This window comes from Actinocorallia sp. API 0066 (genome assembly GCF_020991275.1).
Lineage (GTDB): Bacteria > Actinomycetota > Actinomycetes > Streptosporangiales > Streptosporangiaceae > Actinocorallia.
Window position 1 is genome coordinate 55372 of the sequence record NZ_JAJLQY010000005.1, and the last position, 461373, is coordinate 516744.

A 461373-nucleotide genomic window follows, 5' to 3' on the forward strand; every position below is an offset into this window, starting at 1 on the left:
GCGAGCTTGTCACCGTCGGTGATCTTGCGCTTCTGGGCGACGTAGACGCGGACCAGCTCGTTCACGCCGGGCGGCAGCTCGTCGCCCTCGTCGCGGGAGAACACCCGGACGCCTATCACCTTGCCGGACTCGCCGTGCGGCACCTTGAGGGAGGTGTCGCGGACCTCGCGCGCCTTCTCACCGAAGATCGCGCGCAGCAGCCGCTCCTCGGGGGTCAGCTCGGTCTCGCCCTTGGGCGTGACCTTGCCGACGAGGATGTCGCCGGTGACGACGTCGGCGCCGATCCGGATGATGCCGCGCTCGTCGAGGTCGGCCAGGACCTCCTCGGAGACGTTCGGGATGTCCCGGGTGATCTCCTCGGGGCCCAGCTTGGTGTCGCGGGCGTCGACCTCGTGCTCCTCGATGTGGATCGAGGACAGCACGTCGTCCTGCACGAGGCGCTGCGACAGGATGATCGCGTCCTCGTAGTTGTGGCCCTCCCACGGCATGAACGCCACGAGGAGGTTCTTGCCGAGGGCCATCTCGCCCTGGTCGGTGCAGGGGCCGTCGGCGAGGACCTGCCCGGCCTCCACGCGCTGGCCTTCGTCGACGATGGGCTTCTGGTTGAAGCAGGTGCCCTGGTTGGACCGCTTGAACTTGGCGACCCGGTACGTCTGGCGGGTGCCGTCGTCGTTCATCACGGTGATGTAGTCGGCGGAGACCTCCTCGACCACACCCGCCTTGTCGGAGGTGATGACGTCGCCCGCGTCGGTGGCGGCGCGGTACTCCATGCCGGTGCCGACCAGCGGCGCCTCGCTGCGCAGCAGCGGGACGGACTGGCGCTGCATGTTCGAGCCCATGAGCGCGCGGTTGGCGTCGTCGTGCTCCAGGAACGGGATCATCGCGGTGGCGACCGAGGTCATCTGCCGCGCGGACACGTCCATGTAGTCGACCTCGCTGGCGCGCGCCAGTTCGGTCTCACCGCCCTTGGTGCGGACCAGGACCCGGGCCTCGGCGAAGGTGCCGTCGGTGTTGAGCAGCGAGTTGGCCTGCGCCTTGACGAACCTGTCCTCCTCGTCGGCGGTCAGGTAGTCGATCTGGTCGGTGACCTTGCCGTCGATGACCTTGCGGTACGGCGTCTCGATGAAGCCGAACGGGTTCACCCTGCCGAACGCGGCGAGCGAGCCGATGAGGCCGATGTTCGGGCCTTCCGGCGTCTCGATCGGACACATGCGGCCGTAGTGCGACGGGTGGACGTCACGGACCTCCATGCCGGCGCGCTCGCGGGACAGACCGCCCGGACCCAGCGCGGACAGGCGCCGCTTGTGGGTCAGGCCCGCGAGCGGGTTGGTCTGGTCCATGAACTGCGAGAGCTGCGAGGTGCCGAAGAACTCCTTGATCGACGCCACGACCGGGCGGATGTTGATCAGGGTCTGCGGGGTGATCGCCTCGACGTCCTGGGTGGTCATCCGCTCACGGACGACGCGCTCCATCCGGGCCAGGCCGAGCCGGACCTGGTTCTGGATGAGCTCGCCGACCGAGCGCAGGCGCCGGTTGCCGAAGTGGTCGATGTCGTCGACCTCGACGGGCAGGGTGCGGCCGTCGGTCGCGGTGAACTCCTCCTCGCCGGCGTGCAGGCGGACCAGGTATTCGATCGTCGCGACGATGTCGTCCTCGGTCAGCGTGCCCTGGTGCATCTCCAGGCCCAGGCCGAGCTTCTTGTTCACCTTGTAGCGGCCGACCTTGGCGAGGTCGTAGCGCTTGGGGTTGAAGTACAGGTTGTTGAGCAGCGTCTGCGCCGACTCCTTGGTCGGCGGCTCACCCGGCCGCAGCTTGCGGTAGATGTCGAGCAGCGCCTCGTCCTGGCCGGACGTGTGGTCCTTCTCCAGGGTGATGTTCATCGACTCGTACTGGCCGAAGCGCTCGCGGATGCGCTCGTCGTCCCAGCCGAGCGCCTTGAGCAGGACGGTGACGCCCTGCTTGCGCTTGCGGTCGATGCGCACGCCGACGTTGTCGCGCTTGTCGATCTCGAATTCCAGCCAGGCGCCCCGGGACGGGATGACCTTGCAGCCGTAGATGTCCTTGTCGGACGTCTTGTCGAGCTGGCGGTCGAAATAGACACCGGGGGAGCGGACGAGCTGCGAGACGACGACGCGCTCGGTGCCGTTGATGATGAAGGTGCCCTTGGGCGTCATGAGCGGGAAGTCACCCATGAACACCGTCTGGCTCTTGATCTCGCCGGTGGTGTTGTTGATGAACTCCGCCGTGACGAACATGGGGGCGGAGTAGGTCATGTCCTTGTCCTTGCACTCGTCGACCGAGTACTTGGGCGGCTCGAACCGGTGGTCCCGGAACGAGAGGGACATGGTCCCGGAGAAGTCCTCGATGGGACTGATCTCCTCGAAGATCTCTTCGAGACCCGACTGGGTCGGTACATCCTTGCGACCGGCATCCTGGGCCGCCTTCACCCGGTTCTTCCAACGCTCATTGCCGAGCAGAGTGTCGAACGACTCTGTCTGGAGAGCGAGAAGATCCGGGACTTCCAGCGGCTCATTGATGCGCGCGAAGGAGACGCGGTTCGGACCGGTCAGGGTCTTCGAGGCGTTGCGCGAGGCTGCCAAGAGTGGTCCTTCCGAGGGCTCGCGGCGGTACGGGCGTGCACGCCAATGCATCCCCGAAAAACCCGTGTCGCCGGTCGGAGTCCACCGCTCGTAGCGGGTCGCTCGGTCTCACTGTGGATCCCCGAGAAGCCCTGTACGGACGGCGAGCCCCGACCAAGATCACGGCATGGTTGCACGGAGGATAGCTAAAGGGCAGCGCAAAGGGGCAGTGTAGCCGACTGCCACACTGCTTGCAAGCCTACAGACGCTATGCACATCACAGTTGCCTCGCAGCATCGCCCTTACGGGCGGCCAAGTCAAGGCCGCACAGGGACTTTTCGGGCTCTGAGCAGCAGTGACAAGCCTCATAGTTTAGAGACGTGAGTCACATGGAATAACCACAAATCCGCAGGTTCCGAAACGGCGAAGGACCCCTCCCGTTGAGGGGTCCTCCAGGGGCCGGTAAAAAGATCTTGACCGGGCTGTTCCGGGCGTTCGGGCTCGGCCGTCAGCCGAGCACCTCCAGCTTGGACACCAGCCACAGGCCGTCCTTCTCCACCATGGTCAGCCGGAGCCGGTGCTGCTCGATGTGCGGGTCGGCGTCCTTGCTGGTCGTCTGCTGGTTGAGGAAGACCAGGACCGTCACCGAGCCGTCGTCCCGGACCGCCTCGACGCCCGCCTTGCTCGTCAGGCCGACCGTGACGGCCTGCTGCTCGGGCGCGGTCTGCAGCAGCTTCTCCGCGCTCGCCTCGTACGCCTTGTGGAAGTCGCCGGTCGTCTCGTCCAGGACCACCGCGACGTCCTGCTTGATCGTCCGGTAGTCCCACGAGGAGATGTGCTGGGCCGTGGACGCGGCGGTGCGCACCGCCTTGTCGATCTGGTCCTGGCTCAGCGTGCCCCGGGTGTTCGACCACAGCAGCCCGGTGGACACGCCCAGCGCGACCACGAGGGCGCCCAGGACGACCAGAACCCACCCCGGCACCCCGCCATCGGACCCCGCCTTCACGGGCCTCTTGGCGGACCTGACGGCCTTCTTCGCCTTCGGGCTCTCGATGACCTCGGCCTCGGACTCCGCGGCGTCGGCCTTGTCGGCGTCGGCGGCTGCCTTCTTGGTCGAGACGGCCTTGGCCTCGGGCTCGTCGTCCTCGTCGTCGGGCTCGGCGGGCTTCGCCTTGGCCTTGCCGGTATCCGTGGCGTCCGTGGTGTCCGAGTCGTCGGCGGCGCCGATGAGGGAGAGCTGGCCGTCGATCTCCGGTTCCGCGTCGGCGGGCGTGGCCGCCGCGGTGTCGGTCGCTTCGCTCACTGGGCAACTCCGAACTTCGAGACGAGCCACTTGCCGTCGACGTTGGTCACGTCGAACACGAACCGCATGTAGCGGGGCGTGCCCTGCGGCACCTGCGGGTTGGTGACGACCGCGGACACCGCGACGATCACCTCCGCCGAGTCGCCGTCGCCGCCGGTCAGCCCGGCGCTGAGCACCTGCGCCTGCGACGTCGCCTGCGTCTTGGTGATCTCCGCGACGAACGTGTCGGCGTTGGACGCGTACTGGTCCTTGGCGGCCCCGGTGGTGCTGGAAAGCACCCGCTTCATGTCGTCGTTGACCGTCCGGTAGTCCAAGGTCATCATGTTCAGCGCCGTCTGGCGGCCCGCGGCGAGCGCCTCGTCCCGCCACGTGGCCTCCCGCGACGCGGACGCCGCCTTCATCCCGAGCACGATGGTGCCGGCGAGCAGCGCGGCGGCGAGCACCGCGAGCACCCCCGCCAGCGCCATCCGCGTCCGGACCCCGCTCAGGACAGCGGCCCGAGAAGAAGCCACTTCCATGACTCGTCCCCCAATAGGTTCTGGGCTCCGCCGGAGGAACCGATCGTGTAGGTCACGCCGTCCGGCCCGACGTACTTGCCGGAGGTCGGATCGTAGCCGGTGACGAAGACCGATTTGGACGAATGCGCCTGGTAGACGATGTCCTCGTCGATGTCGTCCGTGTTCAGCCGGGTGCTCGCCGCGGGCGGCTCGCCCGCGCCGTCCAGCGCGCCGGGGGGCAGCGCGAGGTCCGGAAGCGGCTTCGGCGCGTTCTTGTGGCCGCGGACCGCCTGCTTCCTGTCCTTGGACGTGCAGCCGACGTCCGTGCGGGCGGGCAGGTTCTTGGTCTGCTGCGGCCAGCGCGGCTTGGTGCCCTCGTAGCCGTCGGTGCAGGGCTCGGGCTCGTCGATGTTCAGCGCGAGGCCGAGGTGCTGGTAGCCGTCGCCCGGCAGGACGGTCTGGGAACCCGCGATGGTGAACGGGAACGAGATCAGCAGCGACCGGACGCCGTCCTGCCGCGCGGTCATGACCTGGCCGAGCGAGGTGAAGTTGGCGAGCAGGACGGGCAGGTCGCCCGACAGCCCGTCGATGAGCGCGTCGGCCTCGTCCACGGCGGGTTCGATCGCGTCGATGTCCGCCCGGATGGCCGGGTCGTCGTTCTTGATCGACTCGGTGAGCAGCGCCAGGTTGCGGGCGAAGGTCCGCAGCGAGCCGCCGTTGTCGCGCTGGGCGTCCAGCACGGTGCCGCCGCTGTCGAGCAGCTTCGAGGTGGTGTCGAAGTTCTCGTCCGCCGAGTCGATGATCTTCCCGCTGTTGTCGAGGATCGACTGGAGGTCGTCGCCGACGCCGTTGAACGCCAGGTACGCCTCGTCCACGATCGTCCGCAGGTGCTCGACGTTCACCGAGGTGACCGCCTTGTCGAGGTTGCGCAGCAGGTCGGCGGTGCGGACCGGGGTCCGGGTGTCGGCCGGCGGGAACGTGTGGGTGCCGCCCTCGTCGAGGAAGGGGCCCTTGTCGCTGCGCGGCTGGAGGTCGACGTACTGCTCGCCGACCGCCGAGCGGTTGGCGACGACGGCGATCGAGTCGCGCGGGATCTTCAGGCCCTTGTCGAGCACCAGTTCCATCTTGACGCCGTCGCCGGTCAGGTCGATCGGTCCGACCCGGCCGACGGGGACGCCCAGGTAGGTCACCTCGGAGTTGCTGAACGCGCCTCCGGCGTCCGGAAGCGTCACGTACGCCTTGTAGGTCTGGTTGAACACGCCGCCGCCGACGCCCACGTACCTGACCAGGGTGTAGGACACCCCGAGGATCGTGACGATCAGGAAGACCAGGAGCTGGATCTTGACGCCCGGTTTGAGGATCACGAGAGTCCTCCCATCAGCAGGGACTGGAGGGCCGCGTCGCCGGTGCCGAGGCCGATGGACGGGAGGATCGAGCCGGGGCCCGCCTCGTCGCCGACGCCGAGCACGCCGGGCGGCGTCTGGGTGACGCTGATGCCGGGCGGCGCGAGCAGGTCGCGGAGCGCCTGGCCCTGCTTCGCCAGCGACTCGCCGAGCGCGGGGTCGAGGTCGGTGCCGGTGAGGAGGTTGTGCGCGAGTTCCTCGAAGTCCAGCGAGACCGTCATGTTCATGTTGGCGAAGTCGCCCCTGACGGTGTTGGAGAAGGCGTCGGTGAACGGGAACGTCACCACCGACACGGCGTGCTCAGGCACCAGGTCGCCGGCCTTGTTCAGGTTCTTCAGGACCGGCTGGAGGTTCTTCAGGTTGGTCAGGAGGTCCTTCTTGGAGCTCCTGATCACGTGCGTGCTGACGTCGCCGAACTTCTCCAGGCTGACCAGCATCTTGGTCAGGTCCTTCTGGTTCTGCCGGAGCACCGAGATCGCGGGCTCGGTCGCCTCGATCGTGTCGGCGATCGTCTCCTTCTCGGCCTCCAGCTTCACCAGCAGCCTGTCGATCTTGTCGAGCGCGTCGGTGATCGTGTGCCGCTGCTTGTCGAGCGTGCCGACGAACGTGTCGATCCGCTTCAGCACGGACTTGATCGACTGCTCGCGGCCCGACATCGCCGCGTTGAGCTCCTTGGTGATGGTGGAGATCTGCTGGATGCCGCCGCCGTTCAGCAGCAGCGACAGCGCGGAGAGCACCTCCTCCACCTCGGTGCTGCTGGAGCTGGCCGCCATCAGGATCTGGTCGCCGTCGGACAGCTCGCCGACGGCGCCCTGTTCGGGCGCGCTCAGCTCGACGTACTTCTCGCCCAGCAGCGTCGTCTGGCTGATCCTGGCGACCGCGTTGTCGGGCAGCTTGACCGAACCGTTGATCTTGACGGTGACGCGGGCGCGCCAGCCGTCCAGTTCGACGTCCTCGACCCGGCCGACCGACACGTCGTTGACCTTGACGGTGGACTGCGGCACGAGGTCGAGCACGTTCTCGAACTCGATCGCGACCTTGTAGGGGTCGTCGCCGAGGTCGGGGCCGCCGGGCAGCGGGATCGACTGCACGCCCTGGAAGCCGCAGCCCGCGAGGGCGAGTGACGTTCCGGCGAGCGCGAGAGCGAACCGTCTCATGGGGTGCCTCCCGTGCTGAACAGGCCGCCGAGCGTCTGGTCGGTCTGGTCGGACGTGGTGGGCGTGCCGTCCTTCTTGCCCTTGGACTTGGACTTGCCGGGCTTCCCGTTCGGCCCGTAGGCGTCCGGCGGCAGCGGCTCGGGGTTGTAGGTCGTGGTCATCGCCGTGATCCAGGAGATGTCCAGGTGCAGGGCGAACGGCAGGCCGCCGCTGATGGGCGCGAGCGTGTCCAGGCACTCCTCGGCGGGGGTGCCGAGTGAGTAGGCGAGGGAGCAGATCCAGTCCGCCGGGTTCTTCAGCATCCGGAAGTTCGCGCGGGTGTGCAGCGAGCCGGAGATCGGGTCGTAGGCCCGCGTCATGTTGCTGATGGCCTGCGGCGCGTAGACGAGGAACTCGCCGAACTCCTTCTGCCGCTTGACCAGGATCGCGGTCGCCTCGGCGAGGTCGTGCACGTTGCCGGAGAGCTGCTTGCGGTTGGCCTTGACGAACCGGGTGACGTTGTCCAGCGTCGGCGCGAGGATCTTCAGCGCGGCGCTGAGCTCCTCCTTCTCCCCGTTGAGCTGGACCGACACGTCCGACAGGTGCTGGATGAACTGCCTGACCTGCGTGTCGTTGCTGGCGAGCGCCGTCGTGACGCCCTCCAGGTTCTGGATCGTCGCGACGATGTCGTCCTGGTTCTCACCGAGCGTCGACAGGATCCGGGCGGAGTCCTTGACAGTCTCGTTGAAGTCCTCGCCGGTGCCGTCCAGGTTGGCGGCCGCGACCTCCAGGAGGCGCGACAGCGAGCCCTCGGCGTTGGCGCCGTCCGGGCCGAGCGCGAGCGACAGCTCGTTGAGGCTCGCCGCGATCTGGTCGACCTCGACCGGGGTGTCGGTCTGGCTGACGGCGAGGATCGCGCCGTCGCCCATCGTCGGGCCCGTCCCGGGGTAGGCCGGGGTGAGCTGGACGAACCGGTCGGACACCAGGGACTGGGCGACGACCACGGCCTTCGCGTCCTTGGGGACCTTGCGCTTGGCCTCGTAGACCAGCTCGACCCTGACCGTCTTGCCCACGGGCGTGACGGACTCGACCGAGCCGACCGGGATGCCCAGGATGCGCACGTCGGCGCCCGGGTAGAGGCCCACGGCGCTCTTGAAGTAGGCGGTGACGCGGTGCATGCGCTCGCCGGGCCAGAACAGCACCACTGCCGTGACGGCCAGGGCGGCGACCACGAGCGGCACCAAGGCTTTGAAGAAGGTTCGCACTGGTGACCTCACGGGAGCAGCGGAAGCGGGCCGTCGGCGGGCTTGTTGTTCTTCTCGCCGCCCGAGCCCTTCTTCTTGGTCGGTCTGTCGGTGGACGGCTCCCCGATCGACACCGGGACGGGCAGGAGGTTCTGGATGTAGCTGTCGAACCACCGGCCGGTACCTGTGGCGTCCGCGAACTGCTTGCTGTAGACCGACATGAGCTGGACCATCCGGTCCAGGTTCTTCCTGTTGTCCAGGAGGATGTCGGTCACCTTCTGCAGGTTGGCGAGCAGCGGCTTGATCTCGTCCTCGTTCTCGTCGATCACCGCGTTGAGCTGTTGGGCCAGCGCGTAGGTGTTGACGAGCAGGTCGTGGATCGTCTGCCGCCGCGCCTTCACGGCCTGGAGCACCCGGTCGCCCTCACGGACAATCGACACGAGGTCGCCCTTGCGCTGGTCGAGCGCCTCGGTGACGTCGCGGGCCCGGTCGATGAGCAGGGCGAGGTCGTCGTCGCGGCTGGAGATCGTCTCGGAGATCCGGCGCAGGCCCCGCAGGGACGCCTTGATCTCCTCCGGCGAGTTCTCGAAGGTCTCCGACAGGGTGTCGAAGGACTTCGCGAGCTGGTCGGTGTCGATCGCCTCGACGTTCTCGGTCAGGTCGGACAGCGCGGGGACCACCTCGTAGGGGGTGTGCGTCCTGGTCACCGGGATGACCTGGCCGGGCTTCTGGGCCCGCTTCCCGATCGGGTCGAGCGCCAGGTAGTGCGCGCCGAGCAGCGTCTTGATCTTGATGTGCACGACCGACGCCTCGCCGACGTGCACACCTTCGTCGATCTTGAAGTCGACGCGGACCTTGCCCGCGTCGAGGTCGAGCCCGGTCACCTTGCCGACCTTGACGCCCGCGATCCGGACCTCCTCGCCCTCCTTGAGGCCCGCGGCCTCGGCGAAGTGCGCGTGGTAGGTCGTGCCGGCGCCGATGACCGGGAGGCTGTCGAGGTTGAGCGCGAGCACGATGCCCGCGGTGATTCCGGCCAGCGCGACGGTCCCCAGGACCGCGGGGTTCCTCTCCCTGAACGGCTTCACTACTTGCACCTCGCGTTGTCGTTGACGAGCTTCGGCGTGTAGTACGCCGGTGCGCCGGGGAGCACGATCCGCGCGTCCATCGAGCAGAGGTAGTAGTTGAACCAGGACCCGTAGGAGGAGGTCCGGCCCAGCTTCTCCAGCCGCTCCGTGGTTCCGTCGATCTTCCGGTCCAGCAGCTTGCCGTTCTTGGCGAAGGTGCGGGTCAGCTCGTTCAGGCCGTCGATGTCCGTCTTCAGCGACGGGCGGGCGTCCACGAGCAGGTCGGCGGTGACGTCGGCGAGGGTGTTCATCGACGCGAGCGCGTCGAAGATCGCCACCCGGTCCTCGGACACGCCGCTGACGAAGCCGTTCAGCTCCTTGATCAGCCTGCTCGTCTGGTCGGTGCGGGCCGACACCGTCCCCAGCACCTCGCTGAGGTTGGTGATGACCCTGCCGATCACCTCGTCCCGGTCGGCGAGCGTGTTCGTCAGCGACGCCACGTGGCCGAGCAGGCTGTTGATCGTGCCGCCCTCACCCTGCAGGACCGTGATGATCTGCATGGCGAGCTGGTTGACGTCGTCCGGCCGCAGCGCGTCGAACAGCGGCCGGAAGCCGTTGAACAGCACGGTGAGGTCGAGCGCCTCGGTGGTCTGCGTGTCGGGCAGCGCCTCGCCGGGCCGCAGCATCTCGCCGGACGTCCCGGGGCCCTCGGCGAGCGCGAGGTACCGGGTGCCGATGAGGTTGCGGTACCGGATCGCCGCCGTTGTGCTCTTGGGCAGGCCGCGGGTGAACGGGCCCGCCTTCTCGACGCTGAAGGACACCAGCGCGTGTGTGCCGTCCTTCAGCTCGACGCCGGTCACCTGGCCGACGCGGACGCCGGACACCCTGACCTCGTCGCCCTTGAGCAGGCTCGTCGCGTCGGTGAAGACGGCGCGGTACTCGGTCGTCGGGCCGAACGTGCGGTTCGCGATGGCGACGGCGAGGATGCCGGTCAGCATCGAGCTGACCGCGACGAACACGAGGAGCTTGAGGCCCGCCGTGGCGGTGCGCTTGTTCTCGCTCACTTGAGGGTCACCACCTTGCCGCCGACCAGGGGGCCGAACAGCAGTGTCGCGAAGTCGGGGACCTCGTCGGCGTTCTGCTGGAGGGTGGGCGCGGCCAGGGCCTTCACGAGGTCCTTCTGGCTGATGTCCGCACCCGGCTGCACGAACAGGTCGGTCATGCCGCGCTGCTTCCACCAGATGTTGTCCTCGGTGCCGTCCAGCGCGACGTAGTCGGGGAAGGGCACCTTGGGGTTCGGCAGGCCGTAGCACCGGGGCTTGCGGTAGTCCTTGGCCTCGGGCAGGTCGAGCGGGTACTTGTAGGCCGGGCGCGGCTTCACGATCTCGATGTAGAGGTTCGACGACGGCCGCGTGTTGTTGCCGAAGGCGTCGTCGCCGCGGTCGACCATGATGTCGAGGCCCTCGAAGATGCACGGGAACGACGGCGAGTACGTCGCGAGGAGCTGAAGCACCTGCTTGGACGCGATGTTCACGCCGATGATCTTGTTGCCGTTGTCGAACATGAAGCGGGTGCCCTTGTCCGACACCTTGGTGACCGCGGGGATCAGCGACTCGATGGCCGCCTCCTTGTCCACGATCGTCCCGGACGTCACGTTGAGGTTCCGCAGCGCCCGCATGAACTCGGGGGTGATGTCGGCGTAGACGTCCGACACGTCACCGAGCGCGTTGATGTCGTAGATCAGCTGCTTCAGCTCGGGGTTGACCTTGCCGAGCAGCTTGTCCAGCTTCTCCAGGTTCTGCCCGAGCTGGTCGCCGCGGCCGTCCAGGGCCGTCGCTATCGCGTTGAGCGTCGCCTGCAGCTTCGCCGGCTCGACCGCCTCCAGCAGCGGAAGCACGTCGTCGAGGACCTTGTTGATCTCGACGGTCTCGGCCGAGGTGTCCTGCCGCAGCACCACCCCGTCCCGGACGGGCTGGGCGGGCTGGGCGGGCACCGCGAGGTCCACGTACTTCTCACCGAACAGCGTCTTCGGCAGCAGCCTGCCCGTCGCGTTCGACGGCACGAACCGCGCCTTGTCCTCCTGGATCGCCAGCTCGATCACCGCGCCGGAACCGTCGGACTCGATCTTGCGGACCTCGCCGACGACGAGCCCGCGGATCTTGACGTCCGAGTGCTCCAACAGTTGGAGCCCGGCCCGGTCGCTGGTGAAGCGGACCGTCACGACCGAGGTGAACGCCTTCTGGTAGAACGCGATGCACAGCGCGAGCAGCAGGGCGCACACGACAAGGAAGGCGACTCCGAGCACTCGGAGTTTGATCTTCTCGCTCATCTACCCCGCCACTCTCACGGTCGTGCTGCTGCCCCAGATCGCGATGCCGAGCAGCAGGTCGAGCACGTTGATCGTCACCAGGCTGGTCCGCACCGAGCGACCGACCGCCACACCCACCCCGGCGGGGCCGCCGGACGCGTGGTAGCCGTAGTAGCAGTGGATCAACATGACGAGCGTCGCGAAGATCAACACCTTCCCGAAGGACCACAGGATGTCGTAGGGCAACAGGAACAGGTTGAAGTAGTGGTCGTACGTCCCGCCGGACTGGCCGAAGAACACCGTCACCACGAACCGCGTCGCCACGTACGAGGCGAGCAGGCCGATGACGTACAGCGGGATGACCGCGATGAGGCCCGCCACCAGACGGGTCGAGACCAGGAACGGCAGCGACGGGACGGCCATCACCTCGAGGGCGTCGATCTCGTCCGAGATCCGCATCGCGCCGAGCTGCGCGGTGAAGCCGCAGCCGACCGTCGCCGACAGGGCGAGCGCGCTCACCAGCGGCGCCAGCTCCCGCGTGTTGAAGTACGACGCGATGAAGCCGGTGAACGCCGAGGTGCCGATCTGGTCCAGCGACTTGAAGCCCTGCAGGCCCAGCTCGACGCCGGTGAAGAAGGTCATGAAGCCGACGATCACCGCGGTGCCGCCGATGACGGCGAGGCCGCCGGTGCCCAGCGACACCTCCGCGAGCAGGCGCAGGACCTCGGTCCGGTAGCGGGTGATCGCCTTGAAGAACCACGCGAACGCGCGCCCGTAGAACGAGAGCTGCCTGCCGAGGTCGTCCAGCCGCTCCAGCGGCTTGCCGAGGGAAGCCATCACATGCCCTTCGCCGGGACGAGTTGCAGGTACAGCGCGGAGATCAGGGTGTTCTCCAGGAAGAGCAGCATGAACGTGATGACCACCGTCTGGTTCACCGCGTCGCCCACGCCCTTCGGGCCACCCTTGGCGTTCAGGCCCTTGTAGGCGGCGACGAGCCCCGCCGTCAGACCGAACACGAACGCCTTGAACTCCGCCTGGTACAGGTCGGGAAGCTGCGCGATGCCGCTGAACGACGCGAGGTAGGCGCCCGGCGTGCCGCCCTGCAGCAGCACGTTGAACACGTAGCCGCCGACGATGCCGACGACGCTCACCAGGCCGTTCAGGAACAGCGCGATGAACGCGCACGCCAGCATCCGGGGCACGACGAGGCGGTGCAGGGGGTTGATGCCCAGCACCTCCATCGCGTCGATCTCCTCACGGATCTTGCGCGCGCCCAGGTCCGCGCACATGGCCGAGCCCGCCGCGCCCGCGACCAGCAGCGCGGTGACGATCGGACTGACCTCGCGGACGATCGCGATGACGCTCGTCGCGCCGATGTAGGACTGCGCGCCCAACTGCCGGACGAGCCCGCCCATCTGCAGCGACAGGATGCCGCCGAACGGGATCGCCACCAGCACCGTCGGGACCACGGTGACCCCGACGATGAACCAGGACTGCTGGATGAACTCGCGCCACTGGAACGGACGCTGGAACATCGCCCTGAACACGTCGAGCGCCAGGGCGAAGAACCGCCCGGGCTCCTTGACCAGCAGATTGAACGCGCCATCGGCGACCGGGCGCAGCCTCGACGAGGCTGCGCCGTGTCGTGCCGTTTTCATCTACAAGCCTCTCCCGGCGGAAGCTCCCATGCTCGCCACGTAGCGGGGCCACTCCTGCACCCAGTCCCGGCCCAGGTCGTCGATGAACGACCCGGGAGGCGGCGTCACGCCGTGCGCGCGCAGCCAGGAGCCGGGCGCGTGCTGGGTGGGGCGGATCCGTCCGTCGGACGGCATCAGCTGCGGGGCGATGGGCGGGAGCTTGCCCGGGTCGCTGCCGAGCTTGGCCTCGGCCTCCAGCTCGCTGATGTCCTTCTCCTCGGACATGCCGATCGGGCCGACCCGCCGCGCGTTGAGGAACTGGCGCACCACCGGCTCCTCCGACGACAGCAGCATCTCCCGCTGGCCGAACATGATCAGTTCCCTGCGGAAGAGCAGGCCGATGTTGTCCGGCACGGTGCGGGCCGTGTTGATGTCGTGCGTGACGATGAGGAACGTCGCGCCGATCTGGGCGTTGAGGTCGACGATCAGCTGGTTCAGGTACGCGGTGCGGACCGGGTCGAGACCGGAGTCCGGCTCGTCGAACAGGATGATCTCGGGGTCGAGCACCAGCGCGCGCGCGAGGCCCGCGCGCTTGCGCATACCGCCGGAGATCTCTCCCGGGAGCTTGCCCTCGGCCCCGATGAGGCCGACCATCTCCATCTTCTCCTGGACGATCCGCTTGACCTCGGACTCGTTCTTCTTCGTGTGCTCGCGCAGGGGGAACGCGATGTTGTCGAAGAGGTTCATCGAGCCGAACAGGGCGCCGTCCTGGAACAGGACGCCGAACAGCTTCCTGGTCTCGTACAGCAGGTCCTCGGGGAGCTGCGGCAGGTTGCGGTCGCCGATCCAGACGTTGCCGCGGTCGGGCTTGAGCAGGCCGACCAGGGTCTTCAGGAACACGGACTTACCGGTTCCCGACGGGCCCAGCAGAACTGAGATCTCGCCTGCGGGCAGCGTCAGGGAGACGTCTTCCCAGATGGTCTGACGACCGAAGCGCTTCGTCAGCCCTTCGACGCGAATTTCGACGCCCACTCGTCACCTCTCGTCCAGCCGGGGGGATTCCGGATCTCATGAGCGAGTAGCAGCTCCATCGTCACGTGGTGCGATCTCAACGTGACTACCGGCCAGTAGCCTGTGTCCGGTTTCACTAATCTAGTGCCGAATCACCAAAAGGGAAGGGCCGGAGAGGGGTTTTCGCGGCGAAACACGGCGACGTAAGACAATCGTTACTTACGGGTCTGACGTGATTATTGAGCAGTGACAAAAGGGCGACTCGGTCTCTACACCCAACCCAAAAGAACACTCACCACACGCGAAACGGCCGGCCACCCGTGCGGGGTGACCGGCCGTTGGACGCTCGTACGAGCGCGGGCCCTACTTGACCGTGACGGTGGCGCCGGCGCCCTCAAGGGCGGCCTTGGCCTTCTCCGCGGCCTCCTTGTTGACCTTCTCCAGCAGCGGCTTGGGAGCGCCGTCCACCAGGTCCTTGGCCTCCTTGAGGCCGAGCGAGGTCAGCGCGCGGACCTCCTTGATGACCTGGATCTTCTTGTCGCCAGCGGCCTCGAGGATGACGTCGAACTCGTCCTGCTCCTCCTCGGCGGCGGCCGGGGCGCCGGGGGCGGCGGCACCGGGCGCGGCGACCGCGACGGGCGCGGCGGCCTTGACGTCGAAGGTCTCCTCGAACAGCTTCACGAACTCCGACAGCTCGAGAAGGGTCATCTCCTTGAACGCGTCGAGCAGCTCTTCGGTGCTGAGCTTCGCCATGATCTTTCCTCCGGGTATGGCTTATTGCTTAGGTCTGTTGTTGACCACGGGGGTCGGAAGGCCCGGCCTTATTCGGCCGGAGCCTCCTCGGTGACGGTGTCGGCGCCCTCGGCGCGCTTGACGCGCAGGGCCTCCGAAAGCTGGGCCAGCTGGGTCGGCAGCGCGTTGAACAGCGCGGCCGCGTTGCTCTGCGAAGCCTTCAGCGCACCCGCGAGCTTCGCGAGGAGCACCTCGCGCGACTCAAGGTCGGCCAGCTTGCTGACCTGGTCGGCGTCCAGGGACTTGCCGTCCAGGTAGCCGCCCTTGATCACCAGCAGGGGGTTCGCCTTGGAGAACTCGCGCAGGCCCTTCGCGGCCTCGACCACGTCGCCCTTGACGAACGCGATCGCCGAGGGGCCCTGGAGCAGCGCGTCCAGGCCCTCAACGCCGGCGCCCTTCGCGGCGATCTTGGTCAGCGTGTTCTTCACGACAGCGAACTTCGCCGTGTCACCGAGGCTGCGGCGCAGCTCCTTGAGCTGAGCCACAGTGAGCCCGCGGTACTCGGTCAGCACGGCCGCGCTGGAGCTGGTGAAGTCGTTCTTCAGCTCCTCGACGGCCGCTGCCTTGTCCGCCCTCGCCATGGGACTCCTTCTTCCACGTAGTGACCGCCCCGGCCCCGGACGCACAAAACGCCCCGGCGCAGATGCACACGGGACGTCACAGGAGAAGATCATGTGAAGCTCGGGTTCACCTACGCGGGCCGTCCCGAGCGGACTCAGGACCCTTCGGCTGCCATGCGGCAGCAACCAGCGGTCTTCGGCACTAGCCAGGCTACACGATTCCCCAAGATGCTTGGTAACGGGCGAGGGCCCCGGCGGCGCGGCTGCCGGGGCCCTGACGTTCGTCTGGGGTGGTTGCGTGGGTCAGGGGACCTGGAGGTCGCCGACCTGGTCGGCGGGGGGCGGGGTGACCGAGACTGGCTTGTCGTAGTCGCGGAAGACGACGGTGACGTTGAAGGTCTGGCCCTCGGTCGTGGTGACGGCGGTGACGACCTTGCGGGGCAGGTTCGCGGCGTCGGTCCAGATGTCGAAGCCGAGCTTCTCCGAGCCGTTGCTGAGCTGCTCGGCCGCCTGCTTCAGCTCGGGGTCGTACTTGGTGATCGCGTCCTTGATGTCGACGGTGCCCTTGTAGTGCACGGTGTCGACGCCGTCGATCTTCTCGGTGCCGACGCGCGTCACGTCGGTCGAGTCGGAGACGATCCTGGCCAGCTTGCCGGGGTCGGCCTGCTGGAACTGGTTGAGCAGCGCGTTCGGGTCGAACCCGGCGGCGCTCGCCGCCTCGCCGACGGTGATCTTCACCCAGGGCTTGCCGCCGCCGAGGAACTGCGCGAGCTGCTGGTTCTGCACGTAGAGCGTCTGGTCGAGCAGGATCAACCGGGTGCCGGAGACACCGACGTTGACCCCGGCGAACTCGAACGAGTCGAGCTTGACCGTGAACGCGGGAGCGGGCTTGAGCTGGAACGACCCGGAGCCCCGGGCCTTCCCGGCGCCGTCCACGGTGAGGTCGGCGCTGAACGTCTCGACCTTCTCCGTCTCGACGACGACCTGGTCGAGCGCCTCCACGGCGCTGACGTTCTCGGCGGGCAGCGCGGAGTCGGACGCCGAGCCGGCGCACGCGCTGAGCGCCAGAACGAGTGAGGTGCCGACCGCGGCACCGGCGACGAGCTTCTTCATACCCCGAAGTCTGCCTCCCCCACCCCGCCAACACATCCCCCGTCCGAACCAACCCACCCCGACCCCCCTCAGCCTCCCGACCTACCCACCCTCCCCTCACCCCGACCGATACGCCTCCACCTGCTGACGCGCCGGCGCCTTCACCACAACCCGCTTCCCGTAGTCCCGGAACACCACGGTGATCGTCACCTCCTCGCCGTCCGGCATCACCGCCCGGATGACGGCCTTCCGCAGCAGGTCCTGCCCGTCCACCCACAACCACGTCACGTATGACGACGTCGCCGAGTCGTACTCGAACGCCTCCTTGACCCGTGGGTCGTCGAACCGCAGCCCGGCCCGCGTCCGGTCGAGCACCGCCCGGTACAGCACGGTGGGGACGCCGTCCAGCTCCTCCTCGCCCGCCCTGGTCACCACACCGAAGTCCGCCTGGAACCGGCTGACGGCGAAGGGGTCGGACTGCGGGAACGGGAGGGAGGGGCGTGCCGGGTCCGTCGTGGCGGCGTCGTTGTACTCGTCCACCGGCACGCTCAGCCACGGCTTCGACGAGGTCCGCTCGCCCTTGGGCAGCCACTCGTAGGCCATGCCGTCGACGATGACCAGCCGTACCCTGCTCCAGGGCGACTTCCCCAGGGCGGAGGGGACCTCGGCGAGTTCGGTCCGCAGCGCGTACCGGGGAAAGCGGCGCACCTCGCCGTTGCCCCGCGCGCGGAACCCGCCCACCATCTCGATGTCGAACGCGTAGGAGCGCACCTGGTCCGTTTCTGTCGCCACCCGGACCATCGCCTCGTGCCCCGACAGCAGGCCGACGCCGACGAACCCGGACACCGGGGGCGGTTCCGGCCTCTTGGCGCAGCCGGTCGGGCCCGGAAGAAGGATCAGCGCGGCCGCCACGCCGACAACTCGCCTCATGGGCGAATTCTCCCGTTATGACCAGCGTGCGCCTTCCAGAATGATCCTTTGTGATCAAACCGCAGCCGCCGGGCGCCGGGAAAAGCGGAAGGCCCGTGGGCGGGTGCCCACGGGCCTCTTGTCGTCGCCCCTGGGGGCGGCGGGTGCTACTCGCCGTCGAGTTCGGCGGTGAAGCCGCGGGTGACGGACGGGTCGACCGGGATGCCGGGGGCCATCGTCGAGGTGACGGTGACCTTCTTCAGGTAGCGGCCCTTGGCGGCCGACGGCTTGAGGCGGAGGATCTCCTCGATCGCGGCGGCGTAGTTCTCCACGAGCTGGCGGTCGTCGAAGGACGCCTTGCCGATGATGAAGTGGAGGTTGGCGTGCCTGTCGACGCGGAACTCGATCTTGCCGCCCTTGATGTCGGTGACGGCCTTGGCCACGTCCATCGTCACGGTGCCGGTCTTCGGGTTCGGCATGAGGCCGCGCGGACCGAGCACCCGGCCGAGCCGGCCGACCTTGCCCATCATGTCCGGGGTCGCGACCACGGCGTCGAAGTCGAGGAAGCCGCCGGAGATCTGCTCGATCACGTCGTCGGCGCCCACAAAGTCGGCACCGGCGGCGCGCGCCTCGTCGGCCTTGGCGCCACCGGCGATGACCAGCACGCGGGCGGTCTTGCCGGTGCCGTGCGGCAGGTTGACGGTGCCGCGCACCATCTGGTCGGCCTTACGCGGGTCCACCCCGAGCCGGGTGTTGACCTCGATCGTCGGGTCGAACTTGGTGACCTTGGTCTCCTTGGCCAGCCGCACCGCGTCGAGCGGGCTGTACAGCTCGTCCACGTTGATCTTCTCCGCCGCGGCCCGATAAGCCTTGCTGCGCTTCATCTGCTTCCCCTTCCTGGGAAGTCGTGGTGATAACGGACCGCGCGGGCCCTACCACTCGGTTTCTTCTTCTGTGCTGGTCTACCCGACCCGGATCGGGCGCCCCGGTGTCGCCCCGGAGGCCGCCAAGGCCGGAGGGGCGGCGCCGGGCTCGCAAGCGCCCGATCCCGCCGCGGCGGAGCCGCGGCCAAAAAAACACAACTGCTCGATCAAGTGCTGGAAGGCCCCCCCGAAAGGAATGCTTCCCTTACTTGACTTCAATCCCCATCGATCGAGCAGTACCGGCGATGATCTTCGCGGCGGCGTCGATGTCGTTGGCGTTGAGGTCCTTCATCTTGAACTCGGCGATCTCGCGGAGCTGGGCCTCGGTGATGGAGCCGACCTTGGTCTTGTGCGGGACCGCGGAGCCCTTGTCGATGCCGGCGGCCTTCAGGATCATCTGCGGCGCCGGCGGCGTCTTGGTGACGAACGTGAAGGAGCGGTCCTCGTAGATCGTGATCTCGACCGGGATCACGTTGCCGCGCTGGGCTTCGGTGGCAGCGTTGTACTGCTTGCAGAAGTCCATGATGTTGACGCCGTGCGGACCGAGCGCGGTACCGACGGGCGGCGCGGGGGTCGCGGCACCAGCGTTCAGCTGGACCTTGACGATCGCGGAGACTTTTTTCCTCTTCGGAGGCATATCGCCATCCTTGTCCGTTCCGGGTGATTTCGGCTCCGACTCCTGCATGCACAGGCAACATCCCCGGCCGGAACGTGAGCCGGGGATGTTGGAGCCCTTGAACCCCGACGCCGAAGGCGCGGGAAGACCTTAGAAGGATACCCGGCGGGCGAGCCGGGTCAGGCCGGGTCTCGGATCGGACTACCCCCGCGTGCGCGGGGAGAACGTCAGATCTTCGAGACCTGGTTGAAGGAGAGTTCGACGGGGGTCTCGCGGCCGAAGATCGAGACGAGGACCTTGAGCTTCTGGGTGTCCAGGTTGATCTCGTTGACCGTGGCGGGCAGCGTCGCGAAGGGGCCGTCCATGACGGTCACGGACTCGCCGACCTCGAAGTCGACGGTCGCGGCGACCTTGGTGGCGGCGGACTTGGCGGCCTGCGCCTGCTCGGGGGCCTCGGGCGCGAGCAGCTTGGCGACCTCTTCCAGGCTCAGCGGCGACGGCTTGTTCGACAGGCCGACAAAGCCGGTGACGCCCGGGGTGTTGCGGACGGCGCTCCAGGACTCGTCGGTCAGGTCCATCCGCACCAGGATGTAGCCGGGCAGGACCTTCTCGTTGACCTTCTGGCGCTTGCCGCCCTTGATCTCGGTGACCTCGTGCTGGGGCACCTCGATCTGGAAGATGTAGTCCTCCATGTTCAGGGTCGTGGTGCGGGTCTCGATGTTGCTCTTGACCCGGTTCTCGTACCCCGCGTAGGAGTGGATGACGTACCAGTCGCCCGGAAGCAGCCGCAGCTCGCGCGCGTACTCGGCGACGGGGTCGACCGCGGGCGCGGCCTCCGCCTCGTCCTGGTCGTCCGCCTCGTCCTGCGGCTCCCCGGTCCCGGCTTCGACGTCCTGGGCCTCGACGGCCTCGGCGGTCTCCGTCTCCTCGGGAACCTCCTCCGACTGCGGCTCCTGCGGGAGCTCGTCGTGGAACTGCGAGGACTCGGACACGGCGGTGACTCTTTCTCTCCGGGAACGGTGTGGTGGAACGCTCTCGCGCGGCTCTTCTAGGTGAAGAGGGCGAAGATGGCCTCCTGAAGTCCCCAGTCGAGCAGCGAGACGATACCGATCATGACGAGGACGAAGACCAACGACACGATCGTGTAGTTGATGAGCTCCTTGCGAGTAGGCCAGATGACCTTGCGCAGCTCACCGATGACCTGGCGGATGAACAGAGCAGGCCCGGTGCGCTTGCGCTTCGCCGGCTTGCCCTTGTCCTCGGTAGCGGCGTCGCGAATGTCAGTCGCCATCTCACCCTCGTTCGGATTGATCGTCCGACACGGCGTGTTTTCCGCCGCGCGTGCATCCACAGTATGCGTGCTCACGTGCGGCTGGGAACGTGAAGCTGCTCCGCAGGGCAAGAGGGACTCGAACCCCCAACCGCCGGTTTTGGAGACCGGTGCGCTACCAATTGCGCCATTGCCCTACAGCGGGCGTGCTCGCGCATCACACCGCTAGGTCAGCAGCATACGCATCCGAGCGCGCCACGTCGAACCGGAATCGCGTCGGCGCGTCTAGTCCTTCCGGGTGGTTTCCCCGCACGACACCCACGGGGGACCGCCCTGATCAGGCAGGATTGGCAGATGGAGCGCCGTGATCTCGCCCTGCTGCCGAAGGCACATCTGCACCTGCACTTCACCGGATCCATGCGGCACAGCACCCTGGTGGAGCTGGCGCTGCGGCACGGGGTCCACCTGCCGGAGTCGCTGGTGTCGGAGTGGCCGCCCGCCCTGCGCGCGACGGACGAGCGCGGCTGGTTCCGGTTCCAGCGCCTGTACGACCTGGCCAGGTCCGTCCTGCAGGAGCCCGACGATCTGGTCCGGCTCGTCCGGGAGACGGCGGAGGACGAGGCGGCCGAGGGTTCCGGCTGGCTGGAGATCCAGGTGGACCCGTCGGGCTACCAGCACAGGTTCGGCGGGCTGACGCCGACGCTGGAGCTGGTCCTGGAGGCCGTCAGACGGGCCGAGGAGGCCACCGGCGTCGGGATCGGGGTGATCGTCGCGGCGAACCGCACACGGCACCCCCTGGACGCGAAGATCCTCGCGCGGCTCGCCGCCCAGTACGCGGGCCGTGGCGTGGTGGGCTTCGGGCTGTCCAACGACGAGCGCCGGGGCCGTCCCTACGAGTTCGAGGGCGCGTTCCGGATCGCGGGCCGGGCCGGGCTGCTGCTGGCCCCGCACGGCGGCGAGTTGCAGGGCCCGGAGTCGGTGCGGCCGTGCCTTGACCTGCTGCACGCCGACCGGATCGGCCACGGCGTCCGCTCGGTGGAGGATCCGGGCCTGGTCGAGCGGATCGCCGAGCGCGGGGTGACGCTTGAGGTGTGCCCGGCGTCGAACGTCGCGCTGGGTGTGGCGCGGAGCGCGGCCGAGGTGCCGGTGCGGCGGCTGTACGAGGCGGGGGTGCGGATGGCGCTGGGCGCGGACGACCCGCTGCTGTTCGGCTCGCGCCTGGTCACCCAGTACGAACTGGCGCGCAGCGAGCACGGTTTCGGCGACGCGGAGCTGGCCGACCTCGCCCGTTCCTCGATCCGTGGTTCCGCGGCGCCGCCGGACCTCCGCAAGCGGCTCCTGGCGGGCGTCGACGAGTGGCTGGCCGCCCCGCCCGCGAAGGCGGACCTGGCGGCCGGGTGGCACACCTCGTGATCAGCGGGCCGGGGCGGTGGTGTCCTCGTCGAGGGTGACGCCGACGAAGGTCGGCTCGTTGACGAGGGTGACGCCGAAGGACTCGCGGACGCCGTCGCGGATCTCGCGGGCGAGCGCGAGCAGGTCGGCGGTGGTGCCGTCGGGGCCCGGGTTGGTGAGCGCGAGCGTGTGCTTGCCGGACAGCCTGACGGGCCCGCGCGCGTGGCCCTTCCGGAAGCCCGCCTTCTCGATGAGCCAGGCCGCCGACGTCTTGGTGCGGCCGTCGGGTTCGCGGAAGGCGGGGAACCCGGTGGCCCGCGCGGACAGGTGCGCCAGCTCCTCGGGGGTGAGGATCGGGTTGGTGAAGAAGCTTCCGGCGCTGCGCGTGTCGGGGTCGGCGGGGTCGAGGACCATGCCCTTGCCCCTGCGCAGGTCCAGGACGGTGGCGCGCACGTCGGCGAGGGACGCGGTGGCGCCGACGGGGGTGCCGAGCCGCTTGGCGAGCTCCTCGAAGACGATCAGGTCGGACTCGCCCGTCTCGGCGAGCTGGAACGTCACGGAGAGCACGACGTGCCGGTCGCTGCCCTTGAAGGCGCTGTGCCGGTAGGCGAACCCGCACTCCTCGGCCGAGAAGACGCGCACCGTCTCGGCGGCGCGGTCCCAGACGCGCACCTCGGTGATCGTCTGGGAGACGTCCTGGCCGTAGGCGCCGACGTTCTGGACGGGCGTGGCGCCCACCCTGCCGGGAATGCCGGACAGGCACTCGACGCCGGACAGGCCCTCGGCGACGGCCCTGGCGACGAACCCGTCCCAGTCCTCACCGGCCTGTGCCGTCACCGTGCCGCCGTTGACCGTGACGCCGCGGGTGCCGATCCGCACGACGGTGCCGGGGAAGCCCGCGTCGGAGACGACGAGGTTGCTGCCGCCGCCGAGCAGCAGGACGGGTTCGCCGTCGTGGTCGGCGGTCCGGACCGCCTCGATCAGCTCGTCCTCGGTGGTGACCTCGACGAAGGTGCGGGCGGGCCCGCCGAGGCGGAGCGTGGTGTAGCCGGACAGGCGCACGTCCTGGCAGCGCACGTTCATGTGTCTCCCCCAGATCTGGGCGGGCTGGCGGCGGTTCGGGCGGGGCGCGCGCACGCGGCGCGGGCGCGCGCCACCCGGGTTCAGGCTAGCCGGACGACGGCCTTCGCCTGGCTGAGGACCTTCTGGTCGGCGGCCCTGGCGGTGAGGCCGACGACCACCTTGTTGTCGTCGAGCTTCTCCTCGACGACGCCGCTGATCACGAGGGTGTTCCCGGAGTCGTGCGCGACCGGGACCATGCCGGAGAACCGGACGCCGTAGTCGAGGACCGCGCCGGGGTCGCCCACCCAGTCGGTGACGAACCTGCCGCCCTGGGCCATGGTGAACATGCCGTGCGCGATGACGTCGGGCAGGCCGACGGACTTGGCGAAGTGCTCGTCCCAGTGGATGGGGTTGAAGTCGCCGGACGCGCCCGCGTACATCACCAGGTTGAGCCGCCGGACGTCGTAGGAGACGGCGGGGATCTCGGTGCCGACCTCGACCTCGCTGTACTTCACGGTGGCCGCCATGGTCACACCCCCCGCTCGACGATGGTGTTGTAGGTGGTGACGACGAGTTCGCCGCCGCCGTCCCGGACCTCGGTGACGATCTTCAGCAGTTCGTTGCGTCCGGCCTTGCGGATGTCGGCGATGGTGGACGTGCAGGTCACCACGTCTCCGGCGACGATCGGGCGGACGTACTCGAAACGCTGCTCGCCGTGCACGACCATGGCGTAGTTGAGCCCGAGTCCGGGGTCGGCCAGGGCCTCGCCGCCGAGCGAGACGACGATCGGGAAGGTGGGCGGGGCGACGACGTCGGGGTGGCCCGCCGCCTCGGCCGCCGCGCGGTCGCGGTAGATCGGGTTGGTGTCGCCGATGGCGTCCGCGAACTCGCGGATCTTCACGCGGGACACCTCGTACGGCGGGGTGGGCGGGAAGGTCCGCCCGATGAAATCGGTATTGAGTGGCATGCCGCTTCCTTCCGCGTTCAATCGTGCTCTGAGCCTGACCGCGCCTCGTGAGGAAGGTTACAGAACGACGTTCGGCCCGTCCCCGGCGGGTGTGCCTGGGAACGGGCCGAATGAGAGCAAGCGCTCGGTCTAGCGGGTCTCGCGGTGCGGCTGGTGGCAGCGGCAGTTGGGGCAGTACTTCTTGAGCTCCAGCCGGTCCGGGTCGTTGCGCCGGTTCTTCCGCGTGATGTAGTTGCGGTGCTTGCACTCCTGGCAGGCCAGCGTGATCTTCGGCCGAACGTCAGTGGCAGCCACGATGGAGTGCCTTTCTGGTCAAGGGATGCGGACATACTGATCCGATCACCGGCCCCGGGGGGACCTTGCGTGATCGGATGTTGTAGCGAGGGCCGGACTTGAACCGGCGACACAGCGATTATGAGCCGCTTGCTCTGCCAGACTGAGCTACCCCGCCATGACAGACCGCTGACGGCACCTCACAAGAGTACCTGACCCAGTGGTCGCCCGAAACACGGTGAACGCCCGGCCCGATCGCGGGCCGGGCGTCACTCAATGTCTCACCGAGCCCCTTTACGGAATCGAACCGTAGACCTTCTCCTTACCATGGAGACGCTCTGCCGACTGAGCTAAAGGGGCTTGCGTCGTGCTCGCAGGGAAAACCATACACGGTCCCGCGCGAGTGCGCGAACCGGATAACGGGCGCCCCCCGGAGGGGTCCGTCACGGGGGTCTCGGCGGGCTCAGCAGCGGCTCTGTCCTGGCACGACGTGCCGTGCGCGGGCAGCGCGCCACGGAGCAGGAAGGCGTCCACGACCCCCTTCGTGCAGGGCCCCATCGGGTAGAAACCGTGCCCTCCGGACTCGTTGACGACAAGGACGCTGCCGTCGAGCCTGCCGTGCAGGGCGCGCGCCCAGTGGACGGGCGTGGCGGCGTCGTGGCTGTTGTGCACGAGCAGGATCGGCGGCGCGCCCGCCGTCCCGAGCGCCTTTCCGGCCTCGGGCAGCGACGGCACCGGCCAGTCCACGCAGGCGAGCCACTGCGACTCGACCTGCCTGCCGAACAGCGGCGCGACCGTCACCGCCTCGTCGCCCGCGCGGGAGGCCGCCTCGGCGGTGCGGTCCTCGGGCCGCAGGTGGGTGCACGTGACGGAGTGGTAGCCGCCGGGCACCTTCCCGCCCGACCCGCTTTCGGCGTCCTGTTCGGTGACGAGTTCGCGCAGCGCGGACCCGTCGCCGCGCAGGCCCTTGGCGAGTGCCTTGGCCACGCGGGGCCAGGTGGCCTCGCGGTAGGTGGCGAGTTCGATCACCCTGAGGAGTTCGCGGCTGGTGACGGGCGCCTCGCCGGAGCCCGCGCGCAGCGGCCTCGCGTCGAGCCGGGCGACCATCCTCCCGACCCGGGAGACGATGTCCGTCCTGTCCTTGCCGAGGGGGCAGCCGCCCTGGTCGAGGCAGGTCGCGACCATCACGCCGAAGGCCGTCTCGAACCCGACGGCCTGCGCGGACGGGTCTCCGGGCCATCCGGTGGTGTCGGCGACGGAGTCCAGGGCCATCCGGCCGACCGTCCGGGGGAACAGGTGCGCGTAGAACTGGCCGAGGACGGTGCCGTAGGACGCGCCGTAGTAGTGCAGGGCCCGTTCGCCGAGGGCGCCGCGCACGACGTCGAGGTCGCGGGCCACGTCGGGGGTGCGGACATGGGCGATGATCTTCCCGGCGCTCTCCGCGCAGCTCGCGGCGAGGGCCCTGGCGTAGGCGGCGGTGGACTCGGCCTCGCTCATCTCGGTCGTCATCAGGCAGTTGACGGGGCTGCTTTCGCCGACGCCCCTGGGGTCCATGCCGACGATGTCGTAGCGGGCGCGCAGGTCGTCGGAGAAGAAGCCGCGCGCCCGGTAGACGAAGGACAGCCCGGACGAGCCGGGTCCGCCGGGGTTGGTGAGGAGGGAGCCGAGGCGGCGGGCCGGGTCAGCGGCGGGCAGCCTGTTGACGGCAAGGGTGATCTTCTCGCCGCCCGGGTCGGCGTAGTCGAGGGGCACCTCGATCCGGGCGCACTCGAAGGTGGGGTCCTCGACGCAGGGCGTCCAGGCGGGCCGCTGGGTGTAGAAGTCGCGCAGGGGGTCGGCGGGGGGCGGCGCGAACGCGGGGATCCAGGCGATCGCCAGGCCCGCGAGCGCGAGCCAGATCCGCACGCCCATCCGGTTTCCCCCGAAGCTCACGTTCCGCAGCGATCCCTACGAAACGTAGTGATTCCCGAGGTATGTCCGGTTAAGCCCGAGCACAGGTCACCGGACCCCCAACCGCCGGTCGTCAGGCTTCCGGGGCGGGTGTGAACAGCGTGGCCTCGCGGGTCGCGGCGTCCGCGTCGCGGGCCCTGATCGCGGCGACGAGCCGTGTGTGGTCGACGTACCGGTCGGGGGTGAGCGCGCCCGCGAAGAAGCCGCGCAGCTCGGCCCGGAAGAACTCGCCCAGATCGGCGTAGATCCCGATGAGGGCCGGATTGTGGGTCGCCGCGACGATGGCGGCGTGCAACGCGGCGTCGGCCTGGACGAAGTCCTCCAGCCCGCCGGGGGCGTCCTCACGGGTCGCGGCGGCCCAGGCCGTCTCCCGGCGGGCGAGGAGCGCCTCCAGGTGGTCCATCTCGGCGTCGGTGCGGCGCAGCGCCGCGAGGCCCACGGCCGAGCGCTCCAGGAGCGCCCTGAGCTCGTTGACGTGCTCGGGCGCGAGCCCGGCGAAGCTGCGGCGCATCACCCCGGCCATCTCGCTGGACGCGACGACATAGGTGCCCGAGCCCTGGCGGATGTCCAGGAGCCCGTTGTGGGCGAGCGCCCGGACCGCCTCGCGCAGGGTGCCGCGCGCGACGCCGAGCTGTTCGGCGAGTTCGGGCTCGGTGGGGATGCGGCTGCCGACCGGCCAGCGGCCCGAGGTGATCTCGGCGCGGAGCTGGGCGGCGACCTGCTCGAAGAGCGGCGTGCGCCGCGCTGACGACAGGGTCATGACCGCATCGTCTCAGGTCGGGCGGCACCGGGGCCGGTGCTCGGATAATTCATCCAATCATTTTATGATTGCCGGTATGGTCTCCCCTCCCACCCTCGGGGCCCCCGTCCGGCGCACCGCCGCGACCCTCCCCCTCGTCGTCCTGATCCTCGCCGTCGCGCTCAACCTGCGCCCCGGCGCGACGACCGTGGGCCCGCTGCTGCCGGAGATCAGGGAGGCCGTCGGGCTCAACGGGTTCACCGCCGGGCTGCTCACCGCGCTGCCGCCGCTGTGCTTCGCCGTCTTCGGACCGCTCGCGCCGCGCCTCGCGCGCCGCTTCGGGGCCGCGCTCGCGCTCGCCGCGGGCATGCTCATGCTCGCCGCGGGCCTGGCCGGACGGTCGCTGGCCGCCGGGCCCGTGCTGTTCCTGCTGCTCACCACGCTGGCGATGGCGGGGATCGCGGTCGCCAACGTGCTGCTGCCCTCCGTCGTCAAGCAGGGGTTCCCAGCGCGGGCCGGGCTGATGACCGGCCTGTACTCGACGTTCCTCACGCTCGGCGCGACGGCCGGGGCGGCGTTCGCCGTCCCGGCGGCCGAGGCGCTCGGGTCGTGGCGGAACGGCCTCGCGGTGTGGGGGGCCATCGCGCTCGTCGCGGCCGTCCCGGCGCTGCGGGCGCGGCGCGGCACCGGCCGGGCCGAGGGCGGGCGGCGCACCCTGCCGCCGCTGCGCCGCAGCCCGACCGCACGGGCGCTCGCGGTGTTCTTCGCGGTGAACGCGACGGCCGCCTACACGACGATGGGCTGGCTCGCGCAGATCTACCGGGACGCCGGGTACTCCGCGCACACCGCAGGGCTGCTGCTCGCGCTGTGCGTCGCGGTCGGTGTGCCGCTGGCGTTCGCGCTGCCGGTGCTCGCCGTGCGCACCCGCGACCAGCGGGCGCTCGTCGTCGGCCTGGTCGCGACGGGCGTCGCCGCCTACACCGGCCTCGCGCTGTGGCCGGGGACGGCGCCGTGGCTGTGGGCGCTGCTCGCGGGCGTCTCCCAGTCGGCGTTCCCGCTGAGCCTCGCGCTCATCGGCATGCGCGCCAGGACCGGCGAGGGCGTGACGCTGCTGTCGTCGTTCGCGCAGAGCACGGGCTACCTGTGCGCCATCCCGGGGCCGATCATCGTCGGCGTGGCGCACGAGTGGACGGGCGGCTGGATCGTCCCGATGGGCTTCCTCCTGGCCCTGCTCGTGCCCGCGCTGGTGTGCGGGCTGCGCGCGGCGTCCCCGCACACCGTCGAGGACGAGCTCTGAGCTAGGACGGGCTCCAGTACTCCTCGCCCGGCTTTGGCGGGTCGGTGAGCGGCAGGCGGAGCGCGAACCGACCTCCCGGGCCGTCCTCGACGGTGAGGGTGCCGCCGTAGTTGTGCGCGATCTCGCGGGCGATGGGCAGGCCGAGCCCGGTGCCTCCGGTGTCCCGCTCCCGCGACTCCTTGAGCCGGGCGAACCGCTCGAAGATCCGCTCGCGGTGCTCGGGCGGCACGCCGTCGCCGTCGTCGCGGACGAGCAGGACAGCGCGGCCGTCCTCCTCCGCGACCGACACGCGCACCTCGGACCTGCCGTGCCGCTCCGCGTTCGCCAGGAGGTTCTCCAGCACCCTGCCCAGCCGCAGCGGGCTGCACCGCACCCACAGGCCGGACCCCAGGTCGGTGGTGATCTCCAGCCGGTCCGGCATGCGCTGGCCGATCTCCTTGGTGACGAACTCGCCGAGGTCGATCAGCTCGCTGGGCGGCGCCGCGCCCGCCTCCAGCCGGGCCAGCTCCAGCAGGTCCTCGACGATCGCGCTGAGCCGCTCGACGTCGGACACCGCCTCGTGCACGGCGGTCTTCCACGGGTAGTCGTCGTCCTCGGAGTCGAGCACCTCAAGACGCGTCAGCAGGCCCGCGATGGGGTTCCGCAGGTCGTGTGACGCCTCCGCGACGAACCTGCGCTGCCGCTCGGTGGCGTGCTCCAGCCGCTCCAGCGTGCCGTTGATCGTCTCGGCGAGCCGCTGCATCTCGCCGCCGCCGCTGTAGTGGACGGGCACCCGCCGGGATAGGTCGGACGCGGTGATCGAGGCGAGTTCCTCGGTGATCTCGTCCACCGGGCGCAGCGTGGACCCCACCCCCCACCACGTCGCCAGCCCGATCACCAGGACGAGCGCGAGGGCGAGCGCCACCGCGGACATCGTCTCCGCGGAGATCTCGTCGGTGAGCAGGACGCTGGGCAGCTCGACCGCCGCGTAGACGGTGACGGGCTGGTCGTAGGCCGTCTGCGGGGCCCGGAAGCCGACGATGTACACGCACTTGCCCACGCTCTTCGGGCAGGCCGTGGTGTCCACCCGGACGTCGGCGCCCTCCGGCTGGACCCGCGAGATCGGCGGGATGTCCCGGAGCCTGGCGCTGCCGTTCAGGACCGTCCCGTCGTCGGCGACGATCTGCACGAGGAAGGACCGCGTCGAGTGCCGGGGGAAGGGGATCGGGTCGGGCGGCCGCTCGGTGACCACGCTGGTGGCGAGCGGCCGGGCCAGGTGCGACGCCTCGCGCGCCGCGTTCATCTGGGCGCGCTCCCGCACCAGGACCAGCACCACGCCCAGGGTGAAGATCAGCCCGGCGGCGGAGATGGCCATCATGACCATGGTGACCCGGCCGCGCACGGAGTGGAACGCGCGGGCCCACGCCCGGCTCAAGCGCTCGCCCACGCCCCGATCACCTCACCCCCGAAGGCCGCGCCCTCTCGGTCCCTGTACCCCGTCCGCCGGTGGGACGAACTCGACTTTCGTCATAAAAGGCCAGGTCAGCGGGGTTCGCGGGGTCAGCGGCGGCGGACGGCGCGCAGCACCGTGAACTTCGGATCGGCGGCGGCGACCGTGCAGCCGCCGAAGATCCGCCGCAGCGTCACGTGGTGGCCCAGGTGCCGGTTGACCACCGCCCACAGTTCGCCGCCCGGCCGCAGCACCCGTTTCGCCCCGGCGAACATCCGGCGGGCCGCGGCGTCCGTGGTGGCCTGGTGCGAGTGGAACGGCGGATTGGTGAGGACGAGGTCGAACGAGCCGGGGTCGAGGTCGCCCACCCCGTCGGCGGCGAGCACCCGCGCGCCGGCGACCCCGTTCGCGGCGAGCGTGGCGCGGGCGGACGCGACGGCGGCGTACGACTCGTCGGTGAGGACGATCTCGGCGTCCGGATGGGTGAGCGCGGCGGCGAGGCCGAGGACGCCGTTGCCGCACCCGAGGTCGAGGATCCGGCGCGCGCCGGGCAGCGCGGGCAGGTTCCCGAGCAGGAACCGGGTGCCGACGTCGAGCCGGTCGGCGCAGAAGACGCCGGCGTGGTTGACGACCTGGCGGCCGGAGACGGGCCCCGCGTCGTCGTCCAGGGTGTAGGTGAGCGGCCAGGGGTTCGGGCCGGGGTCCAGGGCCGGGTCGGGCTCGGCGAAGACGAGCCGTGCCTTGCGTTCGGCCAGCGACGTGGTGGTCGACCCGATGATCCGCTCGAACAGCCGCAGCGTCGAGGTGTGGATCTCCTTGACCATGCCCGTCCCGACGACGACGGTGCCCGGCCGCAGCGCGGGGCGGAGCGCGCGCAGGGCGTCCTCCAGGGCGGCGAGGCTCTTGGGGATCCGGACGAGCAGCAGGTCGGCCTTGCCGGGCGGATCGTCGTCCGGGGTCCGGAAGGTGACGGACGCCGTGTCGATCCCGTTCCGTTCCAGGTTCGCCAGCGCCGCCCTGTGCCCGAGAAAAGAATCGATGACCAAAACCGGCCGGAGGTCGGCGAGCGCGGCGGTGAGCGCGCCCCAGCGGTCCCCGACGATCACGACCTCACCTCCGGGTGAGATCTTGCTGTCCGCGAGATGCCGCAGCAGGTACTCGTCGGCGGCGTCCCAGGCCCGCAGGGCGTCCCGTGGGTCGTCGGGGTACCTGCCGAGGTCGAGTTCGCCCCGGACCGTCGTCAACCGCTGTCGCACCGGCCCAGGCTAGCCGCCGCGCGCCCCGCGCCGGGTCGTCCCGAAACGTGACCCAGCACCTAGACAAAAAGGGAGATACCCCAATAATTGCCCACGGACTGCTCGGTCATCCGGCCGAGCCGCCGTGGAAACCAACAGTGCGTCATCCGTGAATCAGAGGTGGACCGGGGTGCATCCCTTCCGTGCCGCAGTCGAAAAGGGCGACGCCGACGCCTTCGCCGGGCTCCTCGCGCCGGACGCGGTCTTCAACAGCCCCGTCGCGTTCAAGCCGTACCGGGGCCGCGAGACCGTCGCCGCCATCCTCCGCGCGGCCACCCGTGTCTTTGACGACCTCCGCTACGTGCAGGAGATCGCCGACCCCGACACGGGCGCGCACGCGCTGGTGTTCAAGGCCCGGATCGGCCCGACCGAGGTCCACGGCTGCGACTTCCTCACCGTCGCCCCGAACGGCGAGATCACCGACTTCACGGTGATGCTCCGGCCCATGTCGGCGGTGCACGCGATGTCCGAGGCGATGCGCCCGCAGTTCGACATCATCGCCCGCGAACTCGCCGGTTCCTGACGCCGCGAAGCCCCGGCCCCGCGACGGCCGGGGCTTCGAAGGACGCGCCACTCAGTCCGCGGTGGCGAGGGTGAGGGTGCTGAGGCGGCGGACGGCGAGGCCGAGGGCGACGAGGGTCGTCAGCAGGGCGAGGACCAGTGCCGTCGCCACCGAGGAGTCGACCTCCACGGTGCTGGCCGTGGTCAGCTCGTCCACCGACGACATCGCCCAGCTCTGGATCGACAGGTTGCGCGACCCGGCGATGAACCCGCCGATCATCGACTCCCACACCAGCGCGTAGATCAGGCCGATCGTCACCGCGTTCCGGCTGAGCACGGCGAGCGCGAGGAACACCGCCCCGTACACGACGCCACCTTGCACCGCGCCCACGGCGAACGCCCACGGCACGTCGGAGCCGGGCCCGAGCAGCAGCACGCCCGACACCAGGATCGGCAGCGCCGCGAACGCCGTGATGAGCCCGACGGCGCACACGTACTTGGTGAGGATCACCGAGCCGCGCGGGATCGGCTTGGTCAGCACGTACATGATCTGGCCGTCGTCGATCTCCGGCCCGATGACGCCCGTCCCGACGATCAGCGCGATCAGCGGCAGCAGCACCACCATCCCGAACCCCTCAAGGACCCCTGTGGAGACCCCGAGCGAGTCGTTGCCGGTGAAGGCGAGCACCGCCGACAACACGAGCAGCACCGCCGGCAGCACGAACAGCAGCACCGCCCGCCGACGCCCCAGCATGCCCCGCAACGTCAGGGCGGCAATGGTCACGTTCACTTTTCCACCAGGTAGCTGAAGACGCTTTCGAGGGACTCGTCGGAGGGCGAGACCTCGCGGAGGGTGACGCCCGCGGCTCGGGCCAGGCGGGGCAGGAGCCGGGTGAAGCGGGCGAAGTCGGTGGCTTCGACCTCCAGTCCCTGGTCGGTGAGGCGGACCGAGCGGGCCGAGCCGTCGCCGATGACGGCCGAGGCCAGCACGCGGTCGTCGGACGAGCGCAGCGAGAACACGTGCGCCCGGTCGGTCATCAGCCGCCGGATCTCCCGGAAGTCGCCGGACGCGGCGTGCCGACCGGCCACCACAACCTCGATATGCGTCGCGAGGCGCTCGACCTCCTCCAGGATGTGCGAGCTGAACAGGATCGTGCGGCCCTGGTCGGCCATCGACCTGATCAGCTCCATCAGCTGGAGCCGCTGGCGCGGGTCCATGCCGTTGAACGGCTCGTCGAGCAGCAGCACCGCCGGGTCGTGCACCAGCGCCGACGCCATCTTGATGCGCTGCTTCATGCCCTTGGAGTAGGTGCCGATCTGCCTGTCGGCCGCGTAGCCCATCTCGACCAGGCCGATCGCGTGCTTGGCGGCGCCGCGCGGGTCGGGCAGCCTGTGCAGCTTCGCCATGGCCAGGATGAACTGCTCGCCGGTCAGGAAGTCGTAGGCGCTCTCCCGCTCGGGCACCAGCCCGATGTGCCGGTAGACCTGCGGGTTGCCCCAGATGTCCTGCCCGTCCAGCCGGACCGCGCCCGCCGACGGCGCGAGGAACCCGCCCATCATGTGGATGAGGGTGGACTTGCCGGCGCCGTTCGGCCCGAGCAGCCCGGTGACGCCCGGCCCGATCGTCATGGACACGCCGTTGACGGCGACCACGTTGCCGTACCAGCGCGAGACGTTCTCCACGGTGATGACGCCCATCACGCGCCCGCCTTCCGGTATCGGGCGTGCAGCGCGGCGAGCGACCCCGCCACGACGAGCACGCAGAGGAGCAGCCCGGTGAGGCCCATGGCGGTGTCCGGCACCGCGATCAGGGGTTCGGACTCGGCGTCGAACAGGGCGACCTGGACGCTGTACACGAGGTTGAACGGGGTGAACAGGTTCATCCACGCGGCCACGTCCCACGCGCCGCGGTCCTGCGAGATGCCCTGGACGATCCCGACAACGACGTTGCTGATGAGGTACAGCGCTATCACCGCCGCGACACCGAACCCGCGCCGTGGCGTGAACGCGGCGACGAGCAGCGCGAACGACGACAGCACGAGCGCGAGCAGCACCACGCCGAGCAGCGCGAGCGCCCAGTCGCCGGTGATCCCCGCGACGGTCGGGATGTCCTCGACGCTGCCGAATCCGCCGCCCTGCTGCGCCGCCTCGATCAGGCTGGAGCGCGTCAGGAGGAAGCCGACGTACATCACCGTCACCGGCACCCCGACGAGCAGCACCAGCGCCGTGGCGAACGCGCCGAACTTGGCGGCGACGAAGTCCCACGGCCCGACCGGGCGGGAGAAGTACAGCGGGACCGACCGGTACCGGATCTCGCGGGACGCCACGACGGGCGCGAGCGCCGCGAGGAAGATCGCGATGAGCGGCTGGAACCCGTACCCGTAGGCCGCCATCGGGATGAGGAACTGCGCCTCCTTGACGATCGCCTTGATCGCGACGTCGGCGAGCGCGGGCAGCAGCAGGAACGCGGCGAGCGCGAACGGGATGATCTTCGCCTTGGCGCCCCGGCCGAGCCCGAACAGGGCGCGCAGGTTGTGCGTGTAGAGGGCGCGCAGCGTCTGGCCGCGGCCCAGTCTCGGCCCGTCGTAGTGGCGGTAGCCGATGTCGTGGATGGCGGTGCTCACCGCTGGAACACCTCCTCGATGTGGTGGCGCGCCTGCTCCATCCGGATGAGCGCGAGGTCAAGGTCCACGACGCCGTCGCGGATGATGTCGAAGGTCGTCTCGCCGTCGATCCTGACGACGAGGGTGCGGCCCTCGGCCTGGACGGTGAGGCCGCGTTCGGCGAGGTGCGCGCCGAGCGCGTCGCGGCCCTCCTCGACCTCCACCACGAGGTTGCCGCTGGCCTCGGTGAACGACGCGACGGCCGACGAGCGCAGCAGCCTGCCGCCGTCGATGATCACCACGTGGTCGCAGACCCGTTCCAGCTCGCCCAGCAGGTGCGACGTCACCAGCACGCTGATCCCGAACTCGGCGCCCACCCGGCGGATCAGGTCGAGCATCTCGTCGCGGCCGCGCGGGTCGAGGCCGTTGGTCGGCTCGTCGAGGAAGACGAGCTGCGGGTCGTGCACGAGCGCCTGGGCCAGCTTGACCTTCTGCCGCATGCCGGTGGAGTAGCCGCCGATCGGCCGGTAGCGCTCCTCGTAGAGGCCGACGTGGCGGAGCACGTCGGCGGCGCGCTCGCGGGCGGCCGAGGCGGGCAGTCCGGACATCCGGGCCATGTGCACGACGAACTCGGTAGCCGACACGTCGGGGGGCAGGCACTCGTACTCCGGCATGAACCCGACGCGGCGCCGGATCTCGGCGCCGCCCGTCGTGATGTCGTTGCCGAGGACCTCGGCGCCGCCGGAGGTGGGCGGCTGGAGCCCGAGCAGGATCTTGATGAGGGTGGACTTGCCCGCGCCGTTCGCGCCGACGAGCCCGGTGACGCCGGGTTCGACGGTGACGCTGAGTGATTCCAGCGCGGTCACGCCGGGGAACCTCATGGTGAGGTCCCGCGTGCTGATGATGGGCATGCGCCCAGGCTAGGGCGGACCGTACATGCCCGTCATCCCTCCTTGGAACGACCCCCACCCCTCCTCAGGACGAACCTCACCTGCGCCGACGCGCGTGTCCGGCGCGACACACGGTGGATCACCGCCGTAGTCTGACAATCCCCCCGAACCGGGCCAAGTGCCCCACAACTCCAGAGGTGAGCCGATGCTCCGCGTGGCCCTCGCCACGGCCGCCGCCGCGCTCGCGTTGAGCGCCTGCTCGGTCCAGGTCGACTTCCCCGGCACCGACACCCAGCAGGGCGCCGCCCCCGCCAACCTCGCCGACCTCCGCGTCGCGACCGAGAAGAACGACGGCACCTACGACCGCAAACGGTTCGGCAGCCCTTGGAAGGACGTGGACGGCAACCGCTGCGACACCCGCAACGACATCCTCGCCCGCGACCTCAAGAACGTCGTGAAGCGCGACGACGGGTGCACCGTCCTGTCCGGCCTCCTTGAGGACGACCCCTACACCGACCAGTCCATCGAGTTCTCCAAGGAACGGCCGACCGCCGTCCAGATCGACCACATCTATCCGCTGGCCCTCGCCTGGCGCCTGGGCGCGTCCCAGTGGGACGACGCGCGCCGCGCCGACTTCGCCAACGACCCCGACAACCTCCTCGCGGTCGGCGGCCGGGAGAACCAGCGCAAGAGCGACAAGGGCCCCGACGAGTGGGAGCCGCCCGCCGACTACCAGTGCGCCTACGCCCAGAAGTTCACCGCGATCGCGCTGGAGTACGACCTGCCCGTCACCCAGCCCGCGCACGACGCCCTGGCACGGATGCTCAAGACCTGCTGACGCGGGGGCGCGGGATCACGGGATCACCCGACAGCGGCCCTGCGGCGTGCCACCCGGCACCATGGACCGTTCCCCTCCCGCGCCCCACCCGTCTTGATCGCGACGCTGAGCAGCGAAAGCAGCAGCCGGACGTCGTTCTCGCTCTCCAGCCGGACCCGGATCGCCGGGCCCTCCGGAACGATCCGCCCCGACAGCTCCAGGGCGGGCCTGATCCGGTCCACGCTCGCCTCGCCGAGCAGCAGCTCCGCGTCGTCGTCGTGGAGGTGGGCGACCTGGCCGCCCGCGACGGCGAGCGCGTACCCCACCCCGCACTCCGCGCGCTCCACCCGCAATCGCGGCCAGGACCGGGTCAACGAGATCACCCGCAGGGACAGGGGACTTTCCGCCGGCGCGTCGTCCATGGCCTCATCGTGACCGTCCCCCGGCACACAAGGAACCGGGGGCACCCGAATCGTTATCTTCGGCTTCGCGCGCCGTTCAACCCGGCGTACCGGCACTTCCGGACGCCGACCGACACATCCCTACAGATAGGTACGAACCGCCTCGGCAAGCCGCTCCGCCACACGGTGCGCCTGCTCCTCGGCGGCGGCCTCCACCATCACCCGCACCATCGGCTCCGTGCCCGACGGACGGATCAGCACCCGTCCCGCCGAACCCAGCTCCGCCTCGGCCTCGACCACCGCCGCCGCGAGCTCCGCCGACGTCGCCGCCCGCTCCCGCGCGACACCCCGCACGTTGATCAGCACCTGCGGCAGCCGCGTCATGCACTTGGCCAGCTCGTCCAGCGGACGGCCGCGCCGCGCGACGGCGGCCAGCAAATGCAGCCCGGTCAGCACCCCGTCGCCGGTGGTGCCGTGCTCCAACATGATCACGTGGCCCGACTGCTCGCCGCCGAAGCCGAACGACCCCTCGCGCATCGCCTCCAACACGTACCTGTCGCCGACCGCCGTCTCCACCACGCGCAGCCCCTGCTCGCGCAGCGCCAGCTTGAAGCCCAGGTTCGACATGACCGTCGCGACGACCGTCGCGGACGGCAGACGGCCCGCCTCGTGCAGCTCCAGCGCGAGGATCGCCATGATCTGGTCGCCGTCCACCACCTCACCGGACGCGGTCACCGCGAGGCACCGGTCGGCGTCGCCGTCGAACGCGACGCCCGCGTCCGCGTCGTGCGCCACCACGGCGGCCCGCAGCACGTCCAGGTGGGTCGAGCCGACCCCGTCGTTGATGTTGAGGCCGTCCGGCGCCGCGCCGATCTCGACGACGTCCGCGCCCGCCCGGCGCAGCAGGCCGGGCGCCAGCTCGGCGGCGGCGCCGTTGGCACAGTCCACCACGACGCGCAGGCCAGCCAGCGAGACGCCGATCGTGCCGAGCAGGTGGTCTGCGTAGCGGACGCTCTCGCCGAACGCGTCACGGACCCGGCCCACACCCGCGCCCGTCGGGCCCTGCCAGTCCGCGCCCAGCCGCGCCTCGATCTCGTCCTCGATCTCGTCGGCCAGCTTGAAGCCGCTGCGGTCGAAGAACTTGATGCCGTTGTCCGGCGCCGGGTTGTGCGACGCCGACAGCATGACGCCGAGGTCCGCGCCCAGCTCCCGGGTCAGGTACGCCACCGCCGGCGTCGGCAGCACGCCGAGCCGCAGCACGTCGACGCCGGCGCTCGCCAGCCCCGCGACCACCGCCGCCTCAAGGAACTCGCCCGAGGCGCGCGGGTCCCTGCCCACAACGGCGACCGGCCGGTGCCCCTCGAACGCGCCGGCGTCCCCCAGCACCCGCGCCGCCGCGATGGAGAGGTCCATCGCCAGCCGCGCGGTGAGGTCCCGGTTCGCCAGGCCCCGCACCCCGTCGGTACCGAACAGCCGACCCACGTCAGATCACCCTCAATCCAGTCGATACGCCGAGGCGGCGGACACCACGCGACGCTCCTGCGTGCATCGTGGTGTCCGCCGCCCGGTCGAGCAAGCCGTCAAGCCGACGGAATCAACGCTTGCTGTACTGCGGGGCCTTACGGGCCTTCTTGAGACCGGCCTTCTTGCGTTCCTTGGCCCGCGCGTCACGGGTGAGGAAGCCGGCCTTCTTCAGCGCGGGGCGGTTGTCGGGGTCCGACAGCTGCAGGGCCCGGGAGATCCCCATGCGCAGGGCGCCTGCCTGGCCGGTGACACCGCCGCCGTTGATGCGGGCGATGACGTCCCACTGGCCCTCGAGGCCGAGCGTGACGAACGGCTCGTTGATGAGCTGCTGGTGCACCTTGTTCGGGAAGTAGCCCTCAAGGGTGCGGCCGTTGATCGTCCAGTTGCCGGAGCCCGGGATGATCCGGACGCGGGCGATGGCCTCCTTGCGGCGGCCGGTGGCCGACGCGGGGCCGGTCGCGGCCGGCACGCGGGCGACGACGTCCTCGACGACGACGGACTCGGTGGTGTACTCGGACGGAGCGTCCTCGGCGTCGAACTCGACGAACGCCTCGGTCTCGGTCTCGGTGGTCTCAGCCACGTTCTTCGGTTCTCCTTGTGTTCTAACCGGGGCGGCGGACCCTGCCTAAGCTCTCAGGGCGCCCCAGCGGCCTCTTTTTGACGTGGGGGCTGGCGCAGGCCAGACCTACTACTGGGCGATCTGCTCGATCTCGAACGGCACCGGCTGCTGGGCAGCGTGCGGGTGGTTCGGACCGGCGTAGACCTTCACCTTGCCGAACTGGGCGCGGCCCAGCTTGGTCTTCGGCAGCATGCCCTTGATCGCCTTCTCGACGGCGCGCTCGGGGAACTTCTCAAGCAGGTCCTTGTAGGCCACCGCGCGAAGACCACCCGGGTAGCCCGAGTGACGGTAGGCCTTCTTCTGCTCAAGCTTCTTGCCCGAGAGCGCGATCTTGTCGGCGTTGACGATGATGACGAAGTCACCGGTGTCAACGTGCGGCGCGTAGATCGGCTTGTGCTTGCCCCGAAGCAGGATCGCGACCTGGCTGGCAAGGCGACCCAGCACGACATCGGTCGCGTCGATGACGTGCCACTGACGCTCCACGTCAGCGGGCTTAGGGGTGTACGTGCGCACGGCGTAAGCCTTCTTTGTTCGTCGACTGTCGGATGCGGCCCCTGGATGTCCGTACCACTTGCGTGAGATCGCGGCTCCGGGCAGGCCCATGACGGGCCGACCTTGAGGAGTTCACGGGGTTCACCCTGAGGGCCGGGCGGTGCGCCGGATGTGGAACGCCGGAGACGGAACGGGAAGGGCCCAGGGGCTCGTCCCGCGACCGTGGTCAGGCAACCCGACACACATACGAACGACCAGCATATCCGAGCCTGGGAGCGTGCGGCAAAGCGGCTGCGCACGCGCCCGTACCACGCCGTCGTGGCATAGGCTCAGCGCCATGGGTTATCCGGGTGACAGCAACCAGCCTCGGCAGTCCTGGGACAGCGACCCCCTTGACACCGACGGGGACGACTGGTCCCGCCATCCCCGGAGCGCACCGGTTCCGCCTCAGCAGCAGCCCGCCGAGCAGCCGGGCGAGCCCGCCGGACCGTGGCAGGCCCCCCCGGCCTGGGGCGAGCAGCCGCCCGCCCCGCCCATCCCGCCCGCTCAGCCCGGCCAGCCCGGCGGATCCTGGCTGGAGGGCGCCGCCGCCCGGCCGCAGGGCCCGTTGGATGGCCAGCAGTGGTCCGGCGACCCGCTCGCGGCGCCGCCCGCCACCGCGCTCGACCCCGGCACCGGCGGCCAGCCGGTCTACGACACGTGGCAGGGCCAGCCCGAGCCGTCCTACGACGGACCCAGCGGCCCGCAGCAGTCCCCCTGGCATGACGACGTGCCCGGCGGCGGCGGCTCGTTCGGCCCCGGCGCGGGCGAGGCCGGCACCGGCACCGGCACCCACGCCCTGCCCCGCTACGACGGCCAGGGCTCCTACGACACCGGCTCCTACGACGCCGACGCCTACGGCGAGGAGGCCAGGCACGACGCCGAGCGCTTCGGCGGCGGCGCCACCGCCAGCGGCAGCTACGAGGTGCCGCAGTACGACCCGGCGAGCTACGCCGCGCCGCCCGTCCCGCCGCAGAGCGCCTGGGGCGAGCCCCGCCCCGGCGAGTACGACGCCCCCGGCGGCGGCTACGACCCGCACGCCGCCCCGGTCGGCTACGACCCCCACGCGGCCCCCGTCGGCTACGACGGCCCCGGCGCGCCCGGCGAGTTCGGCGCCCCCGGCGTCCCCGGACCCCCCGGCGAGTTCGGCGGCCACGGCGGGCCCGGCGGCCCCGGCACCCCGAACGACTTCGGCGGCCCCGGCGGCTGGGACGCGCCGCCGCCGCAGGGCGGCCCCCACGAGCGCGGCGAGCAGTGGCAGCCCGAGGGCGCCCGCGACGAGATCAGCGGCTCGCGCGGCGGCCGCAAGGGCCTGCTCGTCGCGGGCGGCGTCGCCGTCGCCCTCGTGGCGGGCGGCGCCGCCGCTTACGCGCTCACCCGGGACGGCGGCACCGACAAGCCCGGCGTCGCGCAGTCCCCTCCGGCCTCCGGCGTCCCCGTCCCCGGCGCGACGTCCTCCCCCGAGCAGCCCGCCGCGTCCGGCGGCCTCCTCAAGTCCCGCAAGACCGACCCCAGGCCGCTCAAGGCGGGTGAGGTCTTCCAGAAGAAGAGGTTCACCGTCAAGGGCACCACCTACGTGATGTACATCCGCAAGGCGACGAAGAAGTGCGCCGACGCCGTCCACGGGGAGGCGCTCCAGGCCGCCCTGAAGCGGGGCAGGTGCACCCAGTTCCTGCGCGCGACGTTCGCCACGAAGGACGGCAAGATGATCGGCACCGTCGGCGTGGCGAACCTCCGCACGTCGCAGGCGGCGGCCCGCGCCGAGAAGGCCGCCAAGGCCAAGGACGCCTACGTGCTGGCCGTCCCGGGCAAGGGCGCCACGGCCAAGATCGGCCAGGGCGACGCGCTCGGCGCCGCCTGGGTGCGCGGCCACTACCTGATCATGACGTGGGTGCAGAACCCCGACGGCAAGCCGATTCCCGCCAAGCAGCGCAAGCGCGCGCAGATCTTCGCGCAGAACACGGTGAACGGCAGCAATCTTGGACCGGCACTGCACATTCGCGACGCGACGGGCAGACCGGCAGCCTGATCGGGTGCCACCCCAATACCCCGCAAACCCTCCGGATCCACCGCCCGGTTGACTAGGCTGTGCGTCCATGTCCGGTCCTGACGACTCCCGGCCCGAGGGTCGGGCGCTCCCGACGGAGTCGGGACTTGCGAAGAGCCCGGCCGCCGCGCGCACCCTTCCCTCCGGTCCCGCCACCGACGAGGGGCCTCCGGCGTCCCCGTGGTGGGCGCCGGTGATCCCGCCCGCCGATCCCGTCGACCCCGTCGATCCCGTCGACCAGGTGCTCGCCGCGCCCGTCCGCGAGCCCGAGTCCTCCGGCGAGTTCCTCACCGGCACGATCGTGCCCAAGGGCCCGGAGATCCCGCCCGCCGAGGCGACGATCACCGGCGAGCCCCGCTGGGCCGCCGAGCCGCCCCCGCCCGCCCGGACACCGCCGGGCCCGGTCGGGCCTTCCGCCTCTTCCGACTCCGTGGTGCACCTGGCCGCCCGGCGCGACCCGCCACCTCCCCCGCCGCCTCCGGCGGAGCCGCCCGCCCCCGAGCCGCCCTCCTCACACCGGGCACCGCGCCGTCGCGGCCGGCTCCCCCTGTACCTGGCGCTCGCGCTGGTGCCCGCGATCGCCGTCGCGACACTCGCCGCCGTCGTCCTCATGAAGCCCGGCACCCCGGTTCCGGCCGTCGTCCCCTCGCCCCCGGCCGCCGTGACGACCCCCGTCCCGTCCAGCACGCCGACCGGGCCCGGCGCCACCGGCGTGCCCGCCGTGGACGCCGCCGCGACCGACCCGAGGCCGCTCAGCGTGAGCGAGATCTTTCCCGAGCGGCGGATCACCCTGGACGGCCGCATCTTCACCGCCGACCGACGCTCACTCAACCTCCGCTGCGACTACGCGGCGACGGGCGCGATGTCCAGGGCGCTCATCCGGAACGACTGCCAGGCCGTGGTGCGGACGACGTTCGTCAGCGACGACGGCAGGACCGGCGTGACGGTCGGTGTGGTGGCGATGCCGACCAAGCGGATCGCGATCACCGTGCAGAAGTCCGGCAGCCCGCCGCGCCGGGGCCAGTGGTTCGTCGGGCTGCCAGGCAAGCGCACCAAGGCGATCAGCGAGCCCGGCGGCTACGCGGCGGCCACCACCTACGGCAGGTACATCCTGTACGTCTACGTACGGCAGCTGGAGGGCCGCAAGCCCGCCAAGGGCGACCGTACCCAGGCCAGGCTCGGCACCGCCTTCATCGGCTACGTGAGCGCCCCGCTGAGGCAGCGCTAGCCGACGGGGTACCCGACGCTCGGCGGCAGCGGCACCGACGGCGGCGCGAGCGTCCTGACCCTGCGGGTCTCCTGCGCGCGCGCGGCGAGCTGCCCGGCCTCCGGGTAGACGATCTCCACGAGGCTCAGCCCGTGCGCCGGCGCGACCTTCACCGCGGAGTCCCGCACCCCCGCCGCCAGCACCTCGGCGGGCCACTCGACGGGCTTGCGGCCGTCGCCGACCGACAGCAGCGCCCCGACCAACGCGCGGACCATCGAGTGGCAGAACGCGTCCGCCTCGACCGTCGCGACGGCGAGCCGCTCCCCGCGCCGCTCCCACTCGTACCGCAGCAGCCGCCGGATCGTCGTCGCGCCCTCGCGCTTACGGCAGTACGCGGCGAAGTCATGCTCGCCGACGAGCAGCGCCGCCGCCGCGTTCATCCGGTCCACGTGCAGGGGGCGCGGGTGCCAGACGGTGGCGCGCCGGTCCAGCGGCGGCACCCCGGTCGGCTCGTCGCTCACCCGGTACTCGTAGCGGCGGCGCAGCGCGGAGAAGCGGGCGTCGAAGCCGTCGGGGGCGAGCGTCACCCCGGTCACCCGCACGTCCGGCGGCAGCACCGCGGCCAGCCGCCGCGTCATCGCGCCGCTGATCTGCTGGTAGTTCGGGTACGGCACCACAACGTGCGCCACCTGGCCCGTCGCGTGCACGCCCGCGTCGGTACGGCCCGCCACGGTCAGCACCGGCGGCGGGTCGAGCCGCATGATCCGGGCCAGCGCGTCCTCCACGACGCCCTGGACCGTGCGCTGCTCGGGCTGCCGCGCCCAACCCGCGAAGTCCGACCCGTCATAGGAGATGTCGAGCCGGAGCCTTACCAACGACGTCATGTCCCCGCTTCCCGCGTCCTCGGTTTCCCTGCCAGTCTCTCAAACGCCGCGGACCCGCCGCCCCGGATCTGGGACGGCGGGCCCGAATCAGGCTCGCGTTTTACTTGGCCTCGTCGGCCTTGTCCGCGCCGGCCTCGGTCGCCTCCGCGGCCTCGGCCGCCGGGGTCTCCTCGGTCGTCTCGGCCGGGGTCTCCTCGGCCTTCGGCGCGGTCTCCTCCGCCGGGGCGGTGGTCTTGCGCACCGTCACACCCGCGACCTGCTCGGCGACGAGCTCGATGACCGCCATGGGGGCGTTGTCGCCCTTGCGGGGGCCGATCTTGGTGATCCGGGTGTAGCCGCCGGGACGCTCCGCGAAGTGCGGGCCGATCTCGGTGAACAGCTTGTGCACCACGCCCTTGTCGCGGACGGTCCGCAGCACCAGACGGCGGTTGGCGATGTCGCCCTTCTTCGCCTTGGTGATCAGCTTCTCGGCCACGGGACGGAGGCGGCGGGCCTTCGCCTCGGTGGTGGTGATGCGGCCGTGCTCAAAAAGCTGGGTGGCGAGGTTCGCCAGGATCAGCTTCTCGTGCGCCGGGCTGCCGCCGAGGCGGGCTCCCTTGGTGGGCCTGGGCATGGCACTTCCTTCCTGCTCCAGCCGTGTCAGGTACTGGAGTCAGCTGCGATTTCCTGGGGTACTGCTGGTACCGCTAGTACTGCTCGGTCTCCGCGAACGACTCGTCGTCGCTGTCGCCGAACGCGTCGGCGGCGGCGGTCGGGTCGAACCCGGGCGGGGAGTCCTTGAGGGACAGCCCCATGTCGTGCAGCTTCTGCTTGACTTCCTCGATCGACTTGGCGCCGAAGTTGCGGATGTCGAGCAGGTCCTGCTCGGAGCGGGCGACGAGTTCACCCACCGAGTGGATGCCCTCGCGCTTCAGGCAGTTGTAGGACCGGACCGTGAGGTTCAGGTCCTCGATCGGCAGCGCCATGTCGGCGGCGAGCTGCGCGTCGTGGACCGTCGGCCCCATCTCGATGCCCTCGGCGTCCACGTTGAGCTCGCGGGCCAGGCCGAACAGCTCGACGAGGGTCTTGCCGGCCGACGCGACGGCGTCGCGCGGCAGCATGCAGTGCTTGGTCTCGACGTCGAGGATCAGCCGGTCGAAGTCCGTGCGCTGCTCGACACGGGTCGCCTCGACCTTGTAGGTGACCTTGAGGACCGGGGAGTAGATGGAGTCGATCGGGATCCGGCCGATCTCCTGCCCCGGCTGCTTGTTCTGCACCGCCGAGACGTAGCCCCGGCCGCGCTCGACCGTCAGCTCCATCTCCAGCTTCGCCTTGCCGTTCAGCGTGGCGATCTTCAGGTCGGGGTTGTGCACCTCGACGCCGGTCGGCGGCGCGATGTCCGCCGCGGTGACGTCACCCGGGCCCTGCTTGCGCAGGTACATGACCACCGGCTCGTCGAGCTCGGAGGACACGACGAGCTGCTTCAGGTTCAGGATGATGTCGGTGAGGTCCTCCTTGACGCCCGGCACGGTGGAGAACTCGTGCAGGACGCCCTCGACCCGGATGCTCGTGACGGCGGCGCCGGGGATCGAGGACAGGAGGGTGCGGCGCAGCGAGTTGCCGATGGTGTAGCCGAAGCCCGGCTCCAGCGGCTCGATGACGAACCGGCTGCGGTACTCGTCGACCTGCTCTTCGGTGAGAGAGGGACGCTGTGCGATGAGCATGATGCCCGCTTTCCGTGTGGCCGCCCGCTATATGACGGCACTGACACTTCCCTGCATGAGGCCCCCGGACGACGCGGAGGCGTCTTCCGGGGGCCGGTGAGCGCTACTTGGAGTAGAGCTCGACGATCAGCTGCTCCTGCACCTGGGTGTCGATCTGCTGCCGGATCGGCAGCGCGTGCACCAGGATGCGCATCTTGTCGGCGACGACCTCGATCCAGGCCGGAACCTGGTGCGCCTCGGACTCGGCGCGGGCGACGACGAACGGGGTCAGGTCGGCCGACTTGCCGCGCACCTCGATGATGTCCTTCTCGGACACCAGGAACGACGGGATGTTGACCTTCTTGCCGTTCACCAGGATGTGGTTGTGGCGGATCGCCTGACGGGCGGCGTCGCGCGACTTGGCGAACCCGGCCCGGTAGACGACGTTGTCCAGGCGGCGCTCGAGCAGCGAGAGCAGGTTCTCACCCGTCTTGCCGGTCTTGCGGTTGGCCTGCTCGTAGTAGTTGCGGAACTGCTTCTCCAGCACGCCGTAGATACGGCGGGTCTTCTGCTTCTCGCGCAGCTGGAGCTGGTACTCGGACTCCTTGGTCCGACCGCGGCCGTGCTCACCCGGAGGGTAGGGACGGCTTTCGATCGGGCACTTGGCGCCCAGGCACTTGCTGCCCTTCAGGAACAGCTTGGTCTTCTCCCGACGGCACAGTTTGCAGTCGGCACCGGTGTAACGAGCCATGTCTCCGTATTCTCCGATCAGACCCGACGACGCTTCGGCGGGCGGCAGCCGTTGTGCGGCACGGGCGTGACGTCCTGGATCGAGCCGACCTCAAGGCCGGTGGCCTGGAGCGAGCGGATCGCGGTCTCCCGGCCGGAACCGGGGCCCTTCACAAAGACGTCGACCTTGCGCATGCCGTGCTCCATGGCGCGGCGGGCGGCGTTCTCGGCGGCCTGCTGGGCGGCGTACGGGGTGGACTTGCGGGAGCCCTTGAAACCCACGTGGCCGGAGGAGGCCCAGGAGATCACGTTCCCGTTGGGGTCGGTGATGGAGACGATGGTGTTGTTGAACGTGCTCTTGATGTGGGCGTGCCCGTGAGCGACGTTCTTCTTTTCCTTGCGGCGCAGCTTCTTGGCGGCGCCCTGGCGGCTCTTAGGAGGCATTGCTCTTCTTCACTCCAGAGGTCGTCGGACCGGTCGTCGGCGGGGCGCTCCGGCTTTTCCTGGCCGGGGCCCCTACGGCCTACTTCTTGCCGGCCTTCTTCTTGCCGGCGACGGTCTTCTTCTTGCCCTTGCGGGTGCGCGCGTTGGTCTGCGTCCGCTGACCGTGGACCGGAAGGCCCTTGCGGTGCCGGATGCCCTGGTAGCACCCGATCTCGATCTTCCGGCGGATGTCGGCCTGCACCTCGCGGCGCAGGTCACCCTCGATCTTGTAGTTGGCGTCGATGTACTCGCGCAGCGGGATCAGCTCGGCGTCGCTGAGCTGGTGGACCCGCAGGTCACCGGAGACGCCGGTGGCTGCGAGGGTCTCGAGCGCACGGGTGCGGCCGATGCCGTAGATGTAGGTCAGCGCGACCTCCAGGCGCTTCTCACGCGGGAGGTCGACACCGGCGATGCGTGCCATCGGGCAGTGTCCTTTCGTTCAGGCGGAGGTCCTACCGACCGCGGTCCCGTCCCTGCCCAGGGCGGGCCCCGGCCTCCGACCGGGGGTCACTCACCCGTATCCCTCCGCCGTGCGGCGGCGGGACGCGGTGAACTGCGGCCTGTTGTTTTGTTGTGTTGTCGCGAGCGGAGCTGAGAGCCTCAGCCCTGACGCTGCTTGTGGCGCGGGTCCTGGCAGATCACCATGACGCGGCCGTGCCGACGGATGACGCGGCACTTGGAGCAGATCTTCTTGACGCTCGGCTTGACCTTCACGTGGGTCTCCTGACGTGTTCGCAGGGTCATTCCCGTCCGCCACGACGGGAAAGGCAACCCTCTGCTGGTGCTTGGGCTACTTGTAGCGGTAGACGATCCGGCCGCGAGTCAGGTCGTAGGGAGACAACTCCACCACCACCCGGTCATCGGGGAGGATCCGGATGTAGTGCATCCGCATCTTGCCGCTGATGTGCGCGAGGACCTTGTGCCCGTTGTCCAGTTCCACCCGGAACATGGCGTTCGGGAGGGACTCGACGACAACGCCCTCGATCTCGATGGCGCCTTCCTTCTTGGCCATGACCTCCGCGCTTCGCTGCTCGGTTACGTCTTCCTCCGTGGGGACACACGCACGCCCGGCCGCGGCCGGCGACGGCGGAGTCCTCACGGAAGGTCCAACCCGCGCCCCGTGCGGGGCGTCCGAGACCCGATAACCCGGAATTCGAAGCCGTTCAGTCGAAACGGTGTTCGATCAAGGGGCGCATGACGGGTCTGATACTGGACCGAATAGCGAGTCTACGCGACGCGCCCGAGAATGCGAAATCAGCGACCCGCCGCCGCCTTACCGGCTTTCCCGCGCGCTTACGGGAGGGTACGTTGCTGCCATGGCGGCTTATGACTTCGAACTGGTCCTCAGCAGACCAGTCTTCGAGCATGAGCTCGACTCGCTCTTCGAGCGGACCCAAGGGTACGTCACCGTCTCCTTCGTGGGCTCCGCCGCCGACGTCACCGGCCCCGCCAACGCGCGCTGCAGCTGGGACGCGCCGACCCTGGCCCACGCGATGGTCGAGGTCGTGGCCCATGTCGAGGCCGCGGCGCCCGGCATCGTGGTCCGCCGGGTCGAGGCCGATCCGCTGCTCTCGGCCCGCGAGATCGCCGAACGCGTCGGCCGGACCGTCGAGTCGGTGCGGCTGGCCTCCACCGGCCAGCGCGGGCCCGGCGGGTTCCCCGCACCCGAGCAGCACCGGCTGTGGCGTTGGTCACACATCTCGGCCTGGTACGGCATCGACGACGCCACCCTGGACGAGGCGGCGCCCACCACCCGCGCCGTCAACGGCTGGCTCGCGCTCCGCGAGGTCGTCCCCGAACTGGCGCCCGACCCGCGCGCCCTCGTGCAGGCGCTCACCCGCACGATCCGCGCCTCGGCCTGACGCGCTAGCGGGAGCCCGGCGGCCTGGTGCCGAAGATCGTGCTGGCCAGCAGCACCGCGCCCCACGGCCCGGCCACCCACAGGAACCACGGGTAGATCAGGCTGCCGGACGCCACCACCGTCACCAGCCAGATGCTGAAGGTGATCAGGTTCACCGTCGCGTACCCGGCCCAGGCGGCCCGCAGGCCCTTCTCGTACCTCGTCATCTCGGCACCCGGCCTGGTCGCCGGGACCGGCTGCGACGCGGGGATGGGCAGGTCGTACATGTCCTGCTCGGGCAGATCCGCGGTGAGCGCCTCAAGGTCGCCGATCGTCCGGGCGGCGTACGCGGCGGCGAGCCGCTCGTTCAGCTCGTCGTGGTTCAGCCGGCCCTGCGCGAAGTTGTCACGGAGGATCTCCGCGAACCGGTCGCGGTCCCTGTCGGAAGCCCGCATCTCCGGGTTCGACGGCATCCGTGTCACTCCCTCGTCCCGGTGTCGCTCTCCGGGTGTCCGCTTACGCCGAGCCGATCAAGGCTCAGCCCAATTCTGCGACGCGTTCCCGCCAACCATCAAGTGCCGTGAGCACCTGGGGTCCGTCGGGTGTGATCGCGACGGTGTGCTCGAAGTGCGCCGACGGCTTACCGTCCTCGGTCACCACGGTCCACCCGTCGGCCTTCTCCTCGGTGCCGGCCGCGCCGAGGTTCACCATCGGCTCGATCGCGAACACCATGCCGGGACCCAGCTGCATCCCGGCGCCCTTGCGCCCGACGTTCGGGATGAACGGCTCCATGTGCATCTCGGTGCCGATGCCGTGGCCGCCGTAGCCCTCAACGATCCCGTACCGGCCCTGAGCGCGCACGTACGACTCGACGGCGTGCCCGATGTCCCCCAGCCGCCCGCCGACGCGGCAGGCCGCCAGGCCCCGCCACAGGGACTCCTCGGTGACGTCCAGCAGCTTCGCGACGTCCGGGGCCACCTCGCCGACCGGAACGGTCACCGCGGCGTCGCCGTGCCAGCCGTCGACGATCGCGCCGCAGTCGATGGAGACGACGTCGCCCTCCCGCAACACCCTGTCGGCGCGCGGGATGCAGTGCACGATCTCCTCGTTCACCGAGGTGCACAGGGTGGCCGGGAAGGGGGTGATCGGCCCGGGTACGCCGATGAAGGATGGGACGCCGCCGTTGCCGCGGATGTTGTCCTCGGCGATCCGGTCCAGGTCCAGCGTGGTCACGCCCGGCTTCACCGCCGCCGCGACCAGCGCCAGCGTCTCGCCCACGAGCCGCCCCGCGACCCGCATGAGCTCGATCTGCTCCGGCGTCTTCAGCTGGATGCGCGTCCGCCTTCTGAACACCCGTCCCCCCCTGCTGCCCTCGGCGCGCCTCAGGCGCGCAGCGCCGCGAGGGCGCGTGCGGTGACCTCTTCGACGGTCCCGGTGGCCTCGATGCCGACCAGGATCCCTTCCTTCTCGTAGAACTCCACGAGCGGCTCGGTCTGTTCCTTGTACACCTCGAGCCGGTGCCGGACGACCTCTTCCTTGTCGTCGTCCCGCTGGAAGAGCTGGCCGCCGCAGTCGTCACAGATGTCGTCGCGGCCCTCGTCGAACTCGACGTGCCAGATCCGGCCGCACTGGCCGCAGGTCCGCCGGCCCGACAGGCGGCGCACCACCTCGTCCTCGTCGACGACGAGTTCCAGCACCTTGTCCAGGCCCAGCTCGTGCTCGGCGAGGATCGCGCGCAGGGTCTCGGCCTGGGGGACGTTCCGGGGGAAGCCGTCGAGCAGGAAGCCACGGGCGGCGTCCGGCTGCGAGATCCTGTCGCGCACCATCGCGACGGTCACCTCGTCGGGGACGAGGTCGCCCTTGTCCATGTACTGCTTGGCGAGCACGCCGAGCTCGGTTCCGCCACTGACGTTGGCGCGGAAGATGTCACCTGTCGAGATTTTCGGGATCGACAGATGGGATGCGATGAACTGGGCCTGAGTTCCCTTGCCCGCTCCCGGGGGGCCCACGAGCACGATACGCACTAGCGGAGGAAACCTTCGTAACTACGCTGCTGGAGCTGAGATTCGATCTGCTTCACGGTGTCCAACCCAACGCCGACGATGATCAGGATGCTGGTGCCGCCGAAGGGGAAGTCGTTCGCCGCCTGGATGAGGGAGAACGCGACCAACGGGATGAGGGCGACCAGACCCAGGTAGAGCGCGCCGGGAGCGGTGATCCGCGTGAGCACGTAGTCGAGGTACTCGGCGGTCGGCCGCCCCGGACGGATACCCGGGATGAAACCACCGTACTTCTTCATGTTGTCGGCGACTTCAGTGGGGTTGAACGTGATGGCCACGTAGAAGTACGTGAAGAAGATGATCAGACCGAAGGTGATCGCCATGTTCACCGGGTTGTCCTGCTGGAGGTAGGGCAGGACGTACTTGCCGAGGAACTCGCTCTCCGGCCACAGCTGGCCCCCGAGCTGCGGCAGGTACAGCAGCGACGAGGCGAAGATCACGGGGATGATGCCCGCCTGGTTGACCTTCAGCGGGATGTAGGTCGAGGTGCCGCCGTACATGCGGCGGCCGACCATCCGCTTGGCGTACTGCACCGGGATGCGTCGCTGCGCCTGCTCCACGAACACGACGGCCGCGACGATCGCCAGACCCACGAGCAGCACGATCGTGAAGACGAAGCCGCCCTTGGTCTGGAAGATGTTGATGAACTGCTGCGGGAACGTCGCCACAACGGTCGTGAAGATGAGGATCGACATGCCGTTGCCGATGCCCCGGTCGGTGATCAGCTCGCCCAGCCACATGATGACGCCGGTGCCCGCGGTCATCACCACCACCATCGTGATGATGGTGAAGAACGAGTTGTCGTACAGCACGTCGACGTTCTGCCCGCTGAACAGGTTGCCCGTCGAGGCCATCGCGACGATGCCGGTCGACTGCAGGATCGCCAGCGCGATCGTCAGGTACCGGGTGTACTGCGTGATCTTGCTGGTACCGGCCTGGCCCTCCTTCTTGAGGGCTTCCAGCCGTGGGATCACCACGGTCAGCAGCTGCAGGATGATGCTCGCGGTGATGTACGGCATGATGCCGAGCGCAAAGACCGAGAGCTTGAGCAGCGCACCGCCGCTGAACAGGTTGATGAGCGAGTACAGGCTCGCGTTGGCCCCCGACTCGGCGGCCTCGATCGCGCCTTGCACGGCGGCCACGTTCACACCCGGTGTCGGGAGGAGCGAGCCCACCCGGAACACAAAGATGATCATCAACGTGAAAAGCAGCTTCTTGCGCAGGTCGGGCGTTTTGAACGCCCTAACGACAGCGGTGAGCACCATTCCTCCTGCGCGTTAACGACCTGTTCAGACGGCTTGCCAGCCGTGGTTCACCATGTCCGGGGTCCCGGTGGGGACCCGTCGAATGCTAACAGCAGACGCGGACGGGGCCGACCCTCCAACGATGGACGGTCAGCCCCGGTTCCACATCCGTCAGACCTGCTCGGCGGTTCCGCCGGCGGCCACGATCTTCTCCTTGGCGGAGCCGGAGAAGGCGTTCACCTTCACCTGCACGGCGACGGAGATGTCGCCGGTGCCCAGGATCTTCACCGGACGGCCGGCGCGGACCGCGCCCTTGGCCGCCAGGTCGGCGGCGGTGACCTCGCCACCGGACGGGTACAGCTCGGCCAGCTTGTCCAGGTTCACCACCTGGAACTCGACCCGGTTCGGGTTCTTGAAGCCCTTGAGCTTCGGAACCCGGCGGATCAGCGGCATCTGCCCGCCCTCAAAACCGACCGGAACCGTGTTGCGGGCCTTGGTGCCCTTGGTGCCACGGCCCGCGGTCTTGCCCTTGGACGCCTCACCGCGACCCTTGCGGGTCTTCTTCTTGTGGGCGCCGGGGGCCGGCTTGAGGTCGTGGACCTTCAGAGCCTCGCTCATGATTCGACCTCCTCCACCTTCACCAGGTGGGCAACGGTGCGGATCAGGCCGATGACCTCGGGCTTGTCCTCGCGAACGACGCTCTGGCCGATCTTCTTGAGGCCCAGGGTCCGCAGCGAGTCCCGCTGGTTCTGCTTCTCGCTGATCACGGACTTGATCTGCGTGATCTTGAGCTGGCTCATGACGTCACCTCGGCCTTCGCGGCCTCAAGGCCGGCGGCGCGGGCGCGCAGCATGGCGGCGGGGGCGACGTCCTCGATCGGCAGGCCGCGCTTGGCCGCGATCTCCTCGGGCCGCTTCAGCTGCTTGAGCGCCGCCACCGTCGCGTGGACGATGTTGATGGCGTTCGAGGAGCCGAGCGACTTGGACAGGACGTCGTGGACGCCCGCGCACTCCAGCACGGCGCGCACCGGGCCACCGGCGATGACACCGGTACCGGGGCTGGCCGGCTTGAGCAGCACGACACCCGCGGCGGCCTCACCCTGCACGAGGTGCGGGATGGTGCCCTGGATCCTGGGGACCTTGAAGAAGTTCTTCTTGGCCTCTTCGACGCCCTTGGCGATGGCCGCGGGAACTTCCTTGGCCTTGCCGTAGCCGACGCCGACCGTGCCGTTGCCGTCGCCGACGATCACGAGGGCGGTGAAGCTGAAGCGACGACCACCCTTCACGACCTTGGCGACGCGGTTGATCGCGACGACGCGCTCGATGTAAGACGTGCCCTTGTCGGCGCCACCGCGGCGGTCGTCACGGCGTCCGTCACGACGGCCGTCACGACGCTCGCCGCCCTGGCCGCCTCCGCGACTGGGAGCAGCTGCCATTAGTGGTTCCTCTTCTCAGAGTGGGTCATGGAGGTCACAGTGCGAGACCCCCCTCACGGGCGCCGTCCGCGACGGCGGCGACACGGCCGTGATACTTGTTGCCCGCGCGGTCGAAGACGACGGCCTCGACACCGGCGGCCTTGGCGCGCTCGGCGACGAGCTTGCCGACCTCCTTCGACTTCGCGGTCTTGTCGCCCTCGGCGGTCCGCAGCGCGGACTCCATGGTCGACGCCGACGCGACGGTCTTGCCCAGGGTGTCGTCGACGACCTGGACGAAGACGTGCTTGGTGGAGCGGGTCACGATGAGCCGCGGGCGCGTAGCCGTGCCGACGACCTTCTTGCGGACCCGAAGGTGGCGCCGCTTGCGGGAGACCGCCCGCGCGCTCGTGCCCTTCCGGAACAGGCCCTTGGTGCCAGCCATGACTACTTACCAGCCTTTCCGACCTTGCGGCGGATGTGCTCGCCCTGGTAGCGCACACCCTTGCCCTTGTACGGGTCGGGCTTGCGCAGCTTGCGAATGTTCGCCGCGACCTCGCCGACCTTCTGCTTGTCGATGCCCGCGACCTTGAACAGGGTCGGCTTCTCGACGGTGAAGGTGATGCCGTCCGGCGCCTCGACGACGATCGGGTGGCTGTAGCCGAGGGAGAACTCGAGGCTCTTGCCCTTGGCCACGACGCGGTAACCGACGCCCTGGATCTCCAGCGTCTTCTCGTAGCCCTGGGTGACACCCACGACCATGTTGAAGACCAGCGTGCGGGTCAGGCCGTGCAGGCCGCGCACCGTGTTGATGTCGTTGGGACGGGTGACCGTGATCACTCCGTCGTTGAGTTCGGCCTTGATCGGCTCAGCGATCGTGTGCTCAAGGGCGCCCTTGGGACCCTTGACGGACACGACCTGGCCGTCGATCTTCACCTCGACTCCGCTGGGAACGGAGATGGGCAGACGTCCAATACGAGACATATCTGATCCTCCTTCCGTTACCAGACGTAGGCGAGGACTTCGCCGCCCACGCCGCGCTTGCCAGCCTGCTTGTCGGTCATCAGTCCGGAGGACGTCGAGATGATCGCGACGCCCAGTCCGCCCAGGACCTTCGGCAGGTTGTCCTTCTTCGCGTAGACCCGCAGACCGGGCTTGGAAACGCGCTTGATCCCGGCGATCGAACGCTCGCGGGTCGGCCCGAACTTCAGGTCGACGACGAGCTTCTTGCCCACCTCGGCGTCCTCAACGTGCCAGCCGTTGATGTAGCCCTCCTGCTGGAGGATCTCCGAGATGTGCGCCTTGATCTTCGAGTACGGCATCGACACGGTGTCGTGGTATGCCGAGTTCGCGTTGCGCAGACGCGTCAGCATGTCTGCGATCGGGTCGGTCATCGTCATGGCCGCTTGGCCCTCCTCGCTGCGGTTTCCAGCTGCCCCGGCTACTCGTCCGCGGGACGTCCGGGGACGTCGCGGAGCACAGGACCCTACGGACCTACAGCGCGGTCGTGGGCGCCGCTCAGAATCGGGCGCCCTGGGTTGTTGTACGTACGGTACGCGATCGGCGCCGCGACCGCCGAATCCACGGGTCTCCCCGGGGTTCCGGCGACCGCGGCGGCACGATCGACGCGGTCTTCCGTGCGGCCGGTCTCACACCGGCCAGTCGGTCCCTACCAGGACGACTTGGTGATGCCGGGCAGCTCGCCCCGGTGCGCCATCTCGCGGAAGCAGACACGGCACAGGCCGAACTTCCGGTAGACCGAGTGGGGACGGCCGCAGCGCGAGCAGCGGGTGTAGCCCCGGACGGCGAACTTGGGCTTGCGGGCTGCCTTGGCGATCAGCGCCTTCTTAGCCATCAGGCCTCCTTGAACGGGAAGCCGAGGAGCTTCAGCAGCGCCCGGCCCTCTTCGTCGTTGGTCGCGGTCGTCACGATGGTGATGTCCATACCGCGCTGGCGGTCGACCTTGTCGACGTCGACCTCGTGGAACATGACCTGCTCGGTGAGGCCGAAGGTGTAGTTGCCACGGCCGTCGAACTGCTTGGGCGACAGGCCGCGGAAGTCGCGGATGCGCGGGAGCGCGAGCGACAGCAGCCGGTCGAGGAACTCCCACATGCGGTCGCCGCGCAGCGTGACGTGCGCGCCGATCGGCATGCCCTCGCGCAGCTTGAACTGCGCGATCGACTTCTTGGCCCGCGCGACGGCGGGCTTCTGGCCGGTGATGGCGGTGAGGTCCTTGACGGCGCCTTCGATGAGCTTGGCGTCGCGGGCGGCCTCGCCCACACCCATGTTCACCACGATCTTGGTCAGACCGGGGATCTGCATGACGTTCTCGTAGCCGAACTGCTCGCGCAGCGCGTCCTTGATCTCGCTGCGGTAGCGCAGCTTCAGCCGCGGCTGCGGAATCTCGACGGTGGTCTCGGTCATGTTCAGATCTCCTTGCCGGTACGACGCGAGATCCGGACCTTCTTGCCGTCTTCGTTGACCGTGTAGCCCACGCGAGTCGGCTTGCCATCCTCGACCAGCGCGACATTGCTGACGTGCAGCGGCGCCTCGACGGTGACGATCCCGCCGCCCTTGCCCTGGGCGTCGACCTTGGTGTTCTTCTTGATGAGGTTGGCGCCCTCGACGGTGACGCGCTCACGCTTCACGTCGATGGCGATGACCTTGCCGGTGGCGCCCTTGGACTTGCCGGCGATGACGATGACCTCGTCGCCCTTGCGGATCTTCATTACAGCACCTCCGGCGCGAGCGAGACGATGCGCATGAACTTCTTCTCGCGCAGCTCGCGGCCGACCGGGCCGAAGATGCGGGTACCGCGCGGGTCCCCGCCGTCCTTGATGAGCACGGCCGCGTTCTCGTCGAAACGAATGTAGGAACCGTCGGGGCGACGGACTTCCTTGCGCGTGCGGACGACGACCGCCTTGACGACGTCACCCTTCTTCACGCCGGCCGCGGGAAGGGCGTCCTTCACCGTGGCGACGATGATGTCGCCGATGCCCGCATAGCGCCGACCGGAGCCACCGAGCACCCGGATGCAGAGGATCTCCTTCGCACCCGTGTTGTCGGCGACCTTCAGTCGCGACTCCTGCTGGATCACTTCTAACTCCTGTTGGTTCTCACCGGTTCTCCGGGCTGTGAGACACGCCGGAGCCTGGTGGATCTGCCCTCCCGGAATCGGCCCGGAAGGGGGAGTGCGGGGAGCTGCCTCGGCACACCGGGGCAGCTCGGCCCCCCGCAGGTCCAGTTACTTGGCCTTCTCCAGGATCTCCACGACGCGCCAGCGCTTGGTCGCCGACAGCGGCCGGGTCTCCATGAGCCGGACCCTGTCGCCGACGCCGCACGTGTTGGCCTCGTCGTGCGCCTTGTACTTGGTGGTACGGCGGATGATCTTGCCGTACAGGCGGTGCTTGACGCGGTCCTCAACGGCGACGACGACGGTCTTGTCCATCTTGTCGCTGACCACGAGGCCCTCCCGGACCTTGCGGTTCCCGCGCTCGACTGTCTCGGTGGTCTCGCTCACTTCTCGCCCTCCTCGGCAACGGTGACGATGCCGAGCTCGCGCTCCCGCATCACGGTGTAGATGCGGGCGATCTCACGCTTGACCGTCCGCAGCCGCCCGTGGTTCTCCAGCTGACCGGTAGCCGCCTGGAACCGGAGGTTGAACAGCTCCTCCTTGAATTCCTTCAGCTTGGTCACCAGCTCGTCCTCGGGCTGGGTGCGCAGGTCTTCGGCCGTGTTCGCCATTACTCGCCCACCTCCCTCTTCACGATCCGGCACTTCATGGGCAGCTTGTGGATGGCGCGGGTGAGCGCCTCACGAGCGATCTCTTCGTTCGGGTAGGACAGCTCGAACATCACCCGACCGGGCTTGACGTTCGCGATCCACCACTCGGGGGAGCCCTTGCCGGAACCCATGCGGGTCTCGGCGGGCTTCTTCGTCAGCGGGCGGTCCGGGAAGATGTTGATCCAGACCTTGCCGCCACGACGGATGTGACGGGTCATGGCGATACGCGCGGACTCGATCTGCCGGTTGGTCACGTAGTGACCCTCGACAGCCTGGATGCCGTACTCGCCGAACGTCACCTTCGTACCGCCCTTGGCCATTCCACGGCGCTTCGGGTGGTGCTGCTTACGGTGCTTGACCCTGCGAGGGATCAGCATGGAACTCAGCTCCCCTCAGGCGCCGGAGCGGCCTCGGAGGCGGCCGGCGCGGTGTTCTCGTTCTGACGCGGGGCGCGCTCGCCACCGCCGCGACGGGCGCCGCGGGCGGGACGCTCGCCCCGGCCGCCGCGACGGTCACCGCGGCGGTCGCCCGCCGCGCCGCCACCGGCCCGCTGGGCGGCCGCGCGCTGCTCGCGCTCGGCGCGGGTCGCCGCGGCGTCGCCCTTGTAGATCCAGACCTTCACGCCGATGCGGCCGAACGTCGTACGGGCCTCGTAGAAGCCGTAGTCGATGTCGGCGCGCAGCGTGTGCAGCGGCACCTGGCCCTCGCGGTAGAACTCCGACCGCGACATCTCCGCGCCGCCGAGACGGCCGGAGCACTGCACCTTGATGCCCTTGGCGCCGGACTTCATCGAGGACTGGATCGCCTTGCGCATGGCGCGCCGGAACGCGACACGGCTGGACAGCTGCTCGGCCACGCCCTGCGCGACGAGCTGGGCGTCCATCTCCGGGTTCTTGACCTCGAGGATGTTCAGCTGGACCTGCTTGCCGGTCAGCTTCTCCAGGTCGCCGCGGATCCGGTCGGCCTCCGCGCCGCGACGGCCGATGACGATGCCCGGCCGGGCGGTGTGGATGTCGACCCGGACGCGGTCACGGGTGCGCTCGATCTCCACCTTGGAGATGCCGGCCCGGTCCATGCCCTTGGTGAGCATGCGCCGGATCGCGACGTCTTCCTTGATGTAGTCCTTGTAGAGCTTGTCGGCGTACCAACGGCTCTTGAAGTCGGTCGTGATGCCCAGGCGGAACCCGTGCGGGTTGATCTTCTGCCCCACTACCGGGCCCTCCTTGTCTTCCTGACCGGCGCGCCCTCATCGACGGACTCGACGACCACGGTGATGTGGCTGGTGCGCTTGTTGATGCGGTAGGCGCGGCCCTGCGCGCGCGGCCGGAACCGCTTCAGGGTCGGACCCTCGTCAACCCAGGTGCGGGAGACGACGAGCGTGTCCTGCGCCAGGTTGAAGTTGTGGGTGGCGTTGGCGATGGCGCTGTTCAGCACCTTGCCGACCGGCTCGCTGGCTGCCTGAGGGGCGAAGCGCAGCACAGCCTGAGCCTCCGCGGCCGACAGGCCACGGATGAGGTCCACCACGCGGCGGGCCTTCCTGGGCGTGACGCGGATGAACCGCGCCTGGGCCCTGGCTTCCATGACTGTTCCTCTCGTGTGATTGCTGTGCTTCAGCCTCGGCGGCTGCGGCGGTCTTCCTTGACGTGGCTGCGGAACGTGCGGGTGAGCGCGAACTCGCCCAGCTTGTGCCCGACCATCGACTCGCTGATGAAGACCGGGACGTGCTTGCGGCCGTCGTGCACGGCGATCGTGTGGCCGATCATCTCCGGCACGATCATGGAGCGCCGCGACCACGTCTTGATGACGTTGTGGGTCCCCTTCTCGTTCTGCGCGTCCACCTTCTTGATCAGGTGGTCGTCCACGAAGGGGCCCTTCTTCAGGCTGCGTGGCATGACGGCTCCTACCGCTTCTTGTTGCTGCGACGACGGACGATCAGCTTGTCGCTGGGCTTGTTGGGCCGACGGGTGCGGCCTTCCTTCTGGCCCCACGGGCTGACCGGGTGGCGTCCACCGGAGGTCTTGCCCTCGCCACCGCCGTGCGGGTGGTCGATCGGGTTCATGGCGACACCGCGGACGGTCGGGCGCTTGCCCTTCCAGCGCATGCGGCCGGCCTTGCCCCAGTTGATGTTCGACTGCTCGGCGTTGCCGACCTCGCCGACGGTCGCGCGGCAGCGCACGTCGACCTTGCGCATCTCACCGGACGGCATGCGCAGCGTGGCGTAGGTGCCCTCCTTGGCGAGGAGCTGCGCGCCGGAACCCGCGGAGCGGGCCAGCTTGGCGCCGCCGCCCGGGCGCAGCTCGATGGCGTGCACCACGGTACCGGCGGGGATGTTGCGCAGCGGGAGGCAGTTGCCGGGCTTGATGTCGGCGCCGGCGCCGTTCTCCACCGGGTCGCCCTGGCGCAGGCCCTGCGGCGCGAGGATGTAGCGCTTCTCGCCGTCCGCGTAGTGCAGCAGCGCGATGCGCGCCGTGCGGTTCGGGTCGTACTCGATGTGCGCGACCTTGGCCGGGATCCCGTCCTTGTCGTGGCGACGGAAGTCGATCACCCGGTAGGCGCGCTTGTGCCCGCCGCCCTGGTGGCGCGTGGTGATGCGGCCGTGGTTGTTCCGGCCGCCCTTCTTGGGAAGCGGTCGCAGCAGCGACTTCTCCGGCTCGGCGCGGGTGATCTCGACGAAGTCGGCCACGCTGGAGCCGCGACGACCGGGAGTCGTCGGCTTGTACTTACGGATGCCCATCTTTTTCGTTCATCCCATCCAGTTCGGTGCCTGCGGCCTTACGCCTGAGGCCCGAAAATGTCGATCCGCTCGCCCTCAGCCAGGCTGACGATCGCGCGCTTGGTGTCCTTGCGCTTGCCGTAGCCGTAGCGGGTGCGCTTGCGCTTGCCCTGCCGGTTGATCGTGTTGACGCCGGTGACCTTGACGCCGAAGACCTCTTCCACCGCCTGGCGGATCTGGACCTTGTTGGCGTCCGGCGCGACGAGGAAGGTGTACTTGCCCTCGTCGAGCAGGCCGTAGGACTTCTCGGACACGACCGGCGCGAGAAGGATGTCCCGGGGGTCGTAGATCTTGCTCACTTGACTGCCCCCTTGGCGTGCGCGAGGAACTCCTCGTAGCCCTTCTCGGTGAACACGATGTCGTCATTGACCATGACGTCGTAGGTGTTCAGCTGGTCGGCGACGATCACGTGCACGCTCGGCTCGTTGCGCAGCGACTTCCAGGTCAGGTCGTCCTCGCGGTCCAGGACCACGAGCACGCGCCTGGCGGAGGTCACCTCGCGCAGCGCCTTCACGGCGGTCTTCGTCTTGGGGGTCTCCCCCTCGACCAGGCCGCTGATGACGTGGACCTGGCCGACGCGGGCCCGGTCGCTGAGCGCGCCGCGCAGCGCGGCCGCCTTCATCTTCTTCGGCGTCTTCTGGCTGTAGTCGCGCGGCTGCGGGCCGTGGACGACGCCACCGCCGGCGAACTGCGGAGCCCGGGTCGAACCCTGGCGGGCGCGGCCGGTGCCCTTCTGGCGGTACGGCTTCTTGCCGCCGCCGCTGACCTCGCCGCGGGTCTTGGTCTTGTGCGTGCCCTGGCGGGCCGCGGCCAGCTGCGCCACCACGACCTGGTGGATCAGCGGCACGTTGACCTTGACCTCGAAGATCTCGGGGGCCAGCTCGACGTTGACCTTCGTCACGACTGGTTCTCCAACTTCTTCACGGCGTTGCGGATCAGCACCACGCCGCCGTTGGGGCCGGGCACCGCACCCTTGACGAGGATGAGGTTCTTCTCGGCGTCCACGGCGTGCACGGTGAGGTTCTGGATGGTCTTGCGGGCCGAGCCCATGCGCCCGGCCATCCGCAGGCCCTTGAAGACGCGGCCGGGGGTCGCGCAGCCGCCGATGGAGCCCGGCGAGCGGTGCTTGCGCTGCACGCCGTGGCCGGCGCCCAGGCCGGCGAAGCCGTGCCGCTTCATGACACCCGCAAAACCCTTGCCCTTGCTGGTGCCGGTGACGTCGATCTTCTGACCCGGCTCGAAGGTCGAGGCGGTGATCTCCTGACCGAGGGTGTACTCGCCCGCGTCGTCGGTGCGCAGCTCCACGAGGTAGCGGCGGGGCGTGACGCCCGCCTTCGTGAAGTGCCCAGCCAGCGGCTTGTTGACCTTGCGCGGATCGATCTGGCCGAAACCGAGCTGCACGGCGTTGTAGCCGTCGTTCTCGGTGGAGCGGACCTGGGTCACGACATTGGGCCCGGCGAGGACGACGGTCACCGGAACGATCCGGCCCTCATCGTCGTAAACCTGGGTCATGCCGAGCTTCTCGCCCAGGACGCCCTTCCTGTTGACGCTCATCGTGTTCCTTAGAGCTTGATCTCGATGTCCACGCCCGCGGGGAGGTCGAGCCGCATGAGCGAGTCGACCGTCTTCGGGGTGGGGTCGATGATGTCGATCAGCCGCTTGTGCGTGCGCATCTCGAAGTGCTCGCGGCTGTCCTTGTACTTGTGCGGCGAGCGGATGACGCAGTACACGTTCTTCTCGGTCGGCAGCGGCACCGGGCCGGCGACCTTGGCGCCAGTCCGCGTGACAGTCTCCACGATCTTCTTCGCCGAGCTGTCGATGACCTCGTGGTCGTAGGCCTTGAGCCGGATGCGGATCTTCTGTCCCGCCATGGTGCCCTCGGTGTCCTTTACTGCTCAAGCGGCGAGTTGTGGACTCTCCGCTATTAACCTCCCGCTCTCGCGAGAGGCGGGCTGACGTGTCAAATGCGAGTGCTTGCGCACTCGCGGCGTGCCCCTGGAAAAAGGGCCAGAGGCAATGATATGTGACCGCGGGGGTACCTTCCGCGGTACGGGGCACTCCCCCGCGGTCACATACGTGTGTGGTCCTACTTGAGGATCTTGACGACGCGGCCCGCGCCGACGGTCCGGCCACCCTCACGGATGGCGAACTTGAGGCCCTCCTCCATGGCGACCGGCTGGATCAGGTTGACCGTCATGTCGGTGTTGTCGCCCGGCATGACCATCTCGGTGCCCTCGGGGAGGTTCACCACGCCGGTCACGTCGGTCGTCCGGAAGTAGAACTGCGGACGGTAGTTGTTGAAGAACGGGGTGTGGCGCCCGCCCTCGTCCTTGCTCAGGATGTAGACCTGCGCGGTGAACTCGGTGTGCGGGGTGTTGGTGCCCGGCTTGATGACACACTGGCCGCGCTCGACGTCCTCGCGCTTGATGCCACGGAGCAGGAGGCCGACGTTGTCGCCCGCCTGGCCCTGGTCGAGCAGCTTGCGGAACATCTCCACACCGGTGACGGTGGTGGAGGTGCTCTTCTCCTTGATGCCGATGATGTCGACGACCTCGTTGACGTTCACGACGCCGCGCTCGATCCGACCGGTGACGACGGTGCCACGACCGGTGATCGAGAACACGTCCTCGATCGGCATCAGGAACGGCTTGTCGGTGTCACGCTCGGGCTGCGGGATGTTCTCGTCCACGGCCTTCATGAGCTCGAGGATGGAACCGGCCCACTTCTCGTCGCCCTGGAGCGCCTGGTAGGCGGAGACGCGCACGACCGGGACGTCGTCGCCCGGGAACTCGTACTCCGACAGCAGCTCGCGGACCTCGAGCTCGACGAGCTCCAGGATCTCCTCGTCGTCCACCATGTCACACTTGTTCAGCGCGACGACGATGTAGGGCACGCCGACCTGGCGGGCCAGGAGCACGTGCTCCTTGGTCTGCGGCATCGGGCCGTCGGTGGCGGCCACGACCAGGATCGCGCCGTCCATCTGGGCGGCACCGGTGATCATGTTCTTGATGTAGTCCGCGTGACCCGGGCAGTCCACGTGGGCGTAGTGCCGCGCCGCGGTCTGGTACTCGACGTGCGCGATCGAGATGGTGATACCGCGCTCGCGCTCCTCGGGCGCCTTGTCGATGTCCTCGAACGGCGTGAACGGGTTGACGTCCGGGTAGGCGTCGTGCAGCACCTTGGTGATCGCCGCGGTAAGAGTGGTCTTACCGTGGTCGATGTGACCGATGGTGCCGATGTTTACGTGCGGCTTCGTCCGCTCGAACTTGGCCTTCGCCACGAGGTTCTCCTCAGTGATTCTGACGTGCTCTGTGGGTCACCCCCGCCGAGGCGGGGGCTCAACTTGGCTTCTGGTGCCTCGGGTGCGGGCTATTCGCCCTTGGCCTTGGCGATGATCTCCTGCGCGACGTTCCCCGGAACCTCGGCGTAGGAGTCGAACTGCATGGTGAAAACCGCCCGGCCCTGGGTCTTGCTGCGCAGGTCGCCCACGTAGCCGAACATCTCCGAGAGGGGCACGAGCGCCCGGACGATGCGCGCTCCGTGCGCCTCGTCCATGGCCTGGATCTGGCCGCGACGGCTGTTGAGGTCGCCGATCACGTCGCCCATGTTGTCCTCGGGCGTGGTGACCTCGACCGCCATCATCGGTTCGAGCAGCGTCGGGGCGGCGCGGCGCGCGGCCTCCTTGAACGCCATCGAACCGGCGACCTTGAACGCCATCTCCGAGGAGTCCACCTCGTGGTAGGCGCCGTCGAGCAGGGTGACCTTGACGCCCACCATCGGGTAGCCCGCGAGAACACCGAACTCGGCGGCCTCCTGACAGCCCGCGTCCACCGAGGGGATGTACTCCCTGGGGATGCGGCCACCGGTGACCTTGTTCTCGAACTCGTACCCGTCGCTGCCGCCGCCGATCGGCGCCAGCGTGATGATCACTCGACCGAACTGGCCGGAGCCACCCGTCTGCTTCTTGTGGGTGTACTCGACCTTCTCGACGGTCTTGGTGATCGTCTCGCGGTAGGCGACCTGCGGCCGTCCCACGTTGGCGTCGACCTTGAACTCGCGCTTCATCCGGTCGACGAGAATCTCCAGGTGGAGCTCGCCCATGCCCGAGATGATCGTCTGGCCGGTCTCCTCGTCAGTGCGCACCTGGAAGGACGGGTCCTCCTCGGCGAGCCGCTGGATCGCGGTGCCCAGCTTCTGCTGGTCGGCCTTGGTCTTCGGCTCGACGGCCACGTGGATGACCGGCGCGGGGAAGCTCATCGACTCAAGGACCACGGGGTTCTTGTCGTCGCAGAGCGTCTCGCCCGTGGTGGTCTGCTTGAGACCCATGACGGCGATGATGTCGCCGGCGCCCACGCGGTCGATCTCCTCACGCTTGTTCGCGTGCATCCGGTAGATCTTGCCGATCCGCTCCTTCTTGTCCCGAACCGAGTTCAGGACCGAGGAACCGGACTCCAGCACGCCCGAGTAGACCCGGACGAACGTGAGCTTGCCCAGGTGCGGGTCGGACATGATCTTGAAGGCCAGACCGGAGAAGGGCTCGTCCTCGCTCGGCTTGCGCGCGATGACGGTCTCCTCGTCGCCCATCTTGTGGCCCTCGATCGCCTCGACGTCCAGCGGGGACGGCAGGTAGCGGACGATGGCGTCAAGCAGGGGCTGCACACCCTTGTTCTTGAAGGCGGTGCCACAGAACACCGGGGTGAGCTTCGCGGCGAGGGTCGCCCGGCGGACGCCCGCGTAGATCTCCTCGATCGTCGGCTCAACACCCTCGAGGTACTGCTCCATGACCTCGTCGTCGTTCTCGGCGAGGGTCTCGATGAGGGCCGCGCGGGCCTCCTCGGCGGCGTCGGCGAGGTCCTCGGGGATCTCCACCTCGTTGTACATCTCGCCCAGCTTGGCCTCGGCGTTCCAGACCAGCGCCTTGTTCCGGACCAGGTCGACGACGCCCAGGAAGTCGGACTCGGCGCCGATCGGCAGCTGCATGACCAGCGGCACCGCGCTGAGGCGGTTCACGATCATGTCGACACAGCGCTGGAAGTCGGCGCCGGTGCGGTCCAGCTTGTTGACGAAGCAGATGCGCGGAACGCCGTAGCGGTCGGCCTGACGCCACACGGTCTCGGACTGCGGCTCGACACCCGCGACGCCGTCGAAGACGGTCACGGCGCCGTCGAGGACGCGCAGCGAGCGCTCCACCTCGACGGTGAAGTCGACGTGGCCGGGAGTGTCGATGATGTTGATGGTGTGCTCGACGCTCTCCACCGGCCACTTGCAGGTGACAGCGGCGGAGGTGATGGTGATCCCCCGCTCCTGCTCCTGCTCCATCCAGTCGGTGGTGGCCGCGCCGTCGTGGACCTCGCCGATCTTGTAGCTCATCCCCGTGTAGTAGAGGATGCGCTCGGTCGTCGTGGTCTTGCCAGCGTCGATGTGCGCCATGATCCCGATGTTGCGGACCTTGGAGAGGTCCACACCGGTCTTAGCAGCCATTGTGCTCGCGTCCTTGCTCTCGTGGGTTCAGCCGACCGCTGTTACCAGCGGTAGTGGGCGAAGGCCTTGTTGGACTCGGCCATCTTGTGGGTGTCCTCGCGCTTCTTGACCGAGGCGCCCAGGCCGTTGCTGGCGTCGAGCAGCTCGTTCATCAGACGCTCGGTCATCGTCTTCTCGCGGCGGCCGCGGGAGTAGGTGACGAGCCAGCGGAGCGCGAGCGTGGTGCTGCGGGCCGGCCGGACCTCGACCGGGACCTGGTAGGTCGCGCCACCGACACGGCGGGACTTGACCTCGATGGTCGGCTTCACGTTGTCGAGCGCGCGCTTGAGGGTGACGACCGGGTCGTTGCCGGTCTTCTCGCGGCAGCCTTCGAGCGCGTTGTAAACGATGCGCTCGGCGATGGAACGCTTGCCGTCCAGCAGGATCTTGTTGATCAGGCTGGTGACCAGCGGCGAGTTGTACACCGGGTCGGCGACCAGTACGCGCTTGCCCGCGGGGCCCTTACGCGGCATTAGCTCTTCTCCTTCTTCGCGCCGTAGCGGCTGCGCGCCTGCTTGCGGTTGCGGACACCCTGGGTGTCGAGCGAACCGCGGATGATCTTGTAGCGAACACCCGGCAGGTCCTTCACACGACCGCCGCGCACCAGCACGATGGAGTGCTCCTGCAGGTTGTGTCCGACACCCGGGATGTAGGCGGTGACCTCGATGCCACTGCTCAGGCGGACACGGGCGACCTTCCGCAGCGCCGAGTTCGGCTTCTTCGGCGTCGTCGTGTACACGCGGGTGCAGACGCCGCGGCGCTGGGGGCTTCCCTTCAGCGCGGGCGTCTTGGTCTTGGTCACCTTGTCCTGCCGGCCCTTTCGGACCAACTGCTGGATTGTGGGCACCGCTCTCCGTCTTCCTTCGTCGTACCGGGCCCGGTCTCCGCGACCGGGTGAGCACGGCTTGTCCGTGCTCTGTTTTGTATGCGCGAGTCACACCCGGAATTTCTCGTCCGCGCATAACCCTGGATCAGCGGCCCTCGACGAGCCTCTGACCTGCTGGTTTGCTTGTTCCGCCGACCCCCGCGGTCGGGCGTGTCGCGCCGACCGTGGCCCGCCCGGCCCCGAGGGGCCTGGACCTTGAGGATCGCTTGGAATCCACGTCGCGCCGCGGCCGCCAGATACGGACCCGCCGGAGCGCACGCAAGCGTGACCCGCGATGCCGCGGGCACGAAGATAGAGCGTACCCAACCCCTGAGACGAGGTCAAAGCGAATACGCCATTACCGGGTAAGGGGCGTCCGGCGCAACCTTCGCGGGGCCGAACCGCCGATGCCCTGGGGGAGGAACGGGCTGATAAGCGGGAAAAGTTCCGGAACGCCTGGATGAACGATAAGACCCGTATGTCCGGAGATCATACGGGTCTTCGCGTGATCCGTCACCGGGCGGGCGTGCGGGTGCCCATCCGGTGGCAAGAACGGCCCCGGCTCACCAGAGCGGGGCGAAGAACGCGACGAGGATCACCACGACGGCGACGAGCGCGACGAGGCCGAGCCAGATCCAGATCTTGTTGTCCGAACCCTCGGACTGCTCCTCCTCGGCGCCCCCCTGCGCGGCGGGCTGCTCGCCGTACTGCTGCTGCCCGTACGGCTGGCCGCCCTGACCCTGCTGGGCCGGTGCCTGTCCGCCCTGGCCGTAGGGCTGGTCGCCGCCGTACTGCTGGTGCTGGCCGTAGGGCTGCTGCCCGTACTGGCCGTACCCCGGCTGTCCCGGCTGACCCTGCTGGCCGTACTGCGGGGCCTCGCCCGGCTGGGCCTGCTGTCCGGGCTGGCCGTAGGGCTGCGCCTCGCCCTGGGCGGGCTGGCCGTACTGCTGGGCCTGGTCGCCCTGGGCGGGCTGGCCGAAGGGCGTCCCCTGGTCCCCCGGCTGGCCGTAGGAGCCGGGCTGGCCCTGAGCCTGCTGGCCGTAGGGGGAGGCGGGCTGGCCGCCGTAGGGCTGACCGTACTGGGCGGGCTGGCCGTAGCCGCCCGGCTGGTCGGGCTGGGCGTAGCCGTAGGGCTGCTGCTGGCCGTACGGCTGCTGGGGCTGGCCCGGCTGCGGGTAGGGCTGCGGCTGGCCGTACTGCGACGGCTGCTCGCCCGGCTGGCCGTACTGCGGTGCCTGGTCGGCGGGCTGGCCGTAGGACGGGGCCTGGTCGGCCGGGGGGCGGGCGTCGAACGCCTGGGTGGCGTCGGGGTCGGCCCCGGCCGGGGCGGCCGCCTGCTGGCGGAACGCGCTGGCGTCGAAGTCCAGCACCGTCTCGCCGCCGACCGGGGGCGCCGCCGGGTTCGGCTTGCCCCACGGCCGCTCGGGCTCGTGGACCGTCTCGTCCAGCGCCGGTTCGACGGGCGGCCGGTTGGTGACGAGCGGGATGTCGCCCGGGTAGGGCTGGCTGGACGGCGCGGGGACGTCCTTCCGGTCCGCCTCCGGCTGCGGCGTGCCGAGCCCCGGGATCACCGTCGTGGCGGGCGCCTCGCCCACGGGCGGGCGCAGGTCCTCGCGCTTGGGCAGCACCGTGGGCGCGGTGCCCCACGGGTCCTCCAGCTCGGGCGCCGGACGCTCCTCGGCGGCCCCGGGATCACTGACCGTCGGGTAACCCCCCGAGGCACCGGACCCGCCGAACCCCTCCCCCGACGGCCGCCCGTAGGCGGGCGCCGACGGGTAACCGGAAGGCTGCTCACCCGGAGCGGGATAACCGGGGGGCTGCTCGCTCTGAGCCGGGTAAGCCGGAGGCTGTTCCTGCGGCGCCGGGTAGGCGGGCGGCTGCTCGGCCGGGGTCGGGTAGGCGGGCGGCTGTTCGCTCTGGGCCGGGTAGCCGGGCGCGCCGCTCGGCGGGGCCCAGGCCGTCGGCGGCTGCGGCGCGGAAGGCCGTCCGGGCGCCTGCCAGCCGGACTGCGGCGGCTGCCCGTAGGAGGACTCTGCGGGCTGCCCATAGGGCGGCTCGGCGGGCTGCGGGGGCTGTCCGTAAGCGGGCTCGGCCTGCGGCGCGGCGGGCTGGCCGTAGGGCGACTCGCCGCCCTGGGCGGGCTGGCCGTACGGGGACTCCGGCTGCGGGGCGGGCGCGGCGCCGTAGGGGTTCGCGGGCTGGCCGTAGGGCGCGGGCGGCTGGCCGTAGGCGGAGGGCGCCGGGGAGCCGTAGGGGGACGGCTGCGCGTACGGGTCGGCGGGGGGCGGCGCCTGGCCGGACGGGGGCTCGGCGGGCGGGAAGCCCGGAGCGGGCTGGCCGTAAGGGGCGGCGCCCGGCTGCCCGTAGGGCTCGGCGGGCTGGGCCGGCGGCGCGGGCGGCTGGGCCGGGGGCCTCGGCGGGCGGAGCTGCGGGGCGCCGAAGACGACGGTGCGCTCCCCCGCGGGTCTGGTGGGCGGATCGATCTGGTCGGGAGCGCCGGTGTCGGGCTGGTCGGCCGATGCCGGCTCCTCCTGCGACGGCCACTGCGGGCCGCTCTGCTCGGTCATCGGTGGACTCCTTATCGGCTCTCGAATACCACACGACCAGTTCACAGAGTGCCCGGTGCGCCTGCATACGGCAAATCCCCCGGCCACCGGTCAAGATTTCTTCCGTCCCGATTGAGCAAAGATCTCCGCTTTGGGGCAGGCCGTTTCCGGGTAAGTAGGCTGCCGCCATGACTCGATCGCTGGTGATCAAAGTGACCGCGGGGGCCGACGCCCCCGAGCGCGCCAACCAGGCGCTGACGGTGGCCGCGGCCGCCGTCGCGAGCGGGGTCGGCGTGTCCCTGTGGCTGACCGGTGAGTCCGCGTGGTTCGCGGTGCCGGGCAAGGCGGCGGAGTTCCCGGCCCTGCCGCACGCGACACCGGTCGTGGACCTGCTCGGCATCGTGCTCGCCGGGGGCCGGGTGACGCTGTGCACGCAGTGCGCGGCGCGGCGCGACCTCACCGGCGACGACCTGCTGCCGGGCGTGCGGATAGCGGGCGCGCCCGCGTTCGTCGAGGAGGTCACCGGAGAGGGCGTCCAGGCCCTCGTCTACTGAGGGTCGTCGCGGGGCGGGTGGTGCTCGCGGCGCTCGATGTGGACCGCCGCCTCCTCGGCCGGACGGTCGTCGGGCGGCGGATCCGCCCGGCGCGCCTCCTCGCGGAGCCACTCGGTGATGCCGATCTCGCCCCGGTCCTCGTCGGTGATGACGCGGTCGCGGGGCGGGTCCTCCTCGTAGGCGCGCAGGAGGTCGATCTCGAACTGCTGGTCGTCGTCGCCCATGTCGGGCGGAACGGGCGGTGTCCGGTCCCGGCCGCCGCCCTCGCGCTCACGGTCCATGGCACTCCTCCCGGATCGCCACCCCTTGTCAGTCCATCTTGTCCGTTCGCGGGACAAGAGAGGACAAAGGAATAACGTCCGGGAGGCGCGGTTCGTGCCCGTCCGGTCAGGAGGAGGCCGGGAGGACCGCCCGCAGGCGCTCCTCCCGCAGGCGTCCCGCCCAACTGTCGTCGACCGGCTCCAAGCGGCGCTTGACCGCCCAGCCGAGCAGCAGATCGGCGAGACCCGGGTTGCGGACCAAAGCGGGCCCGTGCATGTAGGTGCCGACGATGTGGCCCGCGTAAGCGCCCTCGTAGCCGTCACCGTTGCCGATGCCGACCGCGACCCGCGCCAGCGGCTTCACGCTCGGGCCGAGCCGGGTGACGCCCTGGTGGTTCTCGAACCCGGTGATCATCGGCACGCCGAGCGCCGGATCCACCTCGCCCGCGATCTCGCCGACGGCCCGGATCTCGCCCCGGCCGCTGCGGATGTCGAGCAGGCCGACACCCTGGACGGGCTGGCCCTCCTCGCCGCCGAACTCGTGACCGAGCAACTGGTAGCCCGCGCACACCGCGAACACCGCCGCGCCGAACTCGACGGCCTTGTGCAGGCCGCCGTCCGCGCGCAGCCGCTGCGCCGCGAGGATCTGCGGCCGGTCCTCACCGCCGCCGAGCAGGTAGATGTCACCGTCCACGGGGACCGGCTCGTCCGAGCGGACCCGCACCGTCCGGGGGATGATGCCGCGCAGCCGGGCCCGCCGCTCCAGGACGATGACGTTGCCGCCGTCACCGTAGGTGCTGAGCAGGTCGGGGTAGATCCAGACGATCTTGATCTCTTCAGAGGGCACGGCCGTACCTCGTTCGGATGTTCTGGAAGGCTGTGTAGTTGGCGATCACGTCGAGCTTGCCGGGCGGCACCGCCAGGACCGCCTGCTCGATGTCGTCGACGACGCGGAAGTCGACCTCGGCGGCCTCCAGGCGGGTCGCGAGGTCGAGCCTGCGCTCACCCGTCGCCCACACCGGACGGCCCTTGAGGACGCGGTAGTCGACGTCCCAGAGCCACGAGGTGTCACGGCCGTCGGGGCCCTGCGCGTTGATCGACAGCGCGACCGGGCCCGGCGCGGGCTCCAGCACGTCGAACGCCTCCAGCCAGCCCGCCGGGTTCTTCGCCAGCAGCAGCCGGATGTCACGGCCCTGGAACTGGACCGTGGTGTACCGGCCCGCGACCGAGGCGACCCGGCCCAGCAGCGGCAGCGCCTGCTCCGGCGCGATCCCGAACAGGGCGACGACGGCCAGCGCCATCGCGCCGTTGGAGCGGTTGGCCCGGCCCGGGAGCTGGAGATCCAGGCCGTAGGTGTGGCCGCCGGGGGTCGTCACCCTGTCGCCGTGCAGGATCCAGTCCGGCTTCGGCCTGGCGAACGGGCACTGGCGGCACGCCCAGTGGCTTCCGTCGCGGTCGAGCGGCCCGCCGCACTCGGGACAGCACCAGGAGTCCTCCTTCCAGTGCTGGCCCACCGCGACCCAGGTGACCTTCCTGGCCGTCGAGGCGCCCCAGGTGACGAGCGGGTCGTCGCAGTTCGCCACGACGTGCGTGTCGGCGCCGTCCAGGGCCTTGCGCCACTTGCCGGCGAGCTGCCAGATCTCGCCCGCGCGGTCCATCTGGTCGCGGCTCAGGTTCATCAGGAGGACGATGTTGGCCTTCGTCTCGCTCAGGACCAGCGGCACGTACTTCTCGTCGCACTCCAGCACGCCGTACTGGGCGTCCGGCGCGGCGGCCAGCGCGCTGACGTGCCCGGTGGGCATGTTGGCGCCGAACGCGTTCGTGGCGACCTCGCCCAGGCCGCTCATCGCGCTCGCGATCAGCCTGGTCGTTGTGGTCTTGCCGTTGGTGGCGCTGACGAGGACGAGTTTGCGATCCGCGGACAGCCTGGTGAGGAGTTCGGGGTCGAGCTTCAGCCCGATCTTCCCGCCGATCACCGATCCGTCGCCTCGTCCGGCCAGCCGCGACATGCGCGAGGCGGTCCGCCCGAGGGCGACCGCCAGCTGCGACCGCAGCGGAAGATCACTCATCGCTTCTCTTTCCCCTATAAGCCCGACTCAGGCCGACTCTAGTGGCTGGCGCGGCCATTCCCGCCTCGTCGCGGGTAAACCGGCTACTCTCGCACGCTGGGTTACGGTACGACTACCGAAAGCGGCGCTGTGACCAACGCCGCACCACGGCGCCAGCCGCAGCTAGACATGCACGCCAAATGCCACATGTGCCGAGGAATCTTCCTTGCGCCCCTACCGGAGTGGGGGACAGGGCAGAATCACCGGGTAACGACGTGAAGAAGGGTTGAACGCCATGCGGTGTCCGTCCTGCGCCCTGCAGGCGTCCGAAGGGCAGGCGTCGTGTGCCCGTTGTGGCACCCCCCTTCCCGCCGCGTCGGACTCGTCCGCCCTCGCCGGCGCCTATGCCGCACCCACCAGCAGTACGGAGAAGACCATCCTCTTCGACCGCTGGCCCCCCATCCCCCCGGAGGGCGACCCCACCGTGACCACCTACGACGCCGCCGCCACCCCCCAGCCGCCGCGCCCCCCGTCCCACGACGTCCCCTCCTTCCCCCCTCCCCCGGCCCCCCAAGCCGCCGCTCCCCCCTCCCCCTTCCCGCCCGGAGCCGGTGCCCCCGGCGGCCCCTTCGGCCAGGGCGCACCGAGCGACCCCTACGGCTTCCCGGCGACCGGCGCGCAGAACACCCCGTTCACGCCTGGCGCGGGCGGCCCCTACGGCCAGGGCGGCGAGGCTGCCGGAGGAGGCGCGAGCGGCGCCCAGGGCGACGCCTTCGCACCCGGCGCGGGCAGCGGCCCCTTCGCACACAACACCCCGGGAACCCCCGGCGCCCCCTACGGATTCGCGGCGCCCGGCACACAGGGCGACCCGTTCGCGCAGGGTGCCGACACCGGCGGCCACGACGAGGCCGTCGGCGCGGGCGGCGGCCAGTTCGGCCCCAGCGGCGACGTGTACGGCAGCGGCCCGACCGGAGCCCAGGACGACGCGTTCGGCGCGGCAGCGGGCGGCTCCTTCGGCGCCGGACCCGCCGGACCGGGCACGGGCACCGGCTCGTTCGGTGCCGTAGGCGACCCGTACGGCAACAGCGGCCACGACGAGGGGTGGGGCACGGGCGGCGGCCCCTTCGCTCACGGCACTTCGGGAACCCCCAGCGACCCCTACGGATTCCCCGCGCCCGGCACGCAGAACGGCGCGTTCACGCCGGGCACGGGCACCCCCTTCGGCCAGGGCGGCGGCGCCGGGGCCTACGGCGAGCCGACCGGAGCAGGCGCGGGCGGCGGCCAGTTCGGCCCCGCCGACGGCAGCGGCCCGTTCGCCACCGGCGGCGACGTGTACGGCAGCGGCCCGGCCGGGGCACACGACGACGCGTTCAGCACGGGCACGGGCACCGGCTCCTTCGGACACGGCAGCCCGGCAACACCCAGCGACCCCTTCGGCTTCCCGGCACCCGGCACCCAGGACAACCCGTTCACGCAGAGCGCGGGCAGCGGCCCCTTTGGTACTGGACCCACCGGAGCAGGCACGGGCAGCGTCCCACTCGGAACCGGAGGCCATGACCAGGCGTTCGAGACGAACGCGGGTAGCGGCCCCTTCGGTACCGCATCCGCCGAAACGAGCACAAACAGCGCATTCGGAGCCGGCGCCAACGCCTACGGCGACAGCGGAACGCCCGACAACTCCTTCGGAGCGGGCACGAGCAGCGCGTTCGGGACGGGCGCGGGTAGCGGCCCCTTCGGAGCCGCGTCCGCCGAAACGGGCGCGAGCAGCACGTTCGGGGCCGGGGCCAACGCCTACGGCGACAACGCCAGCGGAGCGCCTGACGACTCCTTCGGAGCGGGTGCGAGCGGCGCGTTCAGGCCCGGGGGCAACGCCTACGGCGACAGCGCCAGTGGAGCGCCTGACGACTCGTTCGGAGCGGGTGCGAGCGGCGCGTTCGGGGCTGCGGGCGACGCCTACGGTGTCGGTACCGGCGGTGCGTCCGGCGACGTCTTCGGGGCGGGCACGGTCAATGGGCCGTTCGGGGCCGGGGGCGACGCGTACGGCAGCGGTGCGGCCGGGCGGCAGGACGAGGGGTTCGGGACGGGCGCCGGTAGCGGGCCGATCGGGGTCGGCGGGGGCGCGTCAGACGACGGGTTCGGACGCGGAGCGGGCGCTGGATCGTTCGGCGCCGGACCGGCCGGGACGGGCGCGGGTGACATCCCGTTCGGCGCCGGAAGCGACGCGTACGGCGACAACGCGGCCGGATCGCGAGGCGACGGCTTCGCCACCGGTACGGGCGGCACCTCCTTCGGACAGGGCACTACGGGCACGCCCAGCGACCCCTACGGATTCCCCGCGACCGGCGCGCAGGACGACGCCTTCGGCGCGGCGCCGAGCGGCACCTCCTTCGGACAGAGCGCTACAGGCACGTCCAGCGACCCCTACGGGTTCCCGACGACCGGGGCTCAGGGCGACGCGTTCGGCGCGGGCGGGTCGTACGGGCCGGGCGGCGACGCCTACGGCGGCGGCGCGGCCGGGGCTCAGGACGACGCCTTCGGCGCGGGAGCGGGCGGCACCTCCTTCGGACAGAGCACTACAGGCACGCCCAGCGACCCCTACGGATTCCCCGCGACCGGCGCGCAAGACGACGCCTTCGGCGCGGGGGCGGGCGGCACCTCCTTCGGACAGAGCGCTGCGGGGGCGGCCAGCGACCCCTACGGATTTCCGGCGGCCGGGGCGCGGGACGACACGTTCGGTGCGGGCGGGTTGTACGGGCCGGGCGGCGGCGGCGCGGGCGGGGTGCAGGGCGACGCGTTCGGTGCTGGGGTGGGCGGCGGCTCCTTCGGGCAGGGCGCTGCGGGGGCGGCCAGCGATCCTTACGGGTTCCCGGCGGGCGGGGTGCGGGATGACGCGTTCGGTGCGGGTGGGTTGTACGGGCCGGGCGGTGGCGGCGCGGGCGGGGTGCAGGGTGACGGGTTCGGTGCTGGGGTGGGGGGTGGCTCGTTTGGTGCGGACGGGGCGGGCAGGGCTCGGGACGACGGGTTCGGGCGGGGTGGCGGGGGGGTTGGGTCCGGGGCGGGTGGTGGCCGTGGGGAGACGTTCGGGGCGGGGCGGTATGACGGGGGGACGTTCGGGGTTGGGGTAGGGGCTTTGGGGGCGGGGGACTCCACGTTCGCGGTGCCTGCGGTGCCGCCGGTGCCGGCGGAGGATCCGGGGGAGGCCACGCAGTGGTGGACGCCGGCGATGGACGGGCCGTCCGGGGGGTCGCCGTTGCCGGGATCGGACGTGGTGGCGCCGGTGCCGTCCGGCGGCGTGGTGCCGCCGGTGGCCGGGGGCGGGGTTCCGGAGAACAGGGGCGAGCCGGTCGTGCCGGACTCCTGGTTCGCGGAGCCGGTGGGGCAGGGGCAGCCGCAGCCGCAGCGGCGGGAGGAGGGGCCTCGGGCCCCGGTGGTGCAGCCGCTTTCGGCGCCGCCCTCGCAGGCGCAGATGGCGCCGTACGCGCCTCCGCCGCCGCCCGGACGGCAGTACGTGCCCGAGCAGCCGCAAGGCGGGTGGGCCGGGGCCGGGCGTGACGAGCGCCCGTTGTGGGACCCGGAGGGTCCGCTGCCGATGACGCGGTCACACCGGTCGTCGTCGGGGACGCCGACCAGGCGGGGGAACAAGCGGCTGCTCGCCGGGGTCGTCGCGCTCGTCGCCCTCGCCGTCGCCGCCGTCCTTTTTGTCGTGTTCGACGGGGACGACGAGAACACGACGGTCGGGCCGCAGAAGACGAACACGCCGGTCGCCGAGGGTGCGGCCGCCGATCCGGGCGCGGCGAAGCAGGCGAAACGCGTCAACGCGCTGCTGAACTCCAGCTCGCGCAGCCGCACCCAGCTGGGCGGCGCGCTGGAGAACGCGAAGAAGTGCAAGAAGCTGCCGGAGGCGATCGCGTCGATGCAGCAGATCGCGCAGCAGCGCCAGCAGCAGCTCCAGCGGGCCGAGACGATCAAGATCGGGAAGCTCGCGCAGTCCGGGAAGCTGAGGACGTCGCTCGTGCAGTCGATGCAGCTTTCGCTGGACGTGGACAACGCGTTCCTGGCGTGGGCGAACCGGCATCAGGGCTGCAAGGGGAACACCCCGACGGACGATCCGGACTACGCGCGCGGCAACGACCTGTCGGCGCAGGCGTCGAAGGCGAAGAGCCGGTTCCTGTCCGTGTGGAACAAGGTGGCGCCCGCGCACGGCCTGGCCCGCAGGCAGCACTTCTGACACCCGGTGACGGGCAGGGGACGTTATGCCGGGCTCGCTCCCGCTAGTGTGAACTGCGACGTACGCCTGGGACAAGAACTCCCCCCTTGGAGAGCCCGCGATGCAGTGTCCGGAATGCCGGAGCGAGACCCCCGGATCCCTCGGCCGGTGCACCCGTTGCGACGCGCCGCTCCCGCAGGCCGACGAGGCGCCCTGGACGCCTCAGGTCGTGGGCGACCAGTGGCCGCCGGAGCCGTGGCGTCCGGATCCGGCGGTGCGTTCGTCGTGGCGGCCGCCGGAGCCCGTCGAGGAGGAGCGGCAGTGGCCGCCCGAGCCGCAGGCGGCGCAGTGGCGGGAGCAGCAGCCGGAGCGCGCCCCGTGGCCGGGGCCGGAGCGGTCCGATCCGGGGTGGGGCGGCGCGGGCCGTCCCGAGGCGTGGGGCGGGCCGCCGCCGCAGCAGCCGGTGCCGCCGCAGGAGCCGCCGCACCGAAGCGGCCAGGAGAACTGGATCCCCGACGACGGCCCGAGCTGGCGCGGCCCGCTGCTGGCCGGGCTGGTCGCGGCGCTGCTCACCGGCGCCGTCGTGGTGGGCTATGTGTTCTGGAAGGGTTCTGACGATCCGGGCGATCTGTCCCTCAACGGCGGCCAGAGCACCTCGCGCACGGACACCCCGGACGGCGCTGAGAAGCCCGAGGACGGCGGCGCGGCCCAGGGTGACGCCAAGACCCAGGCGGCGACCGTCGACGACCTCCTGGACGTGATGACCGACAGCAGGGCCAAGCTCGCCACGATCACGTACACGTGCGCGAACAAGGACGCCGACATCGAGACGTTCTCGAACGCGATCGAGGAGCGTGAGGGCCAGCTCGGGGAGGCGGCCGACCTGGACCTGTCGGCGCTGCCGAAGGGCGCCGAGGTGAAGGCGGCGCTGCAAGGCGCGCTCCAGGCTTCGATCGACTCCAACAAGGAGGCGCTCGCGTTCCTGAAGGACGAGGACGGCTGTGACGGCGACGCCGGCACCCGGCTGAAGGACGCCACCGACAGGGCGACGGCCACCAAGCGCACCTTCCTCGACCTGTGGAACCCGATAGCCGAGGAGCACGGGCTGTCCGCCCGCACGCGGGACAAGATCTGACGCCGGTGGGCGCGTGGGCACCCCTGCCGGGGCCGTGGATCCGGATCGAGGCGGTGCTGGCGGCGCAGCGTCCCTCCTCCGCCGAGTGGGACTTCCTGACGGTGCTGCCCGCCGTGCTGTCGGCGGCGCAGCGGAGGCGGCCGTTCGCCGTCGGGTGGCTGTCGCGCGGCGGCGGGGTGCCGCTGGAGCTGGTGACGAACGCGGTGTCGGGTGACGGCGGCCCCCTGTTCCCCAACGGGGCGCGCGGTAGGCGGCGCGGCGAGGAGTGGCTCACCGAGGCGTCCCGGCTTGTGTGGAAGCGGTGTCCGGGCAGGCAGGCGCCACCGCTTCCGTCGGCGGGAGCCGAGGGCGCGACTCTGTTCGAGTCGATGCTGGTGACGCTGCTGGACCGCCCGTTCGGCTGGCTGGTGACGGCGGTGCCGCGCCCGGAGGCCGAGCTGGACGACGAGGTCCGGGCGCTCCGCCACGAGCTGCGGATGGCCCGCCGGGACGAGCAGGGCGGCGCGGAGCGGGTCGAGCGCAGGCTCGCGGAGCTCGACGCCTACCGCGAGGGCGGCCTGTGGGACGTCAGGGTGCTCGCGGGCGCGGCGGACGCCGCCGATCTGGAGCGGGTCGCGCCCGTCCTGGTCGGCTCGGTGGAGCTGGGCCACCACCCGTACCGGCTGCGCACGGCACGCTCGATCCTGACGCTGGGCGAGGCGCTGTCGGGCGAGGAGGAGGGTTTCCCGTTCGGCGCGACGGCTGGCGTCCTGGCGCCGCTGGCGGGCCTGCCCCGGCGCGAGGTGCCGGGCGTGCGGGTCCTGGACGCGGGCTTCTTCGACGTCACCTCGGAGACGCCGGGGGGCGGCCTCGTGCTCGGCGACATCCTGGACGGGCGGGACAGGCCGGTCGGCTCGTTCGGCGTGCCGCTGGAGACGCTGAACCGGCACGCGTTCGTCACGGGCGCGACGGGTTCGGGCAAGTCCCAGACGGTGAGGCACCTGCTGGAGCAGTTGACGGCGGCGGGCGTCCCGTGGCTGGCGATCGAGCCGGCCAAGTCGGAGTACGCGGCGATGGCGGGCCGGATCGGCGCGCCCGTCACGGTGGTGAACCCTTCGGATCCGGCGGCGGTGCCGCTCTCGGTGAACCCGCTGGCGCCCGAGCCGGGCTATCCGGTGCAGGCGCACATCGACATGGTCAGGGCGCTGTTCCAGGCGGCGTTCGCGGCGGACGAGCCGTTCCCGCAGATCATCGCGCAGGCGCTCCAGCGGGTGTACGAGGAGTGCGGCTGGGACGTGGTGACGGGTGAGGGCAGGCCGGGCGGGCGCGTCCCGCCTGCGGTGCCGACCTTGGAGCAGCTCCAGCGGGCCGCCTTGGCCGTCATCGACGACGTCGGCTACGGCAAGGAGCTGATGGCCGACGTGAAGGGCTTTGTGGACGTCCGTCTCAGGTCGCTGCGGATCGGGTCGGCCGGGAGGTTCTTCGAAGGCGGCCATGACGCTGACATCGGCGGCCTCCTGCGCGACAACGTGGTGCTCGCGATCGAGGACGTCGCCAACGACGAGGACAAGGCGTTCCTCATGGGCACGCTCATCATCCGGGTCGTGGAGCACCTGCGGATGCGGGCGCGGGAAGAGCGGGCGCCGGGCCTGCGGCACGTCATCGTCATCGAGGAGGCGCACCGGCTGCTACGGCACCGTGAGCACGCGAGCGCGCACGCCGTCGAGCTGTTCGCCGGGCTGCTGGCGGAGATCCGCGCTTACGGCGAGGGCATCGTGGTGGCCGAGCAGATCCCGGTGAAGCTCATCCCTGACGTGGTCAAGAACACCGCGTTGAAGATCGTGCACCGGCTTCCGGCGTTCGATGACAGGCATGTGGTGGGCGCGGCGATGAACCTGGACCCGGACCAGTCGCGCGAGGTCGTCTCGCTGCGTCCGGGCGTCGCGGCGGTGTTCGCGGACGGCATGGACCGGCCGCTGCGGGTGCGGATCCCGCACGGCGAGCACCGGGAGCGGCGGATGCCGAGCCCGCCGCCGCCGATCGCGGGCCGCCGCTCGGTGGCGTGCGGTGCGGAGTGCCGTTCGGGCCGCGCCTGCTCGCTGCGGGAGCTGCGCGAGGCGGAGCTGCTGGCGACGGCCGCCGAGCAGGCGTGGCTGCGGCTCTGGACGGACGTGCTGGTGCTCGCCCATCTGGTGAACCGGCCGCTGCCGTCGGTACCGGCGGAGTTGGAGCGCGCGTGGGGAAGGCTCGCCCCGCGCACCCGCGAGTGCATGCTGGCGACCGTGGTGGACCACACCGTGGGGCGGCGCGCGCGGGCGTTGCGCGCCACGTTCAATCCGTTGGACCTGACGGTGGCCGTCACCTCGGCGGCGGGCCTGCTCCTGGCCGGAAAGCAGGCCGTTCAGGGCGGCCCCGGGTTCGTCATCCCTCAGGTGCGCTGGTTGCACGAGGTGGACAAGCTTCTGCCTTTGGACGCTCCCGAGCTGGACCCCCACGCGCTCGCGCCTGCGCTGGACTATCCGCTGCTGTCCCTGAAGGGCAGGTCGCCGGACGCGAAGGTGGGGCAGCGGCTGCGTTCGCTGCGCCGTCATCCGCTGTCGATGTATCTCCCGACGAACCGGCCGCCGGCCCTCACCGCGCTCGTCGGCGACGCGCCGGACCCTTTTGAGACGGACCTCGACACCGTCTCGGTGGGCCTGCCTCCGGAAGAGCACCTGGACCGGCTTACCGAGGCGCTGGGCACGCCGTGGCTGCCCGCCGTGCTGTCGTGGCCGACCCGGCACGTCACCCCGCCGGAGGACGAGGCGCCGGGCCACTCCACGCACTGATCCGTCAGGCCCGTGGGTTCTCTGTCGGCTCGGACTCCAGCGGCGTCGCGGTCGGGAGGGTGGCGATGCCCGGGTTGGCGTCCACGAGGTGGATGGTGTTGGCGTGGGTGAAAACCATCGCGGTGGGCGGAAGGTCCTGGAGCTGGCGGCGCTCGGGGCGCAGCTCCCGGGTGGGCTGGGGGGTGGGGGCGTCCGCGACGGTCCGAGGCCACGGGCCGGTACGGATCGCGTCCAACAGGGCCGGGCTGGGTTGGGTGGGCACCGCGATGGGCGCCGTCAGTGCTTGTTCGGCCCGCTTACGTCGCGCGTAGGCGATCGTCGAAGGGTAGGGGCCGGTGGGTTCCTCGGGGGTCGCCTTCTCCGTGAGTTCGGCGAGCAGGAGACGCCTGTCCGCGCCCAGGTAGGCGGCCGCGGCGGCCGCGTCGTCGGCGTTGCCGAGGCGCATGAACCCGACGGCGGCGTTGCCCCGGCCGAGCCGCTCGCGCACGTGCGGCGGGATCGTCCGGTACAGCAGGACGAGCCCCGTCGCGGTGGTCTCGCACGCGTCCGTCAGCCGGTCCAGGACGTCGCCGCGCAGCTTCTCCGCGCCGCACAGGAAGACGGTGTGCCCCCACGGGTGCTGGGTCGGCGACTGCCTCAGCAGATGCGTGACGACCGTCGTGACGTACGTGCCGAGCACCTTGTTGGTGAGCACCCCTGCCTTACGGTCGAGCGAGATCACCTTGAGCCGCGCCGGAGGCAGGTGGACGGCTTCCGCGCCGAGGTCGTCCAGCTTGTTCAGCTGCGACTCCAGCGTCCAGGCCCGCTCCAGCACGACGCGGTCGGCGGCGGTGCGGCCGAACAGCGTGGTCAGCCTGGCGAGTTCGGCCTCGGTGAGCAGGCCCGCGCGCAGGTCGTCGCGCGGGTCGCCGACCTGGGCGAGGGCGCGTAGGGCGGCGGTGATCCTTGCGATGCGCGGGGTGCCGCCCAGGACGGACACGACGCGTTCCAGGATGGAGTTGTCGATGGACGTGTCCCGTACCGTCGACTCGGCTTCGGTCGCGTTCACGACGACCGAGAGCACGTCCGCGAGGGCCGACGGGGAGAGCTGGGCGCCCAGGTCGAACCTGCGCAGGTCGGCCGGTAGGACCCAGACGAGGGGGTCGTCACCCGCGACGCGCAGGAGGTCGCGCGCGACGGCGCCTTCGGAGAGGTCGAGGACCGTCACCTGGGAGCCCGCGGCGAGCCTTGCCGCGCCCATGAGCGTCACGGCCGCCGACCAGCCCGCGAGGGTGCCGCCCGCGACGTCGATCCTGTCGACGCCGGGCGGGACGGGCACGGGGTGCCACTCGCGCTGTGCCTCGTAGGCGGCGCGCTGCTCTTCCCAGCGTTCGCGGGCGCGGGTGTAGCCGTCCTCGGCCTCGGCGCGACGCTGCTCGATCCTGGCGACCTCGCGGTCGCGGCGGGCCCGGTCGGCGCGGCGGCGGATGCGCATGGCCTGCTCGCCCTGCCAGATGGCCCAGCCGGTGATGCCCGCGATGACGGCGCAGGCGAGCAGCCCGACGAGCGCGAACGGCCAGTGCAGCCAGCCGAGCGCGGTGAGCGCGACGAGCAGCACGGCGCCCGCGCCCGCCCCGGCCGCGGTGTACTTGAGCGGCCGGTTGAGCAGCGTCTCGCCCTCGTACCGCTCGGCGTCCTCCCGCCAGGTGGGCTTGGCGTGCACGTGCGGCGCCGGGGGCCTGGGCGCAGGACCCGGGTCGGGGTGCGCCAGGTCGTAGCGCCAGCCGACGAAGAGCCGCTCCATAACCGTGCGGTCCACCTCATGTCGTCCACGTCCGGGGCCCCTCCGTGTCGCGGGGGCTCCTTACCCCGCGGAGGTTTTCCACTGGTGACAGCGTAAGAAGGTTGCCCGTCTTCTGCCCGGAGTTCAACGGAACAGGTCGGTAGCCTTTATGCCAAGTCGGACACAAACCGCCAAACCGGGCTAACGGGATGATCGTCCGACTGGCCGATGACGGCCGTGCCGCGTCACCGCGTCAGCAGCGCGGTGCTGACCGCCGTCCCGAGGGTCGCCGACGCCTGGTTCGCGACGCCACCCTTGTCCTGCTTGGCGAGGTCACTGCGGTAGGCCATCGAGAAGACGAGCAGGTTGCCCGAGATGTGGATGTGGCTCCAGGTGTAGACGCGCTTGTTCCCGATCTGCTTGACGCCGCTCCCCTTCTTCGGCTCGATCAGATACGGGTACCGCTTCGCCCGCTTCACCGTCTCCGCCGCGCCCGCCGTCCGGATCGGCATGATCACGACCGTCACGACGGCGCCCTTGCCGGGGCTCGCGTACACCGCGCCCCTGAAGTTCCCCCTGCACGGGTTCTTCGCCAGCACCTCCTTGAGGGTCTCAGGCGAGATCTCCGAGCACTTGCCCTGCGCCGTGCCCGCCCGCCGGAAGACGCCGTCCGAGGTCCGCAGGCTCACCTTGAGGACGTTGCCCGGCACCTGGCGCGGCGCGCCGCTCGGCGGCGTCGGGACCTCCAGCGGCGGAACCGTCACCTCGGGAAGGGGCGGGAGCGACGGGACGTCGACCGTCGGCACCTCGATGGCCACCGGCGGCGCGTCCACGTCCACACCCCGCTTGCCCTTCTTGCCGCCGAGACCGACGACGGCGCCGACCACCACGAGCAGCACCGCCGCGACAACACCGCCGACGATCAGCAGCGGCTTCTTCCCGCTCGGCCGCACGGGCGGCGGAGGCGGCGGGAACCCGCCCTGCCCGAACGGCGCCGGCGTGCCCGGCGGCGGCGGATACCCGCCCACCGCGAACGGCTGCGGCGTCCCCGGCGGATGGGCGAACGGCGCGCCGGGCGCCTGCGCGAACGCGGGACCCGGCACGAACGGCTGCGGCGCGCCGGGCGGCTGGCCGAACGCCGCGTCCGGGACACCCTGCGGCTGCCCGAAGGCGAACGGCTGCGGTGTGCCGGGCGACTGCCCGAACGCGGGCGCGCCCGGCGCCTCGGCCCCCTGCGCGAACGGCGGCTGGCCGAAGGCGGGGCCCGGAACGCCCGGGGGCTGGCTGAAGGCGGGGCCGGGAGGTTGGACGGCGAACGGCGGCGGCGTGCCCGGCGGCTGCCCGAACGCGGGCGTGCCCTGCGCCTCGGCCGCCCGCGCGAACGGCGGGGGCGTGCCGGGCGGCTGCCCGAACGGCTGCGCGGCGTCGGCGGGGGGCGGCGGGACTGCCTCGGCGGCGGGCGCGGCACCCGGCTGGGCGAAGGAGGGCGGCGCGCCCTGCGGCTGACCCGGCTGTACCAGCGGGGTGCCCAGATGCGTCTCGTCGCCCGCCTGCGGGGGCGGTTCCTGCTGGTACTGGAACGGGTCGTGGTTGCCGGCGTTGGCCATACGAACGCACTTTACCTTTTGTTGGTGTCCGGCCCCACCCGCCTCACACAGAAGGGCCCCACGACGCGGTGAGCGTCACGGGGCCCTTCGACGAACGGTGGCCCGTCCGGCTAGATGGCGACTTCGAGGCCGGCGATCGCACCGGTCTCCGCCGTCACCGACGAGTCCACGCTGACCCCGCCCGGGGCCAGAACGCGGACGGTCCAGGAACCGTCGGCGGCGAAGAAGCGGAACACACCCTCCTCGCTGGTGACGACCTCGGCGGTGAACTCACCGCTGGCGTCGAGCAGGCGGGCGTAGGCACCGGACACCGGGGAGCCGTCGCGCAGGACGGTTCCCTGGATGACGGCCTCGTTGGCGAGGTCGACGGTGGCCGGAAGGTGGGCGGTCTGGGCAGGGGCGGCGCAACCCTGGGTCATGATGTTTCTCTCCCTCTGTGATTCCGGACGGGGGGAATCAGGTCTTACTTGGCGGCGCCGAGCTCGATCGGCACGCCCACCAGCGAGCCGTACTCGGTCCAGGAACCGTCGTAGTTCTTGACGTCGGGCAGGCCCAGCAGCTCGCGCAGCGCGAACCAGGTGTGCGAGGAACGCTCGCCGATCCGGCAGTAGGCGATGATCGGGTTGTCGAGGTTCACCCCGGCCTCGGTGTAGAGCTCGCGGAGCTCCTCGTCCGACTTGAAGGTGCCGTCGTCGTTCGCGGCCTTCGACCACGGGATGTTCGCGGCGGTCGGCACGTGGCCGGCGCGCTGCGCCTGCTCCTGCGGCAGGTGGGCCGGGGCCAGCAGCTTGCCGCTGAACTCGTCGGGAGAGCGGACGTCGATCAGGCCCTTGGTGCCGATCGCGTCGACGACCTCGTCGCGGAAGGCGCGGATCGCGAGGTCCTGCTCCTTGGCCTCGTAGGAGGTGGCCGGGCGGGTCGGCACGTCGGTGACCAGCTCGCGGGAGTCCAGCTCCCACTTCTTGCGGCCGCCGTCGAGCAGCTTGACGTTCTCGTGGCCGTAGAGCTTGAAGTACCAGTACGCGTAGGCCGCGAACCAGTTGTTGTTACCGCCGTACAGGATCACGGTGTCGTCGTTCGCGATGCCCTTCGACGACAGGAGCTGCTCGAAGCCGACCTTGTCCACGAAGTCGCGGCGGACCGGGTCCTGCAGCTCGCTCTGCCAGTCGATCTTGATCGCGCCACGGATGTGACCCTTGTCGTAGGCGGAGACGTCCTCGTCGACCTCGACCAGCACGAGGCCGGGAGCGTCGAGGTTGGCTTCGACCCAGGCGGCGTCCACCAGGACGTCGTTGCGGCTCATTACAGAACCTCCTCAGAGTTCTTCTTCTTCGGTGAAACACGCTTGATGAGCAGAAACATCTCGCACCCGAGGCAGAACCCGAACGCGGCGTTCAGGAACGCCGCCCCGAGGGCGAATGCGGTGGCTGCGATCCCCAGCCACGAGATTCCCAGGCTGTATCCGGCCACGCCCACCAGCGCGAACGCGAGACCGACACCCTGCGCGAAACGCGGCGGTGCCTCGTCCTCGAGTTCACCCGGCGGGCCCAAGCGCGGCCGTACCAGGCGGGCGAAGACCAGCCCGTACGGATGGTGACGCAGTCCGAAGAAGACTCCGATCGCGAACACCACGGCCTGAGCGGCGAGCAGCACCCAACTTCCGGTGATGAGCACCGCCACCAGGACGATCGAGGTGAGCGCAGCAGTGAACCGCTGACCTCTGGGGTCGACTTTCATGACGGATTTCGCTCCCTCAGGAAGCAGAAGTGCGGGCGCCTGGACGGTGCGAGAGGAAAAAGACCTTCCCCTCGCGACAGCGGCTGCGGCTGTTCTCAGGCCATGCGACAGAGCGCTGTCGCGACGCGGCAGTAATCGACCGCCCGCCGCTTCGTCAGCATCTGCTCTGTCCAGTAACGCACGGACACGATGTTACGAGCCTTGCCGCCGCCTGTCACCCCCGTCTCGTATGACGAGACGGTTACCTCGCGGTTAGAAGATCGTTTCACCTGCTCAAGTCCGTCACACCCGGCCCAGTACCGCGATGACATCGGCCTTGCGCGGCTGTCCCGACGCACGTTGCACGATCGAGCCCGCGCCGTCCAGGACGAACACGGTAGGAGTCTTGAGAACGCCGAGCTCGCGGACGAGGTCCAGGTGCGCCTCGGCGTCCACTTCGACGTGCCGCACACCCTCGACCATGCCCGCGACGTCCTCCAGGACGCGCCGGGTCGCCCGGCACGGCGCGCAGAACGCGCTGGAGAACTGGAGCAGGGTGGCCCGCTCGCCGAGCTCGAACTCCCAGGCGCGGGGCTTGTCCGCGGCGTTCTGCGCCTTCAGCCGTCCGGTCCGCCGCTGCCAGACCAGCCCGAAGACGGTGGCCGCCGCGAGCGTCGCGGCGGCGGCGATGAGACCGGTCATACCTGGAATGTATGCGATCGCCCGGTGGGGGCGTCCCCCGGGGCGTCAGGCGCGCTGGTTCAGCGGCACGTTCACGGCCTCGCCGGTGACCCGCAGCCCGGTCGCCACCGGGACGACGGCGGTGATCTTCGCGCCGAACGCGAGATCCGTCACGGGGATCGTGTAGGTGAACGCCTGCTTGACGGCGTCCAAGGGAAGCTGGATGCCCACGGCCGCGACCTTCTCCGGCACGACGGCGACACCCTGGTCCGTCACCCTGAGCGAGACCGTCACCTCGACGGGCACCTGACCCATCAGCGGCGCCGGGTAGACGCCCCTGGCCAGGACATGCCCTTCAGGGGACTGGGAGACCGCCGTCACGCCGCGCGAGGCAAGGGCCTCCTGGATCGTCTCGTAGGGGATCACCCCGGTGGCCGTCGCCCGGTCGGCCGTGATTCCGGTGGCGTCGCCGCTCATCACGTCGCTGAGGGGGGCGTGCAGGCCCTCCAGCCGGACGGAGACGTCGTGGAGGGTCGTGCCCTTCTCGTCGTAGACGCCGGTGGCGTAATGATCGGTGTAGTCGCCGATCTTGACGTCGACCGAGTCATAGGTGCCGCCTATCGCCTGCGCGAGGAACGACCATCCGCCGAACTCCACCGACGGCGTCGAGGCGAGCCCGTACTCGTTGGCGACCTGCCGCGCGACCTCGGCCTCGGCCCGGGACTCGGCGAACCTGTCGGCGGCGAACAGGCCGCCGAGCAGCAGGACGAGCAGGACGATCAGCACCTTGCGCATGGAACCTCCGCGCTCCCCTGGACCACCTACGACACGGGTGTGACGGATGGTAACGCCGGAAAAGTTCCGAAATGTGAGATCAGCCACCGGCGAAGGGGGGCAGCACCTCAAGAACACCGCCCTCGGTGAGCGGCACCGCGGCGTGCGGGCGGGTGCCGACGGGCGCGCCGTCGAGCAGGAACGAGCTGCGCGCCAGGACCCGCCGGAACTCCGCATCCCGTACGGCGCAGGCGTTTTCCAGCGCTTCGGCGACTGTCGCGGCGGCGTAGGGTTCCTCTGCGACACCGGCGGCGGCCTTGGCCGCGGCCCAGTAGCGGATCACTCCGTTGGCCATCGTCCAAGGATCTCATTCATGTATCGCCCGTAATGAATCGGTCGGCCGGCCATTGCCGGTTTCGAGGGCTCGTATAAGCTTCTAGCGAAGGATCCGGGCGATGAGGCCCCCGGGTCCTTGACGTCTTTAAGGGGAGATTCCACCCCGAAAGGGCAAGAGAGGGAGGCGGCCGTTGAGCAGCTTGCTGTTGCTCACCAACGCTCTGGAACCGTCAGACGAGGTTCTTCCGGCGTTGGGTTTGCTCTTGCACTCGATCCGCGTCGCTCCGGCGGAGGCGTCCGCCCTGATCGACGCACCACCGGCCGACGTGATCCTCGTCGACGCGCGCCGTGACCTGGTGCAGGCCAAGAGCCTGTGCCGGTTGCTGCGCACGACCGGTCTTGACTGCCCGCTGCTGGCCGTCGTCACCGAGGGCGGCCTGGCCGCGCTCACCCCCGAGTGGGGTCTTGACGATGTGCTGCTGCAGGCGTCGGGTCCGGCCGAGGTCGAGGCCAGGCTCCGGCTCGCGATCGGCCGTTCGTCGGCCGGTGAGCAGGAGGACCAGCCGGGCGAGATCAGGTCGGGCGACCTGACCATCGACGAGGCGACCTACACCGCTCGGCTTCGCGGCCGGGTGCTCGATCTCACCTTCAAGGAGTTCGAGCTGCTGAAGTACCTCGCGCAGCACCCTGGCCGGGTTTTCACCCGCGCCCAGTTGCTGCAGGAGGTCTGGGGTTACGACTACTTCGGCGGCACCCGCACCGTGGACGTCCACGTGCGCCGCCTGCGCGCCAAGCTCGGCGCGGAGTACGAGTCCCTGATCGGCACCGTCCGCAACGTCGGCTACCGCTTCGTCCCCGACCACCGCCCCGGCGACCAGGAAGAGGCCCTCGCCGCCAAGCCCTGATCCCCGGCTCCACGGGCCCCTGGAACGTTCTACCACCCAGTAGGCCCGCCCCGACGGCCCCCGCGCCCACCGCCCGGGGGCCTTCACCTTTCCCCCACCCCCCAAATGCCGCATAACCGGACCAGCCATCACGCCTTAGCGTAGTTTTCCGGATACGCCAGCGACTTGACGTCTAGGGCCTCTAGATTTAGCCTCGTGCCAAAGGCGATGAAACTAAGAGACCTCGTGAGGGCCTTGCGTAGACACGGTTGCGTGATCCGTTCCGACACGGGGCGCCATACCAAGTGGATCTGCCCGTGCGGCCAGCACACGGCGATCCTGCCGCGACACCGCGAAGTGTCGCCGGGTGTGGTGGGGGACACCGTTGATCGTCTGAAGTGCCTGCCGGAGGGGTGGATGCGGTGACCATGTACACGGTGCGTGCCCTGCGCTGGGAACGCGGATGGGAACTCCACATCGAGGGCGTCGGCGTGACACAGGTCCGCCGGTTGACCGAGGCCGAAGCCACCGCCCGCGACTACATCGCGCTCGAACTCGACATCCCCCCGGACACCTTCTCGGTGCTGCTCGTCCCGAGCGTGGGCGAGAGTCTCGACGAGGAGATGCGGGCCGCCCGCGAGGCTACTGCCGCCGCCCAGTCCGCCGCCGCCGAGGCCGCACGCTCAACCCGGACCGTCGCGTGCAAGCTCAAGCGCGAAGGACTCACCGGCCGAGAAATAGCCACCGTCCTCCACGTCTCCCCCCAACGCGTCTCTCAGTTGCTCACCGCCCACGGGAACCCCGACCAGGGCGCCTGACGCCCCAGCAGGAGGACCCCCGCGTGGTGACGTGGGGGTCCTCGGGGGGAGGGTTAGTTGAGGGTGATTCGGGTGGTGGGGGGTGGGGAGACCGGGGAGTTGGTCTTGAGGTAGTTGGTGAAGGCGTCGAGGTCCAGGGGGCCGGACCAGAGGTTGGTGGCCTGGGTGAAGGTGGAGAAGGCGTCTCCGCCGCCGACTAGGAAGTTGTTGGCAGCCACGCGGTAGGAGGCGGCCGGGTCTACTGGGGTGCCGTTGATCTTCAGGGCGGAGACTCGGTCGCCGAAGGGGTTGGTGAGGGTGGCGGTGTAGGTGAGGGAGGCGGAGGGGAGGAGGACGGCGGTGCGGGTGGGGGTCCACTGTTGTTCTAGGAGGGCGTCCAGTTGGGCGCCGGTGAGGGTGACGACCTGCATGAGGTTGTTGAAGGGTTGGACGGCGAACGCCTCGCCGTAGGTGACGACGCCGTCGGGGGCGTAAGGGAGGTCGGCGCGGATGCCGCCGGGGTTCATGAGGGCGATCTGGGCGCCGCCCTCGGCCGCCGTGGCGGCGAGCTGGGCGTCGGCGATGAGGTTGCCGAGGGTGGACTCGCCCGACGGCGTCTGGGTGCGGGTCAGGTCCGCGGAGAGGGAGCCGACGGGCTGGTTCGCGACCGCCGCGACCCTGTCCTTCCAGGTCTGGACGAACCGCTCGGTCTTCGCGTCGGCCGGGATGTCCCGGGTGACGATCTGGTTGTCGATCTTCACCGAGGTCCGGTCGATCTCGCCGGACTTCTTGAAGACCTTCAGGTCCACCTGGGAGATGACGCGGCCGAAGGAGCCGCCCTGGCTGTAGAGGCGGTCGTTCCCGGCCGGGTCCTTCACCGTGCAGACGTAAGCCTGGTGGGAGTGGCCGGAGAGGATGAGGTCGATCTCGGGGTCGACCCGGGTGGCGATCTCGGTGCCCGCGCCGGCGCTGCCGTCGGGGTCGGTGGTGGTGCTGCACGCGTCGGGCGACTGGCCGGTGAGCACGTTGTCGCCCTCGTGCACGAGCAGCACCTGGGCCTCGACGCCGAGCTCCTTGAGCAGCTTGGACCCGAACTCGGCCGAGCGCACGACCGGCGCGAACTTCAGCCCGGCGATCCCGGACGCGGTGACGATCGTCGGCGTCGTCTCGGTGACGGCCCCGATGAAGCCGACCTGCTGCCCGTTCACCTTCCGGACGGCGATGGGCGGCAGCGCGGGCAGCCCGTACTGGCGGATGAGCGCGTCCAGCCGCTTCTTCTTGATCTTCTTGAGGACCTCCATGCCGGGCAGCTTCGGCAGGTCGCGGCCCTTCTCCAGGAGGACGTTCGCGCCGATGTAGTCGTACTTGGCGCCCTTCCAGCGCCCGGCGGGCGACGGCCCGTCCACCGGGTGCGAGCCGCCCTTCATGATGCGCTTGAGCTCCGCGTAGCCCTCGTCGAACTCGTGGTTGCCGACGGACGACACGGTGACGCCGATGTCGCCGAGGAACTCGACGCTGGGCTCGTCGTGGTAGGCGGCCGAGATGAGCGGCGTCGCGCCGATCAGGTCGCCTTGGGCCACCTTGATGGTGTCCTTGTTCGTCATACGTTTCATCCAGGCGGCGACGTAGGCGGCGCCGCCCGCGTCGACCGTGGCGCCGTGCTCGTCCACCATCCGGCCGGACGATCCGGTGGGCGGTTCGAGGTTGCCGTGGAAGTCGTTGAGGGCGAGCAGCCGTACCGGCACGGACGGCTCGGGCTTGGGGGGTTTGGGCGGCTTCGGCTTGGCCTGGACGCCGCTGCCCGCGGCGAGGACCGCCGCGGCGACGGCGCCCGCCACCAGGGCGCGGGCGAGGCTGGAAGGCATCATCTGGATCCTTCGGGGGTCTGGAGACGGGAGTCCACATCAGACACTAAAGATCTAGGTCATACGTGTCACTTGGAGATTGATGAGAACCTCACGGAGTGCACCGTGTGCGGCCTGGTGGTGACGTACGAACGAACTGACGAATAAGCTGGTGATCTATGGTCGTCGTGCATGAGTTGTCAGCCGAGCAGTCAGCCGCGGTCCTCGGCCTTGCCGAGCGGGCCGCGGCAGCCGACGGCGTCGCCCCCCTGTCCGAGCAGACGCTGCTCGCGGTCAGGCACGGCGGCGGCGAGCACCACCTCGTCCACGAGGACGGCGCGCTGGCCGGGTACGCCTTCACCGAGGCGGGTTCGGCGGAGGCCGTCGTCGATCCGGCGTTCCGGCGCCGCGGCGTCGGCGCGCGGCTGCTGGCCGAACTGCCGGGGGACGCGCGGATCTGGGCGCACGGCGATCTGCCGGAGGCCAAGGGCTTCGCGGCGGCGCGCGGCCTGGCCCCGCTGCGGACGCTGCTCCAGATGCGCAGGGCGCTGGCGGAGCCGCTTCCGGTCACCCGCATCCACGCCGGGTACACGCTGCGCACGTTCCAGCCCTCGGACGCGCCCGCGTGGCTCGGTCTGAACGCCGCGTCCTTCGCCGCGCACCCGGAGCAGGGCAAGTGGACGGAGGAGGATCTGCGGCGCCGGATGGGCGAGCCGTGGTTCGACCCGAAGGGGTTCTTCGTCGTCACCAAGGGCCAACGGCTCGTCGGCTTCCATTGGACGAAGGTCCATCCGGACGGTCTGGGCGAGGTCTACGTGGTCGGGGTGGATCCGGCGGAGCAGGGGGTCGGTCTTGGCCGTACGCTGACGCTGCGTGGTCTGCACCACCTGAAGGACCTCGGCCTGGCGACGGTCCTGCTCTATGTGGACGGCGAGAACACCAGTGCCGTAAGGCTTTACGAGTCACTCGGGTTCCGCCGTTACCAGGTCGATGTGATGTTCGGACGCTCGTTCACCTGACGGCAATACCAAATCGAGACATTCTTCTCGAAGCATCCCGGCGCTGTTCACCCTCCGTTCATCTGGACCGCTCCGAGCCGTTCACCTGGCCTTTCTAGCTTCAGACCTGACGGTGAACCCCACCTCCCTGACCTAGCACGGGGATCACCGCAGCGATCTGGAGGAACAACCAGTGAAGAACGGCATTCGGCTCGCAGCCATCGGCGGCGCCCTTCTGACCGGCGCGCTTGCGCTGTCCGCGTGCGGCTCCGATGACAACAGCGGCAACGGCAACGGCACCGCCGCCGCGCCGGAGGGCAACTGCGTAGAGGCGACCGTCAACGCCGCGGGTTCGAGCGCGCAGAAGAACGCGGTCGACGAGTGGATCAAGAACTACACCGCGAACTGCGCAGGTGCCGTTCTCAACTACAACCCGAGCGGCTCCGGCGCGGGCATCGAGGCGTTCAACGGCAAGCAGGCGGCGTTCGCCGGCTCCGACTCCGTGATGAAGCCGGAGGAGGCCGAGGCCGCCAAGACGCGCTGCGCCGGCAACCCCGCCCTGCACCTGCCGATGGTCGTCGGCCCGGTCGCGATCGCCTACAACCTCGACGGCGTCGAGGGCCTCCAGCTCTCGCCGGAGACCCTGGCGAACATCTTCGCCAACAAGATCAAGAAGTGGAACGACCCGGCGATCGCCGCCGACAACCCCGGCGTCACCCTGCCGGACACGAACATCACCACGGTCCACCGCGCCGACGAGTCGGGCACCACCGACAACTTCACCAAGTACCTCGCCGCGGTCGTCCCGGACATCTGGACGTTCGAGACCGGCAAGGTGTGGACGGCCCCCGGCGGCCAGGGCGGCACCAAGTCCGACGGCGTGACGACCCTCGTCAAGCAGTCCAAGGGCTCCATCGGCTACGTCGAGATGTCCTACGCGGAGAACGCGAGCCTGTCCACCGTCAAGGTGAAGAACGGCGCCGGCGAGTACACCGAGCTGACCGCCGACTCCGCCTCCAAGGTCGTCGCGGGCGCCCAGGTGGTCGGCACCGGCAACGACCTCGCGCTGAAGATCGACTTCGCCGCCAAGACGCCGGGCGCCTACCCGATCGTCCTGGTCACCTACGAGATCGCCTGCGAGAAGGGCCTCACCGGCAAGGAGGGTGAGTTCGTCAAGTCGTTCCTCACCTACACCGCGTCCGAGGCCGGCCAGGAGGCGCTGAAGGGCCTCGGCTACGCGCCGCTCCCGCCGGAGATCATCAGCAAGGTCCGCACCTCGATCGACGCGATCTCCGCCGCGTAGAGATCCGAGCAGGGCACTGAGCGCACAGAACGACCCGAGCCCCTCCGCCGCTGACGGCGGAGGGGCCGTACCCGGTTATGGGGAAACGGCAAAAAATCCCGAGGGAGGGGCTGGTGTGACCAGCATCGACGACGTCCAGACCGCAGCGGTGGGCGTGTCGCGCAGGAGACGGGCGATAAGCACGGGCAGGCGAGGCGACAAGATCTTCCGTGGCGCGGCCCTGGGCTCGGGCGTCTTCGTCCTGGTGATCATGGGCGCGATCGCCGCCTTCCTCGTGTGGAAGGCCATCCCGGCACTCCAGGCGAACCAGGGAAGCTTCCTCACCGACACCGAGTGGCGCGCCAACAGCGACCCGCCCCGGTTCGGCATCGCCCAGCTTGCCTTCGGCACCGTGATGTCGGCGTTCCTCGCCCTCCTCATGGCGACGCCGGTCGCTATCGGGATCGCCCTGTTCATCTCGTTCTACGCGCCGCGCAAGCTGGCCGACGGCCTCGGGTTCATCGTGGACCTGCTCGCCGCCGTGCCCAGCATCATCTACGGCCTGTGGGGCCTGCACTTCCTCGTCATGAACTCCGACGGCGTGGTGAGCTTCCTCAACACCTACCTCGGCTGGATCCCGCTGTTCGCCGGGGAGAACGTCGGCGGCCAGTCCCTGTTCATCGGCTCCGTGGTGCTCGCGATCATGATCCTGCCGATCATCTCGTCGATCTCCCGCGAGGTGTTCCTCCAGGTGCCCACGCCGCACATCGAGGCCGCCCAGGCGCTCGGCGCGACCCGCTGGGAGACCATCCGGCTGTCCGTACTGCCCTACGGCCGCTCCGGCGTCATCAGCGCGATGATGCTGGGCCTCGGCCGGGCCCTCGGCGAGACCGTCGCCATCGCGCTCGTGCTGTCCACCGTCGCCGGGATCAACTGGCACATCCTGGAGCCGGGCGGCAACACGTTCGCCGCGAACATCGTCCGCACGTTCGGCGAGTCCGGCGAGATCGGCCGCAGCGCGCTCATCGCGTCCGGCCTCGTGCTCTTCGTCATCACGATGATCGTCAACATGGCGGCCCGGGCGATCGTCTCGCGCCGCAAGGAGTTCACGGAATGAGCGTCCTCACCGCCAAGACCGGCCAGGCGATCCCCGAGACGTCGCTCGGCCGCAAGCTCAAGGACCGCACCGTCCTCATCGCCGTCTACGTCGCGTTCGCGCTCGCGGTCATCCCGCTGGTGAGCGTGCTGTACAAGGTGATCAGCGAGGGCGTCCAGGTCATCAGCGCGGACTTCCTGACGCGGTCGATGAACGGCATCGGCGGCCGGGACGCCGGGGGCGGCGTCTACCACTCCATCGTCGGCACCCTGGAGCAGGTCGCGCTGGCCAGCGCCATGTCGATCCCGATCGCGGTGCTCACCGCCGTCTACCTCGTCGAGTACGGGCAGGGCAAGCGGCTCGCCAAGACGATCAGCTTCTTCGTGGACGTCATGACGGGCATCCCGTCGATCGTCGCGGGCCTGTTCGTCCTCGCGTTCTGGATCCTCGTCCTCGGGTTCGAGGTGTCCGGTTTCGCCGGCGCGCTCGCCCTCGGCGTGCTGATGATCCCGACCGTCGTCAGGTCGGCGGAGGAGATGCTGAAGCTCGTCCCGAACGAGCTGCGCGAGGCGTCCTACGCGCTGGGCGTGCCGCGCTGGCGGACCGTCATGAAGGTGGTCCTGCCGACGGCCTTCACCGGCATCGTCACCGGCATCATGCTGGCCGTCGCCCGCGTCATGGGCGAGACGGCGCCGCTGCTGTTGACGATCTGGGTCACCAAGGTCATCAACTTCAACGCGTTCCAGGGCGCCCAGTCCTCGCTCCCCACCTACATCTGGGAGCAGGCCAGCGACCCCAACCAGGTGGCGGTCGCCCGCGCCTGGGGCGCGGCGCTCACGCTCATCTTCATCATCATGGTCCTGAACATCGGCGCCCGGCTGCTGGCGCGCAGGACCTCGATCCGATAGCCCGGGAAAGACAAGGAGCACGCTAATCATGGCCAAGCGGATCGAGGTCTCCGGCCTCAACGCCTACTACGGTGGCTTCCTCGCCGTCGAGGACGTCTCGATGACCATCGAGCCGCGCTCGGTGACCGCCTTCATCGGGCCGTCCGGCTGCGGCAAGTCCACCTTCCTGCGCACCCTCAACCGGATGCACGAGGTGATCCCGGGCGCCCGCGTCGACGGCAAGGTCATGCTCGACGACCAGGACCTGTACGGCGACAAGGTGGACCCGGTCGCGGTCCGGCGGGTCGTCGGCATGGTGTTCCAGCGGCCGAACCCGTTCCCGACCATGTCGATCTACGACAACGTCGCGGCGGGCCTCAAGCTGAACGGCGTCAAGGGCAAGAGCGAGCTCGACGGGATCGTCGAGACGTCACTCAAGGGCGCCAACCTGTGGAACGAGGTCAAGGACCGGCTGCCGAAGCCGGGCGCGGGCCTTTCCGGCGGGCAGCAGCAGCGCCTGTGCATCGCCCGCGCCATCGCGGTGCAGCCGCAGGTCCTGCTGATGGACGAGCCGTGCTCGGCGCTCGACCCGATCTCGACCCTCGCGATCGAGGACCTCATCGCGCAGCTGAAGTCGCAGTACACGATCGTCATCGTGACGCACAACATGCAGCAGGCGGCGCGTGTCTCGGACCGCACCGCGTTCTTCAACATCGCGGGCACGGGCAAGCCCGGCAAGCTCATCGAGCTGGACGAGACCTCGAAGATCTTCACCAACCCGACGGAGAAGGCGACCGAGGACTACATCACCGGACGCTTCGGCTGACCCGGACCCCCGGGGTCGGAACCGGGGGTGAGAAGGCCCACACCGCGCGACGGGGTGGGCCTTCGCCGTGTCCGGGCGCGCGGGGCGTGTCGCGGGGTGTGCGGGGGAACGATCATTGGTAACCATCACAGGATGACGGCGGTGGACTGCAAGGAAATCTAGGGTGAAAGTTCGTCATACCGGTGAACTCCGCCTACGATCACGTGCGGACAGTTCCCGCACTAGGAGAAGAACGTGCGCTTGCGTCTCACACCTCGTGAAGACGGCTTCTACGACCTGTTCGCCGACTCGGCGAACAACATCGTGACCGGGGCCCGCCTTCTCGTGGAACTCATCAGCGACGGCGCTGACCGGGAGGCCATCGCGGAGAAGATGCGCGCCTGCGAGCACGCGGGCGACGAATGCACCCACGCGATCTTGCACAGGCTCAACGAAAGCTTCATCACCCCGTTCGACCGCGAGGACATCTACGACCTGGCCTCGCAGCTCGACGACGTGATGGACTACATGGAGGAGGCAGCGGACCTCGTCGTCCTCTACAAGATCGACAAGCTGCCCAGCGACGTGCTGCGGCAGGTCGAGGTCCTGGAGCGCGCCGCCGAGCTGACCGCCGAGGCGATGCCCCGGCTCAAGGCGATGCGGGAACTCAACGAGTACTGGATCGAGATCAACCGGCTGGAGAACCAGGGCGACCAGATCCACCGCCGCCTCCTCGCCCGCCTGTTCAGCGGCGAGTACGAGCCGCTCGAGGTCATGAAGCTGCAGCAGGTCATCGACAGGCTGGAGGACGCCACCGACGCGTTCGAGCACGTCGCCAACACCATCGAGACCATCGCGGTCAAGGAATCATGACGACGCAGGGTCCGTCGCTGACCAAGGAGGCTCCCCCGGAGCACTCCACGGGGGCCAGCACCAAACAGGCCCGCACCACCTGGGTGTCGGTGATCGGCGGTGTCCTCACCGTCGTCATCGGTGTCTTCGCCGTCTTCCGGCTCGGGCCGTCCGTCGAGACGATCAGCCTCGTCGCCGTCGTCGCGGTCGCCCTCGGGTTCAACTACACCAACGGCTTCCACGACGCGGCCAACGCCATCGCCACCTCGGTGTCCACCCGGGCACTGACACCGAGGGCGGCACTGCTGATGGCCGCGATCATGAACCTGCTCGGCTCGTTCGTCGGCGTCGGGGTCGCCAAGACGATCGCCGACATCCTCCCCGACCTGTCCGGGCTGAGCGGGCTCGGCGTCGTCTTCGCGGCGCTCGCTGGGGCCATCATCTGGAACCTCGTCACGTGGTGGTTCGGGCTGCCGTCGTCGTCGTCGCACGCGCTGATCGGCGGGCTCGTCGGCGCGGGACTCGCCGCGGCGACGGCCATCGGCTGGGACAAGGTCGTCGAGAAGGTCGTCATCCCGATGATCATCTCGCCGCTGGCCGGGTTCGGGCTCGGCTACCTGTTCATGGTCCTCATCATGTGGGTGTTCCGGCGGGCCAAGCCGGCCAAGGTCAGCCGCGGGTTCCGGATCGCGCAGTCCCTGTCGGCCGCCGCGATGGCGTTCGGGCACGGCCTCCAGGACGCGCAGAAGACCATGGGCGTCATCGTGCTCGCGCTCGTCGCCACCGGCTACCAGACCGACGCCAGCCACGTGCCGCTGTGGGTCATCCTCGTCAGCGCCGCCGTCCTGTCGCTCGGCACCTACGCGGGCGGGTGGCGGATCATGCGGACGCTCGGCCGCAGGGTCATCGAACTCGACCCGCCCAAGGGGTTCGCGGCCGAGGCGACGGCCTCGTCCATCCTCTACATCGCGGCGATGGGCTTCCACGCGCCCATCTCCACCACCCACGTGATCTCCTCGGCGATCATGGGCGTGGGCGCCACCAAGCGGCTGTCGGCGGTGCGGTGGGGCGTCGCGGGCAACATCCTCATGGCGTGGGTCCTCACGCTGCCCGCGGCCGGCCTCATGGCGGCCGTCGTCTTCTGGGGGCTCAGCCTCTTCGGCGTCTGAGTCCCTTCGCCCGTCACCGAGCCCGCACCTTCCCCGAGTGCGGGCTCGGCCGGGCGTCAGAAAGCGTCCGCCGCCGGGCCCATCGAGCACGGCTCGGCGGCGACGCCCAGCACGATGTCGATCTCGGCCTCGGTGAGCCGCCGGTCGGCCACGGCGACAGCGCTCAACAGCTCAGAGACCAGCTCGATCTCGCCGAGCGCGACGTCGTCGTGCAGCCGCCGGTCGAGTTCGGACAGGCGCACCGTCCCCACCTCCGCTCCATGGCCCCGCTTGGTCCCCCAGGGTACGCGGCGGTGCCGCGCCCGCCCATGACCCATGAGGGCTAGCCGGGGGCTATTCGCGACACCACCCCGCGCGGCTAGGCGTCGTCGCGGCGGTTCTGCTGGAGGTCGCCGAGCATCCGCTCCAGGCCGGACTCCGGCAGGTCGCGGACGGTGAGGCGGGCCGACGTGAGCGCGTCGGCGCCGACGACGCCGGCGATCCGCCTGGCCTGCCGGGCGACCGTCTCGTTGAACCACTGGTGCACGGTGCGGCCGAACGCGAAGTCCTTGTTGTCGCGGAACCGGGTGATACGGGTGAGAAGTTCCAGACGGAGCTCCTCGTCCACCATGTACAGCTTCTTCTCGGCGAGCTTCACGAACAGTTGGACGAGCTCGCGGTCGGTCGGCGCGATGAAGTCGAGCCGGTCGAACGTCGCGGCGATGTCGGGATTCGCCGTAGCGAACGGGTCGATGTCGGTCGCGGCGAGGATCAGCATGTACGGGTGCTCGCGCTGGCCCCGGAACAGCTCCGCGACGGCCTCCGGGGTGAGCCCGTCCGCCTTCTGCACGAGCAGCACGCCGCCCTCGGCCTGCCGGACGATCCCCGCCGTGCGCAGCTCCGTCTCCAGCGCGTCGCGGCCCAGGATGTGCTCCGGGCGGCACTGGATCAGATGGCCGGACGGGAGGACGCCCAGCACGCCGAAGATGCCCGCGATGATGCCCGCGACCGTCGCCTTGCCGGTGCCGGGCGGGCCCTCGCAGATGATGTTGACGGGGTGGTCCGCCTCGCGGGCCAGGCGCTCCACCTCGGCCTTGACCTCGGTGAGGCCGATCAGGTCGGTGAGGAGGTCGAGGTAGCCGTCGACGTCGCCGCTGGGCCGGAGCGCGGGCTCGATCGACTCGGCGACGCCCGCGAAGTCCACCGCCTGGAGCACGAGCCGCTCCTGGGCGCCCCCTCCGCGGCCCACAGCGTGGTTGTAGGCCCGTTCCAGGTACGTCTCGACAAGTCTGGCGGCGGTGAGGTCGCCGGGGCCCCTGAGGCGCTGTAGGTCCTCGCGGACGGCGTCCCACGCGATGGTGTCGAGGGACGCGCGGCGCTCGTCGGCCAGGACGCGCAGCAGCGTCGTGCGCTCCTCGATGTCGCGCAGCTCCGGCAGCCGGTAGACGCGGAACACCTGGGCGATCTCCGGGTGTTCCTCGGAAATGCGACGGTAGGAACGCGGGTCGCAGGTGGCGACGAGGGGCGTCCTGGCCCGCGCGCGGACGGTCTTCAACGTCCTCAGGAACACACGCGGGTCGTTGGCGTCCAGCAGCGCGACGTCCAGCCGCTCCAGCAGCACCGCCGACCCGACGGGATCGAACAGCGTCGCCAACCGCTCCAGCGCTAGCCCCCTGAGGTCCTCCGCGTCGTGCACGGTCAGCGCCCCGTCGGACACCGCGCCGGAGATCATCCGCGCGAACCTGCGCTGCCCGGTGTGCGGCGTCCCCACCAGCAACACCGAAACCGCCACCGGCCCGCTGTAGACCGGCTCCACGCGCGTGGCCCCGGCCCCCGCTCCGTCGAACACCGTGGCCCGAGCCGCCCCGGAGTCCATCATCGTCGCCTGCGGATCGAACGCCCCGCCCCGCGCCGCCTCCGGCCCGGAAACCCGCCGATCCCCACCCGCCGGATCCATCATCGTCGCGTGCGGATCGAACCCGCCCCGCGGCTCCCCCGCACCGCCCGCCGCCGAGTCGAACACCGTCGCCTGCCCGTCGACCCCTCCACGAGCCGCAGCGGCCCCGCCGTCAAACATCGTCGCCTGAGCGTCAACGTCCCCACGAGCCCGCCCAGCCCCCGCAGCCCCATCAAACATCGTGGCCTGCGGATCAAACCCCGCCCCCGCAGCCCCGTCAAGCATCGTCGCCTGCGGATCGAACCTCCCGTCAGGCGCCGTAGGCCCTTCCCCCTCACCCTGCGCCGCGTCAAGGCCGAACGCGCCAGGCGGCGCGACCATCGTGCGCGGCGGCTCCCCCGAGCCTCCCGGCCCGGAACCCTGGGCGCCCTGCGACGGTCCGCCCACGCCCTGCTGGCCGGGGCCGCCGGTGCCCGGCTGCGGCGCGTCCAAGCCGAACGCGCCGGGCGGCGCGACCATCGTGCGCGGCGGCTCTCCGGAGCCTGCGGGCCCGGAACCCTGCGCGCCCTGCACGGAGCCTCCCGGACCGCCCTGGGGCGGCAGCGCGGCGGGGCCGCCGGTGCCCGGCTGGGCGGCGTCCAAGCCGAAGGCGCCAGGCGGCGCGACCATGGTGCGCGGCGGCTCTCCGGAGCCTGCCGGGCCGGGGCCCTGGGCGCCCTGCGACGGTCCGCCCACGCCCTGCTGGCCGGGGCCGCCGGTGCCCGGCTGGGCGGCGTCGAGGCCGAAGGCGCCGGGGGGCGCGACCATGGTGCGTGGGGGTTCGGCCGGGTCGGTCTGGGGGGTGGAGGGGTCGGGGAGGAGGGCTGCCAGGTTCTGGTCGAGCATGGTGAGGGGGGCGTCGGGGGTGGGGGCTCGGTAGACCTGGGTGGAGTCGGCGGCGAAGGTGGGGGCCGGGAGGGCGTCGAGGAAGGCGGCGGCGTCGTCGCTCGGGTCGTAGACGAAGGTGACGCCTCGACGGGTGACGGTGGCGGCCTCGGGACGGCCCTCGGGGGGCGGCGCGATGTCGCGGACCGGACGGGACGGGACGGGCGCGAAGTCGAGGATGTCGCCGACCATCGTCTCGGACATGACGCGGGTGCCGTCGGACGGCACGGGCGTGCCCCGGCCGGCGGCGCGCGGGCTCGGCACGGGCGGCTGGCTCGGCCCGCCGGGACGGTCGAACCCGACCGGCCCGGTCGTGTAGGCGTCCGGCTGCGCGTCGGCGGCCTCACCCCCGCCCAGCAGCTTCCCGCCGAACCTCCTGGCCTTCCCCCAGGCCCGCTCGAACGCCTTGCCCGCCTGCTGCGCGAGCTCGTCCGCCGTCGGCCCCCGCTGCACCCCGGGCCGCCGCACCCCCCCTTGCTCCGGAACCCCACCCACCCCGAACTGAGCCCCCGCCTGCGCCGGGTCCCCACCCTGCACCCCACCCGCGCCGAACTGCCCACCGGGCTGCCCGGAAGCCCCGGCCGCGCCGAACTGCGCACCCGCCTGGCCCACGTCTCCCGGCTGCCCGGGCCCTCCGGGCACGCCGAACTGGCCGCCCCCCTGCGCGCCAAAAGCGCCCGCCTGACCCGCATCTCCCTGGGCACCGGGGGGACCGAACTGCCCACCCGGCTGACCCGGAACCCCTGCCGCCCCGAACTGGGCGCCCGCCTGGGCACCAAACCCGCCCTGCCCCGCGTCACCCGGCTGCCCAGACCCTCCGGGCGCGCCAAAAGCACCCGCCTGCGCCGGGTCCCCCTGGGCACCAGGGGGACCGAACTGCCCGCCCGGCTGACCGGAGACTCCGGGCGCGCCGAACTGCCCGCCCGGCTGGCCCGGAACCCCGGCGCCGAACTGCGCGCCCGGCTGGGCGCCGAAACCCGGCTGGCCCGCGTCGCCGAACTGGCCGCCTGCCTGCGCGCCGAAGGCGCCCGCCTGGGCCGGGTCCCCTGCCTGGACGCCGGGGGGACCGAACTGCCCGCCGGGCTGGCCCGGAACTCCGGGCGCGCCGAACTGGGCGCCCGGCTGGGCGCCGAAGCCCGCATGGGCCGCGTCGCCCGGCTGGCCGAGGGCTCCGGGCGCGCCGAAAGCCGCGCCCGCATGGGCCGGGTCGCCGAACTGGCCGCCGGGCTGGCCGGGGGAGCCGAACTGGGCACCTGCCTGGCCCGGGTCGCCGGGCTGGCCCGGAACCCCGGCGGCGCCGAACTGGGCGGCGAAGCCCGGTTGGGCCGGGTCGCCGGGCTGGCCGGGGGTGAAAGCGGCGGGTTGGGCGGGGGCGGCGGGTTGGGTGGCGGTGGCTCGGGTGGGGCCGATGAGTTCGGTGAGGACGGCGATGGGGACGGGGAAGCCTCGGGGGCGGGCGGGGATGCCGCCGCCCAGGCGGCACCAGGCCAGGTCGAGGGCGTAGAGGGTGGCGAGGAACTGTTCGCGGTTGTGGGCGGTGCCCTCGCGGAGCTGGTCGGGGAGGCGGCCGGATTCGGGCCAGAAGCGGCGCCGGAGTGGGTGGCCCGCCTGCGTTGTCATGGCCTGGACGGTGAAGCGGAGTTCGGGGTCGAGCCAGCGCGTCACCTCGTTGACGACGTCGCCTCGGATGATCGAGAGGTCGGCGGCGAGCACGGCGGCGGCGATGAGCCGGGGTTCGACGAACGCCGGGTCGTTCGGCTCCCCGGCGGCGCGCACGAGGGTCTTGGCGAGGTCGTAGAAGGCGTGCCGGAAGCCGTCGCCGGGTGAGCTCTCCGAGCGCAGCGCGGGGCTGAGGTGCGGCGGGCAGCGGGTGATCCACAGCTGCGCGACGGCGGCGTCGCCGTGCGGCAGCGCCCCGTAGTCGACCTGCGGGTCGGCGAGCGTCGCGTTGAGGATGGCCAGCAGCGCGTCGGCGCGTGCGGCGAAGCGCGGCTCCTCGCGCAGCGCGGACGCCGTCGCCCACATCGTCCGCAGGACGACGACGGCGGCCTCCACCCGGTGCGCCCGCAGCCGCTCGACGTACAGGGAGGCGAGTTCCTCAAGGGTCGGCGGCGTAAGCCAACGTGGCCCCTCGATGCGCGGTAGCGGCGTGGCCCGGTACGGGTCCCACAGGCCGAGGAGCGCGGCGTCCTCCTGCGCGTCGAAGACCGGCGCGGACGCACACCACAGCACCGTCCCCCAGCAGGCCGCGACGGTGCTGGGCACGGCCGGGGCGAAGTCGGCGAGCCAGCGGGCGGGGTTCTCGGGCCGTGGGTAGTCCTGCGCGTTGAGGGCGGCCGCCGATTCGAGGGTGGCGCGGACCTTGGCCGTCAGCCGGGAGAGGTCGGCGCCGAAGAAGGGCAGCGCGGTGGGCGCCGTGACGGCGAAGTCGGGGCCGAGTGGCACGACGTGCGGGGGCAGCGCGGCGGCGGGCTGTGCGTTCTTGGCGGCGGCCCGGACGTGCGCGGCGTAAGGCGGCGGGCACAGGTACCACTGGGTGTCGCCGGGGTGCTTGCGGTACCAGCGCCGCCACGCGCCGAACAGCCACTGGGTGCCGTCGGGCAGTTCGAGGATCTGCCCGCCGACGGCGTGTTCGCGCTGGCCGGGCCGGGCGGCGGGCCACCAGTTGGCGCGCACGAGATCCTTGACGGCCCGCTCGGCCGCCTTGAACGGATCTGCCGCGCCGGCGTCACGCCGCTGGTTTCCCGGTCCCCATGCCACGCGGCCATGCTAATTGATTACTTCCAGTCGACCTCGCGATGGCGGCGGGCGTTGTCGATGTAGTGCGTCGAGGTGTGTTCCAGGACGAGCCGGTCACCGTCGTTCAGTTCGCGGACGACACGCGCGGGCGATCCGGCGACGAGCACGCCGCCGGGGAACTTCTTGCCCGGCGTGACCAACGCTCCCGCTGCGACGAGCGTGCCTGCACCGATCCGGGCGCCGTTGAGGACGATCGCGCCGATGCCGATGAGGGAGCCCGTCTCCACGTAGGCGCCGTGCACCATCGCCTTGTGTCCGAGGGAGACGCGGTCTTCGAGGATCGCGGGGGAGCCGGGGTCGGAGTGGAGGCAGCTCAGGTCCTGGATGTTCACGCCTTCACCGACCACGACGACTTCGCTGTCGCCGCGCAGGACTGTCCCGTACCAGACGTTGGCGTCCTTGCCGAGGGTGACTTTCCCGACGACGACGGCGCCCGGTGCGATCCAGGCGGTGGGGTGGATGTCCGGCTCGTTCGCGCCCAGTGCGCCCAGATACGTCATGAGCCGTATTGTGTCTGGTTCGGGGTGCGGACTCTGACGGCGACCCGCAATTCACGCGAGTACCGGCGTTTCGGTTGCGCGAACAGGTCAGACCGGACCAGAGTCGGACCGAAGCCTGTACTGAAGCCAGTATCAGGGGTCACCCCGGCCCCAACCGAACCGAACACCAGCAGATCCCCGGTCACGGGGCCGACCGCCTGAGGCACCATGAGCAACGAAGCAGAGATCCTCCCCAATCTTCTCCGGGACGAGCAGTTCGAGATCGTGATGCGGGGCTACAACCGCCGTCAGGTCGACGAGATGATCACCCGGTACCAGAACCAGATCCGGGACCTGGAGGCCCGCCTCCAGCGTGCTCTCGACGACGTCGAGCGCACCCGTAGGGAGATGGCCGAGGTACGCGAGGCGCGTAAGCCCACGGGCGACGACCTGAGCGACCGTCTCCGGCAGATCATCAACCTGGCCGAGGACGAGGCCAAGGAGAAGGTCGCGCAGGCCGAGGACACGGGCAAGCAGATCCGTGACGGCGCCGACAAGGAGTCCAAGCGCATCATCGACGACGCCCGCGGCCAGGCCGAGCGGGACGTCGCGGCCGCGCAGGACAAGGCGGCGCAGGTGCTGAACGCGGCGAAGAACGAGTCGGAGAAGGTGCTGACGGCGGCCAAGCACGAGGCCGAGCAGACCGTCACCGGGGCGCGTCTGGAGGCTGAGCGCACCCTGACGCAGGCCGAGCGGCGCGCCACGGTCATCAACGAGGACGCGACGGACCGGCTGAACCACGTCACGAAGAACCACTCGCAGGCGTTGCAGCGGCTCACCGAGATCAGCCACACGTTGAGCGCGCTGCTGCGGGCGGAGAACGAGGCGGGTCCGCTGGAGAAGATGGTCGAGGACGCGGTGCACAAGCCGGTGCGCAAGCACGCGCGGCAGGCGCCGCCCGCGCCGGTCGCCGAGCCGCGGCCGACGCAGACCGCGCCGCTGCCCGCGGTTCCGGCGTCCGGCCCGGTGCCGGAGGAGCCGGTGAAGCCGCTGGGTTCGACGGCTTCGGGTCCTGCCGTGTCGGCGGGTTCGGTGTCGTCCACGTCGGGGCCGCTGGTGGCGCCGTCGCCGTCGCTGTTCAAGGATGAGGACGAGCCGCGTCCGGCGCCGCTCGCGGGCCCGTCGCTTCCGGGTGGCGAGCTCGGCCGCTAGCCGATCACCAGTCGCGCCGCCGGCTCTCTTTGAGGGCCGCGCGGCGCTTCTTGTTCTCCAGCCTGCGCTCGATGACGCCGCGGGGCGTCCTGGTGGGTTTGCGGGGCCGGGGCGGGGGCGCGGTGGCGGTGCGCAGGAGTTCGGCGAGGCGTTCGCGGGCGGCCTCGCGGTTGCGCAGTTGGGAGCGGTGCTCTTCGGCCCTGATGGTGACGGTGCCGTGCGCGAGGCGCCCGGCGAGGCGGCGTAGGGCGCGGTCGCGTAGGGCGGGCGGGAGTGACGGTGAGGCGGCGATGTCGAAGGTGAGTTCGGCTGCCGTCGCGGAGGTGTTGACGTGCTGGCCGCCGGGCCCGGAGGAGCGGGAGAACCGCCAGGAAAGCTCCGCCTCGGGGATCACCACCGAGGCGTTGACTTCCAGGGGTCCGCTCGCGCTCATGTCCCCATTATCGGGAACGCGGCGGGTGGGTGGCGAGCCAATTTCGCGGGACCCCTGGCGCTGTATGCAAGTACTTACTTACACTGCCTCGCATGAGCGCACCCGGACTGTTCCACGACGGCGACGCCATCCGGCGGATCACCCGTGAGGGCGTCCTCATCCTCGGCGGTGGGGCCGCTTCGATCCTCCAGACCTCGCACCCCGGCGTCGCACAGGGCGTCAACGACCACACCTACACCTTCGACGCGCCGCTACGCCGCCTCATCCACACGATGGAGTGGCTGACGGCCGTCCACTTCGGCACCCGCGCGGAGGCCGAACTGCTGAGCTCCTACGTCGGGCGGATGCACGACAAGGTGAACGGCCCAGGCTACGACGCGCAGGACCCCGAACTCCAGGTATGGGTGGGGGCCACCCTCTTCGACGTCGCCGCGCGCTTCCACCAGGCGCTCTTCGGCCGGCTCAGCGACGCCGAACTGGAGGAGTTCTACCAGCAGACCCGGATCTACGCGCAGATCCTCGGCGCGCCCGCCGAACTCCAACCCAAGGACGTCGGAGAGTTCGCCGTCTACTACCGGGAGCGGATAGCGGAGTTCCGCCTGACGGACGCGTCCCGGAGCGTCGCCTATCAGGTACTCCACCCGGTGGCGCCCTGGCATCGGGAACCCGTGCTCGCCGCCGTCCGGCTGCTCACCGCCGGGCTGATGCCGGAGCCCCTGCGCGTCCAGTACGGCTGGGACTGGTCTCCGGCCCGGCAGCGGCGGTTCCTCGCACTGGTCAACCTTCTGCGGATCGTCTACCCGCGGTTGCCTATGGCCGTCCGTACCGCGCCGCGCGACTACTTCCTGACGTCCCTGCGCCGTCGTCTGGCCCGGCGCCCAGCGCGTCCCGCCTGACGCCACAAGCTCTGTCCCGCGCCCGGACAGAGGGAAAGAGCCGGGCCCGCGTACCGCCTGACGGGGAATGGCGGTGCGGGCCCGGCCCTGGCCGGCGCGACGGGATCGGGGACTTCACCCCCCAGTGGCCCCCTCTCCCGTCGCGGTCCGTGCGCGTCAGCTACCGGCTGACGCGGGTGACGCACCCTTGATGAGGCGTTCGGTGACGGTCTTCACGGTGTCCACGGGGATGGCGAAGCCGATGCCGACGCCTCCCTCGGTCGCGACGGCGGTGTTGAGCCCGACGAGGCGGCCCTTGCCGTCCACGAGGGCGCCGCCGGAGTTGCCGGGGTTGATGGCGGCGTCGGTCTGGATGGCGTTCTGGAGGGTCGTCCCGTTCGTCTCCTGGACGGCCCTGCCCAGCGCGCTGACGATGCCCGCCGTCACGGACCCGTCGAGGCCGAGGGGGCTGCCTATGGCGATGACGGTGTCGCCGACGCGCAGGCGGGAGCCGTCGCCGAACACGGCGGGCCTCACCTGGCCCGCGCCCGAAGCCCTGATGACCGCGATGTCGTGTTCGGGGCTGCTGCCGACGAGCCGGGCGGGCGCGGTCCTGCCGTCGCTGAACCGCACGGTGATCTCCTCGGCCCCGGCGACGACGTGGTCGTTGGTGACGATCAGCCCGTCCTTGCGGAGCACGACCCCTGAACCCGTCGCCTGCGCGTCGGGCGAGTCCGTCGTAAGGGAGACGACGGAGGGCTGTACCTCGAAGGCAATCTTGGAGATCGAGGTGCGGAGTGACACCCCGTCGGCGACCGCCACGACGGCCGGGCTCCGGGAGAGCGAGAGGGCGCTGACCGCGCCGACCACTCCCCCGCCGAGCGCGAGGGACGCGGCGAGCCCGAGCCCGACGGCGCCGCGCACCGCGGCGGCGCTCACCCCCGCGGGCCCCGGGCGGCAGGGCCGGGCGGGACGCAACCGGTAGTGGGCCCGCGCCTGCTGCGGCTCCTCGATCACGGTGTCCCCCCGGCGTGTCTTCCCTGGTCAGCCGACTGCTCGCCGTCTGACTTCAAACACTATGCGGGGAAAGCCTGAGACGCTCCTTAACCAGACCTGGGCAAAGGTAAAGAATTCCGGCAACCCACAGACCACCCCCACGCCGATCCCCGTCCGAAACCATGCACACACCGGGAGTGACCCGCCGAACAGGAAGGCCGCGCCCGCACGTTGGCGGACGCGGCCTTCCGGGGCCCTCAGACGGCCGGTGAGGCTACTCGCCCGTCCAGTTGGGCTTGCGCTTCTCGGCGAAGGCCGCGGGGCCCTCCATGGCGTCCTTGGAGCCGAAGACGGGGCCGGAGATGAGGTTCTGCTTGTCCCACATCTCCTCGGCCGACCACTCGGCCGACTCCACGACGATCTTCTTGGTGGCGGCGAGGGCGAGCGGCGCGTTCTCGGCGATCTTGGCGGCGAGCTCCTTGGCCGTCTCCAGCGCCTTGCCCGGCTCGGCGACCCGGTTGATCAGGCCGTAGGCGGCGAGCTGCTCCGTGCCGTAGAAGTCGCCGGTGAGGGCGATCTCCATGGCGATGTGGAACGGGATCCGCTTCGGCAGCCGCATCAGGCCGCCCGCCGCGGCGACCAGGCCGCGCTTCGGCTCGGGCAGGCCGAACTTCGCCGCCGACGAGGCGACGATCATGTCGGTGGACAGCGCGATCTCGCAGCCGCCCGCCAGCGCGTACCCCTCGACGGCCGCGATCAGCGGGGTCGCCGGGGGCTTCTGCACGATGCCCGCGAAGCCGCGCTCGGGCGTGAACGGCATCTCGCCCTTGAGGAAGCCCTTGAGGTCCATCCCGGAGCAGAAGGTGCCGCCCGCCCCGGTGATGATCCCCACGGCGAGGTCCTTGCGGCTGTCGAGCTCGTCGAGCGCCGCCGCGACGCCCTGCGCCACCGCCGCGTTGATCGCGTTCTTGGCCTCGGGACGGTTGATCGTGATGACGAGAACGCCACCGTCTTCTTCAGTGAGAACTGCGTCGCTCATGGTTGACCTACTTCGGCTGGAAGCGGATGCCGCCGTCGAAACGGACGGTCTCGCCGTTCATGTAGTCGTTCTCGATGAGGGCGCGGGTGAGGTGCGCGAACTCCGACGCCTTGCCCATCCGCTTGGGGAACGGCACCGGCGCGGCCAGCTTGGCCTTGAACGCCTCGGCGGCCTCGCCCTCGCCGTAGATCGGGGTGTCGATGATGCCGGGGCAGATCGTGTTGACGCGCACGCCGATGGCGGACAGGTCACGGGCTGCAGGCAGAGTCATCGCCACGATGGCGCCCTTGGACGCGGAGTAGGCGAGCTGACCCGTCTGGCCCTCAAGGGCGGCGACGGAAGCGGTGTTGATGACGACGCCGCGCAGGCCGTCGGCGTCAGCGGGCTCGGTGGCGCCGATCGCAGCGGCGCCGAGGCGCAGCAGGTTGAAGGTGCCGATCAGGTTGATCTGGACGACCTTCTCGAACGAGTCGAGCGGGTGCGGGACGTTGCCCTTGCCGACGGTCCTGGTCGCCCAGCCGATGCCGGCGCTGTTGACGACGACGCGCAGCGGCGCGCCGGTGTCCACGGCGGCCTGGACGGCGGCCTGCACCTGGGTCTCGTCGGTGACGTCGGTCTTCACGAAGACACCGCCGACCTCGTCAGCCAGCGCCTTGCCCTTGACCTCGTTCAGGTCCGCGATGACGACCGTCGCGCCCTGCGCGGCGAGGTCGCGCACGACCGCCTCACCAAGGCCGCTCGCGCCACCGGAGACGACGGCGGATACTCCGTTCAGTTCCATGAAGAGCACCTTACCTAAGGAAACCGAATATGGTTCGGCCAATGTTACCGACCGGTCAGCTCCGAACAATAGCCACCCCCCACTTACTCCCCCAGACCAGACCCACCCCAACCCGCCACCCGAACCCCTTGAGGGTTGGCCGAGCCTTACGGCCGTGGTAGCACGGGCCTATGAGCGAAGTGGAGTTCTCGCACCTCGACGGCCCCGCGACCCTGGCCCTGCTCGACGAGATCCAGCCCCTCTACCTGCTGGCGTTCCCCGGCAACTCCCTCGAAGACCACACCGCCCGGACGACGAACCAGGCCACCGCGCCCGGATTCGCCACCGTCACCGCCCGCCGCGACGTCCACCTCATCGGCTTCGCCTACGGCCTGCCCCTCCCACCCCGCACCAGGTGGTGGCACGAACTCACCCCACCCCGCCCACCGGAATGGACGGCCGAGACCGGCACCCGCACGTTCGCCCTGATCGACCTGGCCGTCCACCCCGCCGAACGCCGCCAGGGCCTGGGCAAACACCTGGTGGACGAACTCCTGGGCAGCCGCCGCGAGAACCGCGCCACCCTGGCCACCGACCCGAACAAACGCCACATCCAGGAGATGTACGAACGCTGGGGCTGGCAGAACGTAGGCCGCGTCCCCGGCAGCGCCAGAACCACCCACCCAGAGTTCGACCTCTACGTGACCACACTCGACCCACCGTCAGCGAGCAACTCCCGGTAACCCCCGACGAGTGGCGAGTGGCGGTCACCGGAAGGCACCGCGTCGAGGACGTCCTCGGCGATCGTCGCGGCCATGAGTGCGGTCCGCGCGCTGGGGTTGGCCTCGATCGCGCGCTGCGCGTGCCGGACGCCCTCGGTCGTGTCATGGGCACGGACCATGCCGAAGCCGCGGAGCAGTTCGAGCCGCGTCCGGTATCCGAGGTGGTCGGACGGCATGAGGTCGAGGGCGCGGTCCACGGCGGTGGAGACCCGTCCGGAGTCGCCCAGATGGGCGTGCACAAAAGCCTCGGTGTAACGGACGTTCCCTTCCCCGAAACCCGCGAGGGATCGTCGGTCGCTCGTGATCGACGCCGGGAGTCGAGAGACCAGCGAGGCCACATCCCGGAGCGTGCCGTCGGCTTCGTCGGCGCGGCCGTCGATGGCCAGGACCTGGGCACGGGCGGCGAGCACGGTCGCGAGTCCCGGATGCGGGACGTCACCCGCTCGGCCGACGGCGTCGTTCGCGCGGCGAAGCAGGATCGGGGCGGGTCGGCGTTCGTACAGCCCGTGGATGAGGCTCTCGCCGCTGATCCACAGCGACAGGTTCACGTCACCCGACGTGCCCGCGGCCTGCTGCGCCGTCGTCCACCAGGTCCGCGCTTCCCGTGGCCGCTGCTGGCTGCTGAGGGCTTTGGCGAGCAGCAGGGAGAGTCCGGCCACGACCCGGCACCATGACCGGTAGAGCGGGGTGTCGGGCCTTTCACGCCCCATGAGGGACCGGACCGTGATGAGGTCGGTGGCGAGTTCGGGGATGATCTGGGCGCGAGGCGTGATCAGGTATGTGTACTCATACTCGGCGAGGGCCTCTTCCCAGTCGTCGAGATGCGCGGCGGTGTCGGCGCCGAGAGCCCGTTCGATGCTGCCCTGTATGTCACTGAGCGCGTCGAAGGCCGGATTCGACACCGCGCCCAGGGCGACGAGCGATCCCAGCAGCTTTCTACGTTCCATGTCTTCATCGTCGGCGATGGAGGCGGGTGTTCGTCGGGTTTGTCGGGGCGGAGGTGACGGGAACAGTTCGGTCTCGGGGATGTCGAACACCGCCGCGTACAGGAGCCGGTACCGCTCACTGATCCTCTTGACCCGTCCGGATTCCCAGCGCTCGATGTTCCGCTGGACACTCAGCGCGGCGGGGAGCTTTTTGGGCTCGTCCGAAGCCTTGCGCAGTTCCGACGCCATCCGCGCGACGTCCCACCCGCGCTTCTTCCGCTCGGTTTTGATCCGTCCGAAATACGGATTGTCGATGTCCATGATGGCCCCTCGTGCCTCAACGACATTCCACGACACGTTCTGACTGTCGCCTCCCGTCTCAGATTGTCGACTAGTCGCGCACAATCCGCGACCTGTCAACTGGACATCATCGGATCGGCTTCGAAGGATGCCGGCGCGAGCCCCGAGAACACCCGAAATGCTCGCCAATGCGCGCCCTTTCGCCGAATCACCAACAACATCAGGAGAGCGCGATGGCGTACGCGGAGCAGGAGGCCGTCGAGTTGGCGGCGTTGCAGGGCCGGTTCCCTGAGTGGCGTCTGTGGCGGGGGCAGGGCGGTTCCTGGGCGGCGACGCACGAGCCGTTGACGGCGCGGCAGTCGCGCGCGGGCATGTCCCGCACGCTGATCGAGAACACCCGTCCCGAGCTGCTGGCGCAGCTGGAGGCCGAGGCCCTGACCGACCGGCACGTTGCCGAGGGCTACCTGTGCACCGTCGAGGCGGCCCGCCTCCACCTGCGCGACCGTCGGCCGTGCTGCGGCGCCACCGGCCCGTCCGTCGAAACGGTGGACGCGCCATGACGGACCTCATCGTGGCCGCGATCATCGCGTCCGCCCTGTGGGTGGCCCTGGTGGCGGGCCTGGTCGCCTGGGTGAGGGCGGGCCGATGAAGCGCGCCACGCCGGAACCCGCCATCCACCGCTGCGCGGCGGCGCGCGAGCTGATGCGGGAGCTGGGACGCACGCCCGGTGTCACGGCCGTGATGGGATGGGCGGTCTCGGTGGACTCGGTACAGGTGACAGGCCCAGCAGGAACGCTACTGGTATGGGTCTCACAGCCCGATGACGAACCCGCCCGCTATTGGGCCGACGTACCCGGCGGCGAAGTCAACGACTATCTCGGAGAAACCCGTGGTACCGAAGGCCTCGGGCAGATCCTCGGCATCACCCGACGACGCGTCGGCTGCCGTGGGTTAGGCGGGTGGGGTGGGGAGGGGGGTCAGGCAGGAGGGGAGGGAGCCTTCGTAGGAGCACCAGGAAGGGGGGAGGGCTGGGGTGTAGCCAGGGGGGACGCCTCTGGAGGTGATGATTTGGCGGTAGGTGGGGATGGCGTCGGTGGGGGTTCGGCGTAGGGAGGGGTCGGTGAGGACGTCTACCGTGTAGAGGCCGAAGCGGGGGCGGTAGGAGCCCCACTCGTAGTTGTCGGTGAGGGACCAGTAGTTGAAGCCGAGCATCTTGACGCCGTCGCCGATGGCGCGTTGGACCCAGTAGAGGTGGTCGCGTAGGTGGTCGGAGCGGGTGTAGCCGTCGGGGCGGGGCTTGCCGTTGTCGGTGGGCATTCCGGCCTCCACGACGTACACGGGGAGGTGTGGGAGGCGCTTCTGGTACTGGCGTAGGACGTAGTAGAGCCCTTCAGGTACGGGCTTCACCTTCCAGTACTCGCCGGTCAGGGCGTTGACGGCCGAGAGGTTGAGGACGCTCGCGCCGTAGTAGTAGTCGATCCCGATGAAGTCGAGTTTGTCCGTGACGGACGTGAAGAGCACCTGGTCGAAGAGGCCGTTGAGCACGTTGCCGTAAGCCACGTTGGTGGAGACGAGCGCGTCCGGGTGCACCGTGTGGATGTGGTCGTAAGCAGCCCGATGGGCTCGGATCAGGTTCTTCCGCATCTTCGGGACGTCGAAGAGGCTCAGGCCCCCGTCGGTCACCTCGTGGAAGACGTACTGGCTTGCCTCGTTGAAGGTGATCCACAGGACGTCGGGGCCGCCGTACCGCGCGACAGCGAAACGGACAAAGCGCAGCCAGTCGTCAGCCGTCTTTGCGTTGGCCCAGGCCCCCTGGTCGTGCGCCCAGCCGGGATGCACCCAGTGGTTGAGAGTGAGCATCGGGCGCATCCCCCTGGCCCTGATCCGCTTGACGAGGTCGTCGTAGTAGGCGACCTCCTTCCAGTCCCAGTGGCCCCGGCGCGGCTCGACCCTCGCCCATTCGACGGACGTCCGGAACACGCCGACACCGAGCCGGGCCGCACGGTCGACGTCAGCCGGGTACCGGTGGCGGAAGTCCACGGAGTCCTTGTAAGGCTCGTGACGGGCCGCGTAGCGCGTCCAGTTGCTGTCGGGGAAGCTGCCCTCGGACTGGAAGCCCGACGAGGACACGCCCCACAGGAATCCGGCGGGGAACCTCGGCACCCCCGACGCTCCGGCGGGCGCCCCCACGACCATCGCCCCGACCAGCACCAACGCGAACACCAGACTCCGCATGTGACCCACGGCACACTCCTCGCTCGTGCCCGGAAAGTACGCCGAACCCCGTTCGGTGTTAACCCGCGCGGCCACTTCTGGCCCGTCACCACGCGGCCCGGACGCCCCGGGGAACCGCGCACGCCGGACGCCGTCCCGAGCCGCCGCCCCCGCCGGGCGGTCACAAGATTGGTGCTTCCGCGAACGCTCTGTGAGGAGTACAACCGGAGGTGTGAAGGTGGAACCCGGCGGTGACCTCGATCTGCGCGGCGCGACGGTGGACCCCGCGACGTGGGAGGCGGTCCGCGCGGGCGCCGTGGACGCGGCGGGGGTGGTCCGGCTGGGCCGCTGCCGGTTCGACGGCGCGGTGCTGGACTGCGCCGACTTCCACGGCGTCGTCTTTGAGGGTGACGCGTCGTTCGCGGGCGCCCAGTTCCGCCGCGCCGCCTCCTTCCGGGACGCGGTGTTCCACGGGAACGCGGGCTTCCACGAGGCGGTCTTCAATCGGGGCGCCACCTACGACGGCGCCGTGTTCGACCGTCACGCCGACTTCACGTGCGCGCGCTTCAACGCCGACGCTTTGTTCACCGGGGTCCGCTGGAAGGCCGACGTGACGTTCACCGGCGCCTGGTTCCTCGGTGCCGCCGATTTCGACTGCTCGTCGTGCGGCCGCGACGTCCTCGCCCAGGAGACGCGGTTCAGCTCGCCGCTCTCGTGGCGGAACGGCTCGGTGGCCCGCCACCTGCTCCTGGACCGCGCCCTGTTCCGCGACTGCGCCTGGCTCGGCCCCCTGACCGTCGGGGCGCGGCTCAGCCTGAACTCGGCGCGCGCGTCCCGCACGCTCCGGCTGACGGCGACGGCGCAGCGCGTCAGCATCCGCAACGCGATCCTGCACACGACGCGCCTGCACACCCCCGCCGACCTCTCCCACACCAGCGCGACCGAGCTCCAACTGCACGGCGCCGGCCCGTTGACGCTCACCGGCGCCGTAGCCGCCTCGACCCGCCTCACCGGCGTGGACCTGGGCACCTGCGTCTTCGAGTCCGCCAAACTCTCGGGCCTGGCCCTACGCGGCTGCCGCTTCCCCGGCCGCCTCGCCGAGGAGCCCGCCCCCTGGACGGCCGCCCTCTACCAGTCGTTCGCCGAAGCCACCGACGACCCCGAACAGGCCCGCCTCTTCCACATCCGAGCCATCGAGATGCGCCGCCTAGCCCACCCCTCCCCCTGGTGGCGCCTCCTCCTCACCCTCTGCCGAGTAACCTCCGGCTACGGCCGAAGCCCCCTACGCATCCACACCACCTTCGCCGCCCTGGCCCTCACCGCCACCCTCCTCACCGCCCTCGGCCTGGAGAGCGGCGAGCTGGCCACCCTGGCCCACCGCTAACGGTCCAACACAGCTTCGATGGCGGCTAGGCGGTCGGCTAGGAGGCCGAGGGCGCCTACGGCTCGGGAGACGGGGTCGTCGGTGGTGGTGCCGAGGGCTTGGGCGCGTTGGAAGGACTCCTTGACTTCGCGCCAGCGTTGGGCTTGGGCGGGGGTGAGGGCGTCGCGGAGTTCGGCGAGTTTCAGCAGGTTGGCTTCGGCGTCGGTGGTGAGGGTCTGGGCTTCGCCGAGGTAGTGGTCGTCGATGACGGCTTCGAGTTCGGCGTCGTTCATCACGGGCACGACGCGTTCGGCGAGCTTGTTCATGTTGCGGTAGGAGCCCTGGAGGCGGAACGGCGGCTCTGTACGGCTCGCCTCCGACTGCGCCGCGGAGTAGATGTAGGCGCGGTTGTTGGCCAGGACGACCTGTTGCACCCGGATCAGCTTGCGCAGCACCGCGAGGATCTGTTCCAGTTCGACCCGCCCGTAGGGGTGGGCGAGCCGGTCGGCGCGGATCTCCTCGCTCCCCGCCGCCATCCTGACGAGCAGCTCGACGTCCCCCCGGTCGCGGGTGGACAGCGGCGCGAGCACGGCGTTGGAGGTGAGGGAGTTCTCGATGAACGAGAGCGCGAACACCTCCTCACGTCCGGCGAGCACGTCGCCGAGGTTCCACACGTCGGCCCGGTTGGCGAGCATGTCGGGGATGGCGAACCGCTGCCCTGACTCGGTGTACGGGTTGCCCGCCATGCAGACGGCGAACCGCTTGCCGCGCAGGTCGTAGGTACGGGTCCGGCCTCTCCAGACGCCTTCGATGCGGCGTTGGGCGTCGCACAGGGAGATGAACTTCTGGAGCAGTTCAGGGGAGGTGTGCTGGATGTCGTCGAGGTAGAGCAACGTGTTGTTGCCCATCTCCAACGCCAGGTTGATCTTCTCGACCTCCTGCCGCGCGGTCGCGTCGGGCGCCTCTGCGGGGTCGAGCGAGGTGACGGCATGGCCGAGCGCGGGCCCATTGACCTTGACGAGGACCATGCCGAGCCGCGACGCCACGTACTCCATGAGCGTGGTCTTGCCGTAGCCGGGCGGCGAGATGAGCAGCAGCATGCCCATCTGGTCTGTCCTGCGGGTGTCTCCGGCCGCGCCGAGCTGTTTGGCGAGGTTCGCTCCGATGAGCGGTAGGTACACCTCGTCCAGGAGCCGGTTGCGGACGAACGCCGACATCACCTTCGGCTGGAACTCGTGCAGGCGGAGCTTCTCCCTCTCCTTCTCCACGAGCGCGTTGCGGCGGCGCTGGTAGGCGCGGAAGCCGGGCACGCGCTCTTCGGCGAAGGCACGGGTGCGGGAGAGGAACTCGTCAAGGCGGAGCGCAAGCCGTCCGCCGGTGATGCGCGGGTGGGTGCCGAGCAGCCCTTCGACGGACCCGGTGACGCCGGAGGCGGCGTCACGCCGGGCCAGATCAGGGCACAGCTCCAAGGCGACGGCCTCAGGCAGGTCGTCAGTAGAGACGCCCTTCCCTTCGGCGTAAGCCCGCAGCCACGCCTCCACAAGCTGCTCCCGCTCCCGCAGGCCGGGCAGCGAGGCGAGGTCCCGTTCGTAGCCCTCACGCCGCCCGCCCAGCGTCCGGTGGAAGCCGTCCAGGAGCGCGCGGGCGTCCTTACCGGTGACGAACGACCCCTCGGCCGCCTCCGCCACGAGGTACTCGCCCGCCTCCCGCGCGCGCGGCCCGCCGATCCGCTCGGCCAGCTCGGCCGCCAGGTCGGCGAGCGCGGGGGCGTCGCCGAACAGGGCGCGGGCCCGGGTGAGCGACGCGGCCCTGACCGTCCACAGCTCCCGCTCCTCGGGGGCCGTGCGGTGCGCCCAGAAGAGCTGTGCGGCCGCGCGGGCGGGCGCCGGGAAGCGGAGCAGGCCCGCGCCGTCGCGCAGCTCCACGAGCCGCTCAAGGATGAGGACGGCGTCGTGGTCGTGGACGCCGCGCTCGTATCCCTCGTCGTACCGTTCGGCGGCCTCCCGCGCGACGAACTCGGCGAGCGCGTCCCCTGCCTTCACCCTGTCCAGCAGCGACGCGGCGAGGTACTCGGCCCGGTAGACGGCGGCCGTCTCCGAGACGAGAGACTGCGTCCAGTAGGGACGGGTCTCCTCGAACGACGGATCGGTGACGGGATCCCTGTAGTCGGTGCCTGTCACGGTGAAAGCCAACCGACCGTCGTGCGGCACAAGGGTCAGCTCGGCGGCCTGCTCGTTGACGGTGAACCGGTGCGCGCCGAGCTTGATCGTGTCGCCTTCGACGAGGTCGAGCCGGTCGCGTAGGGCGCGGCCCGCCTCCTGCCGGGCCGCCTTGACGCGGCCGTCCAGTTCGTCGGCGCGGATCCCGTCGCCCAGTTCGCGTAGTTGCGCGGCGGTCGAGCGGAGTTTGGCGATCATCGCGTCGGTCGCGAAGAACGTGTTGACCTCGTCCAGCGAGGCGAGGCCCGCGACGCGCCGGGCGACGCCGCCGAGCACCCGGTCGGCGGAGGCGACGAGCCGGTCGGCCCTGCGCGTCCGCTCGTCCAGGAGCGCCTGCTTGCGGGAGGAGAACGCCTCGTAGACGTCCTCGCGCTTGGCCGCCAGCTCGCCCAGGAAGTCGTCGAACTCGGCGAAGCGGGATTCGAGCGTCTCCAGGTGGAGCAGCACCTTGCCGAGCTGCTCGTCGCACGCCTCGGGGCTCGTGGCGGCGGCGAGCGCGGCCGTCACGGACTGGCCGAGGAGGGTGAACTCGGCGGCGAACGCGGCGCGCCCCTCGACGGCCTGGAGGTCCCTGCGGCGGCCTTCGAGCGTGGCCCTGGCCCGGTTGACGCCGCCGAGCACCTCGCCGATCCGGGCGAGGATGTCGGTGCGCACGGTGGCGTCGGCGAACTCCAGCGAGCCGACGATCTCGGTGACGCTCTCCAGGCCCGCGGCCTGCCCTGCGAGCGCCTCGGAGACGGGCTTGCCTTCGGCGACCGATCCGATCGCGCCCGCCTTCTCGACGAGTTCCTCGACCGTCCGGCGGTAGCCGTCGAACGCGTCGGGACGGCCCAGGAAGGCGACAGCTCGTTGGGCGGCACTGTCCAGGTCCTGTGCGAGGCGGGTCGTAAGGGCGTCGAGGTGCTCCCCGTCGACGTAACGCAGTTCCCGCAGCGTCACGAGGTGGCCCTGGTGGGCGCGCAGGGCGGCGAGGTTGCGCACCCAGTCGTCGGCGGTGGTGGGCGCCTCGCCCCGCACCCGGCGTACCAGCGCGGCGATCTCCCGATCGGCCTCGGCGACGGCCTCCTCAGCGCGCGCGGTGAGCTCCCGTACCGACTCGAACTCTTCGAGCACCTGCACGGCCGTCGCGCGGACCTGCTCCAGCGGCTCGGCGAGGCCCTGCTCGCCCAGCCAGTGGTGCTTGTCGGCGGCGCTGACGCAGGCGGCGATGAGCGCCTCGAACACCTGGGTCGTCGGGGTCATCTCCCCGGCCATCCGGGCCACCGAGAGGCAGTCGGAGACGCCGCGCACCAGGTCGGCGTTACCGATCCGCTCCAACGGCCCCGACCCGACGGGCGCCGCCTCGTCCGGTTTGAACGGGGTCTCCCAGATCTGCATCGGATGCGACCTGGTCGGCTCGTCGGAGTCGGCACGGAAGACGATCAGTGTGCCGTCGTCGAAGAGCGAGTAACCGTGGCAGACGAGAGGGGTCGCGACCTCCTTACGGATCACGTTGTAGGGCAGCAGGAGGGTGCGCCCTTCGGCCCGGTGGTGGAAGACGTACATGACGTCCTCTCCATTGCCCGACCTGATGACCCGCTCGAACTCCAGGCCCTCCGTGGCGGTGTCGAACGTCTTCACGACGTCCGTCTCCAGGTAGTAGCCGCCGGGGAAGATGATCCCGTGGTCCTCCGGGAGCCGCCTGCACGCCTGGCCTATGCCGTCCAGGCGGACGACGGTCTTCGTGCGCGTGTTGAAGACGAGGTGGCGGACGACCTCCTCGTTGTAGGGGCGGATGCGCAGAAGGATGAGCGCCCCGACCCGCGCGTAAGAGATGTCCGCGTCTGCGAGCGACTGGAGGGGTTCGTCAACGGGCTCGCTGTAGACGCCCTCGCCCGTCTCCGTGTTGTTCTCGATCTTGATGGTGAGGTCGCCGCCGACCGTCTCGACGAACACCTCGCCCTGGATCGAGATGTGCGGGTGCCGTCCCGGGACGTGGTCGTCACGGGTCGTCGCGGTCCAGGCGAACTCGAACGGCGGCGGGTAGACGTTGTCCCGGTCGCCCTTGTTGTCGAGGTACGTCCCGTCGGCCGACCAGCGCAGGACCCGCTGGTCGGTGCCCGTCTGGAACACCGCGAGCAGCTTCCCGTCCAGCATCCGGAGCTGGAGTAGGCGGGTGTCCCGGTAGTACCGGTAGAGGTCGCCGAAGTCCTTGACGAACCCGGGCTCACGCAGGATCGGCGCGACCGTCTCGGTGAAAGCGAACCTGTCGCCCTCCCGCGCGAACGCGTGTGCCGAGAAGACGTCGGAGACAGCCGTCTCAGGGCGCATCCCGACGTACACGTTGTAGCCGAAGAGCATCACCCCGCCCACCGCGACGATGTCGCGCGGCACGCAGTGGTTCTCGGTGCGGATCCGCTCGGTCCCCACGAGGCGCAGCTCCGAGCCGCCGAAGACCTCGGTGCGGCGCGCGTTCAGGGCGGCCGCCGCCTCCTTGAGGGAGGCTGCCTGCGCCGTCAGCCGGGACCTGAGGACCTCGTAGGTCCCGGCGTCGAGCTCCGTCACTTGCCCTTCCCGTTGACCCGCTCCAGCACCTCGCCCACGAGGCCCGTCACGAGCTCACCGGTCAGCGGCGCGTTCTCCACGACCGCGTCCACGCTCTTGCCGAGCGCGACCGCCCCGACGATCTTGTCGAGGAACACGCTGTCGCCGCCGACGATGTTGATGTCGGCGCTCTCCAGGCCCTTGGCCAGCACGTCGGCCTGCGCGCGCGCGACGTCCCGCTGCATGTCGATCCCGGCCATCCTGAGGTCGCGCTCGGCCTCCAGGGTGAGCCTGAACTCCTCGTGCGCCCGGCTGGCCTCGCTGAGCGCGGCCAGCGCCGCCGCCTTCTCGGTGAGGCCCTCGGCCTCGCCCTTCAGCCTCTCGCGCAGCGCGTCCGCCCCGGCGAGCGCCTTCTCGCGCTCGGCGACCGCCTCGGCCTTGCCGACCTCTTCGGTCGCGGTGGCCTCCGCGAGGCCCTTCTCGCGCAGCACAGCGGCTTCCGCGCGGCCCTCGCGCTCGATCGCCTCGGCGCTCCGCTCGCGGACCGCCGCCTCGGCCAGGCCCTCGGCGGCCGCGTCGGCCTGCTTGCCCTCGGCGAGCCGGATCATCGCCTGCGTCTCCAGCTCGGCGGCCTGCTGCTTCGACTCGGCGAGGATGATCGCCTCGCGCGCCTTGAACGCGGCGGCCTGCTCGGCCGCCTCAGCGGCCTTGATGTCCTTGACGAGGTTCTCCTGAGCCTCGGCCTCCGCCGCGATGATGGCGGCCTGGCGCAGCCGCTCGGCCTCCTCCACCACCCGGACGCGCTTGATGCTCTCCTCCTGCTCGACGACGGTCTTCTCGACCGCGACGCGCTCCCGCACGACCTCGGCGATGTCCCGCTTCTCCGCCTCGAGCTCGCGGTCCTTGGCGATCGTCGCCAGCTCCGTCGCCCGGTCCCGCGCGACGACCTCCAGCGCCCTGTCCTTCTCGATCCGCTCCGACTCGACCGCCACGACGCGCTTCTTGTTCAGCTCGGCGACGGCCACCTCGCGCAGCTTGTTCTCGTACTGGACGCCGAGCTGCTCGTCGGTCTTGATCGCGGCCGTCTCGGCGCGGAGCCGCTCCTCGGCCTGGACGCGCGCGGTCTCGGCCTCCTCGCGGGCCCGGACCGTGTCGATCTCCCGCTTCTGCCGGATCTCCGCGTCGGTCTTGCGCCGCTCCAGCTCCAGGATCGCCTCGCGGGCGTCCACGTCCTGGCGGGTGATCTCCTTCTCCTCGTTGCGCTGGTACTCGTTGGTGCGGATGTGCTCGATCGCCGTCAGCTCGGTGATCTTGCGGATGCCCTGCGCGTCGAGGATGTTGTTGGGGTCGAGCTGGCCTACGGGGGTCTGCTCCAGGTAGTCGATGGCGGCGTCCTCAAGGCTGTAGCCGTTGAGGTCGGTGCCGATGACGGCGATGATCTGGTCGCGGAACTCGTTGCGCTTGGTGTACAGGTCGACGAAGTCCAGTTGCTTGCCGACGGTCTTCAGCGCCTCGGAGAACTTGGCGTTGAACAGCTCCTGCAGCGTCTCCTGCGACGAGGCCCGGGTCGTGCCGATCGCCTGCGCGACCTTCACGACGTCCTCGACGGTCTTGTTCACCCTGACGAAGAACGTGATCCGGATGTCCGCGCGGATGTTGTCGCGGCAGATCAGCCCCTCCCGCCCGGTCCTGGCGATCTCAATGGTCTTGACCGAGATGTCCATGAACTCGGCCTTGTGCAGGACCGGCAGCACCACGGCCCCGGTGAAGGTCACATCGACCTTCTTCACCTTGGACACGATCAGCGCCTTGCCCTGCTCCACCTTCCGGAAGAGCCGACTGATCACGATGATCAGCCCGACGGTGATCAGCAGGACCACTCCGGCCAGGACGGCGATACCCGTCGTCACGGTCTCCATATGTCTGCCCTTCCTTCAGGGGGTTCCGGCACGGCACGCGCGGGGGCGCCCGCCATGCACGGCGGTCTTGCGCGGCCGTCCTCCGATCGGAGGAGGGCCGCCTTTCACACGTCTTTTTGGTGCGGGTCCAACGCCGCGTCGTACGGCATGACCCAGAAGAACTCGCCCGCGTCGTCGTAGTCGAAGATCAGTGCGGTGTCGCCGGTGCCGAGCGGCTCGTCGCCCGTCCGGCGGACCTGGAGCAGAGCCGTGCCGCCGTCGGGCGCGGTCACCTCGGCCTGGCCGAACCGCTCGGTGACGGTGCCCGTCCGGACGACGCAGAGCCTGCCGACGAAGTCGTGCCGCGACGTCACCGGCGCCTCGGGCAGCACGTAGCGCAGCGGGTTGATGAGCAGCCGCGCGGCCAGCCAGCCCCCGGCGACCGCGCCGAGCGGGACCAGGGGGTTGGACCCCAGCCACACCGACCCGGCCAGCGACAGGAACCAGGCGACCGCCACGAACAGCGAGATGATCACCGAGGTGGGGACGCCGCGCAGCCCCAGCACGCCCAGCAGGTCCGTGTCGTCGGCGAGCACGTCGAGCCCGACGATCGCCAGCACCCAGTACAGGACGACGACGAACAGGAGCACGCTGAAGACGACGGTGGGCATCCCCAGGGCGGTCTCCGCGAACTCCTTCACGACAGCTCAGACGCAGACACGATCAATCCGGTTCAATCCAGAGCGAACTTTTCTTATCCACACTTTACGGATTCCTCCGGTCTGTCAGGTTCGCGGCGGCCCGTCAGGAGCCGGACTTCGTGACGGCGAAGCCCGCACAGTGTGTCGCCTGTCCGGCCATGGTCAGACCACCGGCCGGACTCCGGGAGGGCGTGCCTCGAAGGTCGACCATGACGTAGGCGTCCGGGCGGCTGATCCATTCGCGGCCCTGAAGCGTGACGACAGAGCCGTCATAACCTCCGGACATCGTGTACGAGCCGTGGGGGGCGCCCGCCTGAGTGGGGCCCGTGAAGAACACGAACCTCGCTTCCAGGCCGTCGTTACCCGCGAGGTTGATAGTGAGACGCAGGGCACGGACCTTGCCCGAGCAGGTGTAGGTGCCGTCCCAGCTACCCGTGATCTGGTCGATCCTGATAGCCGCCTCATCCGGGGCCGGCGCAGGCGCGGGGATCTCCTCCACCACCACAGGCCCGCCGCCCGTCTCCTCCGACCTCAAGGTGACGAACGAGGCCGCCGCGACAACGATCGCCAACGGAATCAGGACCACAACGGCAACCACCGCGACAACAACAAGAACCACCCGGTTCGACGACACCCGGTGCTTCCCGGGCTGCTGCGCCTGGTTGTAATACGGACATGCCGGAAGATGCCCGTAAGTCGAGTAACAGGACGTACAGGGAGCGGGGGCACCCATGGGGGGCCTTTCGTCGAGAAACAGAGCCGGGGATCCAGTGTCCCCGAACCCTTCGACGCACCACCCAGCCCCCCGGTGCCCACCACCTCGACATCAACCAGCCCACGGCGATCATCGCAGTGACAGATTCACCTCTTCGGGAGCACGCGCCTCAGGCGACGTCACCGTGCACGGCTACGATTCCGGGCTCTCGACGAGTTCCGACAGACCGGCGACGCGAAGAGATTCGGCTCCGGCGGAAAGGATCGCAGCGTGGTGAACGCCTCATCCGGTCTCGGGCTCACGCCGGGGGCCGTGACGCTCTGGCATGCCGAGGACGGCTGGGGAGCGATCTCCTCGCCAGCGGTTCCCGGGGAGATCTGGGTCCACTTCTCCGATGTCGTGATGGACGGCTCTCCCGAACTCAAGGTCGGCGAAAGCGTCACCTTCTCGTGGGAGGAGGTGCCGCAGGATGAGTACTCCTACCGCGCGATCCTCGTCTTTCGAGATTCCACGAGTTCCGAAGAGATCGGACGCGCCCTACGGCTGAGGTTGGACGATCCGCCGACATCCCCCGAAGGAACGGCCTTCGCCTCGTCGCTGGAAATCACCCTCGACGAGGCCGAGCCACCCGAAAGCGATCTCCGCTAGCGCCTTGTCACCGGGTCCGGGAGCCCACGCGGTCGTGTCACCGCGTGGTCGCCGCGTGGTCGGCGCTGCCGATCGCGCGGTGCCTCAGGCGTCCAGGAGGGCGAGTACCCGGGCCGGGGAGCCGGAACCGCCGACGATAGGTAGTGGCGCGGCTATGAGCAGGGCGCCGCGCGCGGGCAGTTGGTCCAGGTTGCGCAACTGGGTGAGGCCGTACTTGTTCGCGCCCAGGAGGTACCGGTGGCAGGGGAACGCGGGCTCGAAGGAGTGCGCCGCGCCCGCGTCCGTGCCGACCGTCTCGACGCCCAGGCCGATGACGCGCGGGTCGTCGGCTAGCCACTGCGCGCACTCGACGGTGACGCCCGGCGTGATCGGGTTGAGGAACTTCTCAGGGTCGTCGCCGTAAGCCGACCAACCCGTGCGCAGCAGAAGCCATGTGTTGTCAGGCAGGGGGCCGTGCTCGGCCTCCCAGGCACGGACGTCGTCCGTCGTGAGGAGGTAGCCGGGGTTCAGTTCGACGTCGGCCGTCACGTCGATCACGCACGCGTCGCCGAACAGGCGGCTCGCCGGGACCTGGGAGACGTCCTGCCCGTCCCGCCCGGTGATCCAGTGGACCGGCGCGTCGAAGTGCGTCCCGGTGTGCTCGCCGCAGGCGAAGTCGTTCCAGTACCAGGCAGGGCCACGGTCGTCATAGCGACTGATCTCGGTGCGACTGAAGGGGATCGTGTTCACAAACGGGGGCGGTAGCCGCAGGATCGGAGTGCCCTCGTGCAGCGGCGACGTCAAGTCCACCACCTTGACGCCACCCCCCAACGCCGCCAGCAGCCCCGCCACCACACCCATGACCCGCTCCTCACGGAAACCTGATGAGAGGGACATAGCGAATCACCTGGCGGCGCGAGTGACCAGCGCGGACACCCCGCGGCGCGCCGTAGGACAGCCCCGGAAGCCGCCTAGCGTAGGGCCGATACCGCTTCCCGGTCGGGAACCCTCCGTAAACACCTCGGCACGACAAGATAAGTGGCAGTCTTTTACCCGTGAAGACGGGCTACACCAACGACGGGCAACTCCTGCTCCTCCTCACGGGCGCGTGGCAGCTACTCACAGGCCGCTCCCGTCCGGCTGCCCCGGACGCACCCCCAGACGAACTCATCGCCTTCTGGTCCGATCCCGCGATGGACGCGGCACCCCCACCCCAACACCCCCCAAACAGCACCACCACACAACACGACCCATCCGATACAGCGCCGCCGCCATAAGCCCGCCGTCAAAGGCGACACCCTCCACAGGCCCCGCATCCAGTCGCCGCGAACACGCCGCACCAGCTCCGCCACCCCCATCCCGGGCCGCCTCGCACAGCATCGGCACCGCCCCGAGCGACGCCTCCCCCCGTCCGCCCCCACGCCCAGGGGCCCGACCGCGCACGGACAGCACCGCCGTCCGGCCGACCAGGCCGAGAGCGCCGCTCCTCGACCCAGCCCCGAAGGCGAGCCCAAGCCCAACGAGCCGCCCGACCGTACGCGACGGCGACGCCCCGGCTCCGGACGGGTCGCGCGGGCCGCAACGCCGAGCCCAAAAGAGCATGAAATTTCCCTATATTGTCGAGTTGTGGGTCTGCGTGATCTGAACCGCGCGGCGGTGCTCGCCGCCGTCGAGGAGTTCGACTTTCTCGGCCGCGAGGAGTTCCTCGCCAAGTACCGCTTCGGCAGGGCCCGCAAGTTCTTCCTGGTCCTGGACGGGCGTGAATACGACTCCAAGGCCGTCGCGGGCGCCGCCCACGGCCGACTGCCCGGCTCCGCCCCGCTCGCCCCCGCGGACTTCTCCGGCGGCGAGAAGCACACCGTGGACGTCCTGCGGAACCTCGGCTTCGAGGTCCGGGAGCGCGGAGCCGAACGGCCGGGTCCGACGGGCGCGATCGAGGCCGTCGAGCGGCTGCCGCGCCACACCACGCCCGGCGGAGAGCCGATGCTGAAGCACGCGGTCGTGCTGCTGTGGGCCGTCGGGCGCGCCCTCGCCGACGCGCCCCGGATCCTCCCGTGGACGGCGACCTACGACGTCCTGCTTCCGCTCCTCACCCGCTTCCGCCGCGACGGGGAGAACCCGCGTGTCAACCCGGCCCGTCCGATCTCCGCGCTGTACCACGTCGGCCTGTGGGAACTGAACGGCTTCGACGGCCCCGTACCGACCCCGCAAGGCCACCCGCGTGCCTGGTTCGACGACCGTGCGCCGCAGGGCGGGCTGGCCGCTGACGTCCACGGGCTCATCGTCGGCTCCCCGATCGCCCGCCTGGAGTTCCTCGAAGCCGTCGTGAGGAGGTTCCGCGTCACCGCGGCCGAGGCCGAAGCCTTCTGGGCCGCCTTCGGGCTCGACGCCGACCCGCCCGGCGAGGCCCCGGAACCGGGCGCGCAGCCGGACGAACTCGCCGACTACACCCGCTACTGCGACCTCGCCGAAGACAGTGCCCCCGGACTGCGGCGACCCGTCGTGTCGCGCAGCCCCGTGCGTTCGGCCGCCGCCCGGCGCGCCGTCCTGGCCCGCAGCCGGGGCCACTGCGAGTACTGCGGCGACGACGCGCCCGGCCGTACCGACGCGGGCGATCCCGTCCTCGAGATCGACCACGTGCGCCCCCTCGCCGAAGGCGGCCGCGACCACCCGGAACAGATGATCGCCCTCTGCCCCAACTGCCACGCGGTCAAGACCAGGGGAACGTCCCGCCACGAACTCACCGAAGCCCTCCGAGCACTTGCCCTACGCCTCCACCTCGAGACCGTCGCCAAGCACACCCCATCACCCTGATCCAAGCCTCTCGTAGGTCAGGGGGTTGTTGGTTGGACGGTGGTGGTGAGGAAGGTGGAGATGTGGGTGGCGGTTTGGGTGGGTTGGTCGAGCATGACCCAGGTGCGGCTGTTCGGGATGGGGGTGAGGTGGGGGTTGGGGAGGAGGGTGGCCAGGCGTTCGGCGTGGGCGTAGGGGAAGAGGCGGTCTTCGGGGGCGAAGGCTAGGAGGGTGGGGTGGGGGAAGGACGATAGGCGGGTGGCGGCCTCCTGGGTGACGTGGGAGTCGAGGCCGCGGGTGACCTTGATGCAGTCGCGGCGTACGCCCGGGTGCGCGAGGAAGGCGCTGATCCAGTCGGCTACCAGCGCGTCCGGGAAGGGTCCGCTGGTGAGCACGCCGTACGTAAGGCGACGCATCGGGCGGAACCGTAGGGTGCGGACCCCCCACGTCACCAGGGCGGGGACGCGGGCGGCGACGACGAGCGGCTTGAAGACCTTCGGCGGGCAGTTGTCGAAGCAGTCGCCCGAGGTGAGGACGAGCGCCGCGAGCCGTTCCGGGTGCCACGCCGCGACGACCTGCGCGATCGCGGAGCCGCTGTCGTTGCCGACGAGGGTGACGCCGGTGAGGTCGAGCGTAGCGAGGGCGTCCGCTACGAGCGCTCCCAGGCCGCGCAGGCTGAGGTCCGCGTCGGGGTGCATCGGGGTGCGGTGGGCGCCGAGCGGCAGGTCGAGCGCGATGCAGCGGAAGCTGCCGGAAAGCTGGGTGATGACCTCGTCCCACAGCCTTCCGTCCATCAGATAGCCGTGTAGGAACACGATGGGTGCTCCAGCACCGGCTTCCCGGTAGTGGATCGTCCCCTGCGGGAGCGTGATCTGGGGCATGCCGCCTCCTCATAGAATCCATACAGCCTGTACGGAACTTCCGGATCCGAGGATTACATACAGGCAGTCTGTATTTCAATCCCTTGAAGGAAGGGCGGTGATCGCGGCGTGGGCAAGCAGGCCGAACGCTCCGAGGCGACACGGGCCGCGCTGATCGCGGCGGGACGGCGACTGTTCGGCGAGCGCGGCTACGCCGAGGTCGGCACCGAGGAGATCGTCCGCGCCGCACAGGTGTCGCGCGGCGCCCTATACCACCAGTTCCGCGACAAGAAGGCGCTTTTCGACGCCGTGGTGGAGCAGTTGGAGGGCGAGGTCACCCTCCAGATCATCGAAGGCGCCCTGGCCGCCGCGGCCGACCCCGTCGAGGCCCTGCGCGCCGGCGCCCGCGCCTTCCTCGACGCGTGCGCCGCCCCCGAGACCGAACGCATCCTCCTCCTCGACGCCCCCGGCGTCCTGGGCTGGGCCCGCTGGCGCGAGATCGGCGCCCACCACGGCCTGGCCGCCGTCGAAGCCGCCCTCCAGGCCGCCATCGACGCAGGCGCCCTCCCCACCCAACCCGTCCGCCCCCTGGCCCACCTAGTCCTGGGCGCCCTCGACGAAGCCGCCCTGGCCGTCGCCGCCTCCCCCGACCCCCCCACCGCCCGCACCCAAATGCTCACCGCCCTAGACCACCTCCTCTTCAGCCCCTAACCCACCGCCGCGCTCTGTCAGCGGCGGTAGCGGCGGCAGGCAGCCAAGTGCGCTTCAGCGATGAAGGTCCGGACCGATGGGAGCGAGCGCTCCGGGTGACGACGGCGACCCAGCACTGACCAAGTCGAGCGGCCCACGTCATCCGGAGTCCCGAACATCTTTCGCGCTGGCCATCGACGACCGTCAGCCGCACTCAGGGCCTTTGGCATGTTCGCGCCCTCGCCAACGGAGAGCGCTGCGGATAGGCCGACCGAACAGGCAGAACCTCGCCCCCAGAACTCTGCATCCCAGGTCGTCCCATTTCGTCCTGGATCATCTCGGTGCGAACTGTCGCCTTATGTGTTCCCGATACTTGACGAGTAGACGTGGTCGTGTCCCGATGTGTCAGTCCGGTGCCACTCGTCTAGCGGTCTCCGGGGAGTGGAAGCCCCGGGGACCGCACTTCTCTCGACCTCACCTCGGTCTTTTTGGCATAAGTCCTGCGAGACGTGTCCCCATTGGTCTAGCCTCTGGCAGCAGCGTCGCCGTCGGTTCGGGGGACTTCCACATCTCCCCCGAGCCGATGGCGATAAGCAAGCCGGACTGACTGACACACATAAGGACACGATGATAGATATTCTGCCTTTCGCCACCAGAGCCTTGGTGGTCTTCGCTTTTTTTATCCTGGTCGCCTTCGTCGTGAAGCGTCTTTCCGTCGCCGAACGGCCGTATCTCATGGTGGGCGCCCTCGGCGGTCTGTTCATCTCCCTGCCCCCCATTCTCAACGCCCTACAGTGAACCTCTCCGGGGCTCGTACGAATTCTTTCCTGAGCCAGCTCACCGGACATGAGCGGACTGCGATCCTCGCGGACGCGACCATGCGCACTGGTGCTGCCGATTCCTTGCTGACGGCCGCAGGAAGCGCGCTCAGCGAAGCGATCATCTTGATCGAGGGAGAGGCAAGCGCTCCAGGTCGTGCGCATTGCCAATGCGCCACCCCCCACGTGTACGGCCCAGGCGACCTTCTGGCAGTCGAGAGCCTGGTGCACGAAGAACCGAACACCCGAGACGTCAGGGCCACCACCCACGTGACCCTCCTAGCCCTCCCCGTTCAGGCGTTTTGGGCGATTCTTGAAGGGCATCCGCGTCTCTGGCGCGTCCTTGCCAGGACGTTGAGCGCACATCTCCTGTTCACAGGCCAGGGTGAACCCTCCGCCCGAACCGGCTCTGATCCTCAGCGGACCAAAGAAACGTCCTGTCCGGAAGCAGATGGCCCTAGCGAATTCGTGGGGTTGCTACGCGCTTATCACCAACGGTGTGGTATGCCGAGTTACGGCAGGCTCAGCCAAGTGTCCTGGGAACTGCGCGAACCCGGAAAAGGTCACTACGCGCTCAGCACCTCAACCATCAGCGCCGTGATCCGAGGACGTCGACGGAACTTGCCCAGCTGGCCGTGGGTCGCCACCTTCGTCCTGGCCTGCCAGAGAATCGCAGCCGACAACTTCATACCGGTAGAGCGACCCGAGGCGACGCTTGAGTTCTGGTACAAGCAGTTCCAGGCAGCCCATGACTCTCGACTACGGTCGGATCATGTATCCGCAGTGCGCGCGGTCCCGATCGAACAGGTCGATTTGAACACAACCGATTCCCGATAACGGATGACATGGCCCGAGGCCCAGTACAGGCCGCGGCAGAAGCTGGTCGATTTCCAGACGTGGCGAAGCGGGGGCACGCGCTGACGCAATCGCTAACGTGGATCACCTAACCGGCGGCCCCACCCCGCCATCCAACGAATTGCCCGCCGTGGTGTGTACGCCCACGTGGGACAGGCGGGCTCCGCGGCGGCAGAAACCTCGGGTCGAATGTCTGGGTATGCGGTTCGGGGTTGTCCCGTGGCTGCGAGGCCAGGATTTTCTTACTGTCCGCAATGTGTAAATTGTTTGTGGTAATTTTCCCGGTGTGACAGACGCGGACCAGATCGCCCGAGCACTTCGGCACCAGCGCGCCCGACGTTCCTGGGCTTCCTCCCCCTAGACAACTGGCAGTACGTATGAAAGGGGGATCCATGAGAGACACGGCCCTGATCGACGGCCTAGTAGAACGGACGCCTGACGGTGACGCCTTTTACACCGCGCCCGACCCTCTGTCAGCCGGCACCTACAGGGATCCCGTCCATCTGCGTCCGTTGGAGAACACCTTCTCGGCACCGGCGGGCGGCGAGGGCTGGCTGGTCCTCTACCGGTCCCAGACCGCGGGCGACAGCCCCTCTCCGGTCGCCACGTCCGGCATCATCGTGCTGCCCGACAGCACCGAGCATCCGGTCCCGGACGGCGGATACCCGCTGGTCAGCTGGTGTCACGGCACCGTCGGCGTCGCCAACCGGGTCGCGCCGTCGCGGGATCGTGGCGACACTGGCGCCTCCCCCATGAATGAGTACCCCAAAGCCCTGCTCACCCGCTTCCTGGACCGCGGCTGGGCCGTGGCCATGACCGACTACGAGGCGCTGGGCACGGGCACCGCAGAGAAGCAGAGAAACTGCACCCCTACCTGCTCGGCCAGTCGCAGGCACGGGGCGCCCTGGACATCGTCCTGACCGCCCGCAGACTGTTCGGGGACGAGATCTCCGACCGGTTCGCCCTCGTCGGGCACTCCCAGGGCGGCCAGGCAGCGCTGTTCGCCGCCGCCGACGCTCCGGACAGAGTGGACGGACTCGTCGGTGTCGCCGCCATCGCCCCGGCCAACCATCAGCTGGAAGTCGTCAGGGCTGGCGCGAACCCGCTGAACGTCATCAAAGACGAGGGATATGCGTTCACCCCGCTGTTCCTGGCCGGCGCGATCGGCGGCTCCATCGCGGACGCGGCCACAGGCGAGGCCATAAAGGTCATCGATCCCCGGCAAGTGTTGTCGGACCAGGCGTATGAACTCTGGCCGCAGGTGTGGGAGAAATCCCGGAGTGAACTCAGCGAGAGCACCGCCTTCGGCGGGCTCAGAGGCAACGAGCAGTTCCGCAGGCAGTCCCTCATCGTCGGCTACCCCGACCACCCCAACGACGACCAGCGGGAGTTCGACCGGCAACTGGCCAAGATGAACCCCGACCTGGACATCTCCGTCCCTGTCCGGATCAGCCAGGCCCTCGCCGACGAGCGGGTCAGATACCAGCCTCCGCTCGACCTGCCCGGCACCAAGGCGCTCATCGAGAAACTCAGCGGCCGCACCGGCAACGACATCGTCTACAAGATCTACGGCACCGACGAGGTGAACAACGACGAACTACCACTGAAGGCACACTTCACGACGATCAACGCCGACACCAACGCACTCATCGACTGGCTCATCGCCCGCGGCCTCCAATCCCCCTGAAGACACCCAAGACCGCCGAGCCGGACGCCCCCGGGCCCAACGCCCAACAAAGATCCAGCGACCTAGGGGGGAGGCCCGCACACGGCTGCGCGTACACCGTCAGGAGCAAGGCCGAGGTGAGCGGTGGAGCGGCCAGCGCACCACCGAGCGTCCGAGCGAGCGCGTCAATCGCGGGAGGGGACCCGATGCCTGACGCTGCGCAAGCGGAAGTGGTGGACTGGTGGCGTGAGGAACCGTCGTGCGCTCTTGAACAGTAAGCAGCTTGAGGTCCTACGGTGGATTGGCCAGGGCTGTCCGGCTGACGTCATGGTGGGCTTCACTTATAAGACGAGTGCTGTCGCCCTCCAGTCCCGGAACCTCGTAAAGATCTCCAAGCGTGGCGGAGTGTGGAGCGCATCGCTCACCGCCGCAGGCGAGCATTACCTGGCGGTAGGGGACTACCCGCCGGATGTGACGTCCAAGGCAAGGCCGACCGGCAATACTGGAGACGATCAGATGCCTTCGACGGACAAGCGGCCGCAAGCGTCCTCAGCAGCAGCTCCGCTTGCTCCCGCCGTCGAACCGGTCAAGATCTACCGGACGGCCAGGGAGCTCGTGGCTGCTGTCGTTGAAGCCGGCGGCGCTCTGATGGTGCAGAGAGTCAGACCAGGCGCGGAGGACTGGCACTACTCACGGCTGGTGGAGAGCGCAAACCGGGGCCAAATGCTTCCGGCGGGAAAACAGCTCGTCACCAGGGTGGTCACCTGGCCGGGCATGAGCATCTGGATGTCGGACAAGGAGATCATCCCAGGTGCCGATGTGACGCTCCGGCCCGTCCCGGTCCCTTCGCGGGTCAGTAAATATCACACTGTGGCGATCACATTCCGGAACCTTCATCGTCCGGATCTCGCCAAAGGCCTCTTGCCTCGTGCAACGAGGATCGTTCATGCCGTCGCGACCGAAGCGGAACGGCGAGGCTACGCGGTGTCCATGAGAGGAGACGTCTCCGGCTACGTGGATTCACGCACCCGGCGGAGGAACCGCAGCTTGATCATCACAGTGAACGGGCACCCTCAGCAGGTCCGCATCTACGAGGAAGGCTTTTCCTCAAGCAAGCCCTCAGGGCGTCTCAGAATCGATGTCAACGAAAACTATGCTCCCGACTACCGCAAGGCGAACTGGGCCGACCGCAAGTCCTGGACGCTGGATGACAAGCTCCCTGAGGTGCTCCGGGAGGTAGAGACCCAAGCGGCTGAAGCCGAGCACCGCAAGCGCCAGCGAGAGCGTCAAGAGCAACAGAAGCGGGAACGCTGGGAAGCCGCGATGGCCCAAGCCAAGCTCGACTTGGCCGAACACCACCGGGCCGAGATCCTTCGAGCCCAGGCGAACCGCTGGTTCGAGGTCCATCGCCTCAACGAGTACATCAACGCGATGGAAGCTGCGGCCGGCCTTCTCCAAGACCCGGTCGAGGCCGAAGAAGCGCATCTCTGGCTCGCCTGGGCAAGGCAGTACACCGCGAAGCTCAACCCACTCAACGGCCACCTGGCGCTCCCCGAAGCCCCAGAGGCCAAGCCAGATGCGCTCCGGCCGTTCCTGAAAGGCTGGAGCCCATACGGGCCATCGGGCCATCACTAACTTCGATCTTCGCCGAGTCCTTTCCTCCGCTCTTCGGCCGAGCGGAGGATGGCACTGGCCTTTCGGAAATGGTGAGCCCGAGCGACTTCGAAGCCTCTTACCGAAGACAGCAAGCGACCTGACGGTCACAACCACTCACCGAGCCTCGCTCTGTCGTCGTACCACCCTGTTCGCGACTGAGCACGCAAGAGTCTTTGATCCCAAAAACAAGGCCGCCCTTACAACTGGCCCGTGCATGGGGTCACCAATGGGCGACTGAGAGTCGTCCCGTTGGCCTAGGGAAAAATCATTGAGCCTTTTTCATCCTGGGTGCGGGTGGGCTGATCACAGCATGGTCGTGGGTTCCCCGTTCAGTCCCGGACGTTAAGAAGCCCCTGGTAGATGGGTTGATCACCACAACCAACACCCGTCTCGACCAGGAGCTTCGGTGCTGTTCTATCGTGCTGCCGTCGATTTGTCGCGTTCAACGCTGAACTACGTCGCAGGGCTGATCCGCCGACATCGCAAGGCGATCGGTTCGGCCTGGCGTCTGCTGAATCCAGGTCGGCAAGCGCTCCTGGTGCTGGTCCACCTGCGCAAGGGCGAAACGTTCGCGCAGCTGGGGGCCGGCTTCGAGGTGTCGACCTCGACGGCCTGGCGGTATGTCGAGGAGGTCGTCGCGCTGCTGTCGTCCCGCTCGCCGAAACTGACGCAGGCGCTGCGCCGCGCCGTCCGCGACGGGCTGCACCCGCTCGTCCTGGACGGGACACTCATCAGCACCGACCGCGTCGCCGCAGACCGCCCGTACTACTCATCCAAGCACCGCCACCACGGCATGAACATCCAGGTCATCGCAGGCCCGGACGGGGAGATCCTCTGGACCTCGGGCGCACTGCCCGGCCGGACACACGACCTCACGGCCGCCCGGATCCGGGGCATCCTTCGCGAACTCCACAAGACCGGAATCCCGGTCCTGGCCGACAAGGGATACCAGGGCGCCGAGACCCGCGTGGTGATCACCCCCTACAAAGGCCGAGGCAAACCCGCCTCCAAAAGCAGGCCAACCGCTCCCACGCCCGCCTTCGCGCACCCGGCGAACGAGCGAACGCCCAGCTCAAGTCATGGAAACTGCTCCACAGACTCCGATGCGGCCCCTCCAAAACCAGCCACCTCGTCAAAGCCATCACCGTCCTCGCCAACCGCGAATCACGATGAAAAAGGCTCAATGTTCCGGTGAACGGGTCCGCCAGAGGAGGCGAGAGGAGGTGGTTCGAAAGCACGTACGCCCTGGATGGTGAGTCGGCATCTTGAAGTTCATGTGACGGCGAGCAGCCGCGCGGAAGCGCAGAGCATCGTAGACGCTGTCGTGGAAAGGTGGATGGCGGCAGGCGCACAGATCAGCGGTCCGATCTCCTCCACGTACTGGTGGCAGGGCGAGATCCATCGGAACGAAGAGTTCCTCATCCTGATGAAGACGACGAGGGAACGGCTGGACGACCTCGTCGAGGTGGTCCGGGCGATGCACTCCTACGATACTCCGGAGATCGTCGCCGTCCCCATCGAAGGGGGCCTGGCCGATTACCTGAACTGGACCACAGAAGAGACGGCGGCGGCGTCGCCGGACGGGTAGAGACGTACTCCGCCCGGAACTCTCGCGCGACGTGCGCACGCGCGGGCACCAACTCCGTCACGACATTGTCCAGCCGCTGCCACCCGAGCGGAGCGTTCAGCTCCACCGTCGCGGCGAACGCGGACCGCGCCGAGCCGACGGCCTCGGTGACGTCGCCCATCCGGTACTGAGCGAGCGCCATCTCCGCCTGGACGACGCACAGTTTCTTCACCTCGGTATCGGAACTGAGATGGAGACCTATCTCGTCCATCGCCGAGAGGGCGTCGTCCGCACGGCGCAGACGCGAATGCACGGCGAGCCGCATCGAGGCGAACCGTCCCGGCTCGAGGAAGCAGGTCCACGGGCGGGCCCCGATGTCAGCCTCGGCGTACACGTCCTGTGCTTCACGGATCGCGTCCAACGAGATACTCGTAGCGGGGAGAAGAGCGGTCTCTTCGGCGAGCCGCGCGAGAAGCCAGGCGCGAGTGCCCGGGTCCGAGTCGCCGATGTCGTCTACGACCACACCACCGACCGAGCCGAGATCACCCTCACCATGACCTCCGAAACCACCACTGCCATCCGACGCGCCACCCACAACGCCACAGAGACCAGGCCAAACACAAACAACCCCGGAGAAAACCCCAGGGCTGCAGCCATTTACCTGGTACCCCCAACCGGATACCAGCCAGATGGCTGCACCGGGCCAGGCAGCGAACCGCCACCAAATGAACCTACGCGGGCAACTAGCAATCGATCGCCCCGGCTAGCGACCGTGGCAGAGGAACGATCGCAGTCCGTCTTGGACAGCGCCTGTCGTAGACGCCTACCGGGGCAAGCTCTCAAAAACAACGAGCGTCCCGACCGATGGGGGAAGCTCAACCTGACGGGCACCACACCGCAGCCTTCCGCCCAACAGGGGGAGCTCAGGGCGTCTCACACCGACCGTCGAGTTCGGGTCTGAATACAGGCTCGCGCCGTCAATCCCGCGGTCTGTCCACAACCCAGGGATCATTGGGGTCAAGCAAGCGCATGAGGTAGTGCTCGGCGAGCCAGGCGATCGCATCAACGCAGACGGCGTCACCGAAGCCGGTCAGTGCCTGGTTCTTACGCAAATCGTTCAAGCGGTAGTCGCGAGCTCCCATCAGATTGCCGTATTCACGCGCAGTCATCCATCGGACTCTGACTCCGTTGCTGCTGGCTTCCACGAGGGCCTGCTTGGATGATCCGCCTCCGGCAGTGCGCAAGCATCCGGCGATCTCGTCGGCGCGGATCTCCCACATCGAGACCCTAGGCTCTCCCTTCACTAGCTCTCGAGTCCGCCGGTAGGCGGTTCGATAGGAGATCACCGAGGATTTCCGCAGGTCGTCAAGCCGCGCCTTCTGTCCCGCCGACAGGGAGCCGAGGAACGCCGCAGTTCTCTTCTCATCCCACCACTGTGGGTCGTCTGGAGCCAGAGGCTCCACGCAGTCGGCCAGGCCCTCCGTCTTGACGGGGTCGAGTTTCGGTAGTGGGGCGCGGTGTGTCCTCAGCTTCTTGTCGGCGAAGATCGAGCTGAGCCTCGGCGGACGTAGCACGGTGTCCTCCACCTCGGTGTTTGGCGGTGGCTGCTTGGCGCCGACGACAAATAGCCTCGGTCGGGATTGAGCTACGAAGTGCCGCGCGTCAATGAAGAGAACATCTGCCGAATAGCCCAGCCGATTGAGCGCTTTGACGGTCTCGACCATGTCCTTGCCTTCGCGGCTGGTCGCTAGGCCGGTAACGTTCTCCAATACGACAACCGGCGGCCGCTGCTTCTCCTCCATTTGCTGAAGGATCCGATAGAAGTGCCAGAACGTCCCGGTATGCTCGCCTCTCAAGCCTTCTCGATTCCCTGCCAGGGATACGTCGATGCAGGGGAAAGACGCCCATGCCAGCGAGAGGTCGTTAGGCAAGTGGTCGGCGTTGACCTCTTTGATGTCCTTCACAACATAGTGATCTTTTTCGTCCCGGAAGTGGCCTCGGTACATCTGGGCCTTGTCTTCCTCGATGTCGTTGGCCCAGGCGACCTTGAACCCCACGCGTTCCAAGCCCATCCGCACCAGACCGATGCCAGCGAAAAACTCGGCGACAGCGGGGGCGTCCGCCCGTTCCCCGGCAGCCGCCTCCTCGATCGCCACGGCGGCTGCAGCGGCCTCTCCTAGAGTTCCAGAGGCTCGTTCGGGCGCAAGAGTCACGCTAGCGACCATAGAACACCTTCCCAAAGGTCCAAACTCCCTCAACCCGTGTCGGGCCGAAGGTTCGCCGATCACGGCTATCGCTCAACTGTTCTACAACTATCTCCGGGCGTCTATGCTTCCGCCACCTCTAGTCTTCCATCCAACACGAACACGTCGAGGCCTGTTTGCCTTACGGGGGCCCGCCTCGCGCGGGGCCCTCCGTCCGAATAGACCCACCCGACCCCCAGACAGGTCTTTTGTGAGTAACGTCATAGATGCGCCTGAGTGATCGAAGGACTACCAACTGCCACCGAAGCCGAGGTCGTCGGCATCGGCACCATCCCGCTCAAGACCATCAGTCGGCGATCTTGGATGATCCGAAGTCAGCCCCTTGCCCGATTGATGGTGCCGTTCGCAGGATGGCGGTTAGCATCAGCACATGGTCGAGTCCTGGGCGACGTCTCCGAGTTCTCGTAGGTCCATGCAGGCCAACAAGAGCAGGGACACTAAGCCTGAGCTGGCACTACGTAGAGCCGTCCACGCTCTCGGCTTGCGCTACAGAGTGGGAGCCAGGCCACTTCCGGATCTCCGCCGCACGGCCGACATGGTCTTCAGGCCGACCAAGGTCGCAGTGTTCATGGACGGTTGCTTCTGGCACGGCTGTCCAGAGCACCACAGGCTGGCGAAAGCCAACTCCTCCTACTGGGGAGAGAAGGTCCTAAGAAACTCTGATCGAGACGCCGAGACCGACCGATTGCTTCGCGAAGCCGGCTGGCTGCCCCTCCGGTTCTGGGAACATGAGCAACCAGATGAAGCCGCCCGCATCATCCAAGGTGCCATCCTCGCCCGCAAAGCGGGAGGATTGTCGCCACCCGCCGATAGCCTGGCAGAGGATGTCTGCCCTCGCTAGCAGCAGGAGGTTGTTCTTGGTCGAGAAGGTCTCCTTCGAAGTGGAGGACCACGTTCACATGGTGGTTGACTCCATGACCGTGAGCGTCGAGTCCTGGTACGAGTCCAAGCGCGACCCCCGAGGAGAAGGCGGGGTCAACGGAAACGTCCTGGCGGCCGGCCTGTATATGACCGATTTCCTCGCTGAGTATTTTCCCCTCAAAGAAGAGCAATTCCTCACCGAGACCCAGGTCAAAGGGGCGGGCTATCCAAGGGCCATGAGGATTCTCGGCCAACACGGCGAAACTCGCCCCTTCCTCAAAGAGGGTGGCCGGACTTCGCGGGCGACGCGGAAGCACGCAAAAGAACTCGCGGATGTCCTCAACAACTCGGGTGCCGAAGCCGACCTCGGTCAGTTGTCACCCAAGGATCGGAAGATCGTCGCCTCGCTCCTACAGCAGTGGTTCGTCGAGAAGACCTCCATGGACTTCTACAGCCTGCAGTCGGCTGACCCCTCAGGCACTAACATGGAGGCTGCGTCGACAACGCTGTTCCAAGAGGTCCCAGCCCAAGGCAGCAGGCCCGAGAGCAGTAGCGTCGGTTTTGATCCAATGATGGATGAGCTGTCGCGTAACCCGACTCTGCTGAGCACTTTCTACAGAGAGAATCCGGATCAGTTGCGCGAGCTGATCACCAATGATGCGACTGGCAAGGACGTCATCGCGGTCGCTCACCGCAGGCAGCAGGTGGAGCGGTTTGAGAAGCTGCTCTACGACGATGCCTTCTTCGACCTCGAAAAGAGGGAGGCCCCGCACGGCGCGGAGAGCGTCTGGCAGAAGTACTTCGAGGACAACCCCTGGATTCTGGGTATTTCTCTGACCGGACAGCTACTCACGTCCTGGGACGAGGGCCGACTCGAACAGGTGGTGGCCGGGCAATCCGTCGCCGGTGCCGGCAAGCGGGCAGACGCCCTGATGCGCACGAGCGGCCGGATCCGGTCCCTGGTCTTCGCGGAGATCAAGACACATCGCACCGAGCTTCAGCTAAACGGGCCGTACAGGCCTGGGTGCTTCGCTCCCTCGAAAGAACTCAGTGGTGGGGTCGCCCAGTCGCAGATGACTGTGTACCAGGCCGTTCGCCAGATCGGAGAGAAGCTCGACGGCCAGGCAGAGGACGGCAGCAGCGATCCTCTGCAGGACGCCTATCTGATCAGGCCTCGATCGTTCCTCGTCATCGGCACGACCGAGCAGCTGACCGGAGCGGCGGGGGGCGTCCACACGGAGCGATGGAGATCATTTGAGCTGTACCGGAATCACATCACCCATCCGGAAATAGTCACCTTCGATGAGCTGCTAGCGAAGGCGCGTTGGTCGATCTCCTAACCGACGCTCTTGATGCCCGGTGTCTTGAAGTCCGGGTCCAGTCTGAGGCCGGAAGGTCCCCACGCAGAATCCGGCGACGTGATCAAGGCCGACTCCTGCCAGGAGAACGCCCGCGTGTCCGGTGGGACGAGGCACCTAAGCGTCTTGGATGAGACCTGAATCATCTCCTGCACGTGTGAGATGTCGATCTCTTCGGCGACAAAGGCTGCGCTGGTGAAGACGACTTGGATCAACCGCCATTCGGTGGCGTGCTTCTGGCTCTTCTCGAACTCATTACGGCTCAAATGGAAGCAACCGCGGGTCTTCGGACCCGCGGCTTTGACTTCAATGCGATCTATCTTCGGCGCTCTCACTTCGATGTCATAGCCGAAAGCATCGGACACCTGTGCTGCGTGAATCGGCTTCAAGCCCACATATCTCAGCGCTGCGAGCACAAGAAACTCCGCCGCATTGCCGATCCGCTTGCGCAGCTCGTCCTGCCGCGAAGAGTCGAGCCCGATTCGCACGTTGAGGAGAATTTGATCGAGCTCCGGCTCTAGCCATCTCAATGCGGCGAGATCTTCGGCGGGAATGTACTCGCGCGTGACTCCCGCCATGGACACGGCAAGAGAGAGCCAGACCGGTGGGTCAGCCGCAAGCAATATTCGAGCCGCGTCACGCAGCGTCGCCGCCGCACCGAGATCGATCAGTCCAGTCAATTGTGGACCGAGCACAATCCTGCCTGACGAAAACTGGGCAAGCCCACCGGAGATCAGATGCCCTGCGATGAAGTCCAGGTCCATCGAGGACGCGAGGCTGGAGCCGTGGGCTCTGGCTGCGTTCGTCCACTGGGCGATGCTATAGCGGGGCGCGAGGACGGCCACGCGGGCGAGTAGAAGCGTGCAGTACGCCGGGCCGTGTCGGGGCAGCATCATTCACTCACCCGTCGGCAGTCAGCAGCGAGACCATCGCTGAGACGTCGTCGCTACCGACCGCCGAGTCGGATCCGTCGGTGTCAGGCTCAGGCAACGCGACCTGCACGAGTCCCGGGTCGTCCATCAACTGGGACAACGCGACAATCTTCTCTCGCAACCTCCCCTCGACGGCCTCGTCGATCGTACCCCGGCTGATCAGGAGCGTGAAGTTGGTGATGGTTCCTTCATTCAGGCCCAGACGATGGATTCGATCTTGGCTCTGCAGGTAGTGGCCCGCGTTGAAGGTGCGGTCGAGGTAGACAGCGTGGTGACACCAGTGGTGAAGGCTGACGCCTTCACCACAGGCAGCGGGGTTCGCGAGCAGAACGCTGCATTCAGGGTCGTTACGGAACCGGTCAAGTTCGGCCTCCCTCGTGATCACTCCTGAGGGGGCCCCGTCCTCCGGAGGGACGCCGCCATGAACGATCGCAGGCCGAAACTCCTCAAGGTGATGGGCCAAGATCTTCAGGTTGCGCACGAACGTCGACCAGACGAGCACCTTCTCGTTTCTGGAAGCGGCCTCGCGCACGATCTCGGCGACGCGCTGATACTTCCAAGGGGTCTCGTGCTCGCGGTACTGCTGAAGCAGTTGAGCGATGGGCTCGTCGCCTCGCAACTCAAGGGGCGGGTGGACGAAACCTTGCTGATCGTATTCGTCGGAGCCGGACACCAGTAGCATCGGATTCGTCGCCGCCTCCAGCAGGTACATCATGATCCGCCCAAGCCGATCGAATCGGCGGCGTTCATCCTTGTCGAGCGCGAACTCACCTCTGTACTTGCCGAGCAGCGCGTCATAGATCGACTGCTGGATCGGACCCAGCGGCTCCGTGACCACGGTGAAGTCCGTCGGCGGCAATTCCAAGCGGGACTTGGGCGTGCGCACGAAGTAGCGGGAGATCGCCGCACTTGTCGCCTGAAGGACGTCCGGATCTCTGCCGTCTCGCTCTAGATAGGCGCTCGCAGGGAGGATCTGCTGGTCCTGGCCGGGATAGAGAAAGCGCACCGGAGCGACGAGGTCGTAGGCCCCCTGTGGTGCCGGTGTTCCTGTGAGCACGTCCCGACGGCTGGCCGCGTAGGCGAGGTCTAGCACTGCCCTTCCGTGCACACCTTGCTCGCCCTTCTTGATCCGGTGTGCCTCGTCGAGGACTACCTGGGTCGTCCGGAGCGACACAAACTCTCGAATCCGGTCGTAGTCGGAGGCGACGCGGTTGTAATTGGTCAGGAGGATGTCGGTCTCCTCCGGAATGAAGGCTCTTGGACCGGTGTGCACCGCGACCGAAGGAATTGGTGCCAGGCATACCGCCGAGTCTTCCTTCCATGCCTGGAATGCCGCGATCGGAGCCACCACCAGAAGCTGGTCGACCCTGCCCCTGGAACGGTTCAGAGCGAAATTAGCGAGGGCCACTGTGGTCTTTCCAGCACCAGGAACCGAGAAATCCGCACCATGTGGAAGCCTCAGGATAGTGGCGAGGTTCTCCAGCTGAAACGGTTTGAGCGTCCTCTTGAAGCCGGCCTCCAGCAGCTCTTTCTCCAGGCCTTCAGTCGAAAGGCCAGGCGGCGAGGAGATCGCCAGATCGCGAGCCTTTCGATCCTGTGCGAGCGAGCGAAGCTGCTCCTTCAACGTGGGCCCGAACTCAAACGCCTGCCCGAAGAGCGACCTCACCTCTCTAACCGCGCCGAGCTCCGCCAAAAAGACGTCAGCGCGCACGTCCAGCCTTTGAAGCGATCCTCCGACCACTCCGCGGCTCAACGCCTCCTGGAGCCGCGCCCAGGCACCAGTGTTGACGCCCTCACGCTGTTCCAGCATGACGATCGGACGGCCTCGTCGGTAGAGCTCAGCAAAGATCAACTAGTTCCCCCTGATCCTTTTGATCAGCTTCTCCATCTCGCTGATCTTGTCAAGCAGGTCCTCTTCGGTCCACTCCTTGAACGCCCTGGCTCTGGGGAGGGTGGAAAGGACCCGACCCAGTTCTGCGATCGCCTTGTCCGCTCGGACAAGGGGGGCGAGCACAGCACCCTGGTCCTTCTGTTCCTCGGCGGCCTCTTCGGCAGCTGCGGTGACCGCGCTCTTCAAGCTAGCGAGGGCATCCTTGGCCACGACCTTGTCCCCGGACTCCAGGGTGAAGCTCGCCTCCGGCTTTTTCGTCGCCACGAACCCGAGCATGGAATGGAGCGACGACTGCGGATCGGGCTCTCCCAGAAGGTCGTCGAGTTCATCGCCCCGCCCCTGCCCCTGCCCCTGCCCCTGCCCAGCGGCTGAAGCCTCGGCCGCGTCTAGGAGGGGCTTGAGCGCGGGATCGTCTTCCAACTCTCGCCGTACGAGGTCGGCGGCGTCTGGCCGCCGCAGATGCCGCAGGTTCCGATACTCGGCACCGGACAAGATGCCCAAGAAGTACGCCGCCTTGACCGAGTCCGCCTCCTTGATGGGCTTGTTCTTAATATGCTTAGCCAGCTCATCGAAGGCCGACTCGTTCTCGGTGAAATCGACGTGGAGCCGAGCCCCCTGCGACAATGCGACAAGCTGGTGAACCTGCTGCAGCTTCTCGAAGAGATCCCTGACCTCGGCGACCTTGCGGTGCATCCGCTTCGCGACCCGGTCCCAATTTTTGCCTTCACGGTTGTACAGATCCTCGATCAGCAGAGCCTCGTTAACCCACGAGTAATCCTGCTTGAAGTCGCGCGCTACCTGCAGTTCCGCCTCGAGGTAGAGCAGCTCGTCCAGCGTCGCATCCTTGGGCAGAATCCAGCACGTCACGTACTGGAATTTCAAATGCCCATCCCGATATAGGGAACGAAGCGCGGCGGAACGCCGGTTGCCGTTGATGAGCACGCCTTCAGCCGTCAAGATTGCCGATTCCTGCTGGCCCCGGGCCAGGAGGTCGGCTTTGAGCGCGTCGAAACCCTCCTGCCGGCTCAGGATTTGGTACTGGGCTTCCTGTGCTTCAGGACCGAGGGGGTCAAGCTTGAAGAGATCGGGCTGGCCGCTCTCGTGAACCGCGCGCATCTGTTCCGCGCGGGTTCGGTGATTCTCCGTCGAGAAGCGAACCCAGTTGATGTCGACCTCGACCTGTGGGAGTTCCTTCTCCGTGCGAGGCCAAGCCGTCAGCGGTACCCAGACTCTCTTCTGCTTCCCCTCAAGCAGGGCGACGCGATCGGGATCATGCGTTGGGAACAAAGAGGTCAGCTCCTGGAGGTGGTTGTGCGGCCGGGACCGAAGCGTGAAGTGATCGTAGTGCGGAGAGTTCCCGCACGCAGCTGAAACCCGACATGGCCTGTATAGAGGGGGGCCTGTTCAGGAGAGATCCCGAACGCACCGAGGAGGACTCGCGGGAAGAAGCGCTGTTGGCTGCCGTCCCAGTTCCAGTCGGTCACGCCATCGGCGCGGTCAGGCATCACGAAGACGCAGGGAGGCGGCGTCGTCACATCATCGAATGTCACGGCGTGCTCGATCTTCGGGCAGACCCGCTGGCCGCTCCCGCAGAGATGGTTATGGAAGATCACTCCGTCGAGGGTGTCCGGGTAGTCCCCAAAAAACCGTTGACGAAGTCGATTAATGCCCTTTGCGACGTGCCCGCCTGGCGAATACCGCATGCTGTCGCAGAGCCACCACAGGTACGTTTCTCGAGCCCATTCAGGGGCTCGCCACTGGACGCTGCTGTGCTTGCCGTCGGGACAGCCTTTCTGGATCACCGCCACGTCCCCGAAGCCATTGATAGTCAAGCGGTAAATCGTGTCGTCGCCGTACTTGGGCTGCTCGAGACCGTCGATTACGCCCGCGGCGCGCATGCCCTTGAAGGTGTTGGCGAGGAAAAGCTTCCGATCCGCAACGCTGGCGCTCATGCTACCTCGTAGGTTCTCGATAGCCGAAGGCAGCGCCGCTGCGAATTCCCCGGTCGTCAGCCCGTACCGGGCTAGGAGAGAATCCTCGCCACTCAGCTCTCGCATAAGCCGGACAACGGAATCTACGACGTCCTTCGGAGGTGCCCCAGCGTGCCGGCATGGCAAAGACTCCTCGGTGCCCATGAATACCCCTGCCTCCATCCGACATGCCTGGACAGCGCTCGTTAACGATCAAGGAGTCGCTCGAGTCCGGCTGGTCGCTCTCAGCTCACAGCTTGACCGCCACCACGATACCGACCGCGTCTGACAACTAGCGAGATCGCGCCCATCTGTGATCTTCATCTGCCCGCGGCGATCGCTTACGGCTCAGCCGATCTCCACGACCATCAGGGCCGCGGGACCCTCGACCGGGTTGCCGTCGTCGGCAGAGGCCGTCACGCCCCCTGCTCCGCCTGTACCAACGCGGATGCGGTCGACCGTCCTGAGGAACCCACGCCGTCGGGGTGACCTTCAAGCACCCCCGTGACTTCCGACGCCGGGGCATGGGACAGGACCATCGTGAACGTCCGTGACGCGTACCGAGGAACAGGGTTCCAACGTATCGCTGCGGATCTTGTTGGGGCTGGCTGAGCGTGTAAGCGAGAACCAGATGCACGGACTCATACAGTCACAGGTGACCAGGATCACCGAGACGTCAGGGGCGTTCTCTGATGAGGCGGGCAACGACCGCAGCAGGAGACAGCGACCTCCGCCTCGCTCCTGGATTAAGGACAGGATGAGCTTCCCCCGTTTTCACAGGCTCGATGCGATCGATGATCGCGTTCTAATCTCCGAGGAGACTACGCAGTCGGGTTTCGGCCTGTGCTACGGCGAGATGCAGCGAATCCATTAGTTCAACGTCGAGGTTCTCGCCGCCGAGGGACGAGGCTTCGACCGTGCGGGTCAGATGGTCCTGCGTGGTAATGGCCATCCCAGAACGGGCTACAGGGTGCGCGAGCGCGTCTTTCGCTGCGTAACTGTCCTCGGCCGAGCTGCGGAGGATCTCATGGATGAGGGCTCGGGCCTCAATGGAGGAAGCGCCGCACATGGTGCTGAGGGCGGTTAGGCCGACTCGGGCAGCGAACAACCTTGTCGGTGGACTGGAGTTAGCGACCAGCTCGTGCACCAGTTTCAGATCCGGTTGCGGCTGCGTCGGCATGGTGCCGATGGCTGCGCTGCAGATCTGCCTCAGGACGGTGCTGACTGCGAGCTCCCAATGCTCGGCCGGGGTTGACTGGTCGAGGATCTGGAGGGCGTGATCAGGTTGTCCGTCCTTGAGGCGGGCGATGATCGAGACTTGGCGGCCGTCCAGGAGGCGGGAGCCGATCCCGCGGTGGGTAGTCGTGAGTCGTTCGGCTTCTTTCCAACGGCCAGCGGTGATGAGGGCGCGGGTGCCGTCGGCGAGGAGGGCGGCCCAGGTGGCGGTGCATACGGTCTTGTGGTCTGCTGCGGTGCGGATGAGTCTTCCGAAGTCGACCATGTGATCGTCGAACAGGGCGGATTCGCGGCAGAGGGCGGCGGCGTGGAGGGCTTCGAGGGCGGCGTGCGCTTGCTCGGGGCGGCCCTATCGGATCATTTGCCGGGCGATGTTCAGGCTGGATAGCGAGTTCGAGGGCCTTGCTGGTGAGAGTGCCTACGCGGACGAAGACGGCGTAGTGGCGCCAGCACAAGGATCGCGCCAGGTCGGGCATGCCGACGTCGGAGGCGATGAGTGCGGCCTTGTTGAGTACTTCGGCCTGATGGGCGGCGGAGTAGCGTCCGCGGGTCGCGAGGTTGGTGAGTTCCTTGATGCGGGTGGCGAGCGGGAGGCCGGGTGGGCGGGGGCGTTGGACGAGGGGGAACCAGGTGAGTGCGAGGTCTTGGTCGATCATGGTGCCGCCGTAGGGTCGGGGCCGAAGATGGCGAGCTTGGCGGTGCCGGCGAGTACGGCCTGGGTTCGGTACGGGAGGCCGAGGCGGTTCCAGGAGAAGACGATGTGGTGGGTGAGGACGTCTCGGAGGCCGCGGCGCAGATGGCCGTCTGCCGCGAGGTCGGCGAAGCGACGTCCGGCGTTGGAGAGGTCTTCTGCCCAGCTCGCGGCGAGTGTCAGGAAGGCGGATTCCTCGGTCACGGGGGTGATGTCGACGCTCAGAAGGCGCCGTAGTGACTGCTCCAGCGCGGGGACTCCGCTCCGTGGGCTCGGGTCGGGCTGCGGGCGGTGGTCGACTACTCGGGCAGCCCATACGTCGCCCTGTTCGTACCAGCCGAGGGTCGCGCCGCGCAGGAGCCCGGTGCCGATCAGGACGGCGAGCTCTCTTCGGTGGTCTTGGTCGGCCGGCCTGGCGAAGGAGGACAGGGCGTGCTTGCTGTCGAGGTGGAAGAGGTCATCCCAGCGTCGCCCCCGAAGGCGTGGACCTCGGGGTCGTAGACGACCGCGGTCGTGCCGGTGACGAGGCCGTGGTCTTTGAGTTCGTCGAGTTGTGCGGGTAGCGAGTCGGGCGGGCTGTCAGAGTGCGGCAGGTAGCGGAGGCGCCAGGCGGGCCGCTTGCGGATAAAGAACCAGTGCGAGATCTGTCCGTGGGACTCTGCGCGGTCGAGTAGCGGAGCTAGGTAGGTGGCGGCGGTTGCTTCGGCCGCTGTCCAGTCTGGAAAAGCGATGTTGAGTTGGCGCCAGGAGTGATCTTCGGGCATTGGCGGTCTCCGGGGGTTCAGGCGAGCAGCAGCACGGAGTCCCATGCTGAGAGGGGGGCTTGTGCGGTGCCGATGGTGTGGAGGGCGAGCGCGACTCCGGCGGCTCCGTCGAGGAACTCCGGATCGCCTGAGACGTCCGTGCTCATCTCGATCAGCTGGTCGGTGAGCGTGCCCAGTTCGTGGGCGAGATCAGGGCTTTAGGCGTCGGAGGCGACCCTCCATGAGACGTGCAGGAGCCCGGCCATCCCGTGGCACAGCCCGGTGCCGGGGAGGCGCAGGAGTTGACCTGGCTCTCGGAGCGTCCGCAGGAGAGCGTCCTCGGCGTCGCGCTGGCGGGCGAGATCGTGGAGGGCCATTCCGCTGATGCCGTAGCACCAGGACGGGCGGGGGCGCGAGGACGGGTCGACGGTTCCCCGCTCGTGCTGGGCCAGGTCGATGAATCCGGGCCACCAGGTCAGGGAGGCGTCGTCCTGGCGCCAGCGACCGGTCCATGAGCAGAGCTGTTGGATCGTCTCTGGGCTTCCCGGTATGAGATGGCCTTCTAGTTCGGCGATGGAGAGAAGGGCGACGACTGCGCCGATGCCGTGGGCGACGCCGAGGTTGCCGTGCCCGCCGGGGAACTCGGGGGCGGGGTCGCCGTTCGGAGATACCTCTGTCCACCGCGGGGGAAGCTTCGCCGGACCGAGCAGTGGCTCTGTGAGTCGAACGAGGTAGGTGAGGATGTCTCGAGTGATCGGGTGCTCGGGGTGGTGGCGCAGGTGGTAGATCCCGAGGCTGGTCAGACCTCGGATGAGGTCGAACTCTTTCATCTCCGGTTGGGCGCTGGCCTTGATGCGGGAATCGGCGTCGGCGAGGCGCGAGCGGGTAGGCGCGGGCCTCAGCGAGCAGATCGGAGATGGTCCCGGGCAGGTTCAGGAAGTTGTGGGCCTCGTCGATGTAGGCGGCACGGTCTCTTCGCTGGTCTTCCGGTATCCGGGCGCGCGGCAGGACCGACTGCCAGGTGTGGGCGAGTAGGAGCGAGCCGAGCAGACGCGCGGCGTCCTCTCCGAGGACTCCTTTGGGCAAGCGGGCCAGGACCAGGCCGCCCGAGTCCAGGAGGCGCGCGACGTCGAACGTCGAGGTCCCCCCGGACAGGGCGTCGCGGACGAAGGGCGGAGCAGGACTGCGCGGAGCTTGTTCATGGCCGGGCCGATCACTGCGGCCCGGGACGACGGGGTCAGGTCGTCGTAGGCGGACCAGAACCCGCTCAGTAGCTCGTCACGGACTCGCCCCACGACGCGCGCCCGGTAAGGCGTGTCCGTCAACAGCTTGGGGATATCCGCGAGGGTCGCGGCGTCGCCGTGGGCCTGGACGAGGGTGAGGCAGGCCGAGCGCATGAGGTCGTCCAGCCGCGGGCCCCACGAGGAGGAGAAGCAGCGGCGGAAGATCGTCACGACGGAGTCGACCGCGAAGGCGGTGTCGGGGTCGGCGAGCACGTTGAGGCACGGAGGCGGCCCGGCCTCGCCAGGATCGAGGATCACCGTTCTGTCCATGACCCGCTCCGGGGCCCGATCGAGGACGTCGTTGATCAGGTCGCCTTTGGGGTCGATGACGAGCGCACGTCCGGCGCGGGCGTCGGCGAGGATCAGATTGGCCAGGAAGGTGCTCTTGCCGACGCCGGTCTGCCCGAGGACGTGCAGATGCTGGCGGGCGCCTGCGACGCCGACTGTGACCGGGCACCGGTGGCCGGTCTCGGCGTCGCCGAGTACCCGGGTGTCCAGCGCGCCTCCGGTCGGCACGGCGGGAGAAGGGGCGACCGAGCGGGCACCAGCGCGGGAGACGCCGGGAACGGCCGCGTCGTAGGGCAGGTGAGCAAGCACCGCGAGTTCGGGCACCGACAGCAGGAAGCCCCGGTCAAGACGCCGCTGGTTGAGGCGGGTCCGCTGCCGAAAGCGTCGCATCCGGCGTAGGTACTGGTGGCCCGAGGAGAACAGCGCGAACGTCGACGCGACCTCGTGCGCTCTCCCCCGGAGCCGCCCTCGGGCGGCCGCCTCGTCGCCCCGCTCAATGCTCACGGCGAATCCGATCTGGACCTCGTAGCGAGGCGATGCCGCCTTGGCGAGGATCGCCCGGACCTCGTCGGCGCGTTCCGGGAACTGCCGGGCTAGGTCTCCTGGGCTCGTGTTCGTGGGACGGGGCGTGAACAGGTTGAAGAGGTGGCCGCGCAAGGTCTGGGTGAGGCTGGTCCGCAGCGCGGCGGCGGCTCGGTTGGCTTTGCGCAGCCGACGGCCCGTGACCGGGCGCGCGAGCACCTGGACGGTGATCTGCTCACCTGGACGCAGCCCAGCGACCGTGCCGAGGAGCGCCCGCAAGGGATCGCTGCGGAAGTCGGCGCGGAGCGGGAAGTGGTCTTCACGGGCGAGCCGCATCCCTCCCGACCGGCTGGCGATGGAGGTCCTGACGAGCGGTTCGACGGGGCTGGTGGTGACCGACGCGCCCGGCCACGCCCACCGGATCGTCTTCTCGACCAGGCCCGGTGGCACGGTGCCGGGCACCCGGACCTGGATGCGGACGCCGGAGGAGTCGGCGACGTGCTCCCAGCCGATCGGTGGCTGCCCGAGGGAGGCTCGCTTCCACCAGGGCGAGGTGAGCCCGATGAGATGTGACCACCAAGCCGCGGCGCTGTCGGTCTCGACGTGGGGTGGAACGGAGATCTCGACCAACCGCGCGCCCTCTGCGAAGCGGACCGCTCTCCACCGGCTGAGGACGAACCGGCCTCCGAGGACCGCGGTCAGCCATGAAGCGGACGCGGCGGTGATGAGGGGCCCGTTCGCCGAGGCGAAGGCGAGGACGTCGACGGGCCCGGGGATGAGGAAGCTCATAGCGGGTCGGCCTCGCCCTCGAAGAGCTCGGCGGGGTTGGTGGTGGCGAGGGCGTGTTCGTAAGCGGAGGCCACCGAGGAGAACGCGGCGCGTTCTCTGGACCCTCCGCAAACTAGCCCATCGCCCTGACGGGCCGAGAGCAGGTAGGAGCGTTCTCCCTCGGTGAGGCCGAAGGCTTGGCCGATCGCTTCGATCGCGTGCGGCGCCTGGCGAAGGAGGATCTGGGTGGCGGCGTTGGCGATGACGGCGCGGCCGAGGTCGGAGCTGAGCAGGTCGGCGGCGTCCTGGGTGACCACGGGAGCCCGGTCCAGTACTTGCGGGCGGACTTGGCCAGCCGGGCGAGGAACTTCGCGCCTTCGGCCTCGCGCATGAGCGTCCACGCCTCGTCGACGACGACCAGCCGCCGGCGCCGCTCGGAGGAGTCGGCGACTCTGCGCCAGATCGCGTCCAGGGCGAGGAGCATCGCGACCGGGCGGGTCTCCTCAGCCAGGTCTCGCAGGGAGAAGACGATGAGGTGGCCTTGGGGCCTGGTGGTCGTCGGCCCCGCGAACAGCCCCCGGTAGGAGCCGGATGTGTAGGGGGTAAGCCGTGCGGCGAGGTTCTTGGACTCGTCGTCGGCGGCGACCTCCATCGTCGCGAGATCACGGAGGAGCGGTGCCTCCTTCTTCCAGGTGCGGCGGTCGCTGGTGATCCCGTGGGCGGCGTAGGTGGCCATGACGGCCTTGTCGAGCGCGGCCTTGGCCGCTGGGTTGAGCGGCTCACCGAGCATGGCCGCGACCAGGGTCTGGATGAACAGGGCCCTTCGGTCGAAGGTGTCGTCTCCCTGGCCTTCGGGCAGGTCGAACGGGTTGAAGCACACACCGGGCGCCCCGAGCGCGATACGTGTTCCGCCGACGGCTTCGGCCAGGCGGCGGTACTCGCCCTCAGGGTCCACGACCGCGATCTCGACGCGGTGGTAGAGCAGCCGCAGGATCTCCAGCTTGGTCAGGTATGACTTGCCCGCGCCCGACCGTGCGAGCGTCACGGAGTTGTAGTTGTGGTGGGCGAACCTGTCCCAGAGCACGACACCCGAGGAGTAGGCGTTGAGGCCCAGCAGAACGGGCGTGTCCGCGAGCTTGGGCCGTAGGTCCGGCGAGGCGAACGGGAACCCGGCCGAGAGCGCGCTGGTGTCGAAGGTGCGCTGAGCTTTCACGGCGTCGTCAGCCAGGGGAAGCGTGGTCGTCCAACCTTGAAGGGCGCGGAACGTCACGGGCTGCGCGTCCAGCAGGAGTGACGCGGCCAACGCGCGCACGTGGTGGGTCTCGGCTTCCAGCGCCTCGGCATCCGCGGCGTGAACGGTGAGGTAGAGCCCGACCCGGAAGAGACGGCCGTGTCCTCGGGCGAGCGACGCGGCCAGGTCCGCGGTGTCCTCGGTGGCGGCCTCGCTCGCGAAGTCGGCCGTGCGGGCGCTGGCGTTCACGCTTTCCAGCCGGGCGAGCTGCCGCTTGAGGCGCTGCGCGGCGATCAGGGGCGGGATGGGCTCGATGTGGAGGGCGACGTCGAGGCGACCCGGGTAGCCGGTGAGCGGTTCCAGCCAGGCCGCGCCGACTTCTCTCGGGTAGCCGGCGATGGCGAAGGAGGCGCACACGCTCTCACCGAACTCCAGCATCTGGGCGCCGATCCGCAGCGACGGCTGGGGCAGCGGCCCGGCCTCGTCGGCGACGTACGACGGTTTCATGCGGTCTCCTCGTGCAGCGTGATGACGTCTTCGGGATGCGCTGTGCCGACCGGCTCGACGTGGCCGGGGCACAGCGCGCGGGTCATGAGGTCCTGGACCTCGGGCGCGTCGAGGACTTCGGCGACGAGTCCGAGCGCGGACAGCGAGCGGGCCGCGTCGTCGGCGCGGCGCAGGACGATCGCCGCGCTCGTCTCCCGCCGCACGCTCCGGCGGGGCTTCCTACGCACCCCGGGAATCACCCCGTTGACCACTGGTTGGGCCTCGTGTCGCAGCACGAGCAGCGCCTCTCGGGTGAGGAGGTCCTGGGTGCTGTTCAGGTCGGCGAGGAACTCGGCATGCGCGCGGGCCGCTTCCTCCAAGGCCGGGTCGGCGAGCCGGTGCGCGGTCTGAGTGATCTGCTCGGCGATCGAGGCTAGGTCGACCGGGTGCGCTCTGACGAGGATCTGGACCGGGCCGTCGAGGCTGTTCAGCCACCCGCCGAACATGGACACTAGCGAGGTCTGCTCGGCCGGTGTCCGGAGGCCGAACGGCACCGTGCTCGTGCGGACGATGACCGCTGTTCCGCCGTCGGCCAGTTCCATCACGCCGTCGGCGCGCAACGCCCGCACGGGATGACGGAACGGCGCGGGAAGCGGCCCCTTCTGCCTGCACCAGACCGGGGCCCGGTGCACCTGCACGCCTTCGGGGACGAAGGTCTTCGGGCGGCGGAGGAACGCGGCGGCGTGCGCGGCGAACTTGTCCAGGCTGATCCCGTCACGCCGTCCGGCGGCCAGCGCGAAGCCGAGCGCGATGATCGGTACGAGCACCGCGACCAGAACGGGAGTCGGAAGCGCCCGCCCGGCCAGGACGTATACCCACGTTCCCACGAGGCCGGTCACGGCGAGGATCGCGGCTTGGCGGGCGGTGAAGCCGAACAGGATCTTGTCCGGCATCTCGATGTCGGTCGGGATGCGGGCCGTCAGCGGTTCCCTTTCGGTGCTCATCGGTTTCTCCTCGGGCGGGTGTTCGGGGCCGGTCGTCGGACAGCTCGCGGCGCGGGGCGCTCCCCAGGCCGCCTCGGTGCCGGACGGCGGGGCGCGGTCGGCGGCACCCCGGACGGCCGCCTCGTCGGCTGGGGCCTGCGCGGAGCCGGATCTCGGCGGGCGGTGGCGTCCGTGCCGTCAGCTCGCGGCACCCGGCCAGAGGGCGGGCTCGGTGGTGCGGCAGCGGGCGGCGGCGTCGGCCTGGGCGGCGGCGTTCCTCCCGACGGCCGTGGGTCGTCCGGCTGCGGACGCGGCCCGGCAGGCGGCATCGGGTTTCTCGGCGGCGGCTTCGGCCCCGGTGAACTCGGTGGTTTCGGCGTCCTGGCGGCGGAGCCGCGGTTGAGGAGCTTGCCCATGCCGCGGTAGAGCACGTAGCTCTTGATCATGCTGGTGAGGAGCCGAGGCGGTTGCGCGGCCTGCCAGACGGGGCGCGCCACCCAACCCGGGGATGCGGACCAGGATGAAAAGAAGGCAGATGATCAGGAGGAGTTCGAGCAGGGCCGAGTCGTCGTCGGGGAAGAATGGCGGGTGGGTGTCGTCGCCGTCCGAGGCGACCAGGACGCGGAAGGCCGTTGCGAGGACGAAGGACTGGCAGACCTGGACGGCCAGGAGCCCTGCGAGCGCCCGCCACCACAAGCGAGCGATCCCGCTCGTCATGGGCAGGGCGTGGAACATCAGCGTGATGGGCGCGACCGCGATCACGCACATGGTCAGGGCGAGGCGCATCACGTAGGTGAAGCCCACGCACACCGCGAGCACCACCGCGACCAGCGCGACGAGGGCGATGAACACGCCCCTGGTCGCGACGGACAACAAGATCCGGTCCACGATCACGCGCGCCACGCGCGCCGGATCGATCGCCTGGCTCGCCCCCGTCAGGAACGCCCGGCTCAACCCGTTAGCGAAGGTGACCAGGTAGCCGATCAAGGAGAGGCTGATGTTCGCGCTGATAAAGGCCCACACGACCCCAGCCGCCAACTCACGAGGCGTGATGCCGCCGGGCATCGCCTGCCCGGCCATCAGCGCCGCACCGGCGAGCGTGACCAACAGAACGAAACACGTGGCCGCGATCGCCTGCGAGGTCGACCACAGCTCCCGGACCGTCGCCATCTGGCTGGATTCGACCTCGGGCGTCGCGGAGAGCGTCGAACCCAGCACCTTGGCCACCGGTTCAGCGGCCGACTTTGATGAGGTCGGTGAACCAGCCATTGATCGCGCTACTGGCGTGACAGTCGAACTCGGCGAACCCACAGTCTTCTTCCGGCTCCTCTCCGTCCTCGTCGCTGGGCGTGGTCGCTGCGGGCTCCGCTGAAGGCGTTGCCTCGGTGCTGGCCGAGGGCGACGGACTTGGACCCGGCACCGCGGGCACAGCGGCCACAGCCGAGACCGGGCGCGTCGGCCCCATACCCTCATCGCCCAGGGCGAGGACGGCACCCGTGATCAGCGCCACCGCCAGGAGGCCCCAGAGGGTCAGCCGGGCCCGCTTGAACGCCCGCACCTCAGGACCCCACGATCCTTTGGAGGAGGCCCACGAACAGCGGCGCGAGGACGGCGACGCCATAGCCCGACGCGGCGTATCTCAAGGCCCGCTTCGCCGACTCGACCTCGCCGGCATCCCGCCCGCGATCAGAAGGCGGAACCCGCCGATCGTGAGGAACAAGGTCGCCAGCCCCACCAGGAGGCCGACGACGACGTTCCTCATGTTCGTGATGACCTGGTCCAGCGAGGCCGCCGCAGCGAGCGCGGGCACCTCAGCCGCGATCACCGGGATCGTCAGGGCGGCGCCGAGGCAACCGACCGTCCACCAGGCGGTGGCCGCGACCCGCCGCCCACGCGGAGCCGGCGACGGCCCGCCCTCGGGCTGTTCATTGCGTGCGAAAGACATCTGTCGATCCCTGGTCTCCTCGTCGGGAACCTCACGGACCGAGCACGACCACGACCCGATGCGGGCCGGAAAGGGTGTCCTCCTTCGGAACCCTCGAAGTGACGATCGGCTGCAACGGGAACGGGTGACCGCCCCGGTGCTGCATCAAGCCGTGATCGTGCTCGTCATAGGTAAAGCACCCGCCTCACGACCCCGAATCGGAAAGCAGTCCGACCTTGCTGACCAGGACTTGACCTTCCTCGATCGCCCGAGCCAGCCGCGCCTCCGCCGTCTTGCGCTGCTTGTACAGGCGATCCGCGGGTACCCCGGCAGCCTTCGCGAAGTCCTGGAGCGACTGCCGCTCCAGCCGCGTCGCATTGATCAGCTCCGCCGCCCGCGCCGAGATCGCCCCGACCCGAACCGCCTCGGCACCGGCTCCTGCCCGATCGCCCCTTCACCGCTCGCGGCGACCTCGTCCAGGACGTCGAGTGCCTCACGCCGCATCACGTGCCGCGTCTCCCGTCCCCGCGCCCGCAGCGCACCCTTCCGCGCCCACAGCAGCAACCGCGCCACCACGTGCGGACGCCCGAGATCGATCTGCTGAAGCTGCGCCACGAACTCCGCGACCGCCTCGGACACGATGTCCTCCGCCAGCCCCGGCGCGCACTTGTGCGACGCCCTCGCCACGACGTTCCTCAGCCCCGGCAACGCCAGCCCCACACACCCGATCACCCACTCCGGCCGCCCTGTCCGCGCCCGAGTCACCATCTCCCGCCACACCGCGTCCTTCACCTCATCCGCGCACCCGCCCTTCAGAAGCAGGCTGCCCAGCTCAGCGAGATCCACAGGCCGAGCCGGAAGCCACCCCCACCGATCCCCCCCGCAATACAGCCCCAGCGGCTCCGGCCCCTCCACCAGGACCCGGAAGACCTTCTCCGCACACACGAGAGCGTTCCCGGCCACACCCTGACCACCAGACATCGCGACTCCTTCCGAAGAGATGAGGCCGCTAGATCTCCACCACCGCCCGGTAGCTTCCGGGTGCTTTCGACGTGGTCGGTCCTCCCACCGGCCGCTGCCTGAGAACACGTGAGGGCCCTCTCCTCCGCTCGTCCTGGCGTCCTACGGGGTAGTTACTCAAAGTCCCTGCCAAGTCACTGACAGGCCGCTGAGCTGCGGAGATGCTGCGCGGACAGCAAGGAAGCCATCTTTCGACAAAGCGACAGGGCACGCAGCACCGCTCGAGGTCAGATCCCGGGCTGCCCTGCCGGGCGATCCGAGGCAGACTCTCTCCATGGTCGAGATGAGCCCTGGGCAGGCACGCGAATACTGGAAAGCTCTGATGGACAACGCCACCTCACTGCTCAAGGACTCCTATCTCCTGTTGTCTGCCGAGTCCTTCGGGAGGGCGCGGTCTCTCATGGTCCTTGCGCAAGAAGAGCTCGGCAAAGCCCTATGGATCTACGACGCCTTCGAGGATGCTTGGAGCCAGGGGGACGAGACCCCTCGGGCTGTGGCCAAGCTGGCCCAGCACGGGCGGAGCCACACGAAGAAGTACTTCGAAGCCGCGGTCTACAGCACCGAGCTTGACGGCTTCTGGGGCGACCACAGCCGCACTGCTGATCTTGGTGCAAGCCCCGAAGCATGGGACGCGCACTTCGCCCGACAGCACACCCAAGCCGAAGCCGCTGCCCGTGAAGCCAATGCCGCGAAACAGCAAGGCTTCTACGTCGATCGTGACAGCAACGGAACGATCTCTTCTCCTTCGGCAATCCCCGCTGGGACAACGGCGAAGGACCTGAGAGTCGCCGCCCAGGTGATCGAGATGCTGCTCATCAACGACCACGTTCGGATGAAGCACACGGCCGTCACGCCCTACGACAGCACCCACGACCAACAGTTCCGGTTGCTGCCCATCTCTCACCCTGAAGACTGGGAAGCCTTCGTTCGTTCACGCGACGGTGGACCGAACGACGCGGAAGCCCAGCCCAGCGAGTAACGAGCGGCTTCGTCTCAGTTCTCCACTCGCATAGGGTCCGGTCAGGTGGCGGTCAGCCGGTTGCCTCTCACCCTCTCTTCCCGCGGCTCTGCTGGGGCGGTCCCATATCGGCGTCTGGTTCGTTTTCGACGGGTCTGGTCAGATGGAGGGTCTTCAGGCCTTCGGTTCGGGCTTGGAGTGCCTGGTGGGTGTCGTAGGTGACGAAGATGAGTCTTTGGCTTGCGAGCCGAGAGACAGTCAGGGCACTACTGACGATCTCGGCGTCGTCGTCGTCGAGAGGGACGTGGTGCAGCGGGTCAACGAGCGCTTCGACGGTGACGAGTCCTCGGCGAGTCTCCGGAATCCCGGCGGAAAGGCGGGGCTTATGCAGGATTCCGGTCTCGTTTCCCTGGTCGACGCGGTCGGCCAGGACGGCGAGAGTGTAGCCGCCGTGGAAGCGCAGGTGCTGGTTCCTGGACTCCTTATGGCGGTCGAGCTCCTTCACGACGACGGGTGGGAAGAGAAGGTGGATGTCGTGGTTGGTGAGGCCGAACGCGCTGGCGAGGTCGGCGTCCTCGAGCTTGGAGGGATAGGTGCAGTAGAACGTGGTGTCGCAGACGACGAATATGGCGTCTCGGTTAGGCCACCGGGTGTCGAGGAACTCCAGGGCCTGGCAGGCTTCGCCAAGGTTGGTGACCGCCTCCTCGACTTCGACGCGCACCAAGTCGAACGCCGTGGCGCTGTCTATGCCAGCAAAGTTGACACCGTGCAGGGCCCAGAAGCGGGGTGTGCGGATGAGCCGGTCGAGGTCGGCCGAGCTGATCACGTTGCGCAGCTGTCGCTCGGTGTCGACGACCCACTGAAGGTACTTGGCGTGAAGGACGGACGCGGTCTGGAATCCCGACAGGTTCCGGCCTTTGGTCTCTGCCTCGCGGAGCGTCTGGATGAGGTCGTGCCGACGCATGCCGGCAAGTGGGTTGATCAGCACGGGGACGAGCCTGGCAGAGAGCCATGACGCTCCGCACATCGTTTTCGTGTCCGCGGTCCGCCATTCAGAGGCTGGGGAACACCGCTCAGCCAGACGATTGACCCGCTCGTTACCGAGCCGAAGCCGTTCCCGCCCGCTACCGATAATTCCTGCACCGATCCTCCTCGCAGGCCGGTCCGAGCGGGAGTACCCGCACGGTGCCCCGGCGCGACTCCCCATGATGGAAATCGCTTCTCCCTGGTCGGCGCCTTCTGGCAGGGTTGGGTTCGTGACAGGCGAGGGTGATGCCAGCAAGTACGACGAGGCGTGGGCAAGGGAAATGGTCCTCCAGATACATCGAGGCAGACAGGAGGCGCATCAGCGCCGCGACGCGCTCGCGGCAGCGGTCGACGAGATAGCTGACGGATTCACGAAGTTGGGCCTCGAGCCTTGGGCAATGGGCGGAAAGAGCCCAGCGCGAGAGGACGTGAAGGCACCCGACGTTCTGCTCGGGGACCGCGCCGAGCCAGCCGCAAAGATTCTCAGATATGAATCAGAGGTCAACATCCTGAGCGCCGCCGATCAGCTTCGGGGGTTCGCCGTCCTGCTTCGCGCGGAGGCATCTTTGATGGGCGCGGTCTCGGTCGCACGCGGGATCTTCGAGGCGTGCCTATGGGCCACAGCGGTGATCGACCCGACCATCACGACTGATGAGCGTCTGAAACGCGCCCTGACCCGTCGCCTCGCACGGCTCTCGGCAGGTATCCGTCTCACAGAAATGCTCGGCGATGGCGTCGCTGACGCTAACCATGTCATCGACAACAACGGTGACGACGAGCACGGTTCCAACCGTGATCCCGCCAAGGACATCGCCGACATCTTGATCTACGCCAAGGACCGGGGCTGGCCCGTGAAGAAGGGCCGTCGCGCTTCCGAGATCACGCCCCTTTCGATTGACTGGCTCAGCGAAAACCTCGAGCGCCGAATCGGCATCGAAGGGTATGCCTGGACAAGCGGGTCATCGATGGCGCACGGCGAGCATGCCGCCGACACGGCCTCCTGGGTTGAGCTATCCCAAACCCTTGGCACGGCTCCGGCGTGGTTGATCCAATTGTGGTCGACCGGCGCTTGGGCGGGGCCGCGCCTCTTCCTTACAACGCACGCCACCTACACAGGGAGAACGAGCCTAAGGCCGGAATATTCGCGATTCGAGAAGTTGTTCTGGGATCGGGGCCGCAAGAGCTAAGGGCTTGCAGACTATTGAGGTTTTGCATTAAGTCTCATAGTTCGTTGATGCAGTAGTCGCTGGGTATCAGACTTTCGAGTGCAGAAATTGGCGATAGCCGGTGGGTGCGCGCTCAGGGGAGGGCCTAAGCGGGATCGTTGGTCTGCTCCATAGCGTCGGCGAACGCGCGGTAGACGGAGGCGACCGAGGGTTTCTGGCCAGTATCCTTGCCGGTCTTGATGGTGAGCTCGGCGGCGATGTGGGGGCTGACACGCCCTTGTCGCGGAGGGCGAAGGTGAGCATGTCGTCGTCGATGACTTTGGAGCGTCCGCCGTGGCGGCCGCTCGGCAGCAGCGGTCTGCTGCCCCTCCAGGGTCATGTCGCGGATGTAATCGCGATCCAACTGGGCGGCGATGGCCAGGACTGCGAGACACCCACAGTCACCGCCATCACCCACAACTACATGACGGCTGGGGCCGCGTTCGGGAGCGGAGGGCCGTCTTCGCCATCCGTGCAGGTGATTAGAGGAGCAACACCAAGACACGCGACTCTCCAGTCTGCTGCCGTCCGGCGGTGTTTCAAGAGTGCGGGGGAACGGGTGATCGTCAGCGGGTCACTTGCGCATGGGAGACAAGAAGGCGGGGCAGGAGCTGCTGCCCCTCACGGTTTGGTTGTGCCCGGACAGGCCGGAGGAGGAGACGGCTGGTGAGCCGTCGTGCGTGCGGCACCGGGGGACGGTCGGAGTTGAGCTCGCCCGGCATCTCCTGAACGTATGCACCGGCAACGAGGGGATGGTCGTCGACGCGTTCGCCGCAGGCGAGGCGGTGACGGCGGCCTCGGTCCGTGCCGGGCGGCGTGCGGTCGCGTGCGTGCCGCACTTTCCGCTCGCGCAGCGGATTCAGGAGAGGCTCGCCCGGACGCTCACAGAGGAGGAGCGGGACCGGGTTCTGCTGCGGCCGTGCCTGCCTGATCACCTTTGCCAAGGGCTCGCGGATCTGGCCAGCGAGGTCGATCTCGTGATCGGGGCTCCGCCCGTCGTCGGGCTCGGAGGAGACCCCTCGGGTGGGCGGCGTGATCCCGGGTGCGCGGCCTGCCGGTGGGACGTGCGGACGCTGGACACCGCGCGGCGGCACGCGTTCCTCGACTCGGCGGCCCGGGTGCTGAAGCCCGGCGGACATGTCGCAGTGGTCACCACGGCCCGGTACGCGCAGGGCAGACTGTTCGACCTCGCCCCGCGCATCGTCCGCAACGCACGTCGGGCCGGGCTGCGGTACGTGCAGCACGCCATCGCGATCCGAGTACCGATCGACGGCGACGTCCTCGTTGTGCAGGCCGGGCCCGACGACCTCGCCCAACTCCGGGACCCGCAGGAGACGATGCTGCCGCCTGTGGTGTCGCTTCACGCCGACGTGTGCCTGTTCACCAAGCCGCGCGGGGGTGTCGATGACTGAGTTCGTTCCCTCCGTCCTGGCGACCGGGCAGGTGGTCTCGCGGGTGCAGCGCAGGGGCCGGTATCTGCCGGAGTCGATGAGGCATCCCGGCAAGATGCTGCCCTCGATCGCCAGAGCCGTCATCGGCGCCTACACCGAGCCGGGTGACCTGATGGTCGATCCGATGTGCGGGATCGGCACGACCCTCGTGGAAGCCGTCCACCTCGGCCGCGATGCCGTCGGGATGGAGTACGAGGCCGACTTCGCGAACCTGAGCGTCCGCAACCTGCTGCACGCGGCTGCCCAGGGAGCCTCTGGGCAGCCGAGGGTGGTGTGCGGCGGATGCGCGGAACACCGCCGCCGTGTGCTCGGACCTGCACGGCAAGGCCGCGCTCGTGCTCACTTCGCCGCCGTACGGGGCGAGCACGCACGGGCAGGTCAGGTCGGAGATCCGGGATGGTGACGGCGGTCCTGTGAGCAAGTGGGACCACCGCTACTCCGAGGACCGCTCCAACCTCGCTTACCGGCGGTTCCCCGCGTTGATCGAGGGGTTCGGGCAGATCCTCGCCGGGTCGTCCCTGCTGCTTCGGCCCGGTGGTGTTCTGGCGGTGACGACCCGTCCGTTCCGGGTGAAGGGAGAGCTGGTCGACCTGCCCGGAGAGGTCCTCGCCGCGGCCGAGAACGCCGGCCTCGTCCTGCAAGCGCGTCTGGCCGCGCTGCTGTGCGGGATCAAGGACGGGCAACTGGTCGCGCGGGCGAGCTTCTTCCAGATCCTCGAAAACCCGACGCAACCGCGCCGCCGGACGGCCCGTCTGCGCGAGCGCCCACGAAGACCTCCTGGTCTTCCAGCGGGCCGACTCGGCCCGAGGAGGCGACGACTTGACATGCGGAAACGAGGTCGGTGTCGATACCCGTCCCGGCCGCACGGCGGCCACCGGCAGAGGAGAGGGCAGGCCGTGATGCGCATCGCCTTCTACGGGCGCATCGACGACTGGCACGGCGCAGAGATGCGGATCATGAAGCAGCGCGAGCTCTGCCAACGGGTCCTCAACCCCTGTGAGCAGATCACCACGGTCTTCTTCGACGTCGGGGAATCGGATCTTCTTCCCGAAGGATTCGCCCTAGGGCGCGACGGCTCCATGACCGACCTGCTGCGCGAAGCCCGCGACCCTTTCAGGCGCTTCGACCTCGTCATCGCCCGCTCCAGCGACCGCCTGGAACACCGCGGCGTCCACTACAGCACGGTCCTGCTCCGGCTCACCACCGCCGGCGTCCCCGTCCGGGTCGCCCGGCGGCTCTCCTTTGCCTGAACCCGCGAGGACGGGCTCACCCGAGGGTGTGCCCGTCCTGTCCTTCCGCTTCCACATCGCCGCACCCCAGCAGCACTCACCGATCCCACTCGATGCCATCAGCGCCGGGACGGGAGGCCGACGTGCGCAGCTGATCGGCTACGACGCGTTCGCCGCCGACCGGCTCCTGCGGGTCGCGTTCGCAGGGCGGACCTCGACCGACGACCTGCAAGACCCGGTGACGTCGTTGCTCCGGCAGCTCAGCAACTCCCAAGCCGCCCTACCTCCCGGCGGGGCGATGGTCGCCTACTTCTACGACGTCGAATCCGGCCGGAAGGCACTCGACGCACGCGGCCACGGCCGAGGACACGAGCGCTTCAACATCCCCATCCCCCGCGACGGAGGCATCCAGGACCTCCTGGCCGAAGCCCGCCAACCCGACCGGCGGTTCGACGCCGTCATCTGCGAGGACATCGCCCGCATCGGAAGACGCAGCCACGTGTCCCAGGAGATCGAAACCCTCCTGGAGCGCGCCGGGGTACTCCTGATCGCGGCCGACGAACCGTTGATCACCAGCGGGAAGCGCGCGACCCAGCCCCTCACCCGCCGCGTCAAGCAGGGCGTCTCTGAGTGGTACGTCTTGGAGCTGCTGGAGAAGTCCTGGGATGGGCTCAGCACCCACTCCCACATGGGCTACAACATCGGCAAACCTCCCTATGGGTACCTCAAGCACGACGTCCCGCACCCCATCGCCTCACGCCGCGAGCAAGGAGCCACCAAGCACACCTCAAGACCGACCCGCTGAAAGCGCCCGTCGTCGCCCGGATCTTCGACCTCCGCGTGGCCGAGAAGCTCGGCTACAAGGCCATCGCCGCCGAACTGAACCGAGACCTCGTCCTCAACCCGCCGCCCGCCCCCGTCGATCCCTCCCGCGCGGTCGGCCAATGGACCGAGTCCTCGGTGCGCGAAGTCATCATCAACCCGAAGTACACCGGCTACATGGTCTTCAACCGCGAGGCCACCAAGACCGACAGCGGCAAGCTCAACCCACCCGAAAAGTGGGTGTGGTCCGCCGAGCCCTCACACGAGGCGATCGTCTCGCTGGACATCTGGACGTCCGCCCAGAGCATCAACAAGAAACGGCAGCGATCCCGCATCGAAGACGGCAACTCCCACCCCGACACCCAGCGCACCTACCTCCTGCGCTCCTACATCCGCTGCCACCTCTGCGGGCGGCTCATGGGAGGCAAGGACTCGCGCGGCAACACCTACTACGTCTGCCGACCCGGCCGCGGCCGCATCCCCGAGGGACACCCCAAAAGCATCTGGGTCCGCGAGGAACCCTTCATTCAGGGCATCAGCGACTTCTTCGCCGCACACATCTTCGGCCCCAACCGAGCGCTCCTACTCAAGGACGTCCTCGACCAGGCCGCACTCGCCGCCACCCGAGAACACGCCGAACAGCTCGCACGGCTCCAAGCCCACATCGACGACCTCGACGCACGCCGCGCCCGGCTCATGCGCCGCCTCGAAGACCCCGACTGCTCCGGCGAGTTCGCCCGCGAAATCGACGCCCGCACCACCCAGCTCGCCCAAGACCGACGGGCCAAAGCCGCCGAACTCCGAAACCTCAACAACCAGCAACCGCCCACCCAGAACCCCGAACTCCTCGACTTCGTCCCGCAGGTCCGAGTCGGCCTGACCGCGATGCCCGAGGCTGTCCTGCGGCAGCTCTACGACGCCTTCAACCTGGAGATCATTTACGATCACATCACTGACCGGGCGGAGATCACCCTCACCATGACCGCCGAAACCACACCCACCATCCAACGCGCCACCCACACCGCCATCCGAACCACCCAAAGCGACCAAAACGCAGAAACCCCGGAGAAAACTCCGGGGTTGCGGGGATTTGGGTGGTACCCCCAACGGGATTCGAACCCGTGCTACCGCCTTGAAAGGGCGGCGTCCTAGGCCACTAGACGATGAGGGCTGGTCGTTGGGGTCAGTGTACGGGACGGGGGTGGGGAAGGCGTAATCGGTATCAGCGGCTGGGGGTGGTGGAGGGGGACGGGAGGGGGGTGGGGGCGGGGGCCAGGTGGCGTTCGACTTGGACGGACTGTTCGCCTAGGCCGCCGAGGGTGAAGTCGTCCCACGCTTGGAGGGTGTGGGTGGTGCGGTTGAAGTAGAGGAGGCTGAGGTTGATCTTTGTGGGGGACTCGTGTTCGAGGCCGCGTAGGCCGGCGGCGCCGGTGGAGCCCTGGGTGAACAGGAGGGTGCCGTTCGGGAGGGTCTCGGTGCCTCGGCGGTGGGTGTGGCCCGCGAGGACGAGCGGTGTGAGGCCGTCCAGGGGACGGGCCTGGGCGGGGTCGTGTACGACGGCGACAGCGGGCGGCTTGGGCAGGCCGCGCAGGGTTTCGGCGTTAAGGAGACCCTGTGCCTCCAGTGCGCTGGAGGGGAGGTTGTCGTGGTCGTTGGTCTTGTCGGGCGTGAAGCGGGGGTCGCCCGCGCCGTAGATGAGGAGGCCGCCGACCTCCTGTGCGCGGTCGTCGAGCACGACGGTGTTCTTCAGCTTGGCGACGGCGGCCTCGGTGCCCTTGGAGTCGTGGTTGCCTCGGACGAAGACGTAAGGGACCTTGATGGTGTTGATGTTGGCGACGAACCTGTCTTCGGGCCGTGAGCCGTGGTCGGTGAGGTCGCCGGAGTCGATGACGAGGTCCACCTGGAACTGTTCGGTGATGTTCCGGATGACGTCGAAAGCGAGCGGATTGAGGTGGATGTCCGCGACGTGCAGGACGCGCACCGTGTCGGGGTCCGGGGTGTAGATGGGCAGGGTCGAGGTGGTCGCGTACAGCTCGGACACGTTTCCGACGAGTTTGGCGAGCATGCCCCGGTATTCGGCGAACCTGTCGATGACGGACTGGGCGTCGCCGACGAGCTGTGGCGCGTTCGCCAGCAGACCCGTGTAGCGGGGTTCGGCCACGGACGACGGGCGGAACGTCCCCCAGGCGAGGCCGGAGAAGCCCGTCATAAGGAGAAGGGAAGCCAACGTAGCGCTGAGGACGGCTTTCCAGTCACGGTAGAGAGCGAGTGCCAGCAGGGCCGTCAAAGCGAGAGCTGCCACTACGGCGCGGATGGCGAGCCAGACGACGCCGTGCCGGACCTCGTCGGTGATCTTCGCTTCGAGGGTCTGGATCTTGGCGGGGTCGTTGATGAACGCCTGGGTGGCGGCCGGGCGCAGCCGGGTGATCTGGGCCTTGAGCACGAGTGGCCCGTGGTGCGAGTCGAGGCGCAGCGAGCCGAGCGGGGGCACCTCGACCTCGGTTCCGCCCTCGGGCGACAGGGACAGGCTCAGCGACGCGTCAGCGGGCCCGACGGGCGTCTCGATCCGGCCGCCGGCGAGCAGGCCGACGAGAGTGCCGAGGACGGCCACGGCGACGAGGGAACTCCACCGAGCGGTGCGGCGGTTGAAGACCGTGGAGACGACCCGGGAAAGGAGACGGCGCATGGTGGAGGCGTCGGAGGCTGAGTTCGAGGAGCTGGTGTCGGAGGCATTGGACACGATTCCTCCGGGTTTGACGGGGATGATGAAGAACGTGGTGATTGTCGTGGTGGACGAGGCACCGGAACCGGGCCTGCTCGGCCTGTATACCGGTATTCCGCTGACGGAACGGGGCGACTGGTACGGAGGAGTCCTGCCCGACACGATCGAGATCTACCGCGCGGAGCACCTGGCGATCTGTGACGATCGCGACCAACTCCGCGAGGAGATCGCGGTGACCGTCGTCCACGAGATCGCCCACCACTTCGGCATCGACGACGAGAGGCTCCACGCACTCGGCTGGTGAACGCCGCGAAAGCCCTGGGAATTTCAGCACATTCGGTCACCTGGTTGCGACGCTACGTGATTTGATGTCGAGAAATCGACTTGTGGCGGGCAGAGCATGGGCAGGCACAGGCGTCCACCTGAGAAACGGGTCACCTACCGGGAAGTGTTCGCGGACGGCGAGTTCCGCCGTCTCTGGGCGGCGCAGACGCTCAGTTCACTAGGCGACCAACTGGCACAGGTGGCGTTGGCGGTCCTCGTCTATGACCGCACCCAGAGTCCTCTCCTTACGGCGCTCACCTACGCGCTGACGTACCTGCCGCCCATCATGGGCGGGCCCGTCCTGTCGGGCCTGGCCGACCACTTCCCGCGGCGCAGGGTGATGGTCGTCAGCGACGTCGTCCGCATGGGGTTCATGGGCGTGATGGCCCTGAACGGGATGCCCTTCTGGTCCCTGTGCGTGCTCATCTTCCTGACGATCCTGATGGCGTCGCCCTTCTCCGCGGCCAGGGCCGCTCTGCTGCCTGACGTTTTGGAAGGTGACAAGTACGTCCTCGGGGCGGCCATCACGAACATCACGCACCAGGCGTGTCAGATGATCGGGTTCATCGCGGGCGGCGCGTTGGTGGCGTTCGTCGGGACACGTGAGGCGCTCATCGTCAACGCGCTGACGTTCCTGTTCTCGGCGCTCGTCCTGATCGGGCTCAAGCACCGTCCCGCGCCTACGCACGCCCGTACGCGGCTGCGCCTGTGGGGCGGGACGCGCGAGGGCGCCAAGATGGTCTTCGGTGACCGCACCCTGCGCAGCCTCGTCAGCTTCGCCTGGCTGTGCTCGTTCTACACCGTCCCCGAAGGGCTGGCCGCGCCCTACGGGGCGACGTTCGGGGACGATCCGCTGTACGTGGGCGTCCTCATGGCGGCGATGCCCACCGGGATGGTGGCGGGCAGCTTCGTCTTCTCGCGCTTCGTCCGGCCCATGGGGCGGATCAAGGCGATGGGGTGGATGTCGATACTGGCCTGCGCGCCTCTGGTGCTCTGCGGGCTGGATCCGGGGTTCCCGATGACGGTCCTGCTGTGGGGGCTGTCCGGCGTCGGCAGCGCCTACCAGGTGGCCGCCAACACCGCGTTCGTGTCCGCCGTTCCGCCGGAGGGGCGCGGACGGGCGTTCGGGCTGGCCCAGTCGGGGATCCTGGCGGGTCAGGGCCTGGGGATCCTCGTGGGGGGCGCGCTGGCCCAGGTGATCGGGCCGCAGACGGTCGTCGCGCTCGCCGGGATGGCGGGACTGTCCACGGCCGCGATCCTGTCCCTCGTGTGGACGAGGGTGCGCGGGGACGTCATGGGCGTCGTGCTCGCCCCGTCGGTCCCCGCGAGGAAGGTCACTGCCCCTTCTTCTTGTTGAGCGCGTCGGAGGTCTTGTTGAGCGCCTCCTGGACCTGGGGCTTGTTGAACCACCTCTGGGCGATCGAGGAGGTCTCGCCCTGCGCCGGGATGAGGAGCCAGGCGAGGACGTACAGGACCGGGATAGCGAGGCCGAAGCCTACGGCCGTGCCGATGACGGCGGTGCCGGCGACGGCGAGGCGGGTGATGTTGAGGTCGAGGTTGGTCCGCGCCGAGATGGTGGCGCAGATTCCGGCGAGCATCTTGTTGTCCGTCTTGCGGTACAGGTTCGCGTTCATGTCTTAAGAGTGCCCTTCGACCCGCCCCGTCCGCATCGGGGAAGGTCCCTGAGCGCACCCTGATCCGGCCCCCTGAGTAAGCTCGCCAGGGTCTCACCCCGGGAGGAAGCGCCATGGACGTACTGCGGATCGACGACCTGCTCCATGAGGACGAACGACTCGTACGCGACACCGTCCGCGCCTTCCGGAACGAGGCCATCGACCCCTATGTGGCCGACTGGTTCGAAACCGGGACGCTGCCCGTCCGGGAGCTGGCGCGGGCGATGGGCGGGCTCGGGCTCTTCGGGATGCACCTACGGGGTTACGGGTGTGCCGGGTCCAGTGCCGTCGCCTACGGGATCGCGTGCAGGGAGCTGGAGGCGGCCGATAGCGGGTTGCGCTCCTTCGTGTCGGTGCAGGGCTCCCTGGCCATGGCGGCCATCCACAAGTACGGCTCGGAGGAACAGAAGCAGAAGTGGCTGCCTGGGATGGCGTCGGGTGAGCTGATCGGGTGCTTCGGCCTTACCGAGCCCGACCACGGCTCCGACCCTGGCTCGATGCGCACCTACGCGCGGCGCGACGGCTCCGACTGGGTGCTCAACGGCGCCAAGATGTGGATCACGAACGGGTCCGTCGCGGACGTGGCCGTCGTCTGGGCGCGCACCGAGGAGGGCGTCAACGGGTTCCTCGTGCCCGCCGACACCCCTGGATTCACCCGTTCGGACATCAAGCGCAAGCTCTCCCTGCGCGCCTCCGTCACGTCCGAGCTGGCCTTCGACGACGTCCGGCTGCCCGCCGACGCGCTGCTTCCGGAGGCCAAGGGGTTGAAAGCGCCGCTCGGGTGCCTGGCGGAGGCGAGGTTCGGGATCATCTTCGGCGTCGTCGGCGCCGGGCGGTCCTGCTACGAGACGGCGGTCGACTACGCGCGGACCCGCGAGCAGTTCGGCAAGCCCATCGGCGGCTTCCAGCTGACCCAGGAGAAGCTCGCGTGGATGGAGGTGGCCCTGGGGCAGGCCGGGCTCACCGCGCTCCACATCGGCCGTCTCAAGGACGCGGGGAAGGTCACCGCGCAGCAGATCTCGTTCGGCAAGCTCGCGAACGTGCGGACGGCCCTGGACGTCGCCCGGCAGGCCAGGACGATCCTGGGCGCGAACGGCGTGACGCTGGAGTACCCCGTCATCAGGCACGCCAACAACCTGGAGTCGGTGCTCACCTACGAGGGCACCCAGGAGATCCACACGCTCGTGCTGGGCGAGGCCATCACCGGGATCGCCGCCTACCGGGGCTGACGGGCGCGTCAGCCTGCGGCGGCGAGCCGGTGCGCGTCCAGGGCGAGCGCGAGTTCGAGCGCCTCGCGGGGCCGGTCGGGTGAGCGCCCGGTGAGGGCCTCGATCCTCCGAAGCCGGTTGAAGACGGTGTTGCGGTGGCAGTACAGGGCCGCCGCCGTCCTGACGATGGAGCCGCCGCAGTCGAGTAGGCACGCGAGCGTGCCGAGGAGGGTGTCGCGCTCTGCCTCGTCCAAGGCGAGCAGGGGGCCTAGCACCGTCGTGACGAGCCGTTCGGCCAGGTCGGGCTGGCTGACGGCCAAGGCTGCGGGCAGCCTGTCGTCGAGGCTGACGACCTCCGTGCCCGCGCAGGTGCGCAGTGCCGTCATCGCCAGCCTGCGCCCCTCCGACAGGCCGAGGAGGCCGTCGATGAGGGGGCTGACGCCGGCGGGTCCCGGCAGCGCGGCGCGTAGGGCGGTGAGGGCCGTGGCGGCGTCCGTGCCGTCGAGGCAGACCACTAGGAAGACGCCGTCAGTACGGGCCCTTCGCAGCATCCGTAGGCCGTCGGACGGAAGGGGCGACACGGCCTCGGGACGGCAGGCGACGACGAGGTAGCCGCCGAAGCGCGGCACGTCGAAGACGGCGGCCGTCTCCCGGACGACCTCGGTATCGGCCCGGCCCTCAAGCAGCGCGTCCAGGAGGGCGCCCGCCCTTTCGGCGCCGCGCTTGCGCAGTTCCGCTTCCCGTCGCCGGTAGGACGCGGCCGCTGCCGTCGCCTGCCTGTCGACGGCGATCCAGATCCGTCCGGCCGCGTGCAGCAGGGCCGCCTCCTTGCCCGGATGCCGTTCGGTGATGATGGCGGCCATGGTGTCCCAGGTGATCTGGGTGGCCAGGCGGTAGGCGCGCAGCAGCGAGTCGAGCGGGACGCCCTGTTCGGCGCGGCGGGCGGCGGTGGCGGCCGCGACGACGGCGTCCCTGCGCTCGGGCGGCGGCAGGCACATGGCCGCGAATCCGGCCTTGAAGCCGCGTTCCAGGTCGCGCCGCAGCTCGGTCTCGGGGACCAGGCGGTAGGCGTCCTCGCTGGCTCTCAGCCGCGCCGCGAGGCGGGCGGCGATGTCGGGCACCTGCTCCAGCAGCCGTTCCGCGACACTGCGGATGAGGACGTAGTCCTCGCTCTCCGTCCGTGCCGAGTCCTGCACGGCACCACCCCCGGCTTGCTGAGCGGTCACAAACATCAAACGGACGTTATCAAATAAGTGTGCGTTTGCACACGTGTCACCCACCCTGCTCCCCCGGCGGCTTGTGCACCTGTCTTCACTTGCGCGCGCGCTATGGACGGCCGCCTACCGGTCCGGCTTGTGTGAGCCGTCACACACCCCTGGGAGCACCATTGGACGCAGCAGCCAAACCGCCGCCCGACCCCGCCGGGCTGCGGGTACACGACCTGGAGGTCGCTTACGGCAGGGTCAGCGCCCTGCGCGGGGTGACGCTGGAGGCGCCGCGGGGCGCGGTCGTGGCCGTGCTCGGCGCCAACGGCGCGGGCAAGAGCACTCTCCTACGCGCGATCTCCGGGACGCTCCGCCACCACGGAGGCTCCATCACCGGAGGGGACATCGCTTACGCGGGCGCTCGGTTGTCCGGCCTCGACGCGGCGGAGGTCGTCGCCCGGGGCGTCACCCAGTCCCCCGAGGGCCGCCGGATCTTCGCGCGGATGACCGTCGCGGAGAACCTGCGCGCCGGCGCGCTCGGAGGCGCGGGGCGCAAGGCGGCCGCAGAGGCACGGGAGCGGGTACTCGACCTCTTCCCTGTGCTGGCCGAACGGGCGGCGCAGCGGGCCGGGCTGCTTTCGGGCGGCGAACAGCAGATGCTCGCCATCGGCCGCGCCCTTATGGCGAGGCCGTCATTGCTGCTGTTGGACGAGCCCACCCTGGGGCTCGCGCCTCTGATGCAGCAGAAGATCGCCGAGACGGTCACCGAGATCAACGCGCAGGGCACCACGGTGCTTCTGGTCGAACAGAACGCCGCCACCGCGCTCGCCCTCGCGTCACACGCCTACGTGCTCGAAGTGGGCGAGGTGGCGATGAGCGGGCCCGCCGCCGAGCTGGCCTCCAGCGACGAGGTGCGCCGCCGCTACCTGGGCGAGGGCGGCCCAGACGACGACGAGGACGACGCCGCGCCACGGCCCGTCCTGACGAGGTGGGCCGGATGACCCCGCCTCCCGTCCCCAGCCTCCTGGTCCGCGACGTCACCGTGCGCTTCGCCGGGCTGCTCGCGCTCGACGCGGTGAGCTTCACCGTCGAGCCGGGCACGATCCACGCGGTCATCGGGCCGAACGGCGCAGGCAAGTCCACCTGCTTCAACGTCCTCTCCGGCGTCTACCGGGCGGCGTCGGGCAGCGTCCGCTTCGGCGACGCGGAGCTGACCCGGCTGCCTACGCACCGGATAGCGGCGCTCGGGGTCGCGCGCACGTTCCAGAACATCGCGCTCTCCCGGCACCTGCCTGTGGCGGCCAACCTCATGCTGGGCCGCCACCGGCTCACCCGCGCGGGCTTCGTGTCGGCCGGGCTGCGGCTGCCCCGTGCGCGCGCCGAACGCGCCGCGCACGCGGCGCGGGTGGCCGAGATAGCCGCGTTCACCGGTATCGCGGGCTGGCTGCACACGCCGGTCGGGCTGCTGCCTTACGGCGTGCAGAAGCGCGTCGAGCTGGCACGCGCCCTGTGCATGGAGCCCCGGCTGCTGCTCCTGGACGAACCGGTGGCCGGGATGAACGGGGGCGAACGGCGCGAGATGGCCCGGCTCATCTCCGCGATCCGGGAGGACCTGGGCATCTCACTCCTTCTCGTCGAACACGACATGGGCATGGTCATGCGGCTCGCCGACGCCGTCACCGTCCTGGACTTCGGCAGGCGCATCGCCGACGGCGCGCCGGACGACGTGCGGCGCGACCCCGCCGTCATCCGCGCCTATCTGGGCGCCGAAGAACCGCTTCGGAAGGAGGAGACGGCGTGACGCACTTCGCCGAACTGCTGCTGAACGGCGTCTCGATGGGCGCCGTGTACGCGCTCATCGCGCTGGGCTTCGTCATCATCTTCAAGGCGAGCGAGGTGGTGAACTTCGCACACGCCTCGCTGCTTCTCGTCGGCGGCTTCCTCGTCGCCGAACTGCACGGAAGGATCGGCTTCCTGCCCGCGCTGCTGGCCGGGGCCGCAGGGGCGGCGCTCGCCGGGGCATTCGTGGAGTTCGCGGTGATCCGCCGGTCCCGTGCCGCCGACCACAGCGTGCTGGCCATCGTGACGATCGGCGTCGACATCATCCTGGCGACCGAGCTGACCCGCAGGATCGGCACCCGCGTCATGGCGATGGGCGACCCCTGGGGAGACGCGGTGCTCCACCTCGGCCCGGTGTCGATCGCCGAGACCCGGGTCGTCGCGCTGATCGTCGCGGGCGCGCTCATCGGAACGTTCCTGCTCGCGTTCAAGCACACCGGCTGGGGCGTGGCCATGCGCGCGGCCGCTGAGGACCACGAGACGGCCGCGCTGATGGGCGTCCGGCTCGGGCGGGTCTCGCTGAGCGCCTGGGCCGTGGCGGGCGCTCTGGCGGCCGTGGCGGCCCTGTTCCTGACGGTGTTCCCCACCCCCGGACTCGACCGCACGACCGGCCTGGTCGCGCTCAAGGCGTTCCCCGCGGCCATCCTCGGCGGCCTCGACTCGACGACCGGCGCGCTCGTGGGCGGGCTCATCATCGGCGTCACCGAGGCGCTGATGAGCGGCTACCAGGGCGAGTTCGCGTTCCTGGGCCGGGGCATCGGCGACGTCGCGCCCTTCCTCGTGATGATCATCGTGCTGCTGTTCAGGCCCGCAGGGCTGTTCGGGACGAGGGAGCTGACCCGTGTCTGAACCCCGCGCCTCCCGGCTCGCCAGGCCCGCGCTGTGGACGGCCGCCGCGCTGGCCGTCGTCGTCGTCCCGTTCTACCTTGAGGCGTTCTGGCTGATGGCCGGGCTGTTCGCGATGTCAGCCGCCGTCGGCGCCATCGGCCTCAACCTCCTGACGGGCGCGACGGGCCAGCTGTCCATGGGCCACGCGTTCTTCCTCGCCGTAGGTGCCTACACGTACGTCCTGCTCGCCTCCGAGCCCGGAAGCCATCTCCTCGGCTTCGGTCTGCCCACGCCGCTCGCGGCGGTCCTCGCCGTCGCGGCGGCGGGCGCGGCGGGCGGGCTGTTCAGCCCCATCGCGGGACGGCTCAAGGGCGCCTACCTCGGCATCGCCACCTTCGCGCTGATCTTCCTCGGCCAGCACGTGCTGTTCAACGCCGAACCCGTCACCGGCGGATACAACGGCAGGGCCGTACCTCCGTTCTCCCTGTTCGGCTTCTCTTTCGCCGACACCCCTGAGCTGGTCGTCCTGGGCGTGCCCTTCGGCTCGCTGGAGCGGCTCTGGTATCTGGCCGTCGTGGTGCTGCTCGCCTCCGGCTGGTTCGCCAAGGGCGTCCTGGCGGGACGTCCCGGCCTCGCCATGAACACCATCCGCGACCACGAGACGGCCGCGGGCGTCATGGGGGTGCCCGTCGCCAAATACCGCGCCGGGGTGTTCGTGCTTTCGTCGATGTACGCGGGGCTCGCAGGGGTGATGCTCGCCCTCGCCTTCCAGCGGACCGTCCCCGAGTACTTCGGCATCATGCTCGCCCTCGACTACCTGGCCATGATCGTCATCGGCGGGCTCGGATCCGTCGGCGGCGCTGTCGTAGGCGCCGCTCTGGTCACGCTGCTACCGCAGGTGCTCACCCGGTACAGCGACGCGCTGCCGCTCGTCGCCCAGCCCGGCACCGGCGGCTTCTCCCCGGCGGAGGCGGCGCGGATCCTCTACGGCTCCGTCGTCGTCGCCGTCGTGCTGTTCCTGCCCGCGGGGCTGCTGGGGCTCGCCCAGCGCGTCCGACGGCGCCTCGCGGGCGCTTTCCCCCATCACCCCTCCACCCCCTCAGGGAGCTCCTCTTGAGCAGGTTCCGTCTCCGCAAGAGCGCCTTCGGCGTGACCCTCGTGACCCTGGTGGCGCTCGCGGCCACCGCGTGCGCCAGCGACAAGGCGGTCGACGGCAGCGTGGCCATCGGCGCCGACGGCGTCAAGCACGGCCCCGGTGTCACCGACGACAAGATCACCGTAGGGCTGATCACCGACCTCACCGGCCCCTACGCGCCGCTCGGCAAGAGCATCAGCCAGGCCGGGCAGCTCTACTACGAGAAGGTGAACGCCGCAGGCGGCATCTGCGGCAGGACCATCGAACCGATAGTCCGCGACATGGGCTACGACGTGCAGAAGACAGTGTCCGCCTACACCGAACTGGAGCCCCGCGTGGCGGCGCTGCCCCAGTTCATCGGCTCCGCCACCGTCGCCGCCGTCCGCGACCGCCTGGAGGCGGGCGGGCCGCTCACCCTCGCGCTGGCCTGGGCGCCCAGCCTCCTGGGCGCCGACTCGATCCAGATGACGGGCACCACCTACGCGGTCGACGTCATCAACGGCGTGGACTTCCTGGTGAAGGAACGCGGCCTCAAGGCGGGCGACAAGATCGGCCACGTGTACGTCGAGGGCGACTACGGCGACGACTCCCTGGCGGGCTCCAAGTACGCGGCGGGCAAGCTCGGCATGAGCGTCGTCGAGCAGAAGGTCAAGGCGACCGACGCGGACATGAGCTCGCAGGTGTCCGCGATGGAGCAGGCGGGCGTCAAGGCCGTCATCCTGTCCACCGCGCCGAGGCAGACGGCGTCGTTCGCGGGCGTCGCGGGGGCCACCGGGCTGAAGGTGCCGCTGCTCGGCAGCAACTCGGCGTTCGCGCCGCAACTCCTCGCCACCCCTGCGGGCCCCGCCCTCCTCGGCGACTTCCACATCATGCAGGCGTCCAGCCCGCTCAGCGCCGACCTCCCGGTGATGAAGGAGATCATCGACGGCTACAAGGCCAAGTTCCCCCAGGACGGCCTCGACAACGGCGTCATGGCGGGCTACACAGGCGCGGTGGTCGTGGGCGACGCGCTGAAGAAGGCGTGTGAGAACAAGGACCTCAGCCGGGCCGGCATCATCGCCGCGCACCGCTCGCAGAGCGCCTGGGACGGCGGGTTCGGCTCCACCATGGACTTCACCGACCCCAAGCAGCCGCCCACCCGTGAGACGTACATCCTCAAGGCCGACAAGGAGGCCGTCGGCGGCCTGAAGGTCGTCAAGGAGGCCGCGGTGTCCGAGCTCGCCGCGTCCTACGAGATCAAGGTCGGCTGACCCCGTGCGGGCCGGTCTCCCTCGGGGGGAGGCCGGCCTTCGCGCTGCGCGCGCGCTTGCATTCACTACCCTGAGGGCCGTGAGCTCTGTAACTTCTTCCGGCGCGCAGGCCGACGGCCTCGCCACCATCGCCGATGACGGCACCGTCCTGGACACCTGGTTCCCGTCCCCCGCCCTTGCCGACGCCCCCGGTGACGCCGGGACGGTCGTCCTTGAAGACGCGGAGGCGGGCGACCTGGCGGCCGCCGTAAGGGCGGACGCGCGGCGCGGCGTGAAGGTCGTCGCCGTGCGCACCACCATCGCCTCGCTCGCGGACGCCCCGAAGGACGCGCACGACGTCTATCTGCGGCTCCACCTCCTGAGCGCCCGGCTGGTCCGGCCGCACACCCTCAGCCTCGACGGCGTCTTCGGGCTGCTCGCGAACGTCGCGTGGACGTCGGCGGGCCCGGTGCTGCCCGAGCGCGTCGAAGCGGCGCGGCTGGCTGTGCGGGCCGAAGGCGGATACCTCGCCGTCTACGGCATCGACAAGTTCCCCCGGATGACGGACTACGTCGCGCCGTCGGGCGTGCGGATCGCCGACGCCGACCGGGTGCGGCTCGGCGCGCACCTCGCCACCGGCACGACCGTCATGCACGAGGGCTTCATCAACTTCAACGCGGGCACGCTGGGCGCCTCGATGGTCGAGGGCCGGATCAGCGCCGGCGTCGTCGTCGGGGACGGCAGCGACATCGGCGGCGGCGCGTCGATCATGGGCACCCTGTCGGGCGGCGGCAAGCAGGTCGTCTCGCTCGGCGAGCGCTGCCTGCTGGGCGCCAACTCCGGCATCGGCATCTCGCTGGGCGACGACACCGTCGTCGAGGCGGGCCTGTACGTCACGGCCGGGACCCGGGTGACGCTGCCCGACGGAAAGATCATCAAGGCGCTCGACCTCTCCGGCGCCAGCGGGCTCCTGTTCCGCCGTAATTCGCAGTCTGGGGCCGTCGAGGTCATCCCGCGGTCCGGGACCTGGGGCGGGCTCAACGAGGCGCTGCACGCCAACTGAGGCCCGCTCAGCCGTAGTCGCGCAGGAACAGCGCCTCCGCGACGGCGAGATGCCTGATCTCCGACGGGTCGACGCTCTCGTCGGGGGCGTGGATGCGCGACGCCGGTTCCGCGACCCCGAGGAGCATGATCTCCGCCTTCGGGAACGCGCGGTGCAAGGCGGGACACAACGGGATCGACCCGCCTTCGCCGCGCGTGACGACCTTCTTGCCATACGCCTCGCACAGGGCCGCCGTCATGGTCGTGTAGGCGGGGCCTCCGGTACGGGCCAGGAAGGGACTCCCGATCCCTTCCGGCTCTATCTCCACCTTCGCGTGGAACGGCGCGACCGCCTGCAGGTGTGCCATCAGCGCGTCACAGGCGGCGCCCGGGTCTATCCCCGGCGGGACGCGCAGGTTGAGGCGGGCGCGCGCGCTCGGCTGGACGGCGGCGGTGCTGCCCACGACGGGCGGGCAGTCGATGCCCAGCACGGTGAGGGCGGGCCGCGCCCACAGCATGTCCGAGACGGTGCCGGTGCCCGCCACCCCGACGCCGTCCAGGACTCCCGCGTCGCGGCGGAACCTTTCGAGCGGGTAGGGCGCGCCGTGCCAGCGCTGGTCGGACTTCAGGCCGCGGATCGTGGTGTTGCCCGCGGCGTCGCACAGTGTCCCCAGCATGTGGATGAGCGCGGCGAGCGCGTCAGGCGCGGCCCCGCCTACCGTCCCGGAGTGCAGCGCGCTCTCCATCGTGGTGACGGTGACGACGACGCCCGCCCGCCCGCGCAGGCTCGTCGTGAACGTCGGGACGCCCACCGCCGTGTTGCCCGTGTCGGCGACGACGACGGCGTCCGCCTCGAAGAGTTCGGGGTCGTGCCTCAGGAGGCGTTCCAGGCCGCCCGTGCCCTGCTCCTCGCTGCCTTCGATGACGACCTTCACGCCGACCCTGGGCTCGGCCGCCCTGAGGGCCGTCAGGTGCATCACCACGTTGCCCTTGCAGTCGGCGGCCCCGCGCCCGTACCAGCGGCCGCCCCGCTCTGTGAGCCGCCAGGGGTCGCTCGTCCAGCCCTCGCCGGGAGGCTGGACGTCGTAGTGGGCGTACAGCAGGACCGTCGGTGAACCTTCCGGGCCCGGCCGGTGCCCTACGACGGCGTGGCTTCCGTCCGGCGTCTCCCGGAGCTTGCAGGGCACGCCCGCCTCGGTGAAGGCGTCCGCCGTCCAGCGGGCGGCCTCCAGGCACTCCTCTTCGGGGAACTGCCTTGCGTCGGCCACCGACCGGAACGCGACGAGTTCCCCAAGATCGCGTTTGGCCCGCCCCATCAGCTCAGCGACCCGCGCTCGCATCATTGCCGTACTCCCCCCGCGACGCCGTCGTCCCGCCCGTACCCCTCCCCTGATCCGCCGAATCCCAGCGCCCGGCCCGGCCGCCACCGTGGAATCTGAGCCGTCAACCTTGAGTTGACGATCGGGCGACGTCAACCTATGGTTGACGACATGAGCGAACCTGCGCAGATCGAGTACCCCATCCGGCTGGACGACCTCATCGCGGCGATCAAGAAGGTCAACGCGCACGAGCTGGAGCAGCTGAGCAACGCCGTCATCGCCGCCGATCACCTCGGCGAACTCGCCGACCACCTCATCGGCCACTTCGTCGACCAGGCGCGCCGCTCCGGCGCGTCCTGGACCGAGATCGGCAAGAGCATGGGCGTAAGCAAGCAGGCGGCCCAGAAGCGCTTTGTCGTCAAGCCCGGCGACGAGCCGCTCGACATGAGCCAGGGCTTCGAACGCTTCACCCCGCGCGCGAAGAACACCCTGGCCGCGGCCATGAACGTCGCGCACCGCGCCGGGAACGCCGAGATCCAGCCGCTCCACCTCGCGCTCGGCCTCCTCACCGAGCCGGAGGCGCTCGCCGCGCGCGCGCTTCAGGAACAGGGCTTCACCCTCGACGCCGTCAAGGAGGCCCTGGAGGCCCGCCTACCTGACGCCGTCCCGGACGCCCCGGCCCTCATCCCCTACGACGCGGGCGCCAAGAAGGCCCTGGAGCTGACGTTCAGGGAAGCCCTCCGCCTCGGCCACAACTACATCGGGACCGAGCACATCCTCCTCGCCCTCCTGGAGTCCGAGGAGCCCTCCGGCCCCCTCCACACCCTCGGCGTCACCAAGGAGGCCGCCGAAAGCCACATCGTCGCCTTCCTCGCCTGACCCCTCCCCCCGGAGCCCTGTCACCGCCCCCGGTTAATCCGCTGCCACCCACCGAGGCGAGATCGGTATGATGCTCGACGGGTCGCTAGCTCAATGGCAGAGCTCCGGACTTTTAATCCGTAGGTTGTGGGTTCGAGTCCCACGCGACCCACTTGCAAGCCGCTGACCTGCGGCCGGATCAAAGAGGGGGGCTTCGGCCCCCACTCGATCCCCACTAGGTGGGGATCAGGCCGCCTTGATCCGGCGGCGGGCCAGCGCCTTACGCGCCTTGGCTCGTCCCTGCTCAGAGGGGTCGGTGTACATGTCGAGCGTGATCGCTGCCTTGCTGTGGCCCAAAATCGACTGGACCGTCTTCACATCCACCCATCCCCGATCAGCAGGGTTGCGATCGTGTGACGAAGCTGATGGGGCGTCAGCTTGATCTCGGCGGCCCCACAGACCTTGTTCCAGCGCCACCGGATGTACTCTCGCGTGATCGGCTTCCCGTCCTCGGTCGTGAAGATCAGCCCCACCCCGCGAACCTCCGTGGTCCGGTTCCGGAACTGGTAGGTCAGTTTGCGACGTACGACAGTGCAACCGGCTACCACGTAGATCCCACTACCGGCGAAGTGCTTAGCCGGGGAAGCTCAGCTGCCTAGAAACCCCTCAGAGGGCCTGAGAGAGCCACAGGCTCACCCATCCATGCCTCTTGCCGACTCAGGCCCCACAGAGACACTCAGGGCTTTCGACCCAATATGCACACAAATGTGCATGCATGCCCATCTTCCCATGCCAAGCCGATCTAGATCACCGGGAACCCGCGCGCCCCTCGTCGAGTCCTATAGGCGTGAACTACACCCTTCATTCCGTAACGCCCCGCACCGACTCCTCAGACGAGGATTCTTCCACCAATGTCACGAGCCACAACGGGCGAGCTTGGCTTATCGTGACAGCAATTGTGGTACCGATTCTCGTGGCACTCTGCACATCTGGTGCTCTCATCGCTGAAAGCAAATCAAATCGAGAGCTCACTAAAGAGCTAGAGGTGATCAAGCAGAAAAATGCAGAGATCGAAAAGAAGAGAGAGGTCTATTTCTCATTCTCCGAAGAAGTGCGGATCTGCATCAGAAGAACTCTACCGAAAGAAAGCGATGAGGCTGAACCCGGCGAACCGACGGCCGTGGACCCAGAATCCCTGCCCGATGATTACGTGAACACACCCGACCCTGCGAAACTTAATCGCGAGCAGTGCACTCGGGTAGAAGCCAAGCTAGATGTGCTTTCTTATTACGCCTCAATTGAAGTGATGGAGAGGTCGACTAAGGTTTGGCGTGCAATCGACGCGGTACATCAAGATAAGCAAACGTGGGGCAGCGTCGTACCAAACTATTCGCACAGGTACCTGCGTAAAGTAGTTAACGATTTGCGATTCTCTATCTGCATGGAGGTATCACCAGCACCAGACGAACAACGCTGCCAAATAAATTCGGACGGATTCGGGCCAGCTCCTGAAATCTTTCCATAGTCAATTAATTCTCGATGACTTCCCCGGCTCGCACGGTGTAGCGGGCTCTGCCTGCCTCCGAGAGCCTGTCGCCATCCTCCACACCATCACGGGACACGAGGATACGCGCCACCTCGTTCACGTCGGCTGCCCATTGCTTGTATGCCGCCGCTACTGGCATAGGCCATTCAAGCAAGAGCATAAGTATCTTGAAATCAAGATCGTAGGCGATCATGAGGCCAAAGAGGTCAAAGAACGACTTCTTCGCCTTCTCCACTGCCTTGTCGAGGTCTGGCTTATTCATCGGCGCACCCAAGCTATCCGCTTAGGGTGGCGGGCTTCTACGGCTCTCATGACCCGCTCTAGGTCCTGGGGATTTTCGGCAGTGATATTCACTGCCTCCGTGGGTATCCAGCACGCACAGGCCCAGAAGACACGATGATAGTCCCCGAAGAGGATGATCCATCCCGGCCATTTAGCTTCAAGCTCTCGGGCTGCTTGCTTTCCTGCTGCGATCCTCTCCGCGAGTTCGGCCATGGCTAAGGAACCTCAGCTGAGACTCGATGGGCAATCCGCTCCACAGCCGATTCAATATGCCGCGCCGGAGCAATGAGAGAGCCAAAAGAGCCGACGAAGAACAGCTCTCCTTCTGCCTCTCGGCAGGTGACAGCCTCTGGCCGTTGCTCAGGGTTCCTGTGGCCAATCCTCAGGAATGTGACGTTGGGTCCTTCGATGAGGTCCGATTCAAGGCCCTTACCTTCAAGGGCCTTCCTCAGCTCCTCAAGGTGTGCTCTCTCCATGCCTCGAAGCTATGAGCGAGATCTCGTCAAGCCAAGTAGTTTCTCGTTACGGAATAAACTTCTCCTGAAGCGCGATCAAGAACCCCCGAGAGTCCTCAGGAGACAAGGCGTAGCCCTCGAATGTCGAGAACAGTTCTAGGTGATAGCTAACGTCGCGGGGATCTCTCATGACGACTGCACCGCCGAACGTCTCAGCTGTGGCTAGAGATTCGTCGTAGACTGTGAAGGTGTTCAGAGGCCCTTCGGGAAGCAGCGTTTGACCAAAGGAAATAACTCGCACCTCAATATTCGGCAACGCTGCCAGCGTGGCAATTCTGCCAAGCTGCACCATCATCACAGACGGCTCGCACAGTGGCCAGCGCAAGGCAGCCTCCGTAAGCACAAACACGAACCGCTTACTTTGGTCATACAGAATGCTCTGACGCTCAAGTCTTCGAGCGATGGCCTTTGAGTGATCCCCTGGGATGGTAGCAAGGCTTGCCTTAGCATATTCCGGGGTGTGCAGAAGTCCGGTAATCATCGTCGGCAGGAAGAACCGGATATTCGAAGCGCCAGCTTCGATTGAAGCTAGTTCACTCTGCCTATGGTGCAGACCCCTTCGAAGAGAAGATCGCAGACCCGAGAATTCAGTATTCGCCAAGCGGGCAAGAGACACCACTTTTTCAACTACGTCCGCCGGGGCATTCAATGCCCCTAGGATTCGCTCCACATCCATCAGGGATGGAAGGACCCTACCCGTCTCGATCTTCGATATCTTAGATTGGCTTATACCGCAACGCACAGATAGCCGGTCTCCCGTGAGACCGGCCTGCCTGCGTAGATCCCTGAGATACAGGGCAAGCTCGTTCTTCTGCTGCCCTAGCTGTTCTGGCTCAAGCACTTCCTTGCCAGTACTCCAAGAATGGGACTGCGCCGTGTAGAGCAACATCCCGATAGCGCCGGTACATCTCTATGTCCGGCTTGCCTATTAGTTCCCGGCCTATCTGTGTTCCGTCGGGCCGGTAGAGCATTCTCACGACTGATTCTTCATCGAACATCCAGAAGTCATGATCTGGCAATCCTGGGTTCGGCTTGCCTGTGAGATCGAGAATGCGGATGTCCTCTCCTGATCTGACATTGAAGGCATACCCCCATTCGAACTCATACTTCAGATAGTCGGAGAGCGGCTGCTCTACTACGTGAACCCGCTGAATGGTGCGGCCTGTCCGAGCCGCATTGGCCACCTTGTCTAGCCATGGGTAATGCAGGTCCTTAGGGGGCTTCTCTCCCGCTTTAAAGCGCTCGAACTCCTCTTGCTCATCCGGCATCGTGTAGACCTGATGAAGTTCAAGCCGGAATGCCGACTCCTTAAAGTCGGCTGTGTAGCGGGACCACTCTCTACCCTCCAAGTACACGGGCAGCCTCCAGAATCATCGAGACCGGGATCTGAATTGCGGCCTCTCCGTCCGGCGTGGTGATGTCCGGCCTCACATATCCCTGAATGGGAACCATCCCATCCTGAGGGGCGAACACCTTCGGGCAGTCATCGCCCTTGCAGTCGCTCACGATGACAGCAGGGTTCGTGTTGTCCATCGCGTCCGTCTCCTTCTCTTTTTGGCTAGCTACTACGGAGGACGCTAGGCGTAGACAGTCCCATGGTCAACGGTCAGCCAAATATTCTTGTCTTGGAATAATGATCTTGTTGCATGGTTGCTCCGATGCAACATGGGTCCTCTACGGGTATCTACCGGGGAACAGCCAAGCGGCAGAACCCCAGGCCGTACAGGGGGAAGCTAGGGATCCCGGACGGGGTTCGCCATGAATGCTTGGTCGATTACCCCACGGGGGTATTTTATTTTACAGGCTTCTCAGGAGGTTGAGACCGACAAACCCTCCCTGTCACATCCCGCCCACTCCACGTGCGGGGGTGGGGGTCTCTAACCGCTGAGACAGCGCCCCACAAAATCCCCACCCGATCCCCACGAAGGGGACCGAAGCAGCCTCCACGGCTCCGAACTAGACCGAAGTCCTAGAGCACGCGAATCAAGGTCTGACCTGGGAGAACTAGGGCTGTTCGGCAATAAGCCGCATTAGGTGACAGACAACCGAAAACCCCCCTCCTTAATCCGTAGGTTGTGGGTTCGAGTCCCACGCGACCCACCAGAGCGGGGTCAGCCGACAGAGGTGACGGCTGACCTGCGAGAACACACTCGACCCGCCGAGCTTGGCTGACTCCAGCCGACGCCACGTGCGCTCGCCGTTTCACCGTGGTTTCACCAAGGGCCGGCTGTGCCGGGGCGAATCTCAGCAGGTCAGAGCCTTGAGAGGTCGCTGTGGCGCCTCGGACTGTCCCGCAGGGCGTTGAGGACCAGGGTCGTCCACTTGTCGCTCAGCTTGTCGGGCAGGCGCCGCGAGGGGCATCCGGCAAGGCGGTGCGCGGGTTCGGCGCCGAGTGGTTCGTGCCGTGTGGCGCCGACCTCGCCGCGGAGGTGCGCCGCCGCGGCCCCGGCAGGCTCGGCCTGGTGCCCTGACGCCTTTCTCGACGCGTTTCGCGGAAGGGGGTCCAGGAATGGCCCATTGTGGGCGATGGAGGTGTGTGTGAGTGTTGATGACGTAGCCGACGAGACGGTTCGCGTATCGCGGCTGACAAATTCAGCAAAAGAACCGGGAATACGGGGACGGCGGTCTTCAACGACGCTTCATGCGCGTGCCGCCCGGCGGGCTTCACAGCATGATTGTGTGTTTGACCTGCATAGATGAGCGCAGAGCGCAGGCCGACCTCGTCCCGGAGCACCCTGGGGAGTGATCACCAAAATGGAGTCCGTGCGCTTCAAGAACCGGTCCGCCGACGTGGCGGCGGACCTTCGCGTCCCGGCGGGATTCGACGCGAAGAAAAAGTATCCGGCCATTGTCTGCGGCCACCCGATCAGCAGCTGCAAGGAGCAGACGTCCGGCCTGTACGCCGAAAGGCTCACCGCGCTGGGATATGTGACGCTGACCTTCGACGCGTCCTTCCAGGGCGAGAGCGGAGGCGAACCGAGGTACCTGGAGGACCCCGCTTCCCGCGTCGAGGACTTCCGGTGTGCTGTCGACTACCTCGTCACGCTCGATTACGTCGACGAGGACCGCATCGGCGTCCTGGGCATCTGCGGCGGCGGAGGCTACGCCGCGCACGCCGCGATGACCGACCACCGGTTCAGGGCCGTCGCCACCGTCGTGGCCGCGAACTACGGGCGGATCATGCGGGAGGGCGGCCTGACCCCGCACGCCGCGACCGACGCGCTGGAGGCCATCGGCAGGCAGCGGACGGCCGAGGCCCGCGGGGCCGAACCGCAGATCACCACCTACATCCCCAACTCCACCGAGGAACGGGAGAAGGCGGGTATCAGCGACATCGACATCGTCAACGCCGTCGAGTACTACCGCACTCCGCGCGGGCAGAGCCCGAACTCGCCCAACAAGCTGCGGTTCTCCGGGCTTGAGGCGGCGTTCGGCTTCGACGCCTTCCACCTCGCCGAGGTCCTGCTGACGCAGCCGCTCCAGGTCATCGTCGGCGACGTGCCCGGCGGGTTCGGCTCCTACCGCGACGGATTCGAGCTCTTCGACCGGGCGCGCTCGGACCGGAAGGACATCTTTGTCGTCCCGGGCGCGAGCCACTACGACCTGTACGACAAGCCCAAGTACGTCAACCAGGCGCTCGACAGGCTCGAATCCTTCTTCGGAGAGAACCTGTAGGAACATCCGCTTCGCACCGATCAGCCCCGCTCCGTCCCTGGCGCGGGGCCGTCGCGCGGAGTTGTCCACAGGGGTGTCAACGAGATTTTTGGCGGGCGGGTAGCGTTCCGGGCATGAGCGCGACGATCGTGGTGAAGGGGCTGGCGGCCGGGCACGGGGACAGGGCGCTGTTCGCCGGGCTCGACCTCGTGGTGGCGCCCGGCGACGTCGTCGGGCTGGTCGGGGCGAACGGGGCGGGGAAGTCCACGCTGCTTCGGACGCTGGCGGGCGAACTGCCCGCCGAGGAGGGCGACGTGCGCGTCAACCCGCCGCACGCGACGGTCGGGTACCTGCCGCAGGAGCCCGAGCGCAGGCCGGGCGAGAGCGTGCGGGCGTTCCTCGCGCGGCGCACCGGCGTGGCGCGGGCGCAGGCGGAGTTCGACGCCGCCACCGAGCGGCTCGGGGCGGGCGCGCCCGGAGCCGACGAGGAGTACGCGACGGCCCTGGAGCGGTGGCTGTCGCTCGGCGGGGCCGATCTCGACGAGCGGGCCGAGGAGGTCGCCGCCGACCTCGGGCTCGCCGTGGGGCTCGACCAGGAGATGGCGTCGCTGTCGGGCGGGCAGGCGGCGCGCGCGGGGCTGGCGAGCCTCCTACTCAGCCGCTACGACGTCTTCCTCCTCGACGAACCCACCAACGACCTCGATCTTGACGGCCTGGAGCGGCTGGAGAAGTTCGTCACGTCGCTGCGCGCCGCCACCGTGCTCGTCAGCCACGACCGCGAGTTCCTCGCCAGGACCGTCACCAGGATCGTCGAACTCGACCTGCACCAGCAGCAGATCAACGTGTTCGGCGGCGGCTACGAGTCCTACCTGGCCGAGCGGGAGATCGCGCGGCGGCACGCGCGCGCCGAGTACGAGGAGTACGCCGACAAGCTCGACACCCTGAAGGAGCGCGCCCAGCTACAGCGCAACTGGATGGACAAGGGCGTGCGCAACACCCGCCGCAAGGCGCCCGACAACGACAAGATCGGCAAGCGGCACCGCGCGGAGACGAGCGAGAAGCAGGCGGCCAAGGCCCGGCAGACCGAGCGGGCCATCGAACGGCTGGACGAGGTCGCCGAGCCGCGCAAGGAGTGGGAGCTGCGGATGGAGATCGCCGCCGCGCCGCGCTCCGGGGCCGTCACCGCCACCGCGCGCGGCGTCGTGGTGCGCCGGGGCGGCTTCACGCTCGGCCCGGTCTCGCTGGAGGTCGGCTGGGCCGAGCGGATCGCGATCACCGGGCCGAACGGTTCGGGCAAGTCCACCCTGCTCGCCGTGCTCCTGGGCCGTCTGGCGCCCGACGAGGGCACCGCCTCGCTGGGGCCCGGCGTCGTCGTCGGCGAGGTGGACCAGGCCCGCCGCCTCTTCGAGACGGGCGCCCCGCTCCTGGACGCCTTCCGCACCCACGTCCCCGACCTCTCGCCCGCCGACGCCCGCACCCTGCTCGCGAAGTTCGGCCTACGCGCCCACCACGTCACCCGCCCCTCCGCCACTCTCTCCCCCGGCGAACGCACCCGCGCCGCCCTCGCCCTGCTCCAGGCCCGCGGCGTCAACCTCCTGGTCCTGGACGAACCCACCAACCACCTCGACCTCCCGGCCATCGAACAACTCGAATCCGCCCTCGCCACCTACCCGGGCACCCTCCTCCTCGTCACCCACGACCGCCGCATGCTCACCACCGTCCAAACCACCCGAACCCTCCACCTCACCAACGGCACCCTCACCTGACCTCCCACCCCACGCCCGACAGCCAACCGCACCGCCCAGCTCCGACCACCACGGCCTCGGATCGCGCTTGGGGGTGGGGGTTAGGAGTGGAGGAGGGTGAGGAGGTGGGTGAGGACGGTGGGGGTGGCGCGGAGGGCGTCGTGGGCGTGGTCGGGGGTGAGCCAGGGGCGGAGGTTGGGGATGTGGGCGGCGGTTTCGAGGGACATGTCGGTATCGACGTACATGTCGTGGGTGTAGATGGCGGCGACGACCGGGACGGTGTTGTGGGCGAGGGCGGCCGGGTCGTAGAGGGCTGGCCAGTCGGTGTGGGCGGCGAGGGCCTTGGCGGCGGGGCGGAGGGGGGCCAGGGCGGCGTCCTCCTCAAAGAGCCAGGGGTAGATCATCTCGCCGGTGAAGCGGAACGGCGCGGAGCCGTCGAACTCGGGGAACTCGGCGCGGACCCGCTCGGCGGCCCAGCGGGTGGCCGTGCCCTGCGCGTAGATCGGCTCGTGCAGGAGCGCGTACAGCGGGTGCTCGGCGAACGAGATCTTCGCCTCGATCCGGCGGAGGAAGACCTCCGAAAGCGTGGAAGGCCCCGCAAAAGCCTCCTCCAGCAGGTAGTGGAGGTCGTCGAACTCGGCGTGCGTGCCGAACCCCATGCCCGCCGTCTGGAAGCGCCGCACCGTCAGCGGCTCCCCGGACGGTAGCCGGACGTCCTCCTTACGCAGCACCTCGGCGACGCGTAGGGCCAGTTCCTCATCACCCGGATAGCGGGCGAAGAACCTCTCGTTGTGCTCCAGCACGCGCGGATAGGCAGCCCTGTAGACGTCGTCCGCGGTCGCCGTCAGCGAGGGGAGACCGCCGGTGATGATGACCTCGTTGAGGCCGTCGGGGAAGAACGACAGGTAGGTGGTCGCGCAGAAGCCGCCGAAGCTCTGCCCGAGGACGCTCCAGGGCCGTCCGCCGGTGATCCGGGCGCGGACGAGTTCGGCGTCCCTGACGATCGCGTCGGCGCGGAAGAGGCGGAGCCGGGCGGCGGGGTCGGGCACGTCGGCGAGGGTCTGGCGGGTGAGCGGGTGGCTGCGGCCCGTCCCGCGCTGGTCGAGCAGGACGACGCGGTACTCGCGCGCGGCCCGTTCCACCCAGGCGGGCAGCCCGCGCGGCGCCCGGTGGCCGGGGCCGCCCTGCAGGTACAGCAGCCACGGCAGCCCGTCGTGCGCGCGCGACTCGGCGACGATCTCGCGGGCGAAGAGCGGGATCTGCTCCCCGCCGGGGTCCGCGTGGTCGAGGGGAACCTCAAGAAGATGATCGATCAGCACATACCCGGAATGACGGTGGATCACCGATCCGCCCTGTCCTGTCATCGCTCCTGAGCACCCATCTGTGATGTGTATATTTTTCAGGTTAATGGAGAAGGGCAGGTCATGCAGCTTGAGCTAAGGCATCTGCGGACGCTCTGCGCGATCGCCGACGCCGGGAGCCTCAGCCGCGCCGCCTCCGCCGTGGGGGTCTCCCAGCCCGCGCTCACCTCCCAGCTGCACCGCATCGAGGAGACGCTCGGCGGCCAGCTGTTCCAGCGCGGCAGGTTCGGGGTGCTGCCTACCCCGTTCGGCCAGTTCGTGCTCACCCGGGCCCGCTCGGTGCTGCTGACCGTCGACGAGCTGATCTCCGGGGCGTCCGCGCCGGAGAACCGGGCGACCCTGCGCGTCGGCGGGTACGCGACCCCGCTCCTCACCGGCCTCGTGCGCCGCCTGTTCGCCGAGCCGGAAGCCTCCATCACCGTGCACACCGAGTACTCGCCGCGTCTCCTACTCGACCTCTTGGGTGCGGGCCGCCTGGACGCCGCCGCTATCGTCGACTACCCGGGATACGAGCCGCCGGTCCCTTCTTCGGTCGAGATCAGACCGATCGCCGTAGAACCGATCCACGCGCTGCTTCCCGAGCACCACCCTCTGGCCGACCTGGCGGAGATCGGCCTGGCCGACCTGTCTGACGAGGACTGGGTGCTCACCCCCTCCGACGGCGTCGGATGGCACGAATACGTGTACGCCACCTGCGAGGAGAACGGCTTCACCCCGCGCGTCCGGCACATGATGACCGAGCAGCCGATGACCCGCTCGCTCGTGGCCGACCACGGCGCCGTCACCCTGTGCCAGGCGACGGCCCTGGAGACGCCCGGCGTCGTCATCAGGCCGTTCAAGGGCTCCCCGCTCAGGCTGCGCCACGTGGTCGCCTGGCGGACCGACGGGCCGCTCGCGCACCGCGCCGGGGAGTTCGTGGCGATGGCCGTCGCCGCGCACGAGGAGGCTTCCCGCCGCTTCTGACGCGGTGTCCCGGCCCCGACGGGACGGGGCTCCCTGTCCGCCCGCCCAGCGCGCGCGGCAGCCTTCTCCTACGGGGAAGGAAAGGAAGACCATGAACATCGGACGGGGCCTCGCGGTCCTGCTCTGCGCGGGCCTGCTTACGGGCTGCGCCTTCCAGGTGGAGCCGAGGCAGTCCACCGGGCAGTCGACACCGGGCAAGACCGACGACCGCGACGGCCAGAGCCAGGGCGAGCAAGGCAGGACGCCGCCCAAGAGCACCTCAGGCACGCGACGTGTTGTGCTCGCCGACCCGGCGGGCGGCCTCCCCCTCATCAAGGACAGCGGCGGCCTCTCTGACGTGCCCTTCGATCCGGGCGAGATACGGCAGAACATGAACCTGGTGATGGGCAAGTACCTGCCTCCCACCGGAACGGCTGCCGACGCCGTCCTCGTCGTCGCGGTGGACGGGGTGCCGGAGGACGCCTCACAGCGCCGTGAGCACCTCTGGCGCGGCCTGCTGGACATGATCGGCTGGACCGAGGGCGCGTCCGCCGGGACGTTCGACGCGGGCCCGCTGGGCGGCTCCGTCGAGTGCTTCCTCGCCTCGCTCGCCGAGACCGGGCAGGCCGTCTGCGGCTGGGCCGACGCCTCCACCGCGGGCGTCGCGCTCTTCCCCAACAGCGACCTGCCTACCGCGGCCCGCACGTTCACGGCCATGCGCGCCGACCTGGAGCGGTGACGACGGGCCTCCTACTCGACGGCGTCACGGGCGTTGATGACACCCGCGCCGAAGAAGCCGTTATCGGAGAGGGTGCCTTCACACGTCTGGGTGGAGGTGTGCTCCGCCTCGCCGAGGTTCCACCGGTAGGTGTAGGTGGCCGGGACCGGGCAGGCCGTAGGGACGGACGTCGCCACGAGCCGCTTACGGACCTCAACCGGGTCGAGCGTAAGGCCGCCGTGCACGGGGTCGGCCTGGCCGTACCTGCTGACGATGAGGGCAGCCACCCCGGCGGCATGCGGCGCGGCCATCGAGGTCCCCTGGAGGGAGGCGTAGTACGCGCCGCCTTCCTTCACCACATACGGGACGGCCGGAGTGCCGTCGGCGCGGATCGTGCCTCCGGCCCGTCCCACCTGCTCCGGGTAAGCGGCCCAGACGCCTATCTCGTCGTCGACCCTGCCGTCGGGCGTGTCCACCTTGTCGCCGCCGGGCGCCGCCACGGCCACGTACCCCAGGCCGTAGCTGGAGTAGTACGCCTTACGTCCGGTGATACCCGTCGCCGAGACCGGGATGACGTGCTCCCCCTCGGAAGGCTGGGAGACGCAGGAGGGCGGCACCCTGCGCTTGCGCGGCTTCTGGCCGGGGATGGAGGCGAAGTTGGGGCTGGCGTTGTCGATGATGGCCCTGGTGTAGTCCGACTTGTCGTTGCCCGCCGCCGCTATCAGCGTCACACCCTTGCCGTGCGCGTAGCGCAGCGCCCGGTTGACGGCCTCGATGACCGTCTTCTGCTGGAGCCGCTCCTCCGGCGTCGCCGTGGGGTCGTCCGGGCAGTTCCAGGCCCAGGGGTCGAGGTAGTAGGACATGTTCACCACGTCGATGCCGTTGTCGGCGGCGTAGACGAGGGCGTCCAGGGTGGGCTTGAGGAAGAACTGGCCGGAGTCCTGGCCGGTCCGCAGGTTCACGATGGTCACGTTCGGCGCCACACCGGTGATCCCTACGCCGTCGTCGGGTGCGGCGATGGTCGAGGCGATGTGGGTGCCATGTTCGTTCTCGTCCACGTCGGCGGGGTCGTGGCACGAGCCGTCAGGGTCGGTCGCGCACTCGCCGTCGATCGTCACGCCGTTGGCGTCGCGCGGCATGTCGACGGTGAAGTTGCGGCTGAGCGCGCGGTCGAAGTTCGGCGCGATGTCGGGGTGCGAGGCGTCGATGCCGGTGTCCATGACGCCCACGAGGACGCCCTTGTCGCCCTTGGTCAGCGCGTGCGCCTCCGGGGCGTTGATCTGCTTCATGTCCCACTGGCGCTCGGCCACGGGCTTGACGGGCCCGCTGGAGCCCGTCGCGGTCGGCTCCGGGGCGCGGACGGACTCGGCGGCGTCGCCCGAGCGGCCCTCCTTGGGCAGCGCGGCGACGGGACGGTTGGGGGCGGCGCCCGCGAGGTCCTGGGAAGCGATGACGTCGCCTACGAAGCGCGTACTACTGGTGAGGACGGTCGCGAAGCCGATCGCCGTGTTCTCGGCCGTGACAGCCCCGCCCGCGGCCGTGACGGCCGCGCGCGCACGGTCCAGCGGCACCCCCGCGCCGTACAGGACGAGGAACTCACGCTCGCCCGGCGTCCCCGGGCCCGCCTGCGCGGGCGGACTGATCAGGGTCGCGGTGACGGCGGCCACCGCGGTTGTGGCGGTGAGTACGCGCCGCATCGCACCTCCCGAAACGGGTTCCTTCCCAGGACGCTACAGACCGTGGTCTTCGCTGGGCTCCCCGCGCGGGTATCGGAAGGGTCAGCCGGTGCGCAGCTCCATCATCAGCGCCTCGACCGCGAGCAAAGGATTGACGTTCGCTGCGAGCCGCTCCCGGCAGGCCATGATCGAGTCGAGCCGTCGCAGCGCCCCCTCCGGCGTGATCCGGCGGGCCTGGTCGCCGAGCTCGCGGGAGCGGTCGCCGTTCACCAGCGGCACGCGCGCGCCGAACTGGAGCGCCAGCAGATCCCGGTAGAAGGACGCCAGATCGAGCAGGGCGCGATCGAGGGCGTCCCGCTTGATCCGGGTCGCCCTCGACTTCTGGCGGTCCTCCAGATCCTTCAGAGCGCCCGCTGTGCCGCGCGGCATCCTGCCCTTGGCCGACTCGCCGAGCGCCTGGCGCATCGCGGCGGTCTCGGACTCGTTGAGCTGCTCGCTCATCGCCTTCGCCTCCTCCTCGGCCGTCTTGACCAGGGATTCGGCGGCGAGCGCGGCGGGCCCGACGGCCGTCAGGCGGGCCGGGACGGCAAGGACGTCGGCGCGCCGCGCGCGCACGGACGGGTCGCCGGCCAACTGCCGGGCACGCGCGATGTCCCCTTGGGCGGCCTGCGCGCACACACGGGCGAGTTCCGGTTCGACGCCGTCGCGCTGGACGAGCAGCGCCGTCACGTCCTCGACGGGCGGGGTGCGCAGGGTGACGAGGCGGCAGCGGGACCTGATCGTCATCACAAGGTCGTCGGGCGAGGGCGCGCACAGCAGCCACACCGTCTTGGGCGGCGGCTCTTCGATCGCCTTCAGCAGCGCGTTGGCAGCGGCCTCGGTGGCCCGGTCGGCGTCCTCGAACAGCACGATCTGCCACCGGCCGCCGCTGGGCCGCGCCGCCGCCCGCAGCACGAGTTCACGCGTCGCCCGGACGGAGTAGGACAGCCCCTGCGGCCTGACGACCTCCAGGTCGGCGTGGGTGCCCGCGAGGACCTGGTGGCAGGCGGCGCAGTAGCCGCAGCCCGCGGGCTCCTCGGTGCACTGGAGGGCGGCGGCGAAAGCCGACGCGGCGGCCTCCCGGCCGGAGCCGGGCGGGCCGGTGAACAGCCAGGCGTGGGTCATACCGCCGGTGCCCTCGCGCGCCGCCGCGACCGCCGCCTTGAGCTGCGCGACGACCGGCCGCTGGCCCACCAGATCGTCGAACACCGTCACGTCCGCCAGGCTAGTGCACGGCCAGCGCGCGCGGGGTCGGCCTCATGCGTCGGTGATAGCGGGGAACGTGGAGGTGATGTCCTCCGTGGACGCCGGGACGGGGTCGGGCAGGATCGCCAGCACCTTCTCCTGGATCTGCCGGGTGATCTCGGACTGCGCGAGCGCGGCGTCCACCACGAGGTACCTTTCCGGCGCCGCCTCGGCCAGCGCCCGGAAGCCCCGCCTGACGCGCTCGTGGAAGTCCTGCGGCTCCGACTCGATCCGGTCGGCCGGAGAGGCGAACCGCCCCAGGCCGAGGGTAGGAGGCACGTCGAGCAGGACCGTCAGATCAGGGACGAGCTCTCCGGTCGCCCACTCGTTGACGGCCCTGATCTCCTCCACCGGCAGCTCCCTGCCGTAGCCCTGGTAGGCGAGCGTGGAGTCGACGTACCTGTCGGTGATGACGACCGAGCCGCGCTCCAGCGCGGGCCTGACGACGGCGGCCACGTGCTGGGCGCGGTCGGCGGCGTACAGCAGGGACTCGGCGCGGTCGGACAGCGCCGTCGTCTCACGGTCCAGCAGGATCGCGCGCAGCCGCATGCCCACCTTGGTGGCGCCCGGCTCGCGGGTGGTCACCACGTCGAAGCCGTTGTCGCGCAGCCAGATCGCCAGGAGCCGCGACTGGGTGGTCTTGCCCGCGCCCTCGCCGCCCTCGAAGGCGATGAACAGGCCGCGCTCCTTCTTCTTGCCCGGGGTGGGCGGTACGTAGGCCACGCCCTGCAGCGCACCATACAGATCCGCCTTGAGCGGGATGCCGCGCCGGTCGTCGGTGAGGCGGAAGGCGGCGAGCCCCGCGAGCAGCGTGAGGACGGCTCCGATGAGCAGCACCTCGGCGGCGCCCTGCACGGTGTAAGAGAGGTCACCCAAGGCGAGGAGATGGCTTCCGAGCGCCCCGGCCGCCAGCGGGGCGAGCACCGCGCAGACCGTCAGGACGACTCGCACGAGCGACCGCAGATAGGACGACGTCCTCTCCTGGAGGTCGTCCCGGATCTCCTCCGCCACGATCGCCACAGCCGTCGCGCCCGCCACGCCCGCGCCGAACCCGACGAGGCCGGACAGCACGAACAGCGCCACCAGCTCCTGGATGAGCGCCGCGGGGACGAGCGCCAGCGCCGTCGCCAGGACGGCGAGGCCGAAGAGGCGGCGGCGGCTCAGGTCGCGCAGGATCCGCGGTCCGAGGAACATCCCGGAAGCAAGCCCGAGGAAGACGGCGCCGAAGAGCATCCCGTAACCGGCGTCGCCCGCCTGCAGGGCCGCGACGGTCGGGCGGAGCACACCGATAAGCAGGCCGCCCGCTACCGACACCCCGGACAGCCCGATGATCAGACCCCGGACAAGCGGCGTGCCTCCGGCGTACTTCCAGCCGTCCAGGATGCGCCCCGGCAGGGACGGCACCGTAACGGGATGCCTGGACGCGCCGACCCTGAGCGTGAACACCACGACCGCACCCGCGAGGAACACCCCCGACGTCACGTACAAAGCCAGATCCGGACCCGGAAGCAGCCACCGCGCGAGCAACGCCACCACGGCGAACACAAGGCCCGCGACCGGAGCGGTGCCGTAGACCGTCCACACGGCGACGCTCCGGGCCCGCGGGTACAGCTTCGGAGGCACGGCCGCCGGGACCGTGGCGTCCTCGGCGGGCCTGCGCAGCAGCGAAGCCAGCTCGACGAGGAAGGCAGCGGCGAACACCCACTCCAGACGTCCCACGAGCGGCACCGAGAGCAGCAGGCCGAAGCGCGCCACGTCCGTCGCGAGCATGACCACCCGGCGGTCCAGCCGGTCCACGAGCGCACCCGCAAGCGGGCCGAGCAGCAGCACCGGCAGCAGCGTCGCGGCGAGCACTCCGGCGACGGCGTAGGCACGCGTCGCGTAGGAGCCCGCGAGGGCGTGCGCCATGGCGGTGAGCGCTAGCAGGCTCAGCCAGGTACCGAGGCTGGACAGCGTGACCGCGATCCACAGCCGCCGGAAGGGCCCGACCGACAAGACGCCCGGATTGTTCATGCCAGTGAGGGTATCCGGGCCCGTGTCCCTATGCCTGCGACTTGGCCCTCGTTGTGGGCTTCGCCTTGGTGGTGGTCTTGGCCGCCGTCTTGGGCTTGGCCGGGGCCCGCTTGCGCGCCGGCTTCGGCCCCGCCGCGGCGACCTTCTCGCGACGTTCGGCCAGCAACTCGGCGGCCCGCTCGATGGTGATCGCCTCGACCTCGTCGCCCTTGCGCAGCGACGCGTTGGTCTCGCCGTCGGTCACGTACGGGCCGAAACGGCCCTCCTTGACCGTCACGGGCTTGCCGGAGACCGGGTCGTTCCCCAGCTCGCGCAGCGGCGGCGCGGCGGCCCTGCGGCCCCGCTGCTTCGGCTGGGCGTACAGCTCGCGCGCCTCGTCGATCGTCACCGTGAAGATCTGCGCCTCGGACGTCAGCGAGCGGGAGTCCGTCCCCTTCTTCAGGTAGGGACCGAACCGCCCGTTCTGCGCGGTGACGACCTCGCCGTCCAGTTCGCCGACGACCCTGGGCAGCGACATCAGCTGGAGCGCCTGCTCCAGGGTGATCGTGTCCAGTGACATGTCCTTGAACAGCGAGCCTGTGCGCGGCTTGGGCGCACCCGCCTTCTTGCGGCCCGACGCCGTCGTGGTGAGCTCCTCAGGCAGGATCTCCGTCACGTACGGCCCGAACCGCCCGTTCTTGGCGACGACCTCAAAGCCCGTCTCCGGGTCGCGGCCGAGCACCCGGTCGCCGCTGGGCTGGGCGAACAGCTCGTCGGCCTTCGCCTTGTCCAGCTCGTCGGGGGCGAGGTCCTCAGGGATGTTGACGCGCTCGCCGTCACGGTCGAGGTAGGGGCCGTAGCGGCCTACCCGGATCATCGTGCCGGGATCGTCCTTCACCGGGAAGGACGAGATCTCCTTGGCGTCGATGTCCCCGAGGTCGCTGACGAGCTCCTTCAGGCCGTGCTCACCGTGGTAGAAGCGGCGCAGCCAAGGCACCCGCTCGGCCTCCCCGCGCGCGATGGCGTCGAGGGACTCCTCCATCTGCGCGGTGAAGTCGTAGTCCACGAGGTTGCCGAAGTGCTTCTCCAACAGTTGCACCACGGCGAACGCGAGGAACGCCGGGACAAGGGCGGTGCCCTTCTTGAACACGTACCCACGGTCGAGGATGGTCGCGATGATCGAGGAGTAGGTGGACGGCCGCCCGATCTCGCGGTCCTCCAGCTCCTTGATCAGGGACGCCTCGGTGTACCGGGCGGGGGCCCGGGTCGTGTGGCCCTCGGCGGTGAGCGCGCGCGGGTCCAGCGCGTCGCCCTCGGCCAGCACGGGCAGCCGCGACTCCTGGTCGTCGGTGCCCGACTCGGGGTCGTCGGCGCCCTCGACGTACGCCTTCAGGAAGCCGTGGAAGGTGATCGTCCGGCCCGACGCGCCGAACTCGGCGGCCTCGCCGTTGGACGACTCGCCCACGATGCGGACGGAGACCGACTGGCCCGCCGCGTCCTTCATCTGCGACGCGATCGTCCGCTTCCAGATCAGCTCGTACAGCCGGAACTGGTCGCCCGTCAGGCGCGTCTCGGCGGGCGTCTGGAAGGTGTCGCCCGCGGGGCGGATGGCCTCGTGCGCCTCCTGCGCGTTCTTCACCTTGCCCGTGTAGACGCGCGGCTTGTCCGGCACGTACTGCGCGCCGTACAGGGCGCTCGCCTGGTTGCGCGCGGCGGCGATGGCCGTCTGGGACAGCGTGATGCTGTCCGTACGCATGTAGGTGATGTAACCGTTCTCATAGAGCCGCTGCGCGATCTGCATCGCGTACTTGGGCGAGAACCCCAGCTTGCGGCTCGCCTCCTGCTGCATCGTGGTGGTGCGGAAGGGCGCGTACGGCTTACGCGTGTACGGCTTCTGCTCGACGGAGGTGACCTTGAAGGGACGTCCCTCCAGGCGGGCCGCAAGGCCGCGCGCCGTCTCCTCGTCCAGCTGGCGGGCGTTGCCCTTCACCTTGCCCAGCGAGGTGAAATCACGGCCCTGGGCGACCCGCGTGCCATCGATAGAGACGAGCTTGGCCGTGAAGAGATTCGGCTCCTCGTCCCTGCCCGTCCCGAGATCGGCGGAGATGTCCCAGTAGTCGGCGGGCACAAACGCGATGCGCTCCCGCTCCCGCTCCACCACCAGGCGCGTCGCCACCGACTGGACCCGGCCCGCCGAGAGCTTCGGCATGACCTTCTTCCACAGGACGGGGCTCACCTCGTACCCGTAGAGGCGGTCGAGGATACGACGGGTCTCCTGCGCGTCCACAAGCTGCAGGTTCAGCTCACGCGTGTTGGCTGCCGCCGCCCGGATGGCATCGGGGGTGATCTCGTTGAACACCATCCGGTGCACCGGCACCTTCGGCTTGAGGACCTCGCGCAGATGCCAGGCGATCGCCTCGCCCTCGCGGTCCTCGTCCGTCGCCAGGAAGAGCTCGTCGGCCTCGCTGAGCAGCTTCCTCAGCTTCGCGACCTGCTGCTTCTTGTCCGAGTTGACGATGTAGACCGGCTCGAACTCGTGGTCGACGTTCACGCCCAGCCGCCCCCACGGCTCGGCCTTGTACTTCGCCGGCACCTCGGCCGCGTCCGCGGGAAGATCGCGGATGTGACCGATGCTGGACTCGACCACGTAACCCTTGCCGAGGTAGCCCGCGATCGTCTTCGCCTTCGCTGGCGACTCGACGATCACCAGGCGGGTGACTCCCGACCTGCTGCCGTTACTGGCTGGCACAGCTCTCCGACCTATCCGTGTCGCTTCAAACGCTTCGTTTCTGACGTGTCGTCGCTCATGGCGCCTTCACCCCGACGGTACCCCCGGCGACGCCCGCCCCCTGCCGTGCGGGGTTCCCGCCCACCACGCGACGATAAACCCCCGACAGGATGACACGCCTCAACGTCATGGAAGACCAGGCTCTTCCCGAAGGGTTCATCTCGCCGCTCCCGTCTGGCATCCTTTGGTTGTGATGGGGGAGTACACCTACCTGATCCTGAATCTGCCACGAGGGACCACCCGCGAGGTCGCCCGGCAGGTGATGACCGAGCACGCCGAGTACGGGGGCTGGGAACTCCACACCGTACGCGTCCATCGTGACGGACGGCGCCGCATCCAGCTCCGCAAGAAGATCATCCGCGCCCGGAGCACCCTGCGCGAACGCGTCTGACGCCGCGGGGGGCTCCGCCCGCCCCGAGCCGCGCTCCCGGGACGGGCGGAGCGCGCTAACCCGGCGGGGCGCCGACGAGGCCGCTCACCCGCGTCACCCGCCGAGCCCGGGGGTAGGGCTGTCCCGGTCTTCGGTGTCCTTCTTCACATGGTCGTCACCGTGGCCGCCGTGCTTTGTGTGGTCTTTGTGTTTCTTGTGCTCTTTGTGCTCGCTGTGGCGCGGGCCGCAGGAGGCCGTCGCCTGGCCCAGGACGGCGATGGCGGCGCCGCAGACCTGGAAGCCTCCCTGACCCTCGCACGACGCCGTCGCGGCCCCCAGGATCGCGATCGCGTTGCCGCAGACGACGATGCCGTCCTGGCCGTCCCGGCCGTCCGGGAGGGCGCAGGCGGCCACCGCGGTGCCCAGGATCGAGATCGCGTTGCCGCAGAGGCTCACCGGGAGGACGAGCCCCGCAGCCGGGGGTTTGGCTGCGGGGGCGGGATGCGCGGCGGCGGGGGCCGGATGCGCGAGGAGGCCAAGCGCGACGACGCAGGCGGCGAGGAGGGCCGGACGACGGCCGCGCGTACTCAATGGGGCTCCCGGGGTTCGCAGGTCGCGCGGACCGCGTGTCCGGGCCGCCCCCGCCGTCCGGACACGCGCACCTCCCGCGCGTAGGGAAGGACGATCTCTCCCCTACGGAGGGTAATGCTAGCACCACGGTAAGATTAAGTCGGGGTTTTGCGGGAAGCCCGAGGGTTATGCGTTGTCGAGAAAACGATCAAGCACCCGGACGCCGAACTGAAGTCCGTCGACGGGCACGCGTTCGTCGATTCCATGGAACATTCCGGAAAAGTCCAGATCTGCCGGGAGGCGCAGCGGGGCGAACCCGTAGCAGCGCATTCCCAGGGTCGCGAACGACTTGGCGTCCGTCCCCGCGCTCAGGCAGTACGGCACCGGGATCGCGCCCGGGTCCGCCCAGGTCAGGGCCTCCTCCATCGCGCCCACCAGATCGCCCTCATATTCCGTTTCGACCGCGATGTCATAGTGCACGAACTCGCGCTGGACCTTCTCGCCCAGGAGCGCGTCGACGGTCTCGAAGAACTCCTTCTCGTAGCCCGGCAGGAAACGGCCGTCGATCTGCGCCTCCGCGTGCTGCGGAATGACGTTGGTCTTGTAGCCCGCGTCAAGGCGCGTCGGGTTGAGGGTGCTGCGCAGCGTCGCGCCGATCATCCGCGCGAGGGTGCCCAGGTGCGGGAGGGACGCCTCGGGATCCTTCGGGTCGAACTCCACCCCGTACGCCTCGCACGCGGCCTCAAGGAACCGCCGCACGGTCGGCGTCAGCCGGATCGGGAACCTGTGCTCGCCGATCCTGGCGACGGCCTTGGCCAGCTCCGTCACCGCGTTGTCGTCGTGCACCATCGAGCCGTGCCCCGCCGTGCCGACGGCCTTGAGCCGCATCCAGGCCAGGCCCTTCTCGGCGGTCTCGATGAGGTACAGGCGCCGGTCGCCCGGCACGGAGAGGCTGAATCCGCCGACCTCGCCGACGGCCTCGGTGCACCCCTCGAACAGCCCGGGGTGGTTGTCCACGAGCCAGTGCGCGCCGTACTTGCCTCCGGCCTCCTCGTCGGCGAGGAACGCCAGCACCAGGTCGCGCTTCGGCCTGCGTCCCGTCCGGGCCCGGTCGAGCACCGAGGCCAGGATCATCGCGTCCATGTCCTTCATGTCGACGGCCCCGCGCCCCCACACGCACCCGTCGGCGATCTCCCCGCCGAAGGGGTCGTGCGTCCAGTCGGACGCCTGCGCGGGCACCACGTCCAGGTGCCCGTGCAGCAGCAGCGCGTCCCTGCCGGGCTCCGTCCCCTCGATCCGCGCCACCACACTGGTCCGCCTATGCGCGGATTCCAGCACCGTGGTCTTGATCCCCACCCCTTCAAGCTTCTCCGCCACGTACTCCGCGGCGACCCGCTCCCCCGGCCCGTCCACGTCCCCCGTGTTGGACGTGTCGATCCGGATCAGCTCCCGGCACAGCTCGACGACCTCGTCTTCCATCCCGACCCCTCCCACGAGACACCACGCACTCCCCCAATCCTCCCAGCTCCCCCACCCCCTCCCGCCCTCCGAATCGCCACCACCCCCAGCCTTTGATACAGTTACGTCCGCCGCCGCGCCCCGCAGGCGCGGCCCACACCAGTCCGGGTGGCGGAATGGCAGACGCGCTAGCTTGAGGTGCTAGTGCCCTTTACGGGGCGTGGGGGTTCAAGTCCCCCCTCGGACACAAACCTTTCACCCACGTGGAGGCAGGCGCAAGCCTTGCCTCCACGAGCTATTTCTGCGGCAATTACGCCATTGGGGTCGATGATCAGCGGCGGTACGTCACCGGTTACCGGCGTCTAACCAGTCCCGTTGCGACGATGTGTTCCTGTTGTGGGAGCGCGCTGTTCCGGTCATCGGTGATAGTGGCGACTGCCCGCTTCCGTCCGCCCGGTTCGAAGTGCTGCGTCTTCTTGCACAAGGGCTTTCCGATGACGCGATCGCCAGACGTCTCCGGGTGACGACGAGTACGGTTCGGCGGCATTGTGCGGCGATACGGGAAGAGTTGGGGGTGGCGACCCGTTTCGCGGCGGGGGTCGAAGCCGCGCGGCGAGGCTGGATCGGCTGAAGGAGGCGAAGGCACGGCGGAGCCCCTGCCAGGGGCTCCGCCGTCGCGGCTCAGGTTGTCCGGAGCGCTACAGCCGCGCCTCAGGCAACGATGGCCGCGTGCGTCCGGCTGGTACCGATGACGGCGCAGGCCGGTCGGAGCGTCCGCCTGATCCAGGTGACACCCACTCGCATCTTTTCTGTTCCTCCCTCCGCGAGAATCCGATCAAGATGGCGCGACACCGAACTCGCGACGGTTCGCGCCTCTCCAAGGGAAGCAGATTTCAGGACCGTTCGAACCGACATCACGCAGATGTCATATCTACTGCCCAGTTTCTCATCGGGTGCTGAGGATCACTACTCGATGACTAAAGTAGATGTTTCCGGAGAAACTGCCCCATTTCTCGGTACACATGAAGCTCGTTGTGCCTCTTGGTGAACCCGTGCCCCTCATCCGGGAAGACGTCATAGCGGACCTCGGTACCGCGCGCGCGCAGCCGTTCAACGATCTGGTCGGACTCGCCGCGCGGCACCCTGGGGTCCCTGGCGCCCTGGATGACGTAGAGCGGCGCGTCGATCGCGTCGGCGTGGGTGATGGGTGACCTGGCGCGCAACTGCTCGGCGTCCCGTTCCGGGTCGCCGAGGATGCGGTCGACGGCGTCACGCCAGGTGGGCGGGCACGCGGCCGCCAGCGTGACGAGGTTCGACGGGCCGCAGATCGAGACCCCGGCCGCCCACGGGTGGTCGAGGCGCGAGAGGCACGACAGGGCGGCGAAGCCTCCATACGAGGCTCCGACTACCGCGACCCTGCTTTCGTCGGCCCAAGGCGCCTGCTTCAGGTACTCCACCGTGGCGGCGAAGTCCTCAAGGTCGGGGCCGCCCCAATCACGGTAGATGAGCTTCTCGAAAGCGGTTCCGTAGCCGCTGGAGCCGGTCGCGTCCGGGCCGACGATCGCCACACCGCACGCGACGAGGTGCTGGTAGAGGCCGGACCTGGCGTAGACGGGACGCTCCTGCCCTCGCGGCCCGCCGTGAATCCACATCACCACGGGGAACGGGCCGTCCCCGCGCGGAACGTAGATCTGCGCGGAGATCCTCCGCCCGCCCTCCGAAGGGTAGGAGACGCGCTTCGCCTTGACGGGCTCGTAGACGTGGAGACGGGGCGGGCGGCTGTCCGTGAGGTATCGGAGCGTCCTCGTAGCCAAGTCGATCACCACGATCTCCGCGGGGCGAGTCGGGGTGTCCAGGTGGAGGACGACCGCCGTCCCGCCCGGCACGATCCGCATCCGGATGATGTGGCCGTCCGGGAGTTCGGGAAACTCAACCACCGAGTCTCCCCGGAGTCCGCGAAGGACGGAACGGCCGTCCTGGTTCTCCACCCACACCAGGAGACCGGCCTCGGCCGCCGCGTGCTCCACGTCCCACTCGGGCGCGCCGATCTGCTCCCACGCCCCCGTCAGCAGGGAGTAGCGCGCCAGCGACAACTGGTCCTTGGCCAACTGGTCCGTGCGGAACAGGAAGCCGGACGCGTCGTCCAGCCACCCGAGGGCCTCGACGACCCCGCCCGGCACCGAGACGGTGAGCGGTGCCGCCTCCGGGTCGGCGAGGTCGATCACGAGGGCCGAAATGTCGGTGTCCGACCTGCCGCTCCTGACGAGGAGCCGCCGCCCGTCCGGGGAGATCCCGACCGGCACGAGCATGGACCCCGGTTCGGGGATGACGCGCCGGACGTCCCCCGAGCGCAGGTCCCGGACGGCGACGTCCTGCACGGTCGGTTCCCGGTCGTTCGTCGCGTAGACGAGAAACCCGCCGGTCGGATCGAACGGGCTGCCGACGGCCAGCACGCAGTGCCGACCCGGGCTGGCGACCAGGACCTCCGGCTCGGCCTCCGGGGCGATCCCGACACGGTAGACGCGGTGGAGCTCGTCGCCCTCCTCATCCGCGCTGAAGACCAGGAACGACCCGTCCGGCGACCACGCCACGTCCCGGACAGCCGACCTCGGCGGCGCGGAAACCCTTCTGGACGGACCTCCCGCCAACGGCTGAATCCACAGGTCGAACCCTCCTGACCGGTTCGCCGCATAGGCGACACTGCGCCCGCAAGGGGAGACGCTGAGGGCCTCCGCCTGGAATCGCTGCGCCGGTACAAAATCCTCAAAACGGGGACCGGCTTCATATCCACCCCCGGCGAACCGCCGCCGCTCCCATCGCGAACCGTGACTCGACATTCAGGCGCTCCTTCATTCTGTTGATATGACGCCGAACCGTGGAAACGTTGACGTCGAGCCGACGGGCGATGGACCCATCCTGAAGCCCGGACCCCATCATCTGGAGCACCCGCCTCTCGACCTCGGACAGGCCCGTCAGATCCGCGCCCGCCCCTTCCCCAAAAGGCACGGCCTGGGACCAGAACATCTCGAAGTACTCACGCAACCCACCGACGATCGACGGGCACTCGACCAGCAACGCCCCACCCAACCCGGTCGGCGTCAACGGCAACAACGCCGTGCTCTCATCAGCCATCTTGAGCTTCATCCCGACGTGCGGGACCACCCGCGCCTGTTCACCCGCCTCAACCGCTGCCCGAATATTCCGCACCCCCGCCGGATGGTGGAGAAACCCGCTCTCGTAGATGGACCGGCACCGCACGCCCCCGGCGAACACCGGCAACGGCGCTATCGCCGCGGCCTCGTCCATGGGCGTCTCCTGAAGCAGGTTCTCCAGGGTCATCCACTCACTCTTGGCCACATTGATCATCGAAATCGAAAGCTCGGTGATCTCCTCCCGATCAGTCACCACCCGAACGAGACCACCGACGATCCCCGCCCCCGCGCCGATCGTCCGCGCCGCCTCCGCCAACCGCTCATGCCCCGTCATCAACGCCCGCTGGCTCGCCAACAAACGCCGCTGCAACTCCACCAAAGCCGTGTGCAACACCAGATGCGGCGCCACCGGAACCAACCGATCCGAATGCGACCACAAATGCACCATCCCCCGATCCAACAACGCCCTGACCACACCCGCCCCCAACTCCCGCTCCGCCTCACCCACCACAGGCTCATCACACGCCACCAACACGCAATAAGCCTCCAACAGATCATCCGCCACCACACCCGCGAGAACACCCCTCGCCTCAGAAACACCCCACCGAGCCACATCACCGAGCGTAACCACAACCCACGGCACTCAAGGTCCAGACGATAAATCGCCCCACTAAAAGAACCAAGCCCCAAACACGAAGAATAACCCGGAGGTCACTCTCGTCGCGGGGAGGAGGGCGTCCACCAGGAAGTGGACGCCCTCGCTGCTCTTGCGGGGGCAGGGCGCCGGGTGTCATTCGGCGCGGGAGCGCGAGCGCACCGCAGCGCCCCGGGAACCGGTGGCGATCATGCTGCCGAGATCGACGACCTCGTAGTCCACCAGCTCCACATGAAGCTGGGCCGCACGCAGCAGGCGCGTACGCGGGTCGTCATGCGCGATGGTGGCGGCCGCACTGGCCCTCAGCCCAGCCCGCGTCGGCTGGTAGAGCATGCCCGAGATCGCGGCCGGAGCGACACGCCGGGAGCGTAGCACCACATACCCCTTACGCAGGTGCGGACACAACCGCCCCGACCGCTCCACACACCCCGGACACACCGGCGGATGAGCCGTCATCACCGGCGCGGGCCACGGCCCCTCCTCACTCTCGTACTCCTCCCGCGAAAGCATCCACAACGCGCTCCGCCCACAGGACGTCCCGCACACCTGACAGAGCAAATCCCGCATCGCCCGACGATGCCGCAGAGAATGCACCGACTTGAACTCCGGAACCCCCACCCCCGGACTGAACCCCATCCGCGTCCACAACACCCCCGCCCCATCCCGATCCCCCGCCCTCTCATCCACATAAGCGATCCGCCCACCCCGAACCACCACCGAGACAGACGACACCTCCTCCGACGACCACGCCGTGATGTACGGCACCACCCCCCACCGCGCCAGATTCATCCCAGCCGCAGAATGCTCCTGCATAGACATACACCTTTCTGGAATCAAGGAAGAGTTCCCGCGATAACTCACGCGGGACGTGCGGGACCGTAGGCATTGAGGCACCGGAGGACCGTGACGACCTTCACGCCCACGGCCAGAGCGAAAGCCTCGTCCGGGTCATGCGGGCAAATGGCAGGCCCAACCACTCGGCGAACACCCGCACGACGAACGCGCGGGCCGGGCCGTCGCTCGGCGAGCATGTCGGCCACGCCCAGGCCCACCGACAGGACCTCTTGGCCGGTGGCGTGCCAGGCATGCCGTAGGACTTCCCCGTCCACCGTCATCTCGCCAGCCATACGACCCTCCTGAGCTCGCATCCCGGCTTCGGGATGCGGCGCTTCTTCCGTGCCTCTGCGGTCACTCAAAGCGAATACCTGCGCGACGGGCCTTGTCAGGGGGAGACTGGAGGAGGTCAGAGGAGAACCCCGCAGCTACCGTCGATGAGGCGCACCTGATGAGCGAGGATGCGGTGAGGCCCGGCTGGGCGGACGAGATCCGGGAACGGCGTCTTCGTCTGTGCTGGTCGCAGAAGGAGATGGCTCGGCAGCTCGAATTGGCCGCTGACGCGAAGACACGGTCGACGCTGCCGAGCCGTGAGTCGATAGTGCGGGAGATCAGGTTTCATGAAAGCGGGACACACCGGCCCGGAGCTCTCTACGCGGAGCTCTACCGGCGTGTGTGGGCGCTTCAAGGTGAGCCGTCATCAAGCGAGACGGAGATACCCGGAGACCTGCTGCTCCTCGCCTGGACTGTAGGAAGGCTCGATCAGAGGATGGACCGACGAACTCTGCTGCAACTGGCCGCGAGTACCACGGCGGGATTCGCCGCGAGTCCCGCGGAACGCCTGATGAAGGCCCTCTCAGGAGCGCACCGACCCGACGACACGGTCATCTCACACCTGGAAGCGAGAACAAGGGGACTGCACCGGCTGGAAGAGCATCTTCCCTCGGGAACGCTGTTCCCAGCGCTGGTCACCCACCTCAACGAGGTGAGCGCCCTCATGGAAAGCAGAATTTCCGAACAGGACCGGACACGTCTCGCCGTCCTCGCCGGCGAAAGCGCCGTTCTGGCCGCGTGGTTCGCCTGGGAACTGGGCGACAAGCGCACCGCCGCCGCGCATTCCAGGCTGGCCCGAGCCACCGCGAAGCACGGTGACGATCCCGCGATCGGAGCCTGCATGACGGGCTACCACTCATACATGACCGGTGGCGACACGGCGAAAAGCGTTCGGATGCTTCAGAACGCCGTCCGGGAGCTGGGCGACGCGGACCCGGCCACCCGCGCCTGGCTTCTCGCGCGCCTCGCCGAAGAAGCCGCCGCCCTCCACGCCGACGACATCGCCCTGAACGCGATCCACGAGGCACAGGACGTCTACAGCGAGGCCGACATCGGAGCCCGCCCGTGGACCTGCTTCCTCGACCCGGGACGGTTCGCCTCGATGCGACTCACCGTTCATTCGCGTCTTCGCCGCGAGGACGACGCGCTCGCGGCGATGGACGAGATAGGTCTCCACCTCGGCTCCGACACCGAGGTGAAGAAGCTGTGCGTCGTCAAAGCGGAGATGGCGCTCGCCCAGTACCGGATAGGCGATGTCACCGAGGCCGTGAGCTCCGCGCGGTCGGCCTTCACCGCGACGGTGAAACTGAACGCTCCGCTCGGCTGGGAACGCCTGGACAACGTGGTGACGGAACTGCGACCCGCCCGTGCGCAGGTGGCCCGAGATTTCAGGGCGGAGTACGCCTCTACGCGTCCGGAGACGACACCGCCGTCTCTTCTGTGATCCAGTTCAGGTAGTCGGCCAGGCCCCCTTCGATGGGGACGGCGACGATCTCCGGAGTGTCGTAGGAGTGCGCGGACCGGACCACTTCGACGAGGTCGTCCAACCGTTCCTTGGTCGTCTTCATCAGGATGAGGAATTCCTCGTCGCGCTGGATCTCCCCCTGCCACCAGTAGGTGGAGGAGATCGGACCGCTGATCTGCGCGCATGCCGCCGTCCGGCTTTCGACAGCCGCGTCGATGATGCTCTGCGCTTCCTCACGGCTGCTCGCCGTCACATGAACCTCAAGATGCCGACTCACGCCCCAAGCCTACGCGTTCACGGACCACCTCCTCTCCTCTCCTCTTTCCTCCTCTGGGCGGACCCGTTCGTGGCGACGTTCACTTGCCGTGGCAATGTCCGCGTAGCTCGGAACGGAGATCAGCATGACGATGCTCGGTATGCCGGAAGTGCCCGCACGGAACGGGAGACTCGTGGACGGCGGGGTGGCGTTCACCGCGGGCCACCACTTCGCGCTCGATGGCGACGGGGACCCCAGGACGCTGGCCGCAAGCGCGAAGGCTCCGCTGTCGGTGATTCTCCAGGTGACGAAGCGGTGCGATTTCGACTGCACCTTCTGTAGCGAGACGGCGCACATGAAGGACCCGTCCCTGGACGAACTCGGCACGATGGCGGCGAACCTGGAAGGCGTTCACCGGGTGTTCCTGTCGGGCGGCGAACCGCTCCTACGCCGGGATCTGTTGGACGTCGTGGACGTCTTCGACGGGTTCATCATCGGTCTGCCGACGAACGCCACCCGGGGAATGGATCTGGCGCCGAAGCTGGCGGGAAAGATCGAGTTCGCGAACATCGGGTTCGACGGGCCACGCGAGATCTTCCGCCGGGTCCGCGGTGACTACGACAAGGTCCTCACGGGGGTGCGGGCATTCCATGAGGCCGGTATCCCGGTCTCTTTCTCGGCGGTCGTGCTGCGCTCTACCCTGCACGGCTTGCCTTACCTGGTGCAGATCGCCGACGTACTGGGTGCGGGCAAGGTGAAGCTGATCCTTCCGCTCCGGAAGGGCAACGCGCTCAACCTGGCCGAACACGAGTTCATCACCGTGCCGGAGGCGACCGACCACTTCGACCGGCTGGCCGAGCTCCGCGTCACGCACGAATGGCGTCCCGCGATCCGGATGACGCCGTGGACGGCCGAGACCGAGGGCCACATGATCGTCATCGAGCCGAACGGGAACGCGAACGCCTGGCCCGTCTACGACCAGCCCGACTTGTTCCTACGGCTCGGCAACGTCCGCGAGGAGCCCATGACCGAGCTGTGGAAGCGGTACCCCTACCAGGAAAACCACTTCGCCAAGCACCTCGGGACCAGCATCCTCACCCGCGACCGAGCGGCGGCCTAATGACGACCTACACGAACATGCTCTGGCCCGACGACCCGTACGGCACCGGCCAACTCTGGCGCAAGGAACCCCGGCTCGCGGCCAGCTTCGCGGCGCTGTTCGTCGACGACGGCGAGCGCACTCTTCCCGTGGCGTCAGCGGTCGTGTACCTGCCGACGCACCGGACCCGGCCCGTGGACCCCACGGCCGGGCTGCGGTTCGGCTTCCGGGCGGTGTCGGCCGTCACCGAGGCCGACCGGTCCGCGTTGGTGCGCCTGTTCGAGCTGGACGTCGCGCGGGCGCGCCGCCTGGCCCACGTGGTGCTCGGCTTCCAGCTCACCGACACGCTGCACGTCATCGCCGATCTCGCGCCCGACGAGAACGCCAACCGCGGGACCCGGGCACTCGCTCGGGTCTGGAACGGGGGAAAGCCCGACCCGAACATGGCGCAGATATGCGACGTCGCCGACAGGTGGCCGCGCCTGGACCTCGCCCAGATCATCGAGTCGAGCGGAATCGATCCCCGCACCGTCCAGCGCGCGTTGGAACCCCAATGCACGCTCGACGGGCTGGTCGCCTCACTCCAAGCGCCGCTGATGCCTGGCCTGGCGGTGGCGGGCGACTCGAACGACGCGGCCCTCGCCCACCAAGTCGGTGAGTGGGCCGCCGCCTGCGCGACCGACACCGCGCTCGTCACCGGCCTGGCGGGCCTTCGCCAGCGGGACGAGTACGCGTGGGACGGCATGATGAACGTCGGGCAGGCAATGGCCGACAACCTCGGCGACTGCTTCCCCACCCAGGCATTCGGGGCCTCCTTCAGCACACCACACGAGGCCCACGCCACCGTTTGAGAGTTCGAAGAAGAGACAGCTCCTGTGCGCCGTGCGAGGAGCGCGGCCTAGCCGGCGCACAGGTCTCTTGACAAACCCGAACCAACCGGGGAAACGATGATCATCAAGAGCAGCGTCGGTGGCTTCACCCAGGCGCCCGCCCGTAAGGACGGTCACCTCCTGGTCGCCTCTCTCGACGTCGAGTGGACGAAGAACTACCGGATCAAGAACGGAAACGTGCCTTTCTGCTGGTCCGTCACCTGGCTTTCCGTCCCCGTGTCCGAGGCCGCAGCCGCTCCTACAGAGTTCAGCTACACCAGCGTCTACGTCGAGAACGCGCAGGAGACCCAGGACCTCATCGACACCGCCGACGCCGGAATCGCCGCCTTCGCCGAGCACGCCGACCTGATCGTCGGCCACCAGGTCTCCAGCGACCTCGCCGTCCTGCGCAACGCCAGCACCCGCCCCCTCACCGCCACCGAGGCCCTACGCGAACGCTGGCACCAGCGCCGCACCGAGACGACACCCCGCGTCATCGACTCCCGCTACGACACCGGCCACGTCCTCACCGGCACAAGCCGCCGCCTCGTCGACGTCTGCGCCGAACTCCGCCTCGACGTCACCCAGCCCGAACTCCGCCGCAAATCCATGACCGCCCTACACCGCGACTGGCTGAACGACGCCGACACCGAAGCCCGCGAACGCATCACCGTCCTCAACCTCCGCCACAGCCTCTCCGCCGCCTACACCGCCCTCCACGCCACCGGCCGCACCACCTGGCACAACACCCTGAACGTCAACACCGTCCTCCACACCCAACTCGCCGGCTCCCTCGCCTGGCTCGACACCCCCACCTTCCGCGACCTCCTGTGAGGCCCTGTGCCCATCCGAGACTGCCGCGTCATCGCCGTCGAAGGCACCCACGCCAGCGGCAAGACCACTCTCGTCCACGCCCTCACCAGCCACTACCGCGAACAAGGCGTCCACGTCGCTTGCACCGGCGAGCCCGCCCGCTTCAGCCCCTTCATGGAAGAGATCGTCCTGCACGGCAAGGGCACCTTCGACCTCGTCGCCGAACTCGACGCCTTCGGCGCCCACCTCACCACCCAGCTCCGCGCCGCCCGCAACCAGACCCTCCTCATCACCGACAAGACACTCCTCAACGTCGCCGCCTACGCCCGCATGCTTCTACCGCCCAGCGACCACCCCGTCATCGACGCCATGCTCCGCCTCTGCGCCTCCACCACCCACCTGTACGACGCCGTCCTCTACACCTCCGACACCTTCAGCCCCTGGCAGCCCGGCGACCGCTTCCGCGACAAGGTCGCCGACCAACAAGCCGAACTCGACCTCACCCTACGCAGCGCCGCCGACGAGATCGACCTCCCCCTGACCCCCATCCCTCGCGGCCTGACCACCGCCGAGCGCGTCTCATGGGTTTCCGCGCGTCTGGCCCAGACGGGAGTCCAGCCCGCGCTAGCCTGACGCGCCTATGAGCCCCACCGCCCCGAACACCACCTACACCAGCATCGTCGACGCCCTGCTCATCCTCCTACGCGACGACCACGTCCTCCTCGCCAGACGCCAAGGCACCGGCTACGCCGACGGCATGTGGAACCTCCCCTCCGGCAAACTCGAAGCCAACGAAACCATCACCCAAGCCGCCATCCGCGAAGCCCAAGAAGAAATCGGCGTCCACATCACCGAACCCGACCTCCGCTTCGCGCACCTCATCCACTACCGCAACCCCCACGGCCACGCCCGCATCGGCGTCTTCTTCCACGCCACCCACTGGACCGGCACCCCCCACAACGCCGAACCCCACAAATGCTCCGAGGTCACCTGGCAGCCCCTCCACAACCTGCCCTCCGACACCTACCCGTACACAGCCCAAGGACTCGCCGCTTTCACCCGCCAAACCCCCCTCAGCACCATCGGATGGGACTCCCCCCGACCCTTCCACGGCCCATAACCATTCATTTATCACCGCGGGCGCACCCGATCCCCCTTCCCGATCGAGCCTCACCCGCCCGACGGGGCTACTTTCATCCAGTCCGGAACACTGAGCCTTTTCCATCATGCGTGAGCTGAGGCTTCGCGGTTTTGGAGGACGCTGATGGCCTTGGCGAGGTGGCCGGCGCGGTGGGGGCAGCAGCGGAGTTTGGTCGGGATCTTCCAGCTCTTGAGCTGGGCGTTTGCTCGTTCACCGGGGCTGCGGAGCTTGGCGTGGGAGCAGTTGGGCTGCTTCTGTGAGGCGGGCTTGTTCTTGCCCTTGTACGGGGTCAGGATCGCCGGGTGCGCGCCGTGGTAGCCCTTGTCGGCCAGGACGATCAGCCCACAGGCGGCGAGGGCGCGGATGATGCCCCAGTTCCGGGCGGCTTTCAGGTCGTGGATCGAGCCCGGCACCGCGCCCGAGACCCACACGATCTGGCCGTCCGGACCAGCGATGACCTGCAGATTTACGCCGTGCTTCTTGTGTTTCCCGGAGTAGAACGGCCGGTCGGCTTTCACGCAGTCGATCGCGATGAGCGTGCCGTCCAGGATCAGATGCTCCACGCCGTCCTTCCGGGCTTTCGCGAGGGCCTGGCCGAGCTTGGGCGAGCGGGCCGACAGCCACGCCACCGCCTCGTTGACATACCGCCACGCGGTCGTCGTCCCGACCCCGAAACCCGCCCCGAGCTGCGCGAACGTCTCGCCCTTCTTCAAGTACGCGAGCGTCATCAGCGCCTGCTGCCCGGCCGTCAACACGCGGCCCTTGCTCCCCAGCTTCACCCGGTTCCGGCGCACCAGCCCGGTCAGGTAGTTCAGGGTCGAACGCGACAACGGCAGCGAAGAACGATAGAAAAGCACGCGAAGCCTCCGGTGGGGGTCGGGCGGAGGCGAGAGTCCACCCCTCCTACCAGCGGCTTTTTCACTTCCCGGCCGCGCCACACCACCCGCGATCATGCTGTGATCATCAGCCTCGAACAGGCTGATGGAAAAGGCTCAGTGAACCGTCGTATCCCACAAGAACCACCGACTGAAGTTCATCGCGCTCATCAGGCGTCAGCACCATGCACGAATCATCCCACACCTGCATCCGGCAAGAGTTAAGAACATTCAATTACAGACACTAGAAGCTGCTGAGAATTTCGCGGAGGGTTGACGGAAGCCGCGAGGTGACGCTGGCGCGGTTTGCCAGTGTGGCGAGGTTTCGGTACCACAACTCGCGGATAGCAGACGATGGCTGGTTCAGGAGTTCGGACATACGTTGTTCGAGGAAAGCGATGTCCCCTGGTATTCGGGCACGTGTGGTGCGACGGCTGCTCGGAAAGTCGGTCTCGGGCAGCAGGCGGTCGCGTGGGATCCGTGCGAGTCGTTCGTCGGTCATGGCTGCGTTGACGGAGAAGTAGCAGCCCATGGCGGTGGCACGTTCGATGTCGTCGCGGGTACCGTTGAACCAGTGCAGTATTGCGCCGGTCTGTGGTCGGCGTATGAGTGCATCGAGTAGTTCGCTGGTGCGGCCGGTGCTGTGCAGGGACAATAGGAGCGGTTGCTCGGAGCAGATCTCAAGGATGATATCGAGTGCGGCCAGTTGCGGTGCCAGCGCGGTCTTGCGATCAAGGCCGATCTCGCCAATGATTGCGTGCTGGCCGACGGCGCGTCGGACGCTGGCTTCGGTGACGGCTGCTACCGCGGAGGCGACGCCTGGGTGGGCGCCGTAGCCCCAAAGGATCGTGGCGTCGCTGCGGCGCACGGTTGCACTGGCCTCCGCAGGACTGCGGGTCATCGCAAAGACGATGGCGCCGTTCAGCGCCCTGACCTGGGGAGCGGTGACGTCGGGTGCAATATGGGCATGGCAGTCCAGTGGAGGTAGGTCAGATAGTGACACGAGCGAGCTCCTCCAGTCCTCGGTTGCAGATTGCGAGTACCGCGTCGAAATCAGTATGCGGTGGCCACAGGCCCGAAGCGATGACACGGTATTCGTCGAAGCCGACCTCAGTGGCGTAAGTCCATGCAGCAATATCGTGGCGGCGTAGGTGCAAGAGTTCTTCGCGTTTCGGCCCAGCCAGCATGTTCGCCAAATATTCGGTCTGGTCGGTCAACTGGGCGCCAGCGAAGGCACCGCGGCGCACGAGGCAGGCGATGCACAGGCCGCAGTTTAGGTTAGGATTCCCGCCTCGCAGGCGGCCAGCATTTTGCTTGGCGCAGGACAGGGTGGTGGCCGCCAAGCGTAGATCGTCAGCTGAGCCGGGGTGCAATGCCGCAGCAACCAAGTCGCCTTTGGTCATGGTGGCGTACGGGTTGGTGATAGTCATCCGGTCCAATGGCAGTGCGTCGAGTAGCAATTGGAACGTGTAAAAGGTCCAGGGATGAGTGGATCGGGTGGTAAGTGGACCGCCGCGCGAGGGCTCCAGAGGAGGGTTAATGCTGGTGAATCCGTTCTCCGGGACCAGAATGCGAGTTGCGCGATGGCCGGATGCCAGGACCGTGGCCATAGCCATGAACAGCAGGGAGCGTGTGCGTGGCGTCGATTCACGGCGTTTGGTGACTGGCCTGAACGCGTACCGAAGATAGGTGGTGGCCGGTTGCCGCTGCTGCAGCGCCGTCTTGATGGTGTCCTGCGCTCTTAGCACAGCGGTGGAACTGTCGCGATGCCCCAGAAAGATGGTGGTGGCTGCTTTACCGAGGTGTAGGAGGGCGCCGCACAGGGAGTCGAGCCCGCCAGAGAGCAGACTGACAGTATCGGCTGGTGTGGCAGGGACATCGAGCCGACCGTGCTCAGGAATCGGCCGTGTGGGGACGATGTCGATATGCCATGTGTCACCGGACAGCCAGTGTAGCAAGTCCGCAAGCCGGTCCAAGATTTCTTGAGTCCAGACCTCTGGCTGCTCGATGTGGACAATGATGTGCAGGTCGCGGCGCATTGCCAGCCGTGGCCGTGAGACGGTTCGGTCGGCCAGGTAGGCGGCAGCGACGATTCGCAAGAGATCCTTGGCCGTTGGCGCGGCCGGGCCGAGCTCGGTCATCGACCAGCTAATGTCGGTGTGTATCGCAGCCGTGCGGCCGGGCATCATGGGCCACGAGTAGATGGCTGCGTCGCTTTGAGCGCCTGATGAGCCGTCCGGTAGAAGTTCGAGGCGATTCATCCCCTACCTCGTATTCGGAAGACGGTGAACACCTTGTGCGCGAGCGTAGCCGCGGACGCGACGAAGGCTTGGGCAGTGAGTATTGCCTCCTGCGGTAGCTTCATCGCCCTGACGCTGGCACGCAGATATTTCTTCGCCTTCTCCTCGATTTCCTTCGCGCGCTGCGGTGTGATGGTGTCGCTGCGCCGTTGCGAGGTCAGTTCGACCAGTACCTGCTCGTAGGCAAGGTGTTGAAGGAAGAGTTCCATCTGCTGCCCCGCGGTCGGCAATTCCTTGGCTTTCTGGATCTCTACCATGGTGCGCAGCGTCGCGGCGCGCAGTGCTACGTCATCTGGGTGACTTGGCGCTCCGAGGAGGGTGTCGACGATGTATGCGCACCTGGCCCTGGGCGTGGGCAGGCTGTCAAGATGATGCAAGTCCAGACCGAGATCGGCCAACGTCGCTCGGTTGCCCGCGCGCAGGGCAGAGGCTCCCGCGACGGCAGCGGCGCCGCGAGCGGTCTGCCGGCCAAGGTTACGGGCACCGCCTCCCCCGGCGGAGCTGCTAGAACCCCCGCTGTCTCCTGGGCCGCGAGCCCGTTGCGGGCGCAGCGAAGCCAGCGGATACGACGAGGGTCCCGGCGTCGGTCCGGCTGTTTTTGCCAACGCCTGCATGAAGGCGTTGACAAATGTCTGCACCTGCGCGTCTGACGGTCCTGGTCCGCCTGCGGTGGCGTTGCTGTACGCGTCGTGGGCGGTGTCCCAGGATTGGTTGCCGCTGCCGCCGTATGCGCCGGAGGTGCCCACTATCTCGGCGGCTCGGTCAGTTCGGCGCGCGCCGCTTCTACGACGTCGGGGTCCAGCCCTTCGGTACCGATGATCGCGCGCAGCACATCCGGGAGTACACCGAGGAGCACGACATGGTGAGGTTCCAGCCGCCTGAAGAAGGTCGGCTGGCTCAGTACCCGACTAGCCGTGTCAGCCAAGTCTGGATCCGCCTGGCTGACCGTGGACAGCGACCAAATCACCGGCTCTGGGTCTGCTAGTCGGCTCAGTTGGATACCCAGGCTCTGCACCACAACTTGTCGGTCGGCCGACTCCAGTTCCTTCAGCTCCTGCGCCGCCGCGTTCCGGGTTGCCTCGGAAGCGTCGGCGAGACCCTCGATGATCCGCATGAGAGCGCCGGTGACCGCGCCGCCGAAACGAACGTCGCTCAGCAGCGTTGCGGCGATGCTGAGGTACCGCTCGACCTGGGCTTCAAGTCCGGCAAGCGATGGATGACTTGCCGCCCATGCTTTGGTCTCTTCACGCACGTCCTGCGGTTGGTCACCGTCGTCGGAAGCCCAACGTTCCCAGTCAGCGATGAGCGCGGTGCGTTCCGCGGACGACTGTTGGCTCAGCAGGCGGAACTCCTCCAGGTACCGGATCTCCAGCAGGTAGAGCTTGAGTAGCACTTCGAGCTCTAGTTGGGCGCCGCTGGTGCGGGTGAGGTGCTCGCGGACGGCGAATGCGTTAAGGAAGCGCTTGATCGCTCGTGGGCTGCGCCACACGTCGGCGCCGAGGCCGGCTGCAATACGCGCCGCCATAACCAAGTGTTCGACCCGTGGGCCGTCGGATTCGTTCTCACCGGCGGCAACGTATGGCGCCTTGCCCTGCAGGCGGCGCTCGTTTGCCGCGTTGACGACGTCCTGGAACGCCTGCGTGGTGAGATGTCCAGCGTTCTTACAAAGCAGGAGCGTGATGTAGGCTTCCGCTTGCTCCACTGACAAAACGGGCAGTGAGATCGGAAGCTGGATGATTTTCTCCGTGTAGAGCTTGGCGAACCCACCCCGGGAGGCTCCCTCCAAGTGGACTCCGATCGCTTCTCGAATCAGGTCCTCGTCGGCAGCTAGCACGAACGCCATTCGGCGCACTGACAGGAAGAGTTTGATCGCTTCGAGCGTCGCCATGATTGTCGGTGGGAGACAACGATCGAGGTCGTCGACAAGCACAACAACCTTCTCAATGCCGTCAACCTCGCCCATGAGCTGCTCAAACGCTAGCCGGAAGCCCGCCATGCCCTGGGAGCTAGCCGTGCCGGCGTCGGACTCCTCCTCCTTCGGCTGGGGAGTCAGTGCGTCGAGGAGCTCCGCGAAGTTCGGCGAGAGGGTTACGGCGCTTGACACAAGCACCCCTGCCACACGCCCCCAGGCAATGCGCCGTCGCAAATCGCCAAGACGGTTGACCAACTGCCGGCGCTTTGACGGCTCCATCTCCGCCGATGCGACGCGACTTTGCAGCTCATCGAGCACTTGGGCGATCAGAGTGCCGCGAAGATCCTCGGCGTTCTCGAATTCCCATGGGTCAATCCGCACCACGACTACACTGCCTATACGGCCGAGCCGATTGGCGACGAGGTTCAAAGCGGTGGACTTCCCCCCGCCCCAAGCGCTGTGGATCCCCACCGTGACCGGGTCCAACCCGCCCGCGCTGACAACCCTGGCCACCACCTCGGCTACCGTGTCGAATCCCAACAGGTCATCAACCGACGGGTTGTCGTCGAACAGCGGCACAGCAAAGCCTGCCTGCGGCCCAGGGATAGTCACCGATAACTCCATCGCGATCACTAAGAGCACCGACAAGAACATAACAGTGTAGGGGGCGCGGTTACGACGTGAAGGCCGTCCTTCACAGCCAACGGGCAGCACCGGAGTGGGCCACCCGGTATCCGTGCCGGGCACGGGCGGGCGTCCGGCTGCACCTAAGGCAGGACCATGATGAGGTGCGAGAGCGCCGAGAACCTCCTCAATAGACAGAAGAAGGCAGGGCCCACCATCACCCTTGGGCGGCATGATTCAGCGCGCACCAGCCGACCAGAACCAGCGCACGTCGGGGATCCGCGAGCGGTCGGGGTGCAGCCATCTGGCTGGTTTCCGGTTGGGGATTCGAACCCGTGCGTACGGCGCCCGGCCCAGCGACAGTCGGGCACCGTATGCACGCGATCAGGCCACCCGGACGCGGTAGACCTCGCCGATGGGGTAGGTGTGGGCGGGTGGTTGTGGTCCCCCCTCGGACACAAACCTTCCGTACACGTGGGGGTCGGGTTCCGACCTGGCCTCCACTAGTTGTTTCTGGGGCCAGTAGGTCATTTTGAGGCCCATCTCTTTGTAGAGGTCGGCTTTGTCCTCGGGCTCCGCCTTCATCACGTCGTTGATCCATTCGCTGATAGTGAGGATGTCGCCTCCGGTGTCGATGGCGGCCCGGTACTGGGCGAGCTTCCGGTCGCAGGCGGCGAGGCGTTCGGCATCGTCGGCTTGGTGTCTCGCAGGGGTCGGTGTTCGCGGTCCTCAGTGCTTCGATCGCCTCCGGAAGCTGCGATGGCCCGAAGGATGTGAGCAGCCAGTCTTCGATCTGGTCGGCGAAGGCTGCTTCCTTCAGGTAGACGACCCTGGGGTGGTCGATCTTGTTGACCAGCGCGTATTCCTCGGGGAACCGGCACCGGTAGTAGAGCTGGCGGAGGACGGCTTCGGGCACGGTGGTGAGGCCGAGGTTGGATTGCGGGATGTGGTCGAGGAGTTCGGGGCTTTGGAGGGGCGGCTGGTGGTTTTGGAGATCGCGTGGCTCGGATGCTTTGGCGCGGCGTTCTTGGGCGGGTTCGGTGGCGCGGGCTTCGATGTAGTGGCTCGTCCCTGAACCAGGTGCGGTCGGAGCTGCTGATGAAGATCCACCGGCACAAGCGGTGGGCGACTGTTCGAATCGGAACGATGCCGTTCTCGCGCTGATGAACGCAGCGTGGCTGTAGTTCGGGCGGTTAATCGACAATCTTCCGATGGCTGGTGGCAGGTCTCGTTGTTGTGGCGTCGATGCTGCTTTGCAGCCCTTGCGCTGCGTTTGTTGCCTAGGGTCTGTCCATGCGCTTCTCCGCCCGGCTTGCGGTACCTCTGGCTGTCCTCGCGGGCGCTGGTGCCACCGCTGCGGTCATGAAAACCACTTGGCTGCCGTGGAACAAAGACCCTTGTGGGGAGGTTTATTCTGCGGCACGCGTCAAGATCGCAGAGATGAAGACTGAGGCGGGCGAGATGCGAAGGCTGGTAGATGCTGGGTCTGTGACGGGGCTTAGCAGCACGAACGCCGAAGGTCTGCTGATCCTCGACGTTGTCGCAACAGGCGGGTCGGCTCTCAGCGACTATCGAAGGCATCAGAGCCGGGGTTTGAGGAGCGCGAAGATCGCCCTCACGCTAGAGATCGGCAACCCTGCCTGCTTCAGTCCTGAAATCGTCGCGACCGCCCAGGTCAAGCCCCGCGAGGTCGAACGTCTCGAAGCCCGGCTCGGATACTCGTGACAGCGGCAACCTCCGTTGCTGGGATTCTCCGAGGCTCCCGGCATGGCGGATCGACCCACGACCGGCGGCCCCGCCGACCGTGTCAGGGGCGTCGAACGCTTGGTGGCCGAGGCGATCGGCGGCCCGAGATTCATCCCACAGCTGGTCCTGCACGAGACGAGACCGAGGCGTGGGTCCTTGCCGATTGCGAGCGCCTGGCCGAGACAATGGGCGGCCCCTGCCCCGGCCTTATTCAGCAGGTGGTCCGGAGTTGTGAACGACTCCCCTTTCACCGCACGTCAAGTTCTGCTGGACACCGACCGGCACACATGACCATGATGAGATTCTCGATCTAGGTCCGTCGACAGGAGCCGGTGTGGATTCGGGAATCGTGGTCATCCACACGGATGGAGGATGCTCCCCCAATCCCGGGGCCGGCGGATGGGGAGCGGTGCTTCGCTACGGGAGCCATGTCCGCGAGATCTACGGAGGCGAGGCTGACACCACGAACAACCGGATGGAGCTCATGGCCGCCATCTGCGCGCTCGAATGCCTGAAAAGACCCTCCAGGGTACGGATCCACACCGACAGCCAGTACGTCCGCCTCGGAATCACCCAGCGGCTGGCGAACTGGAAGCACAACGGCTGGCGGATCTCCACGACAAATCCTGTCAAGAACATCGACCTGTGGAAACGGTTGGAAGCCGCCACCGCGACCCACGAAGTCACCTGGGAATGGGTCAAGGGCCACTCCGGAGTACCCGACAACGAACGAGCCGACGAACTCGCCGCCCAGGGCCGGGAGGACGCGCAAGCAGAAGCACTCGTCAACACCTTCGGACCTCACGCGGCCCGCTATCGCGACGACATTCTCGGCGTCCAGTCCGAGAGCGATCCACCCCGACCGGCCGGCACCGCTGACGCCGCCGGAGAACCCGCCCGCCCGCACACCGCGGATGAGCGGTGCGTCCACGACCTGATCGTCGGACAGTGCGTCGAAACGCAGTGCGCTCCCGTACCGAAGGGCCTCGTCGCCCGGGTCTACATCACCGCGGGCGGCCGGAGCATGCACCGGACGGCAGACTGCCCCGGCCTCCTCGACGGCCACCGCCACGCCACCTGGCGCGGCCACGACATCCACGACCCGGAACTCACGCCACTGCGTATCGCCCAGTCCAAGGGCTACGCGCCCTGCGAACGCTGCCTGCCGAACGCCTGACCGAGGTGTCGGACGGGCTTGGCATAAACCTCTTGAACCTCTTGGGCCAACGCGCTGAGATAGTCGAAGAGGTGCTCGACCTGCTCCTCGGTCTCGGCGTCGTTCGTCATGCAGACCCCAGTTGTCACGATGAGCCTCTCATGCTCGCGGTCGGCACCGTCCGCCGGCCGCCCATCACCCAACGATCTGGACGCTGGCGGACCCGTCGGACCGCCCGATCCACTTCTCGCTTATCGATGCGAGCGGCACTACGACAAGATCCGCGAACTGCGCTCGGTCCGGTCGGGTGGATGTGATGGCGGGAACATGGGGAAATTCTCACATCCGCTGCCCGGCAAGGGGATGACGTCTGATAATTGGGCTGTGGCGGAGATGGTGTTGGGGGGCGAGCGGGGGGCTCAGCCGTTCGCGCATCTGGGGACGCCTCTGGAGGGGCTTTACCGGGCGATCCTTGTGGTCTTTCTGCGGGCCAAGGACAGGTTCGTGGTGCATCTGCGGCCGGAGGACGTGGCCGCGGAGCTGGGTCGAGGCGCGGACGAGGCGCTGGTCGCCGCGTTGGAGAAACTTGTCGAGTGGGGCAACCTGCGGGCCGACGCCGACACCGGCAGGGTCACCTCGGTCGAGGACTTCCACCGCAAACGGTTTCTCTTCCAGCTCACCCCGCAGGGGCACGCGGCCGAGCAGGCCATCGCCCTGTACGAGGAGGTGGTGGGGCAGCGCGGCGCGCTCCAGTCGGTGGCGCTCGCCGACATCGCCGAGCGGCTCGCGGCGCTGGAGAAGCTGGCGGCCCAGCCCGACCCAGACCCGGCGCAGGCGCATCTGCTGCTGCTGGCGCTGGCCGAGCGCTTCACGTCACTGGCCGACAACGCCCAGGCGTTCATGGCCTCGCTGCGCCGCGCGATCGACTTCTCCGACGGCGACGTGGAGGGTTTCATCACCTACAAGGAACGCCTCATCGACTACATCAACCGGTTCATCTCCGACCTGGCCAACTCCGGTGCCAGGATCGCCGGCCTACTCGTCCGGCTGGAGGAACTCGGCCATGAGCGCCTGCTCCTGCTGGCCGCCCGGCGGGAGGCGGCGGACGCGGTGCCCGACGGCGCCGACGCCGCGGCGGGCCTGGCGCGGGCCGAGCGCGAGGCGTTCGAGGCATGGCGCAACAGGTGGCGCGGCCTCAGCGGATGGTTCGTCTCGACGAGTGGGCACAGCTCGCAGTCCAGGCTGCTGCGCCAGTCGGCGGTCGGCGCGATCAAGCAGCTGATCGACGCGGTCGGCCTGCTCAACGAGCGCCGTTCGGGCAGGTCGGATCGCTCCGCCGACTTCCGCGCCCTCGCCCGCTGGTTCGCCGAGGCCCCCGACGACGCGAGCGCGCACCGGATCTGGCGGGCCGCGTTCGGCCTGAACCCGGCGCGGCATCTGACCGTCACCGGCGCCACCCTCGACGCCTGGCGGGACGCCGAGCCCGATTCCACGACGCCCTGGGCCGAGGCTCCTCCGCTGCGGATCTCACCGCAGTTGCGCAAGACCGGCGCTTACGAGCGCCGAGGCAGGCAGGCGAAGATCCGGAGCCGGGCGGAGGAGAAGCGGCACCTGCGCGAGCTCGCCGACCGTGAGGCGGCCGAGACCGCCGAGGCCCGTGCGCGCCTGTGCACCGACGGTCCCGTGCCGCTCTCGGCCCTCGACGTCCTCGACCCGAAGGTCTTCCGGCTGTTCCTCGCCCTGCTGGGTGACGCGCTGTCGGCCCGTGCTCCCGGGGAGACCGAGGTCAGGACCATCACCGCGGACGGCTCCTTCGAGGTCAGGCTGTCGCCGGTCCCGGACGGCGGCGAGATCCGCGTCCGCACCGAGGACGGCGTCCTTTCCGGCCCGGAGCATCTGATCGAGATCACGGATCTGATGGGGACGTCGTGACGGGCGCGGAGGAGGTCGAGCTGCGCCGGGGGGCGCTGCGCGCCCTGTTGGCCAAACCGCTGCTCACCGCCGAGCATGACGCGGAGGCCCTGCTCAAGGTCCGGCGCTGCCAGCGGGAGCTGCGCGAGTGGCTCACCCGGGAGACGGGCTGGCGGCTGCACGTCGAGGCCGGGGTGGCGCGGCTGTTCAAGACGGTGTCCGCCACGTCCGACAGCACCCACCCGGCGCGCGGCCGGGCGCGCGAGCCGTTCGGGCGCCGTCGCTACGTCGTGCTCTGCCTCGCGCTGTCCGTGCTGGAGCGCGCCGACGCCCAGACGACGCTCGGCCGGCTGGCCGACGAGGTGCTGACCGCGGCCGCCGAACCCGACCTCGACTTCTCCTTCCCGTTGGAGAGCCGCGCCGAGCGGACCGACCTCGTGGCCGTCGTCCGGCTGCTCATCGACTGGGGCGTGCTGCGCCGGGTCGCGGGAGAGGAGGAGTCCTACCTGTCGGCCTCCGGTGACGTGCTCTACGACGTCCGGCGGGAGGTGCTGTCGAGGCTGCTCACGGGGACTCGCGGCCCTTCGACCGTCGAGGCGGCGACCCTGGACGAACGGCTCTCGGCGTTGGTGGCCGTACCCCTGCCCGACACCGACGACCTCCGCAACCAGGCCCTGCGCAGAGCGCTGACCCGCAGGCTCCTGGACGAGCCCGTCGTCTACCACACGGACCTGACCGAGGCCGAACGGGCGTACCTGACCTCCCAGCGGCACGCGATCACGCGCCGCATCGAGCAGGCGACCGGCCTGATCGCCGAGATCAGAGCCGAGGGCGTGGCCATGGTCGACCCGCACGACGAGCTCACCGACATCCGCATGCCCGAGCAGCGCACCGACGGCCATCTGACGCTTCTGGTCGCGGAGCACCTGGCCGAGCACGGCACCGTCCCGCTGGACGCCCTGCACGCCTTCGTGCGCGCGGCCGCCCGAGCCCACCAGACGTACTGGCGCAAGGGCGTCACCGAGCCGGGCGCCGAGACCGAGCTGCTCGCCGGTGTCCTGGACCGGCTGACCGCCCTGCGCCTCGCCGAGATCCGGGGCTCCTCGGTCGCGGCGCTGCCCGCGATCTCCCGCTACGCGCTCGCCGAACCGACGGTCAAGGAACCCCGATGACGCTCCCGAGCCCCGACTCCGAGCGCTGGAAGCCGCTGCGCGCCGGGCTCGTGGACATGTTCTACTACGACGCCGAGGAGTTCCACTTCCACGACGGCAGGCTGTTGCTGCGCGGCAACAACGGCACCGGCAAGTCCAAGGTGCTCGCGTTGACGCTGCCGTTCCTGCTCGACGGAGAGCTGTCACCGCACCGCGTCGAACCCGACGGGGACCGGCAGAAGCGGATGGAGTGGAACCTTCTGCTCGGCGGCAGGCATCCGCATCCCGAACGGACCGGTTACACGTGGCTGGAGTTCGGCCGCCGCACCTCGGAGGGCGGCTTCGAGTACCGGACGATCGGCTGTGGCCTCAAGGCCGTCAAGGACCGCGGGATCACCAAGCACTGGTTCTTCGTCACGGGCGAGCGCGTCGGTGCGGGCGTCGCCCTGGTGTCCGGCTCGGGCGTCACCGTCACGCGGGAGAAGCTTCGCGACGCCCTTGAGGGACGGGGAACCGTCTACGACAGGGCCCTCGACTACCGCAGGGCCGTGGACGCCGCGCTGTTCGGCCTGGGCGAGCACCGCTACGACGCGCTGGTGAACCTGTTGATCCAGATCCGTCAGCCGCAGCTGTCGAAGAAGCCGGACGAGAAGCTGCTGTCCCGTGCCCTCACCGAGGCTCTTCCGCCGCTCAGCACGGCCCTGGTCGGGACGGTCGCCGAAGCGTTCCGCGGTCTGGACGAGGAGCGCGACGCGCTGCGCGCCCTAGAGGAGGCGAGCCAGGCCGCCAGCGGATTCCTCCGGCACTACCAGGGCTACGCGGCGATCGCCGCGAAACGCAAGGCCGGCGAACTCCGGATCGCGCACAGCCGCTACGAGCATCTCGGCCGTGATCTCATCGAGGCCGAGCAGCGCTTGGCGTCCGCCCGCCAGGACATCGCCGAGGCTGAGGAGAAGCTGAAGACCCTGGCTGACGAGCGCGTCAAGCTGGAGGCGCGCCAGACCGCCCTCAGGCAGAGCCCCGAGATGCGCGACGCGCAGCGGCTCAAGGAGACCGGAGAGGAGGCCCGGCGGCTCGTCCGATTCGCCCAGGACCGGACGAAGGACGCGACCGATCACGCCCGCCACGCCGACCGGGCCGAAGGCAAGGCCCGTGAACTGGACCGCCGGTCCGCGCGGGCCGAAGCGGACCTGTCGGCGGCGTTCTCCGCCGCGCTGGAAGCCGCGGAACTCAGCGGGTGCGCGGACCGGCATCGCGAAGCCGTCGCGGGTTGGGAGAGCGATCCGACCGCCGTCCGACGGGCCGTCGAGGACGTCGCCGCGAACCGCGAGCATGCCGTCGCGGAGTTGGAGCGCCTGTTCGCCGACGCCGCGCGAGCCCGCGCGCGCTGGGAGAACGCCCGTGGCGAGGTCGAGCGGCTCACCGGGGAACTACAGCGGGCCGCCGAGCGCATCGCGCTGGCCGAAGAGCGGGTGAGCGTCGAGATCGGGGTGCTCACCGCTGACTATCTCGCCTACCTCGCCGGACTCGTCGAGCTGCGCGTCCCCGACTCCGATGGCGTCCTCGCGGCGCTGGAGTCCTGGTCGGGCACCGCCTCCGGCGTCAATCCGGCAGCCTCCCTCGTCCACGACGCGGCCCGTGACGCCACAGCCGCCCTCGCCCGTGCCGACGGCGACCTTCAGCGTGCGCAAGCCGAGCACCGTGGCCGCGCCGACACGCTTCGCGCTGAGATCGCGCGCCTGGAATCCGGCGTCACCGCCGTCCCCCCGGTCCCCCACTTCCGGGACGGCGGCGCGCGGGACGGCAGGCCGGGGGCGCCGCTGTGGAAGGCGGTGGAGTTCGCCGAAGCACTCTCGCCCGAGCACCGGGCGGGACTTGAGGCCGCGCTGGAGGCGTCCGGGCTACTCGACGGTTGGATCACGCCGGACGGCGGGCTCCTCGACGCCGAGGACTCGTTCCTGCTGACCGGCTCCGCCATCTCCGGACCAAGCTGCGCCGACGTTCTCATGCCTTCCGCCGACCGCGCCGACCCGGCCGTCGCTCCCCTCACCGACACGGTGATCGCGGAGGTTCTGGGGCGGATCGGGCTGGGGCCTGGCGGCACCACCTGGGTGTCGGTGGACGGCACGTGGGCCAACGGGCCGCTCGGGGGCCGTTGGCGCAAGGAGAACGCCGTATACGTCGGGCAAGGAGCCCGCGAAGCCGCCCGGCGGGAACGGCTCGCCGCCGCACGCGCCGAACTGGCCGTACTCGAAGCCGCCCTGGAAGGGCTCGCCGCCGAACGCGCGAGGCTGGCCGCGCGCCAGTCACGACTCACCGACGAGCACCGCGGGATTCCCCCGGACACGCCGCTGCGCGAGGCACACCTTCGGCTCGCCGGCGAGCACCGCGGCAAACGCGACCTCGACCAGGCCCACGCGACGGCCGCGGGCGTCGCCGAGCGGCGGCGCGGGGAGGCCGACGCCGCGCGCGTCCGTGCCACGGAGTTCGCCCTGGACGTCGGACTGCCCGAAGAACCGGCGAGCCTTCCCGCGGTGAAGACCGCGCTCGCCGACTACCGGCTCGCCCTGGCCCCGCTCTGGCCGATGATCACCGCCGTGCTCGACGCGCGCACCACCGTCAAGGAGGCCGCCGCGGAGCTGGCGGAACTGCGCGAGCGGGCGGCCGAGGCCGCCTTCGGCGCCGAGGAGGCGCGCGCCGCCGCCACCACCGCGGACGAGACCTACCGCGCGCTCGTCGAGACCGCCGGAGCCGGGGTCGAGGAACTCTTCCGCGGTCTGCGCGCCGTCGAACAGGCCATCGCCGAACGCGCCTCCTCCGAACGCGACGTCCGCGGGCTCCAGGAGAAAGCCCTGCTCGCCCGGGGCACGGCCGAGGGCAGCCGGGAAACCCTCCAGGGTCAGATCCGGCAGGCCGTCGAGACCCGGGACCGGGCCGTCACCGCCTTCCGAGCCTTCGCCGGCACCGGAATTCTCGCCCTCGCCCTGCCGGGAGCCGAGATCCCCGATGCCGCCGAGCCCTGGTCGCCGACCGCCGCCGTCCAGCTCGCGCGGGCGACCAACGCCGCGCTGGAGTCCGTCGCCGACGACGACGGGCCCTGGGACCGCGCCCAGAAACGGGTAGCCGAGGAGCACAAGATCCTCTCCGACACGATGTCGCGGCACGGCCACTCGGTCGGCCTGACCCTGCGCGACGGGATCATGCTCGTTGACGTCGTGTTCCACGGCAGGACCCGCGACATCCCCGAACTCGCCGCCGCCCTCGCGGAGGAGAAGGACCACCGGGCCACGCTGCTGTCGGCCAGGGAACGCGAGATCCTGGAGAACCACCTCCTCAACGAGGTCGCCGGGACGCTCCATGAACTGATCCTCGCCGGTGAGGAGGAGGTCGCCGCGATGAACGGCGAACTCAACGCCCGTCCCACCTCCACCGGCATGACCTTGCGGCTGATCTGGCGTCCCGCGAAGAAGGCTCCCGAAGGGCTCGACCGGGTGCGCGCGAAGCTCCGCCAGACGATCGACGCCTGGACCGAGGAGGACCGTACCTCCGTCGGCGCCTTCCTCCAGGACCAGATCGCCCGGGAGCACACGGAGAACCCGTCGGCGGGCTGGACCGAACAGCTCACCCGGGCCCTGGACTACCGGTCGTGGCACGAGTTCGCGATCCAGCGCCTCCAGGACGGACAGTGGCGCGCCGCGACCGGCCCGGCCTCCGGGGGCGAGCGGGTCCTCGCCGCGTCCGTGCCGCTCTTCGCCGCCGCCTCGGCCTACTACAAATCCGCGGGCAACCCGCACGCGCCGCGCCTCGTCGCCCTCGACGAGGCGTTCGCGGGCGTTGACGACGACTCCCGCGCCAAATGCCTCGGGCTGCTCGCCACCTTCGACATGGACGTCGTCATGACCAGCGAACGTGAATGGGGCTGCTACCCGCAGGTGCCGGGGCTGGCCATCTGCCAGCTCTCCCGCCGCGACGGCATCGACGCCGTCCTCGTCACCCCCTGGCGGTGGGACGGCCGCGAGCGCACCCGGGCGCCGCGACCTGACGCGTTCCGCCTCCCCGAACCGTCGGAACCGGTGGCTTCGGAGGAGACGCTCTTCTCATGACCGGCGCGACGACGGGATCGGCCGAGGATCGGCTTCGCCGCCTGATCGGGGGTCCGGATCTCGCCTGGCTGATCGACCGGGCGCGGCGCCGCCTCGCCCGGGGCACCGCGCTGACCGGCGCCGTCACCCTGTCCGAGCCCACACAAAGCCAGCGTCGCGCGCTGGCGGCGCTGCTGGGTCGCAGACCCGCCACGGGAGCGACCCTGACCGTCGATCTCGGTGACGTCGACAAGCTGCTCCACGCCACGGGGCACGGAGGGCTCGCCGTGGCCGTCACCGTGCTCACCGGGCCTGTCGACTCCCTCGCCGAGCGGCGCCGTGCCACCGAGACCGCCTGGCGGGACGCCTACCTGCCGCTCGACACTGTCGTCGCGGACCGGCCGGAACTCCACGACTGGCGGTCGTGGCTGGACACCACCGGCCTGATCCGCCGCCTGGCCCCCGCACCGGCCGACGCGGCTCCCCTCGTCGCGCGGCTCGCCGCTGTGCTCGATCGCCTGCCCTCCCTGTCGGTGCCGCTTGGCCGCCTCGCTGCGGAGACCTGCGGGGACGCGCACGCGCTCGACGACGGGCGGCCGCTCGGCACGCTCGCGCTGTCGGCCGCCCGCGCGCTGGCCGGAGCCCCGTTCGCCGCCGAACCGTCCGCCGAGGCCCGCCGCGCGACGTGGGCGGCCGTGGGTGTGCACCTTGACGAGCTGTCTTCCACCGTCCTGGTCCTCGGACTCACAGGTGATCCCACCACCCCTCTGGGGGCTGTCTTGCACGCCCAGAAGGCCGCGGGCCAACCTTCCTGCCTCACCCTTCGTCAGCTCCGCGATCATGTCGGCCCCCTCCGGGCCGCGGCCGTGCACGTGTGTGAGAACCCCGTGGTCGTCGCCGCGGCGGCCGACGAGCTCGGCTCCGGCTGCCCGCCTCTCGTCTGCGTCGGTGGACGCCCCTCATCGGCTGTCTGGCGTCTCCTCGCGCTTCTCTCCGACGGCGGCGCGAGCTTCCGCTACCACGGCGACTTCGATTGGGGAGGGGTCTCCATCGCGAGCGCGGTCCACGCGCGTGTGCGCTTCGTCCCCTGGCGCTACTCCACCGAGGACTACCTCGCCGCCCCGTCCGGCGGCCCGCTGACCGGTCGGCCGCAGCCCACTCCCTGGTCCCCTTCTCTTGCCGCCGCGATGGCCCACCGCGCCGTCCGGATCGAGGAGGAACTCGTTCTCGACACCCTCCTCTCCGACCTCAGGGCCTACCATCACTCGACCGTGAACCCCTGACCGAGAAGCCACGACGGTCACCATCCGAGTGGCGGTAACGCGGGTGGGGGTTCTTCGCCGTGGGCCGGGGGTGGGTTGGCGGCGTTGTGCGGTTGGTTGATCTTGGTGTGGAGGGAATCCCTCAGGTGCTGTGCCACGGTGAGCGGCTGGTTGAAGACGTCGGGGAGGTCTTCGGCCAGCCGACCGAAGATCGCGGTGGCCTCGTCGGCGAACCTGAGAGCGTTCTCCAGGTCGCGGCCGTACGTGTCCCGTACTCCGGCGTTGACGGCCAGGACCATGGCGAGGCCGGGTAGGTGGGCGGGGTCGGCTTCGGCCAGGGCGCGGCGGATCTGGAGGGCTTCGCGGGCGGCCTCCAGCGCGGCATCTCCATCCCCGGCCTCCGACAGCCGGGCACTGAGGTTGTTGAGGGATCTGGCCAGGTCGGGGAGGTAGGTGGCGGGCTCTTCGTCGGCCAGGGCGCGGCGGATCTGGACGGCCTCGCGGGTGGCCTCCAGGGCGGCGTCCGCCTCTCCTGCTTCCGACAGCCAGTTGCCGAGGTTGTGGAGGGAAAGGGCGACGTCAGGCAGGTAGACGGCAGGCTCAGCCTCAGCCAAAGCCCGCCAGATCTGGACGGCCCTACGAGCGGCCTCCAACGCGGCACCCACCTCCCCTACCCCCGACAGGCGGTTGCCGAGATTGTTGAGCGACACGGCCAGATCGGGCAGGTGGACGGCAGGCTCAGCCTCAGCCAGTACCCGATAGATCCCGACCGCCTCACGAGCTGCCTCCAACGCAGCCCGGTTATCTCCCACCTCCGACAGGCGGTTGCCGAGATTGTTGAGCGACAGGGCGAGGTTAGGCAGGTAGACGGCGGCCTCAGCTTGGACCCGGCGGATCTGGACGGCTTCACGGGCGGCCTCCAGCGCGGCGCGCCTGTCCCCGACGGCCGAGAGGCAGTTGCTGAGATTGTTGAGGGCGACGGCCAGGTCGGGGAGGTAGGTGGTGGGGTCGTCCTCGGCCAAGGTGCGGCAGAGTTGGACGGCTTCGCGGGCGGGATTCAGGGCGGCGCGGGTTTCTCCGGTGCCTGCGAGGCTGATGCTGAGGTTGTTGAGGCGGTGGGCGCGTTGGGCTGGGGTGGCGGTGGTGGGGAGGGTGGTGAGGAGGTGGTGGTTGAGGTCTCGGGTGGGGCGGAGGAGGTCGGTGCGGTGGATGGGGATGGCGTTGTCCAGGAGGGTGGCGACGTCGTGGGGAGCGTGGGTGATGACGGTTTGGATGAGGGTGGGGGTGAGCCATGACTGGGGGATGGTGGGGGTGGTGGCTAGGAGGGTGAAGAGGTAGGTGCGGGTGGTGGGGTGGCGGTCGGCGGAGGCGGCTAGGACGGTGAGGGCCTGGCGGGCTTGGGGTGGGGTGGTGTGGTTGTTGGTGAGGAGGTCGGTGAGGAGGTCTCGGGGGCGGGGTGAGGAAAGGTGGGCGGCTACGAGGTCTTCGGCGAAGTGGTCGGGTTTGAGGGGTGGGAGGGCCTGGGCTGGTGGGGCTGGTTCGGGGTAGAGGCGGGCGTGGGTGGAGAGGAGTTGGTCGGCGGCGGTGGGGGTGGGGGCGAGTCTTGCGTTGATCAGCCAGGAGCGGGCCTGGGCGTGGTCGGGGGCGGGGCCGAAGAGGCTGGCCAGCATGACGGTGGTGGCCAGGATCTCGGGGCCCTGCTCGGTGGTGAGCCAGTAGCGCCGCTCGTGTTGGAGGAGGTAGCGGGACAGGTCGTCGCTGTCGGGGACGGGGTCGTCGGCCTCTACGGCGCATACGGCGGCCAGGGCGGCCATGTGCACAGTCAGCGGCGACAGGGGGTCCGTGCCGGGCGAAGGAGTCAGTAGCCCTGCGGGGAGTGGGACCTGGCGGGGAGGCGCGTCCAGGGCTTCTTGGAACGCGTGGGCGGCTTGGTGGAAAGCCTGGTGGAGGGCGTCGGGGCGGTCGGTGAGTCCTTCGAGGGGGATCGGGTCGGCCAGGTCCACCGGCAGGGCGCCGATGGCCGCTTCCACGTCGCTCCAGAATCCTTGCTGGGGGCGGGCCAGCAGCAGGAACCGGAGCTTCCCCGCGTCCGCGCCGTCGGTGGCGGTGCGGGTGTCGTGGCGGTGGACGAGTCCGGCGATCATGCGGGTGAGGGATTCCAGGGGCCAGCGGTCGGCGTAGTCGACGACGACCAGCGCGTCGCCGTCCTGCGGTTGGTCGGCCCGGTGCGTGGCGACGCCCTGGCCGGGTGCGGACAGGTCCCGTGCCTCCAGCACCTGCCATCCGTCGTCGTGGGCGAGCGTCGCGAACCGACCGGCGAGGCGGGTCTTGCCCGCGCCGCCGGGCCCGTACAGCAGCCGCACCGAGACCGGCTCATCGTCGGCGCACCAGGACGCCAGCTCGCCCTGGATCGTCGGGCGCTCCCAGTAGGGGACCACCATCCGCCGTGTGTCCAGCAGGAACGACGGGGAACGCTGCGACCGTGGCACCCGTCGCGGCGTTGGCACGGGCGAGAGAAGGTCGAGCCGGTATGCGGCGTCGGTGTTCTCCACCACCACGGTGACCGGGCCGGACGCCGACCCGATCTGGATGTTGGAGCCCCCGACGTCGCCCGCCCACAGCCCGCCCGGGAACCCGCGTCGGCCCCGTCCCCCGGTCACGCCGTCGGTCCCTCCGGCTCGATCTCCACGCCGCCGTCCACCGAACCCGCCTGCACGTTGCGGCCGCCCACGCGTCCCGCCGACTGGCCGCCGCCGTCCTCGGGGGCCTGAGCCGGGCTTCCGCCCTCCTGCGGCGGGCCGGGGACGGCTCGGGGCGGCCCTATCCGCAGGCCGCCGGTGACCGAACCGAACTGGTAGTTGTCTCCGGCCACCTCGCCCACCCGCTGCCCCGCCGACGTCGCGGAGCCGCGTCGCGCGCCGACGAACTCGACCGCCAAGAGGGTCAGGCTCACCAGGCCGACGAAGACCCCGATCACGCTCGCCCAGCGGTCGGCGTTCTCCAGCTTCACGGAGTGAAAGAACACCCCGAGACCGATAAGTCCCCCACCGACGAGCAGCCCGCCGACGGCCCACCACACACGAGATCTCCCCATACCCGGCATTGTCGACCACGACCGCGAGATCACGCACGGAGGACGGACGACATCGCGTCCGACGCCGTCGTCAAGTTCCACCGAACTGGTGGCTTGAGCCGGGTGTTCTTCGCTGGGTTCTGGGTAACGGTCAGGACCAGGTGAGGGGCAGCGTGTTGAGGCCCTGGAGGCCGTAGGTGTGTTCGGTGGGGTTCGGGCGGTTGAGGGCGTAAGGGGGGAGGACGCGGTGCCATTCTTCGAGGGCGACGCGGAGTTCGAGGCGGGCCAGGTGGGCGCCCAGGCAGCGGTGGGGCCCGGCGGCGAAGGCGAGGTGGCGGTTGTGGGGACGGCGGAGGTCAACGCGGGCGGGGGCGGTGAAGGCGCGCGGGTCACGGTTCGCGGACGTCAGCGGGAGCATCACCATGTCGCCCGCTTTCATGGGGCAGCCTGCGAACTCGGCGTCGCGGGTCACCTTACGGCCGGGCAGAACGATCGAGTAGGCGCGCGTCAGTTCTTCGACGGCCGACGGGATCAGGTCGGGGTCCGCGCGCAGCTCCTTCTGGTCGGCGGGGTGGGTGGCGAGGTGCCAGAACGCGTAGGAGAGTTGCGAGGTGACGGTGTCCAGGCCCGCCATGAACAGCAGGAGGCACATGGCGAGGAGGTCGGCCTCGGGGATGGGCGCGCCGTCGAGCGTCCAGGTGACGGCGTCGCTGATCAGGTCGTCGGCGGGGTGGGCGCGCCGGTGCGCGATCAGCTCGGCGAACATCGCGGTCACCTCGCCCATCGCCGCCATCCGCGCGGCGTTCGCCGAAGGCGGCCCGTGCAGGATGGCGCGTTCCCAGGCGAGGAAGGTGTCGAGCCGCTCGACGGGCAAGCCCATCAGCTCCAGGAAGATCACCGCCGGGAACGGGACGGCGAAGTCCGCCACGAAGTCACACCCGCCGGACGCGGCGAATCCGGCGACGAGCCCGGCGCAGTGCTCGCGGACGCGCGCCTCCCGCGCCTTGACGGCCGCCGGGGTGAAGTGCGGGCGCAGCAGCCGCCGCCACCCGGTGTGCTCGGGCGGGTCGAGCATCTCGGGGATCCAGCGGTAGCGGGGCTCGGGGTCGAGCGCGTTCACCGAGGCGCTGGAGAACAGCTCGGGATCCTGGAAGGCGGCCAGGATGTCCTCGTATCTGGTGAGCACCCAGAAGCCCTTGCCGTAGGCCGAATAGAAGGCCCTGTGCTCTTCGCGGACACCGTCCATGATCTCGGCGGTCGTGCCTACGGGTTGGGCGGCGGCGAGGAGGCTGAAGTCGAGTTCCGTCACCTTGTCACTCTCCGTGGGGTCGGTACTGACGGGTCAGGGTTTGACGGCGACCCCGCACAGGAACCACGCGGGCAGCCCGAGCGGCGCGCCCGCCGGTCCGGGACGCCACTCGGTGAGCGGCACCAGGCCGGGTTCGAGCAGGTCGAAGCCGTCGAAGAAGCGGGCGATGGCGGCGCGCGGCCGGAGCGTCATCGCCGCGCCCGCGCGCCGGTAGACCGCGGCGCCTGCCTCGGCCGCGTCGGGCAGTTCCGCCGCGGTGATGTGGGAGACGACGAGGTGGCTGCCGGACGGGACGGCGTCGCCGATCGCCCGGACGGCCTTCCACGGGTCCTCCTCGTCGGTCAGGCAGTGCAGGACGGCGACGAGGAGCACGGCGACGGGTTCCGTCAGGTCGAGCGTGGCTTTGTGGCGGAGGTCTGCCAGCAGGTCGGCGGGCCGCCGCAGGTCCCCGGCGAGGACGGCGGCGCCCGCGACGCCCGTCAGCAGGGCCCTCCCGTGCGCGAGGACGACGGGGTCGTTGTCGACGTACACGCATCGGCTGGCGGGGTCGGCCTCTTGGGCGACTTCGTGCACGTTGCCCTGGGTCGGCAGCCCTGCCCCCAGGTCGAGGAACTGCGTTATGCCCGCCTCGTGGACGAGGTGGCGCACCGCCCTGCCGAGGAACGCCCGGTTCGCGCGGGCCAGCGCGGGCGTCTGCGGCGCGGCCCGCAGCACCCGCGCGGCGGTCTCGCGGTCGACCGCGTAGTTGTCCTTGCCGCCCAGGTAGTAGTCGTACATCCGGGCGACGTTCGGCACGGTGACGTCGATGTCGATGCCTTCGGGCACCGGCTCGTCCATCCGCCACCCCCTCCGCCAAGATCCCATCTTTCCAGGGCGGATCGCGAGCTTCCACCTTTGAGAGTTTCCACCCCCTCCGGAACGCGGCTTTTGGACGTCCGGACGGCATTACCGACGCCCTGGCCGGACATCGGGCGCTCTGGGCCGTCGCCGCCGGGGCTTCGGTGGTAGGAGTGGGGGGTGGACGGGTTCGGGCGGCGCGAGTTCCAACTGGTTCTGTTGCGGCGGATGGGGGACTTCCAACCGGATCTTGTGCTTGAGGCGGCCCGGCGACTGGGCGCGTCGCGGACGGAGATGCGGGAGGTGAACGCCCGCTGGCAGCGTTTCGTCCGGGCGCGGAGCGCGCCGCGCGGAGTGGCGCGGCTGCGGGCCGTTCTCGGACCTCCCGAGGAGGTGGCCGAGCGGCCGCTGGGCGACGTCCACTGCCGCGCCTCCCGGTGGACGCTGCCGCTGTGGCCGGAGTTCCGTTACGAGGCGCTTGCCGGGCCCGAGGGCACACTCCTCCAGGAGTGGCTGGTCCGCCCGGAGTCGTCGCCCATCCCCGACCTCACCTCCGTCGCCGACCTGGCGCCCTGGTCGTGTGTGGTCGGCGACGTCGCCCAAGCCTTCGCCCCCGTCACCCACCTAGACGGCGAAGGCCCCAGCCGCTGGGCCGTCACCTTCACCACCCCCGAGGGAACCGCCCACACCGCCCACTTCACCTGGGGCCTCCTCCAGTCCGTCACCTGACCGCCGAACCCCACACCCAGACCCGGGCGACGTCGCGGGCGGCGACGGCGGAGTGCGCGCTTGCGCGGTGGGGGCGGCGGGCGCCGGGGCGCCCAGGTTTGTGACCTGGGCGCCTGGGCGGCGGCGGCTTGGTGAGCGGAGGCGGGGTGGGGGGTTGGGTTAGGGGACGGGGCGGGTTAGGTCGGTGAGGGCGGAGCTGGTGTTCCAGAGGTCGGCGGCGAGGTCCAGGTTGTAGGAGTCGGTGGAGGAGCGGGTCTCGGTGAAGCCCTCGAAGTAGCGGCCGCTGGTGGTCTCCAGGGCCGGGTCGAGGACGAGGCGGGCCAGGGCGCGGCCGGAGCGGCGCTGGGTGTGGATGTTGAGGGGGAGGACGGTGAGGGCCGGGAGGACAAAGCGCCAGCCGAAGCGCTGGAAGGCGCCGTAGTCGCGGGCGAGGCCGGAGCCCGGCATCATGCCCGGGTCGAACGCGTTGACGGTGACGCCGTCGTTCGTGTCGAGGCGGCGGTCCAGCTCGTAGGCGGTGAGGACGTTGCAGAGCTTCGACGTGGTGTAGCGGATCCGGCCGTGCAGGTTGCCGCCCTCGGGGTCCACGGGGCGGGCGAGAGACTGCGCGTCGGTGTAGCGCGGCGCGGGCATGCCGGTCTTGCGCGCGGGGTCGTGCGTGTCGCTGGCGACGAAGACGATCCGGCCGGGCGGCTGGAGCAGCGACAGCATCAGGTTCGCCAGCAGGAAGTGGGCGAGGTGGTTGACCGCGAACGTCTCCTCGAAGCCGTCGTCGGTGTACCGGACGTCGCTGACGAACTGCACACCCGCGTTGCACACGAGCGAGTGGACGGGCGGCAGTTCGCGGAGCGGCAGTTCCCGGACGAAGCGCCGGACGTCGGCGAGCGAGGCGAGGTCGAGGTCGAGCGGGACGACCCGGCCGCCGGTCTCGGCCGACAGGCGGTCGGCGGCGGCGACGGTGGCGGCGCGGTTGCGTCCGGCGATCGCCACACACCAGCCGCGCTCGGCGGCGATCACCTTGGCCGCCTGGTATCCGAGGCCGCGCGACCCTCCGGTGATCACTACCGTGCGTTGTGCGTTCATCTCAGCTACATCCCTCTCAGCGGTCCGGCTCGGGAGCCGCCCGGATCCGGGCGACCACGATCGGGGTGAGCTGTGTCAGCGCCAGCCCCAGATCGGCGAACATCTTCTTGACGTCGGTCTGTTCTGGTTCGAGGTGCAGGGCGAAGAAGCAGCCGTCGGAGTAGGCGACGGCGAAGCGGGTCAGTTCGGCGGCGGCGGGCTCGGCGACGGCGGCGGGGTGCGCGGCCGCCAGCATCTGGCCGATGGCGTCGCGGAAGTGGGCGATGGCGCGGTGCCGCACCCGTTGGACGAGTTCGGCGGCGACGGCGTCGCCGGCGCTGTCCAGGGCGAGCATGTAGAAGAGGCGGAGGAAGGCGGGGTGCGCGGCCAGCCCGTCGGCTCCCGCGTCCAGGAGCGCGCGCACCCGTTCCTGCGGCGGCCCGGTCAGGTCGTCCCAGGTCGGCAGCCCGGCGAACCAGCGGCGGGCGCCGCGCTCCATGACGGCGGCGAGCACCCCTTCCTTGCTGCCGAAGTGCCAGTAGATCGACGGCGGCGGCAGCCCCGCGTCCCGGCAGATCGCCGAGATGGGGGTCGCCGCGTAGCCGTGCGCGGCCATGAGCCGCTCGGAGACATCGAGGATCTTCTCGCGGGAGTCGGCACTCTTGTTCCGGCCTCCCCTAGACGTACCAGGCACACCCATGACTATAGTGAGCGCTATATACAGAGTCACCGTTCCGTCGGGGAGGACAGATGAGAAGCCGATCACACCTCACTCGGTCTCCGCCGCGAACCGCTGGGCGTAGACGATCAGCTGGCTCCGGTCGCGGAGTCCGAGGTGCCGCAGGATGGCCGACAGGTGGCTTTTGACGGTTGATCTGGCGACATTCAGCGTCTCGGCGATCTCGGCGTTCGAATATCCCATGATCACAAGGTTCAGAACGTCTCTCTGGCGTGCCGTGAGTTTCATTCCGTCGAGCTGGCCGATCACATTCGTTGGGGCTGGAGAGGGCGTATCGAAACGCTCCACTAGCGTTCGGACAACGTAAGGCTGAAGGACCACGGTGCCCCGTGCGACGGCGAGGACCTCGTCGACCAGCTGGGCTTTCGGCGCGTTGCGGGAAAGGACGCCGCCGGCCCCGTGCCGGAGCGCCTCGACGGCCACTTCCGGCACCCCGGCCGCGCAGATCGCGGCGATCCGGAAACGGCTCACGACCTCGATCCCGAGCAGCCCCCGGACGACGTCGGCGCTGGTCCCGTCCAGGTTGAGCAGGACCACGTCGGGCACCCCGAAACGGACCCCGTCCACCAGTTGCCCCGGTTCGGCCGACTGTCCGACCACCACGATTCCCGGCTCTGATTCGAGAATCGCCGCCAATCCCGCCCGGCTGAGGTCGTTAGTGTCGTGTACGAACACGCGGACCGTGCCAGCCGCCCCCGCCTTCCGACCAATGAAATCCGTTGCCGGCGTGTGGCCCACATCCATGACTCCCCCTGGCGAAAGGTTCATGTGAGGACCATAACATCCGCCGCCGGCACCACTATCGCGACCACGCGGACAACGTGCAGCCCCCTGGCATGACATTAACGCAAGGTGAAAGACTAATCTGGATCGCTCCCGCGCTGACCCCGGGGAAGTTGTGAAATTGATCTCACAGCCTCCCCGGGATTATGCGAAACGAAATTATTCATAATTTTCGGCGACGCAATACCCAAGCGCTCAACGGTAGCCCGAGTGCCACTATCGCGGCGGCGGCCTGAAGGGCGAACTGGTACCCGTCGACGAACGAGTCCGGCGGCGGGGTGCCGCCGCGTTCGACGGCCGCCTGGCGCGCGGTGAGCATCGCCCCGACCACGGTGACGCCGAGCAGTGCCGACAGTTCCCGTGAGGCGTTGACCAGGCCGGACACCGCGCCCGCCCGTTCGGGCGGCAGCGCGCCGAGCACAACGGCGGTCAGCGGGATCAGCGCGAGGCCGGAGCCGACGCCGAGGAGCACGAACGCGGGCAGGAAGTCGGTGAACCCGCTGCCCTGGCCGGGCAGCGAGCCGGCGACCATGCCCGCCACGGTGAGCGCGAGCCCCGTCACGACGGTGACGGCGGCGCCGAGCCTGCGGGTGGCGGTCTCGGCGAGGATCGCGGCGACGGCCATGCACAGGGCGAGCGGGATGAAGGCGGCCCCGGCCCGGGTCGGGGTGAAGCCGAGGATGTTCTGGAAGTACAGGGCGGTGAAGAAGTAGACGCCCATGACGCCGAAGCCCCACAGGACCATGGCGACGAGCCCGCCGCTGAACACCCGGTTCCGGAAGAGCGCTAGGTCCACCATGGGGTCGGTGGCCCGGTTCTCGATGACGACGAACGCGGCGAGGGCGAGCGCCGCGAGCGTGAAGGAGCCGAGGATCACCGGGGATCCCCACCCTCTGACGTGTGCTTCGATGAGCGCGTAGGTCAGCGGGAACAGCACGAGGATGGAAGCGGCCAGGCCGGGGACGTCGATGCGGGTGGCGGTCGCGGCCCGTGACTCCCGCAGCGTCAGCCAGGCGATCACCATGGTCAGCAGCCCGAACGGCACGTTGATGAGGAAGACCCAGCCCCACCGGAAGTGTTCGGAGATGAACCCGCCGATCGGCGGGCCGAGTGCCAGGGCGAGCGCGCCGACCGCGCTCCACACGCCGACGGCCCGGTTGAGCTCGCGTTCGTCGCGGAACGTGTCGGTCAGCACCGCGAGGGACACCGGGATGGCGAGCGCCGCGCCGATCCCCTGGAGGACCCGTCCCGCCACGAGCGTGGTGAGGTCGCCCGCGAGCCCGGCCATGAGGGACGCCGCGGTGAACACGCCGACCCCGAGCAGGAAGAACCGCCGTCTGCCGTAGAGGTCGGCGAGCCGTCCCCCGGCGAGCATGAGCCCGCAGAACACCAGCACGTAGCTGCTGACGATCCATTCCAGCCCGGCGATGGTGACGTTGAGCTCCCGCTGGATCGACGGAAGCGCGACGTTCAGGATGTTGTTGTCCATGTACGACATGAAGGTCGCCAGGGACACCGCGGCGAGGATCCACCACCGCCGGGCGGGGGTGAGGGCGCGCGCCGCGGGTTCGGTGGCGGTGTCGGGAACGCTCACGTCAGCCGCTCCGCCAGGATGCCCTGGACGCACCGGTCCGCCAGCGCCGTGACGGTCAGCGCGGGCGGCACGGAGCCGGTCGAGCCGGGGATGAGGGAGCTGTCGACGACGTACAGGCGGGGCTGTCCGACGAGTTCGCCGAACCCGTTGGTGGCCCTGCCGAGCACCGCCCCGCCGAGCGAGTGCGCGGTGATGGCGGGTGTGGAGGCGAGCGTCCACGTGCCGGGGTTGGCCGTGTTGATCCTGCCGAGCGTGCGGTCGACGGCGGTCGAGAGCGCCCTGATCCGTCCGTCGAGCGAGGGCCAGTGCAGCCCGACGCTGTCGGTCAGCCAGGAGTAGGTGAAGCGCCCGAGGGCGGGTGCGGTGAGCACGCCGAGCGCGGAGGTGGCCCGCGTCTCGGCCTGGAACGGGTACCCGACGGGGAAGCCCAGGAGGGTCACGGGTGCCTCCGGGTCCGCCCAGTCCTTGGCGAGGATGTGGCCGGGACCGCCCTGTGCGGGGTTGTTGGGCGGCATCCCGGTGCGGACGGTGATGTGGTCGCCGCCGCTCCCCCAGTGCCTGCCGACCTCGTCGTTGAGGCCGGGGAGGTCGCCGCGCGCCTTGGCCCGGACGAGGAGCCGCGCGGTGCCGAGCGAGCCCGCCGCGAGGATCACGTGCCGGGCGCGGAACTCGGGCCTGGCGAGCACCCTGCCGTTGTCGTCGAGGCGGGCGCAGCGGACGAGGTAGCGGTCGCCGGAGGCGCTGAGCCTGTCGACCCGGTGGAGCGGCAGGACGGTGGTGTGGCCGGTGGCTTCGGCGGCGGCGAGGATCGTCCGGTCCACGCTGCGTTTGGCGCCGCTGTTCATGCCGAACATGGATTCGGCGTTGATGGCGGCGGGCGGCGCCGTCCCGGCGATCTCCTCGCGGACCCGCTGCCAGTCCATCGCCAGTTCGGCCCGTTCGGTGGGGATGCCCGCCGCGTCGGCCTGGCGTTGGAAGTCGCGTGCGTTGGTGTAGTAGGGGCTGTTGAGGACGTCGTCGGGGATGGGCGCGGTGCCGATGAGCGCGCGGGCCCGCGGGTACCACGTCCCGGCCATCTCGGTGTGGTCGAGCAGCGGCCCGAAGGAGCGTGCGAACTGGTCCTGCGGCGGCTCGGCCATGACGGCGTAGTTGACCAGGGAGCCGCCGCCGACGCCCGCGCCCGCCAGGAGCGAGACGCCGAGTCCCGGCGCGAACTCCAGGACGCCGGTGAACAGCGAGAGCGGCCGGTCGCTGAACGGTGAGGTGACCGACAGCCAGGCGGCCCGCCCGTCCAGGTTCCGGGGGGTGGCGAAGGTGTCGCCCGCCTCGGTGATCGTCCAGCGGCGGCCGCGTTCGAGCACCACGCTGCCGATGCCCGCCTCGGCGAGCCGGAGCGCGGCGACGGCGCCCGCGTAGCCGCTGCCGATGATGAGGACGTCGACGGGTTCGGGGGCCGCGGACGCCGGGGTGGCGGCGCCAGCGGCCAGCGCGGCGGACGCGGCCGACACCGTGCCCGCCCTGAGGATCGTCCTTCTGCTGGGGTTCTGGGTCACCCGCGTCACCGCTGGCCGGACGACGCCGGGTGGACGACGAGGTCCATCTGGGCGATGCCGTACGAGCCCTGACGGGTACGCAGTTTCGGCGGGCTGTCGGGGTCGAGGGAGAACCGGTGCAGGTGCGGGTAGAAGGAGCGGAACGTCAGGTCGGCGAGCAGCCGGGAGAGCGCGGCGCCGGGGCAGAAGTGGGGTCCGGCGCCGAACGCCAGGTGGTCGAGTTTGTTGTCCCGGTCGAGGTCGTAGCCGCCGGGCTCGTCGAACCTGCGCGGGTCGCGGTTGGCCGAGCCGATCACGACGTGCACGAGCGCGCCCGCCGGGATGACGGTGTCGTGCAGCACGACGTCGTCGGCGGCGCGGCGCAGCAGCCACTGGGTGGGGCTGTAGAGCCGCAGGTACTCCTCGGCGAAGTCGAGGGTGCGGTCGGGTTCGGCGACGAGCCGGGCGGCCAGGGCGGGGTCGCTGAGCAGCATGTGGATGCCGCCGCCGAGCAGGTTCATGGTGGTCTCGTGCCCGGCGGCGACGAACGACCAGGCCATGGTGACGAGCTCGTCGCGCGTCATGTCGCCGATCTCGTGCTGGACGACGAGTTCACCGAGGATGTCGCCGCGGTTCTCCTTGCCCTGCCGTTCCCGGGCGAGGTCGGCCATGTAGTTGCCGAACTCGATGAGGTCCTCGAAGAAGCCGGGGACGTGCGAGGGGTCCATCCCGGCCGCGACGGCGAACGTGTCCATGACGGCGGACGACCAGCGGCGCAGGTCGTTCTTGCGGTCGAGCGGGATGCCGAGCATGTCGCCGACGACGCGCAGCGGCAGCGCGGTGGTGAAGCCCTCGACGAACTCGACGCGGTCCTGGGCGAGCAGGTCCTGGATGAGGTCGTCGATGATGCCCTGCACCCAGCTCTCCAGGGTGCGGACGAGCCTCGCGTTGAACGAGCGGTTCGCCATCTTCCGGAGCCGGGTGTGCTCGGGCGCGTCGCGGTTCACGAGCATCGGGAGGTTGAGGTAGTCGTCCTTGCGGATGTGCGAGGAGAACAGCTTCTTGTCCTTGAGGGCCAGTTCGCAGTCCTCGTAACGGCTGAGGACGTAGAAGTCGTGGCCCTCCCAGGTGCCGTTCGGCACGTGGTGGACGGGGGCGTCGTCACGCAGCCTGGCGTAGATGTCCCACGGCCGGAGCCGGTACTCCTCGTCGGTCAGGTCGATCTTGATCGCGGGCATGCTGTGTCCTCTCGGGGGGTCAGGGGAGGGCGGGCGGGTCGACAAAACCCGTGGCCGCGAACCGGTCGAGATAGGTGGAGACCAGGGCGGCGTCCAGGGGCGGGCAGCGCACGTCGGTCGCGGCGAGCGCGGCGCGGGTGTGCGCCGAGTCCGACACCGGGAGCCGGACGTGGTCGACCGCCTCGTGCAGGAAGGGCGCGAGGCCGAGCAGGGCGACGGTGCCGGAGTCACGGCCGGTGACGCGGGTCCGCCACTCGTCGAACGGCACCTGCGCGAGCGGGTAGCCGTGGTCGCGGACGTGGTCGAACAGTTCGGGCCAGCTGATCAGCCTGTCGTTGACCAGGTGGAAGGTGCCGCCGTGGTGTTCGGGCGCGGCGGCCAGCGCGACGACGGCGGCGGCCACGTAGTCGATGGGCGCGGGCTGTACCGGCATGTTGAGCGTGTCGGGCGCGATCCCGGCCTCGATGCAGCCCTTGAGCAGCATGGACAGGTGGTCGAGCCGGTTGAACGCGCCGGTGGTGCTGTGCCCGCCGGTGTTGACGCGGTGGATGGTGACGGGGACGCCACGCTCGTGCGCGGTGCGCACCATCCGCTCGGCCACCCACTTGGACTGGGCGTACCCGACGACGAGGGGCCCGGAGGTGTCCAGGTCGTCGGTCTCGTGGACGACGTCGGCGGTGAACTCGGTGGAGGAGAAGACGCCGACGGTGGAGATGTGGTGGACGGGCCGGGGCGCGCCGACGGTCGCCAGCCGGAGGATCTCCCGGGTGCCTTCGACGTTGGCCGGGGCGAGGCCGCTGTACGGGTAGGTCCACTTCACCATCGCGCCGCAGTGGTGGATGCTCCCGACCCGCGCGTGCAGGTCGGTGAAGGCGGTGTCGGTGAGGCCGAGGCGCGGTTTGGTCAGGTCGCCGGGCAGGGGGACGATCCGGGACGCGGCGTCGCCGAGGTCGACGCCGTAGTGGGCGAGGTTGGCGGTGATCCGCCGCAGCGCGTGCGCCTCGTCGTCGGCCCGGACGAGGCACAGGACGTCGCCGTCGTGCCGGGCGAGCAGTTCGGCGAGCAGGAACGCGCCGACGAACCCGGTACCGCCGGTGAGCAGGGTGGCGGCGGGCGCGGTGGCGGCGGGCGGGCCGCTCGCGGTGATCTCCGGGTCGAGCGCGGCCAGTTCGGTCATCTCGGCGACGCTCATCTCGCGCGGCCGCCGGGTGGGCGGCGCGGGCCGGGACGGCGCGGCGGGGGCGGGTGCCGCGGTGCTCGGGGCGGCCGGCGCGCGCACCCCGAGCTCCGCGGCGACCAGCCCGGCCAGGTCGGCCAGGTCGGTGTCGTCGAAGAACGTCGCGACGGGCAGCGCGACGCCGAGGTCGCGCTCGATCGCGGCGCGCAGTTCGGCGAGCATGAGGGAGTCGGCGTACAGGGTGAGCGGCGCGGTGGTCTCGACCTCGTCGGGTGTGGTGCCGAGGCCGCGCGCCATGAGGGTGACGAGGTGGGCGAGGACCTGCCGGGTCCGCTCGGTGTCGTCGAGGGCGCGGAGCCGGGCCACGTCCGGGCCGGCGGGCCGGGTGGGGCCGGGCGTGGTGAGCCGGGCCAGCATGCGTTCGGTGAGCGGCCGGAAGGAGACGCCGCGCAGTTCGGCGACGGGCCCTTCGGCGTCGGTCAGGAGCACGTCGCCGGTGACGGTCCCGTTGGCGCCGGGCCGCAGCACCGCGGTGCCGTGGGTCTCGCCTGCGGGCACGGGCCGGTGCACGGTCAGCCGTTCGTAGCCGGTGCCGAGGTGGACGGGGTCGCGCGTCCAGTCCGGCTCGTCGGCGCCCGCCGCGACGGCGACGAGTTGGACGCAGGCGTCGAGCAGGAGCAGGTCCGGCCGGACGCCCGCGGTGAGGCCGAGGCATCCGGCGGGGGGCGGGTCGAGCCGGGCGGTCGCCGCGCCGCCGCCGCGCGCCGCGTCGCGGACGAGCCGGAAGCTGGGGCCGAGGACGAACGCGGGGTGCCAGGCCCGCGCGTAGAACGCGGCGTGGTCGAGCCGCTGGGCGCAGCCGGAGGCGGCTCGGGTGTAGGCGGCGGTGTCGGTGTCGGCGCTGTCGGCGGTGCCGGGCACGATCTTGGCGCGGAGCTGTTCCGGCCAGCCGTCCTCGCCCCTGCTGTGCACCCGGACCTCTCCGGTCGCGGGGGTGAGCACCACCTGGACCCGGCTCTCGCCGTCGTCGGGGAGGGTGAGGGGGCGGGAGATCGTCAGGTCGGCGAGTGAGACGGGCTCGCCGAGCGCCTGTTCCGCGGTGCGCAGCACGAGTTCGAGGAGGACGACGCCGGGCACGACGATCCGCCCGTGGACCCGGTGTTCGTCGAGGAACGGGAGGGCGGCGAGGGAGAGGGCGGTCTCGGCGATCACGTCGCCGGTGGCCGTCTCGACGATCCGGGCGTCGAGGGCGGCGCCGGTCGGCGTGGGCGCGGCGGGGCCGGTGGTGAACCAGTGCTCCTTGCGCTGGAACGGGTAGCGGGGCAGCCCGGCCGGGCGGGCCGCGACGGGCGTGACCGCCCGCCAGTCGACCGTGACGCCGCCCGTCCAGGCCCGCGCGACGGCCTGGAGCCGGGCCCGGCGCGGGTCGGCGGGCGGCGCGGCGGGGCCGAGGTCGATCAGGACACCGGCCGGGTCGGAGGCCGGGTCGGCCGGTTCCGGCTGGGCCTCGCGGTCGAGCCAGAACGCGGCGGTGGTGACGGCGGTCCCGGCGGGCGCGCCGTCCAGGACGAGGTCGACGGCGGGCGGGCTGAGCGTGACGTCGGCGAGAACGTCCGCGAGCGCGGCGCCGCCCTGAGCGTGGGCGGCGGCGAGGCGGGCGCCGTCCCGGACCGGGAGCACCCCGGCGAGCGCGGCGGCGGCGTAGGCGCCGGTGCCGTGGGCGGTGAGCACGTCGGGTTCGACGCCGAGGGACCGCCACCACCGGCCGAGCACGACGGCCCGCGCGTAGTCGTCGGGCGCTTCGGCGAGGTCGGCGGAGCGGTCGCCGATCCCGTCGGTGAGCGCGGCGGGCGGGCCGCCGGGGGCGGCGTGGAAGGCGACCCGGACGGTGGCGCCGGGGACGCGGCGGCCGGTGGCGACGGCGGGGTGCGGCCGGTCGTCGGCGACGGCGCGGAGGCCGTCGAGGAGTTCGCCGAGGGAGTCGGCGACGACGGCGGCCCGTTCGGTGAGGTCGGCGCGGCCGACGGCGGCGGCGTGCGCGAGTCCGGGCAGGTCGGCGGGGGTGAGCGTCGCCGCGTGGTCGGCCATCCGGGCGGCGAGGGCGCGCAGGCCGGGGGTCCCGGCGGCGGCGAGCTTGACGAGCACGGGTTGGGGCGCGGCCTCGGGGGCGGGCTCGGCCGGTGCGGCGGCCGGGGCGTTCTCCAGCACGACGTGCGCGTTGGTGCCGCCGAACCCGAACGACGACACGCCGACGACACGCCGCTCGTCGGGCCAGTCCGTCAGTTCGGTCGGGACGTGGACGGGCAGGTCCTCCCACGCGACGTGCGGGTTCGGCGTGGCGAGGTTGAGGTGCGGGGGGATCTTGCCCTGCCGGGCGACGAGGATCGCCTTGATCAGGCCCGCGATCCCGGCGGCGGCCTCCAGGTGGCCGATGTTCGTCTTCACCGAACCGAGCGCCAGCGGCCGCTCGCGGCCCTCGCCGAGCACCGTGGCGAGCGCCCGCACCTCGATCGGGTCGCCCAGCGGCGTCCCGGTGCCGTGCGCCTCCACGTAGCCGACGTCGCCGGGGGCCACGCCCGCGACGGACAGGGCGCGGCGGACGACGGCCCGTTGCGCTGCGGCGTTCGGCACGGTGATGCCGGAGCTGCGCCCGTCCTGGTTGACGGCGGTGCCCCGGACGAGCGCGAGCACGTCGTCTCCGGCGTCCCGGGCGGCCGACGCGCGGCGCAGCACGACCGCGCCGCAGCCCTCGCCGCGCACGTAGCCGTCGGCGGAGGCGTCGAACGTATGGCACTGGCCGGTGGGTGACAGCATCCGGCTCTTGGACAGGGCGACCGACGTGTCGGGCGCGAGGAGGAGGTTGACCCCGGCGACGATGGCGAGGTCGCACTCCCCCGCCCGCAGCGCCTGGACGGCCAGGTGCAGCGCGACGAGCGACGACGAGCACGCGGTGTCCACGACGAGGCTGGGCCCTTCCAGGCCGAGCGCGTAGGAGACCCGGTTGGCTGCGAAGTTCACCGCCGAGCCGGTCGCGGCGTATCCGTCGATGACGGCCTGGGAGCGCAGGCCGAGCCGCTCGTAGTCCGAGCCGCCCATCCCGACGAACATCCCGGTCCTGCTGCCGCGCAGGCTGTCGGGCGCGATCCCGGCGTGCTCCAACGCCTCCCAGACGACCTCAAGGACAAGCCGGTGTTGCGGGTCCATCCCCACGGCCTCGCGGGGCGGGATACCGAACAGCCCGGCGTCGAAGCCCCGCACATCCGGCAGGAACCCGCCGTGCCGGGCGTACATGCGGCCTGGCGCGTCCGGGTCCGGGTCGAAGTACACGCCGAGGTCCCAGCGGTCGGCGGGCACCTCGCCGATCCCCGACCGGCCGGACGCCAGCAGGTCCCAGAAGCTGTCGGCGTCCACCACACCGCCCGGCAGGCGGCACCCGACGCCGACGACGGCGACCGGCTCGGTCCTGGTCCTGCGTTCGGCGGCGAGCTCCGCGCGGGCCGCCTTCAGCTCCACGAGCGCCCTGCGGAGGACCGCTTGCCGCTCCGGAGCGCCGACGGCCTCCAGCGAATGACCGTCAACCATGCTCATAGCGATCCTCCTGTGCGAGTTCGTCTTCGAGGAGCCTCACCAGCTCCTCCTCGGAAAGCTGTTCCAGCTCGAGGGAAAGGTCGTCGGACGGTGCCGCCGCCGGGGCCGGGTCGGGCGTGCCGGGGTCGAGCACCTCGGCCAGGAGGAAGGCGGCGAGCGCGGCGATCGTCGGGTGTTCGAACGCGAGGGTGGCGGGCAGTTTGGCGCCGAGCGCGGTCTGAAGCCGGGCGCGCAGTTCGACGCTCATGATCGAGTCGAAGCCCGCGCTGAAGAAGCCGAGTTCCCGGTCGAGCGTCGCGCCGTCCGCCGCGCCGAGCACGGCGCCGACGTGCGTCTGGAGCAGGTCTTCGAGGACGCGGCGCCGGGCCGTCGCGGTGGGCGCGCCGTCCAGCCGGGCCAGGAACGCCCGGTCCACGGCGGCCGTGTCCTGGCCGCCGTCGTCGCCGAGCAGTTCCAGCAGCGGCCTGCGCCGCTTGGCCTCCAGCACGGCGCGGAACCGGGCCCAGTCGACCGGGGCGACGGTGCGCTGGGCGGTGCCCGAGCCGAGCAGCCGGTCGAGCGCGGCGAGGCCGACGTCGTCGGGCAGCACGTGCAGGCCCATCGCCTCGAAGTAGTCGGCGTGCTGGGCGGCCATGTCGCTGTCGGACCACCAGCCCCAGTTCACGGCCAGGCCGGGCACGTCGCGGCGGGCCTGGTCGTGTGCGAGCACGTCCTGGAAGAAGTTGGCGGCGACGTAGGACCCGGCGAGCGCCGAGCCCCAGACCGAGGACGCCGAGGAGAACATGGTGAAGAAGTCGAGCGTCTTGGGGTCGGCGAGCGCGTCGAGCACGAGGCTGCCTTCGACCTTCGGGAGCAGGACGCCGCGCAGGCCGTCCCAGGTGAGGTCGGTGAGCGCGCACGGCACGGAGATCCCGGCCGCGTGCACCACACCGCGCAGCGCGGGCCACCCGCCCGCGCCGAGCACGGCGGCCATCGCGCGGGCGTCGGCGACGTCGGCGCTCGGGGTGTGCACGGTCACGCCCTGCTCGCGGAGCCGGGCCAGCGCGGCGAGCAGCGGGGCGTCGGACGGGCCCGCCGCCTCGGGGTCGGGCACCGGCCTGCGGCCGAGCAGCACCAGGTGCCGCGCGCCGCGTGCGGCGAGCCGTTCGGCGACGCGCAGGCCGAGCGCGCCCCGGCCGCCGGTCACCAGGTAGGCGCCGTCGGGGTCGATCGCGGCGCCGGGCCGCGCGGGCTCGGCCGCGCGGGTGAGCCTGGCCACCCGGCGTTCCCCGGCCCGGTAGGCGATCTGGTCCTCGCCGTCGGGCCCGAGCAGTTCGGCGGTGACGGCGGCGGCGTCCCGCGCGGGGTCGGCGCCGTCCGGATCGAGGTCAAGCATGCCGCCCCAGCTCTCCGGCTGCTCCAGCGCGAAGACCCGGCCGAGGCCCCAGGCCGGGGCCTGGGCGAGCGCGGCGGGTCCGGGGCCGAGCCCGGTCGCGCCTCGGGTGACGAGCCACAGCGGTGCGGGCCGCTCGGCGAGCAGGCGCGGCAGGAACGTCAGCGGGCCGCACGCGCGGGCCAGCGCCGCGTCCAGTTCCGGGCCGGGGGTGCGGACGTCGGGGGCGGCGTCCAGCGCGCCCAGGTGGACGATCCCGGCGATCCGTGGCGTCTCCGCCAAAGCCGCTGTGACCGGGGCGAGCAGGGCGTCGGGGCCGGTCGCGCCGGGGGTGCCGGAGACGACGGCGGCGCGGTGCCCGGCCGACTCCAGCGCCGCCGCGACCCGGACGGCCAGGCCGCCCTCGTCGGCGAGCAGCAGCCACGTCCCGTCGGCCGCCGCCGTACCGCGCGGCGCCGGGGCGGGCTGCCACTGGATCTCGTAGGAGTGCGCGTGGGCCTGCTCGGTGGCGGCGTCGTCGCCCGTGCCCTCCCGTCCCGTCCGGAGGGACGGGAGGGCCGGGAGCCAGAACCGCTCGCGCCGCCAGCGCCGGGGCGGGAGCCACGCCCTGCGGGCCTCCCCCGGCTGGATGGCCGCGTGGTCGAGCGGCACCCCTGCCGCGTGCAGCGCGCCCGCCGCGTCCAGGAGGGTGGTGCGCGGGTCGCGGCCGTTGCGCATCGAGCCGACGACCGTGGCGCCCTCCTCGCGGCCCGCGAGCGTGGCCGCCGCCGCGCCGCCCAGCACGGCGTGCGGGCCGATCTCCAGGACGACGGTGTGCCCGGATCCGGCGGCCGCCGTGAGGGCGTCGCGGAACCGCACGGTGCGGACCATGTTGTCGGCCCAGTAGGCGGAGTCGAAGGAGCGGGAGTGGGCCGCCTCCCCGGTGACGGTGGAGAACACGGGCAGGCAGGGAGGGTCAGGGACGAACCCATGCAACGCGGTCATCAGGTCGTTGCGGACCGGCAGCATCAGCGGCGTGTGGAAGGCGTAGTCGCCGTTGAGCGCCGTCCAGAGCGCGCCGCGCGCGCGAGCCTGCTGTTCGAGTTCGGCCAGCGCCGCCGCCTCGCCGCCGACGACGGTGTGGGCCGGGCTGTTGACGGCGGCGACGTGCAGCCGTCCGGCGAAGGCGGGCAGCAGCTCGGCGACCTCCTCGGCGGGCAGCCCGAGCACCGCCATCGCGCCCTGGCCACGGGTGGAGCCCATCACCTCGCCGCGCCGGACCACGATCTCCAGCGCGCGGTCCAGGTCGAAGACCTCAGCCGCGTAAGCCGCGCCGATCTCCCCGACGCTGTGGCCGAGCACCGCGTCGGGCCGCAGCCCCCAGGACCGCCACAGCGCGGTGAGCGCCGCCTGCACGGCGAAGATCGCGGGCTGCGCGAAGACGGTGTCGTCGAGCCGCGCGTCGTCGGCGGTGAGCTGCTCGTGCAGCGACCAGCCCGCCAGCTCCCGGACCCTGGCGTCGCAGTGCGCGAGCACGGGACCGGCGACGGGGTCGGACCACAGGGCGCGGCCCATGCCCGTCCACTGGCAGCCCTGGCCGCTGTAGACGACGACGGTGCGGACGCGGGTCTTGGCCCTGTCCCTGCGCAGGCCGTCCTTCCTGGCCCCCGCCGCAGCGGCCTCCAGCTTGGCCGCAGCCTCCTCGACGCCCGACGCCACGACAGCGGCGCGGAACGGCAGGTGCTCGCGCTCCAGCGCGGCGGTGCGGGTCAGGTCGGGCCAGACCGCGCCGGTGCGGCGCAGCGCCTCGGCGTGCGCGCTCGCGGCGGCGGCCAACTCCTGCTCGCCGGAGGCCGAAAGCAGCAGCAGTTCGGGCCGGGGCGCGGGCTCGTCACGGGCCGGGGAGGCGGGTGCCTCCGCGAGGACGAGGTGCGCGTTCGTGCCGCTGAAGCCGAACGAGCTGAGCCCGGCGATCCGGGGCCGGTCCTGCGGCCACTCCGTCAACTCGGCGGGCACCCGCACCGGGACCTCGTCCCAGCGCACGTACGGGTTGGGCTCGCGCAGGTTCAGGTGCGGCGGGACCATCCCGTGGTGCAGCATCAGCGCTACCTTGATCAGCCCGCACACGCCGGCGGCGGCCTCCAGGTGCCCGACGTTGGTCTTGGCCGAACCGACCCACACCGGGTCCGCGCCGTCCAGCACCTCGGCCAGCGCCTGGATCTCCAGCGGGTCGCCGAGCGGGGTGCCCGTCCCGTGCGCCTCCACGTAGCCGAGCTGCGCCGGGGCCACGCCCGCGTCGGCGAGCGCCTCCCGGATCACCCGCTGCTGGGCGACGCCGTTCGGCACGGTCAGGCCCGCGCTCGCGCCGTCCTGGTTCACCGCCGAGCCGCGCAGCACCGCCCAGATCCGGTCGCCGTCGGCCTCGGCGTCGGCGAGGCGCTTCAGCACGACGACGCCGCAGCCCTCGCCGCGCGCGTAACCGTCGGCGTCCGCGTCGAACGTCTTGCACCTGCCGTCGGGAGACAGCGCGCGCATCTTGGCGAGGCTGCCTGTCGTCGTCTGGGAGAGCATCAGGTTGACGCCGCCGACGATCGCCACGTCGGACTCGCCCGAGCGCAGGCTCCGCGCGGCGAGGTGGGCGGCGACCAGGGAGGACGAGCAGGCGGTGTCCACCGCGAGGCTCGGGCCCTGCGCGCCCAGCAGGTAGCTGAGGCGTCCGGCGGCGACGCTGAAGGTGTTGCCGGTCGCGACGTGCGCGTCGAGGTCGGCGTCCGGGTCGGCGGCCAGCAGCTGCATGTAGTCGGAGGTGTTGATGCCGACGTAGACGGCGGTCCGGGTGCCCTCCACCGCGCCGGGGAGGGTGCCCGCGTCGTCCAGCGCCTCACGGGCCACCTCAAGCAGCAGGCGCTGTTGCGGGTCCATGGCTCGGGCCTCGCGCGGTGAGATGCCGAAGGCGGCGGCGTCGAAGTCGGCGACGGGGCCGGTGAGGAAGCCGCCCCGGGCGTCGTGGTCGCCGGTCGGCGTCCAGCGTTCGGGTGGTACCGGGCCGGTGCCGTCGCGGCCCTCGCTGAGCAGCCGCCAGAACGCGTCGAGGTCGTCGGCGCCGCCGGGGAACCGGCAGGCCATGCCGACGATCGCGAGGGGCGTTCCGCCGACGGCCGGGACGAGCGCGGCGGCTGGGACGCGTGCGGCGGCGGTCGCGGCGTTGTCGTGGGCGAGGTTGGCGGCGAGCCTGGCGACGGTCGGGTGGTCGAACACGGCGGTCGTCGGGATCTCCCTGCCGAGGTCGCGTTCCAGCCGTCCGCGCAGCTCCACGACCATCGCGGAGGTCAGGCCCAGGTCGAACAGGCCGGTCTCGCCGGGCAGGTCGGCGGGGTCGCGCAGGCCGAGCAGGTCCGCGAGCGCCACCCGCAACAGCGCCTCGATCTCCGCCCGACCGACAGCGGGCGTCCCCCCGACCGGGGCACGGGTGGCCGTGACCAGTGCGGGTGCCGCCGGCGCGGGCGTCGTGGTGACGGGAGAGGGTGTCGCCGTGGTGAGTTCGGCGGGCCAGTAGGCGGTGTGCTGGAACGGGTAGGCGGGCAGGCGCGGGACGCGGCCCGTGCGGGGCGTCGCGCGGTGCCAGTCGAGGGCCGCGCCGTCGGCCCAGATCCGGGCCAGCGACTCCAGCAGCGCGCGCCGGGTCTCGCCCGAACGCGCCGACGGGACGCAGAGCGGAGGGCGGTCCGTCGCGGCGGCGACGAGCGGGAGCAGCCCGCCCCGGCCCAGCTCCACGACGATGTCGGCGCCCTGCGCCCGCAGGGTGGCCACGGCCTTGCCGAAGCGGACCGGCTCGCGGGTGTGCCGCGTCCAGTAGCCGGGCGTCGTGATCCGCTCGTCGGCGAGCTCACCGGTGTGGTCGGAGATGAGCCGTGTGCTCGGCGCGTGTAGGGCGATCTCGGAGACGGCCCGCTCCAGGGCGGGCAGCGCCGCGTCCATCTGGGCGGAGTGGAAGGCCAGCGGGACGTCCAGCCGGGTCCCGCGCACACCCCGCGCGGCGAACTCCGCGACGAGCGCGGCGACGGCCTCGACGGGCCCGGCGACCGTCGTCTCACGGGGTCCGTTCTCGGCGGCTACCACGACCTCCCCGGACGCCACCGAAGGCAGGCCCGCGAGGTCAGCGGGCGCGCAGGAGAGCGCCGCCATCGCGCCGCCCGCCGGGAGCCCTGCCATCGCTTTGCCGCGCGCCGCGACGAGGCGCGCGCCGTCCTGGAGCGAGAACACCCCGGCGAGCGCGGCGGCCGCGTACCCGCCCAGGCTGTGGCCGACGACCAGGTCCGGTTCGACGCCCAGCGACCGCCACCACGCGCCGAGCACGACGGCCGCCGCGTACAGGGCGGGCTGCGCCGTCTCGGTGGCGGCGAGGGAGTCCGCCGCCGCCGGGTCGAGGAGCGCGGCGAGCGGGGGCGCGGTGACGGGGCCGAGCACCTCGGCCAGCGCGTCCAGCGTCTCGGTGACGGCGGGGACCTCGCCGTACAGGCCGGCGAACAGCCCGGCGACGCGCGCGCCGTGGCCCGGCACCACAAAGGCGACCTTGCGGGCGGGTCCCGGCGGCCTGCGGCCGCGCGCGAGGCCCCTGCGGACGCGTCCCTCGGTGAGGTCGCGGAGGCCGTCGACGAGTTCGTCGGGGGAGTCGGCGACGACGGCGGCCCGCTCGGCCAGGTCGGCGCGGCCGACCCCGGCGGCGTGGGCGAGGGCGGGCAGGTCGGCGGGGGTGAGCGTCGCGGCGTGGTCGGCGAGCCGGGCGGCGGCCGCGCGCAACGCGGCGTCGTCAGCGGCCGCGAGCTTGACGACGACGGGCTCGGGCGCGGCCTCGGAGACGGGCTCCGGCCGCGTGGGCGGGGCGTTCTCCAGGACGGCGTGCGCGTTCGTGCCGCCGAACCCGAACGACGACACGCCGACGACACGGCGCTCGTCGGGCCAGTCCGTCAGCTCGGTCGGGACGTGGACGGGCAGGTCCGCCCAGGCGATGTGCGGGCTCGGCGCGCTCAGGTTGAGGTGCGGCGGGATCCTGCCCTCCCGCGCGACGAGGATCGCCTTGATCAGGCCCGCGATCCCGGCGGCTGCCTCCAGGTGGCCGATGTTCGTCTTCACCGAACCGAGCGCCAGCGGCCGCTCCCGACCCTCACCCAGGACGGACGCCAACGCCCGTACCTCGATCGGGTCGCCCAGCGGCGTCCCCGTGCCGTGCGCCTCCACGTAGCCGACCTCGCCGGGCGCCACGCCCGCGACGGACAGCGCCCGCCGGATGACGTTCCGCTGGGCGGTGCCGCTGGGCGCGGTCAGGCCGTTGCTGCGCCCGTCCTGGTTGACGGCGGTGCCCCGGACGACGGCGAGCACGTCGCCGTCCAGGTCGCGGGCGTCGGCGGCGCGGCGCAGCACGACCGCGCCGCAGCCCTCACCGCGCACGTAGCCGTCAGCGGAGGCGTCGAACGTATGACACTCGCCGGTGGGCGACAGCATCCGGCCCTTCGACAGGGCGACATACGTGTCGGGCGCGAGAAGCAGGTTCACCCCGGCGACGACAGCCAGGTCGCACTCTCCCGACCGCAGCGCCTGCACGGCCAGGTGCAGCGCGACGAGCGACGACGAACAGGCGGTGTCCACGACGAGGCTGGGGCCTTCGAGACCGAGCGCGTACGAGACCCGGTTGGCGGCGAAGTTCACCGCCGAGCCCGTCGCCGCGTAGCCGTCGATCGGGACGCCGCCGCGCAGGCCGAGCCGCTCGTAGTCCGAGCCGCCCATCCCGACGAACATCCCGGTCCTGCTGCCACGCAGGCTGTCCGGCGCGATCCCGGCGTGCTCCAGCGCCTCCCAGACGACCTCAAGGACAAGCCGGTGCTGCGGATCCATCCCGACCGCCTCGCGCGGCGGAATCCCGAACAGCCCGGCGTCAAAACCCCGCACGTCCGGCAGGAACCCGCCGTGCCGGGCGTACATGCGGCCGGGCGCGTCCGGGTCCGGGTCGAAGAACTCCCCCAGATCCCACCGGTCGGCGGGCACCTCGCCGATCCCCGACCGGCCCGACACCAGCAGATCCCAGAAACTGTCGGCGTCCACCACACCACCCGGCAGGCGGCACCCGACGCCGACGACCGCGACGCCGTCATCAGGCCCGGCGGCCTCGACAGGCCCGGTCCGCCCGGCAGGCTCGGGCCGCCCGGCGGGCGCCGCTTCCAAGACGTCCGGGACGTCCGGGGCGGCGAGGGCGCGGGCCGCCTCCGCCAGGGTCGGGTGATCCCAGGCGAACGTCGCGGGGACCTCGCGGCCGAGCCAGTCCGACAGGTCGGCGGCCAGCGCCACCGCGTGGACCGAGTCCAGCCCGTACGCGGTGAACGGCTCTCCGGCGTCCACCCGCTCCGGGCCGACCCCCGCGTACTTCGCGACCAGCTCGGTGACCTTGGCCTCGACACGCGACGCGGGCGCGGCGGCGCCGGGGGACGAGGACGGCGGCGGCGGGGCCGGGGTTCCGCCGCCGCCACCGCCCCCGTCGTCGGGGCCTGGGTCGTCCTCCCAGTCGGCGCCGGGCGTCGCGCTCGCGCGCGGCAGGTCGCCGGCCAGGTAGCGGGCCTTGCACGGCTTGCGCTGGATCTTGCCGCTGGACGTCACCGGGATCTTCCGCGCCCCGATGAAGACGATCTCGTGCACCTGGAGCTGGTGCGCCTCCGACACCCGGCGGCGCACCGCCTTGGCGAACCGCTCCATCGCCGCCTCGCTCGCCCCGCCGCGCGGCAGCTCCTGCACGATCACCAGCGCCTCCGCGCCGTCGTGCTCCACCGAGAAGGCGGCGGCGCGGGTCGCGGTCAGCGCGGGGTGCGCGTCGCAGGCGGTCGCCTCGACGTCCTGGGGGTAGACGTTGCGGCCACGGAAGATCATGAGGTCGCTGGCGCGGCCCGTCACAAAGAGTTCGCCGTCGAGCATCAGGCCGAGGTCGCCGGTGCGCAGGAACGGTCCCGAGCCGTCGGCGAGCCGCGCGCCGAACGCCTCCTCGGTCGCCTCGGGGGCGTCGAAGTAGCCGACCGCGATGCTGGGGCCGCGCAGCCAGATCTCACCGACCCGGTTCGGCTCGGCGGGTTCGCCGCTCGCCGGGTCGACGATCCGCACGTCCATGTCCGGGACGATCCGGCCCGAGCCCGCGAGCGCCTGCGCCGACGCGACGTCGCGGGGCGGCAGGACGATGCCCGTCTCAAGGTCGGGCTTGGACACCAGCCGGACGGCGGGGTCGCCGCCCGCGCGTCCGCCGGAGACGACGAGGGTGCTCTCCGCCATGCCGTAGCAGGGGTAGAAGCCGCTCCGCTTGAAGCCGGTGCGGGCGAAGGCGTCGGCGAACCTGTCGAGCACGTCGGCCCGCACCGGCTCCGCGCCGTTCAGCGCGTGCGTCCAGCTCGACAGGTCGAGCCGGTCCCGGGTTTCTTCGTCCACCCGGTCCACGCACATCTGGTAGGCGAAGTTCGGGCCGGGGCTGACCGTCGCCCGGAACCGGGTGATCGCGTCGAGCCAGCGCACCGGCTCGCGGATGAACGAGGTCGGCGACATCAGGTTCATGGGGAAGCCGGTGTAGAGGGGGAAGATGATCCCGCCGATCAGCCCCATGTCGTGGTAGGGCGGCAGCCAGCTCACGCCGACGCTCTCCGGCCCGAGCTCGAACCCGGCCTCGCCCGACCTGGCGTTGGCGATGAGGTTGCCGTGGGTGACCATCACGCCCTTGGGGTCGGCGGTCGACCCCGACGTGTACTGGAGGAACGCGGTGTCGTCCGGCCCGGTGGACGGCGGGCTCCACCGCTCCTCCCGGCCGTCCAGGACGTCGTCGCCGACGAGTATCCAGGTGGCGGCGGCCACCGCCGAGGGCGGCCCGTCGGGGGTCTCGAAGCTCTCCGGCAGCCCGGTCAGGTCGGCGACGCCGCCGACGAGCACGACCTTGGCGGCCGAGTCCCGGGCGACCGCCTCGACCCTGCCGATGTGCCGGGCGGAGGTCGGCGGGTAGGCGGGGACGGGGATGAGCCCGGCGTAGAGGCAGCCGAAGAAGTAGGCGAGGTAGTCGAGGCCGGGCGGGCACAGCATGAGCACGCGGTCGCCGGGCTCCGCCTCGTCCAGGAGGGTGACGGCGGCGGCCCGCGCCCAGGCGTCCAGGCGTCCGTAGGTGAGGGGGGTCACCTCGGTGCGGCCGCTGCCGTCATAGGACAGGAAGCGGTAGCCGATCCGGTCGGGTGTCCGGGAGGCCCGGTGGCGCAGCACCTCCACGAGGGTCCGCGCCTGGTGTGGAGAGAACTTTTCATGTTCCGACATTCGACGGCCCCTCGCCTTCCACAAGCCGGTCAACAGAATCGGGCGCGCCGTCCGAAACCCGTTGGTCGGTCATCGAATTCGCCCCCGGCACCCTTTATGGAATGCCCGTTGTCGCATTCGACCTGACGGCCCGACGGGCGCAAAGCTAGTGGCGCGCGCTTCGGGCGGTCTTCCGCCGAACGGCCGAGAGGGCGATACCGACCATTGGTTGAGCCCTGCGTCTCCGGGCCTAGTACCAACAGCGGAAGCACCCTTCCGACCTGCGGCTCCGACGCGGTCGATGCGACCTGCGTCACGGCCCGCCAAGGGGTCGGAGGGCGCTTCGGAGAGGACCCTCAAGAAGTGACGTCCGCCATAGTGTCGCGGATTAAACAATCCCACCCGAGATCGCGTCGATATCTCACCCGGGCGATCCGTGATCAGCCCGGCGCCAACATCCCACCACACCCCCGAAATATGTGTGCCCGGACCCCGGGAAGAAGGAGACCGAAACCCGATCCAGCGCAATTCTCAACGACACGCGAAACAGCGGGCCGGCGGGGCCGGACGGCGGGGTTTCGCGGGACCCGCCGTCCGGAGGGCGGGGGGTTACAGCCGCCAGACGTGGAAGGCGGGGCCGTCGGCGGGGAGGGTGAGGGTTCCGGCGGGGTCGGGGGTGAGGGCGGTGGTGCCGTTGAGCGGCTCGGCGGGGGTCGCCAGGGGGAGGCGGACGGGCGTGTGGGCGGCGCGCGACGCCTGGACGAGGAGGCGTTCGCCCGCCAGCTCGCGGAGGAAGACGACGGTGTCGGCGCCGGCGTGCAGCCAGCGGAGGCCGCCGTGGCGGAGGGCGGCGTGGGTGTGCCGGAGACGGCCGAGGTCGCGGTGCAGGGCGAGGGCGGCGTGGTCCCAGGCGTCGGTCCCGTCCCAGGGCAGGGGGCGGCGGGCGTCCTCGCCCCAGGCGCCTTCGAGGCCGATCTCGTCGCCCGCGTACACCATCGGCGTTCCCGGCAGCGTGTACAGCAGGCCGGTGGCGACGGCGGCGAGCTCCGGCCCGCAGACGGTGCGGATCCGCGCGGTGTCGTGCGAGCTGAGGATCGACCAGGAGTGCGTGAACGACCGCCACGACATCCGGGACGCGAACGCCCGCATCGTCGCGACCGCGAGGTCGCCGCCGAGCCGTGGCACGTCGGCCGGGACGCCGAGGAACGGCAGGGTGGAGTCCGGGTCGCGCAGCCAGGACCAGACGGGCCGGGTGAAGCCCGCGTAGTTCATCGTGCCGTGCCAGCCGCCCGCGTCGAGGTCGCCCGTCGCGTCGTGCGTGTGCTCGGCGACGAGGAGGGCGTCGGCGCGTTCCCGCACGGTGGCGGCCCACATCCGGGCGGCGACCTCGCGGGTGAGGTCCTGCCCGCCGCGCCGTCCGGTCATGTTGGCGACGTCGACGCGCCAGCCGTCGAGGCCGAACCTGAGCCAGCGGGCGACGACGGCGTCGGGCCCGTCCGTCATCAGCTCGCGCAGCCGGGCCGACGACCAGTCGAGCCGGGGCAGCGACGGCACGCCCATCCAGGCGGCGTAGCCGTGGTCCTCGTCGTCGCCGAACCAGAACATGGTCCGCTCCGGCGACTCCTTGTCGGCGCGGGCGGTGGTGAACCACGGGTGGTCGTCGCCGCAGTGGTTGGTGGTGAGGTCGCCGAGGACGCGCCAGCCCCGGTCGTGCGCGGCGTCGATGAGCGCCCGGTAGGCGGCGTCCCCGCCCAGAGCCGGGTCGATCCGGTCGAAGGCGGAGGCGTTGTAGCGGTGGTTGGAGCGGGCGGGGAAGACGGGCGTCAGCCACAGGGTGTTCGCGCCGGTCGCCGCCACGTGGTCGAGGCGGGCGCGGACGCCGTCGAGGTCGCCGCCGAAGAACTGGCGTTCGGTCTCGGGCCCGCGGCCGACGACGGGGTCGTCCCACGCGCGGGGCAGCGCCCACGCGGGGGCGGGCCTGGCCGTGCCGCCGCGCGCGAAGCGGTCGGGGAAGATCTCGTAGACGATCGCGTCGGCCGCCCAGGAGGGCGGCGCCGGGTGGGTGCTGAGCCGGAAGTCCTGGTGGTCGGGGACGTCGTGGGCGTGCAGCCCGGCGGCGGTGAGCCACCGGTACCCGGACGCCCCCGTGAGCAGGAACCGGTAGGGCGTCACCGTGTTGTGCGCGGTGATGTCGGCACGCCACCACAGTTCGTCCCCGGTGTCCCGGTCGAGCACGGCCTCGGTGAAGTGGGGTTCGCCGTCGCGGACGGTCCTGACGTGGACGCCGTCGCGCTGGGTGGGCGGCGTCCTGACGAACACCGTGACGGTCTCGCCCGGTTCGGGGGCGAGGGTGGAGACGTGGTCGGGGGAGCCGTCGTGGTGGAACCCGTTGTCGAGCATGGTCATCCTTTCACCGAGCCCGCGGTGAGCCCGTGGACGATGTAGCGCTGGAGGAACTGGAAGAGCAGGACGGTGGGGATCGCCGTCAGGAGCGTGCCGACCGCGAACATGCCGAAGCTGGAGTTGCGTTCGCCCGCGATGAGGCCGTAGAGGCCGACGGCGAGGGTGCGCTGTCCGTCGCCGGTGAGGAACACGCTCGCGACGAGGAACTCGTTGATCGTCGCGATGAACACCAGGAGGGCGCTGATCGCGAGGATCGGCGCGGACAGGGGCAGGATCACCCGGGTGAACGCCTGCCGGTGGGTGCAGCCGTCGACGAGCATCGCCTCGTCCAGCTCACGCGGGATCGAGTCGAAGAACCCCTTCATCAGCCAGGTGTTCACGCCGACCTGGCCGCCGATGTAGAGCAGGACGACGCCCCACACGCTGTTCAGGCCGAAGGCGGGCCAGGTGTCGCTGATCACGCTGAAGATGACGTAGAGAGGCACGATCGCGAGGAACTGCGGGAACGCCTGGATGACGAGGAGGCCGACCAGCCCGACGCGGCGGCCGTGGAAGCGGAACCGGCTGAAGGCGTACGCGGCGAGCGCGGAGACCGCGACGGACAGCAGCGCCGTCATCCCGGCGACCACGATCGAGTTGCGGTACCACGTCCAGAAGGAAGTGCCCGTGCTGAGGTCGCGCAGGTTGTCCAGGCCCGCGCCGTTCGGGAGCACGGTCGTCGAGTCGAGGGTGCCGAGCGGGTTGAGCGCCGCCGACAGGACGAACACGATGGGGACGAGCGCGAACACCGTGACGAGCACGGCGAATCCGTGCCGGGCGAGCATCTCTCGGCTCATCGGTCCACCTCGCGGAACGCGTTGGTACGGCGGAAGCTCACGATCGAGAGCAGCGCCACGATCAGGTACACGTAGACCGACATCGCGGCCGCCAGCCCGTAGTCGGCGCCCTGCTGCCCGAACGCCATCCGGTAGGTGTAGGTGATGAGGAGGTCGGTGGCGCCGACCGTCGGGTCGTCGGCGGGGAACGGGCCGCCGGACGTGATGAGGAAGATCCCGTTGAAGTTGTTGAAGTTGAACGCGAACGACGACACCAGCAGCGGGGCCAGGGCGAGCATGAGCAGCGGGAGGGTGATCGCGCGGAACCGCTGCCAGGCGCCCGCGCCGTCGACCTTCGCGGCCTCCAGGTAGCTGCCGGGGATCGACTGGAGCGCGCCCGTCGCGACGAGGAACATGTACGGGAAGCCGAGCCACGTCTGCACGAGGATCACCGACAGGCGCGCGGTGAGGCCGGTGCCGAGCCAGTCGACGTCGAGGCCGAGCAGCCGGTTCACCAGGCCGAAGTCGGTGTTGAACATGTCGCGCCAGACGAGCAGCATCGCGAACGCGGGCATCGCGTAGGGCAGCACGACGAGGGTGCGGTAGATCCGCACGCCGCGCATGAACGGGTGGTGCAGGGCGAGCGCGAGCGCGATCCCGAGCGCCGCGCTGACCACCACCACGGCGACGGCGTAGCCGAGGTTCCACGCGAACACGCCGACGACGTCGGCGCCGAGCCGGGAGTCGGTGAACACGGCGGTGAGGTTGGCGAGGCCGACGCCGACCTTCCAGCCCTGGTCGAGCGCGGTGCCGTCGGCGGCGACGAACCGGCCCTCCCCCTCGTCGGCGTGGTAGCGCCTGCCGTCGCTGACGACGCAGTCGCAGGACGCGTCGTAGCGGGATCCGGCGGTGCCCTGGTAGGCGCGGGTGAGGCCCTGGCTGCGGATGCCGCCGCCGGGCACCGGGACGACGATCCGGGTCAGCTCGCGGCCACGGGTGGCGGCCTCGGCGGCGGTGAGGACGCGCACGCCGGGCGCCTCGACGACCCTGCCGCCCGTGTTCGTCCGCGCGCCGGGCAGCGGGCGCAGGCCGTCGGCGTCGCCGAGCCGCACGTCGCGCCTGCCGGGCTCGGTGAGCAGGAACACCAGGGCGCCGTCGCGTTCGCCGACGGTGAGCCGGAACTCGGGCGAGTCCGGGTCGCGGCGGACCGAGGACGTCTCGATCGCGGTGACGGCCTCGGCCTTGGTGCCCAGGTGGCCGTCGCCGACGTTGGTGGCGGCGAGCGACAGCGTGTAGCCGATGGGGAAGAGCTGGAACAGCACGATAAGCAGGGTCGTCGGGAACAGGTACTTGCCTGGCAGCCTCTTGGGCGACAGGTAGACGGCGAGGGCGGCTGCCGTCACGGCGACGACGCACGCGAGTCCCGCCCAGTGGCGGTCGGCCCACAGCGGCGCGGCGGTCCAGAGGCCGATCCCGGCGAGCGCGCCCGCTGTGACGACGCGCCCTGCGATCGCGCCCGGGTGCGCGGACCACTCGCGGCGCGGCGGCGGGGACGGCGGCGAGGGCCGGGGCGCGGCGGACCGCGCCCCGGCCACGGTGTCCTGCGTCATGAGCCGAGCTGCTCCTTGATCGCGGCTCCGGCTGCGGTGACGGCCGCGGCGACCGGCTCACCCTTGATCACCGCGTGGATCAGCGTGTTGAACGGCCCCCAGATCGCGACCATCTGCGGGATCGAAGGCAGCGGCTCTGCTGTCGCCGCCGCGTCCTGGAACGCCTTGACGTCGGGGTCGGCGGCGGCCTTCTCCAGCGACTCCTTGAGCGCCGGTAGCCGGGGCTCCGCCTCGTACAGGGCGTCGGCGACCTCGGGCGAACCGAGCGTGGTGCTCACGAACTCCTGGGCGAGCGCCTTGTTGGCGCCCTTGCTGGCGACGAAGAAGGACTGCACGCCGACGAACGACCGCGCGGGGCCCGCCCCCGCGAAGCCCGGAACCGGGGAGATCGCGTACTTCGTCCCGGCGGTCCGCACGTCCGGCAGCCGCCACGGGCCCGCCACCATGAACGGCGTCTTGCCCGAGGTGAACGCGGCCGAGGCGTTGTCGGAGGTGGAGGAGCGGCGCAGCACGCCCGACCCCTTCTCGCCGAGCGCCGCGATCCGCTCGAACGCCTTGATCGAGGCGGGGGTGCCGACCCCGAGGTCGGACGGGTCCGGGTCGCCCTGGGCGTCGGTGCCGAAGAGGTACCCGCCGCCGGAGGTGAACAGCGGGTACATGTGGTAGGTGTCGCCCGACTGGCCGTCCTGCTGGCTGATCGGGTAGCCGATGACCTGGGACGCCTTGCCGGTCCTGCGGAGCCGCTCCCCCTGGGCGACGAGGTCCTCGACCGTCTCCGGCGCGTCCGGGGCCAGCTCGGTGTTGCGGTAGAGCACGAGGCTCTCCACCGCGTAGGGCACGGCGTAGACCTTGCCCTGATAGGTGACGGCCTTGCGTGCGACGTCGACGTAGCCGTCCATCTCGCTGTCGGAGACCTGGATGGGGTCGATCAGCCCGTTCTGCACGAGGTTGCCGATCCAGTCGTGCGCGCCGACCATCACGTCAGGGCCCTTGCCCGCCTGGGACGCCGTCACGAACGTCTGCTGCTGGTTCTGGGTGACGGCCACGACCTCGGCCTTGACGCCGTTGTCGGCGGCGAACGCGGCGGCGAAGGGCTTGAGGGCGTCGGCGCGGCGCTGGTCGGCCCAGATCACGAGCGTGGTGCCGGGGGCGGCGGTCGAGGGGGTGTCGGCGTCGCCGCCGCAGCCGGTGAGGACGGCTGACGCGAGGACGGTTCCGGCGAGGAGTGAGAGTGTTCTGCGCACGACGAACTCCAGGTCGATCGGGGCGGGGTGACGCGGCTCACGGCCGCGCGGTGCGCCGAAGCTAGCAACGCGTCATCACTCATGGAAGATGTTGCAGGAACTTGCGTCGCCGTTTCAGGAATCTTGCAAAGAACAGGCAGGCACCCCAGAATCGGTGGCCATGACAACGCTCGACGAGATCGCCCGCCAGGCCGGGGTCAGCAAGGCCACCGTCTCCCGCGTGCTGAACGAGCGCCCCGGCGTCAGCGCCGCGACCCGGCGCACCGTGATGACCGCGCTCGCCGTGCTCGGCTACGACCAGCCGAGCCGCCTGCGGCCGCGCAGCGCCGGACTGGTCGGCCTGGTCGTCGCCGAACTCCAGAACCCCGTCTTCCCGATGTTCGCCCAGGTCATCGAGATGACCCTGGCCCGGCACGGCTACACCGCCGTCCTGTGCGCGCAGACCCCCGAGGGGGCGGGCGAGGACGAGTACGTCGGGATGCTCACCGACCGCGGCGTGTCCGGCATCATCTTCGTCTCCGGCCTGCACGCCGACAGCACCATCGACCGGGAGCGCTACACCGGCCTCCTCGAACAGGGCCTGCCCATGGTGTTCGTCAACGGCCACCTGAAGGGCCTCGGCATCCCCACCGTCTCCTGCGACGACGTCGCCGCGGGCGCGCTCGCCACCAGGCACCTCACCGAACTCGGACACCGCAGGATCGGGTTCCTGAGCGGCCCCCTGCGCTACACGCCCGTACAGCGCAGGCTCAGCGGCTACCGCGCCGCCATGGCCGAATGCCACGGAAGCGCCCCCGACGACCTCGTCGAACTCGGGCCGTTCGGCGTGGAGGGCGGCCGCACCTCGGCCGGGGCGCTGCTCCGGCGCGGCGCGACCGCCCTCGTCTGCGGCAGCGACCTCATGGCGCTCGGCGCGATCCGCGAGGCGCGCCGCAGCGGCCTGCGGGTGCCCGAGGACGTCTCCGTCGTCGGCTCCGACGACTCCCCCCTCATGACGTTCACCGACCCGCCCCTCACCACCGTCCGCCAGCCCGCCCGCGCCATGGGCATCGCCGCCGTCCGCGCGCTCATGGACGAGATCAAGGGCCATCCCGCCAAGCCCGTCGAGTACCTCTTCGAGCCCGAGCTGATCGTCCGCTCCTCCACCCGGCTGTCGGCCGGGGGTCGGGCGAGTTTTGTCGGGGGGACGGAATAAGGTCGACAGGCCGCCCCGCTGATTCGTAGGCGCCGGAACCTGTTCGTCGGACCAGGTCCGGCGCGATCGCCTCTTGCGCCCGGAGTCTCCGGGTCTCGAAGAAATGGATCTACACGTGAGTTCTGAAGCCCCCCCGGAGGCGAAGGCCGCCGTCGGAAAGTCGGACGGCGGCGATGGGCTCGACCGCGGTGTGCTCGCCGTCGCCATGGTCGTCGTGCTCGGCGCGATCATGTCGATCCTCGACGTCACCGTCGTCAACGTCGCCATCCGCGACCTGTCCGCGGAGTTCAACGCGCCGCTGTCGCAGATCCAGTGGATCGCGACGGGCTACACGCTGGCGCTGGCCACCGTCATCCCGGTGACGGGCTGGGCGGCGAGCCGGTTCGGCACCAAGCGGCTCTACATGATCTCGATCGGCCTGTTCGTCGTCGGCTCCGCGCTGGCGGGCATGGCGTGGTCGGCCGAGTCGCTCATCGCCTTCCGGGTCCTGCAGGGCCTCGGCGGCGGCATGATCATGCCCGCGGGCATGACGATCCTGACCCAGAAGGCGGGCCCGCAGCGGGTCGGCAAGGTGATGAGCGTCGTCGGCATCCCGATGCTGCTCGGCCCGATCACCGGCCCGATCCTCGGCGGCTGGCTCGTCGACGACGTGTCGTGGCGCTGGATCTTCTACATCAACGTGCCGATCGGCGCGGTCGCGCTGTTCCTCGCGTGGCGCGTCCTGGACCGTGACACTCCCCAGCCGGGTGAGAAGCTCGACCTGCTGGGCCTGCTGCTGCTGTCCCCCGGTCTCGCCGCGCTGATCTACGGTCTGGCGACGGGCGCGGAGCACGGCGCGTTCGACTCCTTGGAGGTCATCGGGTTCACCGCGGCGGGCACGCTGCTCGTCGCCGGGTTTGTGGTGCGGGCGCTGGTCGCGCGGGTGCCGCTGATCGACCTGCGGCTGTTCAAGCGCCGGTCCGTCGCGGCGGCGTCGGGCACGATGGTGCTGTTCAGTCTCGCGTTCTTCGGCGCGATGCTGCTCATGCCGCTCTACTACCAGGTGGTCCTGGGTGAGAGCGCCTTCCACACCGGTCTCCTGCTCATCCCGCAGGGTCTCGGCGCGATGGTGACGATGCCGGTGGGCGGCGTGCTCACCGACAAGATCGGCCCTGGCCGGGTGGTGCTGGCCGGTCTGGTGTTCGTTGTCCTCGGCATGTTCGGTTTCACCCAGGTCGACGTCGACACGTCGATGACGCTGCTGGGCGGCGCCCTGTTCGTGATGGGCCTCGGCATGGGCCTCACGATGATGCCGACCATGTCGGCCGCGATGCAGACCCTCGACCACGACGAGGTCCCCCGCGCGAGCACCGCCCTCAACATCATCCAGCAGGTCGCGGGCTCCATCGGCACCGCCGCCATGTCCGTCATCCTCACCACCGAACTGTCCTCCCGCCTCCCCGGCGCCAGCGGCGGCGGCCTCGGCGCCACCGCCAACGTCCCCCCCGAGGTCCAAGCCCAACTGGCCCCCAAACTCGCCGAGTCCTTCGGCGCCACCTTCTGGTGGGCCCTCATCCTCCTGGCCCTCGCCTTCCTCCCAGCCATCCTCCTCCCCCGCCACAAACCGGATGCCTCCACCAAGGTCATGCCGATGCACTGAGCGGCTCGGTCTGAGGGGCCCACCGCGCTTGCGGTGGGCCCCTTTTTGTCAGGGGTGGGTGGTGAGGTGGGTGGACCAGGCGTTGAGGGCGGGGAGGAGGGGGGGTGGGGTGAGGGATGCTTTTTCGGACAGGGTGGTGGCGGTGGTGGTGGGGTAGCGGTCGGCGGAGAGGAAGGAGAGGGTTTCGGGGTCAGTGCCGGTGAGGCGGGGTGGGAGGCGGCGGAGGAGGGCGGCGGGGACGGACAGGCGGGGGGCGGGGACGTCCAGGTGGGCGGCCACTTGGCGGAGGAGGGTGTGGAGGGGAGGGGTGGATTCGTCCAGGGCCCAGAGGGCTTCGCCCGGTTTGGCGTGTTCGGGGACGGCAGCGAGGAAGCGCGCCAGGTGGTCGGCCGTGATGACGGGCACCCAGGTGTCGCGGGAGCCGGGCAGCGCGGGGAGACGGCGCTGGTGGAGGTCCAGGACGAGGGCGGCCAGGCCGATGCGTTGGGTGGTCTCGCCGGTACGGGAGTCGCCTATGACCGTCGAAGGGTTGACGATGTTGAACGGGACGCCCAGGGCCGTCGCCTCCCTACGGACGGCTCCGTCGGCCTCCACCTTGCTCGCCTCGTAGGCGCCCAGCTTCCGGTAGAGGAGGTCGAGGTCGCCAACCGGGGACGAGCCGACGCGGTAGCCGCTGATGTGGACGAGCCTCCGGGGTGCCGTAAGGCGGGCCGTCCAACGGACGACTTCGAGGGCGCCGTCCACGTTGACGCGCCTTGCCTCCTCCCGGGCGAGGCCGAAGGCGAAGCGTCCGCCCAGGTTGTAGACGTCTCGCACGTCCGCGAGCGGGGCGTCGGCGGGCAGGCCGAGGCCGGGCGCGGTGAGGTCGCCGTCCAGGACGGTCAGGCGGGAGGGGTCGCCGTTGTGGGCGGCGGTCCAGGCGCGGTACTCGTCGGCGCGTTCGGCGGCGCGGCGGACGACGACGGCGACGTGCCGACCCTGCCGGGTCAGTTCGGGGACGAGCCAGCGGCCGATGAGCCCCGTGGCACCGAGGACGAGGACGTCGGGCGTGGTCATGCCGCCTCCAGAAGTGTGCGAACCGTGACGGTGGCCGCGTCGAGCGGCGCCCGGGTCGCGCGGACCCGGCTGAGCAGGAGCGCGCCCTCCACGAGCGCGAGGATCTGCCCGGCGAGGGCCTCGGGACGTCCCTCGGCCGTGATCAGCCCGCGCAGGGTGGCCTCCCACCCGTCGTAGATCTCGGCGCACAGCCCGGCCAGCTCGGACCCGGCGGGCGCGTCCAGCGCGGTGCCCGCGACGGGGCAGCCCTTGGTGAATCCGGACTCCTCCTGCCGGTCGGCGAGTGCCTTGATGAGCCTTCCGATGACGTCAGCCGCGCTTCCGCCTTCGTCGGCCGCCGTGACCGCCAGCTCCGTGATCCGCCCGGCGCCGAACCTGACGGCCTCCGCGACCAGTTCGTCCTTCCCGCCGGGGAAGTGGAAGTACAGCGACCCCCTGGGTGCGCCCGCCCTACGCAGCACCTCGTTGATCCCGGTGGCGGCTGGTCCCATCTCCTCGATGGCCTCCGCCGCCACTCCGATCATCCGCTCTCGCGTCGCCCGTCCTTTGCTCATGACGGCAATAGTAGACCGATCTACATATTTTTGCGACACAGAAGGACGGCCCGCGTAGGCGGGCCGTCTGGGGCGGATCGTTAGGCGGCCTGGGGGGCGATGGAGGAGAAGGGTGAGGCGTCGCCTTCGATGACGGTGCTGGGGGTGCCGTCCAGGCCGACGGGGATGTCGCCGGCGATGGTGATGCGGTGCAGGCGGCGCGCGTGGTCGTCGTAGTCCGCGACGGCGTAGTGCTGGGTGGAGCGGTTGTCCCAGATGGCGATGTCGCCCGGCCGCCAGGTCCAGCGGACCGTGTTCTCCAGCTTGGTGATGTGCCGCTGGAGCAGCGCGTACAGGTCCTGGAAGTCCGGTGTGGAGAAGCCGGGGAAGGACTTCACGAAGTGGCCGAGCAGCAGTGACGGCTCGTTCGTCTCCGGGTGGACGCGCACGACGGGGTGCTCGGTGAGGAACGCGGTGCGCCGGAACTCGGCGCGGTACGCCTCCACCTTGCCGTCGGACCGGTCCACCGGACGCTCGGCGGCGTAGTCGAAGTCGTTGCTGTGCAGGGCGCGCAGCTCCCCGACGAGGGCCTTGAGGGCCGGGTTGAGGTTCGCGTAGGCCGCGACGGTGTTGGCCCACACCGTGGTGCCGCCGTAGGGCGGCAGGGTGATGGCGCGCAGGACGCTGATCGACGGGACGCGGTCCACGAACGTCACGTCGGTGTGCCAGCTGTTGGCCTTGCCCTGCTCGGAGTCGATCGGGAGGATCGCGTTCCCGTCGCCGCGCACGGTCGGGTGCGGGGACGTCACCTCGCCGAGCTGGGCGGCGAAGGCGTACTGGTCGTCGTCGGTGGCGTGTTCCTGGTCACGCAGGAACACCACGCGGTGCGCGAGCAGGGCGGCGCGGAACTCCGCGACGGCGGCCGGATCGAGGTCGGCGCCGATGCGCAGGCCGGAGACGACGGCGCCGATGTTGCCGCCGACCTTGGTCACTTCGAGCTTGGTGGGTTCGCTGTGCAGCCGGGTCATCTGCCGCGCTCCTTTCGTGACGGGTCCGGAACGGTCCCGCCTTCCTACTTACTTGACTTGTTTGGTAGGAATACCATACAAACCGGCGGGAGTGAATGTCCCAGCGCCCGCCTCGTGGGCCACAAGCAAGGAGACGTGTCCATGAGCACCGCCCTGTCCCGTCGCACCCTGCTCTCCGGCGCCGCCGGTGGAGCCGTCCTCCTCGGCCTCACCGGCTGCGCGTCGGCAGTCGACCAGGAGACCTCAGGAACCCCCAAGAAGGGCGGCACCTTCGCCGGCGCCATCGGCACCGACCTGGTGCCCGCGAACTTCTACACCAACTCCAACGACGGGGTGACCACGATCATCGGCCTCGTGTACGAGAGCCTGATCCTCTACCCCAATGACAGTCTAAAGCCGCAGGCCAGACTCGCCGAAAGCTGGACGATCTCCGACGACGGCCTCACCGTCACCCTGAAACTGCGCCAGGGCGTGAAGTTCCACACCGGCCGCGCCTTCACCTCCGAGGACGTCAAGTTCTCGCTGGAGAGCTACGCCGACCCCAAGTGGAACGGCCAGCTGAAGAGCACCGCCGCGGCCATCGCGGCCGTCGACACGGCGGACCCGAACACCGCGGTGCTGACGCTGAAGCACCCCCTGGGCAACATCCTGGACCTCCTGGAGATCGTCCCGATCGTCGACAAGGAGACGTTCGCAGGGATCGGCGACGGAAGCAGGTACGTCGGCACCGGTCCGTTCAAGTTCGAGAAGTGGACGCCGAACGCGCGCCTCCAGTTCACCAAGAACGCCGAGTACCGGGTGCCGGACCGCCCCTACCTGGACGCCGTGGACATCGCGGTCATCCCGGACGCGACGGCGCAGGCCAACCAGATCCGCAGCGGCCAGATCGACTACGCCTACGGCATCAGCAACCTCGACATCGAGCGGCTGGAGAAGGCCGGCGACATCACCAAGATCCAGCGCACCGGCGCCGAGATCCAGGTGTACGTCGCCGCCAACCTCACCGTGGACGGGCTGGAGGACGTCCGGGTAAGGCAGGCCATCGCCTACGCGCTCGACCGTGACCGCATCCTCAGCGAGGTGTTCCGCGGCGCCGGTTACACCGCCAGCCTTCCGTGGCCCAAGACGTCGCCCGCCTACGACGAGGAGCTGAACAACTTCTACAAGAAGGACGTGGCGAAGGCCAAGAGCCTGCTCGCGGACTACGGCAAGAAGGTCCCGACGCTGAAGTACAGCTACCAGACCCCCTCCCCCCTGTTCCAGGCGACGGCCCAGATCGTCCAGGCGAACCTCAAGGAGATCGGGATCGACGTGGAACTCGACCCGCTCGACCCGCCCACGTTCGTCGCCCAGCTCATCGGAGGCAAGTTCCCCGGCCTGTGGACGGCCTACCACTCGTGGGCCCAGTACACGCCGTCCACGCTGACCGTCAGCGCCTACCCGTTCAACGCGCTGAAGAACAGCTCGCACTACGAGTCCGACACCTACATCAAGGACGCGGACGCCGCCTGGAAGCAGATCAAGGGCGACAGCCCCGAGGCGATCGAGTCGTACCGCAAGCTGTCCAAGGACCTTCTCGACGGCGCGTTCCTGCTGGAGATCGCCATCATCGAAGGACGCTGGGCAGTCACGGACCGCGTGAAGGGCATCTCCTACACGAAGCGTTCCGAACTCCTGCTCACCGACGCGCAGCTCACCGGGTGAGGTCATGACCGCGTATCTGCTGCGCAGGCTGCCTTCACTCGCACTGGTGTTGGCGGCCGCCTCGGTGCTCATCTTCGCCGTCATCCGGCTCGTCCCGGGTGACCCCGCCACGGCGCTCGCGGGCGCCAACGCGACACCGGAGGCGGTGGAGGCGATCCGGGCGGAGCTCGGCCTCGACCGGCCCTGGGTGACCCAGTACTTCGCCTGGCTGGGCGGGCTGCTGACGTTCGACCCGGGCCGGTCGTACCTGATCGGCGGCACCATCGGCTCGCTCATCACCGAGTCCCTGGGCAACACCCTTCTGCTGGCCTCCAGCTCGCTGTTCCTGGCCGTCCTCACCGCGCTCGTCCTGGGGCCGCTGTGGGCGGGCACCCGCAAGCCGTGGCTGGAGCACCTGCTTACGGGCATCAACACGCTCGCCGTGGCGGTGCCGACGTTCGTCATGGGCGTGGCGCTGATCCTGCTGCTCGGGGTGCTCGTGCCGGTGCTCCCGAGCGGCGGAGTGCCGCGCGACGGGCTACTGGCGAACCCGTCGATCACCGTGCAGTACCTGCTGCTACCGGCGGTGTGCCTCGCGCTGCCGATAGGCGCGGTGCTCACCCGGTACGTCGCGGAGTCGCTGCGCACCGAGATGGCGCAGCCGTACGTGGTCACCGCGCTCGCCGCCGGGGTCTCCCGGCGGCGGGTGCTGCTCCGGCACGCGCTGCGCAACGTGCTGCCCACCAGCCTGACCGTGCTCGGCCTCCAGACGGGCGCGCTGCTCGGCGGCGCCGTCCTCGTCGAGTTCACGTTCTCGTGGCCGGGGCTCGGGCTGCTCATCGAGCGGGCGATCACCGGCCGCGACTACCCGGTCGTGCAGGTGCTGCTCATCCTGTCCGTCGTCGTCTTCGCGGTGCTGCAACTGCTGACCGACGTGGCGCACGCCCTCCTCGACCCGCGGGTACGCCTGGGAGGCGCGCGATGACAGAACTCAAGGCGCAAGAAGCCCAGGTGAAGGCCGAGCCCGACAGGCGGCCCGTGCGGCGGAACGGCCTGACGCACGGCCGCGGCCTCGTCGGCGTCGTCCTCATCGGCGTCATCGTGCTGCTCGGCGTGCTCGCGCCGCTGCTCGCGCCCTTCTCGCCGCAGGAGCAGATCGAGGGCGCCAACCTGCTCGGGCCGAGCGGCACCCACCCGTTCGGCACCGACGAGGTCAACCGCGACGTGTTCTCGCGGGTCCTGTACGGCATCCGGATCGACCTGTTCATCTGCCTCATAGCGGTGCCCGCGGGCGCCCTGCTGGGCGGGCTCATCGGGCTCGTCGCCAGCCAGACGGGCATAGCCGACGTGTTCGCCCAGCGCGCCTTCGACGTGGTGCTGGCGTTCCCGCCGATCATCCTCGGCATCGGCATCGCCGCGATCACCGGGACGGGCGTGCTGCCCGTCGTCTGCGTGGTGATCGGGGCGGAACTGCCGCTCTTCGGACGGCTCGTGCGCACCGCCACACTGAAGGTGCGCGAACTGCCTTACGTGGACGCGGCCGAGTCGATGGGCGCGTCCCGGGCCTGGGTGCTGCGCAAACACATCGTCCCGAACATCCTGGACTCCGTCATCGTGCAGCTCGCGCTGTCGGCGTCCGGCGCGGTGTTCATCCTCAGCGCGATGAACTTCCTCGGCATCGGCGTCAAACCGCCCGAACCGTCGCTCGGCGGGGTGCTCGCCGACGCGATGGCCCAGCTCGGCTCCAACACGATGTACGCGGTCGGCCCGCTGCTCGTCATCGTCGTCCTCGTCCTGGGCTTCCAACTGATCGCGCAGGGCCTGCTGGCCGCGCGGCGAGGAGGTGCGTCATGACCGACCCGGTGCTCACGATCGACGGCCTGAGCGTCAGGTTCCCCGGGGCGACGGCCGTCGAGGACGTGTCCCTCGCCCTGCTGCCCGACGAGGTGCTCGCGGTCGTCGGCGAGTCCGGTTCGGGCAAGTCGGTGACGGCGCTGGCCGTCCTCGGGCTGCTGCCGCCGGGCGCGACCGCGACGGGCAGCGTCGCGTTCGACGGGCAGGAGCTGCTCGGGCTCGACGAGGAAGCGCTGCGGCGGGTGCGCGGCGCACGGATCGCGCTCGTCTTCCAGGAGCCCTCGACGGCGCTGAACCCCGTCGAGCGGGTCGGCTGGCAGATCGGTGAGGTCCTCCGCGCACACGGTGTGAAATCCCGTCAGGCGCGCGCTGAGCGCGTCGGAGAGCTGCTCGGGCAGGTCGGCATCCCGCCGGAGCGGGCGCGGGACTACCCGCACCAGTTCTCCGGCGGGCAGAAACAGCGGATCGTGCTGGCGCTCGCGCTGGCCGCCGACCCGGACGTGCTCATCGCCGACGAACCCACCACCGCCCTCGACGTCACCGTGCAGGCCGAGATCCTCGCCCTGCTGCGCGAACTCCAGCGCGGACGGCGGCTCGCGGTCCTGCTCATCACGCACAACATGGGCGTCGTCGCCGACCTCGCCGACCGGGTCGCCGTCATGCGCGACGGCCGGGTCCTGGAGACGCAGGACGTGCGGCGGCTCTTCGCGGCGCCGTCCACCGAGTACGCGCGCGAACTGCTGGCGTCGGTGCCCAGGCTGGGACGTCAGGGGCGGGCCGTCCGCCCCGCGACGGAGGCCGCGCCCGTGTTCGCGGTGGACGACCTCGTCGTCGACTACCCGGGACGTAAGGCGGCGCTCGACAGGATCACGCTCGCCGTCACACCGGGCGAGGTGCTCGGGCTCGTCGGCGAGTCCGGCTCCGGCAAGACCACGCTCGGCCGGGTCGCCGTCGGGCGGCTCGGCGCCGCGTCCGGCACGGTGCGGCTGTTCGGGACCGACCTCGCCGGGCTCGGACGGCGCGAGCTGCGCGCGCTCCGCAAGCGGATCGGCGTGGTGCACCAGGACCCGGCGGCCTCGCTCGACCCGCGCCGGACGGTCCTGGAGTCGATCACGGAGCCGCTCGACGTCCACCGGGTCGGGACGCCCGCCACGCGCGTCGCTCGGGCCGAGGAGCTGCTGGAGCAGGTCGCTCTCGGGCGCTCGTACGGGTCGCGGCTGCCCCGTGAGCTGTCCGGGGGGCAGCGCCAACGGGTCGCCCTGGCGCGCGCGTTGGCGCTGGAACCCGACCTACTGCTGGCCGACGAGCCGACCAGCGCGCTGGACGTCTCCGTACAGGCGTCCGTCCTTGAGCTGTTCGCGGAGCTCCAGGAGGCGCACGGCTTCGCCTGCCTGTTCATCAGCCACGACCTGGCCGTGGTGAACCAGGTGGCCGACCGGGTCGCCGTCATGCGGAACGGCCAACTCGTCGAGTCGGGACCCACAGGGGAGGTGCTCACCAGGCCGTCCTCGGCCTACACGCGGGCGCTGGTGGACTCCGTTCCGGTGCCGGACCCCGATGAGCAGCGGGCCCGCCGCCTGCCCACGGTCCTCACGAGTCTGAAGAACACGGCCTGACCTGGCCCTCACGCAGGACGCCCCCCGGATTCCGGGGGGCGTCTTACGTTGGGCTGCTTGGACGAGCGCCTCCCCGAGAGCACGGCTCGGGGAGGCGTCGCACAGGGCGTCACTCGAAGGCGGCGCCCGCTTCGCGGAGGAGGGCGAGGACCTCGGCCGGGTCGTAGGGGGCCGGGGCGCCGGGCAGGTAGGTGACCGACGTGAGCGAGCCCGTGTAGGGGAAGGCGCCGTGACGCTGGTAGAGCGGCCACGAGACAGGGTTGCGCCGGTCGGCGCCCACGTCGATGCCCTGCGCGGGGGCGAAGCCGAAGAGGATGAGCACCTCGTCCAGGCCCGTCCTGCGTTCGCCGTCCACAAGCACGTCGAAGCGCCAGCGGTAGTCGGGCAGGATCGTCGCCTTGAGCGTCACCAGGTGCTCGCCCGGAGCCAGTTCGCCCGCGTCGGCCTCGTGGAGGGCGCCGTACTCGTTGTAGACGAAGCGTAGGCGGCCGTCCTCCAAGTGGAGGTTGTAGCCGCCGCCCAGGTCGCCGTGCGCGAACAGGACGCCCTGGTCGCCCGGCGCGTACGTCAGGCGCGTCTCGACGTCGAAGGAGCGCAGCGCCACCAGCTTGGCCGACCTGTACCGCTCCAGGCTCGGCGTGCCGGGCAGCAGCGTGACGGGACGGCTGAACGCCCGGTCGGACGGCGGACGGCTCACGAACAGGTGGCCCCGGTCGTCCACGGGGAACACACGGTTGTCCCAGGCAGCGCGCTCCCAGGCGGCCGCCAAGTCCTTCACCAGATCCGGGTGCTCGGCAGCCACGTCGTGCGCCTCGGTCGGATCCGTGGCGACGTTGTACAGCTCCCAGGGGGCGTCGTCGGCGGACGTCCCGGGCTGGTGCAGGGAGACGAGCTTCCAACCGTCGCGGTAGTAGGACCGGTTGCCTGTCATCTCGCAGTACTGCTCGACGTGGGTGCTGGCCGCCTCCGGGTCGCGGAGCGGGCCCGTGAAGCTGAACCCGTCGAGCGGGCGTGCCTCCTTGCCTTGGCGCTCCGACAGGCGATCCACTCCGGCGAGTTCCAAGAGTGTCGGGTAGAGGTCCGTCACGTACTGGTACTGCGTGCGGACCTGGCCCGCCAGCTCACCCAGACCGGCGGGCCAGGAGACGATGAACGGCACCCGCACCCCGCCCGCGTGGGTGTTGCCCTTGTAGAGCCGGAAGGGCGCGTTGGACGCCATGCCCCAACCGCGCGGGTAGTGGATCGTGCTGTCGGGGCCGCCGAGCGAGTCCAGGTCGCGCGGCACGTCCGTGTGCCACTCGCGCGGCAGGTGCGGCCCGCGCGAGAACGTCCGGTAGTAGCTGCGGGTGCCCTGCGGGCCGCCCTCTCCGGTGCCGCCGTTGTCGGACGTGAAGACGACGAGTGTGTTGTCGAGCTCGCCGAGCGCCTCGATCGTCGCGAGGAGGCGGCCGAGGTTCTGGTCGACGTTGTCCACCATCGCCGCGTACACCTCCTTCATCCGCGCGTAGAGCTCCCGCTCCTCCTCAGGGAGGGAGTCCCAGGGCTCGACGTCGTGGTGGACCTCTCCGTTGCGCGGAGGCAGCTCGGTGCCTTCGGGGAACAGCCCTGAGGCGATCTGCCTCTGGAACCGCTCCTCCCGCACCGCGTCCCACCCCCTGCCGTACCTGCCCCGGTACTTGGCGATGTCCTCCGCCTTCGCCTGGAGCGGCCCGTGGACGGCCCCGTGCGCGTAGTACAGGAAGAACGGCTTGTCGGAGTTGGCCCGCAGCCCCTTCACCATCGAGATCGCCTCGTCGGTGATGTCGTCGGTGAGGTAGTAGCCGTCGGGGTACTGGTCGACCGCCACCGGCGAGTTGTCCCTGACAAGGTGGTACGGCAGGTGAAGGCTCGTCAGCCCCTCCAGGAACCCGTAGAACCTGTCGAAGCCCCGCTGAAGCGGCCACGACCGCTTGTAGGCCCCCTCGTTCATCGTGGAGTCCTTGGTGAGGTGCCACTTGCCCACCGCGTACGTCGCATACCCCGAGGCCCGCAACGACTCCGCCAACGTAGGCGCGTCGTCCGCCAACTCCAACGCCCACCCCGGAAACCCAGGGTCAGCGTTCGCCACAAACCCAAAGCCCGCATTATGCGGATTCAACCCGGTCAGCAACGACGCCCGAGACGGCGAACACAACGGATTCGTGTGATAGTTCGCAAACCGCACCCCCCTCCGGGCCAACCCGTCCACCACCAGCGTCTCGATCTCCGACCCAAACGCCCCAACATCACTGAACCCCATGTCATCCATCAACACCACAACAATGTTCGGCGCCCCCTCCCGAGCCCGAGGCGGCACATCCCACCAGGGCACCGACTCCCCCACCGTCCGCCCCACCAAAGCCCCATGCCCCACATAACTCCTGGTAGTCCCCACCATGCACTCCTCCCTAAAAGCCGCCGCCACCCTCCCAAACCAAACCCCACCAAGTCAACCAACAAACTAGGAATCCCGCCCATACCGCCCCACCGCGAGCGGGCCCGTCAGGCGCCAGCCCGGTTCGCCTTCGCCGTCAGCCTGGTCCAGCGCGGCGAGAAGGTTCAGCCGCTCGACCGCGAACCAACGCATGGCCTGCTCAGCGTCGGTGAAGGCGGGGATCACCAGGCCGTCGGAAGGGACGAGGGGCACCTCATGGGAGAAGGGCAGGATCGCCGCCCTTCCCGCGTCCGCCGTCAGCAGATACCAGCTGAGAACACGGCGGACCGTACGCGTCCGCTCCTTGGGGCTGGTCTCCTCCGCGAGACGTTCCACGGCGTAGGCGCGCAGAAGGTCGTGCAGGTGGTAGCGGCCGCGGGAGACCTCCCGCAGGAGATGGGCCGAGCACAGGGCGTCGAGCAGGCGGCGCGCGAACCGGGCGTCGGGCGCGCCGAACAGCGCCGCCGCGGCGTCGACGCCGATCTCCCGGCCCGCGTGCGGACCGAGCAGCCGGAACGCGGTACGCGGCTCGGGGGACAGCGCGTGGTAGGACCAGGAGAACGCGGCGCGCACGTCGCTCAACTCGTCCTCGCTGGACGCGAGCGAGTCCAGCCGGTGCCGCTCCTGCTCCAGTTCCGCGACGACGCGGGCCACGCCGACGACCTCGCCGAGGAGCGCCACGGCGTCTTCCGGTTCGAGGACGTCAAGCGTCACACGCACAGCCCCTTCCCTAGCCACCAGCCCTGACAGCGTACTTCTGCTCGTGATCAAGGCCACACACCCCCGAGAGCCGCCGACCGTCAGCGGGCCGTGCATTGTGCCGATCTGGACGACGGCGTCGGCCTCTCCCCTGTAGGTGTCGCCTTCCGTCATGAGGCCGCCTCAGAACGTGTGGCCGTGCCTGTCGGCGAACGCCTCGAAGGGGATCGAGCGGTGTACCGCGAGGTCGCGCCAGTGGTTGGCCTCGACGATCCGCTCCGGATCCTCGACGCGTTCGGCCGCCTCGAAGGCGCCGTCGTCGCGGTAGTGCATGACGATGAGCGCGGACGAGTCGAACAGCCAGTAATCACGGTGCGGCAGACCTTCCGGCCATTCCCCGGCGGGCACCGGGATCAGCCGGATCTCCTCACCCGCCGCGACGGTGTGCCGGTACGCCCATCCGCATTCGAAACGCACGTAATCCGACAACGGCTCCTCGACCACGTGCACCCGGTACAGGCGCTTCCCCGCGGCGTGCGCGGGCTTCACCGTGCCGTCGATCCAGGCGTCGATGCCCGGGAACAACCCGCGCGTGCGGCCACTCAGAAAAAGCTCGAACTCCGCCTTCTCATAGGAGACGTCATAATGCTGAAGTGACTCCAGCCGATAGGCGGTGAACCGGAATCCGGTGAAGAACTCATTGAATTCCGGGTCGTCAAGGGAGCGGAAGACCCTTCCCATCTAGCCCGCCTCTTTTCGCGCGCGCAGCACGTCCGCCGCGCCCAGCAGCACGGAGGCGTCGATGCGCAGGGCCGTCTCCCCGGGCAGCACGTTGACGAGGTGGGTGAAGGTGTCCTCATCGATACCCTAGCCCTGCACCACGACCTGCCCATCCTTGGCCAGGTAGACCGCAGGACATCCGTTGGCACCGGACCTGTCGTCCTTGAAGAGCATTTCCAGACGCATGGAACCTCCTACGGTTACCATGGTGAATTTTATCCGCGATACCAGCTTTTTCGGGAATCCGTCGTCAACCACTCAGGGGCGACCGCACCTTTACCGCCATTCTTTACATCGTTACCGTTAGGGGATATTAAGAACGCCAAAAATGGATATTTCGACATTACGTCCACCGCCTCGTGTTGGCACTGCGGCGGCGGGGCGGATCGGGTGGGGGGCGGGCGTGTGTTTGGGTGAGGGGGTGCGTGGGTGGGAGGGGTATGAGGGGCGGGGCGGGGAGTTGGGGCGGGTGTACGAGGGTGTGGGGTTCGAGGAGGTGCATGGGGCTTGGTTGGGGTTGGTGCCTGCGGGAGGGTCGCGGGTGTTGGACGTGGGGGCGGGGAGTGGGCGGGACGCGGCGGGGCTGGTGCGGGCGGGGCACCGGGTGGTGGCGGTGGAGCCGTCGGAGGGGATGCGCCGGTTCGGGCGGGAGGCGCATCCGGAGGAGGCGATCACCTGGGTGGACGACTCACTGCCGGACCTCGCCTCGGTGGAGGGCTCTTATGGGCTGGTGCTCGTGTCGGCCGTCTGGATGCATCTGGAGGCGGACGAGCGGCCTAGGGCCATGGCTCGGTTGGCCGTCCTCTTGGCGCCCTCGGGGATGCTCGTCTTGACCCTGCGTCACGGGCCGTCGCCTCCCGGACGCCCGATGTTCGACGTCACGGCCGAGGAGACGATCGCGCTGGCGGCCGGGCAAGGGCTCGGCGTCGTCCTGCGCACCGGTTCGACCGACCGGCTCGACCGCCCCGGGGTCGGCTGGACCACCCTCGTTTTCCGCCACCAGAACTGACATGAAATGAGATGTCCGACTTTGTCGGTGCTCGTCGCTACCCTCCCTGATATCTACCGATCGTGCGGAGGGGCGGGCCGTGGACGAGGACTTCTTCAGGTCGGAGCCGACAGCCCGCTCGGCGTGGCGGATGGCCGTGCTCATGGGCGCGAACGCGCGGACGTACAAGTTCGCGCTCGGCGCCGCGCTGCTCGACTTCGGCGCCGAGGGCCGGACCGAGGTCTCGCTCGTCGAGCTGGCCTCCCGGTACGCGCTGGGCATCGTCGACCACCTGGACGCCGCCCCGCAGGCGCCCGCGGAGAGCGTCAGCCGCCCCACCGACTTCCTGTCGGTCGCGGCCCGCGAGGCGGCGCGGACCAGGGAGCTCGGGGCGCCCACCGAGGAGCTGCTGGACGCCGCGGTGCGCGGCATGCCCGGCATGGTGATGCGGAAGTTCCACAACCTGCGCGGCGGCGTCGAGCTTCCGCACCGGTTCTACGAGCTCGTCGGAGGGCGGCGCGACGGCGTCGTCAGGCTGCTGCCGGCCCTGCACCGCGCGACGGCGGCCGGGGGCCTCGGCCAGCTCCGCGGGGAGCTGGAGGCGCGGTGGAACATCGTGGAGTTCTCGTTCTCCGCCGAGATCGGGCGCGGGCTCGTCGCCGACGGGTTCGGGCTCGACACGTCGGGCCTGTGGCTGACCGACCGGCGGCGGCGGCGCTCGGTCGCCGGGGTAATTCCCGCCGTCCTCGGGTTCCAGCGGGGGCGCTGCCTCCTCTGCTGGGAGCATCTCGACCCGCACGGCGACGTGGCCGTGGACCACGTGTTCCCGTTCTCGCTGATGTCCAGGTTCACCCCATGGCGCGGGCCCGATCTGGACAGCGTCTGGAACCTCAGCCCTGCGCACTCCGCGTGCAACTCCGCCAAGAGCGACCGGCTTCCGACGCCGACGGAGCTGCGGAGGCTGGCCGAGCGGAACACCGCGATCATGGGGTCGCCGCACCCCTTGCGGAGGACGTTGGAGCTGAGCCTGGGGCGGCGGTCGGGTGGGGACTGGTTCGGGTTCTTGCGGGGGGTTCAGGAGTATCTGGAGGGCTAGGGGATGTGTGCGTTGTGCACAGGTTTGGGGGTGGGGGGATGGGTGGAGGAGGGGGTGGGTTGGGGAAGGGTGGGCGGAATGCCCAGGGGGGCGCGGTAGCGTCTGGTGGGTGGAGAAGTGGGAGGTTCCTTCTGGGCGGATCGCCGGGTTGATCAGGGAGGGTGCCTCGCGGTTGTTGCAGGGGCCGGAGGGGGTGTTCCGGGACATCGACGCGGCGGTGCTCAAGGTGGGCGGCGAGCTGTCGCGGGACTCGGCGTTCGTTGAGGGGGTGCGGCGGAGCAACCGGGCGGTGCTGCTGCGCTGGGCGCTGGCCAACGTGGCGCGTCCCGGCGAGCCCGTGGCGCCCGAGATGAGCCCGGAGGCGATGGCGCTGCTCAGCGAGCTCGTACGGCGTGGCCTGGATGATCGCGCCCTGCATGCCTTCAGGGTGGGCCAGAACGTCGCGTGGCGGCACTGGATGGCGGCGGCCTTCACCCTGACCGAGGACCCCGCGGAGCTGCGCACCCTCCTCGACATCACCTCCCGGTCGGTGGCCAACTACGTCGACACGGCGCTGGCGGCCGTCACCGCGCACATCGCGCGGCAGCGGGACACGCTGACCCGCAGCGTCCACGCCGAGCGGCTGGAGGCGGTGAAGCTGCTGCTGCGCGAGTCGCCCCTCGACCCGGCGGAGGCCGGTGCCCGCCTTGGATACCGGCTGGACGGGACGCACACGGCGGCCGTCCTGTGGAGCTGGGAGCCACGGCCGGAGCCAGGCGTCCTGGAGCAGGCGGTGCAGCTGCTCGCGACGCACGTGCCGGGCGGGCGGCCGCTCACCGTCCTCGCCGACGCGACGACGCTGTGGGCGTGGCTGCCGGGACGGATCCGGCCCGACGCGGACGGCCTGGAGAACTCCTTCGGCCGCTTCCCCCGCCTGCGGGTGACACTCGGCGCGACGGCCTCCGGGGTGGAGGGCTTCCGGGAGAGCCACTTCACCGCGCAGGCGACCCGCCGCCTTCTGGACCATCCGGACCCACCGAGACGCGTCGCCGATTACGACCGCGTCCAAGCCGCCGTGTTGGCCACCCAGGACCTACGCGCCGCCCGGCACCTCGCCGAACGCACCCTGGGCTCGCTCGCCGAACATCCTGAGCTGTGCCGCACCTTGCGCGCCTACCTGGCCGAGCAGTCCAACGCGGCACGCGCGGCACGCAACCTGTACCTGCACCGGAACACCGTCCTGACCCGCCTGGCCCGCGCGGAGGAACTCCTCCCCCGACCCCTGAACGACAACCCCTTGAACCTCTCCCTAGCACTGGAGATCCACTACTGGCGCGGCACCCGCCCCGCCGACGAACCAGCCGGCTGACGTCCGCATCCCCGCGACGACCGACATGGCCTTCGGCGTCCAGAAGCTCCCCATGGACTGCCGCACCGGCCTGGGAAAGCACCGCCTCCCCGGGGCTCTCCTATTCACGGCCTCGGATCGACCGTCTTCAGTATCCAGAGCAGACCCCCGATCGCACGGAACCCCCGATCATCGATCTTGTCCGAACTGAAGTGCATAAGGTCGTTGCGGACCCTCGCCACCTCCTTGAGCAGGTCGATCACCTGTCGCCTGTCGACGTTCCAGCCGAGTTTCGCCCAACAGGAGTCCAGGCCGACCAGGAAGGGGTAGGCGCCGAGAGTCATCTGCTCCTCCGACGTCACCCACCGCTTCCGCGTCGCGCGCTGGTACTCCTCCTCGGTTATCCCGGCGCTGCGGCAGCTCCGGCGCAGGCGCGTCTCCACCTCCTCGACCAGGACGAACGGGCGCACATGGTCGCCGAACTGCCGGGTCAGGTCGGACGCCGTGACGATCCCCGTGACCCGTGCCCGGTCGGCCGCGCGGACGAAGACGAACTGCTCGGCGTCGATCACGCCGATGAGGTCGAGCAGCGGAGCGTCGTGGTCGACGACGGTCGCTCTCGCCGTCGCGTCCGCGAGGGTCGGGGAACTGCGCGCCACATGCGCGCGGCCGACGGACTCCCAGCTCACCGCGCCGTGATAGCGGCCGTCGTCATCGATGACGGCGAGCTGGGAGAAGTTGTGCGAGAGCATCGTCGTGACGGCCTGCTGGAGCGTCGCGGTACTCGGCACCGCCACGATCACAGCGGGGGGCAGCGTGCCGATGTGCGGGGTAACCGACGCGATCGCCTCGACGTCCTCGACGTCCTCGACGTCCTGCCTGGCGTCCTCCGTCTCGGCCGTGGCCAGCTCGGGGCTCACCGGGACCAGCGCTACGACGGTGTCGAGCGATCCGTCGGTGAAGGGCGGCCGGGTGGTCAGTCCGGCGTCGGCGAGGTCCTGTCTGACCAGCTCGATCACGGCGGCCGTCCGGCGCTGCCATCCCCAGTGTTCGAGCAGGTCGCGCACCGTGAGCCGCCTGGGCTCGCCGGGGCCCGCGACGGCCTCCGCCAGGAGCTTCTGCCAGTGCGTGACCTCCTCGGCGCCGTCCACACCTGGGTCGAGACCGTGCTCGGCGACGGCGGCCACGCGGCGTGCCGCGTCATTGCGCGTGAGGCCGCAGACCGTCAGCAGGGAGCCGACGCTCGCCCTGAGGTCCGGCTTGAGCGCGTCCCTTGCCACATCCCCGCGCAGCCACACCACGTCGCGCACATGCTGGCGTCCCTCCGGCGCCTCGTCCCGATGCCGATAGCGGCCGCTCACCCTACCGACGGCGAGTCTGCCCGGATCGGTATGCAGCGGCATCACCACGAGGTCGCCGACCGCGATCTCCTTGGCGAACCGCCAGAGCTGTCCCGTCCAGTTCCCGGCGACCTTGGCGGACAGCTCGGGGTAGGCGCGCTCCACAAGCGCCCTGAGATCCTCCCGTGAGGCCGCGGCGGACACGTCGCCCACCTTCGACCAGCCGACGATCGTCAGGCCGGACCCCAGCGCCTCACGCTCGCGCTCGCCGTCGCGGCCTCCCCTGATGAGCCAGGCAGCGGACACCCGATTCCTCCCTTGACGCCCGGTGTGGACTCGGGAATCTCATCACGGGAGTGGGGGTCGGAGTCTGAAGATCGGCGATATTTCAGGGGGCGGGTGGGGTGAAGGTGCAGGGGAGGCGTTTCAGGCCGTTGATGAAGCCGGATTCGAGGCGGTCGGGTTCGGCGGTGGTGTGGATGTCGGGGAGGCGGGTGAGGAGCTCGCGGAACATGACGGTGATCTCGCGGCGGGCGAGGTTGGCGCCCAGGCAGTAGTGCGGGCCGGGGCCGCCGAAGGCGATGTGCGGGTTGGGCGAGCGGGTGATGTCGAACGTCTCCGGGTCGGTGAAGACGGTCTCGTCACGGTTCGCGGAAGGGTAGTAGAGGGAGACGCGGTCGCCCTTGCGGAACCGGTGGCCGTTCAGCAGGTAGTCCCGCGTGACGTTGCGGCGCATGAAGATGACGGGGCTGCTGTAGCGGATGATCTCGTCGACGGCTCCCGCGATCCTGCCTTCGAAGTCCTCCAGCAGGAGTGCCTTCTGGTCGGGGTGGTCGGTGAGGAGTTTGAGGCCGTGGGAGATGGCGTTGCGCGTCGTCTCGTTGCCCGCCACGACGAGGAGCAGGAAGAACGCGCCGAACTCCTGCGGCGTCAGCTTCTCGCCGTCGACGTTGGCGTTGACGAGGGCGGAGGTGAGGTCGCCGGTCGGGCGCCTGACCCGCTCGCGGCCGAGCCGGGCGGCGAGCCGGTGCAGCCGCCAGCCCGCGACGGACATGGCGCTGAGCGTGCGCAGCATGCCCAGTGTGCTGACCCTGCCGACGCCGCTGCTGTAGTCCACCTGAACGCCGGTGTATTCGGGGTCGGTGTACCCGATCGTCCGGTTGGTCAGGGCGATGACCTGGCCGTACTGCTCCGGCGGGATGCCCAGCATGTCGCAGATGACCTCGGTGGGGAGCCGCACCGCGACCTTCGCCACGAAGTCACCCGGACCGGACTCGATGAGCTCGTCCACGATGCGGCGGGCCCGTCCGGCGATGTCGTCCTCGGCCTTGGCGAGCATGCGCGGGGTGAACGCGCGGGAGACGACGCGGCGGATGACGGCGTGCCGCGGGTCGTCCATGTCGATCATGGACTTGAAGTAGCGCTCGACGATCCGGGGAAGATCGGTCGGGCTGGTGGCGCTCGGCTCACTGCTGAACACCTCAGGGTGACGGCTCGCCTCCGCGACGTCGATGTGCCGCACGAGCGCCCAGGTACCGGGGCTCTCGCCCACGATCGGCATCTTCGGGAGCTGGAAGTAGCGCGGTCCAGGTTGGGCGCGCAGCACCCGGAACGCCTCCGCGCGCTCCGCCAGGGGCCGCTTCCAGAACCTCAGGTCGGCGAGGTTGATCTCCTCGACCGCGAGCCTCCCCGCTGCGTTGTCCGTGGTCACCGGCGACCGCCCTCCTCGACGTCACGGCGATTCTGGTGATGAGACACACCAGAAATTCTGGTGTCAACGATGACCAGAATCGTCGGCGCCGTCAAGGGGGTGCGGCAGAATCGGACGGGTGAAGCCGCAGCGGACCCGTACCTACCGCGGCGTGCCCGCCGAGGAGCGGCGCGCGCTGCGCCGTGCCGCGCTCATGGAGGCGGGCTTCGAGCTGCTCGGCACCCGCGGCTGGGCGGCCACCACGGTGCGCGGCGTGTGCGCGCTCGCCGGGCTGAACGACAGGTACTTCTACGAGAGCTTCAGCGACCGCGACACGCTCCTGCTCGCCATCGTGGACGCCCAGGCCGCCGAGGGCACCGCGCGGATCCTGGCGGCCGCTGAGGCCGCTCCTGCGAGCATGCCGGAGCTGGCGCGGGCCGCGGTGACGGCGACCGTCGACTTCCTCGTCGCCGATCCGCGCCGCGCCCACGTGCTCGGCCACGAGTTCCCGGCACACCCCCTGCTCCAGCAGCGGCGCGGCGAGATCATCAAGAACCTGTCGACGATGTTCGCCACGCTGACCCGCGAGGTCATCGGGGAGACGCCGCTGTCGGACACCGACGTCGCGCTGACGGCGTTCACCGTCACGTCGGGGCTGTGGGACCTCACGGCGTCCTGGCTGCGCGGCGAGCTCACGATCGATCGAGAGCACCTGATCGACTACACCGTCGCGTTCCTACTCACGACGACGGACCTCGCGGCGCCGCTCTGCCGACGGCTCACCTAGCCGGGCTCCGCTAGCCGGGCTCCGCCTTCCGGCCGCGCAGGCGGGGCGGCTTACGGACGAGGTAAGCCGACACGACGGTGACGCAGCCCAGGAAGACGGCGAAGAGGGCGGCGTCGCGGAAGTCGTCGGGGGCGCCGCGCGTCCAGGCGAGGATGGGCACCGGCGTCAGGACCGATCCGCCCAGGGCGAAGGCCAGGCCACGCAGCGGCTCCACCCCCTCGAGGTACTGGAAGATGGCCATGACCAGCAGCGTCAGGCCCGCGATGAGGAAGCCCAGCATGAAGGGGCCGACGAGGATCCCGGCGAGGTCGAGGGAGTGCAGGGCCAGGCCGAGGGACGCGCCTATGAGGGTGAGCGGCGTACCCCAGCGCAGGGGACGGAGCGGGCCCAGCGCCGCCGGGGCGGCGAGAGCGAACACGAGCAGGCCCGCGAAGAGAGCGCGGTACCGGTAGGCGGACCCATCGGTGAGCGGGTTCAGCCGCCACTCCTCAACCGGCGCGACGGCGAACTCGACCGGAGTCGGCGAGACCGACGCCTCAGGGCCCCCCGCCGTAGGCGACTCCCCGAAGGACGGCGGCACCCCGACACCCGCGCCCGGTGTACCCGTGGACGGCGGGCCCGTAGGAGGCAGCGCGACGCCCGCGCCCGGTGTACCCGTAGGCGGAGCGACCGTGGGCGGCGCCGTGACATCCGTGGTCGGAACGACTGCCACCGGAAGGTCCGTGGGCGGCACCGCGACGGCTGTAGTCGGAACGACCGTCGTCGGAGCGCGCGTAGGCCGCGCATCCGTAGGCGGAGTGGTCGAGGGCGGGGAGGTCGGGAGGGTGGCGTCGGGGGTCGGGGGTGTGGTGGGGGTCTTCACGGAGATGAGGTGGGGGGTGCCGAGGCGTTTCCAGGAGCCTCGGGCGTTGCGTAGGGCGATGCCGTCGTCTCCGTTGGCGACGACGACGATGTGGTAACCGTCGGGGTGTTCGAGGACGGCGAGGGAGTGGCTGAACATCGCGGGGTCCCGGCCGACGGCGTTCTCGCGCCGCAGGAAGTCGGCGCGTCCCGGCGAGATCTCCCAGACCGTCTTCCAGACGTGCCCGTCGGTCGTCTCCTGGACGGCGAGCCTGTGCGGGACGACCCGGTAGCAGTGGGCGGGGTCGGAAGGCAGGCAGTCCGGGGGCGGGGTGCCCGCGAGGGCCGCGTACGCCTGCTCCGTACTGACCCACCGCCACGTGAACCCGTCCTCGGTGGCCACGTAGCCACCGCCTCCGCCGACGATGATCTCCCCGTTGACGGGGACGGCCTGTGCGGCGGTCACCGACCTGTCGTCGACGGAGGTGGCGGCCGTGGCGAGCACCACGAAGGGCACGGCCAGAGCGACCCTGGCGGCGCGCGTCCAGCGCGCCCCGGCGTCACGGGTGCGGAGGTGGACGAACCAGCTGAGCGCGAGGGCGGGCAGCGCCAGCAGGTCCGTGGGGTCGGCCCGTACCAGGGACGGGCCGACGACGGCGGCCCACGCGTGGGAGGCGACGGCGGCCCCTGTGTCCGTCGCCTTCGCCAGGGTGAAGCCGACTCCCGTGACGGCCACGGCAAAGGCCGCCGCCCTGCTTCCGTTCCATCCGAGCAGACCGAGGCAGAGGGCGAGGAGCGCGGGTGCCAGGACGAGCCCCGCGACGTCGCTGAGCTTGCCCGTCACCACGCCGGGGAAGGCAGCCTTCAGAAGGTGGTCGTTGACGGCGAGGACGACGGCGGCGCCGACCGTCGCCGGGTGCGCCGCCCAGGCCAGGGGCGAACCGCGCCCGGCGGGAGGTTCCTCCATGAGCCCGGCCCCTTCCGGTCCGCCTTGCCGATCTCCGCATATGTCGGCCTTGGCAGGTTAGGAGTTCACGGCCGCGAGCGTCTCCTGTCCGTCACACGTGTCGGCGCGGGAGGCCGGAACGGGCCAGCGGCGGGGCCCCGATCCGGTGTCGGCGAGCGTGTCCGACGGGTTGCTGAGGGAGCACGCGGTGAGGCTGAGGCAGCCGCACCCGATGCAGTCGCTGAGGGCGTCGCGCAAGGACAGGAGTTCGTCTATCCGGGCGTCCAGGCGGTCGCGCCACGAGGCCGACAGGGCCGCCCAGTCCGCGCGGGTGGGTGTGCGGCTGGAAGGCAGCGAGCCCAGGGCCGCGCGGATGTCGGCGAGTGGGATGCCGACGCGCTGCGAGGTGCGGATGAACGCGACGCGGCGCAGCGTGTCACGCCGGTAGCGGCGCTGGTTGCCTGCGGTGCGCTCGGCGGTGATCAGCCCTTCGCGCTCGTAGAAGTGCAGGGCGGAGACGGCGACTCCGCTGCGTCGTGACAGTTCCCCGACGGTCAGCGGGGCGGAGGGCGAGGTGGCCAAGGGAACTCCTCGTAATTCGCTTGACCTCAAGCTACCTTGAGGTCCTACGGTCGAGCACATGAGCGACTTGAAAGTGACCCCTGTACCGGCGGAGCCGGGGGTGTGGAGCCGCGCGTTCTTCTGGGTGACGCTCGGCTCGTGCGCGCTGGTGTTCCTCGCCGCCTTCGAGAACATCGCGGTCACCACGGTGATGCCCGCCGTGAGCGCGGACCTCGACGGCGCCCGCTGGTACGCCCTCGCGTTCGCGGGACCCCTGGCCACCGGGGTGATCGGCATGGTCGCGGCCGGTCTGTGGGCGGACCGGAAGGGCCCTGTGGCGCCGCTCTACACGTCGGTCGCGCTGTTCGCGGCGGGCCTGCTCGCGTGTGGGCTCGCCACGACGATGGAGGCGCTCGTCGCGGGACGGCTCGCGCAGGGGCTCGGCGGCGGCGCGATCACCGTCGCCCTCTATGTGGTGGTCGGTCAGGTTTTTCCGGAGGCGCACCACCCGAAGATCTTCGCCCTGTTCGCCGCGGCCTGGGTGGTTCCGGCCCTCGTCGGGCCGGCGATCGCGGGCGGGATCACGGAGCTGCTGAGCTGGCACTGGGTGTTCCTCGGTGTGGTCGGGCTGGTCGCGGCGGCGATGCTCATGGTCGTCCCGGCGCTGCGCGGCGTCGGCGCGCGTGAGGACGCCGCAGCGGCCTCGTCGCACGGGCCCTGGCTCCTGGTGTGGGCCGCGGTCGCCGCGCTCTCCGTGCTGGCGCTCAACCTCGTCGGCGGGGTGTCCGGGCTTGGCGTCGCCCTCTCGCTCGCGGCGATCGCGGTGATGGTGGTGGCGCTCCGCCCGCTCGTCCCGCGCGGCACCCTGACGGCGCGCCGCGGCCTGCCCTCGGTGATCCTCCTGCGCGGCCTGGCCGCCGGAGCCTTCTTCAGTGGGGACGTCTACCTGCCGTACCTGCTCACCGAGGAGTACGGGTGGGGGCCCGCGCTCGCAGGGCTCAGCCTCACCCTGGGCGGCCTCAGCTGGTCGACGGCCTCGGCGGTGCAGGGACAGCTCGGCGCACGGCTGCCGCATGGCAGGGCCGTCACCAGCGGGACCGCGCTCATCCTCGGCTCCCTCGCCGCGACGTTCGCGACCGCGGCGCTCGGCCTGCACCCCGCCGTCGCGATCATCGGGTGGACCGTGGGCGGCGCCGGCATGGGCCTCATGTACCCGCGGCTCAGCACCCTCGCGCTGGGGCTCGCCGCGCCCGCCGAGCGGGGGTTCACCTCGTCGGCGCTGACCATCCTCGACTCCCTCGGGGCCGCCCTGTGCCTCGCCGTCGCGGGCCTGCTCTTCGCCGGGCTGAGCCACGGTTTCGGCGCGGTCTTCGGCTTCGTCACCGCAGTGGGCGTCGCCGCTGTCATCGTCGCGCCCCGGGTCACCCGGACGCGCGAGAAGTCTCCCGTAAACGAACTGATCGAGGTGAACGCATGAAGGCGATCGTGCAACGTGAGTTCGGGGCGGCCGACGTGCTCGTCCTGGAAGAGACCGAACGGCCCTCCCCCGGGCCCGGACAGGTCCTGGTACGGGTGGGGGCGGCGGGCGTGCACACCCTGGACACCGTCATCCGGCAGGGGCAGGCGCCGCCCACGATGCCGCCGCACCACCTGCCCATGACGCCCGGACGCGAGGTCGCGGGGACCGTCGCGGAGGTCGGGCCGGACGTCCCGGAGACGTGGGCGGGCAAGCGCGTCGTCGTCCACGTGGGGTTCCTGAACGGGGGCTACGCGGAGTACACCGTGGCTCCGGCCGCCTCCCTGCACGCGTTGCCTGAGGGCGTCGCCTTCGCCGAGGCGGTGGCGGCGATAGGCACGGGACGTACCGCGCAGCTCGTCCTGAACGCGGCGCCTCCCGGCCCGCAGGACACCGTCATCGTCACCGGCGCGTCGGGCGGGCTGGGGAACCAGTTGGCTTACCTGTCGCTGGCGGCGGGCGCCAAGGTCGTCGCGCTGTACGGCGGCGAAGCCAAGCGCGCGGCTGTCACGGCCGTCAGGGGACGCGACGGCGCGGTGCCGCTCACCGTGGACACGTCGGCCGAAGACTGGGTCGAGAAGATGCGGGCCGAGCTGGAGGGAGGCGCGACCATCGTCTACGACGGCGTAGGCGGCCCCGTCGCGCGGGCCTGCCTGGAGTCGCTGACACGCGGCGGAAAGCACGTCGTCGTGGGCTGGGCCAGCGGAGGGCCGGTGGAGGCCACCACGGCCGAACTCATCGACCGGGCCCTCACCTTCACCGGAGTGCTCGGCGCCCCCATCCGTGAGCTGCGCGTCCTGGAGACACACGCCCTGGAGGCCGTCGCCCGGGGCGAGGTGAAGCCCCTCGTCCACCCCTTCCCCCTGGCCGAGGCCGCCGCCGCGCACACCGCCATCGAGGGCCGTGCGTCCCGTGGCAAGGTCGTCCTCGTCCCCTGAACGCAAGCAAGGGCGCCGCCTTCGAAGGCGGCGCCCTACGCGTCAGTTGAAGCAGTGCTGCTTCTTGTGCACGAGGCCCATCTGGTAGACGCGCTTCTTGGCGTCGAACAGGAACCAGTACTGGGCCTTCTTGTTGCCCGGCGCGGGCGTCACCGCGACGTTGGGGCCCTGCCTGAGCTTCGGGTACGCCTTCTTGGCGGCCTTCCACGTCGAGCCGACGCCGACCCCCTTGGGGGTCTTCATCGACTTCGCCGCGAAGATGGCGATGACGCCGTACCTGCTGGACAGGTAGCCGCTCGCGTCCTTCGGCTTCTTCTTGAACACGAACGTCGTACAGCCGCCGCCGGACTGGCCCGACACCCGGATGAGGCCGGTCTTCAGCGCCTGCTTCTTGGTCTGGCCCAACTTGAGCTTGCCGTAGCCGAAGGAGGTGAGCTTGGGCGGCGCGGCCGAAGCCGGTTGCGCGGCCACGGTGAACGCGAGTACGAGAGCGGTCAGGGTCGCTGCCGCAATTCTCATGGAATCCCTTCCGTCGCCGGGGGGACGGGCTGCCTCGCCCGTCACGACCGCACTCTAGGACGTCGCGGGACGGCCGTGGGTTCGAACCTGTCGCGCCGCTTTTCCCGGCGATTATCTGCTGTCGGCAGAGAACACTTTCCGTGGCGCCCGCGCATTCCTATGGTCGAGGACACGACGGCGATCCGACGCGTCGGAACAGCTCGGAACAAAGGGGAGGAAGAATGCGGCGATCGGCGGAAGCCGTGTCCGGCGGTCTCGACGACCAGCTCGCGACCCGGCTGCTCTACCAGCGCATCGTGCTGCTCGGCACCGAGGTGGAGGACGGCATAGCCAACCGGATCTGCGCCCAACTCCTGCTGCTCTCGACCGAGGACCCCAACCGGGACATCAGCCTCTACATCAATTCCCCCGGCGGTTCGGTGAGCGCCGGACTCGCCATTTACGACACCATGCAGCTCATTCCCAACGACGTCAGCACACTCGCGCTCGGCCTCGCCGGAAGCATGGGCCAGTTCCTGCTCAGCGCCGGCACCCCCGGCAAGCGGTACAGCCTCCCGAACGCGCAGATCCTCATGCACCAGGGCTCCGCGGGCTTCGGCGGCACCGCGGCCGACGTCGAGATCTACGCGGGCCACCTGGAGCGCATCGGGGGCCTGCTCACCCGGCTCACCGCGGAGCAGACCGGGCAGAGCGAGGAAACCGTCGAACGCGACAGCAGACGGGACAGGTGGTTCACCGCGCAGGAGGCCCGCGAATACGGGCTCGTCGACCACGTCGTGGAGAACCTCGACGACATACGACCGGCGTTCGTACGGCAAAGGACGGGGCTGTAAGCAGATGAGCCAGTACACGATTCCCACCGTTGTGGAGCGGACCCCGCGCGGGGAGCGGGCCTTCGACATCTACTCCCGGCTGCTGTCCGACAGGATCGTCTTCCTGGGGACGGAGATAGACGACGGCGTCGCCAACGTCGTCATGGCGCAGCTCCTCCACCTGGAGTCGGAGAGCCCCGACACCGAGATCGGCCTCTACATCAACTCCCCCGGCGGCTCGTTCAGCGCGCTGACGGCCATCTACGACACGATGCGGTTCGTCAAGCCGGACGTCGCGACGTTCTGCATGGGGCAGGCGTCGTCGGCCGCGGCGGTGCTGCTCGCGGCGGGCGCGCCCGGCAAGCGGGCGGTGCTGCGGCACGCGAAGGTGACGCTGCACCAGCCGTCGAGCCAGGCCCGCGGCACCCTGCCCGACCTCGCGATCCAGGCCCGCGAGGTCGGCCGGGTGCGGGCCGAGATGGACGCGATCCTCGCCCGGCACACCGGGCACCCGGCGGCCAAGATCCGCGAGGACACCGACCGCAGCGTCACCTTCACCGCCGACGAGGCCGTCGCCTACGGCCTCGCCGACGTCGTCATCTCCAGCCGAAGCGACCTGCCCGGCTGACGCCCGGCGTCAGGCGGCCGGGCGGCCAGCGCCCGGCGTCCGGGCCCCGGCGCCCGGCGTCAGGCGGCGAGGCAGAAGATGTCGCGGCTCGCGGTGCGGACGGGCGCGGCGGCGCGGGCGGGGGCGCGGGTCGCGAGGAGGGTGCGGCCGACCTCGGTGAGCAGCGCGCCGAGGTCGACGCTCAGGGCGTCGCAGACGGAGGCGAGCACCTCCGACGACGCCTCCTTGCGGCCGCGCTCCACCTCGGAGAGGTAGGGCATCGAGATGCGGGCGTGCCTGGCGACGTCAGCGAGGGTCCTGCCCTGCTCGCGGCGCAGCCTGCGCAGCTCGTCGCCGACGAGTTCGCGCAGCAGGGGGCGATCGGCGTCCCCTTTGCCTCGTTCGTCCGCCTTGGTATCGCGCACCGGTTCCAGCATCGCGGGCCCCTCCCCGTCGCCATCGGCCGTGGTTCCGGCCCGTTCGTCGCGGGCCGGCGGCCCGTCCCCCCTTACTAACCCGGCGGGACGGGTTCGGGAACCCGGTTTCGCACTTGGCGAAGCGTCCGCCGGAACGCCGGTGGCGTGGGGGGTTCCGGGGTTATCCACAGGCTGCGGAAAGGGCTGGTGACGATCCGTGGTTGAGTGGTGGCATGAGCGAGCACGAGCTGAACGCCATCGAGCTGAACAACGGAGTCATGATGCCCCGGCAGGGTTTTGGGGTGTGGCAGGTGAGCGACGACGAGGCCGTCACCGCCGTCGGCCTGGCGCTCAAGGCCGGGTACCGCGGGGTCGACACCGCGTCCGCGTACGGGAACGAGCGCGGCGTCGGCAGGGCCGTCCGCGAGTCGGGCCTGCCACGCGCGGAGGTGTTCGTCACCACCAAGCTGTGGAACGGCGACCAGGGCTTCGACAACGCGCTCAAGGCGTTCGACCGCAGCCTGGAGCACCTGGGCATGGAGTACGTCGACCTCTACCTCATCCACTGGCCCATGCCCGGCCGCGACCAGTACGTCGACACGTGGCGCGCGTTGGAGCGGATCGCCGCAGAGGGCAGGGCCCGCGCCGTCGGCGTCTCGAACTTCCTCGTCCCGCACCTGGAGCGCCTCGCCGCCGACACCGAACTCGTTCCGGCCGTCAACCAGATCGAACTGCACCCCTACCTCACCCAGACGGAGCTGCGCGCCTACCACGCCCGGCACGGCATCGCCACCGAGGCGTGGAGCCCCCTCGGCCAGGGCCGCGGCCTCCTGGACGACCCGGTCCTGGCCCGCATAGCCGCCGAGCACGACCGCTCCCCCGCCCAGATCGTCCTGCGCTGGCACTACCAGAGCGGCGACATCGCCATCCCGAAGTCCGTCACCCCCTCCCGCATCAAGGAGAACCACACCATCACCGACTTCGCCCTCACCCCCACCGAAATGACCACCATCGACGACCTCAACCGCAACGAGCGCTTCGGCCCCGACCCAGCCACCTTCAACGCCACCTGACCCCAGGCCAGACGACAGGAGCAACACGGCGCGAGGGAGCGTTCACGGGGCGGGCGTTGGAGAGCACGCCCCTTGAGTGCCGGATCACGCTGGCCCCGGGACGGCCCGGGCAGCGGGAGCACGCTGGGGTGAGCCGCGAAGCGCTGGGTCACGGGTCGGCGGGGACTGTTGTTGGGCGTGGGGACGTCCCGTGCGCGTGGAGGTGGTCTCGGGTAAGGGGAGCACGCTGGAGCGAACCGCGAAGTGCTGGGGCACGGGTCGGCGGGGATTGTTGTCAGGCGTGGGATGTCCGGTGAACGTGGAGGTGGTCTCGGGTAAGGGGAGCACGCTGGGGCGAGCCGCGAAGCGCTGGGGCACGGGTCGGCGGGGACTGTCGTTGGGCGTGGGGACGTCCGGTGCGCGCGGAGGTGGTCTCGGGTAGGGGAAGCACGCTGGGGTGAGCCGCAGAGTGCTGGGGGCACGGGTGGGCGGGGATTGTTGTCAGGCGTGGGATGTCCGGTGAGTGTGGGGATGTGCGGTGGGTGTGGGGGTGTTCTGGGTGGGTGGGGTGAGGGGAAGGGGGAGAGTGGGGGTGGGGGAAGATCGAGTAACGTGGAACGGGCCAGGGTCGGTGGTCGGATTCAGGGAGGTGAGCCCCATCAACGGTCGTTGTCGGTGGGTGTCCTCCCTTGGGTGGTAGAGCGGGTTCCGCTCGTTGGGCCGGGTGGAGGGCGCCCCGGAGTTATCCGGAAGGTGCTGGGATGGCGGATCGGTTTTCGGCGGGGGTGGTCGACGCGGTTGTCGCGCGGCTGCGCGGGGCGGGGTGTGTGTTCGCGGAGGAAGAGGCGGCGGTGTTGGCCGCTTCGGCAAGCTGGGAAGGGGAGCTGTGGGAGCTGGTCGAGCGGCGGGCGGGTGGGGTGCCGCTGGAGCACGCGGTCGGGTGGGCCGAGTTCGCCGGGCTTCGGGTGGCCGTCGCGCCCGGGGTTTTTGTGCCGCGTCGGCGCACCGAGTTCCTTGTGGCTCGGGCGGCGGCGTTGCTACCGGGCGACAAGGCCGTTGTTGTGGATCTGTGCTGCGGCTCGGGGGCGCTCGGGGCGGCGCTGCACGCGGTGCGGCCCAGCATGGAGCTGCACGCCTGCGACATCGACCCCGCGGCGGTGGCGTGCGCGCGCGGCAACGTGCCCGGACACGTCTACGAGGGCGACCTCTTCTCTCCTCTCCCCTACGGGCTTCGCGGGAGGGTGAACGTCCTCTTGGCGAACGTGCCTTACGTCCCGTCCGAGGAGATCCCCCTTTTGCCGTCCGAGGCGCGCGACCATGAGGCGCGGGTCGCCCTGGACGGCGGCCCCGACGGCCTGGACGTGCTGCGCCGGGTCGCCGCGGCCGCGCCGGACTGGCTGGCCCCCGGCGGGCACGTCCTCGTCGAGACGAGCACCCGCCAGTCCCGCGCCGCGAAGGCCGTGTTCACCGCGCACGGCCTGCGTGTCCGCGTCGCCACCTCCCAGGCGCACGCCGCCACCGTGGTGACCGCGACACACCCGGACTGACCCCGCCAATCCCGACCGTTTTGCCAGGAAACCGGGCGCTATCGTGCGATGCGGAGTTCTTTCGCGCGATGATCCTGGAGGGGACGATTTCCGCTGCGCGGCTCGCCGCCTGTCTGCTCGTGGTGCTGCTGGTACTGAACGGATGCTCGGACGACGCGTCCGGCGAGCCCGAGGACGCGGAACCGCCGCTCGGACCGGTGTCCGTCATCACGCGGGACGAGGCGATCCGCCTGCCGCTCGACCACTTCTCCCCGAACCTCAGGGAGACCGACGACATCATCATCGCCGAGCAGTTCCTCGCACGCGGGTGCATGGACGGCTTCGGCCTCACCTACCCGACGAGGCCCCGCCGCCACGACGGCTACTCGATCATCACCCACCCGGGCCTGTTCGGCCTCATCGACCCCGCGCGCGCCAGGCACGGCTACGGCCCGGGAGCCGGGCGCTCCCAACCAAGTCGGGACCTGCCAAGCACCCGACCCACGGGCCCAAACGAACACAGCCCGACGGCCGAGCCCTCCCAACGAAGTCGGGATTTGCCAAGCGCCCGGCCCTCGGGCCCGGACGGACACGGCCTGGGGGCCGGGTGGGAGGGGTTGCGGCCCCTGGGCGGTGCCGGGCCCCCGACGGAGGCTGAGGAGGACGTCTGGCTGGGCAGGGTGCCGGAGTACGGCGGCATCCGGGTTCCCGACGGGGGGTGTCTGGCCGAGGGGCGGAGGAAGCTCGGCGGCACGTCCGATCTGCACTGGCCGAGGACCGAGCTTCAGGCGGAAGCCGTCAAGCTGGCCGAGGAGGATCCCCGTACGGTCGAGGTGACAGCCAGGTGGGCTGCCTGCATGCGGCAGGTCGGGTACCCCTACCAGACGCCCGGATCGGTCGCCTCCGACGCGCGGTGGCTCGTGCCCGGCCCTCCGAGCCCGGCCGAGGTCCTGGTCGCCTCCGCGGACGTCTCCTGCAAGGCGCGGGTGAACTACGCGGGGCTGCGCCTCGCCGTCCTCACCGCGCACGAGATGCGGCTCGTCAACGAGCACAAGGAACGTCTCACCGCGCACAAGCTTGAGCTTTCGGCGCGGCTGCGCAACGCCCGTGAGGTCCTGGCGCGCACCGGCGCGGACACCTTCTGACGGTTCGTCCAGAACTTCGTGACGCGCTCGTTCGTCCCATCCTGTGCGGCCTCGCTGCCGCTAGGGTCGCGCGGGTAGGCGGTCCGTGGAGAAGGCGGAGTGATGATCGACGGAGTACGGTACCTCGGGCGCGGCATCGGGTGGGTGGCGCGGCGTCCGGCGCAGTGGGCGTTCGGGCTGGTCCCGGCGCTCGTCACGCTCGTTCTCTTCGGCTGGCTGCTTGTCTGGTTCGCGTTCAAGGCCGACGACGTCGCCGCGTGGCTGACGCCGTTCGCGGACGGCTGGTCGGACGGGCCGCGCGACGCGTTCCGGATCGTCGCGGGGCTCGCGCTGTTCGCGGGTGTCGGCTTTGTGTCGCTGCTGATGTTCACCGCGGTGACGCTCATCATCGGTGAGCCGTTCTACGAGGAGCTGTCCCTGAGAGTGGAGCGCTCCTTCGGCGGCCCTGTGCCCGAGTCGGACGAGGCGTTCTTCCCGGGTCTGCTCCGCAGTGTGAAGGACGCGGTCATCCTGGGCGTGGCGGCTGTCGGCTTCGGCCTTCTGTTCCTCACCTTGGGGTTCATCCCGGTGGTCGGCCAGACCGTCGTGCCCGTGGTCGCGCTGTTCGTCTCCGGCTACTTCCTGGCGGGGGAACTGACCGGCATCGCGATGGACCGGCGCGGCCTGCGCCGCAGGGACCGGTTCGCGCTGCTGCGCACGGCGCGGGCGCGGACGCTGGGGTTCGGCGCGGGCACCGCCGTGCTGTTCCTCATCCCGCTGGGGGCCGTCGTCTTCATGCCGGGGGCGGTGGCCGGGGCGACGCTGATGGCCCGTGATCTTTGCGATGACGACACATCAACGGGCGTCAAGGTTGCATGAACAGTACGTTTTATTCCGGAATCTTTCGCCACACTTTCGTTATCTCCGGTACGGTCTTGTCCGGCAGGAGCGGTCGACCCCGAGGTGAGGGATGCAGGACGGACGACGCGACAGCGTTCTGAAAAAGGCACTCCGGCGCAGGGGAGCGCACCTCCTTGAGGCGGTGCGGCCCCCCGGCGTGGCGCTCAAGCGGAAGACGCCACTACCGGACCGGTCGGCCACGCGTCTCGTCGATTCGCCCGTCTTCCTTCTCTCGTCGGTACGGTCGGGGTCGACGCTCCTGCGTGTGCTGCTGAACAGCCACTCGCGGATCCGCGCGCCGCACGAGCTGCACCTGCGCACGCTCAAGGTGGAGCCGAACCGGGAGTTCGCCGAGGACGTCATGGGCGCGCTCGGGCTCACCCGCACCGAGCTGGAGCACCTGCTGTGGGACCGCATCCTGCACCACGAGCTCGCCAAGGCGGGCAAGGACGTCATTGTGGACAAGACCCCGGCCAACGCGCTCATCTGGCAGCGGATCTCGTCGGCCTGGCCGAACGCCCGTTACCTCTTCCTGCTCCGGCACCCGGCGTCCGTCGTGGAGTCCGTCATGAACCGGCGTAAGAGCGCCGACAAGGACGCGGTGGTCAAGGAGGTGCTCGCGTACGTCTCCGGTGTCCAGGCGGCGCGCGAGATGCTCCAGGGCGTCACCGTGAGGTACGAGGACCTCACCGCGGACCCGGCGCGCGAGACCCAGCGGATCTGCGCCTACCTGGGCGTGCCGTGGGAGGAGTCGATGCTCGACTACGGCGCGCAGGACCACGGCCCGATCAAGCCGGTGTTCGGCGACTGGAGCAAGAACATCAAGTCGGGCAAGGTGCAGGCGGCCCGGCCGCTGCCGGGCGAGGGGGACGTGCCCGCCGAGCTGCGGGACGTCGCGCGTGCCTGGGGCTACCTGTCCTGAGGGTCCTGGGGGCCGCGCAGCCGCGCCGCCTTGAGCGACAGGTGCAGCAGTAGCCTGTCCTCGCCCGAGTCCAGGTCGAGGCCGGTCAGCGCCTCTACGCGGCCGAGCCTGTAGTAGAGGGTCTGCCTGTGGATGGTCAGGGCGGCTGCGGTGCGCTGGGCGTTGCCCGCCTCGTCCAGGTACACCTCGGCGGTGCGGCGCAGCGCGGCGTGCGCGGGGTCGAGCAGCGGCGCGACGGCGGGGTCGGGCTCGGGCAGCGCGGTGAGCATCCGGTACGGCCCCAGATCGGCCCAGGCGGCCACGGGCCCGGCGACGGTCCTGGCGAACCGGTGCGCGAACCGCGCCTCCTCCAGGGAAGCACGGGCCCGTCCCAGGCCCCGGCGCGGCCCGCCGACCCCGGCGGGCACCCCGAGGCGTCCGGCGAGGTCGCGGGCGTCGGCGGCGCGCACGAGCAGGACGTCGCCGGTGCCGAGCACGCCCGCCGGGATCTGCGCGCCCGGCGCGTACACCGCCGCGTAGGCGGTGCCCGCGAGCGGGTGCCCGGCCAGCAGCGACTCGGCGGCGCCGCGCTCCTCCGGCGACGACGACAGCAACCCCTCCAGCGCGCGCGACGGGCTCGACGCCAGCTTCACCCCCGCCTCGGCCGCGAGGCCCATCGCCTCGGCCAGCCTGGGGTCGTCCAGGGCGATCGCGCCCCCGTCCAGCAGCCACAGGTACCCGTAGACGACGCCACGATGACGGGCCGGTAGGCAGAGCCGCTCCAGCGTGCCCATGGCCGGGTCCGCAGGGGTCCGGACGGGTCCGCGCGCGCGGGTGATCCCGAACGACTCGAACCAGGCGCGGACCCGTGGCTCGGAGCCGCGCCGCAGGATCGACCCGGCCCGCACCGGGTCGAGGTCGCCGGTGTGCGCGGCGAAGGCGACGAGCCGGAAGTCCCGGTCCTCCAGGGTGGCGGGCGCGCCGAGCAGCCCGGAGACGGCGTCGGTGATCTCCTGGAAGTCCCTCTCGTACACATGTCCAAAGTACTCGTGACCGTTGTCGATGGCCGCCCCGCGTGGCCCTGCCTAGGGTCGGGAACATCCGCCAGAAGGAGGTGCCCTCGATGCTCGGACCGATCCTGCTCAGTGCCGCCCGCAGCCGGACGCTGCGCCGGGTGGTCTCGGCGAGTCCACTGACCCGTCCCGTCGTCGACCGGTTCGTCGCCGGGGAGACGCTGCCCGCCGCGCTCGCCGCCGTCCGGGAGAACGCCGCGCACGGCATTGACGTCACGCTCGACTTCCTGGGCGAGGACATCACCGCCGAGGCCGAGGCGCTGGCCAACCGGGACGCCTACCTGCGGCTGCTTGAGGCGCTCGGAGCCGAGGGGTTGGCTGCGCGGGCCGAGGTCTCGGTGAAGCTGTCGGCGTTCGGCCAGGCGCTCGACGAGGACCTCGCCCTGGACGGCGCCCGGCGCGTCGCGGAGGCCGCGAGCGCTGTCGGCAGCACGGTGACGCTCGACATGGAGGACCACACGACGGTCGACTCCACCCTGGGCATCCTGGCCGAACTGCGCAAGGAGCATCCGGGGACGGGCGCCGTACTCCAGGCGTACCTGTTCCGCACCGAGGACGACGCCAAGGCGCTCGCCCATGACGGATCGCGGGTACGGCTGGTGAAGGGCGCCTACCGGGAGCCCGCCGAGGTCGCCTTCCAGAAGAAGGCGGACGTGGACCGCAACTACGTCAGGCTGCTGAAGATCCTCATGGCGGGCGGCGGCTACCCGATGATCGCCACCCACGACCCGCGCATGATCGAGATCGCCAAGGCGCTCGCCGAGCGGAACGAAAGGAGCCTCGCCTCCTACGAGTTCCAGATGCTCTACGGCATCCGCACCGAGGCACAGCACGCGCTCGTCAGCGAGGGCCACCGGATGCGCGCCTACGTGCCCTACGGCGGCGACTGGTACGGCTACTTCATGCGCCGTCTCGCCGAGCGCCCCGCCAACCTCGTCTTCTTCCTGCGCTCCTTCACCACACGTTCCTGACGGCCGTCTAACGCCGGAGGGTGAGAGGCGGCTCACCCCGCGCCATACCGGCCTACCCGGGGAAGCCTCCGGTGGTGACACGTGTTTACCTGGTCAAGTAAACGCTTGCACACCCCCCGGGAGCGCCCCTTGACCAGCACCGTGCCCGACGCCGAGACGACGGCGAAACCCACACCGGCACGGGAGGGGCGCGGGACCTGGCCGATCCTCGTCGCGCTCGCCCTCGCGGGCTCGGTCGTCTCCATCCAGCAGACCCTCGTCATCCCCCTGCTGCCGACGGTCGCCGCCACCTTCGGCGTCTCGATGACCGACGTGACGTGGCTGTTCACCGCGTCGCTGCTGGCCGGTGCCGTCGCGACGCCGCTGCTGTCGCGGTTCGGCGACATGTACGGCAAGAAGCCGATGATCCTGCTGACGCTCGGCATGCTGATGCTCGGCTCAGTCGTGTGCGCGCTGTCGCCCAACCTGAGCGTCCTCATAGCCGGACGCGCCCTCCAGGGCGTCAGCGCGGCGATGATCCCCCTGGCCATCGGAACGATCCGCGACACGTTCCCGCCGCGCCGCGTCATCGGCGCGATCGGCGTCGTCAGCGCCACGCTGGGCGTCGGCGGCGCGGTCGGCATGCTGCTCACCGGGGTCATCGCCGGGCACACCGACGACCATCACCCGATCTTCTGGTTCGCCGGGCTGTTCGCCGTGCTGGCGTTCGTGCTCGTCGTCCTCGTCGTGCCGGGCGGCGGGGTGCGGCACGGGGGCCGTCCGGACGTCGCGGGGGCGCTGCTGCTCGCCGTCGTCCTCGTCTGCCTGCTGTTGGGCATCAGCCAGGGCAACGCCTGGGGCTGGACGTCACGGCCGGTGCTCGGGCTGTTCGCCGTCACGGCGGTGCTCGGAGCCCTGTGGGTGGCGCTGGAGACGCGGGTGGCCGAGCCGCTCGTGCGGATGAGCATCCTCGTCGGGCGCAAGTCGCTGTCGGCGAACGTCGCCTCGGTGTTCCTCGGGTTCTCGATGTACGGGTCGTTCACGCTCGTGTCGTCGCTGGTGCAGTCGGCACCGGACGAGGTCGGCTACGGGCTGGGCGGAACGGTCCTCACGGTCGGGCTGGTCGCGCTGCCCAACACCGTCGCGATGGTCGCCGCGTCGTTCCTGTGCGGGCGGATCGCGGAGCGGCTCGGCGCGGCCTACACGCTGGCGACCGGGTCGGCCGTGGCCGGGCTCTCGTACCTGTACCTGGCGCTGTGGCACACGAGCGTCCTTGACTTCCTCGTCTTCAACGCGCTCCAGGGGCTCGGCTTCGGCATCGCGTACGCCTCCATCGGGACGCTCGCCGTCCAGCACGTGCCGATGGACTCGAGCAGCATCGCGAGCGGCATCAACGTGCTCGTCCGGACGGCCGGGGGCAGCGTCTCGGCGGCGGTCGGCGCGGCCGTGCTCACCGGCGGCGGCCTCGTGCCGACGATCGGGGACTACGTGCTCTGCCTGTACATCGTGCTCGCGGGCTCGGTGGTGGCCACCGGGGTCGCGCTCGCGCACGGTGTCCGCCACCGCGACCCCGTCCACGCGTGACACGGGCGCGGCGCCCTCGCGGACGCCGCGCCCGTCGCCGCGTGCCGGCACCGCGCCGGCCGCGCGGTCAGAGCGCCTTGACGCCGGCGACGAAGGACCGGAACGCCGGCTTGGCGAAGGCGAGCGCGGCGGCCTCGGGGTTCTTGCTGTCGCGCACGCCGACGGTCTTGGCACGCGCGGTCGCGAGCTCCACGCAGGCGCCGTTCTGCGCGCTGTGGCTGCTCTTGCGCCAACCGAAGGGTGTTTGCATGGCTAATCCCTCTTTTTCATGGAATTCCGCGTGCGGTCAGAACGCCTCGTCCATGACGTGCCGGATCAGTTCGACCGACAGGTCGGGGGAGAGCGCGGTCGCGCGCAGATGCTCATAGATCCCGGTGTATTCATCGAGATCTGCCGGTTCCTCCAGATAGAGGCTGCCTCGGCGGAACTGAAGGTACACGATGGAGGGATCCCTACGCACGGGAAAGTTCAGAATATGAAAACTGCCGTCGACGGCGGCGTGCGCACCGGCTGAGAATGGCAGTACCTGGAGGGTGACGTGCCGGGGCTCGCACAGTTCGATCAACCGCCTGAGCTGCTCTTTCATCACCTGACGGCCGCCCACCGGACGACGTATTGCCGTCTCATTAAGAATGACCCACAATCGTGGTGCGTCGGGGCCGGTGAGCCTTTCTTGGCGCTTTGTCCTGACTTCTACGCGCCGATCTTTCTCGCGCTCGCTCGCCTCCGGAAGAAGTGGATCAACGCGCAGCAGCGCGCGGAAATAGTCCTCGGTCTGGAGCAGCCCGGTGACGAGCTCGTGCTCATAGACCAGTATGTCGGACGCCTCCTCTTCCAGCCCGATATAAGTTTCGAACCAGCTCGGAATGGACGAATGCGGCTTCTGCCACCAGCCGCGCAACCTGCTCTCCCGGGCGAGCGTCATCAGCTCCTCCGCGTGCTCCTCGGCCAGCCCGTAGTAGGCGCACAGCGCCCGCACGTCGTTGACCTTGGGGGCGTGCGTCGCGTGCTCGATCCGGTGCACCGTCGTGCGGGGCACGCTCGACCCGCGCGCCACCTCGTCGAGGTTCACCTGGCGCTCCGCCCGGAGCTTGCGCATCACCGCCGCCAACCGCCGCCTGCGTACTGTCGGACTTGTCCGTCCCGTTGTCATCAGGACACTCCCGCGTACCTTGTCCCGGGCCCGGGGGAGGCCCAGTTTGGAATATTCCAGCGAAGCGCTTTACATGACGCCCCGTCGCGTCCCACACTCAGAGCGTAGCGACATGGAATGCGCTGCGGAGCCGATCTCAGGGGGTTCCGGTGATGGACCGGCCGACTATCGTTCGGGCGATCGCGATGAGCGAACGACAATGCTGACCGCCACCCGCATCACGATGCCGGGCGCGCCCGAGCAGGTGCGAGTGGCACGGCGCTGGCTCGCGGGCTGGCTGGGCGAGGAGCACCCGGCCCAGTACGCGGCGGTCCAGCTACTGTCGGAGGCGTTCGGGAACAGCGTGCTGTACGCCGCTCCCGGCGGCCAGATCGAGCTGGGCGCGGAGCTGGGCGACCAGCAGGTGCGGGTGGAGGTCGTCGACGCCGGCGGCGGGGGCGATCCCGTGCCCGGCGCCGATCCGGCGGGCGAGGCCGAGAGCGGGCGGGGCCTGTTCATCCTCGACGCGCTCGCCAAGGAATGGGGCTGGGAGCGGCTGCCCGACACCAGGCTGCGCTTCTGGTTCACCGTGGGGTTCTGAGACCCCCGGAAAGGCTTCCGGGCAGCACAGGCCCAGGGCACGGCGGGACGAGGGGGTCCGCCGAGCCCGTCAAGCCGCCCGGGAGGGGCCGGGCGACGTCGCGGCGTCGGAGGCGCCGCGACGACGGCTCAGGCCCGCCCGGTTGACCCCGGCCAGAGGTCGACCCGGCTAGAGCAGGCCGTCGCGCCAGGTCGGGTACGCCGGGCTCCAGCCGAGCGCCCTCGCCCTGGCGTTGGAGACCGGGCGGCCCTGCGCGGCGGCGTGCCGGTGCGCGCGGGGCTCGGGCGCGCCGAGCGCCGCCGCGTAGGCGGGCACCCACTCGTCGGCGGTCGCCGACTCGTCGTCCACGATGTTGACGGCGCCCGGCTCCCACTCCAACGCGGCCACGGCGGCCGCCGCCGCGTCCTCAACATGGACGAACGACGTCCACATCGGACCGCGTGACAGCTCGCCCGCCTTCACCTTGGCGGCGATCTCGCCGTCGGCCGCGTACCAGGTGCCGGGGCCGTAAAGCGCTCCATAACGCAGCACGACACCGCGCGGCATGTCGGCGACGGCCTCCTCCAGCGCGGTGACGCTCTTGTACGGCGGCAGGTGCGGGTCGAGCTCGTCGCCCTCCACCGCGGGCTCCTCGCCGCGCACGTACAGCCAGGCGATGCTCTGCGCGATCATCGTCTCGACGCCCGCCGCCTTGGCCGCGTCGACGAGGTTGCGGGTGCCGTTGATGCGCAGCAGCCCGTTGGCCTCGAAGTCGTTGCCGGACAGGTCGGTGAGCTGGTGGATGACGACGTCGGGCCGCTCCGCCTTGACCGCCTTCTTCAGTTTGCGCGCGTCCAGCACGTCGACGATGACGGGATGTGCGCCCATCTCCTCGAGCAGCCGGCTGTTCTCACGGCGCCGGGACGTACCGGACACCTCGTGCCCCGCCGCCACAAGACGCGGCACGAGGGCTCTGCCGACGACCCCGGTGGCGCCGGCGATCAGGATCTTCATTTCGGGGGGACCTCCAGGAGTCTCACTTCTGCGTGGTCACCTGCGGACCAAGTTCAAGCTATCCCGACTTGACGCTCTCTGGCGACCACCGGCCGGTGGGTTTGCGCACTCGGTGTAGTCCCATGGTCACCACCAGGCTCAGGAGTCCCAGGCCGGTGAGCACGGCGAGCGTCATCGGAACCGCGTCCTCACCGAAGACGGCGGCGCCGAGCGCCGCGTACCCGAAGGTGGACGGGACGGAGCCGATCGCCGTGCCGAGGACGAAGTGCCGGTAACGGGCGGCGGACGTGCCAAAAGCGTACGACACGAGGCCGAAGTTCGAGACCGGCACGAACCGCACGGTGAGCACGCCGAGCACGCCGTTGCGGCCGAGCCAGCCGTCGACTCTCGCGAGCCGGGCCGAGATCCAGCCGCGCCAGCCGTCACGGCGGGCCGCCAGGAGCGCGTCCACGTACTCGCGGCCCATCAGCCTGCCGACGCCGAACGCGAGGCTCGCGCCGAGCACCGCGCCCGCCATGACGTAGGCCACACCGGGCCCGACACCGAAGATCAGGCCGGCGACGAACGCGAGGACCGTCCTTGGGAACATCACCATGATCAGCAGGGTGCTGCCCGTCACCGCCAGCACGGGGCCGAGCGCGCCCGCCCCCTCGACGGCCGCCGCGATGCCCTCCCTGCCGGGCAGGACGAGCGAGGACAGCGCCGCCGCGGCGACGACGCCCGCGACGAGCAGGGCGAAGCGCACAGCGGGCTTGACGGGCCTGGTCATGGTGGTAGCAGCGTATCCGCGAGGTACGACAGACTGCACCGGTGACGTCTGTGACCCGCGCCGACCTCATGGCCCGCTACGGACTCGGCCGCAGCACCCTGGAGAAGTGGTTCCGGGAGCGCGCCGCCAACGGCCACCCCGAGCCGGACGGATCACTCGGAAACCGGCTCACCTGGGACGCGGACGTCTGGCACGCCTGGTACACGGCGCGGGAAGCGGCACCCGCCGTCCCGGAGGGTCTGCTTTCACGGGACGGCCTCGCCGGACGGCACGGGCTGTCCAGGCACGCGCTGAAGGAGCTGTGGGCCGACCGGGAAGCCAACGGGCATCCGGAGCCCGCGCTCGTCCAAGGCAAAGCCCTGTACTGGGACGCGCAGGAGTGGGCCTCCTGGCACTCGGCCCTGCTTTTGTCGTCAGCGGCCTCGGGGAAGGGCACCGCGTCCGACGCGGACCTGATCACCCTCGCGGAAGCCGGACGGCTGCTCGGGCTCGCGTCCGGGTCCGTCACCGTGTACGCCAGCAGGCCGCCGAAAGGCTGGCCCTCGCCCGTCACGGAAGAACCCCTGCGCGGCGGACGGACCCGCCGCCTCTACCGGCGCGGCGACGTCCTCGCCTACCGCGACGCCAAGCGGCGGGACCCGGGCGGCCGCGCGTAGAACCCCCGGACGGCCGCGGCGGCCGGTCGGAGCGGGGGCCCGCTGACCGTAGAGTGGGAAGGCTGAAGTCAGAAGCGCGGGAGGGGTGCGGGTGTCGACCGTCAAGGCGAAGATCGACGAGGTCACGGCCGAGGCAGCGCGGCGGCGCACCTTCGCGGTGATCAGCCACCCCGACGCCGGCAAGTCCACCCTCACCGAGGCGCTCGCCGTCCAGGCCGCGGCGATCTCCACGGCGGGCGCGGTACACGGCAAGGGCGACCGCGCGGGCGTCACCTCCGACTGGATGGAGATGGAACGCAGCCGAGGCATCTCGATCACCTCCTCGGTGCTCCGGTTCGACTACCACGGCGCGCTCCTCAACCTCCTGGACACGCCCGGCCACGCCGACTTCTCCGAGGACACCTACCGGGTGCTGTCGGCCGTCGACGGCGCCGTCATGCTGCTGGACTCCGCCAAGGGCCTCGAAACCCAGACCCTCAAGCTCTTCGACGTCTGCAAGCACGGCGACGTGCCGATCGTGACGTTCGTCAACAAGTGGGACAGGCCGGGCCGTGAGCCGCTGGAACTCCTCGACGAGATCGAGCAGCGGATCGGGCTGCACGCCGCCCCGCTCACCTGGCCCGTCGGCATCGCCGGCGACTTCCGCGGCCTCATCAGCCGCGCCGACGGCTCCTTCACCAAGTTCGTGCCGGGCGTCGGCGGGGCCAAGGCCCAGGCCGTCCGGATGTCCGCCGAGGACGCCGCGGCCGAACTCGGCGACGTCTGGGAGACGGCCATGGAGGAACTCACCCTCCTCACCGAGATCGGCGCCGAACTCGACCTGGAGGCGTTCACCGGCGGGATCTCCACGCCCGTCCTGTTCGGCGCGGCGCTCCCCCAGTTCGGCGTCAGCTCGCTGCTGGACGCGCTCACCACCTACGCGCCGCCCCCGTCGCCCCGTAAGGCCGCCGACGGAGACCGCCGCCCCCTGGACGCGCCCTTCTCCGGCCAGGTCTTCAAGGTCCAGGCCGGGATGGACAAGGCGCACCGCGACTCGCTCGCCTTCATCCGGGTCTGCTCGGGCCGGTTCGAGCGCGGCATGACGCTGACGATGGGCTCGTCCGGGCGCGGCCTCGTCACCAAGCACGCCCAGACGGTGTTCGGCCGCGACCGCACCACCGTCGACACCGCCTACCCGGGCGACGTCATCGGCCTGCCCAACACCCACGGCCTCACCGTCGGCGAGTCCCTCTACGACGGCCCAAAGGTGGAGTACCCGCCCATCCCGGCCTTCGCCCCGGAACACTTCATGGTCTGCCGAGCCAAGGACGTCGGCAAGTACAAGCAGTTCCGCCGAGGCATCGAGCAACTCGACAGCGAGGGCGCCGTCCAGGTCCTCCGCAGCGACGTCCGCGGCGAGCAGGCCCCCGTCCTGGCCGCCGTCGGCCCCCTCCAGTTCGAGGTAGTCGCCCACCGCATGGAACACGAGTTCAACTCCCCGGTGAACCTCACCACCATGGACTTCTCCGAATGCCGCCTCACCACCCCCGAATCCGCCGAAACCCTGTCAAAAATACGCGGCGTAGAAGTCTTCACCCGCTCCCTCACCAACGACCTGGTAGTCCTCTTCACCGACAAATGGCGCCTCCGCGCCATAGAACGCGAACACCCCACCCTCACCCTCACCCAAATGCTCGCCGCCACCCAGTACTGACGCCCGAACCTGCCGCACGCCCAGCAAAACGCCCGCTCAGCCATACCGGGGCGGGCACGGAACCGCATCCCCTGTCCGTTCGCGCCCTGCCCGCCGCTTACCGCACCGGAAAAGGTTGTCAGGCGGATTCGTCCGAATACGGACACCGACCGGATGCACTGGTGAACGCGGCAGTGATCTGCGTCATGCGATCTTGGGTGTTGAGCTGAATCGCCCGGCTCTGCGAACGTTACCCCTCGCCGGAACCAGGCGACGACGGGAGTGGCATGGCGAAACACAGCTGGATCGTGGCCGTTCCCCTGGCGGTGGGAGGCGCGCTCGTGGTAGCGCCCGCCGCCTGGGCGAACACCAACTTCAACGGTGCGTGCCAGACGAAGGAGTTCTGCGGCTACAAGGAGTGGAACTGGCAGGCGAGCCAGGGTATCTACGACTACGAGGGCCGCGACAACTACTTCACCGACAACCACTTCAAGCCGTCGAGTGTCGGGGGCGTCGTCGACAAGGCGATCAGTTCCGGCAAGAACCTCGGGACGAGCTGCGCGGCACGGCTACATTTCGGACAGAACGGTAGCGGTGGAATTATCGCGACATTCCAGCCCAATGGTGACTACTGGAACATCACCGGCTCATGGAACAACGCGGCGCGTTCCCTCACCTGGGCGTGTTGACCGGTTTGATGAATTCCTCTGGTGTTGTGGTGCGCCTCGCCGTCCTGGCCGCCGTCGCGGCGGTGGCGGCGGGGTGCTCCACCGCGAAGACAGGCGAGGACGGGCGGCCCGCGGTGACGCCGGTGCCTACGGACGTGCGGTCGCTTAATGAGGTGCGGTTGCCGTTGGAGTATTACCAGGCGACGCCGGAGCAGGCGGCGGCGTTGCGGGACGCCGACGACATTCTTGTGAGCGACTGCATGAAGCGTTACGGGGTGCGTTATCCCGTCAGGACGCATCGGCCTGACGTGTTCGACACCGAGCATCGGGACCGTCGCTTCTACTACATTCCGGTCGGCGTGGCGGCTCGGTACGGCTACCAACTGCCCAAGGGCGTCGGCGAGCCTACGGGCGACGCGGGGCCGCGGTTGACGCCCGACGAGATCAACCTCCTCCAGGGGCAGGGCGTCTCGACGTTCCGGAGCAGGCCGATCCCGGTCGAGGGGTGCGCGGGAGAGGCGCGGCGGCGGATCGCGGACGGTGTCCCGGCCGGGGTGGACCCCCGCTACCCGATGACGCTCGCCGCACAGGCCGCCACGGCGGCGGACGCCGACCCGCGCCACCTCGCCGTCAGCCGCGAGTGGAGCGCCTGTATGAAGAAGGCGGGCTTCGACTACCGGATGGCGGACGACCCCAACAACGACCCCCGTTGGGCGAACGACCCGGGATCGGCGTTGGAGCGGCGCACCGCCGTCGCCGACATGAAGTGCAAGGACGCCGTGCGTTACGTCGGCGTCGAGTACGCCGTCGTCGCCGAGCACGAGAACCAGTTCATCGAGGACAACTTCGAGGCTCTCACCGAGGTCAAGGGCGCGCTGGACCGGATGATGGAGAACGCGGCGGCCATCGTCGGCGGGAACCTACCGCCTGTCCCCTCGGAATGACCTAGATGCGGCGTAGGCAGACGGTTCTCCTTGCGCTCGTGTTGGCGGCCGTCCTCATGGCGTGCGGGGGGCTGGTCGCCTCCACGTTCGTCAAGTCGCCGCAGGACGCGGCGGCCGAGGCGCGGCCGCCCGTCCCGTCCGTCATCACGGTTCCGGTGGCGCGCGAGGTGCTCCGCGCGACGGTCGTGCTGCGCGGTGTGGTGGCGCCCGGCAGGACGGTCGAGGTCACGGCCGTCGCGCCGGCCGAGACGACGCGGTCGGTCGTGTCCGCGCCACCCCTGAAGGCGGGACAGCGGGTCGAACCGGGTGGGGTGGTGGTCGTCGTCTCCGGGCGGCCGATCATCGCGCTTCGTGGCAGGGTGCCCGCTTACCGGGATCTGCGCGACGGCTTCAGGGGTCCCGACGTCGTCCAGCTCCAACGGGCGCTGCGGGAGCTCGGCCACCGGATCGGCGACGCCGAGGGCGTGTACGGCCCGTCCACCCAGGAGGCCGTGCGGCGGCTGTACGCCGATCGCGGGTTCCAGCCCGTGACCGAGCAGGCGGAGCCGACGGAGCCGGCGAAGCCGAAGGGCAAACCCGGCAAACCGCGCACCACCGTGATACTTCCGTCCGGGGAAGTCCAGTTTGTCCCGGGGTTCCCGGCTCGGGTCGTCGAGGTCAAGGCGCGGCTCGGCGCGGAGGCGGAAGGCGTCCTGATGAAGCTGGCCACCGGAGAGCTCACGGTCAAGGGGTCGCTGTCTCCGGTGGATCGTGAGCTCGTCCGGGTAGGCAAACCCGTCCGGATCCTCGCGGAGGAACTCGATCTGTCCTTCGCCGGAAAGGTGACGTCCGTAGGCGCGTTCACCGAGGGCGGCGAAGAGATGGAGCCGGGCCATCCTGTCGTCGTCCGTGGGGTGAGGCCGCTGCCGGAGCGGCTCGCGGGCCAGAACGTCAGGCTGACGATCACAGCCGCCGCCACCGAGGGACCGGTGCTCGTCGTCCCCACCTCGGCGGTCTACGCGGTCGCCGACGGATCGACCCAGGTCGTCAGGGTCGGCCCGGACGGACGGCGGACCCGGGTGACCGTCACGGTCGGCGTCACCGCCGCCGGGCTCGCGGAGGTCGAGGGCGACGGCCTCGCCGAAGGCGACCACGTCGTTGTGGGAGAGACCCGATGACCCCGCCGGTGATCGAGTTCACCGGCGTGGGCAGGACCCACCCCGGGCCGCCGCCGGTCCGCGCGCTGCTGCCCGCCGACCTGACCGTCGCCGCCGGTGAGTACGTGACCGTCGTCGGGCCGTCAGGATCGGGCAAATCAACCTTCCTGCACCTGGCCGGGCTGCTGGACCGGCCGACCGAGGGTGTCTACCGGCTCGACGGCATCAACACCGCGGCCCTCGGCGAACGCGACAGGACCGCCCTGCGCGGCCGCCGCATCGGGTTCGTCTTCCAGGCGTTCCACCTGCTCGGGCACCGCAGCGCGCGCGAGAACGTCATGCTCGCGCAGCTCTACACCGGCACGTCGCGCCGGACCCGCGCCCGGCTCGCCGACGCGCTGCTGGACCGTGTCGGGCTCGCCGCCCGCGCCGACACCCCCGCCGGGCTCCTGTCGGGCGGCGAACGCCAGCGGGTCGCGATCGCCCGCGCGCTGGTGAACCGGCCGTCCCTGCTGCTCTGCGACGAACCCACCGGCAACCTCGACAGCGCGAACGCCGCGACCGTGCTCGCGCTGCTCGACGAACTCCACGCGGACGGCTTCACCGTCATGGTCGTCACGCACGACCCCGACGTCGCCGCGCGCGGCGGCCGCACCGTCTCCATCAGGGACGGGGCGCTGCGCGAGACCCGCCCCCGGACGCGCCCGTGACCACGGAACGGACCCGCGTCGCACCGACCCGGCTGCGTCCCGCCGACGCGGCGCGCGAGGCGGTCTCGGCGATCCTCACCCGGCCGGGACGGGCCGCCCTGACCGCGCTCGGCACCCTCCTCGGCATCGCCGCGTTCGTCGCCGTGCTGGGCCTGACGGCCACCGCGTCCGGCCAGATCTCGCAGCGGTTCACCGCGCTCGCCGCGACCGAGGTCTCCGTGGAGGACGCGCCCGCCGACCCGTCGCTGGCCGACGCGCCCTTCCCGGACGGCACCGAACGGCGGCTGACCGCGCTGAACGGGGTCGTCAACGCGGGCGTCCACTGGCAGCCCGCCACCGGGCCGACGTCGGCCCGTCCGCCCGGCCTCGCGGCGCCCGACGACGCGCAGGCGCTGCCCGTCATGGCGGCGAGTCCCGGCTATCTGGCCGCCGTACACGCGCGACCGGGCGAAGGACGTCTCTACGACGCCTTCCACGAGGACCGTAAGCAGCGGGTGTGTGTGCTCGGCAGGGCTGCCGCGGCACGGCTCGGCGTGACCCGGCTCGACGCGCAGCCCGCGATCTTCGTCGACGGGGTCGCGCTCACCGTCGTCGGGATCATCGACGGCGTGGACCGGCGCGCCGAGGTGCTCCTGTCGGTCATCGTGCCGACGACGACGGCGGCCGCGCTGTGGGGCCCGCCCGACCCCGGCGACGGACGGCCGGCCCGGCTCCTCGTGGAGACGCGGCTGGGCGCGGCGCCGACCGTCGCGCGCCAGGTGGCCGTCGCGATCCGGGCGGACCAGCCCGAACGGTTCAAGGTGGTGGCGCCGCCCGATCCACGGACGTTGCGCGACCAGGTCGACACCGACCTCGGTTTCCTCTTCCTCGGGCTCGCCGCGGTCAGCCTCGTCATCGGCGCGGTCGGCATCGCCAACACCACGCTGGTGTCCGTCCTGGAGCGCACCGCCGAGATCGGCCTCCGCCGCGCGCTCGGCGCCCGCCGCCGCCACATCGCCCTGCAGTTCCTCGCCGAGTCCTCGGCCCTGGGACTCCTGGGCGGCCTCCTGGGCACCGCCTTGGGCGTGGCCGTAGTCGTCACCGCTTCCGCCGCCCGCCACTGGACCCCGATCCTGGAACCCCTGACCGTCCTGCCCTCCCCCCTCCTCGGCGCGCTGACCGGCGCCCTCGCCGGCCTCTACCCCTCCTGGCGTGCCACCCGAACCGAACCCACCACCGCCCTCCGCGCCTGACCCCGCACCCCGTCAGGGGCAGAGGCAGCCGGGGACGGTCCAGTGGGTGATGGTGCGGGTGGGGTGTTCTTCGACGAGGACGGAGCCCTGGCAGAGGAGGACGACGAGGGGGAGGCCGCGGCCGGATTCGGCCAGGTCGAAGGGGTCCGGGGGGGTGGTGGATTCGGCCAGGTGGCGGATCTCGGTCAACGTGGGTTGGGTGAAGGCCACGTGGCCGGAGGGGGGCATGCGGTGGACGAGGGTGCCGGAGACGACGCCCTCGGCGTGGCGCACGGACAGGGTGGCGTCGCCCGGCAGGGCGTGGACCACGCAGTTGCCCAGCAGCTCGGAGACGACGACCAGGTAGTCGTCGCGCGCGGCGCAGGATTCGGGGAGGGTGGCTCTGACCCATGACCGGGCCTGGGCGACCTGGGCGGCCTCGGTGAAGAAGGTGCGCTCGGCCGTGCCGGAGGGCGCGGTCACGAGTCCTTCGTCGAAGGTCATGGCACCCAAGGTAAGGATGGGAAGGGGGAGCGGTCCAGCCGGTTTCTCATCGTTTCTCATGGGGTGGCCGCCTGGATGAGCGCGCGGGCCTCCCGCCCGTAGACGGAAGCCTGGGCAAGCCGTTCGAAAGTACCCAGATACGCCTGGACGTCGCTGGGCTGCCGGTTGCGGATCTGCCCCGCGACGAGATCGGGCCGCACCTCGCGGGAGTCGTAGATCCAGAACCCCTCCCACGGCCACACCGAGCGCGGCGCCCGCAGCGGCAGCACCCCGACGGCGACGTTGGCGGGCGCCCCGTCGGTGAACGTCAGCAGCTTCGTGAGCTGCTCCCGCATCCCGGACGGCCCGAGCATCGGCGCGTACAACGCGGCCTCGGAGACGACGAAGGAGAACGTCTTGGTGCCGTCGTCCAGGTAGCGCTGGTAGGCGAGCCGCTCCCGGGCCGCGTCCTCGACGTCGTTGGGCACCTGCCGGAACTCCATGATCGCGGTCAGGTGCGCGAGCGTGTAGGGGGCGGTCTGGAGCAGCGACGGGATGGGCGCGTGCTGGAAGATCCGGAACTCGCGGGTGTCCTCGTACAGGCCCTGGAACGACGTCTGGACCGGCCGGAGCCCGCCCTGTTCCATCCGCCGCCACTGGATGTACAGGCCGTCGAGGTTGCGGACGGCGGCGATGAGTTCGGGGATGTGGTCGGCGTTGCCGGTGGCGGTGCACCAGACCCTGATGTCCTCCTCGGACGGGGTCTGCCGGCAGTTCTGGATCTTGGAGACCTTCGACTTGGCCCAGCCGACCTCGGCGGCGAGCGACGTCACCGAATGGGTCGACTGGGCCAGGAGCTGCCTGAGCTGGGAGGCCAGGATCTTGGACGCCTCGTCCGCGCGTTCCTTGGTCGTCGGCATGTACTGACCGTACGCCTTCTGTTTCTCTTTGTCCCGACCGTTTCGCCAGCCGGGGAGAAACATCCCCCGCTCAGTCGAGCCTGGCGAAGTCCCTGACGTGCAGGACGGCGGTGCCGGTCTCGTCGGACGCGGCGAGGTCGACGTCGGCGGTGAGCGACCAGTCGTGGTGCTTGTCGGGGTCGGCGACGATCTGCCGGACCCGCCAGACGCCCTCCTCCTCGGTGATCTGGAGGAAGGCCGGGCCGCGCGCGTCCGCCCCGGTGGGCAGCTCGTCGTGCTCGTCGAAGTACGCCTCGACGGCGTCCTCCCACTCCGGCGCGTCCCATCCGGTGCCGAGTTCGGCGAGGTCGCGGTAGGCGCGGCGGGCGGCGAGCTGGAGGTGCCGGAAGAGCGCGTTGCGGACGAGCACCCGGAAGGCGCGCGGGTTGGCCGTGACAGCTCCCGTCTTCTCCTCCAGGGGCTCCTCGGCGTCCAGGGTGGGGTTGGCGAGCTGCTCCCACTCGTCCAGGAGGCTGCTGTCCACCTGACGGACGAGTTCACCGAGCCACTCGATGAGGTCCTGCAACTCCTCGGTCTTGGCCGCGTCGGGGACGGTCTGCGCCAGCGCCTTGTAAGCACCCGCGAGGTAGCGCAGCACGATCCCTTCGCTGCGCGCGAGGTCATAGTGGTGGACGTACTGGGAGAAGTTCATCAGCCGCTCGTACAGGTCGCGGACGACCGATTTGGGCCGGAGCGGGTGGTCGGCGACCCACGGGTTGCCGCGCGCGTAGATCTCGAACGCGCCGTCCAGGACGTCTTCGAGCGGCTTGGGGTAGTCGACCTCCTCCAGCAGCTCCATCCGCTCCTCGTACTCGATGCCGTTCATCTTCATCTCGGCGACGGCCTCGCCCTTGGCCTTGTTGAGCTGGGCGGCGAGGATCTGGCGCGGGTCGTCCAGCGTCGCCTCGATGACGGAGACGACGTCGAGCGCGTACGTGGGCGCTTCCTTGTCGAGTAGTTCGAGGGCGGCGAGCGCGAAGGTGGACAGCGGCTGGTTGAGCGCGAAGTCCTCCTGGAGGTCGACGGTGATGCGGACCCAGCGGCCGTCGGCGTCGGGGACGGTGAGTTCCTCGACGATCCCGCCCGCGCGCAGCGACCGGTAGATGGCGATCGCGCGGGAGATGTGGCGGCGTTGGGCGGCCCTGTCCTCGTGGTTGTCGGTGAGGAGCTTCCGCATCGCCTGGAACGCGTTGCCGGGCCGGTTGATCACCGAGAGCAGCATCGTGTGGGTGACCTCGAACCGGGACTTGAGCGGTTCGGGCTCGGCGGTCTGGAGCCGGGTGAACGTCTCCTCGTCCCAGGAGACGAACCCTTCGGGCGGCTTCTTACGGACGAGCTTGCGCAGCTTCTTGGTGTCGTCCCCTGCTTTGAGGACGGCCTTGTGGTTCTCCACGATGTGGTCGGGCGCCTGGCACACGACGTACCCGACGGTGTCGAACCCGGCACGTCCGGCACGTCCGGCGATCTGGTGGAATTCGCGGGCGCGGAGGCGGCGCACCCGGCGTCCGTCGTACTTGGACAGGGCGGTGAAGAGCACCGTCCGGATGGGCACGTTGACGCCGACGCCCAGCGTGTCCGTGCCGCAGATGATCTTGAGAAGCCCGGCCTGCGCGAGCCGCTCCACGAGCCGCCGGTACTTGGGCAGCATCCCCGCGTGGTGCACCCCGATCCCGTGCCTGACCAGGCGTTCCAGCGTCTTGCCGAACTTGGTGGTGAACCGGAACCGGCCGATCAGCTTCCCGATCTCGGCCTTCTCCTCCTTGGTGCACACGTTCACCGACATGAGTGACTGCGCCCGCTCGATCGCCGCCGCCTGGGTGAAGTGGACGACGTAGACGGGCGCCTTCTTCTCCAACAGGAGGTGCTCGATCGTCTCGTGCAAAGGCGTCAGCTTGTAGGAGTACTCCAGCGGCACCGGACGCGTCGCCGACCGCACGACGGCGGTGGGACGACCCGTCCGCCGGGTCAGATCCTTCTCGAACAGCGACACGTCGCCCAGCGTCGCCGACATCAGGAGGAACTGCGCCTGCGGCAGCTCCAGCAGCGGGATCTGCCACGCGACGCCCCGGTCAGGCTCGGCGTAGAAGTGGAACTCGTCCATGACGACGAGGCCGATGTCGGCGCGGTCGCCCTCCTGGAGCGCGATCGCGGAGAGCACCTCGGCGGTGCAGCAGATGATCGGCGCGTTCGGGTTGACCGAGGCGTCGCCGGTCATCATGCCGACGTTGTCGCTGCCGAACTGCTCGACGAGGTCGAAGAACTTCTCCGACACCAGCGCCTTGATCGGCGCGGTGTAGAAGCTGCACTCGTCGCGGGCGAGCGCGGCGAAGTGCGCCCCGGCCGCCACCAGCGACTTGCCCGACCCGGTGGGCGTCGCCAGGACGACGTTCGCGCCCGTGACCAGCTCCATCAGCGCCTCCTCCTGAGCCGGGTAAAGGCTCAGGCCGCGCTGCTCCGTCCAGCCGGCGAACGCCTCGAACACCTTGTCGGGATCGCCGTCTTCCGGAAGCAGGTCATGGAGGCTCATCCCTCCATGATGGGCCATCCGCGCCCGCCCCCGAACCCGTCGGAGGTCAGCCCCAGACGGCGCCGACCTGCTCGACGGCCACCGCGGCCTGGGCGCGGCCGGAGGCGAAGGCGGGCAGCCAGAGGCCGGGGTCGAGGACGTCGACGCCGAACAGCTCGATCGTCGCCCGGTCCGGGGCGATCGCGGCGATCTTGGCGTCGCCGAGGCGGGCGACCTCCCGGTCCAGCACGGCGCGGGGCGTCATGTGCGCCATCGGCTCGATGATGACGATCTTGTCGTGGCCCGCGGCGAGGTCGGCGTTGCTGATCGACCGGACGCCGCCGTCCATGTAGCGGCGGCCCGCGATCTCCACCGGCGGGAAGACCGCGGGGACGGCGCAGCTCGACGCGACGGCGAGCGGCAGCGGCGTCCCCGACCCGCCCGTCCACACGTGGAGTTCGCCGTCGGCGGTGTCCACCGCGGTGATCCGGAGGTCGCGGTCGGGCCAGTCGTGGCTGGGCAGCCGCTGGCCGATCATGGCCAGCCGGGCGCCGTCGCCGGTGACGGTCAGGGCGAGTTCGCCGATCTTGCGCCGGGCCTCCCGGGGGGAGAGCCCGGTTTCGCCGTACATGAGGGTGAACGCCTCCATGACCTTGGCCATGTCCACGTCCGCGGCGTGGGCCGCCTCCGCTTCGGCGGCGGCGGCCCCGGCGACCTGTTCGGCGAGGTCGGCGTCCTGGGCGATCATGGTGCCGACGACGGAGCCCGCCGACGTCCCGACGATCAGGTCGGCCGTGCCGAGGTCGACGCCCGCCTCACGCAGGCCGGTGACCAGGCCCGCCTCCCATCCGATGCCGGCGACGCCCCCGCCGGCCAGAACCAGTGCTCTGCTCATGCCCCCCAGTGTGGCCGACGGGTCACGCGCCCTCCCAGGCGGGGTCGAGCGGCACGGCCCGCAGTCGGGGCACGAAGGAGCCGTCGGGGAAGCAGGCCCACGCCCTTGTGCTGGTCTCCTTAACCTCGACGGAGACGGGCCTGTAGCGGTCGGCACCGGCGCGGCCGGAGACGACCTCACCGAAGACGAACGAGGAGACGATCACGCCGAGGTCGGCGCTGGAGGCGGCGAGCGCCGCCTTGAAGTCGGGCGCGTCGAGCGCCCTGTGCAGCTGGTTGGCGGCCCGGCCGACCAGACCGTAACCGTCGTGGGTGACATGTCCGGCGTCGACGGACATGCGCAGCCGCAGCCGGGACGGCTCGGCGGCACGGCGGTTGTGGTCGGCGAGGAGCGCGCCCAGGTGGTCCACCAGCGGGTCGACCGCCTGGACGGTGGGCACCCCGGCGGGCAGGGCGAGCAGGATCCCGTCACCGCGGTCCTCGCGGTGGGACAGGCCCCAGGGCAGGTCGGCGAGGCCGAAGGACTCCTCGACGAACCCGTACATGGTGGCGCGCAGGTAGAGCAGGTCCTCGTGGCTGCGCGCCAGGTCCCCGAAGGCGCAGATGTCGAAGGCGAGCAGTGCGTGCAGGCCGCCGCGCGGGCGGCACGGTCCTGCGGTGGTGCGGATGGCCGAACAGTTGCCTCGTCTACGGTGGTGAGACCGGTTCATCCCCTGCCATTTCCAGGTGCTTGCTGTGTGGTTGCCCCCAAGGCGTTGACGACCACACGGGGATAAGACGTGCGAACGTGACGTTCGGCTCCACTCGGACCGACGAATGTCCCGGAATGTCCCAGGATTCTCGGTGGACGCTCGGGACCCGTCAGGCGCGGGCGCCCGTCCGGGTCCGGCGGTCAGGCCCGCGCCGCCGCCCGGACGGGCCGGAGCAGGTCGAGCAGCCGGGGACCCGGATTCCCGAGCCGTTCCAGCATCCGGGCGGCCTCCGCCGCCGTCAGCCGGTCCGCCGGGTCCTTGCGCAACAGGCCGTCGATGACGGGGCGCAGCGGCCCCGCGTTGCGCGGCGGCGCGTGCTCGTCGACGAGGACCGCCAGCATCGACGCCAGCGCGCCCGCCCTCCGGTAGGGCGCCCGCCCGTCCACCGCCGTGTAGAGCGTCACACCGAGCGACCACAGATCGGACGCCGCCGTGAGCGGGTCGTTACGGGCCTGTTCGGGTGAGACGTAAGCAGGCGATCCTTCTAGGACGCGCAGATCGGTGTCCTCGGTGTGGATGGCGAGTCCGAAGTCGGTGAGCACCACCCGGCCGTCGGCGCAGACCAGCACGTTGCTGGGTTTGACGTCGCGGTGGAGCAGGCCGACTCCGTGGGCGGCGCGCAGGACCGCGACGAGTTGTCTTCCGATCTCGGCGGCGCGGAGCGGATCCAGCGGCCCCTCGGTGTCGATGACCTGTTGCAGGTCGGGCGCGTCGAGGAACTCCATGACCAGCCAGGGCCTGCCACCGGCGACGAGCACGTCGTGCACGGCCGCCGTCCCTGGATGGCTGAGCCGTGCCATCGACCGCGCCTCCCGGGTGAGCGACCTGCACAGTTCGCGCCGCCGCTCCGTGTCCGCCCCCAGCGGGAGCAGGATCTCCTTGACCGCGACCACCCGGTCGAGGACTTCGTCGTGGGCGCGCCACACCACGCCCATCCCTCCCCGGCCTTGCTCTTCCAGTAGCCGGTACCGCCCCGCGACAAGAATTGGCCCGACCCCCGTCTCGCACGTGACAGCTCCCGGAGGAGCTCGTTCTGTCTCTCACCTCCTGCCCGTTTTGTGCGCCCGAAACGGCCCCCCAACCTTCAAGACTCCACCACCTTTCCCCCAACCAACCCCAGCCAGACCACCAACAACCCCGAACCCAACCCTGCGCACTGCCGTACAGGCGGCCGAGCGCGTCGGTGAACACGGTGACGGTGCGGGCCCCGTCGAGGCCGGTGTGTTCGACCTCCAGGCGGAGCGGCCGGGGCACCATGCTGCGGGGTCCTGAGGTCAGGCGGTCGCTCGGCGAACTCGGTAGCCCCATCGGGTGAGGACGCGGACCACGGTTTCGGCGCCGATGGGGTTGGCGCTATGAACGAAGATCGTTCCTACCTGGAAGGGGTGGCCGTTGAACGCGGCCTCCTCCAGGAGCGCCACGACGGGCATGATGCTGTCGTCGCCGCCCAGATCATGGTCAAGCCAGAGCTCGTCGATGAACTCGTTGTGGTGCTCCTTGAGGAGCTGAATGCCTCCAGCGCTCGTGCGGGCGAGCCGTGTGGTTCTGGGGAGAGAGCGTAGATCGTCGATGCCGAGAATGATCGGCGTCGGCGCTGGTCCTTGTTGCTCCACGTGGAGATCATCGCAGAGCTCTGGTGGCCCATCGGCAGAGCCGCTATCCGATCGGGCTCGCCAGAGGAATGTCACCCTCGAATGTGTCTGTTCGACTTCGGTGGGTGACAAGTGCGTGTTTGTCTGGGGTTTCGGTGCTGCTGAGTGGGGCGGTGATGCTGTGCTCTCGCCGGTCTGGTCGAACTGCTGCGCTTGGCCCGATCTTCTCGCGCCGGTGCCCAAGAGGCAGGCCGGACATGAGCTGGTGCCGGGCGCAGCGGCATCGGCCCGGATTGCAGTTCATGGTCTCTACCGGCCGCCATCACGCTTTCGAGAGCCTGGAGGAAGCACGGCTTCTGCTCGTTCTGGATTTCGCCGGGGAGGTGGTGGACGTCTTCTCTCAGCCGGTGCGGGTGAGGTTCGAGTCCTCCTCGGGGTGGCGGGCTGGAACTATGCGGTTGCGGCGGGCTGGCGTGCTCATGTCGCGACGACGGTGAGTGCGCTGTCCTCGCAGCGGCGTCCGCTGACCGACCCGCTGAGCTTGAGGCCGGGCCTGGTCGAGATGGCAGGGACCGGCTTGACGTTCGGGGAACTTGCGGACCGGAGCCGGGTTCCTGCGGTTGCTCGGGCTCAGCTGCTTCATCTGATCTGGCGTCGGCGGTTGGGCATCGATCTGGCCGCGCCGCTGCGAGATGGTTCGCTGGTAGTTCTCGGGAAGGCCGGTCATGACTGACCGGGCGGTGCTGGACCTCTCGGTCGGTGCCGGGCTGGTCCTGGACGGAGCGGAGTGGAGCATCCGTTCTGCGGCACGGACCTCGCAGCCCGAGACGAGGGCGAGGCTCCCGCCGAACTCCATACGCTTCTTCAACTTCAGCAGGAGATCCTCCTCAAGGAGAACCGTGATCCCCACGACCTGAGCAGCGTTGGAGGCATGCCGACGACCAACCACCGGTACTTCACTGATCTCGGCATCGTGGCCTCGCTGACCCTTCTGTCATGGCCGACAGCCCGCTACTTGAGTGCGGCACCCGCCCTCGCCACGCTGATCGATACCGAGGTCGACCGACGCCGCCACGAAATCCGGTCACGTCAGCTCCAATCGATCCGCCTCAACTCTCGGCGGTCGCCAGGTCTTGGAACGGCACTCCGCAAACCCGTCACGCTGAGAGAACGCATGCTCGCCACGGGGCTTCCGGACCTGCCACCCAGGGTCGTTGCTCGTGAACTCGACCGGCACCTCGGGTCATTGGACGAACGACGACCGCGACGGCGATGCGGTGCCCGGTACGGGGGCGTGACTCGGCCGAAGGCCCGAACAGCGCTCATGCGCGTCACCGAGCCTGTAGGAAAAGAGTCATGAGTGACACCGACAAGATCTGGACGGCGATCAGTGAGCTCGGGCGGAAGATCGACGGGCTCGCCGAAGCCGTCGCGGAAGCGGCGGAGCCGAAGAAGGCGCGGCACCGTGGCCTGCCTCATCGGCTTACCGCCGACGATGTCCGGAACGTCACCTTCATCACCACTCGTGTCGCCCCCGGTTATCACACGCCCGAAGTCGACGACTTCCTCGACAAGGTTGAGGCTGAGCTCGACGAGCGTTCCCGCGAGCACCTTGCTCTCCAGGCGGAGAATGAACGGCTCGCTGCGGAGAACGGCGATCTACGGGCGCGGCTCGGGGGCCGTGTCGGCGAGCACTGAGCGGCTCGGGGTTGGGCCGGAGGGCTAGGGCTTTTGGTGTCGGTGCCATAGCCAGTGGGTCCAGGCTAGGGCGCCTAGGGGGATTTCTATGACGTAGGTGAAGAAGCTGTAGAGGAGGACGGCGGTGGCGGCGGGGGTGGCGTCCAGGCCGAAGTGGACCAGGGCGGCGGCGGTTCCGGTTTCGGTGACGCCGGTGCCGCCGGGGGTGAGGACCACGCTGGTGAGGACTCGGTTGAGGGCGAAGGCGGCTACGGTTTCGGCCAGGCGGGGAGGGCTTCCTACGGCCCAGAGGCAGGCCCAGAACAGGACGCCCTGGAGGAACAGGTAGCCGGTCATGCCGAAGGTGAGGGTCTTCCAGCCGGTGCGTAGGACGTCGATCGTCTCCGCGCGGATGCGGAGGAGGGCTGTTCCCAGGCCGCGTAGGAGGGTCGCGAGACGGTGGGGGGAGCGGGCGGCCAAGGAGTGCAGCCGGTCGTGCACCCAGCGGGCGGCGCTTTCGAAGCGTAGTGCGACCGCCAGGAGGACCGCGCACGCGGCCAGCACCACGCCGGCTGAGGCGGCGGCAGCACCCAGTTCTCGGTTCGGCACCTCGCCTATGGAGAGCAGAGCGACGATACCCAGGGCCGGGAGCAGGAGCCGTCCGAAGACGTTCCAGACTCCGCTGACCAGAGTGGAGACTGTCACCGACGGGGCGGAGAATCCCCAGCTCCCGGCCATCGCGAACGTCGCGGCGACGCCCGCCGCGCCGCCGAACGGCAGCAGGTTGCTGACGGCGCTGCCGGCCGCGTTGAGCTGGAACGCCTGGCCGTGCCGTAGGCCGGGCAGCGAGCCCGTCAGGACGAACGTGTACATGCCGAGGCCCGCGAGCCACAGCACGACGAGCAGAGCCAGCACGCCGGGGCTGAGCGCGCCGAGTCCCGCCACGATGGCCGTCCAGTCGGCGCCGACGAGGCGGGGCATCACCGCGATGAGGCCCGCCGCGAGCAGCAGTGAGCCCGCCGACAGGACGAGCCGTCTCACCGCCGTACGTAGTACTCGGTGCCGAGCGCGTGCCGGAACACCGGGTCCGGGAGCCTGCGCAGCACGGCGAGCAGGCGCGGGCCGCCGGAGCCCTGGCTGGCGTGCGCGGCCATCGCGGCGCGCTTGGCGGCGGCGTAGCGGCGGACGTCTACGCGATGGCTGATGCGCGAGCCGGGAGTGTATGCCTGCCTCCAGCCGTCCAGGGGGAGCACCTTCGAGAGGGGCCGTAGCCATCTCCACAGGCGGTCCCGATCCACCGTCGCCTCCAGGACGACGCGTGTCCCCGCGAGGCGGGCCGCCTCCACCCCGACGCGGTGTACCTGCACGTGGTCGGGGTGGCCGTAGCCGCCGTGTTCGTCATAGACCGTCAGGAGGTCGGCGTCCTCCTCGCGCAGGATCGCCGCGAGCCGCCCTGCCGGTTCGGCGACGGGCCGTGACGCGAAGCCGCCGGGCGCGCCGCCGTCCAGGCCGGAGTCGGGGTAGCCGAGCGGCACAACACGGGCGCAGCCGAGGACGCGCGCCGACTCCTCAAGCTCCCGGAGGCGCAGCGGGCCTAGCGAAACCGTCGGCAGGCCCGTCCGGCCGCGTTCGCCCGCGGTGGCGACGACGAGGACGACGCGGTGCCCGGCGTCGGCGAGCCTGGCCATGAGGCCCGCGGTGAGGAGCGCCTCGTCGTCCGGGTGGGCGTGGAAGAAGACGCAGGTGCGCATGGAGCGGAACCTGCCCTGCGGCGCGAAAAGATCCGGGTGCCTGGGGGTCAAGTCTGGGTCAGAGGGGAAGCCGCTGCCGGTCTGCGGCCCGCCCGCTGCCGAGACTCGCGAAGGTGAGGATCCTGCATGTGAGCGACTGCTTCCTGCCCCGGCTCGGCGGGATCGAGGTCCAGGTGGACGAGCTGGCGGCGGCGCAGCGCGCGCTGGGCCACGACGTGCGGGTGGTGACCGCGACGCCGGGCCCGGACTTCGTCGGCCTCCAGCGGGTCGGGCCGCGTGTCCCGTGGGGGCTGCCCATCGGGGGTTCGCTCCGACCCGTCCTGGACGAACTGAAGCCCGACGTGATGCACGTCCACGCCGGGGTGGTGTCGCCTTTCGCGTGGCGTGCGTTGGCCACCTGCCGGGACGTGCCTTCCGTCGTCACCGTGCACAGCCTGTGGGGGCGGCCCACCGGGGCCGTCTACAGGCGGCTGGTCTCCCGTGACGTGTCGGTGACGGCGGTCAGCGAGGCGGCGGCCCGGCCGATCCGCAGGGCGCTGGGCGCCGACGTGCGGGTGGTGCCGAACGGCATCGACACCGGCCCGTGGCGGACGATCCGGCCGTGGCTGCCGACGGGGGCCGTGCACGTGGTGGCGGTCGGCAGGCTCGCGCCGCGCAAGGAGCCGTTCACGCTGCTGAAGGTGCTGCGGGACGCGGGGCGGCGGACCAGGATCCGGGCGACGATCGTCGGCGACGGCCCCGCCGCGCGCGGTGTCCGCAGGTTCCTGCGGGAGAACCGGATGGACCATTGGGTGAAGCTCACAGGGCGGCTCGACCGCTCGGAGGTGCGCGAGGTGCTCGCGTCGGCGGATGTCTTCGTCGCGCCCGCGCGCCGCGAGTCGTTCGGGCTGGCGGCGCTGGAGGCGCGGCTGGCGGGCGTGCCGGTGATCGCGCACGCCGCCTCCGGCGTCGCGGACTTCGTGCGGCCCGAGCGGGAGGGCCTGCTCGGCGGGTCGCCGCGCGACCTGGCCGACGCGCTGGTCCGGCTGGTCGAGGACGACGAGCTCCGGCACCGTATCGCCGCGCACAACGGCGCGACGGTGCCGGAGCACTGCACCTGGCCCTCGGTGCTCGCCGCGTTCGCCGACCTCTACGAACGCCGCGCGCCGGAGCCTCCTCAGACGCCGAGCACCGACCGGGCCCACTTGTAGTCGGACTTGCCGACGGCGGTCCGCTGCACCTCGCCCACGATCTGGAGCTGGCGCGGCAGCTTGTACCCGGCGATCCGGTCGCGGCAGTGCGCCAGGAGGTCGTCGAGGGTCAGCTCGTGGCCGGGCACGGGCGCGACGACGGCGGCGACGCGCTGGCCGAACCGCTCGTCGGGGACGCCCACGACCACGACGTCGTAGACGCCCGGGTGGTCCTTGATGGCGACCTCGACCTCCTCGGGGTACACCTTCTCGCCGCCCGTGTTGATCACCAGGGAGCCCCGGCCGAGCAGCACGATCGTGCCGTCCTCCTCCAGGCTGGCGAAGTCGCCCGGCACCGACCAGCGGACGCCGTGCTCGTCGGTGAAGAACGTGGTCGCGGTCTTGGCGGGGTCGTTGAAGTAGCCGAGCGGGATGTGGCCGGAGCGGGCGAGCCGGCCGATCTCGCCGGGCTTGACCGGGCGCAGGTCGTCGTCCAGGACCTTGGTGCCGGGCTTCATGAGGAACCGGGCGGTGCCCTCGCCGCCGCCCACGGACGGGCCGAGGGTGCCGGTCTCGGACGCGCCGTAGTTGTCGAGGAACAGCACGCCGGGCAGCCGTTCCTGGAGCGCTGCCTTGGCCGCCTCGGTGAGCGGCGCGCCGCCGGACGCGACCGCGAACACCGACGACACGTCGTGGCCGCCCTTGGCCAGTTCCGCCGCGAGCGGCCTGCCCATGACGTCGCCGACGATCATGACGACGTTCGCGCCCTCCTCCTTGATGAGGTCGAGCACCCGCGCGGGGTCGAAGGTCCTGTCGTTGAGCAGGACGATCCGGGCGCCGCTGAGGACCGTCATCATGGCCACCCACTGGCCTGCGCCGTGCATGACGGGCGCGCAGTCCAGGGTCGTCGCGGGGGCCTGCTCGGCGGCCCTGACGATCTCCTCGGGCGCGCCGATCGGGTCGCCGAGCGGGTTGCCGCCGCCCATCGCGCCGAAGAAGATGTCCTCGCAGCGCCACTCGACGCCCTTGGGGTAGCCGGTGGTGCCGCCGGTGTACATGATGTAGCGGTCGTCGCTGGAGCGCGGCGGGAAGTCGTCGGTGGCGGGCTGCGCGGCGAGCGCCTCCTCGTAGCCGACGGCGTCGGGGATGTCCGCGTCGCCGCCGTCCTCCAGGACGACGACGTGGCGCAGTTCGGGCAGCGCGGCCCGGTCGACCTTGGCCAGCAGGGAGCGCTCGCCGATGAGCACGGTGGCGCGGGAGTCCGACAGCACGTGGTGCAGTTCGCCCGCGACGTACCGGTAGTTGACCGGGATGGGGACGGCGCGCGCCTTGAAGATGCCGAAGAACGCCTCAAGCCATTCGGCCCGGTTCCAGGAGAGGATCGCCACGTGGTCGCCCGGCCGCACCCCCTGGGCCGTGAGGTGGTGCCCGACCTGCGAGGCGCGGGCGTTCAGCTCGGTGTACGTGCGCCGGACGTCGCCGGCCACGAGGGCCTCGCGATCCGGTGCCGCGCCTGCGATGAGCTCCAAAAGGTCGGCCAGGTTGTAGCTGGACATGGGTCTCCTCCCCGGGGGTGATCGCGTGAGACGTGCGGCCATCCTCGTTTCGTCGGCGTTAACCGGCAATACCCACCTATCACGCCCCCGAGAGATTCCGGTCACAATTTGTTCGCGCTACCAGGGCACTGAGCTGCGGTCTAGTACGGAAGTGACAGAACGTCCACCAGGACCCCTTAACGTCCCTCTTATGGGGGTGACGGCAGGGTAGATAACGATTCAGCAACCAGAGCAGGGGGCGAAGACGTGAGCACACCGGTTGCCTGGACGCCGCCGAGTTGGGACGAGATCGTCAGCGAGCACTCCGGGCGGGTCTTCCGCCTGGCCTACCGCCTCACCGGGAACAGGCACGACGCCGAGGACCTCACCCAGGACGTGTTCGTCCGGGTGTTCCGCTCGCTGTCCTCCTACACGCCCGGCACCTTCGAGGGCTGGCTCCACCGCATCACCACCAACCTGTTCCTGGACGGCGCCCGCCGCCGCCAGCGGATCCGGTTCGACGCCCTCACCGAGGAGGCCGCCGCCCGGCTGCGCAGCGGCGAGCGCGGCCCGGCCCAGATCATCGACGACGCCGCGCTCGACCCCGACGTCCAGCGGGCCCTGGACTCCCTCGCTCGCGAGTACCGGGTCGCCGTCGTCCTGTGCGACATCGAGGGCCTCACCTACGAGGAGATCGCGGCGACGCTGGGCGTCAAGCTCGGCACCGTCCGCAGCCGCATCCACCGCGGCCGCGCCCAACTGCGCACCGCCCTGGAGCACCGCAAGCCGCCCGCCGCCGTCCCCGCCTGATTCCTGGACGTCCAACGCCGCGCCACCCGGAGGGCGATACCGGACATCCGAAACTCCGGGCGGGTGCGCGGTCGGTGTGTCCTGATGGCGACAGGTGGGTTTCTCCCAGGTTTCTTGTGATCTCGGACATATGACCGGCCGGTCTCCGGCGGTTATCTTCCGGCCATGGACATGGTCTTCGAACGCCGTGGCGCGGGGCCGCCACTCGTTCTCCTGTGCGGCGCCGGGCAGCGCGGCAGGGCCTGGGAGCCGGTGATCGGCCTCCTCGCCGCCGAGCGCGAAGTCCTCGTCGCCTCCGTCCGGCAGGGCGACCTCGACGCGACGACGACGGCCCTGGCGCTCGCCCTGCGCGGCCTGCGCCACCCGCACATCGCCGGGTTCGGGTTCGGCGGGCTCGTCGCCCTGGAGGCCGCCGAGCGCGGCATCGTCTCCTCGGCCGTCGTCATCGAGCCGTCGGGGTTCGGCGCCGCGCGCCGCCCCCGCGCCGTGCTGCGGGCCGTGCGCCGCGCCTTCGCGCTGCCGGGGCTGCTCCTTGAGCGGCTCGTGGCGCCCCCCGACCCGGTCGGCGCGCTGCCCTACCTCGCCCACTACGGCGGCGTCCGGCCCTCCCCCGACGACGGGTCGGCCTTCACCGGCGACCTCGCCGACGTGCCCGTCACGCTCGCCTGGGGCGTCCGTGGCGGCCTCCCCGGCCCGGCCAGGACGGCGCGGGCGATGCTCCCCCACGTCACGCACCTGCGGCTGCCCGGCTGCGGCCGGGTGCCGATGGCCGACGCGCCCCGGATGGTCGCCGACGTCATCCTCAGCGCCACCGCGGCGGCCGAGCGCCAGCGGATCGCCGTGGCGGGCTGAGCGGGCCGCTCAGGCCCTCTTGCCGCCCTCCTCGCTCGGACCCTCGTGGTCGACGAGCGGCAGCCGCAGCACAAAGCAGGCGCCCGACGGGACGTCCGCGACGGTCAGCTCCCCGCCGTGCGAGCGCGCGATGTCGCGGGCGATCGCCAGACCCAGCCCGGTGCCGCCCGCCGCCCTGCTGCGCGCCGTGTCCAGCCGGGAGAACCGCTCGAAGATCCGCTCCCGGTCCTCCGCCGGGATGCCGGGGCCGTTGTCGCGGACGGCGAGCACCGCCTCCGGGCCGTCCCTGCGGACCGTCACCCTTGTCTCGCCGTGCCCGTACTGCTCGGCGTTGTCGAGCAGGTTGGCGTAGAGCCTGGCGAACTGGAACCTGACCCCGTGCACGCAGACCCGCTCCGGCGCCTCCACCTCGACGCCCGGCCGCGACTCCAGCCGGGCCAGCTCACCCAGGTCGAAGCCCTCCGGCACCGACGTGCCCGCGCCGAGCTGGGACAGCAGAAGCAGATCGGTGATGATCGTCTCCAGCCGGTCGGTGTCGCGCAGCGCGGCCTTGGCGACGTCCTCCCAGTCGGCGTCGTCGGGGTGCAGGAGCGCGCCCTCCAGGTTGGTGCGCAGCCCCGCGATGGGCGTGCGCAGCTCGTGGGAGGCGTCGGAGGCGAACTGGCGCTGCCGGTCCACCGCCCGCTCCAGCCGCTCCAGCGTCTCGTTCGACGTCCGGGCCAGCCGCGCGATCTCGTCGTCGCCGTGCGGCTCCGGCACCCTGCGGTGCAGGTCGGACGCGCTGATCTCGGACATCTGCCGACGGATCGCCTCGATCGGGCCGAGCGTCCTGCCGACGATGATCCACGTGGACCAGGCGGCGAGCCCGGTGATGCCGACGACGCCGAGGCCGGCGGCCAGGTCGAGGCCCCTGCCGACGAGCATCGACGGCAGCCGCACCGCGGCGATGACAAAGTCGGTGTCCTCGTCCACGACGGAGCGGACCGCCACGACCGCGTGGCACTCGCCGTGCCTGCACTCCACCCGGCGGTCCACCCTGTCGTCCGGCGGCGGCCTGAGCTGGCTGAGCGGCTCCGTGTGCGCCTCCGGCGTCGCCGCCACGACCCGGCCCGAGGTGTCGAGGACCTGGATGAGGTGGACGCCGTCCACGCTGCGCAGCGGATCGACGATGCGGTCCGCGCGCACGTCCCCGACGGTGCGGAAGGCGGCGCGCTCGGCCGACCCGAAGATCTGGCCGAGGATCGCCTGCCGGAAGAAGAACATCACCCCGACGGCCATGAGCGCGGAGACGATCAGGCCGAGGAGCGCGGCCAGCAGGGTGTCCCGCACCCGGATCGAGCGCGGCCACCACCTCATCTGATCCCCCCGACTGGCCACTCGGCCGAACCTGGTCCCCCGGGCTTGCGCAGCACCCCGTCACCCAGGGTGACTATCACCGACTGTACCGAGTCGGTTCCGGCACGCTTCGGAGGGGGTCGCCCGGCGGTCGCCGGGCGGTCGCGGAGCCCGCCGGGACGGGACCGCCGGATGAACTTTCGATGAGACCCCGCGGAAGGGGGCCGCCCGGGCTGACGTAAATGGTCAGCCTGGTGTCATGCTTTCGAAGCCGCGTTATCAGCGGTCGTTGAGGAGTGAATCGTCGCCTCCGGCACGGCATATCCGAGATATAGCCGCGACCGTTACTGGATTGGAACACCTTCGGCCGTCGCGCGCCGCGAGCCGCCGCGCGGAGGGCCGGGAGGGGCCTCCGACGACGGCTCCCACCAGAAGTTACGCCGAAGTTGCCACAAGATCGCGGCCGATCCTGGCCCTCCCCGGACCTACACTGGCGGTCTGGCGAAGCGCCAGAGCATGATTTACGCCACACTTGCATGAGATATTCGTCATGACCACCGAGGTGTTCGTGTCGACCGATCAGCCCCAGGGCGCGCGGGGCCCAATGCCGGATGGAGGTCACCGCGTGACAGCAGAACTGGGCATCCCCTCCCGCGCCGGACGTGCCGGGCGGAGCCCATGGTCAGAGCTTCCGCGCGAGCTCGCCGAACACGTCCTGCCGCATCTCGACCTCGTCGCCGAGGAGATCATCGCCGAGATCCGCGTCCAGGTCCGTGAGTACTCAAGGGGTGAGGGCCCCTACGCGTCCACCCTCCGTACCGTCGTCGAGCGCGCGCTCGCCCACTTCGTGGCGCGCCTCGCCCGCGGTGGTCCGCACCCCGACCCCGACTTCTTCCAGAACATCGGCAGAGGCGAGGCGGGCGAAGGCCGCAGCCTGGACCCGCTGCAGAGCGCGGTGCGCGTCGGCGGGCTCGTCGCCTGGCGACGTCTCGCGCGGAACGCCTGGGAGCTGGAACCCCGCATGATCACCGCGCTCTGCGAGGCGGTGTTCGTGCACCAGGACGACATCGCAAGGCAGGCCGCCGAGGGGTACCGGCAGGCTCAGGCCGCCGTGGCGGGCGAAATGCAGCGGCGCCGCCGCAGGCTGCTCGACCTGCTCCTGTCGGAGTCCACCGGCCACGACGCGATCGCCGACCTGGCGGCCGCGGCGCACTGGCCGATGCCGCGCACCGTCGCGGCGGTGGCCCTGGACATCCGCCACCAGGACACCCGCCCGCCGGCGTTCCCGCCGGACGTGCTGGTGGACCTGGAGCGCACCCAGCCGTCCCTGATCATCCCCGACCCCGACGGCCCCGGCAGACAGCAGGTCGTCGACAGGGCGCTCGCCGACTGCGCGGGCGTCATCGGCCCCACGGTCGCCGTCACCGAGGCGGCGCACTCGATGCGGCTGGCCCGCAACATGCTCCAGCTCGGTCAGCGCGGCGTGATCGACGCCGAGGGCGTGGTGCGCTGCGTGGACCACATGTCCACGCTGATCCTCTTCCAGGACGAGCAGCTGCTGAAGTCGCTCGCGGAGCTCCGGCTGGCCCCGCTCGCGCATCTGCGCAGCAGCCAGCAGGACAGGCTCGCCGAGACGCTCCTGGCGTGGCTCCAGTCCGGCCGTAACGCCAACGAGGTGGCGATGCGGTTGCACGTCCACCCCCAGACGGTCCGCTACCGGCTCCGGCAGCTTGAGGAGCTGTTCGGCGACCAGCTCCTGGACCCCGATCTCCGGTTCGACCTGGAGATCGTGCTGCGGGCCCGCCGCCTGCAGCAGTCGCTGGCGCTGACGCCGGCGACCCCCGACCACCGCGCGGTGGCGGGCGAGGTGATCAGCCTCCGCCGCCTCTGACGCGTCCGCCCCTCCACCCCTCCACCCCTCCAGTACGAGGAAGGCCACCGCTTCCAGCGGTGGCCTTCGTCTTTCCCCCAAAACGCGCCGGTTCGGCGCCGCCTCGTGAGTCCCAGGTGAGATTCTCCTTACCACGGGTTCCTATTTTCCCTACCAATAATGTATGGATATAGGGAGCTTGGCAAGCCGGAGCGACCCACCGAGCAGAAGGTGACGAACCATGACAGTGCAGACGGCAGTAGCCGCCCCTCCCGCGCTCACCGACAGCACCGCGCCCGCCGTCGCGGCCGAGGTCGCCGCGCGGGTCAGGCCCGGTTCCGCCGACCGCGACCGGCAGGCGCGGCACCCCGCCGCCGAACTCGCCGACCTGGCCGCCACCGGCCTGCTCGGCATCTCCGTGCCCACCGCGCACGGCGGCGGCGGGGTCGCGCCCAGCACCGTGGGCGAGGTGTTCAGGCTGCTCGCGGTCGGCGACCCGTCCGTCGCGCAACTCCTCCTCGCGCACTTCGTGATCATCGACATCCTCAAGGAAGCCGGGAGCGACGAGCAGCGCGCGTTCTTCTTCGGCGAGGCGGTGCGCGGCGTCCGGTTCGGCAACGCCACCGCCGAACGCGGCACCAGGCACGTCTTCGACCGCAGGACGGCGCTGACGGCCGACCCCGCCGGAGGGTTCCGGCTGAACGGCCGCAAGTTCTACACCACGGGCGCGCTCGCCTCCGGCTGGATCGGCGTCGACGCGTCCGAGGACGGCGACCAGACCCTGCCCGTCATCGCCTTCGTCCGCCCCGACGACGAGGGCGTCGAGTTCTTCGACGACTGGACGGCGTTCGGGCAGCGCCCCACCGCCAGCGGCTCCATCACCTTCACGGACGTGCACGTGCCCGCAGAGCGGGTCGTCACCTTCGGCCCGCTGCCCACCGACCCGCCCCCGCAGACCCTGGGCGCCTACGACCAGCTCCTGCACGCCGCGATCGACGTCGGCATCGGCAGGGCCGCCCTGGAGGACGGCGCCGCCTTCATCGCCGAGCGCTCCCGCCCGTGGTTCGAGTCCGGCCACGACCGGGCCGCCGACGAGCCCCACGTCCTCCTCCACGTCGGCAAGCTCACCACCCGCCTGCACGCCCTGGAAGCCCTCTTCGCCCGCGCCGGCACCATCCTGGACGCCACCTACGCCGCCCCCGAACTGACCGACGAGAACACCGCCGCCGCCTCCCTGGCCGTCGCCGAAGCCAAGTCCTTCGCCCAGGAGGTCTCCGTCCAGATCGCCAACGACATCCTGGAACTCTCCGGCACCAGCTCCGCCGACGCCACCCACGGCCTCGACCGCCACTGGCGCAACGTCCGCGTCCACTCCCTCCACGACCCCGCCCGCTGGAAGTACCACCACATCGGCAACCACACACTCAACGCCGTCAACCCCCCGCGCTACCCCCTCCTCTAACCCGCAAACGGCCCCCGTCCCCGCACCGGGACGGGGGCCGCCGCGCCCTCGTCCCGGGCCGTGCTCCGGCTCGCGGGATCCCTGACGCTCGACGGTCAGGGCTTGACGCAGAGCTTCTTCTTGCCCTGCTTGAAGGGCTTGGAGGGGCTCTTCACGGTCCTGGACGCCGCCGGGGGCGTGTACCTCGGGGGGAACTTGATGGAGATGGTCCCCAGGGCCTGGTAGGTGCGCTTCTGCTTCAGGCAGACGAGGTCCCCGCCGACTCTGGCGCCGCCCCGGCCCGTCTTGGTGCTGGCCTTGCCGATCCTGCGTCCGTCGCTCATGCGGGAGGTGAGCGTGACCACTGTCGCGCCGGCTCCGGGGCCCGTGCATTTGATGGACAGATGCGCGTTGACCTTCTTCCGATCCGAGCTGTGACCGGCATGTGGGTGGTCGTAGGGCTTCCTGTTCCTGAACGCGCCCGTGCAGACGATTTCCCCGGCCCGGGAGGAGGGCGCGGCCGGGCTGGCCACGATGGTGAAGTCGCCCTCGGCATCGACGGTGATGCGTGCCGTGCCGTCCTCGGTCACGTAGGACTCGGCGGCGAGGGCGGGGGCGGCGGTGAGCAGTGCCGCACCGGCGACGAGGCTGACGGATGCACAAGTCATTCTGAAGAACACGCTGTTCTCACTCATTCCTTTGTGTCCGGCTATGTCGTGGGCAGCGTAATGGATACGTTCTCCTCATGATCGAACGCATGGACCCTGACCAAGTCGCTTGGTTCGCCGCATGGGTGACCGCTATCAGTAAGGCTCCTGAGGGCCCTGAGCTGCCGATGTCCTATGCGCGCACCGTCCGGGTGCAGCATGCGGGAGATGATGAGGGCCACCCGTCTGATATTCAGAAGGCCGCTCTCGACCGGATCCTGCTGGCCGCCTCCGGCCAGGACGCCCCGGCTTGCCTGGCCTCCTACGACCCGGTCCCGGGGGAGGGTGATACGTCCGAGATCCCCTTCGCCACACGGGTGGTCGGCCATATCGAGTATCTGCTGGTGGCCGGGCCGCTGCGCGACCTGGTCTACCTGCCGTGGGAATCCCGCTGGGACTACGAGCAGCCCGTCACCATGCTCTGGCCCGCCGACCGGTCCTGGTGCCTGGCCAGCGACCCCGACGTCACCCACACCGTGGTCGGCGGCCCGGCCCCGCTCATCAAAGCGATCCTCGCCGACCCCAGGCTCTACGCCGAGGAATACCGCGCAGGCGACGAGGACTGCCGACAGAAACGCAGAAGAAGCGGAAGAGGCAGAAGAAGGTGAGCGCCTTCGGCGGAACGGCGACCCGGAATGGCAGGGGGGCCAACGGTTCGGGGAGCGTTGACGGTAATACGCAGGCGGGACCAAAAGGCTTTGGTCCCGCCTGGGCCACAGGGTCTAGGAGCGGTAGAGGTTGATTTTCTCTTCGCCGATCTTGGCGCGGAGGGCGGGGTCGTCGATGCCGAGGCCCTCGGAGGGGGCGGCGCAGAGGACGGCGACCTTGCCTGTGTGCTGGTTGGTCTGGACGGCTCGGGTCGCTTCGCCCGCGCCGTTGAGGTCGAAGACCTTGGAGAGGGTCGGGTGGATCATGCCGAGGGAGATGAGGCGGTTCGTCTGGACGGCCTCGTGGTAGTTGAAGCCGTGTGAGCCGACGATGCTCTTCAGGCGCATCCACAGGAAGCGGTTGTCGTACTCGTGGCGGTAGCCCGTCGAGGAGCCGCAGGTGACGATCTTGCCGCCGCGCTTGGCGACGTAGACGGACGCGCCGAACGTCTCCGCGCCCAGGTACTCGAAGACGATCTGCGGGTCCTCGCCGACGGTCGAGCGGATCGCCTCGCCGAGGATGCGGCCCGCCTTGCGGGCGCGGAAGCCCTCGGGGCCGAGGCCCAGCTCGTTCCGGTTGATGACGTGCTCGACGCCCTGCCTGCGCACGAGGTCGGCCTTGTCCTGCGAACCGACGACCGCGACGGGGATGCCGCCGCCGTTGCGCACGAGCTGCGTCGCGTACGAGCCGAGGCCGCCCGTGCCGCCCCACACCAGCACGACGTCGCCCTGCTTCATCTGGGCGCCGTGCGAGCCCACGAGCATGCGGTAGGCGGTCGCCGCGCACAGGGTGTTGGCGGCGGCCTCCTCCCACGTCAGGTGGGCGGGCTTCTTGACGAGCTGGTTGGCCTTGACGACGCAGTACTCGCCGAGCGAGCCGAAGTTGGTCTCGAAGCCCCACGCGAGCTGCGTCTCGGTCATCATGCCGTCGTCGTAGGAGGCGTGGTCCTCCTCGTCCACGTAGGCCGGGGAGATGACGACCTTGTCGCCCACCTTCCAGTTCTTCACGCCGACGCCGGTGCGCACCACAACGCCCGCGCCGTCGGAGCCGAGGATGTGGTACGGCAGGTCGTGCCGGGCGCCGTACCAGCCCTGCTTGCCGAACTTCTCCAGGAACGCGAAGGTCGGCACCGGCTCGAAGATCGCCGACCAGACGGTGTTGAAGTTGATGGCGGCCGCCATGACGGCGACAACGCACTCGTCAGGGGCGATCTCGGGCATCGCGACGTCGCCGACGTGCAGGGACCTGCGCACGTCCTTGTCGGTCTCGCCCTCGAAGATGCCGACCTCCTCGCGCAGCGTGTACGCGGCGCGGAAGGACTCGGGCAGCGGGGTGTTCTGCAGCTCCTCGGGGGAGGCGCCGTCGATGACGGCCTGGAGCAGGTCAGACATTGTCGTTTCCTCTGGGTGAGCGCGCCGTGGCATGGGCAAGTTCACCGGCCAGATGCGCCGCGATGGTGTCGACACCGGGCGGGTCCAGCAGGTTCAGGTGGTGCGTCCCGACGACCTCCACGATCTCCAGGTTCGGGCACAGCGGCCCGAGCCCGTTGGTCGCGTCGAGGTCGATGTAGCGGGCGTCCTGGACGGCCCAGGGGGTGGGCAGCGGCGCCTTGTAGAGGATCACCCTGCCGTCGTAGGGACGGTAGGTGTACCTCTCCAGGGTCCGGGTGTCCTGGTGGGAGGTGAGCTGGTGGTGCAGGACCGCCGGGGGAAGGGACGCCATCACGGGTGCGGCCCGCTCGGCGACGAGGGCGAACATCTCGTCCTCGCTCTTGCCCGCCAGTTCGGCGTACTCCAGCTTCACCTCCGTCCCGTACGTCTCGGTCAGGTAGGCGGCGAATCCGGCGAACCTCTTGGCGAGGTTGTCGGCGTCGTCGTCGGTGGGCAGCGGGACGCCGCCGTCGAACAGCGCGACGAACTCGACGTCGTGCCCGGCGGCGGTGAGCTGCCGGGCCGTCTCGTAGGCGAGGGTCGCGCCGAACGACCAGCCGCCGAGCCGGTACGGCCCGGAAGGCTGGGTCTGGAGGATGTGCTCGACGTAGCGCGCGGCCCGCTCTTCGACGCTGGGCGCGTCCTCCCAGCGTTCGAGCCCGTAGAACGGCTGCGCGGTGCCGATGAGGGCGGCGAGCTGCTGGTAGCAGCCGGTGGTGCCGCCCGCAGGGTGCGCGGCGAAGAACGGGAGCCCGTCGCCGCGCGGTTGGAGGGGCCGCACGGTCTGCCGCGCGGCCTCGTCCTCGACCGCCCTGATGACGTCGGCGACGCCCTGGGCGGTCGGCTCGGCGAACAGCGCGAGCCGGTCGAGGTCGGTGTGCAGTTCGGCCTGGAGTGCGGCGTGGATCTGGTCGGCCTGGTGTTCCTGGCCGCCGAGGGCGAAGAAGTCCTCGGTGACGCTGACCTTGGGGAGGTCCAGGTGTTCTTCGAAGAGCCGGACGACGAGGCGTTCGGCGGCGTCGCGCGGCATCACGTAAGCCTCGTCGCGGCCTTCGCGGGCGGGTGCTTCGCCGAGGCCGAGTTCGCCCGCCGCCCAGTCCTCGAACACGTCGACGCTGGCGCCCTGGAGCAGCACGGCGGGCGGGACGGTCAGGCCGAGGTCGTGTTCGATGGCGCTCTTGATCCGGACCGCGACGAGCGAGTCGAGGCCGAGTTCGGTGAGCGGGGTCGCGGGGTCGAGGCGGCCCGCGTCGAAGCCGAGGATGGACGAGACCCGTTCCAGCACCCGCGCGCGCACGGCGGCACGGGCGGCTTCGGGGGCCATGGCGCGCAGGCCGTCGGGGCCCGGCCAGTCGTCGGCCGTCGCGGTGCGGCCCGCCGCTTCGACGAGCGCGGCGTAGAACGGCATGCGGCGGATCTCGGGGAACAGCTCGACGGCGCGGGCCGCGTCGAAGCGCAGGACGCCCGTGGCGGCCCGGTCGCGGGCCAGGAGCGCCTCCAGGGCCTCGACGCCTTCCTGGGGGCTGAGCGGCTCGATGACGGTCACGCCCGCCTCGGTCGCGCCGCCGACCTCCGCCCAGGTGCCCCAGTTGACCGTGGTGGCGGCCAGGCCGTGGGCGCGGCGGTGGGCGACGAGCGCGTCCAGGGCGGCGTTCGCGGCGGCGTAGGAGCCCTGCCCGGGGGAGCCGAGGAGGGCGGCTGCGGAGGAGTGGACGAGGAAGAAGTCGAGGTCCTCGGGGGCCGCCTCGTGCAGCCGCCATGCGCCCGCGACCTTCGGCGTCCACACCTTGTGCAGGTCTTCGGGGCCGATCTCGGCGAACAGCCGGTCGGCCATCCCGGCGGCGCCGTGCACGATGCCGCGCAGGACCCTGCCGCTTTCGGTGGCCGCCTTGACGAGGCGCTCGGCCGTGCCGTCGGCGGCGATGTCGCCCAGGACGACTTCGACCTCGACGCCCAGCGCGCGCAGGTTCTCGATCTCCTTGCGGGCCGTCTCGTCGGGGCCGGAGCGGCCCGAGAGCACGACCCTGCCGGCGCCGCGCTCGGCCAGCAGCCGCGCGGTCACCAGGCCGATGCCGCCGTACCCGCCGGTGATGACGTACGCGCCGCCCTTCCGGACCACCTTGCGCGGCCTGCCTTCCGGCAGCGCCGCCGCCGCGAGCCGCGCGGTGTACCGCTGCCCACCGCGCCACGCGATCTCGGCGTCGGCCCCTTCGCCCGCGATCTCCCGCAGCAGGATCCGCGTGACGGCCTCGTCGCCGGATGCACCGGAGACGGCTGCGGCTTCGGCGGGGATCGTGGCGGCCAGGGCCACGGCTTCGGCGGAGGTCGTGGCAGCGAGGGCGGCGGATTCGGTGGTGTTGGCGGGGAGGTCGAGGTGGGTCGCGCGGAGGCCGGGGCGTTCGAAGCCCAGGACGCGGACGACGGCGGGCAGGAAGCCCTGGCGGGGGTTGCCGGGCTCGCCGTCCAGGACGGCCCTCGCGCCGCGCGTGACGAGCCAGAGGCGCTGCGCGGTAAGCGCCTTGGCCGCGCCGACGACGGCCAGGACGAGGGCCTCGTCGGTCAGGTCGGCGGGCGGGACGAGCGCCACGTGCCGCGTCTCGGCGCTGACGCGGGCCCTGACGGCGTTCTCGGCGTCCGCCCAGTCGATGTCCCCGAGCACGACGAGACCGGCCTCGTCGGCCTCGTCAGCGGCGGGGCGCGCGTTGGTCGCACCGGGGTCGAAACCCACCGGGTCAGCGGCCGTCGTGGCATTGGACGGGGAGTCCGCCCCCGGAGTGGGGTGCCCCTTGCCGTCAATCCGGGGGGCGGGGAGGTCGGCGGGGTGCCAGGTGGCTTCGACGAGCTTCGCGGTCAGCGGGAGGGGGGTCGGGCGGGGGGTGAGGACGATGCCGTTGGCGTGCAGGAGGGGTGTGCCCTCGTCGTCGGTGAGGAGGAGGTCGGCGACGGCGCGGTCGGCCTCGCGGCGGATCACCGTGTGGCAGAGGCCGCCCCGGTGGGTGGGCCCGGCGACGCGCAGCGAGGCGATCGACTCGGGCAGCCAGGAGCCTTCGCCCGCTTCGGCGGCCGCGTGCTTCAGGCAGCGGTCCAGGACCTCCGGGTGGACGCGGTAGTGGCGGCTGCCCTTGGCGGCGCCCTCCACCCGCTTGCCTTCACCGGACGGCGCCGGGAAGGGCGAGGCTTCGTCCGTCGTCGTCTGGGCTGCCGCCACGAGGGCCCAGGAGCCCGCAGGCGTGCGGGCGTGGACGGCGACCTGCCCGTCCTCGTCCAGGGTGGTGCTCAGCTCCGCGTCGCCGTCCAGGGCGTGCAGACGGGGCAGTTCAAGCGCGCGCACGACGATCGCGCCGCCTTCCGCACCTGCTGTGCCCATCTCTCCTGCGGAGAGTGCCATCTCCGCAAGCGCGGCGGCCGGTAGCAGCGGCCCATCCCACGAGACGGTGCCCTGCCAGGCGTGCCTGTCCTCGCCGGGCAACTCGACGTGCGCCCCGAGCAGCGGGTGCGCGCCCGAGCCCGCGACGCGGCGGGCGCCGTCCGCCCAGTGCCGCTCGTGCCGCCACGGCGCGCGCGGCAGCGTGACGAGCGCGCCGTCGCCGGGCCCCGCGACGGTGTGGCCGTGCACGGCGAGCGTCGCGAGCTGGGCGTGGAAGGTGAGGGTGTCGTCTGTCTCCTGCCCCTTGGGCGCGCGCTTCAGCGAGTGCAGCACGTGCGCCCCCGAGCCCTCCAGGGTCTCGGCGACGGCGAGGGAGAGGATCGGGTGGGCGTTCAGCTCGATGAAGGTACGGTGCCCGTCCTGCGCGGCCGCCGCGACGGCGTCCGCGAGCCGGACGGGGTTGCGGAGGTTCGCCGCCCAGTACTCGGCGTCCAGCGGCGCCGACCCGTCGAGCAGCTTGCGCGGGTCCTCCAGCGCCGTCGTGTACATCGGCACCTCGCCGACGCGGGGCGCGAGGTCGGCCAGTTGCGCTCTCAGCTCCGGCAGGAGCGGGTCCACCTGCGGCGAGTGCCCTGCGCCCTCGGCCTTCACCTGACGCGCGAGGTATCCCCTCCCGGACGCCCAGGCGAGCACCGCCTCGATCGCGTCGGCCGCGCCCGTCACGACGGTCTGTTTGGGCGACGACAGCACGGCCGGGTGCACGGTGGGCCCGGTGTACTCCTGGAGTTCGGCCTGCCCGCACCCGACGACGGCCATCCCGCCGCCTCCGACGAGCGCCATCATCAGCCGCGACCTACGGACGATCACCTTGACGCCGTCGGAGAGGCTGAGCGCCCCCGCCACGACGGCGGCCGCGACCTCGCCCATCGAGTGCCCGACGACGGCCGCAGGCTCCACCCCGTAAGAGCGCCACACCCGCGACAGCCCCACCTGCACGGCGAACAGCACGGGCATGATCTCGGCCGGGCCCTCGGGCATCCGCCCGTCTTCGAGCAGCCCCCACAGGTCGAGCCCGGCCTCTTCGGCGAACAGCGCGTCGAGGTCGTCGATCGCCTCGGCGAACGCGGGCTCCTCGGCCAGCAGCGACTGCGCCATACCGGGACGCTGCGCCCCGTACCCGGAGAACACGAACACCGGCCGGGCCGGAGAGCCGACCGCCGTCCCGGTGACGACCGCCGGGTGCGGCACGCCCTCAGCGAGCGCGGTGAGCCCTTCGCGCAGCCCGTCCAGGTCGCGCGCGACGATCGCGGCCCTGGCCCGCCCGCGCGGGTCGCGACGGCGCAGGGTCGCCGCGACGTCCGCGAGGCCGCCGGGGGCGTCCTCAAGCGCGTCCAGGAGCGCCCTGGCGTAGCCGGGCAGCCGGTCGGCGGCGACGTCCGACAGCGGGAACGCGCGGACCGGCACCGCCTCGGCCGGCGCGGGCTCGACCTCGGGCGCCGCCTCCAGCCTGACGTGCGCGTTCGTCCCGCCGAAGCCGAACCCGGAGACCCCGGCGCGGCCGAGCCGCCCGTGGTCGGGCCACGCCGTCGGCGTGTCCGCGACGCGCAGGTTGAGCTCGTCGAACGGGATGTGCGGGTTCGGCTCGCGGTAGTGGATCGACGCCGGGATCAGCCCGTGGTGCAGCGCGAGCACCGTCTTGATGAGCCCGGCCGAGCCCGCCGCCGCCTCCATGTGGCCAAGGTTGGACTTCACCGAGCCCAGGAGCAGCGGCTCCGTCCGGCCGCCGCCCAGGATCTCCCCGAGCGCCCTGGCCTCGATGGGATCGCCCAGGAACGTGCCGGTACCGTGTGCCTCGATGTAGTCCACGTCGCGGTCGGCGTCGTACAGGTCGCGCAGCAGCGCCTTCTGCGCGTCGGCGTTGGGCGCGACGAGCCCGTTGGAGCGGCCGTCGGAGTTGACCCCCGTGCCGGTGACGACGGCGAGCACCCTGTCGCCGTCGCGCCGCGCGTCCGAGAGCCGCTTGAGCACGAGCACGCCGCAGCCTTCGGCGCGCACCATGCCGTCGGCGGAGGCGTCGAACGCCTTGCAGCGGCCGTCGGCGGCGGTGCCTCCGGCGGCGTCGAAGGTCATCGTGATGGTCGGCGACAGCAGGACGTTGACGCCACCCGCGAGGGCCACGTCGCTGTCACCGGCGCGCAAGGACTGGACGGCAAGGTGGGTGGAGACGAGTGACGAGGAGCACGCGGTGTCCACGATCATCGAGGGGCCGCGCAGGTCGAGCAGGTACGACAGGCGGTTCGCGACGATGCTGAGGGCTGCCCCGGTGGCGGTGAACGCCTCAAGCCGGGTCAGGTCGGAGGCGGTGAGCCCCGCGTACTCGGGCGCCGAGACGCCCATGAACACGCCGGTCCTGGTGCCGCGCAGCCGTGCGGGCGCGAGGCCCGCGTGCTCCAGCGCCTCCCACGCGACCTCTAGGACGAGCCGCTGCTGCGGGTCCATGACGGCGGCCTCGCGCGGCGTGATCCCGAAGAAGCGCGCGTCGAAGGCGGCGACGTCGTCCAGGAAGCCGCCGCGCTTGGTGACGTTCGCGAGCAGGTCGGCGATCTCGGGGGAGCCGTCGTCGAAGGCGTCCCAGCGGCCGTCGGGCACCTCGCCGACGGCGTCGCGGCCCTCCCGCAGGAAGCTCCAGAACGCCTCTGGGCCGTCGATCCCGCCGGGGAAGCGGCACCCCACGCCGACGACCGCGACGGGCTCGTCGGCGGCCCTGGCGGCGTTCTGGGCGGCCTGCACGGACTGCGCGGGGGCGGGCTCGGGCTCGGCGCCGCTCAGCGCGGCGGCGATCCGCGCGATGGTGGGGTGTTCCCACACGAGCGTGGCGGGCAGTGAGCGGCCGAGCAGCTCCTCCAGTTCGCCCGCGATCGCGACGGCGTCGCGGGAGGCGAGCCCGAACTCCTCGAGTGGACGGTCCACGTCCACCGCGTCGGCGGCGAGGTCGGCGCGGCGTGCTATCTCATGGACGAGGAAGTCCCGGATCTCGCCCTGGAGCTGCGGATCCCCGGTGCCTTCGGACATGAGCTCCCCCAACATGGGCATGGGCCGGTGCGAGCGACCACCTTGTCCTAGTTTGAGCACATCCCTCTTCGCATCCGGACCAAGAATCTCGGGTGTTCCTTATCACCCCCATGACAAGAGGTTCCCCACGGGTATATGGGTGAATTGGGGCTAAATGGGACGGGACAGGTATGGGTGGACGCTGACGGTCGTGGCCGTCAGCGCGTTCATGGTGACCTTGGACAACACGGTCACGAACATCGCCCTGAAGACCATCCGCGAGCATTTCGGAACAACACTTCCGACAGCCACCTGGGTCACCACGTCCTACATTCTGATCTTTTCCTGCCTGATGATCGCGGGCGGGCGGCTGGTCGACGTCTACGGGGTCCGCCGGATCTTCACCCTCGGCATGGGCACCTTCACCCTCGCCTCCCTCGGGTGCGGCCTCTCCCAGGAGCTGTCCCAGCTCATCGTCTGCCGCATCGTGCAGGGCGCGGGCGCCTCCCTCGCGCTGCCCGCGACGCTCGTCATGGTGATGAACAAGCGGACCGACAAGCAGAAGTCGCTCGGCAACCTCGTCTTCATCCTCACCGGAACCGTCGCCTCCGCCCTCGGCCCCACCATCGGCGGCATCATCACCGACGCGTTCAGCTGGCACTGGATCTTCCTCATCAACGTCGGCCCCGGCCTGCTCGCCATCCTGCTCGGCCTGCTCGTGCTGGACGGCAAGAGCGAGAACCGGCCCGAGAGCGTCGACCTTCCTGCCGTCCTCACCTCCGCGACGCTGCTGTTCTCGATCACCTACGGCGTGCACGCGGGCGGCGACGTGGGCTGGACCCACCCCAGCGTCCTCGCCGTCTTCACCCTCGCCCTGGTCTCCCTCCTCTCCTTTGTGCTCGTGGAGAAGTGGGCGCCCAACCCGATGATCACCACCGAGTTCTTCCGGAACAAGGCGTTCTCCGGCGGCCTGGCAGGCCAGATCCTGTGGGGCATGGGGTTCTCCGGCGTCCTCACCTACTCCGGCAACTTCATGCAGGACGTCCTCGGCTGGTCGGCGTCCCAGGCGGGCACCGTCTTCATCCCGCCCGCCGTCATCATCGGCCTGCTCACGCCGGTCGGCTTCTGGCTCGCCGGGAGGTTCGGGCCACGCATCCCCATCGGCACCGGCATGGTGCTCATGTCCTGCGGCCTCATCGCCTTCTCCGGCCTGCGGCAGGGCGACGACTTCGTGGACATCCTGCCCGGCATCATCCTCGTCGGCGCGGGCTCGGCCCTCACCATGCCGCTCGGCCTCTACGTCCTCAAGGCGGTCCCCGAAAGCCGGACCGGCGTGGCGGGCGGCGTCATCAACGTCGGCCGCGAGATCTCCGCCGCGCTCGGCATCGTTGTGCTCGGCGCCCTGCTCAACGCCATGATGCGGTCGGCCAGGGAGGAGGGCTCCGACCCCGTCGAGGCGATGGAGCGGGGCTCGTCGGCGGCGCTGCTGCTCGGCGCCGCGATCGTGCTCGTCGGCGCGGTGATCGTCGTGTTCACCCTCCAGCGCAAGAGCGAGCTCACCGACAAGACCGAAGGCGCGGCCCCGCCCCCCGAGCCGTCGTCCGTCACGTCCGGCTCGTTCCCGGTCATCCCGGACTGGTGGGGTACCAACCGCAAGGCGGAGATCCCCTCCGCGTGGCCCCCTCCCCCGCCTTACAGTCCCTATGAGACGACGACGGAGGGAGACCGCACATGGGCCGGAAGGTAGTCATCTTCGCCGCCGGGTCGCGGGGCGACCTGCAACCGTGCGTCGCGCTCGGCCGGGGCCTGGCCGACCGGGGCGACGAAGTCCGCGTCATCGCCTCCGCCGCCTACGAGGGGCTCATCACAGGCGCCGGGCTCGGCTTCCGCCCGCTGTCCATCGACCCCACCCGGATCGTCGACTCCCCCGAGGGCCAGGAGCTGCTCGGGGGCGGCCGCAACCCCGTCCGGTTCCTGCGCGGCGTCAAGCGGATCGCGGCGCCGCTGGCCGAACGACTGCTCGCCGAGGTGACGGACGGCACCGACGGGTCCGACCTCATGCTCGCGCCCACCCTCGGGTTCCTCGGCGCGCACGTCGCCGAGCACCGGGGCATCCCGCACGCGCTCATCCACTTCCAGCCGTCCCAGCCGACGGGCGCCTTCCCGCATCCGTTCCTGCCCGCCGTCCGGCACTTCGGCCCGTACGCGAACCGGCTCACCTACGAGGCGCTGGACTTCGTGACGTGGCAGTTGACCCGCCCGTTCCTCAACCCGTGGCGGACCGGCCGGCTGAAGCTCGAACCGCTGCCCCTCGTCGGGCCGGGCCGTGACGTCAGGGACGCGCCGGTGCTGTGCGCGTTCAGCCAGGTGCTCGTGCCCCGGCCGACCGACTGGGCGGCGAACGTCAAGGTCACCGGCTTCTGGTTCCTGGACCAGCCGCACTGGGAGCCGCCCCCTGAACTGGTCTCCTATCTGGAGTCGGGCCCGCCGCCCGTCTACGTCGGGTTCGGCAGCATGCGCCCGGCCGACCCGGAGGAGACGACCCTGAAGATCCGCACGGCCCTCCGCCTAGCGGGCTTCCGAGGTGTCCTCCAGGGCGACCCCGCGACCTCCGAGGACGACATGCTGGTGGTCCGCGACGTCCCCCATAGCTGGCTCTTCCCCCGCATGGCCGCCGCCGTCCACCACGGCGGCGCCGGCACCACCGCCGAGTCCCTCCGCGCCGGTCTCCCCACCCTCGTCTGCCCCTTCTTCGGCGACCAGCCCTACTGGGCCGACCGAGTCCACGCCCTGGGCGCCGGCCCCCGCCCCCTCCCGGTCAAACACCTAACCGTGGAATCCCTGACCTCCCGCCTACGCGACCTCGTCACCACCACCCGAACCACCCGCACCCGAGACCTCGCCACCTCCCTCAACGCCGAAGACGGCGTAGCCCGAGCCTGCGAGTCCCTGGACCTCCTCCAACCCTGACCCCTCACCGAGCGCGTCAAGGTACCGGAACATCTCTTCGGCCGAACCGTGCACGATGCCCCGGCCGTCGCGCAGCTCCGCGTCCGCCTCGCGTTCACCCGCGAGCCACTCCGGGGTGAAGAACCACGCCTGGCAGGCGGGCATCGACCGCGTCTCCTCCGATTTCACACTCTCTTGGTACCAAACGCCTCCGCCCCCTGCCCCGGACATGCGCAGGACGGCCCCGCGTGGTGGCGGGGCCGTCTGCTGGACGGGCCGGGGTCAGGTGGCGGAGGGGCGGGTTTCGAGGACGAGTTTGGTGCCGGGGGTGGTGGCGGCCTGGAGGGTGCGGAGGTGGAGGAGGGACGGGTGGTCTTCGAGGAGGCGGGCGGTGTTGGCCAGGGAGCGGAGGGCGGCGGCCTCGGCTCGGGCGCGCTCCAGGTCGGCGCGGCCCTGCTCCCTGGCGAGGACGGTTTCCAGGGCGGCGCGGCGGAGTTCGCCCGGCAGCATGACGTCGCGGATGGCGACCTCGGAGACGACGACGCCCAGCTCGGGCAGGTCGCCGACGACAAGGGCGGCCAGGCCCTCCGACAGGCGGGCGCGCTCGGCCGTCAGCTCGGCCAGGGAGGCCGCGGAGACGACGTCGCGGACGGCGTCCTGGACCCGGTGGTAGAGCACGTGTGAAGCGTCCTGGGCGCCCGTGGTGAAGGCGACGGGGTCGGTGACCGTCCACCCGGCGACAGCGCTGAGCCGCAGCGCCAGGCCGTCGGACGTCAGCAGCTCCTGGCCGGAGACGTGCAGCATCCGCGGCCTGATGTCCACCGCGATCGTGGTCGTCCGGCGGGCGCGGCCGATCCGGTGGCGGCCGGGCGCCAGCAGCCGCTGGAACCTGCCGTCGCGGTACAGGAGCGTGCGCTCCCAGTCCATGACCGTCACGCGCATGCGGTCACCTTCTTCCGTTCCTTGGGAGAGAGCGTCCCTTCCCCGCGCCGCGGACGGCGGCGGGGGCGTCCTCCCGAAGGAGAGCCCGCAGAGCCGCACGCCCGCTCGTGGCGCGTGGGAAGGGACGCCGGTGAATGAGGATTCGAACCTCGGGCCTCAATGCCGTTGCCAGGTGAGACGGCGGGGACAACGCGGGGAACGCGGCCCGGTGATGCCCGGAGCGCCCCTCTTCCCTGCCGCGTTCCCCATGGTAGGAGCCGACTCGTCGCCGTTCCACGGGTTTTTCCGGCGCGCCCCCGGCAAGATTTTTTGGGGCTGGGGAACATCCCGGAGGCAAGGTCTGTTGCACAGGGCGTGGCCGATGTGACCGGGTGTCCCCGGGTCCCATCTATCGCCTTCACGGAATACCGTTCGGCTGGAGCCGTGTTGTGCCTTTCGCCGTGAGGCGACCCCGCACGTCGCGCCACACCGCGAGGCCCGTCCGTTGGACGGGTCTCGCGGCTTTTGTCGTGCTGTTCCATGCCCGTTTCGTCGGGACGCCCCGGCCGGGCCGTCCGGGGGCTTGGGGGCGTGTGGGAAGGGAATGACGCCGGAGGCGGGGCGGTTCGACGGTGTGGGCCGCGCGGTACGGCCCCGGGGAGGGGGCCCTGCATGAGTGAGGACGCGGACTTCGGCGAGCGTCTGGGGGTGGTGAAGGTGCCCGGCGAGGTCCGGGCGCCCGGACGGGTTCGGCGGTGGGTGCGCGGGTTGCTGCGGGGCTGGGCCGAGGAGGTGGTGGACGTGGTGGAGCTGCTCACCTCGGAGATCGTGACGAACGCGGTGGAGCACGGCCCGGAGGACGGCGTGGTGGAGGTCACCGTGTGGCGCGGGCAGAAGGGTGTCCGGGTGGAGTGCGCGGACAGCGGCGGCGGTGTCCCCGTCGTCCAGGAGGCGGACGACGGCGACGAGGGCGGCCGCGGCCTGGCTCTGCTGGACGGCCTGTCCCGGGCCTGGGGCAGCCGCACGGACGGCGACGGCACCACCGTCTGGTTCGAGGTGGACGCCTTAGCGCCGCCCCGTGACGGCGGTACCGCGCCGTTACTTCTTGTACTTCTTGCCCTGGATCGCCTTCATCGCCTTCGGCCAGGAGCGTTTCAGCTCGGCCTTCCAGAACGGCCAGGAGTGCCGTCCGCCGGAGTAGATGTGCGACTGGTGTTTGATCTTCAGGGCGGTGAGCCGCTTCTTGAAGTCGTTGGTGCTCATGCCGGTGAAGTACTCGGAGATGAGTCCGGGGTCGCTCGGCAGCAGCATGCCGCTTCCGGAGGAGAAGTACAGGGTGGTGCCGCGCAGGTTGGGCGCGAGCGTCCAGGGGTCGTGTGCCTCCCAGTTCGCCCTGTCCTTCTCCGGGTCGCCGTAGATCCTGTCCGGGTTGCCCTGGTTCGCATTGATCGTGCCGAGCGCTTCGGGCACGCCGGGCGAGAGCAGCGAGAGCAGCGAGCTGTAAGCGGCGGCGAACTTGAACCGGCCGGGGTAGCGGGCGGCGTACGTCATCGCGCCCTGCCCGCCGGACGAGTTCCCGATGACGGCCCTGCGCTTGCCGGTGTGCAGGTTCCGTTCCATCAGCTGGAAGACCTCCGTCATGTGGAAGGTCTCCCACTCGGGCGGCCCGCCCTTGCCGTTGTTGTACCAGTTCGTGTACGAGCCGTTGGCGCCCTCGGGCATCACCACGATGACGTTCCACTTGGCGGCGAGCGTCGCGATCTGGGAGCTGCGCGTCCAGGAGCGGTAGTCGGCCTTGCCTCCGCCGTGCAGGAGGTAGACGACGGGCCATGTCTTCTTGGAGGTGAACTTCCAGCCGCGCGGAAGCAGCAGCCGTACCTTGCGTGTCTTGTTCCCGAGGCCCTTGGAGCGCACGGAGACGTCGAGCCTGCGCTTGTCCTTGGTGACCCACTTGTAGGACGTGATCGCGCTGCCGTTGTCGGCCTTGCGGAACGTGACCTTCGCGGCGGCGGCGGGTGCCGGGGCGAGGGCGAACGCGAGGACGAGCGCGAGGAGGGCGGCGGGGAGGGAGCGACGGTAAGGGGAGCCCATGTCAGTACTTCTTGGCGCCGATCGTCTTCATGATCCGTGGCCAGACCCAGGCCGTCTCGCGCTTCCACGCGGGCCAGTTGTGCGTGCCCTTGGCGTACAGGTGCGCGGTGTAGGGGATGCCCTTCTCCTTGAGCTTGTCCCTGAAGTACTTGACGCTGTGGCCGGTCCACTGCTCGGCGACGAGGCCGATGTCCCACGGCTGGAGGTCCTGCGGGTCGCCGGGTCCGGGCTGGCCCGCGGTGCCGGAGGAGAAGAAGATCTTGGTGCCGCGCAGCCCCTCGACGAGATCGTAGGGGTTGTGCAGCCGCCAGTTCGCGGCGTCGGCGGGGTAGCGGCCCCAGATGGCGTTCGGGTCCTGCCCGTTGCCGGAGTTGATCTGGTAGAGGAACTGCGGGATGAACGGGGCCCTGAGGTGCAGGAGGCCGCTGAGCGAGGCGGCGTACTTGAACTTGCGCGGGTAGCGGGCGGCGTACGTCATGGCGCCCTGCCCGCCGGAGGAGTTGCCCATGACGGCGGCCGTCTTGGACGCGCGGAAGTTGCGCTCCAGCAGCGGGATGACCTCCTTGATGTGGAAGTCCTCCCACTTGGGGGTGCCGTACTTGCCGTAGTTGTACCAGTTCGTATACGAGCCGTTGGCGCCCTCGGGCATCGCCACGATGACGTCGTACTTGGACGCGATGGACGCGATGGACGACTTGCGCGTCCAGGAGCGCCAGTCGTCGTGGCCGCCGTGGTACAGGTACACGATCGGCCAGGTGCGCTTGGAGTTCCGCGACCACTTCTTCGGCAGCAGCAGCCTGACCTTGGGGTTCACTCCCGGCAGCGAGGGCGACCTCACCGTGATGTCGGCCTGCCGCTTGTTCTTGGTCAGGTAGCTGAACTTGGTGATCGTCGCGCCGGTCGGGGCTGGCTTGTACTTGGGCTTGGCCGTCGCGGCGCCGGGCACGAGCCCGACAGCCAGGACGACGGCCCCGACGAGGACGCCTACACGACGCAGGGGTTCACCGCGCATAATCATCCTCCACCTCGCGCCAGTGCCATCCCGGACCGTCCGGGTTGGGCACGATTTCACGTCTCCGTCGCGGCTGTCCACCCTGTCGGGGGGCGCCCACCTTGACCGGTCTGTCCGACCAGGCGAAGCCGCCGCCCTGGAGGGGGACGATGCCGCGCGTGGCCCGGCGGTGACCGCCCCGATGCCGACCCTGACGCGCGTTCTGTCCGTTCAGTGCCGCGGCGGGCGCCGGTGTCACCGGCGACTTACTCGGGCCGCCCTTGCCGCCTTCGCCCGGGATGTCCACGTCGTGGACCTCGCGCAGGTCGATCGCCGCGTGCAGTTTCTTCAGCGGTCCGGGAAGCCACCAGTTGGCGTCGCCGAGGAACCGCATGGTCGCCGGGACGAGCAGCGACCGGACCAGCGTCGCGTCCACCACGATCGCGACGAGCAGGCCGACGCCGAGCTGCTGCACCGTGGTGATCTTCGCCGTCGAGAAGGCCGCGACGACGACGATGAGCAGCACCGCCGCGCTGGTGATGATCCCGCCGGTCTGTTGGAGCCCGCGCGCGACGGCCCGCCGGTTGTCATGGGTGTTGTCCCATTCCTCCCGGATGCGACTGAGGAGGAACACCTCGTAGTCCATCGAGAGCCCGAACACGATGGCCAGCACGAGGATGACGGAGTTGGCGTCCAGCGAGCCGGTCGGGGTGAAGCCGAGCAGTCCCGCGAGGTGGCCGTCCTGGAACGCCCAGACCATCGCGCCGAACGAGGCGCCGATGGACAGGAGGTTCATGATGACCGCCTTGATCGGCAGCAGGATCGAGCCGAACGCCGCGAACAGCAGCAGGAAGATCGCCACCGCGACGAAGATCGCCGTTTTGGGCAGCGAGCGGGCGAGGCTGTCCATGAGGTCCATCTGGACGGCGGTGGACCCGCCGACCACGATGTGGTTGACGGCCTCGGGCCGGTCGGTCGGGTTGTCCAGCGCCCTCAGGTCCCGCACGAGCTGTTTGGTGGCCGGGTCGTTGGCCTCGCCCTCGTAGGTCACCTGCATGCGCACCAGGCCGTCCGAACGGCTCTGGTTGGTGAACTGGGCGGCCGTGACGCCCGGCATCGCGGCGATCCGGTCGCGGAACTTCGCGAGGTTCTCCGGGAACGCGTCCTTGCCCGGTGTGAAGTTCTTCGGCACGAGCGCGCCTTCGAGCAGCACGTCGATCGGGTCGAGGACACCGCCGGAGAAGTCCTTCTGGACGGTCTCCACGACGACCCGGGCGGGCATGCCCTCCGGCAGCGACCTGATGTCGGACAGCCCGAACTCGACGTGCAGGAACGGCGTCACGCCCGCGACGAGCACCGCGCTGACGCCCACGAAGTACAGGAACGGGCGGCGCATGACGCTCTGGCCGAGCCGGTACCAGGTGCCCTGCTCCTCCGGCCGTGGCTTGCGCTTGCGGCGCTTGCGCCACGGCATCTGGCCGAACTCGATGCGCGGCCCGAGGATCGACAGCATGCAGGGCAGGATCACCAGCGACATGATCAGCGCGACCACGATGACCGCGTTGCCCGCGATGCCGATCGACTTCAGGAACATCTGCGGGAACAGCAGCAGGCCCGCCATCGACGCCATGACGGTGACGGCGGAGAACATCACGGTCCGTCCGGCCGTCGCCATGGTGACGCCCATGGCCGTCGGCCCGTCACGCCCCTTGCCCAGTTCCTCCCGGAACCTGTTGATGATGAACAGGGAGTAGTCGATCGCGAGGCCGACCGCGAGCATGGTGACGAGCGACGTCGTCAGGCTGGACACGTCCAGGACGTACGTCGTCGCGCGCATGACGGCGAACGCGCCGAGGATCGAGAAGATCGCCAGGAACACCGGCTGGAGCGCGGCGGCGACGCTGCCGAACACGATGAGGCCGATGATGAGGACCAGCGGCAGCGAGATGATCTCGGCCTTCACCAGGTCGGCCTGCATCTGGTGGAGGAAGTCGTTGCCGATCTGGATCGCGCCGCCGACCTGGACGGTCAGCCCCGGCGCGTCGATGTGCTTCTTGACCTCCTCCAGGTCGGCGACCTTCGCGGCGTCCGCCTTGAGAGGGTCGTCGTCGCCCTGGAGGACGAGCATGACGAGCGTGCTGTACCCGTCATGGGACACGATGTTCTCGCGCCCCTCCTTGGCCTCCTTGGTGCTGCCCTCTATGTGCCAGTAGCTGAAGATCTGCTTGACGTTCGCCTTGGGCAGCCGTCCCACGGTGGTGAGGACGGCGCCCATGAACTCCGGGTCGGTGACCTTGTGCTCCGCGCTGCGGTACACGAGCATCACGTCGGGGTTCGCGCCGCCCCAGACCATCGACGCGGTCCGCGACACGGCCGTCGAGTCGGCCTTCGGGTCCTCAAAACCGCCGTTCTTCAGGACACCTGGGGCGAACACCCCGAGGCCCCAGAAACCCGCGCCGACCGTCATGAGCACGGACAGGAACAGCACCAGCCAGCGGTACCGATGGACGAAGCGTCCCCAGCCGTACATGCGGAGTCTCCTGCCTGGCGCTAGCGCGCGAGCCGGTCGGCGGTCCTGACGAGGTCGCCGCTCAGGTAGCGGTCGCGGTTCGCGGCCCTGGCGACCTTGCCGCTCGACGTCCGGGACAACGATCCGGGCTCGATCAGCACGAACTCGTGGATGTGCATCTCGTGGACCTGGTTGACCTTCGCGCGCACGGCGCGTTCCACTTCGGCGAGGTCGAGCCTGGCGACGGGAAGCCGCCGGTTCCGCTCGGCGACGACGACGAGCCGCTCGGTCTCCGCGCCGGGGATCGCGAACGCGGCGACGTGGTCGGGCCGGATCGCCGCCGAGGCCGCCTCGGTGGTCACCTCGACGTCCTGCGGGTAGTGGTTGCGGCCGTCCACGATGATCAGGTCCTTGATCCGGCCGGTGACGTACAGGTCGCCGGCGTGGACCGCGCCGAAGTCGCCGGTGCGCATCCAGCCGCCGGACGGGATGCCCTGCGCGTCCTCGATGACGGCGTCGAACGTCTCGGCGCTGCGCTCGGTGTTGCCCCAGTAGCCCCGGCCGACGTTCGGGCCGTGCACCCAGATCTCGCCGACGGTGCCGTCCGGTCTCTCCCGGCGCGTCTCCGGGTCCACGATCGCGACGAACTGGCCGGTGGGCGCGCCGCACGACACGAGCGGCTGCGCGTTCTCGGCGTCCGACGGCACGATCCGGCCCTGGGTGAGGGCCTCCCGGTCCACGTTCAGCATCCGGGCGGGCACGTCCGGGTCGGGGTTGGTGACGAAGCTGCCGGACACAAAGACCGTCGCCTCGGCCAGCCCGTACGCGGGCCGCAGCACGCCGGGCCGCAGCCCGACCGGCGCGAACGCCTTCGTGAAGTTCTCGACCGTGGACGGCCGGATCGGCTCGGCCCCGTTCAGGCACACGTTCAGGCCGCTGAGGTCGAGCCCCTCAAGGCTCTTCTCGTTGGCCTGGCCCGACACGTAGTCGTAAGCGAAGTTCGGGCCTGCCGTGTACACGTTCGGGCACTCAGACAGCAGCCGCAGCCACCGGACGGGACGCATCAGGAACGACATCGGATCGGCGAGGATCACGTGGTTGCCGTGCACGAGCGGCAGCGCCAGAGCCGTCACCAGGCCCATGTCGTGGAAGAGCGGGAGCCAACTGACCGCCTCGCACGTCTCGATCTCCGGCGGGTCCCAGGACGTCCACAGTTGGCGGGCGTTCGCGGCGAACGCGCCGTGGGTGATCTCCACCCCTGCGGGCGCGCTGGTGGAGCCCGACGTGTACTGGAGATAAGCGAGGTCGTCCGGGCCGATCTCGGGGAGGACGTAGGAGTCGCCCGCCGCCTCGTCGATCTCGTCCGAGAGGACGATGCCGCGCGGGCGGGGCACGTCGTGCTCGTCCAGGAACTTCTCGACATAGGGGAGCGCGGCCGACGTCGTCACGATCACCGAGGGGGCGGCGTCGGAGTAGGCGCGGATCAGACGGTCGGCGTTGCCCGGCAGGTCCGGCGAGAACAGCGGGACGGCGACGACCTTCGCGGCGAACGCGCCCGACATCGTCACCAGGTAGTCGAGGCTCTGCGGGAGGAGCAGCGCGGCGCGGTCGCCCTCGTCGGCGTGTTCGAGCAGCGCGACGGCGGTGGCCCTGGCCCGTCGCCACACCCGCGCCCAGGACAGCGTGTGCTTGGCGCCGTCCCGGTCGACGGAGTAGTCGACGAACGTGAAGGCCCTGGCGTCCGGCTTGGTCACGGCATGCTCGGCCAGCAGGCCGACCAGGGGCCGTCGATCGAGATCGGGGAGCAGCGAACCCAAGGCCATCAAGGACTCCAGGGGGGCGTGGGTATGACCTCGCGAGGCTACCGGACCGTAAGGTCCGAGGGTCACTAACCGCCACGACGATTCGATTCCCGGCCTTTTGTCAGATGGATGACAAGACGGTGAACCTACCTCGTTGACCTGCGGTTTCTGCCCTTGCTCTCGCTCGGCCCGCCCCTCGCCCCCCTGGCCTACCGCCGCTTCTTCCGGCGCAGAGAGTAACCGTCGTTCACCGTGAGTCGCCTGCGCCAGACGCCGACCGCGATGGTGAACCACAGCAGCACGACCTCGCCGACGACGGCGATCGCCAGCACCGTCAGCCAGGCCGACCGCTCCTCCGTCTCGTCCCACAGGTCGTCCGCCTTGAACGAGAACGCGGCGTGCTCGACCAGCTTCGGCTGCGCCGGCTTCGCCTCGGGCGCCACCTCGGCCTGGGCACTGGCCGGAGCCGCCGCCGGAAGCGACGGCAACGCCGCAGCGGGCACCCCCGCCTGCCCGGCCACCCCGAACTGCGCCTGCCCCGCCACCTCAGGCAGCGCCACCTGCCCCGCCCCGGCCACCGGCACCTGCCCCGGCACCGCCCCGGGCAACTGCCCCGGCACCGTCCCGACCACCGGCACCTGCGGCACCACCGCCGCAGGCAGCGGCACCGCCCCCTGCGGCGCCACGGGCGCCGACACCGCCACGGGCGCCTGCGGCAACGCCACCTGCGGCACCTGGGGCAACTGCGGCAGTTGCGGAAGCTGCGGCAACGCCGGAGGCGCGACCACCGGCGGCTGCGCCACGGCCCGAGGCACCTGCGGCACCTGGCTCACCGCCTGCGGCGCCCGAGGCACCACCACCCGAGGCGTCAACCCCTGCGTCCCCTGCGGCACCGCCGTAGGCACCGACCCGACCTGCGGCAGCGCCACACCGGGCACCCCGCCCCGAATCCCGTCCTGCGCCCCCGAAACATGGGGCCCCTGCGCTCCCGGCTCACCCGGCACCTGCACACCTTCGGCGGCCACGACCGACCCGTTCTGGGCGACCGACGCCCCCGGCGCGTTTCCGGCCCCCGCGACCGACCCGTTCTGCGCGATCGGCCCGCCCGGCACCTGGGTGCCGTCGGCGGCCACGACCGACCCGTTCTGGGCGACCGGCGTCCCCGGCGCGTTTCCGGCGCCAGCGACCGATCCGTTCTGGGTGAGCGACGCGCCCGGCGGCTGGGCGCTCCCGGCGTCGGCGCCGGAGCCGTCCTGCGCGGTCGGCGCGGTCGGCAGTACCGGCACACCGGCCTCGGGTGCCGTTGGTGCGAGGGCGCGCTGGCCCGTGCCGAAGACCGGCGGTTTGCCGGACCGGGCGGGGTCGTCCTGCGCGGCCTCGGGTGCGGTGGGCGACGGGGCGCCCTGGCCCGTGCCGAAGACGGGCGTTCTGTCCTGCCCGGCGGCGGACGGCCGGGCGGGGCCGCCCTGGGCCGTCTCGCCGAAGACCGGGCCGGTGCCGTCGGCCCGCGACGGCGTCGCCTGGCCCGTGTAGTCCGTCTCGTCCTCGAACACCACGCCGTCCAGCGCGAACGCCGGACCCGGCTCCTCGTCCGTGAACTGGCCGCCGCCCGGCCCCGACGCGCCTGACCCGAACTTCGGCGGCGCGACTCCGGGGTCCTGGGCGGCCTTCCCGACCGGCTTGCGCGGCGGCACCCGTCCCTCACCGGCCGTCCTGGGCTTCGAGCGCGGCGCCTGCGCGACCGTGCTCGGCTTCGGCCTCGGGGCCGTGCCCTCGCTCCCGGATGTCCGCCCGTCCTCCCCGGACGGCTTGGGCGTCGGCGTCGGCCTCGGCGCCGGAGCCTGGACCGGGCTCTTGACGGCCGCCGTCGTCGGGCCCTGCGTCGTGGGCTTGGCCTGCGGGGCGGGCGCGGCGGCGACCACCGGCGTCCTGCCCTCCTCGCCCGACGACCGGGGCCTGGGCCGCGTCGGAGCCGGAGCCGGGCTCTTGTCGGCGGCCCCGGTCACGGCCGGGCTCGGCGACTTCGAGGCGGAACCCCACGCGGACGGGTCGTCCCAGATCTTTGCCGGCCGCCCCTCGGGCCCGGACCTCGGCGCCGCCGCACTCGGCGACGGCCTCGGCGTCATCACCTCGTCGTCGTCCTCAACGGCCGGAGCCACCGCGTAGGACGTCGCCGCGTCGCCCAAGGCGTCCTTGCCGCCCGGAACCGCCGGAGCGGACGTCCCGTCGGGAGCCGCCGGAGTGGGCGTCACCGCGTCGCCCGAAGCGTCCAGGTCGGTCTCAGCGTCCGCGTCCAGTTCGGAATCGAGGTCGGCGTCCAAGTCCGCGTCGCCTACCGGTGGCGGCGGAGGTGGCGCGACCGAGGCGTCCGCCGAGCTCGTCTGCGATGAGGACCCCTGGACAGCCGGGTCAGGCCCCACCCCCGGCTCGGCGCTCACCAGCACGCCGGGCGCGTTGGCGGCCGCGACCGTCGCGGTGATCCGGCCGGGCCCGCCGGGCGCCCGCACGCCGAAGCGCGACAGCCGCACGGTGCCCTGGACCTCGCCGGGGCTGCAACTGAGCCCGGTGTCCACGGCCAGGCAGTCGGCCGGGTGGGCCGTCCACCGCGCGTTCGGCGCCGCCGCCGAGACGGCGAGCCGCACGTCGCGCGCCACCCCCTCCGGCACCCTCAGTTCCACCTCGTAGAAGACGGTGTCCCCGGTTCTGGCGACGGCCTCGACCGCCGCGGCGACCTCGACCTTCTCCTCTCCCGAGGGCCGGTCCTTGCCGCTGCTGCTCCAGGCGGCCACCGGCCAGGCCACCAGGCCCGCCGACAGTCCCGCCGCGACCGCAGTGCCGCATGCCCGCCTCACGCCGCCTCCCCGCGTCGTTCGAAGATCACCTGGGGGGCTTCGGGTCTCCTGCCCCGCGCCGCCGCCCGTCTAACCCCGCCCGCCCTCTTTCACGAAGCGAAAACCGGTTTCCGTACACTGGCGGCCATGAGTGTGCGTTCGCTGGAGCGGGCCTTCGAGCTGCTGGAACATCTGGCGGACGCGGGCGGTCAGCTCGCCCTGACGGAGCTGACCGAGCGGTCCGGGCTGCCCATGCCCACCGCGTACCGGCTGCTCCAGACGCTCGTCGCGCAGGGGTACGTCAGGCAGGGGCCGTCCCGCAGGTACGCGCTCGGGCCCCGGCTGATCCGGCTCGGTGACAGCGCGTCCCGGCTGCTGGGCACGTGGGCCCGGCCCGTCCTCGCCGGACTCGTGGACGAACTGGGCGAGACCGCCAACATGGCAGTCCTCGAAGGCGACGAGGTCGTGTACGTCGCGCAGGTGCCGTCGCGGCATTCGATGCGGATGTTCACCGAGGTCGGGCGGCGGGTCCTGCCGCACTGCACGGGCGTCGGCAAGGCGCTGCTCGCCCAGTTGCCGGAGGCGACGGCCCGGGAGGTCGTCGGCCGCACCGGGATGCCCGCCCGCACCCCCCGCACCTTCACCGACCCGGACGCCCTCATGGCCGAGCTCGCCGAGATCCGGGCGCGCGGCTACGCCGTCGACGACGAGGAACAGGAACTCGGCGTCCGCTGCGTCGCGATGCCTCTGCCGCAGACCCCTGCGCTCGCCGCCTTCTCCGTCTCCGGGCCGAGCGGAAGGATGACCCCCGAAGCCGTCGAGAAGGTCATCCCGGTGATGCGCCGCGCCGCCGCCGCGTTCGCCGCCGACCTCGCCGCCCAGGGCTGACCGGAACGCGGAAGGCCGCGCCGTCCCGGTGGGGACAACGCGGCCTCCGCGCGCGTAAGGACTAGCCCAGAGGGTTGGTGGGCAGTCCGATCTGGCCCGCCTCCATCGAGGTGAGCCCCGGCAGGCCGGGCAGGCCGCCCAGCTTGCCGCCCGCGCCACCCGGGTTCACCGACTTGGCGGCCGCGCCGATGCCGGTCAGGCTGCCCAGCACCGCCTTCATCAGCGGGTTGTTCGGCCCGAGCAGCATCGAGGCGGGGGTGCCGAGCGCGACGGGGTCGCCGTCGGCCCGCAGCGCCGAGGCCGGGACGGGCGACGACAGGTCGGCGTCCCGGTCGGGGAGCCGTCCGCCCGCGGTGCGGCCGAGCGGCGACAGGGTGCCGGTGAGCTGGCCGAGGATGTCCTTGTTCGTCCCGGATCCGGTGACCTGGCCGATGAGGTCGCCGCCACCCTTCACCGGGACACCGCCCTTGATCGCGGGCTTGGGCTTGCCGCCGCCACCGCCGCCGCCGGTGGCGCCGCCGAGCAGGTCGCCGAGCGGGTTCTTGCCGCCGAGCACCCCGTTGAGGAGGCTGCCGACCGGGTCGGCGGGCGCGGGCACCCGGGCCGCCGAGCAGCGCGAGACGGCGAAGTCGGTGGCCTGGCCGCCCGCGTCCACGTGCCGCAGGCCGACGACCTCGCCGCCGAGCGCGTCGGCCGTCTGGTGGTTGAGGATCGCGTAGGCGCCGTTCTTCAACGGGATCCGGGTGCCCGCGGCGGGCGTCTCGGGCAGCCGTCGCCCGGCCGCCGTCCCGTGCACGACGGCGCCGCCCGTCAGCGTCCCGTCCGGCGCGGCGGCGCAGCGGCTGCCGAGGTTGGTGAGGTTGAGCGCGTCGGGCTTGGCGGACACGCCGGACAGCAGCGCCGTCACCTGCTGCGTGCTGTTGCTGAGCTGCTGCACCACCGCGAGGCCCCGGGCGACGTCCATGCCCTCCTTGCGGACCTCGACGCCCTCGACGAGCTGGACGACGGGCCGTGCCTGGTTCGCGACGAGCCCGGTGCCCTGCGCGAGGATCGCGGCGGGCTCCAACTCGCGTTCCGCGGCCGTGGCCGGCGCGCCCACAAGGGCGAGCACCGGCGCGAACGCACTGGCACAGACCAGGGCCTTCGTCGAGTTCTTCATTTCCCCATCCCCCTGCGGACTCGTGAGACCGCCCCTTTCGACGGCACCGTCGGGCGAGGACGTTAGTACAGGTCAGCGGGTCGGGAAAGGGAAACCACGCGTTCCTTGAACAGGAAGTGAAGCGTTTCAGAATTCCCCGGGAAACGGATTTCCGGTGTTTTCCCCCAGCCCTTTCCACGGCCATTTCCGGGGATGTCGGGCGGCGGCGGCCGGTGCCGGAGCCCCGTGGGGGGTGGCGCCGGAGGGCCTGGGGAGGCCAAGCTCTTACCTATCCTTGAGCGGGGGCATGCCCGACCATGACCCGTGACGATCCCCGGAGGACCAGGCAAGTGGCTACCAAGAGCAAGGCGGGCGGCAGCGCGAAGGAACGCGTCGCCGCGATGCGCGCCGCCGAGAAGCGGCGGGAGCGCGTCCGCTGGATCATCACCTTCGCGGTGGTGCTCGTCATCGTCGGCGCCCTCGGCGGCGGGGCCTTCTGGGCGATCAACAAGGACCAGAAGGAGCAGGAGGCGCGGGCCGCCAAGGCCAACCAGGCGCGGGTCGAGGCGGGCCCGCCGTGGGCGCTGCCCGCCGACCCGGTGAAGCGCGCCAAGGAACTCGGCCTCGACGTGAAGCTCGGCATGGAGGGCCAGGCCCGGCACGTGCACGCGCACCTGTCGCTGTTCGTCAACGGCGAGCAGGTCCAGATCCCGGCGAACCTCGGCATCGACGCCGCGGGCAACATCGCCGAACTCCACACGCACGACACCCGCGGTGTTCTGCACGTCGAGTCGTTCAGCCCCGACAAGGTCTTCACCCTCCAGCAGGTCTTCGACATCTGGGAGATCCCCCTCTCCAAGACCCAGATCGGCCAGTTCAAGACCGACGCCACCCACACCCTCAAGTTCTACGTGGACGGCAAGGAAGTCACCGACGACCCGTCCAAGATCACCCTCGAAGCCCACCGGGAGATCGGCATCGTCTTCGGCGACGAAACCGCCAACAGCAAGGTCGAAGTCCCCGCCAAGTTCGAATTCGAAGAAGGCGAATAGCCCTTACTTCTTTTCGGGCCCGGCCGCTCTCGGAGCGGCCGGGCCCTGCCCGTCCCAGCGGGCTAGGCGGCGCGGTGCCCGGAGGCTTTGAGAAGCCGGTCGAGCGCGTCCCGCATCTCCACGACCTGCGCGGGCGTCAACATGGCGGGCCCCCTCTCCGGAAGCCCCCAGTAGGGGGTCTCGATCGTGAGGCTGAACGCGTCGTCCCCCGAGTCCCCGACGACGCATTCGAGCACCACCTCAAGCGACCCGCCCCCGGGCGACCCGGCCGACAACCCGGCCACCGGCCCGAAGTGCGGCTCGTCGGCGGGGTGCGGCTCCCCACACCAGGACGGACACCCGGACGCCAACTCAACCGACGACTCGAACTCCTCGAAGGACGGCGGAACGGTGGACATGGCATCTTTCCTCTCGGATCAGCGCCGACCGGCCCTCAGAACCGGACGACGGAAGGTTTCATACCGCGATTTGCGCGATTTCTGAGACCAGCCTCTACGAGCCCGGATACGGTCGGCAATGAACTGGTGACACCTCCGGCTGCCCCCGCAGTGACGATCCATCACCCACGGGCCGCCGAATATCACCCACCCGCCATGGTTGATACGGAGGCCGACCCTCTGATGCCTCGCCACAACAGCAGGAAACCCGGCTCGCTCCGCGCCTACTTCGGCGCGAAGCTCCGCAGACAGCGTGAGGCGCGCCGGTTCTCCCTCGAACGCCTCGCAGAAGAAATGGGCTACTCAGCCCAATGGCTCCACAAGATGGAGGCAACGGACAAATCCATCTCGGAGAAGTTCGCCGAAGACTGCGCCACCTACTTCAAGGACCCCGAGTTCATCGAACTCCGCGAGGACATCATCCGAGCCGGAAGACTTGTCAACTTCTCCCAAGGATTCTCGGAGTACCTTGTCCGGGAGGAAGTCGCCGCATCGGTCCGGGAGTTCTCACCCCAGGTCATTCCCGGCCTACTGCAAACCGAGAACTACGCCCGTGCCTTGATGGTGGCCGCAGGTCATACTCCTGACGTCCTGGAGGAACGCATCGCGACCCGTGTGGATCGCCAGCGCATCCTCACCAAGGTCCCGTACACCGAGTTCCAGTTCATCATCCACGAGGCTGCGCTGATCACCCCGGTGGGCGGTTCCCAAGTCATGCGGGAACAGATCGAACAGATCATCGAAATCGCCGACAGGCCCAACGTCCGGATCTGGGTACTACCCTTTTCCTCGGTGACTTACGCGGCACTTGACGGCATATTCGCCCTCCTGGGGTTCGAGGATGGCTCAGGGCTCATGTACGTCGAACCGCCTGAGCTATCTCAGGTAATAGAAGATCCAGAAATAGTCGCACGAGGCGATACACGATTCGGAATCCTTGCAGGCGAGGCGCTACCGCACGCAGCGTCCCTCGACCTGATCAAGAAACACCTGAAGGAGTACCTACAATGAAGCTGGATGTGTCCACAGCCCAGTGGCGCAAAAGCAGTCACAGCAGCGGCCAGGGCGAACTGTGCGTCGAGGTAGCCCCCCTCCCCACAGTCATCGCCATCCGTGACTCCAAGCACCCCAACGGCCACGTCCACGCCTTCCCCCGCGCCGCCTTCCGCGCCCTCACCCAGTCCCTCCGCTCCCCCCACCCCACCCCCTGACCCCAGCCCCGCCCCACCCAGCCCTCGCCAACCGCGAGGGCTGCCCCCATGGGCGGCCCCGGTCTTGACGGATGGCGGCGGTCGATTCACTGAAGCCCGATGAGGGGCATCTCTGGTTCCCCGACGACCTGATGGAGGAGTTCGTCCGGCGGTACGCGAAGGAGCGCTATGGAGTCGATCTCGGCTGACGACCGCGACGAGCTGCTCAGGACGTTCAGGGAAGAGGCCCTCCACCTGGAACTGCGCGACGTCTACGCCACGAACGGCGGCGAGGTCGACAAGTTCGCCGCCTGGAAGGCCGGTGAACCGTGGGACGAGGCCGATTACCGTGCCTGGATGAGGCCCTGGTGCGACAGGATCCGCGCGGACACGGCCAACGGAAAGACCTACCGCACCGCAAAGGTGGTCTCCGAACCGCTCTCGGATTACCACCGCTGGGGATATCCGCTGGCCGGAATGCTGCACGAGGCCGGGCAACAGGTGCGGTTCGTCCCGCGACGCCTCCTGTCCGCCGTCGCCCTGCCGGGAAACGACTTCTGGCTACTCGACCGGACAACCGCCACCTTCAACGTCTTCTCACCCGAACACGAGGTATGTGACCGGCAACTCTCCACCGACCCCGACGTCATCGAGTTCTGCCTCACCTCTTTTGAGGCCGTCTGGAAACTCGGCGTCCCACAGCCCGAGTACCACCCGGACTGAGCACGATCCACTGTGTCCACCCGTGCGGCCGAGGCCAAGAAGGACTTCGGGCAACGCCTCAGGAACCTCCGGATTCAGGCCGGGCTGACGGGGCTGGAGCTGAGCGGCCGAACCGGGCTGTCCAACTCCAAGATCTCCAGAATCGAAAGCGGCACCTACGGCATCAGGAACTCGGAGATCGAGGCGTGGTGCCGTGCCTGCGGCGCCGAAGACCAGATCGACGACCTGAAGAACGCTCGGCTGGAGGTCGAGCGGATGTGGGTGGAGTGGCGCGAGGAGCTTCGAGCTGGCCAAAGGCTTCTCCACCAGCGCGAGGACCGTCTTTACGACGGGACGAAGCTACTCGCCGTCTACGAGTCGAAATGCGTCCCCGGCATCCTGCAGACCCACGACTACGTCTACGCGCTGTTCCGGACAGCCGAGGCCATGTACGGGCTTCCCGAGAGCGAGGCCAGGGCCGCCGCCGAGGCCCGTTTGCCAAAACAGAGGCTCGTGACATCGGGCTCGTCACGGAACACCTACCACTTCGTCATCGAGTCCTGGGTCCTCGACCTCACTTTCGGCGCCCCCGAGGTCCTCGCCGAACAGCTCACGTTCCTTCTCGGCGTCACCACGCTGCCCAACGTCGCACTCGGCGTCATCCCCGCCGGACCCCCGCGAACCGTGCCACCGGGAGAGCCCTTCTACCTTTTCGACGGCCTGATGGTCCGCTCGCCCATGTGGTCCGGCGGCTTCAGAACCAGCCGCCCCGAAGAACTGAACACCTTCAAAAAAGCCTTCACCCTCCTCTCCGACATGGCCGTCTACGGAGACGCCGCGCGAGCCCTGATCGAAGCCGCGCGAGCCCGAGCACAAACAAGTGAAAACCCATAGGAGCGTCCGCCGCCCCTCGCCTACTTTCGGTCCTAAGGCCGCGCGAACCCGCGCGGGAAGGCTTCTGAGGAGGAGCCATGAAGGACGACCTGTACGGAATCGACATCAGCGGGGCGGCGTGGACGACGCCGTGTGCCGGAAACGTCGGAACCGAGAGCGACGAGGAGGAGAGCTGCATGGAGTTCACCCGCTTCCCCGGCGGCATCGCCATCCGCGACTCCAAGCAGCCGGGCATGACCCCGATGCGCTTCAGCGACGCCGAGCTGAGCGCGTTCCTCGGTTCCGTCTGACCCGTATTCGTTCTCGACCTCTGGCAGGCTCAGCGATATGACGAAGGTTCGGTGGCAGGGGCTGCCTCGCGAGGTTCGGGACGCCGTTCAGCGGGAGGTGGGTGACGTGACGGAGGTGGAGGCGGTCTCGGAGGGGCTGAACTCCGACCTCACCGTCACGGTGGAGGCCGGGGTCGGCAGGCTGTTCGTCAAAGGCGCGAAGCTCGACGACGACCTCAAGGCCAGGCAACTGCGGCGGGAGATCGTGATCAACCAGCACGTCACCCACCTCTCACCAGAGATCCGGCTTCAGGTAGAAGAAGCCGGATGGCTGATCGTCGGGTTCGACCACGTCGAAGGACGGCGGGCCGACTACTCACCGCTCTCACCGGACATCCCCCTCGTGCTCGACCTGCTGGACAGACTCAGCGAAACCCCCTGCCCCACGATCCCGCTTCGGGAGATGGACCTTTCGGCCCATGCCCGGCCGGAGGACGCGCATCGGTTCGGCGGCGGGGCGCTGGCGCACACCGACCTCAACCCCGGCAACGTCCGCGTCGCGCCGGACGGCCGCGCCTATCTGCTCGACTGGGCGCGCTACAAACGCGGCGCGCCGTGGTGGGACGCGACGGCCTTCGCGCAGTGCCTCATGACCTGCGGACACACCCCTTACGACGCGGAAAGCATCCTGGCCGAGCTCCCCGTCTGGAAAACCCTCGGGCTGGGCGACCTTGACGCGGTCGCCCATTACCAGAGCACCGCCCGCTCGAAATGGAAACCGAGACTCGACGCCTGGACCAACGCCTCCGTCGCCGCCGCCCGCCGCTGGCACGACCACCACCTCACCCAAAACCCAGAACCCCCCACCCGAACACGACACTTCTGACATGGCCGTGCCCGGCCATGCCGGTTTGCGGGACGGCGACGCTCGGCACACTCCATGCATAGCCCTGCATTCGGCTGACCTGGGAGGTCGTTGTGGCTCTCACGTTCATCGGGACGGACCCCGACAGCGGTCAAGGGCACTCGCCCACGTGCTCCGGATTCCTGCGAGGATGATCCCGGTGCTGCGTCGGGCGATCGAGGAGCTGGAATGCGGCGAGGAGGTCCGCTGGCTGTCCCGCGACCAGGCGACCGATCTGCGGCTGCCCGGGAACGACCTGTGGATGGTCGACTCGCGGCAGATCATGTTCAACGTGTTCGACGGCGACGGACGGCCGAAGGCATCCCAGATCAGCGACGACCCCGCGCCCCGTCCATCGCCGAACTCCGGGGTGCAGCAGGCCCGTCAGGCTCTGGCCGATCGGCTTCGTGACCTGCGTGTCCGGGCGGGCCTCACCGCCACCGGCCTGGCCCGAGCGGCCGGCTGGCATCAGACCAAGGTGTCGAAGCTGGAACACACCATCACGTCGCCCTCCGTCGAGGACCTCCGCGTGTGGTGTCGGCTGTGCGACGCCGAGGACGAGGTCGAGGATCTGACAGCGGTCGCCCTGACCGTGTCGTCGGCCTACGCGGACTGGAAGCGTAGACAGCGCAACGGGCTACGCCAGGTTCAGGAGTCCTATCTCCCGTTGTGGGAGCGGACCACACGCTTCCGCCTCTACGAACCCGCCATCGTGCCCGGACTGTTCCAGGCGCCCGCGTACGCCGAGGCCGTCCTGCGATCGGTGATCTCTTTCAACCGCATCCCTGACGACCTGGACGAGGCGGTTGAAGCGCGGATGTATCGCCGCAAGGTCCTGGAAGACCGGCACAGAACCTTCGCCGTCATCATCGAGGAACAGGCTCTGCGCACCCGCTACGGCGGAGCGGCGGCGATGGCGACGCAGCTGAGTCACCTCCTGACAGTGATGACCCGCCCGAACGTCTCACTCGGTGTCATCCCCTCAGCCGCTCCCCGCGACGCGATATGGCCGCTCAACGGTTTTTGGATCTACGACGCCGAGCGCGTCATCACCGAACTGCTGACCGCCGAGGTGACGATCACCCAACCCTCGGAGATAGCCGTCTACGAACGAGCCTTCGCCGTCCTCACCGCCTCCGCCGTCCACGGCACCCAGGCCCGCGCCCTGATCCAGGCCGCACTCCAAGACCTCCGCTGATGTTCCTGCATATCTCTGCATAACGCTGTCCCATCACCACGCACAAACCCGAAGCTGACGTAGACGGTTACCCCCTTCCTCCCCAAGGAGAAGGCCATGAAGGACGACCTGTACGGAATCGACATCAGCGGGGCTGCGTGGACCACGCCGTGCGCCGGAAACGCCGGTGGCGACGCCCCCGAGACTTGCATCGAGTTCACCCGAATGGGGCTGGGAGTGGGGTGGGTCAGGCTTCGGCGAAGTCGGAGTGGACGGTTTCGACGGCGGCTACGGCGCCTCGGAACGCCTCGCGGGGGGTTGCCGTCGCCTTCAGTAGGTCGCCCAGGAAACCGACCGCGGTTTTGAGGAGGTCGTCGCCGACGTCCACGGGGGCCCACTTGTCGATCAGCAGATCGCTTGCCAGCGCCAGTACCGCCTTCTGGTGGCGGAACAGGGCGTCCACGTAGTCCTTGAGTTCTTCGGCCGAGCCGAAGGTGACATCGGCGGCGGCATCCGCCTCGGCGGGCGACAGGACACGGTACGCCCACACCGTCGTGCGGGCCGACGCCACGTCGATCGAGGTGAACAGCACGACCTGACCCCCCAGCCGGAACGTGCCGACCTGCGGAACCTCGTACTCCTGCCACACCTCAAGATCACCCGAACCGGCCCGAGGAGCCCACGGCAACCGACCACGCTGCACCATCTCGTCATGATTCACGCCGCTGCACCTCCTCTCTCGCCATCTCCAGTGAAACACGCCCCGAACCGCTCTGACACCGCAGGGGGCCAGGGAACCTCAAACTCGTCGAACGGCCTGACCGCGGGGAAGACCACAGAGACGTGTGGACTGTCCTTGATCTTTCCCGTCGTGTGGACCACGGCGAAGCCCGCCTCGCGCAGCCTGCCAGCGGTCGTCACCCTGAGCGCGACGCTCGCCAGCTTCTTGGGCGTTGGCGACTCCCCTCGAAGAACGTACCTGCTGGCGGTCTCGGGAGTCCAATGATTACCAATCAGCAGGGATACGGCCAACTCCCGATCAATACGCGGCTGGTTGCGGAAGGCATCCGATCTCCAGGCGTGTTGGGTGAGGGGTGTTTTGTCGGCTATGCAGAATTCGGGTGGGGGGCCGCAGCGGCAGGCGGCACGGCGTACGTGTGATGTACCCGGCATGCGGCGACTTTAACAGGGTTTGGCGAAAAACAAATTCGTCAGCACAGTGCGACCCGAACAATTGTCGGCTTTGTCGTTAAAGTCGCAAAAAAATCTGGGGTGTTGCGTAAATCGTGTGGGTCTCAGGCGTTGGGGGTGGGGGTGAGGGTGGTGCAGGAGCGGAGGGACTGCCAGCGGGTGAGTTCGGTTTTGGCGGCGGGGCCCTGGAGGAGGGTGGGGAGGCCGGAGGAGATTCGGGCGGGTTTCCAGGTGGATTTTAGGATTTTGCGGCCTTTGGTTTTGAGGACCAGGACGCCGGAGTTGGCGGTTTGGCCGTTGGCGGAGCTGAAGATGAAGTTGCCCAGGCCGTAGTGGACGTAGCGGCCCTTGAGGTAGCCGCCGGCCTGGGGGACGTGGGCGTGGCCGCCCACGATGACGTCGGCGCCGGCCTTGATGAGTTGGTTGGCCAACTCCTCTTGGCGGGGCAAGGGGCAGGTGGCCAGTTCCTGGCCCCAGTGGAGGTAGACGACGACCAGGTCGGAGCCCTTGCGGGCGGCCTTGACGGCCTGGACCATGCGGGCGACCTCCTTGGCGGAGGCCAGGCCGCCCTGGGTGTCGGTGGCCGTCCAGGCGGGGATGAGGTGGTCGTCCAGGACCTGGGTGGCGCCGAGGACGGCGAGTTTGTTGCCCTTGATCTCGACGCGGTGGGGGGCGTACGCCTCGTCGGCGTCCTTGCCGATGCCGAGTGTGGGGAACTTCGACTTCTTGATGGCCTTGAGGGAGTCGGCCAGGCCCGTCTCCATGTAGTCCATGCCGTGGTTGTTGGCCATGCTGACGGCGTCCACACCGGCCGCGCGCAGCGCCCGGAACACGGTGGGCGCGACCCGGAAGGTGAACTGCTTGCCCGGAGCGGGGGTGCCGCCCTCGGTGATGGCCGTCTCCAGGTTGATCATCGCGAAGTCGGCCTTGCGCAGGGTCCGCGCGATGGGCCCGAACGCCGTCTTCGGCTGGTTCAAGCGCGCGCGCAGGTAGTCCTCGAAGTGGACGTCGCCGCCGAACGCCAGGGTGATGGGCTCCTTCACCGGCTTGGGCGGCGCCGAGGACTCCTTGACGGGCGGCGGCGACGTCTCCCCGACGGCCGCCCCGTTGTCCTCGCCGCTGCTGCACCCGGCCGCGGCGAGCGCCAGGGAGACGCAGACCGCCATCATCTTTCCCCGCATGTTCCGCCCCCTCCGGCGACGCGTGTTCTGCCGCCGACCAGGATGGCAGAGCATGATCTCCCTTAGATGACGCCCCTAGGACGCCACGTGTTCGACGGTCCCGGAGAGGTGTTCACTGCTTCAGGCCCGCGCATCCGGCGAGTGCCTGCCAGGCGGTGTAGGCGTTCCGCGCGGGCTCGCCTTCCAGGAGTTCGGGCAGGCCGGGCGGGGTGAGCCGGGCGGGAGCCCAGTCGGCGCCGGTGACGATCGACCCGCTGAACGTGAGGGTGAGCACTCCGCTCTGACCGCTCGGCCCTTCGGCGTCGAATCCGGGGGCGACGAACCCGCCGAGCCCGTAGTGGACGTACTTCTCCTTGAGCAGGCCGCCGCCCTGGAGGACCCCGGCGCCGCTGCCGACGACGGCGTCGGCGCCCGCCGCCACGAGCTTGTCGGCCTGGCCCTGCTGTGCCGGGCTCGGGCAGCTCTTGCCGTCCTCGCCCCACTCGGCGTAGACGATGACAGCGGTGTACTTGCCCTTCGCGTCCTTGATGGCCTTGAGGAGGCGTTCGTCTCCGATGACGGCCTGTTCCGCGCCGAAGAACGCGACCTGCCCTCCGTTGACGGACGCGACGAGGGGTTCGAAGGTGCCGCCGATCACCGGCATCGTGGTGTCCTTCGGCACCTCGGCCGCGCCGACCATCGCGGCGTCCACCCCGGCGGCCTGGAGCGCGGGCAGCGCCTCGACGGTCCTGGCGTGCGCGAGGGTCACGTCGGCCTTGCCGAGCCGCGCTTTGACCGCTTCGAGCGCCTTGTCCGGGTCCTTCAGCTTCGCCGCGAGCGGCCCGGAGAAGTCGACGTCGCCCGCGAACGCGACGGAGAAGACAGCGCCCGCCGTGCCCCGGTCCGCCTCCGGCCGCGCGTCGCCGTCCGAGGACGAGCACCCGGCGACGGCGAGGAGGGTTCCGGCGGCGATCAGTCTGCGCATCATCCCCCTAGGATGCCGGGCTCCTTATGCTGGTTCGTACCAGCCCCGCGAGAGGACGAGTGTGGACACAGACCTGATCAGGGCACAGACTCCGGGCACCCGGCACGCCGTCCACCTGAACGCGGCGGGGTCGGCGCTGGCCGCCGCGCCCGTCCTCGCGGAGGTGGTCGCGCACCTCACCCTGGAGTCGGAGATCGGCGGGTACGAGGCCGCCGACGCCGCCGCCGGGCGGCTCGCCGCGAGCTACGGCACGCTCGCCGAGCTCGTCGGCGCCGCGCCCGGCGAGATCGCGTTCACCGAGAGCGCCACCCGCGCCTGGGACCAGGCTTTCTACGCGATCCCCTTCAAACCGGGCGACCGCATTCTCACCACGACCAGCGAGTACTCCAGCAACGCCCTGGCGTACGCTCAGGCGGCGCGACGGCACGGCACGGTCACGGAGGTCGTCCCGGACGACGCGGACGGCACGATCGATCTGACGGCCCTGGAGGAGTCCCTGGGGCGCGGCGGGGTCCGGCTGGTCGCGCTCAACCACGTCCCGACGCACGACGGGCTGATCAACCCGGCCGCCGAGGTGGGGGCGCTGGCCAGGGCGCACGGGGCGCTGTTCCTGCTGGACGCCTGCCAGTCCGTCGGGCAGCTTCCGGTGGACGTCAGCGCGCTGGGCGTGGACCTGCTTTCGGCGACGGGCCGCAAGTTCCTGCGCGGCCCGCGTGGCACCGGGTTCCTGTACGTGCGCGGCGGCGTGCTGGACCAGTTGGAGCCCGCCGTCGTCGACCTGTGCGCGGCCGACCTCACCGGCCCGTCCTCGTTCACCTTCCGGCCGGACGCGCGGCGTTTTGAGAGCTGGGAACGGTCCGTCGCGGGCCAGCTCGGCCTGGCCGCCGCCGCCCGCTACGCGCTCGACCTCGGTTTGGACGCCATCGCCGAACGCGTCCAGGGGCTGGCGGCAAGGCTCCGCGCGGGCCTCGCCGACGTGCCCGGCATCACCGTGCACGATCGCGGACGGCACAAGAGCGGCATCGTCACCTTCGGCCACACCTCCGCACCCGCCGCCACGATCGTCCAGGGCCTGGCCGCGCGCGGTGTCGTCACCCGCGTCTCGGAGCAGACCTACCGCTACGACGACGGCCCCACCCCCGCCGCCCGCGTCCGCGCCTCCGTGCACTACTACAACACCGAAGACGAGATCGACACGGCCGTCACCACCCTCGCCGCCCTGCTACGAACCCTCGCCTAACAACACCGCGCCCTACACGAGACGCTCGCCGTACGCGTGGTCCGGCGGCGTCTCAGACGCCTGCGGGGAGGGCGTTCGCGGTGTGGTCGGGGGTGGTGGCGTAGTGCCTGCGGAACCAGTCGGTGAGGGCGGCGTCGACGCTGACGGCGGCGGCGACGGGCGGGCGCGGCTCCAGGCCGGGCGCGTCGGCGAGGGCGTGGCCCATCCGGAAGGTGGCGGCCTCGACGGTGGAGACGCCCGCGTCGGCGAGGACGTCGCGCAGAGCCATCACCTCGGAGGTCGGCACCAGAAGGTCGGTGCCGCCGCTGACGAGGAGCACGCGCGGGTCCTGCCGGGCGATCTCGGCGGCCCGGTCGGAGACTTCGAGGCGGGCGGCCAGGGCGCGTGTCTCGTCCGTCCACGGGTGCGGGCCGAGCCGCTGCTCGCGGGCGGCGACGGCGCGGGCCGGGCTGAACACGGGCGCGACCAGCGCCGCCGCCGACACCGCGACCCGCCGCTCGGCCAGCGCGAGCAACGCGATGAGCGCGCCCTCGCCGTGCCCGACGAGCCCGATCGCGCCGTCGCCGCACCCCAGCAGCCCGCGCAGCGCCGCGACGGCCTCGGGCAGCTCGCCCGCCGCCCGCTCGACCGTGCTCCCCAGCAGCCTGACGTAGTCGCGGTCGGCGACGTCGCCGGGCAGCCGCAGCCCCAGGTAGACCCGCCAGACCGGCACCGAGGTCATGGGCAGCGCGGCGGCCATGGCGGCCTCGGTGCGCGGCGGGTCGAAGGCGTGGAAGGACACGATGACGCCGTCGCCGGGCGGCGTGTCCACCGCGGTAGGAGGCAGCGCCACAAAGGGGATACCTCCGACGGACCCGCTCCGCGGCCGCGCCAGCTCGTCACCGGTCATGGCTCCATGGTGGCAGTGTGGACAGGCGTTGGACGCAGCAAAGACGTAATGTCCGAGAATCGTGGTTTTCGACCGCGTGAGCGCATGTCAGGGGGTGGATCAGCGTTCGAGATAGCCCGAAAGGTAGTTCTGGATGATCTGCTTGGCCTCGCCGATGACCGCGTCGTCGCCCTCGGGCTCGCGGCGGAACGCCATCTTGATGAGCGCGTCGGCGGACTCGACGGTGATCGCGAACGCCCGCTCCAGCTCGGGCCCGTCCGGGACGCCCGCGGCGGGCACGATCAGCTCGCGGAGCCGCCGGGCGACGACGGCGTTGTTGTCGGCGGACTCGTCGAGGAGGTGCTGGTCGGCGACGTCGCCGAAGCGCAGCACCCGGAAGCCGGGGACGGTCCGGTGCATCTCGACGAAGATGTCGATCGCCCTGCCTACGAGGCCCGACCAGCTCTCGACCTGCCGTTCGTCCAGCATGGCCCCGATCCGGCCGCCGAACTCCTCCAGGTTGCGCAGCGCCAGCGCCTGGGCGACGGCCCGTTTGTCGGGGAAGAACTGGTAGACCGAGCCGATCGCCACCCCCGCGCGCTGCGCGATCCGGGTGGTAGAGAGCCCGTCATAGCCGGCCTCGTCAAGGATCTCCGCGCAGGCGTCGAGCATACGCTGGACCCGCTCGGCCGATCGGCGCTGAGCGGGCTTCCTCCGCAGTGGGGTCCCCGTCTCCGTCACCGGTCCATCATCCCCCGACCGGGCACGTGCCGCACCACCAGGCTGTCCGGTTGGCATGGGTTCGTACTGTTCCCGGAACAGCCGTGATCGTCTTGTTTTTTTGACTATGTCGTGTTTATGGGGTGGAGTAGTGATTGTGACCGAGAAGGTGGACTCCGCTGCCCAACTGCGCGGTGTGGGGCTGCGTGTGACGTCGGCCCGGGTGGCGATCCTGGAGACGCTGCGCTTCGCCCGGCACCTGACGGCCGAGGAGGTGGCCGGCAAGGTACGCGACCGCGTGGGCCACGTCTCCACCCAGGCCGTCTACGAGGCGCTCAACGCGCTTACGGACACCGGCCTACTCCGTCGCATCGAGCCCGCCGGCTCCCCGGCCCGCTACGAGTCCCGCGTCGGCGACAACCACCACCACCTGGTGTGCCGCGCGTGCGGCGCGGTGGCCGACGTGGACTGCGCCGTGGGCCACGCGCCCTGCCTGGAGCCCGCCAACGCCGCGGGCTTCGCCGTGGACGAGGCGGACGTCATCTACTGGGGCCTGTGCCCCGGCTGCCAGGCCGCCGCCTGACCGTCGTCAGAGGCCGAGCGCCCGCATGACCTCGGGCCAGGCGATCTTGTACTCGCGGTTCCAGTACGTCCAGTTGTGCAGGCCGTCGCCGTAGAGGCGGATGGTCGCGGGGATGTCCATGGCCTCCAGCCGGGCCGCCATGTCCTTGTTCGTCATCCCCACGAGCTTCTCCGAGCCCATCCCGGCGGCGTAGTAGACGAACGCCTCAGGCAGGCCGTACTGATCGATGATCACGCCGGGGGGCGGGTCCAGCGGTCCCGGCAGGCCGGTGGTGCCCGCGGAGATGTAGACGCCGGTGCCGCGCAGGGCCGCCGCGTTGACGTACGGGTCGTGCTCCAGCCAGTTCCAGCGGTCGAAGAGCGGGTCGCCGAGCTTGTTCCAGGGGTTGGCGACCTGGCCCATGGTGAGGTCCGACAGCAGCATGATCGCCGGGACGCCGGGCTTGGTCGGGTGCAGGACACCGCTGAAGGACGAGACGTGCTTGTACAGGCCGGGGTTGCGGGTCGCGTACATCATCGCGCCCGAGCCGCCGGAGGAGATCCCCATGACGGCCCGCTTCACGCCGCCGTGGTAGTTCCGCTCGATGAGCTGGCGCAGCTCGCGGGTGTGGAAGGTCTCCCACTTGGGTGAGCCGCCCTTGCCGCCGTTGTACCAGTCGACGAACCCCTGGCTCTGCCCGGAGTCCGGCATGACCACGATGACGTCGTCCTTGGCGGCCGTCTCGGCGATGTCGGTCTTCTCGGTCCAGATCGTGTAGACGTCGGGGCCGCCGCTCAGCACGTAGACGACGGGCCAGGTGCGGGTCGCGTCGGGGGTCCAGCTCTCCGGGAGCAGGATGCGCGCCTTGGGGTCCATCGCGGTGATCGAGGGGGTGTCGATGGTGATGTCCACGGTGCGGGGCGTGACGTGAACGGTCTCGATGATCCGGGCTCCGCCGTCGGCCGGGACGGGCCCGGCGGCGGCCGTGGCCGGGGCGCCCAGGAGTCCCACGCCCAGGAGGACGGAGGTGACGGCACCCGTTAGGAGCCGACCGAAATTCTCAAGCTTCACCGTGCTGCACTCACCATTCAGCGACCCCTACTCGGGGGTACCCCACGGTTACCGTGAAGTAGAGCGCAACATATCGGACATCACGTCATAAGCGACAGCTCACCGCGTTGCAAAACGGTCGCCCTTCCACCACGGTTTGGAACAGCGGGCGACCATGCCCTTCTCGAAGTCCAGGACGTACTGGTCGTGCACCTTGCGGTCGTCGATCCGCAGCACCGTCTCGTCGTTGCGGCGCAGGTCGTAGGGCATGTAGTTGAAGCTGCCGGTGAAGACGACCTTGCGTTGGGTGACCCCCTCGAAGCTGCCCGCCCCCGTGTCGATCGTCATGTACTTGGAGTGGACCGTCATCAGGCCCTCGCAGACCCGCGCCAGGTTGGTGCCCTTGCGCAGGATCGCCTCCATGCGGAAGACCGTGGCCAGGTTGGTGCCGAAGTTGCCGTACACGACGCGCACCCTGCAGTGGCCGCCTTCGGTCGCCTTGAGCGCGGCGAGGCGCTCCGCCACGGGGATCAGGCCGAACTTGAACATCGCGACCCTGATCCGGGTCGGCTTCTTGGGGTCGGTGCTGCACACGATCTGGTCGAGGACGTCCGAGATCGGATCGGTCGTGCCCGCGCTGGGCGTCGTGTAGAGCTGGTGCCGTCCGCTGACGGCGTGCGTGTAGGCGTCGTCGTCGGGCGTGGTGACGCGCCCGACGCCCTCCCTGAGCCGCTCGAAGTAGGAGTCGTAGATCCCGTACAGGCCGGAGTCCGCGACGGTGTAGGCGTTGTTCCAGAACTCGGTGCGCTCCTCCAGGGTCAGGTTGGCCGAGCTCTGCACCACCACGTCCTTGGCCTTGCCCACGCGCGAGAACAGGAAGAACTTGTTGTGGTGGATGCCCGTCCCGAGACAGCCCCAGGTACGGACGCACTCTCCCGCCCAGGACGTCTCGGTGAAGCCCGGCCGGTAGGTCCCGATCCGCTTGCGCAGGTCCTTGAAGTGCTCCTGCGAGTCGCTGTCCAACGAGTTGTTCATGATCACCTGAACGGTGACCTTGCGCCGGTTCTTCGCCCTGACCAATGCGTCGGTGATGGCCTTGTCCCGCCACAGGTACATCGCGACCTTGATGGACGAGCCGGGCGACGCGTGGTCGATGAGCGCGATGAGGTGGTCCCTGATGACGTTCTCCGACCCGGCGCCCGCCGCCGTCGGCCTACTGAACAGCGCGCCCTGCGCGGGCGTGTACGTCCCGCCCGAAGCGTGCGCCGACGTCGCGGTGCCGCCCAGGACGGACGCGGCGAGCAGGGTCAGGACAAGTGATCTCAACGACGCCACGCGCAAGATCATCCCCCGCCATTACCTGCGATTCCGGGTTCCTGTCCTCTCTTGACGCGCGCTTTGCGCTGTGCGGGAGCCCAGCGTCGGCGCCGGGGCCCTGTCGTCTCAGCTGAGCAAGTGCTTACATACGCACATGAGCCGAACCGCGACGAGGACGTGCCCCCTCTGCGAGGCCCTGTGCGGGCTTGAGCTGACCCTTGAGGACGACAGGGTGGTGAAGGTCAGGGGCGACCGCGCCGATCCGTTCAGCAAGGGCTTCCTGTGCCCCAAGGGCGCCAGCTTCGGCAGGCTCGACGGCGACCCGCGCCGCCTGGCCGCCCCGCTCGTGGACGGCGCCGAGACGGGCTGGGACGAGGCGTTCGCCGCCGCCGGTGACGCACTGCGCGGGATCGTCGAGCGGTACGGCAAGGACGCCGTGGCCGTCTACTACGGCAACCCCACGGCGCACAGCGTGGCGGGCACCCTGTACGGGCCCGCCATCATCCGGGGGATAGGCACCCGGAACGTCTTCAGCGCCAGCACGATCGACCAGATGCCCAAGCACGTCGCGGCGGGCTACCTGTTCGGCGACCCGCTCGCCATCCCCGTCCCGGACCTCGACCGGACGTCCTATCTGTTGATGCTGGGCGCGAACCCGTTGGAGTCCAACGGAAGCCTGTGTTCGGCCCCCGACTTCCCCGGACGGCTCAAGGCGCTGCGCCGTCGCGGCGGCCGCCTCACCGTGGTCGACCCCCGGCGCACCCGGACGGCCGCGCTCGCCGACCGGCACGTCCCGATCCGTCCCGGCGCGGACGCCTGGTTCCTGTTCGCGCTCGTGCACACCCTCCTGGCCGAGGGCCTCACGAACCTCCGGCACGAGGTGGACCACCTGGACCGGCTACGGGAACTCGCCGCCGGGTTCTCCCCCGAGGAGACCGAGGAGCTCACCGGCGTCCCGGCCGCCACCACCCGGCTCATCGCGCGCGAGCTGGCGGCCGCCGAGACGGCCGCCGTCTACGGCAGGATCGGCACCTGCACCCAGGAGTTCGGCACGCTCGCGAGCTGGCTCGTGGACGTCCTCAACCTCCTCACCGGCAACCTCGACCGGCCCGGCGGCGCGATGTTCCCCAAGGCCGCCCACTCCTTCGGCAAACGCTCACGGCCCTACCGGACCGGCCGGTGGCACAGCAGGGTGCGCGGCCTGCCCGAGGTCAACGGGGAGCTGCCGGTGGCCGCGCTCGCCGAGGAGATCGAGACCGAGGGCGACGGACGGATCCGGGCCCTCATCACCATCGGCGGCAACCCCGTGCTGTCCGCGCCCGGCGGCGACCGGATCGGCAAGGCGCTGGAGAACCTTGAGTTCATGGTGAGCGTCGACCCCTACGTCAACGAGACCACGGCGCACGCCGACGTCCTGCTACCGCCGCCCCCGCACACCCGCTCCCCGCACTATGACGTGGCGCTGCTTTCGTTCACCGTAAGGAACTACGCGCGCTACTCACCGCCCGTCGTGGACCGGGGCGACCGGCCGTCCGAGGCGGAGATCATCGCGCGGCTCGCCGGGGAACTGCTCGGCGTCACCCCGGCCGAGCTGGACGAGGCGATCATCCAGAGCACGCTGAAGAAGGCGGGCCGGGAGGATCTGCGGGCCGAGCTGGGCCCGCCCAACGTCGAGACCAGGCTCGACATGATGGTCCGGCTCGGGCCTTACGACCTCACCCTTGCCGACCTCGTGGGCGGCCGCGACCTCGGGCCGCTCCAGCCGCGTCTCCCTGAGGTGCTCGTCCTGGACCGCGTCGACCTGTGCCCGGAGATCTTCGCCCGCGACGTCGCCCGGCTGCGCGCGTCACGCAGGCCGGAGGGCTTTGTGCTCATCGGCCGCCGCCACCTGCGCTCGAACAACAGCTGGATGCACCACATCCCCGAGCTCAACAGCGGCTCCAACACCTGCACGCTGCGGCTGCACCCGGACGACGCCGACGCGCTCGGCATCAAGCCGGGCGCGACGGTAAGGGTGTCGTCCCGCACCGGCTCCCTTGAGGTGGAGGCCGAGCCGCACGAGGAGATCATGCGCGGCGTCGTCAGCCTGCCGCACGGCTGGGGGCACACCAGGCCCGGCACCCGGCTCGGCATCCCGGCGGCGCGGGCGGGCGTCAGCGCCAACACGCTCACCGACGAGTCGGCTATCGACGTGCTGTCGGGGAACGCCGTCTTCAACGGGGTGCCGGTGACGCTCACGCCCGTCCCCTAGACGGCGGCTAGACGGCGGCGCGGGCGATCTCCTGGTGGATCTGGACGCGCAGCTCGGCGGGGGTGTCGGCCTGCACGAGCAGGCGGCACCCCGCCCTGAGCTGCTCGATGGAGAGGGGCTGGCTGGACGTCCGGTAGGCCCACCAGCGGTCGGTGCCGCTGCGCCAGACGCGCCAGCCGGGGAACTCGGCCTCTATGTGGGCCGCCTCATCACTCATGACTCATGGCTCGCACCGGGGTCGGGGTTCGGGCTCGGCGGAATTTTCACACCGCCTCGACCACGGTAAGCGAGGGAGTCATCGCAAGGGAGTGGTGAAGATTGTCAGCTTTCGGCCATTCTGTCGGACGGGTTGTCCACAGATCGGGAGCTGCCACCGAGCGTCACGGAGTGTGTGCGTTACTGTCGGAGATGTCGGTGACGAAGGGGCGGTGACGGTGAACCGGGGACGAGCAGGAAGACTGATCACCAGGGTGGCCCGGCCCGTCCGGCGCGTCGCCGCGCGCGCCCACCCGGTGGGCCTCGCCGAGCGCCTCGAACTCAACGCGGCGGCCGACGGCCGGATCCGCGAGCTCACCTCGATCGTAAAACGGGTGCTGCCGCGCGGCTCGGTCCGGAACACCCTGTGGGGCGTGCCTTTGGGCCATCCCGCGCACGCGCCCCTCACCGACCTGCCTATCGGGGCCTACAGCTCGGCCGCCCTCCTCGATCTCCTTCCCGGCACCCAGCGGGCGTCCCAGGTGCTCATCGCGGCGGGGCTGACGGCCTCGGTGCCCACGATCGTCACGGGCTGGGCCGACTGGTCGGCGCTGCACCGCGAACAGCAGCGGGTCGGGCTCGCGCACGCGGCCGTCCAGGGCGTCGCGAACGCGCTGTTCGGCGCGTCCCTCATCGCCCGGGTGAAGGGCCGGACGGGCATGGGCAGGGTGCTCGCCTTCGTCGGGCTCGGCACCCTCTTCACGGGCTCCTACCTGGGCGGCCACCTGGCTTTCCGGATGGCCGCGGGGGCCAACCACGCGCCGTCGGCGGCCCACCTCGTCCCGCTCGGCTGGCACGACCTGTGCTCGCTGCACGAGCTGCCCGACGGCTGGCCGGTGCACCGCAGGCTCGGCTACCTCGATCTTTTTGTGCTGCGGCAGGGCGAGCGGGTGCACGTCCTGGCCGACTCCTGCGCCCATCTGGCGGGCCCGCTGCACCAGGGCAGGATCGTCACCGTGCAGGGCGAGACGTGTGTGATGTGCCCCTGGCATGGCAGCACCTTCCGGGTCGGCGACGGCTCGGTCGTCGACGGCCCCGCCACCGCCCGCCAGACGCCGTTCGACACCCGCGTCGAGGAGGACGGCACCGTCCAGGTCAGGCCGATCTAGCGCCTGGTCCAGCTACCCGAGGAGGAGCTTGGCGATCGCCGTCAGACCCACACAGACGATGACACCGCGCAGCGCCCACGTCGGCAGCTTCCGGCCCACCGACGCGCCCAGGTACCCGCCCAGCGTCGCGCCGATGCCGATGAGCAGCACCGCCCACCAGTCCACCTCGGCGATCGCGATGAAGATCACCGCCGCCGCCGCGTTGACGATCCCGGACAGGCCGTTCTTGAGCCCGTTCACCGTCTGCATGTCGTCGGCCAGGAAGATGCCGAGCAGCGAGATGAGCAGAATGCCCTGCGCCGCCCCGAAATAACCGCCGTAGACCCCGGCCAGACACACCAGACCCCACAGCAGCGCACCGCCGTGCGCCGCCTCGGTCTTGCGCCGCTTGGCCACCCACCGGTTCAGCTTCGGCTGCACCACCACCAGCACCAGCGCGATCGCGATCAGCGCCGGAACGATCATCCGGAACGCCTTCTCCGGCAGCCACAACAGCAGCAGCGCGCCCATCACCGCGCCGACCAGCGAGGCGCTGCCCAGCCGCAGCAGCAGCCCCGACCGGCCCGCCAACTCCCGCCGGTACCCCCAGGTGCCGGTGATCGACCCCGGCACCAGGCCGATGTTGTTGGAGACGTTCGCGACCACGGGGGGATAACCGAGCGCCACGAGCGTCGGAAACGTGATCAGCGAACCCGAGCCGACGACGGCGTTGATCCCGCCCGCGCCCGCTCCCGCCACAAGGATCGCGGCGGCCTCCCAAGGTGTCATGGACGTCGATCGTAGAGAGCGACGCCCGTCACACCTCGGGCGGGGTCGCAGGTCACAGCGCGCGGGCCGACCAGCGCCCGTCGCGCTTCTCGACGCTCAACGGCAGCCCGAAGCACGCGGTGAGGTTCTCGCCGGTGAACACCTCGTCCACCTTGCCCGAGGCCACCACGGCGCCCTTGCGGAGCAGCAGCGCGTGTGTGAAGCCCGGAGGCACCTCCTCCAGGTGGTGCGTCACCAGCACCATCGCCGGAGCGGTGATCTCCCCCGCCAGCTTCGACAGCCGCGCCACCAGATCCTCACGGGCGCCCAAGTCGAGGCCCGCGGCGGGCTCGTCGAGCATGAGCAGCTCCGGATCCGGCATCAGCGCCCGCGCGATCTGCACCCGCTTGCGCTCGCCCTCCGACAGCGTGTTGAACCGCCTGCGCACCAGCTCCGCGGCGCCCAGCGCCTCCAGCAGCTCCACCGCGCGCGCCACGTCCGAGGAGTCGTACTCCTCCTGCCAGCGGCCGAGGATCGCGTACGACGCGGTGAGCACCAGGTCGATCACCGTCTCGTTCGCCGGGACCTTCTCCGCGACGGCGGCGCTGGCGAACCCGATCCTGGGCCGCAGCTCGAACACGTCGGTCTCGCCGAGCGTCTCGCCGAGCACCTGGACGCGTCCCTCGGTCGGGAAGAGCGTGGTGGCCGCCACCTGGAGCAGAGTGGTCTTCCCCGCGCCGTTCGGCCCGATCACCACCCAGCGTTCGCCCTCGCCGACCGTCCAGTCGACGCCGTCGAGCAACCTGGCCTGCCCGCGCCGGATCACGACGCCCTCAAGCCTCAGTACCTCACCCATTCAAGCCTCCGCGCACCACCCTATTGCAGCCGGAGGCGTCTTCTCCGTCCTCCGCCCGCACCCGTGCGGGCGGTTACTGTGGAGGGCATGCACGGCTCCCGTCCCTCCCCCAGCCTCGTCGCCTGGGCCAACGCCTGGCTGACCGGCCACACCGGCCTCGACCTCGCCGTGGACGCGGTGGAGCGCACGGGGCCGCACCTGGTGGGCGAGGTGCCGCTCCGGGCCTGGCTCGCCGGTCTGCGGCCCGGCCTGCGCGCGCTGCGCCTCGCGCTGCCCGCCCCCGGCGACCCGCTCGGCCTGACCGGCCCGCCCGAGTTCAACGCCGCCGCCCTGGAGACGGGCGAGGCGGCCGTCGCGCTGCTGGAGGACACCGCGGTCGGCCTCGTCCCGGCCGAGGACAGGCGCGGCTCGTCCTACACCGGCACCGTCTGGCGAGTGTTCCCGGCCCGGCTGGACGCCCCCGACGTCCCGTCCGTCGCCGAGGCCGACCGGGCGCTCACCGCCGCCATGCACGAGGTGACGGAGATCATGACGACGCTCGACGACATCAACGGGGAGCGCTCGGCCGTCCTCAAGGCGCTGCGCGACGACACCGACAGCGGCCTCGCCCCCGGCTACCCGGCGCGCGCCCACCGGGTGGACGCCCAGGCGGTCCGGCTCGGGCTGATCGTCGGCCTCGCGGGCCGGACGGCGGGCGGCAACCTCACCGCCGCCCAGGCCGCCGCCCGCGCCGAGGCGCTGCGGCTGCTCGACCGGGCCGTCCGGCGGGCCCACGTGGCGGCGCACGGCGCCGTCTTCGAGCCCGCCCGCTAGCGGGTCAGCACCTTCGCCAGGCACACCTTGTCGGCGAAGGTCTGCTTCTTGTGGTCCCACAGCGGCCACAGGTAGCCGACGAAGCAGCTCCACCAGTTGAGGATCTGCGCGAACGTCCTGGCTATGCCGCGCGCGAGGCCGAGCGGCTGGCCGGTCCGCTCGTCCACGACCTGGAGACGGCACAGGCCCTTGCCGGGGCTGTACCCGAGCGAGCCCTCCATCGCCCCGTACACCAGGTAGATCAGCGCCCAGACGATCATCATCGCGGTGCCCTGGGCGTCGGACATGTCGGCTTCGGCCGGGTCGTTGATGGTGATCACGGCGACAAAGAGGATGACCAGGAAGAACCCGAGGACCCAGTCGATGCAGAACGCGCCGAACCGCCGCAGGTAGGACGGCTCACGCACCTGCGGCAGGACCGCCCACCCGGCGTACCCGGGCACCGCCTGGGGCGGGGGCGGCAGAGGCTGGGGCACGGGCGGATGGTGGAGCGGCACTCCCGGGTAGCCCTGCCCGGACGGCGCCGTCGGCAAACCCTGCGGCGAGGCGAACGGGGCGGGGGTCGGCGGCTGCTGCGTCAGCCCGTGCTGGGCCGGGTAAGGCGCCCCGGAGAAAGGCAGCGCGCCGCCGCCCGCGGGCTGCGTGCCCTGCGGCGGAGGCGAGCGGATCAGCGCCTGCGGCGGCGGGGTCGCCTGCGGCAGGCCGAACGACGTGCCGTCAAAACGGATCGCGGCGAGCCGGGCCGACACCTCGTCCGCCGACGCCGGCCGCAGCGCGCGGTCCTTCGCCAGCAGGTCGAGGATCAGCCGGTTCAGCGCCTCGGGCAGATCCGGCCGCCGGGTGCGCGGCGGCTCCGGCTCCCGGTACAGGTGCGCGTGGACGAACTCCGGCAGCGTCGCGCACTCGAACGGCATCCGGCCGGTGAACATCTCGTACAGCAGGATGCCGAACGAGTACAGGTCACAGCGGCCGTCCAGGTCGCCGCCCGCGAACTGCTCCGGCGCCATGTAGCCCGGCGTCCCGATGACCGAGCCCGTCTGGGTCGCGTCGGCGAACCGGGAGATGCCGAAGTCGAGGATCTTGATGCCGCCCTTGTCGAGCAGCATGACGTTCGCGGGCTTCACGTCCCGGTGCACCACACCCTGCGCGTGCGCGGCGCCGAGCGCGCCCAGCAGGTCCCGCGCCACCGAGACGGCCCTCTCGTGCGGGATCGGGCCCGACCTCAGCTCCCGCGCGAGATCGTGGCCCTCCAGGTACTCCATGACGACGTAGAGCCGCTGCTCGTACTCGCCGATGTCATGGACGACGGTGATGCCCGGATGGGACAGGCTCGCCCCGATCTGGGCCTCGGCGCGCAGCCGGCGCGCGGCCTCCGGCGTCGGGCTGATCGCCAGCGTCTTGATCGCGACCTTCCGGCCCAGGACCTGGTCCCGGCCCGCCCAGACCGCGCCCATCCCGCCCTGGCCGATCTTGCGTTCCAGCGTGAACCGTCCCGACAGCACGAGGCCCTCGTGCAACGCGCCCACCTCCCCGGATGGAACGGGGCGCCCCGGTGAGGGACGCCCCGGCGTAGAACGCGATCAGTGCGAACGGACGACGACGGTGTTCATCACCTTGTCGGCGAACGTCTGCTTCTTGGCGTCGAACAGCGGCCAGAAGTAGCCGATGTAGCAGGGCAGGCCGTCCAGGATGTGCGCGATCTTGCGCACGAACGCCAGGCCGAACCCGATCGGCTGCGAGGTCTGCTCGCTGATCAGACGGATGTTGACGAGCCGCTTGCCGATGGTCTGCCCGGTGGTGCCCTCCTGGTAGATCAGCCACAGGCCGCCCGCCAGCGCGAGCAGCGCGCCGAACAGGATCAGGAGGGTGCCGACCGCCGAACCGCCGGTGCTCGTGAGCGCGCCGGTGGTCGGGTCCACCTCCAGCGAGGTGGCGCTGAGGCTGATGCCGATGCCGTAGAAGATGGCGGGCACCAGGCCGATGATGATGGCGTCGACGAGATAAGCGGCGACCCGCGAGCCCCAGCCCGCGTAGACGCCGTAGGCGCCGCCCGCGTAGCCGTAGGGCTGCTGGGCGGGGATCTGCGGCTGCGCCGCCGCCGGGAAGGCGGGCTGCGCCGGGTAGGCCGGCGGAGGCGTCGCCTGGTAGGCGGGCGGCTGCTGCGGCGGCGGGTACTGCTGGCCGTAACCCGGCTGGGGCGGCGGCGTGGACGGTCCGTAGCCGGGCTGCTGCTGGCCGTACGGATCGTAGGGGGGGTTTCCCACGTTGACTCTCCTAAGTCTTTTGGCGTTGTGCGAGGGCCGGGGGTACGGCGCGCGCTATCAGAGGACTCCGCATCGGACGAGCTGCCAGATGCCGGAACCTGCGATGGCGGTGCCGAGGATCCAGGCACGCGCCCGCGACCCCACCGCACGCCATCGGGCCTCCAGCCCCAGCGGCGCCACGGCGAACACGATCGCGCCGAGGAACACCAGTGGATTGGCCAGGAGGGCCCGGACGGGGTGACCCGAACCGAGCTCGATGAAGACGGTGGTGCCGCCGCAGAATGGGCAGGGGATGCCGGTCAACGCACGGGCGGGGCAGATGATCCCGGGATCGTGGATCCCGTGAGCCGTGGCCACGACAAGCGCCGCCGCCGTCATCACCGCGACCCTCGTCGCGGAAACTCCGAGGGGACGCCGGCGCAACGCCATGACCCCCGTCATGAATGCCTCCACCCGACCTGCTGTCCTTTAACTGGCCCTTATACCGGCTTTTACGGGCATGCCGTCAAGCCAGGGGACCGCGCCGGGACCAGACCGTTATGTCAGGCGCCTGCGACCGCTCCCACCAGTGTGGGACGCTGGCTTTCCCCGTGTGGTTCTGGTTCGCCCACATCGAGGACCACACAGGTGATGTTGTCCGGCCCGCCGTGCGCCCGCGCCGCCTCGATCAGCCGCCGCACCGCCTGGTGCGGCTCCTTCTCCTCCGACAGGAGGTCGAAGATCTCCTGCGGGCCGACCGGACCGGAAAGGCCGTCCGAACACAGCAGGTAGCGATCACCGAGATGCGCGTCACGCGGCGCCAGATCGGGCTCCCGATCCGGGCCGCCGTCCAGCACCTTGAACAGCATGTGCGACAGGTGCGAGTTCTCGCCCGCGTCGCCGCCGTCCGCCAGCAACTGGGCCAGCGTGTGGTCGCTGGTGATCTGGAACAGCACGCCGTCACGCAGCAGGTAGGCCCGGGAATCCCCGATGTGCGCGAGCGCGAACTTGCTCGTGCCGTTCCACAACATCGCCGTGAGCGTCGTCCCCATCCGGTTCAGCTCGGGGTGCGCGGCGATCGCCTGCCCCAGCGCGCCGTTCACCTCCGCGACCGCGCGGGCCAGCGTGCCCTGGAGTTCCGCCTCGGGCACCGGGACATCGAACCGGCGCAGGGCGTTGATCACCGTCGAGCTGGCCACCTCGCCGCCCGCGTAGCCGCCCATCCCGTCCGCGACAGCCAGCAGGAAGGGCCCGGCGTACCCGGAGTCCTCGTTGTTCTCCCGGTTACAGCCGATGTCCGAACCCGCTGCGTACCTGATTGCAACGTTCATAGCAGTTTCGATGACGTTCTCCTTGCGGCGGTTCGTGCCACCCCCGCGGCCGGCGACCCCCCGTGCGGTCTGGCATCAGAGTAGTGGGTCAGCGTACTCGCTCACCGTTCACCAGTCCGTTTTCCCGTCTTTCCCGTCACCTGCTCTCCCTGCCTCCGACGCTACTCCTCCGCACGCTCTCGTGGATCAACCTCTGGGGCCATCTTGCGGGCCATTCCTACCGCGTTCGGATTACTCCGGAGGCGTCCACATCCTGGACTCGGTGCCCGCTTTCCGGCGACGGAGCGGTAGCGTGGGGCGAGCTATGGAACGGACGCTGCTCATCACGCTGACCGGCAGGGATCGCCCAGGGGTGACCTCCCGGCTGTTCGCCACCCTCGCCGCCTTCCCGCTGGAGGTCTCCGACGTCGAGCAGGTCGTGATCCGCGGCAGGCTCATCCTCGGTGTCCTCGTGTCCGCCGTCGGCGACGAGAGCGTCGACGGCGTCCTGGAGGCGGTCAAGGCCGTCGCCGACGACCTGGAGATGGACTTCGAACTGTCCACGGGCGGCGGCAGGAAGGCCAAGCGCAGGCGCGCCCAACTGCACGTCACCGTGCTGGGCAGCCCGCTGACGCCCGCCGCCGTCTCCGGCGTCGCCGGGCGGATCGCCGCGCACGGTGCCAACATCGACCGGATCGAACGGCTCGGCAGCTACCCCGTCACCGCGATCGAACTGCTGATCTCCGGCGCCGACCCGACGTCGCTGCGCGCCGCCCTCGCCGTCGAGGCCGCGGGCCTCGGCGTGGACGTGGCCGTCCAGCGGGCCGGGCTGCACCGCAAGGCCAAGCGGCTCATCGTCATGGACGTCGACTCCACGCTCATCCAGGGCGAGGTCATCGAGCTGCTCGCCGAGCACGCGGGCCAGCTCGACAAGGTCGCCGAGATCACCGAGGCGGCGATGCGCGGCGAACTCGACTTCGCCGGGTCGCTGCGCGAGCGGGTCGCGCTGCTGGCCGGGCTCGACGTCGCCGCGATCGACGCCGTCCGCGACAAGATCGAGCTCGCAGCGGGCGCCCGCACCCTCGTGCGCACGCTCAAGCGGCTCGACTACAAGTTCGCGATCGTCAGCGGCGGCTTCACCCAGATCACCGACAGCCTCGCCGCCGACCTCGGCATCGACTACGCCTCCGCCAACACCCTGGAGATCGTCGACGGGCGGCTCACCGGCCGCGTCGTCGGCCCGATCATCGACAGGGCCGGGAAGGCCGCCGCGCTGCGCGAGTTCGCCGCGCGGGCCGGGGTGCCGGTCGCGCAGACCGTCGCGATCGGCGACGGCGCCAACGACCTCGACATGCTCCAGGCCGCAGGGCTCGGCATCGCCTACAACGCCAAGCCCGTGGTGCGGCAGGCCGCGCACACCGCCGTCAACGTGCCCTACCTGGACACCATCCTGTTCCTCCTCGGCCTCTCCCGCGACGAGGTCGAGGCCGCCGACGCCGAAGACCGCGCCTGACCCGGCCCCTCGTCTCCCGGTCCACTCGGCCGCCCGGCGCACTCGTGACAGTCGTCTCCCGGCATGCCCTGCATGCCCGTCTTTGCCGGGTTACTCGTGACAGTCGTCTCCCGGCTCGCCCGGCATGCCCGGCCTGCTCGTCTCGGCCGGGTTACTCGTCCTCGTCGGCGTCGCGTTCGCCGAAGGACTCCGAGGCGAGGCCGCGTAGCGCCGACCTGACCGCCGCGGCGTGCAGCAGGTCGCGGCGCAGCGGGGTGTCGCCCTTGCGGCCCGCCACCACCTCCGCCCTGCGCGCCTTCGCCAGGTCCGACAGGTAGGCGTCGAGAAGGCCCAGTTGCGGGCCCGTGTCCGGGGCGCCGCCCTCCTCCAGGGCGTCGGCGACCGTGTCGAGCAGCCCCGGAACCGGCCCCGGATCGATCGTCTCCTCCGGCAGCAGGCCCCGCAGCGTCACCATGTGGTCCCTGACCCGCTGCGCCGTCTGCAGGATACGCTTCAGCTCGCCGATCCGCTCGGTGTCGGGCGCGGGCTCGGCCGCCATCCGGTTCCGGGCGCGCGCCAGCTCGTCGGCGGCCTTGCGGGCCCTGCGGTAGGCGCCCTTGTAGTCGTTCGGCTCAAGGTCGAGCACCGCCGACATCGCCCGGACCAGCTCCGCGTGGGTGCGGCGCACCGCCCTGACCCGCTCCTCCACCCGCAGGCCGCCGCGCGGCCACAGCAGCCGCCCCGCGACGAGCGCGATCAGCACGCCCGCGATCGTCAGGACCACCCTGAGCGCCGCCACCTCCCAGCCGAGCGGCGCCGCGAAGTCCACGAGCGTCATCATCGTGGGCGTCACGAACAGCACCCACGTCGTGTGCCCGAGGTCGCGGAAGGCGAACGCCAGCAGCGCGAACGCGAACACCACGAGCGCCAGCAGCAGCTTGGCGTGCACGAGCTGGAGCACCAGCGCCGCGAGCACGCCCCCGGCCAGCACCCCGACGATGCGGGCCCGCGCGCGCTCCAGCGTCTCCCCGTACGTCGCGCGGGTCGTGACCATCGCCGAGATCGCCAGCCAGTTCCCGTGCTCCGGCTCGAACGCCGCCACCACCGCCAGAGCCACCCCCGTGGTGACACACAGCCGCGTCGCATACCGAAACGTCGGCGACCGCTCCCCCACATGCGCGAGCGCCACCCGCCAACCACGCCCCGGCTGTGCTCGATCAGCCCGGGAGCGGACGCTTGGCAGCTCCCGACTTCGTTGGGAGCGCCCGTCTCCGGGCTGTGCTCGATCGGCCCGGAGGCGGGCGCCTGGCAACTCCCGACTTCGTCGGGAGCGCCCGCCCCCTGGCTGTGCCCGATCGGCCCAGGGCCAGGGCAGCGTGGGGAGCGCCGGGTGGGCCCGCTCGAACGTCAGCCCGTTGGCCAGCCGGACCGCCGTCTCCACCGAGCCGCCGATCCGGTGCAGCAGCCGCCGCGCCTGCTCCAGCACGAACAGGTCGAGGTACTCCTGGCCTGTCTCCTCACCTTCCCTCCGTTCCAGCCGCCACCGCGCACGCACCCCGTCGACCCGTTCGTCCAGCCGCGTGAGCGTCGCGGTCTGGGCGGACGGCAGGTGCAGCGAGTTCTCGATCGCGTCCGCCAGCACCCGCAGCCGCGCCGCCTGGTAGACGATCGCCTCGTGCACCTCGGGCGGCGGGTCCTTCATGCCCTTCTGGAGGGTGTGCAGGGTGACCGCCGAGTGCAGGACCCGGACGAGGGCGTCGATGAGGCGCTCCCGGCGCAGGCCGCGTTCGGTCGGGCGGGTCAGCTCCAGCGCGGCGCGCGCCTCGGCGAACTCGCGGGCGGCCCGCTCCCGCAGGTCGTCGCCGCCGCCCGGCTCCTCCAGCAGCGCGGCGGTGGCCCGTGCCGCGTCGGCGACGGTGGCCCGCAACTGCCGCTGCACCCTGCGGCGGAACGGCAGCAGCATCAGCAGCGCCATCCACAGCGCGCCCAGCCCGACCGCGGGCACCAGGTGGGAGAGGTCCTGCCCGCCCGGCTGGGTCGCGGCGACGAGCACCGTGAGCGGCCCGGTGATGCCGATCCACGGGACCACCGCGCCCACCGCCGCCACCCAGGGCACCACCAGCACCGCCCACCACAGGTGCGCCGAGACCGCCACCCCGGCCGCCGCGCAGACGACGATCACCGCGAACGTCGCCCAGACCCGGCGCGCCGGAAGGGTGTAGGGGCCCTTCGGCACCGCGAGCGCCAGCAGGTAGGCGCCGAGCCCCACCCAGGCGCCCTCGGCGTAGTCCCCGGTCAGGGCGCCGACGACGAGGGGAAGGCCGACACCGACCGCCCCGGTCAGCCCGTAGTCGGCCGACGCGCTCCGCCTGAGCCGCCCCCACACATGATCATTGTGCGTGAGCGGACCTCAACGGCGGGTCATCGCAGGGTCTTGGGCGTCCGGTAGGACAGCAGGCTGCCGCCGTGCGACTCCCATCCCGCCAGCTCCACCACGCCGAGCGCGCAGGTGGGGAACTCCGCGACGGGCTCGTTGCCGGTGATGATGACGAGCTCGTGGACCGCCGGGTTGTGCCCGACGAGCAGGAGCGTGCCGACCTCCGCGGGGGTGATCTGCACGAGGGTGAGCAGGTCGTACCCGTCACCGGTGTAGATGCCGCGCTCGAACGAGACGGGCACGTCGTCCAGGCCGAGGCCCTCCAGGGTCTGGCGGGTGCGCAGCGCCGTCGAGCACAGCACAAGATCCGGGCGCAGGCCCTCGGCCCTGAGGTGCGCGCCCATCTCCGCGGTGTCACGCAGCCCGCGCTCGGCCAGCGGGCGTTCGTGGTCGGCGAGCCCGAAGCCCGCCTCGGCCTTGGCGTGCCGCAACACCAGAAGCCGCTTGTTCAAGGCGCGACCTGCGCCGCGAGTATCCACAGCACGACCATGATCAGGAGCATCGCACCGAAGATCAGCGCGAATCCTTTGGCACCACTCATGGGCCCCAGCGTAGACGGCGCGCGGCACACTTCGGCACGGGCTGTGGATAACTCCGGGAACCCCCGTCAACCGGGCGTCGCGGCGTCCGCCGGGTCGGCCGCCGGGTCCACCCTGCGGCGCCGCGACACCGCCACCGAGCCCGCGACGACGGCGACCACGACGACCGTCAGCGCGACCCGCAGCACCGTGTTCCCGGCATGCGCGACAACGGCCGGGGCGAGCAGCAGGGACACCAGGTTCATCACCTTGAGCAGCGGGTTGATGGCCGGGCCCGCGGTGTCCTTGAACGGATCGCCGACCGTGTCGCCGATGACCGTCGCGGCGTGCGCGGGCGACCCCTTGCCGCCGAGCCGCCCCTGTTCGACGAGCTTCTTCGCGTTGTCCCAGGCGCCGCCCGAGTTCGCGAGGAAGACCGCCATGAGGGCGCCGCAGGCGATCGCGCCCGCCAGGAACGCCCCCAGCGGGGCGTAGCCGAGCGCGAAGCCGACCGCCACAGGGGTGAGGATCGCCAGCAGTCCCGGCGTGGCCAGCTCGCGCTGGGCGTCTCGGGTACACAGGTCCACGACACGGCCGTAGTCCGGTTTCTCCGAGTAGTCCATGATCCCCGGCCTTGTGCGGAACTGTCGGCGCACCTCCAGGACGACCCGCGCCGCCGCCCTGCCCACCGCCCGGATCGCCAGGCCGGAGAACAGGAACACCACACACGCGCCGATGAGCAGGCCGATGAGCACGTTCGGCTGGTCCACCGAGAGGGAGAACTCGGTGAAAACCGGGCCGATCGCCCGGCGTGCGCTCTCGTCGGCCTCGGCGAGCGACTCCTCGACCGTCGCCCGGAACGAGCCGAAAAGCGCGGTAGCCGCCAGGACGGCCGTGGCGATCGCGATGCCCTTGGTGATCGCCTTTGTGGTGTTGCCGACGGCGTCCAGGCGCTCCAGCACCTCCGCCGCGTCGCCCCGGACGTCGCCCGACATCTCCGCGATGCCCTGGGCGTTGTCCGAGACCGGACCGAACGTGTCCATCGAGACGATCACGCCGACCGTGGTGAGCAGGCCCGTCCCGGCCAGCGCCACCGCGAACAGGGCCACCGAGGTGTTCCCCGCGCCCAGCAGGAACGCCCCGTAGATCGCCCCCGCGATGAGCAGCGTCGAGTACACCGCCGACTCCAGGCCGAGCGCCACCCCGGCGAGGATCACCGTGGCCGGGCCGGTGCGGGCGCTGTCCGTCACCTCCTCCACCGGGGCCCGGCCGGTCTCGGTGAAGTAGCCGGTGAGCAGTTGGATCGCCGCCGCGAGCACGATGCCGATGAGCACCGCGCCGACCGCGACCACCCGCGGGTCGGCCGCCACGTCCGCGCCGCCGTCCAGCTCCGCGAAGGACGACGGCAGGTACAGCACGGCCGCGATGACGACGCCCAGCGCGGACACCACCGCCGAGACCAGAAAGCCCCGGTTGATCGCGCTCATGCCCGATCTGTCCCAGGGCCGTGGCGCCACCGCGAAGATCCCGACCACCGCGGTGACGATCCCGACCATCGGGACGATCAGCGGGAAGACCAGGCCCTGCGCGCCGAACGCGACGGTGCCGAGGATCAGCGCGGCCACGAGCGTCACCGCGTAGGACTCGAACAGGTCGGCGGCCATGCCCGCGCAGTCGCCCACGTTGTCCCCGACGTTGTCGGCGATCGTGGCGGCGTTGCGCGGGTCGTCCTCGGGAATGCCCTGCTCGACCTTGCCGACGAGGTCCGCGCCGACGTCCGCCGCCTTGGTGAAGATCCCGCCGCCGACCCGCATGAACATCGCCAGCAGCGCCGCGCCGAACCCGAAGCCCTCAAGGACGCCCGGCGCCTGGCCCCGGTAGGCGAGCACCACGACGGCAGCGCCGAGCAGGCCGAGGCCGACCGTGAGCATGCCCGCGACGCCGCCCGTGCGGAACGCGATCCGCATCGCGTCCTTCTCGCCCGTCTCGCGGGCCGCAGCGGCCACCCGGACGTTCCCGCGCACCGCGAGCCACATTCCGGCGAAGCCCGTCGCGCCGGAGAACACAGCGCCGAGGACAAAGAAGACAGATCTGCCGATCCGCGACCCGGTGCTCTCGGCGGGCAGGAGCAGCAGGAGAAAGGGGATCAACACCACAAAGACCGCGACCGCCGTGAACTGGCGGCGCAGATAGGCCGCGGCCCCCACCTGGACGGCCTCCGCGATCTCCCGCATCCGCGCCGTGCCCTGGCCCGCCGCGAGCACCTGCCGGACGAGCACCCCCGCGACGCCGAGGGCGAGCAGCGCCACCACCGCCACGGCGCCGACGACAAGAAGATCTCCGTCTGAGATTTCCGTCTCACCCATCACAACCCCCCGGCGCTTTACCCCACTTTCTCCGGGATGGTGATCGGGACTTTCTCCCGACAAACACGACTAAAAGCGAAAAGGCCCCATAGTTGCGCGGTCGCACCTCGCACTACGGGGCCTTTTCCTGCTGATGGGTTCAGCGCGCGGGCCAGCTCATGGTGAGCGTCGTCCCCTCCGCGGAGGAGGCGATCTCCAGTTCGTCGGCGAGCCCCTTGATGACGGCCATGCTCAGGCCGTCCTCCTCCGCCGGCGCGGCCTGCGCCCGGTCGCTGACGGCGACCGAGAACCGGCCACCGCCCTCGGTCAGGGCCAGCCGGACGGGCTCCTCGGGGCAGTGCTTCTGGTGCGCCTCCACCGCACGCGAGCACGCCTCACCGACCGCCAGGCGCACCTCGTCCAGCAGCGGCTCAGCGACCCCGGAGCGCACCGCGACGGCCCTGGTGACCATGCGCGCCGTGCGCACATGGATCGGGAGCGCGCTGAACGCGACTTCGACGGTGGCCACGACGGCTACTTCGCGCCCTTGCGCTTCTCCCGCGCCTCGTCGATCGAGTCGTGGATGCCGAAGACCTTCGTCAGCCCGGTGATCCGGAAGATCTTGAGAATCCGCTCCTGCGTGCAGACCAGCTCCAGGGAGCCGTCGTGCGCGCGCACCCGCTTCAGCCCGCCGACGAGCACACCGAGACCCGTGGAGTCGAGGAACTCGACCTTCTCCATGTCGACGAGAAGGTGGAACTTACCCTTGTTGACAAGATCGATGAGCTTCTCCCGGAGCTTCGGCGCCGTGTAGACGTCGATCTCTCCCTCCACGTTGATGACGGTGATGCCGTCGTCACTCGTGTAGTCGGTCACCTTCAGGTCCACGGAACCTCCAGCGCATTTGCCGCAATGTAAGCAATGTCATCGGACGTTGCAGCGTTCGCCCGTCGAAATTCAACCACGCTCCAGCGCCGTGTTCACACGAAATCCTCTGTTCGCGCGGTCTGACCTGCCGATCACGGGGCTTTGGGGGTGTCGGAGCGTTCTCCTCTCCCTTCCCACGGTGTCAGACTGGAAACCTGTGTCAGCGCATCATCTTCTCGACGTCCTGCGGAGCGACCCCCGGCGCCGCGGGCGGCTGACCCATGTCCAGACCGTGCCCGCCCGACCGGCCCGCACGGCGCCCTGGCCCGCGTGGATCCCCGCCTCCGTGGTGTCGGCCCTCGACGTCCCCGGGCTGTGGACGCACCAGGCCGAGGCCGCGTCCCTGGCCCACGAGGGCGCGTCCGTGATCGTCGCCACCGGCACCGCGTCAGGCAAGTCACTCGCCTACCTGCTGCCCGCCCTCACCGCCGCCTTCGACGGCGACACCACCCTCTACCTGGCCCCCACCAAAGCCCTGGCACACGACCAGCTACGCACGATCGAGGGGTTCGGCCTCCCTTCCGTCCAGGCGGCGACCTACGACGGCGACACGCCGGGTGAGGCGCGGGACTGGATCAGGCGGCACGCGAACATCGTCCTGACCAACCCGGACATGCTGCACTACTCGCTGCTGCCCTACCACTCCCGATGGTCCTCCTTCCTGCGGCGGCTGCGCCACGTCGTCATCGACGAGGCCCACGGGTACCGGGGCGTGTTCGGCTCCCACGTGGCCCAGATCGTCCGGCGGCTCCGGCGGGTCTGCGCCCGCTACGGCTCCTCCCCCGCGTTCGTGCTGGCCTCCGCGACGGTCTCCGACCCCGCCGCGTCCGCGTCCGTCCTCACCGGGCTGCCGGTGACCGCCGTCACCGCCGACGGCTCCCCGCGCGGCGCGATGACCTTCGCGCTGTGGGAGCCCCCGCTCGTCGAGGGCGACGTGCGGCGGCCCGCGCCCGCCGAGACCGCCGACCTGCTCGCCGACCTCGTCGCGGCCGGCGCCCAGACGCTCGCGTTCGTCCGGTCGCGGCGCGGCGTCGAGACCGTCTCGCTCACCGCCAAACACGCCCTGGCCGAGGCGGCGCCCGAACTCGCCGAACGCGTCGCCGCCTACCGGGGCGGCTACCTGCCGGAGGAGCGCCGCGCGCTGGAAGCGGGCCTGCGGTCCCGCTCCCTGCTCGGCCTGGCCACCACCAACGCGCTGGAACTCGGCATCGACGTCTCAGGGCTGGACGCGGTGCTCGTCTGCGGCTGGCCCGGCACGCGCGCCTCCCTGTGGCAGCAGGCCGGCCGCGCCGGACGCGGCGGACAGGACGCGCTCGCCGTCCTCATCGCCCGCGACGACCCCCTGGACACCTATCTCGTCCATCACCCCTCCGCGATCTTCGGCGCCCCCGTCGAGGCGACCGTGCTGGACCCGGCCAACCCGTACGTCCTGGAACCGCACCTGTGCGCGGCGGCGGCCGAGCTGCCCCTCACTCCGGACGATCTCACGTTGTTCGGCCCGTCCGCTCCCCAGCTTGTGGATAACCTCGCGGCGCGCGGAGTGCTGCGCCGACGACCCGCCGGATGGTTCTGGACGCACCGGGAACGGCCCCAGGTCGACCTGCGCGGCTCGGGCCCGACCGTGATCCAGGTGGTGGAGGCGGCGACCGGGCGGCTGCTCGGCACCGTCGACGAGGCAGCCGCGCACAGCACCGTGCACGAGGGCGCCGTGTACGTCCACCAGGGCGAGACGTTTGTGGTGGACGTGCTCGATCTGGACGACTTTGTCGCGCTCGTCACCCCCGCGACGCCCGACCACACGACCGACGCCCGCTCCCTCACCGACATCCGGGTCCTGGAGGAGGAGCGCAAGACCGAGTGGTCACCGCACGCGAGCCTGCATTTCGGGACGGTCGAGGTACGCCGCCAGGTCGTCGCCTACCGGATGCGGCGCCGCGCCACCGGCGAGATCGTCGGCGAACACCCGCTGGATCTGCCCGAACGTGTCCTGCGCACCAAGGCCGTCTGGTGGACCCTCGCCCCCGAACTCCTCGCCGCCCACGACGACTTCGACGCCCCGGGCGCGGCGCACGCCGCCGAGCACGCCTCCATCGGCCTGCTCCCCCTGTTCGCGACCTGCGACCGCTGGGACATCGGCGGCGTCTCCACCGAACTCCACCCGGACACCTCGCGCCTCACCGTCTTCGTCTACGACGGCCACCCGGGCGGCGCCGGCTTCGCCGAACGCGCCCACGCCTCCGCCCGCCCCTGGCTCCAAGCCACCCTCGACGCCATCCGCGCCTGCCCCTGCGACCACGGCTGCCCCTCCTGCATCCAGTCCCCCAAATGCGGCAACAACAACGACCCCCTCTCCAAACCCGCCGCCCAAACCCTCCTCACCCACCTCCTCACCCCCTGATCGGGCGCGGGGGCGTTGGGCTGTTCGGGGGTTAGCGGCGGCGGAGGCCGCGGCGGGGGCGGGGGTGTTCGAGGACCTCGGTGAGGTTGGCGGAGGAGGACTCGGACGGGGTGTCGGCTTCGCGGGGGGTGGCGATGTCGATGAGGGCGGCCAGGGCCGCGTCGTACTTGGGCTCGGGCTGCTCGTCGGCCGCGGTCGCCTGGTCCGGGGTGTTGTCGGCGGGGAGGGGGCGCGGGGTGTATTCGAGGTTGAGTTCCTCGACGAGTTCGCCGTCGGGCGTCTCCAGGACCGTGGTGTCCTGGACGGGCTCAGGCTCGGGGGCCGCCTTGCGCCTGCGGCGGCGCGAGGACTTGGCGTCGGCGGGCGCGGAATCACCGCGCGCGGCGGCCATGGCGGCGGCGATGTGGCGGCGGCTCGCCTCGACCCGGGCGTGCGCCGACCCCGGCACGACGTGCGCTCCGCCCGCCCCGTCGGCCCGCGCGGTGCGCAGCCGACGCGTCCACGTCCCCAGATGCGCGGCGCACAGCAGCAGCACCAGGGCGATGGCCAGGCTCTTGCCCCACTGGAGGCTCTCCGCCGCGACGGTCCCCGAGGCGTTGCCGCCGTCCAGCATGATCATGTCGGCGGGGGCGGCGGCCTCGGGCGTCGGGTAGAAGTCGCCGACCGACGGCTTCTCGTCGTCGAACGCGTCGTCGTTGGGCGCCACGGACGGGTAGACGGGCGGCTCCGCCGGGGGCCGGTAGTCGAAGTCGGGAACCTGCGGCGGCGGCCCCGCCGCGTTCCCGCCGCCGCCCGGGTTGTTCGGCGTCTGGACGGTGCTGACCCGGACCGTCCGGGAGGAGGCGCCGGACGCCGCGGCCCCGGACCGCTTGGCGACGACGCTCACCGTCGCCTTGCCGCTGGCCGTGCCCGCCGCGGAGAACGTCGCCGAGCACTGGGCGCCGCAGGAACCCGCCGACACGTTCTTGGTGCCGAGGTCGCCTGAGACGGTGTAGCCGGTCAGGTCGGGCTCGTCGCCCTTGTTCCAGCGGACCGTCACCTTCTTGCCCGACGCCGCGACCGTCAGCCCGCTCGGCGTCGCGGCCGGGACCGCCATCTTGAACGTGCTCGACGCGGCGTCCCACGGGAGCAGGGCCTCGAGCCTGACGGTGTGCGAGCCGTTCGGCTCGGTCCTGCCGTCGAGCGTGTAGGTGAGCGTCTGGTTCCTGCCCTGCGCGACGGGGCGGCCGTCCACGTAGAGCGTGCCCCCGGCCGGGGCCGTCCTGACGCTGATCGTCACGGTCGGGGAGGTGATGACCGATCCGTTCGCCGGCGAGATCTTCGGTGCGGCGGCGGCCGCGCCCGCTGCCTGTACCGGCGCGGCGCCCAGTACGGCGAGCAGCGGAGCCACCAGCAGCAGCGCCCTGACCCTCACGCGGCGACCCCTTCCGTCACGCCCGGTACCTGGCCGCAGCGTATCCGACCGTTTCGTGGCGAAAGTCACAGAAAGGTGACGACTCGGCACGCCGCCCCTCATCTCCGCATCGGCCATCAGCCCACCATCCCGCCCCCACCGACGCATTTCCACACCCCCCGTAATGAAAGATCCCCCGATTTCACGCACTTCCCCTACAAAACCCACCGTCGCCCGCCGCGACCGCTCCGGTCCACATCCCGCCATCCACGGGAATCGTCCCGGCCCGCGACACCGCCCGAGCCCGCAACGGCAACGCCCCGAACACCCCGCGCACCCTCCGCGAGACCGCCACCTCCACCACCACCCCCTCCCCGGGCCCACCCCAGGTCCGACACCCGTCCAGGACACCCCCGTTCCACCCAGCCACCCTCCCCGCCACCAGGCACCCGTCCTCGTACCCCCGCACCACCCTCCCCGCCGCCGCCAACGCCGCCAGATCCGCCGCCATCTCCACCCCTTTCCGCTCCGCCCGCACACCCCCCACCCCCACCCCCACCACCGCCACCCCCCAGACCACCCCCATCACCCCAACCCCCCAAACCACCCCACCCCCCTTCCCCCACTCACCCAACCTCCCCCACCTCCTCTCCCTCCTTCAGGTTGTCCGACTCTGCACTGTCGCCCGCCACTGCGTCGCGGCCCGGCACTGCGCCGTGGCCCGACACCGCGCCGTGGCCCAGCACCGCGTCGTGGCGCCCAGCACTGCGCCGTGGCCCAGCACTGCGCCGTGGCGCCCGGCGCTGCGTCGTGATCCGGCACTGCGCTGTGGTCCGGGCGGTCGTCATGCGCGATGGCTTGCATTGGCGGGCGCGTGTGGGTCAGGGGCTTCGTCGGTGCTGTCGGTTGGGTCGGGTGGGTCGGGCAGGTGAGGTGGGTTGGGCAGGCAGGGCGGGGGGTGGGTTGGGTGGCGTGGCTCTGGGTGTTGGTGGGCGCGGTGTTGGGGCCTGGGGGTTATCCGGTGTTGTGGGTGGGTGGGTGGGTGGGGTTGGGGTGGGTGGTGGGGGGAGGGGTGGGGGTTCGGTGAGGGCTTCGGCGGTGAGGGTGAAGGTGAGGGGTGGGAGGGGGAGGCGGGCGGGTGGGGGGTAGGTGGTGGTGAGGGTGATGCGGGTGGTGTCGGGGGTGTGGGTGAGGGTGACGGTGGAGTTGGGTGGGGCGGCGTTCAGGATGCGGGCGCGGACTCGGTCGGGGGGTTCGCCTCGGGCGGCGGCGCGGGCGCCGGTGTGGACGGCGTCCACACAGGTGAGGCGGACCGTCGCCGCCGCGACGCCCCAGAGGGCGACGGCGGCGACGGCGAGGAGCGCGGGGAGGGCCAGCGCCGTCTCGACGGTGGCCGAACCCCGGCGGCTCACCCGGCCAGGGCCAGCGCCCTGTCGATGATCGCTAACACCAGCTCCTGGACCCGTTCGCTGGATACGATCTTGAACAGGACGCCCGCGAACGCCGCTGCGGCCACCGTTCCCACCGCGTACTCGGCGGTGGTCATGCCCGCGTTCCGTCGACCTCGCCACTCGCACATCCGACCTCCAGGGGGTTCGGGCCGGACCCGTCGTCCGGCACACCCCCAGCATCCACAAAACCCGTCAAGATCGTTTAACAGCCTGTGGAGAACTTGGTTTGTTGCTGTTGTAGGTCGTTGGCCTGGGGTTATGTGGTTATGCGGCTTGGAAGAGGGGGATTTGGTCCGTGATGGGGCCGTGGGGGGTGTTTGTCCTGGTGAGGGTGTGGATGGTGGCGTCGGTTGAGGCCAGGCGTTGGAGGGCGGCGTCTATGAGGGTGTTGCCGAGTTGTTCTTGGCCGTGGAGCCAGTGGGCGTAGGTGGTGTTGAGCATGGCGACGCTGTGGCCGAGGCGGCGTGCGACTTCGGGGGCGGGGACGCCTGCGTCGAGGAGCATGCTTGCGTTGCCGTGGCGTAGGTCGTAGGGGCGGGAGGCGAGGTTGAGGGCTTTCTCGTCGTCGGTGAGGACGGTGTCGCGGGCTTTGGTCCAGATCGGGCCGTAGAGGGAGACGGGGATGTGCTGGTGGTCGTCGGTGCGGACGTCCCAGAACAGGCGTCCGTCCGGGGCTGTCCCGTAGGTGGTCAGGTGTGCTGTGAGGGAGGTGACGAGGATCGGGGGGATGGGGACGATGCGCACATCGTCTTCGGATCTGTGTTTGAGTTCGCGGTCCTCGAAGCGGTCTTCGCCGTCGGTCCAGTCGGCGGAGACTTCGGGGGTGCTTCCGGCGAGCGTGAGCCGGCCCCAGCCGGTGGTGGGCAACTGGCAGTCGATACGGCGTAGGTGGCGGATCTCGGCGGGGCGCATGCCTGCCCAGTACAGGCAGTCGAAGAAGGCCCGCAGGTGGAGGGCTTGCCGGGTGGCTTGCGCGGTGACTGCGTCGAGGAGGCGGAGGGCTTGGGGGGTGTTGGGGACGTGGCGTGGGTTGACCCGGTGTGCTGTGCGTTGTCGTTTGATGCGCAGTCCCTGGACGGGGTTGGTGGTGAAGATCTCGCGTTCCACGGCGTAGGCGAGGCAGCCCGACAGGGCGGTGCGGCGGGTCCGGACCGAGGACGGCTTGAGCTGCTGCCTCTTGACGCCGCGTCCCAGGTCGTCCAGCAGCGGCCGCAGGACATCGCTGTGCCCGAGATCGACCAGGGGGCGGGAGGCCCGGTCCAGCCAGGCGAGCGCGTCGGCTTCGGGTGCGGGCACGGGGCCGTTCCAGGACGGGGGGCGTAGGGCGTAGTGCCGCAGCGCCTTCCGCAGCAGCTTGTCAGCGGGGCGGTTCCGCAGGGGCCGCAGGGTGGCGAGGATGACGGGGATGATGCCTTCTACGGCGCTCTTGCGGCTGTTGGGGGACACATCGGCGTCATCCCACTTCGTCTTGATCCACGCCCGCGTGTGCGCGAGGACCGTTTCCCCTTTCCGTGCCCATGACACCGGCTCACCGGTGATCAAGCTGAACTCCTCACCCAGGTTCGCGGCCTTCAACAGCGCCTTGCGGTAGTCGCCCGCCAGCTCTTCGGTCGAGAAGGACTTGCCCTTCTCCCGGCCGCACACGATCCATCGCACCTGAAACGGCTTGCTACGCGCCCGCTGGCGGACCTTCCAAATAGTGACCTCTTGTGTTTCCATCTCTCCTACTCCGGGGGATTGTTCTCGAATTCCGAATACCATTTTTCCAGGTCAGAACGCCGAATCCTAATCACCCCGTTCGGCAGCTTCGCATATCTCGGACCCCGCCCGGTCCGCAGCCACCGATACACCGTCACAGGCGACAAGCCCAGCTCAGACGCCATATCATCCACCGACAGAAACGTTTTCGACCCCACCACGACACCCCTTTCACCGACCGAACCAGAGCCTTGCGGAACCACCCACAAAACCCAGAGCGAGAATGGCCGGGTACGGACATTCCGCCGACCATAAACGCGAAAACAATGGTTGCGTTAACAGCACCGATCAAGATCATCAAGGTTGTTGCCGGGCGCCGTCCCACAAGCCCCCGCCCGCCGCCCTTGGATGGACGCCACTGCGTGGCGGCTCATTGCCGGGGCCTTCGGCCCGGTCCTGTGTGGACGCTGCGCGGCCTTCTTTGCCGGGCGCACCCGGTAGCCGACGGTGCGGCTGTGCGTGCGCGAGGATCTGAGGGCGGTCACCGGGCGGGCTCGCCGTCATCGACCATCCGTACCGGGGTCACGTCGTGGTATCTCATCGCCCGCCGGACGGTGGCGGCGTCGCGGGCGAGTTGTTCGGCCAGGAGGGCGTCACCCGGGCTCGCGTGGCCGATCCCGACCAGCCGCCAGTCACCCACCACCACCGTGTCCGGGTCGGCTGTCCACACGTCCCCGCCGTTGCGCTGCGCCCGCCACGCCCGCCGCACCTCACCCAGGGCCTTCATCGTGGTGGAGTACAGGCGGCTCTTACTGGCGTGGTGGCCCCGGTAGCCCAGCGTGTGCACGTGCTCAGCCAGCCGCAGCCCTTCACAGGCCGGGTGGTCGGCCAACCGCAGGCAGGTACCGGCCAGCATCAACACATGCCAATGCACCCGCTTACGCCGCAACCGGTCCAACGTCCGGCCACCGAACCGCCGCACCGGCAGGCCCGGAACCGAGTCCGACGCCGTCTTGGTCGCGTACTTCGCCAAGTACGCCGCCGCCCGCCGCGCGTCATCGACAGGCCGCACGTCCACCTGACCGCCCCACGTCGCGGCCCGCTCGATCCCGTCCGGGGACGGCAACCCCACCCGCACCGCATCCGCCGCCTCCCGCACCGCCGCCACCAACAGCTCCCGCGTCGCCCATACCGGAGGAGCCGTCACCTCGCTGTCCGGGCCCCGCCCGTCAAGGCGGATCACCGCGTGCAGGTGAACGGCCGCCCGGCGCTGCCACTCAGCCACCCGCACGTAGCTGAACCGCAGCGCCCTTCCGACTTCGCGGACCGAACGATGCCGCCCGGTCAACTCCAACGACAGCCGCGAGACGGCCCGCGCGAGTTCGACCGTGGTCCGACGCCACAACTCCGGCACCGCCGAATGCCACAACACATGACCCACGTAGTCATAGCAGTGGACGCACAACGCCGTCCCCACCACCACATCCCCCCGCTGATGACGCGCGTTACAGAAACGCGGATACCCATGCACACAAACAGGCCGCGTCCGACGAGCCCGACACGAACCATCCGCACGCACCGTGTGCACCGAGCCGAACGACGGCGCGGTCAACGTCGCGAACACCACCGGACCACCCGACACCCCCGCCACACCCACAGCCCCCGCCCACTCATCACCCCCGCCACCCCCGCCACCGTCGCCATCACCGCGCAGACCGGCAGCGACCACATGCCACAGATCCCGCCGATAAGTCTCCGCACACGGAGGACACACCGCCGCCCGCCGATCCCCGCACGCGACGAGCAGCACCCCGTCCGGACGGCCCTCCGTCGAGACCTCCCGAACCACCTCACCCGTCCCCACATCAACCGCCGCCGCACCCCCACGCAACCGCACAGGCCGCACACAATGCCCCGCCCGCTCCACCCCATCCGCCCACGCCCCGAACTCCCCGCTCAACCGCCGCGCCCACATCTGACCCTCAGCCGACAACCCGCCCATCCCCACCGGCACCTCCCCGTATCCCGACCACCGCCATACTCACCCGACCAGGGGGGCGTTTAACAAGGCGCATAACCAGGTGAATCCAAGGGGCGTCTGAGGGGCGTAAAAGAGGGGGCCTAAGGGGGTGTTTAACGGGTATCCGCAACGAAACCCCAGGTCACACTCGCTCTCGGTGGAACGAAGGAGAGGCACCCCCACAACTTGGCGGATGCCTCCCCAGGCAGGGCGCGAACCGGCTACACCAACGCCAACGCCACCAGCGCGTACCGCGCCTGCTCATCGACGTCCAGCGCGTCGGGATCCCTGCCGTCATGACGGGCAAGAGCCCCGATCAGAGCCGCCATGCCGTCACGGTAGCCGTCATAGGCCGAAGCCAAGCCGGAAGGCCATTCCTCACGCGGCACCTCCCACAACGCCCCGTACTCCCACCCCGACCCGGCCAACGCACGGCGGAGCACCTCAACGGCGTCACGGGCTCGCGCCACCGGCCCGTCCAGTGGCCTCACCGGCCCGCCCGCAGGTACACCACCAGCGCCACGGCCGCCAGCACCCACAACAGGACGCCGATCACGACCGCCGCCACCGTGTCCGCGCCGCTCACGACGCCCCCGCGCCCGACCCGTCCGGCCCGGACGCCGCCCGCCCGGACGCCACGAGAAGACGGCTCAGCGTGTCCCGCAGCACGGCCGCCTGATCCAACGTGAACGTCGTCTCGCCGGTCAGGACCCCAGCCAGCTCCCACACCGGCGTTTGCAGGGCAAGGGTGATGACGTCGCCCTTCTCCAGGTCCCGCTCAAGGAACACCAACAGCGGCTCCCCGTCAGGAGTCAGCGCGGGCACGTCCGCGTACGGCCCGTAATGCGACTCATCATCCGGATGCGGGTTCGTGCACCACACCGGGCAGCCCGGCGGCACGGCGGGAGCCGGGACGAGCGACAAAGCGGGGATCTGACGTGACGGCAAAGCACTGTTCCTCTCGTCATCGGAATCGTTGGTGGTGACGCGGCCGGTGTGGTCGGTGGGTTCGCAGCTCACCGGCGACGCCAGGACGCGAGCGACGAACCGTCCCGACCTTGGAAATCCGCCGACCCCGCGACGGCCGGAGACGTCGGCACGAATGCGGACGGAATGCCGCACCGGTCGATCCCAGGAGCGGCGGCGTGGGGCAGCGGCGGCACGTCCGAGTGGCGCGGCGCTCCGATGCGCGTCGGCTCGGATGGCGAGAAGGAACGGGGCATCGGCTGGTGCGTCCGGCGGTGCGGAGTGGCCGACTCGCGAAGCAGGGCCTCCAAGTCACCCAGCGTCCCGGCCTCGATCAACCGGCCGCCGACCAACGCCCAGTAGTGCCGCGTGGCCTCTCCGAACCACATCAAAACACCCTCGTACCGGGCACGCAGGCCCAGCAGGGTAAGCCCGCCGTCATCCGCCCGAAAAGCCGGGTACCGCACCGGGTGGCCACTAATATGGACCATGGATCAGACCTCCCGTGTCTGGTCAAGGTCCCGGCCGGTGGGTGAGATCACCGTGTCCGGGGCCGTTCTGTCGTCAACAGGCCAAGGAGGCCCGCCCGCTAACGAGTAGACCCGTCAGGCGAGGGCAGGGACAGATGACATCCGATGACATTGGGGCCAACGCGATAACGCAGACAGTGACAATTACCGGCACACGCGATGTCGGCCATCGCCCGGTCAGGGACTACGCCGCTGTTTTCGGTCAGTTCGTCCGACCGTTCGCCCCGCCGTCTGCGACGTTCCACGTTGGCGGTGCTGTCGGTATCGACTCACTTGCCTTGCTCTGGCTCGCGGAGGAGACTGGCGCGCGAATCGTCGTCGTGGTACCGGCATCGCTTGGAGATCAGCCTGACGAGGCGCGAAGGGCGGTAGCCGCCGCCGAGCGGCTCGGAAGGCTGGACGAACTGGTCGAACTCGGGCTAGAGACCCGGACGGCGGGCTATCACTCGCGTAACCGATGGATGGTGGACCGCAGTTCGTTCGTCATCGGATTTCCGCTGTCCGGGACCGAGGCTGGAGGGACCGGCTACACCCTGGAATATGCTAAGCGGCTCCACAAACCTCGGCTAATCGTCCCCGTGTGACCCGATCCGGTGGTTCACTGCTGAGGTGAGCATGGAACGGCAGACCTGCGCACAGACGCTTCGAAGGCTACGTCTCTCACGCGGGTGGTCCTGGTCGGACGAAGCGCGGGTCTTGCGCGGACTGGCACAAGCGCTGCGTTTTCAGCGGCTGGCCATGAACAACCCTTCCAGTATCCAACGGACCATCGCCCGGTGGGAGAGCGCGGCCACTGTGCCCAACGAGCAGTACCGGATACTGCTCGCGCACGCCTTCGCCCGCACTGCGACGGGGGAATCCTCGCTCGGTCCTGGATCGGATTTCGACGCGCTGCTCTCTGCTTTCGCGGGAGCGGGAGTGAGCACCGAGCAGCTTGACGAGCTGAGAACATCTGTAGCGGTCTCCCTCACCCGTACAGGAGTAAACCTACTCGCGTTCGTAAGCGAGTCACTGCAAGGGGCTCTCGCGGGTGCGCTGGCCGATCCGGCGCGGATGGCCCCTGCGCTTCTTGGTGACCTGGCCGCCAGCAGCGAGGCAGTCGGCGCTCAGATAGGTTCGGTCCCCTTCGCTCGCCTCCACTTGGCGCAAGCCGCAATTGTTGACGTCTGTCGGAGGCTGTTCAGCGGGCCGATCCCCGACGAACACCGACCTCGGCTTGCGGAGGTCACCGCTTCCGTCTTCGCCCAAGCCGCCCGCCTTGCGTTCGAGACGCACGATGACGCTTCCGCCCTCGCTCTCTATGCGGAAGCTGTCTCCGTCGCTGGAGCCTCCGCAGACACCACTTGCCGCGCCCTCATACGCACCAGTCAAGCCATGGTCGTTCACTACGCGACCGGCGACCTCTCGCAAGCCCAAGCGATCGCCGACCAAGCCGTACAGGACGCACGGCGAGTGCCCAACGCCCCGCTGCAAGCCCGCGCCTACGCTCTCCAAGCCGAGATGGCAGCCCGCACCGGCAGACAGCGAGCCACAGCCGAGAACGCTTTGCGCCTCGCTTGGCGCGCCCTGGACCAGGACACCGCTAACGATCCCGGACAAGGCGTCTTCTCCAAAGGACGTCTACGCGGCTTTGAAGGCGTCTGCGGAATCTTCCTCGGCAGTGCCGAAGAAGCCGAGAGACAACTAGCCAGATCAGCCCAGACGCTCACTCGCCCCCGTGACACAGTCCAACGCGCGATCGTCCTCACCGACCAGTCGCTTGCCCGGCTCAACACCGGAGGACCCGGCGCAGCCGAGAGCAGCGCGACCATGCTCCACGAATGCGTGGATCTCATCGCCGCGACCCGAGGGCGCGTCCCGTCACAACGACTTCGACAAGTTCGGCTCTCCTTGCGTCCATGGCGCACAGAATCCTTCGTCGCCGACCTTGACGACCACATCCACACCTCCCTCATCGGCGTCTGAGCTGACATGACCCCGGTGTGTGAGGGTTTCCCCTACAGGATCAAGGGACCGCCGCTTACGCGGCGGTCCCGGACCACGCCCTGACGGGCCACCGCTAGCGTCGCTCCTGAAGTCCCAGGGGACACCGGCCCGCAGACCGACACCCACCTCGCCCCTGCCCGAACGTGCGCCCGGACAACAGCAGGGACCAACCGTCAACGATCCAGGGCAACCCACACGCGGTCAGCCACCACGAACACGCCGCCGCCCTCCTGAAAGCTCCACCAGGCGTATGACGAATCCTCTTCATAGATCAAGGAGCATCACCGCCAGGACGAGCGGGAAGCCCCATCCGACGAGCCCGCATCCTCAGCGCGCCCCACTGCCGCCCGAGCGCTTCCGTCATGACCTTGATCTCCTCCCCCCGCTCCCACATCTCCCGCAGCGCCGCTTCCTCCTGCTCCGTCCACGCCCGATATGCCTGACCCCGCGTCTGCCGGATCGCCTGCACCAGATTCCGAGGCAGGTCCCCCGACGTGAGGATCATCAGCTCAGAAGCCGGGACGTTGATGACCCGCTCATCACCCCGAAGACCGATCACATGGTCGAGTTCGATCTCCGCCTGCGTCCGCTGCTCCCCACCCACCCACTGAGCCGAACCGAACATCGCCTTGAACGTCGCCACCGTCGCCTCCCAAGATCTGCTGTCCCACGCCAGTCTCTCGACCGCGACTCAGCCCGCCAAGTCCTGTCAGCGCCCGCGCGACGGTCTGAAAAGCCGCGTCGAGGACGAGAGCGGCGACCTGAACGCGACGCGAGGACCAGCGACCGCGCACCCCGCCACCACCCCTACCCCGAAAGGGATCGCCCACGACCCCGCACGCCGACCGCCGAGGCGATCCCCCAGACCGGAGCCCCCGGACTCCGTCTACCCAAAGGCGGACTGCTCCAGGAGCGAATACCGGTAGCCGAGTCCCGCCCCGCCCGCACACGCGCCCCACCGCCGCCTACCCTGCCCTTGGTTGAGGCATCCGACCACCAACAGGGGCTCCCGCCCCCGCACCCCCGGCACCACCCACCCCACCGGCCGCCTCCCCAACCGAACACGGGCGCGCGACCCTCACCCCACACACGCACCAACCAGCGCGCCCAACCCCCCACCCCAGCGCACCCCACAACGACCCAGACCACAGACGCAGCCCCAAAACCACGGGCTATGCCGACCTTCCCCGCCACCCGGACCCAACATCACCCGCCCTGGACCGAACCCACACCCCGCAACGCCCTGACCTGCACAAACAGACCCGAAATCTGGTCCGTGACTGGACCGCACACAGCGATCACCACCGACCGAACACGACCAAACACGACCAAGATCACCCAACCGGAAGACAAACCCCCAGCTCACAGCAACACCCCCCGGACAAGGAGAAGCGGCCCCGAACACCTCCGGAGCCGCTTCACCGTCAAGTTTCCCTGTGGATAACTTCCGGACCGCTTGACAGCGCGGGGAAATCGGGCGGTGAGCCACGTCAGGGCAGGGTGATGCCGGCGGCGATGCCCGCGATGGACGGAACAACACCGAGCAGGACGAACGCGGGCAGAAAGCACAGCCCGAGCGGGGCGACCGCCTTGATGCCCGCGGCGCGCGCCCGCAGATCGGCGGCGGCGGCCGCGGCGGCGCGCTGGTCTCCGGCGAGCCGGGTCAGGACGGGGCCGAGGGGCGCGCCGGTGCGTCCAGCCCGTGCCGCCGCGCGGGCGAGCGGCGCGAGCGCGGGTTCGGCGGCGCGCGCCGCCCACGCGTCGGCGGGGTCGGCGCCGAGCCGGATCCGCGCCGACACCGCCTCGAACTCCTCACCGACCGGCCCGCCGAGCGCCTCCCCCACCGCCTCGACGGCGTCCGGCCAGGACACCCCGGCCCTCAGACACGCGGCGAGCAACTCCACCGCCATCGGGAGGTCTGACTCCAGCCGCCGCCTACGCCGCACCACCTCGACGGGCTCCCGCCGCCCAGCCCACCACCCGCACCAGGCCCCCGCCCCCACCCCCGCGACAACCCCGACGATCCCCCCGAAGAACAACCACACCGCCACCCCTACTCCACCTGCAAGCCCCCACCGCCCCACTCCCCCACGCCGACCCACCCGCCCCGGCCTCCGCCCCCCTTCCAACACCCGAACCAGCCGCCGCCGCGAAACCCCACCCCGCACACCCATCACCATCTCTTCCCCTCAAACCAGCAGTTCTCTTCCCACCCGACAAACCAGGCACCCCCGCAGCCCCGCCACCCGGCCACCCGCAGGCCCACCACCCGCAGCCCCGCCACCCGTAGGCCCGTCACCCGTAGGCCCGTCACCCGCAGGCCACACCCCGATCAGGCGCCTGCCTGGCCCCACGAGCGGCACCGCCGAGCACGAGGATGCCCGGAGGGGGGCGTGGCCGGGTGTGGGAGAGGGTCGGCTGTCGGCAGAGGGTGTCGGGCATGGGTTCGGCGTTGGTCAGGGGGATTCGGCGGTGGTGGCTATGCGGGAGGTCCAGAGGAGGCCGAGGGTGTTGAGGGTGAGGGAGGACAGGAGGCAGAGGGCGCCGGGGAGGGTGGTGAAGAGGAAGACGAGGGGGTTGGCGCCGAGGGACCAGGACATGGCGAGGCCGAAGGCGGGGAGGACGGCGAGGAGGCGGGCGGTGGTGCGGGCCCCGGCGAGCTGGGAGCGGATCGCGGCGCGGTGCGCGCGCTCGTCGCGCAGGCCGGAAGCGAGGCCGTCCAGGACGGGCGCGAAGGCGGCGCCGCGTTCGACGCCGATGCTCCAGCAGGCGGCGAGCAGGCGCAGGCCGTCGGCGCCGGGACGGTCGGCGCGCTCGCGCAGCGCCTCCGGGACGTCGGAGGCCGCGGGTACCCCCGCGAGGGCCTCCCGGAGCGGTGACGGGAGCGCCGCCACCGCCCCGGCCAGCGCGTCCTCGGGCGTCCGCCCGGCCACGAGTTCCGCGGCCAGCCCGTCGCACAGCTCGACGACGCCGGAGGCCCACGCCCCCGCGCGCGGACGCCCGCCCCGCAGCGCCGCGACGGCCCGCCCCCACGACGGCCCCGCCCGCGCCCGTCCCGGCCGCTCCAACGCCGCGAGCCGCCGCGCCGACACCCCGGCGAGCACCCCGCCCCGCCGTCCTCCCCCACTCACGCCGCCTCCCTCACATCCCCGCCTCCCCCACGCCGCACGTCCTCCCGCACACTCTGTGTCCCGACGTCCCGCACCTCTCCGCCGCCCTCACGCCCCGCGTCCCCGCGTCCCGCACGCCCCATGTTCCGAACGCCTTGCGGCTCCGCGTCCCGCACCTCTCCGCCGCCCGCACGCCCCGCGTCCCCGTCTCCCGCACGCCCCATGTCCCGAACGCCTTGCGGCTCCGCGTCCCGCACCTCTCCATCTCCCGCGCGCCCCGCGTTCGGGCGCCACGCACGCTTTGTGCCTTTGTGGCCCCCGTGCTCGGCTCTGCTGGCCGCCTCGTCCGTGCCGCCGTGTCGTTCCGCTCTGGCTCCGATGGAGCCTTCGTGGGGGCCGGGGGGCGGTTGTCCTGGGGTTGTGGTGGTTGGCCAGCCCAGGCGGGCCAGGAGGGGGGTGGCGGCGGGGGTGAAGTGCACGGAGGTGGGGGTGAGGTGGACGGCGGTGTGGGCCTCCACGAGGCCGGAAGGGGAGCGGACGAGGGTGGCGATGCGGCTGACGCGGCGGCGCGCGCCCCGGCGTTCGAGGTGGACGACGACGTCGAGGGCGGCGCCGAGCTGGCTGTGCAGCGCCTCGCGGCTCAGCCCGGCGGCGCAGCCGAGCGCCTCCAGCCGGGCCGGGACGTCCTCCGGCGTGTTCGCGTGCAGGGTGCCGCAGCCGCCTTCGTGCCCCGTGTTCAGCGCGTTCAGCAGATCCAGGACCTCAGGCCCACGGACCTCGCCGACGACGAGCCGGTCCGGCCGCATCCGTAGGGCCTGCCGGACGAGGTCGCGCAGGGTGACGCCGCCCGCCCCCTCGATGTTCGGCGGCCTCGCCTCCAGCCTGACGACGTGCGGATGGTCGGGCCGCAACTCCGCCGAATCCTCCACCAGGAGCAGCCTCTCGCCGGAGGGGACGAGCCCCAGCAGGCAGCTCAGCAGCGTGGTCTTCCCCGTGCCCGTGCCGCCCGTGACGAGGAACGCCATCCGGGACGCGACGAGCGCCGCGAGCAGATCGGCACCGGGAAGGCTCAGGCTGCCCGCCTCGACGAGTTCGGGCAGGGTGAAGGCCCTTCCGCGCGGCGTGCGCAGCGACAGGCACGTGCCGCCGACGGCGACGGGAGCCAGCACCGCGTGCAGCCGGACCCCTCCAGGCAGCCGAGCGTCAACGTAAGGCGCCGCGTCGTCCAGCCTGCGCCCCGCGGCGGCGGCGAGCCGCTGGGCGAGCCTGCGAACGGCGCGCTCGTCGGGGAACCGCACGGTGGTGCGCAGCAGGGAGCCGCGCGCCTCGACCCACACCTCGTCCGGCCGGTTCACCAGCACGTCCGTCACAGCCGGATCCCGCAGCAGCGGTTCCAGTGGGCCCGCACCGACCAGATCGGCCCGCACCTCGCGGGCGAGGTTGAGCACCTCGGTGTCGCCGAGCGCGCTCTCCTCGGCGCGCAGGGCGGCGGCCACCGCGCCCGGTGTCGCCGCGCTGCGGCTCTCGGCGAGCCTTCCGCGTACCGCTTCCGCCCAGTTCACCGGGCCCTCATCGACGTGGACATCGTTTCCCTCCAGTGGTTCGCCGCGCCTTCGAGCGCGTCGTTGACGGGTGGCGGCCCGCTCATGCGGCGAGCGGGCCGTCGAGCAGCCGGGCGCACAGCCGTGCCATGCCGCCCCGGACGGGTGGATCCGCGCGTTCCACGGCGGCGGGCACCCGGCGTTCGAAGTCGTAGTGCCCGGCCAGTGGCAGCGCGAGCGCCTCCGCGACGGCGCGGGGCGCGAGCCCGCCCGGCGCGGGCCCCCGGGTGACCAGCAGCGGCGCGGTGCCGCCCGGCGCCGCCCAACGCGCGGCGAGGACGGCGCGCACCTCGGTGGGCACGAGCAGGAGCGCCTTGTCGGCGGCGGCCTCGACGCCGCGTGGGCAGTCCGCGACGACGAGGTCGTAGGCACGCCGGGCGGCGGCGAGGACCGAGGCGAGCACCTCGGGCGGCACCCTGCCGCGCCTGTCGTGGGCGTGGGACAGGACGGCGACGCCACGGGCCTGTGGAAGCGACTCCCGCAGGGCACGCGGGGAGAGCCTGCCGCGCAGCCCCGCCAGATCGGCCCAGCGGGTGCCCTGCGCCGTCTCCAGGCCGAGCAGCGTGTCCAGGCCGCCGCCGTCGGCGTCGAGGTCGAGGAGGAGGACGCGGGAGCCGCGCCGGGCCGCGGTGCGCGCGAGCGTGGCGCTGAGCACCGACGCGCCCGCGCCGCCGCGCGCGCCCGTGACGGTGACGAGGGCGCCGAACGCCCCGGGCAGGCACACTCGGGCCATCCGCTCGGTCAGCCACGCCTCGTCGTCGGGCAGGACGGCGACGCGTTCGGCGCCGAGCAGCAGGGCCCGTTCGTACACCGGGACGGTGCGGGACCGCGTCAGCACCACCAGGCCGGGACGCCGTTCGACCGTCGCCGGTAAGTCCAGGCCGACGAGCACGAGCGCGGCCCGGCGCAGGGCCGAGCGGGCCTCCGCCGCGTTGCGGGCGACGGCGATCTCGACGGACGCGGCGGCCGCGAGGCGGCGGGCGTCGTCGACGAGTGCGGGATCCGCGGAGAGCACAAGCGCGTTCATGGGGACCACACTCGCCGATCCGCGCGATTTCTGCTGAGCGGCCTGTGGATAAGTGCGACGACCCCCGCCGGGGGGGAGAGCGGGGGTCGTCGCGATGGTCCGGCTCCGGGGGGGTGGAGCCGGGCCCATCTTCCGGGAGAAGTCGGGCATGCCGCAGCGGAGTGGCCGCCGCCGTGTCATCAGATAGCTCATATGCTGCCTGATCACGGACGGATCCGTCGAGGATCGGCCCTGATAACCATCGGCATTTTTTCGGTCACCCGACGTGGATCACCCAGGGTGATCGAATTCGCCCGACCGAAGATCAGGGCGCGGCGCGGACGAACGGTCCGGCACGGTGCTCCGGTACCCACGCCCGACCAGCCACGACCGGCGCCGCCGCGACCCGGGCACACCCGTTCCGGCGTTGACGAATCGCACGCCTGGTAGCCGAGAGTGACGTGCAAAACGGGCGGCGTCATCCGGCCGAAGCCGGGGTGACACCGCCCGCCACACGTCCAGGGGGCCGTCAGCCCCGCTCGATCGCCTCGCACAGCGTCTGGGAGTCGCGCGCGCCGAACGCGACGGCCTCGGCGCAGTGCCTGATCCAGGCCGCGACGCCCTCGGCGGAGCCGGTCAGGTACCCCTCGAACGTCTCGCGGTACTCCTTCTCGAACTCCAGGTGGCCGACGTCGGGGGCGACGAGCGCCTTCGGGTCCAGGCCCCGGTCGATGAGCGTCAGCCGGGACGCGGCGCGCGCGACGAGGCCGTCCGCCTCGCCGAACGGCCGCAGCGCGAGCAGTTCGCCGTGGACGATCGCGGCGACCACGATGGCGGGGGCCGTCGACCTGGCCGTAAGCAGGTCGCTCAGTATGTCGAGGCGGGCCGCGACCTCGGCCGGGGTGGGCGTGCCCTCGTCCCGGGGCCGTCCGAGCCGCTCGGCGGGCACCGCGTCGCGCGCGGCGAGCACGTGCAGGCGGGCGAGGACCTGGCGGGGCGCGGTCTTCCAGGTGGCGCCGAGCGGCCCCATCTCGCCGGAGATCCGCAGCGCCCCCTGGACGAGCGGGTGCGTGGCCTTGCCTGAGCGCACCTCCTCCAGGTGCGCCGGAGCGCCCTCCAGCGCGGCCGACGCCCTGGCGCCGCGCAGCAGCGACTCGGTAGAGACCTCCGTGCTCTTGCGCCGGAGCACACGGTGCCCGCGGAGCCTGTCGACGGCCTTGCGCGCCGTGTCACAGGCGTCCTGTACGCCGGGCAGGAGTGAGACTTGAAGAAGAGCGTCGTCCACGCGCCCGAGGGTACACAGCCGGGTGACGTGTCCTGCGTCACGTACCATTTCGGTACCCGGCACAGAGGAGTACCCGTGACCCAGGAAGCGCTGTCGAACCTGCTCCGCGAGCACCGCAGGTTCCCGCCGCCCGCCGAGCTCGCGGCGCACGCGAACGTCGGGGAGTCCGCCTACGCGGAGGCCGCCGAGGACAGGCTCGGCTTCTGGGCCACGCGGGCGGAGCGGCTTACGTGGGCGAAGCCCTGGACTCAGGTGCTCGACTGGAGCAATCCGCCCTTCGCGAAGTGGTTCGTGGGCGGTGAGCTGAACGTCGCCTACAACTGCGTGGACCGCCATGTGGAGGCCGGTCTGGGAGACAGGGTCGCCTTCTACTGGGAGGGCGAGCCCGGCGACACCAGGACGATCACCTACGCCGACCTCAAGGACGAGGTCTGCAAGGCCGCGAACGCGCTGGCCGAGCTCGGCGTGGGCAAGGGCGACAGGGTCGCGATCTACCTGCCGATGATCCCCGAGGCGGCGGTGGCGATGCTCGCCTGCGCCCGCGTGGGCGCCACCCACTCCGTCGTCTTCGGCGGCTTCTCGGCCGACGCCCTCCGCGCCCGCATCGAGGACGCGCAGGCCAAGCTCGTCATCACCGCGGACGGCGGCTACCGCAGGGGCGTCCCGAGCGCGCTCAAGCCGACCGTGGACAAGGCGCTGACGGACACCGTCGAGCACGTCCTCGTGGTCCGCCGCACCGGCCAGGACGTCGAGTGGGGCGGCCGCGACGTGTGGTGGCACGACCTGGTGGACCGGCAGTCCGCCGAGCACGTCGCGCGGCCCCTTGACGCCGAGCACCCTCTGTTCATCCTGTACACCTCCGGCACGACGGGTAAGCCGAAGGGCATCCTGCACACCACCGGTGGCTACCTGACGCAGGCGTCCTTCACCCACTGGGAGGTGTTCGACCTCAAGGCCGACACCGACGTCTACTGGTGCACCGCCGACATCGGGTGGGTGACGGGCCATTCCTACCTCGTCTACGGGCCGCTCTCCAACGCCGCGACCTCGGTCATGTACGAGGGCACGCCGGACACCCCGCACCGGGGCCGCTGGTGGGAGCTCGTCGAGAAGTACCGCGTGAGCGTCCTGTACACGGCGCCCACCGCGATCCGCACGTTCATGAAGTGGGGCGACGCGATCCCCGCGGAGTTCGACATGACGAGCCTGCGCGTGCTCGGCTCCGTCGGCGAGCCCATCAACCCCGAGGCTTACGTCTGGTACCGGGAGCGGATCGGCGGTGGCAGGGCGCCGGTGGTGGACACCTGGTGGCAGACCGAGACGGGCGCGATGATGATCAGTCCGCTGCCCGGCGTCACCGAGGGCAAGCCCGGCGCCGCGATGCGCCCGCTGCCCGGCGTCAGCGCGGACGTCGTGGACGAGGAGGCCAACCCCGTCGCGGACGGCTCGGGCGGGTTCCTCGTGCTCACCGAGCCGTGGCCGTCGATGGCCCGGACGATCTGGGGCGACCCGGACAGGTTCGTCAAGACCTACTGGTCGCGCTGGGACGGCCTGTACTTCGCGGGCGACGGCGCGAAGAAGGACGAGGACGGCGACCTGTGGATGCTCGGCCGCGTCGACGACGTCATGCTCGTCTCCGGCCACAACATCTCGACCACCGAGGTGGAGAGCGCGCTGGTAGGGCATCCCAGGGTGGCCGAGGCCGCGGTGGTGGGCGCGACCGACCCGGTGACGGGCCAGGCCATCGCCGCGTTCGTCATCGCCAGGGGCGAGGGCGACGTGGACGTCGAGGAGCTGCGCGCGCACGTCGCGGCGACGCTCGGGCCGATCGCCAAGCCCAAACGGATCCTGGTCGTGCCGGAGCTGCCCAAGACCCGCTCGGGCAAGATCGTCCGCCGGATCCTCCAGGACATCGCCGAGGGCCGCGAGATAGGCGACGCCACCACCCTCGCCGACACGACGGTCATGGACTCCATCAAAAAGGCGCTCGGCCTCTGACGCGACCGTCGAGTGTCGGACCTCCCGGATACGATCGGTCAAAGATCGGCGGCGCCACCCGCCACACGCTTCACACCGGCATCAGTAGGGGGTCCCCATGGCTCGATCGAACGTCGAGGAGCAGAGTCTCGGCGAGCTCGTCGCCGCTGCCACCGGCAACGTCCAGAAGCTCGTCAGGTCCGAGCTCGAGCTCGCCAAGATCGAGCTGAAGGAGGACGCCAAGAAGGCGGCGATCGGCGCCGTCCTGTTCGCGGTGGCCGCGCTGATGGCCGGGATGATCGTCATCCTGCTGTCCATCGCGCTCGCCTACGCGCTGGTCGGGCTCGGCGTGTGGCACTGGGCCGCCTTCACCCTCGTCGCCGCGCTGTACCTGCTGCTGGCGGCGGTGCTGATCCTCATCGGCTGGCGGCGCATCAAGAAGATCGACGGTGCGCGCCGCACCCGCGAGACCCTGCAGGACGGCGTGAAGATGCTCAAGCGCTCCCGTGAACATTGAACTGCCGGGTCCCTGGACGCACCGGGACGTGAGCGCGGGCGGCACCCGCTTCCACGTCGCGGAGCAGGGCGAGGGGCCGCTCGTGCTCCTCCTGCACGGCTTCCCCGAGTTCTGGTGGAGCTGGCACCACCAGATGGGCGCGCTGGCCGCCGCCGGGTACCGCGCGGCCGCCGTCGACCTGCGCGGCTACGGCGGCAGCGACAAGCCGCCGCGCGGCTACGACCTCGTCACCCTCGCGGGCGACGCGGCGGGCCTGGTGCGGGCGTTGGGCGAGGCGGGCGCCGTCGTCGTCGGGCACGACTGGGGCGGGCTGCTGGCCTGGACGATGGCCGTCTACCACCCGAAGGTCGTGCAGCGGCTCGTCGCGGTCTCCGCGCCGCACCCGCTGCGGGTCCGGCGTGCCGTCCGCACGCCCTGGATGGCGCAGGCGCTGGTCAACCAGCTTCCGGTGTGGCCGGAGCGGCGGCTCACCGAGTTCAACGCGGTGCGCGCGGCACGGCTGCTGGAGCGCTGGTCGTCGCCGGGCTGGCCGGACGCCGTCACCGAGCGGCAGGTGCGCGCGGCGGTGCGGATCCCCGGCGTGGCGCACTGCGCGCTGGAGTACCACCGGTGGTTCCTGCGTTCGGTGCTGCGCCCTGACGGGCTGCGTTACGCGCATCGGATGGCGGCTCCCGTCCACGCGCCCACCTTGCATCTGCACGGGGCGAAGGACCCTGCGTTGCCCGTCTCCGTCGCGCAGGGGTCGGGAAGGTACGTCGACGCGCCCTACACGTGGAAGGCCGTCGAGAACGCGGGGCACTTCCCGCACGAGGAGCGGCCCGAGGCGTTCAACGCGGAGCTGCTCGCCTGGCTCGGCCGCTGATGCGCGACCGCGACCCCGGCGGGCGGCCGCGCAACGCCCGTCCCCGCGACGCCTACGGGCGGCCGCTGCCGCACGGCGCCGAGGGCGTCCCGACGACGCCGGACGACCTGTCACTGGACGCGGAGGAGACCGTCGCCGAGGCGCGCCGCCTCCTGGCCGCCGACAGGCCCTTCCACGCGCACGAGGTCCTGGAGGCCCGGTGGAAGTCCTGCCCGGCCCCCGAGCGGCCCCTGTGGCGCGCCCTGGCCCAGCTGGCGGTCGGCCTCACCCATCTGCGCCGAGGCAACCCCAGGGGCGCCGAGGCGCTCTTCACCCGCGCCACCCGCGACCTGGCCGCCTACGACGGCCCGTCTTACGGCCTCGACCTACCGGCCATCCTCCAGGCCGTCGAGACCGAGCAGGACCTCCGCCTCTGACGCTCCCGGATGCCTCGTCCACTATCGCCGTGCTAACAGCCGGGCGTAAGGACGCGCGGGACGGCCCCGGTCAGTCGGCGCAGGCGCGGGTGTCGGCGGGGCGGGTGGCGGTGGTGCCCACGGCGACGTCAGGGGCGACCTCGTCGGCGGTGAGCGCGTAGCCGGTGTCCTGGTCGGACATCGCGGCAGCGAAGATGACGCCGAACACGTCGCCGTCCTGGGTGAGCAGCGGGCCGCCCGAGTTGCCCGGTTCGACGGTGCCGCGCAGCGAGTAGATCTCGCGGGTCACCTGGGTGCTGCGGTAGATGTCGGGCCCCTTGGCCTTCTGCCGCGAGCTGATCTTGGCGGCGCGCACCGTGTACGGCCGGTTCTTGGGGAAGCCCGCGACGACGGCCGCGTCGCCGCGCTGCGCGTCGGTGTCCCACTTCAGGGGCTTGGCGCGCAGGCCCGGCACGTGGACGACGGCGATGTCGCGCTGCGAGTCGTAGAGCACCACGTGCCCGTCGTACTCGCGCTGGCCGACCTGGACCGACAGCGCCCCCTGGGTGCCCGCCACGACGTGCGCGTTGGTCATGAGCCGCTCGGGCGCGAAGACGAACCCGGTGCCTTCGATGCGGCGCTGGCGCGGCTCGGTCGCGCAGTTCGGCGCGGTCCCGACGATCTTGGCGATGCTGCGTCGCGCGTTGCGCAGCGCGGGCGAGGATTCGACCGACTTGTCCGGCGGTCCGACGTCCACCAGCGGCTCCCCGCCGAGGCCGTTGAAGACCTTGGGGAAGTCGGTGCCTCCGACGAACCTGTCGAACGACTTGGCCCAGCGGTCGGCGGCGACCGGCATGGCGCGGTCCACACCTTTGAGCACCGCGGAGTTGTGCACCTGCTTGGACAGCGCCCGGATGGGCGACTGATCCAGCAGCACCACCCCGATGAACCAGGCGACGAGCATGAGCGACAGCACGCTGACGACGGCCCCGCCCGCGGCGTCCACCGCGCGCGCGCTGTCACCGGTGACCCGGTTGCGCAGCACGGCGCCCGCCGAGGACGCGATGAGCTGGCCGAACGTGGCGGCGAGGAACGCGATGACGATCGCCAGCAGCGCCTGCTGCGCCTCGCCCTCGACCACCCAGGTGACGAGCGGCGGCGCGATGAGCACACCGAGGACGCCGCCGCCCACAAAGCCGACGAAGCTGAGCAGACCGACGATGAAGCCCTGCCGGTAGCCCGAGACCGCGAACAGCACGAGGAGCACGATCAGGATCACGTCGAGAAGGTGGTCGCCCAGCACCGCTTCAAAGTACCGGGAGATCCGCCTTTTGAGAGTCCCCTGACGGGACGAGATGGTGACCGGGCGTGTCACCGTACAGGGTGATTCATCCCCGTGCGGCGAGGCTGATCACCTCTGGGGGCAGATCCTCCACGCGGCTCTGGTCCCACGGCACGGCCCAGCCTCCCGCGTCCAGGACCGTGGTGAGCAGGCCCGCGGTGAACCCCCACACAAGCATGTCCCGCACCTTGAACGCCGGGCCTACAAAGCCTCCGGGCGCGCGCAAGGCGACCCGGTTGTCCGGATCGACGAGCTCGGCGATCGGCACACGTGTGACGGAGGCGACCTCCCCCGGATGGCCGGGAGCGATCGCACAAGGGGTGTGCCACCAAGCGGCGACAGGGGTGACCCGGAAATCACTGCGCGACAAGTAGAGCTCCGGAAGCGCGCTGAGGACGGTGACGCCGGACGGGTCCACTCCCGTCTCCTCTTCCGCCTCGCGTAGGGCGGCCCCCACAGGCCCGTCGTCCTCGGGGTCGAGCGAGCCGCCGGGGAAGGCGGGCTGCCCCGCGTGCTTCTTCAGCGTGGCCGCGCGCTCCAGCAGCAGCACGTCCGGCCCGTCGACGCCCTCACCGAACAGGATGAGGACGGCCGCGGGACGCGCGTTCGGCGCGGGCCGCAGGAACGGGGGCACCGTCATCCTGGGCGCCCGCTCGCGGAAGAGATCGAGCCATGAGGGGATCACGTTCGGCCCAACGCCCTCCGGAACGAGAATATTCACCTGGAACCTGCTTTCTCGGCCCCCGCGCCGCCGCCGGTCGGCCGTTGCCTGTGCGCCCCGCCACCCTCCGCGAGCCTACCCGCCGGTACCGTCCGCGTGGCCGGACGGTACCGGCGCCGTCAGGCGAAGGAACGGTCGCGGATCAGCTTGCGCGCGACTTCGGGATCGGTAGGCCCGGTGCCGTAGGACGGGCAGTCGTCGGCGAGCGGGCAGGCCCCGCAGGCGGGCCGCCGCGCGTGACACCGCCGCCGCCCGTGCCAGATCAGCCGGTGCGACAGGATCGTCCAGTCCTTCTTCGGGAACAGCTCGGCGACGGCGGCCTCGACCTTCACCGGGTCCTCCTCCGCCGTCCACCCGAACCGCCGCACCACCCGCCCGAAATGCGTGTCCACCGTCAAACCGGGCACCCCGAACGCGTCGCCGAGGACGACGTTGGCGGTTTTGCGGCCGACGCCGGGGAGGGTCACGAGGTCGTCGAGGCGGCCGGGAACCTTGCCGTCGAAGCGGTCGCGGATCGCTGCGGACAGGCCCATGATCGACTTGGTCTTGGCGCGGAAGAAGCCGGTCGGCTTGATGATCGTCTCGACGTCGTCGGGGCTGGCGGCGGCCAGGTCGTCGGGGGTCGGGTACTTGGCGAACAGGGCGGGCGTCGTCAGGTTGACCCGCGAGTCCGTCGTCTGCGCCGACAGCACCGTCGCGACGAGAAGCTGGAACGGATCCCGAAAATTCAGCTCACAGTGCGCGTCGGGATACGTCTGCGCCAGCGTCCGGTTCATCCTTCTTGCCCGCCGCACCAGACCCAGCCGCGTCTCGTCCCTGAACCGCTTCTCCCTCTGCCGCGAACTCCCCTGCGTCGCCATCCCCCCAGCGTAGAACCTCCGCGATCACCCCCGAGCCCCTTTACGCCCACCCCGTGACGCCGAGGTCCCCCGGCTTCGTCCGAGGGCGGGGGACCTGGGCGGTGAAGGTTACTTCTTGATGAGGGGGACGACCTGGTCGATGGCGTAGGGGATCGACAGGACGGTGTTGAACGAGAGGGCGGCGCCGATGGGTGGGTCTTGGTAGGTGAGGAAGAGGTCGCGGCCTTCCTTGGCGACCTTCAGCTCCTTGTAGACGGCGTCGTTCTTGATGCGTCCGTGGGGTTCGGTGCCGGTGGTGAGCCAGACGAGCCGGTCGACCTCCAGGATGTTCAACCCTTCGGATCCGAATTCGGCGACGTTGGACTGGCCTGCCTTCTTCGTGATCTCTTCGGGGATCTGGAAGCCGAGGTCGGCCAGGAACGCGGACTTGGGGTCGCCCTTCTGGAACGCGGAGTACTGGCCCGCCTTGAAGGAGTCAGCGGCTACCGCGGTGAGGGTGCCCCATTGGGGGTTGTCCTTGCGGACTTGGGCGAACCGGTCGGCGATGTTCTGGATGAGGTCCTTGGCCTTCTGCTCCACGCCCAGGGCTTTGCCGGCCAGCAGGGTGTAGTCCTGCCACGGGGCGGCGTAGGGGTCGTGGTCCTTGGGTTGGGCGATGACGGGGGCGATCTGGGAGAGCTGGTCGTAGTTGTCCTTCTGGATGCCGGAGTACATCGCGAAGATCAGGTCCGGCTTCAACGCGACGAGCTTCTCGACCTTGACGCCGTCTTCGCGCAGGCCGAGGATCTCCGGTTCGGTGCCGCCCCAGGCGTCCTTGGCCCAGGGCCAGTCGGTGAAGGGTTTGCGTTCGAACCAGTCGGTGACCCCGACGGGCTTGTACCCCAGTGCCAGGACCGGCTCGTGGTCCGACAGCCCGATCGTCACGATCCGCTCCGGCGCCTTGTCCACCGTCGTCGAACCATGCAGGTGCTCCACCGTCACGGGGAAGGAGGGGGCGACGGCCGCGGGCTCCGACGGCGCGGCGGACTTCTCGGGGGACTCGGAGCCGCCGCAGCCCGCGACGGTCAGGGCCACCGTGACGGCGGCGAAGGCCGTCAGCAGACGGCGGAGGGTTCTGGAGGGGTCCGACATCATTTCCTCTTCGGGGGGGTTAGGTCGGCTTACGCTGCCGACCACCTGAGCGAGGGTGATATTAAGGTAAGCCTTACCTATCATCAATGCCCCGCCCCGTGTCCCCGACGAATCACCCGTGCGAAAGTCCCCACCTGGACAGCCAGAACGGACTCCTGTGACCAAAACCCCCACCACAGTCGCGCCGACGAGACCCGCCAGAGCACTTCTCCTCGTCGGCTGCGCGGGAGTCCTCGCCGTTCTGTGCCTGCTGTCGCTCGCCATCGGCGCGCGCGCGATCCCCCTCGACGAGGTGCTCCGCGCGCTGACCGACCCGACGCGTCCCGGCCTCGACCCCGAGGTGCGCGCCATCGTCCGCGACACCAGGACGATCCGGACGCTCGTCGCCGTTGTGGTCGGCGCGGCGCTCGGCCTGGCCGGGGCCGTCATGCAGGGACTGACCCGCAACCCGCTCGCCGACCCCGGACTGCTCGGGGTGAGCGCGGGCGCGGCGTTCGGCGTCGTCGGGGCGGCCGCGCTGCTCGGCGTCACCGCGCTGCTCGCCACCGTCTGGTTCGCGTTCGCCGGAGCGGCGCTCGCCGCTGTCGTCGTCTATCTGCTCGGCAGTAGGGGACGCGGCGGGGCGTCGCCGGTGAAGCTCGCCCTGGCGGGTGTCGCTATCACGTACTTCCTTGACTCGCTCACCAGCGGCATCGCCCTGACCGACCCCGAGGCGCTCGACCGCTACCGCTACTGGTCCTCCGGTTCGCTTTCGGGGCACACCTTCGGGACCGTTCTGACGGTCCTGCCCTTCCTCGTGGGAGGCGCGCTGCTCGCCTTGAGCCTCGGCCCTTCGCTCAACAACCTCTCCCTGGGCGAGGACGTCGCCGCGTCCCTCGGCCGCAACCTCAATCTCATCCGCCTACGTGCCGCGCTCTCCGTCACCCTGCTGACGGGCGCGGCCGTCGCGGTCACCGGGCCAATCATCTTCATCGGCCTCGTGGTGCCGCACGTCGTCCGGACGGTCACCGGGCCCGACCACCGCTGGCTCCTCCCGGGGTCGATGCTCGCCGCGCCCTGCGCCGTCCTGCTCGCCGACATCGTCGGACGGGTCGTGGTACGGCCACAGGAGCTGGATGTCAGCCTCATCGCCGCGTTCCTCGGAGCGCCCGTCTTCATCGCGATGATCCGCCGCCGACGCCTCGCGGAGGTGTAGCCATGGTCGTCCTCCACCGCTCACCCGGCCGTTTTGCCTTCCGCGTCAAGCCGATCGGCCTGTCCGGCGTCCTGCGGCCCCGCCTCGTCGTCGTCTGGCTGGCGCTCGCCTGCGTGACGTTCCTCGTCTTCTGCCTCACGATCGGGCTGGGCAGCGGCGACTACGACATCACCGTCGACCGCGTGATCCCCGCGCTGTGGGGCTCCGGGGAGTTCGCCGACGTGTTCATCGTCAAGGAGCTGCGGCTGCCGCGCGCGATGGTGGCGCTGTTCGTCGGGGCGGCCTTCGGCGTCTCGGGCGCGGTCTTCCAGGCGCTCACCCGCAACCCGCTGGCCAGCCCCGACATGCTCGGCATCACGCAGGGCGCCGGGACGGCCGTGGCGGTCGGGATCGTGCTGGGCATCGGGTCCGGGCTCGGCACGCAGGGGCTCGGCCTTGTCGGGGCGCTGGCCGCCGCGTTCGCCATCTACCTGCTCGCGTGGAACCGTGGCACGACGGGTTACCGCATCGTGCTCGTAGGCATCGGCGTCAGTTGGATGTGCGTGAGCGCCACGACGTACCTCGTCAGCCGTACCGGGACCGTCCAGGCACAGCTCATCCTTGGCTGGCTCGTCGGCAACCTCAACCAGCGCGGCTGGCAGCAGGCGGTGCCGCTCGCGGTCGCGCTCGCCGCGCTGCTGCCGCTCGTGCTGCTTCTGGGCCGCCACCAGCGGGTGCTGGGGCTGGGCGACGAGGTCGCGGCCGGGCTCGGCACCTCGGTCCAGCGGGTGCGGCTCGCGCTGCTCGTCGCGGCCGCCGCGCTCGCCGCGTTCGCGACGGCGGCGGCGGGCCCGATCCTGTTCGTGGCGCTCGCCGCGCCCCAGATCACCCGGCGGCTGGCCCGCACGCCCGCGCCGCCCGTCACCGCGTCCGCGCTGACCGGCGCGACGCTCGTACTCGTCAGCGATCTCATCAGCCAGCGGATCATGGAGGATTCGGTCATGCCGGTCGGTGTGGTCACCGGGGTGCTCGGCGCCCCGTTCCTCCTGTGGCAGCTCGCTCGCGCCAACAAGGCAGGATCCGGAGGATGAAGCCCGTGAAGGTGTCCGATACGCCGCTCGCCACCGGCCCCGGCCTACGGGCCGAGGGGGTGCACCTCGCTTACGAGGACAGGGTCGTTGTCGAAGGGCTCGACTTCGCTGTCCCGTCCGGGGAGATCACCGTCATCATCGGCGCCAACGCCTGCGGCAAGTCCACGCTCCTGCGCGCGTTGGCACGGCTGCTGACGCCGCGCGCGGGTGCCGTCACCCTGGACGGCAAGGCCATCCACACGATGCCCACGCGGCAGGTGGCGCAGCGGCTCGGCATCCTGCCCCAGTCGCCCGTGGCGCCCGAGGGCCTGTCGGTGGCCGACCTCGTGCGGCAGGGCAGGTCGCCGCACCAGACGTGGTGGCGGCAGTGGTCGGCGACCGACCAGGACGCCGTCACGGACGCGCTGCGCGCCACCGACATGCTGGAGCACGCCGACCGGGCGCTGGACGAGCTGTCGGGCGGGCAGCGGCAGCGGGCGTGGATCGCGATGGCCGTCGCCCAGGGCACGCCCATCCTGCTGCTGGACGAGCCCACGACGTTCCTCGACCTCGCGCACCAGATCGACGTGCTCGACCTCGTCGTCGACCTGAACCGCGGCGAGGGCAGAACCGTTGTCATGGTGCTGCACGACCTCAACCAGGCGTGCCGCTATGCCGACCGGCTTGTTGTGATGAAGGCGGGGCGGATCGTGGCCGAGGGCCCGCCTGCGCGCATCATCGACGAGGACCTGGTGGACGACGTCTTCGGGATGCGGTGCCGGGTCACCTCCGATCCTGTGAGCGGAACCCCTCTGGTCATCCCGATCGGCCGCCACTACGCCGACGCCGTGCGCGAGGAGGCGGCCGAGCGATGACCGATGTTGTTGCTTCGCTCGCCTCCGAGGCGGACGCCATGACCGACCTGCTTGCGGAGCTCGTCAGGGTGCCCAGCGTGGGCGGCGCACCCGGTGAGGTCGATATCCAGAGCCTCCTCGCGGACTGGCTGCGCGCCGAAGGCTTCGAGGTGGACCACTGGGAGCTGCCCATGGCCGCGTTGACGGCCTCCGCAGGGTTCCCCGGCATGGAGGTGCCGCGTGAACGGGCGTGGGGGCTCGTCGCCCGGCTTCCGGGCACCGGAGGCGGCCGCTCCCTCATGTTCAACGGGCACGTGGACGTCGTCCCTCCCGGCGACCTCGCGGCGTGGACGGCCGACCCGTTCAGTGGGCACGTGGAGGACGGGAGGCTGTACGGGCGCGGCTCGTGCGACATGAAGGGCGGGCTGGTGTCCCAGCTCTTCGCCTTGCGCGCGCTCCGGCAGGTCCGCCTACGCGGTGACGTCCTCCTCGCGTGCGTCGTCGGCGAGGAGGACGGCGGCGTGGGCAGCTACGGGCTGCTGGAGCGGGGCTGGCGCGCCGACGCGTGCGTCATCGCCGAGCCGACCGGCCTCGACGCGGTCCCGGCCAACGCGGGGGCGCTCACGTTCCGGCTGCGCGTCCCCGGCCGGGCGGCGCACGCCTCGCGGCGGGACCGGGGCGTCAGCGCCGTCGAGAAGCTCTGGCCGGTGTTCGGGGCGCTGCGGGAGCTGGAGTCGCGCCGCAACGCCGACGTCGACCCGCTCATGCGCCGCTGGGCGCTGCCGTACGCGATCGAGGTCGGCACCGTGCACGCGGGCGACTGGTCGTCCTCGGTGCCCGGCGAACTCGTCGCCGAGGGCAGGATCGGCGTGAGCCTGGACGAGACCCCTGAGGCCGCCAGAGCGGCGCTGGAGGAGGCGGTGGCGGCCGCCTGCGCCGCCGACCCCTGGCTCCGCGAGAACCCCGTGGACGTCGAGTTCTGGGGCGGCCAGTTCGCGCCCGGCCTGCTGCCCCGGGAGGACGGCGGGCTGCTCGGCCGACTCTCCGACGCGCACTCTTCCGTCACCGGAAGCAAGCCCGCCTCCTGGGGAGCGCCCTTCGGCAGCGACCTAAGGCTGTTGACGGGCCTGGGCGGCATCCCCACCGTGCAGTACGGCCCGGGAGACATCGACCTCGCTCACGGCCCCGACGAGTACGTCCCCCTGTCCGAGGTCGTCACCGCCGCGCAGACGTTGACCGCGTTGGCGCTCGCGCACTGCGAACCCGCCTAGTTACCGCCGCCGGACGTCATCCCAGGGCGGTGCGCAGAGCGGAGAAGGCCACCTTCGGGTCGGTGAGGCCGTGGTACATCGGCGGGATCGGCTTCGTCACCCCGTAGTGGTGGTAGACGGCGATCATGGCGGTGCGCACCGAGTACTCGACGGTGAAGACGACGTCCTCAGGGACCTCCACGAACTGGCCGAGGAACGCGTAGTTCTGCGCGCCCTTCGGGACGACGTAAGGACGGTCGCCGGGGGCCCTGCACTGGAACTGGGCGTCGATGTAGGGCATCTGGACCGTCGTGACCTGCGTGGTGGCGCGGACCTCGTCAGCGATGTCGGTGAAGCCGAGGTGGCCCAGCAGCTCGTCCAGGATCTCCGCGCCGGTGCAGTCGTCCATCGGTTTGCGCACGTGGTCGCCGGGGCGGGTGCCGAACAGGCCGTAGCCCCACAGCGTGTACGTGCCCGGCTCCTGGTTCCGGAAGTGCGGCTGCGCCGGGACCACGATGGACAGCAGCCAGGAGGAGTCCTTCCACGTCATGAGGGCGCCCGCCCCCGGCACGTTGCCCGTGTAGGCGGTGATCCGCTCCAGGAGGGCCGGGCTGTGCAGGGTGAGGGTGAAGGACTCCCACTTGGTCTCGTCCACCGAGCCGCTGAACGCCAGCGGCCGTCCGAAGTCCGGAGCCTTGTCTGCGAGCCGCTCCCACAGCCGCCAGGAGCCGTCCCGCTTGTCGCGGATGATCTCAGGGACGGTGGTGCGGTCGCCGTAGGTGGTGTCGGCCGTCATCGAGCCGAGTGTGAGGAACACCTTGTCGGCCGCGCCCAGCTCGATCCGCTCTTGGACGCCGTCCTTGACGACGTCCAGGGCGGTCATGCGGCGGCAGGCCGCGTCGGCGAAGTGCGCGTCGGTGACGGTGACGCCGTACTCGGTGCGCACGCCCTTGCCCTCCAGCCACCGGAGGATCGGCAGGATGACCGAGTCGTACTGGTTGTACCTGCTGCGCCGGACGCCCGAGAGCGTGTGGATACGGTCGAACTCCTGCACGAACGCGAGGAAGTAGCGGCGCAGCTCCACCGCCGAGTGCCAGTTCTGGAACGCGAACGTGGTCCGCCACATGCACCAGAAGTTGCTTTCGAAGAACGACGGCTGGAAGAACTCGTCGATCCTGCGGGAGCCGATGAGGCGTTCGGGCATCGCGAGCAGCCGCGTCAGGTCGGCCCGCGCGCGGGTGTCGAAGCCCAGGTCGGCGGCGTCGGCGATGGAGCGGTCGGCGAGGATGATCCGGGCCCTGGCGCGGGTCGGGTGCTCGATGTTGAACGCGAGGAACTCCTGGCGCACCGAGATCACCGGGTCGTCGAGCGTGGGGATGCTCTCCAGGAGGTTCCACAGGCAGACGTAGTGCTCCTCCTCGAACATCCGGCCGCCGCGCGTCACGTAGCCGCCCTCGGCCGTCGGCGCCTTCGCCCCGTCCATCGAGCCGCCGACGACGGGGAGCTGCTCCAGGATCGTGACGCGCTCGCCCGGCACGGCCGCGTCCCGGACGAGGAACGCGGCGGCGGCGAGCGCCCCGACGCCCCCGCCGACCAGAAACACCCTGCCGTCCGCGCGCTGTTCCATGCCGTCCCCCGATCCTGACGATCCTGACGTTTAAGAGCTTGGGTGCCCGCGGATGGGTGACACCATCGCCCCTGTTTTCCTCCGAAACCCCTTCTTTTCCGTCAAGTCGCGTCGTCCGAACGCGGTATGCCGGAACACTCCGACCGCGGGATGTGGACCGCGGCGACGGCGCTTAACGTCGGCGGTGATGGACGGCGCGACGAGCGCGCCGACCCCACACCCATACGGAGGGGGCCGGATGTGGGGAGGGCTACAGAACTCAAGATGTTGCGGTGGTGTTGAGGATGGAGGGCTAGATGTAGAGTTCTGGTGCGCTGGTCCGCTTCCGGGAGGGAGCGGGGAAAGAGGGAACCCGGTGGGAATCCGGGACTGCCCCGCAGCGGTGAAGGGGAACGGAAGCCGTCAGAAGCACTGGGCCTTTTATGGGTCTGGGAAGCGACGGCCGGTAGGCGAGAGCACGGCGCCCCTGAGTCCGAAGACCTGCCTGCGCTTGGAGTTCGTCCAACGGCCGCGAGGGACGGCGGAGGACGTGTGCGCGGGGCCGCGCTTCGAGCCCGCGTGCCGTCGTGCCGCGGTGCCCTCCGGCGCATGCTGCGAGGGAGAGCAGATGACGGTGACCGTGGTGTCGCAGGGGGACGTGGGCACGGGGGCCGAGGAGCGGGAGCGGGCCATCAGGGAGGCGGCGGCGCGGGTCGCGGCCGACCCGGGGCAGTCGCGGGTGGCGGCGGGCCTGCTCGCCGAGCTCATCGCCGACGAGGTGGCCGGTGAAGGCGTCACGACGTTCTCGGAGTCGGTGGCGCTCGCGTTCGCGGAAGGGCTGCTGAACAAGACGACGGCGGCGTTCGTCAGGGCGCACGCGGCGGAGCTCGACGGGCTCGTCGAGCACGCGGCCGACGGCAGGATGGAGTACTTCGGGCTCCGCACCGTCTACGACAGGTACCTCCTGCGCCATCCCGTCACCCGGAAGGTGATCGAGCGGCCGCAGTACTTCTTCCTGCGGGTGGCGTGCGGCCTGTCCGACACCGTCGCGGAGGCGGCCGGGCTGTACGGGCTGATGTCGCGCCTGGAGTACCTGCCGTCGTCGCCGACGCTGTTCAACTCGGGCGCGGCGCGCGCGCAGCTGTCGTCGTGCTTCCTGCTGGACTCGCCGCGCGACGAGCTGGAGTCCATCTACGAGCGGTACGGGCAGGTCGCGCGGCTGTCGAAGTACGCGGGCGGCATCGGCATCTCGTGGTCGCGGATCAGGTCGCGGGGGTCGCTGATCCGGGGCACGAACGGCCACTCGAACGGGATCGTGCCGTGGCTGCGCACGCTGGACTCGTCCGTCGCGGCGGTGAACCAGGGCGGGCGGCGCAAGGGCGCGGCGTGCGTGTACCTGGAGCCGTGGCACGCCGACGTCGAGGAGTTCCTCGAGCTGCGCGACAACACGGGTGAGGAGGCGCGCCGCACGCACAACCTGAACCTGGCGAACTGGATCCCCGACGAGTTCATGCGGCGGGTCGAGGCCGACGCTGACTGGTCGCTGTTCGACCCGAAGGAGGTGCCGGAGCTCGTCGACCTGTGGGGTGACGAGTTCGACGCCGCCTACCGGGCCGCCGAACAGGCCGGGCGTTATGTCCGGCAGATCCCGGCGCGCCGCCTGTACGGCCGGATGATGCGGACGCTCGCGCAGACCGGCAACGGCTGGATGACGTTCAAGGACGCCGCGAACCGCGCCTGCAACCAGACGGCCGAGCCGGGCAACGTGGTGCACCTGTCGAACCTGTGCACGGAGATCCTCGAGGTCACCTCCGACGGCGAGACGGCCGTCTGCAACCTGGGCTCGGTGAACCTGGCGCGGCACGTCGGCCCCGACGGGTTCGACTTCGCGCGGCTCCGCGCGACGGTCCGCACCGCGGTCCGCTTCCTGGACCGGACGATCGACCGCGGTTTCTACCCGACGCCCGAGGCGGAGCGGGCGAACCTCAAGTGGCGTCCGGTGGGCCTCGGCGTGATGGGCCTCGCCGACGTGTTCTTCACGCTCCGGCTCCCGTTCGACTCGCCTGAGGCGCTCGCGCTGTCCACGGCCATCGCGGAGGAGATCGCGCTCGCCGCCTACGGGACGTCGGCTGCGCTGGCGGCCGAGCTGGGCGCGCACCCGGCCTACGGCAGCACCCGGGCCGCCCGTGGCGTCCTGCACCCGGACCACTTCCCGGGCGCCGCGACGCGTCCGGAATGGGCGGACCTGCGGGCGAAGGTCGCCGCGACGGGCCTGCGCAACTCGCTGCTCGTCGCGATCGCCCCGACGGCGACGATCGCGTCCATCGCGGGCTGCTACGAGTGCGTCGAGCCGCAGGTCAGCAACGTGTTCAAGCGCGAGACGCTGTCGGGCGAGTTCCTCCAGGTGAACCGCTACCTGGTCCGCGACCTGGCCGAGCGCGGCCTGTGGATCCCCGAGGTCCGCGACGCCATCAAGCGGGCGGACGGCTCGATCCAGGACCTGCCCGTCCTGGACGACGACATGAAGCGCCTCTACCGGACGGCCTGGGAGCTCCCGCAGCGCGCGCTGATCGATCTGGCGGCGGCCCGGACGCCGTTCGTCGACCAGGCCCAGTCGCTCAACCTGTTCATGGCGACACCCACGATCGGCAAGTTGTCGTCGATGTACTCCTATGCCTGGAAGTCCGGGCTGAAGACCACCTACTACCTGCGGTCCCGTCCGGCGACGCGGATCGCGCAGGCGACCGTCCCGGCCCAGGCGACCCCGACGACGCTCCCGGTGGACGCCGAGGCAGTGGCCTGCTCCCTGGAGAACCCCGAGATCTGCGAGGCGTGCCAGTAATGACCCTGCTCGACCCCGGCATGGACCTGACCCTGCGGCCCATGCGCTACCCCGACTTCTACGAGCGGTACCGGGCGGCGATCCGCAACACGTGGACCGTCGAGGAGGTGGACCTCGCCTCCGACCTCGCGGACCTGGCGAAGCTGACGCCGGAGGAGCTGCACCTGGTGAAGCGGCTCGTCGCGTTCTTCGCGACGGGTGACTCGATCGTGGCCAACAACCTCGTCCTGAACCTGTACAAGCACGTCAACAGCCCTGAGGCGCGTCTCTATCTGTCGCGGCAACTGTTCGAGGAGGCCGTGCACGTCCAGTTCTACCTGACGCTGCTGGACACCTACCTGCAGGAGGACGAGGAGCGCGTCCAAGCGTTCGCGGCGATCGAGCACATCCCGTCGATCCGGGCGAAGGGCGAGTTCTGCTTCAGGTGGATCGACTCGATCTCGCGCCTCGACGAGCTGCGGACGCGGGAGGACAGGCGCGGCTTCCTGCTGAACCTGATCTGCTTCGCCGCGTGCATCGAGGGCCTGTTCTTCTACGGCGCCTTCGCTTACGTGTACTGGCTGCGTTCGCGGGGGCTGCTCAACGGCCTTGCGTCCGGGACGAACTGGGTGTTCCGTGACGAGTCCCTGCACATGGAGTTCGCGTTCTCGGTCGTGGACACGGTGCGCGCCGAGGAGCCCGACCTGTTCGACGACAAGCTCGCCGCGCAGGTCACCGAGATGCTGGAGGAGGCGGTGGCGGCCGAGCTGGCGTTCGCGCACGACCTGTGCGGCGACGGCCTGCCCGGGATGTCGGCCGCGGACATGCGCGCCTACCTGGAGTTCGTCGCGGACCGGCGGCTGGCCCGGCTGGGCATGCCGCAGCGGTACGGGACGGCGAACCCGTTCGCGTTCATGGAGCTCCAGGACGTCCAGGAGCTGTCGAACTTCTTTGAACGGAGGGTGTCGGCTTACCAGGTCGCGGTCGAAGGATCGGTCTCCTTCGACGAGGATTTCTAGATCCTCGTGGTGCGGGTCCCGGCTCACGAGCCGTGTTCGTCGGGGCCCAGGGGTCGGGACCCGCACCTGCCTCGCTGATGCGAATGTAAGAAGGTTGTCACTCCAGCAAATGCGAGGTGTGAGAGGTTCTATCCCTTGTATGTGCATAGGTAGGGTGATGATGTGACGACGTTCCGGATCAGCGAGGCCGCCGAACTGCTCGGCGTCAGCCCGGACACCGTCCGGCGGTGGGTCGACGGAGGCAGGCTCGCCGCCGAGCGCGACGACAACGGGCACCGGCTCGTGACCGGCGCCGCGCTCGCCGTGTTCGCCCGCGCCCAGGTGGGCGAGGGCGGCGGGGAGGGCAGGTCGTCGGCCCGCAACCGGTTCCGCGGCATCGTGACGGAGGTCCGCAGGGACTCCGTCATGGCGCAGGTGGAGCTGGCGGCGGGGCCGTTCCGGGTCGTCTCGCTGATGAGCAGGCAGGCCGCCGACGAGCTGGGGTTGGAGCCCGGGGTCGTCGCGGTCGCCGTCATCAAGTCCACGAACGTCGTCGTGGAGCTGCCGTGACGCATCGAAGGAGACCCCCATGTTCAAGCGCGCCCTCACCCTGGCGCTGCCCGCGCTGCTCGCCCTGACGACCGCCGCCTGCGGCGGTTCGAGCGGCGACGGCGCGGCGAAGGAGACGACGCTGACGGTGTTCGCCGCCGCCTCCCTCACCGAGACGTTCACCGAGCTCGGCAAGTCCTTCGAGGCGGCGAACGACGGCGTCACCGTGAAGTTCAACTTCGGGTCGAGCGCGACCCTCGCCCAGCAGATCACCCAGGGCGCGCCCGCCGACGTGTTCGCCGCGGCGAGCCCCGCGACGATGCAGACCGTGGCGGACGCGGCGCTGGCCGAGGCGCCGACGACGTTCGTGAGCAACAAGCTGGAGATCGCGGTGCCCGCGGGCAACCCGGCGAAGGTCGACGACTTCGCCGACCTCGCGAACAAGGGCGTCAAGGTGGCGCTGTGCGCCGAGCAGGTGCCGTGCGGCGCGGCCGCGAAGAAGGCCATCGAGGCGGCCGGGCTGAAGATCACGCCGGTCACCCTGGAGCAGGACGTCAAGGCGACGCTCACGAAGGTCACCCTGGGCGAGGTGGACGCGGCGCTCGTCTACCGCACCGACGTCATCGCGGCGGGCGACAAGGTCGAGGGCATCGAGTTCCCCGAGGCTGAGAAGGCGATCAACGACTACCCGGTGGCGGTCCTGAAGAACGCTCCGGCCAAGGACCTCGCCCAGCTGTTCGTCACCCTCGTCCTCTCCCAGCAGGCCAAGGACCTCTTCACCAAGGCGGGCTTCACCACCACCCCGTAACCCCGGGGCCGCCCGTAGGCCGACCGGGCGGGACGCTTCGTAAGCGAACCGCCCGGTGGCGTCGATAGGCCGAGAGCCCGAAGGCGTTCCCAGACGGACCGCCCGGGGATGCCCGTGGGCCGACAGCCCCGACGCGTTCGTAACTGGACGACCCGGAGACGCCTATAGGCGATCGACGGGAAGTCAGCGGGTTGCCGGGGGCGTCGTCGGCTGACGGGGTCCCCGGCTCGGGCGGTCTTGGCGGTCTTGGCAGGCTTGTGAGGAAGGGACGGGAGGTGGGGGTGTGAGGGCGGGGCGTGGGGCGCCGTGGATGTTGGCGGTTCCGGCGGCGGTGGGGTTGGCGTTTCTTGTGCTGCCGCTGGTGGGGCTGCTGGTGCGGGCGCCGTGGCGGACGCTGCCGCAGCGGCTGGCGGAACCGGCGGTGTTGGAGGCGCTGCGGCTGTCACTGGTCAGCGCGACCCTCGCCACCGCCGTCTGCCTTGTGCTCGGGGTGCCGCTCGCGTGGGTGCTGGCGCGGACGCGCTTTCGCGGGCGGCGCCTCGTCCGGTCGCTGGTGACGGTGCCGATGGTGCTGCCGCCCGTCGTCGGTGGTGTGGCGCTGCTGCTGGTGTTGGGCCGCAACGGGCTCGTTGGCAGGCACCTGGACGCCGCGTTCGGCATCACGCTGCCGTTCACGACGGCCGCCGTCGTCATCGCCGAGGCTTTTGTGGCGCTTCCGTTCCTCGTGATCACCGTCGAGGGGGCGTTGCGGGCCGCCGATCCGCGGTTCGAGGAGGCGGCGGCGACGCTCGGCGCGTCCCGCTGGACGGTGTTCCGCCGGGTCACGCTGCCGCTGATCGCGCCGGGTGTGCTGGCGGGCGGGGTGCTGTGCTGGTCGCGCGCGCTCGGCGAGTTCGGCGCGACGATCACGTTCGCCGGGAACTTCCCCGGCGAGACCCAGACGATGCCGCTCGCCGTCTATCTGGCGCTGGAGACGGACCCGGAGGCGGCGATCGTGCTGAGCCTCGTGCTCCTCGCGGTCTCCGTGGCGATCCTGACGGCGCTGCGCGACAGGTGGATCCCGTGAGCGGCCTCAGCGCCCGGCTCGACGTGCGGCGCGGCGCGTTCCGGCTCGACCTCGCCCTGGACGTCGCGGGCGGCGAGGTGGTCGCGCTGCTCGGCCCCAACGGCGCAGGCAAGACGACGGCCCTGCGCGCGCTGGCCGGGCTCGTCCCTCTTGACGGCGGGGGGATCACCCTCCAGGGACGGCCCCTCGACAAGGTGCCGGTGGAGAAGCGGCCTGTCGGGATGGTCTTCCAGGACTACCTCCTGTTCCCTCACCTGAGCGTCCTGGAGAACGTCGCCTTCGGCCCTCGTAGCAGGGGCGTCAAAGCGGCCCAGGCAAGGAAGCGCGCCCAGGAGTTGATCGCCCGCGTCGGCCTCACCGGGTACGAGAAGGCCAAACCGGGCGAACTGTCCGGTGGCCAGGCCCAGCGGGTGGCGCTCGCCCGCGCGCTCGCCGTGGAACCGGCCCTGCTGCTCCTGGACGAGCCGCTGGCCGCCCTGGACGCGCACACCCGGCTGGAGATCCGCGCGGGCCTGCGCGGCCATCTGGCGGCCTTCGGGGGCGTCGCGGTGCTGGTCACCCATGACGCGCTGGACGCGATGGTCCTCGCCGACAGGCTGATCGTCATCGAGGACGGCAGGATCGTCCAGGAGGGGACGCCCACGGAGATCGCCCACCGCCCCCGGACGGACTACGTGGCCCGGCTCGTCGGCCTCAACCTCCACCGGGGCACGGCCGACGGCGTTCTCGTGGACGTCGAAGGCACCCGACTCTCCGTCGCCGAGCCCCTCCACGGCCCTGTGTTCGTCGCCTTCGCCCCGAGCGCCGTCGCCCTGTACCGGGAACGCCCCGACGGCAGCCCGAGGAACCTGTGGAAGGCGACGGTCGAAGGGGTGGAGCGGCATGGGACGTCCGTCCGGGTCCATCTGACGGGACCGTTCGCCGCCGCCGCCGACATCACCCCCGCCGCCGTCGCCGATCTGGCCCTGCGGCCGGGGAGCACGGTCTGGGCAGCGGTGAAGGCGACCGAGACGCACGCTTACCCTGCGTGACCTCACAGTGCGTTCCTGTGCGGTGTGTGAGGGACGTAACGCGTCGTTACCGGCCAATGTGACATTCCGGTAACGAGCACTTCATACCGTTTTCGGGTGAGTCCTACCAGTGTGAAGACGGTCTGCGCGTACTGCGGCGTCGGATGCGGCATGGTCCTGGAGATCACGGGCGGCAAGGTCGTCCGCGCCTCCGGGGACAAGACGCACCCCGCCAACTTCGGCCGCCTGTGCACCAAGGGGGCGACGACGGCCGACATGCTCGCCGCCCCGGGCAGGCTCACCACCGCCCTGCGGCACACCGACGGTGGTCCACAGGCGATGGACGCGGACGCGGCGATCTCCGAGACGGCCCGCCGCCTACGCGCCCTCCTGGACGAGCACGGGCCCGACGCCCTGGCCTTCTACGTCTCCGGGCAGATGTCCCTGGAGGCGCAGTACCTGGCCACCAAGCTCGCCAAGGGGTTCGTCGGCACCAACCAGATCGAGTCGAACTCGCGGCTGTGCATGGCGAGCGCGGGCACGGGCTACAAGCTCTCGCTCGGCGCGGACGGCCCGCCCGGCTCCTACACCGACTTCGAGCACGCCGACCTGTTCCTGGTGATCGGCTCGAACATGGCCGACTGCCACCCGATCCTCTATCTGCGGATGATGGAGCGGGTGAAGGCGGGCGCGAAGCTCATCGTGGTGGACCCCCGGCGCACCGCGACGGCCGCCAAGGCCGACCTCTACCTCCAGATCAAACCGGGCGCCGACCTGGCGCTGCTCAACGGCCTGCTGCACCTGATCGTCGAGGCGGGCGGTGTGGACGAGGAGTTCGTCGCCGCCTACACCCAGGGCTGGGACGGCATGCCGGAGTTCCTCGCCGACTACGACCCGGCCACCGTGGCGCGCCTCACCGGCCTCGCCGAGGGCGACATCCGGGACGCGGCCAAGCTGATCCTGGACGCGCCGCGCTGGATGTCGTGCTGGACGATGGGGCTCAACCAGTCGACGCACGGCACCTGGAACACCAACGCGCTGGTGAACCTGCACCTGGCGACGGGCACGATCCTCAAGCCCGGCTGCGGCCCGTTCTCGCTCACCGGCCAGCCCAACGCGATGGGCGGCCGCGAGATGGGCTACATGGGCCCCGGCCTGCCCGGCCAGCGTGTGGTGCTCGCCGAGGCCGACCGGCGTTTCGCCGAGGAGGTGTGGGGGCTGCCCGAGGGGTCGGTCAGCCCCGTGGTCGGCAAGGGCACCGTCGAGATGTTCGAGCGCATGGCCGAGGGCGCGATCAAGGCGTGCTGGATCATCTGCACCAACCCCGTCGCGTCGGTGGCCAACCGCAGGACCGTCATCGCGGGCCTTGAGGCCGCCGAGTTCGTCGTCGCGCAGGACGCGTTCGCCGAGACCGAGACCAACGCCTACGCCGACCTCGTGCTGCCCGCCGCCCTGTGGACCGAGGGCGAGGGCGTGATGATCAACTCCGAGCGGAACCTGACCCTGACGGGCAAGGCGCTCGACCCGCCAGGACAGGCCCTGCCGGACTGGGAGATCATCGCCCGTGTCGCCTGCGAGATGGGCTTCGCCGACGCGTTCACCTACGCCAGCGCCGAGGAGGTGTTCGAGGAGCTCAAACGCTTCCACAACCCCGTCACCGGCTGGGACCTGCGCGGCGTCACCTACAACAGGCTGCGCGCGACGTCGGTGCAGTGGCCCGCCGCCGACCCCGACGGCGACGACCGCAACCCGATCCGCTATCTCTCCACCGGAACCCCCCTCTTCCCCACGCCGAGCGGCAAGGCCGTGTTCTACCCACGGCCCCACGCCGACCCGGCCGAACTGCCCGACGACGACTACCCGTTCACGCTCAACACCGGCCGCGTCCAGCACCAGTGGCACACGCTCACCAAGACCGGCAAGGTCGCCAAGCTGAACAAGCTCAACCCCGGCCCGTTCGTCGAGATCCACCCCGACGACGCCGCCTCCCTCGGGATCGCCGAGGGCGACGAGGTGGAGGTGGCCTCCCGGCGCGGCCGCGCGGTGCTGCCCGCCGTGGTGACCGACCGGGTGCTGCCCGGCTGCGGCTTCGCCCCCTTCCACTGGAACGACCTGTTCGGCGAGTACCGCAGCGTCAACGCCGTCACCAGCGACGCGGTGGACCCGCTCTCCTTCCAGCCCGAGTTCAAGGTGTGCGCCGTCGCCCTCACCCGGGTGGCCGCGCCCGCGCCCGCCGCCGCGCCGGCGCCGACCGCCGCCGCGCACACCGTGCTCGAACCGTCTCCCACCGTAGGTGCCGCCTCCGACATTTTCGGGGCCCCGCTGCCGCCGCCCCCGGTGCTCGCCGAGTCGGGCCGCCGCTACCTCAGCGGTTTCCTCGCCGCGCTGAAGGTCACCCCGCCCGCGCCCGGCGAGGTCCCCGTGCTGCCCGCCGGCGCCCCGCTGGCCCCGGACGACGCGATGTGGATCAACGGCATGCTGGCGGGCCTCTACAGCCGTGGGGACACCGCGCCCCCGGCGGCGCCCGCCAGGACCGTCATGGTCCTGTGGGCCTCGCAGACGGGCAACGCGGAGGAGTTCGCCGCCGCCGTCGCCGCCCGGCTCGCCGCGAAGGGCCTCACCGCGCCGCTGGTCAACATGGACGAGACGACGCCGGAAGCGCTGCGCGCCGTCTCCGAGATCCTCGTCGTCACCAGCACGTTCGGCGACGGCGACGCCCCCGACAACGGCACCGGCTTCTGGTCCTCGCTCTCCGCGCCCGAGGCGCCGCGCCTGGACGGCGTCCGCTACTCCGTCCTTGCTTTCGGCGACTCCAGCTACGACGACTTCTGCGGCCACGGACGCCGGATGGACGACCGGCTCGGCGAGCTGGGCGGCGTCCGGCTCGCGCCCCGCGTGGACTGTGAGCCCGACTACGAGCCCGCCGCCACGAGGTGGCTGGAGGAGGTCGTCAGGGCCCTGTCGGGGGATCTCCCCCCGCCGGAGGCCCCCAAGCCCGCCGTCAGCACGGCCCCCAAGAAGAACGCCCCTGTGACGTCGTTCCTCAAGGGCAACGTCCTCCTCAGCCTCCCAGGCGCGGAGAAGGAGGTCAGGGAGTTCACCTTCGACATCTCAGGCACCGATCTCGCCTACGAGGCGGGCGACGCCCTGACGGTCCGTCCGTCCAACTGCCCCGACCTGGTCGAGGAGTGGCGCAAGGCGACAGGCCTCCCTGACGACGCCGACATCGCCGGGCGCGACCTCACGAAGATCACTCCGGCCCTGCTGCGCTTCCTGTGCGACCGCACGGGAGACAGGCTCCTCAAGAAGCTGCTCCGCCCCGGCAACGAGAACGAGCTCGCCCAGTGGTCCTGGGGCCGCCAGGCCGTGGACGTCATCGCCGAGTTCCCGGTGGACGCCGCCCAGGACGAGTGGCTCTCGATCCTCCGCCCACTCACCCCACGTAGCTACTCGATCTCCTCTAGCCCCTCAGCCCACCCCGGGGAGATCCGTCTGACGGTCTCGGTGGTCCGGTTCGAGAACCCGCAGGGCAGGTTCCGTAAGGGCGTCGCCTCGACGTTCCTCGCGGACAGCCCGTTGGGCACCGAGGTGCCTGTGAGCGTCCAGCGCTCGGCGCACTTCAAACCTCCGGCCGACCCGAACGCCCCGATGATCATGGTCGGGCCCGGCACCGGCGTCGCCCCGTTCCTGGGCTTCCTGGACGAGCGGCGGGCCAGGGGCGCGTCGGGTAGGAACTGGCTCTTCTTCGGCGAGCAGAGGCGGGCCACCGACTTCTACTACCGGGACGACCTCCTGGCCATGCACGGCGACGGGTTCCTCACCCGTCTCGACCTCGCCTTCTCCCGGGACCAGCGGGCGAAGGTGTACGTCCAGGACAGGATGCGCGAGCACGGGGCGAAGCTGTGGGCCTGGCTTGAGGAGGGGGCCCACTTCTACGTCTGCGGAGACGCCCGCCGGATGGCCAAGGACGTGGACGTGACGCTGCGCAAGATCGCCGTCCTGCACGGTGGCCTCACCGACGAGGCGGCCGACCGCTATGTCAAGAAACTCGCCAGTGACAAAAGGTACGTACGTGACGTGTATTGAAGTTACCTGAGAGTAAGCTGTTGCCCGGGACACCGGCGTCACGTTCGTCTGGTGGATCGGTAAAGTCAGGACTCGGACGCGCCAAGACCCCACGTTCACCCGCTCGGTGCGAGGTGCGTCACACTGGGCATACAAGTGCGTGTTCGGGAGGAGAAGGCGTGTCGGACCGCGACATCGAAGTACTCAGCAAAGCCCCGCTCTTCCAGGCGCTGGACGACGCGGGCGCCAAGGCGCTGCGCGCCCACGTCAGCGAGGTGCGCCTGGCCCGCGGCCAGAGCCTGTTCCACGAAGGGGACACCGGCGACCGCCTCTACGTGGTGCTCGACGGCAAGATCAAGCTCACCCGGATGGCCCCCGACGGCCGGGAGAACCTGCTCAGCGTGCTGGGCCCCGGCGAGATGTTCGGCGAGCTGTCCCTGTTCGACCCCCGGCCCCGGACGGCCGGCGCGATCGCCGTCACCGAGTGCCGCCTGGCCGGCCTCGGCCACGACGAGCTGCGCCCGTTCCTGACCGCCCACCCGGAGGTCGGGATCTCGCTGCTCCAGGCCCTGTCGGAGCGGCTGCGCCGGACCAACGAGGTGATGGCCGACCTGGTCTTCACCGACGTCCCCGGGCGGGTCGCCAAGGCCCTGCTGGACCTGGCCGAGCGGTTCGGCCAACCCACGGACGGCGGCCTGCACGTCCACCACGACCTCACCCAGGAGGAGCTGGCCCAGCTGGTCGGCGCCTCGCGGGAGACCGTCAACAAGGCGCTCGCCGACTTCGCGGCGCGCGGCTGGCTGCGGATCGAGGCGCGCGCGGTGGTCATCCTGGACATCGAGCGGCTGCGCAAGCGCTCCAAGTGACCGTCCGGCCGCGCCCCCCGGGTCAGCGGCCGGACGCGAGATAGTCCATCTGAGCCTGCACGGACCACTCCGCGGCGGGCCAGAGCTTCCTGTCCACGTCCGCGTAGACGCTCTCCACGACCTCTCGGGCGGTGGACGCGCCGGCCTCCAGCGCGGCGCGCACCTGCTCCAGGCGCGCCCTGCGGTGGCCGAGGTAGGTGTCGAGCGCCTTGACGGGCTCGGCGAGGATCGGCCCGTGCCCCGGCAGGATCCTGTCGATCCCGTTCTCGGCGGCGTGGTCCCGCATCCGTTCCAGCGACTCCAGGTAGTCGCCGAGGTCGGAGACGATCGTCGTGCCGTAGCCCAGCACGGTGTCCCCGGTGAGCACGGAGCCGTCCGCGGGGAGCCAGAACGACAGTGAGTCCCCGGTGTGGCCCGGCGTGCCCCACACGCGCAGCTCAAGGCCGTCCAGGGCTATCACGTCGCCCTCGGCCAGCCCCTCGCCGCCGTGCCGGTGCCGGGGGTCGAGGGCCCGCACGGGCGCCCCACTCATCCGGGCGAACCGCTTGGCGCCGGCCGCGTGGTCGTGGTGGCCGTGCGTCAGCAGGATCTGCCCGACCTCCATGCCCCGCGCGCGGACGGCCGCCAGGACCGCCCGCAGGTGCCGCCCGTCGTTCGGCCCGGGGTCGACGACGACGGCCCGGCGCGCCCCCGGTTCGGCGACGATCCAGGTGTTGGTGCCGGTGAGCGTCATCGGCGAGGGGTTGACGGCGAGGACGGGCACCGCCCGTTCCGTCGCGCCGATGGACACGTCGGGCAGGCCGCGCGCGGCGAGGCGGCCGAAGACGCCGCCGCGCGATCCGAGCAGGGCCAGCCCCGCCTTCGGTTCGGCGAGGAACCGCCGTACCGTTGCCAGCTCACTCCGGGAAATCCCCATTACGCCCCATAGTGGTGCGAAGCCTCATCTGGAAGGACAAGATACGGAACCCCGTCGATGATCTTCGCGGCGGGCTCGTGCACCGTGAACGTGTGCTCGGCGGCCAGCACGTCGGCGACGGTCGGATGCGCTGTCAGGCTCTGCAGCATCGCGATCGTCGGCGGCAGCATGAAGATCTCGCCCCGGACGGCGCGCTCCAACGCGTCGGCGGGGCGCACCCATTCCACGGTGTCCGCCTCGGTGGACACGTCGCGCGCGCGCTGGCCCTCGGGCAGGGCGGCGACGAAGAAGCGGGTGTCGTACCTACGCTTCTCGATCACCGGCGTGATCCAGTGCCCCCAGGGGCGCAGCAGGTCAGCCCGCAGGACGAGGCCGTTGGCGTCCAGGAAGCCCGCGAGGGAGTGGCTGCGGTCCAGCAGCGCGAGCCGGTCGGGCTCGAACGGCCCGGTGTCCTCGACGATCTTCTCCGGCGACGGCCCGGCGAGCAGGACGTGCGCCTCCTCGAACGTCTCCCTGACGGCGGCGCAGACCAGGGCGCGGGCCGTGCCCTCGGCGGCGCCGAACGCGGCGCCCCAGGCGGCGAAGTCGGTGCCGGGCTGGTCGTACTCGGCGTCGCGGGCGTCCACACCGCCGCCGGGGAACACGTAGGCGCCCGGCGCGAACGCCATCGAGGAGACCCGCCTGAGCAGGAACACCTCAAGGCCGTCGGCCCGGTCCCGAAGCAGCAGCACGGTGGCCGCGTGCTTCGGGACCGGCGGCTGCGTGCGCCCGGCCTCCAGGTCCCGGATGCGCTCCAGGAACTCAGGCGGAAGTTCAAGTCCGTTCATGCCGGACAATCTGTGCGCACCGCAACCGATAAGTCAAGGGTTACCTGACTTCGGCCACGAGCTCCAGCTCGACCGGCGCGTCCAGCGGCAGCACCGCGACGCCGACCGCGCTGCGCGCGTGCCGCCCGGCCTCGCCGAACAGCTTCCCGAGCAGCTCGGAGGCCCCGTTGACGACCGCGGGCTGCCCGGTGAAGTCCGGCGCGCTCGCCACGTAGCCGACGACCTTGACGATGCGCACGACGTCGTCGAGGCTCACCTGCGAGGCCAGCGCCGCGACCGCGTTCAGCGCGCACGCCGCCGCCAGCTCGGCGGCCCGCTCCGGCGTCACCTCGGCGCCCACCTTGCCGGTGGCGGGCAGCTCGCCCTTGACGAACGGGAGCTGCCCGGAGGTGTAGACGTAGGAGCCCGTCCGTAGCGCCGGGACGTAAGCCGCCAGGGGCTTGGCCACCTCGGGCAGCTCAAGCCCCAGCTCGGCGAGGCGCTGGGCGACCGCGCTCACGGCAGGGGCCGCTTGAAGTAGGCGACGAGGGTGTCGCCGCCCTGCGGTCCCGGGATCACCTGGACGAGCTCCCAGCCGTCGGCGCCCCAGTTGTCCAGAATCTGCTTCGTCGCGTGGATCAGCAGAGGTGCTGTCGCGTACTCCCACTTGGTCATGGACCAAGCGTAGAGGTCACCCCCGCTTGTCCGGGCGGGCCACCGGTTCCACGGCGGGCGCCGTGGGCACGTCGGGCAGATCCTGCATGGTCGCCTCCAGCGCGGGCGGCTCCTCGACGGGGGCGGCGGCCGTGACGGGCTCGTCCTGGTCCGGCGTCATCTTGTCGAAGAAGCGGAGCAGCTCCACCGGCAGCGGCATGATCAGCGTGCTGTTCTTCTCCGCCGCCACGTCGGTGACGGTCTGGAGCAGGCGCAGCTGGAGCGAGGCGGGGTCCTTGGACAGCTCGTGCGCCGCCGCGGCGAGCCGCTTGGACGCCTGGTACTCGCCGTCCGCGGTGATGATCCGGGCGCGGCGCTCACGCTCGGCCTCGGCCTGGCGGGCCATCGAGCGCTTCATGCCCTCGGGCAGCGACACGTCCTTGATCTCGACACGCTCGATCCGGACGCCCCACGGGCCCTCGGTCATCTCCTCGATGATCGCCCGGAGCGCGGTGTTGATCTTGTCCCGCTCGGAGAGCAGCTCCTGCATCTCGGCCTTGCCGATCACCGACCGCAGCGACGTCTGGGCGACCTGCGAGACGGCGTACACGTAGTTCTGGACGTTGACGATCGCCTTGCCCGGGTCGATCACCCGGAAGTAGACGACGGCGTTCACCTGGACCGTCACGTTGTCGGACGTGATGCCGTCCTGGCTGGGCACGCCCATGGCGATCGTCTGCATGTTGACCTTCTGCAGCCGGTCGACCAGCGGGATGATCAGCGTCAGGCCGGGGCCGCGGACGCTGTTGGCGAGCAGCCGACCGAACCGGAACACGATGCCCAGCTCGTACTGCTGGACGACCCTGACTCCGGTGGCCGCCGCGACGAGAAGGAAAAAGAGGAGGATCCCGAAGACGATGATGAGTGCGGACATCGTGCACCTCCCGGTGTTTGGGTGCATATCAGACGGGACCGAGGCCCGTCGCGTTCCAGCCTAGATCCCGGATGCCGTGTCAGGGATTACTTACGGCCGGGCTGATGATCGTCGGGACCCTGACGATAACCTCAAAGACGTGAGCGTTGAAGACACCGATTGGGACGGCGTCCGGCTGCACATCGTCACCGGCAAGGGCGGCACCGGCAAGACCACGGTCGCCGCCGCACTCGCGCTCGCCCTCGCCTCGGGCGGGAAGCGGGTGCTGCTCGTCGAGGTCGAGGGCAGGCAGGGCGTCGCCCAACTGTTCGACGTGCCTCCGCTGCCGTACGAGGAGCGCAAGGTCGCGGTGGCGCACGGCGGCGGCGAGGTGTTCGCCCTGGCCATCGACACCGAGGAGGCGCTCATCGAGTACCTGGAGATGTTCTACAACCTCCGGCGCGCGGGCAAGGCGCTCACCAAACTCGGCGTGATCGACTTCGTCACCACCATCGCGCCCGGCCTACGCGACGTCATCCTCACCGGCAAGGTGAGCGAGTCGGTACGACGCCGCCAGGGCAAGGACTTCAAATACGACGCCGTAGTGATGGACTCGCCCCCGACCGGCCGGATCACCAAGTTCCTCAACGTCTCCGACGAGGTGTCGAACCTGGCCAAGGTCGGCCCCGTGCGCAACCACGGCGACCTCGTCATGAGCGTCATCCGCTCCCCGCAGACCCGCGTCCACTTCGTCACGCTCCTTGAGGAGATGCCCGTCCAGGAGACCCTCGACGGCATCCGCGACCTGGAGGCGTCCGGGATCGGCGTCGGCGGCGTCATCGTCAACATGGAACGTCCCGCGGTCCTGCCGCCCGAGGCGCTGGACGCGGCGGGCAAGGGCGAGCTGGACGTCGACGAGATAGCGCGCAGCCTTAAGGCGTCCGGCTTGGAGCAGCACGCCTCCGAGTTCGCCGAAGCCCTCGTGGCGGAAGCCGCCGAACACTCCCGTAGGACGCGCCTGGAGCAGCGCGAGAAGGCGCGGATCACCCACCGGCCGCGCTACGACCTGCCGTTCCTGCCCGACGGCATGGACCTCGCCGGCCTGTACGACCTCGCCCGAGCCCTGCGCGACCAAGGAGCGGCGTGAAGAACCTCGACATCGACGCGCTCATCGACGACCGGCGCACCCGCATCATCGTGTGCTGCGGCGCGGGCGGCGTCGGCAAGACGACGACGGCGGCGTCCCTGGGCGTCCGGGCCGCCGAGCGCGGCCGTGACGTCGTCGTGCTCACCGTGGACCCGGCGCGCCGCCTCGCGCAGTCCCTGGGCCTCTCGGAGCTGGACAACAGCCCGCGCAAGATCGAGGGCGTCGGCGGCGAGGGCGAGCTGCACGCGATGATGCTCGACATGAAGCGCACCTTCGACGAGATCATCGAGGCGCACTCCGACCCCGACAGGGCCAAGCAGATCCTTGCGAACCCCTTCTACCAGTCGCTCTCCTCGTCGTTCTCCGGCACACAGGAGTACATGGCGATGGAGAAGCTCGGCCAGCTACACCGCTCGCAGGCGTGGGACCTCATCATCGTGGACACCCCGCCGTCCCGGAACGCGCTCGACTTCCTCGACGCGCCCGAGCGGATGGGCCGCTTCCTGGACGGCAGGTTCATCAGGCTGCTGCTCGCCCCGGCCAAGGCGGGCGGCCGGCTCGGCATGAAGGTGTTCACCGCGGGCTTCAGCCTGGTCACCGGCGCCATCACGAAGGTGCTGGGCGGGCAGCTTCTCAAGGACGTCTCGACGTTCGTCACGGCCTTCGACACCGTCTTCGGCGGGTTCAGGGAACGCGCGGAGAAGACGTACGAGCTGCTGAAGTCGCCGGGCACGGCGTTCCTCGTCGTCGCGGCGCCCGAACCGGACGCGCTGCGCGAGGCCACCTACTTCGTCGACAGGCTGAACTCCGAGCGGATGCCGCTGGCCGGGCTCGTGGTGAACCGGATGGCCGTGTCGTCGGCGCACGCGCTGTCGGCGGCGCGCAGCACCGCCGCGGCCGAGACGCTCGACGAGCGCGGCGACCACACGCTGGCCGCCTCGCTGCTGCGGCTGCACGCCGAGCGGATGCAGCTCGTCGGACGGCAGGAACGGCTGCGCGACCACTTCGCGTCGGCGAACCCGACGGTTCCGGTGACGACGGTTCCGGCCCAGGCCGAGGACGTGCACGACCTTGCCGGGCTCCGGGTCATCGGCGCGGCGCTGGCCACATCCGGCCATTAGCTCCAGCCGACATTTAAGACATCACGGACCCGGGTACTTCAGAAAGTACCCGGGTCCGTATTGATGGGCCCGAGAGCCGACCGCGGTCGACCCTCGGGCGTGATGTCGTCAGCTCGCGACGAGCTCGTCCGAATCGTCGGAGGTGCGCTCGTATTCTTCCTTGGCCGTCTCAAGCAGCTCGCGCCACGACGTGACGCCCGGTTTGCGCCGCAGCAGCGCTCGCCGTTCGCGCTCGGTCATCCCACCCCACACGCCGAACTCGATCTTGTTGTCCAACGCGTCGGCCAGGCACTCGGTCCGTACGGGGCAGCCCCGACAGATGAGCTTGGCCCGGTTCTGAGCCGCGCCCTGAACGAACAGGGCGTCCGGGTCCGCGTTACGGCAGGCGGCACGGGCGGTCCAATCCGTGATCCACATCTTGGCCCCACTCCCCTAGGGTCTTGTGTAGTTGTGCGCTCCTTGGCCTAGACGGGCGCGGACGTCAGGCCGCCAAACAAAAGCCGTGGGGAGAAACTTACGGAAGCTAGGGGCGATTCAACAGCCCCCAGAGGGCCCATTCTCGATATAGCCCACTGGGGCCATGAGGCGCCTGGTGACTAGTCACTGCTACAGTGCTCGGTTCGCCTGACGACGCCGTGGGACGCCCGGCTGCGGACGCCGAGTAGCGCGGTCCTCCTTGGGTACCTTGATCGACATGCTCGAATCGGGGGATCGGGGTGAGGGCGTGCCGCGCACGCTCGGCAGGCTGGTGGCGGCGAGCGCGACGGCGGGCGGGCTCGTGGCGCTGCTGCTGGCGCCGGTCGCGGGGGCGGCGGGGCTCGGCGCGCGCAAGGCCGCCGACGACTTCAGGAACATGAACGTCGAGCGGATCACCCGCTACCCGTCGGAGAAGTCGGTCGTGTACGCCTCCGACGGCCGCCCGATCGCCACGTTCTTCGACGAGTTCCGCGACCCCGTGCGGCTCGACCAGGTGTCGCCCGTCATGCGCCAGGCCATCATCGCCATCGAGGACTCCCGCTTCTACGAGCACGGCGCCCTGGACGCCAAGGCTGTGCTGCGCGCGTTCACCCGCAACGCCGAGGCCGGACGCACCCGTGAGGGCGGCTCCACCCTCACCCAGCAGTACGCGAAGAACCTGCTGCTCGCCAACGCGCGCACCCAGAAGGAACGTCAGCAGGTCACCGCCCCTACGTTCATGCGCAAGCTCCGGGAGCTGCGGCACGCGCTGCAACTGGAGAAGACGATGTCCAAGGACGCGATCCTTGAGGGCTACCTCAACATCGCGTACTTCGGCGCGGGTGCTTACGGCGTGCAGGCGGCGGCGCAGAGGTACTTCAGCAAGCAGGCGTCCGCCTTGACGCTGCCGGAGGCCGCCCTCCTCGCGGGCCTCACAAAGAACCCCTTCGCTTACGACCCCCTGTTGCATCCGAAAGCCGCGCGGGAGAGGCGCGACGTCGTCCTTGCGCGAATGGCGGAGCTGGGCGTCATCACCCGTCAGGAGGAGAAGCGGCAGGTCGCGCAGGGCATCCGGCTGCACCCGACGAAGCCAAGGGGCGGCTGCGCCACGAGCGACGTGCCCTTCTACTGCCTGTACGTGCGCGCCGAGATGGTCCGCGTGCTCGCGCAGGGCAAGCCGGAGCTCTTCAAGGAGGCGGAGGAGAAGCTCCAGCGCGGCGGCTACACCATCCGCACGAGCTTCGACCCGCACGCGCAGCACGCCGTCCAGGAGGCGGTGGACGCGCGCTCGTCGGCCTCCTCGGCCAAGGTGGCCGCCCAGGCCGTCGTGGAGGTGGGGACGGGACGGCTGAAGTCGCTCGTCACGTCCAAGCGCTTCGGCACCGGCGAGGGACGCACCACGCTCAGCCTCGCCGCCGACGCGGCGCACGGCGGCGGGGTCGGCGTCTCCGCCGGATCCACCTTCAAGATCTTCACGCTGCTCGCCGCGCTCGACGCCGGCATGCCCGTCCGGACAGCCTTCCCCTCGCCCGGGTCGATGACCCTCCGCGGCTTCAAGACATGTAAGGGAAGAGAGCTGCCCGCCTGGACGGTGCGCAACTCGCACGAAAGCCAGTCGGGCCGCTTCACCATGCGCACCGGCACCTGGGGCTCGGTCAACACCTACTTCGCGCAGCTCCAGCGGGCCGTCGGGCTGTGCAAGTCGGTGAAGATGGCGCAGCGGTTCGGCATCACCCGAGGCGACGGCACACCCCTGCAGGAGGTGCCTCCGCAGGTGCTCGGCAGCAACGAGATCGACATGGTGCACCTCTCGGCCGCCTACGCGGGCATCGCCAACCACGGCGTCTACTGCCCGCCCGTCTCGGTGCTGGAGGCCACCGGACCCAACGGCAGGCCCGTGCGGCTCGACCTGCCTGAGCGGCGCTGCCGCAAGGTCGTCTCCCCCTGGGTGGCCGACACCACCCACCACATCATGCGGGGCGTCCTCGGCCCGCGCGGGACGGCGAACGGCATCGAGAAGCCGTCCAAGGACGCCGCAGGCAAGACGGGCACCTGTGAGAACTTCTCCTGCGCCGTCTTCGCCGGGACTTCGGGGAACCTGTCTTCGGCCGTCGCCTACTGGGATTACCGAGGTGGCTTCCGTTACCCCGTCACGGGCGTCTACGGGGCGGGCATCCCGGCGGAGATCTGGTCGGCGAGTCTGAAGGCGGCGCACCGCGCGCACCGTCCACTCGTCACCCTTCCGGACACCCGGGGCATGGCGTTGGGCGCCGCTGTCTCTACGCTCGACCGTGCCGGGTTCAAGACGGCGGTGTCACGCGGACCCGTCCGCTCCCATCTGCCGAAGGGGACCGTCGTGTACACGTCGCCGTCGTCGCAGATCGCGCGGGGTGGCACGGTCACGCTCTTCCTCAGCAACGGTGGCGCCAGATGAGCTGAAAGCCCCTTATGGGACGGCATGGTCGATCGTTCCGGGTACCGTAGCCCCGTGCTGTCCTCTGCCAAGAACCGGGAATCGACCGCCCTGAAGCTGCTCAAGCTGCTCGCGGCGAGCGTGGCCGCAGGGGTGCTCGTCGCCCTGGTCGTGCTCCCCGGCGTCGGTGGCAGCGCGATCACAGCACGGGACGCCGCTGACGGGTTCATGGACATGGACGTGGCGGAGATCACCCGCACGCCCGCCGAGAAGACCGTCGTGTACGACGCCAAGGGCAAGGTCCTCGCCACGTTCTTCGACGAGTACCGCGAGAACGTCCCGCTCGAACAGGTCGCCGACGTCGTCAAGAAGGCCATCGTCGCGATCGAGGACGCCCGCTTCTACGAGCACGGCGCGCTCGACCTCAAGGGCACGATCCGGGCCCTCACCCGCAACGCCACCAACGGCGGCACCGTCGAGGGCGGCTCCACCCTCACCCAGCAGCTCGCCAAGAACATGCTGGTCAACAACACGGACACCGAAGAGGGCTACAAGGAAGCCACCGAGGCGACCATCAACCGCAAACTCCGCGAACTGCGCCTCGCGCTCCAACTGGAGCAGACGATGACAAAGGACGAGATCCTCCGGGACTACCTGAACATCGCGTACTTCGGCGCGGGCGCCTACGGTATCCAGGCGGCCTCGAAGCGGTACTTCAACATCCCGGCCTCCAAGCTCAGCCTCGCCCAGGCCGCGACGCTCGCCGGCATCACCAAGAACCCGTTCGCGCTCGACCCCACCCTGCATCCCGAGGCCGCGCTGGAGCGCCGCGACACCGTCCTGGCCCGGATGCAGGACCTCGGCCACATCACGCCCGAGGAGGCCGCTCAGGCCCGCAAGCAGCCGCTCAAGCTCAAGGAGTTCCACCCCAAGGGCGGCTGCGAGGCCAGCCAGTCGCCGTACTTCTGCTCCTACGTCTACTACGAGATGATCAACATCTTCATGGGCGACGCCAAGCCCAAGGACGACAAGGAAAAGCAGGAGCTCAAGGAAGCGGCCCGCAAGAAACTCCTGCGTGGCGGCTACAAGATCTACACGACGCTCGACCCGAAGGTGCAGAAGGCGGCCGACCAGGCCGTCAGGTACGCGACCGAGCCGACCGGCTGGCGCGTCAACGTCGAAGCCGTCGTCCAGCCCGGCACAGGCAAGGTCCTCGCCATCGCCAACAGCAAGAAGTACGGCTCGGACAAGGGCGAGACCACCATCAACCTCGCCGCCGACGAAGCGCACGGAGGCAGCGTCTACGGCGTCGACGCCGGATCGACGTTCAAGGTCTTCACCCTCATGGAGGCACTGGACCAGGGCCTGCCCATCCGGACGGCCTTCTCCTCACCCGCCAAGACCACCATCCACGGCTTCCAGGACTGCGCCTACGCCTACCCGCCCGCCGTCAACGGGCGCCTCGGCGGCGGCTCGTGGACCGTAGGCAACGCCAGCGACTCCGAAGCCGGCTCGTTCAACATGAAGACCGGCACCTGGCACTCGGTGAACACCTACTACGCCGCGCTGGAGAAGGAGGTCGGCGTCTGCGAGGCCACCGAGATGGCCACCAAGTTCGGCATGGTCCGCACCAACGGGCAGCCGATCCAGCCGATCCCGTCACAGGTCCTCGGCGTCAACCCCATCGACATGGTGCATCTGGCCGCCGCCTACGCGGGCATCGCGGCGCGCGGCAAGTACTGCGCTCCCAACGTCGTCACCAACGCCGTCGGCCCCGACGGTAAGAAGATCGACATCCCTGCCCCCAAGTGCGAGCAGGTCATCGACCAGCAGGTCGCCGACGCCACCACGATGATCCTCCAGGGCGTCATCTCCCAGGGCACCGCGCGCGGCCTCGCCATCGGACGTCCCGCGGCAGCCAAGACCGGCACCTGCGAGAACTACTCCTGCGCGGTGTTCGCCGGATACACCCCGAACCTCGCCGCGGCCACCGCCTACTGGGACTTCAGGGGCGGCCACGCCCACCCCGTCACCGGGATCTACGGGGCGACGATCCCCGGTCCCGTCTGGCAGCGCACCATGACGGCGGCGCTCGCCGGGGAGCCCGTCCTGTCCTTCAAGGCGCCCGTCCGCGACTTCGGCGACGTCAAGGAGGTGCCCGTCCCCGACGTCAAGGGCAAGCCCGTCGAGGAGGCACAGGCGATCCTGCGGGAGGCCGGGTTCAACGTGCGGGTCTCGCCGCGGCCCGTCAGATCGGGCGAGCGGCGCGGGACCGTCGCGCGGGTCAGCCCGTCCAAGGCCGAACCCGGAACCACCGTGACGATCTACGTCAGCGGCGGGCGGCGCGGCGGCGGTGGCGACGGCGACGAGCACGACTGAGACACGGCGAAGGCCCCCTTTCGGGGGCCTTTGTGGTTCAGTGGTTCGTCGGCTTCAGGCGAGCTGGCGGCGGACCTCGGCGGCCACCTTGCCGCCGTCGGCGCGGCCCACGACCTTCGGGTTCACGATCTTCATGACCGCGCCGATGCCCCGCGGGCCCGCCGCGCCGGACTCGGCGATCGCGTCCTTGACCAGCGCCGCGATCTCGTCGTCGGACAGCGGCTTCGGCAGGTACTCCTCCAGGACGGCGCCTTCCTCGCGCTCCGCGCGGGCCTGCTCCTCCCGGCCGCCCTGCGCGAACGCCTCCGCGGCCTCCCTGCGCTTCTTGGCCTCACGCGCGAGCACCTTGACGACCTCGTCGTCGCTCAGCGTCCGTACCGCCTTGCCCGCCTTCTCCTCGTTCGTCACCGCGGCGAGCGCCATCCGCAGCGTGCGCTTGCGCACCTCGTCATGGGCCTTCAGCGCGCTGGTGAGGTCGGCCTCCAGCTTTTCCTTGAGCATCCCCCCATCATGCCCTGCCCCCTTGCGCGGATCACTCCGTTTATCCCGGCATCCGTCGTCGTCTGGCAGCATTGACGGATGCGGAAGCTTCTCGCGGCCCCCCTGGGCCTCCTCGGCGCCGGCGCGGCGACCCTCGCCTATGCCTCGGTCATCGAGCGCAACTGGTTCAAGCTGCGGCGCTACGAGGTGCCCGTCCTGAAGCCCGGCACACACCCCGTCAAGGTGCTGCACGTGTCCGACGCGCACCTGACGCCCGGCCGCACCCGCATGATCCGCTGGGTCCGCGCCCTGGACGCGCTGGAGCCCGACCTCGTCGTCAACACCGGCGACTCGATCTCCCACCCGGACGCCGTCGGACCGTTCCTGGAACTCCTCGGCCCCCTGCTGGAGCGTCCCGGCGTGTTCGTCTACGGCTCGAACGACATGTTCGCCCCGACGTTCAAGAACCCGGCGCGCTATCTGTGGCGCACCTCTCAGCAGGACTACTCCAAGCGCGGCGGCACCCCCAACCTCCCCTACAAGGAGCTGGGCGCCGCCTTGAAGGCGTCCGGGTGGCTCGACCTGAACAACCACATCGGCCGCTTGAAGATCGCCGACCTCGACATCGAGTTCGCCGGCATCAACGACTCCCACATCAACCTGGACCGCTACGACGCGATCGAAGGCCCCGTCGACCCCCGCGCCGACCTAACGATCGGCGTCATGCACAGCCCCGAGCCCCGCAACCTGGACCGCTTCGCCGCCGACGGCTACCGCCTCCTCCTGGCCGGCCACACCCACGGCGGCCAAGTCTGCGTCCCCTTCTACGGCGCCCTGGCCACCAACTGCGGCATCGACCGCCCCCGAGTAAAGGGCCTACACCGCTGGTCCTCCTCCTGGCTCCACGTCTCCGCCGGCCTGGGCACCTCCCCCACCGCCCCCTACCGCCTCTGCTGCCCCCCCGAAGCCACCCTCCTAACCCTAACCCCACCCCCCTAACCCCCTCCCCCTTTCCCCCGCCAGGCAAGGGCCGCCAGGCCCAACGCCTCCCCAGGTTTTCCGGTTCCCGCCCACCCCTCCCCATCCTGTAGACTCTCCGAGGCGCAACAAACCAGCGGTTTGTGCACCGGGGTGTAGCGCAGCTTGGCAGCGCGCTTCGTTCGGGACGAAGAGGCCGTGGGTTCAAATCCCGCCACCCCGACCCAGGTCAGACCCCCTTTCGGGGTCTGGCAACAAGGAGGGGAACCCCTTCCTGTGGGAATTCTGTGGGACGATCTTCGGATCGTCCCACTTCTCGTTTCCGCCGCCGTGCCGCAAGCAGGGCATCGAGCACCGGCACCGCTGACGACGGGGACATCTCCAGCCGGGCGTCAAGGGCCATCTCCCACTCCTCGGTGAGATCGTCCATGAGGCGCGCCCGCATCCTCGGAGTCGCGCGGAAGTACCGCCCCTCGACGCCCCAGCACGCTTCCGCTCGTCCCTGCGAGTTCCGGCCGCGCACCGGGAGCACCGGCCACGGCCGGGCAGACACCGGCACCGGCCGCGCAGGCGTCATCCCGCTCAAGGGGCTCTTCCCGAAACCTCACCGGCACCGCCCCAGGGATCGGAGACTGAGACTCGTGATGAGATTCCGCCGCCGCAAGATCGCTCTGCGCCAGCGCCCCTGTCCGCTCCACCCGCGCAAGGCCCGCTACCGGACGCAGGCCGCAGCGGTGGCCACTCTCTCAGTGCTCCAGCACCCGGGCAGCATGGCCCGGCGCCGGGGCACACCCCCACGACGGGAGTACCGCTGCCCCGCGTGCTCGTGGTGGCACCTCACCAGCAGGGAGCAGTGGAAAGAGTAGGTGCCGACGCCCGGTCGAACACACACGGCGCGAACGCGCATTACAGAACTTCGAGCATCCCCGCTTTCGGACCCGCGCCGTAAAAACGCGCGCCAAGGCGTCCCTTGCCTGCGCCCGGTGGAAGGCCGCGGGCGGCCGACGACTTTCGTTCTGGAATTCTGGCGGGGTCTGTTCGCCGAACAGGTCGAACTCGTCCAGCCGCTGCTGGGCAGCGCGAATGGGCTGGCCCAGGCGGTGGCGGAGGTTCGCAAACCGCTTGCGTTCTGGCTCGACGTGACGGGCGACGTGCTGGATTGGTCCGGTGTCGAGGATGCGGTGTTCATCGATCTGCGGACAGCCACACCAGCGGCGTCCGTCTGCCCCGGTCACTCCACCAAGACCGCCCATCCCATCACGGTGGTGATGCCCGGCGTCCGCGAAAGCTCTCGGAGCAGTTCGTGGACCGCCGGGCACCGCCGGACGGTCGGCGCCGTTGCCGGGGTGCGCCTCACCGGCCAACCCTCGCCCACGCGACCAACCCGGCCACGATCTTCGGATCGTCCTACTTCTCGTCTCCGCCGCTGTGCCCCAAACAGACACCAAACTCCGATGTTGCCGACAAAGTCCACGAACCCGCCCCGGCAACCGTCCGCGTGACCGCCCTGCTGCTGCGGGCCCCGTCGAACCTACTTCAGTTGAGGGAGAAGTTCAGCGCAGATCGCCGTTACGCACGAGCAGGTCGTAGACCAGCCTTCCGATGGCGATCAGCACTGCCCCGTACCTAGCGCAGAGCTCCGCTGCTCTCTTAGCGTTCGGACGTTCATCCATGGCCGTAGTCCTCTCGTGACGTGAACTCGATGATTCGAGTCTGCGGTGTCAGCGATCGGGTGAGGCACTAATTGACAGTTGATCCGGAAAACCGGTTCCCGAGGGCTAGAATTCTGCTGCGATTTGACGATAGTTGACAAGGAACGGCATGCCTCGGATTCCGATGCTGGGCGAGGACACTCTCCCCCCTGGTCCGCACCGCGACCTCGTGGTCGCTCTCCAGGAGATTCACGCTGCGGCCGGATGGCCCAGCACGCGGGCCATCAGTAAGGTCGACGCGGATGAGTTTCCGGCGACCCTGAGCCACGAACGGGTTCGTACGATCATCAGCGGTAAGACGCTTCCACGCTGGGAGACCCTTGAGACGCTGGTACGGGCGCTGGTCCATCTGACGGGTTCCGCGCCCCGAGCGGCTGCCATCGAAGTCCAGAGATTCATGTCTCTTTGGAAGGCCGCGTACGTAGGCGAGTACGGTGCGGTTGAGCAACTCGTGCACCCGAACCCCGCAGACGGCGTACATGGAGATGGCAAGCAGTGGGTCTCGAGTGACATCGCTCGGCTCATGGTCAACCCGATCTACGCGATCGAGATCGACCCGCAGTTGGCGTGGCCGCACGAACCGATCGTCTCGGAAGAGGAATGGATAGCCGTCAATCTCCGGATGATCGCGGAAGTCGGCCCCGAGTCCTTCCTCAGGACACTTCTCCACGTCCTCAAAGGAGGATGGGTCGCAGGTGCTGATGATGACGAAGACGGGGATGGGCACGCTGAAATCGATGCCGAAGCCCTCGATGCGACCGTCGCCGAACAGGTGCTGAGGCGGATCGGCGAAGAGCCGAACGTCCTGGGCCGCTCAGCTGCGGCGCTCGACCGCCTGGAGGTCCCTGCGGAGATCCTCGCCGAAGTCGAGGAGCTGGAGTCTGATGTCCTTGTGCTTCGGGAAGCATTGGCCTTGACACCGGACAACTGGGACGATGCCACGCCGCAAGCACAACGGCTCGTCTGCCTCTACCTGATAGATCACGTGATTGTAGGTCCCCCGGAAGCCGGAACAGATCAGGTCGAGATCATCTGGCGCATTGCCCCTACTGACACGGTCTCGGATTGATGCAGATCATCGGAGCTCTGGTGTTAGCGGGTTGAACCTGTCCTGTAACAGAAGTTATAGGCTCGGCTACTTGATCACTTCACGGATAATGTACTGGACTTCAGGGCATCTGGTGAGGCGGCGGGAGGCGACCGTTGGCCGACTTCAAGCCAGATCGATGTTCATCCGTGCGTTGCGAGCGAATGGTCCGGCCCTCGGCTACAACGGGCGTGCAAAAGCAGAGCAGGCCAGGTAGACGCTCGTTCAGGCCCTGTGAATGGTGCGTGGTTTTGGTACAGCCACGCCGAGGCAGCCGGGTCAGCCGGAAGAGCGATGCGGCTTGGGTATGGGGGTCTCGCGGTCTGGGTTAGCGGCGGGTGGGGAGGGGGTTGAGGGACGTTGCGGGGTGGGGGTGGGCGGTTAGGCGGGAGTTGAGGGTGTACATGACTACGGCGTGCCAGGTGGAGTCGGGGGCTCGGCGCCAGAGGGTGAGGAGGGCTTCTCGGGGGCCGGTGGGGGTGGTGACGGAACAGCGTTTGATTTTTGTGTAGTCGGTTTCGGTGGGGAGGCAGAGGGGGCAGGCGACGCGGTCTTCGCAGGAGCGGAGGGTGTCGATTTTGGCGACGTGGATTCGGGGGTCCTGGGCGCAGAGTTCGGTGAGGTGGGAGTCGGCTATCAGGACGTCGCAGTCGTGGCGGCAGTGGTAGAGGGAGTGCGGGCGGCCTCCGGGGAGGACCAGGGCCGAGCCGGACGGGGCACGCGGGATCGGCACCGTCGGGGGCGGCAGATGGGCGTCTTGCTGTTCGGCGGCGGCGTCGCGCGGCCGCTCCGGATCGAACCTGCGGGTGAAGCCTCTGACCATCGTCCTCACCTTCCCGGGCTGTGTTCGACGGGCCCGAGGGCGGGCGCTTGGCAACTCCCGACTTCGTCGGGAGCGCCCACCCCCGCGCCGTGTTCGACGGGCCCGAGGGCGACCCCGGGCCGGGGGCTCGCCCGGATCGGACTTCCATTGATCACACACGCTGACAACCAGCGTAAATGCCAGTTACCGCCCCGACAGTGCCGTTCCACCAGGAGAGATGACCGGATTGTGACATCGGCCCGGAAAAGGGTGACCCTGTGTCACAGGACAGTGTGGCCTCAGGGATAGGTGTGGAACGGTGTGCCGACTGGGCACGATGGGCGGGGAGGCATGGTGACGGCTGGGCTTTATCCGATTTCGGTGAAAGCCGTGGTGGTGGACGGGAACGGGCGGGTGCTGCTCCTGAAGAACGAACGTGAGGAGTGGGAGCTGCCCGGCGGAAAACTGGAGCTCGGAGAGGAGGCCGCGGAATGTGCGGTACGAGAGGTGGCCGAGGAATGCGGATGGCGGGTGCGGGCGGAAGAACTCCTGGACGTGTGGATGTACGAACCCCTGCCCGCACGGCACGTCTTCATCGTGACTTACGGCTGCCGCCTGCTCGACCCGGACGCGGTGCCCCGGATCAGCCACGAGCACAAGGAACTCGCCCTGTTCCGGCACCACGAGGTCGGCGCGCTCGTGATGCCGCAGGGCTACAAGGACTCGATCTCCACCTGGTTCGCGCGGCCGCGGGCGTTCTGAGGCCGTGCGGACGGTCGGGGGCCGCCGTCCGCACGGCTCGGTGCCGCGCCGCTCAGGGGGCTTCGCGGTCCGGCTGTTCGGGTCGCCGTCCGCCCAGGAAGCGGTGGACGAGGTCGGCGGCGGCGATGCCGAGCGCGAGCGGGGCCGCCGCCTCCGTCCAGAGGACGGCGAGCGCGACGACCGTCACGATCAGGGCGCACGCGGCGAGCGTTCGCCATGGTCCGGTGGGACGTTCCTCGGGGCGCGGGCTATCGTTTGGCACGCGGTTCTCCTTCAGCTGTAGCGGGGACTGCCATCAGGGGTGGCCGCTGCTGCCACAGAGGCCACCCCGCCCGTCGTCCGCGACCGACGTCCGCGGCGGCGACACCGGGCTCCTGGCGCAATGAGTGACTCAGTTGCGCCTTACCGTCACTGCACTTGCATCTGCATGTGCATCTGCGCGCAGGATAGACCGGATTCATGCTGTCCATGTGCCGGAACGGCGGTATACCTCAAAGAAGGCGATCAAGCGACATCTGCCACAGAGTGGGACGGTCGTGAACCCAGGGGGTTTCACGTGAAACTTCGCGGGGGCGGGGAGGCATGATGAGGGGGTGGAACCCAGACTTTTGGCGGTTGGCGATCTGCATGTCTCCTATGCAGAGAATCGGGCGGTTACCGAGGGGTTGCGGCCCACCGGGGACGGGGACTGGCTGATCGTCGCCGGAGACGTCGCGGACAAGGTGGAGGACATCGAGTGGGCGCTGGGGGTGTTGACGCGGCGGTTCGCCCGGGTGATCTGGGTGCCGGGCAACCATGAGCTGTGGACGGTGAACGACAGGGCGGACGGGCTGCGCGGCGTGGCGAGGTACGAGTACCTCGTGGAGATGTGTCGGGGAATGGGGGTGTTGACGCCGGAGGACCCTTACGCCCTATGGGAGGGCAGCGGAGGGCCCGCGCTGATCGCACCGCTGTTCCTGCTCTACGACTACTCGTTCCTGCCACCCGGGTGCCGGACGAAGGAGGAGGGCCTGGCATACGCGTACAAGACGGGCGTCGTGTGCGTTGACGAACGGCTCCTGCATCCGGACCCGTATCCGAGTCGGGAGGCGTGGTGCGCCGCGCGCGTCGCGCTGACCGAAAAACGGCTCGCCGAGTGCGATCCGGAGCTTCCGCTGGTCCTGGTGAACCACTGGCCGCTGGTACGGAACCCGACCGAGGTGCTCTGGTACCCGGAGTTCGCCCAGTGGTGCGGCACAACCGCGACCGCCGACTGGCACCGGAAGTTCCCGGTGAAGTCCATGATCTACGGACATCTACATATTCCGCGTGAGACCAACTACGACGGCGTCCCCTTTGAGGAGGTATCACTGGGCTACCCCAGGGAGTGGAAGAAGCGGGCGAAGCCTCCGCAGCTGCCCCGGATCGTGCTGTGATCAGGCGGGTCTGATCTCGGCGACGACGGCGGTGGCGTTGTCGCGTCCGCCGAGCAGCTCCGCACGGGCGACCAGCGCGGCCGCCAGCCCGGACGCCGTGGGGTGCACCGTGGCGAGCGCGGCGAGATCGTCGCCGAACCAGGTGTCGGACTCCACAGCGGCGCCGTCGCTGAGCAGCACCAGGAGATCGCCGGGCAGCGTCTGGACGGACGCCGTGTACGGCTCGTCGGCGTAACCGCCCAGGTGATGGGTGAGGATCGAGCCGCCCCAGTGCGCGGACGGCTCGGTGCGGATCTCGACCGCGAGCACCGTCTGCGCGGGCGTGAGCCGCCACGCGGCGCGCCGTCCGTCGGGCAGCGGGCGGACGAGCCAGGCCGGGCTGTCGCCGACGAGCGCGAGCTCGGTACGGCCGTTCGGCGCGACGGAGGCGGCGAGCAGCGTCGAAGCACCGCCCGAGCGCTCCACGACGACCCTGTCCGCCTCGGCGATGCCCGCGACGAGGCCCTCGTGGTCGTCGCCCAGGAAGTACTCGCGTGTGGTCTCGACGGCGGCCCGCGCGGCGCGCGCCCCGGAGCCGTCCCCCTGGCCGGTGACGCCGTCGCAGACGAGGAGGATCACCGCGCCGTGGATGTCCCTGACGACGGTGAACGCGTCCTCGTTGTCCGACTCAGGGTTGCCCTTCGCCTTGCGTGACCCCACCGCCGTCTCCGCGGCGGGCCACACCCTCACCTCGCCGTCGTACCGCGCCCGGACGGCCGCGAGGACGGCGCGCGGGTCCTCCTCCGCGAGCAGCGCGTAGACGACGGCGTCGAGGCCGTGCGGGAAGACGCCCGCGTACAGGTCCAGCAGCGTGAAGACGTCCTCAAGGTCGCGCGGCGGACGCCCCGCCGCCACCCGCACCAGCCCGGACACGATCGCCCACACGTCCCGCAGCGTCGCCCCCGGCGTCTCCGCCACCGGCGGCTCCCCGAACCCCGGCGGCGACACCTCAAGGATCTGCCACCCGTACGTCGGATCCCACCGCAACGCCCCGGGCCACAGCGCCCCCGGCCCCATCCGCCCAAGACTCTCCCCCAACACCCCCCAAAGCCCCTCAAGCTCCTCAAGCTCCTCAATAAGCATCCCCACCGGCAACCCCGCCGGATCCCCCAACCCCGGATACGGCTCCTCCGGCCACTCAACCCTGATCTCCCCGCGCATCCCACCCCCTCCGCCTCCCCCCATCGTCACCCCCCTCTCCCCCTCCCACAACCCCCTCACCCACCCCAACCCACCGCAGCTCCAGAACACACGATCCCGCGCCGTGTGTTGCGCGCGTCCGCCAAAGCGCGCCACCAGAACATGGAGGTCATCGAGGCACCGAGCGATGCCCCGGCACCTGAGCGAAAAACGCACGGCACCTCAGCGCCAGCCCCACGCGCGTCCGATGCGACGTGCGACCAGAACATGGAGGTCAGCCGGGCACCCCGCGAGACCCCGGCACCTGGGCGAGGAACGCGCGGCACCTCGGCGCCGAGCACACCTGCTCGGGTACTCGGGCGCGGGTGTGGAAGACCATCCTGCGAGCGCGGTCCCGGCGGCGTGCGGTGCCCTGGCATCGGCGGGGCCGGATCCGCGCCGAGAGTACCTTGGGCCTCTCCGCGCGCCGGGCCTGCCGGGGTGCCCCGCGCACCGCGCCGGACGGCCCCACTCCGCGCCCGTCCGAGCGTGCGGCAGGGGCATGGCGGTGGCGTCCGGGTTCGGCGAAGCGAGTCCGGGGCGACGGGCTAGGCCAAGGCGTAAGAATCGGCAGGGGCGTCCCGTCAGACGCTCATGCGGCGGGGCGGCGGGATCTCGGACGTGGAGGCGAGGCAACACCGTCCTGGGCTCCCCGCGACCGGCTTGCCGGACGGGCGCGGCGCGGGCCGGGAACGCCGTAGGGCCGCGCGCGGTGTGGGGCGCGCGGCCACCGGCGGGGCTAAGGGGGCGGTGAGGACTCTCAGTGCTGCTCGGACGTGGAGGCGGGCAGCACCGTCCTGGGCGCTTGCCGGACGGGCGGGTCGGGTGCTGGGGACGGCGTAGGGCCGCGCGCGGTGTGGGGCGCGCGGCCACGGGCGGTGAGGGCTTTTAGGGCGGCTCGGGGCGCGGAGGCGGGGAGCACCATCCTGGGCTCCCCGGGACCGGCTTGGCGGGCGGGCGTTGGGGAGGGCGTAGGGCCGCGCGGGGTGGTGGGGCGCGGTCTACGGTGGGGTTAGGGGGTGGGGGTGGTTAGGGTTTTTAGGGCGGTGAGGAGGCGGGTGATGTGGAGTTGGGTGGTGCCTAGGCCGAGGCTGGCTCGGATGGCGGTGGTGGTGGGGGAGCCGGTGAGGGTGTCGACGAGGGGGTGGGCGCAGAACTTGCCGTCGCGGACGCCGATGCCGTGGACGTCGGAGAGGTACTCGGCGACGGAGCGGGGCGAGTGGCCGTCGACGGTGAAGGAGACGATGCCGACGCGCGGGTGCGACGGGCCCCAGAGGGACAGTTCGCGGACGCCGGGCAGGGCGGCGATGCCGTCGCGGAGTTCGGCGAGGAGGCGTTCCTCGTCGGCGACGATCGCGTCCCAGTCGCGCAGGGTGCGGCACGCCGCGGCCAGGGCGATGGCGCCGACGACGTTCGGGGTGCCGGCCTCGTGCCGCTGCTCGGGGTCGACCGCCCAGTCGACGTCGCCCTCGACGGTGACGCTGCGGGTGGCGCCGCCGCCGCGCAGGTACGGGTCGGCGGCACGCAGCCAGTCGGCGCGGCCCGCCAGGACACCCGCGCCGAACGGCGCGTACAGCTTGTGGCCGGAAAGGGCCACGTAGTCGAAGTCCGTCGCGTCGAACGGGCGGTGCGGGGCGAGCTGCGCGGCGTCCACCGCGATGCGGGCGCCGCAGCGGCGCGCGACGTCGGCCAGCTCGTGGATCGGCCACAGCTCACCGGTGACGTTCGAGGCCGCCGTCACCACGAGCAGGCGCGGCCCCTCGGCGCACTCCCGCAGCGCCCGCTCGGCGGCGGCGACCGCCTCGCCCGGGCTCGACGGGATCGGCAGCCGGACGGCGCGCCGCCACGGTAGCTGGGTGGCGTGGTGCTCGGAGGCGAAGACGACGACGGACGTGCCGTGCGGCAGGGCGCGCGCGAGCAGGTTGAAGGCGTCTGTGGTGTTGCGGGTGAAGATGACGGCCTGCGGCCCGCCGAGGAACTCGCGCACGGTCTCCCGCGCCTCCTCGTAGGCGCGGGTGGTGACCTGGGACGCGTACCCGGCGCCGCGGTGCACGCTGCTGTAGTAGGGCAGCGCCTGCGCGACGGCGTCGGCGACGGCCTGGAGACACGGCGCCGAGGCCGCGTAGTCGAAGTTCGCGTAGGGCACGAACCCGCCGCGGACGGGGACGGGCGCGTCGGTGCCGACGAGGGCGGGGGCGGTGGTGAGGACGGACATGGGGGACCTCCGGGTTCCCTCAGGGATCCCGGAGACTCAGCCCGTGGGATCCGCGCTTGCCCGACGCCGTTCGCGTCAGGCCAGGTCGTCACCCGGGCCACCCCACCGCGGAGGAGGGTTGGCGGCCAGCGAGCCGGGGCTTGGCGCTGGCACTCATGACCTTCGGGGGCAATATAGCAGAACGCGGGCAGTCAGCCGAAGCCCTGGATTCCGGTGAACAGATCCGTCTCCTCCGCCGGGCCTTCGCCGCGCGCCCGGACGAACGCCTCGGTGCCGAAGAACGCCACCTGCGCGGCCTCGGGCAGCTCCAGCAGGAACGCGCCGTCGCTCTGGCTGGCGTGCGCCCGCAGCGCGTCGGCCTTGCGCGTGACGTGCTCGGTGACGTCGACGACGCTGGTGACGAGCTCGTCGGGCGTGCCGAACTCCAGCTCGGCGCCCTCCTCCAGCTCGGGCCAGCCGAGATCCCAGCCCTGCTCGCGGGCCAGCCGGGAGAACTCGACGATCGCGGAGCGCGGCATCGCGGAGTAGTAGAGCCGCTCGGGGACGCCGCTGCGGTCGGTGGCGGCGACGGCGACGCGGTGCGCCTGGATGTGGTCGGGGTGCCCGTATCCGCCGTTCTCGTCGTAGGTGACGACGACCTGCGGCCGGTACCGTTCCATCAGCGCGACGAGCCGGGTGACGGCCTCGTCAAAATCGGCGGCGGCGAACGCGCCGGGCGCGGTGTTGGCGGCCCAGCCCGCCATGCCCGAATCGGCGTACCCGAGCAGTTCGACGTGCTCGATGCCGAGGATGCGCGCGGAGCGTTCGAGCTCCTTCAGCCGGGTCTCGCGGACGCCGATCGGATCGTGCCCCGCCTCACCTGGTTTGACCCCGCCTGGGCCGTCGCCCTGCTCCCCGTTCGTGCACGTCACCAGCACGGTGCGGATGCCCAGCGCGGCGGCGCGCGCGAGCACCCCGCCGGTGCTGATCACCTCGTCGTCGGGGTGGGCGTGGACCGCCATCAGCGTCAGCATGCTTCAGCTCCCTCCGTCGGCGGCCGGGGGACGCACGGCGCAGCGTCCGCGGCCGATCGCCGACTTCCAGACAAGCGAATCACGCCCCTCTGACATTCCGCGCCGCGCCGCGTCTCACCGGACGTCGAGCGCCTTCCAGCCGGTGGCCCGCTTCTGCCACTGGGCGTTTCCGGGGAACCGCGCCGACACCGAGCCGTCGCGCGAGGTCTTGATCGCGAACACGAACGTTCCGCCCGCCTTGGTGCGTACCGTGCCGAGCCGGACGGCCTTGCCGCCGCCCTTCGGCCGGAACCACACATGGACGGTGCGGCCCTTGAGCCCGGCGAACCCGCCCTTGGCGTTCAGCCCCTTCACTGTGCCGCGCGCTTGCACCCGCTTGCCCTTGACGGCCTGCTTGGGCAGCTTCAGGGTGAGCTTCACGGCACGCCGGACGGTCACCGCGTTCTTCTTGCGATAGATCACAAAGTCGTAGTACGGCTCGGCCGAGGTGCCGTCCGTCGCGGCGACCTCCAGCGTGTACCTACCGCCCGCGTCAGCCTTGTCCAGGAGGGCGGTGCCCTGCCATACGCCGTCTCCCGCGCTCCCGGACACCCGCTTCAGGTCGCTGACCAGTGCGAAGCCCTTGCCGTTCGGGTGCCGCAACGTGGCGTCGACGTCGGTGACGCGGGTGCCCGTGACACGCACGCGGATCGGCACCTTCACCGCCTTCCCGGCGGTGATGACGGGGCTGCCGGAGGCGGTCGCCGAGCGGACCGTCAGCGGCCCGGCGGCGGACGCGGGCGCGGCGACGAGGACGGCCGGGGCGAGCACCGTCAGGACGAGGGGGGCGACGACGGGACGCATGCGCGGAGTCTAGGACCTCACCGACAAAACCTCACGGATCCAGACATGCAGCAGGAGCATCATCTCCAGCCTGATCTCCGGGTCCTCAAGGTCGAAGTCGAACATCTCCTGCAGCTGGGCGAGCCGGTAGCGCACCGTCTGGGGGTGCACCCGCAGCACCGTCGCGGCTCCCGTCGCGTTGAAGCCGTTCTTCATGCACTCCAGCAGCGTCAACGCAAGGCGGGGCCCGTGCTTCGGCCCGGCCGCCCGCAGCGGCTCCAGCCGACGGGACGCTACCAGCGACGTCAGCGGGACGCCCTCGCGCAGGAGGAGCTGCGGCAGGTGGTCCTCGGCGCGGGCGACGAAGCCCGAGCGGCGGGTGCCGCGGCGGTCGATCTCGCCGGACGTCACGAGGTCGAGGGTCCGGCGCGCCCACACGAGCGACACGCGCGCCTGCCCGACGGGCACGGACGGGCCCATCGCGCCGGTCCAGCCCGCGAGGGTCGCGGCGAGATCGGCGGCGCGGCCCGGGCCGTCGGGGTCGGGCACCACGAGGCACGGCCTTCCGTTGTCGAGACCGCCGAGCAGGTGCGGGGGCAGGCCCGCGGGCCCTTCGGCGCTCTCCTTACGCGGCACGAGGAGGACCACCGCCAGACGACGGGGAAGGGGCCACCCTGCACGCGCCGCCTGGTCCTCGACGACCTCCGCCGCCACGGGCTGGTCAGCGAGGAGGAGTCCGAGCAGCCGGGTCCGCCGCTGCTCGCGTTCGCCGGCCGCCTTCACCGTGGCCCGCGCGTACCCGTGCGCGGCGGCGGAGGCCAGTTCGTCCAGGAACGCGAAGTTCGCCTCGGCCAGCACCGCGACCCGCGACCACGGCTTGCCGCCCCGCTCCGCCTCGACCGACAGGTAACGCCACGCGACGCGGGACGAGACGCGCATCGCGTTCTGCAGATGTTCCAGGCTGCGCCCTTCGACGGCCTCGCCATAACCGATCTCAAAATAGAGCTGGCGAATGCCCTCCCAGGACGTTTCCGGATCGGCGATCACCGCGACGAACTGGTTCATCGCGTGGGTGCACGCCTGCTCGATGATCTTCGTGTAGAGGTCGTCGCCGGGGCGCGCGTACTCCGGCACATGCCGCTGCACCGCCTCGATCATCACGCCGAGCAGGCGCGGGACATGCGGACGCAGCCAGGCGGCCTCCTCACGCGGCACGTTCCGCCATGGCTGGTCGAGCAACTCCCCGTGGTCGGTCGCGATTTCCACCCCTGTGACGTTAGGCGGGACGGCGATACCGGGAAACTCAGCCCGGCAACGTGACACGGACCACTGTCATCACAAATTGACAAAGTGCCGCTGACCTGCCGGGACGTGCCCGGATACGTAGCCGGGCGCAGTTTCGGGCGGGCCAATTCATCATCCGGCTCCATGGGCCGCGGCGGTTTTCCCATGGAGATTCGTCCGGCATCGACCCCCCACCCTGGAGATCAGATGAGACTCCGAGTCCTGCTCACCGCCGCCGCCGTGGCCGCCGTCCCCGCGGTCGTGGCGCCGGGCCCGGCCGTCGCGGCGCCGCTGCTGTGCCTGGCGAGCGCAAAACAGATCTACGCCCCGGCGAGTCCGATCTCGGCGCCGGTCGGCGACGTCCTCGCCTGTCGCACCGTCACGTTGAAGGAGGTTCCCGGGAACATCCCGATGACCGCCTACCAGGTGCGCTACGTCTCGACCGACCTGCACGGGAAGAAGGTCCCGGTGACGGGCACCGTCGCGATCCCCCGGGCGGCCTGGACGAAGGGCGGCTCCCGGCCGACGGTCGCGTTCCACCCCGGCACGCTCGGCTCCGGACCGCAGTGCGCGTTCTCCAAGCAGCTCGCCGGCGACTACCAGGACATGTACGAGGGCGACCAGATCGCGTCGTTCCTCAAGGCCGGGTACGCCGTGGCCGCCACCGACGGCGCCGGATACATCGATGGCTCCGTCCACACCTACATGATCGGCGCGAACGCCGGGAACGCGGTGCTGGACGTCGTCAGGGCGTCGCGGAACATCCCGTTCAGCCCGCTGAAGGCCGACGGCCCCGTCGGCATCTCCGGGTACTCCGAGGGCGGCGCCGCCTCGCTGTGGGCGGCGCAGCGGGCCGCGACGTACGCGCCCGAGCTGAAGATCGCCGGGGCCGCGGCGGGCGGTGTGCCCGGCGACCTGAAGATGACCGCGGAGCAGCTCAACGGCGGGCCGTTCGCCGGATTTATGGTCGACGCGGTGCTCGGCCTGACCGAGGCGTACCCCACGCTGCCGTTCAAGGAGCTGCTGAACGACAAGGGGCACACCGCCATCGCGGACGCCAAGACGCTCTGCCTGTTCGGCACGCTCGGGAAGTTCTTCGGCGCGCGGATCGAGAACTACACGACGGCGAAGTACACGCTGGCGCAGCTCTACACGCTCACCGACCCCTCCGGCAAGAGCTGGCTCGACGCCCTGCGTGAGCAGGAGCTCGGCGTGGACATCGGCGGCCCGAACTCCGCGGCCCGCTGGAAGATCGGCTTCCCGACGTTCCAGTACCGCGGCGTCTTCGAGGAGATCATCCCGGTGGCGACGCAGGTGGAGACCCGGCGGCGGTACTGCGCGGCGGGCATCCCGACCCAGTTCAAGGACAACTACCTGGGTGAGCACCTGATCGCCGACGGCCTCGCCAAGGACGACGTGACCGCCTGGCTGGGCGACCGGTTCGCGGGCAAGCCGACGGCCGGCAACTGCTGACCCTCGTCCGCCCCGCTCCGGGGCCCCGCCGCGTCCTCGGGGGACGGGGCGGGGCCCTTCCGCGTCAGTGCTTGGTGGACGACTTCGACTTCGACGTTTTTTTCTTCTTCTTCGAGGAGTCCTCGTACTCCCACTCGTATCCCGGAGTGTTCCGCTCGCAGTAACTGTCGGCGACGACGGTGTCCGTCGCGTCGAACTCGCACCAGCGGTCGCTTCCTCCGCACGCGGTGAGGCCCAGCCCCGCCACCGCGAGCACCATGACGGACAGCACCATCCTGCGCATGATCATCTACCTTCTCGGTAAGCGCTCGTAACGTCCGGAAAACTAACTCTCCGGAGCCCCGGCGCACCAGGGACCGCGCTACCGACACCGCCGGGAGACGCGGATCCCCGTACCGGGACACGCCGATGTGACGCCCCGGACGGCACCGGCGTCCGAGTGATCTGCGCCTCGCTTCCGACGGTGGACCTGGCCCGGAACGGGTAGTGATCATTACAGTGTGCCTCCTCCCAGCACGAGGGGATGATGCCCGTGCAGCCGTCGCCGACCCCGAACCTCCCCCCGCGCGTGGCCGCTTTCGGCCGCGCCGCGCTCACCCTGGCCCTCGTCGCCACCGCCCTCGCCGTCACACCCGGACACTCCGCGGCCGCCGACCCCGTCTGCGAGAGCGACAGGGAGCACCGCAAGCTCGCCACCCGGCTCGGCACCGACCTCAGGGCCGCCGTGCAGGGCCGCGCCGGAAGCATCTCCGTCGCCCTGTTCGACCGGGAGCGCGGCATCGGCTGCTACCTGGGCAGCGGCCGCAAGTACGACACGGCGAGCACCATCAAGGTCGCCGTCGTCGCGGCGCTGCTGCAGACCGCGCAGAAGCAGAAACGCTCGCTCACCACGCGGGAGAGATCCCTCGCGAAGGCGGCGATCACCCGCTCGGACAACAACGCGACGTCCACGCTGTGGTCGCAGCTCGGCCGCGCCCGCCTGCAACGCCTGCTCGACGACGTCGGCATGCGGGCCACCACGCTCGGCCCGACCCGCTACTGGGGCATCAGCCGCAGCACCGCGCTGGACCAGCTCAGGCTGCTGATCCGGCTCACCCGCGTCGAGGACGAGGTGCTCACCGCGACGTCAAGGCGGTACCTGCTCGGCCTGATGAACCAGACGGTGAGCGGCCAGCGCTGGGGCACGCCCGCCGGGGCCACCGGGGTGAACGTGCACGTGAAGAACGGCTGGCTGCCGCGCAGCACGCTCGGCTGGCGCGTGCACAGCCTGGGGACGTTCGACGGTTCGCGACGCGACTACATGATCGTGGTGATGACCCATGGCAATCCCTCCATGACCTATGGCATCACATCCGTCGAACGGGTGGCGAAAGTTATCCACAGGCATCTCAACCCCGCGAAGAGCTCGGCGTCACATGCCGCTTACCTGACCGACGCCGACGTGAAACTCGACGGAGACACCCTTCCCCCATGACCGTCGATCTGCGGTTCCGTGAAGTGCATGGTTATCGTCGCGCCTTCCGGTTGACGGGTGAGGGCCCCGCGCTACTGCTCATCCACGGCATAGCCGACAGTTCGGAGACCTGGCTCCCGGTCATCGAGGAGCTCGCGCGGACCCACACCGTCATCGCGCCCGACCTGCTCGGCCACGGCGAGTCCGCCAAACCGCGCGCCGACTACGCCGTCGCCGCCTACGCCTGCGGGATGCGCGACCTGCTCACCGTCCTCGGCGTGGACAGGGTGAGCGTCGTCGGGCACTCGCTCGGCGGCGGCGTCGCGATGCAGTTCGCCTACCAGTTCCCCGAGCGCTGCGAGCGGCTCGCGCTGGTGTCGAGCGCGGGCATGGGCCGCGAGGTGCACCCGGCGTTCCGGCTCGCGACGGTGCCGGGCGCGGCGAGCACGCTGGCGATGCTGTCGGCGCAGCCGGTGCGCCAGGCGGTGCTCACCGCGGAGCCGATGCTGCGGCTGCTCGGCGGCATCGGCCTCGGACCCGACCTCGCCTACGTCCTGTCCCGGTACGCCCGGTTCGCCAGCCCGTCCGCGCGCCGCGCCTTCCTGCGGACGATCCGGGCGGCGGCGGACGTCTCGGGCCAGGCCATCACCATGCTCGACCGCAGCTACCTGGCCGCCGACCTGCCCACCCTCATCGTGTGGGGCGACAAGGACGGCATCATCCCGGCGGCGCACGCGCGGGTCGCCCAGCGGGCGCTCCCGGGCAGCCGCCTGGAGGTCTTCGAGGGCGCCGGGCACTTCCCGCACCACCACGACCCCGCGCGGTTCGTGAAGGCGCTCACCGAGTTCCTGCGCGACACACCCGCCGCCGTCCACGACCGCGCGCACTGGCAGGAGGTGCTGCGCGAGGGCGGGCCGGAGGAGCCGACCGCGTCCAGCGGCTCCTGAGGACGCGGCAGGGCGGACGCCCCCCGCAGCGCCCTAGAGTGGAGCCGTGAGCGAGCCGAAGGCCACCGGACGGTCGGAGCAGACGAGGGAACTCATCGTCCAGACCGCGTTGCGGCTCTTCCGCCAACACGGCTACGAGGCGACGACCATGCGGGCGATCGCCAAGGAGGCCGGGGTGTCGGTAGGCAACGCCTACTACTACTTCGGCTCCAAGGAAGAGCTGATCCAGTCGTACTACGACGAGCTCCAGGACACCCACAAGGCGGCGTGCAAGGCCGTCCTGGACACCGAGACGGCTTTCGCGGCCCGGCTGCTCGGCGTGCTGCGCGCCCGGGTGGACACGATGGTCCCGTACCACTCGTTCGCCGGGAAGTTCTTCAAGATCGCCGCCGAGCCGACCAGCCCGCTCAGCCCGTTCAGCGCCGAGTCGGGGCCCGCCCGCGCCGCCGCAGTCGCGATCTACCGCGAGGTCGTGGACGGCTCCCGCGACCTCAAGCTGGACCCCGACTTCCGCGCCGAGCTGCCCGAACTCCTGTGGCTCTACTCCATGGGCATCGTCCTGTACTGGGTGCACGACGACTCGCCAGGCTGCCGCAAGACCTACCTCCTCGTGGACAGGACGGTTCCGCTGGTGCAGAAGATGGTGTCGATGTCGCGGCTGCCGGGCTTCCGCTCGGTCACCCGCGAGCTCGTCGACGTCATTCGCAGTGTGCGCGCCTGAGACTGACCTGCTTGGCCACGCACCACCGGGGCCCGTAGAAGACGTGCCAGCGCGCGCGCTCGTCGGCGTACAGGGCGTCGCCCCGAGCGTCCCGGTACAGGGGTGCGCGGTCGGCGCGGACGGCGACCCGGGGCATGGTCCGGCGGATGTGGGAATCGACGCAGCGGGTGGGCGCGAGCTCCACCCTGTAGCCGTTCCCTTGCCCGTACAGTGCCTTCCGGCCGCCCTTCTCGGTGCCGCCCGAGACCGTCACCGCGCATCCGCTCTCACGGGCGAAGCGGACGAGCCCCTCCAGGGTGCCGCGCCGCAGTCCCGCGTAGGACGGGCAGGGGCCCCGCGCCCGTCCCTTACACCGGCCGCCTTTGACTCGCCTGACGCCCTCGGCCTCCAGGGCGCGTTCGGCGGCGCGGTGGCCGAGGCGTTCGAACGATCGCACCGCGGGTGCGACCTGCTGGTGTGCCACGGGTGCGGACGGCCTGACGACCACCCTCGGCTCCCGCCCCGTGTAGGCGACCGCGCACACGAGCGTGACGGCGCCGGCGACCCCCGCGACGCCCACCAGCCGACCCGTGCGCTTCATGGATCTCCCCCCTCGGACGAGCGGGGAGATCCCCTGCGGAGCAGACCCGAAACACCGGGCGGATCAGGACATGTTCAGGTATTTCATGGCGAAGCCGATCTCCGCTTCCACCTGCTTGATCCGTTCTTCAACCACGAGTGACCCGTGGCCCGCGTCATACCGGTAGACCTCGAACGGCTTGCCGAGCTTGTCCAGCGCGTCCAGATAGTTGTTGATCTGCCGGATCGGACAGCGCGGGTCGTTCTCCCCGGCCAGGACCAGGACGGGCGCCTCGACGGCCTCCACGTACGTCAATGGAGAGGACTCGCGGTACTTCTCGGGCACCTCCTGCGGGGAGCCTCCGAACAGCGACCTGTCGAACGCCTGGAGCGCCTCCATCTCGTCCTCGTAAGCGGCGAAGTAGTCCGCGATGGGCACGGACGCCACCGCGACCGTCCAGTCCTTCGGCTGGGTGCCGATGCCGAGCAGCGTCAGGTAGCCGCCCCAGGAACCGCCCGCCAGGACAAGCCGCTCAGGATCGGCCAGACCCGTCTCGACCGCCCAGTCACGGACCGCCTTGACGTCCTCCAGCTCGATCAGACCGACCTTCTCCTCCAACGCGTCCCGCCAGGCCGAGCCGTAGCCCGTCGAGCCCCGGTAGTTCACCTGGACGACGGCGAACCCGTGGTCCACCCAGGCGGCGGTGTTCGGGTTGAACGCGTCGACGTCCTGGGCCTCCGGGCCGCCGTGCACGTCGAAGATCGTCGGGAACGGGCCCTCGCCCTCCGGCCTGGACACCAGCGCGTGGACACGGCCGCCCGGACCCTCCACCCAGGCGTCCTCCATCGGGACGGAGCCGGGCGCGGGCTCGCCCGGCGGGGTCAGCACCACCGCGCCCGTCGTCGAGCGGATGACGGGCGGCTCGGCCGCGCACGTGAAGGCGAACTCCACGGTGCCGTCCGGCCGCGCCGTCGCGCCGCCCACACAGCCACGCGGGGTCTCGATCCGGGTGAGCTCGCGGGTGGCCAGGTCGTAGCGGAACAGCTCGTCACGGGCCTCGTAGCCGTGCGAGACGAGCAGGCTCGCGCCGTCCGGGAACCAGCTCGCGCCGACCTCGCCGGGCAGGTCGAAGACGAGTTCGTCCTCCTCGCCGGTGAGCGGGTTCCACAGGAGCAGCTCTTCCTTACCGCGCCGCTCGTGCGCGACGAGGAGCCTCGGGTCGCCCTCGACCGGGGAGAAGCCGGACGGGCCCACGCCCTTGCCCGGACCGTCCCAGAGGTCGGCGACCGTGGTGCCGTCCGGGCGGACCACGCGTACGGCGGGGTGCCTCGCGTCGCCGTGCTCGCTGTGCCCGATCGCGATGAGGCCCTCGTCCCTGGACAGGCCGCCCAGGTAGGCGTTCTCCTTGTGCTCGTACAGGGTGACGGGCGCGGAGTCCGGATCGACGAGGTGGACGGACGAGCCGTGCTCCCCGGACCTTCCGACCAGGACCCTGCCGCTGCGGCCGAGCGCGAGGCCCGCCGGATAGGACGCCTCCAGCGGCGTCGCCGGGACCGCCTCGCCGCCCTCGAAGGGCTGCTTCACCCAGACGCCGAACTCGTCGCCGTCGGTGTCGGCGAACCACCACACGTCGCGGCCGTAGGGTTCGAGCGCGGCCATGATGGTGCCGTTGGGACGGCTGGTGGCCTGGCGCTGCTCGCCGGTCTCCCTGTCCCACGTGTAGACCTCCCACACGCCGCCGGCGTTGGACCGGAACAGCGCCCGGTGCGGCGCCTCGCGGGCCCACCCGGGCAGGCTCACCCTGGCCGCCCGGTACCGCTTCTTCCACCTGTCGTCGCTCATGCTCCATGTCTACCTCTTCGGACCGACACTCCGCAGCGCGTCCGCACCTCCCGTCCCATGACTGGATTGTTTTCCCTCAGATAGGGGAAGAGACAGAAAAACCCCGCTGCCGTGTTCCGCGCACCCCCCGGCGGTGACCATGCGCTCCCTGCTCGCCGTGCTGTTGCCCCTCATCGTCGGCGCCGTGCTCACGCTCGCCGCCACCGAGCTGCCCCGCGCGCAGGATCGCAACCGCGAGCGGGCGCGCGGCCTCCTGCTGGCCGCGCACGACTTCCGGCACGCCTGCGAGGAGTGGCTCGACCTGCGGCTCACCGCCCACTCCACCCCGTCGACGTGGGAGCTGCGCGCCCGTCAGGAGGATCTCGCCTGGCAACTTGAGCACGTCATCAGCCGCCATCCGTGCTGGCGTTGGCCGCGCCGTCTCCTGGAGCACCTCCAGGACGGGCCGTTCGGCGCGGGCCTCACCAGCGGATGGACGCGGCTCAGCCCCGCCGAGCGGCGCATCCGGCACGACACGACGCACCGCGCGCTCGACGAGTTCGTCAGGCACACCACGCGGCTCGCCGCGCGGATGGAGCACCCCCTGCTGTCCCGCCGAGAGATGAGGAGTGAGCCGGTATGGACGCGACACCCCGACGCATGAACCCGTTCGACACCTCCCCCGAGGCCGGGCACCTTCCGCTCTG

At 70.2% G+C, this 461373-nt stretch carries 421 protein-coding genes, 7 tRNA genes, 7 pseudogenes and 2 riboswitches (2 of these 437 cut by a window edge); of the genes and pseudogenes, 169 read left to right on the forward strand and 266 right to left on the reverse strand.

Going from position 1 to position 461373, the window contains the following annotated elements; translation table 11 throughout:
* From rpoB to LO762_RS13945, 21 genes are all read right to left on the reverse strand, one after another.
* On the reverse strand, nt 1–2600 hold the 5' portion of the coding sequence (rpoB, locus tag LO762_RS13845) for a DNA-directed RNA polymerase subunit beta (RefSeq protein WP_230615045.1). 871 nt of this gene lie to the left of the window's left edge; 2600 of the gene's 3471 nt are visible here — the first part of the coding sequence; the start codon lies at nt 2598–2600; its stop codon lies off the left edge, out of view.
* 487 nt (nt 2601–3087) lie between these two features.
* Nucleotides 3088–3882 carry a hypothetical protein gene (locus LO762_RS13850; protein ID WP_230615046.1) on the reverse strand — a complete coding sequence of 265 codons (795 nt, stop codon included), beginning with the start codon at nt 3880–3882 and terminating at the stop codon, nt 3088–3090.
* The gene (locus LO762_RS13855; RefSeq protein ID WP_230615047.1) at nt 3879–4394 is read right to left on the reverse strand and encodes a hypothetical protein; all 516 of its coding nucleotides are present in this window, start codon (nt 4392–4394) and stop codon (nt 3879–3881) included. The genes LO762_RS13850 and LO762_RS13855 overlap by 4 nt, the downstream gene beginning before the upstream one ends.
* Nucleotides 4367–5743, reverse strand: a complete 1377-nt coding sequence (locus LO762_RS13860) for an MCE family protein (protein ID WP_230615048.1) — start codon at nt 5741–5743, stop codon at nt 4367–4369. The genes LO762_RS13855 and LO762_RS13860 overlap by 28 nt, the downstream gene beginning before the upstream one ends.
* Nucleotides 5740–6939, reverse strand: a complete 1200-nt coding sequence (locus LO762_RS13865) for an MCE family protein (protein ID WP_230615049.1) — start codon at nt 6937–6939, stop codon at nt 5740–5742. The genes LO762_RS13860 and LO762_RS13865 overlap by 4 nt, the downstream gene beginning before the upstream one ends.
* Nucleotides 6936–8195 carry an MCE family protein gene (locus tag LO762_RS13870; RefSeq protein WP_230615050.1) on the reverse strand — a complete coding sequence of 420 codons (1260 nt, stop codon included), beginning with the start codon at nt 8193–8195 and terminating at the stop codon, nt 6936–6938. The genes LO762_RS13865 and LO762_RS13870 overlap by 4 nt, the downstream gene beginning before the upstream one ends.
* Nucleotides 8192–9247 carry an MCE family protein gene (locus tag LO762_RS13875; protein WP_230615051.1) on the reverse strand — a complete coding sequence of 352 codons (1056 nt, stop codon included), beginning with the start codon at nt 9245–9247 and terminating at the stop codon, nt 8192–8194. The genes LO762_RS13870 and LO762_RS13875 overlap by 4 nt, the downstream gene beginning before the upstream one ends.
* The gene (locus LO762_RS13880) at nt 9247–10290 is read right to left on the reverse strand and encodes an MCE family protein (RefSeq protein ID WP_230615052.1); all 1044 of its coding nucleotides are present in this window, start codon (nt 10288–10290) and stop codon (nt 9247–9249) included. The genes LO762_RS13875 and LO762_RS13880 overlap by 1 nt, the downstream gene beginning before the upstream one ends.
* Nucleotides 10287–11555, reverse strand: coding sequence for an MCE family protein (locus LO762_RS13885; protein WP_230615053.1), 1269 nt, complete (start codon nt 11553–11555; stop codon nt 10287–10289). Before LO762_RS13885 ends, LO762_RS13880 begins: the two co-directional genes overlap by 4 nt.
* On the reverse strand, nt 11556–12371 hold the full coding sequence (locus LO762_RS13890) for an ABC transporter permease (RefSeq protein WP_230615054.1): 816 nt from the start codon (nt 12369–12371) through the stop codon (nt 11556–11558).
* A complete protein-coding gene (locus tag LO762_RS13895; protein WP_230615872.1) occupies nt 12371–13069 on the reverse strand; it encodes an ABC transporter permease in 699 nt (232 codons plus the stop codon). Before LO762_RS13895 ends, LO762_RS13890 begins: the two co-directional genes overlap by 1 nt.
* Nucleotides 13070–13192: 123 nt before the next feature.
* Entirely contained in the window at nt 13193–14203 is a 1011-nt protein-coding gene (locus LO762_RS13900) for an ABC transporter ATP-binding protein (protein ID WP_230615055.1), read from the reverse strand.
* A 342-nt stretch (nt 14204–14545) separates the two neighbouring features.
* A complete protein-coding gene (gene rplL / locus LO762_RS13905; RefSeq protein WP_230615056.1) occupies nt 14546–14935 on the reverse strand; it encodes a 50S ribosomal protein L7/L12 in 390 nt (129 codons plus the stop codon).
* A gap of 68 nt (nt 14936–15003) precedes the next feature.
* Nucleotides 15004–15555 carry a 50S ribosomal protein L10 gene (gene rplJ / locus LO762_RS13910; protein WP_230615057.1) on the reverse strand — a complete coding sequence of 184 codons (552 nt, stop codon included), beginning with the start codon at nt 15553–15555 and terminating at the stop codon, nt 15004–15006.
* Between the two features lie 282 nt (nt 15556–15837).
* Nucleotides 15838–16647, reverse strand: a complete 810-nt coding sequence (locus tag LO762_RS13915; protein WP_230615058.1) for an LppX_LprAFG lipoprotein — start codon at nt 16645–16647, stop codon at nt 15838–15840.
* A gap of 96 nt (nt 16648–16743) precedes the next feature.
* Nucleotides 16744–17556, reverse strand: coding sequence for a hypothetical protein (locus LO762_RS13920; protein ID WP_230615059.1), 813 nt, complete (start codon nt 17554–17556; stop codon nt 16744–16746).
* A gap of 146 nt (nt 17557–17702) precedes the next feature.
* Nucleotides 17703–18419 (reverse strand): 50S ribosomal protein L1, encoded by a 717-nt coding sequence (rplA, locus tag LO762_RS13925; protein WP_230615060.1) that lies wholly within the window; start codon nt 18417–18419, stop codon nt 17703–17705.
* 244 nt (nt 18420–18663) lie between these two features.
* Nucleotides 18664–19095 carry a 50S ribosomal protein L11 gene (gene rplK / locus LO762_RS13930; protein WP_123670031.1) on the reverse strand — a complete coding sequence of 144 codons (432 nt, stop codon included), beginning with the start codon at nt 19093–19095 and terminating at the stop codon, nt 18664–18666.
* Nucleotides 19096–19301: 206 nt separating this feature from the next.
* A complete protein-coding gene (nusG, locus tag LO762_RS13935; protein ID WP_230615061.1) occupies nt 19302–20066 on the reverse strand; it encodes a transcription termination/antitermination protein NusG in 765 nt (254 codons plus the stop codon).
* 56 nt (nt 20067–20122) lie between these two features.
* A complete protein-coding gene (gene secE, locus LO762_RS13940) occupies nt 20123–20365 on the reverse strand; it encodes a preprotein translocase subunit SecE (protein WP_230615062.1) in 243 nt (80 codons plus the stop codon).
* Between the two features lie 103 nt (nt 20366–20468).
* Nucleotides 20469–20541: transfer RNA gene (locus tag LO762_RS13945), tRNA-Trp, on the reverse strand.
* 157 nt (nt 20542–20698) lie between these two features.
* Between LO762_RS13945 and LO762_RS13950 the strand changes: the two genes are divergently transcribed.
* On the forward strand, nt 20699–21757 hold the full coding sequence (locus tag LO762_RS13950) for an adenosine deaminase (RefSeq protein WP_230615063.1): 1059 nt from the start codon (nt 20699–20701) through the stop codon (nt 21755–21757).
* On the opposite strand, the gene LO762_RS13955 is transcribed toward LO762_RS13950, so the two are convergent.
* The 8 genes and pseudogenes from LO762_RS13955 to LO762_RS13995 all read right to left on the reverse strand — a co-directional run bounded on the left by LO762_RS13955 (nt 21758) and on the right by LO762_RS13995 (nt 26748).
* Nucleotides 21758–22819 carry a UDP-N-acetylmuramate dehydrogenase gene (locus LO762_RS13955; protein ID WP_230615064.1) on the reverse strand — a complete coding sequence of 354 codons (1062 nt, stop codon included), beginning with the start codon at nt 22817–22819 and terminating at the stop codon, nt 21758–21760. It lies immediately after the preceding gene.
* An 80-nt stretch (nt 22820–22899) separates the two neighbouring features.
* On the reverse strand, nt 22900–23325 hold the full coding sequence (locus LO762_RS13960) for a MaoC family dehydratase (RefSeq protein WP_230615065.1): 426 nt from the start codon (nt 23323–23325) through the stop codon (nt 22900–22902).
* 2 nt (nt 23326–23327) lie between these two features.
* The gene (locus tag LO762_RS13965) at nt 23328–23765 is read right to left on the reverse strand and encodes a MaoC family dehydratase N-terminal domain-containing protein (RefSeq protein WP_230615066.1); all 438 of its coding nucleotides are present in this window, start codon (nt 23763–23765) and stop codon (nt 23328–23330) included.
* Nucleotides 23766–23894: 129 nt separating this feature from the next.
* The gene (gene rpmG / locus LO762_RS13970; protein WP_111167039.1) at nt 23895–24059 is read right to left on the reverse strand and encodes a 50S ribosomal protein L33; all 165 of its coding nucleotides are present in this window, start codon (nt 24057–24059) and stop codon (nt 23895–23897) included.
* Nucleotides 24060–24142: 83 nt separating this feature from the next.
* Nucleotides 24143–24216: transfer RNA gene (locus tag LO762_RS13975), tRNA-Met, on the reverse strand.
* Between the two features lie 109 nt (nt 24217–24325).
* Nucleotides 24326–24398: transfer RNA gene (locus tag LO762_RS13980), tRNA-Thr, on the reverse strand.
* Nucleotides 24399–24581: 183 nt separating this feature from the next.
* Nucleotides 24582–25949 (reverse strand): annotated as a pseudogene (locus LO762_RS33895) (alpha/beta hydrolase); the annotation flags it as partial.
* A 112-nt stretch (nt 25950–26061) separates the two neighbouring features.
* The gene (locus LO762_RS13995; RefSeq protein WP_230615069.1) at nt 26062–26748 is read right to left on the reverse strand and encodes a FadR/GntR family transcriptional regulator; all 687 of its coding nucleotides are present in this window, start codon (nt 26746–26748) and stop codon (nt 26062–26064) included.
* Between the two features lie 76 nt (nt 26749–26824).
* Between LO762_RS13995 and LO762_RS14000 the strand changes: the two genes are divergently transcribed.
* Nucleotides 26825–28024 (forward strand): MFS transporter, encoded by a 1200-nt coding sequence (locus LO762_RS14000; RefSeq protein WP_230615070.1) that lies wholly within the window; start codon nt 26825–26827, stop codon nt 28022–28024.
* 1 nt (nt 28025) lies between these two features.
* Here the strand turns inward: LO762_RS14000 and LO762_RS33505 are convergent, their stop codons facing one another.
* Nucleotides 28026–29450 carry a cell wall metabolism sensor histidine kinase WalK gene (locus LO762_RS33505; RefSeq protein WP_230615071.1) on the reverse strand — a complete coding sequence of 475 codons (1425 nt, stop codon included), beginning with the start codon at nt 29448–29450 and terminating at the stop codon, nt 28026–28028.
* Between the two features lie 113 nt (nt 29451–29563).
* Nucleotides 29564–30709: a methyltransferase gene (locus LO762_RS14010; protein WP_230615072.1), complete on the reverse strand. Its 1146-nt coding sequence runs from the start codon at nt 30707–30709 to the stop codon at nt 29564–29566.
* A gap of 169 nt (nt 30710–30878) precedes the next feature.
* Between LO762_RS14010 and LO762_RS14015 the strand changes: the two genes are divergently transcribed.
* Entirely contained in the window at nt 30879–31271 is a 393-nt protein-coding gene (locus LO762_RS14015; RefSeq protein ID WP_230615073.1) for a nuclear transport factor 2 family protein, read from the forward strand.
* Nucleotides 31272–31322: 51 nt separating this feature from the next.
* Here the strand turns inward: LO762_RS14015 and LO762_RS14020 are convergent, their stop codons facing one another.
* From LO762_RS14020 to LO762_RS14035, 4 genes are read right to left on the reverse strand one after another with little or no spacing between them, the layout of a single operon-like run.
* A complete protein-coding gene (locus tag LO762_RS14020; protein WP_230615074.1) occupies nt 31323–32039 on the reverse strand; it encodes an ABC transporter permease in 717 nt (238 codons plus the stop codon).
* Nucleotides 32036–32947, reverse strand: a complete 912-nt coding sequence (locus LO762_RS14025; RefSeq protein WP_230615075.1) for an ABC transporter ATP-binding protein — start codon at nt 32945–32947, stop codon at nt 32036–32038. Before LO762_RS14025 ends, LO762_RS14020 begins: the two co-directional genes overlap by 4 nt.
* On the reverse strand, nt 32947–33873 hold the full coding sequence (locus LO762_RS14030; protein WP_230615076.1) for an ABC transporter permease: 927 nt from the start codon (nt 33871–33873) through the stop codon (nt 32947–32949). Before LO762_RS14030 ends, LO762_RS14025 begins: the two co-directional genes overlap by 1 nt.
* The gene (locus tag LO762_RS14035; protein ID WP_230615077.1) at nt 33870–34763 is read right to left on the reverse strand and encodes an ABC transporter ATP-binding protein; all 894 of its coding nucleotides are present in this window, start codon (nt 34761–34763) and stop codon (nt 33870–33872) included. Before LO762_RS14035 ends, LO762_RS14030 begins: the two co-directional genes overlap by 4 nt.
* Nucleotides 34764–34947: 184 nt before the next feature.
* On the opposite strand from LO762_RS14035, the gene LO762_RS14040 reads away from it, so the two are divergent.
* Nucleotides 34948–35580, forward strand: a complete 633-nt coding sequence (locus LO762_RS14040; protein ID WP_230615078.1) for an HNH endonuclease family protein — start codon at nt 34948–34950, stop codon at nt 35578–35580.
* A gap of 23 nt (nt 35581–35603) precedes the next feature.
* On the opposite strand, the gene LO762_RS14045 is transcribed toward LO762_RS14040, so the two are convergent.
* The 4 genes from LO762_RS14045 to rplM form a co-directional block, all read right to left on the reverse strand.
* Nucleotides 35604–35981: a luciferase family protein gene (locus LO762_RS14045; RefSeq protein ID WP_230615079.1), complete on the reverse strand. Its 378-nt coding sequence runs from the start codon at nt 35979–35981 to the stop codon at nt 35604–35606.
* Between the two features lie 120 nt (nt 35982–36101).
* On the reverse strand, nt 36102–37442 hold the full coding sequence (gene glmM, locus LO762_RS14050; RefSeq protein WP_230615080.1) for a phosphoglucosamine mutase: 1341 nt from the start codon (nt 37440–37442) through the stop codon (nt 36102–36104).
* Nucleotides 37443–37554: 112 nt separating this feature from the next.
* Nucleotides 37555–38064, reverse strand: a complete 510-nt coding sequence (gene rpsI / locus LO762_RS14055; RefSeq protein WP_230615081.1) for a 30S ribosomal protein S9 — start codon at nt 38062–38064, stop codon at nt 37555–37557.
* A 108-nt stretch (nt 38065–38172) separates the two neighbouring features.
* Nucleotides 38173–38616: a 50S ribosomal protein L13 gene (gene rplM / locus LO762_RS14060; protein WP_230615082.1), complete on the reverse strand. Its 444-nt coding sequence runs from the start codon at nt 38614–38616 to the stop codon at nt 38173–38175.
* Nucleotides 38617–38932: 316 nt separating this feature from the next.
* Between rplM and LO762_RS14065 the strand changes: the two genes are divergently transcribed.
* Entirely contained in the window at nt 38933–40663 is a 1731-nt protein-coding gene (locus LO762_RS14065) for a hypothetical protein (protein WP_230615083.1), read from the forward strand.
* A gap of 67 nt (nt 40664–40730) precedes the next feature.
* Nucleotides 40731–41909, forward strand: a complete 1179-nt coding sequence (locus LO762_RS14070) for a hypothetical protein (protein ID WP_230615895.1) — start codon at nt 40731–40733, stop codon at nt 41907–41909.
* Here LO762_RS14070 and truA read toward each other — a convergent pair.
* From truA to infA, 8 genes are all read right to left on the reverse strand, one after another.
* Nucleotides 41906–42772, reverse strand: a complete 867-nt coding sequence (truA, locus tag LO762_RS14075) for a tRNA pseudouridine(38-40) synthase TruA (RefSeq protein ID WP_230615084.1) — start codon at nt 42770–42772, stop codon at nt 41906–41908. The genes LO762_RS14070 and truA overlap by 4 nt on opposite strands.
* A 100-nt stretch (nt 42773–42872) precedes the next feature.
* Nucleotides 42873–43385: a 50S ribosomal protein L17 gene (gene rplQ / locus LO762_RS14080; protein WP_230615085.1), complete on the reverse strand. Its 513-nt coding sequence runs from the start codon at nt 43383–43385 to the stop codon at nt 42873–42875.
* A 73-nt stretch (nt 43386–43458) separates the two neighbouring features.
* Nucleotides 43459–44475 carry a DNA-directed RNA polymerase subunit alpha gene (locus tag LO762_RS14085; RefSeq protein WP_230615086.1) on the reverse strand — a complete coding sequence of 339 codons (1017 nt, stop codon included), beginning with the start codon at nt 44473–44475 and terminating at the stop codon, nt 43459–43461.
* Nucleotides 44476–44578: 103 nt separating this feature from the next.
* Nucleotides 44579–45205 (reverse strand): 30S ribosomal protein S4, encoded by a 627-nt coding sequence (rpsD, locus tag LO762_RS14090; RefSeq protein ID WP_230615088.1) that lies wholly within the window; start codon nt 45203–45205, stop codon nt 44579–44581.
* A gap of 17 nt (nt 45206–45222) precedes the next feature.
* Nucleotides 45223–45627, reverse strand: a complete 405-nt coding sequence (gene rpsK / locus LO762_RS14095; RefSeq protein ID WP_230615089.1) for a 30S ribosomal protein S11 — start codon at nt 45625–45627, stop codon at nt 45223–45225.
* Nucleotides 45628–45706: 79 nt separating this feature from the next.
* Complete coding sequence (gene rpsM / locus LO762_RS14100) at nt 45707–46087, reverse strand: 30S ribosomal protein S13 (protein WP_230615091.1); 381 nt, start codon at nt 46085–46087, stop codon at nt 45707–45709.
* Nucleotides 46088–46266: 179 nt separating this feature from the next.
* Entirely contained in the window at nt 46267–46380 is a 114-nt protein-coding gene (gene rpmJ / locus LO762_RS14105) for a 50S ribosomal protein L36 (protein ID WP_106402415.1), read from the reverse strand.
* 76 nt (nt 46381–46456) lie between these two features.
* On the reverse strand, nt 46457–46678 hold the full coding sequence (gene infA / locus LO762_RS14110; protein ID WP_123670005.1) for a translation initiation factor IF-1: 222 nt from the start codon (nt 46676–46678) through the stop codon (nt 46457–46459).
* Between the two features lie 304 nt (nt 46679–46982).
* On the opposite strand from infA, the gene LO762_RS14115 reads away from it, so the two are divergent.
* Nucleotides 46983–47528 carry a hypothetical protein gene (locus LO762_RS14115; protein ID WP_230615093.1) on the forward strand — a complete coding sequence of 182 codons (546 nt, stop codon included), beginning with the start codon at nt 46983–46985 and terminating at the stop codon, nt 47526–47528.
* A 4-nt stretch (nt 47529–47532) separates the two neighbouring features.
* Here the strand turns inward: LO762_RS14115 and LO762_RS14120 are convergent, their stop codons facing one another.
* The 30 genes from LO762_RS14120 to LO762_RS14265 all read right to left on the reverse strand — a co-directional run bounded on the left by LO762_RS14120 (nt 47533) and on the right by LO762_RS14265 (nt 67729).
* Nucleotides 47533–47979, reverse strand: coding sequence for a DUF1707 domain-containing protein (locus LO762_RS14120; protein ID WP_230615095.1), 447 nt, complete (start codon nt 47977–47979; stop codon nt 47533–47535).
* Nucleotides 47980–48043: 64 nt separating this feature from the next.
* Entirely contained in the window at nt 48044–48859 is an 816-nt protein-coding gene (map, locus tag LO762_RS14125; RefSeq protein WP_230615099.1) for a type I methionyl aminopeptidase, read from the reverse strand.
* A 29-nt stretch (nt 48860–48888) separates the two neighbouring features.
* The gene (locus LO762_RS14130; RefSeq protein ID WP_230615100.1) at nt 48889–49530 is read right to left on the reverse strand and encodes an adenylate kinase; all 642 of its coding nucleotides are present in this window, start codon (nt 49528–49530) and stop codon (nt 48889–48891) included.
* Nucleotides 49530–50828 carry a preprotein translocase subunit SecY gene (gene secY, locus LO762_RS14135; RefSeq protein WP_230615874.1) on the reverse strand — a complete coding sequence of 433 codons (1299 nt, stop codon included), beginning with the start codon at nt 50826–50828 and terminating at the stop codon, nt 49530–49532. The genes LO762_RS14130 and secY overlap by 1 nt, the downstream gene beginning before the upstream one ends.
* A gap of 153 nt (nt 50829–50981) precedes the next feature.
* Nucleotides 50982–51428 (reverse strand): 50S ribosomal protein L15, encoded by a 447-nt coding sequence (gene rplO, locus LO762_RS14140; RefSeq protein WP_230615102.1) that lies wholly within the window; start codon nt 51426–51428, stop codon nt 50982–50984.
* A complete protein-coding gene (rpmD, locus tag LO762_RS14145) occupies nt 51425–51610 on the reverse strand; it encodes a 50S ribosomal protein L30 (protein ID WP_123669999.1) in 186 nt (61 codons plus the stop codon). The genes rplO and rpmD overlap by 4 nt, the downstream gene beginning before the upstream one ends.
* Nucleotides 51607–52245, reverse strand: a complete 639-nt coding sequence (rpsE, locus tag LO762_RS14150) for a 30S ribosomal protein S5 (protein WP_230615104.1) — start codon at nt 52243–52245, stop codon at nt 51607–51609. Before rpsE ends, rpmD begins: the two co-directional genes overlap by 4 nt.
* A 34-nt stretch (nt 52246–52279) precedes the next feature.
* Nucleotides 52280–52666, reverse strand: coding sequence for a 50S ribosomal protein L18 (rplR, locus tag LO762_RS14155; protein ID WP_230615106.1), 387 nt, complete (start codon nt 52664–52666; stop codon nt 52280–52282).
* Between the two features lie 2 nt (nt 52667–52668).
* On the reverse strand, nt 52669–53205 hold the full coding sequence (gene rplF / locus LO762_RS14160; RefSeq protein ID WP_230615108.1) for a 50S ribosomal protein L6: 537 nt from the start codon (nt 53203–53205) through the stop codon (nt 52669–52671).
* Between the two features lie 17 nt (nt 53206–53222).
* Nucleotides 53223–53621: a 30S ribosomal protein S8 gene (gene rpsH, locus LO762_RS14165; RefSeq protein WP_230615110.1), complete on the reverse strand. Its 399-nt coding sequence runs from the start codon at nt 53619–53621 to the stop codon at nt 53223–53225.
* A gap of 269 nt (nt 53622–53890) precedes the next feature.
* Nucleotides 53891–54076, reverse strand: coding sequence for a type Z 30S ribosomal protein S14 (locus LO762_RS14170; RefSeq protein ID WP_230615112.1), 186 nt, complete (start codon nt 54074–54076; stop codon nt 53891–53893).
* A complete protein-coding gene (gene rplE, locus LO762_RS14175; RefSeq protein WP_230615114.1) occupies nt 54076–54645 on the reverse strand; it encodes a 50S ribosomal protein L5 in 570 nt (189 codons plus the stop codon). Before rplE ends, LO762_RS14170 begins: the two co-directional genes overlap by 1 nt.
* A 2-nt stretch (nt 54646–54647) precedes the next feature.
* Complete coding sequence (gene rplX, locus LO762_RS14180) at nt 54648–54950, reverse strand: 50S ribosomal protein L24 (protein WP_230615116.1); 303 nt, start codon at nt 54948–54950, stop codon at nt 54648–54650.
* Nucleotides 54950–55318: a 50S ribosomal protein L14 gene (gene rplN, locus LO762_RS14185; protein ID WP_230615118.1), complete on the reverse strand. Its 369-nt coding sequence runs from the start codon at nt 55316–55318 to the stop codon at nt 54950–54952. The genes rplX and rplN overlap by 1 nt, the downstream gene beginning before the upstream one ends.
* A gap of 147 nt (nt 55319–55465) precedes the next feature.
* Nucleotides 55466–55741, reverse strand: coding sequence for a 30S ribosomal protein S17 (gene rpsQ, locus LO762_RS14190; RefSeq protein ID WP_230615120.1), 276 nt, complete (start codon nt 55739–55741; stop codon nt 55466–55468).
* Complete coding sequence (gene rpmC / locus LO762_RS14195) at nt 55738–55965, reverse strand: 50S ribosomal protein L29 (protein ID WP_230615122.1); 228 nt, start codon at nt 55963–55965, stop codon at nt 55738–55740. Before rpmC ends, rpsQ begins: the two co-directional genes overlap by 4 nt.
* Nucleotides 55965–56381: a 50S ribosomal protein L16 gene (gene rplP / locus LO762_RS14200; RefSeq protein ID WP_230615124.1), complete on the reverse strand. Its 417-nt coding sequence runs from the start codon at nt 56379–56381 to the stop codon at nt 55965–55967. The genes rpmC and rplP overlap by 1 nt, the downstream gene beginning before the upstream one ends.
* Nucleotides 56382–56386: 5 nt before the next feature.
* Entirely contained in the window at nt 56387–57214 is an 828-nt protein-coding gene (rpsC, locus tag LO762_RS14205; protein ID WP_230615126.1) for a 30S ribosomal protein S3, read from the reverse strand.
* The gene (gene rplV / locus LO762_RS14210) at nt 57214–57585 is read right to left on the reverse strand and encodes a 50S ribosomal protein L22 (RefSeq protein WP_230615128.1); all 372 of its coding nucleotides are present in this window, start codon (nt 57583–57585) and stop codon (nt 57214–57216) included. Before rplV ends, rpsC begins: the two co-directional genes overlap by 1 nt.
* Before the next feature lie 29 nt (nt 57586–57614).
* Nucleotides 57615–57896 carry a 30S ribosomal protein S19 gene (gene rpsS / locus LO762_RS14215; RefSeq protein ID WP_230615130.1) on the reverse strand — a complete coding sequence of 94 codons (282 nt, stop codon included), beginning with the start codon at nt 57894–57896 and terminating at the stop codon, nt 57615–57617.
* Nucleotides 57897–57904: 8 nt separating this feature from the next.
* Entirely contained in the window at nt 57905–58738 is an 834-nt protein-coding gene (gene rplB, locus LO762_RS14220) for a 50S ribosomal protein L2 (RefSeq protein ID WP_230615132.1), read from the reverse strand.
* Nucleotides 58739–58776: 38 nt separating this feature from the next.
* Entirely contained in the window at nt 58777–59076 is a 300-nt protein-coding gene (gene rplW, locus LO762_RS14225; protein ID WP_230615134.1) for a 50S ribosomal protein L23, read from the reverse strand.
* Nucleotides 59073–59678, reverse strand: coding sequence for a 50S ribosomal protein L4 (gene rplD / locus LO762_RS14230; protein WP_230615136.1), 606 nt, complete (start codon nt 59676–59678; stop codon nt 59073–59075). The genes rplW and rplD overlap by 4 nt, the downstream gene beginning before the upstream one ends.
* A complete protein-coding gene (gene rplC, locus LO762_RS14235; protein ID WP_230615138.1) occupies nt 59675–60331 on the reverse strand; it encodes a 50S ribosomal protein L3 in 657 nt (218 codons plus the stop codon). The genes rplD and rplC overlap by 4 nt, the downstream gene beginning before the upstream one ends.
* A gap of 8 nt (nt 60332–60339) precedes the next feature.
* Nucleotides 60340–60648, reverse strand: a complete 309-nt coding sequence (rpsJ, locus tag LO762_RS14240) for a 30S ribosomal protein S10 (RefSeq protein ID WP_012854632.1) — start codon at nt 60646–60648, stop codon at nt 60340–60342.
* Between the two features lie 215 nt (nt 60649–60863).
* Nucleotides 60864–62057 carry an elongation factor Tu gene (gene tuf / locus LO762_RS14245; RefSeq protein WP_230615140.1) on the reverse strand — a complete coding sequence of 398 codons (1194 nt, stop codon included), beginning with the start codon at nt 62055–62057 and terminating at the stop codon, nt 60864–60866.
* A gap of 89 nt (nt 62058–62146) precedes the next feature.
* Complete coding sequence (gene fusA, locus LO762_RS14250) at nt 62147–64258, reverse strand: elongation factor G (RefSeq protein WP_230615142.1); 2112 nt, start codon at nt 64256–64258, stop codon at nt 62147–62149.
* A gap of 41 nt (nt 64259–64299) precedes the next feature.
* On the reverse strand, nt 64300–64770 hold the full coding sequence (gene rpsG / locus LO762_RS14255; RefSeq protein WP_230615144.1) for a 30S ribosomal protein S7: 471 nt from the start codon (nt 64768–64770) through the stop codon (nt 64300–64302).
* Entirely contained in the window at nt 64770–65144 is a 375-nt protein-coding gene (gene rpsL, locus LO762_RS14260) for a 30S ribosomal protein S12 (RefSeq protein WP_123669978.1), read from the reverse strand. Before rpsL ends, rpsG begins: the two co-directional genes overlap by 1 nt.
* Nucleotides 65145–65725: 581 nt before the next feature.
* A complete protein-coding gene (locus tag LO762_RS14265) occupies nt 65726–67729 on the reverse strand; it encodes a hypothetical protein (RefSeq protein ID WP_230615146.1) in 2004 nt (667 codons plus the stop codon).
* A gap of 167 nt (nt 67730–67896) precedes the next feature.
* On the opposite strand from LO762_RS14265, the gene LO762_RS14270 reads away from it, so the two are divergent.
* On the forward strand, nt 67897–68262 hold the full coding sequence (locus LO762_RS14270) for a DsrE family protein (RefSeq protein WP_230615148.1): 366 nt from the start codon (nt 67897–67899) through the stop codon (nt 68260–68262).
* Here LO762_RS14270 and LO762_RS14275 read toward each other — a convergent pair.
* The 3 genes from LO762_RS14275 to LO762_RS14285 all read right to left on the reverse strand — a co-directional run bounded on the left by LO762_RS14275 (nt 68256) and on the right by LO762_RS14285 (nt 70591).
* On the reverse strand, nt 68256–68543 hold the full coding sequence (locus LO762_RS14275; protein WP_230615150.1) for a hypothetical protein: 288 nt from the start codon (nt 68541–68543) through the stop codon (nt 68256–68258). The two genes, LO762_RS14270 and LO762_RS14275, sit on opposite strands and share 7 nt — an antisense overlap.
* A 106-nt stretch (nt 68544–68649) precedes the next feature.
* Complete coding sequence (locus LO762_RS14280) at nt 68650–69369, reverse strand: type 1 glutamine amidotransferase (RefSeq protein WP_230615152.1); 720 nt, start codon at nt 69367–69369, stop codon at nt 68650–68652.
* On the reverse strand, nt 69359–70591 hold the full coding sequence (locus LO762_RS14285) for a Mur ligase family protein (RefSeq protein WP_230615154.1): 1233 nt from the start codon (nt 70589–70591) through the stop codon (nt 69359–69361). The genes LO762_RS14280 and LO762_RS14285 overlap by 11 nt, the downstream gene beginning before the upstream one ends.
* Nucleotides 70592–70865: 274 nt before the next feature.
* On the opposite strand from LO762_RS14285, the gene LO762_RS33095 reads away from it, so the two are divergent.
* The 3 genes from LO762_RS33095 to LO762_RS14310 all read left to right on the forward strand — a co-directional run bounded on the left by LO762_RS33095 (nt 70866) and on the right by LO762_RS14310 (nt 78719).
* Nucleotides 70866–74798, forward strand: a complete 3933-nt coding sequence (locus LO762_RS33095) for a hypothetical protein (RefSeq protein ID WP_304523652.1) — start codon at nt 70866–70868, stop codon at nt 74796–74798.
* A gap of 100 nt (nt 74799–74898) precedes the next feature.
* Complete coding sequence (locus tag LO762_RS14305; RefSeq protein WP_230615162.1) at nt 74899–75912, forward strand: hypothetical protein; 1014 nt, start codon at nt 74899–74901, stop codon at nt 75910–75912.
* A 5-nt stretch (nt 75913–75917) separates the two neighbouring features.
* Nucleotides 75918–78719, forward strand: a complete 2802-nt coding sequence (locus LO762_RS14310) for an ATP-binding protein (protein ID WP_308103888.1) — start codon at nt 75918–75920, stop codon at nt 78717–78719.
* Between the two features lie 4 nt (nt 78720–78723).
* Here the strand turns inward: LO762_RS14310 and LO762_RS14315 are convergent, their stop codons facing one another.
* From LO762_RS14315 to LO762_RS14350, 9 genes are all read right to left on the reverse strand, one after another.
* Nucleotides 78724–80517 carry a hypothetical protein gene (locus tag LO762_RS14315; RefSeq protein WP_230615164.1) on the reverse strand — a complete coding sequence of 598 codons (1794 nt, stop codon included), beginning with the start codon at nt 80515–80517 and terminating at the stop codon, nt 78724–78726.
* 209 nt (nt 80518–80726) lie between these two features.
* Complete coding sequence (locus LO762_RS14320) at nt 80727–82088, reverse strand: hypothetical protein (RefSeq protein WP_230615166.1); 1362 nt, start codon at nt 82086–82088, stop codon at nt 80727–80729.
* 110 nt (nt 82089–82198) lie between these two features.
* On the reverse strand, nt 82199–82507 hold the full coding sequence (locus tag LO762_RS14325) for a DUF1416 domain-containing protein (protein WP_230615168.1): 309 nt from the start codon (nt 82505–82507) through the stop codon (nt 82199–82201).
* Between the two features lie 44 nt (nt 82508–82551).
* Entirely contained in the window at nt 82552–83391 is an 840-nt protein-coding gene (locus LO762_RS14330; protein ID WP_230615170.1) for a sulfurtransferase, read from the reverse strand.
* Nucleotides 83391–83825, reverse strand: a complete 435-nt coding sequence (locus LO762_RS14335) for a DUF4395 domain-containing protein (protein WP_230615172.1) — start codon at nt 83823–83825, stop codon at nt 83391–83393. The genes LO762_RS14330 and LO762_RS14335 overlap by 1 nt, the downstream gene beginning before the upstream one ends.
* Before the next feature lie 95 nt (nt 83826–83920).
* On the reverse strand, nt 83921–84136 hold the full coding sequence (locus LO762_RS33900; RefSeq protein WP_374201557.1) for a putative leader peptide: 216 nt from the start codon (nt 84134–84136) through the stop codon (nt 83921–83923).
* A complete protein-coding gene (locus LO762_RS14340) occupies nt 84108–84506 on the reverse strand; it encodes a thioredoxin family protein (protein ID WP_230615174.1) in 399 nt (132 codons plus the stop codon). Before LO762_RS14340 ends, LO762_RS33900 begins: the two co-directional genes overlap by 29 nt.
* Nucleotides 84507–84551: 45 nt before the next feature.
* The gene (locus LO762_RS14345; RefSeq protein WP_230615176.1) at nt 84552–85280 is read right to left on the reverse strand and encodes a DUF2993 domain-containing protein; all 729 of its coding nucleotides are present in this window, start codon (nt 85278–85280) and stop codon (nt 84552–84554) included.
* A gap of 79 nt (nt 85281–85359) precedes the next feature.
* Entirely contained in the window at nt 85360–85614 is a 255-nt protein-coding gene (locus tag LO762_RS14350; protein WP_230615177.1) for a MoaD/ThiS family protein, read from the reverse strand.
* Nucleotides 85615–85786: 172 nt separating this feature from the next.
* Here LO762_RS14350 and LO762_RS14355 point away from each other — a divergent pair, with 172 nt between their 5' ends.
* From LO762_RS14355 to LO762_RS14360, 3 genes are all read left to right on the forward strand, one after another.
* A complete protein-coding gene (locus tag LO762_RS14355; RefSeq protein ID WP_230615179.1) occupies nt 85787–86500 on the forward strand; it encodes a response regulator transcription factor in 714 nt (237 codons plus the stop codon).
* 207 nt (nt 86501–86707) lie between these two features.
* Nucleotides 86708–86905, forward strand: a complete 198-nt coding sequence (locus LO762_RS33905) for a type II toxin-antitoxin system HicA family toxin (RefSeq protein ID WP_374201562.1) — start codon at nt 86708–86710, stop codon at nt 86903–86905.
* A 2-nt stretch (nt 86906–86907) separates the two neighbouring features.
* The gene (locus tag LO762_RS14360) at nt 86908–87297 is read left to right on the forward strand and encodes a hypothetical protein (RefSeq protein WP_230615879.1); all 390 of its coding nucleotides are present in this window, start codon (nt 86908–86910) and stop codon (nt 87295–87297) included.
* Nucleotides 87298–87350: 53 nt separating this feature from the next.
* Here LO762_RS14360 and LO762_RS14365 read toward each other — a convergent pair whose 3' ends face one another.
* Nucleotides 87351–89144 carry a bifunctional UDP-sugar hydrolase/5'-nucleotidase gene (locus LO762_RS14365; RefSeq protein WP_230615181.1) on the reverse strand — a complete coding sequence of 598 codons (1794 nt, stop codon included), beginning with the start codon at nt 89142–89144 and terminating at the stop codon, nt 87351–87353.
* A 155-nt stretch (nt 89145–89299) separates the two neighbouring features.
* Between LO762_RS14365 and mshD the strand changes: the two genes are divergently transcribed.
* From mshD to LO762_RS14400, 7 genes are all read left to right on the forward strand, one after another.
* Nucleotides 89300–90139 carry a mycothiol synthase gene (mshD, locus tag LO762_RS14370; protein WP_230615183.1) on the forward strand — a complete coding sequence of 280 codons (840 nt, stop codon included), beginning with the start codon at nt 89300–89302 and terminating at the stop codon, nt 90137–90139.
* A gap of 172 nt (nt 90140–90311) precedes the next feature.
* A complete protein-coding gene (gene pstS / locus LO762_RS14375; protein ID WP_230615185.1) occupies nt 90312–91421 on the forward strand; it encodes a phosphate ABC transporter substrate-binding protein PstS in 1110 nt (369 codons plus the stop codon).
* A gap of 115 nt (nt 91422–91536) precedes the next feature.
* Entirely contained in the window at nt 91537–92517 is a 981-nt protein-coding gene (pstC, locus tag LO762_RS14380) for a phosphate ABC transporter permease subunit PstC (protein WP_230615187.1), read from the forward strand.
* On the forward strand, nt 92514–93404 hold the full coding sequence (gene pstA / locus LO762_RS14385; RefSeq protein ID WP_230615189.1) for a phosphate ABC transporter permease PstA: 891 nt from the start codon (nt 92514–92516) through the stop codon (nt 93402–93404). The genes pstC and pstA overlap by 4 nt, the downstream gene beginning before the upstream one ends.
* A 28-nt stretch (nt 93405–93432) precedes the next feature.
* The gene (pstB, locus tag LO762_RS14390; RefSeq protein ID WP_230615191.1) at nt 93433–94209 is read left to right on the forward strand and encodes a phosphate ABC transporter ATP-binding protein PstB; all 777 of its coding nucleotides are present in this window, start codon (nt 93433–93435) and stop codon (nt 94207–94209) included.
* Nucleotides 94210–94443: 234 nt separating this feature from the next.
* The gene (locus LO762_RS14395; RefSeq protein WP_230615193.1) at nt 94444–95061 is read left to right on the forward strand and encodes a DUF47 domain-containing protein; all 618 of its coding nucleotides are present in this window, start codon (nt 94444–94446) and stop codon (nt 95059–95061) included.
* A complete protein-coding gene (locus LO762_RS14400; protein ID WP_230615195.1) occupies nt 95058–96209 on the forward strand; it encodes an inorganic phosphate transporter in 1152 nt (383 codons plus the stop codon). The genes LO762_RS14395 and LO762_RS14400 overlap by 4 nt, the downstream gene beginning before the upstream one ends.
* A gap of 56 nt (nt 96210–96265) precedes the next feature.
* On the opposite strand, the gene LO762_RS14405 is transcribed toward LO762_RS14400, so the two are convergent.
* The 3 genes from LO762_RS14405 to LO762_RS14415 form a co-directional block, all read right to left on the reverse strand.
* Nucleotides 96266–96460 carry a hypothetical protein gene (locus LO762_RS14405; RefSeq protein WP_230615197.1) on the reverse strand — a complete coding sequence of 65 codons (195 nt, stop codon included), beginning with the start codon at nt 96458–96460 and terminating at the stop codon, nt 96266–96268.
* 107 nt (nt 96461–96567) lie between these two features.
* Nucleotides 96568–101769: a hypothetical protein gene (locus LO762_RS14410; protein WP_230615199.1), complete on the reverse strand. Its 5202-nt coding sequence runs from the start codon at nt 101767–101769 to the stop codon at nt 96568–96570.
* A 17-nt stretch (nt 101770–101786) separates the two neighbouring features.
* Entirely contained in the window at nt 101787–102308 is a 522-nt protein-coding gene (locus LO762_RS14415) for a gamma carbonic anhydrase family protein (protein ID WP_230615201.1), read from the reverse strand.
* A 207-nt stretch (nt 102309–102515) separates the two neighbouring features.
* Between LO762_RS14415 and LO762_RS14420 the strand changes: the two genes are divergently transcribed.
* Nucleotides 102516–103499 (forward strand): hypothetical protein, encoded by a 984-nt coding sequence (locus tag LO762_RS14420; protein ID WP_230615203.1) that lies wholly within the window; start codon nt 102516–102518, stop codon nt 103497–103499.
* A gap of 4 nt (nt 103500–103503) precedes the next feature.
* Here the strand turns inward: LO762_RS14420 and arfB are convergent, their stop codons facing one another.
* A complete protein-coding gene (arfB, locus tag LO762_RS14425; protein ID WP_230615205.1) occupies nt 103504–103932 on the reverse strand; it encodes an alternative ribosome rescue aminoacyl-tRNA hydrolase ArfB in 429 nt (142 codons plus the stop codon).
* A gap of 92 nt (nt 103933–104024) precedes the next feature.
* Between arfB and LO762_RS14430 the strand changes: the two genes are divergently transcribed.
* On the forward strand, nt 104025–104828 hold the full coding sequence (locus tag LO762_RS14430) for an oxygenase MpaB family protein (protein ID WP_230615207.1): 804 nt from the start codon (nt 104025–104027) through the stop codon (nt 104826–104828).
* Nucleotides 104829–104984: 156 nt separating this feature from the next.
* Here the strand turns inward: LO762_RS14430 and LO762_RS14435 are convergent, their stop codons facing one another.
* From LO762_RS14435 to LO762_RS14445, 3 genes are all read right to left on the reverse strand, one after another.
* Nucleotides 104985–105824: a S1C family serine protease gene (locus tag LO762_RS14435; protein WP_230615209.1), complete on the reverse strand. Its 840-nt coding sequence runs from the start codon at nt 105822–105824 to the stop codon at nt 104985–104987.
* Between the two features lie 253 nt (nt 105825–106077).
* Nucleotides 106078–106842: a crotonase/enoyl-CoA hydratase family protein gene (locus LO762_RS14440; protein ID WP_230615211.1), complete on the reverse strand. Its 765-nt coding sequence runs from the start codon at nt 106840–106842 to the stop codon at nt 106078–106080.
* Nucleotides 106843–106849: 7 nt separating this feature from the next.
* On the reverse strand, nt 106850–107623 hold the full coding sequence (locus tag LO762_RS14445; RefSeq protein ID WP_230615212.1) for an SDR family oxidoreductase: 774 nt from the start codon (nt 107621–107623) through the stop codon (nt 106850–106852).
* Nucleotides 107624–107793: 170 nt separating this feature from the next.
* Between LO762_RS14445 and LO762_RS14450 the strand changes: the two genes are divergently transcribed.
* Entirely contained in the window at nt 107794–108345 is a 552-nt protein-coding gene (locus LO762_RS14450) for a GNAT family N-acetyltransferase (RefSeq protein WP_230615214.1), read from the forward strand.
* Here LO762_RS14450 and LO762_RS14455 read toward each other — a convergent pair.
* Nucleotides 108300–109631, reverse strand: a complete 1332-nt coding sequence (locus tag LO762_RS14455) for a helix-turn-helix domain-containing protein (RefSeq protein ID WP_230615216.1) — start codon at nt 109629–109631, stop codon at nt 108300–108302. The genes LO762_RS14450 and LO762_RS14455 overlap by 46 nt on opposite strands.
* A gap of 212 nt (nt 109632–109843) precedes the next feature.
* Between LO762_RS14455 and LO762_RS14460 the strand changes: the two genes are divergently transcribed.
* Complete coding sequence (locus tag LO762_RS14460) at nt 109844–110170, forward strand: hypothetical protein (protein ID WP_230615218.1); 327 nt, start codon at nt 109844–109846, stop codon at nt 110168–110170.
* 391 nt (nt 110171–110561) lie between these two features.
* On the opposite strand, the gene LO762_RS14465 is transcribed toward LO762_RS14460, so the two are convergent.
* Nucleotides 110562–111845, reverse strand: coding sequence for a family 1 glycosylhydrolase (locus LO762_RS14465; protein ID WP_255685918.1), 1284 nt, complete (start codon nt 111843–111845; stop codon nt 110562–110564).
* A 211-nt stretch (nt 111846–112056) separates the two neighbouring features.
* Here LO762_RS14465 and LO762_RS14470 point away from each other — a divergent pair, with 211 nt between their 5' ends.
* Nucleotides 112057–113208 carry a pentapeptide repeat-containing protein gene (locus LO762_RS14470; protein WP_230615220.1) on the forward strand — a complete coding sequence of 384 codons (1152 nt, stop codon included), beginning with the start codon at nt 112057–112059 and terminating at the stop codon, nt 113206–113208.
* Here the strand turns inward: LO762_RS14470 and LO762_RS14475 are convergent.
* The 4 genes from LO762_RS14475 to LO762_RS14490 form a co-directional block, all read right to left on the reverse strand.
* Nucleotides 113205–117950, reverse strand: a complete 4746-nt coding sequence (locus LO762_RS14475) for a DNA repair ATPase (RefSeq protein WP_230615222.1) — start codon at nt 117948–117950, stop codon at nt 113205–113207. The two genes, LO762_RS14470 and LO762_RS14475, sit on opposite strands and share 4 nt — an antisense overlap.
* Nucleotides 117947–119848, reverse strand: coding sequence for a flotillin family protein (locus LO762_RS14480; protein ID WP_230615223.1), 1902 nt, complete (start codon nt 119846–119848; stop codon nt 117947–117949). The genes LO762_RS14475 and LO762_RS14480 overlap by 4 nt, the downstream gene beginning before the upstream one ends.
* 104 nt (nt 119849–119952) lie before the next feature.
* The gene (locus LO762_RS14485) at nt 119953–120528 is read right to left on the reverse strand and encodes a hypothetical protein (protein ID WP_230615225.1); all 576 of its coding nucleotides are present in this window, start codon (nt 120526–120528) and stop codon (nt 119953–119955) included.
* A gap of 103 nt (nt 120529–120631) precedes the next feature.
* Nucleotides 120632–121162, reverse strand: a complete 531-nt coding sequence (locus tag LO762_RS14490; RefSeq protein WP_230615227.1) for a hypothetical protein — start codon at nt 121160–121162, stop codon at nt 120632–120634.
* A gap of 351 nt (nt 121163–121513) precedes the next feature.
* Between LO762_RS14490 and LO762_RS14495 the strand changes: the two genes are divergently transcribed.
* Nucleotides 121514–121891, forward strand: coding sequence for a cold-shock protein (locus tag LO762_RS14495; RefSeq protein WP_230615229.1), 378 nt, complete (start codon nt 121514–121516; stop codon nt 121889–121891).
* Between the two features lie 84 nt (nt 121892–121975).
* On the opposite strand, the gene LO762_RS14500 is transcribed toward LO762_RS14495, so the two are convergent.
* Nucleotides 121976–122731 carry a cyclase family protein gene (locus LO762_RS14500; protein WP_230615231.1) on the reverse strand — a complete coding sequence of 252 codons (756 nt, stop codon included), beginning with the start codon at nt 122729–122731 and terminating at the stop codon, nt 121976–121978.
* A 765-nt stretch (nt 122732–123496) separates the two neighbouring features.
* On the opposite strand from LO762_RS14500, the gene LO762_RS14505 reads away from it, so the two are divergent.
* Entirely contained in the window at nt 123497–124684 is a 1188-nt protein-coding gene (locus LO762_RS14505) for an HNH endonuclease (RefSeq protein ID WP_230615233.1), read from the forward strand.
* Between the two features lie 17 nt (nt 124685–124701).
* On the opposite strand, the gene LO762_RS14510 is transcribed toward LO762_RS14505, so the two are convergent.
* Nucleotides 124702–125544 carry an alpha/beta fold hydrolase gene (locus LO762_RS14510; protein ID WP_230615235.1) on the reverse strand — a complete coding sequence of 281 codons (843 nt, stop codon included), beginning with the start codon at nt 125542–125544 and terminating at the stop codon, nt 124702–124704.
* 108 nt (nt 125545–125652) lie between these two features.
* Between LO762_RS14510 and LO762_RS14515 the strand changes: the two genes are divergently transcribed.
* From LO762_RS14515 to cutA (LO762_RS14545), 9 genes and pseudogenes are all read left to right on the forward strand, one after another.
* Nucleotides 125653–126234: a TetR/AcrR family transcriptional regulator gene (locus LO762_RS14515; protein WP_230615237.1), complete on the forward strand. Its 582-nt coding sequence runs from the start codon at nt 125653–125655 to the stop codon at nt 126232–126234.
* A gap of 606 nt (nt 126235–126840) precedes the next feature.
* Nucleotides 126841–127011 (forward strand): hypothetical protein, encoded by a 171-nt coding sequence (locus LO762_RS14520; RefSeq protein ID WP_230615239.1) that lies wholly within the window; start codon nt 126841–126843, stop codon nt 127009–127011.
* Between the two features lie 80 nt (nt 127012–127091).
* Complete coding sequence (locus LO762_RS33910; RefSeq protein ID WP_374201563.1) at nt 127092–127868, forward strand: Crp/Fnr family transcriptional regulator; 777 nt, start codon at nt 127092–127094, stop codon at nt 127866–127868.
* Between the two features lie 410 nt (nt 127869–128278).
* A complete protein-coding gene (locus tag LO762_RS14525; RefSeq protein ID WP_230615242.1) occupies nt 128279–128806 on the forward strand; it encodes a hypothetical protein in 528 nt (175 codons plus the stop codon).
* A pseudogene (locus LO762_RS33915) lies at nt 128761–128898 on the forward strand (hypothetical protein); the annotation flags it as partial. The gene LO762_RS14525 and the pseudogene LO762_RS33915, both read left to right, overlap by 46 nt.
* A 15-nt stretch (nt 128899–128913) precedes the next feature.
* The gene (locus LO762_RS14530) at nt 128914–129573 is read left to right on the forward strand and encodes a hypothetical protein (protein WP_374201558.1); all 660 of its coding nucleotides are present in this window, start codon (nt 128914–128916) and stop codon (nt 129571–129573) included.
* Nucleotides 129574–129957: 384 nt separating this feature from the next.
* A complete protein-coding gene (locus LO762_RS14535) occupies nt 129958–131187 on the forward strand; it encodes a hypothetical protein (protein WP_230615244.1) in 1230 nt (409 codons plus the stop codon).
* A gap of 427 nt (nt 131188–131614) precedes the next feature.
* Nucleotides 131615–132381, forward strand: a pseudogene (locus LO762_RS14540) (transposase family protein).
* Between the two features lie 76 nt (nt 132382–132457).
* The gene (gene cutA, locus LO762_RS14545) at nt 132458–132796 is read left to right on the forward strand and encodes a divalent-cation tolerance protein CutA (RefSeq protein WP_230615246.1); all 339 of its coding nucleotides are present in this window, start codon (nt 132458–132460) and stop codon (nt 132794–132796) included.
* Between the two features lie 956 nt (nt 132797–133752).
* On the opposite strand, the gene LO762_RS14550 is transcribed toward cutA (LO762_RS14545), so the two are convergent.
* A complete protein-coding gene (locus tag LO762_RS14550; RefSeq protein ID WP_230615248.1) occupies nt 133753–134988 on the reverse strand; it encodes a DNA cytosine methyltransferase in 1236 nt (411 codons plus the stop codon).
* A gap of 463 nt (nt 134989–135451) precedes the next feature.
* Between LO762_RS14550 and LO762_RS14555 the strand changes: the two genes are divergently transcribed.
* Together LO762_RS14555 and LO762_RS14560 are read left to right on the forward strand one after the other, a co-directional pair.
* Nucleotides 135452–135880: a very short patch repair endonuclease gene (locus LO762_RS14555; RefSeq protein ID WP_230615250.1), complete on the forward strand. Its 429-nt coding sequence runs from the start codon at nt 135452–135454 to the stop codon at nt 135878–135880.
* 16 nt (nt 135881–135896) lie between these two features.
* Nucleotides 135897–137240 (forward strand): DUF4928 family protein, encoded by a 1344-nt coding sequence (locus LO762_RS14560; RefSeq protein ID WP_230615252.1) that lies wholly within the window; start codon nt 135897–135899, stop codon nt 137238–137240.
* Here LO762_RS14560 and LO762_RS14565 read toward each other — a convergent pair.
* From LO762_RS14565 to LO762_RS14630, 15 genes and pseudogenes are all read right to left on the reverse strand, one after another.
* The gene (locus LO762_RS14565; protein WP_230615254.1) at nt 137237–138022 is read right to left on the reverse strand and encodes a protein NO VEIN domain-containing protein; all 786 of its coding nucleotides are present in this window, start codon (nt 138020–138022) and stop codon (nt 137237–137239) included. The genes LO762_RS14560 and LO762_RS14565 overlap by 4 nt on opposite strands.
* A gap of 136 nt (nt 138023–138158) precedes the next feature.
* Nucleotides 138159–140042, reverse strand: coding sequence for a DEAD/DEAH box helicase (locus LO762_RS14570; protein ID WP_230615256.1), 1884 nt, complete (start codon nt 140040–140042; stop codon nt 138159–138161).
* Nucleotides 140043–141368, reverse strand: a complete 1326-nt coding sequence (locus LO762_RS14575; protein WP_230615258.1) for a hypothetical protein — start codon at nt 141366–141368, stop codon at nt 140043–140045.
* A 5-nt stretch (nt 141369–141373) separates the two neighbouring features.
* Nucleotides 141374–142033 carry a hypothetical protein gene (locus tag LO762_RS14580; RefSeq protein ID WP_230615260.1) on the reverse strand — a complete coding sequence of 220 codons (660 nt, stop codon included), beginning with the start codon at nt 142031–142033 and terminating at the stop codon, nt 141374–141376.
* Nucleotides 142034–142856: 823 nt separating this feature from the next.
* Nucleotides 142857–143552: a hypothetical protein gene (locus LO762_RS14585; protein WP_230615262.1), complete on the reverse strand. Its 696-nt coding sequence runs from the start codon at nt 143550–143552 to the stop codon at nt 142857–142859.
* A gap of 387 nt (nt 143553–143939) precedes the next feature.
* A pseudogene (locus LO762_RS14590) lies at nt 143940–144787 on the reverse strand (thiopeptide-type bacteriocin biosynthesis protein).
* Nucleotides 144760–144888 (reverse strand): hypothetical protein, encoded by a 129-nt coding sequence (locus tag LO762_RS32555; RefSeq protein WP_255685930.1) that lies wholly within the window; start codon nt 144886–144888, stop codon nt 144760–144762. The pseudogene LO762_RS14590 and the gene LO762_RS32555 overlap by 28 nt, the downstream one beginning before the upstream one ends.
* A gap of 51 nt (nt 144889–144939) precedes the next feature.
* Entirely contained in the window at nt 144940–145632 is a 693-nt protein-coding gene (locus tag LO762_RS14595; RefSeq protein WP_308103981.1) for a lanthionine synthetase C family protein, read from the reverse strand.
* A gap of 21 nt (nt 145633–145653) precedes the next feature.
* Nucleotides 145654–147603 (reverse strand): helicase HerA domain-containing protein, encoded by a 1950-nt coding sequence (locus tag LO762_RS14600; protein WP_230615266.1) that lies wholly within the window; start codon nt 147601–147603, stop codon nt 145654–145656.
* Between the two features lie 112 nt (nt 147604–147715).
* Nucleotides 147716–149320, reverse strand: a complete 1605-nt coding sequence (locus LO762_RS14605; protein WP_230615268.1) for a VirB4 family type IV secretion system protein — start codon at nt 149318–149320, stop codon at nt 147716–147718.
* Nucleotides 149317–150303 carry a PrgI family protein gene (locus LO762_RS14610; protein WP_230615270.1) on the reverse strand — a complete coding sequence of 329 codons (987 nt, stop codon included), beginning with the start codon at nt 150301–150303 and terminating at the stop codon, nt 149317–149319. Before LO762_RS14610 ends, LO762_RS14605 begins: the two co-directional genes overlap by 4 nt.
* A 177-nt stretch (nt 150304–150480) precedes the next feature.
* Nucleotides 150481–151509: a hypothetical protein gene (locus LO762_RS14615; RefSeq protein ID WP_230615272.1), complete on the reverse strand. Its 1029-nt coding sequence runs from the start codon at nt 151507–151509 to the stop codon at nt 150481–150483.
* A 4-nt stretch (nt 151510–151513) separates the two neighbouring features.
* Entirely contained in the window at nt 151514–151840 is a 327-nt protein-coding gene (locus LO762_RS14620; RefSeq protein WP_230615274.1) for a hypothetical protein, read from the reverse strand.
* Between the two features lie 81 nt (nt 151841–151921).
* The gene (locus LO762_RS14625) at nt 151922–152227 is read right to left on the reverse strand and encodes a hypothetical protein (protein WP_230615276.1); all 306 of its coding nucleotides are present in this window, start codon (nt 152225–152227) and stop codon (nt 151922–151924) included.
* 360 nt (nt 152228–152587) lie between these two features.
* The gene (locus tag LO762_RS14630) at nt 152588–153052 is read right to left on the reverse strand and encodes a hypothetical protein (protein ID WP_230615278.1); all 465 of its coding nucleotides are present in this window, start codon (nt 153050–153052) and stop codon (nt 152588–152590) included.
* A 448-nt stretch (nt 153053–153500) separates the two neighbouring features.
* On the opposite strand from LO762_RS14630, the gene LO762_RS14635 reads away from it, so the two are divergent.
* A complete protein-coding gene (locus tag LO762_RS14635; RefSeq protein ID WP_230615280.1) occupies nt 153501–154205 on the forward strand; it encodes an AbiV family abortive infection protein in 705 nt (234 codons plus the stop codon).
* Between the two features lie 67 nt (nt 154206–154272).
* Here the strand turns inward: LO762_RS14635 and LO762_RS14640 are convergent, their stop codons facing one another.
* Nucleotides 154273–155172 (reverse strand): PIN domain-containing protein, encoded by a 900-nt coding sequence (locus LO762_RS14640; protein WP_230615283.1) that lies wholly within the window; start codon nt 155170–155172, stop codon nt 154273–154275.
* Nucleotides 155173–155440: 268 nt separating this feature from the next.
* On the opposite strand from LO762_RS14640, the gene LO762_RS14645 reads away from it, so the two are divergent.
* The 6 genes and pseudogenes from LO762_RS14645 to LO762_RS33920 form a co-directional block, all read left to right on the forward strand.
* The gene (locus LO762_RS14645; protein ID WP_230615285.1) at nt 155441–156397 is read left to right on the forward strand and encodes a hypothetical protein; all 957 of its coding nucleotides are present in this window, start codon (nt 155441–155443) and stop codon (nt 156395–156397) included.
* A gap of 602 nt (nt 156398–156999) precedes the next feature.
* On the forward strand, nt 157000–157827 hold the full coding sequence (locus tag LO762_RS14650) for a hypothetical protein (RefSeq protein WP_230615287.1): 828 nt from the start codon (nt 157000–157002) through the stop codon (nt 157825–157827).
* Nucleotides 157820–158269: a TRM11 family methyltransferase gene (locus tag LO762_RS14655; protein ID WP_230615289.1), complete on the forward strand. Its 450-nt coding sequence runs from the start codon at nt 157820–157822 to the stop codon at nt 158267–158269. Before LO762_RS14650 ends, LO762_RS14655 begins: the two co-directional genes overlap by 8 nt.
* A 10-nt stretch (nt 158270–158279) precedes the next feature.
* Nucleotides 158280–159116, forward strand: a complete 837-nt coding sequence (locus LO762_RS14660) for a hypothetical protein (protein ID WP_230615291.1) — start codon at nt 158280–158282, stop codon at nt 159114–159116.
* Nucleotides 159109–159900, forward strand: coding sequence for a recombinase family protein (locus LO762_RS14665; protein WP_230615293.1), 792 nt, complete (start codon nt 159109–159111; stop codon nt 159898–159900). The genes LO762_RS14660 and LO762_RS14665 overlap by 8 nt, the downstream gene beginning before the upstream one ends.
* A pseudogene (locus tag LO762_RS33920) lies at nt 159897–160226 on the forward strand (recombinase family protein); the annotation flags it as partial. The gene LO762_RS14665 and the pseudogene LO762_RS33920, both read left to right, overlap by 4 nt.
* Before the next feature lie 273 nt (nt 160227–160499).
* On the opposite strand, the gene LO762_RS14670 reads toward LO762_RS33920, so the two are convergent.
* From LO762_RS14670 to LO762_RS14680, 3 genes are all read right to left on the reverse strand, one after another.
* On the reverse strand, nt 160500–160937 hold the full coding sequence (locus LO762_RS14670) for a hypothetical protein (protein WP_230615295.1): 438 nt from the start codon (nt 160935–160937) through the stop codon (nt 160500–160502).
* 75 nt (nt 160938–161012) lie between these two features.
* Nucleotides 161013–161088, reverse strand: a tRNA-Glu gene (locus LO762_RS14675).
* 51 nt (nt 161089–161139) lie between these two features.
* A complete protein-coding gene (locus tag LO762_RS14680) occupies nt 161140–162603 on the reverse strand; it encodes a metallophosphoesterase (protein WP_230615297.1) in 1464 nt (487 codons plus the stop codon).
* Here LO762_RS14680 and LO762_RS14685 point away from each other — a divergent pair.
* Together LO762_RS14685 and LO762_RS14690 are read left to right on the forward strand one after the other, a co-directional pair.
* Complete coding sequence (locus tag LO762_RS14685; RefSeq protein ID WP_230615298.1) at nt 162602–162943, forward strand: metallopeptidase family protein; 342 nt, start codon at nt 162602–162604, stop codon at nt 162941–162943. The genes LO762_RS14680 and LO762_RS14685 overlap by 2 nt on opposite strands.
* Nucleotides 162944–163039: 96 nt before the next feature.
* Entirely contained in the window at nt 163040–164320 is a 1281-nt protein-coding gene (locus LO762_RS14690; protein ID WP_230615300.1) for an MFS transporter, read from the forward strand.
* Here LO762_RS14690 and LO762_RS14695 read toward each other — a convergent pair.
* Nucleotides 164298–164597 carry a PspC domain-containing protein gene (locus LO762_RS14695; protein ID WP_230615303.1) on the reverse strand — a complete coding sequence of 100 codons (300 nt, stop codon included), beginning with the start codon at nt 164595–164597 and terminating at the stop codon, nt 164298–164300. The genes LO762_RS14690 and LO762_RS14695 overlap by 23 nt on opposite strands.
* Nucleotides 164598–164710: 113 nt before the next feature.
* On the opposite strand from LO762_RS14695, the gene LO762_RS14700 reads away from it, so the two are divergent.
* Nucleotides 164711–165865 carry an acyl-CoA dehydrogenase family protein gene (locus tag LO762_RS14700; protein WP_230615305.1) on the forward strand — a complete coding sequence of 385 codons (1155 nt, stop codon included), beginning with the start codon at nt 164711–164713 and terminating at the stop codon, nt 165863–165865.
* 8 nt (nt 165866–165873) lie between these two features.
* Here LO762_RS14700 and LO762_RS14705 read toward each other — a convergent pair whose 3' ends face one another.
* Nucleotides 165874–167040 (reverse strand): CdaR family transcriptional regulator, encoded by a 1167-nt coding sequence (locus LO762_RS14705; protein ID WP_230615307.1) that lies wholly within the window; start codon nt 167038–167040, stop codon nt 165874–165876.
* A gap of 191 nt (nt 167041–167231) precedes the next feature.
* Between LO762_RS14705 and LO762_RS14710 the strand changes: the two genes are divergently transcribed.
* The 6 genes from LO762_RS14710 to dapD all read left to right on the forward strand — a co-directional run bounded on the left by LO762_RS14710 (nt 167232) and on the right by dapD (nt 173143).
* A complete protein-coding gene (locus tag LO762_RS14710; RefSeq protein WP_230615309.1) occupies nt 167232–168050 on the forward strand; it encodes an ABC transporter ATP-binding protein in 819 nt (272 codons plus the stop codon).
* Nucleotides 168047–168850: an ABC transporter ATP-binding protein gene (locus LO762_RS14715; protein WP_230615311.1), complete on the forward strand. Its 804-nt coding sequence runs from the start codon at nt 168047–168049 to the stop codon at nt 168848–168850. The genes LO762_RS14710 and LO762_RS14715 overlap by 4 nt, the downstream gene beginning before the upstream one ends.
* Entirely contained in the window at nt 168847–169737 is an 891-nt protein-coding gene (locus LO762_RS14720) for a branched-chain amino acid ABC transporter permease (protein ID WP_230615313.1), read from the forward strand. The genes LO762_RS14715 and LO762_RS14720 overlap by 4 nt, the downstream gene beginning before the upstream one ends.
* Nucleotides 169730–170833: a branched-chain amino acid ABC transporter permease gene (locus LO762_RS14725; protein ID WP_230615315.1), complete on the forward strand. Its 1104-nt coding sequence runs from the start codon at nt 169730–169732 to the stop codon at nt 170831–170833. The genes LO762_RS14720 and LO762_RS14725 overlap by 8 nt, the downstream gene beginning before the upstream one ends.
* Nucleotides 170830–172101 (forward strand): ABC transporter substrate-binding protein, encoded by a 1272-nt coding sequence (locus tag LO762_RS14730; protein ID WP_230615317.1) that lies wholly within the window; start codon nt 170830–170832, stop codon nt 172099–172101. Before LO762_RS14725 ends, LO762_RS14730 begins: the two co-directional genes overlap by 4 nt.
* Before the next feature lie 79 nt (nt 172102–172180).
* A complete protein-coding gene (gene dapD / locus LO762_RS14735) occupies nt 172181–173143 on the forward strand; it encodes a 2,3,4,5-tetrahydropyridine-2,6-dicarboxylate N-succinyltransferase (protein WP_230615319.1) in 963 nt (320 codons plus the stop codon).
* 7 nt (nt 173144–173150) lie between these two features.
* Here dapD and LO762_RS14740 read toward each other — a convergent pair whose 3' ends face one another.
* Nucleotides 173151–174464, reverse strand: coding sequence for a dipeptidase (locus tag LO762_RS14740; protein ID WP_230615321.1), 1314 nt, complete (start codon nt 174462–174464; stop codon nt 173151–173153).
* 147 nt (nt 174465–174611) lie between these two features.
* Here LO762_RS14740 and LO762_RS14745 point away from each other — a divergent pair, with 147 nt between their 5' ends.
* A complete protein-coding gene (locus LO762_RS14745; protein ID WP_230615323.1) occupies nt 174612–175319 on the forward strand; it encodes a Clp protease N-terminal domain-containing protein in 708 nt (235 codons plus the stop codon).
* 79 nt (nt 175320–175398) lie between these two features.
* Nucleotides 175399–175470: transfer RNA gene (locus LO762_RS14750), tRNA-Lys, on the forward strand.
* 74 nt (nt 175471–175544) lie between these two features.
* Here LO762_RS14750 and LO762_RS32560 read toward each other — a convergent pair.
* Together LO762_RS32560 and LO762_RS14755 are read right to left on the reverse strand one after the other, a co-directional pair.
* The gene (locus LO762_RS32560; protein ID WP_255685936.1) at nt 175545–175676 is read right to left on the reverse strand and encodes a hypothetical protein; all 132 of its coding nucleotides are present in this window, start codon (nt 175674–175676) and stop codon (nt 175545–175547) included.
* Nucleotides 175673–175906 carry a tyrosine-type recombinase/integrase gene (locus LO762_RS14755; protein WP_374201559.1) on the reverse strand — a complete coding sequence of 78 codons (234 nt, stop codon included), beginning with the start codon at nt 175904–175906 and terminating at the stop codon, nt 175673–175675. The genes LO762_RS32560 and LO762_RS14755 overlap by 4 nt, the downstream gene beginning before the upstream one ends.
* Before the next feature lie 239 nt (nt 175907–176145).
* On the opposite strand from LO762_RS14755, the gene LO762_RS14760 reads away from it, so the two are divergent.
* Nucleotides 176146–176823: a hypothetical protein gene (locus LO762_RS14760; protein WP_230615327.1), complete on the forward strand. Its 678-nt coding sequence runs from the start codon at nt 176146–176148 to the stop codon at nt 176821–176823.
* Between the two features lie 4 nt (nt 176824–176827).
* Here the strand turns inward: LO762_RS14760 and LO762_RS14765 are convergent, their stop codons facing one another.
* The 5 genes from LO762_RS14765 to LO762_RS14785 all read right to left on the reverse strand — a co-directional run bounded on the left by LO762_RS14765 (nt 176828) and on the right by LO762_RS14785 (nt 179174).
* Entirely contained in the window at nt 176828–177106 is a 279-nt protein-coding gene (locus LO762_RS14765) for a hypothetical protein (RefSeq protein ID WP_230615329.1), read from the reverse strand.
* Between the two features lie 235 nt (nt 177107–177341).
* Nucleotides 177342–177602, reverse strand: coding sequence for a hypothetical protein (locus LO762_RS14770; RefSeq protein WP_230615332.1), 261 nt, complete (start codon nt 177600–177602; stop codon nt 177342–177344).
* A 46-nt stretch (nt 177603–177648) separates the two neighbouring features.
* Entirely contained in the window at nt 177649–178482 is an 834-nt protein-coding gene (locus LO762_RS14775; protein WP_230615335.1) for a helix-turn-helix transcriptional regulator, read from the reverse strand.
* Nucleotides 178475–178996, reverse strand: coding sequence for a DUF6879 family protein (locus LO762_RS14780; protein ID WP_230615338.1), 522 nt, complete (start codon nt 178994–178996; stop codon nt 178475–178477). The genes LO762_RS14775 and LO762_RS14780 overlap by 8 nt, the downstream gene beginning before the upstream one ends.
* A complete protein-coding gene (locus LO762_RS14785; RefSeq protein ID WP_230615340.1) occupies nt 178980–179174 on the reverse strand; it encodes a hypothetical protein in 195 nt (64 codons plus the stop codon). Before LO762_RS14785 ends, LO762_RS14780 begins: the two co-directional genes overlap by 17 nt.
* Before the next feature lie 1221 nt (nt 179175–180395).
* On the opposite strand from LO762_RS14785, the gene LO762_RS14790 reads away from it, so the two are divergent.
* Nucleotides 180396–181316, forward strand: coding sequence for an alpha/beta hydrolase (locus LO762_RS14790; protein ID WP_255685938.1), 921 nt, complete (start codon nt 180396–180398; stop codon nt 181314–181316).
* Between the two features lie 113 nt (nt 181317–181429).
* The gene (locus LO762_RS14795) at nt 181430–183061 is read left to right on the forward strand and encodes an ABC-F family ATP-binding cassette domain-containing protein (RefSeq protein WP_230615343.1); all 1632 of its coding nucleotides are present in this window, start codon (nt 181430–181432) and stop codon (nt 183059–183061) included.
* A gap of 80 nt (nt 183062–183141) precedes the next feature.
* Here LO762_RS14795 and LO762_RS14800 read toward each other — a convergent pair whose 3' ends face one another.
* Nucleotides 183142–184404, reverse strand: coding sequence for an alpha/beta fold hydrolase (locus LO762_RS14800; RefSeq protein WP_230615347.1), 1263 nt, complete (start codon nt 184402–184404; stop codon nt 183142–183144).
* 60 nt (nt 184405–184464) lie between these two features.
* Between LO762_RS14800 and LO762_RS14805 the strand changes: the two genes are divergently transcribed.
* Nucleotides 184465–185364: a LysR family transcriptional regulator gene (locus tag LO762_RS14805; protein ID WP_230615351.1), complete on the forward strand. Its 900-nt coding sequence runs from the start codon at nt 184465–184467 to the stop codon at nt 185362–185364.
* Nucleotides 185365–185455: 91 nt separating this feature from the next.
* A complete protein-coding gene (locus LO762_RS14810; RefSeq protein ID WP_230615354.1) occupies nt 185456–186082 on the forward strand; it encodes a hypothetical protein in 627 nt (208 codons plus the stop codon).
* An 11-nt stretch (nt 186083–186093) separates the two neighbouring features.
* Here the strand turns inward: LO762_RS14810 and LO762_RS14815 are convergent, their stop codons facing one another.
* The 4 genes from LO762_RS14815 to topA form a co-directional block, all read right to left on the reverse strand.
* A complete protein-coding gene (locus LO762_RS14815; protein WP_230615357.1) occupies nt 186094–187758 on the reverse strand; it encodes a S8 family serine peptidase in 1665 nt (554 codons plus the stop codon).
* Between the two features lie 81 nt (nt 187759–187839).
* Nucleotides 187840–188991 (reverse strand): DNA polymerase III subunit delta', encoded by a 1152-nt coding sequence (locus tag LO762_RS14820; RefSeq protein ID WP_230615360.1) that lies wholly within the window; start codon nt 188989–188991, stop codon nt 187840–187842.
* Nucleotides 188992–189033: 42 nt separating this feature from the next.
* The gene (gene tmk, locus LO762_RS14825) at nt 189034–191034 is read right to left on the reverse strand and encodes a dTMP kinase (RefSeq protein ID WP_230615363.1); all 2001 of its coding nucleotides are present in this window, start codon (nt 191032–191034) and stop codon (nt 189034–189036) included.
* 28 nt (nt 191035–191062) lie between these two features.
* Complete coding sequence (gene topA / locus LO762_RS14830) at nt 191063–193762, reverse strand: type I DNA topoisomerase (RefSeq protein ID WP_230615368.1); 2700 nt, start codon at nt 193760–193762, stop codon at nt 191063–191065.
* 232 nt (nt 193763–193994) lie between these two features.
* Between topA and LO762_RS14835 the strand changes: the two genes are divergently transcribed.
* Nucleotides 193995–194192 carry a DUF5703 family protein gene (locus LO762_RS14835; protein WP_230615371.1) on the forward strand — a complete coding sequence of 66 codons (198 nt, stop codon included), beginning with the start codon at nt 193995–193997 and terminating at the stop codon, nt 194190–194192.
* Between the two features lie 93 nt (nt 194193–194285).
* Here LO762_RS14835 and LO762_RS14840 read toward each other — a convergent pair whose 3' ends face one another.
* Together LO762_RS14840 and LO762_RS14845 are read right to left on the reverse strand one after the other, a co-directional pair.
* Complete coding sequence (locus LO762_RS14840) at nt 194286–194762, reverse strand: hypothetical protein (protein WP_230615374.1); 477 nt, start codon at nt 194760–194762, stop codon at nt 194286–194288.
* A gap of 165 nt (nt 194763–194927) precedes the next feature.
* Nucleotides 194928–196220 carry a M20/M25/M40 family metallo-hydrolase gene (locus LO762_RS14845; protein ID WP_230615378.1) on the reverse strand — a complete coding sequence of 431 codons (1293 nt, stop codon included), beginning with the start codon at nt 196218–196220 and terminating at the stop codon, nt 194928–194930.
* 141 nt (nt 196221–196361) lie between these two features.
* Here LO762_RS14845 and LO762_RS14850 point away from each other — a divergent pair.
* Nucleotides 196362–196446 (forward strand) — tRNA-Leu (locus LO762_RS14850).
* 216 nt (nt 196447–196662) lie between these two features.
* Entirely contained in the window at nt 196663–196830 is a 168-nt protein-coding gene (locus tag LO762_RS33925; RefSeq protein ID WP_374201564.1) for a response regulator transcription factor, read from the forward strand.
* 346 nt (nt 196831–197176) lie between these two features.
* Here the strand turns inward: LO762_RS33925 and LO762_RS33510 are convergent, their stop codons facing one another.
* The 3 genes from LO762_RS33510 to LO762_RS14865 all read right to left on the reverse strand — a co-directional run bounded on the left by LO762_RS33510 (nt 197177) and on the right by LO762_RS14865 (nt 200516).
* Nucleotides 197177–198790, reverse strand: a complete 1614-nt coding sequence (locus tag LO762_RS33510; protein WP_230615380.1) for a S9 family peptidase — start codon at nt 198788–198790, stop codon at nt 197177–197179.
* Nucleotides 198791–198980: 190 nt separating this feature from the next.
* Nucleotides 198981–199859, reverse strand: coding sequence for a helix-turn-helix transcriptional regulator (locus LO762_RS33515; protein WP_230615383.1), 879 nt, complete (start codon nt 199857–199859; stop codon nt 198981–198983).
* Between the two features lie 282 nt (nt 199860–200141).
* The gene (locus LO762_RS14865) at nt 200142–200516 is read right to left on the reverse strand and encodes a hypothetical protein (protein ID WP_230615387.1); all 375 of its coding nucleotides are present in this window, start codon (nt 200514–200516) and stop codon (nt 200142–200144) included.
* Nucleotides 200517–201291: 775 nt separating this feature from the next.
* On the opposite strand from LO762_RS14865, the gene LO762_RS14870 reads away from it, so the two are divergent.
* Nucleotides 201292–202617 (forward strand): XRE family transcriptional regulator, encoded by a 1326-nt coding sequence (locus LO762_RS14870; protein ID WP_230615390.1) that lies wholly within the window; start codon nt 201292–201294, stop codon nt 202615–202617.
* Here the strand turns inward: LO762_RS14870 and cutA (LO762_RS14875) are convergent.
* Nucleotides 202580–202915, reverse strand: coding sequence for a divalent-cation tolerance protein CutA (gene cutA / locus LO762_RS14875; protein WP_230615393.1), 336 nt, complete (start codon nt 202913–202915; stop codon nt 202580–202582). The two genes, LO762_RS14870 and cutA (LO762_RS14875), sit on opposite strands and share 38 nt — an antisense overlap.
* A 124-nt stretch (nt 202916–203039) precedes the next feature.
* Here cutA (LO762_RS14875) and LO762_RS14880 point away from each other — a divergent pair, with 124 nt between their 5' ends.
* The 5 genes from LO762_RS14880 (at nt 203040) to LO762_RS14900 (ending at nt 206795) form a co-directional block, all read left to right on the forward strand.
* A complete protein-coding gene (locus tag LO762_RS14880) occupies nt 203040–204014 on the forward strand; it encodes a radical SAM protein (RefSeq protein WP_230615396.1) in 975 nt (324 codons plus the stop codon).
* Nucleotides 204014–204844: a hypothetical protein gene (locus tag LO762_RS14885; protein ID WP_230615398.1), complete on the forward strand. Its 831-nt coding sequence runs from the start codon at nt 204014–204016 to the stop codon at nt 204842–204844. Before LO762_RS14880 ends, LO762_RS14885 begins: the two co-directional genes overlap by 1 nt.
* Nucleotides 204845–204940: 96 nt before the next feature.
* Complete coding sequence (locus LO762_RS14890; RefSeq protein ID WP_230615401.1) at nt 204941–205696, forward strand: hypothetical protein; 756 nt, start codon at nt 204941–204943, stop codon at nt 205694–205696.
* Between the two features lie 6 nt (nt 205697–205702).
* Nucleotides 205703–206308, forward strand: a complete 606-nt coding sequence (locus LO762_RS14895) for an AAA family ATPase (RefSeq protein ID WP_230615405.1) — start codon at nt 205703–205705, stop codon at nt 206306–206308.
* Nucleotides 206309–206315: 7 nt separating this feature from the next.
* Nucleotides 206316–206795: an NUDIX domain-containing protein gene (locus tag LO762_RS14900; protein WP_230615409.1), complete on the forward strand. Its 480-nt coding sequence runs from the start codon at nt 206316–206318 to the stop codon at nt 206793–206795.
* Nucleotides 206796–206899: 104 nt separating this feature from the next.
* Here the strand turns inward: LO762_RS14900 and LO762_RS14905 are convergent, their stop codons facing one another.
* The 6 genes from LO762_RS14905 to LO762_RS14930 all read right to left on the reverse strand — a co-directional run bounded on the left by LO762_RS14905 (nt 206900) and on the right by LO762_RS14930 (nt 213115).
* Nucleotides 206900–207673: a transposase family protein gene (locus LO762_RS14905; protein ID WP_230615412.1), complete on the reverse strand. Its 774-nt coding sequence runs from the start codon at nt 207671–207673 to the stop codon at nt 206900–206902.
* Between the two features lie 262 nt (nt 207674–207935).
* Nucleotides 207936–208694, reverse strand: a complete 759-nt coding sequence (locus tag LO762_RS14910) for a TatD family hydrolase (RefSeq protein WP_230615416.1) — start codon at nt 208692–208694, stop codon at nt 207936–207938.
* On the reverse strand, nt 208681–209952 hold the full coding sequence (locus LO762_RS14915) for a hypothetical protein (protein ID WP_230615421.1): 1272 nt from the start codon (nt 209950–209952) through the stop codon (nt 208681–208683). The genes LO762_RS14910 and LO762_RS14915 overlap by 14 nt, the downstream gene beginning before the upstream one ends.
* The gene (locus LO762_RS14920) at nt 209949–210248 is read right to left on the reverse strand and encodes a hypothetical protein (protein WP_230615424.1); all 300 of its coding nucleotides are present in this window, start codon (nt 210246–210248) and stop codon (nt 209949–209951) included. The genes LO762_RS14915 and LO762_RS14920 overlap by 4 nt, the downstream gene beginning before the upstream one ends.
* A 488-nt stretch (nt 210249–210736) precedes the next feature.
* Entirely contained in the window at nt 210737–212545 is a 1809-nt protein-coding gene (locus LO762_RS14925) for a P-loop NTPase fold protein (RefSeq protein WP_230615427.1), read from the reverse strand.
* A 366-nt stretch (nt 212546–212911) separates the two neighbouring features.
* Nucleotides 212912–213115, reverse strand: a complete 204-nt coding sequence (locus tag LO762_RS14930; protein ID WP_230615430.1) for a hypothetical protein — start codon at nt 213113–213115, stop codon at nt 212912–212914.
* Between the two features lie 4 nt (nt 213116–213119).
* Between LO762_RS14930 and LO762_RS14935 the strand changes: the two genes are divergently transcribed.
* The 3 genes from LO762_RS14935 to rnhA all read left to right on the forward strand — a co-directional run bounded on the left by LO762_RS14935 (nt 213120) and on the right by rnhA (nt 215450).
* A complete protein-coding gene (locus tag LO762_RS14935) occupies nt 213120–213602 on the forward strand; it encodes a hypothetical protein (protein ID WP_230615433.1) in 483 nt (160 codons plus the stop codon).
* A gap of 218 nt (nt 213603–213820) precedes the next feature.
* Nucleotides 213821–214252 (forward strand): hypothetical protein, encoded by a 432-nt coding sequence (locus LO762_RS14940; RefSeq protein ID WP_230615436.1) that lies wholly within the window; start codon nt 213821–213823, stop codon nt 214250–214252.
* 370 nt (nt 214253–214622) lie between these two features.
* Nucleotides 214623–215450, forward strand: coding sequence for a ribonuclease HI (gene rnhA, locus LO762_RS33520; RefSeq protein WP_308103982.1), 828 nt, complete (start codon nt 214623–214625; stop codon nt 215448–215450).
* Here rnhA and LO762_RS14950 read toward each other — a convergent pair.
* On the reverse strand, nt 215414–215578 hold the full coding sequence (locus tag LO762_RS14950) for a hypothetical protein (RefSeq protein WP_230615439.1): 165 nt from the start codon (nt 215576–215578) through the stop codon (nt 215414–215416). The two genes, rnhA and LO762_RS14950, sit on opposite strands and share 37 nt — an antisense overlap.
* Nucleotides 215579–215822: 244 nt before the next feature.
* Between LO762_RS14950 and LO762_RS14955 the strand changes: the two genes are divergently transcribed.
* Genes LO762_RS14955 through LO762_RS14970 form a run of 4 tightly spaced genes read left to right on the forward strand, consistent with a single transcriptional unit; the run spans nt 215823 to nt 223856 of the window.
* Nucleotides 215823–217361 (forward strand): TIGR02677 family protein, encoded by a 1539-nt coding sequence (locus LO762_RS14955; protein ID WP_230615884.1) that lies wholly within the window; start codon nt 215823–215825, stop codon nt 217359–217361.
* Nucleotides 217358–218512, forward strand: coding sequence for a TIGR02678 family protein (locus LO762_RS14960; RefSeq protein WP_230615442.1), 1155 nt, complete (start codon nt 217358–217360; stop codon nt 218510–218512). The genes LO762_RS14955 and LO762_RS14960 overlap by 4 nt, the downstream gene beginning before the upstream one ends.
* The gene (locus LO762_RS14965; RefSeq protein WP_230615445.1) at nt 218509–222594 is read left to right on the forward strand and encodes a TIGR02680 family protein; all 4086 of its coding nucleotides are present in this window, start codon (nt 218509–218511) and stop codon (nt 222592–222594) included. Before LO762_RS14960 ends, LO762_RS14965 begins: the two co-directional genes overlap by 4 nt.
* Complete coding sequence (locus LO762_RS14970) at nt 222591–223856, forward strand: TIGR02679 family protein (RefSeq protein WP_230615447.1); 1266 nt, start codon at nt 222591–222593, stop codon at nt 223854–223856. Before LO762_RS14965 ends, LO762_RS14970 begins: the two co-directional genes overlap by 4 nt.
* A gap of 17 nt (nt 223857–223873) precedes the next feature.
* Here the strand turns inward: LO762_RS14970 and LO762_RS33525 are convergent, their stop codons facing one another.
* The 4 genes from LO762_RS33525 to LO762_RS14990 form a co-directional block, all read right to left on the reverse strand.
* Nucleotides 223874–226495: a tetratricopeptide repeat protein gene (locus LO762_RS33525; RefSeq protein WP_308103923.1), complete on the reverse strand. Its 2622-nt coding sequence runs from the start codon at nt 226493–226495 to the stop codon at nt 223874–223876.
* Nucleotides 226492–226929, reverse strand: a complete 438-nt coding sequence (locus tag LO762_RS14980; protein ID WP_230615450.1) for a hypothetical protein — start codon at nt 226927–226929, stop codon at nt 226492–226494. Before LO762_RS14980 ends, LO762_RS33525 begins: the two co-directional genes overlap by 4 nt.
* A gap of 130 nt (nt 226930–227059) precedes the next feature.
* Complete coding sequence (locus tag LO762_RS33530; protein WP_230615452.1) at nt 227060–228217, reverse strand: cytochrome P450; 1158 nt, start codon at nt 228215–228217, stop codon at nt 227060–227062.
* Nucleotides 228218–228250: 33 nt separating this feature from the next.
* Nucleotides 228251–229054 (reverse strand): SAM-dependent methyltransferase, encoded by an 804-nt coding sequence (locus tag LO762_RS14990; protein WP_230615455.1) that lies wholly within the window; start codon nt 229052–229054, stop codon nt 228251–228253.
* A 180-nt stretch (nt 229055–229234) separates the two neighbouring features.
* On the opposite strand from LO762_RS14990, the gene LO762_RS14995 reads away from it, so the two are divergent.
* Entirely contained in the window at nt 229235–229783 is a 549-nt protein-coding gene (locus tag LO762_RS14995) for a hypothetical protein (protein ID WP_230615458.1), read from the forward strand.
* Nucleotides 229784–229942: 159 nt separating this feature from the next.
* Here the strand turns inward: LO762_RS14995 and LO762_RS15000 are convergent, their stop codons facing one another.
* From LO762_RS15000 to LO762_RS15055, 12 genes are all read right to left on the reverse strand, one after another.
* A complete protein-coding gene (locus LO762_RS15000; RefSeq protein ID WP_230615461.1) occupies nt 229943–230866 on the reverse strand; it encodes an SDR family NAD(P)-dependent oxidoreductase in 924 nt (307 codons plus the stop codon).
* A gap of 16 nt (nt 230867–230882) precedes the next feature.
* Complete coding sequence (locus LO762_RS15005) at nt 230883–231539, reverse strand: TetR/AcrR family transcriptional regulator (protein ID WP_230615464.1); 657 nt, start codon at nt 231537–231539, stop codon at nt 230883–230885.
* A 75-nt stretch (nt 231540–231614) separates the two neighbouring features.
* Nucleotides 231615–232352: a response regulator transcription factor gene (locus LO762_RS15010; protein WP_230615467.1), complete on the reverse strand. Its 738-nt coding sequence runs from the start codon at nt 232350–232352 to the stop codon at nt 231615–231617.
* 178 nt (nt 232353–232530) lie between these two features.
* Nucleotides 232531–233961: an MFS transporter gene (locus LO762_RS15015; RefSeq protein WP_230615470.1), complete on the reverse strand. Its 1431-nt coding sequence runs from the start codon at nt 233959–233961 to the stop codon at nt 232531–232533.
* Nucleotides 233958–235514 carry an FAD-binding protein gene (locus LO762_RS15020; RefSeq protein ID WP_230615473.1) on the reverse strand — a complete coding sequence of 519 codons (1557 nt, stop codon included), beginning with the start codon at nt 235512–235514 and terminating at the stop codon, nt 233958–233960. The genes LO762_RS15015 and LO762_RS15020 overlap by 4 nt, the downstream gene beginning before the upstream one ends.
* A gap of 5 nt (nt 235515–235519) precedes the next feature.
* Nucleotides 235520–236731, reverse strand: coding sequence for a cytochrome P450 (locus LO762_RS15025; protein WP_230615477.1), 1212 nt, complete (start codon nt 236729–236731; stop codon nt 235520–235522).
* 19 nt (nt 236732–236750) lie between these two features.
* Complete coding sequence (locus LO762_RS15030) at nt 236751–241496, reverse strand: thioester reductase domain-containing protein (protein ID WP_230615480.1); 4746 nt, start codon at nt 241494–241496, stop codon at nt 236751–236753.
* On the reverse strand, nt 241483–251172 hold the full coding sequence (locus LO762_RS15035; RefSeq protein WP_230615483.1) for a type I polyketide synthase: 9690 nt from the start codon (nt 251170–251172) through the stop codon (nt 241483–241485). The genes LO762_RS15030 and LO762_RS15035 overlap by 14 nt, the downstream gene beginning before the upstream one ends.
* A 588-nt stretch (nt 251173–251760) precedes the next feature.
* On the reverse strand, nt 251761–253557 hold the full coding sequence (locus LO762_RS15040) for a glycoside hydrolase family 13 protein (protein WP_230615487.1): 1797 nt from the start codon (nt 253555–253557) through the stop codon (nt 251761–251763).
* Nucleotides 253554–254390, reverse strand: a complete 837-nt coding sequence (locus tag LO762_RS15045) for a sugar ABC transporter permease (protein ID WP_230615491.1) — start codon at nt 254388–254390, stop codon at nt 253554–253556. Before LO762_RS15045 ends, LO762_RS15040 begins: the two co-directional genes overlap by 4 nt.
* Nucleotides 254387–255979, reverse strand: a complete 1593-nt coding sequence (locus LO762_RS15050; RefSeq protein WP_230615494.1) for an ABC transporter permease subunit — start codon at nt 255977–255979, stop codon at nt 254387–254389. The genes LO762_RS15045 and LO762_RS15050 overlap by 4 nt, the downstream gene beginning before the upstream one ends.
* Nucleotides 255976–257223, reverse strand: coding sequence for a maltose ABC transporter substrate-binding protein (locus LO762_RS15055; RefSeq protein ID WP_230615497.1), 1248 nt, complete (start codon nt 257221–257223; stop codon nt 255976–255978). Before LO762_RS15055 ends, LO762_RS15050 begins: the two co-directional genes overlap by 4 nt.
* Before the next feature lie 160 nt (nt 257224–257383).
* Between LO762_RS15055 and LO762_RS15060 the strand changes: the two genes are divergently transcribed.
* Together LO762_RS15060 and LO762_RS15065 are read left to right on the forward strand one after the other, a co-directional pair.
* Nucleotides 257384–258418, forward strand: a complete 1035-nt coding sequence (locus tag LO762_RS15060) for a LacI family DNA-binding transcriptional regulator (RefSeq protein ID WP_230615500.1) — start codon at nt 257384–257386, stop codon at nt 258416–258418.
* A gap of 115 nt (nt 258419–258533) precedes the next feature.
* The gene (locus LO762_RS15065; protein ID WP_230615503.1) at nt 258534–260057 is read left to right on the forward strand and encodes a DHA2 family efflux MFS transporter permease subunit; all 1524 of its coding nucleotides are present in this window, start codon (nt 258534–258536) and stop codon (nt 260055–260057) included.
* A 48-nt stretch (nt 260058–260105) separates the two neighbouring features.
* Here the strand turns inward: LO762_RS15065 and LO762_RS32585 are convergent, their stop codons facing one another.
* The 3 genes from LO762_RS32585 to LO762_RS15080 all read right to left on the reverse strand — a co-directional run bounded on the left by LO762_RS32585 (nt 260106) and on the right by LO762_RS15080 (nt 262674).
* Complete coding sequence (locus LO762_RS32585) at nt 260106–261113, reverse strand: SDR family oxidoreductase (RefSeq protein WP_255685949.1); 1008 nt, start codon at nt 261111–261113, stop codon at nt 260106–260108.
* Nucleotides 261110–261667 (reverse strand): TetR/AcrR family transcriptional regulator, encoded by a 558-nt coding sequence (locus LO762_RS15075; RefSeq protein WP_230615506.1) that lies wholly within the window; start codon nt 261665–261667, stop codon nt 261110–261112. Before LO762_RS15075 ends, LO762_RS32585 begins: the two co-directional genes overlap by 4 nt.
* A gap of 80 nt (nt 261668–261747) precedes the next feature.
* A complete protein-coding gene (locus LO762_RS15080; RefSeq protein WP_230615508.1) occupies nt 261748–262674 on the reverse strand; it encodes a TauD/TfdA family dioxygenase in 927 nt (308 codons plus the stop codon).
* 141 nt (nt 262675–262815) lie between these two features.
* On the opposite strand from LO762_RS15080, the gene LO762_RS15085 reads away from it, so the two are divergent.
* The 4 genes from LO762_RS15085 to LO762_RS15100 are packed head-to-tail and all read left to right on the forward strand — an operon-like array spanning nt 262816 to nt 267827.
* Nucleotides 262816–264378 carry an ABC transporter substrate-binding protein gene (locus LO762_RS15085; RefSeq protein ID WP_230615510.1) on the forward strand — a complete coding sequence of 521 codons (1563 nt, stop codon included), beginning with the start codon at nt 262816–262818 and terminating at the stop codon, nt 264376–264378.
* Nucleotides 264379–264382: 4 nt separating this feature from the next.
* Complete coding sequence (locus LO762_RS15090; protein WP_230615511.1) at nt 264383–265342, forward strand: ABC transporter permease; 960 nt, start codon at nt 264383–264385, stop codon at nt 265340–265342.
* On the forward strand, nt 265339–266211 hold the full coding sequence (locus LO762_RS15095) for an ABC transporter permease (protein WP_230615513.1): 873 nt from the start codon (nt 265339–265341) through the stop codon (nt 266209–266211). Before LO762_RS15090 ends, LO762_RS15095 begins: the two co-directional genes overlap by 4 nt.
* Complete coding sequence (locus tag LO762_RS15100; RefSeq protein ID WP_230615515.1) at nt 266208–267827, forward strand: ABC transporter ATP-binding protein; 1620 nt, start codon at nt 266208–266210, stop codon at nt 267825–267827. The genes LO762_RS15095 and LO762_RS15100 overlap by 4 nt, the downstream gene beginning before the upstream one ends.
* Before the next feature lie 109 nt (nt 267828–267936).
* Here the strand turns inward: LO762_RS15100 and LO762_RS15105 are convergent, their stop codons facing one another.
* The 3 genes from LO762_RS15105 to LO762_RS15115 all read right to left on the reverse strand — a co-directional run bounded on the left by LO762_RS15105 (nt 267937) and on the right by LO762_RS15115 (nt 271719).
* Nucleotides 267937–270243, reverse strand: coding sequence for an arylsulfatase (locus tag LO762_RS15105; protein ID WP_230615517.1), 2307 nt, complete (start codon nt 270241–270243; stop codon nt 267937–267939).
* Between the two features lie 63 nt (nt 270244–270306).
* Complete coding sequence (locus LO762_RS15110; protein WP_230615519.1) at nt 270307–270993, reverse strand: hypothetical protein; 687 nt, start codon at nt 270991–270993, stop codon at nt 270307–270309.
* 168 nt (nt 270994–271161) lie between these two features.
* Complete coding sequence (locus LO762_RS15115; protein ID WP_230615521.1) at nt 271162–271719, reverse strand: DUF6879 family protein; 558 nt, start codon at nt 271717–271719, stop codon at nt 271162–271164.
* Nucleotides 271720–272299: 580 nt separating this feature from the next.
* Here LO762_RS15115 and LO762_RS15120 point away from each other — a divergent pair.
* The 3 genes from LO762_RS15120 (at nt 272300) to LO762_RS15130 (ending at nt 275190) form a co-directional block, all read left to right on the forward strand.
* Nucleotides 272300–272767 (forward strand): bifunctional 2-polyprenyl-6-hydroxyphenol methylase/3-demethylubiquinol 3-O-methyltransferase UbiG, encoded by a 468-nt coding sequence (locus LO762_RS15120; protein ID WP_230615523.1) that lies wholly within the window; start codon nt 272300–272302, stop codon nt 272765–272767.
* Nucleotides 272768–272846: 79 nt separating this feature from the next.
* On the forward strand, nt 272847–273842 hold the full coding sequence (locus tag LO762_RS15125; protein WP_230615525.1) for an HNH endonuclease: 996 nt from the start codon (nt 272847–272849) through the stop codon (nt 273840–273842).
* Between the two features lie 109 nt (nt 273843–273951).
* Nucleotides 273952–275190: a CdaR family transcriptional regulator gene (locus LO762_RS15130; protein ID WP_230615527.1), complete on the forward strand. Its 1239-nt coding sequence runs from the start codon at nt 273952–273954 to the stop codon at nt 275188–275190.
* A gap of 104 nt (nt 275191–275294) precedes the next feature.
* Here the strand turns inward: LO762_RS15130 and LO762_RS15135 are convergent, their stop codons facing one another.
* Together LO762_RS15135 and LO762_RS15140 are read right to left on the reverse strand one after the other, a co-directional pair.
* Nucleotides 275295–276815, reverse strand: coding sequence for a CBS domain-containing protein (locus LO762_RS15135; RefSeq protein WP_230615529.1), 1521 nt, complete (start codon nt 276813–276815; stop codon nt 275295–275297).
* An 82-nt stretch (nt 276816–276897) separates the two neighbouring features.
* Entirely contained in the window at nt 276898–278220 is a 1323-nt protein-coding gene (locus LO762_RS15140) for a cytochrome P450 (RefSeq protein WP_230615531.1), read from the reverse strand.
* A gap of 118 nt (nt 278221–278338) precedes the next feature.
* On the opposite strand from LO762_RS15140, the gene LO762_RS15145 reads away from it, so the two are divergent.
* A complete protein-coding gene (locus LO762_RS15145) occupies nt 278339–278986 on the forward strand; it encodes a TetR/AcrR family transcriptional regulator (RefSeq protein WP_230615533.1) in 648 nt (215 codons plus the stop codon).
* A gap of 10 nt (nt 278987–278996) precedes the next feature.
* Here the strand turns inward: LO762_RS15145 and LO762_RS15150 are convergent, their stop codons facing one another.
* Together LO762_RS15150 and soxR are read right to left on the reverse strand one after the other, a co-directional pair.
* A complete protein-coding gene (locus tag LO762_RS15150; RefSeq protein WP_230615534.1) occupies nt 278997–280793 on the reverse strand; it encodes a hypothetical protein in 1797 nt (598 codons plus the stop codon).
* A 57-nt stretch (nt 280794–280850) separates the two neighbouring features.
* Nucleotides 280851–281354, reverse strand: a complete 504-nt coding sequence (gene soxR / locus LO762_RS15155) for a redox-sensitive transcriptional activator SoxR (RefSeq protein ID WP_230615536.1) — start codon at nt 281352–281354, stop codon at nt 280851–280853.
* A 58-nt stretch (nt 281355–281412) separates the two neighbouring features.
* On the opposite strand from soxR, the gene LO762_RS15160 reads away from it, so the two are divergent.
* On the forward strand, nt 281413–282810 hold the full coding sequence (locus tag LO762_RS15160) for an MFS transporter (RefSeq protein ID WP_230615538.1): 1398 nt from the start codon (nt 281413–281415) through the stop codon (nt 282808–282810).
* On the forward strand, nt 282807–283787 hold the full coding sequence (locus LO762_RS15165) for an SDR family NAD(P)-dependent oxidoreductase (RefSeq protein WP_230615540.1): 981 nt from the start codon (nt 282807–282809) through the stop codon (nt 283785–283787). The genes LO762_RS15160 and LO762_RS15165 overlap by 4 nt, the downstream gene beginning before the upstream one ends.
* Nucleotides 283788–283829: 42 nt before the next feature.
* Here the strand turns inward: LO762_RS15165 and LO762_RS15170 are convergent, their stop codons facing one another.
* Nucleotides 283830–284306 carry a hypothetical protein gene (locus tag LO762_RS15170; protein WP_230615542.1) on the reverse strand — a complete coding sequence of 159 codons (477 nt, stop codon included), beginning with the start codon at nt 284304–284306 and terminating at the stop codon, nt 283830–283832.
* A 221-nt stretch (nt 284307–284527) separates the two neighbouring features.
* On the opposite strand from LO762_RS15170, the gene LO762_RS15175 reads away from it, so the two are divergent.
* Nucleotides 284528–285139 (forward strand): ATP-dependent Clp protease proteolytic subunit, encoded by a 612-nt coding sequence (locus tag LO762_RS15175; protein ID WP_230615544.1) that lies wholly within the window; start codon nt 284528–284530, stop codon nt 285137–285139.
* A gap of 4 nt (nt 285140–285143) precedes the next feature.
* Nucleotides 285144–285746, forward strand: a complete 603-nt coding sequence (locus LO762_RS15180; protein ID WP_230615546.1) for a ClpP family protease — start codon at nt 285144–285146, stop codon at nt 285744–285746.
* Nucleotides 285747–285805: 59 nt separating this feature from the next.
* Here the strand turns inward: LO762_RS15180 and LO762_RS15185 are convergent, their stop codons facing one another.
* Nucleotides 285806–286150: a helix-turn-helix domain-containing protein gene (locus LO762_RS15185; RefSeq protein WP_230615548.1), complete on the reverse strand. Its 345-nt coding sequence runs from the start codon at nt 286148–286150 to the stop codon at nt 285806–285808.
* A gap of 224 nt (nt 286151–286374) precedes the next feature.
* Here LO762_RS15185 and LO762_RS15190 point away from each other — a divergent pair, with 224 nt between their 5' ends.
* From LO762_RS15190 to LO762_RS15210, 5 genes are all read left to right on the forward strand, one after another.
* Nucleotides 286375–287214 carry an aldo/keto reductase gene (locus tag LO762_RS15190; protein WP_230615550.1) on the forward strand — a complete coding sequence of 280 codons (840 nt, stop codon included), beginning with the start codon at nt 286375–286377 and terminating at the stop codon, nt 287212–287214.
* A gap of 740 nt (nt 287215–287954) precedes the next feature.
* On the forward strand, nt 287955–288740 hold the full coding sequence (locus LO762_RS15195; RefSeq protein ID WP_230615552.1) for a putative protein N(5)-glutamine methyltransferase: 786 nt from the start codon (nt 287955–287957) through the stop codon (nt 288738–288740).
* Between the two features lie 68 nt (nt 288741–288808).
* Nucleotides 288809–289864 (forward strand): hypothetical protein, encoded by a 1056-nt coding sequence (locus LO762_RS15200; protein ID WP_230615554.1) that lies wholly within the window; start codon nt 288809–288811, stop codon nt 289862–289864.
* A 102-nt stretch (nt 289865–289966) separates the two neighbouring features.
* Entirely contained in the window at nt 289967–290722 is a 756-nt protein-coding gene (locus tag LO762_RS15205; protein WP_230615556.1) for an EI24 domain-containing protein, read from the forward strand.
* 91 nt (nt 290723–290813) lie between these two features.
* Nucleotides 290814–291665, forward strand: coding sequence for a sulfotransferase (locus LO762_RS15210; RefSeq protein WP_230615558.1), 852 nt, complete (start codon nt 290814–290816; stop codon nt 291663–291665).
* Here LO762_RS15210 and LO762_RS15215 read toward each other — a convergent pair.
* Entirely contained in the window at nt 291653–292678 is a 1026-nt protein-coding gene (locus tag LO762_RS15215) for a CdaR family transcriptional regulator (RefSeq protein WP_230615560.1), read from the reverse strand. The two genes, LO762_RS15210 and LO762_RS15215, sit on opposite strands and share 13 nt — an antisense overlap.
* Nucleotides 292679–292767: 89 nt before the next feature.
* On the opposite strand from LO762_RS15215, the gene LO762_RS15220 reads away from it, so the two are divergent.
* Together LO762_RS15220 and LO762_RS15225 are read left to right on the forward strand one after the other, a co-directional pair.
* On the forward strand, nt 292768–293688 hold the full coding sequence (locus LO762_RS15220; protein ID WP_230615562.1) for a proline dehydrogenase family protein: 921 nt from the start codon (nt 292768–292770) through the stop codon (nt 293686–293688).
* A 129-nt stretch (nt 293689–293817) separates the two neighbouring features.
* Nucleotides 293818–295251 (forward strand): MFS transporter, encoded by a 1434-nt coding sequence (locus tag LO762_RS15225; RefSeq protein ID WP_230615564.1) that lies wholly within the window; start codon nt 293818–293820, stop codon nt 295249–295251.
* 67 nt (nt 295252–295318) lie between these two features.
* On the opposite strand, the gene LO762_RS15230 is transcribed toward LO762_RS15225, so the two are convergent.
* Both LO762_RS15230 and LO762_RS15235 read right to left on the reverse strand, forming a co-directional pair.
* Nucleotides 295319–295501: a DUF397 domain-containing protein gene (locus LO762_RS15230; RefSeq protein ID WP_230615566.1), complete on the reverse strand. Its 183-nt coding sequence runs from the start codon at nt 295499–295501 to the stop codon at nt 295319–295321.
* A 36-nt stretch (nt 295502–295537) separates the two neighbouring features.
* A complete protein-coding gene (locus tag LO762_RS15235) occupies nt 295538–296404 on the reverse strand; it encodes a helix-turn-helix transcriptional regulator (protein ID WP_255685961.1) in 867 nt (288 codons plus the stop codon).
* 199 nt (nt 296405–296603) lie between these two features.
* Here LO762_RS15235 and LO762_RS15240 point away from each other — a divergent pair, with 199 nt between their 5' ends.
* The gene (locus LO762_RS15240; protein ID WP_230615570.1) at nt 296604–296984 is read left to right on the forward strand and encodes an ATP-binding protein; all 381 of its coding nucleotides are present in this window, start codon (nt 296604–296606) and stop codon (nt 296982–296984) included.
* 168 nt (nt 296985–297152) lie between these two features.
* Here the strand turns inward: LO762_RS15240 and LO762_RS15245 are convergent, their stop codons facing one another.
* On the reverse strand, nt 297153–297977 hold the full coding sequence (locus tag LO762_RS15245; protein WP_230615572.1) for an NAD(P)-dependent oxidoreductase: 825 nt from the start codon (nt 297975–297977) through the stop codon (nt 297153–297155).
* A 58-nt stretch (nt 297978–298035) separates the two neighbouring features.
* Complete coding sequence (locus LO762_RS15250; RefSeq protein WP_230615574.1) at nt 298036–298746, reverse strand: TVP38/TMEM64 family protein; 711 nt, start codon at nt 298744–298746, stop codon at nt 298036–298038.
* A gap of 41 nt (nt 298747–298787) precedes the next feature.
* On the opposite strand from LO762_RS15250, the gene LO762_RS15255 reads away from it, so the two are divergent.
* The 7 genes from LO762_RS15255 to LO762_RS15285 all read left to right on the forward strand — a co-directional run bounded on the left by LO762_RS15255 (nt 298788) and on the right by LO762_RS15285 (nt 305764).
* On the forward strand, nt 298788–299402 hold the full coding sequence (locus tag LO762_RS15255) for a hypothetical protein (RefSeq protein ID WP_230615576.1): 615 nt from the start codon (nt 298788–298790) through the stop codon (nt 299400–299402).
* An 85-nt stretch (nt 299403–299487) separates the two neighbouring features.
* The gene (locus LO762_RS15260) at nt 299488–301095 is read left to right on the forward strand and encodes a peptide chain release factor 3 (RefSeq protein ID WP_374201560.1); all 1608 of its coding nucleotides are present in this window, start codon (nt 299488–299490) and stop codon (nt 301093–301095) included.
* Between the two features lie 266 nt (nt 301096–301361).
* Complete coding sequence (locus tag LO762_RS15265; protein ID WP_230615580.1) at nt 301362–301763, forward strand: hypothetical protein; 402 nt, start codon at nt 301362–301364, stop codon at nt 301761–301763.
* An 8-nt stretch (nt 301764–301771) separates the two neighbouring features.
* Nucleotides 301772–302686 carry a hypothetical protein gene (locus tag LO762_RS15270; RefSeq protein ID WP_230615582.1) on the forward strand — a complete coding sequence of 305 codons (915 nt, stop codon included), beginning with the start codon at nt 301772–301774 and terminating at the stop codon, nt 302684–302686.
* Nucleotides 302687–302691: 5 nt separating this feature from the next.
* Complete coding sequence (locus LO762_RS15275) at nt 302692–303843, forward strand: peptidoglycan-binding domain-containing protein (RefSeq protein WP_230615584.1); 1152 nt, start codon at nt 302692–302694, stop codon at nt 303841–303843.
* Nucleotides 303840–304532 carry an ABC transporter ATP-binding protein gene (locus LO762_RS15280; protein WP_230615586.1) on the forward strand — a complete coding sequence of 231 codons (693 nt, stop codon included), beginning with the start codon at nt 303840–303842 and terminating at the stop codon, nt 304530–304532. The genes LO762_RS15275 and LO762_RS15280 overlap by 4 nt, the downstream gene beginning before the upstream one ends.
* Entirely contained in the window at nt 304529–305764 is a 1236-nt protein-coding gene (locus LO762_RS15285) for an ABC transporter permease (RefSeq protein WP_230615587.1), read from the forward strand. The genes LO762_RS15280 and LO762_RS15285 overlap by 4 nt, the downstream gene beginning before the upstream one ends.
* Before the next feature lie 12 nt (nt 305765–305776).
* On the opposite strand, the gene LO762_RS15290 is transcribed toward LO762_RS15285, so the two are convergent.
* From LO762_RS15290 to LO762_RS15320, 7 genes are all read right to left on the reverse strand, one after another.
* Entirely contained in the window at nt 305777–306247 is a 471-nt protein-coding gene (locus tag LO762_RS15290) for an ATP-binding protein (RefSeq protein WP_230615589.1), read from the reverse strand.
* 56 nt (nt 306248–306303) lie between these two features.
* Nucleotides 306304–307146 (reverse strand): Scr1 family TA system antitoxin-like transcriptional regulator, encoded by an 843-nt coding sequence (locus LO762_RS15295; RefSeq protein ID WP_230615591.1) that lies wholly within the window; start codon nt 307144–307146, stop codon nt 306304–306306.
* A gap of 70 nt (nt 307147–307216) precedes the next feature.
* Nucleotides 307217–309712, reverse strand: coding sequence for an RNA helicase (locus LO762_RS15300; RefSeq protein ID WP_230615593.1), 2496 nt, complete (start codon nt 309710–309712; stop codon nt 307217–307219).
* 46 nt (nt 309713–309758) lie between these two features.
* A complete protein-coding gene (locus tag LO762_RS15305) occupies nt 309759–310586 on the reverse strand; it encodes a patatin-like phospholipase family protein (RefSeq protein ID WP_230615595.1) in 828 nt (275 codons plus the stop codon).
* A 22-nt stretch (nt 310587–310608) separates the two neighbouring features.
* On the reverse strand, nt 310609–311295 hold the full coding sequence (locus LO762_RS15310; RefSeq protein ID WP_230615597.1) for a hypothetical protein: 687 nt from the start codon (nt 311293–311295) through the stop codon (nt 310609–310611).
* Nucleotides 311296–311477: 182 nt separating this feature from the next.
* Entirely contained in the window at nt 311478–312323 is an 846-nt protein-coding gene (locus LO762_RS15315; protein WP_308103984.1) for a serine/threonine-protein kinase, read from the reverse strand.
* 288 nt (nt 312324–312611) lie between these two features.
* Entirely contained in the window at nt 312612–312950 is a 339-nt protein-coding gene (locus LO762_RS15320; protein ID WP_230615601.1) for a cyclic-phosphate processing receiver domain-containing protein, read from the reverse strand.
* Nucleotides 312951–313716: 766 nt separating this feature from the next.
* Here LO762_RS15320 and LO762_RS15325 point away from each other — a divergent pair.
* Together LO762_RS15325 and LO762_RS33930 are read left to right on the forward strand one after the other, a co-directional pair.
* Entirely contained in the window at nt 313717–314289 is a 573-nt protein-coding gene (locus tag LO762_RS15325) for a hypothetical protein (RefSeq protein ID WP_230615603.1), read from the forward strand.
* On the forward strand, nt 314286–314627 hold the full coding sequence (locus tag LO762_RS33930; RefSeq protein ID WP_374201561.1) for a DivIVA domain-containing protein: 342 nt from the start codon (nt 314286–314288) through the stop codon (nt 314625–314627). The genes LO762_RS15325 and LO762_RS33930 overlap by 4 nt, the downstream gene beginning before the upstream one ends.
* A gap of 24 nt (nt 314628–314651) precedes the next feature.
* On the opposite strand, the gene LO762_RS15335 is transcribed toward LO762_RS33930, so the two are convergent.
* Together LO762_RS15335 and LO762_RS15340 are read right to left on the reverse strand one after the other, a co-directional pair.
* A complete protein-coding gene (locus LO762_RS15335; protein WP_230615605.1) occupies nt 314652–315647 on the reverse strand; it encodes a lysylphosphatidylglycerol synthase domain-containing protein in 996 nt (331 codons plus the stop codon).
* Entirely contained in the window at nt 315644–316357 is a 714-nt protein-coding gene (locus LO762_RS15340; protein WP_230615607.1) for a PIG-L deacetylase family protein, read from the reverse strand. Before LO762_RS15340 ends, LO762_RS15335 begins: the two co-directional genes overlap by 4 nt.
* Nucleotides 316358–316470: 113 nt before the next feature.
* On the opposite strand from LO762_RS15340, the gene LO762_RS15345 reads away from it, so the two are divergent.
* Nucleotides 316471–317547 (forward strand): glycosyltransferase family 4 protein, encoded by a 1077-nt coding sequence (locus LO762_RS15345; protein ID WP_230615609.1) that lies wholly within the window; start codon nt 316471–316473, stop codon nt 317545–317547.
* Here LO762_RS15345 and LO762_RS15350 read toward each other — a convergent pair.
* Nucleotides 317514–319082, reverse strand: a complete 1569-nt coding sequence (locus tag LO762_RS15350; protein WP_230615611.1) for an acyl-CoA synthetase — start codon at nt 319080–319082, stop codon at nt 317514–317516. The genes LO762_RS15345 and LO762_RS15350 overlap by 34 nt on opposite strands.
* Nucleotides 319083–319328: 246 nt before the next feature.
* Here LO762_RS15350 and sigE point away from each other — a divergent pair, with 246 nt between their 5' ends.
* Nucleotides 319329–319871 (forward strand): RNA polymerase sigma factor SigE, encoded by a 543-nt coding sequence (gene sigE, locus LO762_RS15355; RefSeq protein ID WP_230615613.1) that lies wholly within the window; start codon nt 319329–319331, stop codon nt 319869–319871.
* 165 nt (nt 319872–320036) lie between these two features.
* A complete protein-coding gene (locus LO762_RS15360; RefSeq protein WP_230615615.1) occupies nt 320037–320723 on the forward strand; it encodes an alpha/beta fold hydrolase in 687 nt (228 codons plus the stop codon).
* Between the two features lie 9 nt (nt 320724–320732).
* On the opposite strand, the gene LO762_RS15365 is transcribed toward LO762_RS15360, so the two are convergent.
* Nucleotides 320733–322079, reverse strand: a complete 1347-nt coding sequence (locus LO762_RS15365) for a cell wall metabolism sensor histidine kinase WalK (protein WP_230615617.1) — start codon at nt 322077–322079, stop codon at nt 320733–320735.
* A gap of 604 nt (nt 322080–322683) precedes the next feature.
* On the opposite strand from LO762_RS15365, the gene LO762_RS15370 reads away from it, so the two are divergent.
* A complete protein-coding gene (locus LO762_RS15370; RefSeq protein ID WP_230615619.1) occupies nt 322684–323949 on the forward strand; it encodes a CdaR family transcriptional regulator in 1266 nt (421 codons plus the stop codon).
* Between the two features lie 220 nt (nt 323950–324169).
* Entirely contained in the window at nt 324170–325390 is a 1221-nt protein-coding gene (locus tag LO762_RS15375) for an SfnB family sulfur acquisition oxidoreductase (protein ID WP_230615621.1), read from the forward strand.
* A gap of 95 nt (nt 325391–325485) precedes the next feature.
* Here the strand turns inward: LO762_RS15375 and LO762_RS15380 are convergent, their stop codons facing one another.
* Nucleotides 325486–326037 carry a hypothetical protein gene (locus LO762_RS15380; RefSeq protein WP_230615623.1) on the reverse strand — a complete coding sequence of 184 codons (552 nt, stop codon included), beginning with the start codon at nt 326035–326037 and terminating at the stop codon, nt 325486–325488.
* A gap of 77 nt (nt 326038–326114) precedes the next feature.
* On the opposite strand from LO762_RS15380, the gene LO762_RS15385 reads away from it, so the two are divergent.
* A complete protein-coding gene (locus LO762_RS15385) occupies nt 326115–326684 on the forward strand; it encodes a hypothetical protein (RefSeq protein WP_230615625.1) in 570 nt (189 codons plus the stop codon).
* A 114-nt stretch (nt 326685–326798) separates the two neighbouring features.
* On the opposite strand, the gene ccrA is transcribed toward LO762_RS15385, so the two are convergent.
* Nucleotides 326799–328115 (reverse strand): crotonyl-CoA carboxylase/reductase, encoded by a 1317-nt coding sequence (gene ccrA / locus LO762_RS15390; protein ID WP_230615628.1) that lies wholly within the window; start codon nt 328113–328115, stop codon nt 326799–326801.
* Nucleotides 328108–334593 (reverse strand): type I polyketide synthase, encoded by a 6486-nt coding sequence (locus LO762_RS15395; RefSeq protein ID WP_230615630.1) that lies wholly within the window; start codon nt 334591–334593, stop codon nt 328108–328110. Before LO762_RS15395 ends, ccrA begins: the two co-directional genes overlap by 8 nt.
* A 154-nt stretch (nt 334594–334747) precedes the next feature.
* Between LO762_RS15395 and LO762_RS15400 the strand changes: the two genes are divergently transcribed.
* Nucleotides 334748–336319: an MFS transporter gene (locus LO762_RS15400; RefSeq protein WP_230615631.1), complete on the forward strand. Its 1572-nt coding sequence runs from the start codon at nt 334748–334750 to the stop codon at nt 336317–336319.
* Nucleotides 336304–337542, forward strand: a complete 1239-nt coding sequence (locus LO762_RS15405; RefSeq protein WP_230615632.1) for a glycosyltransferase — start codon at nt 336304–336306, stop codon at nt 337540–337542. Before LO762_RS15400 ends, LO762_RS15405 begins: the two co-directional genes overlap by 16 nt.
* Nucleotides 337543–337803: 261 nt before the next feature.
* Here the strand turns inward: LO762_RS15405 and LO762_RS15410 are convergent, their stop codons facing one another.
* The gene (locus LO762_RS15410) at nt 337804–338463 is read right to left on the reverse strand and encodes a slipin family protein (protein WP_230615633.1); all 660 of its coding nucleotides are present in this window, start codon (nt 338461–338463) and stop codon (nt 337804–337806) included.
* Nucleotides 338464–339114: 651 nt separating this feature from the next.
* Between LO762_RS15410 and LO762_RS33935 the strand changes: the two are divergent.
* Nucleotides 339115–339492 (forward strand): annotated as a pseudogene (locus LO762_RS33935) (ATP-binding protein); the annotation flags it as partial.
* 48 nt (nt 339493–339540) lie between these two features.
* On the opposite strand, the gene LO762_RS15415 reads toward LO762_RS33935, so the two are convergent.
* From LO762_RS15415 to LO762_RS15435, 5 genes are all read right to left on the reverse strand, one after another.
* The gene (locus LO762_RS15415; RefSeq protein ID WP_230615635.1) at nt 339541–340533 is read right to left on the reverse strand and encodes an alpha/beta hydrolase family protein; all 993 of its coding nucleotides are present in this window, start codon (nt 340531–340533) and stop codon (nt 339541–339543) included.
* Between the two features lies 1 nt (nt 340534).
* A complete protein-coding gene (locus LO762_RS15420) occupies nt 340535–341545 on the reverse strand; it encodes an alpha/beta hydrolase family protein (RefSeq protein ID WP_230615637.1) in 1011 nt (336 codons plus the stop codon).
* Nucleotides 341535–344054 carry an MMPL family transporter gene (locus LO762_RS15425; protein ID WP_230615640.1) on the reverse strand — a complete coding sequence of 840 codons (2520 nt, stop codon included), beginning with the start codon at nt 344052–344054 and terminating at the stop codon, nt 341535–341537. The genes LO762_RS15420 and LO762_RS15425 overlap by 11 nt, the downstream gene beginning before the upstream one ends.
* 20 nt (nt 344055–344074) lie before the next feature.
* Nucleotides 344075–345856: a fatty acyl-AMP ligase gene (locus tag LO762_RS15430; RefSeq protein WP_230615642.1), complete on the reverse strand. Its 1782-nt coding sequence runs from the start codon at nt 345854–345856 to the stop codon at nt 344075–344077.
* Between the two features lie 188 nt (nt 345857–346044).
* Entirely contained in the window at nt 346045–348687 is a 2643-nt protein-coding gene (locus tag LO762_RS15435) for a hypothetical protein (RefSeq protein WP_230615644.1), read from the reverse strand.
* A 126-nt stretch (nt 348688–348813) separates the two neighbouring features.
* Between LO762_RS15435 and LO762_RS15440 the strand changes: the two genes are divergently transcribed.
* Nucleotides 348814–349554, forward strand: coding sequence for an IclR family transcriptional regulator (locus tag LO762_RS15440; RefSeq protein ID WP_230615646.1), 741 nt, complete (start codon nt 348814–348816; stop codon nt 349552–349554).
* Nucleotides 349555–349615: 61 nt separating this feature from the next.
* Here the strand turns inward: LO762_RS15440 and LO762_RS15445 are convergent, their stop codons facing one another.
* Nucleotides 349616–350713 carry a hypothetical protein gene (locus tag LO762_RS15445; RefSeq protein WP_230615648.1) on the reverse strand — a complete coding sequence of 366 codons (1098 nt, stop codon included), beginning with the start codon at nt 350711–350713 and terminating at the stop codon, nt 349616–349618.
* A 329-nt stretch (nt 350714–351042) separates the two neighbouring features.
* Here LO762_RS15445 and LO762_RS15450 point away from each other — a divergent pair, with 329 nt between their 5' ends.
* A complete protein-coding gene (locus LO762_RS15450; RefSeq protein WP_230615650.1) occupies nt 351043–351744 on the forward strand; it encodes a hypothetical protein in 702 nt (233 codons plus the stop codon).
* A 62-nt stretch (nt 351745–351806) separates the two neighbouring features.
* On the opposite strand, the gene LO762_RS15455 is transcribed toward LO762_RS15450, so the two are convergent.
* Nucleotides 351807–352142 carry a hypothetical protein gene (locus LO762_RS15455; protein WP_230615652.1) on the reverse strand — a complete coding sequence of 112 codons (336 nt, stop codon included), beginning with the start codon at nt 352140–352142 and terminating at the stop codon, nt 351807–351809.
* Between the two features lie 195 nt (nt 352143–352337).
* Between LO762_RS15455 and LO762_RS15460 the strand changes: the two genes are divergently transcribed.
* From LO762_RS15460 to LO762_RS15490, 7 genes are all read left to right on the forward strand, one after another.
* Complete coding sequence (locus tag LO762_RS15460; RefSeq protein WP_230615654.1) at nt 352338–353192, forward strand: helix-turn-helix transcriptional regulator; 855 nt, start codon at nt 352338–352340, stop codon at nt 353190–353192.
* Nucleotides 353189–353392 carry a DUF397 domain-containing protein gene (locus tag LO762_RS15465; protein WP_230615656.1) on the forward strand — a complete coding sequence of 68 codons (204 nt, stop codon included), beginning with the start codon at nt 353189–353191 and terminating at the stop codon, nt 353390–353392. The genes LO762_RS15460 and LO762_RS15465 overlap by 4 nt, the downstream gene beginning before the upstream one ends.
* 168 nt (nt 353393–353560) lie before the next feature.
* Entirely contained in the window at nt 353561–354094 is a 534-nt protein-coding gene (locus LO762_RS15470; RefSeq protein ID WP_230615658.1) for a DUF6879 family protein, read from the forward strand.
* 12 nt (nt 354095–354106) lie between these two features.
* The gene (locus LO762_RS15475; RefSeq protein WP_230615660.1) at nt 354107–354967 is read left to right on the forward strand and encodes a helix-turn-helix transcriptional regulator; all 861 of its coding nucleotides are present in this window, start codon (nt 354107–354109) and stop codon (nt 354965–354967) included.
* Between the two features lie 77 nt (nt 354968–355044).
* On the forward strand, nt 355045–355257 hold the full coding sequence (locus tag LO762_RS15480) for a DUF397 domain-containing protein (RefSeq protein WP_230615662.1): 213 nt from the start codon (nt 355045–355047) through the stop codon (nt 355255–355257).
* A gap of 106 nt (nt 355258–355363) precedes the next feature.
* Complete coding sequence (locus LO762_RS15485) at nt 355364–356122, forward strand: hypothetical protein (RefSeq protein ID WP_230615664.1); 759 nt, start codon at nt 355364–355366, stop codon at nt 356120–356122.
* Nucleotides 356123–356300: 178 nt separating this feature from the next.
* The gene (locus LO762_RS15490; RefSeq protein ID WP_230615666.1) at nt 356301–357338 is read left to right on the forward strand and encodes a helix-turn-helix transcriptional regulator; all 1038 of its coding nucleotides are present in this window, start codon (nt 356301–356303) and stop codon (nt 357336–357338) included.
* 226 nt (nt 357339–357564) lie between these two features.
* On the opposite strand, the gene LO762_RS15495 is transcribed toward LO762_RS15490, so the two are convergent.
* The 4 genes from LO762_RS15495 to LO762_RS15510 all read right to left on the reverse strand — a co-directional run bounded on the left by LO762_RS15495 (nt 357565) and on the right by LO762_RS15510 (nt 360656).
* Nucleotides 357565–358038 carry a hypothetical protein gene (locus tag LO762_RS15495; protein WP_230615668.1) on the reverse strand — a complete coding sequence of 158 codons (474 nt, stop codon included), beginning with the start codon at nt 358036–358038 and terminating at the stop codon, nt 357565–357567.
* On the reverse strand, nt 358035–358349 hold the full coding sequence (locus tag LO762_RS15500; protein WP_230615670.1) for a hypothetical protein: 315 nt from the start codon (nt 358347–358349) through the stop codon (nt 358035–358037). The genes LO762_RS15495 and LO762_RS15500 overlap by 4 nt, the downstream gene beginning before the upstream one ends.
* Nucleotides 358350–358612: 263 nt before the next feature.
* Complete coding sequence (locus tag LO762_RS15505) at nt 358613–359689, reverse strand: CapA family protein (RefSeq protein WP_230615672.1); 1077 nt, start codon at nt 359687–359689, stop codon at nt 358613–358615.
* A gap of 112 nt (nt 359690–359801) precedes the next feature.
* The gene (locus LO762_RS15510) at nt 359802–360656 is read right to left on the reverse strand and encodes a CapA family protein (protein WP_230615674.1); all 855 of its coding nucleotides are present in this window, start codon (nt 360654–360656) and stop codon (nt 359802–359804) included.
* A 58-nt stretch (nt 360657–360714) separates the two neighbouring features.
* On the opposite strand from LO762_RS15510, the gene LO762_RS15515 reads away from it, so the two are divergent.
* Nucleotides 360715–361893, forward strand: a complete 1179-nt coding sequence (locus LO762_RS15515) for an aminotransferase class V-fold PLP-dependent enzyme (protein WP_230615676.1) — start codon at nt 360715–360717, stop codon at nt 361891–361893.
* Between the two features lie 52 nt (nt 361894–361945).
* On the opposite strand, the gene LO762_RS15520 is transcribed toward LO762_RS15515, so the two are convergent.
* Together LO762_RS15520 and LO762_RS15525 are read right to left on the reverse strand one after the other, a co-directional pair.
* The gene (locus tag LO762_RS15520) at nt 361946–362782 is read right to left on the reverse strand and encodes a YdcF family protein (protein ID WP_230615678.1); all 837 of its coding nucleotides are present in this window, start codon (nt 362780–362782) and stop codon (nt 361946–361948) included.
* 99 nt (nt 362783–362881) lie between these two features.
* Nucleotides 362882–363502: a TetR family transcriptional regulator gene (locus LO762_RS15525; protein WP_230615680.1), complete on the reverse strand. Its 621-nt coding sequence runs from the start codon at nt 363500–363502 to the stop codon at nt 362882–362884.
* Nucleotides 363503–363650: 148 nt separating this feature from the next.
* Between LO762_RS15525 and LO762_RS15530 the strand changes: the two genes are divergently transcribed.
* A complete protein-coding gene (locus LO762_RS15530; RefSeq protein ID WP_374201565.1) occupies nt 363651–364064 on the forward strand; it encodes a Fur family transcriptional regulator in 414 nt (137 codons plus the stop codon).
* A 6-nt stretch (nt 364065–364070) separates the two neighbouring features.
* Here LO762_RS15530 and LO762_RS15535 read toward each other — a convergent pair whose 3' ends face one another.
* Both LO762_RS15535 and LO762_RS15540 read right to left on the reverse strand, forming a co-directional pair.
* Nucleotides 364071–365114 (reverse strand): alpha/beta hydrolase family protein, encoded by a 1044-nt coding sequence (locus tag LO762_RS15535; protein WP_230615685.1) that lies wholly within the window; start codon nt 365112–365114, stop codon nt 364071–364073.
* A 99-nt stretch (nt 365115–365213) separates the two neighbouring features.
* A complete protein-coding gene (locus LO762_RS15540) occupies nt 365214–366428 on the reverse strand; it encodes a phospholipase D-like domain-containing protein (protein ID WP_230615687.1) in 1215 nt (404 codons plus the stop codon).
* A gap of 136 nt (nt 366429–366564) precedes the next feature.
* Between LO762_RS15540 and LO762_RS15545 the strand changes: the two genes are divergently transcribed.
* Entirely contained in the window at nt 366565–368661 is a 2097-nt protein-coding gene (locus LO762_RS15545) for a molybdopterin-dependent oxidoreductase (RefSeq protein WP_230615688.1), read from the forward strand.
* 7 nt (nt 368662–368668) lie between these two features.
* Here LO762_RS15545 and LO762_RS15550 read toward each other — a convergent pair whose 3' ends face one another.
* On the reverse strand, nt 368669–368878 hold the full coding sequence (locus LO762_RS15550; RefSeq protein WP_230615690.1) for a hypothetical protein: 210 nt from the start codon (nt 368876–368878) through the stop codon (nt 368669–368671).
* 217 nt (nt 368879–369095) lie between these two features.
* Here LO762_RS15550 and LO762_RS15555 point away from each other — a divergent pair, with 217 nt between their 5' ends.
* Nucleotides 369096–370025: a Rieske (2Fe-2S) protein gene (locus LO762_RS15555; RefSeq protein WP_230615692.1), complete on the forward strand. Its 930-nt coding sequence runs from the start codon at nt 369096–369098 to the stop codon at nt 370023–370025.
* Nucleotides 370026–370037: 12 nt separating this feature from the next.
* Here the strand turns inward: LO762_RS15555 and LO762_RS15560 are convergent, their stop codons facing one another.
* Together LO762_RS15560 and LO762_RS15565 are read right to left on the reverse strand one after the other, a co-directional pair.
* Nucleotides 370038–370793 carry a sulfite exporter TauE/SafE family protein gene (locus LO762_RS15560; RefSeq protein WP_230615694.1) on the reverse strand — a complete coding sequence of 252 codons (756 nt, stop codon included), beginning with the start codon at nt 370791–370793 and terminating at the stop codon, nt 370038–370040.
* A 52-nt stretch (nt 370794–370845) separates the two neighbouring features.
* A complete protein-coding gene (locus LO762_RS15565) occupies nt 370846–371628 on the reverse strand; it encodes an ABC transporter ATP-binding protein (RefSeq protein ID WP_230615696.1) in 783 nt (260 codons plus the stop codon).
* 87 nt (nt 371629–371715) lie between these two features.
* Here LO762_RS15565 and LO762_RS15570 point away from each other — a divergent pair, with 87 nt between their 5' ends.
* Nucleotides 371716–372441 carry a hypothetical protein gene (locus LO762_RS15570; RefSeq protein ID WP_230615698.1) on the forward strand — a complete coding sequence of 242 codons (726 nt, stop codon included), beginning with the start codon at nt 371716–371718 and terminating at the stop codon, nt 372439–372441.
* On the opposite strand, the gene LO762_RS15575 is transcribed toward LO762_RS15570, so the two are convergent.
* The 4 genes from LO762_RS15575 to LO762_RS15590 form a co-directional block, all read right to left on the reverse strand.
* A complete protein-coding gene (locus tag LO762_RS15575) occupies nt 372438–373967 on the reverse strand; it encodes a protein kinase (RefSeq protein WP_230615700.1) in 1530 nt (509 codons plus the stop codon). The genes LO762_RS15570 and LO762_RS15575 overlap by 4 nt on opposite strands.
* Nucleotides 373968–374021: 54 nt before the next feature.
* A complete protein-coding gene (locus LO762_RS33535; RefSeq protein WP_230615702.1) occupies nt 374022–374705 on the reverse strand; it encodes an RDD family protein in 684 nt (227 codons plus the stop codon).
* Between the two features lie 57 nt (nt 374706–374762).
* Nucleotides 374763–375146 carry a DUF2752 domain-containing protein gene (locus tag LO762_RS15585; RefSeq protein ID WP_230615704.1) on the reverse strand — a complete coding sequence of 128 codons (384 nt, stop codon included), beginning with the start codon at nt 375144–375146 and terminating at the stop codon, nt 374763–374765.
* 101 nt (nt 375147–375247) lie between these two features.
* Nucleotides 375248–376015 (reverse strand): PP2C family serine/threonine-protein phosphatase, encoded by a 768-nt coding sequence (locus tag LO762_RS15590; RefSeq protein WP_304523653.1) that lies wholly within the window; start codon nt 376013–376015, stop codon nt 375248–375250.
* A 304-nt stretch (nt 376016–376319) separates the two neighbouring features.
* Between LO762_RS15590 and serB the strand changes: the two genes are divergently transcribed.
* Nucleotides 376320–377507 (forward strand): phosphoserine phosphatase SerB, encoded by a 1188-nt coding sequence (gene serB, locus LO762_RS15595; RefSeq protein ID WP_230615706.1) that lies wholly within the window; start codon nt 376320–376322, stop codon nt 377505–377507.
* A gap of 151 nt (nt 377508–377658) precedes the next feature.
* On the opposite strand, the gene LO762_RS15600 is transcribed toward serB, so the two are convergent.
* The 5 genes from LO762_RS15600 to LO762_RS15620 form a co-directional block, all read right to left on the reverse strand.
* Nucleotides 377659–379872 carry an FUSC family protein gene (locus LO762_RS15600; RefSeq protein WP_230615708.1) on the reverse strand — a complete coding sequence of 738 codons (2214 nt, stop codon included), beginning with the start codon at nt 379870–379872 and terminating at the stop codon, nt 377659–377661.
* Nucleotides 379873–379907: 35 nt separating this feature from the next.
* Nucleotides 379908–380375 carry a histidine phosphatase family protein gene (locus LO762_RS15605; RefSeq protein WP_230615710.1) on the reverse strand — a complete coding sequence of 156 codons (468 nt, stop codon included), beginning with the start codon at nt 380373–380375 and terminating at the stop codon, nt 379908–379910.
* A gap of 155 nt (nt 380376–380530) precedes the next feature.
* On the reverse strand, nt 380531–382807 hold the full coding sequence (locus LO762_RS15610; RefSeq protein WP_230615712.1) for a sodium-translocating pyrophosphatase: 2277 nt from the start codon (nt 382805–382807) through the stop codon (nt 380531–380533).
* 139 nt (nt 382808–382946) lie between these two features.
* Nucleotides 382947–383315: an ATP-binding protein gene (locus tag LO762_RS15615; protein WP_230615714.1), complete on the reverse strand. Its 369-nt coding sequence runs from the start codon at nt 383313–383315 to the stop codon at nt 382947–382949.
* A gap of 5 nt (nt 383316–383320) precedes the next feature.
* Complete coding sequence (locus LO762_RS15620; protein ID WP_230615716.1) at nt 383321–383674, reverse strand: STAS domain-containing protein; 354 nt, start codon at nt 383672–383674, stop codon at nt 383321–383323.
* A 196-nt stretch (nt 383675–383870) separates the two neighbouring features.
* On the opposite strand from LO762_RS15620, the gene LO762_RS15625 reads away from it, so the two are divergent.
* Nucleotides 383871–386111, forward strand: coding sequence for a DEAD/DEAH box helicase (locus LO762_RS15625; RefSeq protein WP_308103952.1), 2241 nt, complete (start codon nt 383871–383873; stop codon nt 386109–386111).
* A gap of 31 nt (nt 386112–386142) precedes the next feature.
* Here LO762_RS15625 and LO762_RS15630 read toward each other — a convergent pair whose 3' ends face one another.
* The 9 genes from LO762_RS15630 to LO762_RS15665 all read right to left on the reverse strand — a co-directional run bounded on the left by LO762_RS15630 (nt 386143) and on the right by LO762_RS15665 (nt 393621).
* Complete coding sequence (locus LO762_RS15630; RefSeq protein WP_230615718.1) at nt 386143–387525, reverse strand: Ig-like domain-containing protein; 1383 nt, start codon at nt 387523–387525, stop codon at nt 386143–386145.
* A gap of 181 nt (nt 387526–387706) precedes the next feature.
* The gene (locus tag LO762_RS33940) at nt 387707–388111 is read right to left on the reverse strand and encodes an Rv3654c family TadE-like protein (RefSeq protein ID WP_374201566.1); all 405 of its coding nucleotides are present in this window, start codon (nt 388109–388111) and stop codon (nt 387707–387709) included.
* Between the two features lie 274 nt (nt 388112–388385).
* Nucleotides 388386–388916 (reverse strand): TadE family type IV pilus minor pilin, encoded by a 531-nt coding sequence (locus LO762_RS32600; RefSeq protein ID WP_308103955.1) that lies wholly within the window; start codon nt 388914–388916, stop codon nt 388386–388388.
* Nucleotides 388913–389083, reverse strand: a complete 171-nt coding sequence (locus tag LO762_RS15640) for a DUF4244 domain-containing protein (RefSeq protein WP_255685990.1) — start codon at nt 389081–389083, stop codon at nt 388913–388915. Before LO762_RS15640 ends, LO762_RS32600 begins: the two co-directional genes overlap by 4 nt.
* A 136-nt stretch (nt 389084–389219) precedes the next feature.
* Nucleotides 389220–390611 carry a tyrosine-type recombinase/integrase gene (locus LO762_RS15645; RefSeq protein WP_230615721.1) on the reverse strand — a complete coding sequence of 464 codons (1392 nt, stop codon included), beginning with the start codon at nt 390609–390611 and terminating at the stop codon, nt 389220–389222.
* Between the two features lie 68 nt (nt 390612–390679).
* Nucleotides 390680–390916, reverse strand: a complete 237-nt coding sequence (locus LO762_RS15650) for a helix-turn-helix domain-containing protein (RefSeq protein WP_308103957.1) — start codon at nt 390914–390916, stop codon at nt 390680–390682.
* Between the two features lie 278 nt (nt 390917–391194).
* Nucleotides 391195–392655 (reverse strand): replication initiator, encoded by a 1461-nt coding sequence (locus LO762_RS33540; RefSeq protein WP_308103959.1) that lies wholly within the window; start codon nt 392653–392655, stop codon nt 391195–391197.
* A gap of 239 nt (nt 392656–392894) precedes the next feature.
* Nucleotides 392895–393143: a hypothetical protein gene (locus LO762_RS15660; protein ID WP_230615723.1), complete on the reverse strand. Its 249-nt coding sequence runs from the start codon at nt 393141–393143 to the stop codon at nt 392895–392897.
* A gap of 112 nt (nt 393144–393255) precedes the next feature.
* A complete protein-coding gene (locus LO762_RS15665; RefSeq protein ID WP_230615725.1) occupies nt 393256–393621 on the reverse strand; it encodes a hypothetical protein in 366 nt (121 codons plus the stop codon).
* A gap of 643 nt (nt 393622–394264) precedes the next feature.
* Between LO762_RS15665 and LO762_RS15670 the strand changes: the two genes are divergently transcribed.
* Together LO762_RS15670 and LO762_RS15675 are read left to right on the forward strand one after the other, a co-directional pair.
* Nucleotides 394265–394753 (forward strand): hypothetical protein, encoded by a 489-nt coding sequence (locus tag LO762_RS15670; protein WP_230615727.1) that lies wholly within the window; start codon nt 394265–394267, stop codon nt 394751–394753.
* Nucleotides 394754–394784: 31 nt separating this feature from the next.
* Nucleotides 394785–396134, forward strand: coding sequence for a hypothetical protein (locus LO762_RS15675; protein WP_230615729.1), 1350 nt, complete (start codon nt 394785–394787; stop codon nt 396132–396134).
* 292 nt (nt 396135–396426) lie between these two features.
* Here LO762_RS15675 and LO762_RS15680 read toward each other — a convergent pair whose 3' ends face one another.
* From LO762_RS15680 to LO762_RS15705, 6 genes and pseudogenes are all read right to left on the reverse strand, one after another.
* Nucleotides 396427–396798 (reverse strand): hypothetical protein, encoded by a 372-nt coding sequence (locus LO762_RS15680; RefSeq protein ID WP_230615731.1) that lies wholly within the window; start codon nt 396796–396798, stop codon nt 396427–396429.
* Between the two features lie 847 nt (nt 396799–397645).
* The gene (locus tag LO762_RS15685; protein WP_308103962.1) at nt 397646–398206 is read right to left on the reverse strand and encodes a type II secretion system F family protein; all 561 of its coding nucleotides are present in this window, start codon (nt 398204–398206) and stop codon (nt 397646–397648) included.
* Between the two features lie 405 nt (nt 398207–398611).
* A complete protein-coding gene (locus LO762_RS15690) occupies nt 398612–399286 on the reverse strand; it encodes a type II secretion system F family protein (protein ID WP_230615735.1) in 675 nt (224 codons plus the stop codon).
* Between the two features lie 413 nt (nt 399287–399699).
* A pseudogene (locus tag LO762_RS15695) lies at nt 399700–400827 on the reverse strand (TadA family conjugal transfer-associated ATPase); the annotation flags it as partial.
* Nucleotides 400828–400909: 82 nt separating this feature from the next.
* Nucleotides 400910–401893, reverse strand: coding sequence for a septum site-determining protein Ssd (ssd, locus tag LO762_RS15700; RefSeq protein WP_230615737.1), 984 nt, complete (start codon nt 401891–401893; stop codon nt 400910–400912).
* A 508-nt stretch (nt 401894–402401) separates the two neighbouring features.
* Nucleotides 402402–403157 carry an oxidoreductase gene (locus LO762_RS15705; protein ID WP_230615739.1) on the reverse strand — a complete coding sequence of 252 codons (756 nt, stop codon included), beginning with the start codon at nt 403155–403157 and terminating at the stop codon, nt 402402–402404.
* A gap of 75 nt (nt 403158–403232) precedes the next feature.
* Between LO762_RS15705 and acs the strand changes: the two genes are divergently transcribed.
* The 4 genes from acs to LO762_RS15725 all read left to right on the forward strand — a co-directional run bounded on the left by acs (nt 403233) and on the right by LO762_RS15725 (nt 406929).
* Nucleotides 403233–405155 (forward strand): acetate--CoA ligase, encoded by a 1923-nt coding sequence (gene acs, locus LO762_RS15710; RefSeq protein ID WP_230615741.1) that lies wholly within the window; start codon nt 403233–403235, stop codon nt 405153–405155.
* 97 nt (nt 405156–405252) lie between these two features.
* A complete protein-coding gene (locus LO762_RS15715; protein ID WP_230615743.1) occupies nt 405253–405651 on the forward strand; it encodes a phage holin family protein in 399 nt (132 codons plus the stop codon).
* Nucleotides 405641–406513, forward strand: a complete 873-nt coding sequence (locus LO762_RS15720) for an alpha/beta fold hydrolase (RefSeq protein WP_230615745.1) — start codon at nt 405641–405643, stop codon at nt 406511–406513. The genes LO762_RS15715 and LO762_RS15720 overlap by 11 nt, the downstream gene beginning before the upstream one ends.
* Nucleotides 406513–406929, forward strand: coding sequence for a DUF309 domain-containing protein (locus tag LO762_RS15725; protein ID WP_230615747.1), 417 nt, complete (start codon nt 406513–406515; stop codon nt 406927–406929). Before LO762_RS15720 ends, LO762_RS15725 begins: the two co-directional genes overlap by 1 nt.
* Nucleotides 406930–406999: 70 nt before the next feature.
* On the opposite strand, the gene LO762_RS15730 is transcribed toward LO762_RS15725, so the two are convergent.
* From LO762_RS15730 to LO762_RS15745, 4 genes are all read right to left on the reverse strand, one after another.
* Nucleotides 407000–408211, reverse strand: a complete 1212-nt coding sequence (locus LO762_RS15730; protein ID WP_230615749.1) for a MarP family serine protease — start codon at nt 408209–408211, stop codon at nt 407000–407002.
* A gap of 85 nt (nt 408212–408296) precedes the next feature.
* The gene (locus LO762_RS15735) at nt 408297–408890 is read right to left on the reverse strand and encodes a CoA pyrophosphatase (RefSeq protein WP_255686141.1); all 594 of its coding nucleotides are present in this window, start codon (nt 408888–408890) and stop codon (nt 408297–408299) included.
* A gap of 200 nt (nt 408891–409090) precedes the next feature.
* A complete protein-coding gene (gene nth / locus LO762_RS15740; protein ID WP_230615753.1) occupies nt 409091–409831 on the reverse strand; it encodes an endonuclease III in 741 nt (246 codons plus the stop codon).
* Between the two features lie 108 nt (nt 409832–409939).
* Entirely contained in the window at nt 409940–410962 is a 1023-nt protein-coding gene (locus LO762_RS15745; protein ID WP_230615755.1) for an ABC transporter substrate-binding protein, read from the reverse strand.
* 157 nt (nt 410963–411119) lie between these two features.
* On the opposite strand from LO762_RS15745, the gene LO762_RS15750 reads away from it, so the two are divergent.
* Genes LO762_RS15750 through LO762_RS15765 form a run of 4 tightly spaced genes read left to right on the forward strand, consistent with a single transcriptional unit; the run spans nt 411120 to nt 415331 of the window.
* Nucleotides 411120–412157, forward strand: a complete 1038-nt coding sequence (locus LO762_RS15750; protein ID WP_230615757.1) for an iron ABC transporter permease — start codon at nt 411120–411122, stop codon at nt 412155–412157.
* A gap of 2 nt (nt 412158–412159) precedes the next feature.
* Complete coding sequence (locus tag LO762_RS15755) at nt 412160–413227, forward strand: iron chelate uptake ABC transporter family permease subunit (protein WP_230615759.1); 1068 nt, start codon at nt 412160–412162, stop codon at nt 413225–413227.
* A gap of 5 nt (nt 413228–413232) precedes the next feature.
* Complete coding sequence (locus LO762_RS15760) at nt 413233–414081, forward strand: ABC transporter ATP-binding protein (protein WP_230615760.1); 849 nt, start codon at nt 413233–413235, stop codon at nt 414079–414081.
* Nucleotides 414078–415331 carry an ArgE/DapE family deacylase gene (locus LO762_RS15765; RefSeq protein ID WP_230615761.1) on the forward strand — a complete coding sequence of 418 codons (1254 nt, stop codon included), beginning with the start codon at nt 414078–414080 and terminating at the stop codon, nt 415329–415331. Before LO762_RS15760 ends, LO762_RS15765 begins: the two co-directional genes overlap by 4 nt.
* A gap of 16 nt (nt 415332–415347) precedes the next feature.
* On the opposite strand, the gene LO762_RS15770 is transcribed toward LO762_RS15765, so the two are convergent.
* Nucleotides 415348–416937, reverse strand: coding sequence for an oleate hydratase (locus LO762_RS15770; RefSeq protein WP_230615762.1), 1590 nt, complete (start codon nt 416935–416937; stop codon nt 415348–415350).
* Nucleotides 416938–417235: 298 nt separating this feature from the next.
* Nucleotides 417236–417440: riboswitch (cobalamin riboswitch) on the forward strand.
* A gap of 104 nt (nt 417441–417544) precedes the next feature.
* Between LO762_RS15770 and LO762_RS15775 the strand changes: the two genes are divergently transcribed.
* The 8 genes from LO762_RS15775 (at nt 417545) to LO762_RS15810 (ending at nt 429099) form a co-directional block, all read left to right on the forward strand.
* A complete protein-coding gene (locus tag LO762_RS15775) occupies nt 417545–419758 on the forward strand; it encodes a ribonucleoside-diphosphate reductase subunit alpha (RefSeq protein WP_230615764.1) in 2214 nt (737 codons plus the stop codon).
* On the forward strand, nt 419758–420756 hold the full coding sequence (locus LO762_RS15780) for a ribonucleotide-diphosphate reductase subunit beta (protein ID WP_230615765.1): 999 nt from the start codon (nt 419758–419760) through the stop codon (nt 420754–420756). Before LO762_RS15775 ends, LO762_RS15780 begins: the two co-directional genes overlap by 1 nt.
* A gap of 162 nt (nt 420757–420918) precedes the next feature.
* Entirely contained in the window at nt 420919–421305 is a 387-nt protein-coding gene (locus LO762_RS15785; protein ID WP_230615767.1) for a molybdopterin-binding protein, read from the forward strand.
* Between the two features lie 19 nt (nt 421306–421324).
* Nucleotides 421325–422092, forward strand: a complete 768-nt coding sequence (gene modA / locus LO762_RS15790) for a molybdate ABC transporter substrate-binding protein (protein WP_230615769.1) — start codon at nt 421325–421327, stop codon at nt 422090–422092.
* A 310-nt stretch (nt 422093–422402) separates the two neighbouring features.
* Complete coding sequence (gene modB, locus LO762_RS15795) at nt 422403–423158, forward strand: molybdate ABC transporter permease subunit (protein ID WP_230615771.1); 756 nt, start codon at nt 422403–422405, stop codon at nt 423156–423158.
* Nucleotides 423146–424189 carry an ABC transporter ATP-binding protein gene (locus LO762_RS15800; RefSeq protein WP_230615773.1) on the forward strand — a complete coding sequence of 348 codons (1044 nt, stop codon included), beginning with the start codon at nt 423146–423148 and terminating at the stop codon, nt 424187–424189. Before modB ends, LO762_RS15800 begins: the two co-directional genes overlap by 13 nt.
* Before the next feature lie 96 nt (nt 424190–424285).
* The gene (locus LO762_RS15805) at nt 424286–428254 is read left to right on the forward strand and encodes a bifunctional nitrate reductase/sulfite reductase flavoprotein subunit alpha (RefSeq protein WP_230615775.1); all 3969 of its coding nucleotides are present in this window, start codon (nt 424286–424288) and stop codon (nt 428252–428254) included.
* Between the two features lie 158 nt (nt 428255–428412).
* Nucleotides 428413–429099 carry a Crp/Fnr family transcriptional regulator gene (locus LO762_RS15810; RefSeq protein ID WP_230615778.1) on the forward strand — a complete coding sequence of 229 codons (687 nt, stop codon included), beginning with the start codon at nt 428413–428415 and terminating at the stop codon, nt 429097–429099.
* A gap of 22 nt (nt 429100–429121) precedes the next feature.
* On the opposite strand, the gene LO762_RS15815 is transcribed toward LO762_RS15810, so the two are convergent.
* Genes LO762_RS15815 through LO762_RS15835 form a run of 5 tightly spaced genes read right to left on the reverse strand, consistent with a single transcriptional unit; the run spans nt 429122 to nt 432409 of the window.
* Complete coding sequence (locus LO762_RS15815) at nt 429122–430015, reverse strand: MBL fold metallo-hydrolase (protein ID WP_230615780.1); 894 nt, start codon at nt 430013–430015, stop codon at nt 429122–429124.
* On the reverse strand, nt 430015–430842 hold the full coding sequence (locus LO762_RS15820) for an NUDIX domain-containing protein (protein ID WP_230615782.1): 828 nt from the start codon (nt 430840–430842) through the stop codon (nt 430015–430017). The genes LO762_RS15815 and LO762_RS15820 overlap by 1 nt, the downstream gene beginning before the upstream one ends.
* Before the next feature lie 40 nt (nt 430843–430882).
* On the reverse strand, nt 430883–431341 hold the full coding sequence (locus tag LO762_RS15825; protein WP_230615784.1) for a RidA family protein: 459 nt from the start codon (nt 431339–431341) through the stop codon (nt 430883–430885).
* Nucleotides 431338–431496 carry a DUF4177 domain-containing protein gene (locus LO762_RS15830; protein WP_123669802.1) on the reverse strand — a complete coding sequence of 53 codons (159 nt, stop codon included), beginning with the start codon at nt 431494–431496 and terminating at the stop codon, nt 431338–431340. The genes LO762_RS15825 and LO762_RS15830 overlap by 4 nt, the downstream gene beginning before the upstream one ends.
* A gap of 16 nt (nt 431497–431512) precedes the next feature.
* Nucleotides 431513–432409, reverse strand: coding sequence for a slipin family protein (locus tag LO762_RS15835; RefSeq protein WP_230615786.1), 897 nt, complete (start codon nt 432407–432409; stop codon nt 431513–431515).
* 139 nt (nt 432410–432548) lie between these two features.
* Here LO762_RS15835 and LO762_RS15840 point away from each other — a divergent pair, with 139 nt between their 5' ends.
* Nucleotides 432549–433535 (forward strand): ArsA-related P-loop ATPase, encoded by a 987-nt coding sequence (locus tag LO762_RS15840; RefSeq protein ID WP_230615788.1) that lies wholly within the window; start codon nt 432549–432551, stop codon nt 433533–433535.
* Nucleotides 433532–434656 (forward strand): ArsA family ATPase, encoded by a 1125-nt coding sequence (locus LO762_RS15845; protein ID WP_230615790.1) that lies wholly within the window; start codon nt 433532–433534, stop codon nt 434654–434656. Before LO762_RS15840 ends, LO762_RS15845 begins: the two co-directional genes overlap by 4 nt.
* A 108-nt stretch (nt 434657–434764) precedes the next feature.
* Here LO762_RS15845 and LO762_RS15850 read toward each other — a convergent pair whose 3' ends face one another.
* Nucleotides 434765–435073: a WhiB family transcriptional regulator gene (locus tag LO762_RS15850; RefSeq protein WP_123669798.1), complete on the reverse strand. Its 309-nt coding sequence runs from the start codon at nt 435071–435073 to the stop codon at nt 434765–434767.
* A gap of 277 nt (nt 435074–435350) precedes the next feature.
* On the opposite strand from LO762_RS15850, the gene LO762_RS15855 reads away from it, so the two are divergent.
* Together LO762_RS15855 and LO762_RS15860 are read left to right on the forward strand one after the other, a co-directional pair.
* Nucleotides 435351–437546 (forward strand): transglycosylase domain-containing protein, encoded by a 2196-nt coding sequence (locus tag LO762_RS15855; protein ID WP_230615792.1) that lies wholly within the window; start codon nt 435351–435353, stop codon nt 437544–437546.
* A gap of 54 nt (nt 437547–437600) precedes the next feature.
* Nucleotides 437601–439904: a transglycosylase domain-containing protein gene (locus tag LO762_RS15860; protein WP_230615794.1), complete on the forward strand. Its 2304-nt coding sequence runs from the start codon at nt 437601–437603 to the stop codon at nt 439902–439904.
* 54 nt (nt 439905–439958) lie between these two features.
* On the opposite strand, the gene LO762_RS15865 is transcribed toward LO762_RS15860, so the two are convergent.
* Nucleotides 439959–440405, reverse strand: a complete 447-nt coding sequence (locus LO762_RS15865) for a GatB/YqeY domain-containing protein (protein ID WP_230615796.1) — start codon at nt 440403–440405, stop codon at nt 439959–439961.
* Between the two features lie 78 nt (nt 440406–440483).
* Between LO762_RS15865 and LO762_RS15870 the strand changes: the two genes are divergently transcribed.
* The 4 genes from LO762_RS15870 to LO762_RS15885 all read left to right on the forward strand — a co-directional run bounded on the left by LO762_RS15870 (nt 440484) and on the right by LO762_RS15885 (nt 444143).
* Nucleotides 440484–441383: a metallophosphoesterase gene (locus tag LO762_RS15870; protein WP_230615798.1), complete on the forward strand. Its 900-nt coding sequence runs from the start codon at nt 440484–440486 to the stop codon at nt 441381–441383.
* A 128-nt stretch (nt 441384–441511) separates the two neighbouring features.
* Nucleotides 441512–441585: transfer RNA gene (locus LO762_RS15875), tRNA-Pro, on the forward strand.
* Nucleotides 441586–442345: 760 nt separating this feature from the next.
* A complete protein-coding gene (locus tag LO762_RS15880) occupies nt 442346–442864 on the forward strand; it encodes a hypothetical protein (protein WP_230615800.1) in 519 nt (172 codons plus the stop codon).
* A gap of 334 nt (nt 442865–443198) precedes the next feature.
* Nucleotides 443199–444143: a recombinase family protein gene (locus LO762_RS15885; protein WP_230615802.1), complete on the forward strand. Its 945-nt coding sequence runs from the start codon at nt 443199–443201 to the stop codon at nt 444141–444143.
* 346 nt (nt 444144–444489) lie between these two features.
* Here the strand turns inward: LO762_RS15885 and LO762_RS15890 are convergent, their stop codons facing one another.
* Complete coding sequence (locus LO762_RS15890; RefSeq protein ID WP_230615804.1) at nt 444490–444984, reverse strand: hypothetical protein; 495 nt, start codon at nt 444982–444984, stop codon at nt 444490–444492.
* 360 nt (nt 444985–445344) lie between these two features.
* Between LO762_RS15890 and LO762_RS15895 the strand changes: the two genes are divergently transcribed.
* Nucleotides 445345–445725, forward strand: coding sequence for an NUDIX domain-containing protein (locus LO762_RS15895; RefSeq protein WP_230615805.1), 381 nt, complete (start codon nt 445345–445347; stop codon nt 445723–445725).
* A 52-nt stretch (nt 445726–445777) separates the two neighbouring features.
* On the opposite strand, the gene LO762_RS15900 is transcribed toward LO762_RS15895, so the two are convergent.
* The gene (locus LO762_RS15900) at nt 445778–445987 is read right to left on the reverse strand and encodes a hypothetical protein (protein WP_230615807.1); all 210 of its coding nucleotides are present in this window, start codon (nt 445985–445987) and stop codon (nt 445778–445780) included.
* 331 nt (nt 445988–446318) lie between these two features.
* On the opposite strand from LO762_RS15900, the gene LO762_RS15905 reads away from it, so the two are divergent.
* Nucleotides 446319–447140 (forward strand): metallophosphoesterase, encoded by an 822-nt coding sequence (locus tag LO762_RS15905; RefSeq protein WP_230615809.1) that lies wholly within the window; start codon nt 446319–446321, stop codon nt 447138–447140.
* Here the strand turns inward: LO762_RS15905 and LO762_RS15910 are convergent, their stop codons facing one another.
* The 6 genes from LO762_RS15910 to LO762_RS15935 form a co-directional block, all read right to left on the reverse strand.
* Nucleotides 447141–448196, reverse strand: coding sequence for a PP2C family serine/threonine-protein phosphatase (locus LO762_RS15910; RefSeq protein ID WP_230615811.1), 1056 nt, complete (start codon nt 448194–448196; stop codon nt 447141–447143).
* 922 nt (nt 448197–449118) lie between these two features.
* A complete protein-coding gene (locus LO762_RS15915; RefSeq protein ID WP_230615813.1) occupies nt 449119–449283 on the reverse strand; it encodes a hypothetical protein in 165 nt (54 codons plus the stop codon).
* Between the two features lie 87 nt (nt 449284–449370).
* Nucleotides 449371–450573, reverse strand: a complete 1203-nt coding sequence (locus LO762_RS15920) for an aminotransferase class V-fold PLP-dependent enzyme (protein ID WP_230615815.1) — start codon at nt 450571–450573, stop codon at nt 449371–449373.
* Between the two features lie 47 nt (nt 450574–450620).
* A riboswitch (SAM riboswitch) is annotated at nt 450621–450734 on the reverse strand.
* 30 nt (nt 450735–450764) lie between these two features.
* Nucleotides 450765–451586 (reverse strand): PIG-L family deacetylase, encoded by an 822-nt coding sequence (locus LO762_RS15925; protein WP_230615817.1) that lies wholly within the window; start codon nt 451584–451586, stop codon nt 450765–450767.
* Between the two features lie 114 nt (nt 451587–451700).
* Entirely contained in the window at nt 451701–452429 is a 729-nt protein-coding gene (locus tag LO762_RS15930; RefSeq protein ID WP_230615819.1) for a hypothetical protein, read from the reverse strand.
* A 9-nt stretch (nt 452430–452438) separates the two neighbouring features.
* Entirely contained in the window at nt 452439–453674 is a 1236-nt protein-coding gene (locus LO762_RS15935; protein ID WP_230615821.1) for a CdaR family transcriptional regulator, read from the reverse strand.
* Between the two features lie 225 nt (nt 453675–453899).
* Between LO762_RS15935 and LO762_RS15940 the strand changes: the two genes are divergently transcribed.
* On the forward strand, nt 453900–455165 hold the full coding sequence (locus tag LO762_RS15940) for a lipase family protein (RefSeq protein WP_230615823.1): 1266 nt from the start codon (nt 453900–453902) through the stop codon (nt 455163–455165).
* Between the two features lie 64 nt (nt 455166–455229).
* Here the strand turns inward: LO762_RS15940 and LO762_RS15945 are convergent, their stop codons facing one another.
* On the reverse strand, nt 455230–455454 hold the full coding sequence (locus LO762_RS15945; RefSeq protein ID WP_230615824.1) for a hypothetical protein: 225 nt from the start codon (nt 455452–455454) through the stop codon (nt 455230–455232).
* A gap of 243 nt (nt 455455–455697) precedes the next feature.
* Here LO762_RS15945 and LO762_RS15950 point away from each other — a divergent pair, with 243 nt between their 5' ends.
* Genes LO762_RS15950 through LO762_RS33545 form a run of 3 tightly spaced genes read left to right on the forward strand, consistent with a single transcriptional unit; the run spans nt 455698 to nt 458286 of the window.
* On the forward strand, nt 455698–456639 hold the full coding sequence (locus tag LO762_RS15950) for a serine hydrolase (RefSeq protein WP_230615826.1): 942 nt from the start codon (nt 455698–455700) through the stop codon (nt 456637–456639).
* A complete protein-coding gene (locus LO762_RS15955; protein ID WP_230615828.1) occupies nt 456636–457565 on the forward strand; it encodes an alpha/beta fold hydrolase in 930 nt (309 codons plus the stop codon). Before LO762_RS15950 ends, LO762_RS15955 begins: the two co-directional genes overlap by 4 nt.
* Before the next feature lie 46 nt (nt 457566–457611).
* Nucleotides 457612–458286, forward strand: coding sequence for a TetR/AcrR family transcriptional regulator (locus LO762_RS33545; protein WP_230615829.1), 675 nt, complete (start codon nt 457612–457614; stop codon nt 458284–458286).
* On the opposite strand, the gene LO762_RS15965 is transcribed toward LO762_RS33545, so the two are convergent.
* Complete coding sequence (locus LO762_RS15965) at nt 458264–458866, reverse strand: hypothetical protein (RefSeq protein WP_230615831.1); 603 nt, start codon at nt 458864–458866, stop codon at nt 458264–458266. The genes LO762_RS33545 and LO762_RS15965 overlap by 23 nt on opposite strands.
* 63 nt (nt 458867–458929) lie before the next feature.
* Complete coding sequence (locus tag LO762_RS15970; RefSeq protein ID WP_230615833.1) at nt 458930–460687, reverse strand: prolyl oligopeptidase family serine peptidase; 1758 nt, start codon at nt 460685–460687, stop codon at nt 458930–458932.
* 133 nt (nt 460688–460820) lie between these two features.
* Between LO762_RS15970 and LO762_RS15975 the strand changes: the two genes are divergently transcribed.
* Both LO762_RS15975 and LO762_RS15980 read left to right on the forward strand, forming a co-directional pair.
* Nucleotides 460821–461330 carry a hypothetical protein gene (locus tag LO762_RS15975; RefSeq protein ID WP_230615835.1) on the forward strand — a complete coding sequence of 170 codons (510 nt, stop codon included), beginning with the start codon at nt 460821–460823 and terminating at the stop codon, nt 461328–461330.
* Nucleotides 461306–461373, forward strand: the 5' portion of a protein-coding gene (locus LO762_RS15980; protein ID WP_230615837.1) for a hypothetical protein. Its footprint extends 829 nt past the window's final position; 68 of the gene's 897 nt are visible here — the first part of the coding sequence; the start codon lies at nt 461306–461308; its stop codon lies beyond the right edge, outside the window. Before LO762_RS15975 ends, LO762_RS15980 begins: the two co-directional genes overlap by 25 nt.

Coding starts and splice junctions, on each gene's coding strand:
- LO762_RS13865 (WP_230615049.1), bottom strand. CDS start 6,939: ATGAGACGGTTCGCTCTCGCGCTCGCCGGAACGTCACTCGCCCTCGCG.
- LO762_RS13885 (WP_230615053.1), bottom strand. CDS start 11,555: ATGAGCGAGAAGATCAAACTCCGAGTGCTCGGAGTCGCCTTCCTTGTC.
- LO762_RS13890 (WP_230615054.1), bottom strand. CDS start 12,371: ATGGCTTCCCTCGGCAAGCCGCTGGAGCGGCTGGACGACCTCGGCAGG.
- LO762_RS13895 (WP_230615872.1), bottom strand. CDS start 13,069: ATGTTCCAGCGTCCGTTCCAGTGGCGCGAGTTCATCCAGCAGTCCTGG.
- rplL (WP_230615056.1), bottom strand. CDS start 14,935: ATGGCGAAGCTCAGCACCGAAGAGCTGCTCGACGCGTTCAAGGAGATG.
- rplJ (WP_230615057.1), bottom strand. CDS start 15,555: ATGGCGAGGGCGGACAAGGCAGCGGCCGTCGAGGAGCTGAAGAACGAC.
- LO762_RS13915 (WP_230615058.1), bottom strand. CDS start 16,647: ATGAAGAAGCTCGTCGCCGGTGCCGCGGTCGGCACCTCACTCGTTCTG.
- LO762_RS13920 (WP_230615059.1), bottom strand. CDS start 17,556: ATGAGGCGAGTTGTCGGCGTGGCGGCCGCGCTGATCCTTCTTCCGGGC.
- rplA (WP_230615060.1), bottom strand. CDS start 18,419: ATGAAGCGCAGCAAGGCTTATCGGGCCGCGGCGGAGAAGATCAACGTG.
- rplK (WP_123670031.1), bottom strand. CDS start 19,095: ATGCCTCCGAAGAGGAAAAAAGTCTCCGCGATCGTCAAGGTCCAGCTG.
- secE (WP_230615062.1), bottom strand. CDS start 20,365: ATGGCGACTGACATTCGCGACGCCGCTACCGAGGACAAGGGCAAGCCG.
- LO762_RS13950 (WP_230615063.1), top strand. CDS start 20,699: ATGGAGCGCCGTGATCTCGCCCTGCTGCCGAAGGCACATCTGCACCTG.
- LO762_RS13955 (WP_230615064.1), bottom strand. CDS start 22,819: ATGAACGTGCGCTGCCAGGACGTGCGCCTGTCCGGCTACACCACGCTC.
- LO762_RS13960 (WP_230615065.1), bottom strand. CDS start 23,325: ATGGCGGCCACCGTGAAGTACAGCGAGGTCGAGGTCGGCACCGAGATC.
- LO762_RS13965 (WP_230615066.1), bottom strand. CDS start 23,765: ATGCCACTCAATACCGATTTCATCGGGCGGACCTTCCCGCCCACCCCG.
- LO762_RS13995 (WP_230615069.1), bottom strand. CDS start 26,748: ATGACCCTGTCGTCAGCGCGGCGCACGCCGCTCTTCGAGCAGGTCGCC.
- LO762_RS14000 (WP_230615070.1), top strand. CDS start 26,825: ATGGTCTCCCCTCCCACCCTCGGGGCCCCCGTCCGGCGCACCGCCGCG.
- LO762_RS14025 (WP_230615075.1), bottom strand. CDS start 32,947: ATGGGCGTCATCACCGTGGAGAACGTCTCGCGCTGGTACGGCAACGTG.
- LO762_RS14035 (WP_230615077.1), bottom strand. CDS start 34,763: ATGCCCATCATCAGCACGCGGGACCTCACCATGAGGTTCCCCGGCGTG.
- LO762_RS14040 (WP_230615078.1), top strand. CDS start 34,948: ATGCTCCGCGTGGCCCTCGCCACGGCCGCCGCCGCGCTCGCGTTGAGC.
- LO762_RS14045 (WP_230615079.1), bottom strand. CDS start 35,981: ATGGACGACGCGCCGGCGGAAAGTCCCCTGTCCCTGCGGGTGATCTCG.
- LO762_RS14065 (WP_230615083.1), top strand. CDS start 38,933: ATGGGTTATCCGGGTGACAGCAACCAGCCTCGGCAGTCCTGGGACAGC.
- LO762_RS14070 (WP_230615895.1), top strand. CDS start 40,731: ATGTCCGGTCCTGACGACTCCCGGCCCGAGGGTCGGGCGCTCCCGACG.
- truA (WP_230615084.1), bottom strand. CDS start 42,772: ATGACGTCGTTGGTAAGGCTCCGGCTCGACATCTCCTATGACGGGTCG.
- rplQ (WP_230615085.1), bottom strand. CDS start 43,385: ATGCCCAGGCCCACCAAGGGAGCCCGCCTCGGCGGCAGCCCGGCGCAC.
- LO762_RS14085 (WP_230615086.1), bottom strand. CDS start 44,475: ATGCTCATCGCACAGCGTCCCTCTCTCACCGAAGAGCAGGTCGACGAG.
- rpsD (WP_230615088.1), bottom strand. CDS start 45,205: ATGGCTCGTTACACCGGTGCCGACTGCAAACTGTGCCGTCGGGAGAAG.
- rpsK (WP_230615089.1), bottom strand. CDS start 45,627: ATGCCTCCTAAGAGCCGCCAGGGCGCCGCCAAGAAGCTGCGCCGCAAG.
- rpsM (WP_230615091.1), bottom strand. CDS start 46,087: ATGGCACGCATCGCCGGTGTCGACCTCCCGCGTGAGAAGCGCCTGGAG.
- infA (WP_123670005.1), bottom strand. CDS start 46,678: ATGGCCAAGAAGGAAGGCGCCATCGAGATCGAGGGCGTTGTCGTCGAG.
- LO762_RS14115 (WP_230615093.1), top strand. CDS start 46,983: ATGGCGGCTTATGACTTCGAACTGGTCCTCAGCAGACCAGTCTTCGAG.
- LO762_RS14120 (WP_230615095.1), bottom strand. CDS start 47,979: ATGCCGTCGAACCCGGAGATGCGGGCTTCCGACAGGGACCGCGACCGG.
- rplO (WP_230615102.1), bottom strand. CDS start 51,428: ATGAGCGAGGCTCTGAAGGTCCACGACCTCAAGCCGGCCCCCGGCGCC.
- rpmD (WP_123669999.1), bottom strand. CDS start 51,610: ATGAGCCAGCTCAAGATCACGCAGATCAAGTCCGTGATCAGCGAGAAG.
- rpsE (WP_230615104.1), bottom strand. CDS start 52,245: ATGGCAGCTGCTCCCAGTCGCGGAGGCGGCCAGGGCGGCGAGCGTCGT.
- rplR (WP_230615106.1), bottom strand. CDS start 52,666: ATGGCTGGCACCAAGGGCCTGTTCCGGAAGGGCACGAGCGCGCGGGCG.
- rplF (WP_230615108.1), bottom strand. CDS start 53,205: ATGTCTCGTATTGGACGTCTGCCCATCTCCGTTCCCAGCGGAGTCGAG.
- rpsH (WP_230615110.1), bottom strand. CDS start 53,621: ATGACGATGACCGACCCGATCGCAGACATGCTGACGCGTCTGCGCAAC.
- LO762_RS14170 (WP_230615112.1), bottom strand. CDS start 54,076: ATGGCTAAGAAGGCGCTGATCGCCAAGGCAGCCCGCAAGCCCAAGTTC.
- rplE (WP_230615114.1), bottom strand. CDS start 54,645: ATGACCGAGACCACCGTCGAGATTCCGCAGCCGCGGCTGAAGCTGCGC.
- rplX (WP_230615116.1), bottom strand. CDS start 54,950: ATGAAGATCCGCAAGGGCGACGAGGTCATCGTCATCGCCGGCAAGTCC.
- rpmC (WP_230615122.1), bottom strand. CDS start 55,965: ATGGCGAACACGGCCGAAGACCTGCGCACCCAGCCCGAGGACGAGCTG.
- rplP (WP_230615124.1), bottom strand. CDS start 56,381: ATGCTGATCCCTCGCAGGGTCAAGCACCGTAAGCAGCACCACCCGAAG.
- rplV (WP_230615128.1), bottom strand. CDS start 57,585: ATGGAAGCCAGGGCCCAGGCGCGGTTCATCCGCGTCACGCCCAGGAAG.
- rpsS (WP_230615130.1), bottom strand. CDS start 57,896: ATGCCACGCAGCCTGAAGAAGGGCCCCTTCGTGGACGACCACCTGATC.
- rplB (WP_230615132.1), bottom strand. CDS start 58,738: ATGGGCATCCGTAAGTACAAGCCGACGACTCCCGGTCGTCGCGGCTCC.
- rplC (WP_230615138.1), bottom strand. CDS start 60,331: ATGAGCGTCAACAGGAAGGGCGTCCTGGGCGAGAAGCTCGGCATGACC.
- rpsJ (WP_012854632.1), bottom strand. CDS start 60,648: ATGGCGGGACAGAAGATCCGCATCCGGCTCAAGGCCTACGACCACGAG.
- fusA (WP_230615142.1), bottom strand. CDS start 64,258: ATGGCTGCTAAGACCGGTGTGGACCTCTCCAAGGTCCGCAACATCGGG.
- rpsG (WP_230615144.1), bottom strand. CDS start 64,770: ATGCCGCGTAAGGGCCCCGCGGGCAAGCGCGTACTGGTCGCCGACCCG.
- LO762_RS14265 (WP_230615146.1), bottom strand. CDS start 67,729: ATGACCGAGCAGAGCGGCCCGCAGTGGCCGTCGCAGGAGGAGCCGGCA.
- LO762_RS14270 (WP_230615148.1), top strand. CDS start 67,897: ATGACTCGATCGCTGGTGATCAAAGTGACCGCGGGGGCCGACGCCCCC.
- LO762_RS14275 (WP_230615150.1), bottom strand. CDS start 68,543: ATGGACCGTGAGCGCGAGGGCGGCGGCCGGGACCGGACACCGCCCGTT.
- LO762_RS14285 (WP_230615154.1), bottom strand. CDS start 70,591: ATGAGTGATCTTCCGCTGCGGTCGCAGCTGGCGGTCGCCCTCGGGCGG.
- LO762_RS33095 (WP_304523652.1), top strand. CDS start 70,866: ATGCGGTGTCCGTCCTGCGCCCTGCAGGCGTCCGAAGGGCAGGCGTCG.
- LO762_RS14305 (WP_230615162.1), top strand. CDS start 74,899: ATGCAGTGTCCGGAATGCCGGAGCGAGACCCCCGGATCCCTCGGCCGG.
- LO762_RS14320 (WP_230615166.1), bottom strand. CDS start 82,088: ATGGCCAACGCCGGCAACCACGACCCGTTCCAGTACCAGCAGGAACCG.
- LO762_RS14325 (WP_230615168.1), bottom strand. CDS start 82,507: ATGACCCAGGGTTGCGCCGCCCCTGCCCAGACCGCCCACCTTCCGGCC.
- LO762_RS14330 (WP_230615170.1), bottom strand. CDS start 83,391: ATGAGCCGCAACGACGTCCTGGTGGACGCCGCCTGGGTCGAAGCCAAC.
- LO762_RS14335 (WP_230615172.1), bottom strand. CDS start 83,825: ATGAAAGTCGACCCCAGAGGTCAGCGGTTCACTGCTGCGCTCACCTCG.
- LO762_RS33900 (WP_374201557.1), bottom strand. CDS start 84,136: ATGTCATCGCGGTACTGGGCCGGGTGTGACGGACTTGAGCAGGTGAAA.
- LO762_RS14340 (WP_230615174.1), bottom strand. CDS start 84,506: ATGACCGGTCTCATCGCCGCCGCCGCGACGCTCGCGGCGGCCACCGTC.
- LO762_RS14345 (WP_230615176.1), bottom strand. CDS start 85,280: ATGCGCAAGGTGCTGATCGTCCTGCTCGTCCTGCTGCTCGGCGGCCTG.
- LO762_RS14350 (WP_230615177.1), bottom strand. CDS start 85,614: ATGGCCAACGGAGTGATCCGCTACTGGGCCGCGGCCAAGGCCGCCGCC.
- LO762_RS33905 (WP_374201562.1), top strand. CDS start 86,708: ATGAAACTAAGAGACCTCGTGAGGGCCTTGCGTAGACACGGTTGCGTG.
- LO762_RS14360 (WP_230615879.1), top strand. CDS start 86,908: ATGTACACGGTGCGTGCCCTGCGCTGGGAACGCGGATGGGAACTCCAC.
- LO762_RS14365 (WP_230615181.1), bottom strand. CDS start 89,144: ATGATGCCTTCCAGCCTCGCCCGCGCCCTGGTGGCGGGCGCCGTCGCC.
- mshD (WP_230615183.1), top strand. CDS start 89,300: ATGGTCGTCGTGCATGAGTTGTCAGCCGAGCAGTCAGCCGCGGTCCTC.
- pstA (WP_230615189.1), top strand. CDS start 92,514: ATGAGCGTCCTCACCGCCAAGACCGGCCAGGCGATCCCCGAGACGTCG.
- pstB (WP_230615191.1), top strand. CDS start 93,433: ATGGCCAAGCGGATCGAGGTCTCCGGCCTCAACGCCTACTACGGTGGC.
- LO762_RS14400 (WP_230615195.1), top strand. CDS start 95,058: ATGACGACGCAGGGTCCGTCGCTGACCAAGGAGGCTCCCCCGGAGCAC.
- LO762_RS14415 (WP_230615201.1), bottom strand. CDS start 102,308: ATGACGTATCTGGGCGCACTGGGCGCGAACGAGCCGGACATCCACCCC.
- LO762_RS14420 (WP_230615203.1), top strand. CDS start 102,516: ATGAGCAACGAAGCAGAGATCCTCCCCAATCTTCTCCGGGACGAGCAG.
- arfB (WP_230615205.1), bottom strand. CDS start 103,932: ATGAGCGCGAGCGGACCCCTGGAAGTCAACGCCTCGGTGGTGATCCCC.
- LO762_RS14430 (WP_230615207.1), top strand. CDS start 104,025: ATGAGCGCACCCGGACTGTTCCACGACGGCGACGCCATCCGGCGGATC.
- LO762_RS14440 (WP_230615211.1), bottom strand. CDS start 106,842: ATGAGCGACGCAGTTCTCACTGAAGAAGACGGTGGCGTTCTCGTCATC.
- LO762_RS14445 (WP_230615212.1), bottom strand. CDS start 107,623: ATGGAACTGAACGGAGTATCCGCCGTCGTCTCCGGTGGCGCGAGCGGC.
- LO762_RS14450 (WP_230615214.1), top strand. CDS start 107,794: ATGAGCGAAGTGGAGTTCTCGCACCTCGACGGCCCCGCGACCCTGGCC.
- LO762_RS14455 (WP_230615216.1), bottom strand. CDS start 109,631: ATGGACATCGACAATCCGTATTTCGGACGGATCAAAACCGAGCGGAAG.
- LO762_RS14460 (WP_230615218.1), top strand. CDS start 109,844: ATGGCGTACGCGGAGCAGGAGGCCGTCGAGTTGGCGGCGTTGCAGGGC.
- LO762_RS14465 (WP_255685918.1), bottom strand. CDS start 111,845: ATGCGGAGTCTGGTGTTCGCGTTGGTGCTGGTCGGGGCGATGGTCGTG.
- LO762_RS14480 (WP_230615223.1), bottom strand. CDS start 119,848: ATGGAGACCGTGACGACGGGTATCGCCGTCCTGGCCGGAGTGGTCCTG.
- LO762_RS14500 (WP_230615231.1), bottom strand. CDS start 122,731: ATGGGTGTGGTGGCGGGGCTGCTGGCGGCGTTGGGGGGTGGCGTCAAG.
- LO762_RS14510 (WP_230615235.1), bottom strand. CDS start 125,544: ATGCCCCAGATCACGCTCCCGCAGGGGACGATCCACTACCGGGAAGCC.
- LO762_RS14520 (WP_230615239.1), top strand. CDS start 126,841: ATGATAGATATTCTGCCTTTCGCCACCAGAGCCTTGGTGGTCTTCGCT.
- LO762_RS33910 (WP_374201563.1), top strand. CDS start 127,092: ATGCGCACTGGTGCTGCCGATTCCTTGCTGACGGCCGCAGGAAGCGCG.
- LO762_RS14525 (WP_230615242.1), top strand. CDS start 128,279: ATGAGAGACACGGCCCTGATCGACGGCCTAGTAGAACGGACGCCTGAC.
- cutA (WP_230615246.1), top strand. CDS start 132,458: ATGGTGAGTCGGCATCTTGAAGTTCATGTGACGGCGAGCAGCCGCGCG.
- LO762_RS14555 (WP_230615250.1), top strand. CDS start 135,452: ATGCAGGCCAACAAGAGCAGGGACACTAAGCCTGAGCTGGCACTACGT.
- LO762_RS14565 (WP_230615254.1), bottom strand. CDS start 138,022: ATGGACCTGGACTTCATCGCAGGGCATCTGATCTCCGGTGGGCTTGCC.
- LO762_RS14580 (WP_230615260.1), bottom strand. CDS start 142,033: ATGAGCGCCAGCGTTGCGGATCGGAAGCTTTTCCTCGCCAACACCTTC.
- LO762_RS14585 (WP_230615262.1), bottom strand. CDS start 143,552: ATGGTCGACTTCGGAAGACTCATCCGCACCGCAGCAGACCACAAGACC.
- LO762_RS32555 (WP_255685930.1), bottom strand. CDS start 144,888: ATGAGCACGGACGTCTCAGGCGATCCGGAGTTCCTCGACGGAGCCGCC.
- LO762_RS14600 (WP_230615266.1), bottom strand. CDS start 147,603: ATGAGCTTCCTCATCCCCGGGCCCGTCGACGTCCTCGCCTTCGCCTCG.
- LO762_RS14605 (WP_230615268.1), bottom strand. CDS start 149,320: ATGAAACCGTCGTACGTCGCCGACGAGGCCGGGCCGCTGCCCCAGCCG.
- LO762_RS14610 (WP_230615270.1), bottom strand. CDS start 150,303: ATGAGCACCGAAAGGGAACCGCTGACGGCCCGCATCCCGACCGACATC.
- LO762_RS14625 (WP_230615276.1), bottom strand. CDS start 152,227: ATGTCTTTCGCACGCAATGAACAGCCCGAGGGCGGGCCGTCGCCGGCT.
- LO762_RS14635 (WP_230615280.1), top strand. CDS start 153,501: ATGGTCGAGATGAGCCCTGGGCAGGCACGCGAATACTGGAAAGCTCTG.
- LO762_RS14650 (WP_230615287.1), top strand. CDS start 157,000: ATGGGAGACAAGAAGGCGGGGCAGGAGCTGCTGCCCCTCACGGTTTGG.
- LO762_RS14655 (WP_230615289.1), top strand. CDS start 157,820: ATGACTGAGTTCGTTCCCTCCGTCCTGGCGACCGGGCAGGTGGTCTCG.
- LO762_RS14685 (WP_230615298.1), top strand. CDS start 162,602: ATGGTGGAGGCGTCGGAGGCTGAGTTCGAGGAGCTGGTGTCGGAGGCA.
- LO762_RS14680 (WP_230615297.1), bottom strand. CDS start 162,603: ATGCGCCGTCTCCTTTCCCGGGTCGTCTCCACGGTCTTCAACCGCCGC.
- LO762_RS14690 (WP_230615300.1), top strand. CDS start 163,040: ATGGGCAGGCACAGGCGTCCACCTGAGAAACGGGTCACCTACCGGGAA.
- LO762_RS14695 (WP_230615303.1), bottom strand. CDS start 164,597: ATGAACGCGAACCTGTACCGCAAGACGGACAACAAGATGCTCGCCGGA.
- LO762_RS14700 (WP_230615305.1), top strand. CDS start 164,711: ATGGACGTACTGCGGATCGACGACCTGCTCCATGAGGACGAACGACTC.
- LO762_RS14715 (WP_230615311.1), top strand. CDS start 168,047: ATGACCCCGCCTCCCGTCCCCAGCCTCCTGGTCCGCGACGTCACCGTG.
- LO762_RS14740 (WP_230615321.1), bottom strand. CDS start 174,464: ATGATGCGAGCGCGGGTCGCTGAGCTGATGGGGCGGGCCAAACGCGAT.
- LO762_RS14745 (WP_230615323.1), top strand. CDS start 174,612: ATGAGCGAACCTGCGCAGATCGAGTACCCCATCCGGCTGGACGACCTC.
- LO762_RS14765 (WP_230615329.1), bottom strand. CDS start 177,106: ATGAATAAGCCAGACCTCGACAAGGCAGTGGAGAAGGCGAAGAAGTCG.
- LO762_RS14770 (WP_230615332.1), bottom strand. CDS start 177,602: ATGGAGAGAGCACACCTTGAGGAGCTGAGGAAGGCCCTTGAAGGTAAG.
- LO762_RS14785 (WP_230615340.1), bottom strand. CDS start 179,174: ATGGACAACACGAACCCTGCTGTCATCGTGAGCGACTGCAAGGGCGAT.
- LO762_RS14790 (WP_255685938.1), top strand. CDS start 180,396: ATGGAGTCCGTGCGCTTCAAGAACCGGTCCGCCGACGTGGCGGCGGAC.
- LO762_RS14795 (WP_230615343.1), top strand. CDS start 181,430: ATGAGCGCGACGATCGTGGTGAAGGGGCTGGCGGCCGGGCACGGGGAC.
- LO762_RS14800 (WP_230615347.1), bottom strand. CDS start 184,404: ATGACAGGACAGGGCGGATCGGTGATCCACCGTCATTCCGGGTATGTG.
- LO762_RS14805 (WP_230615351.1), top strand. CDS start 184,465: ATGCAGCTTGAGCTAAGGCATCTGCGGACGCTCTGCGCGATCGCCGAC.
- LO762_RS14810 (WP_230615354.1), top strand. CDS start 185,456: ATGAACATCGGACGGGGCCTCGCGGTCCTGCTCTGCGCGGGCCTGCTT.
- LO762_RS14815 (WP_230615357.1), bottom strand. CDS start 187,758: ATGCGGCGCGTACTCACCGCCACAACCGCGGTGGCCGCCGTCACCGCG.
- tmk (WP_230615363.1), bottom strand. CDS start 191,034: ATGAACAATCCGGGCGTCTTGTCGGTCGGGCCCTTCCGGCGGCTGTGG.
- LO762_RS14835 (WP_230615371.1), top strand. CDS start 193,995: ATGGGGGAGTACACCTACCTGATCCTGAATCTGCCACGAGGGACCACC.
- LO762_RS14845 (WP_230615378.1), bottom strand. CDS start 196,220: ATGGAAGACGAGGTCGTCGAGCTGTGCCGGGAGCTGATCCGGATCGAC.
- LO762_RS14865 (WP_230615387.1), bottom strand. CDS start 200,516: ATGCTTTCGCGGGAGGAGTACGAGAGTGAGGAGGGGCCGTGGCCCGCG.
- LO762_RS14870 (WP_230615390.1), top strand. CDS start 201,292: ATGAGCGAGGATGCGGTGAGGCCCGGCTGGGCGGACGAGATCCGGGAA.
- LO762_RS14880 (WP_230615396.1), top strand. CDS start 203,040: ATGACGATGCTCGGTATGCCGGAAGTGCCCGCACGGAACGGGAGACTC.
- LO762_RS14885 (WP_230615398.1), top strand. CDS start 204,014: ATGACGACCTACACGAACATGCTCTGGCCCGACGACCCGTACGGCACC.
- LO762_RS14890 (WP_230615401.1), top strand. CDS start 204,941: ATGATCATCAAGAGCAGCGTCGGTGGCTTCACCCAGGCGCCCGCCCGT.
- LO762_RS14900 (WP_230615409.1), top strand. CDS start 206,316: ATGAGCCCCACCGCCCCGAACACCACCTACACCAGCATCGTCGACGCC.
- LO762_RS14915 (WP_230615421.1), bottom strand. CDS start 209,952: ATGAATCGCCTCGAACTTCTACCGGACGGCTCATCAGGCGCTCAAAGC.
- LO762_RS14920 (WP_230615424.1), bottom strand. CDS start 210,248: ATGGTAGAGATCCAGAAAGCCAAGGAATTGCCGACCGCGGGGCAGCAG.
- LO762_RS14940 (WP_230615436.1), top strand. CDS start 213,821: ATGCGCTTCTCCGCCCGGCTTGCGGTACCTCTGGCTGTCCTCGCGGGC.
- LO762_RS14955 (WP_230615884.1), top strand. CDS start 215,823: ATGGTGTTGGGGGGCGAGCGGGGGGCTCAGCCGTTCGCGCATCTGGGG.
- LO762_RS14965 (WP_230615445.1), top strand. CDS start 218,509: ATGACGCTCCCGAGCCCCGACTCCGAGCGCTGGAAGCCGCTGCGCGCC.
- LO762_RS14970 (WP_230615447.1), top strand. CDS start 222,591: ATGACCGGCGCGACGACGGGATCGGCCGAGGATCGGCTTCGCCGCCTG.
- LO762_RS14980 (WP_230615450.1), bottom strand. CDS start 226,929: ATGGGGAGATCTCGTGTGTGGTGGGCCGTCGGCGGGCTGCTCGTCGGT.
- LO762_RS14990 (WP_230615455.1), bottom strand. CDS start 229,054: ATGGACGAGCCGGTGCCCGAAGGCATCGACATCGACGTCACCGTGCCG.
- LO762_RS15000 (WP_230615461.1), bottom strand. CDS start 230,866: ATGAACGCACAACGCACGGTAGTGATCACCGGAGGGTCGCGCGGCCTC.
- LO762_RS15010 (WP_230615467.1), bottom strand. CDS start 232,352: ATGAACCTTTCGCCAGGGGGAGTCATGGATGTGGGCCACACGCCGGCA.
- LO762_RS15025 (WP_230615477.1), bottom strand. CDS start 236,731: ATGCCCGCGATCAAGATCGACCTGACCGACGAGGAGTACCGGCTCCGG.
- LO762_RS15030 (WP_230615480.1), bottom strand. CDS start 241,496: ATGAGCATGGTTGACGGTCATTCGCTGGAGGCCGTCGGCGCTCCGGAG.
- LO762_RS15035 (WP_230615483.1), bottom strand. CDS start 251,172: ATGTCGGAACATGAAAAGTTCTCTCCACACCAGGCGCGGACCCTCGTG.
- LO762_RS15040 (WP_230615487.1), bottom strand. CDS start 253,557: ATGACCATGCTCGACAACGGGTTCCACCACGACGGCTCCCCCGACCAC.
- LO762_RS15045 (WP_230615491.1), bottom strand. CDS start 254,390: ATGAGCCGAGAGATGCTCGCCCGGCACGGATTCGCCGTGCTCGTCACG.
- LO762_RS15050 (WP_230615494.1), bottom strand. CDS start 255,979: ATGACGCAGGACACCGTGGCCGGGGCGCGGTCCGCCGCGCCCCGGCCC.
- LO762_RS15060 (WP_230615500.1), top strand. CDS start 257,384: ATGACAACGCTCGACGAGATCGCCCGCCAGGCCGGGGTCAGCAAGGCC.
- LO762_RS32585 (WP_255685949.1), bottom strand. CDS start 261,113: ATGACCACGCCCGACGTCCTCGTCCTCGGTGCCACGGGGCTCATCGGC.
- LO762_RS15075 (WP_230615506.1), bottom strand. CDS start 261,667: ATGAGCAAAGGACGGGCGACGCGAGAGCGGATGATCGGAGTGGCGGCG.
- LO762_RS15080 (WP_230615508.1), bottom strand. CDS start 262,674: ATGACCCGGCTGCACAGCGAACCCACCAAGCTCGAAGTGACCAAGGTC.
- LO762_RS15085 (WP_230615510.1), top strand. CDS start 262,816: ATGAGCACCGCCCTGTCCCGTCGCACCCTGCTCTCCGGCGCCGCCGGT.
- LO762_RS15090 (WP_230615511.1), top strand. CDS start 264,383: ATGACCGCGTATCTGCTGCGCAGGCTGCCTTCACTCGCACTGGTGTTG.
- LO762_RS15095 (WP_230615513.1), top strand. CDS start 265,339: ATGACAGAACTCAAGGCGCAAGAAGCCCAGGTGAAGGCCGAGCCCGAC.
- LO762_RS15100 (WP_230615515.1), top strand. CDS start 266,208: ATGACCGACCCGGTGCTCACGATCGACGGCCTGAGCGTCAGGTTCCCC.
- LO762_RS15105 (WP_230615517.1), bottom strand. CDS start 270,243: ATGGTGGGGACTACCAGGAGTTATGTGGGGCATGGGGCTTTGGTGGGG.
- LO762_RS15115 (WP_230615521.1), bottom strand. CDS start 271,719: ATGGGAAGGGTCTTCCGCTCCCTTGACGACCCGGAATTCAATGAGTTC.
- LO762_RS15150 (WP_230615534.1), bottom strand. CDS start 280,793: ATGGAGGAACCTCCCGCCGGGCGCGGTTCGCCCCTGGCCTGGGCGGCG.
- LO762_RS15160 (WP_230615538.1), top strand. CDS start 281,413: ATGAGCGACTTGAAAGTGACCCCTGTACCGGCGGAGCCGGGGGTGTGG.
- LO762_RS15165 (WP_230615540.1), top strand. CDS start 282,807: ATGAAGGCGATCGTGCAACGTGAGTTCGGGGCGGCCGACGTGCTCGTC.
- LO762_RS15170 (WP_230615542.1), bottom strand. CDS start 284,306: ATGAGAATTGCGGCAGCGACCCTGACCGCTCTCGTACTCGCGTTCACC.
- LO762_RS15175 (WP_230615544.1), top strand. CDS start 284,528: ATGCGGCGATCGGCGGAAGCCGTGTCCGGCGGTCTCGACGACCAGCTC.
- LO762_RS15180 (WP_230615546.1), top strand. CDS start 285,144: ATGAGCCAGTACACGATTCCCACCGTTGTGGAGCGGACCCCGCGCGGG.
- LO762_RS15190 (WP_230615550.1), top strand. CDS start 286,375: ATGAGCGAGCACGAGCTGAACGCCATCGAGCTGAACAACGGAGTCATG.
- LO762_RS15195 (WP_230615552.1), top strand. CDS start 287,955: ATGGCGGATCGGTTTTCGGCGGGGGTGGTCGACGCGGTTGTCGCGCGG.
- LO762_RS15200 (WP_230615554.1), top strand. CDS start 288,809: ATGATCCTGGAGGGGACGATTTCCGCTGCGCGGCTCGCCGCCTGTCTG.
- LO762_RS15205 (WP_230615556.1), top strand. CDS start 289,967: ATGATCGACGGAGTACGGTACCTCGGGCGCGGCATCGGGTGGGTGGCG.
- LO762_RS15210 (WP_230615558.1), top strand. CDS start 290,814: ATGCAGGACGGACGACGCGACAGCGTTCTGAAAAAGGCACTCCGGCGC.
- LO762_RS15220 (WP_230615562.1), top strand. CDS start 292,768: ATGCTCGGACCGATCCTGCTCAGTGCCGCCCGCAGCCGGACGCTGCGC.
- LO762_RS15230 (WP_230615566.1), bottom strand. CDS start 295,501: ATGCAAACACCCTTCGGTTGGCGCAAGAGCAGCCACAGCGCGCAGAAC.
- LO762_RS15235 (WP_255685961.1), bottom strand. CDS start 296,404: ATGACAACGGGACGGACAAGTCCGACAGTACGCAGGCGGCGGTTGGCG.
- LO762_RS15240 (WP_230615570.1), top strand. CDS start 296,604: ATGCTGACCGCCACCCGCATCACGATGCCGGGCGCGCCCGAGCAGGTG.
- LO762_RS15245 (WP_230615572.1), bottom strand. CDS start 297,977: ATGAAGATCCTGATCGCCGGCGCCACCGGGGTCGTCGGCAGAGCCCTC.
- LO762_RS15250 (WP_230615574.1), bottom strand. CDS start 298,746: ATGACCAGGCCCGTCAAGCCCGCTGTGCGCTTCGCCCTGCTCGTCGCG.
- LO762_RS15265 (WP_230615580.1), top strand. CDS start 301,362: ATGGCGAAACACAGCTGGATCGTGGCCGTTCCCCTGGCGGTGGGAGGC.
- LO762_RS15270 (WP_230615582.1), top strand. CDS start 301,772: ATGAATTCCTCTGGTGTTGTGGTGCGCCTCGCCGTCCTGGCCGCCGTC.
- LO762_RS15275 (WP_230615584.1), top strand. CDS start 302,692: ATGCGGCGTAGGCAGACGGTTCTCCTTGCGCTCGTGTTGGCGGCCGTC.
- LO762_RS15280 (WP_230615586.1), top strand. CDS start 303,840: ATGACCCCGCCGGTGATCGAGTTCACCGGCGTGGGCAGGACCCACCCC.
- LO762_RS15290 (WP_230615589.1), bottom strand. CDS start 306,247: ATGACCTTCGACGAAGGACTCGTGACCGCGCCCTCCGGCACGGCCGAG.
- LO762_RS15295 (WP_230615591.1), bottom strand. CDS start 307,146: ATGCCGACGACCAAGGAACGCGCGGACGAGGCGTCCAAGATCCTGGCC.
- LO762_RS15300 (WP_230615593.1), bottom strand. CDS start 309,712: ATGAGCCTCCATGACCTGCTTCCGGAAGACGGCGATCCCGACAAGGTG.
- LO762_RS15305 (WP_230615595.1), bottom strand. CDS start 310,586: ATGAGCAGAGCACTGGTTCTGGCCGGCGGGGGCGTCGCCGGCATCGGA.
- LO762_RS15310 (WP_230615597.1), bottom strand. CDS start 311,295: ATGAACCGGTCTCACCACCGTAGACGAGGCAACTGTTCGGCCATCCGC.
- LO762_RS33930 (WP_374201561.1), top strand. CDS start 314,286: ATGAGTGACACCGACAAGATCTGGACGGCGATCAGTGAGCTCGGGCGG.
- LO762_RS15340 (WP_230615607.1), bottom strand. CDS start 316,357: ATGCGCACCTGCGTCTTCTTCCACGCCCACCCGGACGACGAGGCGCTC.
- LO762_RS15350 (WP_230615611.1), bottom strand. CDS start 319,082: ATGTCCAGCTACAACCTGGCCGACCTTTTGGAGCTCATCGCAGGCGCG.
- LO762_RS15360 (WP_230615615.1), top strand. CDS start 320,037: ATGGACATGGTCTTCGAACGCCGTGGCGCGGGGCCGCCACTCGTTCTC.
- LO762_RS15365 (WP_230615617.1), bottom strand. CDS start 322,079: ATGAGGTGGTGGCCGCGCTCGATCCGGGTGCGGGACACCCTGCTGGCC.
- LO762_RS15375 (WP_230615621.1), top strand. CDS start 324,170: ATGACAGTGCAGACGGCAGTAGCCGCCCCTCCCGCGCTCACCGACAGC.
- LO762_RS15380 (WP_230615623.1), bottom strand. CDS start 326,037: ATGACTTGTGCATCCGTCAGCCTCGTCGCCGGTGCGGCACTGCTCACC.
- LO762_RS15385 (WP_230615625.1), top strand. CDS start 326,115: ATGATCGAACGCATGGACCCTGACCAAGTCGCTTGGTTCGCCGCATGG.
- ccrA (WP_230615628.1), bottom strand. CDS start 328,115: ATGTCTGACCTGCTCCAGGCCGTCATCGACGGCGCCTCCCCCGAGGAG.
- LO762_RS15395 (WP_230615630.1), bottom strand. CDS start 334,593: ATGTCCGAAGGCACCGGGGATCCGCAGCTCCAGGGCGAGATCCGGGAC.
- LO762_RS15400 (WP_230615631.1), top strand. CDS start 334,748: ATGGGACGGGACAGGTATGGGTGGACGCTGACGGTCGTGGCCGTCAGC.
- LO762_RS15405 (WP_230615632.1), top strand. CDS start 336,304: ATGGGCCGGAAGGTAGTCATCTTCGCCGCCGGGTCGCGGGGCGACCTG.
- LO762_RS15410 (WP_230615633.1), bottom strand. CDS start 338,463: ATGCGCGTGACGGTCATGGACTGGGAGCGCACGCTCCTGTACCGCGAC.
- LO762_RS15415 (WP_230615635.1), bottom strand. CDS start 340,533: ATGGGCTCCCCTTACCGTCGCTCCCTCCCCGCCGCCCTCCTCGCGCTC.
- LO762_RS15420 (WP_230615637.1), bottom strand. CDS start 341,545: ATGCGCGGTGAACCCCTGCGTCGTGTAGGCGTCCTCGTCGGGGCCGTC.
- LO762_RS15425 (WP_230615640.1), bottom strand. CDS start 344,054: ATGTACGGCTGGGGACGCTTCGTCCATCGGTACCGCTGGCTGGTGCTG.
- LO762_RS15430 (WP_230615642.1), bottom strand. CDS start 345,856: ATGGCCTTGGGTTCGCTGCTCCCCGATCTCGATCGACGGCCCCTGGTC.
- LO762_RS15440 (WP_230615646.1), top strand. CDS start 348,814: ATGAGTGTGCGTTCGCTGGAGCGGGCCTTCGAGCTGCTGGAACATCTG.
- LO762_RS15445 (WP_230615648.1), bottom strand. CDS start 350,713: ATGAAGAACTCGACGAAGGCCCTGGTCTGTGCCAGTGCGTTCGCGCCG.
- LO762_RS15455 (WP_230615652.1), bottom strand. CDS start 352,142: ATGTCCACCGTTCCGCCGTCCTTCGAGGAGTTCGAGTCGTCGGTTGAG.
- LO762_RS15460 (WP_230615654.1), top strand. CDS start 352,338: ATGGTTGATACGGAGGCCGACCCTCTGATGCCTCGCCACAACAGCAGG.
- LO762_RS15465 (WP_230615656.1), top strand. CDS start 353,189: ATGAAGCTGGATGTGTCCACAGCCCAGTGGCGCAAAAGCAGTCACAGC.
- LO762_RS15470 (WP_230615658.1), top strand. CDS start 353,561: ATGGAGTCGATCTCGGCTGACGACCGCGACGAGCTGCTCAGGACGTTC.
- LO762_RS15480 (WP_230615662.1), top strand. CDS start 355,045: ATGAAGGACGACCTGTACGGAATCGACATCAGCGGGGCGGCGTGGACG.
- LO762_RS15505 (WP_230615672.1), bottom strand. CDS start 359,689: ATGCGGGGAAAGATGATGGCGGTCTGCGTCTCCCTGGCGCTCGCCGCG.
- LO762_RS15510 (WP_230615674.1), bottom strand. CDS start 360,656: ATGATGCGCAGACTGATCGCCGCCGGAACCCTCCTCGCCGTCGCCGGG.
- LO762_RS15520 (WP_230615678.1), bottom strand. CDS start 362,782: ATGACCGGTGACGAGCTGGCGCGGCCGCGGAGCGGGTCCGTCGGAGGT.
- LO762_RS15545 (WP_230615688.1), top strand. CDS start 366,565: ATGAGCCGAACCGCGACGAGGACGTGCCCCCTCTGCGAGGCCCTGTGC.
- LO762_RS15550 (WP_230615690.1), bottom strand. CDS start 368,878: ATGAGTGATGAGGCGGCCCACATAGAGGCCGAGTTCCCCGGCTGGCGC.
- LO762_RS15560 (WP_230615694.1), bottom strand. CDS start 370,793: ATGACACCTTGGGAGGCCGCCGCGATCCTTGTGGCGGGAGCGGGCGCG.
- LO762_RS15565 (WP_230615696.1), bottom strand. CDS start 371,628: ATGGGTGAGGTACTGAGGCTTGAGGGCGTCGTGATCCGGCGCGGGCAG.
- LO762_RS15570 (WP_230615698.1), top strand. CDS start 371,716: ATGCACGGCTCCCGTCCCTCCCCCAGCCTCGTCGCCTGGGCCAACGCC.
- LO762_RS15585 (WP_230615704.1), bottom strand. CDS start 375,146: ATGACGGGGGTCATGGCGTTGCGCCGGCGTCCCCTCGGAGTTTCCGCG.
- LO762_RS15590 (WP_304523653.1), bottom strand. CDS start 376,015: ATGAACGTTGCAATCAGGTACGCAGCGGGTTCGGACATCGGCTGTAAC.
- serB (WP_230615706.1), top strand. CDS start 376,320: ATGGAACGGACGCTGCTCATCACGCTGACCGGCAGGGATCGCCCAGGG.
- LO762_RS15610 (WP_230615712.1), bottom strand. CDS start 382,807: ATGGGTGAGACGGAAATCTCAGACGGAGATCTTCTTGTCGTCGGCGCC.
- LO762_RS15640 (WP_255685990.1), bottom strand. CDS start 389,083: ATGTGCGAGTGGCGAGGTCGACGGAACGCGGGCATGACCACCGCCGAG.
- LO762_RS33540 (WP_308103959.1), bottom strand. CDS start 392,655: ATGGGCGGGTTGTCGGCTGAGGGTCAGATGTGGGCGCGGCGGTTGAGC.
- LO762_RS15670 (WP_230615727.1), top strand. CDS start 394,265: ATGACATCCGATGACATTGGGGCCAACGCGATAACGCAGACAGTGACA.
- LO762_RS15675 (WP_230615729.1), top strand. CDS start 394,785: ATGGAACGGCAGACCTGCGCACAGACGCTTCGAAGGCTACGTCTCTCA.
- ssd (WP_230615737.1), bottom strand. CDS start 401,893: ATGAACGCGCTTGTGCTCTCCGCGGATCCCGCACTCGTCGACGACGCC.
- LO762_RS15715 (WP_230615743.1), top strand. CDS start 405,253: ATGGCTCGATCGAACGTCGAGGAGCAGAGTCTCGGCGAGCTCGTCGCC.
- LO762_RS15725 (WP_230615747.1), top strand. CDS start 406,513: ATGCGCGACCGCGACCCCGGCGGGCGGCCGCGCAACGCCCGTCCCCGC.
- LO762_RS15735 (WP_255686141.1), bottom strand. CDS start 408,890: ATGACGGTGCCCCCGTTCCTGCGGCCCGCGCCGAACGCGCGTCCCGCG.
- nth (WP_230615753.1), bottom strand. CDS start 409,831: ATGGCGACGCAGGGGAGTTCGCGGCAGAGGGAGAAGCGGTTCAGGGAC.
- LO762_RS15745 (WP_230615755.1), bottom strand. CDS start 410,962: ATGTCGGACCCCTCCAGAACCCTCCGCCGTCTGCTGACGGCCTTCGCC.
- LO762_RS15755 (WP_230615759.1), top strand. CDS start 412,160: ATGGTCGTCCTCCACCGCTCACCCGGCCGTTTTGCCTTCCGCGTCAAG.
- LO762_RS15765 (WP_230615761.1), top strand. CDS start 414,078: ATGACCGATGTTGTTGCTTCGCTCGCCTCCGAGGCGGACGCCATGACC.
- LO762_RS15770 (WP_230615762.1), bottom strand. CDS start 416,937: ATGGAACAGCGCGCGGACGGCAGGGTGTTTCTGGTCGGCGGGGGCGTC.
- LO762_RS15775 (WP_230615764.1), top strand. CDS start 417,545: ATGACGGTGACCGTGGTGTCGCAGGGGGACGTGGGCACGGGGGCCGAG.
- LO762_RS15780 (WP_230615765.1), top strand. CDS start 419,758: ATGACCCTGCTCGACCCCGGCATGGACCTGACCCTGCGGCCCATGCGC.
- modA (WP_230615769.1), top strand. CDS start 421,325: ATGTTCAAGCGCGCCCTCACCCTGGCGCTGCCCGCGCTGCTCGCCCTG.
- modB (WP_230615771.1), top strand. CDS start 422,403: ATGTTGGCGGTTCCGGCGGCGGTGGGGTTGGCGTTTCTTGTGCTGCCG.
- LO762_RS15815 (WP_230615780.1), bottom strand. CDS start 430,015: ATGGGGATTTCCCGGAGTGAGCTGGCAACGGTACGGCGGTTCCTCGCC.
- LO762_RS15820 (WP_230615782.1), bottom strand. CDS start 430,842: ATGAACGGACTTGAACTTCCGCCTGAGTTCCTGGAGCGCATCCGGGAC.
- LO762_RS15830 (WP_123669802.1), bottom strand. CDS start 431,496: ATGACCAAGTGGGAGTACGCGACAGCACCTCTGCTGATCCACGCGACG.
- LO762_RS15835 (WP_230615786.1), bottom strand. CDS start 432,409: ATGTCCGCACTCATCATCGTCTTCGGGATCCTCCTCTTTTTCCTTCTC.
- LO762_RS15850 (WP_123669798.1), bottom strand. CDS start 435,073: ATGTGGATCACGGATTGGACCGCCCGTGCCGCCTGCCGTAACGCGGAC.
- LO762_RS15855 (WP_230615792.1), top strand. CDS start 435,351: ATGCTCGAATCGGGGGATCGGGGTGAGGGCGTGCCGCGCACGCTCGGC.
- LO762_RS15865 (WP_230615796.1), bottom strand. CDS start 440,405: ATGCTCAAGGAAAAGCTGGAGGCCGACCTCACCAGCGCGCTGAAGGCC.
- LO762_RS15870 (WP_230615798.1), top strand. CDS start 440,484: ATGCGGAAGCTTCTCGCGGCCCCCCTGGGCCTCCTCGGCGCCGGCGCG.
- LO762_RS15885 (WP_230615802.1), top strand. CDS start 443,199: ATGCTGGGCGAGGACACTCTCCCCCCTGGTCCGCACCGCGACCTCGTG.
- LO762_RS15890 (WP_230615804.1), bottom strand. CDS start 444,984: ATGGTCAGAGGCTTCACCCGCAGGTTCGATCCGGAGCGGCCGCGCGAC.
- LO762_RS15910 (WP_230615811.1), bottom strand. CDS start 448,196: ATGGGGCCGGGGGCGCTGTGGCCCGGGGCGTTGCGGTGGGATCCGACG.
- LO762_RS15915 (WP_230615813.1), bottom strand. CDS start 449,283: ATGGTGCTCCCCGCCTCCGCGCCCCGAGCCGCCCTAAAAGCCCTCACC.
- LO762_RS15920 (WP_230615815.1), bottom strand. CDS start 450,573: ATGTCCGTCCTCACCACCGCCCCCGCCCTCGTCGGCACCGACGCGCCC.
- LO762_RS15925 (WP_230615817.1), bottom strand. CDS start 451,586: ATGCTGACGCTGATGGCGGTCCACGCCCACCCCGACGACGAGGTGATC.
- LO762_RS15930 (WP_230615819.1), bottom strand. CDS start 452,429: ATGCGTCCCGTCGTCGCCCCCCTCGTCCTGACGGTGCTCGCCCCGGCC.
- LO762_RS15940 (WP_230615823.1), top strand. CDS start 453,900: ATGAGACTCCGAGTCCTGCTCACCGCCGCCGCCGTGGCCGCCGTCCCC.
- LO762_RS15945 (WP_230615824.1), bottom strand. CDS start 455,454: ATGATCATGCGCAGGATGGTGCTGTCCGTCATGGTGCTCGCGGTGGCG.
- LO762_RS15955 (WP_230615828.1), top strand. CDS start 456,636: ATGACCGTCGATCTGCGGTTCCGTGAAGTGCATGGTTATCGTCGCGCC.
- LO762_RS15965 (WP_230615831.1), bottom strand. CDS start 458,866: ATGAAGCGCACGGGTCGGCTGGTGGGCGTCGCGGGGGTCGCCGGCGCC.
- LO762_RS15970 (WP_230615833.1), bottom strand. CDS start 460,687: ATGAGCGACGACAGGTGGAAGAAGCGGTACCGGGCGGCCAGGGTGAGC.